The sequence below is a fragment of the Paenibacillus sp. H1-7 genome (genome assembly GCF_022354825.1).
In the GTDB taxonomy this organism is placed as follows: Bacteria; Bacillota; Bacilli; order Paenibacillales; family NBRC-103111; genus Paenibacillus_S.
Genome location: NZ_CP031168.1, coordinates 5359265 through 5820637 on the forward strand (window position 1 = coordinate 5359265; position 461373 = coordinate 5820637).

432 protein-coding genes, 7 tRNA genes, 2 rRNA genes, 1 riboswitch and 2 other annotated features (2 of these 444 only partly in view) are annotated in these 461373 nt (G+C 50.3%); of the genes, 65 read left to right on the forward strand and 376 right to left on the reverse strand.

The features are described from left to right. The 5 genes from DVH26_RS23470 to DVH26_RS23490 all read right to left on the reverse strand — a co-directional run. On the reverse strand, positions 1 to 558 hold the 5' portion of the coding sequence (locus DVH26_RS23470; protein ID WP_239626019.1) for a glycoside hydrolase family 88/105 protein. 1608 nt of this gene lie to the left of the window's left edge; the window shows 558 of its 2166 coding nt (coding positions 1-558); its start codon is at positions 556 to 558; the stop codon falls past the left edge of the window. 38 nt (positions 559 to 596) lie between these two features. Continuing rightward, positions 597 to 1895, reverse strand: a complete 1299-nt coding sequence (locus DVH26_RS23475) for a Gfo/Idh/MocA family protein (protein WP_239626021.1) — start codon at positions 1893 to 1895, stop codon at positions 597 to 599. Positions 1896 to 2000: 105 nt separating this feature from the next. After that, positions 2001 to 3539 (reverse strand): extracellular solute-binding protein, encoded by a 1539-nt coding sequence (locus tag DVH26_RS23480; protein ID WP_239626023.1) that lies wholly within the window; start codon positions 3537 to 3539, stop codon positions 2001 to 2003. A gap of 75 nt (positions 3540 to 3614) precedes the next feature. Further along, entirely contained in the window at positions 3615 to 4484 is an 870-nt protein-coding gene (locus tag DVH26_RS23485; RefSeq protein ID WP_239626025.1) for a carbohydrate ABC transporter permease, read from the reverse strand. After that, complete coding sequence (locus tag DVH26_RS23490; RefSeq protein ID WP_239635468.1) at positions 4484 to 5347, reverse strand: ABC transporter permease; 864 nt, start codon at positions 5345 to 5347, stop codon at positions 4484 to 4486. Before DVH26_RS23490 ends, DVH26_RS23485 begins: the two co-directional genes overlap by 1 nt. Before the next feature lie 567 nt (positions 5348 to 5914). Between DVH26_RS23490 and DVH26_RS23495 the strand changes: the two genes are divergently transcribed. Beyond that, positions 5915 to 6949 (forward strand): LacI family DNA-binding transcriptional regulator, encoded by a 1035-nt coding sequence (locus DVH26_RS23495; protein WP_239626027.1) that lies wholly within the window; start codon positions 5915 to 5917, stop codon positions 6947 to 6949. Positions 6950 to 7055: 106 nt separating this feature from the next. Here the strand turns inward: DVH26_RS23495 and DVH26_RS23500 are convergent, their stop codons facing one another. The 24 genes from DVH26_RS23500 to DVH26_RS23615 form a co-directional block, all read right to left on the reverse strand. Then, entirely contained in the window at positions 7056 to 9059 is a 2004-nt protein-coding gene (locus DVH26_RS23500; protein ID WP_239635469.1) for an alpha/beta hydrolase family protein, read from the reverse strand. A gap of 87 nt (positions 9060 to 9146) precedes the next feature. Further along, the gene (locus tag DVH26_RS23505; protein ID WP_239626029.1) at positions 9147 to 11309 is read right to left on the reverse strand and encodes an MGH1-like glycoside hydrolase domain-containing protein; all 2163 of its coding nucleotides are present in this window, start codon (positions 11307 to 11309) and stop codon (positions 9147 to 9149) included. Positions 11310 to 11427: 118 nt separating this feature from the next. Next, positions 11428 to 12405, reverse strand: a complete 978-nt coding sequence (locus DVH26_RS23510) for a sialidase family protein (RefSeq protein WP_239626031.1) — start codon at positions 12403 to 12405, stop codon at positions 11428 to 11430. 36 nt (positions 12406 to 12441) lie between these two features. Next, on the reverse strand, positions 12442 to 13524 hold the full coding sequence (locus DVH26_RS23515; protein ID WP_239626033.1) for a Gfo/Idh/MocA family protein: 1083 nt from the start codon (positions 13522 to 13524) through the stop codon (positions 12442 to 12444). Between the two features lie 87 nt (positions 13525 to 13611). After that, on the reverse strand, positions 13612 to 15084 hold the full coding sequence (locus DVH26_RS23520) for a DUF5605 domain-containing protein (protein WP_239626035.1): 1473 nt from the start codon (positions 15082 to 15084) through the stop codon (positions 13612 to 13614). Positions 15085 to 15108: 24 nt separating this feature from the next. Beyond that, positions 15109 to 16998, reverse strand: coding sequence for a hypothetical protein (locus DVH26_RS23525; RefSeq protein WP_239626038.1), 1890 nt, complete (start codon positions 16996 to 16998; stop codon positions 15109 to 15111). 4 nt (positions 16999 to 17002) lie between these two features. After that, the gene (locus DVH26_RS23530; protein ID WP_239626040.1) at positions 17003 to 18079 is read right to left on the reverse strand and encodes a sialidase family protein; all 1077 of its coding nucleotides are present in this window, start codon (positions 18077 to 18079) and stop codon (positions 17003 to 17005) included. Positions 18080 to 18197: 118 nt separating this feature from the next. After that, complete coding sequence (locus DVH26_RS23535) at positions 18198 to 18884, reverse strand: GntR family transcriptional regulator (protein ID WP_239626042.1); 687 nt, start codon at positions 18882 to 18884, stop codon at positions 18198 to 18200. Positions 18885 to 18938: 54 nt separating this feature from the next. Next, positions 18939 to 19847, reverse strand: coding sequence for a 4-hydroxy-tetrahydrodipicolinate synthase (gene dapA, locus DVH26_RS23540; protein ID WP_239626044.1), 909 nt, complete (start codon positions 19845 to 19847; stop codon positions 18939 to 18941). 118 nt (positions 19848 to 19965) lie between these two features. Then, positions 19966 to 20919: a D-2-hydroxyacid dehydrogenase gene (locus DVH26_RS23545; RefSeq protein WP_239626046.1), complete on the reverse strand. Its 954-nt coding sequence runs from the start codon at positions 20917 to 20919 to the stop codon at positions 19966 to 19968. Between the two features lie 104 nt (positions 20920 to 21023). Further along, the gene (locus DVH26_RS23550; protein ID WP_239626048.1) at positions 21024 to 22454 is read right to left on the reverse strand and encodes a four-carbon acid sugar kinase family protein; all 1431 of its coding nucleotides are present in this window, start codon (positions 22452 to 22454) and stop codon (positions 21024 to 21026) included. A gap of 6 nt (positions 22455 to 22460) precedes the next feature. Continuing rightward, positions 22461 to 23720, reverse strand: a complete 1260-nt coding sequence (locus DVH26_RS23555; protein WP_239626051.1) for a ribulose-bisphosphate carboxylase large subunit family protein — start codon at positions 23718 to 23720, stop codon at positions 22461 to 22463. After that, complete coding sequence (locus DVH26_RS23560; RefSeq protein WP_239626054.1) at positions 23717 to 24400, reverse strand: aspartate/glutamate racemase family protein; 684 nt, start codon at positions 24398 to 24400, stop codon at positions 23717 to 23719. The genes DVH26_RS23555 and DVH26_RS23560 overlap by 4 nt, the downstream gene beginning before the upstream one ends. 18 nt (positions 24401 to 24418) lie before the next feature. Further along, positions 24419 to 26143, reverse strand: a complete 1725-nt coding sequence (locus tag DVH26_RS23565) for a hypothetical protein (protein ID WP_239626057.1) — start codon at positions 26141 to 26143, stop codon at positions 24419 to 24421. Between the two features lie 66 nt (positions 26144 to 26209). Beyond that, on the reverse strand, positions 26210 to 28858 hold the full coding sequence (locus tag DVH26_RS23570) for a glycoside hydrolase family 78 protein (RefSeq protein WP_239626059.1): 2649 nt from the start codon (positions 28856 to 28858) through the stop codon (positions 26210 to 26212). Positions 28859 to 28877: 19 nt separating this feature from the next. Further along, positions 28878 to 30299: a DUF5060 domain-containing protein gene (locus DVH26_RS23575; RefSeq protein WP_239626061.1), complete on the reverse strand. Its 1422-nt coding sequence runs from the start codon at positions 30297 to 30299 to the stop codon at positions 28878 to 28880. Then, complete coding sequence (locus DVH26_RS23580; protein WP_239626063.1) at positions 30296 to 31780, reverse strand: DUF5605 domain-containing protein; 1485 nt, start codon at positions 31778 to 31780, stop codon at positions 30296 to 30298. Before DVH26_RS23580 ends, DVH26_RS23575 begins: the two co-directional genes overlap by 4 nt. 15 nt (positions 31781 to 31795) lie before the next feature. Then, complete coding sequence (locus DVH26_RS23585; protein WP_239626065.1) at positions 31796 to 32638, reverse strand: carbohydrate ABC transporter permease; 843 nt, start codon at positions 32636 to 32638, stop codon at positions 31796 to 31798. Beyond that, positions 32639 to 33586, reverse strand: a complete 948-nt coding sequence (locus DVH26_RS23590) for a carbohydrate ABC transporter permease (RefSeq protein WP_239626067.1) — start codon at positions 33584 to 33586, stop codon at positions 32639 to 32641. 21 nt (positions 33587 to 33607) lie between these two features. After that, on the reverse strand, positions 33608 to 34918 hold the full coding sequence (locus DVH26_RS23595; RefSeq protein ID WP_239626069.1) for an ABC transporter substrate-binding protein: 1311 nt from the start codon (positions 34916 to 34918) through the stop codon (positions 33608 to 33610). A 28-nt stretch (positions 34919 to 34946) separates the two neighbouring features. Further along, entirely contained in the window at positions 34947 to 36464 is a 1518-nt protein-coding gene (glpK, locus tag DVH26_RS23600; protein WP_239626071.1) for a glycerol kinase GlpK, read from the reverse strand. Between the two features lie 18 nt (positions 36465 to 36482). Beyond that, the gene (locus DVH26_RS23605) at positions 36483 to 37418 is read right to left on the reverse strand and encodes a transketolase family protein (RefSeq protein WP_239626072.1); all 936 of its coding nucleotides are present in this window, start codon (positions 37416 to 37418) and stop codon (positions 36483 to 36485) included. Next, a complete protein-coding gene (locus DVH26_RS23610; RefSeq protein ID WP_239626075.1) occupies positions 37419 to 38267 on the reverse strand; it encodes a transketolase in 849 nt (282 codons plus the stop codon). Positions 38268 to 38286: 19 nt separating this feature from the next. Next, the gene (locus DVH26_RS23615) at positions 38287 to 39720 is read right to left on the reverse strand and encodes an L-fucose/L-arabinose isomerase family protein (protein WP_239626076.1); all 1434 of its coding nucleotides are present in this window, start codon (positions 39718 to 39720) and stop codon (positions 38287 to 38289) included. Positions 39721 to 40044: 324 nt separating this feature from the next. Here DVH26_RS23615 and DVH26_RS23620 point away from each other — a divergent pair, with 324 nt between their 5' ends. Further along, positions 40045 to 41085, forward strand: a complete 1041-nt coding sequence (locus DVH26_RS23620; protein WP_239626079.1) for a LacI family DNA-binding transcriptional regulator — start codon at positions 40045 to 40047, stop codon at positions 41083 to 41085. Between the two features lie 95 nt (positions 41086 to 41180). Here the strand turns inward: DVH26_RS23620 and DVH26_RS23625 are convergent, their stop codons facing one another. The 14 genes from DVH26_RS23625 to DVH26_RS23690 form a co-directional block, all read right to left on the reverse strand. Then, positions 41181 to 42980: an exo-alpha-sialidase gene (locus tag DVH26_RS23625; protein WP_239626081.1), complete on the reverse strand. Its 1800-nt coding sequence runs from the start codon at positions 42978 to 42980 to the stop codon at positions 41181 to 41183. After that, positions 42977 to 43663: a GntR family transcriptional regulator gene (locus DVH26_RS23630; protein WP_239626083.1), complete on the reverse strand. Its 687-nt coding sequence runs from the start codon at positions 43661 to 43663 to the stop codon at positions 42977 to 42979. Before DVH26_RS23630 ends, DVH26_RS23625 begins: the two co-directional genes overlap by 4 nt. A 22-nt stretch (positions 43664 to 43685) precedes the next feature. After that, complete coding sequence (locus tag DVH26_RS23635; RefSeq protein WP_239626085.1) at positions 43686 to 44972, reverse strand: ABC transporter substrate-binding protein; 1287 nt, start codon at positions 44970 to 44972, stop codon at positions 43686 to 43688. 39 nt (positions 44973 to 45011) lie between these two features. Beyond that, positions 45012 to 46337, reverse strand: coding sequence for an ABC transporter substrate-binding protein (locus DVH26_RS23640; protein ID WP_239626088.1), 1326 nt, complete (start codon positions 46335 to 46337; stop codon positions 45012 to 45014). 240 nt (positions 46338 to 46577) lie between these two features. Beyond that, positions 46578 to 47468, reverse strand: a complete 891-nt coding sequence (locus DVH26_RS23645; RefSeq protein WP_239626090.1) for a YihY/virulence factor BrkB family protein — start codon at positions 47466 to 47468, stop codon at positions 46578 to 46580. A gap of 304 nt (positions 47469 to 47772) precedes the next feature. Then, positions 47773 to 48189: a VOC family protein gene (locus tag DVH26_RS23650; RefSeq protein WP_239626093.1), complete on the reverse strand. Its 417-nt coding sequence runs from the start codon at positions 48187 to 48189 to the stop codon at positions 47773 to 47775. 135 nt (positions 48190 to 48324) lie between these two features. Further along, the gene (locus tag DVH26_RS23655; RefSeq protein WP_239626096.1) at positions 48325 to 48693 is read right to left on the reverse strand and encodes a peptidase inhibitor family I36 protein; all 369 of its coding nucleotides are present in this window, start codon (positions 48691 to 48693) and stop codon (positions 48325 to 48327) included. Between the two features lie 137 nt (positions 48694 to 48830). Further along, entirely contained in the window at positions 48831 to 50309 is a 1479-nt protein-coding gene (locus DVH26_RS23660; RefSeq protein ID WP_239626099.1) for an Lsa family ABC-F type ribosomal protection protein, read from the reverse strand. Positions 50310 to 50633: 324 nt separating this feature from the next. After that, positions 50634 to 51746 (reverse strand): NADH:flavin oxidoreductase, encoded by a 1113-nt coding sequence (locus DVH26_RS23665; RefSeq protein ID WP_239626102.1) that lies wholly within the window; start codon positions 51744 to 51746, stop codon positions 50634 to 50636. Between the two features lie 25 nt (positions 51747 to 51771). Continuing rightward, entirely contained in the window at positions 51772 to 52827 is a 1056-nt protein-coding gene (locus tag DVH26_RS23670; protein ID WP_239626104.1) for a tartrate dehydrogenase, read from the reverse strand. 243 nt (positions 52828 to 53070) lie between these two features. Next, the gene (locus tag DVH26_RS23675) at positions 53071 to 53571 is read right to left on the reverse strand and encodes a hypothetical protein (RefSeq protein WP_239626107.1); all 501 of its coding nucleotides are present in this window, start codon (positions 53569 to 53571) and stop codon (positions 53071 to 53073) included. A 181-nt stretch (positions 53572 to 53752) separates the two neighbouring features. Then, positions 53753 to 54838 carry an aspartate-semialdehyde dehydrogenase gene (gene asd / locus DVH26_RS23680; protein ID WP_239626109.1) on the reverse strand — a complete coding sequence of 362 codons (1086 nt, stop codon included), beginning with the start codon at positions 54836 to 54838 and terminating at the stop codon, positions 53753 to 53755. 140 nt (positions 54839 to 54978) lie between these two features. Continuing rightward, positions 54979 to 55240, reverse strand: a binding site (T-box leader). 57 nt (positions 55241 to 55297) lie between these two features. Beyond that, positions 55298 to 56356 (reverse strand): EamA family transporter, encoded by a 1059-nt coding sequence (locus DVH26_RS23685; protein WP_239626112.1) that lies wholly within the window; start codon positions 56354 to 56356, stop codon positions 55298 to 55300. Next, positions 56316 to 57071, reverse strand: coding sequence for an MBL fold metallo-hydrolase (locus DVH26_RS23690; protein WP_239626114.1), 756 nt, complete (start codon positions 57069 to 57071; stop codon positions 56316 to 56318). Before DVH26_RS23690 ends, DVH26_RS23685 begins: the two co-directional genes overlap by 41 nt. A gap of 120 nt (positions 57072 to 57191) precedes the next feature. Between DVH26_RS23690 and DVH26_RS23695 the strand changes: the two genes are divergently transcribed. From DVH26_RS23695 to hcp, 3 genes are all read left to right on the forward strand, one after another. Further along, a complete protein-coding gene (locus DVH26_RS23695) occupies positions 57192 to 57605 on the forward strand; it encodes an Lrp/AsnC family transcriptional regulator (RefSeq protein WP_239626116.1) in 414 nt (137 codons plus the stop codon). A 20-nt stretch (positions 57606 to 57625) separates the two neighbouring features. Then, positions 57626 to 57976: an MmcQ/YjbR family DNA-binding protein gene (locus DVH26_RS23700; protein ID WP_239626119.1), complete on the forward strand. Its 351-nt coding sequence runs from the start codon at positions 57626 to 57628 to the stop codon at positions 57974 to 57976. 139 nt (positions 57977 to 58115) lie between these two features. Continuing rightward, the gene (gene hcp, locus DVH26_RS23705) at positions 58116 to 59408 is read left to right on the forward strand and encodes a hydroxylamine reductase (protein ID WP_239626122.1); all 1293 of its coding nucleotides are present in this window, start codon (positions 58116 to 58118) and stop codon (positions 59406 to 59408) included. Positions 59409 to 59493: 85 nt separating this feature from the next. On the opposite strand, the gene DVH26_RS23710 is transcribed toward hcp, so the two are convergent. From DVH26_RS23710 to DVH26_RS23745, 8 genes are all read right to left on the reverse strand, one after another. Next, positions 59494 to 61308 carry a right-handed parallel beta-helix repeat-containing protein gene (locus DVH26_RS23710; protein WP_239626125.1) on the reverse strand — a complete coding sequence of 605 codons (1815 nt, stop codon included), beginning with the start codon at positions 61306 to 61308 and terminating at the stop codon, positions 59494 to 59496. Positions 61309 to 61338: 30 nt separating this feature from the next. Beyond that, positions 61339 to 62673 (reverse strand): ABC transporter substrate-binding protein, encoded by a 1335-nt coding sequence (locus DVH26_RS23715; RefSeq protein WP_239626127.1) that lies wholly within the window; start codon positions 62671 to 62673, stop codon positions 61339 to 61341. Between the two features lie 62 nt (positions 62674 to 62735). Continuing rightward, a complete protein-coding gene (locus DVH26_RS23720; RefSeq protein ID WP_239626129.1) occupies positions 62736 to 63587 on the reverse strand; it encodes a glycerophosphodiester phosphodiesterase family protein in 852 nt (283 codons plus the stop codon). Between the two features lie 205 nt (positions 63588 to 63792). Beyond that, the gene (locus tag DVH26_RS23725) at positions 63793 to 64824 is read right to left on the reverse strand and encodes a LacI family DNA-binding transcriptional regulator (protein ID WP_239626131.1); all 1032 of its coding nucleotides are present in this window, start codon (positions 64822 to 64824) and stop codon (positions 63793 to 63795) included. Between the two features lie 95 nt (positions 64825 to 64919). Continuing rightward, positions 64920 to 66062 (reverse strand): Ger(x)C family spore germination protein, encoded by a 1143-nt coding sequence (locus tag DVH26_RS23730; protein ID WP_239626134.1) that lies wholly within the window; start codon positions 66060 to 66062, stop codon positions 64920 to 64922. After that, positions 66059 to 67144, reverse strand: coding sequence for a GerAB/ArcD/ProY family transporter (locus DVH26_RS23735; protein WP_239626137.1), 1086 nt, complete (start codon positions 67142 to 67144; stop codon positions 66059 to 66061). The genes DVH26_RS23730 and DVH26_RS23735 overlap by 4 nt, the downstream gene beginning before the upstream one ends. Further along, positions 67141 to 68643: a spore germination protein gene (locus DVH26_RS23740; RefSeq protein WP_239626140.1), complete on the reverse strand. Its 1503-nt coding sequence runs from the start codon at positions 68641 to 68643 to the stop codon at positions 67141 to 67143. The genes DVH26_RS23735 and DVH26_RS23740 overlap by 4 nt, the downstream gene beginning before the upstream one ends. Before the next feature lie 185 nt (positions 68644 to 68828). After that, positions 68829 to 70136, reverse strand: a complete 1308-nt coding sequence (locus DVH26_RS23745) for an ABC transporter substrate-binding protein (RefSeq protein WP_239626142.1) — start codon at positions 70134 to 70136, stop codon at positions 68829 to 68831. 206 nt (positions 70137 to 70342) lie between these two features. Between DVH26_RS23745 and DVH26_RS23750 the strand changes: the two genes are divergently transcribed. After that, positions 70343 to 71149, forward strand: a complete 807-nt coding sequence (locus DVH26_RS23750; protein WP_239626144.1) for an AraC family transcriptional regulator — start codon at positions 70343 to 70345, stop codon at positions 71147 to 71149. An 82-nt stretch (positions 71150 to 71231) separates the two neighbouring features. Here DVH26_RS23750 and DVH26_RS23755 read toward each other — a convergent pair whose 3' ends face one another. From DVH26_RS23755 to DVH26_RS23765, 3 genes are read right to left on the reverse strand one after another with little or no spacing between them, the layout of a single operon-like run. Beyond that, the gene (locus tag DVH26_RS23755; protein WP_239626147.1) at positions 71232 to 71825 is read right to left on the reverse strand and encodes a histidine phosphatase family protein; all 594 of its coding nucleotides are present in this window, start codon (positions 71823 to 71825) and stop codon (positions 71232 to 71234) included. Between the two features lie 37 nt (positions 71826 to 71862). Next, entirely contained in the window at positions 71863 to 73287 is a 1425-nt protein-coding gene (locus DVH26_RS23760; RefSeq protein ID WP_239626149.1) for an MBL fold metallo-hydrolase, read from the reverse strand. A gap of 56 nt (positions 73288 to 73343) precedes the next feature. After that, positions 73344 to 74747, reverse strand: a complete 1404-nt coding sequence (locus DVH26_RS23765; RefSeq protein ID WP_239626151.1) for an FAD-dependent oxidoreductase — start codon at positions 74745 to 74747, stop codon at positions 73344 to 73346. Between the two features lie 296 nt (positions 74748 to 75043). Here DVH26_RS23765 and DVH26_RS23770 point away from each other — a divergent pair, with 296 nt between their 5' ends. Further along, positions 75044 to 76549 carry a glycoside hydrolase family 26 protein gene (locus tag DVH26_RS23770; protein ID WP_239626154.1) on the forward strand — a complete coding sequence of 502 codons (1506 nt, stop codon included), beginning with the start codon at positions 75044 to 75046 and terminating at the stop codon, positions 76547 to 76549. A 50-nt stretch (positions 76550 to 76599) separates the two neighbouring features. On the opposite strand, the gene DVH26_RS23775 is transcribed toward DVH26_RS23770, so the two are convergent. The 4 genes from DVH26_RS23775 to zwf form a co-directional block, all read right to left on the reverse strand. Next, complete coding sequence (locus tag DVH26_RS23775) at positions 76600 to 77502, reverse strand: cation diffusion facilitator family transporter (RefSeq protein WP_239626156.1); 903 nt, start codon at positions 77500 to 77502, stop codon at positions 76600 to 76602. A 391-nt stretch (positions 77503 to 77893) separates the two neighbouring features. Further along, positions 77894 to 79231, reverse strand: a complete 1338-nt coding sequence (locus tag DVH26_RS23780) for a glucose-6-phosphate isomerase (protein WP_239626158.1) — start codon at positions 79229 to 79231, stop codon at positions 77894 to 77896. Positions 79232 to 79276: 45 nt separating this feature from the next. Beyond that, entirely contained in the window at positions 79277 to 79942 is a 666-nt protein-coding gene (gene fsa / locus DVH26_RS23785) for a fructose-6-phosphate aldolase (protein WP_239626160.1), read from the reverse strand. 88 nt (positions 79943 to 80030) lie between these two features. After that, positions 80031 to 81539, reverse strand: a complete 1509-nt coding sequence (zwf, locus tag DVH26_RS23790) for a glucose-6-phosphate dehydrogenase (RefSeq protein ID WP_239626162.1) — start codon at positions 81537 to 81539, stop codon at positions 80031 to 80033. Between the two features lie 190 nt (positions 81540 to 81729). On the opposite strand from zwf, the gene DVH26_RS23795 reads away from it, so the two are divergent. Then, a complete protein-coding gene (locus DVH26_RS23795; protein ID WP_239626164.1) occupies positions 81730 to 82608 on the forward strand; it encodes a LysR family transcriptional regulator in 879 nt (292 codons plus the stop codon). Positions 82609 to 82665: 57 nt separating this feature from the next. Here DVH26_RS23795 and DVH26_RS23800 read toward each other — a convergent pair whose 3' ends face one another. The 19 genes from DVH26_RS23800 to DVH26_RS23890 form a co-directional block, all read right to left on the reverse strand. Next, positions 82666 to 83553, reverse strand: coding sequence for an AraC family transcriptional regulator (locus DVH26_RS23800; RefSeq protein ID WP_239626166.1), 888 nt, complete (start codon positions 83551 to 83553; stop codon positions 82666 to 82668). Positions 83554 to 83711: 158 nt separating this feature from the next. Beyond that, entirely contained in the window at positions 83712 to 84029 is a 318-nt protein-coding gene (locus DVH26_RS23805; protein WP_239626169.1) for a thioredoxin family protein, read from the reverse strand. Continuing rightward, entirely contained in the window at positions 84026 to 84409 is a 384-nt protein-coding gene (locus DVH26_RS23810) for a MerR family transcriptional regulator (RefSeq protein WP_239626171.1), read from the reverse strand. The genes DVH26_RS23805 and DVH26_RS23810 overlap by 4 nt, the downstream gene beginning before the upstream one ends. 88 nt (positions 84410 to 84497) lie before the next feature. Beyond that, positions 84498 to 85055, reverse strand: a complete 558-nt coding sequence (locus DVH26_RS23815; RefSeq protein ID WP_239626173.1) for a GNAT family N-acetyltransferase — start codon at positions 85053 to 85055, stop codon at positions 84498 to 84500. Between the two features lie 156 nt (positions 85056 to 85211). Continuing rightward, entirely contained in the window at positions 85212 to 85769 is a 558-nt protein-coding gene (locus DVH26_RS23820; protein ID WP_239626176.1) for a CBO0543 family protein, read from the reverse strand. Positions 85770 to 85844: 75 nt separating this feature from the next. After that, the gene (locus DVH26_RS23825) at positions 85845 to 86303 is read right to left on the reverse strand and encodes a hypothetical protein (RefSeq protein ID WP_239626179.1); all 459 of its coding nucleotides are present in this window, start codon (positions 86301 to 86303) and stop codon (positions 85845 to 85847) included. Beyond that, positions 86303 to 87091 (reverse strand): hypothetical protein, encoded by a 789-nt coding sequence (locus DVH26_RS23830; RefSeq protein ID WP_239626181.1) that lies wholly within the window; start codon positions 87089 to 87091, stop codon positions 86303 to 86305. The genes DVH26_RS23825 and DVH26_RS23830 overlap by 1 nt, the downstream gene beginning before the upstream one ends. A gap of 173 nt (positions 87092 to 87264) precedes the next feature. Further along, positions 87265 to 87777: an NUDIX hydrolase gene (locus DVH26_RS23835; protein ID WP_239626183.1), complete on the reverse strand. Its 513-nt coding sequence runs from the start codon at positions 87775 to 87777 to the stop codon at positions 87265 to 87267. 60 nt (positions 87778 to 87837) lie between these two features. Then, positions 87838 to 89667 (reverse strand): ABC transporter ATP-binding protein, encoded by a 1830-nt coding sequence (locus tag DVH26_RS23840; RefSeq protein WP_239626185.1) that lies wholly within the window; start codon positions 89665 to 89667, stop codon positions 87838 to 87840. A gap of 31 nt (positions 89668 to 89698) precedes the next feature. Further along, positions 89699 to 91444: an ABC transporter ATP-binding protein gene (locus DVH26_RS23845; RefSeq protein WP_239626187.1), complete on the reverse strand. Its 1746-nt coding sequence runs from the start codon at positions 91442 to 91444 to the stop codon at positions 89699 to 89701. 367 nt (positions 91445 to 91811) lie between these two features. Next, a complete protein-coding gene (locus DVH26_RS23850) occupies positions 91812 to 92237 on the reverse strand; it encodes a YkvA family protein (protein WP_239626189.1) in 426 nt (141 codons plus the stop codon). Positions 92238 to 92284: 47 nt separating this feature from the next. Further along, positions 92285 to 93013 (reverse strand): hypothetical protein, encoded by a 729-nt coding sequence (locus DVH26_RS23855; RefSeq protein ID WP_239626191.1) that lies wholly within the window; start codon positions 93011 to 93013, stop codon positions 92285 to 92287. 388 nt (positions 93014 to 93401) lie between these two features. Further along, entirely contained in the window at positions 93402 to 94928 is a 1527-nt protein-coding gene (locus tag DVH26_RS23860) for a dockerin (protein ID WP_239626193.1), read from the reverse strand. A 540-nt stretch (positions 94929 to 95468) separates the two neighbouring features. Beyond that, the gene (locus DVH26_RS23865) at positions 95469 to 96734 is read right to left on the reverse strand and encodes a phytoene desaturase family protein (protein WP_239626195.1); all 1266 of its coding nucleotides are present in this window, start codon (positions 96732 to 96734) and stop codon (positions 95469 to 95471) included. A 75-nt stretch (positions 96735 to 96809) separates the two neighbouring features. Beyond that, complete coding sequence (locus DVH26_RS23870; protein ID WP_239626198.1) at positions 96810 to 97397, reverse strand: TetR/AcrR family transcriptional regulator; 588 nt, start codon at positions 97395 to 97397, stop codon at positions 96810 to 96812. A 190-nt stretch (positions 97398 to 97587) separates the two neighbouring features. Next, positions 97588 to 98496, reverse strand: a complete 909-nt coding sequence (gene rocF, locus DVH26_RS23875; protein ID WP_239626200.1) for an arginase — start codon at positions 98494 to 98496, stop codon at positions 97588 to 97590. 54 nt (positions 98497 to 98550) lie between these two features. Then, positions 98551 to 99480: a proline dehydrogenase family protein gene (locus tag DVH26_RS23880; RefSeq protein ID WP_239626203.1), complete on the reverse strand. Its 930-nt coding sequence runs from the start codon at positions 99478 to 99480 to the stop codon at positions 98551 to 98553. A gap of 25 nt (positions 99481 to 99505) precedes the next feature. Beyond that, positions 99506 to 101056, reverse strand: coding sequence for an L-glutamate gamma-semialdehyde dehydrogenase (pruA, locus tag DVH26_RS23885; protein ID WP_239626204.1), 1551 nt, complete (start codon positions 101054 to 101056; stop codon positions 99506 to 99508). Between the two features lie 23 nt (positions 101057 to 101079). Continuing rightward, complete coding sequence (locus DVH26_RS23890) at positions 101080 to 102273, reverse strand: ornithine--oxo-acid transaminase (protein WP_239626207.1); 1194 nt, start codon at positions 102271 to 102273, stop codon at positions 101080 to 101082. A gap of 357 nt (positions 102274 to 102630) precedes the next feature. On the opposite strand from DVH26_RS23890, the gene DVH26_RS23895 reads away from it, so the two are divergent. Then, the gene (locus DVH26_RS23895) at positions 102631 to 102888 is read left to right on the forward strand and encodes a YpbS family protein (protein WP_239626210.1); all 258 of its coding nucleotides are present in this window, start codon (positions 102631 to 102633) and stop codon (positions 102886 to 102888) included. A gap of 88 nt (positions 102889 to 102976) precedes the next feature. Here the strand turns inward: DVH26_RS23895 and DVH26_RS23900 are convergent, their stop codons facing one another. From DVH26_RS23900 to DVH26_RS23935, 8 genes are all read right to left on the reverse strand, one after another. Then, positions 102977 to 103609: an NUDIX hydrolase gene (locus DVH26_RS23900; RefSeq protein WP_239626212.1), complete on the reverse strand. Its 633-nt coding sequence runs from the start codon at positions 103607 to 103609 to the stop codon at positions 102977 to 102979. 71 nt (positions 103610 to 103680) lie between these two features. Then, positions 103681 to 104358 (reverse strand): rhamnogalacturonan acetylesterase, encoded by a 678-nt coding sequence (locus tag DVH26_RS23905; protein ID WP_239626213.1) that lies wholly within the window; start codon positions 104356 to 104358, stop codon positions 103681 to 103683. Between the two features lie 260 nt (positions 104359 to 104618). Further along, on the reverse strand, positions 104619 to 106007 hold the full coding sequence (fumC, locus tag DVH26_RS23910; RefSeq protein ID WP_239626215.1) for a class II fumarate hydratase: 1389 nt from the start codon (positions 106005 to 106007) through the stop codon (positions 104619 to 104621). Between the two features lie 55 nt (positions 106008 to 106062). After that, positions 106063 to 107526, reverse strand: a complete 1464-nt coding sequence (locus tag DVH26_RS23915; protein ID WP_239626217.1) for a PTS transporter subunit EIIC — start codon at positions 107524 to 107526, stop codon at positions 106063 to 106065. Positions 107527 to 107592: 66 nt separating this feature from the next. After that, the gene (locus DVH26_RS23920) at positions 107593 to 108087 is read right to left on the reverse strand and encodes a PTS sugar transporter subunit IIA (RefSeq protein ID WP_239626219.1); all 495 of its coding nucleotides are present in this window, start codon (positions 108085 to 108087) and stop codon (positions 107593 to 107595) included. 28 nt (positions 108088 to 108115) lie between these two features. Next, entirely contained in the window at positions 108116 to 108973 is an 858-nt protein-coding gene (locus tag DVH26_RS23925; protein ID WP_239626221.1) for a PRD domain-containing protein, read from the reverse strand. Positions 108974 to 109468: 495 nt separating this feature from the next. Next, on the reverse strand, positions 109469 to 110398 hold the full coding sequence (locus DVH26_RS23930) for an aldo/keto reductase (protein WP_239626222.1): 930 nt from the start codon (positions 110396 to 110398) through the stop codon (positions 109469 to 109471). Positions 110399 to 110491: 93 nt separating this feature from the next. Further along, complete coding sequence (locus DVH26_RS23935; RefSeq protein ID WP_239626224.1) at positions 110492 to 112720, reverse strand: PAS domain S-box protein; 2229 nt, start codon at positions 112718 to 112720, stop codon at positions 110492 to 110494. A gap of 163 nt (positions 112721 to 112883) precedes the next feature. Here DVH26_RS23935 and DVH26_RS23940 point away from each other — a divergent pair, with 163 nt between their 5' ends. The 3 genes from DVH26_RS23940 to DVH26_RS23950 all read left to right on the forward strand — a co-directional run bounded on the left by DVH26_RS23940 (position 112884) and on the right by DVH26_RS23950 (position 113880). Further along, the gene (locus tag DVH26_RS23940; protein WP_239626226.1) at positions 112884 to 113201 is read left to right on the forward strand and encodes a hypothetical protein; all 318 of its coding nucleotides are present in this window, start codon (positions 112884 to 112886) and stop codon (positions 113199 to 113201) included. A 223-nt stretch (positions 113202 to 113424) separates the two neighbouring features. Next, on the forward strand, positions 113425 to 113595 hold the full coding sequence (locus DVH26_RS23945) for a hypothetical protein (protein WP_239626228.1): 171 nt from the start codon (positions 113425 to 113427) through the stop codon (positions 113593 to 113595). A gap of 114 nt (positions 113596 to 113709) precedes the next feature. Then, positions 113710 to 113880 carry a hypothetical protein gene (locus DVH26_RS23950; RefSeq protein ID WP_239626232.1) on the forward strand — a complete coding sequence of 57 codons (171 nt, stop codon included), beginning with the start codon at positions 113710 to 113712 and terminating at the stop codon, positions 113878 to 113880. A gap of 124 nt (positions 113881 to 114004) precedes the next feature. Here the strand turns inward: DVH26_RS23950 and DVH26_RS23955 are convergent. From DVH26_RS23955 to DVH26_RS23975, 5 genes are all read right to left on the reverse strand, one after another. Continuing rightward, positions 114005 to 114078 (reverse strand) — tRNA-Arg (locus DVH26_RS23955). 6 nt (positions 114079 to 114084) lie between these two features. Then, positions 114085 to 114169, reverse strand: a tRNA-Leu gene (locus DVH26_RS23960). 10 nt (positions 114170 to 114179) lie between these two features. Then, a tRNA-Leu gene (locus DVH26_RS23965) sits at positions 114180 to 114265 on the reverse strand. 148 nt (positions 114266 to 114413) lie between these two features. Continuing rightward, a 23S ribosomal RNA gene (locus DVH26_RS23970) occupies positions 114414 to 117335 on the reverse strand. Positions 117336 to 117591: 256 nt separating this feature from the next. Next, positions 117592 to 119124: ribosomal RNA gene (locus DVH26_RS23975) — 16S ribosomal RNA — on the reverse strand. The 16S and 23S rRNA genes sit together here with 3 tRNA genes alongside, the layout of an rRNA operon. A gap of 486 nt (positions 119125 to 119610) precedes the next feature. Here DVH26_RS23975 and DVH26_RS23980 point away from each other — a divergent pair. Next, positions 119611 to 119763 (forward strand): hypothetical protein, encoded by a 153-nt coding sequence (locus DVH26_RS23980; protein ID WP_239626234.1) that lies wholly within the window; start codon positions 119611 to 119613, stop codon positions 119761 to 119763. 63 nt (positions 119764 to 119826) lie between these two features. Here DVH26_RS23980 and DVH26_RS23985 read toward each other — a convergent pair whose 3' ends face one another. The 5 genes from DVH26_RS23985 to DVH26_RS24005 all read right to left on the reverse strand — a co-directional run bounded on the left by DVH26_RS23985 (position 119827) and on the right by DVH26_RS24005 (position 121521). Next, positions 119827 to 120210 (reverse strand): spore germination protein GerPE, encoded by a 384-nt coding sequence (locus DVH26_RS23985; RefSeq protein WP_239626236.1) that lies wholly within the window; start codon positions 120208 to 120210, stop codon positions 119827 to 119829. A gap of 2 nt (positions 120211 to 120212) precedes the next feature. Then, positions 120213 to 120392 carry a spore gernimation protein GerPD gene (locus DVH26_RS23990; protein ID WP_239626238.1) on the reverse strand — a complete coding sequence of 60 codons (180 nt, stop codon included), beginning with the start codon at positions 120390 to 120392 and terminating at the stop codon, positions 120213 to 120215. Beyond that, positions 120373 to 121005: a spore germination protein GerPC gene (gene gerPC / locus DVH26_RS23995; protein WP_239626240.1), complete on the reverse strand. Its 633-nt coding sequence runs from the start codon at positions 121003 to 121005 to the stop codon at positions 120373 to 120375. Before gerPC ends, DVH26_RS23990 begins: the two co-directional genes overlap by 20 nt. Before the next feature lie 73 nt (positions 121006 to 121078). Next, entirely contained in the window at positions 121079 to 121285 is a 207-nt protein-coding gene (locus DVH26_RS24000; RefSeq protein WP_239626243.1) for a spore germination protein GerPB, read from the reverse strand. Continuing rightward, positions 121282 to 121521, reverse strand: coding sequence for a spore germination protein (locus tag DVH26_RS24005; RefSeq protein ID WP_239626245.1), 240 nt, complete (start codon positions 121519 to 121521; stop codon positions 121282 to 121284). The genes DVH26_RS24000 and DVH26_RS24005 overlap by 4 nt, the downstream gene beginning before the upstream one ends. Before the next feature lie 153 nt (positions 121522 to 121674). Between DVH26_RS24005 and DVH26_RS24010 the strand changes: the two genes are divergently transcribed. Both DVH26_RS24010 and DVH26_RS24015 read left to right on the forward strand, forming a co-directional pair. Further along, a complete protein-coding gene (locus tag DVH26_RS24010) occupies positions 121675 to 122139 on the forward strand; it encodes an Hsp20/alpha crystallin family protein (protein ID WP_239626248.1) in 465 nt (154 codons plus the stop codon). A 38-nt stretch (positions 122140 to 122177) separates the two neighbouring features. After that, a complete protein-coding gene (locus tag DVH26_RS24015) occupies positions 122178 to 122516 on the forward strand; it encodes a L,D-transpeptidase (RefSeq protein WP_239626250.1) in 339 nt (112 codons plus the stop codon). Between the two features lie 64 nt (positions 122517 to 122580). Here DVH26_RS24015 and DVH26_RS24020 read toward each other — a convergent pair whose 3' ends face one another. From DVH26_RS24020 to DVH26_RS24530, 103 genes are all read right to left on the reverse strand, one after another. Continuing rightward, positions 122581 to 123030, reverse strand: a complete 450-nt coding sequence (locus DVH26_RS24020) for a YlbF/YmcA family competence regulator (RefSeq protein ID WP_239626253.1) — start codon at positions 123028 to 123030, stop codon at positions 122581 to 122583. A gap of 39 nt (positions 123031 to 123069) precedes the next feature. Then, positions 123070 to 124545 (reverse strand): tRNA (N6-isopentenyl adenosine(37)-C2)-methylthiotransferase MiaB, encoded by a 1476-nt coding sequence (gene miaB, locus DVH26_RS24025; protein WP_239626256.1) that lies wholly within the window; start codon positions 124543 to 124545, stop codon positions 123070 to 123072. 112 nt (positions 124546 to 124657) lie between these two features. Continuing rightward, positions 124658 to 125227 carry a phosphate propanoyltransferase gene (pduL, locus tag DVH26_RS24030; protein ID WP_239626259.1) on the reverse strand — a complete coding sequence of 190 codons (570 nt, stop codon included), beginning with the start codon at positions 125225 to 125227 and terminating at the stop codon, positions 124658 to 124660. 131 nt (positions 125228 to 125358) lie between these two features. Continuing rightward, positions 125359 to 126225, reverse strand: coding sequence for a 2-oxoacid:ferredoxin oxidoreductase subunit beta (locus DVH26_RS24035; RefSeq protein ID WP_239626261.1), 867 nt, complete (start codon positions 126223 to 126225; stop codon positions 125359 to 125361). Further along, the gene (locus tag DVH26_RS24040; protein WP_239626263.1) at positions 126213 to 127964 is read right to left on the reverse strand and encodes a 2-oxoacid:acceptor oxidoreductase subunit alpha; all 1752 of its coding nucleotides are present in this window, start codon (positions 127962 to 127964) and stop codon (positions 126213 to 126215) included. The genes DVH26_RS24035 and DVH26_RS24040 overlap by 13 nt, the downstream gene beginning before the upstream one ends. Before the next feature lie 228 nt (positions 127965 to 128192). Further along, positions 128193 to 129137 carry a dipeptidase gene (locus DVH26_RS24045; protein ID WP_239626264.1) on the reverse strand — a complete coding sequence of 315 codons (945 nt, stop codon included), beginning with the start codon at positions 129135 to 129137 and terminating at the stop codon, positions 128193 to 128195. Between the two features lie 216 nt (positions 129138 to 129353). Further along, entirely contained in the window at positions 129354 to 129614 is a 261-nt protein-coding gene (locus DVH26_RS24050) for a stage V sporulation protein S (protein ID WP_006286829.1), read from the reverse strand. Between the two features lie 140 nt (positions 129615 to 129754). Continuing rightward, on the reverse strand, positions 129755 to 130549 hold the full coding sequence (locus DVH26_RS24055; protein ID WP_239626265.1) for a TIGR00282 family metallophosphoesterase: 795 nt from the start codon (positions 130547 to 130549) through the stop codon (positions 129755 to 129757). A 92-nt stretch (positions 130550 to 130641) separates the two neighbouring features. Beyond that, positions 130642 to 132186 (reverse strand): ribonuclease Y, encoded by a 1545-nt coding sequence (rny, locus tag DVH26_RS24060; RefSeq protein WP_239626266.1) that lies wholly within the window; start codon positions 132184 to 132186, stop codon positions 130642 to 130644. A gap of 297 nt (positions 132187 to 132483) precedes the next feature. Beyond that, complete coding sequence (locus tag DVH26_RS24065) at positions 132484 to 133197, reverse strand: RecX family transcriptional regulator (protein WP_239626267.1); 714 nt, start codon at positions 133195 to 133197, stop codon at positions 132484 to 132486. A gap of 68 nt (positions 133198 to 133265) precedes the next feature. Then, positions 133266 to 134315 (reverse strand): recombinase RecA, encoded by a 1050-nt coding sequence (recA, locus tag DVH26_RS24070; protein WP_275590420.1) that lies wholly within the window; start codon positions 134313 to 134315, stop codon positions 133266 to 133268. A gap of 234 nt (positions 134316 to 134549) precedes the next feature. Then, positions 134550 to 135791 carry a competence/damage-inducible protein A gene (locus DVH26_RS24075; RefSeq protein ID WP_239626269.1) on the reverse strand — a complete coding sequence of 414 codons (1242 nt, stop codon included), beginning with the start codon at positions 135789 to 135791 and terminating at the stop codon, positions 134550 to 134552. Positions 135792 to 135847: 56 nt separating this feature from the next. Further along, positions 135848 to 136426, reverse strand: coding sequence for a CDP-diacylglycerol--glycerol-3-phosphate 3-phosphatidyltransferase (gene pgsA, locus DVH26_RS24080; protein ID WP_239626270.1), 579 nt, complete (start codon positions 136424 to 136426; stop codon positions 135848 to 135850). Then, positions 136423 to 137751 carry a 30S ribosomal protein S12 methylthiotransferase RimO gene (gene rimO / locus DVH26_RS24085; RefSeq protein ID WP_239626272.1) on the reverse strand — a complete coding sequence of 443 codons (1329 nt, stop codon included), beginning with the start codon at positions 137749 to 137751 and terminating at the stop codon, positions 136423 to 136425. The genes pgsA and rimO overlap by 4 nt, the downstream gene beginning before the upstream one ends. A gap of 128 nt (positions 137752 to 137879) precedes the next feature. After that, on the reverse strand, positions 137880 to 138374 hold the full coding sequence (locus DVH26_RS24090; RefSeq protein ID WP_239626274.1) for a YajQ family cyclic di-GMP-binding protein: 495 nt from the start codon (positions 138372 to 138374) through the stop codon (positions 137880 to 137882). 112 nt (positions 138375 to 138486) lie between these two features. Continuing rightward, positions 138487 to 138648, reverse strand: coding sequence for a Sec-independent protein translocase family protein (locus DVH26_RS24095; protein WP_239626276.1), 162 nt, complete (start codon positions 138646 to 138648; stop codon positions 138487 to 138489). 76 nt (positions 138649 to 138724) lie between these two features. Next, entirely contained in the window at positions 138725 to 139585 is an 861-nt protein-coding gene (locus tag DVH26_RS24100) for a helix-turn-helix domain-containing protein (RefSeq protein ID WP_239626278.1), read from the reverse strand. 42 nt (positions 139586 to 139627) lie between these two features. Beyond that, positions 139628 to 140392 carry a DUF3388 domain-containing protein gene (locus DVH26_RS24105; RefSeq protein ID WP_239626281.1) on the reverse strand — a complete coding sequence of 255 codons (765 nt, stop codon included), beginning with the start codon at positions 140390 to 140392 and terminating at the stop codon, positions 139628 to 139630. A gap of 110 nt (positions 140393 to 140502) precedes the next feature. Further along, positions 140503 to 141348 (reverse strand): hypothetical protein, encoded by an 846-nt coding sequence (locus DVH26_RS24110; protein ID WP_239626283.1) that lies wholly within the window; start codon positions 141346 to 141348, stop codon positions 140503 to 140505. A gap of 95 nt (positions 141349 to 141443) precedes the next feature. Then, on the reverse strand, positions 141444 to 141692 hold the full coding sequence (locus DVH26_RS24115) for a DUF3243 domain-containing protein (protein ID WP_239626285.1): 249 nt from the start codon (positions 141690 to 141692) through the stop codon (positions 141444 to 141446). A gap of 75 nt (positions 141693 to 141767) precedes the next feature. After that, positions 141768 to 142526: an elongation factor P 5-aminopentanone reductase gene (gene ymfI / locus DVH26_RS24120; protein WP_239626287.1), complete on the reverse strand. Its 759-nt coding sequence runs from the start codon at positions 142524 to 142526 to the stop codon at positions 141768 to 141770. Next, complete coding sequence (yfmH, locus tag DVH26_RS24125) at positions 142523 to 143809, reverse strand: EF-P 5-aminopentanol modification-associated protein YfmH (protein ID WP_239626289.1); 1287 nt, start codon at positions 143807 to 143809, stop codon at positions 142523 to 142525. The genes ymfI and yfmH overlap by 4 nt, the downstream gene beginning before the upstream one ends. Before the next feature lie 3 nt (positions 143810 to 143812). Next, positions 143813 to 145096 (reverse strand): EF-P 5-aminopentanol modification-associated protein YfmF, encoded by a 1284-nt coding sequence (gene yfmF, locus DVH26_RS24130; RefSeq protein ID WP_239626291.1) that lies wholly within the window; start codon positions 145094 to 145096, stop codon positions 143813 to 143815. Between the two features lie 87 nt (positions 145097 to 145183). Next, a complete protein-coding gene (gene sleB, locus DVH26_RS24135) occupies positions 145184 to 145999 on the reverse strand; it encodes a spore cortex-lytic enzyme (RefSeq protein ID WP_239626294.1) in 816 nt (271 codons plus the stop codon). 176 nt (positions 146000 to 146175) lie between these two features. Then, on the reverse strand, positions 146176 to 148716 hold the full coding sequence (locus DVH26_RS24140) for an FtsK/SpoIIIE family DNA translocase (protein WP_239626296.1): 2541 nt from the start codon (positions 148714 to 148716) through the stop codon (positions 146176 to 146178). 78 nt (positions 148717 to 148794) lie between these two features. Continuing rightward, positions 148795 to 149019 carry a YlzJ-like family protein gene (locus DVH26_RS24145; RefSeq protein ID WP_239626298.1) on the reverse strand — a complete coding sequence of 75 codons (225 nt, stop codon included), beginning with the start codon at positions 149017 to 149019 and terminating at the stop codon, positions 148795 to 148797. Further along, positions 149016 to 149753, reverse strand: coding sequence for a ClpP family protease (locus tag DVH26_RS24150; protein ID WP_239626300.1), 738 nt, complete (start codon positions 149751 to 149753; stop codon positions 149016 to 149018). Before DVH26_RS24150 ends, DVH26_RS24145 begins: the two co-directional genes overlap by 4 nt. Positions 149754 to 149964: 211 nt before the next feature. Next, positions 149965 to 151641 (reverse strand): ribonuclease J, encoded by a 1677-nt coding sequence (locus DVH26_RS24155; protein WP_239626302.1) that lies wholly within the window; start codon positions 151639 to 151641, stop codon positions 149965 to 149967. Between the two features lie 186 nt (positions 151642 to 151827). Then, the gene (gene dapA, locus DVH26_RS24160) at positions 151828 to 152703 is read right to left on the reverse strand and encodes a 4-hydroxy-tetrahydrodipicolinate synthase (protein ID WP_239626304.1); all 876 of its coding nucleotides are present in this window, start codon (positions 152701 to 152703) and stop codon (positions 151828 to 151830) included. 21 nt (positions 152704 to 152724) lie between these two features. Beyond that, on the reverse strand, positions 152725 to 153942 hold the full coding sequence (dapG, locus tag DVH26_RS24165) for an aspartate kinase (RefSeq protein WP_239626306.1): 1218 nt from the start codon (positions 153940 to 153942) through the stop codon (positions 152725 to 152727). 205 nt (positions 153943 to 154147) lie between these two features. Beyond that, a complete protein-coding gene (locus DVH26_RS24170; protein ID WP_239626308.1) occupies positions 154148 to 155188 on the reverse strand; it encodes an aspartate-semialdehyde dehydrogenase in 1041 nt (346 codons plus the stop codon). A 31-nt stretch (positions 155189 to 155219) separates the two neighbouring features. Continuing rightward, positions 155220 to 155816 (reverse strand): dipicolinate synthase subunit B, encoded by a 597-nt coding sequence (locus DVH26_RS24175; RefSeq protein WP_239626311.1) that lies wholly within the window; start codon positions 155814 to 155816, stop codon positions 155220 to 155222. Then, entirely contained in the window at positions 155813 to 156712 is a 900-nt protein-coding gene (gene dpsA / locus DVH26_RS24180; protein WP_239626313.1) for a dipicolinate synthase subunit DpsA, read from the reverse strand. The genes DVH26_RS24175 and dpsA overlap by 4 nt, the downstream gene beginning before the upstream one ends. Before the next feature lie 181 nt (positions 156713 to 156893). Then, complete coding sequence (gene dut, locus DVH26_RS24185; RefSeq protein ID WP_239626314.1) at positions 156894 to 157340, reverse strand: dUTP diphosphatase; 447 nt, start codon at positions 157338 to 157340, stop codon at positions 156894 to 156896. Continuing rightward, positions 157333 to 158583, reverse strand: coding sequence for a M16 family metallopeptidase (locus DVH26_RS24190; protein WP_239626316.1), 1251 nt, complete (start codon positions 158581 to 158583; stop codon positions 157333 to 157335). Before DVH26_RS24190 ends, dut begins: the two co-directional genes overlap by 8 nt. A 51-nt stretch (positions 158584 to 158634) precedes the next feature. Beyond that, a complete protein-coding gene (locus DVH26_RS24195) occupies positions 158635 to 159684 on the reverse strand; it encodes a polysaccharide deacetylase family protein (RefSeq protein WP_239626318.1) in 1050 nt (349 codons plus the stop codon). A gap of 184 nt (positions 159685 to 159868) precedes the next feature. Next, entirely contained in the window at positions 159869 to 161971 is a 2103-nt protein-coding gene (gene pnp / locus DVH26_RS24200; RefSeq protein ID WP_239626321.1) for a polyribonucleotide nucleotidyltransferase, read from the reverse strand. 201 nt (positions 161972 to 162172) lie between these two features. Then, positions 162173 to 162442, reverse strand: a complete 270-nt coding sequence (rpsO, locus tag DVH26_RS24205; RefSeq protein WP_239626323.1) for a 30S ribosomal protein S15 — start codon at positions 162440 to 162442, stop codon at positions 162173 to 162175. Positions 162443 to 162596: 154 nt separating this feature from the next. After that, positions 162597 to 163544, reverse strand: coding sequence for a bifunctional riboflavin kinase/FAD synthetase (locus DVH26_RS24210; RefSeq protein ID WP_239626325.1), 948 nt, complete (start codon positions 163542 to 163544; stop codon positions 162597 to 162599). 38 nt (positions 163545 to 163582) lie between these two features. Beyond that, positions 163583 to 164500, reverse strand: a complete 918-nt coding sequence (gene truB, locus DVH26_RS24215) for a tRNA pseudouridine(55) synthase TruB (RefSeq protein ID WP_239635470.1) — start codon at positions 164498 to 164500, stop codon at positions 163583 to 163585. Between the two features lie 2 nt (positions 164501 to 164502). Continuing rightward, the gene (locus DVH26_RS24220) at positions 164503 to 165510 is read right to left on the reverse strand and encodes a DHH family phosphoesterase (protein WP_239626327.1); all 1008 of its coding nucleotides are present in this window, start codon (positions 165508 to 165510) and stop codon (positions 164503 to 164505) included. Then, complete coding sequence (gene rbfA / locus DVH26_RS24225) at positions 165507 to 165863, reverse strand: 30S ribosome-binding factor RbfA (protein WP_239626329.1); 357 nt, start codon at positions 165861 to 165863, stop codon at positions 165507 to 165509. Before rbfA ends, DVH26_RS24220 begins: the two co-directional genes overlap by 4 nt. A 5-nt stretch (positions 165864 to 165868) precedes the next feature. Then, positions 165869 to 168661 carry a translation initiation factor IF-2 gene (gene infB, locus DVH26_RS24230; protein ID WP_239626333.1) on the reverse strand — a complete coding sequence of 931 codons (2793 nt, stop codon included), beginning with the start codon at positions 168659 to 168661 and terminating at the stop codon, positions 165869 to 165871. Further along, positions 168654 to 168980, reverse strand: coding sequence for a YlxQ family RNA-binding protein (locus tag DVH26_RS24235; RefSeq protein WP_239626334.1), 327 nt, complete (start codon positions 168978 to 168980; stop codon positions 168654 to 168656). Before DVH26_RS24235 ends, infB begins: the two co-directional genes overlap by 8 nt. Beyond that, positions 168970 to 169284, reverse strand: coding sequence for an RNase P modulator RnpM (gene rnpM, locus DVH26_RS24240; protein WP_239626336.1), 315 nt, complete (start codon positions 169282 to 169284; stop codon positions 168970 to 168972). The genes DVH26_RS24235 and rnpM overlap by 11 nt, the downstream gene beginning before the upstream one ends. Before the next feature lie 47 nt (positions 169285 to 169331). After that, positions 169332 to 170429: a transcription termination factor NusA gene (gene nusA, locus DVH26_RS24245; protein ID WP_239626338.1), complete on the reverse strand. Its 1098-nt coding sequence runs from the start codon at positions 170427 to 170429 to the stop codon at positions 169332 to 169334. A 33-nt stretch (positions 170430 to 170462) separates the two neighbouring features. Next, on the reverse strand, positions 170463 to 170921 hold the full coding sequence (gene rimP, locus DVH26_RS24250) for a ribosome maturation factor RimP (RefSeq protein WP_239626340.1): 459 nt from the start codon (positions 170919 to 170921) through the stop codon (positions 170463 to 170465). Positions 170922 to 171116: 195 nt separating this feature from the next. Further along, the gene (locus DVH26_RS24255) at positions 171117 to 175433 is read right to left on the reverse strand and encodes a PolC-type DNA polymerase III (RefSeq protein WP_239626342.1); all 4317 of its coding nucleotides are present in this window, start codon (positions 175431 to 175433) and stop codon (positions 171117 to 171119) included. 125 nt (positions 175434 to 175558) lie between these two features. Beyond that, positions 175559 to 177007, reverse strand: coding sequence for a proline--tRNA ligase (gene proS, locus DVH26_RS24260; RefSeq protein WP_239626344.1), 1449 nt, complete (start codon positions 177005 to 177007; stop codon positions 175559 to 175561). 30 nt (positions 177008 to 177037) lie between these two features. Beyond that, positions 177038 to 178291, reverse strand: coding sequence for an RIP metalloprotease RseP (rseP, locus tag DVH26_RS24265; protein WP_239626346.1), 1254 nt, complete (start codon positions 178289 to 178291; stop codon positions 177038 to 177040). Positions 178292 to 178455: 164 nt separating this feature from the next. Further along, a complete protein-coding gene (locus DVH26_RS24270; protein ID WP_239626349.1) occupies positions 178456 to 179595 on the reverse strand; it encodes a 1-deoxy-D-xylulose-5-phosphate reductoisomerase in 1140 nt (379 codons plus the stop codon). A 20-nt stretch (positions 179596 to 179615) separates the two neighbouring features. Further along, a complete protein-coding gene (locus DVH26_RS24275) occupies positions 179616 to 180413 on the reverse strand; it encodes a phosphatidate cytidylyltransferase (RefSeq protein ID WP_239626351.1) in 798 nt (265 codons plus the stop codon). 20 nt (positions 180414 to 180433) lie between these two features. Beyond that, positions 180434 to 181201 (reverse strand): undecaprenyl pyrophosphate synthase, encoded by a 768-nt coding sequence (locus tag DVH26_RS24280; RefSeq protein ID WP_239626354.1) that lies wholly within the window; start codon positions 181199 to 181201, stop codon positions 180434 to 180436. 58 nt (positions 181202 to 181259) lie between these two features. Continuing rightward, a complete protein-coding gene (gene frr, locus DVH26_RS24285; RefSeq protein WP_239626356.1) occupies positions 181260 to 181814 on the reverse strand; it encodes a ribosome recycling factor in 555 nt (184 codons plus the stop codon). Positions 181815 to 181817: 3 nt separating this feature from the next. Beyond that, entirely contained in the window at positions 181818 to 182543 is a 726-nt protein-coding gene (gene pyrH / locus DVH26_RS24290) for a UMP kinase (RefSeq protein WP_239626359.1), read from the reverse strand. Positions 182544 to 182750: 207 nt separating this feature from the next. Further along, positions 182751 to 183401, reverse strand: a complete 651-nt coding sequence (gene tsf / locus DVH26_RS24295; RefSeq protein WP_239626361.1) for a translation elongation factor Ts — start codon at positions 183399 to 183401, stop codon at positions 182751 to 182753. Positions 183402 to 183493: 92 nt separating this feature from the next. Then, positions 183494 to 184192, reverse strand: coding sequence for a 30S ribosomal protein S2 (gene rpsB / locus DVH26_RS24300; protein WP_239626364.1), 699 nt, complete (start codon positions 184190 to 184192; stop codon positions 183494 to 183496). Between the two features lie 205 nt (positions 184193 to 184397). Then, complete coding sequence (locus DVH26_RS24305) at positions 184398 to 184892, reverse strand: MltG/YceG/YrrL family protein (RefSeq protein ID WP_239626366.1); 495 nt, start codon at positions 184890 to 184892, stop codon at positions 184398 to 184400. Further along, positions 184879 to 185490, reverse strand: a complete 612-nt coding sequence (locus DVH26_RS24310; RefSeq protein ID WP_239626368.1) for a DUF6115 domain-containing protein — start codon at positions 185488 to 185490, stop codon at positions 184879 to 184881. Before DVH26_RS24310 ends, DVH26_RS24305 begins: the two co-directional genes overlap by 14 nt. Positions 185491 to 185558: 68 nt before the next feature. Further along, the gene (locus DVH26_RS24315; protein ID WP_239626370.1) at positions 185559 to 185885 is read right to left on the reverse strand and encodes a hypothetical protein; all 327 of its coding nucleotides are present in this window, start codon (positions 185883 to 185885) and stop codon (positions 185559 to 185561) included. 27 nt (positions 185886 to 185912) lie between these two features. Beyond that, positions 185913 to 187322 carry a flagellar assembly protein A gene (locus DVH26_RS24320; protein ID WP_239626372.1) on the reverse strand — a complete coding sequence of 470 codons (1410 nt, stop codon included), beginning with the start codon at positions 187320 to 187322 and terminating at the stop codon, positions 185913 to 185915. A 22-nt stretch (positions 187323 to 187344) separates the two neighbouring features. Next, positions 187345 to 188127 carry a FliA/WhiG family RNA polymerase sigma factor gene (locus tag DVH26_RS24325; protein ID WP_239626374.1) on the reverse strand — a complete coding sequence of 261 codons (783 nt, stop codon included), beginning with the start codon at positions 188125 to 188127 and terminating at the stop codon, positions 187345 to 187347. Positions 188128 to 188145: 18 nt separating this feature from the next. Beyond that, positions 188146 to 188427, reverse strand: coding sequence for a hypothetical protein (locus DVH26_RS24330; protein ID WP_239626376.1), 282 nt, complete (start codon positions 188425 to 188427; stop codon positions 188146 to 188148). Between the two features lie 147 nt (positions 188428 to 188574). Beyond that, positions 188575 to 189069: a chemotaxis protein CheD gene (locus tag DVH26_RS24335; protein ID WP_239626378.1), complete on the reverse strand. Its 495-nt coding sequence runs from the start codon at positions 189067 to 189069 to the stop codon at positions 188575 to 188577. Then, entirely contained in the window at positions 189066 to 189653 is a 588-nt protein-coding gene (locus tag DVH26_RS24340; protein WP_379454897.1) for a chemotaxis protein CheC, read from the reverse strand. The genes DVH26_RS24335 and DVH26_RS24340 overlap by 4 nt, the downstream gene beginning before the upstream one ends. Positions 189654 to 189690: 37 nt before the next feature. Next, entirely contained in the window at positions 189691 to 190152 is a 462-nt protein-coding gene (locus tag DVH26_RS24345; RefSeq protein ID WP_239626382.1) for a chemotaxis protein CheW, read from the reverse strand. 51 nt (positions 190153 to 190203) lie between these two features. Next, positions 190204 to 192252 carry a chemotaxis protein CheA gene (locus DVH26_RS24350; RefSeq protein ID WP_239626384.1) on the reverse strand — a complete coding sequence of 683 codons (2049 nt, stop codon included), beginning with the start codon at positions 192250 to 192252 and terminating at the stop codon, positions 190204 to 190206. A 53-nt stretch (positions 192253 to 192305) separates the two neighbouring features. Further along, entirely contained in the window at positions 192306 to 193460 is a 1155-nt protein-coding gene (locus DVH26_RS24355; RefSeq protein WP_239626386.1) for a protein-glutamate methylesterase/protein-glutamine glutaminase, read from the reverse strand. A 54-nt stretch (positions 193461 to 193514) separates the two neighbouring features. Continuing rightward, a complete protein-coding gene (locus DVH26_RS24360) occupies positions 193515 to 194396 on the reverse strand; it encodes a MinD/ParA family protein (RefSeq protein ID WP_239626388.1) in 882 nt (293 codons plus the stop codon). Continuing rightward, a complete protein-coding gene (flhF, locus tag DVH26_RS24365) occupies positions 194389 to 195732 on the reverse strand; it encodes a flagellar biosynthesis GTPase FlhF (protein WP_239626391.1) in 1344 nt (447 codons plus the stop codon). Before flhF ends, DVH26_RS24360 begins: the two co-directional genes overlap by 8 nt. Further along, a complete protein-coding gene (flhA, locus tag DVH26_RS24370; protein ID WP_239626393.1) occupies positions 195729 to 197762 on the reverse strand; it encodes a flagellar biosynthesis protein FlhA in 2034 nt (677 codons plus the stop codon). The genes flhF and flhA overlap by 4 nt, the downstream gene beginning before the upstream one ends. Positions 197763 to 197787: 25 nt before the next feature. Beyond that, entirely contained in the window at positions 197788 to 198879 is a 1092-nt protein-coding gene (gene flhB / locus DVH26_RS24375) for a flagellar biosynthesis protein FlhB (protein WP_239626396.1), read from the reverse strand. Positions 198880 to 198897: 18 nt separating this feature from the next. Next, positions 198898 to 199677: a flagellar biosynthetic protein FliR gene (gene fliR / locus DVH26_RS24380; protein WP_239626398.1), complete on the reverse strand. Its 780-nt coding sequence runs from the start codon at positions 199675 to 199677 to the stop codon at positions 198898 to 198900. Between the two features lie 11 nt (positions 199678 to 199688). Further along, complete coding sequence (gene fliQ / locus DVH26_RS24385) at positions 199689 to 199958, reverse strand: flagellar biosynthesis protein FliQ (RefSeq protein ID WP_239626401.1); 270 nt, start codon at positions 199956 to 199958, stop codon at positions 199689 to 199691. Positions 199959 to 199992: 34 nt separating this feature from the next. Next, positions 199993 to 200727: a flagellar type III secretion system pore protein FliP gene (fliP, locus tag DVH26_RS24390; protein ID WP_239635471.1), complete on the reverse strand. Its 735-nt coding sequence runs from the start codon at positions 200725 to 200727 to the stop codon at positions 199993 to 199995. A gap of 23 nt (positions 200728 to 200750) precedes the next feature. Beyond that, entirely contained in the window at positions 200751 to 201398 is a 648-nt protein-coding gene (locus DVH26_RS24395) for a flagellar biosynthetic protein FliO (protein WP_239626403.1), read from the reverse strand. A gap of 47 nt (positions 201399 to 201445) precedes the next feature. Beyond that, the gene (locus DVH26_RS24400; protein ID WP_239626406.1) at positions 201446 to 201808 is read right to left on the reverse strand and encodes a response regulator; all 363 of its coding nucleotides are present in this window, start codon (positions 201806 to 201808) and stop codon (positions 201446 to 201448) included. A 26-nt stretch (positions 201809 to 201834) separates the two neighbouring features. Then, a complete protein-coding gene (fliY, locus tag DVH26_RS24405; protein ID WP_239626408.1) occupies positions 201835 to 203121 on the reverse strand; it encodes a flagellar motor switch phosphatase FliY in 1287 nt (428 codons plus the stop codon). Then, positions 203111 to 204109: a flagellar motor switch protein FliM gene (gene fliM / locus DVH26_RS24410; RefSeq protein ID WP_239626410.1), complete on the reverse strand. Its 999-nt coding sequence runs from the start codon at positions 204107 to 204109 to the stop codon at positions 203111 to 203113. The genes fliY and fliM overlap by 11 nt, the downstream gene beginning before the upstream one ends. Before the next feature lie 38 nt (positions 204110 to 204147). Next, positions 204148 to 204624, reverse strand: a complete 477-nt coding sequence (locus DVH26_RS24415) for a flagellar basal body-associated FliL family protein (RefSeq protein WP_239626413.1) — start codon at positions 204622 to 204624, stop codon at positions 204148 to 204150. Further along, complete coding sequence (locus tag DVH26_RS24420; protein WP_239626415.1) at positions 204625 to 204846, reverse strand: flagellar FlbD family protein; 222 nt, start codon at positions 204844 to 204846, stop codon at positions 204625 to 204627. A gap of 58 nt (positions 204847 to 204904) precedes the next feature. After that, positions 204905 to 205729, reverse strand: coding sequence for a flagellar basal body rod protein FlgG (gene flgG, locus DVH26_RS24425; protein WP_239626417.1), 825 nt, complete (start codon positions 205727 to 205729; stop codon positions 204905 to 204907). A 93-nt stretch (positions 205730 to 205822) separates the two neighbouring features. Further along, positions 205823 to 206200 carry a TIGR02530 family flagellar biosynthesis protein gene (locus DVH26_RS24430; RefSeq protein ID WP_239626419.1) on the reverse strand — a complete coding sequence of 126 codons (378 nt, stop codon included), beginning with the start codon at positions 206198 to 206200 and terminating at the stop codon, positions 205823 to 205825. Beyond that, positions 206197 to 206646 carry a flagellar hook capping FlgD N-terminal domain-containing protein gene (locus DVH26_RS24435; RefSeq protein ID WP_239626422.1) on the reverse strand — a complete coding sequence of 150 codons (450 nt, stop codon included), beginning with the start codon at positions 206644 to 206646 and terminating at the stop codon, positions 206197 to 206199. The genes DVH26_RS24430 and DVH26_RS24435 overlap by 4 nt, the downstream gene beginning before the upstream one ends. Before the next feature lie 35 nt (positions 206647 to 206681). Then, the gene (locus tag DVH26_RS24440) at positions 206682 to 208151 is read right to left on the reverse strand and encodes a flagellar hook-length control protein FliK (protein ID WP_239626424.1); all 1470 of its coding nucleotides are present in this window, start codon (positions 208149 to 208151) and stop codon (positions 206682 to 206684) included. Between the two features lie 26 nt (positions 208152 to 208177). Next, the gene (locus DVH26_RS24445) at positions 208178 to 209101 is read right to left on the reverse strand and encodes a MotE family protein (protein ID WP_239626426.1); all 924 of its coding nucleotides are present in this window, start codon (positions 209099 to 209101) and stop codon (positions 208178 to 208180) included. 26 nt (positions 209102 to 209127) lie between these two features. Then, entirely contained in the window at positions 209128 to 209568 is a 441-nt protein-coding gene (gene fliJ / locus DVH26_RS24450) for a flagellar export protein FliJ (RefSeq protein WP_239626429.1), read from the reverse strand. A 9-nt stretch (positions 209569 to 209577) separates the two neighbouring features. Continuing rightward, the gene (gene fliI, locus DVH26_RS24455; protein ID WP_239626432.1) at positions 209578 to 210900 is read right to left on the reverse strand and encodes a flagellar protein export ATPase FliI; all 1323 of its coding nucleotides are present in this window, start codon (positions 210898 to 210900) and stop codon (positions 209578 to 209580) included. Further along, positions 210901 to 211722: a FliH/SctL family protein gene (locus DVH26_RS24460; protein WP_239626435.1), complete on the reverse strand. Its 822-nt coding sequence runs from the start codon at positions 211720 to 211722 to the stop codon at positions 210901 to 210903. Next, complete coding sequence (fliG, locus tag DVH26_RS24465) at positions 211715 to 212731, reverse strand: flagellar motor switch protein FliG (RefSeq protein ID WP_239626437.1); 1017 nt, start codon at positions 212729 to 212731, stop codon at positions 211715 to 211717. Before fliG ends, DVH26_RS24460 begins: the two co-directional genes overlap by 8 nt. 11 nt (positions 212732 to 212742) lie before the next feature. Beyond that, positions 212743 to 214335, reverse strand: coding sequence for a flagellar basal-body MS-ring/collar protein FliF (gene fliF / locus DVH26_RS24470; protein ID WP_239626439.1), 1593 nt, complete (start codon positions 214333 to 214335; stop codon positions 212743 to 212745). 48 nt (positions 214336 to 214383) lie between these two features. Next, positions 214384 to 214683, reverse strand: coding sequence for a flagellar hook-basal body complex protein FliE (fliE, locus tag DVH26_RS24475; RefSeq protein WP_239626441.1), 300 nt, complete (start codon positions 214681 to 214683; stop codon positions 214384 to 214386). A 30-nt stretch (positions 214684 to 214713) separates the two neighbouring features. After that, positions 214714 to 215160, reverse strand: a complete 447-nt coding sequence (gene flgC / locus DVH26_RS24480; RefSeq protein ID WP_239626443.1) for a flagellar basal body rod protein FlgC — start codon at positions 215158 to 215160, stop codon at positions 214714 to 214716. A gap of 3 nt (positions 215161 to 215163) precedes the next feature. Then, complete coding sequence (gene flgB / locus DVH26_RS24485; RefSeq protein WP_239626445.1) at positions 215164 to 215565, reverse strand: flagellar basal body rod protein FlgB; 402 nt, start codon at positions 215563 to 215565, stop codon at positions 215164 to 215166. A gap of 216 nt (positions 215566 to 215781) precedes the next feature. Beyond that, the gene (gene codY, locus DVH26_RS24490; RefSeq protein WP_239626447.1) at positions 215782 to 216555 is read right to left on the reverse strand and encodes a GTP-sensing pleiotropic transcriptional regulator CodY; all 774 of its coding nucleotides are present in this window, start codon (positions 216553 to 216555) and stop codon (positions 215782 to 215784) included. Positions 216556 to 216612: 57 nt separating this feature from the next. After that, positions 216613 to 218007 (reverse strand): ATP-dependent protease ATPase subunit HslU, encoded by a 1395-nt coding sequence (gene hslU / locus DVH26_RS24495; protein WP_275590421.1) that lies wholly within the window; start codon positions 218005 to 218007, stop codon positions 216613 to 216615. 23 nt (positions 218008 to 218030) lie between these two features. After that, positions 218031 to 218576, reverse strand: a complete 546-nt coding sequence (hslV, locus tag DVH26_RS24500; RefSeq protein ID WP_239626449.1) for an ATP-dependent protease subunit HslV — start codon at positions 218574 to 218576, stop codon at positions 218031 to 218033. Positions 218577 to 218739: 163 nt separating this feature from the next. Beyond that, positions 218740 to 220068: an FADH(2)-oxidizing methylenetetrahydrofolate--tRNA-(uracil(54)-C(5))-methyltransferase TrmFO gene (gene trmFO / locus DVH26_RS24505; RefSeq protein WP_239626451.1), complete on the reverse strand. Its 1329-nt coding sequence runs from the start codon at positions 220066 to 220068 to the stop codon at positions 218740 to 218742. A gap of 30 nt (positions 220069 to 220098) precedes the next feature. Then, positions 220099 to 222183: a type I DNA topoisomerase gene (gene topA / locus DVH26_RS24510; protein ID WP_239626453.1), complete on the reverse strand. Its 2085-nt coding sequence runs from the start codon at positions 222181 to 222183 to the stop codon at positions 220099 to 220101. A 46-nt stretch (positions 222184 to 222229) separates the two neighbouring features. Beyond that, positions 222230 to 223333, reverse strand: coding sequence for a DNA-processing protein DprA (gene dprA, locus DVH26_RS24515; protein ID WP_239626455.1), 1104 nt, complete (start codon positions 223331 to 223333; stop codon positions 222230 to 222232). Between the two features lie 117 nt (positions 223334 to 223450). Then, positions 223451 to 224383 carry a succinate--CoA ligase subunit alpha gene (gene sucD, locus DVH26_RS24520; protein WP_239626457.1) on the reverse strand — a complete coding sequence of 311 codons (933 nt, stop codon included), beginning with the start codon at positions 224381 to 224383 and terminating at the stop codon, positions 223451 to 223453. A gap of 63 nt (positions 224384 to 224446) precedes the next feature. Beyond that, on the reverse strand, positions 224447 to 225607 hold the full coding sequence (gene sucC / locus DVH26_RS24525) for an ADP-forming succinate--CoA ligase subunit beta (RefSeq protein ID WP_239626459.1): 1161 nt from the start codon (positions 225605 to 225607) through the stop codon (positions 224447 to 224449). A 335-nt stretch (positions 225608 to 225942) separates the two neighbouring features. Continuing rightward, positions 225943 to 226203, reverse strand: a complete 261-nt coding sequence (locus tag DVH26_RS24530; protein ID WP_239626461.1) for a hypothetical protein — start codon at positions 226201 to 226203, stop codon at positions 225943 to 225945. Positions 226204 to 226378: 175 nt separating this feature from the next. Between DVH26_RS24530 and DVH26_RS24535 the strand changes: the two genes are divergently transcribed. Continuing rightward, positions 226379 to 227923 carry a YifB family Mg chelatase-like AAA ATPase gene (locus DVH26_RS24535; protein ID WP_239626463.1) on the forward strand — a complete coding sequence of 515 codons (1545 nt, stop codon included), beginning with the start codon at positions 226379 to 226381 and terminating at the stop codon, positions 227921 to 227923. Between the two features lie 34 nt (positions 227924 to 227957). Here the strand turns inward: DVH26_RS24535 and DVH26_RS24540 are convergent, their stop codons facing one another. The 25 genes from DVH26_RS24540 to DVH26_RS24660 all read right to left on the reverse strand — a co-directional run bounded on the left by DVH26_RS24540 (position 227958) and on the right by DVH26_RS24660 (position 250389). Next, positions 227958 to 228332 carry a YraN family protein gene (locus tag DVH26_RS24540; protein WP_239626465.1) on the reverse strand — a complete coding sequence of 125 codons (375 nt, stop codon included), beginning with the start codon at positions 228330 to 228332 and terminating at the stop codon, positions 227958 to 227960. Further along, entirely contained in the window at positions 228322 to 228660 is a 339-nt protein-coding gene (locus tag DVH26_RS24545) for an EscU/YscU/HrcU family type III secretion system export apparatus switch protein (protein ID WP_239626467.1), read from the reverse strand. Before DVH26_RS24545 ends, DVH26_RS24540 begins: the two co-directional genes overlap by 11 nt. Beyond that, a complete protein-coding gene (locus tag DVH26_RS24550; protein WP_239626469.1) occupies positions 228657 to 230777 on the reverse strand; it encodes a hypothetical protein in 2121 nt (706 codons plus the stop codon). Before DVH26_RS24550 ends, DVH26_RS24545 begins: the two co-directional genes overlap by 4 nt. A 100-nt stretch (positions 230778 to 230877) precedes the next feature. Then, entirely contained in the window at positions 230878 to 231495 is a 618-nt protein-coding gene (locus DVH26_RS24555) for a ribonuclease HII (RefSeq protein WP_239626472.1), read from the reverse strand. 156 nt (positions 231496 to 231651) lie between these two features. Then, complete coding sequence (gene ylqF / locus DVH26_RS24560) at positions 231652 to 232539, reverse strand: ribosome biogenesis GTPase YlqF (RefSeq protein WP_239626475.1); 888 nt, start codon at positions 232537 to 232539, stop codon at positions 231652 to 231654. A 36-nt stretch (positions 232540 to 232575) separates the two neighbouring features. Continuing rightward, complete coding sequence (gene lepB, locus DVH26_RS24565) at positions 232576 to 233151, reverse strand: signal peptidase I (RefSeq protein ID WP_239626477.1); 576 nt, start codon at positions 233149 to 233151, stop codon at positions 232576 to 232578. 98 nt (positions 233152 to 233249) lie between these two features. Next, on the reverse strand, positions 233250 to 233591 hold the full coding sequence (gene rplS, locus DVH26_RS24570; RefSeq protein WP_239626480.1) for a 50S ribosomal protein L19: 342 nt from the start codon (positions 233589 to 233591) through the stop codon (positions 233250 to 233252). A 183-nt stretch (positions 233592 to 233774) separates the two neighbouring features. Continuing rightward, on the reverse strand, positions 233775 to 234536 hold the full coding sequence (gene trmD / locus DVH26_RS24575; RefSeq protein WP_239626483.1) for a tRNA (guanosine(37)-N1)-methyltransferase TrmD: 762 nt from the start codon (positions 234534 to 234536) through the stop codon (positions 233775 to 233777). 1 nt (position 234537) lies between these two features. Further along, positions 234538 to 235059 (reverse strand): ribosome maturation factor RimM, encoded by a 522-nt coding sequence (gene rimM, locus DVH26_RS24580; protein ID WP_239626485.1) that lies wholly within the window; start codon positions 235057 to 235059, stop codon positions 234538 to 234540. Between the two features lie 72 nt (positions 235060 to 235131). Further along, positions 235132 to 235362 (reverse strand): KH domain-containing protein, encoded by a 231-nt coding sequence (locus DVH26_RS24585; RefSeq protein WP_239626488.1) that lies wholly within the window; start codon positions 235360 to 235362, stop codon positions 235132 to 235134. A 21-nt stretch (positions 235363 to 235383) separates the two neighbouring features. After that, a complete protein-coding gene (gene rpsP / locus DVH26_RS24590; protein WP_239626491.1) occupies positions 235384 to 235656 on the reverse strand; it encodes a 30S ribosomal protein S16 in 273 nt (90 codons plus the stop codon). Positions 235657 to 235709: 53 nt separating this feature from the next. Continuing rightward, positions 235710 to 237083, reverse strand: a complete 1374-nt coding sequence (ffh, locus tag DVH26_RS24595; RefSeq protein ID WP_239626493.1) for a signal recognition particle protein — start codon at positions 237081 to 237083, stop codon at positions 235710 to 235712. 85 nt (positions 237084 to 237168) lie between these two features. Continuing rightward, on the reverse strand, positions 237169 to 237519 hold the full coding sequence (locus tag DVH26_RS24600; RefSeq protein ID WP_239626496.1) for a putative DNA-binding protein: 351 nt from the start codon (positions 237517 to 237519) through the stop codon (positions 237169 to 237171). A gap of 116 nt (positions 237520 to 237635) precedes the next feature. Then, positions 237636 to 238646, reverse strand: coding sequence for a signal recognition particle-docking protein FtsY (gene ftsY, locus DVH26_RS24605; RefSeq protein ID WP_239626498.1), 1011 nt, complete (start codon positions 238644 to 238646; stop codon positions 237636 to 237638). Between the two features lie 65 nt (positions 238647 to 238711). Further along, positions 238712 to 242284: a chromosome segregation protein SMC gene (gene smc, locus DVH26_RS24610; RefSeq protein WP_239626501.1), complete on the reverse strand. Its 3573-nt coding sequence runs from the start codon at positions 242282 to 242284 to the stop codon at positions 238712 to 238714. Between the two features lie 168 nt (positions 242285 to 242452). Continuing rightward, a complete protein-coding gene (rnc, locus tag DVH26_RS24615; protein ID WP_239626503.1) occupies positions 242453 to 243151 on the reverse strand; it encodes a ribonuclease III in 699 nt (232 codons plus the stop codon). Between the two features lie 62 nt (positions 243152 to 243213). Then, positions 243214 to 244452, reverse strand: a complete 1239-nt coding sequence (gene fabF / locus DVH26_RS24620; protein ID WP_239626506.1) for a beta-ketoacyl-ACP synthase II — start codon at positions 244450 to 244452, stop codon at positions 243214 to 243216. A 127-nt stretch (positions 244453 to 244579) separates the two neighbouring features. After that, complete coding sequence (acpP, locus tag DVH26_RS24625; RefSeq protein ID WP_079910299.1) at positions 244580 to 244813, reverse strand: acyl carrier protein; 234 nt, start codon at positions 244811 to 244813, stop codon at positions 244580 to 244582. 124 nt (positions 244814 to 244937) lie between these two features. Further along, positions 244938 to 245678, reverse strand: a complete 741-nt coding sequence (gene fabG / locus DVH26_RS24630; RefSeq protein WP_239626509.1) for a 3-oxoacyl-[acyl-carrier-protein] reductase — start codon at positions 245676 to 245678, stop codon at positions 244938 to 244940. 72 nt (positions 245679 to 245750) lie between these two features. After that, positions 245751 to 246677 (reverse strand): ACP S-malonyltransferase, encoded by a 927-nt coding sequence (fabD, locus tag DVH26_RS24635; protein WP_239635473.1) that lies wholly within the window; start codon positions 246675 to 246677, stop codon positions 245751 to 245753. A 96-nt stretch (positions 246678 to 246773) separates the two neighbouring features. Continuing rightward, positions 246774 to 247760 (reverse strand): beta-ketoacyl-ACP synthase III, encoded by a 987-nt coding sequence (locus DVH26_RS24640; RefSeq protein ID WP_275590422.1) that lies wholly within the window; start codon positions 247758 to 247760, stop codon positions 246774 to 246776. A 3-nt stretch (positions 247761 to 247763) separates the two neighbouring features. Continuing rightward, the gene (gene plsX, locus DVH26_RS24645; protein ID WP_239626511.1) at positions 247764 to 248762 is read right to left on the reverse strand and encodes a phosphate acyltransferase PlsX; all 999 of its coding nucleotides are present in this window, start codon (positions 248760 to 248762) and stop codon (positions 247764 to 247766) included. After that, a complete protein-coding gene (gene fapR, locus DVH26_RS24650) occupies positions 248746 to 249354 on the reverse strand; it encodes a transcription factor FapR (RefSeq protein WP_239626513.1) in 609 nt (202 codons plus the stop codon). The genes plsX and fapR overlap by 17 nt, the downstream gene beginning before the upstream one ends. A gap of 311 nt (positions 249355 to 249665) precedes the next feature. Then, positions 249666 to 249839 (reverse strand): 50S ribosomal protein L32, encoded by a 174-nt coding sequence (gene rpmF, locus DVH26_RS24655; protein WP_028550384.1) that lies wholly within the window; start codon positions 249837 to 249839, stop codon positions 249666 to 249668. A gap of 40 nt (positions 249840 to 249879) precedes the next feature. After that, the gene (locus DVH26_RS24660; protein WP_239626515.1) at positions 249880 to 250389 is read right to left on the reverse strand and encodes a YceD family protein; all 510 of its coding nucleotides are present in this window, start codon (positions 250387 to 250389) and stop codon (positions 249880 to 249882) included. A 123-nt stretch (positions 250390 to 250512) separates the two neighbouring features. Here DVH26_RS24660 and DVH26_RS24665 point away from each other — a divergent pair, with 123 nt between their 5' ends. Continuing rightward, positions 250513 to 251748, forward strand: a complete 1236-nt coding sequence (locus DVH26_RS24665) for a nucleotidyltransferase (protein WP_239626517.1) — start codon at positions 250513 to 250515, stop codon at positions 251746 to 251748. On the opposite strand, the gene DVH26_RS24670 is transcribed toward DVH26_RS24665, so the two are convergent. Further along, positions 251745 to 252851, reverse strand: coding sequence for a SepM family pheromone-processing serine protease (locus tag DVH26_RS24670; RefSeq protein ID WP_239626519.1), 1107 nt, complete (start codon positions 252849 to 252851; stop codon positions 251745 to 251747). The genes DVH26_RS24665 and DVH26_RS24670 overlap by 4 nt on opposite strands. A 139-nt stretch (positions 252852 to 252990) precedes the next feature. Here DVH26_RS24670 and DVH26_RS24675 point away from each other — a divergent pair, with 139 nt between their 5' ends. Next, a complete protein-coding gene (locus tag DVH26_RS24675) occupies positions 252991 to 254292 on the forward strand; it encodes a nucleoside recognition domain-containing protein (RefSeq protein WP_239626521.1) in 1302 nt (433 codons plus the stop codon). On the opposite strand, the gene coaD is transcribed toward DVH26_RS24675, so the two are convergent. Next, a complete protein-coding gene (gene coaD / locus DVH26_RS24680; RefSeq protein WP_239626523.1) occupies positions 254282 to 254791 on the reverse strand; it encodes a pantetheine-phosphate adenylyltransferase in 510 nt (169 codons plus the stop codon). The two genes, DVH26_RS24675 and coaD, sit on opposite strands and share 11 nt — an antisense overlap. 29 nt (positions 254792 to 254820) lie before the next feature. Then, positions 254821 to 255384 (reverse strand): 16S rRNA (guanine(966)-N(2))-methyltransferase RsmD, encoded by a 564-nt coding sequence (rsmD, locus tag DVH26_RS24685; protein WP_239626526.1) that lies wholly within the window; start codon positions 255382 to 255384, stop codon positions 254821 to 254823. A gap of 459 nt (positions 255385 to 255843) precedes the next feature. Between rsmD and DVH26_RS24690 the strand changes: the two genes are divergently transcribed. Beyond that, positions 255844 to 256533 carry an SOS response-associated peptidase family protein gene (locus DVH26_RS24690; protein WP_239626529.1) on the forward strand — a complete coding sequence of 230 codons (690 nt, stop codon included), beginning with the start codon at positions 255844 to 255846 and terminating at the stop codon, positions 256531 to 256533. Positions 256534 to 256597: 64 nt separating this feature from the next. Here DVH26_RS24690 and DVH26_RS24695 read toward each other — a convergent pair whose 3' ends face one another. The 5 genes from DVH26_RS24695 to DVH26_RS24715 are packed head-to-tail and all read right to left on the reverse strand — an operon-like array spanning position 256598 to position 260025. Then, positions 256598 to 257476: an RNA polymerase sigma-70 factor gene (locus tag DVH26_RS24695; RefSeq protein WP_239626531.1), complete on the reverse strand. Its 879-nt coding sequence runs from the start codon at positions 257474 to 257476 to the stop codon at positions 256598 to 256600. Between the two features lie 39 nt (positions 257477 to 257515). Next, positions 257516 to 257950 carry a DUF350 domain-containing protein gene (locus DVH26_RS24700; protein ID WP_239626534.1) on the reverse strand — a complete coding sequence of 145 codons (435 nt, stop codon included), beginning with the start codon at positions 257948 to 257950 and terminating at the stop codon, positions 257516 to 257518. After that, positions 257937 to 259244, reverse strand: a complete 1308-nt coding sequence (locus DVH26_RS24705) for a glutathionylspermidine synthase family protein (RefSeq protein WP_239626537.1) — start codon at positions 259242 to 259244, stop codon at positions 257937 to 257939. Before DVH26_RS24705 ends, DVH26_RS24700 begins: the two co-directional genes overlap by 14 nt. A gap of 15 nt (positions 259245 to 259259) precedes the next feature. Next, positions 259260 to 259544, reverse strand: a complete 285-nt coding sequence (locus DVH26_RS24710) for a hypothetical protein (RefSeq protein ID WP_239626540.1) — start codon at positions 259542 to 259544, stop codon at positions 259260 to 259262. 22 nt (positions 259545 to 259566) lie between these two features. Next, the gene (locus tag DVH26_RS24715) at positions 259567 to 260025 is read right to left on the reverse strand and encodes a hypothetical protein (RefSeq protein WP_239626543.1); all 459 of its coding nucleotides are present in this window, start codon (positions 260023 to 260025) and stop codon (positions 259567 to 259569) included. A gap of 240 nt (positions 260026 to 260265) precedes the next feature. On the opposite strand from DVH26_RS24715, the gene DVH26_RS24720 reads away from it, so the two are divergent. After that, positions 260266 to 260775 (forward strand): Crp/Fnr family transcriptional regulator, encoded by a 510-nt coding sequence (locus DVH26_RS24720; RefSeq protein WP_239626546.1) that lies wholly within the window; start codon positions 260266 to 260268, stop codon positions 260773 to 260775. Positions 260776 to 260827: 52 nt separating this feature from the next. Here the strand turns inward: DVH26_RS24720 and hmpA are convergent, their stop codons facing one another. From hmpA to DVH26_RS24765, 9 genes are all read right to left on the reverse strand, one after another. Continuing rightward, complete coding sequence (hmpA, locus tag DVH26_RS24725; protein WP_239626548.1) at positions 260828 to 262081, reverse strand: NO-inducible flavohemoprotein; 1254 nt, start codon at positions 262079 to 262081, stop codon at positions 260828 to 260830. 123 nt (positions 262082 to 262204) lie between these two features. Next, a complete protein-coding gene (locus DVH26_RS24730; protein WP_239626551.1) occupies positions 262205 to 263080 on the reverse strand; it encodes a GNAT family N-acetyltransferase in 876 nt (291 codons plus the stop codon). A 96-nt stretch (positions 263081 to 263176) separates the two neighbouring features. Then, positions 263177 to 263422, reverse strand: a complete 246-nt coding sequence (locus tag DVH26_RS24735; RefSeq protein ID WP_239626554.1) for a DUF2164 domain-containing protein — start codon at positions 263420 to 263422, stop codon at positions 263177 to 263179. A gap of 105 nt (positions 263423 to 263527) precedes the next feature. After that, positions 263528 to 264847, reverse strand: coding sequence for a right-handed parallel beta-helix repeat-containing protein (locus DVH26_RS24740; RefSeq protein WP_239626556.1), 1320 nt, complete (start codon positions 264845 to 264847; stop codon positions 263528 to 263530). 358 nt (positions 264848 to 265205) lie between these two features. Next, entirely contained in the window at positions 265206 to 265493 is a 288-nt protein-coding gene (locus DVH26_RS24745; protein ID WP_239626558.1) for a stage VI sporulation protein F, read from the reverse strand. Between the two features lie 117 nt (positions 265494 to 265610). Further along, entirely contained in the window at positions 265611 to 267662 is a 2052-nt protein-coding gene (gene recG, locus DVH26_RS24750; RefSeq protein ID WP_239626560.1) for an ATP-dependent DNA helicase RecG, read from the reverse strand. A gap of 2 nt (positions 267663 to 267664) precedes the next feature. Next, positions 267665 to 268516 carry a DegV family protein gene (locus tag DVH26_RS24755; protein ID WP_239626562.1) on the reverse strand — a complete coding sequence of 284 codons (852 nt, stop codon included), beginning with the start codon at positions 268514 to 268516 and terminating at the stop codon, positions 267665 to 267667. Positions 268517 to 268552: 36 nt separating this feature from the next. Continuing rightward, complete coding sequence (locus DVH26_RS24760; protein ID WP_239626565.1) at positions 268553 to 270334, reverse strand: DAK2 domain-containing protein; 1782 nt, start codon at positions 270332 to 270334, stop codon at positions 268553 to 268555. 66 nt (positions 270335 to 270400) lie between these two features. Beyond that, positions 270401 to 270763, reverse strand: coding sequence for an Asp23/Gls24 family envelope stress response protein (locus tag DVH26_RS24765; protein WP_239626567.1), 363 nt, complete (start codon positions 270761 to 270763; stop codon positions 270401 to 270403). A 231-nt stretch (positions 270764 to 270994) separates the two neighbouring features. On the opposite strand from DVH26_RS24765, the gene rpmB reads away from it, so the two are divergent. Then, entirely contained in the window at positions 270995 to 271183 is a 189-nt protein-coding gene (rpmB, locus tag DVH26_RS24770; RefSeq protein WP_028550362.1) for a 50S ribosomal protein L28, read from the forward strand. Positions 271184 to 271299: 116 nt separating this feature from the next. Here the strand turns inward: rpmB and spoVM are convergent, their stop codons facing one another. The 18 genes from spoVM to DVH26_RS24860 all read right to left on the reverse strand — a co-directional run bounded on the left by spoVM (position 271300) and on the right by DVH26_RS24860 (position 292304). After that, complete coding sequence (gene spoVM, locus DVH26_RS24775; RefSeq protein WP_239635475.1) at positions 271300 to 271380, reverse strand: stage V sporulation protein SpoVM; 81 nt, start codon at positions 271378 to 271380, stop codon at positions 271300 to 271302. Between the two features lie 527 nt (positions 271381 to 271907). Next, positions 271908 to 272564 (reverse strand): ribulose-phosphate 3-epimerase, encoded by a 657-nt coding sequence (rpe, locus tag DVH26_RS24780; RefSeq protein WP_239626569.1) that lies wholly within the window; start codon positions 272562 to 272564, stop codon positions 271908 to 271910. A gap of 1 nt (position 272565) precedes the next feature. Next, complete coding sequence (gene rsgA / locus DVH26_RS24785) at positions 272566 to 273498, reverse strand: ribosome small subunit-dependent GTPase A (protein ID WP_239626571.1); 933 nt, start codon at positions 273496 to 273498, stop codon at positions 272566 to 272568. Continuing rightward, positions 273499 to 275709 (reverse strand): Stk1 family PASTA domain-containing Ser/Thr kinase, encoded by a 2211-nt coding sequence (gene pknB, locus DVH26_RS24790; RefSeq protein ID WP_239626574.1) that lies wholly within the window; start codon positions 275707 to 275709, stop codon positions 273499 to 273501. Positions 275710 to 275715: 6 nt separating this feature from the next. Further along, the gene (locus DVH26_RS24795; protein ID WP_239626576.1) at positions 275716 to 276498 is read right to left on the reverse strand and encodes a Stp1/IreP family PP2C-type Ser/Thr phosphatase; all 783 of its coding nucleotides are present in this window, start codon (positions 276496 to 276498) and stop codon (positions 275716 to 275718) included. Between the two features lie 8 nt (positions 276499 to 276506). Next, positions 276507 to 277589, reverse strand: coding sequence for a dual-specificity RNA methyltransferase RlmN (gene rlmN / locus DVH26_RS24800; RefSeq protein WP_239626577.1), 1083 nt, complete (start codon positions 277587 to 277589; stop codon positions 276507 to 276509). Positions 277590 to 277639: 50 nt separating this feature from the next. Next, positions 277640 to 279025, reverse strand: coding sequence for a 16S rRNA (cytosine(967)-C(5))-methyltransferase RsmB (gene rsmB / locus DVH26_RS24805; RefSeq protein ID WP_239626579.1), 1386 nt, complete (start codon positions 279023 to 279025; stop codon positions 277640 to 277642). A 36-nt stretch (positions 279026 to 279061) separates the two neighbouring features. Continuing rightward, positions 279062 to 279994, reverse strand: coding sequence for a methionyl-tRNA formyltransferase (fmt, locus tag DVH26_RS24810; protein WP_239626581.1), 933 nt, complete (start codon positions 279992 to 279994; stop codon positions 279062 to 279064). Then, positions 279991 to 280470, reverse strand: coding sequence for a peptide deformylase (def, locus tag DVH26_RS24815; RefSeq protein ID WP_239626583.1), 480 nt, complete (start codon positions 280468 to 280470; stop codon positions 279991 to 279993). The genes fmt and def overlap by 4 nt, the downstream gene beginning before the upstream one ends. 136 nt (positions 280471 to 280606) lie before the next feature. Beyond that, positions 280607 to 283159, reverse strand: coding sequence for a primosomal protein N' (gene priA / locus DVH26_RS24820; protein WP_239626585.1), 2553 nt, complete (start codon positions 283157 to 283159; stop codon positions 280607 to 280609). An 8-nt stretch (positions 283160 to 283167) separates the two neighbouring features. Then, positions 283168 to 284370 carry a bifunctional phosphopantothenoylcysteine decarboxylase/phosphopantothenate--cysteine ligase CoaBC gene (gene coaBC / locus DVH26_RS24825; protein ID WP_239626587.1) on the reverse strand — a complete coding sequence of 401 codons (1203 nt, stop codon included), beginning with the start codon at positions 284368 to 284370 and terminating at the stop codon, positions 283168 to 283170. 58 nt (positions 284371 to 284428) lie between these two features. Beyond that, positions 284429 to 284644 (reverse strand): DNA-directed RNA polymerase subunit omega, encoded by a 216-nt coding sequence (gene rpoZ / locus DVH26_RS24830; protein WP_239626589.1) that lies wholly within the window; start codon positions 284642 to 284644, stop codon positions 284429 to 284431. Further along, a complete protein-coding gene (gene gmk / locus DVH26_RS24835) occupies positions 284645 to 285271 on the reverse strand; it encodes a guanylate kinase (RefSeq protein WP_239626591.1) in 627 nt (208 codons plus the stop codon). Beyond that, positions 285255 to 285515 (reverse strand): extracellular matrix/biofilm regulator RemA, encoded by a 261-nt coding sequence (gene remA / locus DVH26_RS24840; RefSeq protein ID WP_009672664.1) that lies wholly within the window; start codon positions 285513 to 285515, stop codon positions 285255 to 285257. Before remA ends, gmk begins: the two co-directional genes overlap by 17 nt. 101 nt (positions 285516 to 285616) lie before the next feature. Further along, a complete protein-coding gene (locus DVH26_RS24845; RefSeq protein WP_239626593.1) occupies positions 285617 to 286498 on the reverse strand; it encodes a YicC/YloC family endoribonuclease in 882 nt (293 codons plus the stop codon). 37 nt (positions 286499 to 286535) lie between these two features. Then, positions 286536 to 288428: a bifunctional homocysteine S-methyltransferase/methylenetetrahydrofolate reductase gene (locus DVH26_RS24850; protein WP_239626595.1), complete on the reverse strand. Its 1893-nt coding sequence runs from the start codon at positions 288426 to 288428 to the stop codon at positions 286536 to 286538. Between the two features lie 69 nt (positions 288429 to 288497). Further along, complete coding sequence (gene dapF, locus DVH26_RS24855; protein ID WP_239626597.1) at positions 288498 to 289340, reverse strand: diaminopimelate epimerase; 843 nt, start codon at positions 289338 to 289340, stop codon at positions 288498 to 288500. Positions 289341 to 289514: 174 nt separating this feature from the next. Then, the gene (locus tag DVH26_RS24860; protein WP_239626599.1) at positions 289515 to 292304 is read right to left on the reverse strand and encodes a calcium-translocating P-type ATPase, SERCA-type; all 2790 of its coding nucleotides are present in this window, start codon (positions 292302 to 292304) and stop codon (positions 289515 to 289517) included. A gap of 408 nt (positions 292305 to 292712) precedes the next feature. Between DVH26_RS24860 and DVH26_RS24865 the strand changes: the two genes are divergently transcribed. Continuing rightward, positions 292713 to 294512: an Rqc2 family fibronectin-binding protein gene (locus tag DVH26_RS24865; protein ID WP_239626601.1), complete on the forward strand. Its 1800-nt coding sequence runs from the start codon at positions 292713 to 292715 to the stop codon at positions 294510 to 294512. A gap of 164 nt (positions 294513 to 294676) precedes the next feature. Here DVH26_RS24865 and DVH26_RS24870 read toward each other — a convergent pair whose 3' ends face one another. From DVH26_RS24870 to DVH26_RS24920, 11 genes are all read right to left on the reverse strand, one after another. Next, a complete protein-coding gene (locus DVH26_RS24870; RefSeq protein WP_239626603.1) occupies positions 294677 to 295975 on the reverse strand; it encodes a UDP-glucose dehydrogenase family protein in 1299 nt (432 codons plus the stop codon). 28 nt (positions 295976 to 296003) lie between these two features. Then, on the reverse strand, positions 296004 to 296891 hold the full coding sequence (galU, locus tag DVH26_RS24875) for a UTP--glucose-1-phosphate uridylyltransferase GalU (RefSeq protein WP_275590423.1): 888 nt from the start codon (positions 296889 to 296891) through the stop codon (positions 296004 to 296006). Beyond that, positions 296891 to 297736 (reverse strand): PHP domain-containing protein, encoded by an 846-nt coding sequence (locus tag DVH26_RS24880; protein ID WP_239626605.1) that lies wholly within the window; start codon positions 297734 to 297736, stop codon positions 296891 to 296893. Before DVH26_RS24880 ends, galU begins: the two co-directional genes overlap by 1 nt. A 77-nt stretch (positions 297737 to 297813) precedes the next feature. Beyond that, on the reverse strand, positions 297814 to 298725 hold the full coding sequence (locus tag DVH26_RS24885; protein ID WP_239626607.1) for a selenium metabolism-associated LysR family transcriptional regulator: 912 nt from the start codon (positions 298723 to 298725) through the stop codon (positions 297814 to 297816). A gap of 376 nt (positions 298726 to 299101) precedes the next feature. After that, a complete protein-coding gene (locus tag DVH26_RS24890; protein WP_239626609.1) occupies positions 299102 to 299539 on the reverse strand; it encodes a hypothetical protein in 438 nt (145 codons plus the stop codon). Between the two features lie 247 nt (positions 299540 to 299786). Continuing rightward, positions 299787 to 300053, reverse strand: coding sequence for a YlbG family protein (locus DVH26_RS24895; RefSeq protein WP_239626611.1), 267 nt, complete (start codon positions 300051 to 300053; stop codon positions 299787 to 299789). Between the two features lie 93 nt (positions 300054 to 300146). Beyond that, on the reverse strand, positions 300147 to 300608 hold the full coding sequence (locus DVH26_RS24900; RefSeq protein WP_239626614.1) for a YlbF/YmcA family competence regulator: 462 nt from the start codon (positions 300606 to 300608) through the stop codon (positions 300147 to 300149). 108 nt (positions 300609 to 300716) lie between these two features. Continuing rightward, complete coding sequence (locus DVH26_RS24905; RefSeq protein ID WP_239635477.1) at positions 300717 to 302774, reverse strand: ABC transporter ATP-binding protein; 2058 nt, start codon at positions 302772 to 302774, stop codon at positions 300717 to 300719. 29 nt (positions 302775 to 302803) lie between these two features. Continuing rightward, entirely contained in the window at positions 302804 to 304567 is a 1764-nt protein-coding gene (locus DVH26_RS24910) for an ABC transporter ATP-binding protein (protein ID WP_239626616.1), read from the reverse strand. 585 nt (positions 304568 to 305152) lie between these two features. Next, entirely contained in the window at positions 305153 to 307186 is a 2034-nt protein-coding gene (locus DVH26_RS24915; protein WP_239626618.1) for a helicase-associated domain-containing protein, read from the reverse strand. After that, entirely contained in the window at positions 307183 to 308901 is a 1719-nt protein-coding gene (locus tag DVH26_RS24920; RefSeq protein ID WP_239626620.1) for a DNA repair helicase XPB, read from the reverse strand. The genes DVH26_RS24915 and DVH26_RS24920 overlap by 4 nt, the downstream gene beginning before the upstream one ends. Positions 308902 to 309043: 142 nt before the next feature. Between DVH26_RS24920 and DVH26_RS24925 the strand changes: the two genes are divergently transcribed. Beyond that, positions 309044 to 309580, forward strand: a complete 537-nt coding sequence (locus DVH26_RS24925; protein WP_239626622.1) for a thermonuclease family protein — start codon at positions 309044 to 309046, stop codon at positions 309578 to 309580. 64 nt (positions 309581 to 309644) lie between these two features. Here the strand turns inward: DVH26_RS24925 and ileS are convergent, their stop codons facing one another. From ileS to DVH26_RS24945, 4 genes are all read right to left on the reverse strand, one after another. Further along, the gene (gene ileS, locus DVH26_RS24930) at positions 309645 to 312737 is read right to left on the reverse strand and encodes an isoleucine--tRNA ligase (RefSeq protein ID WP_239626625.1); all 3093 of its coding nucleotides are present in this window, start codon (positions 312735 to 312737) and stop codon (positions 309645 to 309647) included. A 54-nt stretch (positions 312738 to 312791) separates the two neighbouring features. Continuing rightward, positions 312792 to 313051, reverse strand: a binding site (T-box leader). A 144-nt stretch (positions 313052 to 313195) separates the two neighbouring features. Next, complete coding sequence (locus DVH26_RS24935; RefSeq protein WP_239626628.1) at positions 313196 to 314362, reverse strand: Gfo/Idh/MocA family protein; 1167 nt, start codon at positions 314360 to 314362, stop codon at positions 313196 to 313198. 152 nt (positions 314363 to 314514) lie between these two features. Beyond that, a complete protein-coding gene (locus DVH26_RS24940) occupies positions 314515 to 314928 on the reverse strand; it encodes a CBS domain-containing protein (protein ID WP_239635478.1) in 414 nt (137 codons plus the stop codon). A gap of 157 nt (positions 314929 to 315085) precedes the next feature. Then, positions 315086 to 316252, reverse strand: a complete 1167-nt coding sequence (locus tag DVH26_RS24945) for an amidohydrolase (protein ID WP_239626630.1) — start codon at positions 316250 to 316252, stop codon at positions 315086 to 315088. 214 nt (positions 316253 to 316466) lie between these two features. Here DVH26_RS24945 and DVH26_RS24950 point away from each other — a divergent pair, with 214 nt between their 5' ends. Together DVH26_RS24950 and ftsW are read left to right on the forward strand one after the other, a co-directional pair. Beyond that, positions 316467 to 316808 (forward strand): YugN family protein, encoded by a 342-nt coding sequence (locus DVH26_RS24950; RefSeq protein WP_239626632.1) that lies wholly within the window; start codon positions 316467 to 316469, stop codon positions 316806 to 316808. 12 nt (positions 316809 to 316820) lie between these two features. Further along, the gene (gene ftsW, locus DVH26_RS24955) at positions 316821 to 317990 is read left to right on the forward strand and encodes a putative lipid II flippase FtsW (RefSeq protein ID WP_239626634.1); all 1170 of its coding nucleotides are present in this window, start codon (positions 316821 to 316823) and stop codon (positions 317988 to 317990) included. Between the two features lie 56 nt (positions 317991 to 318046). Here the strand turns inward: ftsW and DVH26_RS24960 are convergent, their stop codons facing one another. Continuing rightward, positions 318047 to 318433, reverse strand: coding sequence for an Asp23/Gls24 family envelope stress response protein (locus DVH26_RS24960; RefSeq protein WP_239626636.1), 387 nt, complete (start codon positions 318431 to 318433; stop codon positions 318047 to 318049). 88 nt (positions 318434 to 318521) lie between these two features. Then, positions 318522 to 319307: an SDR family oxidoreductase gene (locus DVH26_RS24965; RefSeq protein WP_239626639.1), complete on the reverse strand. Its 786-nt coding sequence runs from the start codon at positions 319305 to 319307 to the stop codon at positions 318522 to 318524. A 118-nt stretch (positions 319308 to 319425) separates the two neighbouring features. On the opposite strand from DVH26_RS24965, the gene cax reads away from it, so the two are divergent. Next, complete coding sequence (cax, locus tag DVH26_RS24970) at positions 319426 to 320460, forward strand: calcium/proton exchanger (protein ID WP_239635479.1); 1035 nt, start codon at positions 319426 to 319428, stop codon at positions 320458 to 320460. A gap of 62 nt (positions 320461 to 320522) precedes the next feature. On the opposite strand, the gene DVH26_RS24975 is transcribed toward cax, so the two are convergent. The 4 genes from DVH26_RS24975 to DVH26_RS24990 form a co-directional block, all read right to left on the reverse strand. Next, positions 320523 to 320810, reverse strand: coding sequence for an Fpa/YlaN family protein (locus DVH26_RS24975; protein WP_239626641.1), 288 nt, complete (start codon positions 320808 to 320810; stop codon positions 320523 to 320525). Positions 320811 to 321042: 232 nt separating this feature from the next. Beyond that, complete coding sequence (locus DVH26_RS24980; RefSeq protein ID WP_094015036.1) at positions 321043 to 321291, reverse strand: HPr family phosphocarrier protein; 249 nt, start codon at positions 321289 to 321291, stop codon at positions 321043 to 321045. A gap of 94 nt (positions 321292 to 321385) precedes the next feature. Next, positions 321386 to 322501 carry an aminopeptidase gene (locus DVH26_RS24985; RefSeq protein ID WP_239626643.1) on the reverse strand — a complete coding sequence of 372 codons (1116 nt, stop codon included), beginning with the start codon at positions 322499 to 322501 and terminating at the stop codon, positions 321386 to 321388. A 20-nt stretch (positions 322502 to 322521) separates the two neighbouring features. Then, complete coding sequence (locus DVH26_RS24990) at positions 322522 to 323115, reverse strand: TVP38/TMEM64 family protein (protein ID WP_239626645.1); 594 nt, start codon at positions 323113 to 323115, stop codon at positions 322522 to 322524. 342 nt (positions 323116 to 323457) lie between these two features. Here DVH26_RS24990 and rpsD point away from each other — a divergent pair, with 342 nt between their 5' ends. Then, a complete protein-coding gene (rpsD, locus tag DVH26_RS24995) occupies positions 323458 to 324057 on the forward strand; it encodes a 30S ribosomal protein S4 (RefSeq protein ID WP_239626647.1) in 600 nt (199 codons plus the stop codon). Between the two features lie 174 nt (positions 324058 to 324231). Here the strand turns inward: rpsD and tyrS are convergent, their stop codons facing one another. Next, a complete protein-coding gene (tyrS, locus tag DVH26_RS25000; protein WP_239626649.1) occupies positions 324232 to 325485 on the reverse strand; it encodes a tyrosine--tRNA ligase in 1254 nt (417 codons plus the stop codon). A 568-nt stretch (positions 325486 to 326053) separates the two neighbouring features. Between tyrS and DVH26_RS25005 the strand changes: the two genes are divergently transcribed. After that, positions 326054 to 329179 carry a transglycosylase domain-containing protein gene (locus tag DVH26_RS25005; RefSeq protein ID WP_239626650.1) on the forward strand — a complete coding sequence of 1042 codons (3126 nt, stop codon included), beginning with the start codon at positions 326054 to 326056 and terminating at the stop codon, positions 329177 to 329179. A 201-nt stretch (positions 329180 to 329380) separates the two neighbouring features. Here the strand turns inward: DVH26_RS25005 and acsA are convergent, their stop codons facing one another. Further along, entirely contained in the window at positions 329381 to 331108 is a 1728-nt protein-coding gene (gene acsA, locus DVH26_RS25010; RefSeq protein WP_239626651.1) for an acetate--CoA ligase, read from the reverse strand. A gap of 234 nt (positions 331109 to 331342) precedes the next feature. Here acsA and DVH26_RS25015 point away from each other — a divergent pair, with 234 nt between their 5' ends. Continuing rightward, entirely contained in the window at positions 331343 to 331975 is a 633-nt protein-coding gene (locus tag DVH26_RS25015; protein ID WP_239626652.1) for a GNAT family N-acetyltransferase, read from the forward strand. A 74-nt stretch (positions 331976 to 332049) separates the two neighbouring features. After that, complete coding sequence (locus DVH26_RS25020; RefSeq protein WP_239626653.1) at positions 332050 to 333225, forward strand: acetoin utilization protein AcuC; 1176 nt, start codon at positions 332050 to 332052, stop codon at positions 333223 to 333225. Between the two features lie 418 nt (positions 333226 to 333643). Here DVH26_RS25020 and DVH26_RS25025 read toward each other — a convergent pair whose 3' ends face one another. From DVH26_RS25025 to aroA, 15 genes are all read right to left on the reverse strand, one after another. Beyond that, positions 333644 to 335026, reverse strand: coding sequence for a glycine--tRNA ligase (locus tag DVH26_RS25025; RefSeq protein WP_239626654.1), 1383 nt, complete (start codon positions 335024 to 335026; stop codon positions 333644 to 333646). 22 nt (positions 335027 to 335048) lie between these two features. Beyond that, the gene (locus tag DVH26_RS25030) at positions 335049 to 335750 is read right to left on the reverse strand and encodes a 5'-methylthioadenosine/adenosylhomocysteine nucleosidase (protein ID WP_239626655.1); all 702 of its coding nucleotides are present in this window, start codon (positions 335748 to 335750) and stop codon (positions 335049 to 335051) included. Positions 335751 to 335879: 129 nt separating this feature from the next. Continuing rightward, the gene (gene ccpA, locus DVH26_RS25035) at positions 335880 to 336893 is read right to left on the reverse strand and encodes a catabolite control protein A (protein ID WP_239626656.1); all 1014 of its coding nucleotides are present in this window, start codon (positions 336891 to 336893) and stop codon (positions 335880 to 335882) included. A gap of 234 nt (positions 336894 to 337127) precedes the next feature. Further along, on the reverse strand, positions 337128 to 337547 hold the full coding sequence (locus tag DVH26_RS25040) for a hypothetical protein (RefSeq protein WP_239626657.1): 420 nt from the start codon (positions 337545 to 337547) through the stop codon (positions 337128 to 337130). A 238-nt stretch (positions 337548 to 337785) separates the two neighbouring features. Further along, positions 337786 to 338190, reverse strand: a complete 405-nt coding sequence (locus DVH26_RS25045) for a VanZ family protein (RefSeq protein ID WP_239626658.1) — start codon at positions 338188 to 338190, stop codon at positions 337786 to 337788. Positions 338191 to 338223: 33 nt separating this feature from the next. Beyond that, positions 338224 to 338757 (reverse strand): type 1 glutamine amidotransferase domain-containing protein, encoded by a 534-nt coding sequence (locus DVH26_RS25050; RefSeq protein WP_239626659.1) that lies wholly within the window; start codon positions 338755 to 338757, stop codon positions 338224 to 338226. 36 nt (positions 338758 to 338793) lie between these two features. Then, the gene (gene ptsP / locus DVH26_RS25055) at positions 338794 to 340527 is read right to left on the reverse strand and encodes a phosphoenolpyruvate--protein phosphotransferase (RefSeq protein WP_239626660.1); all 1734 of its coding nucleotides are present in this window, start codon (positions 340525 to 340527) and stop codon (positions 338794 to 338796) included. After that, complete coding sequence (locus tag DVH26_RS25060) at positions 340520 to 342415, reverse strand: glucose PTS transporter subunit IIA (protein ID WP_239626661.1); 1896 nt, start codon at positions 342413 to 342415, stop codon at positions 340520 to 340522. Before DVH26_RS25060 ends, ptsP begins: the two co-directional genes overlap by 8 nt. A gap of 97 nt (positions 342416 to 342512) precedes the next feature. Next, complete coding sequence (locus DVH26_RS25065) at positions 342513 to 342845, reverse strand: spore coat protein (RefSeq protein WP_239626662.1); 333 nt, start codon at positions 342843 to 342845, stop codon at positions 342513 to 342515. Between the two features lie 28 nt (positions 342846 to 342873). Continuing rightward, the gene (locus DVH26_RS25070) at positions 342874 to 343089 is read right to left on the reverse strand and encodes a hypothetical protein (protein ID WP_239626663.1); all 216 of its coding nucleotides are present in this window, start codon (positions 343087 to 343089) and stop codon (positions 342874 to 342876) included. A 113-nt stretch (positions 343090 to 343202) separates the two neighbouring features. Then, entirely contained in the window at positions 343203 to 343874 is a 672-nt protein-coding gene (locus DVH26_RS25075; RefSeq protein WP_239626664.1) for a hypothetical protein, read from the reverse strand. 131 nt (positions 343875 to 344005) lie between these two features. Then, positions 344006 to 344605 (reverse strand): thiamine phosphate synthase, encoded by a 600-nt coding sequence (thiE, locus tag DVH26_RS25080; protein ID WP_239635480.1) that lies wholly within the window; start codon positions 344603 to 344605, stop codon positions 344006 to 344008. Between the two features lie 47 nt (positions 344606 to 344652). Beyond that, the gene (locus DVH26_RS25085; RefSeq protein ID WP_239626665.1) at positions 344653 to 345078 is read right to left on the reverse strand and encodes a CoA-binding protein; all 426 of its coding nucleotides are present in this window, start codon (positions 345076 to 345078) and stop codon (positions 344653 to 344655) included. 13 nt (positions 345079 to 345091) lie between these two features. Further along, positions 345092 to 345907: a C39 family peptidase gene (locus DVH26_RS25090; protein ID WP_239626666.1), complete on the reverse strand. Its 816-nt coding sequence runs from the start codon at positions 345905 to 345907 to the stop codon at positions 345092 to 345094. A 70-nt stretch (positions 345908 to 345977) separates the two neighbouring features. Continuing rightward, complete coding sequence (gene aroA / locus DVH26_RS25095; protein WP_239626668.1) at positions 345978 to 347273, reverse strand: 3-phosphoshikimate 1-carboxyvinyltransferase; 1296 nt, start codon at positions 347271 to 347273, stop codon at positions 345978 to 345980. A gap of 184 nt (positions 347274 to 347457) precedes the next feature. Between aroA and DVH26_RS25100 the strand changes: the two genes are divergently transcribed. Next, positions 347458 to 347751 carry a rhodanese-like domain-containing protein gene (locus tag DVH26_RS25100; protein WP_239626670.1) on the forward strand — a complete coding sequence of 98 codons (294 nt, stop codon included), beginning with the start codon at positions 347458 to 347460 and terminating at the stop codon, positions 347749 to 347751. 3 nt (positions 347752 to 347754) lie between these two features. Here the strand turns inward: DVH26_RS25100 and DVH26_RS25105 are convergent, their stop codons facing one another. Then, the gene (locus DVH26_RS25105; RefSeq protein WP_239626672.1) at positions 347755 to 348261 is read right to left on the reverse strand and encodes a shikimate kinase; all 507 of its coding nucleotides are present in this window, start codon (positions 348259 to 348261) and stop codon (positions 347755 to 347757) included. A 235-nt stretch (positions 348262 to 348496) separates the two neighbouring features. Here DVH26_RS25105 and DVH26_RS25110 point away from each other — a divergent pair, with 235 nt between their 5' ends. Then, positions 348497 to 348766, forward strand: a complete 270-nt coding sequence (locus DVH26_RS25110) for a hypothetical protein (RefSeq protein ID WP_239635481.1) — start codon at positions 348497 to 348499, stop codon at positions 348764 to 348766. Here DVH26_RS25110 and gndA read toward each other — a convergent pair. From gndA to DVH26_RS25145, 7 genes are all read right to left on the reverse strand, one after another. Continuing rightward, positions 348763 to 350175 (reverse strand): NADP-dependent phosphogluconate dehydrogenase, encoded by a 1413-nt coding sequence (gene gndA / locus DVH26_RS25115; RefSeq protein ID WP_239626674.1) that lies wholly within the window; start codon positions 350173 to 350175, stop codon positions 348763 to 348765. The genes DVH26_RS25110 and gndA overlap by 4 nt on opposite strands. A gap of 233 nt (positions 350176 to 350408) precedes the next feature. Further along, positions 350409 to 351176, reverse strand: a complete 768-nt coding sequence (locus DVH26_RS25120) for an SDR family oxidoreductase (RefSeq protein ID WP_239626677.1) — start codon at positions 351174 to 351176, stop codon at positions 350409 to 350411. A 53-nt stretch (positions 351177 to 351229) separates the two neighbouring features. Further along, positions 351230 to 352783: a gluconokinase gene (locus tag DVH26_RS25125; RefSeq protein ID WP_239626679.1), complete on the reverse strand. Its 1554-nt coding sequence runs from the start codon at positions 352781 to 352783 to the stop codon at positions 351230 to 351232. Then, positions 352780 to 354051: a nickel pincer cofactor-dependent isomerase, group 22 gene (locus DVH26_RS25130; protein ID WP_239626682.1), complete on the reverse strand. Its 1272-nt coding sequence runs from the start codon at positions 354049 to 354051 to the stop codon at positions 352780 to 352782. The genes DVH26_RS25125 and DVH26_RS25130 overlap by 4 nt, the downstream gene beginning before the upstream one ends. Before the next feature lies 1 nt (position 354052). Next, positions 354053 to 355063, reverse strand: a complete 1011-nt coding sequence (locus tag DVH26_RS25135; protein ID WP_239626684.1) for a LacI family DNA-binding transcriptional regulator — start codon at positions 355061 to 355063, stop codon at positions 354053 to 354055. Between the two features lie 143 nt (positions 355064 to 355206). After that, entirely contained in the window at positions 355207 to 355803 is a 597-nt protein-coding gene (locus tag DVH26_RS25140) for a hypothetical protein (RefSeq protein ID WP_239626686.1), read from the reverse strand. A gap of 411 nt (positions 355804 to 356214) precedes the next feature. Continuing rightward, positions 356215 to 357144 (reverse strand): stalk domain-containing protein, encoded by a 930-nt coding sequence (locus DVH26_RS25145; RefSeq protein WP_239626689.1) that lies wholly within the window; start codon positions 357142 to 357144, stop codon positions 356215 to 356217. 320 nt (positions 357145 to 357464) lie between these two features. Here DVH26_RS25145 and DVH26_RS25150 point away from each other — a divergent pair, with 320 nt between their 5' ends. Genes DVH26_RS25150 through DVH26_RS25160 form a run of 3 tightly spaced genes read left to right on the forward strand, consistent with a single transcriptional unit; the run spans position 357465 to position 360116 of the window. Next, complete coding sequence (locus DVH26_RS25150) at positions 357465 to 358304, forward strand: ABC transporter ATP-binding protein (protein ID WP_239626691.1); 840 nt, start codon at positions 357465 to 357467, stop codon at positions 358302 to 358304. Next, entirely contained in the window at positions 358237 to 359001 is a 765-nt protein-coding gene (locus tag DVH26_RS25155) for an ABC transporter permease (RefSeq protein WP_239626693.1), read from the forward strand. Before DVH26_RS25150 ends, DVH26_RS25155 begins: the two co-directional genes overlap by 68 nt. Positions 359002 to 359054: 53 nt before the next feature. After that, on the forward strand, positions 359055 to 360116 hold the full coding sequence (locus DVH26_RS25160) for an ABC transporter substrate-binding protein (RefSeq protein WP_239626695.1): 1062 nt from the start codon (positions 359055 to 359057) through the stop codon (positions 360114 to 360116). A gap of 210 nt (positions 360117 to 360326) precedes the next feature. On the opposite strand, the gene DVH26_RS25165 is transcribed toward DVH26_RS25160, so the two are convergent. From DVH26_RS25165 to DVH26_RS25195, 7 genes are all read right to left on the reverse strand, one after another. Continuing rightward, complete coding sequence (locus DVH26_RS25165; RefSeq protein WP_239626698.1) at positions 360327 to 362645, reverse strand: DUF4962 domain-containing protein; 2319 nt, start codon at positions 362643 to 362645, stop codon at positions 360327 to 360329. A gap of 76 nt (positions 362646 to 362721) precedes the next feature. Next, positions 362722 to 363489, reverse strand: coding sequence for an SDR family NAD(P)-dependent oxidoreductase (locus DVH26_RS25170; RefSeq protein WP_239626699.1), 768 nt, complete (start codon positions 363487 to 363489; stop codon positions 362722 to 362724). 15 nt (positions 363490 to 363504) lie between these two features. Continuing rightward, complete coding sequence (locus DVH26_RS25175; RefSeq protein ID WP_239626701.1) at positions 363505 to 365361, reverse strand: cache domain-containing sensor histidine kinase; 1857 nt, start codon at positions 365359 to 365361, stop codon at positions 363505 to 363507. Beyond that, on the reverse strand, positions 365362 to 366399 hold the full coding sequence (locus DVH26_RS25180) for a response regulator transcription factor (RefSeq protein ID WP_239626703.1): 1038 nt from the start codon (positions 366397 to 366399) through the stop codon (positions 365362 to 365364). It abuts the gene before it with no gap. 109 nt (positions 366400 to 366508) lie between these two features. After that, a complete protein-coding gene (locus DVH26_RS25185; RefSeq protein ID WP_239626704.1) occupies positions 366509 to 368071 on the reverse strand; it encodes an extracellular solute-binding protein in 1563 nt (520 codons plus the stop codon). Between the two features lie 168 nt (positions 368072 to 368239). Next, positions 368240 to 369118: a carbohydrate ABC transporter permease gene (locus tag DVH26_RS25190; protein ID WP_239626706.1), complete on the reverse strand. Its 879-nt coding sequence runs from the start codon at positions 369116 to 369118 to the stop codon at positions 368240 to 368242. A gap of 47 nt (positions 369119 to 369165) precedes the next feature. Next, entirely contained in the window at positions 369166 to 370122 is a 957-nt protein-coding gene (locus DVH26_RS25195) for an ABC transporter permease (protein WP_239626707.1), read from the reverse strand. Positions 370123 to 370337: 215 nt separating this feature from the next. Between DVH26_RS25195 and DVH26_RS25200 the strand changes: the two genes are divergently transcribed. From DVH26_RS25200 to DVH26_RS25210, 3 genes are all read left to right on the forward strand, one after another. After that, positions 370338 to 370976, forward strand: coding sequence for a DUF1054 domain-containing protein (locus DVH26_RS25200; protein ID WP_239626710.1), 639 nt, complete (start codon positions 370338 to 370340; stop codon positions 370974 to 370976). A gap of 197 nt (positions 370977 to 371173) precedes the next feature. Beyond that, entirely contained in the window at positions 371174 to 371893 is a 720-nt protein-coding gene (locus tag DVH26_RS25205) for a hypothetical protein (RefSeq protein ID WP_239626711.1), read from the forward strand. 157 nt (positions 371894 to 372050) lie between these two features. Next, entirely contained in the window at positions 372051 to 372974 is a 924-nt protein-coding gene (locus DVH26_RS25210; protein ID WP_239626712.1) for an S-layer homology domain-containing protein, read from the forward strand. A 122-nt stretch (positions 372975 to 373096) separates the two neighbouring features. Here the strand turns inward: DVH26_RS25210 and DVH26_RS25215 are convergent, their stop codons facing one another. Then, entirely contained in the window at positions 373097 to 374272 is a 1176-nt protein-coding gene (locus DVH26_RS25215) for an MFS transporter (protein WP_239626713.1), read from the reverse strand. 224 nt (positions 374273 to 374496) lie between these two features. Here DVH26_RS25215 and DVH26_RS25220 point away from each other — a divergent pair, with 224 nt between their 5' ends. Further along, positions 374497 to 375972 carry an aminotransferase class I/II-fold pyridoxal phosphate-dependent enzyme gene (locus tag DVH26_RS25220; protein ID WP_239626714.1) on the forward strand — a complete coding sequence of 492 codons (1476 nt, stop codon included), beginning with the start codon at positions 374497 to 374499 and terminating at the stop codon, positions 375970 to 375972. A 135-nt stretch (positions 375973 to 376107) separates the two neighbouring features. Here DVH26_RS25220 and DVH26_RS25225 read toward each other — a convergent pair whose 3' ends face one another. Next, positions 376108 to 376914 carry a Cof-type HAD-IIB family hydrolase gene (locus DVH26_RS25225; RefSeq protein ID WP_239626715.1) on the reverse strand — a complete coding sequence of 269 codons (807 nt, stop codon included), beginning with the start codon at positions 376912 to 376914 and terminating at the stop codon, positions 376108 to 376110. A gap of 153 nt (positions 376915 to 377067) precedes the next feature. Here DVH26_RS25225 and DVH26_RS25230 point away from each other — a divergent pair, with 153 nt between their 5' ends. Beyond that, positions 377068 to 377487, forward strand: a complete 420-nt coding sequence (locus tag DVH26_RS25230) for a DUF1885 family protein (RefSeq protein ID WP_239626716.1) — start codon at positions 377068 to 377070, stop codon at positions 377485 to 377487. Positions 377488 to 377577: 90 nt separating this feature from the next. Here DVH26_RS25230 and DVH26_RS25235 read toward each other — a convergent pair whose 3' ends face one another. Together DVH26_RS25235 and DVH26_RS25240 are read right to left on the reverse strand one after the other, a co-directional pair. After that, positions 377578 to 377877, reverse strand: coding sequence for a DUF1292 domain-containing protein (locus tag DVH26_RS25235; protein WP_239626717.1), 300 nt, complete (start codon positions 377875 to 377877; stop codon positions 377578 to 377580). A gap of 101 nt (positions 377878 to 377978) precedes the next feature. After that, positions 377979 to 378599 carry a stalk domain-containing protein gene (locus DVH26_RS25240; RefSeq protein WP_239626718.1) on the reverse strand — a complete coding sequence of 207 codons (621 nt, stop codon included), beginning with the start codon at positions 378597 to 378599 and terminating at the stop codon, positions 377979 to 377981. Positions 378600 to 378965: 366 nt separating this feature from the next. On the opposite strand from DVH26_RS25240, the gene DVH26_RS25245 reads away from it, so the two are divergent. Beyond that, positions 378966 to 379709, forward strand: a complete 744-nt coding sequence (locus tag DVH26_RS25245; RefSeq protein ID WP_239626722.1) for an MBL fold metallo-hydrolase — start codon at positions 378966 to 378968, stop codon at positions 379707 to 379709. Positions 379710 to 379751: 42 nt separating this feature from the next. On the opposite strand, the gene DVH26_RS25250 is transcribed toward DVH26_RS25245, so the two are convergent. After that, positions 379752 to 379979: a DUF3892 domain-containing protein gene (locus tag DVH26_RS25250; RefSeq protein ID WP_239626724.1), complete on the reverse strand. Its 228-nt coding sequence runs from the start codon at positions 379977 to 379979 to the stop codon at positions 379752 to 379754. Between the two features lie 193 nt (positions 379980 to 380172). Between DVH26_RS25250 and DVH26_RS25255 the strand changes: the two genes are divergently transcribed. From DVH26_RS25255 to DVH26_RS25265, 3 genes are all read left to right on the forward strand, one after another. Beyond that, positions 380173 to 381807 carry an ATP-binding protein gene (locus DVH26_RS25255; protein ID WP_239626726.1) on the forward strand — a complete coding sequence of 545 codons (1635 nt, stop codon included), beginning with the start codon at positions 380173 to 380175 and terminating at the stop codon, positions 381805 to 381807. 106 nt (positions 381808 to 381913) lie between these two features. Beyond that, on the forward strand, positions 381914 to 382210 hold the full coding sequence (locus DVH26_RS25260) for a helix-turn-helix domain-containing protein (protein ID WP_239624353.1): 297 nt from the start codon (positions 381914 to 381916) through the stop codon (positions 382208 to 382210). Between the two features lie 47 nt (positions 382211 to 382257). After that, positions 382258 to 383073, forward strand: a complete 816-nt coding sequence (locus DVH26_RS25265) for an IS3 family transposase (protein ID WP_239635354.1) — start codon at positions 382258 to 382260, stop codon at positions 383071 to 383073. Positions 383074 to 383134: 61 nt separating this feature from the next. On the opposite strand, the gene DVH26_RS25270 is transcribed toward DVH26_RS25265, so the two are convergent. Beyond that, positions 383135 to 383626 (reverse strand): divergent PAP2 family protein, encoded by a 492-nt coding sequence (locus tag DVH26_RS25270; RefSeq protein ID WP_239626728.1) that lies wholly within the window; start codon positions 383624 to 383626, stop codon positions 383135 to 383137. A gap of 56 nt (positions 383627 to 383682) precedes the next feature. Next, complete coding sequence (locus tag DVH26_RS25275; protein WP_239626730.1) at positions 383683 to 385149, reverse strand: stalk domain-containing protein; 1467 nt, start codon at positions 385147 to 385149, stop codon at positions 383683 to 383685. A 165-nt stretch (positions 385150 to 385314) separates the two neighbouring features. On the opposite strand from DVH26_RS25275, the gene DVH26_RS25280 reads away from it, so the two are divergent. Beyond that, entirely contained in the window at positions 385315 to 386022 is a 708-nt protein-coding gene (locus DVH26_RS25280) for a Crp/Fnr family transcriptional regulator (RefSeq protein ID WP_239626732.1), read from the forward strand. A gap of 30 nt (positions 386023 to 386052) precedes the next feature. On the opposite strand, the gene mobA is transcribed toward DVH26_RS25280, so the two are convergent. Beyond that, positions 386053 to 386631: a molybdenum cofactor guanylyltransferase gene (mobA, locus tag DVH26_RS25285; RefSeq protein ID WP_239626734.1), complete on the reverse strand. Its 579-nt coding sequence runs from the start codon at positions 386629 to 386631 to the stop codon at positions 386053 to 386055. 197 nt (positions 386632 to 386828) lie between these two features. On the opposite strand from mobA, the gene DVH26_RS25290 reads away from it, so the two are divergent. Beyond that, positions 386829 to 387545, forward strand: coding sequence for a Crp/Fnr family transcriptional regulator (locus tag DVH26_RS25290; RefSeq protein WP_239626736.1), 717 nt, complete (start codon positions 386829 to 386831; stop codon positions 387543 to 387545). Here the strand turns inward: DVH26_RS25290 and DVH26_RS25295 are convergent. Genes DVH26_RS25295 through DVH26_RS25305 form a run of 3 tightly spaced genes read right to left on the reverse strand, consistent with a single transcriptional unit; the run spans position 387542 to position 389834 of the window. Further along, positions 387542 to 387835 (reverse strand): DUF1811 family protein, encoded by a 294-nt coding sequence (locus tag DVH26_RS25295; RefSeq protein WP_239626738.1) that lies wholly within the window; start codon positions 387833 to 387835, stop codon positions 387542 to 387544. The two genes, DVH26_RS25290 and DVH26_RS25295, sit on opposite strands and share 4 nt — an antisense overlap. A 7-nt stretch (positions 387836 to 387842) precedes the next feature. Further along, entirely contained in the window at positions 387843 to 388850 is a 1008-nt protein-coding gene (locus DVH26_RS25300; RefSeq protein ID WP_239626740.1) for a phosphotransferase, read from the reverse strand. Between the two features lie 36 nt (positions 388851 to 388886). Beyond that, a complete protein-coding gene (locus tag DVH26_RS25305; RefSeq protein ID WP_239626742.1) occupies positions 388887 to 389834 on the reverse strand; it encodes a hypothetical protein in 948 nt (315 codons plus the stop codon). 194 nt (positions 389835 to 390028) lie between these two features. Between DVH26_RS25305 and DVH26_RS25310 the strand changes: the two genes are divergently transcribed. Continuing rightward, positions 390029 to 390100: transfer RNA gene (locus DVH26_RS25310), tRNA-Val, on the forward strand. A 261-nt stretch (positions 390101 to 390361) separates the two neighbouring features. Here DVH26_RS25310 and DVH26_RS25315 read toward each other — a convergent pair. From DVH26_RS25315 to DVH26_RS25330, 4 genes are read right to left on the reverse strand one after another with little or no spacing between them, the layout of a single operon-like run. Beyond that, on the reverse strand, positions 390362 to 391096 hold the full coding sequence (locus tag DVH26_RS25315; RefSeq protein WP_239626744.1) for a site-specific integrase: 735 nt from the start codon (positions 391094 to 391096) through the stop codon (positions 390362 to 390364). A 41-nt stretch (positions 391097 to 391137) separates the two neighbouring features. Beyond that, positions 391138 to 391293: an Arm DNA-binding domain-containing protein gene (locus DVH26_RS25320; protein ID WP_239626746.1), complete on the reverse strand. Its 156-nt coding sequence runs from the start codon at positions 391291 to 391293 to the stop codon at positions 391138 to 391140. Then, on the reverse strand, positions 391269 to 391463 hold the full coding sequence (locus tag DVH26_RS25325) for a DNA-binding protein (RefSeq protein ID WP_239626748.1): 195 nt from the start codon (positions 391461 to 391463) through the stop codon (positions 391269 to 391271). Before DVH26_RS25325 ends, DVH26_RS25320 begins: the two co-directional genes overlap by 25 nt. A 60-nt stretch (positions 391464 to 391523) precedes the next feature. Then, a complete protein-coding gene (locus DVH26_RS25330) occupies positions 391524 to 391754 on the reverse strand; it encodes a hypothetical protein (RefSeq protein ID WP_239626750.1) in 231 nt (76 codons plus the stop codon). Between the two features lie 350 nt (positions 391755 to 392104). Between DVH26_RS25330 and DVH26_RS25335 the strand changes: the two genes are divergently transcribed. Then, the gene (locus DVH26_RS25335; protein WP_239626752.1) at positions 392105 to 392584 is read left to right on the forward strand and encodes a CBO0543 family protein; all 480 of its coding nucleotides are present in this window, start codon (positions 392105 to 392107) and stop codon (positions 392582 to 392584) included. Positions 392585 to 394775: 2191 nt separating this feature from the next. Here DVH26_RS25335 and DVH26_RS25345 read toward each other — a convergent pair. Further along, positions 394776 to 395120, reverse strand: a complete 345-nt coding sequence (locus DVH26_RS25345) for a hypothetical protein (protein WP_239626754.1) — start codon at positions 395118 to 395120, stop codon at positions 394776 to 394778. A 1021-nt stretch (positions 395121 to 396141) separates the two neighbouring features. On the opposite strand from DVH26_RS25345, the gene DVH26_RS25350 reads away from it, so the two are divergent. Next, positions 396142 to 396867, forward strand: coding sequence for a DUF421 domain-containing protein (locus DVH26_RS25350; RefSeq protein ID WP_239626756.1), 726 nt, complete (start codon positions 396142 to 396144; stop codon positions 396865 to 396867). 258 nt (positions 396868 to 397125) lie between these two features. Here DVH26_RS25350 and DVH26_RS37390 read toward each other — a convergent pair whose 3' ends face one another. The 4 genes from DVH26_RS37390 to DVH26_RS25365 form a co-directional block, all read right to left on the reverse strand. Beyond that, complete coding sequence (locus DVH26_RS37390) at positions 397126 to 397191, reverse strand: putative holin-like toxin (RefSeq protein WP_481857618.1); 66 nt, start codon at positions 397189 to 397191, stop codon at positions 397126 to 397128. 165 nt (positions 397192 to 397356) lie between these two features. After that, positions 397357 to 397728, reverse strand: a complete 372-nt coding sequence (locus DVH26_RS25355; RefSeq protein WP_239635482.1) for a NucA/NucB deoxyribonuclease domain-containing protein — start codon at positions 397726 to 397728, stop codon at positions 397357 to 397359. A 168-nt stretch (positions 397729 to 397896) separates the two neighbouring features. Continuing rightward, positions 397897 to 398757, reverse strand: coding sequence for a class I SAM-dependent methyltransferase (locus DVH26_RS25360; RefSeq protein WP_239626758.1), 861 nt, complete (start codon positions 398755 to 398757; stop codon positions 397897 to 397899). Beyond that, a complete protein-coding gene (locus DVH26_RS25365; protein ID WP_239635483.1) occupies positions 398741 to 399577 on the reverse strand; it encodes an XrtA system polysaccharide deacetylase in 837 nt (278 codons plus the stop codon). The genes DVH26_RS25360 and DVH26_RS25365 overlap by 17 nt, the downstream gene beginning before the upstream one ends. Before the next feature lie 249 nt (positions 399578 to 399826). Further along, a riboswitch (cyclic di-GMP riboswitch) is annotated at positions 399827 to 399910 on the forward strand. A gap of 58 nt (positions 399911 to 399968) precedes the next feature. Here DVH26_RS25365 and DVH26_RS25370 point away from each other — a divergent pair. Continuing rightward, positions 399969 to 400115, forward strand: a complete 147-nt coding sequence (locus DVH26_RS25370) for a hypothetical protein (protein ID WP_239626761.1) — start codon at positions 399969 to 399971, stop codon at positions 400113 to 400115. A 127-nt stretch (positions 400116 to 400242) separates the two neighbouring features. Here DVH26_RS25370 and DVH26_RS25375 read toward each other — a convergent pair whose 3' ends face one another. The 10 genes from DVH26_RS25375 to DVH26_RS25420 form a co-directional block, all read right to left on the reverse strand. Beyond that, the gene (locus DVH26_RS25375) at positions 400243 to 400401 is read right to left on the reverse strand and encodes a hypothetical protein (protein WP_239626763.1); all 159 of its coding nucleotides are present in this window, start codon (positions 400399 to 400401) and stop codon (positions 400243 to 400245) included. 189 nt (positions 400402 to 400590) lie between these two features. Further along, entirely contained in the window at positions 400591 to 400815 is a 225-nt protein-coding gene (locus tag DVH26_RS25380) for a helix-turn-helix domain-containing protein (RefSeq protein ID WP_239626766.1), read from the reverse strand. 89 nt (positions 400816 to 400904) lie between these two features. Beyond that, positions 400905 to 401201: a hypothetical protein gene (locus DVH26_RS25385; protein ID WP_239626768.1), complete on the reverse strand. Its 297-nt coding sequence runs from the start codon at positions 401199 to 401201 to the stop codon at positions 400905 to 400907. 169 nt (positions 401202 to 401370) lie between these two features. After that, the gene (locus DVH26_RS25390) at positions 401371 to 402675 is read right to left on the reverse strand and encodes a 6-phospho-beta-glucosidase (protein WP_239626770.1); all 1305 of its coding nucleotides are present in this window, start codon (positions 402673 to 402675) and stop codon (positions 401371 to 401373) included. Further along, positions 402668 to 403654, reverse strand: coding sequence for an N-acetylglucosamine kinase (locus DVH26_RS25395; RefSeq protein ID WP_239626773.1), 987 nt, complete (start codon positions 403652 to 403654; stop codon positions 402668 to 402670). Before DVH26_RS25395 ends, DVH26_RS25390 begins: the two co-directional genes overlap by 8 nt. Positions 403655 to 403672: 18 nt before the next feature. Continuing rightward, a complete protein-coding gene (locus tag DVH26_RS25400) occupies positions 403673 to 404686 on the reverse strand; it encodes a LacI family DNA-binding transcriptional regulator (RefSeq protein WP_239626776.1) in 1014 nt (337 codons plus the stop codon). 301 nt (positions 404687 to 404987) lie between these two features. Beyond that, positions 404988 to 405191, reverse strand: a complete 204-nt coding sequence (locus DVH26_RS25405; RefSeq protein WP_239626778.1) for a hypothetical protein — start codon at positions 405189 to 405191, stop codon at positions 404988 to 404990. 100 nt (positions 405192 to 405291) lie between these two features. After that, entirely contained in the window at positions 405292 to 405504 is a 213-nt protein-coding gene (locus DVH26_RS25410) for a hypothetical protein (RefSeq protein ID WP_239626780.1), read from the reverse strand. Between the two features lie 149 nt (positions 405505 to 405653). After that, complete coding sequence (locus DVH26_RS25415) at positions 405654 to 406820, reverse strand: acyltransferase (RefSeq protein WP_239626783.1); 1167 nt, start codon at positions 406818 to 406820, stop codon at positions 405654 to 405656. Between the two features lie 80 nt (positions 406821 to 406900). Next, on the reverse strand, positions 406901 to 407293 hold the full coding sequence (locus DVH26_RS25420; protein ID WP_239626785.1) for a VOC family protein: 393 nt from the start codon (positions 407291 to 407293) through the stop codon (positions 406901 to 406903). Between the two features lie 169 nt (positions 407294 to 407462). Here DVH26_RS25420 and DVH26_RS25425 point away from each other — a divergent pair, with 169 nt between their 5' ends. Both DVH26_RS25425 and DVH26_RS25430 read left to right on the forward strand, forming a co-directional pair. Beyond that, positions 407463 to 408161: a pirin family protein gene (locus DVH26_RS25425; RefSeq protein ID WP_239626787.1), complete on the forward strand. Its 699-nt coding sequence runs from the start codon at positions 407463 to 407465 to the stop codon at positions 408159 to 408161. Between the two features lie 25 nt (positions 408162 to 408186). After that, entirely contained in the window at positions 408187 to 408522 is a 336-nt protein-coding gene (locus DVH26_RS25430; RefSeq protein ID WP_239626789.1) for a hypothetical protein, read from the forward strand. Positions 408523 to 408638: 116 nt separating this feature from the next. Here DVH26_RS25430 and DVH26_RS25435 read toward each other — a convergent pair whose 3' ends face one another. The 8 genes from DVH26_RS25435 to DVH26_RS25470 all read right to left on the reverse strand — a co-directional run bounded on the left by DVH26_RS25435 (position 408639) and on the right by DVH26_RS25470 (position 412936). Beyond that, on the reverse strand, positions 408639 to 409412 hold the full coding sequence (locus DVH26_RS25435) for an anti-sigma factor (protein ID WP_239626791.1): 774 nt from the start codon (positions 409410 to 409412) through the stop codon (positions 408639 to 408641). A 6-nt stretch (positions 409413 to 409418) separates the two neighbouring features. After that, positions 409419 to 409988: a sigma-70 family RNA polymerase sigma factor gene (locus tag DVH26_RS25440; RefSeq protein ID WP_239626794.1), complete on the reverse strand. Its 570-nt coding sequence runs from the start codon at positions 409986 to 409988 to the stop codon at positions 409419 to 409421. An 84-nt stretch (positions 409989 to 410072) separates the two neighbouring features. Further along, entirely contained in the window at positions 410073 to 411392 is a 1320-nt protein-coding gene (locus DVH26_RS25445; protein ID WP_239626796.1) for a hypothetical protein, read from the reverse strand. A 303-nt stretch (positions 411393 to 411695) separates the two neighbouring features. Beyond that, positions 411696 to 411781 (reverse strand) — tRNA-Leu (locus DVH26_RS25450). Positions 411782 to 411808: 27 nt separating this feature from the next. Further along, a tRNA-Ile gene (locus tag DVH26_RS25455) sits at positions 411809 to 411885 on the reverse strand. 11 nt (positions 411886 to 411896) lie between these two features. Then, a tRNA-Met gene (locus tag DVH26_RS25460) sits at positions 411897 to 411973 on the reverse strand. Between the two features lie 83 nt (positions 411974 to 412056). Next, positions 412057 to 412221, reverse strand: a complete 165-nt coding sequence (locus DVH26_RS25465; RefSeq protein ID WP_239626799.1) for a hypothetical protein — start codon at positions 412219 to 412221, stop codon at positions 412057 to 412059. Positions 412222 to 412384: 163 nt separating this feature from the next. Beyond that, positions 412385 to 412936 carry a phosphatidylglycerophosphatase A family protein gene (locus DVH26_RS25470; protein ID WP_239626802.1) on the reverse strand — a complete coding sequence of 184 codons (552 nt, stop codon included), beginning with the start codon at positions 412934 to 412936 and terminating at the stop codon, positions 412385 to 412387. A 150-nt stretch (positions 412937 to 413086) separates the two neighbouring features. Between DVH26_RS25470 and DVH26_RS25475 the strand changes: the two genes are divergently transcribed. After that, the gene (locus DVH26_RS25475; RefSeq protein WP_239626804.1) at positions 413087 to 413599 is read left to right on the forward strand and encodes a 2'-5' RNA ligase family protein; all 513 of its coding nucleotides are present in this window, start codon (positions 413087 to 413089) and stop codon (positions 413597 to 413599) included. A 78-nt stretch (positions 413600 to 413677) separates the two neighbouring features. Here DVH26_RS25475 and DVH26_RS25480 read toward each other — a convergent pair whose 3' ends face one another. The 10 genes from DVH26_RS25480 to DVH26_RS25525 form a co-directional block, all read right to left on the reverse strand. Beyond that, the gene (locus DVH26_RS25480) at positions 413678 to 415402 is read right to left on the reverse strand and encodes a hypothetical protein (protein ID WP_239626806.1); all 1725 of its coding nucleotides are present in this window, start codon (positions 415400 to 415402) and stop codon (positions 413678 to 413680) included. Positions 415403 to 415432: 30 nt separating this feature from the next. After that, positions 415433 to 416686, reverse strand: coding sequence for an efflux RND transporter periplasmic adaptor subunit (locus tag DVH26_RS25485; RefSeq protein WP_239626808.1), 1254 nt, complete (start codon positions 416684 to 416686; stop codon positions 415433 to 415435). Between the two features lie 33 nt (positions 416687 to 416719). Then, positions 416720 to 419824 (reverse strand): efflux RND transporter permease subunit, encoded by a 3105-nt coding sequence (locus DVH26_RS25490; protein WP_239626810.1) that lies wholly within the window; start codon positions 419822 to 419824, stop codon positions 416720 to 416722. A gap of 115 nt (positions 419825 to 419939) precedes the next feature. Continuing rightward, positions 419940 to 420464 carry a GbsR/MarR family transcriptional regulator gene (locus tag DVH26_RS25495; protein WP_239626813.1) on the reverse strand — a complete coding sequence of 175 codons (525 nt, stop codon included), beginning with the start codon at positions 420462 to 420464 and terminating at the stop codon, positions 419940 to 419942. 187 nt (positions 420465 to 420651) lie between these two features. Next, positions 420652 to 422805, reverse strand: a complete 2154-nt coding sequence (locus DVH26_RS25500; protein ID WP_239626815.1) for a hypothetical protein — start codon at positions 422803 to 422805, stop codon at positions 420652 to 420654. Between the two features lie 60 nt (positions 422806 to 422865). After that, positions 422866 to 424344, reverse strand: coding sequence for an ABC transporter substrate-binding protein (locus DVH26_RS25505; RefSeq protein ID WP_239626818.1), 1479 nt, complete (start codon positions 424342 to 424344; stop codon positions 422866 to 422868). Positions 424345 to 424430: 86 nt separating this feature from the next. Then, a complete protein-coding gene (locus DVH26_RS25510; protein WP_239626820.1) occupies positions 424431 to 425312 on the reverse strand; it encodes an ABC transporter ATP-binding protein in 882 nt (293 codons plus the stop codon). A 3-nt stretch (positions 425313 to 425315) separates the two neighbouring features. Then, positions 425316 to 428249, reverse strand: a complete 2934-nt coding sequence (locus tag DVH26_RS25515; RefSeq protein ID WP_239635484.1) for an ABC transporter permease — start codon at positions 428247 to 428249, stop codon at positions 425316 to 425318. A gap of 5 nt (positions 428250 to 428254) precedes the next feature. Next, entirely contained in the window at positions 428255 to 429358 is a 1104-nt protein-coding gene (locus tag DVH26_RS25520) for an efflux RND transporter periplasmic adaptor subunit (protein WP_239626822.1), read from the reverse strand. Beyond that, on the reverse strand, positions 429318 to 430181 hold the full coding sequence (locus tag DVH26_RS25525; protein WP_379454514.1) for an ABC transporter ATP-binding protein: 864 nt from the start codon (positions 430179 to 430181) through the stop codon (positions 429318 to 429320). The genes DVH26_RS25520 and DVH26_RS25525 overlap by 41 nt, the downstream gene beginning before the upstream one ends. 576 nt (positions 430182 to 430757) lie before the next feature. Between DVH26_RS25525 and DVH26_RS25530 the strand changes: the two genes are divergently transcribed. Both DVH26_RS25530 and DVH26_RS25535 read left to right on the forward strand, forming a co-directional pair. Beyond that, positions 430758 to 430982 carry a spore germination protein gene (locus DVH26_RS25530; protein ID WP_239626824.1) on the forward strand — a complete coding sequence of 75 codons (225 nt, stop codon included), beginning with the start codon at positions 430758 to 430760 and terminating at the stop codon, positions 430980 to 430982. Positions 430983 to 431132: 150 nt separating this feature from the next. Then, entirely contained in the window at positions 431133 to 432875 is a 1743-nt protein-coding gene (locus tag DVH26_RS25535; RefSeq protein WP_239626827.1) for a PdaC/SigV domain-containing protein, read from the forward strand. A gap of 123 nt (positions 432876 to 432998) precedes the next feature. On the opposite strand, the gene DVH26_RS25540 is transcribed toward DVH26_RS25535, so the two are convergent. The 6 genes from DVH26_RS25540 to DVH26_RS25565 form a co-directional block, all read right to left on the reverse strand. Beyond that, positions 432999 to 433658, reverse strand: coding sequence for a DnaD domain-containing protein (locus DVH26_RS25540; RefSeq protein WP_239626829.1), 660 nt, complete (start codon positions 433656 to 433658; stop codon positions 432999 to 433001). Positions 433659 to 433722: 64 nt separating this feature from the next. After that, positions 433723 to 435003 (reverse strand): asparagine--tRNA ligase, encoded by a 1281-nt coding sequence (gene asnS, locus DVH26_RS25545; protein ID WP_239635486.1) that lies wholly within the window; start codon positions 435001 to 435003, stop codon positions 433723 to 433725. A 60-nt stretch (positions 435004 to 435063) separates the two neighbouring features. Beyond that, positions 435064 to 436278, reverse strand: coding sequence for an acetate/propionate family kinase (locus DVH26_RS25550; RefSeq protein ID WP_239626832.1), 1215 nt, complete (start codon positions 436276 to 436278; stop codon positions 435064 to 435066). After that, positions 436275 to 437147 carry a 3-hydroxyacyl-CoA dehydrogenase family protein gene (locus tag DVH26_RS25555; protein WP_239626835.1) on the reverse strand — a complete coding sequence of 291 codons (873 nt, stop codon included), beginning with the start codon at positions 437145 to 437147 and terminating at the stop codon, positions 436275 to 436277. The genes DVH26_RS25550 and DVH26_RS25555 overlap by 4 nt, the downstream gene beginning before the upstream one ends. Positions 437148 to 437399: 252 nt before the next feature. After that, positions 437400 to 438419, reverse strand: coding sequence for a Gfo/Idh/MocA family protein (locus DVH26_RS25560; protein ID WP_239626838.1), 1020 nt, complete (start codon positions 438417 to 438419; stop codon positions 437400 to 437402). A 37-nt stretch (positions 438420 to 438456) separates the two neighbouring features. Then, positions 438457 to 439227 (reverse strand): sugar phosphate isomerase/epimerase family protein, encoded by a 771-nt coding sequence (locus DVH26_RS25565; protein ID WP_239626841.1) that lies wholly within the window; start codon positions 439225 to 439227, stop codon positions 438457 to 438459. 126 nt (positions 439228 to 439353) lie between these two features. Between DVH26_RS25565 and DVH26_RS25570 the strand changes: the two genes are divergently transcribed. Next, the gene (locus DVH26_RS25570) at positions 439354 to 440196 is read left to right on the forward strand and encodes a helix-turn-helix domain-containing protein (protein ID WP_239626844.1); all 843 of its coding nucleotides are present in this window, start codon (positions 439354 to 439356) and stop codon (positions 440194 to 440196) included. A 131-nt stretch (positions 440197 to 440327) separates the two neighbouring features. Beyond that, the gene (locus tag DVH26_RS37395; RefSeq protein WP_481857619.1) at positions 440328 to 440390 is read left to right on the forward strand and encodes a hypothetical protein; all 63 of its coding nucleotides are present in this window, start codon (positions 440328 to 440330) and stop codon (positions 440388 to 440390) included. A 51-nt stretch (positions 440391 to 440441) separates the two neighbouring features. On the opposite strand, the gene DVH26_RS25575 is transcribed toward DVH26_RS37395, so the two are convergent. The 3 genes from DVH26_RS25575 to leuC all read right to left on the reverse strand — a co-directional run bounded on the left by DVH26_RS25575 (position 440442) and on the right by leuC (position 444023). Beyond that, positions 440442 to 441815: a UDPGP type 1 family protein gene (locus DVH26_RS25575; protein WP_239626847.1), complete on the reverse strand. Its 1374-nt coding sequence runs from the start codon at positions 441813 to 441815 to the stop codon at positions 440442 to 440444. Between the two features lie 151 nt (positions 441816 to 441966). Further along, positions 441967 to 442572 (reverse strand): 3-isopropylmalate dehydratase small subunit, encoded by a 606-nt coding sequence (gene leuD, locus DVH26_RS25580; RefSeq protein WP_239626850.1) that lies wholly within the window; start codon positions 442570 to 442572, stop codon positions 441967 to 441969. Positions 442573 to 442604: 32 nt separating this feature from the next. Continuing rightward, on the reverse strand, positions 442605 to 444023 hold the full coding sequence (gene leuC, locus DVH26_RS25585) for a 3-isopropylmalate dehydratase large subunit (RefSeq protein WP_239626851.1): 1419 nt from the start codon (positions 444021 to 444023) through the stop codon (positions 442605 to 442607). Between the two features lie 202 nt (positions 444024 to 444225). On the opposite strand from leuC, the gene DVH26_RS25590 reads away from it, so the two are divergent. Further along, on the forward strand, positions 444226 to 445128 hold the full coding sequence (locus tag DVH26_RS25590; protein WP_239626853.1) for a LysR family transcriptional regulator: 903 nt from the start codon (positions 444226 to 444228) through the stop codon (positions 445126 to 445128). Between the two features lie 24 nt (positions 445129 to 445152). Here DVH26_RS25590 and DVH26_RS25595 read toward each other — a convergent pair whose 3' ends face one another. From DVH26_RS25595 to DVH26_RS25605, 3 genes are all read right to left on the reverse strand, one after another. After that, positions 445153 to 445677, reverse strand: coding sequence for a GrpB family protein (locus DVH26_RS25595; protein WP_239626855.1), 525 nt, complete (start codon positions 445675 to 445677; stop codon positions 445153 to 445155). A 16-nt stretch (positions 445678 to 445693) separates the two neighbouring features. Continuing rightward, positions 445694 to 446185: a GNAT family N-acetyltransferase gene (locus DVH26_RS25600; RefSeq protein WP_239626858.1), complete on the reverse strand. Its 492-nt coding sequence runs from the start codon at positions 446183 to 446185 to the stop codon at positions 445694 to 445696. A gap of 117 nt (positions 446186 to 446302) precedes the next feature. Next, positions 446303 to 447100: a carbon-nitrogen family hydrolase gene (locus DVH26_RS25605; protein WP_239626860.1), complete on the reverse strand. Its 798-nt coding sequence runs from the start codon at positions 447098 to 447100 to the stop codon at positions 446303 to 446305. 207 nt (positions 447101 to 447307) lie between these two features. Here DVH26_RS25605 and DVH26_RS25610 point away from each other — a divergent pair, with 207 nt between their 5' ends. The 7 genes from DVH26_RS25610 (at position 447308) to mtnB (ending at position 454838) form a co-directional block, all read left to right on the forward strand. Continuing rightward, positions 447308 to 448510 (forward strand): pyridoxal phosphate-dependent aminotransferase, encoded by a 1203-nt coding sequence (locus DVH26_RS25610; RefSeq protein ID WP_239626863.1) that lies wholly within the window; start codon positions 447308 to 447310, stop codon positions 448508 to 448510. Positions 448511 to 448903: 393 nt separating this feature from the next. Next, on the forward strand, positions 448904 to 450019 hold the full coding sequence (gene proB / locus DVH26_RS25615; protein WP_239626866.1) for a glutamate 5-kinase: 1116 nt from the start codon (positions 448904 to 448906) through the stop codon (positions 450017 to 450019). A gap of 35 nt (positions 450020 to 450054) precedes the next feature. Beyond that, on the forward strand, positions 450055 to 451326 hold the full coding sequence (locus tag DVH26_RS25620; protein WP_239626869.1) for a glutamate-5-semialdehyde dehydrogenase: 1272 nt from the start codon (positions 450055 to 450057) through the stop codon (positions 451324 to 451326). Between the two features lie 58 nt (positions 451327 to 451384). After that, complete coding sequence (proC, locus tag DVH26_RS25625) at positions 451385 to 452251, forward strand: pyrroline-5-carboxylate reductase (protein WP_239626872.1); 867 nt, start codon at positions 451385 to 451387, stop codon at positions 452249 to 452251. A 15-nt stretch (positions 452252 to 452266) separates the two neighbouring features. Further along, positions 452267 to 453541, forward strand: a complete 1275-nt coding sequence (locus tag DVH26_RS25630) for a 2,3-diketo-5-methylthiopentyl-1-phosphate enolase (protein WP_481857544.1) — start codon at positions 452267 to 452269, stop codon at positions 453539 to 453541. Next, entirely contained in the window at positions 453538 to 454200 is a 663-nt protein-coding gene (locus tag DVH26_RS25635; protein WP_239626877.1) for a 2-hydroxy-3-keto-5-methylthiopentenyl-1-phosphate phosphatase, read from the forward strand. Before DVH26_RS25630 ends, DVH26_RS25635 begins: the two co-directional genes overlap by 4 nt. Next, positions 454197 to 454838 carry a methylthioribulose 1-phosphate dehydratase gene (gene mtnB, locus DVH26_RS25640; protein ID WP_239626880.1) on the forward strand — a complete coding sequence of 214 codons (642 nt, stop codon included), beginning with the start codon at positions 454197 to 454199 and terminating at the stop codon, positions 454836 to 454838. The genes DVH26_RS25635 and mtnB overlap by 4 nt, the downstream gene beginning before the upstream one ends. 155 nt (positions 454839 to 454993) lie before the next feature. Here the strand turns inward: mtnB and pyrE are convergent, their stop codons facing one another. The 5 genes from pyrE to DVH26_RS25665 form a co-directional block, all read right to left on the reverse strand. Continuing rightward, complete coding sequence (pyrE, locus tag DVH26_RS25645; protein WP_239626883.1) at positions 454994 to 455656, reverse strand: orotate phosphoribosyltransferase; 663 nt, start codon at positions 455654 to 455656, stop codon at positions 454994 to 454996. 47 nt (positions 455657 to 455703) lie between these two features. Further along, entirely contained in the window at positions 455704 to 456438 is a 735-nt protein-coding gene (pyrF, locus tag DVH26_RS25650; RefSeq protein ID WP_275590424.1) for an orotidine-5'-phosphate decarboxylase, read from the reverse strand. Positions 456439 to 456577: 139 nt separating this feature from the next. Continuing rightward, positions 456578 to 459793: a carbamoyl-phosphate synthase large subunit gene (gene carB, locus DVH26_RS25655; RefSeq protein ID WP_239626885.1), complete on the reverse strand. Its 3216-nt coding sequence runs from the start codon at positions 459791 to 459793 to the stop codon at positions 456578 to 456580. After that, positions 459780 to 460958 (reverse strand): carbamoyl phosphate synthase small subunit, encoded by a 1179-nt coding sequence (locus tag DVH26_RS25660; RefSeq protein ID WP_239626888.1) that lies wholly within the window; start codon positions 460956 to 460958, stop codon positions 459780 to 459782. Before DVH26_RS25660 ends, carB begins: the two co-directional genes overlap by 14 nt. Positions 460959 to 461040: 82 nt before the next feature. Beyond that, positions 461041 to 461373: the final stretch of a dihydroorotase gene (locus DVH26_RS25665; RefSeq protein WP_239626891.1), read on the reverse strand. Its footprint extends 954 nt past the window's final position; 333 of the gene's 1287 nt are visible here — the last part of the coding sequence; its start codon lies off the right edge, out of view; it ends in the stop codon at positions 461041 to 461043.

Consider the following 461373-nt stretch of genomic DNA (forward strand, 5'->3'; position numbering starts at 1 on the left):
GGCCGAATCCACGGGAGCCGTATAAATCCAGCCTTCCTCCCCTTCGCGATCCGTTGAAGGAGCAAGGAAGTGATACGGCTTGTTTTTGCGATTGCCCGTACCGAACTCCGCGCCGCTGCCCCCGGCTGCATTTTTGCCCAGCTCCAGCACGAAGTGATTCCAGCCACGCAGCAGGGCAACCTTCAGCTTTATCAGCGCGGCTCCCTCCGACTCCTCTTCCGGAGCGGAACCGAAGCGCTTTTCGCCGTTGTGGTACAGCCGCACAGGACCGTAGCAGCGCACATGGAAAATAAAGTCCTGCGCCTGGTCCACCCAAAGCTTGGCCCAAGCGTATACGCGCTGGCCTTCCTTCAGCTCAGGGAACATGCTGCCTATAGGAAACTGATAAAGATGATGATCCTGCTTGAGAATCTCGCTGTCTCTGGTAACCCGATATACTGGTCCATGCGGCGGATTGTCGCCAACATATCGCTGAGCCATGACGGCCAGCACATGAGGGATATCCGTGCCGGATGTTTGTGAAGCAATGCTTTCTATTGGATTAAAATAAGGGCTCACTTCTTTGTATCCTCCTTCGTTGCCCTGGGCAGCTAATTCTACTTATGACTGCCTCCGAGCACTTCTTCGATCGTAACCGGACGATGCTCCTTAACCGAGCGCCATACGGCTTCGCCTGCAGCCACTGAATAAGCTCCATCTTCTGCGCCGGATAAAATGCGGTACGGGCGCGCAGGATCCTCGCCCATGAACAGGTCCTCCAGCAGCAGCGGATCGCCGCCGCCGTGTCCTCCTTCGCGGTGAACCACATGAAACGTTTCTTTGGAACCGAACAGCGGGAGATAATCGATCGTTTGCACCGGGGTCGGAAACGGAGTTCTGCCCGGCATATGGTATTCCATCGTTTCCAACCGGCCTTTCGTTCCGTTAATGGCCAGACGGTACCCTTCGTACGGCAAGGAGAAATTGACCGAATAGCTGAGCAAGGCGCCTTCGTTATACTTAATTGTTGCGGAGTACGTATCCTCGATATTGATTTGCGAATCGAAGATGCATTGATCCGGGCGATAGTCGGAATACGGGAACGACGATTTGCCCGCTTCCAGCGAACCCAAGTGGTCATCGGGAACACGAATGTTTTTGCTGCGGGCGTTCCATCGCGAGTAATAGGTACAATCCGCAGTGTACTCACAGGTGCTGCAGAACCTGCCGTCTTCCTTCTTCGGGTTCAGCTCTCCTTCGGCGCCGTAGTAGTTCAGCGCTCCGTAGGCGAATACCTCCACCGGCTTCTGCCCGATCCACCAGTTCACCAAATCGAAGTGATGGGTACATTTGTGGATGGACAATCCGCCGGACAGCTCGCGAACCCTATTCCAACGCTTGAAGTAGCTGGAGCCATGGTACGTATCCAAATACCAGTTCAGATCGATCGACGTAATCCGGCCCAGCTTCCCTTCCAGCACCAGCTCCTTGATTCTGGTATGGATCGGCGCGTACCGGTAATTGAACGTTACAGTGACGCTTCCTTTGCTTTCCTTCTCCGCCTCCATCACGCGCCGGCTATCTTCGCCTGTCGTGACCATAGGCTTCTCTGTAATAACATCCAGATCACGACGCAGCGCGGCTATCAAATATTGCGCGTGCGTGTCGTCGCGGCCCGCTACGATAATGACGTCCGGACGCGTTTCATCCACCATCCGGTCGAATTCGTGTTCATTATAAGTTTTCACATCCGCATTCTCGGGAAAACGAGTGCGATACAGCTCGAAGCGCATCGGATCCCGGTCCAGCAAGCCTACAAGCTCGCATGTGCCCGCGAATGTGGACAAGATCGGCTTGGCGAACATCCCGAGCGCTCTGCCGCTTACTCCACAGATTGCATATCTTTTCTTCTTCATCGTACCGTCCTTTCTTACGCTATCTTCTAGATGCGCACCGGAATGAGCAGCAGGCGCCATCGCCGGAGAAATATTCTCCGGCAGGTCACCTGCTAGCTTGTCCCGCTATTTTTTTACTTTGGCATACCAGTCCTGAACACGCTTGGTAACTGTTTCACCACCGGATTTGTTCCAACGGTCTACGAATTCGTCGAACTTCTCCAGCGGCCAGTCGCCGATAACGATTTTGGTTACGTATTCCTGGAAAAGCTTGTGCGATTGAATATCCGGGAAGCCTTCATATACGGTGTTCGGCAGGCCGTCTCCTGCGATACGGCGAGCATCCGCCGTGTTCACGACAAACATATCCGACACCATTTTTTGCATATTTTCAGGAACCGTTTCCTTAATACGGATGTCCATATCCTCTTTCGTCGTCAGATTGCGCATGCCGAGCGCAAGCGGACGGCTGTCCTCCGGCGGAAGGAGCACCTTCTTGCCGTTTTCCACCTTATGCTGCAAGCCTTCGATACCGAAGCGGACAAATTCGTCGTTATTTGTATCATAGAAAAAGTCCAAGAGCTTCAGGGACGCTTCCGCTTTGTCTTTGGCCGCCAGCGGGATAATCCATTCCGGCTCGCCCATGCTTTTCTGAGTAACGAAGCCTTGGAAGCCCTCGACCTTCGGCATCGGCATTCCCACGATATACGCATCCGGCGCACCCTTCAGCATCGCGTTATAACGGTCGCGCACGTTGGCAGGCAGATGATACCAGCTGCCGACCAGGTTGTTGTTGATTTTGGCCTGCCACACATCGCCCTTGTTCAAGAAGGTTTCGTTGTCCAGCAGCTTCTCTTTGTAAAGGTCGCGAATATAAGCAATGGCTGCCTTCATATTCTTGGTCACGCCGGCATATTGAATTTTGCCTTCATAGATGTCCCATTCAGGGCTTCCTTCCCACATCGCGACACCATACATGCCGAAGAGATGATCCATCCATTTGCCGAATTCCCGTCCCGAGGTCGGAAGCTCGTCCTTCTGCCCGTTGCCGTTCGGGTCCTTGTCGCGGAATGCCCGCAGAACCTCCTTGTACTCCTCCGCCGTCTTCGGCATTGGAAGTCCGACCTTGTCCAGCCAATCCTTGCGGATCATCGGTGCCCGTTCAGGAACTAGGAACACCTTCGGCACATAATAGATATGTCCGTCAGCCGAAGCCGAGCGCACAATGTCCCATGCTTCCTTAGGAATGTTCTTCCACACGTTCGGAGCGTATTTCGGTAGCAAATCATCCAGCGGCAGCGCTCCGCCTTGTTGAATCAGCGTTTGCTCGATGCCCCCGATCGGACGGAGTATATCCGGCATGTCGTCCGACGCGATCAGCAGATTGAGGTATTCCGTCGGTTCCGAGCCTGGAGGCGTTGTTATCAATTGATATTCCACACCTGTCTTCTCGGCGACATACTTCACGTGAGCGTTATTGCTGTCCGGAATGGATCCGACGCCCATATGGCTTTTGAACACTTTGACTTGAACGGATTTTCCGTCCTTACCGTTAGAACCGGATTTATTCTCCCCTGCGCTGGAGCATCCGCTGAGTGCGGCAGTTGCGGCAAGCGCGATTAATGCCGACCATGTCGTCGTTTTTCTAAGCATCTGTTTCGACATGCTGTTTGTTCCTCCCTTTTAATAAATGAAATGATCTCTATATCAAGCTGAACATGGAGCTTAATACCATAGGCGTTATTCTTTCAGCGAGCCTAGCATGGAGCCTTTTACGAAATACTTTTGCAAATAAGGATACACCAAAACGATAGGAATAGTTGCAAAAAGTATCGTTGCCGCCTTCAAAGTCGTCGTATTGAAATCGTAGTCGCCCAAGAACATGTTGACGGCTGCCAGCTCCTCCGGCGATTGCAAATAAGCTCGAAGCTTAACCTGAAGCGGCCATAAATCCGGATTGCGGATAAACAATACGGCGCGCTGGAATGAATTCCAGTACCCTACGGCATAGAACAAGCTGACCGTTGCCAGAACGGGCTTGGAGAGCGGCAGGAAGATGCGGAACAGCACACCCGCGTCGTTACATCCGTCGATTCGGGCCGAGTCGTACAGCTCCGCCGGCAGCCCCATAAAGAAGGTTCGGATGATAATCATATTGAAGGTCCCGATCAATCCGGGAAGAATCAAAGCCCAGAGCGAATTCATAAGCCCCATCTCCCGAACCGTCAAGAAGAACGGAATGAGCGGCGCATTGAAAATCATGGTGACGATAATCCCCAGCATAATCGGCTTGCGAACAAGAAATTCCTTATGGGCTAACGGATACGCCATAAGCACCGAGAACAGCATGCTGAGCAGCGTACCTAAGACCGTAATGTACACAGTGATGCCGAAGGAGCCCCACAGCCCTTTATTTTGCAAAATATGCGTCCACGATGCCGTCGTAAAGTCTACGGGAAGCAGAAACACCTCCTTGGAGTCTGCGGCAATGGGCGAGCTAAAGGATACGGCAAGCAGATGAACCAAGGGCAGCAGCATCGTAGCGGCAGCCGCCGCGAGAAGCAAGTAATTGATTACCTGGAATATTTTTTCCCCTAACGTTTGTTTCATTACCATAACCCCTGTTCTGTTTTTCGTGCCATCCGGTTAAAAATCCACAGCAGCGTAAAACCGATGACGGATTGGAATAATCCGATGGCCGTCGTCACACTGTATTGTCCCTGCAGAACCCCTGCACGGTAAACATACGTTTCAATAATGTCGCCGACGGAATAGGTCATTGGCGTTAACAGGTTATAAATCTGGTCGAAGCCGAGCTCCAGGAAGTTACCTATATTCAATAAGAACAGTACGAGAATCGTCGGGAACATAACCGGAAGCGTAATATGAATCGTCTGCTTCCACCGGTTGGCACCGTCCATAACCGCGGCTTCGTACAAATTCGGATTAATTCCCGCAATCGCCGCAAGATAAATGATCGTTCCCCAGCCGATTTCCTTCCAAATGCTGGATATGACGACAATGGTACGAAAATACGCTTGCTCCTGCATGAACAAAATCGGTTCGAGGCCGAACCAGCCGCGGACCATATTGGCCACGCCTTGGGTGGAGAGAAGCTCGAATACGATACCTCCGACGACTACCCAAGACAGAAAGTGCGGCAGGTAGAACAAGCTTTGAATGACCCGCTTGGCGAGCATAATTCTTAATTCATTTAATAGAAGAGCGAGAATGATCGGTGCCGGAAAACCGAATACCAGCTGATAGAGCGCGATCATCGCCGTGTTTCTCAACACGTGGTAGAAATCCTGATAAGTAAAAATAAACCTAAAATTGTCTAAACCGACCCAAGCGCTACCCGTAATTCCTTTAAATATTTGATAGTTTTGGAATGCGATTACGCTTCCGGCCAAAGGCACGTATTTAAACACTAGGTAGAACAGCACGCCGGGAAGAACCATCAAATATAGCATCCAATGTCTTTTCACATTCGTCAGGTATAGGTTCACATAGGAGTGTAATTTCCCTGCCGGCGCTTTGGTGGATTCTGTCATTTTTCGGTTGTATACTTCTGCCACCACCACAAACCTCCTTCGTTTTTCGTCTCGCTCATCATACCTGTTAAGGTTTAAGACGATCAATCGACCATTCCTCCATCGCATGTACAAATACGCTATTTCCACAATTCGAGCGTTATTACAAGGATTGATTGATGCAAAACCTGCCTTATTACTGCATTTTTCGAGTAAATATTGGATCGGTTTGGCCAACTGGTTGGTTGTTTGGCGGATTGGTTGATTGCTTTTTGTCCATGCTTATAGGGCTGCAGACTGTTCACTTTGCAAAATAAGACTAACTCGATCAATATTTTAGTAGTCCCTTAATACTGCTTTTGCTGCATACTAAACCGGGTTTAATACAACTAAACTTTTTTAGACACTTAGGATCGTTTCTTGTCTAGCAGATTCTCATTTAGTATAATGTTTAGTGAACTTATCCCGAACGAAAAAATCAGCTACAGCTCAAAGGAGTGCATCCTATTGAAAATAGAGGATATCGCCAAGCTGGCGAATGTATCCAAATCTGCGGTATCCCTGGCGCTCAACGGCAAACCGGGTATCAGTCCGGAAACCCGGCTCAAAATTATCAATATTGCCAAAGAAGGCGGCTATATTCCCCGTACCCAGTCCCGGCCCGAAAAAACGGGCGGAACCTCCCAAATTTTACGGTTTGTCGCCTGCACTAATTCCGGAATCGTATCGGAGCATTATGCGCAGCAGCCATTCTTCATGGAGTTGATTCGATGCTTTGAGGAGCAATGCCGGACGAACGGCTATTCCTTATTGTTTTCCTCCGTGCCTTCCGATCAGTTAGAGCAGCAGATTGATCAATTGGAGACGGAAAACGAGTCCAACGGCATTATCTTATTAGGTACGAATTTATCTCGAGAACAAATCCGCCTCATTACGAACATCCAGCCGAATCTGGTTGTACTCGACACCTGCTTCGAAACAGAGCAAACCAATTTCATCGTAATGAACAATCGAATGGGTGCTTATCAAGCGGCTCAGCATTTATTGGAGCTTGGACATCGGAGGATCGGATATGTACAATCCAGTTACCGGATGTACAATTTCGATAGAAGGAAGCAAGGGTTTCTCGCCTGCCTGGAGGAGAACGGAGAATCGCTGAAGGACTCCGACGTATTCGCGAGTCCCCCAACGGCCATTACGGCTCAGCCGAGCCTGGTTTCCCTATTCCTGGAACGCAAGGGCTCCATGCCGACAGCATTATTTTGCGAGTGCGATTATATTGCCATTAGTGTTATCAAATCGCTAGCAGAAGCCGGATTGCGCGTTCCGGACGACATATCCGTCGTCGGCTTTGACAACATCCATGAATCTGTAGTCATTACTCCGGAATTGACGACGATCCATGTGGAGAAAGAAACCATCGCCGAGATGGCCGTCAAGAAGCTGATGAGTATGATCGATAACGGAGATCGCGTAAACATTAAAGCTTTCGTAGATACGCGGCTTGTTGTGCGCAAATCTTCACGAGCTTTACAGGACTAATAAACACAAACAAGCTGACCTTTGCGATAGAGCAAAGTCAGCTTGTTTTGTTGTAGGGCATATACTTTATTCCATGGTCAGCCTACTTAGCATCTATCGTAAACGGTCAGCTCGCCGTATGACTCTTCAGCAGCGTGCTGGAATCAAACAACCGTCCTTCTTCTCTGAGCCAACGCTCCGCATCCGGAAGATCGAAATAACGCAGCATCCCAGGGAGAATGAAGCTGAGCGAGTCTGTTTCATCGTAAAACGGCTCCTTGATCCAGCCTGCAAGGCTGCCCATTGATTCGACCAATCGAACGCTCTGGACACGGGAATCCAGTAGAGCCGCGAGCTCCGCATAAATTGCGTAACGTCCGCTTCCGTAAAGCTGGATATCGCTGGAATCGACCGTCTTCAGCTCGGATGCCAGCTGAATCGCTCGCAGCACGTCGTAGGTTCTCACGGCAGCCATGCTGTCGCCAAGCCACATCAGCTCGTCGGTATGCCTATCCATCACGCCGAACCGTTTGAACGGTTTGTCCGTTGGGGAATTCAAGTGCGGCAGCAGCGGTCCGATCCCCGTCGGATTCAATACCATAACGATGCGGCCGGCAGCGCAGGTTTCTTCAATCCAGGAGCCGTGCGTTTCCAGCTGGCTCGTTCCTCCGTCCCACACGGCGATCGTTACTGGAACTCGTTGTCCGTGGAGCTGCGAATCGTAAAATTGCAGCGCATGATTCAACAATCCGGGCTGGCTCCACCATATCGTGCGAAGCACCCACATATTGTCCACTTCGCCTCCTCCCGAAGGCCGGGGGTTCAGGTCGCACTGAGTCCTGTTGTAAAATACGCTCTTTCTCAGCCACGCTAAAGCTCTGCTCTTTCGTTCCTCGCCGGACAACGCTTCTCTCGCCTTCTCGAAATGCGCAAGCCGTTCCACATTCTCATCAAATACGCTTCTGGCCTGCTCGATTTCCCCGATCACTTGCCCGCTGTGAGTGCACCACAGCTGCTCGTTCGGAATGAGCTGGATTTGATCGTCCGCTGAAACGTACTCTTTACCCAGCAAATGCTTGGAAAAAAAGGCCGCGGCAGTCCTGGCGAGCGGCAGCGTAAATTTGTGCACATTTTCATCCTCGAATAGGCGCAAGTCATCGCTTCGGCCATACATTTCCCAAAAGCTGCGGTTAACGGCCACCGTATGCCGGGGTCCTTCAATAGGAACGGAGTCGTACGTTGTAGCAAGAACGCATACCGGCCGCGGGGCCATCGCCAGGATGATGTCCTCATGATCGAAGCCATGGGCGGAGAATCCGGGCCATTTTTGCTCGGCATCCTGCGCTTTCCCTGTGAGCAAAAAGTACGGCCGGTTCATAATAAATCCGCCTGGCGCGGCTGCAGCAATCCTCTTGTCGTACATCATAACAAGAGAGGTTTGCGTGCCTCCACCGGAATGTCCGGTCACACCGATACGAGCCGGATCGACTTCAGGCCTTGTGCACAAATAATCGATAGCTCGTACGGCATCATGGAGCATATAGCGGGCAAGACTATCTCCGAGAGGCATGCACTGCCTGCCCACATTCTCGTGCTCGGTTACGCTGGTCATCGGAGCCTGCTTCGTCTCGGGATCGTAATAGCCGAACCGCTCTCCCTGGCCGACTGGATCGAGCGACATGACGACCAAACCGGCGTGAACCAAATAGTGGCACACGGTCTGGTATTCATCGCAATGCTTCGCCTGCTCGCGATGTCCGCACAGCAGCAGTACAGCGCCTCCCGGCGTAACGAGTGAATCGGGAATATAGACGTTGGCTGTCGCATAGACATGAGGTCTTGGCTCGAACAGGACCTTTTCTACCCGAAACCCGTTTCCCGCTACCGTTCCGGTAATCTTGGCGTTTAATGGAGTATCGGAGGAGGGCATTCCGCCGATACAACGCTCCAAGCCTTCGCGAATGGCTTGCTGCCGCTGTTCCAAAGTATGCTTATCCTTAATTGCAGCCCGTGCTTCTTCGCCCTTTCGTGCTGCCTGCATAGCCTGCTCATAGACCCATCTCGGCAGCTGACTCTTTACGTCGAAATGGGCGATGCCTACATTTTCCAAATTCTCGTACACGTCCGTCATCTCCCTCTTCATGCGGCAGATCGCGTCTTGAGCACTCTCTAGCTCCCATCTTGGATGCCTTCGCTCTCCCCCAATTTCCCGCTTCCTCTAATGGCTTAAGTCGCTCAATAGCAGTTCTGTCCGGCAAAGCGAGTCGCTGCTAAACTTCAATTCGCCGTTTACATACAGCCGGTAGCCCTCCTCGCCCATATTCGTATGCATGGACTGCGCACTTGTCCCCGGCTTCCGGTAAGTAAGGCGCAGGTTCAGTCCCGCTGCCTTAATTCGGTCCAGAGTAAAGTAATCCAGGCCGATATCGAGCGGATCAAGTAGGATCCGATCCGCTTCAACGGACAATCCCGCAATATGAGTAATTAACAGATCAATGTAGTAGGAATGGTTATATTCCTGTTCGTCGCTCAGCGGTTCCCCGGTTTCGCTGTTGTAATGCTCTACGAGACCCGGTTGGTTGAGGTCCCTCTGCATAAAATGAAGGAACGAGTATTCGCGGAAATAATGAGCGAATGCCTCATCGAATTCATGGTTTCTCCGCTTGCTTTCTTTGGCGAGAGCATCAAGTGCAATCGAATTCGTATAAGGCCATGTAGGACCGTCCCAGACGCAGCCGTTACGACCTTTGACGAAATGGCCCATCCATCCTCCGTCCTTTGAATACGCAGGACAATCGGCTGAAACCGACGGGAACGGGCAGTTCGTGTGAAACTCCTGATCGTTAAACAGATGCTCGATCATCCCGTTGAACCGCTCGTCGATCATTTCCGCCCAGCCCGGATAGATCCCGACAATATTTTTGACCAGCGCCTTCTCGTCGGTCTGATAATGCAGGTCGTAGAAATAAGCTGTTTCGTCATCCCACATTTTCGCAATAATATCCCGCTTGATCTCGTCAGCCAGCTTATAATAGCCTTCCGAATCCGTATCCCCGCACAGCTCGCACAGCTTGGCTACACCCAGAGCGTTCAAGTAATGGTATACGGCGCGGTCCACCCGTTTCAAATGAGTATAGGTCGACATATCCTTCGGATTTTTCGGATAGTTATGGAAGTACCAATAGCTTGGCTGATATTCCTTTCCGGTCCTTGTGTGCTTATGCTCAATCATCAATTGATCGTTCTCGTTACCATGAACGTGCTTCCACGACGAGATTTGCTGCTTCAACGCCGGCAGCAGCTCCGTGATTACATCCCGATTTTGATGCACTAAATACAGCTTATAGGCGGCCCAGCAGGAAAAGTTGGCGAAGGAGTGCATGACGGTGTCCACCGTCAAGCAGCAAAACATGCCGGTCTCATCGGCTCCTTGCTTCATATTCTGCAAAGCGCCTTCGCAATAAACCGGATCGTGATACCACCTGGCATCCATCAAATGCAGCGGCACGGACAGGTTGATCAGCTTGCTGAACTCCCAGCCTCCTTTGTCGAACGGCCTCTTGCTTTTCTTATGAGACCTTCCCTCGTAAAATAACGGATAAGTCAAATGCCCATACCGCGGATCGGCCAAATTGTGTCGCAGCAGAAACCAGCGGTACTTCCACGTTTTGTCCAACAACGCGTCGCTGCTCTCAAAGGTTGGCGCCTTGTCGAACCAGGCTTGATATTCACTTCTGTACGCTGCCACGATGTCATCGGCCGTCTTTGCCGACTTTGCGTACCCGGCGGCCCGTCGTTTCAACCTATCCGGATCGTCCTGTCCCTCTATGCCTAATGCAGCACAGATGACAAGCTCCTTCGACTCACCGGGCTTCAGCCGCAGCTCATCCAGTAACGCAGGATCGCTAACCGCGATGATACCTGTCAAATCGAAGCTGTAATGCTCAATAGGAAACCCGCCCTGCAGCAGCTCCCCGTCCCTTACCGTAAAGGAGCTGCCATATGTCTCCAGCTTCAAGACAAGGTCTTCTCCGCTTAAGTTCGTCCAAGTTTGACACGATACGGCACAGTCGTCCCATGTAATGAATTTCCTCTCGGTTAACGATAACCGGCTTCCAACATACTCCATCGCCAAATGGCTCGGAAACCATTCGGTTCGGCAAGGCTCGAAGCTTTTTACCCGATTCGTTACCACCGAATAGAGCAATGGAATATTGACCTTATGTATAAAGTCGAACCTGCCGGAAAATCCCGGCCTCGGCTCGACATAATCGGCCCACAGCCGCGCTCCGGTGGAACCAAGCAATAAGGCTCCCGGGAGCGTGCGAAGCGCTTTGTTACCCGCCCGTAAATCTTCGTCCCATAAGCTTTCCGTCGGCATGGAACCCCTCCTTGTGCTTCTGCCATTACCATGACTCAACTGCTGCTAAGTATTAATATAGTAGACTCCCGTGACAGGAGAGTGGTGTTTATGTGCTCAATGTATAGGGCAATCAGACTTATTCCGCAATGGTAATACGGCAAAAAGCGATACGTTCCCTCTTCCACGTATAAGTTATTAACAAATCATTCCCATTGGCTATAGCCGCGGGATAGGAATACTGCCCTTCGCCTTCATCGATTAGAAGCTCGTGCTCCCATGTTTGCCCGTTATCAACGGACAACCGGACGACAAGCGGTGTTCTCGGCCCTTTCGTCTTCCCCTCTTCCGGACGGACGGGATTATACACCAAAGCCAGCGTGCCAGTGTCCGTCTTCACCAGATCAATGCCGCTGTTATTGTTCGGCAACCCGGTTCGATAGGCCGCACACCACGTCTTGCCCCCATCCTCCGAATCGCTCCGGTAAATGGCCCCTTCCGTGCTGCGCATGAGCATGTGTACGTTTCCCGGCTCCGATTCCCATAGAGTCGGTTGAATGACGCCTTTGCCCAATAAGCCGCTGTGATCGAGTGGAACCGTTTCGCTTCGGACCCAGGTTTCTCCCCCGTCGGCGGAGAGATCGACGAAGCAATCCCATGCGGGCTCCAATGACGCAGGGGCCGCAAGAGTACCTTTTTGCAGCACAATCGGCTTGTTTTTGACCGGGCCTCTTCCCCCTACATCTCCCTCCACCAAGGGAACGGGATCACTCCAAGTCATGCCGTTGTCCGTTGAACGAATGACCATCGTCACCCATTCGGAGATGCTTGCGCCGACTTTATAATAGAGGAAGAGCACGCCGTCATCCCTGAGGAAAAGCACCGGGTTCCACAGCGGGATATCCTCCTCGTCGGCTGCTTTTACAGGATAAGTCCAGCTTCCGTTCCGTCTGTGAGATGTCCAAATAGCGACATCCCCTGCTTTCTCCCGGGTCCCTCCGAACCAGGCGGCAATAATATCACCGTTAGGCAGCAGCTCTAATGTTGAAGCATGGCAGCTTAAAAAAGGCCGGTCATCCTCGAAAATATATTCCTTTGTATGACTTACGTAGTTCAAAGCTGAGTCCCCCCTGTTTCGTCTCGATTTACATCCTTATACATGAATACTTCGCCGGTTCAGAACATCCGCTACTTTCACAACCTGACCCGTTCTCATAGATTGTTCCATTGCTTCCATTACTGCGAGTGTACGTATTCCTTCCTGTAAATCCGGCTTAGGAGTATGGCCGGCATTCAACCTATCGGCAAAATCCTCAATATAGTTCTGGTATTCACCGGCATGATGGCTTTCGCCCTCAAAGCGGAAATAATAGCCGTGCTTTTCCTCGTACGTATGCAGCTTGGCTGTCTTGGCGACGGGTTCGAAATTCGTGTAGTAGGTGAGCTTGGGATATCCGGCTCTGCTGATCCCCTTCGTTCCTGTCAAGGTGCAGCTGATTTGTTGTTGAACTGCCGTCCCCAAAGTAGGCGCTGCATAGACACCGCTAACGTTGACGCATTTGCCTTCCTTGCTTTTCAATATAAACTTCAACGTATCCGGAGCCGACAACCGGTACTCCTTCGTATTAGGGCTTACTACCCCTACACCGTACACTTCCTCGATATTGGGCATATACCATACCGCCAGATCGACCGCATGGATCATAAAATTGTACAGCCACGAGAACCCTTGCTGATGGCTCCAGCCTTTCTTGAGAAACCAACGGGAATCGCTGATATAGTGCGTATCTACCGTCAACAGCTCTCCGTGCAGCCCTTCGTCGAAATCCTTTCGCTGCATCATCAATGGCTCGAAGTAGCGTGAGCTCTGTCCCACGAACACGCTTTTTCCCGCTTTGCGTTGAGCTTCCAGCAGCTCGTTGGCCTGGTCAAGGGAAACCATCAGCGGTTTGGTGCAAATAACATGCTTGCCCGCTTCCAGCGCTTGTTTAATATGCTTGGCATGAAGCTGATCCGGTGTATAAATGCCTATGACATCTATGGAAGGATCCGTAAGCAGATCTTCAAATTTCAAGGTATACCGGTGAAAATCGAACTCGGTGCACCTTTGTTTGCACAGCTCTTCGTTCAGGTCGCAAATATTTCCCAAAACCCATTTCTCGCTCTGCAGGGCAGCCGAAATAATGCTTCGGCCTTCTCCCAGCCCCAACACACCCAGCGTCCAAACTTTGCTCATACGCTCAACCTCTTTTCCGCCATGATTTAATGAAAAGCAGACCGCCATTGGCGTCTGCTTGTGGTTGCGGCTTCTCACGCGAACTCGCTATAGAGCTCGTGCTCTGATTGCAATATACGGCTTTCCAGGCAAGTCGACGCGGACAGGACCGGAATGCTCGCCGTCCAGCGTATGAATTGTCATATTCCACGTATCGACGATATCGATTTGGAAACGGCGTTCTTCCGGAAGCGGCAGCTGCCGGTAGGCAGGTCGGTGGATACCGAAATATTGCAAATAATATTGTCCTTCCACCCCGATCGTCGGAGCATCTCGAAAGCTGTCCAGCGGTTCCGTGCTATCCGGAGCTTCATCCAGAATGTCGCGCAAAAATGCGATTCGTTCCGGGCTGTCGCCGTACAATCGGCCGCCCTTGGACCACCAGACGATGTCTTCCGGATGAACGAACGTCTCGCCGTGACCGACGTAGCCGCCCCGGGCAAAGCCATCCCAGAATCGGGCTGTCATTTCCTCGCCTGTAATATTACCCCATCTTTGCGGCAGATTGCCTTCATAGCAGCACTCGTCCACTACGACCGGCTTCCGGTAACGTTTACGCCAAGCGTTGGTTGGGGACAGCTCCCAATATTGCATACTGACATGCGTCACCCACGTCTTGGAATGATCGTACAGCACCAGAGTGTCCGGATCGTACATTTTGGTTCCGTTATGTATGGATCGCAGATGCTGGTAAGGATCGCTTTCCACTACGATGCGGAAGAAACGATCCCAATCGTCCATTGTTTTGGCAGCCATAAAATCAAACTCGTTGGCGAGCGACCACCAAACGTTCCGGTAGGCCGACAGCCTTGCAATGACATACCTCAAATAAAACTCGTCCGTCTCCGCATCCATCCGGTCGAAGCCCCAATGGCCTTTGTCGTACGGGTGGAACAAGATTAAATCCGCTTCTATGCCAAGCTGTTGAAGCTCCATGATTCTTCTTTCCAGTCTTGCGAAATAGTCCGGATTGAATCGGGTCCAATCAAAGCCCTCTTCTCTGGAGCCGGCAAAAGGAAAGCAATCCGGTTCGTTCATATTGAAGCTGTAGCGCTTGGGAAACACGCACATGCGAATCTTGTTGAACGGAGAGCTGCCGAGCGTTTGCAGCGTCTCTAGCTGCAAAGCCTCCTCCTGGTGAGTCCACGCATAACAAGTGGTACCGAACGGCCTGTACGCCTTGCCATCTTCGTATGCGAAGCGTACCGCATCCCGCACCCTTACCGGACCGTGGTTTCCTGCGGAAGGCGGAATGCACACGAAGCTCCCGGCTGACCCGTCAAGTCTTGCATCACGGCTGCTGATCGAATAGGACCATTCGCCCACCGAGTCCGGCATAAAACGAACCTTATACACACCGTTTCCGTCATAAAAGCCGTCGACCTTTATCGTACGGTGCTTATATTGAAATTGAGCCTCCAGCGAAATCTCCTTATACGGATTCCCTTCACTGCCGCCTTCCAATGTCAGCTCAAATACGCCCCAACGCTCGACTTCATTGCTGTGAATCACGTTGCTCATGCTTATCTCTCCTTTGGTATTAAATTACTTCCAGACCGACCAGTCCTGCATGTGACGCAGCGTCTCAAGCCGAAATGCCGTTGGCCAAGCGACAAGCCATTCCGACACATCATAAGGCACACCCCAGCGGGTATGGTAAAAGCCTTCATCCTGGCTGCCGGCCGGACGAAGCTTCCCTAATACTTCCAAAGTACCGTCGGAAACTCCGATGGTTCCATTCACCCAAGCCGCTTTCGCGCGTTCAGTCCAAGCGGAATTTCCGGTTATTTCCCCGAGCTTCAGCCATTCGAGAACATAGTCGAGTGCGTAAGGGTCCATATGGTGATGCTGCGTTGAAACCGATGTGCCGCCGAACGTATCGTAAGCAAGCGCGTGGAGCGCACTGCGTTCCGGATACTGCACGGTATGGTGCCACTGCCAAGTAGCCAAATACCATGAAGCATGCTCCGCCCACTGCAGGTATTGATCGTTGTGCGTTGTTTCGTATAATGCTAACCCGGCTTTCAGAAGAGGAATCGCCGACTCTTTGTCAATGCAGTAAGTATCTAAAGCGCCGGCTGTCGTAAACCCTTCGTTAAGCAAATCCTGGATGTAATATGTGTAGCCTTTCTCAGCCGCCTCCAAATACTTCTTGTCGCGCGTCCGCCGGTATGCCTCAATCAGCGGCGGGATCAGTGAGCTGCCGATCGTTCCTTCAGGATCTACCGAAGCTCCCTGGTTACTCCACGCTTTACCTATTCTTCCTTCCGAGGTCTGGCAGCTAACGGCAAAATTGCAAATGCCCAAGGCGATCTCTTGGTATTCCGGCCTTGTCAGTCCGCACCGCTCGGCCAATTCGCAGGCTTCGAAGAAATTCATCGCAGCAGCTCCCAAATGGCAGGCGTCCTGTATTTCCCGGGCATCGGGCGCGCAGCTCAGCAAATAATCGAAATGGCAGCGAATCAGCCCGTTATCCAGACGCGCATATCGTGCCCAAGTATCTAAGGCGGCGATCCCTTTATCTAGCGAGCTGCTGTTGTTGTTTAACAAATAGTCGTACAAGAGCGAATTGGCCAGGGAAATATTTTGGCCTGTCCAGCCGATTTTATATCTCGATGTTTTCCGCTGCGCCCACTTCTCTCCGTTCCATTTTAAGCCTATGGAAAAGCCCTTGAAGATTCCGTCCTCAGCCCATAAGCTTTCCTTCGCGTAACGGACACCGAGCCCCCAAATGGTTTCCGGCGTGTGCCAAGCCTTTTGATCATGGAAGTTCAGCTTCCATGCGGTCCCCAGCATTTTGCTCCAGGAAGGTTGGGATTGGGAGGTTTTGGGCACAATAACTAAATAAGCGGTGAGCAGGTACTCCTTTTCCGGTTCGGCGATCCATTGTTCTTCATAATCGTCACCATACTTATCGCGGCTTGCATAAGTTGCCGGCGTTTCCCGAAGCGGCCAGATCAGCTGATGGACGGCAGACGTCTCCTTAGGTACAAGAGAGCAGGAAAATCCGATTTCACTTTGCTGCCCGAACAGTGCCACCGTCCATTCGGTACCTTCCGAGTAGGTAGCCCCTGCAACGGCCGCCCGATGGGATGCGAAGGTCCACGCTTTGCCTTCCTTTTGAAACCCCTTCGGCTCCAGCCCCTTGCCCCATTCATTTCCGTTATAAGTGACTGCCGGAATCATGGCATAAGCAGTCGGATAAGAGGTCTGAAATCCCATCATCAGCTGTTCGATCCGGACCGGTTCCCCTTGCGGGATCTTAATATAGCGCTTCCATTCAAATATGCCTGATTCGAGCTCCGTTATTTCATCGGAATACGGAATTCCGGACGGAATCTCCGACAGGAGCGACCCGATAGTTTCATCGCCATAATGTAGAAAATGATCATTCCATCGATATTTCGAACCCGGTATCGTTCTGACTGTAGTCATGCTGCTATTCCCCGCGCCCATCTTGCTTCACCCACTCTTCGGTTAGACGAACATACTTGATGGCTTTGCGCAAATAGGAATAAGCGATATGGATAGACCCGTCGCGAGCAGCCATGATCGAAGGATAAGAATAGCCGATCGGATGTACCCGATGCTCCTCATCGGCCGTTTGCACGTTCTTGAAATACGGCCATGTATTCCCGCCATCCTCCGAAACCGCCACCGTTAGCGGCGTTCTAAGCGCTTTCTTGCGAAACTCCCCGTTTCTCTCGATCCATCGGAATTGATCTCGCTCCATTGTCGAATCGTTAAATACGAGCGCAAGATGACCGTTATTCAGCTTGCATAATTGAATGGAGGAATTGTTATTAGGCAGGACGGTCTTCTCCGGAGCCGACCAGCTCCTTCCATGATCCTCGGAAATGCTCGTATAAATGCGGTCCGCATGACGGCTTCGGAATACGGCGAAGAGGGAGCCGTCCTTCCGCTCGACCACACTCATCTGCACCCGGTGCAAACTTCCGCTTACTTCGAATTCCTGCCAGCTGCGGCCTTCATCGGATGAAATGAGGACGACGCTGTAGTGCCCGCCGGTTTTGCAATAATATGCCGGAAGCAGCCAATCGCCGTTGCTTAGTACCACAATCGGCTGTCTTAGGAAGAGGCCGGGACCGTCGAACAAAACGACCGGGTCGCTCCAAGTATGGCCGCGATCCTCCGACTGGCGCAAAATCACCTTGGCGCTTTTTTGATCGTGCGGCTCATTGGATGTATGCAGCAGCCATACCTTTTTATCCGGTGCTTGAAACAAAACCGGGTTTTGCTCCGAATGCTCGGAGTCGGCGGACAGATCTACCGGTGTGCTCCATTGCTTGCTCCCTTCCGGAAGTCGGGAGACGACGATGTTCGTGTCCGGATTCCCTTCCCCGCTGCCTGAGAACCAGACGCACAGCAAGTCGCCGTTGTCCAGCTCGAGCAGGTTGGCGCAATGGCTGTCCGGTTCGTATAGAATAGGCAGCAGCGCTTCCTCAAGCTGAGGGTCTTTTGCAGATACAGACAATAAACCGTTAAACCTTTCCATAGGTGTCACCTGTCCTTTACGAGTTTATAAATATGGGCGATCGTTCGTATTTATTTTGCAAAAATGCTCCTATGTACCGAGACCGTTAAATGTTGTATATATGGGGAGTGAAAAAAAGCTATATCGTCCCCCCATGATCATTAATCACCTTCAGCAGTCTATTTTGCGAGTCTTCCAAGTGCAAACGGATGACTTTGCGGATTTCTTCAATGGTTCCGTTCTTCATGGCATCGATGATTTCTTCATGCTGCGCCTGTGCCGCTCTCGCCATATCCGGGGTAACAATGGAAGATTTCATCGTAATGTAACGGTAGTCCATCAGCTTCAAGTAAATATCGATATTTTTTTGATTTTGGCCGATTTTCATAAATTCGATATGAAAGGCCATGTTGAAATCCGCCGATAAATAGTCACGGACTTGATCCGCATCGATCAATTGCGAGGAACGAAGCAGTATATTCTCCATATTCGCAATCGCAGTTTGCCTTACGCCAGGATCCACATTCGCCAGCTTCTCGATCACCCAAAATTCGAGCATGAGCCGTGTATCCATAATGTCCATAATGTCCTGCGGGTTAATCGCTACGACGAACGTACCCACTTTGGACACGGTTTTCACAAGACCTTCCATTTCCAGGCGATTCAGCGCGTCGCGCACCGGGGTACGGCTAACGCCAAGCTTATCAGCCAAATCCGGGATCGAGATTTTTTCATTCGGAGTGAACTGGCGGCGTATAATTTGATTTTTCAATATGCTGTACGTTTTGTCCCATAGGTTGGATGTATCGATTTTTGGCAATTCCATCGTAGTTCACACCTTCTGTTTTATTGCAATTGTAATTCATTATACCTTATTTTCTCAAGAGATGCTCTCCGCATGAAGAAGGCCATTGTTAATGTAATTGTCAATTATGCGAACCAGCTCCGCTCTTTCGGTCCCGGTAATCGGGCTGACCGGCGAACGGGGAGGTCCGGCAGGAAATCCGATCAAATTCATCGCTTCTTTGAGTACGGACGGCAGCGTACCCAGCTGGAATGCGTTACGCAAGTCTCGGAGCACCCTCTGGCTGTTTTCGGCCTGATCATAGTTCCCTTGTTTCCAATGCTCATAGATGGAGACGACAGCTTCGGGGAATACGTTGGCGGTAGCTGCAATAGCCCCTTTTCCGCCTGCCATCAGCGTGGGAAGTATGAGAGAATCCGTACCGGCAAGCACCGAGAACTCCGGCCCCGACTGCTCAATATATTGCAGGATCGTATCAAAACTGCCGCTGCTGTCTTTAATGCCGACAATGTTGTCAATGGCCGCTAATTCCGCAACGGTTGCAGGCTTCAAATGGTTGCCCGTACGAGCGGGGATATTGTACAGAACGATCGGCAAGGAAGTTGCTTCGGCGATACGCCGGTAATGCCCGGACAATTCCTTTTGGGTGAACGTTAAGAAAAACGGTGTAATCACCGACAACGCATCGGCTCCGATGTCTTCCATCTTTCGGGCTAGCCGCACGGTCTCATCGGTCGAAATCTGCCCCACGCCAACGTATACCGGAACGCGCCCCTTCACTTCGTCTACAATGATCTCGGCTACCCGTACTTTTTCCTCAAAGGTCAGCGAAAAAAATTCTCCGTTGGTCCCGAGGCAAAACAGCCCGTGAGCGCCTGCTGCAAGCAGCTTGGTTACCAGATGCCGCAGTGCGGATTCGTTCAAATCCTGGTTGCTGTAAAACGGAGTAATCATAGCTGGTATGATCCCATTAGGTTGGAACATTGAATTCCCCTTTCAGTTTCGAAAAATGTAGTCTTATCCCTATCATATCGTATAATTAACATGTTGTATACAACATGTTTGATAATTTATTGCTTTTTTACTTTAAACTATCTCATTTTTAATACTGCTTTTCCAAATCAACCAGGTTTGCAGACAGCTCGCGCTCCTCGATATAATTCTGAAGATTTCGTGCAAAAATCTCAAAAGCCCGTTCGTTGTACACCGTCGTCAATCCTGCGTTATGCGGGGTTATGATCACTTGCTCCAGCTCCCACAACGGGTGATCTGCAGGAAGCGGCTCCTGTTCGAACACGTCCAGACCGGCGCCGGCGATGCAGCCCGATTTCAAAGCATCCAGAAGCGCCTCTGTATCCGCCGTTCCCCCTCGTCCCATGTTGATAAAATAAGCCGAAGGCTTCATTGCCTCAAACTCGGCCTTGCGGAACAAATGCCTCGTTTCGGTGGTTAACGGCAGCGTTACGATAACATAATCGCTCTCCGCCAATACTTCATGCAGCCCCTGCAGGTCATACATCCGATCCACAAAAGGAGACGGCTCTCCCGAACGCCGAACGCCAAGCACACGCATATGGAATGCCTTGGCCAGTCTGGCGGTTTCTTCACCGATCGCTCCTACCCCAATGATCCCCATCGTTATCCCGTGGATTTCGCCCAGGGATCCAGGATTGCTCCACTGCTTATTTATTTGCTTACGGATGGATACATGGAGCTTCCGCGTCAAAGAAAGCATCATCGCAAAGATCGTTTCCGATATCGGGTACGCATGCACACCGCTCACGCTGGTTAACAGCACTCCTTTATCGGCAAAAGCTTGAAGAGGCAGCCAATCGACTCCGGCTCCCCAGCATTGCACCCACCGGAGCTTCGCTTCCGGCAGCAGACATTCCTGTGCCGCCGTATCGTTCCATCCGGCCACGATTTCGGCATCCCGCAGATGAGGCTGCCAAAGCTCTTTCTCTTTGCCCTGGATAATGCGCCATCCCGGGGCTAATGAATCGAGTCTCTCCCTTTGTTCGGACGATAAGCCGTGCATAATGATCATCGTTCGCATGTATGTATGGTCACTCCCTTTCATCGCATCCGCACAGAAAGGCGTATGTCAGACGACACCTTCTTCTATCGTCTGCATGCGCCCCTCCTTTAAAATTAAATGAACTATTCAGTTGAAAGTGTGCCTGCACGAACATGCTCGAAGAAATTCTCGCTGCCGACTTGGCCTCCCTTCAACACCAGCTCCAAACCGTCGAACAGCGGCTCGTTGGAGTAAGCCCGGCATAATGGGCCGCCGGGCTCTAATGCAGCCTTGCATTCCAATGCATAGATCCCGAGCTCCCGCGTGACATATCCGGACGTATCCCCGCCGGCTATGACGATGCGCGTCAGGCCGGCCTCCGCAACCAATGCTTTGGCCAGCGCGCCCAGCTCGGAGCCAAGCAGACGGCTGCTCTCCTCGGCCTGCAGCCCTTGCGCTGCAAGCAGCTCCCGCAGCGAACCGATGCTCGCGTCCTGCGGGCCGGCGGCCGAGTACAGGATCACGCTGCGGCCTGCTTGCAGCAGCTCCAGCGTATCCTGCCGCAGCTTGGCCCGTGCCTGCGCCGCCTGCTCCGGCTTGAGCAGCTCCTCCACCGGTACGCGAAGCCCCGCGAACCCGGCCTGCATCGCCCGCTCGATCTGCTTCTCGGTCACCGGCGAGCAGCTTCCCGAGACGACAAGCAGCTTGTCGGCAGCTTCCGCCTTTGCTGCTGCAGCTTGAGCGGCCGGCAGGAGACCCTCCTGCCGCCATACGGCGCTCAGCGCATACTCGACTCCCGAGGAGCCGATGACGAACAAGCCTTCACCCCCTGCTGCTTCCTCCCAAATGAGTCGTCCCGCAGCCTCCAGCCGCTTGTCGTCAAGCACGTCAAACAGGACGAGCTCCGGCTGTTCTTCCTTTACTATCGTGTCCAGCCGCTGCCTTAAGGCATCGGGCTGCCCGTCCAGAGCCACAATATCGAGAAGCGACATTCGCATGCTGGTCTGCTGCCGCAAATGCGCCCGGAGGTCCGATTCCGCCATCGGCGTCACCGGATGCCTTGACATCGTAGGGTGGCGGTCCAGCCGGTACACTTCGCTGCCTGCCCCGGCATAGTGATGTCCGAACACGGTATATCGCCGCAAATAAGGCACGCCGACCAGCATCGGAATGAAGCGGCCCTGATCCGGTCCGCTGAATACTTCACGGCCGATTTCGGCCGCTTTGCCGATACTGCCGAGCTTCGGCGAAGAATCGAAGGTCGAGCATATTTTATAATGCACGACTGCTGCTCCCGCCGACCGGAGCGTTTCCAGTATAGGGCGAAGCTCTCCCTCCATCGCTTCCGGCGATAGGGAACGGCCGACTCCCGCTACGCCGAAGCAGTCCGCGTCGCGAAACGCCCCGTTCAGCAGCCCGGGCTCAGGCGGCTCCAGAAACAGGATCGTACGCAGACCGGCACGGAACAATGCCTCAAGAACGTCCGTCGAGCCTGTGAAATCGTCTCCGTAATAACACAGCAGCCGTTTTGGCATTCGGGCATCACCGGCAACAGCAGATCGGTCATCCGGCATGCTTATTCAGCCCCTCCCGTATTTCTGCATCGCTCCGGCCAGCTCCGGGTGCCGCACAGCGTATTCATGCAATGGGATGCCCCGCACAGCTGCCTCCCAGCCCTGTTTCATGCTTGCAAAGCCTGCCGCCGGACCATCCGGATGCGCCAGCATGCCGCCGCCGGCCAAGTGCATGACATCGACGGTCTTCGTAGCTTCGTACGTCGCCGGCGCTGTACCCGCCCATTGGGCCGACGATACGACCGGCATTGTGCCGTACCCGCCGAAGAGCGGTGCCGTGCAAGCTTGAATCGAGCGGACGACGGATTCGTCGGTTTCATAAAACTTGCTGTTCAGCCCGTTGACATGCAGCTGATCTGCGCCCGCCAAACGGCACAGCTTCTGGTACGCTGTGAATTCGATGCCCAGCTGCGGGCAGCGGGTGAGCATCCCCCACTGGTTGCGGTGGCCGTGAATCGGCACCTCGCTGTACCGGTTCAAGGCGGCGAGTCCCGGCAGCCCGATGCTCAGGATGCTTACCATCACACAGGTGCCGCCCGCTTGCACGACCAGATCGTGATTGCGGCGCAGCTCATCATATTCTCCCGTGATATTGAAAGCGTACATCAGCTTGCGCCCGGTTGTCTCCGCAGCGCGATGCACCGCATCCATGACGGCCGCTACCTTTTGCTTGAGCGGCGCATAAGGCGGATTGGCGTTCAGCTCGTCGTCCTTGATGAAATCGAGGCCTGACAGTGCCAGCTTGTATACAAGGTCAGCCAGCTCATCCGTCGCCAGGCCGATACTCGGCTTCACGATCGTGCCCAAGATCGGCCGGTCATACACGTTCGTCAGCTTTCGCGTTCCCTCGATACCGAATTTCGGACCGGGATACTTGGCCGCGAATGCCTCCGGCAGCTCCAGATCCAGCAGACGGAGCCCGGACAGCTCTTGCAGCTCATATAAGTTTCCAGCTACGGCAGACAGAAGATTCGGTATGGAAGGACCGAAATTGTGCAGCGGAAACGATAGGGTGACACGGCCCCGGCGGTACTGTCCGTCGTGCCCTACAGGCGTTTTCGCGCCGGGCAATGAAGGACGATCCGTCTCGTCGAGGGGCTCGATACGTTCTACTCTGGCGCCATGCGCAGCCTTAAGCGCGTCGGTCTCCCCCGGAACGGCGGTAAAGGTGCCGGTTGACTGTTCCCCGGCAATCACAGCCGCCGCATGCTCCAGGGAATAGGCCGTTTCCACGTAATAGACGGCGGTGACTCGGTCCAGACTCATAGCTTAACTCCTCCGGCCGCGTCCAACTGCTCAAGCACCGCTTTCACTTGCTCTACTCCAAGCCGTGGAGAAGAGAGTACCGGCTTGCCCGTAGCGTCGGCCAGCGTCTTCTCCATCCGGGCCATCGAGCCTTGAGCCAATACGATGGCGTCGGCTTCGCCGGCTGTCCGTTTGGCCGTCTCCAGCAGGATCCGGTCATGCTCATCCGGCCGGCCGGACACCAGAGCGTCGAACGCTCCCTCGGCCAATCCGTTCACAAGCTGCACCTGCCGGCCGCACGCATCCGCATGCTTGCGGATCAGCCGCATAGTCGGCTCCAGAGTTGACGGAAGCGTTGCCAGCACGGCAATCCGCTCATACCGGTTTACCGCTTGCTCAGCCATCGCTTCGTCGATCTTCACAATCGGCACGCTGATGAGACTCCGCGCTGCATCCGCTACTTCTCCCACAGAGGAGCAAGTGTTCAAAATAACGTCCGCACCGATCTCCTCTCCATGATGATAATACTGCACCAGTCTGCGCGAGACGGCGGGAGGGACGTGCCCCGCCCGAACCACGTCACCGATCAAGCTATCATCGATGATATTCACCAGACGGCAGTCCGGCAGCAGCTCCTGGAACACCGCTTTCAACGGTTCGGACAAGCCCTGGCCGGTATATACGGCAACGACCGTTTTCATAAGCTCATTCTCCCTTCGTTACCACACGAACTCTTTGTCCAGCCTCCGGTAGCCGCCTTCGCGCATCGGAGCGGTATCGTATACCTTTCGTCCGCTGTATAGCGGCTTCTTCTTCCCCTGAGGCGTGATGCCGACCACATCGTCGCCACGCCATTCTGTCTCGAACGTCTGTCCTACGGCGTTCTCGATCGTCTTGCGGAAGCTGAGCGGGAATGTGACGGTAATTTTCTCACCGGCATAAGCCGCGCCAAGCAGCAGAAACTGCTTATTCACCCAGCGGCTCGACTCCCTTCCGCTGCCTTCTATCACTTCCTGGTTCCGTTCCCGGACGAATTTGATCTTCGTATACCCTGCCCACTCCGGAATCCGGATTTGCAGGCGCTGCACATCCGTATGTACATCAAGCACCACTTTGCCTTCATGCGGCAAATAGCTGCTGACGTCCAGCCATTTGGAGCCGCGATTGAGCAGGAAGTTCACGCTGACCGTGCCGTCTTTCTCCGTAATCGTGTTGCTCCAGCCCATGAACAGACCGCGGGTACCTGAACCGAGACAGCAAATCTGCAAATCGCTTGTATGGCCGCGCCCTTCGTTCACGTCACAGACGAAATCGTTCGGTGCCGAATATCCGGCGAAGGAGCCTCGTGTACGCTCGGCAACTTTGTAGAATGTCTTATGACACGGAGTATCGTTCGACTTATCGTCCGTCTGCTCCACCCAGCTCAGATCGAGCAGCTGGGATTCCGCCAGATGGTTGCGCAGGAACCGTTCAACGATCCCCCAATACTCGACGTAGCCGCTTTTTGCCAGTGTAATGCCGGTCGCGATCAGGTCAACCAGAGAGCACGTCTCATGCTCGTACGCCTGCTCGTGGAGGTCGCCGGGCGTCCAGCCGAACGCCGTACATTTAGTCAGCGCCCAATCGTAGCTTTTCTTGACCCAGGCAATCATCGCTGCGTTGCCCGTAAATACCCCGAAACGCGCGATCGCGTCGAGCGTTCCGATGCGGGTATGGAAATGGCCGCTCCGGTAAGCCAGCGAATCGTTAAAGCTGCCGTCCTTGTTAAATACGCCGCTGCGCTCCATGATGAGTGCGGTAAAAAACTCGCACAGCTCATATGCATCCTGGCTGCCGGTCAGCTCATGGTATTTCAGCAGCGGCATGACTAACCGCCCGCAGAATGCAGCCGGATCGGGAGCCAGCCTCAGCTGAATCCCGTTAGCCGAAGGCCATCCGGTCTCTTTGTATTCCGAAGCCGGGTAATACCAGACATCCCGCTCCTTCACCGCGATGCGCTTCAACGCAGCCACATGCCGATCCGCCGCCTCCTTCACCTTCACATCGCGAGTTTCCATGTACCAGGTCGTCAGCGATAAAATAACGGCCCGCTGGTCGATCAGATTCGCATTGGGCTCCCAATTTTGCGTCGGGTTGATTTGGCGGTAGCTCATTCCGTCTTCCTTGAAAAAGGAAAGCAGATTGGCGCGGTACCGTTCCTCCACATCCTCTCCGAACGTCTCTCCGGACATATGGCGGGCAAGAATCAGACCGTCGATCATCCGTCCGTGGGATGAGCCGTAATCCCAATCGCCATGCGTCATAAAAGCCGGCTTGTGCATCAGATCGGCGGCGAAGAATGGAATATATTGATGGTCGCGGTCTGCCATTCCTATCATCGCATTAATCGCATGTGCCGCCCGTTCTTCAAGCATCAGCGTATCGGGAATGAATCGTGTTGCCATTGGATCTCCTCCTATGAACCGGCGCTGACGATCTGGACAGATTCATGCCGATCGTCAGCACCCTTTTCATTTGTTTAATGAACTTACAAACTCATATTGTCCCGAGCCGACAACGTACCTGTGCTTGCCCTGCTCTTCGCCAAGCTTCTCCGCACCTTCCGGCACTTGAACGGGTTGACCCGGCAAATGTACGGCAGCCGTAGTATTAACCGGAACGGTGATGCTGAGGGCAAAGCGGCCGTTATCGACACGCCAAGACGAACCTATTGTGCCGTAGCTGCTTTCATATTGCGCTTTAACATACGTTAGCTTGCCTCCCGGACAAGGCTTGATAACCAAATGCTTAAAGCCCGGCTGCTCGGGATCGGCATCGATTCCCGCCATATACCGGTACATCCATTCGCCTACCGATCCGAGAGAATAATGGTTGAACGAGTTCATGCCGGGATTTTGGAAGCCCGAATGATCGGTCCATCCGTCCCAGCGTTCCCATATGGTAGTCGCTCCGTGCTTGACCGAATACAGCCAAGATGGAAACGTATCTTTATGAAGCAAGTCGTAGGCCAGCTCTTCCAAGCCGTTTTCCGTCAAGGCCGGAAGCAGGTAGCCTACGCCGAGAAAGCCTGTCGACAAATGACCTCCGTTGCTTTGGATCAGCTGCTCCAGCCTGCGAATCGCCGACGATTTTTGATCATCGGGCAGCAATCCGAAATAGAGAGCCAGCACATAGACCGTCTGGGTATCCCCTTTAATGATTCCGTTCTCGTCCATAAACTCGCGCACAAAAGCTTCGCGTATCCTTCCGTACTGCTCCGAATAGCTGCAGGCGTCTTCCTCGCGACCGAGCACACCGGCAATTCGGGAGAACAATAGCGTGCTGTAGGCAAAGTAAGCTGTCGCCAAAACATCGTTAGGCGTATCGGCATTAATCGATAGCCAGTCGCCGTAATTGGCGTAATCGGGTCTGACCAGTCGGCTGCTGTTGGCTTTCAAATAGTCGACCCAGCGCTTCATGGCATCGTAATTTTCTTCCAATATCGACCGGTCTTCATACATCAGATACAGCGTCCATGGAATAATTACGCCTGCATCCCCCCAGCCCGAGTTGTCGGGAGCAAACCATTGGACATGCTCCTGCTTCCACTCGAACCATCCGGCATCGGGAGCGACATCCGGGAAAGCGCCCGCTTCCGTCTGGGCATCCGTCATATCCGCCATAAACTTGGTAAAGAATCGGGACACATCCATATTATAGGAAGCCGTACGAATGAAAATTTGTGCGTCTCCGGTCCAGCCGAGCCGTTCATCCCTTTGGGGGCAATCGGTAGGCACGCTGAGATAATTTCCTCGCTGCCCCCATCGAATATTGCTGATCAATTGATTAATCATCGGATCCGACGTTTCGATCGAGCCGGAATGAGGGGTATCGGAATGAACAACCTGTCCGGTTACGCTTTCCAGGGTTGGCTCCTCAGTCAGCCCTTCAACCTCTACGTAACGGAAGCCGTGAAAAGTAAAATGAGGCTCCAGCGTTTCCAATCCGTTCCCTTTTAAAATGTACGTATCTTTTTGCTCGGCTTTACGCAAATTGACCGTATACAGGTTGTCGTCGTCCTCCAGCATTTCCGCATGGCGAACGGTAATACGGGTTCCGGCCGGACCGCTGGTCTGCAGCTTGACCCACCCCACCATATTTTGACCCAAATCGAAAAGATAGCTGCCGCGTTCGGAACGCCATACTTTCACCGGCTTGAGCGATTCGGTGATGCGGACGGGAGGATCGATCTGCGATACCAGCCTCCCGCCGTAACGCGGAAGCTGCTCTGCACGCTGCCAATGGGAAGCAGCTTCGTCAAAGCCCGGCTCGTTCCAGCCCGGCCACTCCAATCCAGCGTCGTACCATTCACCCATCAGCATGTCGGAATACTGGATGGGGCCGGAATTCATCGTCCAGCTCCGATCGGAGCTGATGAGATCTGTGGTCCCATCCTCGTATTCCAACTGCAGCTGCGATAACAATGCAGGACTAATTCCATATCGGTGTCTGCCCATCATGCCGACATGCCCGGAGTACCATCCCGTTCCCAGAACAGCCCCTAATGCGTTGCCCCCAGCTTGAACCAGCCCAGTCACATCATAGGTCTGGTATTGAGTCCGTACGGCATAATCCGTCCAGCCCGGAGCGAAATAGTGGTCGCCAACTCGAGACCCATTCAGATACATCTCGTAGACGCCAAGCGCGGTGCTATACAAGACCGCTCTCTTGATCGGACGATCAATCGCAAATTCCTTGCGCAGGTAGAGTCCCGGAGGAAGCTCGAGAGCCGGGTCCACGGTTTTGCCGATCCATTCTCCCTTCCACTCGTCTTGGCCCAGTAATCCCATCGAAAAGCTGGCGACAGGACTCCAATCGGAAGGAACACCGTTTCGGTCCCACACTTGTACTTTCCAGCAATACGCTGCGGCTGACTGCAAAGGAGCGCCGGCATAACGGATTTGCACCGAACGATCGGATGTTATTTTTCCGCTATCCCAAAGATCGCCTATGTCCTGCTGCAGCCCCTCTACTGCCGAAGCGACCATGATCCGATAGGCGGACTGCCGCTCGGAGCGCCGATTAGAATCCAATACCCAGCTGAAACGCGGCTGCCGCGTCTCCAAGCCTAAGGGCTGCTCCATTGAGTCAACCCGCAGGCGGCTAATTACGATACTCATGTTTCACCTTCCTTGTCTTCTATACGCGAGTTAACCGCAGGGCGGCATACGATTTGCCGGTCAACGGGATTTGGCATGGTCCGCTGTAGGTTCCCGGCAATCGCTCCCTATGCATTTCCCATGTGTCGATAAGCTCGGCATAATACTCTCTGTCTGCCGGCAGGTCCAGCTCCCAGTAAGCCGGACGGCTGATTCCGAAATATAGCCAATAGCAGTCTCTCGCAGACCCGGTGTTCCACAAATCAGCTTGATGTTCTTCCATTAATTCTCGCAGGAAGGCAATTCGCGACGGACTTTCCCCTGCAAGCTTGCCACCGCTCGATATCCACGAGCTGTCTCCGACAAACGCTTCGCCATGGGCGGCATAGCCGCCTCGAACCATGCATTCCCAGAAACGGCGAACGAGCTCCTCACCGGAAATATTTCCCCACCTTCTGGGCGCGTTGCCCTCATAGCAGCATTCATCTACAACGACAGGCTTGGGACACATCTCCAACCAGTTGGTTGTTAAGCTTGTTTCCCAATGCTGAATACTTTGGTGTGTCACCCAAGGCTTGGTGTAATCGTACATCGACGTTCTGCTGTAATCGTACATCTTGGTTCCGTTATGGATCGAACGTAAATGGCCGTACGGATCGTGACGCTGCACGAATTGAAGCAACCGGTCCCAATCCGCCGTAGTTTTGTGAACATTAAAATCAAATTCGTTGGCAAGCGACCACCATACATTTCGATACGACGCCAGCCGGGCAATCACATATCTCAAATACAACTCTTCTGTTTCCGGGTCCAGCTTTTGAAATCCCCACACGTTCTGATCATAAGGATGAAATAAAATTAGGTCCGCTTCGATTCCGAGTCTCTGCAAATCTTCAACCCGCCGCTCAAAATGGGCAAAAAAGTCCGGATTAAAGCGCTGTGTATCCACTCCGGACGACAAGTTCCCTGCAAAAGCAAGCGATGGAGGATCCATGGTTCCGGTAGGTAAAATAATCATTCGGACCTTATTGAAGGACGAATCGGACAGATCGGCTAATGTCGACTGCTCTCGTTCTTCGTTCCCATGGTGCACCCAATGATACAATGTGGTTCCAAAAGGTAAATATGGCGTGCCGTCCTCATAGACAAACCGGTATTTGTCTTTCACATGCACAGGACCATGGTTCCCGGCGGAAGGCGCCCTTACTTGAAGCTCTCCATGAATGCCGTCCAGCTCGGCATGATTGCTATATGTCGTATAGGACCACGTTCCTTCGGTATCAGGCATAAACCGCAGCTTATACGTAGTGCCGCCGTCATAGAAGCCGTCAACAGCGATGACCCGGTTGCGCAGCCTGAATTCCGCCCGCAACGAAACGTCCACGAATGGATTTTCCGTCTCGGGTCCTTGAAACACAGCTTCAAACCGGCCCCACCGTTCTACACTATCCATTGCGCTCATCGGACTGTCCCTCCCTTCCGGCTTTGCTGGTGTTCGATTTGTTGGATAAAGTTTTCGTCGGCTTCCGCATTTTGAATCAGCTGATCTATGTTTGGGTCCGGATTTGCAGCGATGGCTTCCATCCCGGCATCGGACATGTCCGTTCTGCGAATACGCAATGCGTGATACAAACGAGACGGCAGAGGTACGGCGAATTCTGCCCCGAAGGTTTCAGGCATGGGGGTTATAGTCATATTCCATACATCGATAACATCCGCCGTATAGGTGCCTTCCGGCAGACGAAACCGTTTGGACGGGAATCGGTGTATCCCGTAGTATTGAAGATAATACACGCCGTCGCGTCCTATCGCAGCCGCATCATACAATTCCGGCATCGTGCGCAGACCGGCTGGCGCCTCCTCCAAGATTTCCCGTAAAAAAGCGATTCGGGCCGCTGCCTCACCTGACAAAGCTCCTCCGTGAGTCAGCCAGGCCTCGCCCTCGCTTCCGCTGCGGATGTACATCTCGCCATGTCCGGCATAGCCCTTCCTGCATACGCTGGCCCAAATCCGGTTGACTAATTCTTCGGCGGGCAAGCTTCCTTCGAGACTCGGCCAATCCCCTTCACTTCCGCAATGATCGATAATGACAGGCTTCCGGTGCAGCGCACTTATCCGGGACAGCTGACTTGGGTCAAAGTACTGCAAGCTGACATGAGTGATAGAGCTGTCTCCGAAATCAGCAATCGGATTCGAGCTGCAGATAGTGGACAGATGGCCGTATGTGTCCAGTTCTCGAATGAACTTCAAGTATTGTTTGGCCGTCGATGAAATCTCAGCGTTTGGGCCGTCATCAGCCGTTGTCAATGACCACCACACATTGCGAAACGCGGAGAAACGAGAGATAGCTTGGTGCAGCAATGCCTGCGAGTCTCCCCCGCTGCCGCTGCAATCCAGCAAGATTTCGGCTTCAATTCCTCTCTGCAGCAGCTTCGCAATCATTTCCTCCAGCAATTCCAGCTCGTCGATTCCCGAGCCGGCGTCTATGCGGAAGCGCGCCTTATTGAATGGGGACTGAGCCAGCGTCTCCAATGTCTGATCGGCGTACTCCCGCCGATAACCGTACCAGCATGACGTTCCAAACGGATAAAAAGGAGTACCGTCAGCGTAGGCAAAATGTTCTTCGTCTGCAGCACGAACAGGCCCATGATTACCCGGTCCGGGCGCTGTGCAATACAGCCGTCCGCTGTAAACGTTTTCTTTCTCCTTGTTTAAGCGGCTTATTTGCAGCGAATAGCTCCATTCGCCTTCTTCGTCGGGCATGAATCGCACACGTGCTTTTCCGTCGTTGTCGTGGAAAGGAAATGCTTCTATAACCCGATTGCCCTTGCAGAATACGGCTTTTACTTGGTCCACCGGACTTGTTTCTGTTAAATCCCCCAATTCGTCTGGCAGGCTAAGCTCGAATCTATTCCAGCATTCGACCTGAATGAGCTCCTTCATTTCTATTCACCTTCTTTATCCTTTAATGCCCGAGGTTGAAATTCCCTCGACAAAATATTTTTGACAACTGAAGAAAATAATCAAGCTGGGAATAAGCGACAGCACGGACATTGCAAAGAGCACTCCCCAGGAGGAATCCCCTGACGAATCCATAAACAGCCTCAAGCCTAGCGGAATCGTATATAAGCTCGCCGTATTGATGTAAAGCAGCTGACTGAAGAAATCGTCCCATGTCCAAATAAAAGTAAATATCGCCGTTGTTATCAGGGCCGGCAGCGCCAGCGGCATCACGATTTTCCAATAAATTTGCGCTTTGCTGCAGCCGTCAATGGTCGCAGATTCGTCCAGCTCCTTGGGCAGCCCCCTAATAAATTGTACCATCAGGAAGATGAAAAAAGCATCGGTTGCGAGCCATTTGGGTACGGTTAACGGATAATACGTATCAATCCAGTTCAGCTGCTTGAACAAAATGTATTGAGGAATAATCGTCACATGATGCGGCAGCATGATTGTAACTAGCATAACAGCAAACCAAAGCTTCTTCCAGGAAAATTCCAGCCTGCCGAATGCATAGGCGGCCATCGAGCATGACAACAAGTTCCCGGCGACACATAATGCAGCTATGATAAAGGAATTGGTGAAAAAGGTAGAGAAGCTTACCCGGGCAATTCCCGCCCAGCCCTTAATATAATTGTCGAACGTCACTTCCTTGGGCCATAAGCTCAAATCGGTAAATATTAAATGGGCCGGCTTCATCGAGCTCGATAGGAGCCATAAGATCGGGTACAGCATGAATACTCCGAGGCCGAGGATCACTGCATGGATCAGCAGCTTGTTCATTTCACGATACTGAGCCATTTATTTCCCCCCGTCCCCATAATGCACCCAATACTTGGATGAAAAAAAGATGATTGCCGTAAATATACCGATAATCACGAGCAGTACCCACGCCATGGCAGAAGCATAGCCCATTTCATAGAAGCTGAACCCCTTCATATACAAGTACAAGGTGTAAAACAAGGTCGAATCCATCGGTCCGCCGGTGCCCCCACTGATGATAAAGGACTGTGTGAATGCCTGAAAGGCGCTGATGAGCTGAATGACCAGATTGAAGAAAATAACCGGTGTTAGCAGCGGAAGAGTAATATATACAAACTGCTTCCATTTGCTGGCTCCGTCTACCTGTGAAGCTTCGTAAAAGTCCTGCGGAATTTGCTTCAGTCCGGCCAGGAAAATGATCATCGAGGAACCGAACTGCCATACGGATAAGGCGACAATGGAATAGAGAGCATATTTCGGGTTCGCAATCCAATCCGGTGCTTCAATGCCGAAGCTGAGCAAAAATTGGTTGACCACCCCTGAGCCGCCGAAAATTTTGCGCCATAATACGGCAATCGCTACGCTGCCGCCAAGCAGCGTCGGAAGGTAATAGAGTGTCCGATAAAAACCAAGCCCCCGTAATCCCTTGTTCATTAAGGCTGCAACTAGTAAAGCGAACGCCAGCTTTAACGGAACGGATGCGAATACATAAATTACAGTAACCTTCAAGGAAGTATAGAATCTGGGATCCGCGGTAAACATCGTTCTGTAATTGTCAAAGCCGATAAATTCGGGTGGCGAGATGACATCAAATTTCGTTAACGAATAATAGAAGGAATTAATCATGGGTCCTACGGTTAAAGCAAACAAACCAATGAACCAGGGGAGTAAAAACAAGTAAGCGACAGCATTCTTCTTCCATAAGTTTACGAAATATTTGCCGACGGATTGTGATTTAAGGGGTTTCACGGCTGATACCTGGTTCATATTCCCACTCCTTAAGATGCCTTATTTATTAACGGCCCTTTCGGCTGCACCGAGAAGCTCTTGCGCTCCATCCGCAATATTTTGCTTACCAAAAGCTATCTTTTGGCTTATGTTCACTTGGGACGTATCGAATTCCTTGGCATTCGGCATTTCACGGTCGAGAACTCGGGAATTTTGGGCTGCAAGATCGATATAATCGTATACTTTTTTATCGATTGGGCTTGCTTTCGCTTTCAATGCTTCACGTACCTTGGAAGAACCCGGTACCCCGCGCTCGCTGCCAAGGATCATGGTAGCCTCCGGATCGTTAACCATGAAGCTGATGAACATAGCCGCTTCCTTAGGATTTTTGGTCGATGAGTTAACCGACAAAAACTGGCTCGGCTGCAGCCACAAGCCCTGTGCCGCTCCCTGCCCTCCAGTCGGCGGAAGCGTGATGCTGACTTCGTCCTTCATTGCTTTTTGGTAAGCGTTAAGCTGGTTCGACCAAATCAAGTGAAGCGCCGTTTTGCCTTCCACAAAGGAGGAATTATCCGGATTTTCCGTATAAGCCGTCGTCACTTCCGCAGGCGGAATACTTGCGGCTTTACGGTAGTTATCCCAGGTGGTGAACCACTTTACGATCTCCTCTTTGCCTAATCCTACTTTGCCGTCCGCATACAATGTCTTGTTGCTTTGACGCGCCATATAGTTCAAGAACAACATCTGTCTGGATTCGTCTACGGAGCCGTAGAATCCTTTACCCAGCGCTTTCGTCAAGTCCGCAGCGTACTTCCCGTACTCTTCCCAGGTCCACTTGCCTGTCGGGGGCTGAAGTCCGGCTTTCTTCACAAGCTCCGTATTATAAGCGATGCCAAAAGCGTTCGATCCAAGGCTAATTCCATACAGCTTGCCGTCCAGCATACCCGAATCTACGGTAGCCTGATCAAAGTCGGCAACATTAATTTCTTTGCCTAGATACGGTTTAAGATCCAGCAGCGTGTTGCGCTTTACATATTCGGGATAGTTATTGCCGAGCTGAATCAAATCCGGAGCATTGCCTCCGGCAATTTGTGTATTTAATTTGTCCCAATATCCGTCGCTGCCCAAATATTCACCGTTAATTTTAATATTCGGATGTTGTTTTTCGAACAGCTCGATAACCTTGAGGGTCGCATCATGACGAATCTGCGATCCCCACCAGGTCATCCGTAGCTCTACTTTTTTGTCGGAAGAAGATGTTGCAGTACCGCCGGCTTCGGGCGATGCCGATCGGCCTCCCGGCGTGCAGGAGGAAAGAAGCGATGCTATTGTGACGATCGAAACAAGCGCTGTCATTTTTCTCATCTTCATTTCGATAACCCCTCGTTCTGTTATTTTGTTATAGGTTATTCCATCTTTCCGCTGTCCCGCTGCTCAAGACCGATGCGACTGCACGCTTCCATCCGTTGTAGTTTCGTTCTCGCTCCGCTTCTTCCATATGCGGCTCATATCGGCGGTAAGCTTGCTGGCGGTTCGCGATATCATCTGTCGATGACCAGAAACCAATGCGGAGTCCTCCCATATAAACCGATCCGAGTGCGGACAGCTCGGCTACCTCCGATTTGACGACCTGGATATTGAGCATATCCGCCTGAAATTGCATCAAGGTCTCATTATCGGACGCGCCGCCGTCGGCCCGCAGCTCAGCTAGTGGCGTCCCTGTCACGGACTCCATCAGCCTCACTGCATCGCGCACTTGGTATACGATGGATTCCAAAGCCGCACGAATGATGTGGGCTTTGCCGCTCCCCCGGTTCATGCCCGTTATGGACGCTCTGGCATAGGGATCCCAATAGGGTGCTCCGAGGCCGACAAAGGCGGGAACCAAGTAAACGCCTCCATTGTCAGGCGCGTTAAGGAGCACACGTTCCATCTCCTCGAAGGTGGAGAATAATCCGAGCTGAGCGCGCACCCACTTGATGCTGTCGCCGGAAGTCCGGATGACCGCCTCGATCGCATAGGTCACTTGACCGCCCATTCCCCAGGCGATGGCTGCGACTAGCCCATTTTCGGCATCCGGCGCCTTCTCCCCTACGTTCATCAGTACGGAGGTTCCCGTGCCGTAGGTCGCTTTGGCCATTCCGGCCGTGAAGCAATGGTTGCCGAACATCGCTGCCTGGGAATCGCCGATGATGCCTGTAACCGGAATGCGTTGCCCGAACACGCCTGCTTCCTCTGTATATCCGAACACCTCGTCGGAGCCCTTCACTTCGGGCAGCAGCTCGAACGGTATGCCGAATAACGAGCACAGCTCTTCGTCCCACGCCAAGGTGTGAATGTTGAAGAGAGACGTTCGGCTTGCATTCGTGTAGTCGGTAGCGTGAACCTTGCCGCCCGTCAAATTCCAGAGCAGCCAGCTGTCGATCGTTCCGGCGAGCAGCTTGCCTTCCTCCAGCTTGGTCCGCGCCCCTTCCGCGTTATCCAGCATCCATTCCCATTTGGCGGCCGAGAAATAAGGATCGAGCAGCAGCCCGCTTTTGGCCCGTACCGTCTCTTCGTGTCCTTCAGCCTTCAGCGCTGCGCACCTGTCCGCCGTCCGCTGGCATTGCCACACGATCGCCGGATAAACCGGCAGACCTGTTGTCCGATCCCAGAGGACGGCCGTTTCCCGCTGGTTGGTGATCGTCAGGGCAGCGAGCTGCCCGGGCTCGATCCCGGCGGACTCCAGCACGCTTATCGCTGTCTCCTCAACATTGTAGTAAATTTCCAGCGGATCGTGCTCCACCCATCCATCGCGCGGATAGTACTGCTTATGCTCCAGCATGCTGCGGGCGACGACACTTCCGTTCCGATCGACAAGCAGCGCTTTCGTACCGGATGTGCTTTGATCGATGGCCAATATATAATCCTTCGTCATATGAGCAGCTCCTATCACCTATCGGCCAAGCATCTCAAGCGCTATGCGCTTGATGTTGTCCGCGCTGATCCCGTAGTGCTTGAACACTTCCGCGGTTTTGCCTGCGATCGCAGGCTCATCCGGAATTCCAAGAATCCGTATCGGCACCGGCTGGTGCTGGACTACCGTTTCTGCAACGGCGGAGCCGAGACCGCCATGGATGCTGTGCTCCTCCACTGTAATAATATGCCCGGTCTCCCGTGCCGCCCGGATAATCGCTTCTTCATCCAGCGGCTTGATGGTGTGCATATTGAGCACCCGGCATGATACACCGGCTTCCTTCAGTGCGGTGTGCGCGTCCAGCGCCACCCGCACCGTTTCTCCGGCGGCGATAATCGTCAGATCCGCTCCATCGCGCATCGTTACCGCTTTGCCGATGACGAATTCGTAGTCATCCGACTCATACACATCCTCCACCGGGTTGCGTCCGATGCGGACATAGACGCCACCCTCGTGTTGCACGAGCGCTTCGGTCATGCGCTTCGTCTCGTGCCGGTCTGCCGGAAGAATGACGGCAAGACCCGGAATCGCTCGGCATACCGCTACATCCTGCACGGAATGATGAGACATGCCGAGCGCTCCGTAGCTGACGCCGCCGCTAATGCCGACAAGCTTGACGTTCGTGCCGGAATAAGCGACGTCAACCTTGATTTGCTCGATACTGCGCATGCTCAGGAAGCAGGCAGGCGACGTGACGAACGGCTTTTTGCCGCTATGGGCGAGGCCGGCCGAAATGCCGACGATATTTTGCTCCGCGATGCCAACCTCCACGAATTGCTCGGGATACGCCTTGGCGAACGGCGCCATGGCAGCCGACCCCCGAGAATCGCTGGCGAGAACCATGATGTCGCGGTCCGTTTGAGCCAGCTCAAGCAGCGTCTCGCAAAGAGCTTGCCGGTTCGGTATGGTGTTCATCTACAATCGCACCTGCCCTTCCTGTTGGTAAGCTTCCAGCTGCGCCGACAGCTCGTCGAGCGCCCGTTCGAGTTCAGCGTCGTTCGGCACGTGATGGTGCCAATGCGGCACATTTTCCGCGAACGATACGCCTTTGCCTTTCACGGTGTTGGCTAATATCAAGGTAGGCTTCCCGGCATGCGTTGGAACCGCCTCCAAAGCCTCGACAAGCGAATCGACGCTATTGCCGTCCAGCGAAACCACATTCCAGCCGAAGGCCGACCACTTCTCATCAAGCGGATCGAGTCCCATTACTTCCTCGGTCGTCCCGCTGATCTGCAGCCGGTTCCGGTCGATCAGAGCGACCAAATTATCGAGCTTATAGTGAGCGCCGGCCATAGCCGCTTCCCAGACAGAACCTTCTGCCTGCTCCCCGTCCCCCATTAAGCAGAAGACGCGGTAGCCTTTGCCGTCGCGCTTAGCCGCAAGCGCCATCCCTACCGAGATAGCGAGTCCATGCCCCAGAGCGCCTGTGTTCATCTCGATGCCAGGCACTTTATTGTTCGGATGGCCGATCAGCCGCGTTCCGAATTGGCTGAACGTCTCCAGCTCTTCTTTGGGGAAGAAGCCGAGGTCGGCGAGAATGCACCAGAGCGACTCCACCGAGTGGCCCTTGCTGGCTATGAACCGGTCACGGTCCTCCCATTTCGGCCGGCTTGGATCGATATTCATGATTTTATAATACAAAACCGTCAAAATATCCGTATTGCTCAGCGAGCCGCCGGTGTGCCCCGTTTTGGCCCGGTGAATCATTTTCAGCAGATCCATGCGAATTTGGATGGCCTTCAGCTTCAAATCCTTATTTGTCATCTCGTTGGTCGTCCCTCCCCTACATGCTTGCGCCACGCAGCCAGGCTTGAATTTGCTGCTCGGTCGGATCGACAGGATCCGGCTTCAAGCCCGGTATGTATTGACAGGCTTCATATAGAGCCGGGATTGCATTGGCATGTATGCCGACGGAATGATGAACGTACGGGCCTTTTACGAGCTTCTCTTCCCACAAAGGCCAATCGTTCACTTCCACCCACACGTAGGAGCCCCGGGTGTATGGACCTTGTATGCCGCGAGCACGGCCCAGGAACAGCTGATATTCCCCGTGATCCCCGTCAAAACGGGCCAGCGTCATGTCCCCGCCGCGAATCTCGCCTTCGTGCGTACCCGGAGAATGATCGTCGAACAGAAAATGCTTGCGCAGCTTCGGCTTTTCTTCTACTGATAACGATAGCGGGAAATTGCCGCAGTGGAACAGCAGCTCGCCGTTCGGATTGTCAGGGTGACGCACGGTCAAATCTGCGAAAAACGTCGGCGCTTGATTCATCGTCGCTGCCTGCACCATAACCGAGGTAACCGCACCGTGAATATCGGTTTCACAGGTGACCGGAATTTGCTCATCGGTCAGTATCGCATTCGCCAGACAAGGCATAATGCCCATCGCATCCTGGAGGGAGGACCAGCATTGAATGGCAATGGCCGAGCTGCCGGTTTGCTGTGCATACCTGCGCATGGCTACCTTCAAGGCGGCGATTCGCTTCACGTCTCCTTCCGTAACCTCGGAGTAATCCAGCTTCGCCTTGATATAGTCGACGGCCTCGGCAAGCTCCGAGCCGTTCCCTTTCTCGATCTGCTGCGAAGCCCGCTGAATGTCGACCAGCGTAATCGGGTGAATCTCGATGCCGAACTGCTCCAGCAGCTCGCCTTCGTTACACATCATCGTCCAGAATGAAGACGGACGCGGTCCGATCTGCAGAATGCGCAGGCTGCGGAACTGCCGGACGACATTGGCTGCGGCAATGAAATTCGTGAAGCCGCGCTCGAACACCGGATCGTTCACCCTGCTGTTCGTCACGTAGGTGAACGGTACGTTAAAGCGGCGAAGCACCTTGCCGGTGGCGAACAAGCCGCATTGCGTATCCCGCAGCCGCATGCCGTCCTCCAGCGGAGCCTCGTCCCTTGGCCCCCAGAGCAGCACTGGCTTGCCGAGCGCCTTGCCGACCCGGGCAACGGTATCTTCTGTGCCGAAGTTACAATGCGGGAAAAATACGGCGTCCACTCTCTCCTGCCTGAACCGCTCGATAATCTCATCGGCATTGATGTGATCGTCGTACAGCAGCCCTTCGGAATTAAGACCTTCCAAGTCAACGATGTCGATATCCAATCCGATGCTCTCTATCTTCTCGCGTATCCATACTTTGTACTTAAATGCGTCTTCAGCGCTAAAAACAAACCGGCGCGTAGGCGCATAGCCCAGCTTTAATTTGTTCATCCAGCATTTCTCCTTCAAGGGTAGGAATAAGAAACAAGGAAACTAACTCTACTAAACAACTAAACTATTTTCCATAATATCAATAGAATACTACTCACAATAAAACTAAACTGTTTAGTATCATTAACCTTCACAAACTCATCGTATCATTCCAAAAAATAACTGTCAACGCTTTATTTATACAAATTACGCATCATTTCAACTAAATATAACTAAAATATTGGATTTAAACTTAATAATTCTAGATGGCTGTTGAGTTTTTTTACTAAAACATGTAAACTAAACTAATCTAAACGATATGTACTTGGAAACGGAGCAATCAAAATGAAAATGGAAGATATAGCCCAACTGGCCGGCGTGTCCAAATCAGCCGTCTCCCTCGCCTTCAGCGGAAAGCCGGGTATTGGTCCCGAAACCCGCGAACGGATTTTGCAAGTTGCCAGGGAAAACGGCTACCTTCCGAAAGCCAAAGTGTCCGCCTCAACAGAGCCGCAAACCAAATTGCTGACCTTTCTTGTCCTGGCCAATTCCGGCATCGTGTTGGAGCAGTATTATCAGCAGCCGTTCTTTCGCGAGCTCATACATTACATTGAAGAACGGTGCCGCACTAAAGGGTACTCGCTTATTTTCTCCTCCATCGACATGGAGTTTTTTGATCGCGAGCTTATGGCTCTTGCCCAGGAACGCCCCGGCGGTGGCGTCGTACTGCTAGGTACGAACCTGAACCGCGGGCAAATCACGGACATCGCCGGCATGCTGGGGCCGCATTTGGTAGTGCTAGACACTTGCTTCGATACGCTGCCTGTGCATTTTGTTGAAATCAACAACTACATGGGCGCTTACCAGGCCGGCGCTTACCTGTGCCGCAGCGGTCACCGGAATATCGGATACATCGCTTCGAATATACGTATCCATAACTTCGAAGAGCGTCAAAGCGGCTTTAAGGCCGCCTTGCGCGAGTACGAGCTGGAAATAATGCCGGCACAAGTGTTCTCCGCTGCGCCGACAATCCTCTCTTCCCAGAGGTCGTTGAAGGCGCAGCTGGAATCGTTCCTTCGCGCCGGACGCTCGCTTCCTACCGCTTTCTTCTGCGAGTGCGATTACATTGCCATCAGCGCCATGAAGACGCTGACCGAGCTGGGTTACCGTGTTCCGGAGGACGCCTCGGTCGTCGGCTTTGATAACATCTCCGAAGCGGTCATAGTACACCCTGAGCTGACGACCGTTCATGTAGAGAAGGCGAGGCTGGCTTATCACGCCGTCGATCTTGTGATCGACTCAATCGAATCGGTACAGCAGGTAAAAACGAAGATGAGTATCGACACCCGCTTGGTCGAACGCCACTCCTCCCGTCCAATAGCATAAAAATCGCATAAGTGTTGAACCGAAAGCCAAAGAAGCCCCTGGATTCACTTCCAGGGGCTTCAACTCATGTTATGCTTGCCGTAGCGCTCACCGCGCTACACATGCTCCGATGTCTCAACATACTGAATATAATAGACAGCCTTACGTACGGGATCGTCGGCTCCGGGCAAAGCGTCAAACTCTAAAGGCGAATCGAGATTCGGCTCTCTCCGGAAGGCACCCGTTCGAAACACAAGGCGTTCCACCGACAGAACCGGCGCGAAGAAGCTATAGGTTTTGCGAACATCGCCAATGATGATTTCGTACTTTTGCTTGGAAGCATCAATGTTCAGAACAACTTCATACCAAGTATCCGGCTCGTAGGCCACGACGTTATGGATGAATCCGTGCTGCACTTTGATCCATCCATCCTTGTCAACGATCAGACGAAGCGGAATCGTTCCCTTGTAGTCGCAAACTTCGATTTGCAGCGGCCCCGTATCGGATTGAGCGGCCAGCAGCTTCCACTGAATCCGTACTTTGCGGCTTTCAGGGAACACCCGGACCGCTTTACTGTAGTCATATGGATCCTTGTTATGCAGCCTTAAGCTCTTATTGCTTGGCGAAGGGAATGGCGCTACCGAAACCTGCGCCCATTGGCAGCTGTAAATGTTCCAGCCTTGGACGTGCCTCCCTACAGGCATATCGTCGAAGGTGTCCCGTACCGGCTTCTCCACACGCAGCTCCACAGGCACCGGTACGCGGCTTACCCATATATCTTCTTTATTCACACTGTAGGTTAGCCACATTTCATTCCCTGTCGGCGTATCGTTCCCCGCTTCGATCCCCCGGATGTACTGGGGACCGTAGTCCTTGTAGTGACCGGGGAAACGCATCGGAGAAACGTCCCCGTGAATGACCGCCATATGGTCGAATTCCAAACCGTCGTCGCTGGTGACAACGGCAAGCGGCCAACGGTATTTTCCTGTCGGCGTTGGGTTGTATACTAGCCCATACTTGCCGTCCGCCGTCTTCTGTCCCCATATTTTAGCTCCCGCCATGATGAACGACGGTACATCGCACAGCTCTGACCACGACATACCGTCATTTTCCGTCACGGCAGCCTTGGAGGACTTAAAGACGGCAATAACCCTGCCGTCCGGCAAACGGTACGTAGAGGCTGCTTTGCCTCCCGTTATGCTGTAGAACCCGTCCCGGCTCCGGTCCTCCTCCCACCACTGCATCGTTACCAGCTTATCGGACAGCAATGCCTCGCACGCTTCGATGAATTGGGGATCCTCGGAAGTCCGATACCAAGGAAACCCGGTGTTCGTCTCATTCCAACCCGCATGAAGGTTGTAACGCAAATAATAGATCGGTCCCCAGCTGCCATCGTTCTTGACTTCTCTAACTACACGGCCTATCCCGTTGCCATCGTTCGGATGCACCCGGTAGGCAGGACAAATCCCATAAAAACCAAGCACCAATAGTTTGCCGTTCGGCGCTTCATAAAACCCCATCCGTTGATGCATCACTGCGTAGCTGCCAGGGGGCAGCTCCGGAGCATCCGGGTTTTGGTATACGCCCTCAGGAATTTGAATGGCCGGAAATACTACCCTTGGTTTCTCCCAATGGACTCCATCCTTGGATGCGGTCAACAGCGTATGTCCAGGCGGAACGTGCTCCGACTCCGGATTGCTTAAATATTCCAAATAAAATGTACCGTTCCAATGAGCCAGCATCGGGGCATGATTGTACGTCCAGCCCAAATCGTCGGCAAGCTCCGGCCGGGAGCGATTGGCGCGCAGCACCTGATAATTATGCGTACCGACGACGGGTCTTAGCTGCCCGTCGTGATAATCGGTGTTGGCCGACTTCCCGCCGACATACCGGATCAGATCGCTTGCGTCGGTCATATTGTCCCTCCGTTCTCATGAATCGCCTTCAGCAATCGCCGCTCCGAATCGTCCAGATGCAATCGGATTACGCTGCGAATATCGTCCACATTACCGCTCTTCACCGCATCGACGATCGTTTGATGCTGCGCTTGCGCCACTTTGACCATTTCGGAGGAAACGATCGACGATTTCGTCATAATGAATCTGTAGTCCATGAGCTTCAAGTAAATATCGATGTTGTTCCGGTTTTGCCCGAGCTTCATGAACTCGATATGAAAGGCCAGATTATAATCGGCATGCAAATAATCGCGCAACGGCTCGGCGTCGATCTTTTGCAACGAAAGGTCAATGATGGTTTGCATCCTGCTCACACCTGCTTGCACTGCGTCCTTGCTCACCGAGGCAAGCTTGTCGATCACCCAAAATTCAAGCATGAGCCGTGTATCCATAATGTCCTTGATGTCTTCGCTGCTTATGGCCACGACAAATGTGCCTACCTTGGAGACGGTTTTGACAAGCCGCTCCATCTCGAGCCGGTTTAATGCGTCACGGACCGGTGTCCGGCTCACACCCAGCTGATCGGCCAGCTCGGGAATGGAAAGCTTCTCGTTCGGCGAGAATCGGCGCCGGATGATTTGATCCTTTAATATGGAGTATGTTTTGTCCCACAGGTTGGACGTATCGATTTTGGGTAGTTCCATCGTTCACACCTTCTATATCTGTCTAGTTTTTGTTTTTCTGGATGGATTGGTTGCCGAGCTCCTCCGCCTTGCGAATCATCGTGTTGAGATCCAGCTTTTGATTCACCAGCTCCCGCAGTGCCACGTTGTCGATTCCATCCTCTATTACATATTCGTCGTATTTGGTAGTCGGGCCTGAAGGGGCGAACGTATTATAATAGATGGCCTTCAAGTTTTTGTCCTTATCCGGCGTATCCTGGCCGATTGCTTTCAAAATTTCCTGATTGTTCAGCGAGGTCAGAAAGCCTTGCTTCGACAGCTGCATTTGGAATTCCTCCGACGTTAAATATTGAATAATCTTCATCGCCTCGTCTTGATGCTTGCTAAATGATGGGATTCCCAAATAAGTATACATAATCTGCGGACCGATTCCCGGCGCATCGCTGAAGCTTGGAAGGGAGACCATATCCCACTTCATGTCCCGCATTTCCTTAACGCCCTGATGCATATCGGAATCGGTTACATACATCGCGACATCCTTATTTTTATAAAAGACGTCCGAGCCCGGCCATTGCGTTCCGAACTTTCCTTCCATTCCTTCGATGGCGCTGAACTTTTGGAAGACGGTCTCGATCGTTCTTTTCCACTTCTCGTTATTGATCACTGCCGTTTCGGTCTTCATGTCGACAAAAGGAAGCGAGTATTGATTTTTGCGTAAATAGCTTTTCGTCTTAAGCCAATACCCGTAATACGGCTGGTTATCGACGCGCGTCAGCTTCTTGGCGAGCTCGTACGTCTCTTCCCAGGTCATGCCGTCCTTTGGATAAGGAACTCCGAAACGGTCGAATATTTCTTTATTATAATATAAGACCATGCCGCTTCCATAAATAGGGAGACCGTACAATCCTCCGGCGGACTTCATTTGCTCCAATCCGTTTTTGTCGAACCGGTTCAGATCGATTTGATGCTTCTTCGAAAGGTCGGTCAAATCCAACTCCAGCTTCGCTCCAAGCAAATCTCTGGCGTAGGTTCTGGCGCTCTCGACGTAAATATCGAAGGTTTGATTGCTCGCGATCATTTCCGGAAACGAGTATCCCGCCCCCTTCTGAATATATTTGATCGTATAGTCGGGAAATTTTTTTCTTACGGCTTCAACGAACAAAGGCTCCTTGCTCGAGCTGTAAAAAGCAATCTCCACCGGGGTCTTCGGTGTATCAGGAACATCTTTAAGAGAGGCCTCCTGCTCAGTCTTCTCCGGGCTTCCGGTACAAGCGGAGACAGTCAACAGGACAGCGATCAGCATTCCAGGCAATCCTCTTCTCAAGATCATGGATATTCCTCCGAATCATGAATTTATGGGCTTACATGCCTACTTTGAAGATTGAATTTTCTGGTTGGCGATTTCTTCCGCCATTCTCAATCCGGTATTGAGGTCGGTCAAGCCTTTCACCATGTCTCGTAGCTGGGTTTTCTCCAATCCGTCTTCCACCACGAACTCATCGTACGCAGTAATCGGCGCCGTCGGAGCGAACTTATTGTAAAATGCCGCATTCATATTCAGCTTCTTGTCTTTGTATGGCGTTTCAGCCGCATAGGCCTTCTGTACCGCCTGGCTCTTAAGCGAGGTCATGACGCCTAGCTTGGACATCTCCATCTGGTAATCTTCCGAAGTGAGCTGCCGGATTACTTCCATGGCCTGATCCTTTTTCTGGCTCATCGATGTAATGCCCATATAAGTATAAGATGCCTGTACGCCGACATTCGGCTTGTCTTTGAAGGTAGGCATGGCGACCATGTCAAAGTTCATTTTGCCAAGCGACTCTTGCGCCGCCATAAGCCAGCTGGACTGCATAACATACATAGCCAGCTCCTGGGTTACATTGAACGCGTCGTGGCTCGGCCATGCCGTAATCGCTCTTTCTCTGAAGGCGGTAATATCCGAGAACTTTTTGAATATCGTATCAAAAAGCCGGTTCCATTCGTCGCTCGTTACAGAAGCCTTCTCCGTCTTGGGATCTACCAAAGCCAGCGACATTTGATTCGTCCTTAAGTAATGCTTGGGAGAGATCCAGAATCCGAGGTACTGCTTCTCCCCCGTGTTCACAGTGAGCTTCTTGGCCAATTCGTACGTCTCTTCCCAGGTCATGCCATCCTTAGGATACGGCACTCCAACCTTATCGAAAATGTCTTTATTGTAGTACATTACCATCGTGTAGTTGGATAAAGGCAGTCCGTACAATCCTCCGGCTCCCTCCGCCGAAGTCATCTGATTAATCCCCTCAGGCTCAAAAACGTTTAAATCGATTCGGTGCGTCTTCACCAGCTCCGACATGTCAAACGCAGCCTTGCTGGGCAAGTATTGCTGACTGACGGAGCGAGCGTTGGCGATGTACAAATCAATGTTCGTGCCGGCGCTTAGCAAGTGCTCCAGCCTTGAGCTTTCCGTTTGCGAAATATGAGTGATCTTGTACTGGGGCAGCTTTTTCTTCAAATACTCGCCGTATTTCTGATTCCATCCATCGGGGCTTTCCAGCGAAAACACCGTCAGCTCTGTCGGTTCGTTGATCTTTGTACTTAGCTCCCCTTCGGACTTCGGTTCAACGACCGCGTTCTTGCTGTCTCCCGAACATGCTGTTGCCGAAACAAGAATCGTGGCTGCAGACAGCAGAATCGCGCTTTTTTTCAACAAAATCACTGTTGTGTCCACCTCTTTGTCATAAATTTAAAATGCCGGTGCTTGCAAATCGAATAGTGTAAGCGTATGCAAACTATGTATATTACATATTATATGTTGTATACATCATTCTGTAAATAACGTTTATTTTTTAATCAGCGTGGATTTACTGGCTCCCCATACCATACTTCGAAGCTAAAAAAGACCGGAATCAAGCCCTTTCTTGTTGAAATAAAGGGTTGTTCCAGTCTTCATGGCATATTAATCGCTGACCGTGTTCTTATTTTTTTTGAAAAAAGGCAGAGACAACCCGAACATTTTGCAAGGCGGCTTCACCTTGCCGCTTCTTATAAAATGCAGTGCTGCGTTCAGCTCTCCCCCAAGCAGAATGATCATGCTGGACAAATACAGCCAGATCAGAAGCACGATAATACCCCCGATGCTGCCGTACGTCTTCGTGTAGCTGTCGAAATGATTCACATAAAACGAAAACAGGAGGGATGCGGCAATCCAGCCGACCGTTGCAAAGACGGCTCCCGGTATCACCTCACGGAATCTCAGACGCACATTGGGCAGAAAGGAATAGATCAGACAAAACATCGTCCATATGACAGCCAGCGGAACCGTATACTGCGCCCAAGCCCAAATATTCGAGAAATCACCTGGCAATCTCGCGGTATGATACAGCCACTCCCCGATTTTTCGTCCGAACACCAGCATCACGAAGCTTAGCAAAATGGCGGCAGCAAGCACGATCGTCGTCCCTAAGGAGAAAAGGCGCACCTTCCAGAACGGACGGTCTTCTTCTTGATCGTAAGCTTTATTGATTCCTTTAATAACAGCGTTGATGCCATTGGAGGCCGACCATAGCGTTGCAATCAAGCCTATGGACACGAGCGAGCTGCTCCGCGTCTCTTCGATTTCGTGGAACACGTCGGATAAAGTCTTGTTTGACATGTCGGGCAATATCAAGCTTAGACGTTCCAGCGCCTCATCCGCGGAAAAATCGGTAAAGCTCAGCAGCGCCACCAAAAAGATCAGGAATGGAAAAAAGGATAGCACGAGATAATACGTCAGCTGGGCGGCCAACGCGGGTACATCGTCATCCTGAAAACGGCATGCAAGATTATGTATCAGAGTTGTCCATTTCAAGTTGAAGCCACCTCCCTACATCGGCATCGATCGGTATATTTCTTTTATACCCATTTCCCCTTCCTTTTCCACATGACCTGCAGAATCATTCCATTATATTACAAAATAACCGCCGCCAGCAAATTGGAGCGCCCCTCTTCGACGCTGCCGTCACTTCATCGATATAGCATGAGCCGTCTCCTGCCGCAAGCACAAAAAAGGCAGCCGTTCCTGCCGGCAGCCTCTCTATGTTGTAACAGTAACCCTCAGACCACGTTATACCTGGATCCGTAATGGATTGCAGCCGCGAGATTTTACCGGAACCTTATCCGGTCGTCGTATGGTTTTGCGCTTCCGTACTGATCTGCCATTTGATGCCGTATTTGTCCTCCAGCCTGCCGAATATGCTTCCCCAAAATTGCTTCTCCAGCGCCATAATGACCTTTCCGCCTTCCGACAGCTTGGAGAATGCCTGCCTAGCCTCCTCTTCTGACTGGAACTCCAGGCTAAGATCAAATCCGCTGCTTCGTCCCGGCGACTCGTGCATGGTGTCGGCAATGTAAAAGTCTACCCCCGCAGCTGTGAAGGCCATATGTATGATTTTGTCCTTTATCGCCTCATCCGTACCCGGGGCTTGTCCGTATGTCATCTGATTGCGGATCTCCCCACCTAAGGCTTCTACATAAAACCGGGCCTGCGCTCTTGCATCCTCCGAATAAAAATAAGGTGTCAGCTTTGCCATTTCCCCATCAACATCCCCTCTATTAATTACTAATGCCCCTACGACCAGGCAACAAAAAATAGTATTCAGGAATTTCGCGGTTTTATTCCTCTTCGTAATAGAAAAAGGACGCAATGTTCGCGCCCTTTTGTCCCATTACTGTTTGATCACGACAACGCCTCTAGGAGGCTTCCCGGTGCTTTGGATCAGACCGATCTCGAAAATGGAGAGATTCCTGCCGACCAGGATTAACGACGAGGTCAAGTTATCAAAGCTGCCTAGATTAGCAACGTTTTGGCTGCCTCTAAATACTCGGAACGTGCCTTGAAAGTTAATATCCCGGAACAATACTAGAGTAACTTGACTAGGGATGATAACGTTTCTGAGCTGAAAGCTCGAAAGCTGGTCGTTGAATTGGAATGCCCTGAAATCCTTAATGGCTACGCTACCGCGGTTGATCCGAATCCGTCTTCCCGTGAAATTTGTGCCTGAAAAAAGCGACAGCATAAGTCCCCTGTTTAACAAATATACCACCTTCCATTCTCTGAGATAGTATATTAGTATGAGGCGAATGATAGCTTCGCATGGGTTTATTACCTCGGACAAACGATGGTTTTTGAGAAAAAAAAAGCCCGCGATGCACGCGGACTTGGAAGGTATTGTTACAGTTCAACGATCTTCGTAGCAATATTCTCGCAAAATTCGCTGTCATGCTCGACAAAGAGAATGGTCGGCGAATATTCCAGCAGCAGCTCCTCAATTTGCATGCGGGATATCACGTCGATAAAATTAAGCGGTTCGTCCCAAATATGCAAATGAACCTTCTCGCACAAACTTTTGGCAATCAGCACCTTCTTCTTCTGGCCGCCGCTGTAAGCCGAAATATCCTTTTCAAACTGCAGTCTGGAAAAATCAAGCTTACGCAAAATCGCTTTAAATAAGCTTTCATCAATGCCGTTGTCTCTTGCATAGTCCGTTAAACTCCCCTGCAGGTGCGAGGTGTCCTGTGAGACGTATGATATTTTGAGCTGGCTCCCTTTTCGGAATGTGCCGGTATAGGTAAGGTCTTCACCGCAGATCAGCTTGATAATGCTTGATTTGCCGGAGCCGTTTTTACCGGAAAGCGCAATCCGCTCCCCTTGTTCAATCGTAAAACTGATGTCGGAGCAAGCCTGCTTATCACCGTAATAGACCGATACATGTTCCAGCTGGACTAGCTGGTTAGTATGATACGGAAGCTGTGAAATCTTCAAGCTCTCGGAGCTTTCGACATTTTTAAGCAGCATCGACTTTTCGTCTATAGCGGATTGCTGCCTTTGCTCCATCGATTTGGAGCGTTTCATCATTTTCGCGGCCTTGTGCCCGATATACCCTTTATCTACCTTGGAGCCGGAATTTCTGGTTCCGTTCTTCGTTTTCTCCACTTCGTCCGACCAATGGCTCGTTCGTTTAGCGGCTTCCGACAAGCGCTTGATGTCTTTTTTAAGCTTTTCGTTCTCTCCAAGCTCGTATTGATCCTGCCGCTGTTTATTCTCCCACCAATCGGAGAAATTCCCTTTTTGAATGTCTATATGGGTCTTATTGATCGACAGCATATGATCTACGCAGTTATCAAGAAAGGCCCTGTCGTGAGACACCAGAATAAACCCGCTCTTGGTTCGGAGATAGTCGCTGACAAGCTTCCTTGCTTCCATATCTAGATGGTTGGTCGGTTCGTCAATTAACAGAAACCGGTTTTCCATAAGGAATAGTGCGGCAAGCAGCACCTTCGTTTGCTCCCCGTTGGACAGCGTATCGAACGGCCGGTATAACACATCATCCGAAACCTTCAGCAGCGACAGCTCGCGCATGAATTCCCATTGGACCAAGTCCGGTACAATCTCGCTGATCACATCCATGGTAAGGTATTCCTTGTGCTCCACAGGGAAAGGGAAATATTCAAACTGAACTTGCGCCGAAATTTTACCGCTATATTCATACTTGCCGAGCAGCAGGTTGAGAAACGTCGTTTTCCCTCTGCCGTTTCTTCCCGTGAAGCCCAGCTTCCAATCGGTATCCAGCTGAAAGCTTACATTTTCAAAGATGTTATCGTAGCTGCCATCGTAGGCGAAGGTCAGGTTGGTTACATGAATTAATGACATGGCAATATCCTCCTGTACAAAAAAACTAAAAAGAGCTGCAAGAAAGTTACATTTCTCGCAGCTCAAATAAATATACAGCAAACCCAACCCGCTCCAGGGTTAGATGAGGATATCTTTTGAGTGAAAAGATATAGTAACTTTCTTGCAAATAAAAAATAAAACATGCGAAGCATATCGCTTATCCTGTTTTATTCCTTTACTTATTTGCAAGAAATCCTACATTATCTTTTCACTCCCATCGTCAATTTACAAGTATCTTACCATACCCTCTTCTTATTTTCAACCAAGTGCTGCCTATGCCACATGTACGAGCATGAAATGAAATCAGCTCAACGTGGAAAGAGCTTCTTGGGTGAACGGCTTCAGCTCCTCGATCCGTTCGTCGCGGATTTTCGCCGCCCAAGCCGGGTCGCTGAGCAGCGCGCGGCCGACGGCAACAAGATCGAACTCGTCCCGCTCCAGCCGCTCGACCAGATTGCCGATGCCGGCAGGCTCGCCGCCTTTGCCTTCCTCGAACAAGCTGGTGAACACGGAGTCGAGGCCGACCGAGCCGACGGTAATGGCCGGCTTGCCGGTCAGCTTGCGCGTCCAGCCCGCCAGGTTAAGGTCCGAGCCCTCGAACTCGGGCTCCCAGAAGCGGCGGGTGGAGGCGTGGAATATATCCACGCCTGCCGCGGACAGCGGTGCGAGGAAGCGGTCGAGCTCCTCCGGATTCACTGCCAGCTTGGCGCCGTAATTGACCGGCTTCCATTGGGAGAAGCGGAAAATAATCGGGAATTCGGGGCCGACCGCGGCACGGACCGCTTCAATGACCTCTACGGCGAAACTGGTGCGGTCTACCATGTCACCGCCATACTTGTCCGTACGTTTGTTGGTTACTTCCCAGAAAAACTGGTCGATAAGATAACCATGCGCCCCGTGAATTTCCACCGCGTCGAAGCCGAGTCGCTTCGCGTCGGCGGCAGCCTGGGCATACGCTTGCACTAGACCTGCGATCTCCTCGACTGTCAGCGGCGCCGAAACCGGTTCTCCGGTTAAGCTGAGACCCGACGGTCCAACGGGATCCACGTTCGAATCCGGAAACTTCTCCCGGCTTCGTGCGGTGCCGGTATGCCAAATTTGCGGAGCAATCTTCCCTCCCGCCTCATGCACTTCCCGGACAACGCGAGCCCATCCTTCCAGAGCTTCCTCGCCGTAAAAATGCGGCACGCCTTGATCAGCCTCCGCAGCCGGATGGTTGATGACGGTTCCTTCCGTAATGATGAGACCGACGCCGTTCTCCGCTCTGCGGCGGTAGTATCCGGCCACGTTAGGGCCCGGAACTCCTCCGGGCGAGAAGCAGCGTGTCATCGGAGCCATAACAATCCGATTGGCCAGCTTCAGTCGGCCGCCTTCAAATGGCTTGAACAGAGCAGCCGCGGTTTTGGATAAGGTCATTTTCATCCACTCCTTATATATCTCTTCATTTTTTCAGTCTGCGTATAATTTCTTCGGCTACTTGCTTCGTCGTTGCTGTACCGCCGATATCTTTGGTTTTCACTCCGTCTTGCGTTACATCCTCCACGACCTGCAAAAGATGTTGACCTATCTCCTGATGTCCCAGATGGTCCAGCATCATTTTGGCGGTCCAGATTTGTCCAATCGGGTTGGCTATGCCTTGCCCTGCGATATCAGGTGCCGACCCGTGAACCGGCTCGAACATGGACGGATATTTGCTGTTCAGATTGATGTTGGCGGCCGGTGCAATACCTATACTTCCCATAATGGCGGCACCGATATCCGTTAGTATATCTCCGAACAGGTTGCTCGCGACCACGACATCAAACACATGAGGCTTCGTGACAAAAAAGGCCGACAGCGCATCAATATGAATGGCTGCCGTCTTCACGTCCGGATACGACCCGCTTATCTCCTTAAACACTTCGTCCCAGAACGGCATGGAATACACAATCCCGTTGGACTTGGTAGCGCTGGTAACGTGACCTCTTCGTTTCTGTGCCAAATCAAACGCGTAACGGATCGCACGCTCCGTCCCTTTTCGCGTAAAGACCGCATTCTGAATTGCAATTTCGTCGTCCCCTTTATGGATGCGACCGCCAATTTCGCTGTACTCGCCCTCGCTATTCTCTCTCACCACCAGGAGGTCAAAATCATTCGGGTTAATGAGCGGAGACGCAAGACCGCGGAAATATTTCGCCGGACGAATATTGATGACTTGCTCGAACTCGCGCCGGATTTTGATCAACAGCCCCCACAGCGACACATGATCCGGAACCCGCAGCGGATCGCCGACGGCTCCAAGAAAGATCGCTTCATAATTTTTCAAGATGTCCATCCCGTCGTCCGGCATCATTTTGCCATGCTGCTCATAATAATCGCAGCTCCATGAAAAGCTGGAATACTTGAATGAAATACCACCGTGTACTTCTGCAACCGCGTCCAGCACGTCCGTTGCGGCCGGTACCACCTCTTTGCCGATACCATCCCCCGGAATCAGTGCGATTTCATAGCGCTTCATCCCATTCTTCACTCCTTAGTGAGTAGTGTTGATGCCATGACCGTGTTACAATCCAAGCCGACTAGTGATCTATCCCATCATTTAACCTATTCGCTGTCTGCCAAGGTTATCCTGCTCCATCCTATCAGCAGTTGCTGCTGCCGGCAGCTTGAAAGATGTTCATAGAACGAAAAAAAAGCCGCCTCTAAGGCAGCCCTTTCGCAAAGATTCTATGCTTCCAAAGCAACAAGAGTTGCGGCAGGTTCATGAAGTAAATCGGTCCACCTTGGATTTCATCGCGGCGATGATCGTCTTTTTATAGCGGATGGCCAGCAGAAGAACTTCATACTTCTGGCTCGCAGAAAGCTTCTTGAAGCGCGGCTCTTCCCTTAGAAAAGCGCTGGCGACCGCCCACGCGACCGGCGACAAGCGTCTGCGCTTCATCCCTGGAACCGAGATAGAGCGTTCACGTTTCCGCTCCCTCCATTCCTGCAACCGATGCAGCCAAGACCTTATTTCCGCCTCAGGCTTGCTCTCGTCAATAAGACAGGGAGCGGCACGCTTTTTGGTATGCTCACGAAGAAACTGGAAACGGTCATGACCGAGTACAATGGTGTAGGAGCCTTCTTTGCGGTTTTTGCGAACAACCAACAGGTGCATGCAGTCCCACACCAGCCCGCGAAGCTTACGGAGATGTGACGTCATCCGGGCGGTAACGTCCGGCTTAAGCTTGTCTAGAGGTATATACTGGACGGTAAATCGCATATACATCCTCCTCCTTGCAGGAAGTATATGCTCCTTCCGAATTGTCCTAGTCGCGGCATAGCGCAGGACTTTGTCGAAAAAGAAAAAGACCTGCTATTGAGGTCTTTTTCTATAAGCAAACAGCCCGGTAAAACGGAGGCTACCACAATGCTATTATAGTTGAAGCTGCAGTCCAACTTGCTTACTTGGCTTGGATATATCCTTCCGCTTTAAGCAGCTCAGCGATCAATACGGCTCCGCCGGCAGCTCCGCGCAAGGTGTTATGGGACAGTCCTACAAATTTAAAATCGTAAATGGAATCCTCGCGCAATCTGCCGACCGAAACTCCCATTCCGCGCTCAATATCGCGGTCCAATTTCGTCTGAGGTCTGTTTTCCTCTTCGAAGTATGTGATGAACTGCTTAGGCGCGCTTGGCAATCCAAGCTCCTGAGGACGCCCTTTAAATTGCTGCCAGCGGCTCAAAATTTCCTCTTTGGATGGTTTATTCTCGAACGATGCGAATACCGTTGCCAAATGTCCATCCGTTACCGGAACGCGGATACACTGCGTTGTAATTAATGGCGAAGCTGCTTTCACAATTTCATCGTTCACGATGCTGCCCCAGATGCGCAGCGGCTCCTGCTCGCTCTTTTCTTCCTCGCCGCCGATATAAGGAATCACGTTGTCCAGCATTTCCGGCCAATCGGTGAAGTTTTTGCCGGCTCCGGAAATCGCCTGATACGTCGATGCAACGACTTGGGTCGGTTTGAAATCCAGCAAGGCGTGAAGAGCAGGCACATAGCTTTGGATGGAGCAGTTCGGCTTCACGGCGATAAATCCGGTCGAGGTTCCGAGACGCTTTCTTTGTGCCGCGATCACTTCGATATGACCCGGGTTAATCTCCGGAATGACCATCGGGATGTCCGGCGTCCAGCGGTGAGCCGAGTTGTTTGAAATAACAGGCGTTCCCGTTTTGGCATAGGCTTCCTCTAACGCTTTAATTTCGTCCTTCTGCATATCGACTGCGCAGAAGATAAAGTCGACATTCGCTGCAACCTCTTCCACCTTCGAAGCATCCTGAACGACGATGTGCTTCACGTCTTCAGGAATCGGATCGGACAGCTTCCATCTGTTTTGTACGGACTCTTCATAAGTCTTGCCTGCCGAGCTGGCACTCGCTGCAATGGCTGTTACTTGAAACCATGGATGCTGCTCCAACAGCTGAACGAATCTTTGGCCGACCATACCGGTTCCGCCCACAATACCGACTTTCAATTTTTGCGACATACCTATTCATATCCTTTCATGATGACATTATGAGTGATCTTGCATAATAATTTTGTGATTTTGCCTACCCTATATTACATGTTGGATGTGCTTTGGTTTGTTATATGAAACTAAAAAAATCCCACCCCCAAGACCATAGTCTTGAGGACGAGATTTGTATGCTCGTGGTACCACCCCAGATTCGCAAATACGTCGCCGTATGTGCCTCTTCAAGTACGTCATCACATAGTCATGATTATACTCTAGCTCTGTAACAGGAGCTCCTGTCGCATCATCCCCCGTATAAGGTTCCGGTGCGCTGCTCAGAGTCTTTCTTCAATAAATAATCCTTTGCTCCTTTTCAGCTGCCGGAGCTCTCTGCGAAAGAATGTATTTATTTACTCGTCTCTTCATAGCATTTGCATGTGTTGCGATTATAATATCAGATAACGGCAGTTTGGTAAACTGTTTTTTTGAAAATTAGGCGCTGTTACTACATCCGCCAACCGGCGTACGGCCGCTCTTCTTTCCTGCTGAAAGTACAATGAAGAAGACGCCGGCCAAAATAATGACGATGGCGCCAGCCATCCGAAGTGTCAGCGGCTCATCAAGCACGGCCCAGCCAAGCACGACTGCGACGACCGGGCTGACGTAAGCGACGGTGTTCGGCAGCGAAGCCGCAGTACTCGCCCGCTGCAGCCATGAGTACAGAAGAAATCCGGTCATGGTCACGAAGAGAAGATAGATCATAGCAAGCAGCGTCGTTCCCGTTAACGAGGAGATGCGGAGCTGAGCCCATTCTCCTCTGGAGAGGCTTACCATCATAATGAGGATGCCGCCTATAAGCATTTGAATAGCGGTGCTGAACATCACTCCAGGCTGTGCGGTTCGACGCATGGCAATGGTGCCGCTCGCGTTCAGGAAGGAAGCGGCCAATATCGCTCCGACTCCAATAAGGCTCAACCCGTCTTGCCCGGTGGGAGCAATTAGAACAGCTAGGCCGACAAACCCCAGCATCAATCCAAGTGTGGCCCAAGCATTCGGACGGCTGCGGAAGATGGCCCAATCCAGCAGTGCCGCCCACAGCGGCATCGTCGATGCCAGCAAACCGGCCAACGCCGAGGATAAATATGGCTGAGCCGTGATAACCATGCCTTGACCGCCGGCGATAAGCAGCACTCCGACCAGAGACGCGTTCCCCCACTGCTTCCCCGTCGGACGAGACGCAGCGGGCATGCGCCACAAGCACCATAGCAGCAAGGCCGCTCCGCACAGAATAAAGCGAAAGCCGGTCAAATACGGCGGAATTTCCGTTATGATAACCTTCAGCGCGAGGAAGACCGAACCCCACAGCAGCCATAACGAGACGAGCGCTGCTGTAAAGTGCAGCCCGTTAGGGGAGCCGCCTTGCTCTGCAAGGGATTTGTTGGTCACGCGAGGTTCAGTCCTTTCCGCGGCAGCATCGATGCTGATGAAATACGCAAGGTCATTCGAGCTGTTATAAGACCATCGATTCGCCATCATCCGGTACTGTGACATGTCCCGTTAGGTCCTTCTCTTCAATAAAGCTCTTCAGCTCTTGTCTGGACAGGAAGCAATGATTGACGGACTCCATATGGGAGACGATGATTACCGACTGCGGAGCCGCCTCATGCGTCCGGTAAATGTCGTCCTTGCCCATCGTAATCGGGTCTCCATGCAGGAACTGTGCCGAGCCGCCATTGACGATAATGACATCAGGGCGATGAATTCGGATCGCGTCCTCCACCTCGCTGCACCATATCGTATCGCCGGCAATGTATAGCGTCTTCTCCTCCGGATGCTCAAAGACTACGCCGGAGACGTTCCCCATCAATTTGCCGATTTCGCCTGTTCCATGCTGCCCTCTCGTCCGGCTCAATCGGACTTCGCCTATATGGCCGATCCGTTCGATTGCTTGAACGCTATGAAATCCGTGCTTCCTTATGACTTCGGCATCTTCATCCGACTGTACGATCATGTTGGCGTCTTTCGGAATCGCACGGATCGCCTCCGCATCGAAATGATCAGGGTGCAGGTGCGTAACGATGACCGCATCCGCGGTAACTATGTCCTCCACAGCAACCGGAAGCTCGGCTGTCGGGTTATTGACAGGATTCGCCGTATTCACCACAGGCGGATAGGCTCCCTTCGGCGCCAAGTAAGGATCAATCAAAAATGTCTTACCTCCATACTCCAATACGATCGTTGCATTTCGGATTTGTGTAATTTTCATAGCCAAGCCCCTCCCTTTAATATTTCTCCCTTTTAGGTTAACATTGAGGTTGGAAACCATACATATTGTAAATCACGAATATGGCCGGAAATACTTGATTTTTGAAAGAGGTTGTTATACATGCTGGATTCTACGGACAAACGCATACTGGAAGAGCTGGCCAAGGATGGCAGGATTTCGATGAAGAAGCTGGGCGAGAAGGTACATCTGACCGGACAAGCAGCGGCGAACCGGGTATTGAGGCTAGAGGAAGAAGGCGTCATTGAAGGCTATACCGTTCGGTTAAATAACAGAAAGTCTGGTTACGCCGTTCAAGCGTTTATTACGGTGTTTACGAAGAGCTTCGATCATCAGCCGTTCCTGTCCTTTGTGGAAACGCAGCACTCTTATATCATCAATAATTATAAAATCAGCGGTGACGGCTGCTATCTCATGGAGTGCAAGTTCCCTTCCAACGAGGAGCTCGACAAATTTCTAAACGATTTAACACGCTACGTGAACTATAAAGTATCCATTGTCATTAATAAGGCCTAACGGGAGACGGAGGAATAAGAATGAGCATCGAATCGTTAACACGCTATTGTTTATCTAAAAAAGGAAGCAGCCAGGACTACCCATTCGGCGATGATGTGATGGTGATTCGGGTCGCCTCCAAAATCTTTGCTTTCCTATCCGAACGAAACCGGCAGCCGAACATCAGCTTGAAATGCGACCCGTTTATAGCGGAAAACTTAAGACAGCAGTACCCTGCCGTAACTCCCGGCTATCATTTGAATAAGAGCCACTGGAATACGGTTATCATTGACGGCTCCATTGAGGAACCGGAGCTATTCAGTATGATCGATCATTCGTACGAGCTCGTTTTTAAAGGCCTCAAAAAAGCGGAGAAAGAAGCCTTGCTTTAAGACGGTACGGAATAACGTTTATCACATTGTTCACCATTTCTCCAGAAACCTTGTGATTACTATCACATAAGACTCCTCCCGCCTCTGTTAAGCTATTGTTGCAAGCGAACATAGCTATTAATCGAACGGAGGATGCCACATGTTTTGTTACCAATGTGAACAAACGCCGAACGGCGGCTGTAAAGTCATCGGGGTATGCGGCAAGGATGAAACGATTGCAAGCCTGCAGGATACGATCATTTTTGCGCTCAAAGGAATTGCCGCTTATGCGACCCATGCGAGACAGCTTGGTTATACGGACCCGGAAGTCGATAAAATAACGCACGAAGCGCTTTATATGACCTTAACCAACTCCAACTTCAATCTCCAGGAGCATCTGGATATGGCTATGAAGGTAGGCAATGCCGCCGTGCGGATTATGGATGTTCTCGACCGTGCGCATACGACGCACTTCGGAATTCCTCAGCCGGTTACCGTGCCGCAGAATAAAATCGAGGGCAAATGCATCATTGTGACCGGACATAACCTGTATGCACTGGAAGAGCTGCTGAAGCAGACGGAAGGCAAAGGCATCCATATTTATACCCACTCCGAAATGCTCCCGGCTCACGGGTATCCTAAGCTAAAGCAATACAGCCACTTAAAAGGAAACATCGGAAAAGCCTGGTACGACCAGCGACGGTTATTCGAGCAGTTCCCGGGGGCGATTCTGGCGACGACGAACTGTGTTATGCCGATCAAGGGAACGTATGCGGACCGATTCTTCTCTTACGAGGTAGCGGGACTGGAGAATGTTACGAAAATCGTTGGCGAGGATTTCTCCCCACTGATTGAACGAGCGCTCGAGCTGCCGGAGGCGAATATCGACTCTGAGCAGGTTCTGACAACCGGTTATCACCACGAGACCGTCATTGGACTTGCGCCGGAAATCATTCAAGCGGTGAAAGCCGGACAAATCAAGCGTTTCTTCGTCATTGCTGGTTGTGATGCGCCGGGCAAAGGCGGCGACTACTACCGCGAGCTTGCGACTTCACTTCCGAACGATACCGTCATCCTGACCACCTCCTGCGGGAAATTCCGCTTTAACGATGTGGATTATGGCACCGTAGCAGGCACAGCTATTCCTAGATACATCGATTTGGGCAAATGCAACAACTCCGGCTCCACGGTCAAAATTGCTCTGGCGTTAGCCGAAGCCTTCGAATGCGATGTGAACGAGCTGCCTGTAAGTATCGTTTTATCGTGGTTCGAGCAAAAGGCTGTTGCCATCCTGCTTGGCTTGTTCAGTCTCGGAATCCGGGATATCCGTATCGGTCCGAAGCCGCCGGAGTTCGTTAGCGAAGGCGTCATGAACGTGCTGGTCGAGAAATTCGGCTTGAAGCTGATCGGCAATGTGCAAGAGGACATGGAGGCTATGCTTTCCCTACACTAAAATGTAGACGAAATCCCCCCGCTCCCGGCAAGGAACACCGGAACGGGGGGATTTCTTATCCGCCTTTCTCTTTGGATGATGGAGCCTATCCCTTGATACCTATAACGTACCTCACAGGATCGCTTGTGCTTATTAGCTGAAGCCTGGTCTCATTAACGATGGAGGCCACTAAGCTTCCATTGGCCGTAGCCACGTTAATAAAATCCGTACCCGGCCGAAAGCCGGACGTGGACCAGCCCCGCGCCGTTTCATGCCGTAAATTCCCCGTCGACACTGCGCCGGTAGCAATAATGACCGACTTAAAATTCCGTATGTCTTCGTTCAGATCAATCGTTCCGCTGCTCACATTTAATACCCCTGTCAGGAATTGCTCCGAAGGATTGGCAGACACCAACGTTCCGGCCCCATCATCCATAATGGAACCGCTCGATCCGGGTAAGCCGAAGTTACCGCTTATCACGGTTCCGCTGCTGCTGGGTTTGATCAGTACCAAATAGCTATAATTGCTGCTGAAGCCGCCATTGTTGACGATATTGGAACTAAGATTCGAATCGCTGCAGCCATCCAGATGAATGCCGCTGTAGAGACCGTTCCCCTGCTGAGAAACTCCCCGTAATATATTGTTTTTCGCGGTGAGACGCGTCACAGTACTTGAATAAATACCTTCCCTTTTTACATTGAACACCGTATTGTCCGCAAGAAAAATATCCTGCCCCTTGATGATACGCAGTGCTGTATTCGCGATATCCGTTATTACATTGTTCGAGACGGTAATGTTAGCGGGCGGGTCCGTAATATCGCTCGCCGTCGCAATAACGATTCCGTGGAATCCTGTCCCGCGCAGCACATTGTTGGATACGATCGTATTCTTGCACGAGTAGATCGGGATCCCGTGGCCTCCGACATTCGATATCGTATTGCCCGATATGACGGAATTATAAAAGCTCTCCGGTCTAATAGCGACATCCGCGAGGTCGGCAAAGTGATTATTGACGATGCGGATGTTTTCATGAAACACTTGCTTTCCCTCGCTGTTGTATTTAGAGCCGTGCGCGCCAACGCCGCGGTGTCCGTTCGCAAAGGTGCAGCCTTCTATTAATACGTTCTGGCATGGTGTGTCGTCATAAGCCCCGAAGCTCGGGAATGATTCCTTGGATGCGAAATCGATCTGGACCATTTCAAACATTCCGGATGTTGTAATGATTTGATTTTCGAACCTGCAATGGAGCAATGTTACATTTTTACTGGAGTTAAACTCTATGATATGACCGTTATGCCCGTTAACAAATCGGACCCGTTCGATGTGAATGCCGTCAGCGTGGCCGATGGCAAACGCCATGAATCCTCTGCTTGGATCGGAAGGCAAATTCACATCTGCACACAAATCGATAGTTCCTCCGATGACGGTAATATTGCCTTCTCCGCCGTAGCCTGATGCATAATTGGCATTGCCCAGTTGTCCGTTGACGAACAGCTTCAGGTTGCTGTTCGGAATGCCCATTTTTTTAAGTATAGCGTGATCGTCCATCAGGATGGTCGTATTTTTATATAGCTGCAAAGGACGCGTAATAATATAGGAGCCTGCCGGGATATAACAAGTGCCGAAGCCATTAACCTTAATTTCCTGCAGCACGGTCTCAAATGCCTTCGTATCATCCTGGACACCGTCTCCTGCCGCACCATAATGAGTCACGTCATAATAATGACCCGTGCCCGGATCGCTGTCTTTGCCGCCTCCATACACGGATTTAGTAACGGACGCGGACACGATGCCAGGTGTGCTTGAATAAATAGCGTTACCTCCCATGGTCATAGCGACCCCGACCGCTCCGATCTTTCCTATGGAGGAGAGCAGCTTTCTCCGGCTGATTCGAGTAGATTCTTGTTCTTTATCCAGCATGAGGATTACCTCCATTGTTCCAGAGTTCTATTACTTTTTGGTTAGCTCGGATATTTTCTGGTTGAGTTCTTCTTCGGCTTCCCTAAGCGCTGTGTTCATGTCCTTCTTGCCGAGTACGAAGTCGTCGTAATATTTGTTCAGAATATCTCTTGCCGTAGTGTAATAATCGCTGAAACGAGGTGCTGGAGCAGGCGTGCTTTTGAAAAACGCCGGGATATTTTTCCCTTGGGCATACGGAATATCTGCAGCGAACTGCTTCTGCATCTCCGGATTTATGAGCGGACTGGGGACGGGTCTTTGCCGGGAAGCAAGCAATTGGACTTCATCGGAGGTAAACACCTCGATAACTTTCATTGCCGCGTCTTTATGCTTGCTTGTTTTGGTCGCTCCGATCACTGCGAAGTCAACCATACCGTATACATTCGGCATTCCGCTGTAGCTAGGATACTGCACCATGTCCCAGTTGAGTCCTTCATTCGTTGCATCCTTCAACCGGTCGATAATGTTGATCGTGGCCAGCATGGCGATATTCCGCTCCTTCATGAACCGGACGATCCCTCCGCCATTCAGATCCGTTGTTTTCTTGGGAATGTTCCCCGGTATCGAATACATGCCTTGCGCGACTTGAAATACTCTGCGCCACTGGTCGTTATTGACTTCCGCTTTATTCGTCCTACCGTTCAAAATAACAAGGGATAACGGGAATGCCAATCGAGTCGCATGCTCCGGATCCAGGCCGTAATATTGAATGCCACCGTCCTGTCTGGTTACTTTCTTTGCCAATTCAATCGTCTCTTCCCAGGTCATTCCGTCTTTAGGGTAGGGAACGCCGAACTTATCGAAAATATCCTTGTTGTAATACAGCGCGTTGGCTTGCCTGTAATATGGCAGCCCATATACTTCTCCCTTCTCGGAATATTCTTTAAGAGCATTGATGTAGAGCGGGTCGAACCGGTTCAGATCGATATTATTTGCCTTCGCATACGGTGTAATGTCTTCGACTAAACCGACTTGCATCAGGTTGCCCAAGTAGCCTTGTAACTCGGTGTAGAGGTCAAAGCTGGCTCCGCCGGCCACCAAATCTTGAATCCCTTTGCCTTTTTTGACAATGTTGACCGTAATGTAAGGGTACTTTTTCTTCAGCGGCTCATGCAGCAGCAAGTTCCACAGCTCGTCGGAAAGATCCTGGCCTGCAAACAGATTTAAGGTCACCGGTTCTTCCTTCCCCTTGGCGGCTTCCTTTGCCCCTGCCTCCGACTTGCCGGAATCCGTATGGTTCTCGGCAGCCTGCTGCCCCTGATTACAACCGGCAATCATAGATAAGGTTAATATGCTGGAAAGCAGAATAATTCCAAATTTGCGCATATCCGATTCTCCTTCTCCATACAAACTTTACTAAATATCCGAATGATATGTACCCATTATTATTATGAAGTAGTCCGCAATCTTCTCTTTTGCAAATAATTTGCCAAGTGCAATGGCCAGTCCGTCTGAATAATGTCTGCGCCCATATCCAGAATCCTGCCCCATCCTTCATCTTCGTTGACCAATAAAGCGGTGTCGTCGTCACTTCCCAATGTTAGAACCGTCGAATCGTTCAAACGGATGGCGTTCAGCCAGACGAGCAAGCTTCTCTTCTTTAAGTCCTTGATGATTTCCAGGTTATAGAAATCGCTTTGTTCCGAGCTTATGATAACTTCTACCCCTACCGTGTTAATGTTTCTTGCAAGCACTTGGTTCAATTCCCGTGCGTTTTTTACTATCGGAATATACATCACCGGCACATCGTATTGCTCGAGCACATCCAAATACGTTTCCTTTACAGGACTCTTCACTATGATTTGATCGAACATCGAGCGTTGTCTAACGAGCTCAAATACGTCATCCCAGAAATCCCACGCTCGATCCAGGTTGATCAAGGTATCCCCTTGAAAGTGCTGCAGAACAGCTTCCAGCTCTTCCACCTTTTGCTTGACTTTAAATGAGTTGCCGTTACGATAGCTCAAGCTCTCGATTTCTCGAGAAGACAGTGTTTGAACATTATCTTTACTAAAAAAGAGCCGTTCTTCTTGCCCTTCATGAATGGTGTACAGCTTGCCGTCCGTCGATTTTGCAACGTCCACCTCGATAATATCTCCACCATATTTCAAGGCGATTTCGAAGGCGGAAATCGTATTCTCGATAATGTTTCCCCCGCCACAGCCGCGGTGGACGGCGATTAGTACATCCTTGGCCCGTTTTCTTTCGATTAACTTTTTAGTAATATCCGATTTATTCATCGATCAGCCTCCTAAGCATTAGTTTCATTGCTCACCGTAATTTAACTACAATTTAGTAAATAATTCAAGTAAAATTGTGATAAAAATATATTAATTTTCGGTAAATTTACCGGTAAACAAAACGAAAAGACCCGCAAGGTCCGCTTTCTTCTAACGGCAGCCTCACGAGTCTCTCAGTTCCCAGCGTTTCTGAATGCATGATTGATCAGTGTGATTCCTTGTTCGTTCCACAGCTGTTTCTGATGGTCAATTCGGTAGGAATCATGATTTTATAAGGGATTTCTCTGCCTTTCATTCTGCTCATTAGCAGTTGTACCCCTGCCCGTCCCATTTCCTCCGAATAGATCTTGACCGAGCTCAACGGACAGCTTGCAAATTGGGCCATTTCCGTATCGTCAAACGATACTAGGGCAACCTGATTCGGGACGCTAATACCTTCATCCTGAAGTGCTTTGAGCGCTCCTACCGCCATCGGGTCACACGCTACTACAAAGGCTTCCGGCAAATGTCCCGATGCAATGGCGCTTTTCATCAATCGATATCCTTCCGACATCGTATATTCGCCAAAATATACATCCGATTCGCGGAACCGTCCCAAATCTTGCATTCTCCGTTTATACGAAATATACCTTTTATCATCCGTTTCGATCGTATCGTTCCCGTTCAAATACTCTTTCGAATATCCGCCGATGAAGCCGATGTTCTCATACTTATGGGTTAGCAAGTGCTCCAGCACGGACTCCATCGCTTTCTCCAAATCTACTATAACGGAGTCGTAAGCCTGCTCGTCTGGAGAATATCCGACATAGACAATATGATCGGGGCCTTTATTGACATTCTCCACTATGCTTGGGTGGACTTTCCCTACAACCACGATCCCTAGAAATTGCTCGTCAATTTCTTGCTGAGACAGCGTGTTAATGCTATAAATGACAGGGACTAGTCCTAGTTCCTTGCATTCCTTCTCAATTCCGTGCCTGATCGAGATAAAGAATAGATTATTCCCCTCATCTTCAATATGGCATATAAGTACGGCGACCTTATCTGGAGCCGTTTTCTTCTTGTTTTGTTTCGAGCTTTTTCTTTCTTTCTTCACATAATGATGCTCCCGGGCGATAGCTATAATATTTCTTCTCGTTTCTTCCGTCACGATCAATGTCCGGTCATCGTTCAATACTCTGGAAACCGTAGCTTGAGAAACGTTGGCAAGCTCGGATATTTGTTTTAGCGTTATCACAGTTACTCCTTATACACCTCTATATTTAGTAAACTTATTATATCAAGCCCAAAAAAGCCTTTCAACATTATTACGAAAGTTTACTAATGTTCGAGTCATTTCAATATCCCCGTACTTTGGATATGGACATTCACTTCCGGATTCATAACGACTTCCTTAAACTTTTCGTTCCAATCCAGCCTTTTCCACATTTCATTATGGTGGGCTCTCAGCCTTCTGCCGATTCCCAAGACATCGCTATTGGCCTGCTTTAATTTACCTGCAACGTCTTTTGCCCGCTGACCCAGGCTTGCATTCAATTCTTCTTCCAAAGCCTTGCGATCGATCTCTCGGCCTATGCTGGTTGGGGAGCTCCTGACTTCCCCATAGAGATCTAGCTTAAGAATGCATTGGATCGCTTCCGTGTTAGGCTTTACGGAGACATCGAACGCCCTCTTCATAGCCCGTACTTCGAACGAGATGATATTGCTCATTGTGTCTTTTCGTTGGCCGGCTTCGTCACTCTTAACGGGAATGCTTAAATAAGCCAATTTGGACAGCTTATCCATCATCAGCATCAGCATACAGCTTTCTTCACGAGCCAGCGTCACTCCCGTAAATTTATCGCCATGAAACAATCCGGTAGTGTCGATAATCAGATGGTTTTTCTCTATCTTTCGAATGACAGGCATTACGGCATCCGCCGCTTCGTCAGGAAGTGTGTTCATCCATAACGTATATAGAGTCTGCTTGGGGACGATGGATTTGTAGGTTGCACCAAGGATCATTTGCTTGATATCAAACGAAACGGGGTTGCTTTCCGTTAATTCAGCAGAGATGACTTCTGAAGCCAAGCCTTTGCTTATGATAATATTTCCGTTCAAATAGGCTTTCCTGCTGCGGTAAAAAGATTCTAACGGTGCAAAGATCCCCCGCTTCGCAAGCTCTTCTCCGATGATAATGACATGCGTTTTACTTACATCGATGGTACCTGGCAGCATACCGTCGATTCGGTCGCCTACCCGATTCACGGAATCGCCCGTTGCTTGAATCATTTCATCCTTTATGTCGAACTGACCTGCCCCCCTGCTTTTTAACACGGCGGCTCTGACCGTCCCGGTTATTTGTCCGTTCGGAGCGGCATCCATCCCTATCCCGGTAACCATCTTTTTGTTAGTTAAATAGGATACATCCCAACAACCCGACAAGGTCATGATAGAAAACACCAGACCTATGAACAATGACCGTTTCGTTCTCATGCCGCCCCCCGGTTCCCGCTATTTTTGATCACAAAGGACATCAACCACATGAGCAGCGGAATCACAGCAATCATCAACAGGTACCCGCTTTCCAGCCATGTGCTGAATGGATCCAAATTTTCTACAGTCGTTAAATACAATCCAATTATATAGACCAATATACCGCTTATCCGAACGATGACCCGATAAGTGCTCTGGCTGGCGGCCAGACTGTAACCTGCCATACTCAAGTACGATATGATCGTAGCCGTCATCGGAATAATCCAGATCGTCAAGAAGATGAGATCCAAACCGTCAAATAGCTGATTCGTAAACCCTTTAAACAAAAACAATACGGGCTCATTCACCTGCTCTAAAGCTTTGGAATTAAAATTGATCAAGCAGATAAAGACGAAATACGCATAAAACAGCGTTACCATGATATTAGAAAAGGAGCTTATTCTCAGTAACCCTCTAGGTCTTCCATCTACTTGGGAAAAGAAGACCAGGATTACTTCGAAACCGAGCATGGAAAAAAACGTTTGTCTGACGCCATGCAAAATTTGCCCTGCACCGGAATGGCCTACTGGCATAATATTGGAAATGTGAATTTCATTCGAGAACGTTAACAGGCTGAGTAAGAGCAAAATAATGAACATCACTGAGGATAATACAAAAAATCTAGCGATAACGCGCAAATTTTCAACAGCCAGATACATGCCGGTAGCTATAATAAACAGAAGCAGCACCCAAGTCGGGGTCAATGGCAGCATCCAATCTTGAATTAATCGAACATAGAGTGTACAAGCATAACCTGCAATCATAATAAAAAAAGCATAGTATATCAGGTTCAAACCTTTACCCAGATAGCTCCCGAACATACGCATTATCATCTGGCGCAAGGTGTCATTGGGAAACCGTCTAAACAGCGCCCAGTATATCAGCAGCAGAAGCTGTATGAGGCACCCGGCCACGAGCACGGAAATCCATGCATCTCCTTTGGCCGAGCTCTGAGTCTCCGAAGGTAAGGATAAGAGACCGATTCCAATTTGTGTTTTGATAATAGTAAAAAACAACTGGGATCTGGTTATGGAAATATTCACGTTCGTTTCCACCTTTTGAAGAACGATGCTTGCTTTTGCACTTGTCCATTCGAATGTGTCCAAATGGGAAGGCGGAGCAGTAAATCTTTCCCCTTATTTTTGTCGCGGAAAGGACCGAAAGGTGCGAAAAAAGGCACGCCCAAGGTTTCGATCTTGCACAGGTGAATAAAGATCACCATCATCATCATGGCAATCCCGAAAAAGCCGAATAACGCAGCTGCAAGCATCGTTGGAAATCCCAAGATTCTTAAGCTGGTCCCGAACTCGCTGAGCGGTGTTGCGAATGAGGCGATAGCGGTCAAGGCGATGACGACGATCATGGTGTTGGAAACCAAATTCGCCTCAACTACCGCGGTGCCGATTACCAGCCCCCCAACGATCCCGATCGTCTGAGATATAGGCGAAGGAAGCCGGATTGCAGCCTCTTTCAGGAGCTCGAGTATGAACTGCATCGTAATGGCTTCCATAAGCGGCGGAAACGGAACATAGGTTAACGAAACCTTTATCGAATATAGAATGCCAAAGGGAAGAACATCGGAATGGTAGGTCACTACGGCAATATAGAACGCCGGCAGGCTGATCGCCAGAATAAAGCTGATCAATCTAATGAGCCTGAAAAAAGAGCCGGCGATCCATCGATGGTAATAATCATCGGCGGATTGATAAAATGAAAAAAAAGTAATTGGCAATATGAGAACTACCGGGCTGCCGTCGACGATAAGATTGATTTTGCCTTCCATTAAGTAAGAGACGGTCCGATCCGGTCTTCCGCTCTGCAAGGTCTGCGGGAATGGAGAAAGCGGGTGCTCCTCGATCATCTCATCGAGGTTGGCCGCCGAATACAAATAGTCCAGCTCGATGGAGGAAATTCTTTTCTCACACTCTGCGATGATATTCGGCTCGGCTATACCCTCCATATACACCATGGCAATTCGGGTATTTGTGATCCGGCCAAGGGTGTAAAATTTCACTTTTAACCTGGGACTCTTGATCCTTCTCCGAATCAAATAGAGGTTCGTGTTCAAGCTTTCAATAAAACCGTCATGAGACCCTTTCAAAATTTGTTCATTTTTCGGTTCTTCTATGGAGCGCCCCTGCCATTGTCCTGCCGAAATGAGATATGCTTCGTCATGATGCTCCCGAATAACGATACAGAAGCCTTCAAGCAAGGACTTTATGATGTGAGAAAGGCTGGAAGAATGTTTGACCTCGGTGGACGCCGATATTTGATCCATATTTAAGGAGTCTGTATCCAATAGAGGCTTAACCATATTGGATTGAATCATTTCTTGATTTACAAGCGGTTCCAAATACATGAACACACAGCTCTGGCCGCCGCGGTTGAAATATTGAAGCTTCATATCCTCTGTATGCGATACGGCTTTCTGAATTTGCGCGATTTTTTGTTCGATACTACCGGAGATGATCTCTTGCGCTTCCACTGCAGAGGTTTCGGGCTGACAATTGTTTGCTCTTTTGGGCAATCTCCAAAACTTCATCTCTGCACCCCCGTAGTCCAATAATTACCCTTATTATGCGCACTTTACCAAATTATATTTTCCTGAGGAAAAATTCGGGTGACTTGGCAGTCCGTACCCAACGTATCCGTGCCGCATGGCATAAGAAATCGGATCAAGGATGCACCGTAATTCAACGGCACAAGCTTAATCCGATTTTTTCTCCTTTATTTCTTTTCTATTTGCACCGCTTTTTCAATTTCCTCGTCCAGCTCTCGCAACGCAGTGTTCACATCTCCCGAATCCTTCAGGAGAGCGTCAAACTTTTTCGTAGTTAGTGGCTCGGCAATTTCTCTGTACAAGTAGATCGGGTATTTAACCGGTTTGCTTTTGACAATCCCTGCCACATTTTTGTTCTTCAAGGTAGGATCGTTCTGCCCGAACGCTTTTTGTACAGCCTCGCTCTTTAGAGGAGATACGCTGCCTGCTTTGGAAACATTCATTTGCACTTCATCGGAGGTTAACACCTCGATCACCTGAAGCACTTGATCCATATGCTTCGTCGTCGGGACCGCTCCAACCATATAAACTGTTGAGTTTCCATAAGTGTTCGGCCGATCCTTATAAAACGGATGCTGCACGACATCCCAATTCAGCCCCTCTTGCTCCGCCTCTTTAAGCCTGGAGAACAAGTTCGTTTCATTCAGCATCGCTATCGTACGGTCCTTGATGAATCCGTTCACTCTATTCTTATTAGCATCCTTCGACGGTTCATTGCCTGGGATAGAGTAAATTTGTTTTCCGAGCTCGAACACCCGCTTCCAGCCATCAGTCGACATGATCGGCTTCTCCGTCTTATGGTCCAAATATTCCAGACCAAGCGGTTGAGCCATTCTTACGATGCTCCCCAAATCCCATCCGCGATACTGAACGCCGTTATCGACACGCGTCAGCTTTTTCGCCAATTCCAGGGCGTCCTCCATGGTCATCCCGTCCTGCGGATAAGGGACACCGAATTTATCGAATATTTCCTTGTTGTAATACAGAGCGTGAAACCCTGCTTCAATCGGCAAGCCGTACAATTCCCCTTTTTCCGTTGCAGCATATTGAATGTCGTCAAGGTAATTTTGGCCGAAACGGTTCAAATCTACGTGATTTTGCTGAAAAAGAGGTTTCATATCCATGTTGATTCCGCGTTCCTTCAACCCCGGCATGTTCCCGTTAAAAGAAATATAAAGGTCCGGGAGCTCGCCTGCCGCAATAAGCTGGTCATATACTTTAAAGGAGTTGGCACTGATAAGCTCCAACGTAATATGCGGATACTTCTTGGCAACCGGCTCGATATAAAGCCTCTTAAACTCTTCGGTAATGGGCAGATGAACGGCAAACTTCAGCGTAACGGGCGTCGTATCCGCAACCTTCGCCGGAGTTGCTGGCGAATCCCCCTTTTGACTCATCTGCCCAACTTCTTCCCCTCCACATCCTGCTGCAGTAATCATCAAGGATAATGCAAGTAACGCTTTCCAAATGTTCAACGCGAATCATCCTTCCTGCTCTTTAAATGTAACCGCTTACCAAACGTTCCATTACTTTCATCCTAGCTCTCACTTTTAATGAAAATCATCGCCATCCTTTTTCTATTTCGTATTCTATTTCATCATACACAGTAATTAATATCTTGAACATACAAGATTAGATCATGTACAATATACTTTATTTCATAAAAGGAGCGGATGCACGCATGGATGCGCCAGCCTTGTGGGATCAGTCGCTCATCATGATTTCTCATGCCTACTTCGAACGCAAGGAGAAGTTTGAAATGAACTCGGACTCCTATCCCATCTGGATGCTGTTTGCGGTTGAATCAGGCAGGTTCAGGTTTCGGATCGGCGCGGAAAGCGGGGAGATTGGAGCCGGCGAGCTGATCTACTGCCCTCCTGGTTGCATGTTCCATCGCGAAATGGTATCGCCCTTGGAGCTCCACCTTATCGGCTTCGAGTTTGCAAGCCGCCAACTGCCAGCCCACGTACCGCAAGTACCGTCGGTCAAATCCCATCCAGCGGACGGCAAACGGCTCGCTTCGAACTTCGAGTGCTTACGCAAGCTGCATCTAGCGGTTGATCCGCGCAGCGCCTTGCGCAAACAAATGATTCTTAATGATATTTGGCAGCTCACATGCGAGGTTTGGGAAGAAGAGCACCAGCAGGATGAGCTTGTACATTCGGATGACGCATTAATGAACCGGGCAGCGGAATGGCTATCCCGTCACGCTCATACTCCCTTCGGCATGATCGAGCTGTCCAGCTTGCTTGAGCTTAGCCCTGTCCAGTTTACGCGCCGATTCCGCAAATCGTTCCGCATGACCCCTTCGGATTTCGTCAGATCGCTCCGAATCCGCAAAGCGGCCGGTCTGCTGCTCGATACCGATTTGACGCTGAATCAAATCGCCACTCATTGCGGCTATGAGAACGGCTTCTATTTAAGCCGTGTGTTCGCTCAAACGATGGGCATGAGCCCCTCGAAATACCGCGAGCTGAACCGGGTATAAAGCAGTTTCCCTTCCGGGATGCTTGAAGCAGCAAACAAAGAGCCGATCACCATGGCAGCATGATGACCGGCTCCTATACCAATTACTTCGGCAGTATGTTTTCTTCCAAATGCTTGACGCAATCGTAAAGCACATACTCCCACTTATCCCCGTTTTGCAGGACCGTGGTAACGGAAGTGTTGCTCAGCTCGTTACCGGTAGACTCATCCTGCATGAGCTCCTTTAACGTTTGACCCAGAAAGTAGCCATGCGTTACGACAAGTACCTTTTTGCCTGCAAACATGGAAGCGGTATCCTTGATAAAGCGCATTCCGCGCTCCCGCATCGACTCATGCGTTTCCTGGCCCATATCAAGCAATCGCCAATCCTTCCCCCACCGTTCGATGCGCTCCGATTCAATGGTATCGGCGATTTTCCCTCTATCCATTTCTCTTAACCGTTCATCGAAGAAATCGATAGGTTTGCCTATTGCGGCGGAAATAATCTCGGCCGTTTCCTGCGCCCGCTTTAAATCGCTGGAAATAAACACATCCCATGGCTCTTCGGAAAGACGCTTCGCCACTAATGCCGCTTGCGCTCTCCCCGTTTCATTTAGAGGGTTTTGCGTATGTCCCTGTGCTCTCTTCTCGATATTGTGATCGGTAATGCCATGTCTGACGAAAGTAATCGTAGTCATCGGATTCTTCTCCCCTTGCTATCTTAAGGCTGCAATCTCATTCATTTCCAACACTTACAGGAATCTCGGCGGCTGCAAGGATGGAAGACACTGAGCATACTTCTCCTTTTTTCGGAAAATAGGCTTTCACGCCTCTCGTGTTCTGCGATTCCGGGAATTTGCTGTGCAGCGTAATGACCGCTTTGGGAGCAATCCGTTCGATCATATCGGATAACGCCTCCGGATGGGCATGTCCTCCGTTGGACAAGGCATGACCGGTAATGCCGAACGTCTTCAAATATTTGGCCACATCGGCATGCTCGATCTTGACGCTGTAATCCGATTGAATGAAATGAGACGGGGCATCAGCATCGCCAAGTGTTTCCAACTCGATCATATGGGCAAGGTCGGGAAATTTAAAGAAGTACAAGAACTCACTCTTACGTTCAGCCATTTCTTCGAGAGAGACGGTCTCATAGGGAACCGTCATACCTTCCGTCACTGTTGCGTCGACGATTCGGATCTCCACGTCATGGGCGGGATGGCCTTCTAGAATCCGCAGGCCTTCACGGTTCGCCGTGTGCCAGATAACGGCGTGAGTTGCCTCCATAACGACCTTGCGGCCATGCTCTGCAGCGATGGCTATCATATTGGCCATCCGCTCCAAATCCCGCGGCGACATCTGCAAATAGACGAGACCCTCCGCATCGCCTACGATTTGCGAGTACCGGGATAGCAGCTCATCCTCCGTCATCTGGTAGGACAACACGGCGGACGGGTCGGAGGTAAGACGGGTTCCTTCGGTTATCAGCAAGTCGATCTGTTTATTGCGGCATAGTTCGATGAACCGGTCAATCTGTTCCGGATGCTTGCCTTGACGGCGCCAATCCCCGGTATAGGCGATTTTGTAGGTTCCATCATCGATAATAATCCCTGCCGCGCCGGTGGCATTATGATCCATCTCGATGATCTGCATCGTAAATTCCCCAAAATCGATGATGCTCAAGTCGTCGCAGGCTTGAATCCGAGCTTTGGTATCCGCGCTGTGCCCCCCCGCTACCATGCCGCGGAACAAGGAGTGGGCGTCGTAGTTCATGTATACGGGAAGATCCGGGTGAACATAAGGCAGTACCGCCATATGATCCGTATGCATATGCCCGATAAACAGAGAGATGCTCTCATAATGAGGATATTCACGTTCACCCCATGCACGCCTTACCCTGGACGCATCCAATCCTTTTAGATGCTCGGGATCGTACAGCTCAAGCAGCGGCGCGGTCATCCCGCCGAGCAAATATTGGCGGAGCTCGCGTCCCGGAGTCGCGGCTACCGGTTCATACAGCGTCAGCTGTTTCGGGAAGAGAAGACTGCTGTGCTCGACGCCAAAATCGAACAGCACGGCCTGCTTCCCTTTACCGTAAAGAATCTGTACACCGCCGGACTTGGCTACGCCGCCCCAAAATATCAATTGCCCTTCCTGCAAAACAATCGCCTCCCATGAGATAGTTTGCAAATAAGCGTCTATTCCATTTCATCCATTTATCCTAAAGCAGCATGTACATCCTCTAAGGAAAGAATAGCTCCATGCTGACGTAATTTACGCCTTATTATTTGAACGTCGACTTCCTCCGGAGCTATGTTCTGCAGTGCGGCTAAAGCTGCCCCAATTCCGACGCCCTCACCAACAGCCATACAAGTTGGCATAACTCTTGAAGAACCGAACACAACCGGATCCACACTGATGCAGCGCCCGCTTAACATAAGCCGTTTCACATCTTTAGATACGGTTGCTCCATACGTGATGCCGTAAGGTCCGGCAAGGGATCGGATTACCGTCGAATCCCCCGAGCCGCTATGAATATCTATGATATACGAGCCCAGAGCGATCGTGTCATCTGGAATAACTCCATTCACAGCCGCTTCCTCACGCACCATTTGCTTGCCCATAATTCGCCGTGTTTCACGAATGCCCAAGAATGGAGCAATGGAGGATAAATAAGTGTGCTCAAAGCCCGGGACGTGCTCTTTCAGCATTTCGATCAACGGTAAAATCTGTAAGTAAGACTCGATCTCGCCCCTGCTTAGCTCTTCTAGCCTTGTACCGTCAAAGTTCAATATGCGAATGCAATTCAGAGCAATATACCCTTCTCGCGGCAGGTTGATATAAATAATTGTATCACGATCTATAGGGCATTTGCCTTCTTTTCTGAGCTTCGAGACCATATTTTTCAATCCGACGAATACATGATTCTCGCTTGCCCGCAAAAATTCGGCAGTATAGCCGGGACGGATTTTCATAGACGATCCATGCTTCAGCTCTTCCGGGTGCTCTTGCAGGAAATCCATGAATCGCTCTAGTTCAAAGCCTCCGAGCGTAAACATTAACGTAGGCGGCTGAGTTTCTCCATTGGCATACTGTCCCTTTTCAAATTCAGCTCCCGCCATAAACGCAACGTCGCCATCGCCTGTGGCGTCAACAAATACATCGGCGAAAATTTCTATTTCCTTCCCTTTTCCCTTCACAATAACGGACTTGAGTTCGCCGTTCTCCACGGTAGTACCAATAATTTCACAATGCAATAAAGGACGAACGCCGTATTGCTTCATTTTTTCAAAGATGACGATTTTCATTAAGTTGGGGTCAATGACCGTAGTTGAATTATGCAACGGGCATTCTCGGTGACCGAATGAACCGCCCAGCTCGATCAATCGATTCACGATCTCTTGCGGAAGACCTCGTGTTACTTGACGACCTTGGGCATCCAAAAAAGCCAGCAACGGCAAACCGATGGTCATATTCCCGCCTAAAAAGCCTTGACGATCGACGATCATCGTCTCCGCTCCTTCGCGTGCTGCAGCAATGGCCGCCCCTACTCCCCCGGCCCCGCCGCCAAGAACAAGAACTTGCGTTTTGATAGCTTGTCGTTCCGAATGGATTTCCATATTTGACCTTCTTCCTTAGTATCATTGTTCTGAAATGCCATTCATACATTGATTTCACATCTCTATTTCATTATAAAAAGGAGAGAGAGGCCTGAACATACAGTATTCTTTCATGCAGGATGTATTTTATTTCATCATTTTCGCTTGTCATTCCGATTATTTTGCAAAAAAACGCACTAACTCAAATACAGTTGTTGCTTCGTTTCGCCGCTCCCCTTATGATTAAGGTATCGATGACGATGTAAGCGATACCTTAACTCCCACTCTGCCTCTCCGGAAAGGAGCCCTTCCCTTCGATGAACTGGAAATTCCCGTTATTCCGCGCCGGACTGGTTGCGGTTTGTTCTATGCTGTTGATTGTGCTTATCCCATCCCCGTATTCCTCCAAGGAAGAAGAGCCGCCGGAAAGCCCGGAGCTCGTTGAATGGTGGAAAGAGCAAGCCGACGCGGCCGAGCGCTCGAATCAGCCCGATATAGCAGCTATCTATAAATCAAGGCTTGACGGCTATGCAGCAAGCCTGAAGCAGCCTCCATCATTAAGCGTTAACAGCGGGTCCCTTCAGCCCGCAGCCGATTCATTCGAAACCGCTCGATGGTTCAAGCGATCGGAGCTTCCTTCCACAGCCAAGACCGAACCGCTTGCCAAATTCGAGCCCGTCTCCGGTACCTACTTGGGGATGCTTGGAGCGGACCGCCGTGTCTCCTACGATGTGACCAAAGTCGATGATGTTTACGGACGGACTCACGCAATGTATCTGGCTTATGTCGGTTGGCGCAAATTTCAAACCGATACGAACTCTTACTTTCCCATCAGACAAGCGGAACGGGTCAAACAGATCGGTGGAGCGCTGCAGATCGGCTGGGAGCCGCGTTTTGGCCTCGAGGACGTCCAAGACGACGAATATGTGCGAACCTTCGCCCGAGAAGCCAAAGCCTCCGGCATTCCGGTCTTCCTCCGGTACGCCTCGGAAATGAACGGCGCCTGGGTGCCATGGCACGGAAATCCGGAGCTTTATATTGAGAAATTCCGCCTCATTCATAAGATTATGAAAGAAGAAGCGCCGAACGTCGTGATGGTCTGGTCCCCTAACTTCGCTCCCGCCAATAATATCGAGGAATATTACCCTGGCGATGACTATGTGGATTGGGTCGGCTTTTCTCTCTATGCCACCCCGCTCTCAAACGGGAAAGAGCAGCTGAAGGGCAGCCTTATCGACACGTTCGCTCCTTTATATGCCAAATACAGCCACAAACCGATTATGATCTCGGAAGGGGCTGTAGCTCATACGGTTTTGACGACGGAGACCGCCTACTTGCCTTGGGCCGAAGGGCAATTGTCGTATATGTATGCGGTTCTGCCCCGAATTTACCCGAAGGTCAAGGCCATCACCTACTTTAATTTCAGCCGCGCGCAAGCGGTACGAAACAAGATGGAATATGTATATGATTTGGGTGAAAATCCATTAACCGACGCATTGTACAAACGGCTTATTCGCTCGGATTGGTATCTGGATTCGGTGGCAGAGGCGAAGACCCCGCCTGACTATACTTACCTCCCTGTTCAGCCGGAAACGGTTGGTGCGGGCTCACATCGGCTATTGTTCCACGGCGAACTGGCGAGCGGGAATGTTCCTTTTGCGGTAGAGCTTTCCCGGGGAGATCGGAGACTGGATATAAGCTACCAGATGCCGTGGGAAATGACTTTGGATGCGGCCGAAGGATCGACTGCGAAAGAGCCGCTTAAGATCACCGCGTACAACGAGAAAATGGAGCCAGTGGCCGTTCATACATGGGCGAAATAACGCAAAGGGGCTGCCGGTAATCAGATACCGGCAGCCCCTTTGCACCTCAATTAATTGTCTTCACCGTCATACCACGGGTTTAAATGAATCAATACTTCCTCCACGTCACGATGCTGCTCCATGATCGTCTTCTTAATTTTTCGCGAAACATCATGCCCTTCCTGAACGCTTAGGTGCGCAGGAACTCCCACGCGAACATCAATCAAGACGTATTGGCCGAAGGCTCTTGCCCGAATCCGGTCTATCCGTTTTACTTCGTGGATAGAAACAACAAGCCTCTCATACTCCTGTATGGTCTCCGGAGATACCGTTTTTTCCATCAAAACGTCCACAGCTTCTTTTCCCATGTGATAAGTGAGCTTTAAAACAAAGAACGCTACAACCAGCCCCGCCGCTGCGTCTCCGTAGCTCAAGAAAACAATACCGAACTTGTCGCCTATGAGCGCTCCGCCAATCCCGATTACCGCTGCAATGGAAGCATACACGTCAGCCAGATGGTCCAACGCAGTTGCCTCCAAGCTTTTACTGCTCGTCTCTTTGCCAAGCCTCATGCAGTACACATACAGCCACTGCTTCCATACCAATGAGATTAAAGCCGCTATCAATGCTATCCAGCTGGCTTCCGCCGCCGGATGAAAAAATGACTCCACCGAGTGATACGCGATGAAAATGGCGGCAAGAGCCATAATAATGGCTACCATAGCGGAGCCTATCAGCTCGCTTTTGCCATGTCCGTAAGGGTGATCGTCATCGGCCGGCTTCTGCGCAACCTTGGCCGAGCCTAACGCTGCCATTGTGGCGATAACATCCCCAGCGTTATGGACGCCGTCTGCTATTAATACCTGGCTATTGAATAAAAAACCTACAATAAGCTTGATCCCGGTCAAAAGTAAATTGCTTATTAAACTTATCCATATTGCAATTACATTCGCCGCTGCCTTCCCACTGCTCACACACCTTGACCCCCAATATCCGATTCGCTGCAATGTTAAAGAATGTTGTCCATGTTAAATCATATGTAACACAATCTAAAAACGACAACGATAGTTATCATAATAGATGGAGTGCGTGTGGGTCTAGAGAAACAGTTTTGTGACCGTGCTTAAATCTGAGCATTAGTAAACAATGTTGTGTCAGCCCAAAATAAATGGCCGAATGCACAGCGGGAAAATCTACAGCTTCGGATAGCTTTGGATAGCTTTGGACATAATTCAAGAATCGTTTGGCCGCCGGTGATACTTGCTTCAACGAAAGTCCGCTTCTTCCTACCAAAGCTGAACAAATGAATGTATGAAAACAAAAAAAACTCCTTCATCAAAAGGAGTTTTTTTGTTTTCATTCATATTATCGATTCAAGCGCTTCAAGAGCTCGGCTTTCTGCTCTTCAAATCCAGGCTTACCGAGCAGCGCGAACATATTGCTCTTGTACGCTTCTACGCCCGGCTGATCGAACGGATTCACTCCGAGGAGCAGTCCGCTGATTCCGCACGCCTTTTCAAAGAAGTACACCATTTCACCGTACGAATATTCGTTCAGCTCGTCCAGTTCAACGATCAGATTCGGCACGCCTCCGTCTACGTGGGCAAGTCGCGTGCCTTCAGCCGCTTTGTGGTTCACTTCATCCATGGTCAAGCCGGCCAAGAAGTTCAATCCGTCCAGATTGTCCTTGTCCTCTTGAATCGTCCATTCTACGCGAGGCTTCTTCACGGAGAGCACCGTCTCAATGAGATCGCGCCGCCCTTCCTGAACATACTGCCCCATGGAATGCAGATCCGTCGTAAAATCGACCGAGGCAGGATACAGACCCTTCTGATCTTTCCCCTCGCTCTCGCCGAACAATTGCTTCCACCATTCGGAAACATAGTGCAGCGAAGGCTCAAAATTAGCCAGCAGCTCAATCGTCTTCCCTTTGCGGTACAAAGCGTTACGAACGGCCGCATACTGGTAGCTCTCGTTGGATGCCAGATCAGCGTTGTTATATTTTTGCGCAGCCGCGGCGGCGCCGGCCATCATCTGATCGATGTCGAGCCCTGCAGCAGCAATCGGCAGCAGTCCTACGGCTGTCAGCACGGAATAGCGCCCGCCTACGTCATCGGGAATCACGAAGGTTTCGTAGCCTTCTTCATCGGCCAGCTTTTTCAATGCACCCTTTGCCCGGTCGGTCGTTGCAAAGATCCGCTCTCTCGCGCCGCTTTTCCCGTATTTCTTCTCCATGTAATCCCGCAAGATACGGAAGGCAATAGCCGGCTCCGTCGTCGTTCCGGATTTCGAAATGACATTCAAGGAAATATCCTTGCCCTCCAGCAGCTCCAATAAATGAGCGATGTATGTAGAGCTGATATTTTGCCCGGCGAAATATACTTGGGTTGTCCCACTCATCTGGTTATGAAACGTATGGGACAGCGCTTCGATTGCAGATCTCGCTCCCAAATAGGAGCCGCCGATTCCGATGACAATCAAGGCTTCGGAATGACTGCGGATGCGCTCAGCCGCTTGCTTGATTCTCGCGAACTCTTCGCGGTCATAATGCAGCGGGAGATCCACCCACCCGAGGTAATCGGACCCGGGACCTTTTTTCTCATGAAGCATAGTATGAGCCGTCTTGACAAACTCCGCGAAATAATCCACTTCATGCTGCTGCACGAAGGATAGTGCGTTGGAATAATCGAATGAAATCGCCACTCGTTACGCCTCCTTTGACCTGGATTTTTTTACTGTGGTACCGATTTATTGCACTGCCTTTTTCCAGTCGGCAGCGAATTTCTCCATACCTTGATCCGTCAAAGGATGCTTCGCCAATTGCTCGATAACTTGGAAAGGAACGGTCGCAATATGAGCGCCAGCCATAGCTACGCGAGTTACATGGTCCGGATGGCGAACCGATGCAGCGATAATTTGCGATTGCAGATTGTGAACGCGGAACAGCTCGGCGATTTTGCTTACAAGAAGCACTCCATCTTCCGAAATATCATCCAAACGGCCCAAGAACGGAGATACATAAGTCGCGCCTGCACGTGCCGCCAGCAAAGCTTGGTTCACTGTGAAGATCAAAGTAACGTTGGTTTTTACGCCTTTTTTAGTCAAGTAACGGCAAGCTTCAAGACCGGCCAATGTCATCGGGAGCTTGATCGTAATATTTTTGTCTCCGCCGTTGATTTTGATCAATTCTTCGGCTTGTGCGATCATGTCTTCCGCAGTCAGAGCATCTGGAGTTACCTCGGCGGATACGGATTCGACTTCCGGAACAGCCTGCAAAATTTCGGCAATGCGGTCTTCGAACTTGACGCCTTCTTTGGCTACAAGGGATGGGTTAGTCGTTACACCGGAAAGAACGCCTACTTTATAAGCCTTCTTAATATCCGCTAGATTGGCAGTGTCGATAAAAAATTTCATGGTTTCATTCCTCCGTTTTTTTATTTAATAGTTAGTCCAAGGGTTGGGTGTGGCTACAAATCTATTCAAATATCAGTGGACCGGCTGATTATTTGTTCACGTGAAGTGCAAATTCTTTCTCTTCAGCAGCTTGCTCAGGCTTGGAATCGAACCACCAATGAAAGCCGTCCCTCGCCAATAGCTCGTCGGATTCGGCAGGTCCGTAGGAGCCCGCCGGATAGTAATGAAGCGGAGCCAGATTCTCTTCGAATGCTTTCAGGATGGGGTCGACCCATTTCCATGATAACTCAACTTCATCCCAATGTGCAAAGTACGTTGCGTCACCGTATAACGCGGAATGAATCAAGCTCTCGTAAGCTTCGGGCATCTCGCTGCCGTTCATATGAAATGCAAGGTGAATCGGCTCGACATCCCCGCTCTGCCCAGGCTCGTTAGAGTTAAGCTGCAGAGTAATGCCTTCATTCGGGCTTATTTCAAACACCAGCAGATTCGGTGTCTTGGTTTCATTATTGCGCTGCTGTACCGGCTCTTTGAACTCGATCACGATCCGTGTCGATTTCTCCTTCATCCGTTTGCCTGTCCGGATATAGAATGGGACATCGCGCCAAAAAGCGCCGTCGATCTGCAGCTTAGCTGCGATAAAGGTATCGTTCATCGAATCTGGAGCAATATTCGGTTCGGAAGTGTATCCGATGACAGGCTCACCATTGATTTGTCCGGCTTGGTACTGCCCGCGGATCACGCTGGCTGCTACCTCGTATGGTTGTAACGGCACAAGAGACTCCATCACCTGCTTCTTCCTGGAGCGCACTTCCTCGGAGCTGCTGTTCTTCGGAAGGTGAGTCGCCAGCATCATAAGCAGCTGCAGCATATGGTTTTGAAACATGTCCCTAACGGCGCCCGAATGGTCGTAATAGGCTGCTCTTTCTTCCACGCCGACCGTTTCGCTTGCCGTAATCTGCACGTTAGCGATGTAGCGGCTTGTCCATAATGCATTTAGCACCGGATTGTTTTGCTGAAGGATACCCAGCTTCTGCACCATAGGCTTGCCGAGATAATGGTCGATCCGGAAAATTTCATGCTCGGCGAAGGCTTGGCTTAGCTGCTGATTCAACCATCGTGCAGATTGCAAATCGCGGCCGAAGGGCTTCTCGATTATAAGACGCTTCCAGCCCGCTGCAGAGCCAAGCCCGCTTTCCTTAATGTTGGACGCGATAGTTTCGAAAAATTCGGGTCCGACCGATAAATAAAATAACCGGTTCGGGGTTACGGCAAGCTCTTGCTCCCGCTGCTCAATCCTGTTCAGAAGCTTCTGATAATCTTCTTTGCGGCCGATATCCAGAACGTTATAACGGAATGCGTTTATAAATTGCTTCAATTGTACCGGATCATTCGCTTTGCGCCGGCTGAACGTAAGAATCGACTTCTCGACATTAGCCTGGAACGTTTCATCCGTCAGCTCTCTTCTTCCAAGTCCGAATACCGTGAACGATGACGGCAGCTTCTTGTCGACAAACAAATTATATAAGGCAGGGTAAATTTTCCTTTTGGCTAAATCCCCTGTCGCTCCGAATAAGACAAATGTAGTAGGCTCCATGGTTTTCTCCCCTTCCAGCACCGGCTTCCCATCTGCATCCCATCAACTATCGCTGCCGGCAGTAACCTTTCGCGATTCCTTCTGTGTCCTCGATCAGTAAGCTCTGGTTTCTTTTGCTTGGTTCCACTATAATACAAATATATGCCATACAAGTAATTAATATATTTCACAGGAGCTATAGACCGCGTCTATGAACAACAATTACGAGCTGTATAAAGTGTTTTATTGGGCTGCAAAAACGGGCAGCTTGACTCAGGCAGCCAAGGCTCTCTATTTGACCCAACCGAGCGTCAGCCACGCCATCAAGCAGCTGGAGGACAATTTCGGCATCACCTTGTTCTATCGGACCTCCAAAGGGGTTGATTTGACGCACGAGGGAGCCATGCTGTATTCCTACATTGAGCAGTCTCATATTCTCATCTCGCTTGCCGAGAAGAAAATGGCGGAATTGAAAAATCTTGAAAGCGGCGAGCTGAAGATCGGCGGAAGCGATTCGCTGTTCAAGCATTATTTGCTGCCCTTCCTGGAGGAGTTTCATAAGCAGTACCCAGGCATCGGGCTCTCTCTCATTCACGGTACTACGCCGGAGGTTATTACCTTCTTGAAGGAAGGAAGAATTGATCTCGGTGTCGTTCGTTTGCCCATTGTAGATCCCCAGCTTGAAGTCCGGGAAGGCATCCAGCTGCAGGATTGCTTTGTCGCAGGCTCCCATTATGCCAATCTCAAAGATACGGTGCTGTCATTAGACATGCTGCTCGAATATCCTATTATTCTGTTCTCCCGGAACAGCCGGGCTCGAATGGCCGTTACCGAGCTGTTCCATGATTATGGCTATGAGCTGAAGCCGGAGATCGAGGTCGGGAGCGTGGATCTTCTGATCGAGTTTGCGCGAAAAGGGCTTGGTATATCCTACGTCACGAGAGAATTTGTCTCCAAGGAGCTGGAGGAAGGCTCCCTCTTCGAAATCCGGCTGGACGTACAGCTGCCGCCTTCCAAGGTAGGCTTAATGATTATGCGGAACATGCCGCTTTCCAGTGCGGCAAACAAATTTATGGAGCATATGATATAGCGGAGACAATGCAAAAAACCGCGCAGCTGTAAGGCTCGCGGTTTTCGGTTTGCTTAATTAAAGCTCTGATTTGGGTCTTAAAGCGACCGGGATCCAAATTTCGCTCCGGAAGGTCGGAGAAGAGGTATCCTTGTGCTCGTTCCACAATATTTCCGGGCCTTCCGCTATTTGATATTCCGACGACGGGAACCATTCGGAATAGATACGGCCCCATACATTTTGCAAGGTTGCCGGGAAAGGGCCAACCGCTTCAAATACAGCCCAAGTTGATGCTGCCACTTCAAGCTGTGCCAGATGAGCTGGACTTTCCTTGGTCGTCGCAGCACCAATATAGTGATCGAACTCCCCCTGCTCCTCCATTCTGCCTTCAGAGAAATTAACGGATGCGCTAATCAATCCCGATGGCTGTACATTGGACAGCTTCTTTAGAGTATCGATCGTCTCGCCATCCAAGCTTTTCCACATGGCCGCAATCTCCTGATTGACCCCATTGAATTGGATCGGCACCCTTTTCTTAATTCCTGCGATATGAAACGCTTCTTTTTCTTCAATACGATAATTCATTTCGTCTCCTCCTTTAACGGATAATTGAAAAGTCATGCGCGGATACGACTTCAGCAATCGGCCCTTTTGTCTTGCTTCGGACGGCGTTATGCCATGCAAGCTATGAAAGGCTCTCGTAAATGCGTCCGGAGAGCTGTACCCGTATTTGACGGCTACATCGATGATCTTCGTATCCCCATTCATCAGCTCGAATGCAGACAGCGTAAGGCGTCTTCGGCGAATGTACTCGGCCAAAGTAACACCTGCCAGAAAAGAAAACATTCGTTTAAAATGATATTCCGAGCAATATGCTATCCTTGCCACTTCCTTAAAGTCGATCTCGTTCGTAAGGTTGTCTTCGATATAGCTTAAAGCACTATTCAACCTTTGCAGCAAATCCATTGGATCCCTCCTTCGATATTTAGAATAACAGGTAATGAATAGCCTAATCCGACTTTCCGTGCACCGTTTTGGAGGGTACCGGACAGCACTGGGATTCGATCTGCCCCTTTTAACGTAAAAAAAGCGAAACCCGCCAGGATTCCGCTTTTTCTATGCCGTCATTGATATCTAGCCAGCACGTTCTCATACGCGCTTTTGGGACGCAAACCGACCAGCTTCTCAACGGGCTCTCCGTTGTGAAATACGATCACCGTCGGCATTGACATGACACCGAATTGACCGGCCGTAACAGGCGATTCGTCGCAATCCACTTTGAGAACGCGAACTTTATCCCCCTGCTGCTCGGACAACTCGTTCAAAACAGGCAGCAGCACTCTGCAGGGCGGGCACCATACCGCCCCGAATTCCACCAGCGTGGCGCCTTCCTTTCGGATCTGTGACGCAAAAGTCTCATCATTAACCGCTTGTATGCTCATTTCGCTTCCTCCTGACACTGACACGTTTGGGATCTTTCGAGCAGGATGGAGTCGATGCGGTCGATCAAGTTTTGACGGATCCCGTTAAGCAACTGGATTTGTTCGTCGATCTGTTTCAGCTTGTGACGGTAAATGGGCAGCACTTCCTCGCAGAAGGCTTCTTTATTCTTGAGAACACAATGCAGGATTCCTGCAATTTCTTCCGTCGACAGCCCGAGATTCAAATACAGACGGATCGTACGGACATGTTCCTCCGCAAACGGCGAGTATTCCCGGTACCCGTTCTCTTGCCGCACCGGTGTAAGCAGCCCCTGCTGTTCATAGTAACGAATCGATCGGATGCTAACCCCCGTCCGTTCCGCCAATTCCCCGATTTTCAACCGGCCTCTCCTCCTTCTTCCTCGAGATAATTCCATTCTAAACCCTGACATTAATGTGAGAGTCAAGCGAAAAATTCGTATTAGGAGGTTATCTGCGACGGTACGCTTTTTCATGAAACCGGGTAATGCTGCGAAACAGTGTCCTACCATCCGCAGGCAGCGGATATAACTCATCGAAGTTGAAGTACATCGCCTGATACGGCTCGGGTACCCAGATGTACTGATGCACGTAGTCCGTGAGGATAAAGCCGTTGTTCTCCCAAAAATGCTTCCTTTTGCGGTTTTCCTCGTTAGGGTCGGATTCGACTTCGACGATAATCCCTTTACAGCCCTGAACCGTACGTGACCACTGCTTGATCCGGTCCAGCAGCAGCCCGCCATAGCCTCTGCCGCGAGCTTCCCCGCTAACCGCTATATAATCGATTAGCACGGCGCCGGCCTTCTCATCGATACCGGTAAGGGCCATCCCTAGCGTTAACGAGTCTTGAGCGATCGTATGCAGCTGACACATCTTGATCTCAAACATATGGCGAATAATGCCGCGGCTTTTGGCGCCGGAGGGAAAGGCTTGCTCATAAATGGGCTCCGCCTCATTCCAGAGCGCTTCGTCCCATTCGTCAGTGATGCGGTATTCCAATGCTTCCAATGCGATTCACCACTTTCGAAGCCGATACTCTGTTGTACTTATCATTCTAGCTCATCCGCTATTATTACGGCAACGTTATTAAGGATCAAGGTGTGATGACCTCCAGTTGCCGCTCGCTGCGTAATTTACGGCACGTGGACTCAAGCATGCGTTTTTTCAACGCTGCCCCTTTGCTTTTTTCAGTATAAATTCAATCAGCCACCTTACGACTAAGGCTTTTGCTATGTAAATCGGGAAAGAATAAATATATTTCCAATTGTCCAGTTCATAAATTCGAAGCCAGACAAATATCGGTTCGAAAATAAATGAAAACAGGAAAGCCATTACAATGTTGGCGATTACAAATGATTTCCAGGTTCGAAAATATTGATAGACCAGCATATGAAACACCGGCAGGACCGAATAATCGACTGGATTTATCTGCGGGATAAGATGTATGAGATGATAAGGATATGACCATAATTGTAATTCACTTCCAATATTATCTAACACGATGATAACGAATATCAATACAAAGCCATATAACAAAATATCCTTAATCCTCGATTTATCTACAAGCTTCCACCATATTACCCATGGAATAATAACCGTGAATAAAAGAAACCACCATTGAAATGAGAACAAATCATGGTTTTGGTAATACTGATGTCTCATTTCAGTTAGCTTACGGTCTACTTCCTTGATCTCCTCGAACGATGGGATTTGATTTGGCATAGTAAAGTACCCTTTGCTTTAGTTATTTAGGCATCTCAAATCTGCAAGCTTTTTCCTTTTCCATAGAACACCATTTCACTTGGTAATAGCCAGTCCTAGCGCTTTATGATCCCATAAAATATCTTCGACAACAGACACTTTGCTGTCCTCGCATTGCACGATCAGGATAACCTCTCCTCTGTTCCCTTTCCGGATCTGGGCTTGATTTTTTTCACGTTTGATTAAATAGATGATCCAGCTAAGAATAACACCGATGACAAAACCGAAAGCTCCTCCGATAAGCCCCCAAATTACAGGTCCCCATTCCCATACAAATCCTTTGCTGGCCCCAATCGTAGAGAATACAAAAGCCAGGATCATTCCTTTATCCATAAAGGACAAACCGTCGGCGCGGTGAATGCTGTCCATCAGCCTAGGTTCTTTTTTGCGTAAGTCCAGAGGTACGGCATAGATTTCGGTTATCCCCTTCTGCTCAAGCTCCGTAATAGCTATTTCTAGAAAAGTTGTGTATTCGAATGTAGCCAGGATCTGCACTATTTCACCTTGCTTTCCAATCTAATGATTTTGCCGGGCTTCTGGAATTTCTGTAACAGAAAGTTTTTCAGATTATCGTTAAATAATTTATTGTTCTCCACTGTACTCGTGTAGGCTTCATAGATGGCAAATAAATAAAAAGACGGAAAATACAATAGCCACTGAATGTTCAAGACCTTCGTAGACTTCTCAATTTGCCCTAATATGAGGTAATGGATGGCAAGAATCAAATTGGAATAAGAAACGATGACTATCGTGCTCACCAGCATGAAGCTTGCTAAAATGATTCGATGAAGATACAATTGCCCCATGCTTGGGACAGCCATAGACCATACCATAGCAACCCACGGTTTACGTTTATCGAGATAATTGATCTCTAGAGCACCGACACTGAATTGATTTATCGGACCATTCTCCCTATCGGCCAATAGATATACTTTATTCATGTCCACTGCCGTTCGGTAGCTGTCCCATATCGCAAAACAATAAACAGGTATATATAAAGAGACATATTTAGGATCCAGCACATCTATTGCCGCTTGAATACGACCGTTAAAGGAATACACCATGGCTAGATTCAAATGGATCTTCTGGTTAATGAACACTTCCCATAAAACTAACGCATAGCCTCGGAGATACTTATTCAGAAGCAAATGCCCGAATCCAGGAAATGCTAAAGACCATGCAGCTATGGTAAACGGATTTCTTTTATGAAGCTGTGTTGTCCCTAAAATGCTAACATGTGCTTTGTAGCGCCTATTGCGAAACGGATTGCGAAAATTGTTCATCGATGTTCCCCTCCAGTTCGCGCCAATAATAACTATGTTCTCCATTTGATCAAATAATATTTAACAAGCACGTTCCGAACAAAAAGAAAAAGCCGCGCTGCAGCGCGACTCCTGAATCCTCTGACCGAAATTAGCTCCGGCAATGGCGGCCACGATCCAATTTATATACAGGGTCAAGATCTGCCGTCAGCAGGTTTCTCTTGCTCGAGCCATTTCAAATAATACAAGATGCCGGCCCGGTCCACACCTGAAAATTGCAGCGGATCCTCTTGGAACATGGATTGCAGCTCCGAGGTCCCGATCCACCGAGCGTTGGCCGCCCCGTCTCCATGCTCCACCAGTTCCCCCTCCGCTTCGCAGCGGAAATAATATCCGACCGAATCAATCGATCCATGAATGGTTTGATAAGCGGCAAAGGGCCGAATACATTCCACTTCGAACTCTGGATTTATCCCGACGGTATCAACGCGAGTCTCCTCCCCTTCAATAGTAACGACCGTCAGGCCGGTTTCTTCCATAACTTCCCGGCGTAATGCGGCCGTCAGCGATTCGAACGGCTCAATCCGGCCGCCCGGAAGCTCCCAGCGTACCGGCTCCCCCGGTTTAACTCGCTTTTGGATGACGATTTCCGTGCCTCCCCCTTTCCCATCTCTTTCGATAAAAGCCCTCGCATTGACAAAAAACATACGAATCCGCCTCCTAATGGATTGAATACAATTCTGACGCTCGTCATGAAGCGATTGTTCCTATATACTGCGGCTCTCTTGATACCACTGGGCTTGATCATGAAACAATGACGCATATTTGCCTCCCTTGGCAAGCAATTGCTTGTGATTGCCGTCCTCGATTAACCGTCCCTGATCAAGCACCAGAATCCGGTCGGCAAATCGCGCCCAACCCAGTCGATGCGATACGAATATCGCCGTTTTGCCTTGACGCAGCCGGTGGAACTGCTCAAAGATCTCGATCTCGCTGGCCGGGTCAATCGCCGCCGTCGGCTCGTCGAGCACAACCAGCTCGCTCTGTCTATACATCGCTCGTGCGATGGCGAGACGCTGCCACTGACCGCCGGAGAGCTCCCGCCCGCCTTCCACAACCTGCCCGAGCGGGGTGTCCAGCCCGCGGTCCGACTTATGGATCAGATCCTCCAAACCGCAAGCCTTAAGCAGCCGCAGGATTTCCTCGTCATCGAGCCTTCGAGTAAGATCACCCAGCGCTACATTGTCGCGCAAGGTGAACGGGTATCGCTCATGATCCTGAAACACGCTGCTCGTCCGCTGCCATATTTCACCGAGCTGTCCGTCCATTGAGGACAGATGGACACCGTTCCAGCTGACGCTTCCATGACTAGGCTCGTAAAATCCGAGCAAAAGCTTGAGGAACGTCGTTTTGCCGGAACCATTATCGCCGACGAGTGCGATAGCTTCACCAGCACGTATAGAAACCGTCACCTCGTCTAGTACGACATGTTCACGATTCGGATAGCCGAAAGTAACGTTATCGAACCTAATCTCCTTGAGATCACCTGGTATAGCTTCATAGTTCGCAGAGCGCTCCGGTCTCATTATCGGCGCTTGATCGTTCAGAAATTCAACCAGATCCTTCGCCTTCCCGCTCTGCATAATTAGCTTGCTTACGGGCCAAGACAAGCTAAGCATGACCCCCTGGGACTGGAATACCGCCTGAAACACAATGACGATGAGCCCCGCCGTCATCTGTCCTTGCTGCATAAACTGCATCATAGCAGCAAGACAGCCGAAAGCTCCGGCGATATGCAGAAGTGTGATCCATGTCCCCAGCTTGTTTTCTTCACGTCTCATGGCAAACCTTCGACGCCTCTGCTCCAGCGTTCTGCGGCTCCACTGCTCTATCAAGTAAGGTGCCGATCCGAACAGCTTCAACTCCTTCGATGTTCCTGCATCGGTAAGCTGTTGGAACCAATAATCCGATCTCCGGCCGTCCGTCGTCAGCTGCTTATCCTGTCGCCTTACGGCCAGCTCAATTTTCATCCGGTAATAAAATGCCGTGCCGTTGATCGCAAACAGGATTACGGATAGGATCCAGTGCGCTTGAGCTACCAGAATGACCATACCGGCGAACGAAGACAGCCGCTGTATGGCATCGACCCCGTTGCGGAGCATTCCGATCAGATCCTGCCCGGCAGCCGATTGTGCCCGGTGAAGACGATCATGGAATGCGGCTTGTTCGAAATTTGCTAGTGAAACGGAGGCTGCTGCCATATGAATTTCATGTTGAATTAAGCCTGCAGCCCGATGCTGGAGCACCTCGTCGGTCACCTTCCGCAGAGAGGCTGCTGCTGCCTGAAGCAGCATCGTTCCGAGGAACAACGATAGAGGCAGCCAAAGCGATCTTATATCCGGCAGGCCATTTCCGCCGGTTACTTTAACCACAACGGAGTCAATCATATGCTTCTGGGATGTCAGAAGCGGAAGCACTAGCAGGCCAGAGCATATCGGGATGGCAAGCCATAGAAGCGTGATGACCGGCATCTGTCTACCAATCCGGTACAATAATGCAATTATTCCATGCAATGCATGTTCGGGCTTGGACCCCACAAATGATGCCTCCCTTTCTTCCTCGTTGAGCTTATACATACCACGATGCTTGCATCCGGTACAATCGTTCGTATTCACCGCATTTTGCCATCAATTGATCGTGTGTTCCTTGCTCGATAAGCTCCCCTTGCCGCAATACGAGGATACGATCAGCCAACCAGGCTGCGCCCAATCGATGAGTGACAAGAAACGCCGTCCGCTCACCCGCAATGCGGAAGAAATCTTCCATCGCCGCTCTCTCGGCTTGAGGATCCAAGGCGGAGGTCGGCTCATCGAAGAACAGAACGCTGCCTTCCCTGATGTAAGCTCTCGCAGCAGCCAACCGCTGCCATTGCCCTCCAGACAGTTCTATGCCTCCGAACTCCGGTCCTATGTTCTCGTCCAGCTCCCACTGGGAGGCGTTTGCCTGCGCCAGTGCCCCTAATAGCTTCTCGTCGTCATTAAGCCGCCGGATGCTTCCTAGAGCCACCTGCTCCCTTACCGTCAAGCTCATTTTCGTGAAATCCTGCATCACCGCAGTGAAACGTTCGGCAGCCTCCGCTGCGGACAGCTTCGTTCCCGCTCTCGAATACCAGTCCACCGTTCCTGAATCAGGTGTGTACAACCCTGTCAGCAGCTTGACCAAGGTCGATTTGCCTGCGCCATTCTCACCTACGATGGCAACTTTTTCTCCCGCTTCAATATGAAAATGAACGTTATGAATGCTCTTCTGCCGGCTGCCTTCATAGGTGAACGATAACTGTCTGACAAGCACTGATTTCGGCAGCTTATCCATATGTAACGTTGAGCCTTCCTTAGAAAGAGGGACTCGCTCCCAAGCATGCTTTCCGGTATAAACAGGATCTTCGTCCAGCTGGACAAATTGCCGCAGCTCTCCCCAGCGTATCGTCTGCTGCTTAAACACCGCATATTGGTCCAATAGGCCCGGCCACATGCCTCCCAGCATGATTGCAATTTGCAGCAAAACAGCAATCTCACCGGCGGACTGTCCTTTTGCCGCAGATATGACGAGAACGATTGCCGCCAGCAAGCCGCTCACGAGGCTGACCACAAGCTCGGAAGGCGCCAGCATCAGCTGTTCCTTCTTCTTATGTGCAATCCATTGCAAGCCCGTTGCTTGATGCAAGCGCATCCATCTGGATTGCAGCTCCTCCGCCAGACCGAACAGCCGGATTTCTTTGGCAGACCGTCGCGAGGTCAAAATTCGGGATATATACTCTGCTGCAGTCCTTTGGGGAGTTTGCTGCCGATTCAGTTTTTCAACCGCTTGTGAAGTGTTATTCCGTAGAATGAATTGAATAGGAAGAAGGATGATGAACATCATGACAACCAGCCATTGTCCATACCAGCAAAGAATAGTAAGCAGGAGGATCATTTGAGGAGCTTGTAGCAGAAAGCCGATTCCGTTTAAAAAAAGCTGATCGGGAGCCACGTTCAAAGCGCGGGTACGAAGCTCTTTCAGCGACGGAGATTCCAGCCTCGCTAAGCTTAATTTTGAGCTTTTGACTAGAATGGCGTGCTCCACCTCGTATGCTCCGATTTCCATCAACCGGTTATACGATAACAGAGACGCGCGGCCAATTACCGCTTGCACTATCATGACGGCTGCCAGGAAGCAGGCGGTCATCACCAAGTCTTGGACTACAGCCCCTCCGCTCCACAGCTGAATCCGGTCAATGAGGCCTTTCATCAAAATCAATTGAGCAGGCATTAACAGCAGATTAACTACGTCGGCTATGGGCTTGACTTTGACCGGCTTCGGATCGGCTGCCGCCAAGAAGGAGGCCGTCTCTTTGAGATTTTGCAGGAGGCTATTAATATTCGCTTCACCTCTTCCCAGGGTTATTTTTCCAGAGAATATTTATAATATCATGAAAATGGAAAAGTTCAATCTTTTTTTAATGCCAATTGAACACGAAATTTCCCCCGGGTGTCCCCTTCCGTCATTGAACTCCTAAAATAAAAAAAACACCGCGTAAGTAAGCGGCGTTCCAAACCATAAATGGTCAGAGGTCTTTTAATGTTAGAAGCATCTTTTTAGCTGTCCCTCTTTATTTTTTCGCAGATTCTCTTCAGTCATGGATAATGAGAATGAGGGAGGCCATAGTTCTTAAGCACATCCCTCATCAATAGCGATATATATTCTACTCTTTACTTGCCGCTGCTTCGTTAATACCTTTTTTCACTTCAAGTACCTCATTCTCAACATCTGCAATATCATTATCATCGGCGCTAATTGTACCGAACCAGTCCTCCATTTTTTTCAGAGCCTTTGCACGTACATCCTTGTTAATGTAAGAGGCGACTTGTCCGATTGCAAGCAACAATGCCGCTAAATCATCACCAAATCCGGCAACAGGAATAAAATCAGGAACCAAATCAACCGGTAAAATGAGATAACCTAGTGCAGAGTAAATGGTAATCTTCGCTTTAAGTGGTGTTGCTGGATTTTCTAGTGCATAGTAGGCTAATAAAGCGGTATAGACAACCTTTTTCCCTGCTTTTGCTGCATGTTTCTTTAACTTCTCCCAAAATGATTCCTCAGAAAAATGCTGATCGTACTTTTCCATGACCTACCCCCTAGCAAGAATGATGGGTCTGTATGTTGTTACATCCCTCACAGTTTCGGCAGTTTACTGTTGCTCCTATAGCCTGCCTTATGTGCCTGATTAATAGCATCAATAAGCCCGCTTGTATACGTATCAACGTTTATTTTCCCATTCAACAATGCTGTTTTTTTATAGTTCTCCGAGAAATACAAAGTATCATCTTGCTCATTGGCTAGATAATATTGTCGTTCAGAATCAACTGTACGGCTTCTTACTTTTGTGTTCAGAATTCGTTTTGATCTTCCTAGCCTTGCACCTTCATGAATGCCGATTCCCCAAACTTCCTGACTGGTATTATCCAGGACCTCATACCCTACAACGACTTCAGCGTCCCTACTGTCTGTTAAAATCAATGTTTTGAGAAAAGAGCAATCCGACTGCGGTTTGTATTCTCTTTTATCGGAGATGGCGGAGTGGTTTTTTTTACCAGCAGGCTCCTTCTTAATTCCCTTGCCGACATTATCAGCAGCACGATTTTCTTTTATGTTCTGTTGCGAGAGTTTTTCCAGCAGCTCTTCTTGCATTTGTTGCTTCATTCTTTGTAGTTCATCAGACATTTTTTTAGTTAGCTTCTGTTCTAAGTTCTCTTGGGGATCCTGTGTACTTCCAGTAACCTGTTTTATTGTAGGAGCTTTTCTCCGTTTTACCTTTTTCCTAGTACGTTTGGGTTTCGTTAAAGAATGAATAGTCTCTCGTATCCCCTGCAAGATCGATTTCTTTTTTCGCTTCCTTGGCAATATCCTCCCTCCTTACAACATGATAACGCAAATTACTCGTTTAAAGGAACCACTGCGAGATAAAGGTGATGAAATCAGCCAGCTTAAAGAGCAATTCCAGCTAACATCGAGTACTCCAACAGAAAATACAGTCAATGAGGATTATAAAACTCTTTTGCAAATCCTTCAACGAGCAAGACAAATTGGCAATTCCTCATTTATTTATTTGGTTAAAGAGCGTTTGAGTCCAAATTCGTTCCATTAAACTGCGATGCCGCGGCTTGACATGAAGACTCTGCGGGCATGATTGTCGGCGATGCGGCATCAACATCCCATTGTCAACTTTTCTCTATAAATAAAAAGGCGTAATCTCAGCTTTTTCGCCAAGATTGCGCCTTTATCCTGCTTGTTACTTTCCTTTTTTGGGAGAAAGCTTCACGGTGTTGGATGGGAATGCATGAACGGTTAGATCATTGATATAATATTCTATATTTGTATAGCCCTCACCCAAGTAATCTCCCCTTGATTCCAGGGTACCGTCGGATGCATAGGCACTGTTTGGATTAAGCCCTCTAGCCCTCTCCCAATCATCAGGCATACCGTCTCCATCCGTATCCGTTGGTGCGCCGGTCAACACGGCTTCAGGATACTTATACTGAACGCCAGTCTCAATACTATATTTATCAAGTTCTGCTTTTTGTTCATCCGAAGCATCCGAATAAGGTCTTGCACCTGTAAGCGAACCTTGTCCCGTCCTCGTTTCATGAACTACCTGCTTGTCAATATCCGTCCTTTGGTTCGCACTAACCGCTGCACCAGCATAATGCAGCACATGGTTGTAGGAACCCTCCGAGCTCTCCGCATAGACAGCTGTAGAAACATTGACACCGTTTACAGTCATTTCAAATGGCACATCAGAACGGGTATTTTCTTCCGTCTTTCCGGAGCCGTATTTCATCCCTGTCCAGTTATCGGAGGTAAACGTGCTGTAATCGGTATTGTCCCTATTAAGAAAACGATTTCCCTTTAGATAAATAGAATAGTTTTCAGGACTTGTTCCGCTATCGCCAACACTTAAATAATTAAAGCCGCCTTTGGTTGAAGCCCCCATTTTTAACGTATTATTTACGTAGTTTACATGTCCAAGAGTACCATATGCCGTTTGATATCCCCAATTGTAGATAACGTTATTGGTAAAATCGATCGGATTGGTTCCTACCACTTTTCCTCTAAAGTTTCGGGATACATTGTGAACGATTAGATTATGATGCCACGAAGCATTAGCCCGGCCTAGCATAACCCCAAACCCGTGAATCCCTTTAGAATGGTATGAAAATGAATTGGATGGACCGATGATGGAATACTGTACCGTGTAGTTATCATTTTTGGAATAAAGACCCCATTGTTCGTCGTTTGCCCAACCAATTGAAACATGGTCTACAATAGAGTTACTACCGTTTGAACCTCCAAATGCATCATAATCGCTCGCAACTCCTCTTTCACCAGGCCTTGAGCTGATAAAGCGAAGAATAATATTATCACCGCCAAGACCGATTTTATAGTTTTTCAAAGTGATTCCTGCTCCGCCGGGTGCTGTCTGTCCTGCTACCGTCACGTTTGATTTGACTACTACATCGCTTTTTAATTCAATGGTTCCTCCTACCTTAAAAACAACGATTCTATTAGATGTGCCAACTGCATCTCTAAATGAGCCTGGACCGCTATCGTTAAGGTTAGTAACGTAAACTACATCGCCCCCGCGTCCGCCTGTTGCGAATTTACCCCCACCTTCTGCACCAGGAAAGGCAACCATATTGCTTGCAGCTGCCTCAGCATGGACATTGCCGCCACTCGACCAGAACAACGATAATGAAGCCGTTAAGAGAACGGACATTGCGCATACCTTTTTCATTCGTGCCTTGTTTCGTTTAATCATTACTACATCCTCCTTTACATTCATAAAGTTTTTTGCAAGAATCCCATGATGAACGAAGCCGGCAGTATTGTGCTCGAACACAATGCTTCCGGTTGGCTGACTTTCCTCCACTTTTGTGTAGTAACCGCTTACACGACTTTAATTATACCAATATGTTCAAATGAATTATGGGGGACGTACCTCTTTGTTATAGGGGTGTTACTTTATTTTTCATTAACGCCGAACCAAAAAGATGTTACCAGAGAACCCCTGCGCATGCAGCAATCGAGGCAACGATCAACAAATTGATAAACATGCTCATTTTCGATGCTTCAATTCTGCGTCCCGTTCGACGTGCGGATGTAGAGTGATCCTACCATATTAGCGGCTAACCCGATCCCATTCATGAAATAACTGATTTCCGCTGGGCTAAAATGTTTTGAGACGGAACGGGTGAGCACACTGTATCCAGCAAATATGACACATGCCAAAAGTAACAAGAGAATGCCGGTTATTTTGGAAGATACCGTTGCTGCTCCCTCTCATACGGCCTGAGCTGATTTAAGCATGGCGCAGAACTTCCTCTGCAGCCAACTTGCTGCTTGCCATCGCCGCATCAGCAAGCCGTCCTTCCGATCCGACCCAGTCACCGGCGACAAACAAACCTGGAACCTCCAGAACTGCAGGGTTGGGTGCCGGACCCGCTCCATGATGGTGTATCGTACGTGAATCGTGAGCGACGAGGACATTAGGGGAGAAGCGTATGGAAACCACTTCCTTATCCCAGCCTGGCTCCAGAAGCTCCAGGAAATCAATCAGCTCCTTCTCGTCTGATTTCGGATTACTTGCATATTCATTATCGTTGTACTTCATCACATGCAGCACGTGAGCACCGTTGTCGCTCAGTTTAACGGCACCTGAATGCTTGGAGTAATAGAGAGGCTTATCTAGCCCGAGTGCGAACACTCGCTCAGGATACGGCATATTCCTCAACGCTACGTCCAAGCATGCAGCATATAATGGACGTGATTCTGCTCGCCATCTGCTTATCGACATTGCTTCCGCATCTGGAACCAGACGATATACTTCGTGCGGTCCTACTGCTGCGATAATGGAGGATACCTTGATTACTGTCCCATCCGATAGTTTCAGGGCATTTACGCTACCGTTCTTTAGCATTATTTGCTCGGCCATATAGCCGGTAACTATAGTCGCGCCGGCTTTCTTAGCAGCATCGCGCAGATCATTGATAACGATCTGCCAGCCCCCCTCCACATAGTGAACACCGCGACCGGCAAGCTGGCCTTGCTTGATTGCAAAGCCTGCACTTAATACGCTCATGTCATCGCAATAGGACCATTGCCGGCACATTACGTGAAAGAGCAGTCGTACCCGCTCGTGACGAATATGGTTTACAGCCCAATCCTGAAGGCTGATCGATTGTACGGACTCTGTATCGATTTGGCCTAATCCGCTCATTAGGCTGCTCCATTCCGCATTTTCCTCAAGGGATAAACCGGCGGGAACTTCCAATACGCTTCCGTTTATAATCCCGCTCATACCGCTCTTAGATGCGTATCCACCCTTCGGAAGACAGCCGAGCTCGCTCAAAATACGCAGCGCCGCTCCCCCCTCATACATAGCATGAGGACCTAGGTTGAATAGCGCACCGTTCATTTTCGTCGTTTGGGCGAGTCCGCCGAGCTGGTTTTCTTTCTCCAAGACGACAACGGATTTTCCAGCCCTCGCCAAAATAACAGCTGCCGTCAGCCCTGCAAGACCACCGCCGATCACTGCAGCTTCATACCTATTTTTTTCAATTGTCATATCTAGCATCCTCCTTAAATTTTGCTCAAACCCACCGACTGTCAGTACTTACTGTCATTATGAGTTTAAAAATAGCTAGGGGGTTAAAGCCCTAGCGAAGATCTTGACACTCTCTTGCATGAACGGTTCCAGCGTGATACCCGGATAGTTCTTACCTGCGTTTAAATCGTTGATGAACGCTCCGAATTGCGACATCATGAAAGTATATGCCTGCAGCCTCGGATTTGTACGAATGATCTTCCCCTTCTCACCCATGGCAATGAAGTAATCGGTCAGAAACTCCAGTAGCTGCAGCGGGTGTTGTTGAGTCCGTTCCTTGAATCCGGGCAAGTGGGACTCATCCTTATCGCCGATCTGAATCAGCTTCCGGTTTCGGTTCATGATCTCGTGATATGTCCTGCATACAGTCAGCAGATCCTCCTCAAGCTCCCACACGATCTTTTCCTCGAAAAGCTTCTTCATTTCTGCAGCATAGTGAAATCTGTCCAATGCGGCTTCCAAAAGCTTTTGCTTGCTGCCGAAGTGGCGGAACAACGTCTTTTCACTTAATCCCGCTTCTGCGGCAATCTCCTGTGTGGTGACGCCATTGTATCCATGCTCCGAGATCAGATTGATCGCAGCTATTAACAGCCTGTCACTACTCCCCAACTTGCTGATGTCCATTTACAATTACCTCTCTTGCAGCAAATGTTGAAGCAAATGTCTGTCAGTGGTTACTGACATTAATATATGCCAATATGATCCGTTTGTCAAGCAGAAGAATAGCTTGACTCCATAAAAAAGCCGCGATTTACGTCGCGGTTTGGAATGATATCAATTTCTTGTAACTCATCTTCCTCTACGGCTTAAGCCCTTACTTCTGTCCGAACAAAGCGCAAATCAGCTCGACAGCGGCTGTCGCCGTTCGGCTGCGAAGATCCAGCGCCGGATTTACTTCTACGATATCCGCGCTGACAACCGTCCCCGATTCACCCAGCACCGCCATCGCTTGCTTGGCGTCCTGAAGCCGGATACCGCCCGACACCGGCGTTCCCACGCCCGGAGCATCGGAAGGGTCCAGACCGTCCATATCCAGACTGAGATGGACGCCTTCCGTTCCATTGGAAGCAAGCTCCAATGCACACCGAACGACTTCTTCAATGCCGAGCCGATTCACGTCTCGGGAGGAAAAGTACCGGATGCCCAACCGCCGGATCAAATCCTCTTCTCCAGCATCCAACGATCGGGTCCCGATGAGTGCGACATGCTCCGGACGTATTTTGGGCTGGCGGCCTCCCAGGCGCGTAAGGGAAGGATGCCCGTACCCGAGTGCTGCTGCAAGCGACATTCCGTGGACATTGCCCGAGGGAGTCGTTTGAATAGTATTCAAATCCCCGTGGGCATCGAACCAAATGACTCCGATGCGCCGATGCCGCGCGGACCCGGCGATCGTTCCCACAGCCAAGCTGTGGTCTCCCCCAATCGCAAGCGGAAAGCGTCCGTTGGCTGCGGAAGCAGCAACCATCCGGTTTAAGCGCCGATTGATTCGGACGATATCGAGCAGATGCTTTGCTTTCTCGCTGTCTATGGCGCTCGTATCCATATCGACTCCGTCCGCCGGCGCATTTCCCAGATCTTTGACTTCATACCCTGCCTGCCGTAATCGGGCTGTCAGCTCAGCGCAGCGGACGGCATCCGGCCCCATCCGGCATCCTTTGCAGCCTGCCCCAAGATCCAACGGAACGCCAATCACGTCGATTGGCCTATGGATTGATTTTATCACAGTATCCACTCTCCTTTGCTTTTGCCGGTCTAGATGAGGAGGATCCGTGATCAATCACCTGCGCAGCATGCCTTTTAATACGAATAGTAAATTGGCCGGTCTTTCCGCTATGCGTCTAGTAAAGTACGGGTACCACTGGCGGCCGAAAGGGGTGTACACACGGACGCGATAGCCTTGCTTGACCAGTTCCAGCTGCAGCTTGGAAGAAATGCCGTACAGCATCTGAAACTCGAAGCTGTCCTTGGAGAAGCTCCGTCTGTCGGCAAAAGCCTTCAGCTCTTCAATTATCCGCGGATCATGCGTAGCGATAGCCGTATAATGGCCGTCGGTCATGTGGCTTTTCACAAGGGCGACATATTGGCGGTCCACCTCTTTTTTATGAGGATAGGCGATAGTGGCCCCCTCCTTGTAGGCTCCTTTCACGATCCTTACATTGGCGTCAAGCTTCCCCATATCGGCCAGATCAGAAGGAGACCTATACAAATAAGCCTGGATCACCGTACCGACGTGCTGCTTCCCAAACCGGCTTACCAGTGCATGAGTCATCCGCAGCGTTTCATCGGTTAACGTGGAATCCTCCATATCGATACGGACGAAATTCCGGTAATACTTAGCTGCTCCAACAATACGCTCCATATGCTTCATACTTACGGCAGGATCGATCCGGCATCCCAATTGGGTAAGCTTGACGGAGACATTCGCTTGCAGCCCGTTGTCATGTATCGTGCGAAGCATGGCGATAATTTGTAAGGCGGCTTCCTCGGCCAAAGCCGGATCCAGCACGCTTTCTCCGAGATAATCTAAAGTGACGGCCAGTCCTTGGCCGTTCATCTCCTTGATTTTTCCCAGCACATCCACCAATGTTTCCGCAGCAACGAATCGGCTTACCCCTATTCGCATTCCATGCTTCCGAAATAAAGATTCGATCAGCTTCCGCTCCGACAAACGGAGCACGGCACGCCGAAACAGCGCGTTCATCCTCATGATACCGGCCTCCTTAGACAACGTATCAGAGAAGCTCCGAAATCAGCTTGGGTTGCGTAAATAAGAATAAATAATCCGGCCCCCCCGCCTTGGAGTCGGTACCCGACATGTTGAAGCCTCCGAACGGATGCACCCCGACGATCGCCCCGGTACATTTGCGGTTAATGTACAAATTGCCAGCATGAAATTCAGACTTAACCCTGGCTATATGCTCTCTATTATTCGAATAAAACGAGCCGGTCAAGCCGTAATCCGTCATATTGGCGATGGCAAGCCCTTGTTCGAGATCGGAGCAAGCGGTAAAGGCCACGACAGGCCCGAATATTTCCTCCTGCATGATCCGTGAATCCGGAGCGGCGTCCGCTATAATCGTCGGCTCAATAAAATAGCCCGGCAAGGTCAGAGCGCGGCCCCCAGCGACAATACGACCTTCCTGGCGGCCGATCTCGATGTATTCCATGATTTTATCAAACGATGCTTGATCGATGACCGGACCGGTATAGCAGCTCGCATCCCGGACGTCCCCCACCTTCAGCTCGTTAGTAAGCTCTACGCACCGGCTCAGGACTTGATCATACACATCCTGATGGATGATGGCTCTTGAGCAGGCGGAGCATTTTTGCCCCGAATAGCCGAAGGCGGATGCAACGATTCCTCTCGCCGCCTCCTCCAGATCCGCATCCTGATCGACCAGGATACAGTCCTTGCCGCCCATTTCACCGACGAATCGCTTCAGCCATATTTGCCCGGGCGCTACTTTGGCGGAACGCTCGTAGATACGAATTCCTACCTCACGGGAGCCGGTGAACGAAACGAATCTCGTCTGTGGATGATCGACCAAATAGTCCCCGATTTCGCTCCCGCTCCCCGGAACAAGATTGATTACCCCGGGCGGCAAGCCGCTATCGGCTGCAAGCTCAACAAATTTGGCTGCAATCACCGGCGTTTGGCTGGACGGCTTCAGCACGACCGTATTGCCGGCGACGACTGCAGCCATAGTCATTCCTGCCATGATCGCAAGCGGGAAATTCCATGGCGGGATAATAACTCCTACCCCCAACGGGATATAATGCAGCTCATTGTGCTCCTGCGGAATGGATACAAGCTCCTTGCGTCCTCTTCCCGCAAGCTCTATCATTTGGCGAGCATAATATTCCAGAAAATCGATGGCTTCCGCCGTGTCCGCATCCGCCTCCACCCGGCTTTTGCCGGCTTCGAGCATTAACCACGCATTGAATTCGTGCTTGCGCTTTCTCAGCGATGCAGCGGCCTTGAGCAAATACTCCGAACGCTGTTCCGCCGGCACCCGAGACCAAGTCTTATAGGCTCCGGCAGCGCTGCGGATCGCCTTGTCAGCCAAGCTGCGGTCGGCTTTGGACACTTTGCCGATGATCTCCTCTTTATTCGACGGATTATATGAAGTAATCGTTGCTTCCCTATGCAATATGGCGGAGCCGATTCGAAGCGGATAATGACGGCCAAGCTGCGCCTCGACGCTTCGCAGCGCTTCATCCAGCCTTGCGGCCTCCACAGGGTTGGAAAAATCCGTTAACGGTTCAGGAGAGTAAGGTTTCATACGGCTCACTCCTTTTCATTTGCTTACTGCAGAACTGCCTTGATTTTACCTATCGCCCAATCCGCTTGGTCTTGGGTGAGAATAAGCGGAGGCGCCAGCCGTAGGGTGGTCGAGTGTGTCTCTTTCGTAAGCAAGCCGAGATTCATCAACCGCTCGCAATACGGTCTGGCGTCCTCCGCAAGCTCGATGCCGATGAAGAGCCCTTTGCCTCGTATGTCCACTACCAGTGGACTCTGCAGCTCGGCTTGCAGCTTATTCAGAACGTAAGCCCCCATCTCGCGCGAACGTTCGATCATCTTTTCCTCCTCGAGCACCTTAAGCGACGCAATGGCCACGGCACAGGCAAGAGGGTTGCCGCCAAACGTGGAGCCGTGGGAACCGGGATCGAACAGCTGCATCAGCTCCTTATTGGCCGCGATGCCGGATACGGGGAGTATACCTCCGCCCAATGCTTTGCCTAGAATATACACATCGGGGACAACGGACTCCCAATCGCAGGCAAACCATTGACCGGTACGGCCGAGCCCGGTTTGGATTTCATCGGCGACAAGGAGCACCTGATGCTGCCTGCACAGGTCCGACGCCTCCTTCAAATACCCGTCATGCGGGATTCGGATTCCCGCTTCCCCTTGAATCGGTTCGAGCAGGAAAGCCGCCGTATTCGGTTGGATCGCCCGCTTCAACGCCTCGATATCGCCGAATGGGATTACCGTGAACCCGGGAGTAAACGGACCGAAATGATGACGATACTCCGACGAGCTGGACATAGACGTAGCCGTTACGGTTCTCCCGTGAAAGTTTCCCTCGCATACGATAATCTCTGCCTGATGGTCCGGAATCCCCTTCACCTCATACGCCCACCGTCGTGCGAGCTTGATAGAAGTTTCCACCGCTTCCGCACCGGTGTTCATAGGCAGAAAGCAATCTTTTCCGGTCAAGCACGATAGAAGCTCCAGCAAATCCCCCATTCGATCGTTATAAAAGGCCCGGGACGTTAAAGTCACCTTATCGGCTTGTTGTTTTAAAGCGCGCACGATTTTGGGATGGCGGTGTCCTTGATTCAAGGCGGAATAGCCGCTAAGCATATCCATATACCGTTTGCCCGACACATCCCAAACCCAAACTCCTTCCGCCTGCGAGATTACTATCGGCAGAGGATGATAGTTGTGCGCTCCATATTTGTCTGTCTTGCGAATAATTTCTTGACTTCTTCTCATGGACAAGGCTGCACCTCGCTTCCGGATTGCCGGAGCCGGACTCCGGTAACCGTATTTCAGGAACACTTGGCTTTTGAGATCGATAAATAAATTGAATTTTCAGATAAATAGAAAGACAGTGTGCTTATACCTATCCTATGTTTAGCCTATGCAGATGGGTTGGGCTCAAGCCCGGTTTTCTATAAATCCGCGGACTCCGTTGCTTATCGCCTGTCCCCGGTCCGGAAGCATGACTTCGTCTGAACACGCTAGCAGAGGCTTGAACTCGTAACTCTTGCTTGACCGCACTATACGTAGTATGATATCTACCATCGACTATAGTCTGAACGAATGAACGAGGATAAAGGAGCCCGACCCATGAGCGTACATGAAGCCATAACCGCACATACCCGTAAAATGCATTCTCATCTGGAGCAATTCCAGCTGCTGGACGAACAACGTGAAGCAGCCATAGATCAAGCGATTGCCCAATGCAAATCCGGACAGCCCTTCACCGTTGAGGTGATCAACCGGATTACCGCCAGCATCAACGAGCATGCCAAGCACGGCATTTCTCCGACAAGACCTTACGTCACCGAGGACATGGTCCGTGATCATGTCAACCGTACAGTTTAAGCCGATCCATGCGGCTGACAGCCAAAAAAAAGCTTCGAACGAAAGACACTGTCTTCTTTCGCTCAAAGCTTTTTCTTTTTTATTTCCATTAGCCTTCCAGCTTCTCAACGCCTCGCAGCACGAGCTCATAATATGCTGCCCCATGTGGAACGAAATCGGAATATGTGAACGTTCGCTCTACAGGCTGTAATACCCCATTCTTATCCGGTTCTACGCCAGCCGCTTGAATGACGAGCTGCCCTTCTCCCCGTGCGAGCCGATTGACATCGTTCAATGCAATACGGTACAAGCCGGTAACTTCGTCTTCCTGAAGTCGGTATTCGTGAAGCGGCTTATCCTCCCGAAGGACGAATACATGGCACAGCTCTCTGTCCGTTTTATCCGCGGCTATAAACTGCTCTTCGCGATACAGACCGCATGGAATGAGACTGTCGAAGGTAACCGCCAGACCAAGCTCCTCCTCGAGCTCCCTGACGCCGTCCTCCACCTTCTCGCCTGCGAGCAAATGGCCTGCGCATGAAATATCCAGTAGGCTTGGGAACGTATCCTTGTCCGGATGCCGCATCTGAAACAGCAGCCACTTATCGCCAAACAACTCGCTTACTATCCAGCACTGGAAGGTTTGATGCCATAATCCATGGGCATGTACTTCCCGTCGGGCTGCGGTCCCGATTTTGTTCATTTGGTCGTCGAAAATATCAAATTGCTCTTCCTGATTCATCCTGTGCAGCCCCTTACGCTTCGTATGTACTACTATCATTGTATCAGAAAAGCTGGGGCGCAGCTTCCACTTTATTTCAACAAGCAGCGGGACAAATCGATGTTCAGATCACAGATTCCTTCCGCAACCAGCAGAGCGACTTCTTGAGCCCCTTTATCGGTAAAATGCGTGCAGTCCGTTCCATTATGCGAAATCATGAACAGCTCCTTCGTCTTATCGTAGCCAAGCTCGTCCCATCTCTGCAAGCTTCTGGACATCAAATCCAGCAATAAGACCCGCTCTTCCTCCGCCACCTGCTTCATCGCATCGCAATAATCGGGAAAATCGTTCAAGAAACGGCCGTCTTCGTAATGCAGGCGTGCTACGGGCGTGATAAGCAAGGGCGTTGCTTTCCGCTCTCGCGCCCCATCGATATACAGTTTCAAATAATGCTTGTATTCCGTAAAAGGCTCCGTGTTCCGCTCCGGCTTGCTAACGGTCGAATCGTTATGGCCCATCTGGATCCATAAATAATCATTCTCCCGGATGTCTTCCAAAATGACGGCCAATCGCCCTTCGGCAACGAACGATTTGGAGCTTCTGCCTCCTATCGCCTTGTTGATAAAGCTGACTTGCTCGTTAAAGGAACGGGCGATATATTGTCCCCAGCCTGCCATCGGCGCGGATTCCTGTTGATATGTCTGAACGGTGGAGTCTCCCGCCAAATAGATATTCCATCTTCCTGCTTCGATTTTGCGCATCGTGTTCATCCCCCATGAATTGCCTTCCCTATCCATCCGGCATCTATTATTATACACTACTAGAATAACGGTTCGGTCCTTTTGGGACAATGGTGTTATTTGAATCCATATGAATATTTGAAACTCAGACCGTGAATCTTGGCGAGATTCTCTGAATGGCATGAGAATCCATGTTCTAACTGTGACCCACGCGGAGCGGTCCGAATAGCACAAAAAAGGCTCTGCCGTCGATATCCATCGGACGACACAGCCTTTATCTCCTGCTCTGATTACTCTTGCGGGCTTACCATATGCTCCGGACGGACGAATTGGTCGAACTGCTCCGCAGACAAAAATCCGCTTTGAATCGCCGCTTCCTTCAAGGTAAGATGCTCTTTGTGAGCCAGCTTGGCGATGATAGCCGCCTTCTCATACCCGATGTGCGGATTTAACGCGGTGACCAGCATTAACGACTCTTGCAGGTACCGGTTAATCACTTCCCGGTTCGGCTCAATTCCTACGGCGCAATGATCGTTGAACGACACCATAACGTCAGCAAGCAGCCGTGATGACTGCAGGAAGTTATGGATCAGCACCGGCTTGAATACGTTCAGCTCGAAATTGCCCTGGCTTGCCGCGAAGCCTATCACCGCATCGTTGCCCATGACCTGGCAGGCAACCATCGTCATAGCCTCGCTCTGCGTCGGATTCACTTTGCCCGGCATAATGGAGCTGCCAGGCTCATTCTCAGGGATCACCAGCTCCCCGATGCCGCACCGCGGCCCGCTCGCGAGCCATCGAACGTCATTGGCGATTTTCATCAAATCGGCCGCCAATGCTTTCAACGCCCCATGTACGAACACAACCTGGTCATGGCTTGTCAATGCATGGAACTTGTTCGCTGCAGAGACGAACGTTATGCCGGTCTCCTTACTGATCTCCTCGGCCACCTTATCGCCGAATTGCGGGTGGGCGTTCAAGCCCGTACCAACCGCCGTGCCGCCGATCGCCAGCTCCTTCATCGTATCTACACTGCCTGTGATCATTTGCTCCGTCTTTTCCAGCATAGCCCACCAGCCGCTGATTTCCTGCCCCAATGTCAACGGAGTCGCATCCTGCAGGTGGGTGCGGCCGATTTTGATGATGTCGGCGAACTGCTCCATTTTGGAGCGCATAGTTCCTTTCAGCTTGGCAAGCGCCGGCAGCAAATGATTTTCGACAGCGAGAACGCCTGCGATATGAAGCGCCGTAGGAAACGTGTCGTTAGAGCTTTGCGAACGGTTGACGTCGTCGTTCGGATGCACTTTTTTCTCGATCCCTTTGCCTTCCAGAAGCTGATTGGCGCGGTGCGCAATCACTTCATTTACATTCATATTAGACTGCGTGCCGCTTCCGGTCTGCCATACGACCAATGGAAATTCATCGTCCCATTGGCCCGTCAAAATTTCATCGGCCGCCGCCTGGATAGCCGCTGCTTTATCCGGATCCAGCTTGCCCAGATCCTTATTGGCTTGGGCTGCTGATTTCTTTAATATGGCAAAGGCTCTGATGACCTCCATCGGCATCCGTTCCGAGCCGATTCTGAAGTTTTCGCTGCTGCGCTGGGTTTGCGCTCCCCACAGCCTATCGGCCGGAACTTGAATTTCCCCCATCGTATCCCGCTCTACTCTGTATTTCATAAGTACGGCACCTCCTTTTTCTACCTTTGGTATTTTACCCAATTTTAGGGATAATTTAATCACTTGCATGCATTAGCTTTTTGATTTCATCCTTTAACTGATCCGACTGTGTTCCAAAAATCACTTGAACCGCGCCGTGCCCGAGCCTCATAATCCCCGATGCCCCCAGCTCCTTCAGCTCCTTGTCATCCACCAGCTTATCGTCTTTGACAACAAGCCTGAGTCTGGTGATGCAAGCATCCACGCCACCTACATTATCGGCGCCTCCGATCGCCGCCAGCACCTGCTCGGCTTTGTTGCGCATTCTCTGAATAGGCGAGATATAAGCAGCGGCTGCCGATTGGGGCTCGTCTTCTCTTCCCGGCGTTTTCAATTGGAGTTTACTGATTAAGACGCGGAACAGCACATAATAAATAATACTAAAGCCCAAGCCTACAGGAATCAAGAGCAGCGGGCGTGTCGCCAGTGGATAATTGAGCAAATAGTCAATGAGTCCTGCAGAAAATCCGAAGCCGAGCTTGATGCCCATATAAGCCGTTACAGCGCCGGATAGCCCGGTCAGGATGGCATGAATAGCATACAGCGCCGGAGCTGCGAACATGAAAGCGAATTCAAGAGGCTCGGTAATGCCGGTCAAAAATGAAGTTAACGCCGTTCCTACGAAAACAGACGTAATCATCTTTCGCTTTTCCGGCTTGGCCGAATGAATGATCGCTAGCGCCCCTGCAGGCAGGGCAAACATCATAATAGGAAAAAATCCGGTCATAAATTGGCCAGCCGTTTTATCTCCGCTAAAAAACCGGTACAAATCTCCGTGTACAATCTGGCCCGACGCATTAGTATAATCGCCGATTTGAAACCAGGCTATCGAGTTGATAACATGGTGCAGCCCGAATGGAACGAGCAGCCGGTTCGCCGTACCGAAGATGAAAGCCCCGACGGCCCCTAATTCCGTAGACCATCTCCCGAACGTATTCAGTCCATGCTGTACGGTGCCCCATATTAAGCCTAGAGCGATAGCGACAACGACCATGGCGAATGAAGTAATGATCGGAACGAACCGTTTACCTCCGAAAAATCCGAGCCACTCCGGCAGCTTCATCGTATGGTATTTTTTGTACAAATACGAGGCAAGTAAGCCCGCAATAATTCCGCCTATAACCCCTGTGTCCAGCTTCTCGTCGGAACCGATAAATTCCGGAAATGCAACCGGCATCTTCGACAGCACGGTTATTAACACTTGATAGGCAATTACAGCCGAGAGCGATGCCGTCGCCTCCCCGATCAATCCGATCGTAATGCCAACCGCGAACAATAATGGGAGGTAGTCTAGGATAGCCGAACCTCCTGCCAGCAGGAAAGGAGCGACATATTGGTTGAGAAATCCCCCGACATGGTCACCCAAATGAAAGTCGTTCACATAGTCTATAGCACCGAATCGGCGCAGCAAAGCCGCCGCAGGCAAAGTCGCCACCGGCAGCATCAGCGCCTTCCCTATTTTTTGTAACGAAGCGAGCAATGGCGCCAACTCCTTCTTCAATGGAATACCCGTTTCATACCTTCAGTATGGCTGGTACCCGATCTTTTATAAGGCTATCGTCATCAATTGGGATTCTCCTGCCTTAACCTCTCTGTAGGAACCGTCCACCCGCCCGCCGAAATCATCATTGACAACGACAACGGGCGTCACGGCCGAGTAACCGGAATCCCGGATATGAGCAATATCGAAGGTAATCAGTGTTTGGCCTAGCCTCACCTTGTCCCCTGCGCCAATATGAGCGGCGAAGCCTTCTCCTTTTAACGCTACCGTATTGATACCGACATGAATTAACAGCTGCAGCCCTGTCTCATGCTGGATAATCAGGGCATGCTTGGATCCAATCAAGTATACCACTACCCCGTCAAAAGGCGCTACCAGCTTGCCTTCACTAGGTTCTATCGCCATACCCTCTCCCATATGCTTTCTGGCAAAAGCTTTGTCCGGAACTTCCTCGAGAGGCAGCGAGCGTCCCGATAGCGGAGATTGAACGGACAACAGCTGCCGGTTCGATGTGTTGGAACGGTCATGTCGTGAATGCATAGGGATCCTCCTTGCTGACTTCAGCGCGTCATGATGAATAAACCTGAAACAACCGGTATAAGTGCATAACCAGAAAGCCCGTCTCGTCGTCCGGAATATCCGTCTGCAAATGATGCTTCATAATTTCGGTCAATTGAAGAGCCAACTGGTACTCTTCCTTGTGCTTTTTCTTCATTTCTTTTACATAAGGATTTTTTACGAGCTTCTTCTGCATGATGCGCTCCAAGGAAAATCTCAGGTGCGTGACGAGTCTCACATAGTCCATACTCTCTTTCGGAATATGAATCGATCGGACAGCCTCTATCATCTCGACCATTTCGTTAATGACGTTGGAAAACTTGACCAATTGTCCTACCGGAACGTTCGTTACAGCAGAATGGACATGATACGTCAAAAATCCGACTTCATCCTCCGGAACGTCGATTTGAAATTTGGCGCGGATCAGCTCCGCCGCTATTTTGGCAATTTCATATTCCTTGGGGAAAAATACTTTCGTCTCATATAGAAACGGATTGACGATATCCATCCCGTTCTTTAACCGGTGGATTGCAAACTGGATATGGCTTGGCAGCGCGAAGTACACTTTATTGTTAACAGGCGTCGTAAAATGCTTCTGAATATTATCAATTATTTGTTCGGATATTTGGATTACCTCTGGGTCAATCTCCTCCAGAAGCGATTGGTATTGACTCAGCTGGTCACGGTCATCCAACCGAAACCGCTTTTCGATACGAGGGTCTTTGGCATCGATGAACCCGGACGTTTTGCAGCCGAATCCGATCCCTTTCCCTAGCAAAACATACTCCCTCTCGGTCCCCATCTCCTTGACCAGAATCACATTGTTCCCGATCACTCTTTCAATGCGATGGTTATTCTCTGATTTCACCGATGAATCACCGCCTAACTTTGTCCATATGGATACTATACTCAAAAAATAACAAAAAAAGCCAAGAAAAGATTTCTAAACAAACAGAAATCTTCTCCCGGCTCATGCCCGCATCATCGGTAACACGCCAAGTGATTCACTACAAGTATCTTATCGGAAGAAACCGCTTTCGTCAATAATGCAGTGTTAAAAAAAAGATTTTCTTGCATTATCTTGATGGAGATGTTATGATGTAAAGAATGTATCATTCCGAAGCAACCTCGAAACGTAATTCCCCATCCGTTTTTCGTTGTTTTTCCGCCTATAAAAACTTTCAAATTCCCAATAACCCTAATGAATTTGTTGTAGGTTTACTGATTCACACTGGCGCGGTCATCGGAGCCGCAAGGACAAGAGAGAGGTAGGGCTTTTGTTGTTTTAGGATACCACAGTTTTTTTGCTAGTAAAACAGAGTGGTTGCAAGTTGAAGGATACATGATAGAAAGAGCTCATCCCTTATGCGTCGATACTGGCGATAACTTTACGGCTCACAGCATTCAGAGCGTCCAGCTCATCCTGGCTCAAGACGATATCGGCAGCTTCGATGTTTTCCTGCATATGCTTAATGCTCTGGGAACCGACAATGGCCGTGGTCAAAGCTTCCTGATGCAGCAGCCAGCTGATGGCGATTTGCGATATCGCTTTTCCATGCTGATCGGCGATTTGCTTCAACAACATGATGAGCTCTTTTTCTTTTTCTAGATGGTCGGGCAGAAACAGTCTGCGCGTGCTTCTGAAATCGTTTTCATCCAGCTTTTTTCCGCCCAAATGGAAGGCACCGGTTAATATTCCTTTGGCAATCGAGCTGTAGCTCATGATCGAAATCTGATGTTCCAGACAAAATGGAACGATTTCCGCTTCAATCCCGCGGTGCAGCAAGCTGTACTCCGGCTGAATGACATCGATTTGTGCGAAACTCAACGCTTCTTTGAGCTGCTCCAGCGAGAAATTCGATACGCCGATCGATCGGATCAGCCCTTCTTCTTTCAGCTTATTGAATTCTGCTAACGTCTCTCCCACAGGGATTTCAAACGAAGGCCAATGAATATAATAAATATCGATATAATCGGTTTTCAATCTACGCAAGCTGTTCTCAGCGGAAGTTCTCACATCTTTTGCAGCGAGATTAGCCCTGCTGACTTTGGTCGAAATGATGCATTGATTCCGTTTTCCTTCCAGAGCAGCGCCAACGATTTCTTCGGAATGGCCGTTGCCATAGCCTTCAGCCGTATCGAACGTCGTAATCCCCATATCGAAGGCCGCCTGAATGGTCTTGATATTGTTATCGTCGCTTGTAAACTCCCACGGACCGCCGCCTAGCTCCCAACAGCCGAAAGTAATGGGAGTCACTTTTAGATCGCTTTTACCTAATGTAATCTGTTTCATAGGGCACACTCCTATCTCCATTGTTTGTTTATGCAGAGCACCTTGTATAGCTTACCATGAATATCCTATTAGTTAAAGCGAGTGGGCAGAAGGTTAGGACGTTTCCTGACCGAAATCACTGCCGGAATGAAGAGGAAGCGTAATATCGACCGTGGTCCCTTCATCGATTTGACTTTGAATGTCGATCGTTCCTTGGTGCGCCTCAATAATTTTGAAACACATCATCAGGCCTAAGCCTGTTCCCTTCTCCTTCGTCGTATAAAAGGGTTCGCCCAGAAAAGCAAGCCGGTCCTGCGGAATTCCTGAACCATTATCGTTAATACGGACTTTGATTTTATCCATTTGAAGATAAACGGCTACTTCCACCTGGCCGCCATTAGGCATGGCCTCGATGCAATTTTTCAACAAATTAATAAACAACTGCTTCATTTGCACTTCAGAGCAGTAAAGCATGATCGGATCATCCGACAAGCTGACCATAATTTGCACATTATTCATTGTTGCTTCCGGTTCGATTAATTGAATGACCGTATGAACAATTTGATTCAAGGAATACATATCGTAATGAACCGCTTGCGGCTTGGCTATAATAAGAAATTCACTAACAATAAAATTTATCCTGTTCAGCTCGGAGCACATAATATCATAGTAATGCTGATAGTTCGGGCCCTTCTCGTGCATCAGCTGCAAAAATCCTTTTAAAGAAGTCAGCGGATTCCGAATCTCATGCGCCAATCCCGCGGCCAGCTGCCCGACAACCGAAAGCCGGTCCGATTTGCGCAGCAGCTCCTCCGTTTTCTTGCGCTCGGTAATATCCCTGGAAATCCCCGCCAAAGCAATCGTTTCCCCGGCCGCATTTTTGATCGGAGAAATCGTTAGGCTCACAAAGAGCTGACTTCCGTCCTTATGCATTCGAACAGTCTCATAGTCGGTTATTTCCTTGCCTTCCAGCACCTGATCGGATAGCTGCTGCATTTCGGCATCATAGTCGTCCGGAATAATAGGCAGCCGCTTTCCCTCCACCTCATCTTGTTTCCATCCGTAGATTTTCTCAAATGCATCGTTCACCTGAAGCACGTTCGAGTCTAGGTCGATGACTTCAATCGCATCCGACGTGTTGGAAATAAACGATTCCAGCATCTCCTTCGTCGCTCGCAAATCTTCCTCGGTCTGCTTGCGCTCTGTAATATCGATACAGGAGGCTATGACCTCGACAACCTGGTCGCCGCGCTTAATAGGTCTCAAGGAAGCGATATATGTGATTCCGTTCATTTGGCCTTCGTACAGGACATGCTCCTCACCGCTCCAAGCCCTTTCATAATACAACTCCTTGTCTAAGGCTATTGACAGCGGCATAAATTGTTTTAATTCCCTCCCCACAATTTGCTCCGGACTAAGTCCCAAGCGATATACCAGCTCCCCATCGCATAACGTATGTATATACCGGCCGTTCATTTTTCTGAATTTGAAGGTCATCCCCTGCTGCTTCTTCACGACATCCTGCAAGTCCTGCTGGAGTCTCAGGAGCGATTCCTTTGTTTTCTTATGCTCGGTAATGTCACGTGCGATGATATAGAAGCCGACAATTCTGCCGTCCACAATGATCGGCACATCTTTGGCGCCAAGATGTACTTGGTTTCCCATCCGGTGGATTAACGTTATTTCGTGGTTGTACTGGTCGTTCTCCATCCCGTTCTGATTAATCAACAGATGATCTTTATCTCCTGCAATTAACGATTTGAAGGAGGTGTGGAGCAGCTCGCCGGAATCGTATCCGATGATTTTTTCCATGGAGGGATTAATACTGTCGATTTTCCCTTCGAGATCCAACGAACAAATGCCTGCAGGATTGTACTCGATCAAAGAAAGGTATTTTTGTTCTAATTGCTTGCGCAGGCTAATATCCTGAATTTGTGCTATCGTATACATCGGATTCCCGTTTGGGCACCGTACAAGGGACACATGAAGCAAAATCCATATCACATTGCCTGCTTTATGGTAAAAGCGCTTCTCCATTTGATAGCTGTCCCATTCACCGAGCAGCAGCCGATTGGTGTTTTGCAGATTCATGTCGAGATCATCCGGATGAGTCAAGCTTTGATAATCGGTTGAGAGCAGCTCTTCCTCCGAGTACCCGATAATGCCGCAGAGGGCCCGGTTGACTTTTAGCCATCTTCCGTTCAGATCAATCAATGCCATTCCGATAGCGGCATAATCAAAAGCATTGCGGAATAACGTGTCATTTACAACCAGGGACGCTTCCAATGATGAGTTATGTCGATCCCCGGTATAACCCCCACGTTCGTGTTGCGGTTCATTCATGGCAACGTACCTCATTATCCGATTATTTTTCAAGAATACTACATACATGTTCTTCAAAAAAAGATCTTTTCCTTCTTCTTCTGTAACTTTTTACTAGAGAATGAAGGCAGCGGCGTCCAAGTTTTTTTCTTTATGATTTGATTTCTAAGGAGGGACAGTAAGTATGGATACGCCAACCAACAACACGTATCAACCCCCGCTAGGACAACATGCGGCTGCGACTTTATCGCAAGCCCCTGTCGTCAGTGTAAAGCATTGGATGCTAACGTTTATCCTTTGCGCCATTCCGATAGTCAATATTGTGATGCTTTTCGTATGGGCTTTCGGTGACGGAACAAATCCCAATAAAAGAAACTATGCAAGAGCCTCATTACTGCTCGCGTTGATTTTTATTGTTCTTTATGTCGTATTCCTTGTATTATTTGTTGCCATTTTTGGCAGTATGGCCTTCTGGCCGGAGTTATCCGGTGCTAATATGTAATTAGGTTAAAACATGACCGGTCGAACCTTTGCCCTCAGTAAATTACCGTCTATATGCGCTAAATGAAATAATTCCACTAAATAACAGCGGCTGCAAGGAGCACTCCGGCGGATGCCCCCTGCAGCTTTTTTTTCTGTTCTATGGGTCGCGTATAACGCTGCGATGAATTAGAAATAGTAAACGGACAAGCCAACCGATTCAGGAAAAGAAAGGAGAATTCCCGATGGCAATCGAATCTTCTTCCCGCCAGTCCTCTTTATCCTCAACGAGCGGACAAGATGTGACCAAGGAGCAGCTGCAGGATGTGTATGCGGCCGGAACGAGCGACGGAAAGGTGATGCTGGACAACGAGGTCGTTACGATCCCCAATGAAGGCTATGAGGACAACGACTAGTCCGTTCACAATAATTTCCAGTAAGAGGGACTTTGGTTTCGGAAAAAAATAGGAATGTTCTTAAAGACAAAGAGGAATACTGTTATTTAGAGTAACCAACAGGAGGTGATCCGGATGGCAGAGAATCAAAATAACGCGGTACAGCATGGTCTGAATGCAGCGCGCTCCAATGCTGACAATTCTGAGCAGCAGGAGCAAGTGGAGCAATTGTCCTCTTTGCTGCAAAGCAATGCAGGTGATGCTGCAGCGACCTCTTCTGCGTTGAATGACGAGGAGTCTGAATAAGTTCATTCGTTCTGGGCAGCAGTGTGGCGGACAGAAAAACATTTCTTTCCGCTGCTGCGGCCAAGCTGATACATGAAAGAAAAAACCTACAATCCAGGGATTGTAGGTTTTTTCTTGAAAGGTACGTGCCCTGAGAGATTCGAACTCCCGACCTTTTGATTCGTAGTCAAACGCTCTATCCGGCTGAGCTAAGGGCACAAGGTATGCAGTCGAGAGGACTCGAACCTCCACGGGGGGTTAGCCCACACGGACCTGAACCGTGCGCGTCTGCCAATTCCGCCACGACTGCATGAATGATATGGTGCGGTTGAGAGGACTCGAACCTCCACGAGCGTACGCCCACTACCCCCTCAAGATAGCGTGTCTGCCATTCCACCACAACCGCACAATGATACTCAAGGTAACTTGCACCCTGAAAACTAGATACGAAACGATGCGTATTGCGAACAATTATTTGTTTAACCGGTTTGTTTCCGGGCCCCGAGAAAGGTTTCGGATTACGCTACAGCGCTTCACGTCACTTTCTTGGGATTTAGGTTAAGCCCTCGACCGATTAGTATTCGTCAGCTCCACACGTTGCCGTGCTTCCACCCCGAACCTATCTACCTCGTCGTCTTCAAGGGGTCTTACATACTGGGAAATCTCATCTTGAGGGGGGCTTCACGCTTAGATGCTTTCAGCGCTTATCCCGTCCGTACGTAGCTATCCAGCCGTGCTCCTGGCGGAACAACTGGTACACCAGCGGTACGTCCATCCCGGTCCTCTCGTACTAAGGACAGCTCCTCTCAAATTTCCTACGCCCACGACAGATAGGGACCGAACTGTCTCACGACGTTCTGAACCCAGCTCGCGTACCGCTTTAATGGGCGAACAGCCCAACCCTTGGGACCTACTTCAGCCCCAGGATGCGATGAGCCGACATCGAGGTGCCAAACCTCCCCGTCGATGTGGACTCTTGGGGGAGATAAGCCTGTTATCCCCAGGGTAGCTTTTATCCGTTGAGCGATGGCCCTTCCATTCGGTACCACCGGATCACTAAGCCCGACTTTCGTCCCTGCTCGACCTGTTTGTCTCGCAGTCAAGCTCCCTTATGCCTTTGCACTCTTCGAATGATTTCCAACCATTCTGAGGGAACCTTGGGGCGCCTCCGTTACTTTTTAGGAGGCGACCGCCCCAGTCAAACTGCCCACCTGACACTGTTCCCCGACCGGATCACGGCCGCGGGTTAGAACTCCGATACGATCAGGGTGGTATCCCAACGTCGCCTCCACACAAGCTGGCGCTCATGCTTCTTAGGCTCCCACCTATCCTGTACAGATCGTACCAAAGTCCAATATCAAGCTGCAGTAAAGCTCCATGGGGTCTTTCCGTCTTGTCGCGGGTAACCTGCATCTTCACAGGTATTAAAATTTCACCGGATCTCTCGTTGAGACAGCGCCCAAGTCGTTACGCCATTCGTGCGGGTCAGAATTTACCTGACAAGGAATTTCGCTACCTTAGGACCGTTATAGTTACGGCCGCCGTTTACTGGGGCTTCGGTTCATAGCTTCGGGTTGCCCCTAACCACTCCCCTTAACCTTCCAGCACCGGGCAGGCGTCAGCCCGTATACTTCGCCTTGCGGCTTCGCACAGACCTGTGTTTTTGCTAAACAGTCGCTTGGGCCTTTTCACTGCGGCCCCCTCGGGCTATTCACCCTACCGAGGCACCCCTTCTCCCGAAGTTACGGGGTCATTTTGCCGAGTTCCTTAACGAGAGTTCTTCCGCGCGCCTTAGCATGCTCTGCTCGCCTACCTGTGTCGGTTTGCGGTACGGGCACCTTCTCCCTGGCTAGAGGCTTTTCTTGGCAGCCTGAACTCATGACCTTCGCTACTGTAATTTTCACTCCCCATCACAGACCAGCCTTACGATGTGCGGATTTGCCTACACATCAGCCTCTCTGCTTGGACGGGCATCCATCAGCCCGCGTCACTATCCTTCTGCGTCACCCCATTGCTCATAACGGTTCACGGTGGTACAGGAATATCAACCTGTTGTCCTTCGACTACGCCTTTCGGCCTCGCCTTAGGTCCCGACTTACCCTGAGCGGACGAGCCTTCCTCAGGAACCCTTAGGCTTTCGGCGGACAAGATTCTCACTTGTCTTTTCGTTACTCATACCGGCATTCTCACTTGTATGCTGTCCAGCGCTCCTTACGGTACACCTTCAACCTACATACAACGCTCCCCTACCAGAACAGATTTATCATCTGCAATCCATAGCTTCGGTGGCGTGTTTAGCCCCGTTACATTTTCGGCGCAGAGTCACTCGACCAGTGAGCTATTACGCACTCTTTCAATGGTGGCTGCTTCTAAGCCAACATCCTGGTTGTCTGCGCAACTCCACATCCTTTCCCACTTAACACACACTTGGGGACCTTAGCTGATGGTCTGGGCTGTTTCCCTCTTGACAATGGATCTTAGCACTCACTGTCTGACTCCCGGGATAAAGTATGTGGCATTCAGAGTTTGACTGGACTTGGTAACCCTTGGCGGGCCCCGCACCCAATCAGTGCTTTACCTCCACTACTCATCTCCCGAGGCTAGCCCTAAAGCTATTTCGGGGAGAACCAGCTATCTCCGAGTTCGATTGGAATTTCTCCGCTACCCCCACCTCATCCCCGAATTTTTCAACATTCGTGGGTTCGGGCCTCCAGTGCGTGTTACCGCACCTTCACCCTGGACAGGGGTAGATCACACGGTTTCGGGTCTACGCCCACGTACTTCGTCGCCCTATTCAGACTCGCTTTCGCTGCGGCTTCGGCTTCTCACCTTAACCTTGCACGGGAACGTAACTCGCCGGTTCATTCTACAAAAGGCACGCCATCACCCATGAACGGGCTCTGACTTCTTGTAAGCACACGGTTTCAGGTTCTATTTCACTCCGCTCCCGCGGTTCTTTTCACCTTTCCCTCACGGTACTGCTTCACTATCGGTCACTAGGGAGTATTTAGCCTTGGCAGATGGTCCTGCCTGCTTCCCACGAGGTTTCACGTGTCTCGCGGTACTCGGGATCCGTCTAGCGATACGTTGGTTTTTAGCTACAGGACTGTTACCCCCTATGGTGAGCCTTTCCAGACTGCTTCGCCTAACCAACTTTTCGCACATTGACGTCCCACAACCCCAGAGGGCAAGCCCTCTGGTTTGGGCTGTTCCGCTTTCGCTCGCCGCTACTGACGGAATCACTTTTGTTTTCTTCTCCTGAGGGTACTTAGATGTTTCAGTTCCCCTCGTATGCCTCTACACACCCTATGTATTCAGATGTGAGTAACTGAGAATTACCTCAGCTGGGTTCCCCCATTCGGACATCCCCGGATCAATGCCTGCTTACGGCTCCCCGAGGCGATATCGTCGTTCGCCACGTCCTTCTTCGGCTCCTAGTGCCTAGGCATCCTCCGTGTGCTCTTATTAGCTTAACCTTGCTAATACACTTTGTTTGCTCTACGCAATTCATTTCGTTATCTAGTTTTCAAGGAACAAGCTTGGTTCATTCAACCTGTCTCAATGACAGGAAGAATATCTTATCATGCGGTTAACCTCGATGCAAGCATCAAAATCTTCCAACATGGTTTGAGAGTTTGTTGTCCTCTCAAAACTGAACAACGAAGTGAGTGTTAGTTTGTGCAACCGAAGTTGCTTATGTCCGATGACCTACAGTCATCATGGACTCCATAGAAAGGAGGTGATCCAGCCGCACCTTCCGATACGGCTACCTTGTTACGACTTCACCCCAATCATCTACCCCACCTTCGGCGGCTGGCCCCTTGCGGTTACCCCACCGACTTCGGGTGTTGTAAACTCTCGTGGTGTGACGGGCGGTGTGTACAAGACCCGGGAACGTATTCACCGCGGCATGCTGATCCGCGATTACTAGCAATTCCGACTTCATGCAGGCGAGTTGCAGCCTGCAATCCGAACTGAGACCGGCTTCTAAAGATTGGCTCCACCTCGCGGCTTCGCTTCCCGTTGTACCGGCCATTGTAGTACGTGTGTAGCCCAGGTCATAAGGGGCATGATGATTTGACGTCATCCCCGCCTTCCTCCGGTTTGTCACCGGCAGTTACTCTAGAGTGCCCAACTGAATGCTGGCAACTAAAGTCAAGGGTTGCGCTCGTTGCGGGACTTAACCCAACATCTCACGACACGAGCTGACGACAACCATGCACCACCTGTCTTGGGTGCTCCGAAGAGGGCGTCTATCTCTAGACGTTTCACCCAGATGTCAAGACCTGGTAAGGTTCTTCGCGTTGCTTCGAATTAAACCACATACTCCACTGCTTGTGCGGGTCCCCGTCAATTCCTTTGAGTTTCACTCTTGCGAGCGTACTCCCCAGGCGGAGTGCTTACTGTGTTTACTTCGGCACCAAGGGTATCGAAACCCCTAACACCTAGCACTCATCGTTTACGGCGTGGACTACCAGGGTATCTAATCCTGTTTGCTCCCCACGCTTTCGCGCCTCAGCGTCAGTTACGGTCCAGAAAGTCGCCTTCGCCACTGGTGTTCCTCCACATCTCTACGCATTTCACCGCTACACGTGGAATTCCACTTTCCTCTCCCGCACTCAAGTCATCCAGTTTTCAGTGCGATCCGGGGTTGAGCCCCGGGCTTAAACACCAAACTTAAATGACCGCCTGCGCGCGCTTTACGCCCAATAATTCCGGACAACGCTTGCCCCCTACGTATTACCGCGGCTGCTGGCACGTAGTTAGCCGGGGCTTTCTTCTCAGGTACCGTCACCCACAGGGCAGTTACTCCCCATGGCGTTCTTCCCTGGCAACAGAGCTTTACGATCCGAAAACCTTCATCACTCACGCGGCGTTGCTCCGTCAGACTTGCGTCCATTGCGGAAGATTCCCTACTGCTGCCTCCCGTAGGAGTCTGGGCCGTGTCTCAGTCCCAGTGTGGCCGATCACCCTCTCAGGTCGGCTACGCATCGTCGCCTTGGTAGGCCGTTACCCTACCAACTAGCTAATGCGCCGCAGGCCCATCTGCAAGCCACAGGTTGCCCCGTGTTTCATGATTCCCTCATGCGAGGAAACCAGCTATCCGGTCTTAGCTATCGTTTCCGATAGTTATCCCGGTCTTGCAGCCAGGTTGCCTACGTGTTACTCACCCGTCCGCCGCTATCCCCGAAGGGACCGCTCGACTTGCATGTATTAGGCACGCCGCCAGCGTTCGTCCTGAGCCAGGATCAAACTCTCCAATAAATTCCCCCAAAAAGTGAAGTGAACCTGCCGAAGCAAATTCCTATTACTTTTCGGGGACCCCACGAAACCATGAGGTTATTACCAGAGCTTGTCTTAAGCTCAAAATTCAATGCTAGCGAGAATTTGCATTCTCTATTTAACACTCACTCGTTGTTCAGTTTTCAAAGGACAATCGTTTCTTTTTTCGATCGTTTTTGAATTCTCATTAACGACCGGAATTTCAATATATCACATTTCACTATCACATTGCAAGCTTTTTTTGTGGAATATTTCATAGGCTTTACAATTTATTAATTTTTGAAAAGTGACAGACTCATAATATATCACGTTACTGCTATAATTGCAACTTTTTATCTAGACTTTTTTCTATCAGGTATCATTAGATGACCGTTCATGAATAAATATAGAAAATGGCTTCTTCTTCCTTATATAAAGGATTTTTCTTATGGACACAATAAAGGTATATCGATATTGGAGGTAGTTACAGTGAACCAGCATTTTACTTTAGCCCATTTGGATCCCGATGTATTAACCGAAATTCAGAAGCTTGAACAAAAACTCCGCACCGTTGCTAATGAAAACATCGTTCTGATCGCCTATTCGGAGCAGAAGTCCATTGGCGATAAACAGCAGGCTTAAGTGAAATAGCCGAGGCTTCCTGCCGCTAACAATAATTAACGCTCAGGAAGCCCCTATCGATGTTCAGTCCTGCTTTTTATCCACAGCAGTATTCATTTGACGAATACGCTTCACTCTTGACACCGCTTCGATCCTCTCATTTTGCCCTATCTGTACAACTCCTGAAGTAGATACGCTAAGTATCCTTACTATCCCGACTTGAATGTAGTCACATTCATTATGAACGCTCATCGTAACGGGCTCATGTATAGTTACTTCCGGAATTTCACGAGAGTACGAAGCGTATGCGTCCATATCGACTTCATTTCCGTTATCATGCGCCACCTCGCGCTGAACATTCAGTACTTTAGCTTCCGGCTGCACGGTCTGGTTATCGCCGATTTGCAATATAGAGCCTTGAGAAACACTGTTGACTTTTAAGAAACGAACTAATGACCAGCGTACCATTATTATTTCGCCGGTGACACAGGAGCCGACGCACCGACAATCAATGACTCAGGCGGCGTATCGTACAATGAGGATAATACGATTTGCTCAGTATCCCCTATCAGAACGACCGATGAAATCGACACTCCGGCAATCTTAATCTCTCCTACGCATAGCTCTTTATTATTTACTTGAAAGTTCATCTTTCTCCCCATCCTCTTTCGGCATTTTGCTGAAGTAGCTTTCGATAGCTGCAATCAAATCGTGTTTCGTCCGGAACAGCACGGAATCTTTTATAGAACTAAGCTGATCTACGGTCGCCCCTTGCTCCAATTGCTTCAAATAATGCATCATTCTTTGCCCCATCTGCTTTCCGAGATCATTCTGTATCATTTTCCGGTGCCATGGATCCAATTGAACTCCGGTCCGCTCCTCGAGATCTTCTATCTTCTTAGGTACGTCCTTCTGAAGGTACGCTTGAAGCTCGCTATTAATCTTCTCCTGTAGCTCTGAAGTAGGCTGAGCAGGCTTATCTCCTGAATCCGTACCCGACTTCTGCTCTACCTCTACCGCCATATCTTCGACCGTCTGAGGAGTGAGTCCTATATTCAGTGTGCCGTCGAGCTTTTCGACCTTTAATTGATCAAATTTATATTCAATTTTGTCAATATGAATTCGTTTTTGATCTTTCCATGAGTTTAATTCCGTTTTGACGGAATCGAGCTCTTTTTCCATTGTGTCAATCTTTCTGGACTGGGCTTGGATAAATCGATGCAAGTCTTGGCAGTACTGCACCCATTCGTGCCACGTTGACATAGCCTCACCACCCTTCCGTAACAGGTTATGCAGCTTGGTATGTCTGGGTGTATGCCCATACTGCAATTTTCCTTCAACTAGGATTTGGGAGCGGAACTAGTGCTGCAGTTTCTTCCGAAGATCCGGACTCCGGGGCTGGCCCTGTGAAACCTCCCGAATTATATAAATTGGAAAGCGGCTTAATCATCCCTGCACTGCCGATTTGCAGAACCGATGAGTTGGATACGCTGTCGACCCGCAGCTGATGGATTACAATATGCTGATTGACAATCAGATTCATCCAGCTACCCCCTGATTTCCGACATTCTTTTGAATAGAATCAAATAAATCCGGATCGTTGGTATTCGTATTGCTGATCGCGTTATTGGTAGTCGGAAGATCCCCAATATTGAATGAGCCTGCCCCTGCATAGGTTTTGGAAGTGCTTTGAGGAGACAGTTGCACGGCATCGCCTATCTGCACGATAGAGCTGGGCCCGACGCTTAGAATTTTGATATTACCGACAATCGATGGCATAAGCGATCTCCTTTGTTCTTCTTACTGTCATTGTATGTAGTTATGAGCCTATTGCTACTTTCTGCTCCGGTGCATTTCATGAGGTGTGTCACCCGAATCGCTCTTTACATATACTGAGTTGAACTTCAAGTAGGCAAATGGAGGTGGAAGACGATGAGCCGCGACGATAGCTTGAACCAAGCCCGGTGGGAAGCACTTGAATCGATACTTGGATCCAAACTCCCCGCTCTGCCTTCCAAGCAACAGATGGAGATGTGGAAAGATACTTCATGGGTCGGAGATTATGTGGAGAAAGTGCTGGAGAAAAGCATTCCCAAAAAGTGGGGGGGTCATGAGCCGAATCCTTCTTCGAAGCATACGGCTGAGGTATTCGAGACGCATAATTACGTCATTGTGAAGCTGAAAATGAACGACCAAGCGAATCCGAACGTTAAGATAAGGACAGATCAAATCAAAATCGAAGGCTTAGTGAAAAATAAAGCGCAGATTATCAAGCTCCCTTGTCATGTTATTCCTAGTGGAAGCAGAGCTTCCTATAAAGACGGAATCCTACAAATAAAAATGAAAAAGAAAAAAATCAACAAATCGTATCATGAAGTTAACGTACGCTACTTATAAGCCATTGCACAATCCATAAGAGTCAAGGTAATGAGGTGGTGCCGATGTATCGAATTATCGTTGATTTGTCTGACCGGATGCTCTATTTGCTGAACGATGACGTAGTCGTACGAGGGTTCCCTGTCGGGATCGGGAAGATATTGACCCAAACTCCGATAGGCGAATATACCATTGTTAATAAAGCCCCCAATCCCGGAGGACCTTTCGGCGTCTACTGGATGGGGCTGTCTCGCCCTCACTATGGAATCCATGGAACCAATGATCCTTCCTCTATCGGACATCTCGTTTCGCATGGATGTATCCGGATGTATAACGAGGATGTGTTAGCTTTGGCTTCACTTGTTCCTATCGGTACCCGGGTAACGATTCGAGAGTAGAGCTGCGGCGCAGCAAAAAACCACTTTGCTATTTATAATAACAAAGTGGCTCAGTGGCTATTGCTTATTTGCTTGATTCTACCGTGATTTTCTCGGAAATGCTGTCCCGAATAACGGACATTACCAGCTGAAGCAAGTAATTGATATCCTCTTGAGATTGTCTGAACTCATTGACAATAGGAATGTTGTCCAGCTGATCCTGCAGATCTTCAATTTCCTTTTCGATCTTATCGACCATTTTTTTGTTCTCAAACGATTCGAAAGCAACGATTTCCTTTTGCTTTTTCTTGATGGCGCTAATAAGCGTTTGAATTTGATCGTTCGATGAAATTTGAGATTCCGCTTTTTGGAAAAATTGAACTTCATTCGACGTCGAAAGCAGCTCCGCCAGCTCTTTGGCCTTATCTATAATATCCTCACGGACGATCATCTCCGTATTGGTGTAAGTCTCCATCCCGCTGCACTGCATTTCATTATGATCATGGTTATGATCGTGGTGATGTTGTCCCGACATGGCCGGTCACGCCCCTCAACATGTAAATTTTTCACGCATTTATTGTGCGATCGTCTCCGGTACCCATTCTCCTTTAATATACCAGGTTTGGGCATCTGTTATTTTTACCGGAACGATCTTGCCGATTAAATCTTTAGGTCCGGCCAAGTGTACAAGCTTATTCGTACGAGTACGTCCTGCCAATACGTCGGAGTTGTTCTTGCTCTCTCCCTCGATAAGAACGTCCAACACCTGGTCCTTCATGCTTTCGTTGCTTTCCTTGCTGAATTCCGCCAAAACGGCGTTCAAACGGTACAGCCGCTCCTTCTTGACCTGCATCGGCACATCGTCTTCCATGCCTGCAGCCGGAGTCCCTTCCCGCGGCGAATAAATGAACGTGTATGCACTGTCGTACTTCACTTCTTTCACGAGAGACAGCGTATCCTCGAACTGCTCATCCGTCTCCCCTGGGAACCCGACGATAATATCGGTCGTAAGCCCGACATCCGGAATCGCCCGTTTGATCTTGGCCACCAGCTCCAAGTAATGCTCACGTGTATATTTACGGCTCATCCGCTTCAAAATCTCATTACTTCCCGATTGGACCGGGAGATGGATTTGCTCTACCAGATTGCCTTTTTGAGCAAGAACTTCGATCAGATGATCGTCAAAGTCGCGCGGATGAGAAGTTGTGAAACGGACTCGCGGAATATCGATTTTGGAAATATCGTTCATCAAATCGCCGAACCGGTATTCGATATCTTCGAAGTCTTTGCCGTAAGCATTGACGTTTTGACCGAGAAGCATTATTTCCTGGAAGCCTTGTCGGGCCAAATCCCGGACTTCCGCCAATACATCCTCCGGTCTGCGGCTCCGCTCTTTTCCGCGGGTATAGGGAACGATACAGTACGTACAGAATTTATCGCAGCCATACATAATGTTCACCCAGGCTTTGATGCCTTCCCGCTTCTTGGGAAGATTCTCGACGATATCTCCTTCTTTGGACCATACCTCGATGACGATTTCTTTACTGAAAAAAGCTTCCTTCAGCAAAAACGGAAGTCGATGAATATTGTGCGTTCCGAAGATCAGATCGACGAAGGCGTGCTTTTGCATAATCCGGTTGACGACGGCTTCTTCCTGCGACATACAGCCGCATACGCCAAGCACAAGCGATGGCTTCTCCGCCTTCAAATGCTTCAGATGTCCGAGCTCGCCAAACACTTTATCCTCGGCGTTCTCACGGATCGCACAGGTGTTGAGCAGGATCACATCCGCCTGTGTGCGGTCATCGGTAGCTTTATAGCCCATTTGCTCCAGCAAGCCCATGATCGTTTCCGTATCATGCTCGTTCATTTGGCAGCCGTACGTTTGGATCAAATAGTATTTGTCCTTGCCGAATTGCTGCATATCTTCCGGAATTTCAAAGTTATAATGAACCTTGATATCTTCCTTCCCTCTCTTTTTGGCATCGGTCAGAGAAGGAGGCTGAAAATATATAGAAAAATCCTTTTCAGATCGATTCTTTGTTGTCATAAGACGTTCCTCCTGAAATAAGCTGCAAAGATCATACCTTTGATTATATCATTATTACAGCAATAATTTCAAAGAAAATCACAGCTCAGAAGGAACGAATAAACTGCTCAGCTTATGATAAAATTACCGCGACATCGCCGGTTTTCACTCCAGCCGCGTTCGCTTCATCCGTATCGATGTGCATGTCCAGAGCATATTGGTCCGATACACGGGCAATAACCTTTTCAAAAATAAGCGGCCGTTCGCCTTCCACTCGCACGGTTAGCTGCTGCTTGTCCGCAATCCCGAAGCGTGCCGCATCCTCCGTATGAAAATGAATATGGCGCGCCGCCACGATAACGCCTTCCGGTATATCTACTTGTCCGGCAGGCCCAATAACCGTAATGCCCGGCGTACCGGCAATGTTACCCGACTCGCGCACAGGCGGATTCAAGCCGAGAGTAAACGCATCGGTCCGGGATACTTCCAGCTGGGTTTTGCCTCTTGCCGGTCCCAGTATTCTTACTTTATCGAATCGGCCCTTCGGTCCGACAACGGCCACAGTCTCCTGTGCTGCATATTGTCCAGGCTGAGATAAATCCTTAAGAACGCTTAGTTGATACCCTTTGCCGAACAATTGTTCGATGTGCTCTGCCGACAAATGTATATGTCTGGCCGAAACGCCTACAGGTACTTGCTTCATCTCTTAACACCCCGCATTTTGTCATTGTTTCTATGTACCATTTCCATTATGCCAAATCTCCTCTTGATTATAACGTAAGGCAATGAAAAAAGCATACGGCAGCGCCGCATGCTTTCGTAAAGTTCATAAAATTATTTAAATTCTGCCATCAATTTCTCGAATTCTTGCTCCGTGATTTTGATGTTTTGTTTCGCCAAGGCTTCTTCTTTGAAACCAGTAACGAGGTTTTCATAGCTGGTTTTGCTTGTATCTTGATAGATCAAGCCTGTCAGCAAACCGTTAGTTTCCATGATTTTGGTCATAGCCATTACACGGTTGCTAGGATCGTAGTCCGGAGTTTCTTCCAGATCAACGATGTTCTCTTTAAACCAGTCGTATGTGTTCACTTTGTTAAACGTAACACATGGGCTGAATACGTTGATGAAGGAGAAGCCTTTGTGCTTCATACCCGCTTCGATCAAAGAAGTCAGCTGCTTCAGATTGCTGGAGAACGATTGGGCTACGAAGGTAGCACCTGCCGCCAAAGCAACTTCAAGCGGAGACAATGCGGATTCGATAGAGCCTGACGGCGTACTTTTCGTCTTGAAGCCTTCAGCGCTTCGCGGCGAAGTTTGACCTTTCGTCAAGCCGTAAATTTGGTTATCCATAACGATGTAAGTAATGTCGATGTTACGGCGGATAGCATGAACCGTGTGGCCCATACCGATCGCGAAGCCGTCGCCGTCGCCGCCAGCAGCAAGAACCGTCAATTCGCGGTTAGCCATTTTCAAGCCTTGTGCGATTGGCAAGGAACGGCCGTGTACACCGTGGAAGCCATATGCATTGATATAACCGGAGATACGCCCGGAACAGCCGATACCGGATACAACGCCCAGCTGCTCCGGCTCCAATCCTACATTGGCAGCAGCTCTTTGGATTGCGGCCTGGATGGAGAAGTCACCGCACCCTGGACACCAGTTAGGTTTAATATTATTGCGAAAATCTTTTAACGTTGCCATACTGGACTCAACTCCTGACAAAATGTAGTGATTTCTGCCGGCAAGAACGGGTTACCGTTGTATTTCAGCAAGCTTTTGATTTTATCTGCATAACCAACGTTCAATTTGATCAAGGAAGCCAATTGAGCCGTTGCGTTGTTTTCGATTACTACGACAGTTTTTGCTTTTTCCAAATGCGGCTTCAATTCCTCAACCGGGAACGGATGCAGCAAACGAACCGTTACGTGATTTGTTTTGATGCCTTGTTTCTCCAGACGTGCACGTGCTTCGTCGATCGTACCGCCTGTAGAGCCCATACCGATAAGAAGCAAGTCCGCTTCAGCATGAGGAGCGTCAACCAGAATCGGATTCGCAACTTTGATGTGCTTCATTTTATCCATACGTTTATCCATCATTTTCTTACGGTTTTCCGTACTTTCCGATGGACGGCCTTCTTGGTCATGCTCTACGCCGGTAACATGGTGGAGACCATATTTTTGACCAGGAATCGAACGCGGAGATACGCCGTCTTGAGCGAACTCGTAACGTTTGAACAATTTGTTCTCTTCCGTAGGAGGCAATTCACCTTGAACCAACCGTCCGCGGTCGATAATGATTTTATTGTAATCCAGCATCTCACTGGACTGCTTACCGAGGGACAACTGCAGGTCGGTCAGCAAAATAACCGGAACTTGGTACTTCTCAGCAATGTTGAACGCTTCGATCGTGTCGTAGAAGCACTCTTCGATAGTGGACGGGGAAAGAACCACTTTCGGAATTTCACCGTGCGTACCGTAGATCATGGCATTCACGTCGGATTGCTCTTGCTTGGTAGGAAGACCTGTACTTGGACCGCCGCGTTGCGTATCCACGATAACAACCGGAGTTTCCGTCATACCGGCAAGACCGATTGCTTCCATCATCAAGGACAAACCAGGGCCTGCAGATGCAGTCATCGTACGAACGCCGCCATAGTTAGCGCCGATAGCCATGGTTACAGCAGCAATTTCGTCTTCCGTTTGGATAACGGTACCGCCAAACTTAGGCAATGTTTTGATCAAATATTCCATGATCTCGGAAGCAGGTGTGATCGGGTATGCAGGCATAAAACGGCATCCTGCGGCAACCGCACCCAAACCGATAGCATCGTTACCGATGATGAACAGCTTTTGCTTACCGTCAGCAGGCTCCAACTGGAACTCTGGCAATGGACCGCCGTTCATTTCCAGAATGAATTCAGCTGCTTTGCGAACCGCTTCAATGTTTTTCTCAACGACAGCCGGACCTTTACGTCCGAACTCTTCTTCAACCGCTTTATTAAAAACTTCCAAAGGCAAACCGAGCAATGCCCAAGATGCGCCGGAAGCAGCCATGTTCTTAAATAGGGATGTTCCGAGCTCTTCAGCGATCGCCGTAATTGGCACTGGGAACATACGAGCTTTGATACCTTCAGGTACAACAGGATTAAATTTGGCGTCTGCTACAATTACGCCGTTCTCACGAAGCTCATGCGCGTTCAAATCGATTGTTTCTTGGTCAAATGCAACAAGGATGTCCAAGTCATCGGAAATTGCACGAATTGGTTTCGTACTAATTCTGATTTTGTTGTTGGTGTGTCCCCCCTTAATACGAGAGGAGAAATGACGGTATCCGTACAAGTAATATCCAAGACGGTTTAACGCCGTCGAGAAGATTTTGTCGGTACTCTCAACACCTTCCCCTTGTTGTCCTCCGATCTTCCAAGATAATTGGCTAATCACCGTTGTCCACTCCTTTTAATTGTCACTGACATTGCAACAGATCAACTTATGGTTCAAAGAAATTTTACAAATGGATAAAAAATTTCTTTCAGTTGTCAACCAAATTTTATGACTTTACATGGTAAAAAGCAAGTGGTTTCATCTATTTTTAAAGATAGTATTTTTAGATGATATCCATATCACAATTAGATCAATAAAACCTTCATATATATCCAATCCAGATAAAAGTCAGATTGCCGGCAAATTGGTTTGCAAAAACCGCAGCCAGTTGCGATAAAAGAAGTCTTCGATCCATTGATCTTTGTAATACTTGCTTAAGCATTGCGCCAAGTAATCAAACTTCCCGGCGTTCTCCAGATGCGGAATCCACTGATCAATCCCGTCGAAATCGGAGCCGATGACCAGATTCCCTCCTCCTCCGAGCGCGCCGATATGCTCAATATGCCGGACCAAATCCTCCACCGCGGCAGCTCCGTTATTGTTTACAAACCAGGGGACGAATGTAATGCCGATCGCTCCCTTTTTTTGAATCAACGTCTTGATTTGCTCGTCGTCCAAATTGCGCGGATGAGGGCAAACCGCCTTAGCGTTGGAATGCGTGGCTACAAAAGGCTTCTGAGATAAGTCGGCCACATCCCAGAATGATTGTTCCGACAAATGAGACACATCTAGTATTATACCCAAATCATTGCATTCTTTAATAAATCTTTTCCCTTTTTTTGAAAAACCTCCTTGACGAGGCTCCAGTACGCCGTCAGCCGCCCAGTTCGCATAATTCCACGTTATCCCAATTAAGCGCACTCCGAGATGGAACAAGGTTTGCGTATAGAGAGGATTATCCCGGATCGCATCCGCTCCTTCCAGCGTAAGGACTGCGCCTCTCATACTCCCGGCCATGACCTTCTGCAAATCGGCCTGGCTCCTGATAGGCATGAGCCGGTCGCTGCTCACGACGTTCTGATAAAAAATATTTATGTACTCCAAATAATGATCGAATTGCGGCTGCCTAATTTTCTCCGACAAGTAAATGGCGAAAAACTGAATCTTCACATCGGACTTCACCAGCTTGGAAAAGCTTACATCAAGCTCTGTGTTTAGCGGGTCGTAAAAATCAATAGCCGGTTTTTCATACATTTTGTAGAGCACATCGCAATGACCATCGATAATTGTCATACTCTATCACCCTTTTCGGCATATTTGATAACACGAACTCAGCACTTCACAACAGGACAAGCGGCAATTCAACACGTTAATGGATAAAAGAAAAAAACCTCTATCGAGGTTATGTCCTAAAGCAGATAAGCGAATATAATCTCTCTGTAAGGTAAAAAAACCTGTCTACTAAGTAAACAGGTGGTTAAGCAAGCTTGAATATGGAGTTTTGGACGATTATCTCGGCTCCACTATCAGTTTGATAGCTGTACGGTCTTCTCCGTCGATGACTATATCGGTGAAGGCTGGTATGCAAATCAAATCAACCCCGCTGGGAGCAACAAATCCTCGTGCGATAGCTACAGCTTTAATAGCTTGGTTGAGAGCCCCGGCCCCGATTGCCTGCAGCTCAGCTGCTCCGCGTTCACGCAATACCCCCGCCAACGCGCCGGCTACGGAGTTAGGATTGGACTTTGCTGAAACTTTTAATACTTCCATGAAAAGTACCTCCTCGGGAATGATGGATTGCTTCCAGTACTAATCATATTCTAGGAAATAGCCGTTAATTCCTTCTTCCCGAAGATCGTACTAACTAATAATTTCGAATTATTTGTCAATTCAGTGCTGAAGGCCCTGGATTATTCAAATAATATGGAATCTTCATCCATCCGGATGAGCTGGACTTTCTTACCTAGCCCCGTAGCAGGATCCAAATCGATGCATACTGCATGAAAATGCCATTTTCCTTCATCCACAACGAAACGGACCGGAAGCTGCGTTTTGAACTTTTGCAGCACAGCCCCTCTTTCCATGCCTAATATACCATCCCGCGGGCCAACCATCCCTACGTCCGTTACATATGCCGTTCCTTGCGGCAAAATACGCTCGTCATTCGTCTGAACATGCGTATGAGTACCTACCACGGCAGATACCTTTCCGTCCAAATGCCAGCCCATAGCGAGCTTCTCCGAAGTCGCTTCAGCATGGAAGTCGACGAAAATATATTTATTGCGCTTTTTGACCGTCTCCAGGATCGAATCCACTTTTTCAAACGGGCAATCCAGCGGTGGCAAAAAGGTCCGTCCTTGCATATTGATAATGACAAGCTCCTGATCTTTGGATTTAATGGTCGTAAATCCTCTGCCCGGAGTGCCTTTAGGGAAATTCGCCGGTCTTACCATTCTCTCCTCATCGTCGATGAAGTCGAATATGTCCTTTTGATCCCATGTATGATTGCCCATAGTGATCCCTTGAATGCCGAGCTCGAACAGCTCCTTTGCAATCGCTGCTGTAATACCCCGTCCTGCGGCGGCATTCTCGCCGTTGGCTATAATAAAGGTCGGATTATATTTCGCTTTCAAGCCTGGAAGACACGCTTTAACCGCCTTTCGTCCTACTGAGCCTACGATGTCTCCGATAAACAATATTCTCATAACCTGACTCCCTTCACTGCTGTCGACAACCTTTTTTAAGGAAAAGAAAAGTGGCTTATTCAGCCACTTTTCAACATAGTGTATGCAGTTGCTTATTTTGCATATTCAACCGCTCGCGTTTCGCGAATAACGGTTACTTTGATGTGACCTGGATAATCCAGTTCGCCTTCGATTTTTTTAGTTATATCGCGGGCAAGACGGAATGCTTCCGTATCGTCCACTTTCTCCGGCTGTACCATTACGCGCACTTCGCGTCCCGCTTGAATCGCATACGATTTCTCGACGCCTTCGAACGATTCGGAAATCTCCTCCAGCTTCTCAAGACGCTTAATGTACGTTTCCAGTGTCTCGCGGCGTGCACCCGGACGAGCAGCGGACAATGCGTCAGCCGCACCGACGAGCATCGCAATAACCGATGTTGCTTCGCAATCGCCATGGTGTGAAGCGATACTGTTGATAACAACAGGATGCTCTTTATATTTCTTGGCAATCTCTACGCCAATTTCAACGTGCGAACCTTCTACTTCATGATCCAATGCTTTACCGATGTCATGCAGGAGACCGGCACGTTTCGCCAATGTCACGTCTTCCCCGAGCTCTCCAGCCATCAATCCGCTTAAGTAGGCCACTTCCATAGAATGCTTCAACACATTTTGACCATAGCTTGTTCTGAACTTCAAACGTCCCAGAATTTTGATCAGATCCGGATGCAATCCGTGAACTCCGGTTTCAAATGTAGCTTGCTCTCCGTACTCACGAATCCGCTCATCCACTTCTTTACGGGACTTCTCCACCATTTCCTCAATTCGGGCAGGATGGATCCGGCCGTCAGCGACCAATTTCTCTAGGGATGTTCGGGCGATCTCACGACGAATTGGATCAAATCCGGATAGGATTACTGCTTCCGGTGTATCGTCAATGATAAGATCAATACCCGTCAAAGTTTCCAGCGCCCGGATATTTCTGCCTTCGCGTCCGATAATGCGACCCTTCATCTCTTCATTCGGTAAAGAAACCACCGATACGGTTGTTTCCGCCACATGATCAGCGGCACATCTCTGGATAGCCAAGGTAATGATTTCGCGGGCTTTCTTGTCGCCTTCTTCTTTCGCCTGCTGTTCAATTTCTTTGATCAGTTGAGCTGTCTCATGACGAACTTCCTGCTCCACATTCGTGAGGATAATGTTCTTCGCTTCCTCCATAGTGAGGGCGGAAATCCGCTCCAGCTCTGCAACTTGATTTTTGTAAATATTATCAATTTGCGACTGGGTTTCTTCGATTCTTTTCTCTTTGTTGGCGACCTGCTCTTCTTTTTTCTCCAGAGATTCTAATTTTTTATCCAGCGATTCCTCTTTTTGCAACAGTCGTCTCTCTAGTCGTTGTGTTTCATTTCGACGATCACGAATGTCTTTTTCAGCTTCGGTTCTGAGCTTGTGAATCTCATCCTTCGCTTCCAGAACCGCTTCTTTCTTCAGTGCCTCCGCTTCTTTCTTGGCATTATCCTTAATCAATTCAGCGGCTTGTTCAGCACTAGAAATCTTCGCTTCTGCAATGGACTTGCGGATAAAATAACCAATCCCTAAGCAAATTACACCAACTAAGAGGATGATTATGATCCAGATAGCCGGACTTGGCATCCAGTTCACCTCCTCGTCATTTCTCCAAGGGGTAAGCTTGGGACAGTATGGTTTTTAATCCGTTTAACAAGCTTTAAAATAAAGTAAAAATTGGCGATTTTACTTTTACGAAACTTCCTGTTCAGGCTTGGCAGGAAGAATCTGTGTATAAAAATATACATGATTATTTTATCTTTTGTCGAAGAAGCTTGTCAAGGTGTCCCCTGCAGAAATGATTCCCTACGGCTAGTCACGCTGCTGCAATAGGAGGTAATATCCGAATGCTTATAAATAATTCGCCCCGCTAGATGCATTACATTACTCCAAATCGTATGTATCCGTATAGTGCTCCTCCCAATCAGTTTGTCCGGATGCTTGAACCAAATCCCTCAGGACGCGCGATACGATACCGGATGAATAGCCTCTGCGTAGCAGAAAGCCCATCGCCTTATTCCGCGCCTTCTGCCTGTCGGCCGTGAACTCCGCCCGGTATCTCTTGAATGCAAGGTCGAAAGCGATCTTATACTCCAACTCTTCGTCGACTTGACTCAATGCGCTGGTTATATGTTCAGGCGGCAGCCCTTTATGCTGAAGCTCCTGCCGTACCCAGTTGCGGCCTTTCTTCTGCGACCGGATCCGCTGCTTCGTTAACTGCTCTGCAAAAAGCTCGTCATTTACGTACTGCTCTCTCCGTAAACGATCGACGGTCAGCTCGATCAGCTTCGCTTCATAGCCTTTCTGTTTCAGCCTGACTTTCATTTCGTGCTCAGAGCGCAGACGTGACGATAGGAGCTTGATAGAGTACAAATAAGCCTGCTGCTTCTCCTCGGCAAAAATAATCTCTCTAAAGTCCTCTACGCGTATCTCAGAACCTTTAACAAGCCTATACTTGATCAAAGTATCCTCGTGAACGGAAAAGGCATACTGGTCATCCATGAACAAGTTATATCTATTCTTGAATCTCTTCTGCCTTTCTATCTTCGATATCGTCCCTGTATGTACGACCTCTTCCTTCGTTTCATCTTCACTCACCAGATTGTCACCCCATATGAACGAACAGGCACCCTATACCATAGGTAAAGGTGCCTGCCATTACGGTTTTATTCAAATGCCAGCAAATCTTCCTCATCCTCATCCGTGTCGGTAAGATCGCTGCCGTTGGCAACAATCAAGTTACTGTTCTCGCGGATCTTCTTCTCGATCACGTCGGCGATCTGAGGATTCTCTTTCAGAAATTGCTTCGCATTCTCGCGTCCTTGACCCAGACGGTCATTGTTGAAGGAGTACCATGCGCCGCTCTTTTGGATAATATCCATTTCACTTCCGATGTCAATAATGCTGCCTTCCTTCGATATGCCTTCACCGTACATAATGTCGATATCGGCCTGCTTGAACGGAGGCGCAACCTTGTTCTTAACGACTTTGATCCGTGTACGGTTACCTACCATATCGTTTCCTTGCTTGATCGTCTCTACACGGCGAACATCCAAGCGTACGGTCGAGTAGAACTTCAATGCTCTACCGCCCGGCGTTGTCTCCGGATTACCGAACATTACGCCGACCTTCTCGCGAAGCTGGTTAATGAAGATCGCGATAACTTTCGACTTGTTAATCGCACCGGACAGTTTGCGCAATGCCTGCGACATTAGGCGCGCTTGCAGACCAACGTGGGAATCGCCCATCTCGCCTTCGATCTCCGCTTTAGGCACCAGTGCCGCTACCGAGTCAATGACGATGATATCGACAGCACCGCTGCGCACAAGTGCTTCAGCGATCTCCAGCGCCTGCTCTCCCGTATCCGGCTGGGACAACAGCAGATCATCAATATTGATGCCCAGCTTGCTGGCATACAATGGATCCAATGCGTGCTCCGCATCGATAAAAGCGGCTTGTCCGCCAGCTTTCTGTACTTCTGCGATCGCATGAAGAGCGACCGTCGTTTTACCGGAAGATTCCGGACCGTACACTTCTATAATTCTACCGCGCGGGAACCCTCCGATACCAAGTGCTATATCCAGGGCCAAGGAACCGCTAGGAATCGTTTCTACTTGCATGTGAGTGGACTCACCGAGTTTCATAATGGAGCCTTTGCCAAACTGCTTCTCAATTTGACGAAGTGCATTTTCTAAAGCTGCGCGCCGATCGGACACAACGGTCACTTCCTTTTCTCTTATTGGTTACTTCCATGATAACTTGTTTTGGTTGTATTGCCAAGCATTTTTTGCGAACATACATTCGATTGCTGGTCAAAATAAAAACCGCAACAAGAGATATTCATTGTTACGGTTCTTCCGTTAAACCTATTATATTACATTTCGCGAAACTATTTCAAGCACTATTTTTCCGAGTCCCATACGAGAAATGATAGAGAGTTCCGAACCCTCCTAAAGCAGCTTCCATAGCTGATACAGCGCGCTTCTGGCCGCTCTCAGCTTGATCATCTCACGGCTGCCGGACAGCTGCAGCTGCTGCACTACCGTCTCGTGATCTCGCTTCGCAACCGCTACATAGACGAGCCCGACCGGCTTCCCTTCGGACTCATCCGGGCCGGCGACTCCCGTAATCGCAATCGAGTAGTCGGTGCCCGACTGCTTAAGCAGATTGTCTGCCAGCAGGCGAGCGGTGACATCGCTGACGGCGCCAGGCGCACCTGCGCCCTCCAGGACGGCCTGAGGCACGCCCAGGAGTCTGTGCTTCCATTCGTTCGTATAGCATACGATACCGCCTTGAAACACCGCCGAGCTGCCTGGTACAGCCGTCAGCATATCGCTCAGGAGCCCTCCCGTGCAGCTCTCGGCGACAGCAAGCTTCAACGACCTTTCGCGCATGATGCCAACCATCTGCTGCTCGATACTAACGTCTTCGTTCGCATAAATATACAGTCCCAGCCTTTTGCGGATTTCACTCTCCACTGGATCCAGCTTGGCGTCCGCCTCTGCCTTGGATGCGGATCGGGTTGTGAGCCTGATCGCCACTTCGCCTTCTTTGGCATAAGGAGCGATCGTAGGGTCTGTTTGGTCCTTAATAAGATCAAGCAGCTCATGCTCCAGGAGAGATTCTCCTATCCCTGCAAATTTCAGCATACGGGAGTACAGCGGATAAACGCCTTCCATCTTCGATGCGATCCACGGAGCCGCGTAGCGCTCGAACATCGGCTTCATTTCCTTGGGAGGCCCCGGCAGCAGAACGTAGTGAGTTTGATCCTGGGTCAGCGCTACGCCAACCGCCATTCCCGTATCATTAGCTAACGGATCGCTGACTTCGAGCATATAAGCCTGTCTCTTATTGCTTTCCACCATATGTATACCGCGCTTGCTGAAAAAGTCCGTTATTTTATCCATCGAAGGCTGGTGGAGCACAATCTTGCGGCCAAGATATGCGGCCAATGCATCCTTGGTCAAATCGTCCTGCGTAGGTCCGAGCCCCCCGGTGCAAATGACCAGATCGGCGCGGCTGGATGCCAGTCTAAGCGCCTCTGTCAGACGGGCCTCATTGTCTCCCACAACCGTTTGGAAGTACACGCTAACACCTAAGTCCGCACAAGCGCGCGATAGAAATTGCGCGTTCGTGTTAACGATTTGTCCAAGCAATAGCTCGGTGCCGACTGCAATGATTTCCGCTTTCATATCCTTTTTCTCCTCCCAAGAAATCAACAAAAAAACAATAGGAAAACCCTACTGTTTTATTCGCTGAAATTCAACACATGTTTATTTTTAATAAAATAATCGAAACCGGAATACAAAGTGATGATGGCAGCCACCCAGCTCGCGAAAATATCGAAACGGAAGTTAATGAAGGCGAACGGGAAATTATTGATCAACAAGGCGATAATGGCCGTAATTTGCGTCGCCGTCTTCCATTTCCCCCACTTGCTTGCAGCTATAACAACCCCTTCGACAAGAGCGATCTGCCGCAGCCCTGTCACCGCAAATTCGCGGCTAATAATGACAATGGCTATCCAAGCCCCAATTTTGTCCATCTCTACAAGGGAAATGAGCACAGCGGACACGAGGAGCTTATCTGCAAGCGGATCGAGCAGCTTACCGAGATTCGTCACCAATTTTCTTTTGCGCGCAATATAACCGTCCAGACTATCCGTACTGGCAGCTATGATAAAGATGAGCGCAGCTATAATCTGGTTATAGGTGATGACGAACTGTTCTATTTTGATATGAGGAAATTTCACATTCACTAGCAAAAAGAACATGATGATAGGGACGAGAAAAATCCTCGCCAATGTAATCCGGTTGGCCAGATTCATGCCACGACCTCCCCGGACAAATCGAACTCGAACGAGTGGGTAATGCGCACTTTGGCTACTTCACCGATTTGCAGCTGCGTACCTTTGACGAATACTTCACCGTCAATTTCCGGCGCATCATATTGCGAACGGCCTACGTATACGTCGCTTCTACCGTCATACTTTTCAATAAGCACATCGATAACTTGGCCTACGCGGCTGCCATTGCGGATGTTGGAAATTTCGCGTTGGATTTCCATCAGCGTATTGGCGCGGAATTCCTTGACGTCCTCCTCCACTTGCTCTGGAAGGCGCGCCGCCGGAGTATCCTCTTCCTTAGAATAGGAAAATACGCCAAGACGATCGAACTCAACGTCGCGGATAAACTGCTTCAAGTTTTCGAAATCCGACTCGGTTTCTCCAGGGAAGCCTACGATCAGCGACGTTCTCAAGGAAACGTTCGGAATGCGAGTGCGAATTTTTTGAATGAGAGCTCTTGCATCCTGCTGTCTGCCGGGTCTTCTCATTCTTTTCAATATGCGGTCTTCGCTGTGCTGCAGCGGCATATCCACATATTTGCATACCTTCGGATTGTTCGCGATTGTTTCGATTAGCTCATCCGTGAAGAAGCCCGGGTAAGCATAATGAAGCCGTACCCACGCGATTCCCGGCACTTCGCTTACTTTATTCAACAATTCTGGCAGCATGAACTTCTCGTACAAGTCCGTACCGTAGTTCGTGGAATCCTGTGCGATCAGGCTGATTTCCTTCACGCCTTGGGAAGCCAGCTGCTCTACTTCGGTAATAATAGATTCAATGCTCCGGCTGCGGAATTTCCCCCGCATAATAGGGATACTGCAGAACGTACAGGCATTGTCGCAGCCTTCGGCAATTTTGACATAAGCGGTATAACGCGGTGTAGTCACACGGCGAGGCAGCGAGGCTTCATAATTAAATACCGGATTTCCGACCATAACCGGTTTCTTTCCGGCCAGCGCTTCATCCACAATATCATTGATTTTATGGAAATCACCCGTTCCGACAATCCCGTCGATTTCCGGCATTTCCTTGAGCAGCTCATCCTTATACCTTTGGGTGAGACAGCCCGAAACGATGAGAGCTTTCAAATTCGCCGTCTGCTTCAGCTCGGCCATATCCAAAATCGTATTTACCGATTCTTCCTTCGCCGCATCGATAAATCCGCATGTATTGACAATAATCACCGTTGCTTCTTCTTTATCATTAACGAGCTCATAGCCACGGCCGTGAATTAATCCCGACATAATCTCGGAATCGACGAGGTTCTTCTCGCATCCCAGCGTAACTACTTTCACTTTCTCTGTCATTTCATATCCTCCAATGTTCAAGCCTTACTATATTAGTATCAAGTATAATACATGGGTAACAAAAGTGTCAAAGAAGCCCCATGCGTATCCACGCTGCTGAAATAGGCAAAAATGGCTTGTTCATCGGACTAGCGGAAATTTAAAAATTGCAGCTCCAGCGGCAAATCCGCCTTGCGAAGCAGCTGGATTACCTCCTGCAAATCGTCCTTGCTTTTTCCAGTTACGCGAATTTGATCTCCTTGAATTTGACTCTTCACTTTTAATTTGGAGTCGCGGATCAGGATATTAATTTTTTTCGCATGGTCTTGATCGATGCCCTGCTTCAGCTTGATCTTCTGGCGAACGGTAGCCGATGAAGCCCCTTCCACCTTGCCGTACTCCAGGTTTTTCAACGAAATGCCGCGCTTGGCCATCTTCGAATGTAAAATGTCCAATACGTTTTGCAGCTTGAATTCATCGTCCGAGACGACGACGAGCTCTTCTTTTTCCAGCTTGATGGAGCTTTTGCTGTTTTTGAAATCGAATCGGGTACTGATTTCTTTCTCCGCCTGGTTGATCGCATTATTTAATTCCTGCATATCCATCTTGGAAACGATATCGAATGAACTTTCTGAACTACTCATGATCCCACAGCCCCTTAATTTTCCTAAATTTTTCTCCATCCATGAGGATAACACAAAAAGACACCTGCAGCCAATTCATTGCTCTCCGGTGTCTTTACGATGATTAACTCAATTACCGATGATTCGGCGAGAACCGGAACATATCTATAATCCCAAGCACGATATGCGCCATCCCGAACCCAAACAGACCGTAACCCCATGCGCCGGGAGTTATATACCAGCCAAAAGAGCTTACGATAATCCCCAATACGACGACGATCCAACTGGCGGTCATATCCTGCAACCCTTTCCTTAAGCAAAAAACTGTACTGAAATGGTAACAGGATGTCCCAAAAAGCCGCTTATTAAACCTACGCTTTTTGAAGATCGAATTGAATCCGCTTCGCGTTAGGAGTGTCTCCTACCGACACTACCGTTCCGTTCACGGTAAGCTCCACCGCATTCGAACGTCCGAAAATCATGAAGGCCGAGTTCGGCATCTCCCACGTTTGCGTTTTACCGTTCGTGTAAGTGCCCGATTCCAGCGTTTCCCGCTTCTGTCCCAAGGAATCGACCTGCACCCAGCAAGCGTCGCCCGTCACTTTCATTTCAATATTCAGCTTATCGACATTGGAAACGGAATAATAATCGGTTCCGCCCTGGCTTCTCACCAGCTTCACTTCCGCTTTTGGAGCAGGCGGAGGTGTCGGTGTTGGAGTAGGTGTTGCTTCCGCTTTTTTCTCATTCAGTGACACACCGTACACATCTCCGGTAACGGTTGGAGCAGGCTCCGCCTTGTCCGTAACGCGTTTAGGCTCATTGTTCGAATTCGCGTCATTGGCTTTGCCGGTATAATTCATATTCAAGTAGTAATAGATGATCCCCAAGATGAGAACTACAAAAGAGATCATCATGATCGTAGATGCATATTTGCCTATTTTCTCGGTGTTCCGATTCGTTCTCTTGGAACGGATAGGCTCTATGTGTTCCGGCTCCGGGGTCGGGATCACATTCTGGTACATGCGAAGCACTTCGTTAGGGTCCATCCCTACCGCCTCGGCATAGCTCTTAATGAAAGCCCGTACATAAAAATTACCCGGAAGTACCTTATAGTTTCCTTCTTCAATTGCTTCCAAATAGCGCTTGCGGATTTTAGTCGTTTCTTCCAATTGCTCCAGCGAAATTTTCTTTTCCGTTCTCGCCTTTCGCAGCAGTTGACCAAGATCAGTCATGTTCTCACCCCTTTCGGTTTTGAAATGATATTACTCCGTCCATTAATACTCGTCGAAGCCGTTAATAAAGCTTTCGTACGATATTTCCTCATCCGGGGTATTGCGGAGCTCGATAATATAATTGAAATCATCGTAAGTATATTGGGACTCGCGAATAAATATATCCGGATGTTCGATCACTTTGGTGGAAGGCATAGCCATAATTTCCTGCATCAGCATATGATGCTTTTCATTGGAACGGATAGTCGAGACAATCCCGTCAATAATAAATACATTATTAGGATTCATCTCGTCTTCCGACAGCTGGCTGCGAACCGTTTGGCGAAGCAAGGTGGACGAAACGAACGTCCAGCGCTTATTGGAGCATACACTGCCGGCAATAATGGACTCCGTTTTGCCGACACGCGGCATCCCTCTTAATCCGACAACCTGATTTCCCTCTTGTTTAAAAATCTCTCCAAGAAAATCAACAAGTAAACCTAACTCGTCCCGAGTAAAACGAAAAGTTTTGCGGTCATCCGAATCCCGCTCGATATATCGGCCGTGACGGACGGCGAGAATATCGACCAGTTTAGGTTCCCTTAAAGCGGTTATAGTTATATTATCCACTTTTCTCAACATTTTACCCATTAAATCTACTTTTTCATCATCATTGGTTTGTAGCAGCATGCCGCGTGTGCGGTCCTCAACCCCGTTAATGGTTACAATATTTATATCAAGCATCCCCATCAAGGATGCAACGTCCCCTAGCAAGCCCGGGCGGTTTTTATGAATTTTATATTCCATGTACCATTGTTTCGTTTCCAATTATCCACACCTCATATTCGATGTCAATCGACCATCTATTCATATTTTGTAACATCTTACGAAAATATTCTACAATTTTCGCTAAATTCCTGCTCTCTCATGTAAAAAGTTTATTGAGGCTTGTTCACTTGGAATTCTTGCGGGTCATAGCCGTTCAAGCCGGCATTCCATTGTTTATTTTGCATTTGATTTAATAAACCGGCAAAGACGGCATCCCACTTTAATTCTGTAGTCGTGGAGGCCATGTTCATAATAGGCACCTGCAAGTTTTTCATCCGCTGCAGCGTGCTGTTCTCCAGAGGGGAGTATACGACGATCCAGCTCGGTCCATGCTGCTTCACCTGATTCTGAAATTGCGAATACCATCCTTCCGCATCCGATAGGGATATTCGCTCCGCCTCTTCGGACGGGGCCCATAACGAGGGAATTGGATTCGTGGAAACGGTCACCCATTCGATGGTTTTTCCGATCACCTGCTGCTGTTTTACCCATTCAGCCCACTGGTTCTCCATCAAAGCCGGCCCCGATTGCCTCCAGCTGATATTCGGAGCGGAAACTGCCGGTGTATCATACGATATGGCATCGTCCAGCAAAAACCATTTCTTGTCTGCTGTCGCGCTTGCGACTGGCAGGACTTGCCTGTTCAATTCGTTCCCGACAACGATTATGTAATCATAAGTCACCGATTTTAATTTGTTCGTCTGATCTTCTGAAATCGAAGCGACGTCCGGCATCCATTCGAATGCTATATGTTGAGTATTCCTCCATGCTAACAATGTTTTCTGAATTGCAGATTTTGTCGTTTCCTGTAGATTCGGTTTTGTCATGACAAGCACCGAAAGCTTGCTTTGCGCAAGTGCCGGATCGATCTCAGGAATGTTCTTGCCGCACCCGCTTACTACAAGCAGCATGCTAATAATAACGGTTATCCAACTTGCCCATCTCCATGTACTCAAACTGCTTCTTGCCGCCTTTCTTGAAATACTTTACCTAAGTATATCATGAAAAGCAAGGAAAAGCCTCCTATGCAAGGAGGCCTCAAATGAATCCATTATTTGCTTACAAGCTTAACCATCAATTTCGCCATCGTTTTGCGTTCCTGCTCGTCGGCTACATCCCATAGATCCTTCAATACCCGTTCTTCATTGTTCTCGGGATCGACCTTATCGGACAAAAATTCACCGATTTGGAATGCCAGCTTACTGATGGTTTCTTCGCTCATCCCGGATTTTTCAGCTTGGTTTACACGCTCGCCCAAAAATTCCTTCCAACGATCGAACACTTTCAACGCAGTAGCCATAATGTCAGCCTCCCTTAGATAAAGTAGCATTACACATACTAAGGTTCGCAAAATGGAGGCGAATTATGCAGTACGTCAAGTGAGCCAGCCGCCGTTCGGACTTATGATTTGTCCGGTAATGTAGCCGGATTCTGGCAGGGCAAGGAAATACACCAACGATGCAATCTCGTCAGGCTGGGCAAACCGTCCGACCGGAATTTCGCTCTCGAGAGCCGCTTTCTCCTCCGAATCAAAATTTGCCATCATCAATGTGTCCACAGCGCCTGGGGCTACCGCATTGACGGTAACGCCCGAAGGAGCCAGCTCTTTGGCCAGCGCCTTCGTAAATGCGTTCATACCGCCCTTTGCCGTGGAATAAACGACCTCGCAGGACGCGCCCGATATTCCCCAAATCGAGGAGACATTGATGATTCTGCCATACTTCTGGCTTATCATCGGTTTCATGAACTGCTGTGTGGTTAGAAAGGTGCCTTTCAGGTTAATTCCCATAATTTCATCCCACTGCTCTTCTGTAACGTCGGACAAAACCCCGTAATGCGCGATGCCGGCATTATTAACTAAGATGTCCGGCATCATGTTATGGTGATCCAGCTTTTCCTGGAGTCTCATGATTTGTTCTCTGTTTCGCAAATCGGCCGTAGCTGTCAGCACCTTGGCGCCGTGCTTCATGCAGCTGCGAGCCGTTTCATTGGCAGCCTCGTGGGATTGCAAATAATGAATCACTACATTCATCCCAACTGAGGCAAATCTCTTGGCAATAGAAGCCCCAATCCCTCTGCTGGCGCCGGTAATCAGCACCGTTTGCTCCGTAAAGGGGCGGCTGGCTTGATTCAAGGCTGCTCGCTTCTTACGATGGAAACCGCCAATTGATTCCAGTCAAAGTGCTCGCGAAGCCGCTCATTAACGTCTTCCAGCTTCATTTCTTCATACACCGGCAAAATGTCGAACAGCTCGATTCCTTTGAACCGGTATTTCGTGAACTCATTGGCAATGGCTTCAGGAGAGTTAAGCTGTCTCATGAAGCCGCCGATCTTCTTCTTCCGGCTTCTCTCGAAGTCCGACGCCTGAATGCCTTGCTCCTTCACTTTATCGATTTCGTCCTTGATTCTGGAAATCATCAGGTTAGGATTCTTCGTATCTCCACCGACGACGGAGAAAGCATAGTTCTCCCCGATATTATATTCGGTTCCGAAATTGTCCGAAATGAGCTGCTCGTCATACAGCTTCTGATAGATCGCGGAGCTTGGGCTGAGCAATATATCCAGCAGTACCTTCATAGTCAGCTCCCGCTTCAATAGTTCTTTTCCTTGTGCGGTCTGATTCGGCTCTTTGCAGCCGAACAAGCATTTGGGAAGCGACACAGGAAGCACTGTCACTTTCTCTTTTTGCTTAACGGAGGCAGGCTCCTGCTGAAAGTACCTTTCGATATTTCCTTGCGGCTTATAGTCCTTCGCCGCTTGATTTTGACGAACCAGCTCAATGATCTCCTCCGGCTTCACGCCGCCGACCACGAATAAGCTCATATTGCTCGGGTGATAGAACGTATGGTAGCAATCGTACAGCAGCTCTTTCGTAATGTGGGAAATCGATTCGACGGTTCCGGCAATATCGATATGCACCGGATGGTTATGATACATCGTCTCGATAAGCCCGAAATAGGATCTCCAGTCGGCATTATCCTGATACATTTTGATTTCCTGACCGATGATCCCTTTTTCCTTTTCCACGTTCTCATTCGTAAAATAAGGATTTTGCACAAAATTCAGCAGCGTGGTCAAATTCTCGTGAATATGCTCCGTCGCCGAGAACAAATACGTTGTACGGTCAAAGCTCGTGAAAGCATTGGCGGACGCGCCTTGGGAGGCGAAAACGGCAAAAATATCGCCCGTTGGCTCCTCGAACATTTTGTGCTCCAAAAAGTGCGCTATACCGTCGGGAACCTGCTTCTTCTCGCCGCCCTGCACTTGAAAATGGTTATCGATCGAGCCATATTTGGTTGAGAAGGTCGCATACGTCTTCTGAAAACCTTCTTTCGGCAAAATGAACACGGACAAGCCGTTAGGAAGCTGCTCTACATACAGCGTTTCTTTGACATGAGGATATGGTATCGCCTGCATCGCTTATTCTCCTCCCTTCCGGTCTCGCAAAAAGTAGATCGTATCGAGCTTCACCTGGTTGGCTACCTCTTGAATATGCCCTTTGTCCACAGCCAGCACATCGCTAATTAATGAAGGGACGGTACGCTCCACACCGGACAAAATATTGTTGAAATCGAAAGAAATCAGCTCGAATGCGGAATCCTGCAGCTCGCGCAGATGTCCGGTAATCATCGCTTTCGTCTGCTGCAGCTCGATATCGCTGATATCTCCCTTCGCCATCGCTTCTAGCTGTTCTTTGATAATGGTGACCGCTTTGCTGTAATTATCTATTTCAATCCCGGATTGAATGGTTAATATCCCTTTGTGCCCATCCAGTCGCGAGGATGCGTAATAAGCCAGGCTCGCTTTTTCCCGTACATTGGTAAACAGCTTGGAATGCGGGTAACCGCCTAAAATTCCGTTATACATCAGCATCGTTGGATATGTAGAATCCGCATATGTCGTATAAGCTCGCAGCCCCATATTCAGCTTGCCTTGATTGACGTCCAGACGCTCGATGACTTCCTTCACTTGCTCTACGTTCCGATGCTCCGGCTTTCTTGCGTAACGACCTGCCGATGCTTTGGTAATACCGAAACTCTTCTCGATTAACGGCAGCACTTCCTGCAGATTCGTCTGCCCCACGACATAAATGTCGATAACAGCCGTCTCCAGCCATTGCTGATAGTACGTGTACAGCCCCTCGGGCGTTATTTGCTCGATCTGGTCCAGCTTCCCGAGCGGATGTAGACGGTATGGCTCCTGGCTGCACATTTCCTCGATACAACGCTCCGCGGCATATCTGATTTTATCGTTAATAATCGCTTGAATTCGTTTTTGCAGCGTGATTTTCTCGGAATCGACGTATTTGCTTACAAAACGGCCGTTCTCCAGCGCAGGCTTCGTAATCGTTTCTCCGACAAATTCGATGCCCTTCTGAAGCAGGGACTCCGGGCTGTTCACAAATTGATCCTGGATAAGATCCATACGGAACTGCACCATCTGATAATCGCCGCGCTTATAAATGTCGAAGCCGAAGCCGGCTCCGTACAAATCATCCAGCCGTTCGCGGAACTGCTTCGTTTCCGGGAACGATTGCGTGCCGCGGCGAAGCACGAAAGGGGTGAAAGCCGTAGGCGTAACCTTTTCCTCTTCCAAAGGTGTGCCGATGTAGACGGATATGGCGTACGTCTTGAATTGCTCCGTAGGCAGCACATGCACACGGATATTGCGTACGGTGCCTCGCTCAAATTGGATGTTTTTCAACGGACAAAACTCCTTTCGTATCCTTTATTCCATTATATTCCTTCAGAAACAGAAGAAGCAACCACAAAGGGTTACTTCTTCACGGCGTTACTTGCAAAATATATGCTTACCGATTTGTTTAACTTGCGGGCGGGTCCAGATCCACTTCGAAGTTGCGGTCACCGGATTAAAGTAATATAAGCATCCGCCGCTCGGATCTTGACCGTTGATTGCGTCTCTAACGGCTCGTTTGGCTGTTTCATTGGGAGTCAGCCATATTTGACCGTCGGCTACGGCTGTGAAGGCACCCGGCTGGAATATAACGCCCGTAGCCGTATTCGGGAAGCTTGGCGATTTGACGCGGTTCAAAATTACGGCGGCTACGGCGACTTGCCCGATGTAAGGCTCACCTCTGGATTCGCCATATACGGCGTTAGCCATAATATTGATGTCCTCTTCCGACAGTCCGAGGTGATTGGAAGGCGACAAGTTGTTCGCCGGAGGCTGCTCGGCTTGTCCACCGCCTCCTGCTGCAGCTCCTCCACCTGCACCTGCACCTGCACCTGCACCTGCACCTGTCGAAGGTGGAAGCTCATCCGCCGTCGGTTTATAATGCTTGGTTGCTTCCCACAGCTTCAGCTTCGATTTATCACCTGCAATGCCGTCGACCTTCAAGCCGAATTCGGACTGAAACCATTTGAGAGAACGAAGTGTATTGTAACCAAAGTCTCCGTCTACATCTCCGTAATAGAAGCCCAGCAGCTTCAGCCGGCCTTGCAGCTCGTATACGTCTTTACCGCTAGCGCCGTATTTAATATCATTTTTGCTGAAGGTTTGCGTCACCTCGAAGCGGTGCTTGAGCTGATACCCTGCGAATAAGACAAAAATCAAGCAGAACGTTATAACCACCAGACGTTTGTTCATCGATTTGTACTCACCTTTCCCACATTCATATTGGCAACCTTTTTAAAGTTATTATGAGAAAGGAAGAATGCTTCTATTCAGTCAAAAAAGGAAAGTAATGGGCGGACTCTTTTGTGTTCCGGCCAAGCTTGGAATACATAAAAAAGCACGTCGTCCACTCAAGGACGACGCGCTTATTATGATGATAATCTCGCTTGATACTGTTCTAACGAAACCAGGACCTCACGCGGCTTGCTTCCCTCGTAAGGGCCTACAATGCCCTTCGCTTCCATCGTGTCGATCAAGCGGGCTGCCCGGGTGTAACCGACCCGCATCCTTCTTTGCAGAAGGGATACGGAAGCCTGCTTAGCCTCCAAAATGATCTGGACCGCTTGATCGTACAGCTCGTCTTCGACCTGATCCTGCGCTTCGCTCTGCTCCTCGATCTGCGGCACCATATCCTCCACATAATTCGCTTGCCCTTGAGTTCTGACGAAGTTGACTACAGACTCGACTTCGCTGTCGGACAAGAACGCCCCTTGGACGCGAACCGGCTTGGACGCACCCATCGGCAAATAGAGCATGTCCCCGCGGCCCAGCAGCTTTTCGGCCCCGGCCATATCCAGAATCGTCCGCGAATCGACTTGGGAGGATACGCCGAAAGCGATACGCGAAGGAATGTTCGCCTTAATTACACCGGTAATGACGTCGACAGAAGGACGCTGCGTCGCAATAATCAAGTGAATGCCGGCTGCACGGGCCATCTGTGCCAAACGGCAGATCGCATCCTCCACATCATTGGCCGCGACCATCATCAAGTCCGCAAGCTCATCCACAATGACTACGATATACGGAAGCGGTGCGCCCGATTGAGTCTCCAGCAGCATGTTATTGTAGCCTTCCATGTTGCGGGTGCCGCTCTTGGAAAACAGCTCGTACCGTTTTTCCATTTCGAGTACGACTTTTTTCAGCGCTAACGATGCGCGGCGAGGGTCAGTAACGACAGGAGCCAACAAATGCGGAATCCCGTTATACACGTTCAATTCGACCATCTTCGGGTCAATCATGAGAAACTTCACTTCGTCCGGCTTCGCTTTGTACAGAATGCTCGTGATGATCCCGTTGATACAAACCGACTTACCCGAGCCGGTGGCTCCTGCAACGAGCATATGCGGCATGCGTGCCAGGTTGCCAACAATCGGCTGACCCGATATATCGCGGCCGAGCGTGATGGAAAGCTTGGAGCTCGACTCATGGAAAGCGTTGCTCTCCATCACTTCCCGCATCGTAACGATGGAAACCTCAGTATTCGGTACCTCGATGCCGATAGCGGATTTGCCCGGGATCGGCGCCTCCATCCGAATATCCTTGGCAGCGAGAGCCAGAGCGATATCGTCGGTCAAGCCTACGATCCGGCTGACCTTTACGCCGACGTCCGGCTGTATTTCATAGCGGGTTACCGATGGTCCCCGCACTACTTCCAGCACTTTTGCACGTACGCCAAAGCTCTCTAGTGTCGCTTCCAGCTTGCGGGCCACCGCCTTATAGTCCATCGACTCCCCGCCTTTGCCTACATTCGGCTTGGCCAACAATTGAAATGACGGCAGCTCATACGGAACCGCAAGCGGCTTGTTGTTGATATTGAAATCCTCCGGCGGCGCTTGCTCGTCGTCATCGGCTGGTGATACTTTCGCAGCCGCTGCGTTCGCGGCAGCCTTGTTCTGCTCAGGCTGCGGAGGCTGTACAGAAGTGGACTCTTGCTGAACATGCTCTTGGAAGTCACGGATAACCGGAATCAACGGATCCACATATTCTTCGTCATCGTCATATTCCGGAGGCACGTGCTTATGGACAACGACTTCCTCATTGGAATCCGAAGCATCGGAGAAAGCCTCTTCCTTTACATTTGTCGATGCAGACGGCGATTCCGTCGTCTTCGATTTCGGCTGAATCAGATCAAAGAACAAAGAAGAACGTTTCTTCGCCGGCTTCTTTTCCTTACGTTCCGGCTTAAGCGTCTCCTCGTCAAATTCGTTGTCATCGGGAATGTAAGGGACCGTAGCCGGCTTCTTCTTGACGGTAACCGCCGAAGCCTTGGCCTTGCGTTCCATCAGCTTGCGTTTGATATACTGCCCGAGCAGCGTATCGGCAAACGTACGGCGCCCTCTCAGCTTCATGATAATATCGCCGATCGACAAACGGGTAATCAAGATCGCCCCGATGACGATCATCGTATACTGGATCAGCTTCGCTCCGAGATTGGCGAACAGAAAATACAGCAAGCTGTACAAGGCAGCACCGATCATCCCTCCGCCGACCTCAATCTTCAGGATGACTCTACCTTTATCCGTAGCCGAGAGTCCATCCATCATGGTGCTCCAGGTTTGGGTCAAAATCATGCCGGATGTAAACTTTCCGCCGGGATACAATTTGTCGAACAGCGAAATGTGATTCATTAATATCACAGCCAGTATGATCAGCAGTACCCCTGCCTTGCGCGTTGTTCTCCAAACGGGCCATTCCCTTTTTACCATAACGTATAAACCTATGTAGATAAATACGAGCGGAATGACAAAATCCCATGACCCGATGAAAAACCGGAACAAATACGTTAATGCACGCGATACCGGACCTTCCTGGGTAAGGGCGATAATGGATAAAGTCAGGATGACTATCCCATAGAGCTCGTATTTCAAATTCGTTTTAATCGCTTTGCCTCTCTTCTTTGGCCTTGCCAAATCGGCTCACCCCCAAGTACAAATTATACCATACTTTGGGTGGAACCATAACAAGAAGGCAAAAATCAGACCATAGAACTATTTGATCGTCGGTTGAAACTCGATGACTCTACCCGGACTGTATTGCGGATTCATGAAGTCCTGCGGATTACAGCTGATGATACGAACAATGGATGCTTGATTCGCATTCAAGGGCTGTACCTGCATGGAAATACCGTTGACCACGATTTCCATTTGATTCGACTCCATGTTCTCGATGCCCTCCATTACGACTTCCAGCGGCATGACCGTATATTGAATCACTGTACGATCCCTCCTTGCATTTGGCGTTTCTCATCAATTCTCCGATTCAGCTCACGGATCGCGTCTCCCAATCCGCCGATGGCATTAATCAAGCCGTATTTGACCGCATCCGCGCCGATTACCGTCGTTCCGATATCTCGCGTCAGCTCTCCTGTTTTGAACATCAATTCTTTGATCTTCTCTTCCGTTACTCGGGAATGGCCGGTAATAAAGCGGATGACGCGTTCTTGCATTTTATCCAAATATTCAAAGGTTTGCGGAACGCCGATGACAAGTCCGTTCAAACGGATCGGGTGAATCGTCATGGTAGCTGTCTCCGCAATAATCGAATAGTTCGCCGAGACGGCAATCGGCACGCCGATCGAATGTCCCCCGCCCAACACTAACGTCACTGTCGGCTTGGATAAGGTAGCGATCATTTCTGCAATGGCGAGTCCGGCTTCCACATCCCCGCCTACCGTGTTTAAAATGATCAATACGCCTTCAATTTTCGGATTTTGTTCCGCTGCTACCAATTGTGGAATCAAATGCTCATACTTCGTCGTTTTGTTTTGCGGCGGGAGCACGAGATGCCCTTCCACTTGCCCGATTATCGTCATGCAAAAAATATTCGATTCTCCGGCCGGCGTGCCGGTCTGACCTAATTGCTGAATCGTGTCTACAACCGGATTCTTCTTCGCCTCATCCGTTACGGGTTGTGCAGGCGGCGCTTCTTGTTTAAAGGAATCGTTCATTAGGAAATCCCCCTATCGTTTCATCATCCCCCATAGTATGGTTAGCGCAACCGTCCCTTATCCATTAAACAGAGTCAATTATCCGGACTGACTTCTGTCTGCAAAAAAAAAGAGACCTCATGAGGACTCGCCTCATAGGATCTCTTTTTTGTGACGTGATTGCAACACCTGTATGATGAACGGTTTCAAGCGGTTGACTGGTGGTTTTTGATCATACTTCCATAATAATTGGAAGGATCATAGGTCTTCTTCTGGTTTGTTCATATAAAAATCGTCCAAGTGCATCTTTAACATGAGTTTTTAACGATGCCCATTCGTTAACATTTTCGCTCATCAAACGGTTCAGCGTACTGGTTACGATCCGGTTTGCTTCATCCAGCAAGCCTTCCGATTCTCTAACGTACACGAAACCTCTGGATATAATATCAGGCCCGGATAAAATCGCACCATCTTGTTTGCTAAGAGTAACGACGACGACCAGGATCCCATCCTGCGAAAGCAGCTTGCGATCGCGAAGTACGATGTTCCCGACGTCTCCTACTCCAAGACCGTCGATCAAAATATTACCGGCCGGAACTTTCGACCCTTTACGTGCGACACCGTCTTGAACTTCTACGGTCTCCCCGTTATCAACGATGAAAATGTCTTCTTTCGGGATGCCGACTGATTCCGCGAGTAATCCATGCTGACGAAGCATGCGATACTCACCGTGAATCGGAATAAAATATTTCGGCTTCATAATATTAAGCATCAGCTTCAGTTCTTCCTGGCTTCCGTGTCCCGATACGTGAACGCCTGTAATCGAACCTGGTCCATAAATAACATGGGCCCCAATTCTCATCAGCTCATCTACGGTTCTTCCTACATAACGCTCATTGCCCGGAATCGGCGTTGCAGCGATAATGACCGTGTCCCCAGGTAAAATATCCACCTTGCGATGTGTGGATCTTGCCATTCGAGTCAGCGCCGACATAGGCTCTCCCTGACTTCCCGTCGAGAGGATGGCAACGCGGTCCGCCGCCAGCTTATTCACTTCCTCCGGCTCGATCAGCATTCCATCCGGAATACGCAAATAGCCTAGCTCGCTTGCAATGCTGACAACGTTTACCATACTGCGCCCGATTACCGTCAGCTTTCTCCGGGTAGCTTCCGCCGCATCCACCACTTGCTGAATACGGTGAATGTTAGAAGCGAAAGTCGCTATAATAACCCGCTGCTTCGCTTTGCGGAACACTTCTTCGATCTGAACTCCAACGCTTTTCTCTGAACCCGTATATCCCGGACGTTCTGCATTCGTACTGTCGGACAGCAGCGCCAGAACTCCTTTTGCACCGATGGCAGCCATGCTGTGAAGATCTGCATACTGTTCGTTAACAGGTGTCTGATCGAACTTGAAGTCTCCGGTATGAACCACATTGCCCTCCGGTGTCTCCAGACATACCCCTACGGAGTCGGGAATACTGTGGTTCGTTTTGAAAAACGTAGCCGTTATCGTACCGAGCTTCAATTCGCTGTCAGAGTTGATCATTATCCGCTTCGTTTCACCGAGCAAATTCGCTTCCTTCAGCTTGGTTTCAATAAGCCCCAGAGTCAGCTTGGTACCGTATACAGGAACATTCAGATGCTTCAGCACATAAGGTAAACCACCGATGTGATCCTCATGTCCGTGAGTTATAATGATCCCTCTGACTTTATCCCGGTTCTCCGTCAAATAGCTGATATCCGGAATAACAATGTCGATACCCAGCATGTCCTCTTCAGGGAATTTCAACCCGCAATCCACCACTACGATATCATTGGCATATTGAATGACGTACATATTTTTCCCGATTTCGCCCACGCCGCCCAGAGCGAAAATCAAGAGTTTATCTATATTTTTCTTAGACAAAGAAATACCTCCTAATTCAAATTGACGACGAATTTTTGTATGAACGAAAAACCAAAAACCGCACCAGTCACTTGCCACCATTATACATTAAGCAAAACTGCAATTACAAGTTGGCTCTTTTACAACCTATTGTCCCCTAAAAAAATAAAACCGATGCTAAAAAACGCACCGATTTTCCAAGACTTCTCATTCAAACAAGGAAGCAATGAATCGTCCTTCTTCTTCGGTTACATTTATTAACGGTAAACGAACTCCCCCCACTTCAATGCCCTTATGGTTCAATGCGAATTTAACAGGAGCAGGGCTTGGTACACGATGCGGGCATTCAAACAATCCTTTGAATACGGGGTGAAGCTTGGCATGGAGCTGAGTTGCCTCTCGGATGTCTCCCTGCAAATAACAGTTTATCATATTCTTCATATCTTTTCCAATCACATGGCTCGCTACGCTGATAATCCCGTAGGCTCCAATGGACAAGGCAGGTAAAGTCATGCTGTCTTCGCCGCTGTATACGATAAAGCCCGGAGCCGCGTTGGCTGCAATTTGCGTAAGCTGGTCCAGGTCGGCGCAGTCTTTCGTCGCAATGATATTAGGAATATGAGACAGGCGGATAGTCGTATCCACGTTAATATTTACACCGGTTCGTCCAGGCACGTTATAAATGATGCAAGGTACGGAAACCGCTTCGGCAACCGCTTTGAAATGCTGATACAGCCCTTCTTGGGATGGACGGTTATAATATGGCGCTACAAGCAGCAGCGCGTCTACGCCAAGCTTCTCGGCTTCTTTGGACAAATGAATGGTGTGCTCGGTATCATTGCTGCCCGTACCGGCAATAATTTTGCAGCGCCCGTTGGCATGCTTCACTGCAAACTCGAACAGCTTCAGCTTTTCCTCTTCCTTAAGCGTAGGGGATTCCCCGGTCGTTCCGCAAATGACTAAGCTGTCGCTTGCTTGTTCGTCAATCAAGTAGTCCATTAATTTAGCAACCTGATCCCAATCAATTTGCAAGTTGGCGTCAAATGGGGTGACCATTGCTGTAATAAGTCTTCCGAAATCCACGAATAATTCCTCCTACATTGTTTATCTGTGTAACTCAAACTTCCTGTGCAGGGCACGGACCGCTTTGGCCATATCCATCCCTTGGACAAGCACCCAGATGGTTGTGTTCGAATCCGCCGACTGCAAAATGCTTATATCTTCTTCCGTCAATGCCTCGACAATATGCGCCATAATCCCCGGTACGCCATTCATTCCGCCGCCGATGATCGATACTTTGGCACAATTCGAGGTATGTTGCGGTTTATATCCTAATTCGGTTAATATCCTTACGGCTCTGTCCGCTTCGTGATCGAATACGGTGTAAACTACGCCTGATGGATTCACGTTGATGAAATCTACGCTGATATGGTGCTGAGCCATTGCTTTGAACACTCTGAGCTGCAGATCGTAGACCCCTTCGCCCGCGGCGACCTGGATTTGAGTGATGCTTGAGAAATTCGCTATGCCCGTAACGAACCGGTCCTGAATCCAATCCTTATCATGCGGTATAGCATCCGGATGGGTTACCAGCGTTCCCGGATCTTTGCTGAATGTAGAACGGACGCGAATCGGTATGTTCGCATTCATCGCCACTTCAACGGCACGGGGATGAATCACCTTGGCACCATGGTGAGCCATGTTGCATATTTCGGAATACGATACGATAGGCAATCGTCTTGCGTCCTCGACAATTCGAGGATCGGCCGTCAGGATGCCGTCTACATCGGTAAAAATATCGACAATTTCCGCTTTCAGCGCAGCTCCGAGAGCTGTCGCTGTCGTATCGCTGCCGCCCCGGCCTAATGTTGTAAAATCATAATTCTTCGTCTGGCCCTGGAAGCCGGCGACGATAACTACCTGCTCTTGTTCCAGCAGGTCCAGGATCCGTTGAGGCTGAATGGAAACGATTTGAGCGTTGCCGTATTCATCGTTAGTAACGATTCCGGCTTGCGCTCCCGTAAGTGCGCGGGACGAAATCCCTTTTGCGTGGAGAAGGCTGCACAAGGTGGCAGCGGAAATAAGCTCTCCACAACATAATAACATATCTCGTTCTCTTGGCGGCAAGTGATTGCCGTTATTCGCTATGAAATCCAGTAGCGTGTCTGTTGCGTAGGGCTCGCCTTTTCTTCCCATGGCCGATACGACGACAACTAGCTTGTAATTTTGCTTCAAAGCGTCTTCGATGTGTTCTAGGACGAGTGCTCTTGCTTCGACGTTGGAAAGGGACGTGCCTCCGAATTTCTGTACCAGAATTTTCATGAGAGGTCCCTCCTAAGAGTTTTTGCGTTAGCAAAAACTGCTTCGTAAGCGTATTCTGGGCTTTCATAAGAAAGCCTGTTTCGTAAGCTTTTCCCTATATGCAAACAAAAGCTAGGCTTCCTGATGGAAGCCCGCTTTTTCACCAATAGGATCGCTTGCCGAATAAGCGCAACGAGAATTATTCCTATTGGCGGTGGCTTGCACCTTACTCTTGCTCAATAGCAATATATTCTGCAATTTGCACGGCATTCCAAGCTGCGCCTTTTAAAAGATTGTCAGACACAATCCACATATTAAGACCTCGCGGGTTACTCAGATCGCGGCGAACGCGGCCTACGAACGTTTCAAGCTTGCCTGCGGCGTCCGTTGCGAGCGGGTATTGCTGCTCGGCAGGATTATCCTGCAGCACGATGCCCGGCGCGTCAGCGATCAATTGTTTGACTTCTTCGATGTCAAAATCCTGTTTCAATTCGACATAAACCGACTCGGAGTGGCCGTAAACAACCGGAATGCGTACACAAGTCGCGGTTACTTCCAGTGAGTCGTCACCCAAGATCTTTTTGGTCTCGTTGATCATTTTCATTTCTTCGTAAGTAAAACCGTTTTCCGTAAATTTGTCAATTTGTGGAATAGCGTTAAAAGCGATTTGATGTTTCACCGGCAATGAGCCGACAGGCAAAATTTGCGGTTCCATATCTTTGCCTGCCAAAATCTCCTTGGATTGGCGCAGCATCTCATCAATGGCCCGGGCGCCTGCGCCGGATACCGCTTGATAAGTAGATACGATAATACGGGAAATCCCGTACCGGTCGTACAACGGTTTTAACGCAGCAACCATTTGGATTGTGGAGCAGTTCGGGTTGGCAATAATCCCTTTATGCTCATTGATTCTATCGATATTCACTTCGGGAACAACAAGCGGAGTATCCGGATCCATCCGGAAGGCGCTCGTATTATCGATACAAACGGTTCCATGCTCGATTGCTTGGGGAATCAACTCCTGGCTGATGCTTCCGCCTGCGCTGAACAACGCGATATCAACGCCTCTGAAGCTGTCTGCCGTTGCTTCCTCCACTGTTATCTCCTGCCCTTTGAACTGCAGCTTGGTGCCAGCAGAACGAGCGGAGGACAAAAGCTTCAATTGTTGAATGGGGAAGTTGCGCTCATCCAGCAAACGGATGATCTGCTCACCTACGGCTCCTGTTGCACCGACTACGGCAACGTTGAATAGCTTCTGATTCGACATTTTATTTGTCTCTCCCCTGGGCTAGTAATCATTATTGATAATTGAACCGTTCGATAATCATCGGCTGCAGCTGTTTCCCTTCAAGGGCCGCCTCGCAGGCTTCCATAATCAGATCCATGCGCGCGACGAGAGAATTCGGCTTGGCCGTTGGCGCGTCTTGACCGAACGGAACAAAGTATATGTTCTTGGTGATTAACAGCTTGCTGATATTCATAGCATTCAATCCAAGACCGTCATTGGTGGAAATCGCCAATACAAGAGGCTTCTGGTTGCGCATTTGCGCTTTGGCCGCCATCAACACCGGACTTTCCGTCATGGCATTCGCCAGCTTGCTTGTCGTATTCCCTGTGCACGGCGCAATAACCAGCACATCCAGCAGTTTGGACGGACCTAACGGCTCCGCATCTACAATTGAAGCAATAATATCATTTCCAGTAATCTCTTTCAACTGTTTCTGCCAATTTTCAGAGGTACCGAAACGAGTATCCGTAGTAAGTATCGTATAAGAAACGATAGGAACCACCCGGGCTCCGGCATCTACAAAACGCTGAATTTGAGGCATTACCTCAGCAAATGTACAATGCGATCCCGTTAACGCAAAGCCTACGGTCTTTCCTTGCCAATTCATTCCTTATTCCTCCTCTGTCCTGCATCCTCAAGAATGATCCGGCTCAAGGTGTCGGCAATAATGCGACCGGCTGTCTTAGGTGCGACAATGCCAGGGAGTCCCGGAGCAAGCAATGCCTTGACCCCCCGCTTCTCCGCGAAACGAAAATCCGTCCCGCCGGGCTTCGAGGCCAAGTCAATGATTACTGCGCGATGTGGAATATTGGCAATAATTTGTGCTGTGACTATCATAGATGGAATTGTATTAAAAAGCAAGTCAATATTCGCCACCTGAGCATATAGATCCTGCGTATAGAAAGGGGTGAAGCCCATCTCCCAAGCTCTTGCAAAATACTCCGGTTTATTGACGCCGACTTTGACTTTCGCCCCGAGCCCCTGTAATGTTCTCGCCACCGTAATCCCTGTTCTGCCGAATCCAAGCACCATGCTGTTAGAGCCGTGAATCGTAAAATCCGTGTTTTGAATCGCCATCATAATGGCACCTTCAGCGGTCGGAATGGAGTTGTAAATAGCGACGTCATCCCGATCGAACAACTCTACAAGCTGTATGGAAAATTGAGCGCACAGCTTGCGTAAATACGGCTTCGCCATACCTGTAAACACCTTTGCATGCTTGGGCAAAGCCTTGAAATGATCCTCCGTTAACCGCAGCTCCGACGTAGAGAAAATGCTTTCCACAATGCCGTGATCGTCTGTGCCGACCGCCGGCAAAATGATGGCATCCAATGCCTCAAGGGCATCAGGTGTCAATTCGGCTTTGGTGATCCCGCTAAATTGATTTTGCAGATTGTCAAATCCGATCAAAACTATCGAAGCATCAAGCTCAGAGCATTTATTGATAACTTCAAGCTGGCGTGCATCACCACCGATGAGAGCCACTTGAATACCTGTAAGCATTCATTTCTCACCTCTTTCTAAGTCGCTTTCGATAACTCATCTTATGCGGCCGCCCATTAATGGGTTACTGCCCCCGAGTCTACGCAGGCAATAAATAATACTTAGGTTTTCCGAGTGAAATAGTCGTCTATAAAGCAGGCACAAAAAAAACACCTCCCTGGTTTCAGGAAGGTGCCGCTTCTTACTTCGTTCCGGTATGGCCGAAGCCTCCGGCGCCTCGATCGGTATCCGTCAATTCGTCGACTTCCTGCAGCTCAACGACAGGAACGATTTGGAACACCATTTGGGCAATTCTTTCATTTCGTTCTATGGTAAACGGTACGGAACCATGATTGATTAAAAGCACTTTGACTTCGCCACGGTAATCCGCATCGATCGTGCCCGGAGAGTTCAGGCAACTGATGCCGTGTTTCAAAGCCAAACCGCTGCGGGGGCGAATTTGCGCCTCCAGCTCCGCCGGCATGGACAGTGCAAAACCGGTTGGGATCAGAGTACGATCCCCTGGCTGTAAGGTAACCGGCTCGGTTACGGCTGCATATAGGTCGAAGCCGCTCGCAAGCGAGGACATTTTTTGCGGTAACGGGATGCCTTCGCTACCCGGAAGTCGTTTGATTTGTACGTTAAACAAGCTGATCCCTCCTGAAGCCTTCGAGAACGTCATCCTTTTGGCCGACCATTGCAAGTGCGAACGGAACGGACATCATGTGCTGCACCATTTCTTGGATATGCTCCAGCTCTACACTCTCGATCTTCTCAATAATTTCATCCATGCTGTAATGCTTGCCTAGCATCAGCTCGTTTTTGCCGAGACGGTTCATGCGGCTGCTTGTGCTTTCCAGACTGAGGATCAAGCTGCCTTTCATCTGCTCCTTGCCCTTCTTCAGCTCCGCTGCCGTCAAGCCTTTGTCCTTAATCTCATGCAGCAGCTCCATGGTAACGTTCAACACATCCGCGGTTTGCTTAGGAGCCGTGCCGGTATACACCGTAAACATTCCTCCGTCCTGATAAGACGTATGGTAGGAATACACGGAATACGCCATCCCGCGCTTCTCGCGGATTTCCTGGAACAACCGGGAGCTCATTCCGCCTCCGATAGCGTTGTTGAGCAGAACCATCGCGTACAAGCGATCATCCTTCGCAGACAATCCCGGGAAAGAAAGACAAATATGGTTTTGCTCCGACTTCTTCTCATGAAACATCAGTTGCCCGGCAAAGCCCGGGGCCGTCAGCGACTGCTCTATCCCGTCGTTTTGGTATTGGCCGAAATGCTTCTCGATCAGCGGCATCAAGCTGTCGTCTACGTTGCCCGCGATGGCGATAACCGTCCTGTCAACCGAATACTGCTCTTTCATATATTGACGAAGCGTATCGGAATTCATTGCGGTTAAATTCTCTTCGGTTCCGATGATGGTGTAGCCTAAGGAATGTTCCTCAAATGTCGCCTTAGCGATTAAATCATGTACCATATCGTCCGGAGTATCTTCATACATCGAAATTTCTTCGAATATGACGTTCTTCTCTTTCTCGAGCTCCGTTGGGTCAAATGCAGAGCGGAAGAACATATCGGCAAGCACTTCGACCGCTATCGGCAAATGCTCGTCAAGTACCTTGGCGTAATAACACGTATATTCCTTGGAAGTAAACGCGTTGACATTTCCTCCGATACCGTCGAATATTTCAGCAATATCCTTGGCCGAATATTTATCGGTCCCCTTGAACAGCATGTGTTCAATAAAATGGGAGATCCCGTTGTTTATTTTCGTTTCGTTACGCGATCCGGTCTTGACCCAGATCCCGAAGGATACGGAGCGGCATGTAGGGATGGGCTCCACAATGACGCGCAAGCCGTTATTTAATGTGTATTTATTCAATGAAAGGTGCCTCCTTGGAATATCTCTCTATATACCTTTATGATATTACCATTATTGCTTTGTAGACTCAACTTCCGGAACACGATTTGGCGAGATAACCTCGCTTACCGTTCCCAGATGGAGGCCCTTGCTTTTAATAACCTGAATCATCTGCTGGAGTGCTTCGCTTGAAGAAGAAGTCGGGTGCATCAGAATTAATGACCCCGGCTCCACCTTGGTTTGCACTTTACGAACGATCGTCTGCGGAGCCGGTCGTCTCCAATCCACCGTATCGAGCGTCCATAGTATCGTCTTCAGCTTCAAATCATGCGCTACTTCCACCGTCTGTTGATTAAAATCGCCCGATGGCGGAGCAAACAGTTTATTTTGAACGCCGAGCTCTTTTTGGAGAAGCTGCTCCGTTTTCGTTATTTCCAACGCAGCTTGTGAGCGGCCCAGCGTGCTCATATCTTTATGAGAGTAGGCGTGATTGGAGAGCTCGTGTCCCTTTTCTTTAATTTTCTTAGCGACGGGGATATTGTCCTTTAACCAGCTGCCGTCAAAAAAGAAGGTGGCATGTACTTTTTCTTTCTCCATTACGTCCAGCATTTTATCCAAATACTCGTTGCCCCATGCTACATTAATCATAAAAGCGACCATAGGCTTGTTCGGATTGCCCTTATAAATCGGCTGTGCGCCAAGCTGCTCCAGACCAATGGCAGGTGCCACTTCCTTCATGACGATCTTGGGCTTGCCGTTATCCTGCTGGTGCTCGGACAAAAAAAGCGACTGCTCCACATCCACTTCCAATCCGTTGTAGCCGGGAATCGCCTTCCATACACGATCGATTGTGGCATTGATGGGAGCGACGTTTCGTTTTGCCGCCTCCTGCCTTATTTGCTCCAGCAGCACCTCACGGCGATCCAGCTGAAGCTTCTTGGCTCCTTCCCATACCGCCATTGCAGCTGAAGAAATATCTGGCAGATAAGGTGTGGATGCGGCGGCTTGGACATTATGGATTTGCGCGTACTCGACAAAGGTATTTATGCTATCCGATTGCTTTAAACCAATGAACACGGTGACAAAGAGCCCCGACAACACTAACACCCGAACACGTTTCATACCCCTGCTCCTGTCGTTAGTTAGAATCGTTTGTCCCATTCATATGCGCGATCGGACAAGATTATGTCTTCCTCTCCTTATGATAAAAAACTCCAATCGAAGTTCTTCGAAGATGAGGTGGTAAAAAAACAAAAAGAGACAGACGGTCTCTGGCTCTTTGTCGTTCATGCTATTGAAATCGGTATTACGATTGTGCCGGTACTTGCGCTTGCAATACTGCTTTGCGGGACAAATTGACGCGGCCCTGCTGATCGATCTCCGTCACTTTGACCGTAATGGTATCGCCAACTGCTACCACATCCTCCACTTTTGCCACACGCTCTGTAGACAGCTGGGAAATGTGGACCAAGCCTTCCTTGCCTGGCAAAATTTCAACGAATGCACCGAACTTCTCCACTCGTTTTACTGTACCAAGGTACGTTTCGCCGACTATCACTTCTCTCACGATACCTTCAATGATAGAACGGGCTTTTTCGTTCATTTGCTCATTGGAGGAAGCAATGAATACGCGGCCATCCTGTTCGATATCGATTTTTACGCCGGTTTCTTCAATAATTTTATTGATGATCTTACCGCCTGCACCGATAACATCGCGGATTTTGTCCGGATTGATTTGCATGGTAAGGATCTTAGGCGCATAAGGGGACAATTGAGGCTTAGGCTGTTGAATACGCTCGAGCATTTTGCCCAAAATGTGCATTCTGCCTTTCTTCGCTTGCTCCAATGCTTGTGTCAAAATGGCGCGGTCGATGCCGTCAATTTTAATATCCATTTGCAGTGCTGTAACACCTGTCGCCGTACCTGCCACTTTAAAGTCCATATCGCCGAGATGATCTTCCATACCCTGGATATCAGTCAAAATGGAGAAATGCTCTCCGTCTTTGATCAGACCCATTGCTACCCCTGCAACCGGAGCTTTGATCGGTACGCCTGCATCCATCATTGCCAGCGTGCTTGCGCAAATACTTGCCTGCGAAGTAGAACCGTTGGACTCCAATACTTCGGATACAAGACGAATGGTGTAAGGGAAATCTGTTTCCGATGGAATCACCGGCTCCAATGCACGCTCACCAAGTGCGCCATGACCGATTTCACGGCGGCCCGGAGGACGAAGCGGTCTTGCTTCCCCAACGCTAAACGGCGGGAAGTTGTAATGGTGCATGAACCGTTTGGTTTCTTCCAGATCCAATCCGTCGAGAATTTGTACGTCGCCTAGTGCGCCCAAAGTACATATGCTCAACGCCTGTGTCTGACCACGAGTAAACAATCCGGAGCCGTGAGTTCTAGGCAGCAGGTTGATATCGCACTCGATCGGGCGGATTTCATCCAAGCCGCGGCCGTCCGGTCTCACTTTATCATGAGTGATCAGGCGGCGAACCTCTTCCTTCACGATGTCATACAACGTTTCCTTCACATCGCCCAGCTTCTCCGGCGCTTCCTCATATTGAACCTCGAAGTGCGCAACGGTTTCTGCGTTGATCGCATCGATCGCATCTTGTCTTGCATGCTTCTCGGCGATTTTAACAGCTTCAACCAATCTCTCTTGAGCATATGCGCGAACTTCGCTGTTGACTTCTGCATCAACACTATGTAGTTTCACGTCCATTTTCGGCTTGCCCGCTGCTTTAACCAGCTCTTCTTGAGTGGCGACAATTTTGCGGATCTCATCATGGCCGAACATGATCGCTTCGAGCATAACTTCCTCAGGCACTTCATCCGCGCCCGCTTCAACCATCATGATGGCATCCTTAGTTCCTGCCACCACCAGGTGAATATCGCTCTTCTCCGCCTGCTCTAGGGTAGGGTTAATGACGAATTGTCCGTCTACGCGGCCAACAATAACTCCGCCAACCGGCCCGTTAAATGGAACGTCGGAGATGCTAAGTGCAGCCGAAACCCCGATCATCGCAGCAATTTCCGGCGAGCATTCTTGATCCACACTCATAACAATCGCTACAACCTGTACATCGTTGCGGAAACCTTCCGGAAATAGCGGACGAATCGGACGGTCGGTCAACCGGCTTGCCAAAATCGCCTTCTCACTTGGACGGCCTTCTCTTTTAATGAATCCCCCGGGAATTTTCCCTACGGAATACAACCGTTCTTCATAATTCACGGTCAAAGGAAAGAAGTCCAGATCCTTAGGCTCAGCAGAAGCGGTCACTGTGCAAAGCACGACGGTATCCCCATAGCGTGCTGTTACAGCGGCATTAGCCTGCTTAGCCAAACGCCCGGTCTCCAGAATTAACGGACGGCCGCCTAAATCCATTTGTACTTTATTTTCCATAAAATCCTCCTAAGAAAAATTACACGCTGCTAAAATGAACTACTATCACTTCTGCATAATGCCTAGTATTTCCTTCTTTTTCGAAATAAATCTCTCATCGAATAAAGAAACATACGAAAAAGCAACCGCTTTGTCCGCTGCTCCAGCCCGAAACGGACTCGAACAGCAGACAACCGAGGTTGCTCTTTGATGTCAATCCTATTATCGACGAAGACCAAGCTTCTCGATCAGGGCGCTGTAACGGCTAACGTCTTTGTTTTTCAAATAAGCTAACAGTTTACGGCGTTGACCTACCATTTTCAACAAACCGCGACGAGAATGGTGATCCTTCTTGTGCGTTTTCAAGTGGCTAGTCAAGTTAACAATGTTCTCAGTAAGAATTGCGATTTGCACTTCAGGAGATCCTGTATCGGATTCATGAGTTTTGTGCGTTTGGATCAATTCTTGCTTACGCTCTTGTGTCAATGCCATCGTTCGTTCACCTCCGTATGTGTATATCCCCATTGGCCCAGAGAACGTCGGAGTCCTCGAATCTCCATGCCAAGGTTCCTTGCCGGGTCTTATGACCGACAACGAATATCAGTATAGCACACAAGTGCTATAAAAGTAAAATAGAGAACCGTGATTATTTTTTCGCAGCCAAAATAGATCGGGCCCGATCCGCATCCGAGCGGATTTGCGCAACCAGCTCATCCACCGAACCGAACTTGCGTTCCGGGCGGAGAAAGGAAATAAATTGCACCGATACCGCCTTGCCGTAGATTTGCTGCGAAAAGTCGAACAAATGCGCCTCCAGAGTAGGCCGCTCCAAATTGTCGACAAAAGTAGGCTTCTTACCGACGTTCATCACCGCATCATGGACTTCGCCGTCTATGGTTACTCTCACGGCGTAAACGCCTAGGACGGGAATAACGAAAGATTCAGAGAGCTCGATATTTGCGGTAGGAAAGCCGATCTTGCTGCCGCGGCCGTCTCCGGTCACGACCGTACCGGTAACGGAATAAGGGCGGTCCAGCAGCGCGGATACCTTTTCGATATGACCGTCGTTCAGATGCTCTCTCACTTGCGTGCTGCTTACTTTGATTCCGTCCTGATGGTAAGGGCGAATAATTTCAACGGTGAATCTACCCTTGGCTAGCTCGCATAGCGTATCAGGCGTCCCGGCTCCACGATATCCGAAGGTGAAATCAAATCCAACTATGACCGTGTTCACTTTCATCGGAACCAGCATTTGCTCTACGAATTCCTCAGGAGTTACTTTCATAAGATCGGAATTGAAAGCTACCAGATACATTGTGTCGACGCCCAATTGCGAGAGAACGCTCTGCTTATACTGAATCGGAGTAAGAAGCTCAGCGTACTTCTCCTGCCCCAGCACCTCTTTGGGATGAGGGTGGAAGGTCATGATCGAAGCCGGAATCCTCAGTTTCTCCGCCGTAGTAACCGCACGTTTGATGACTTCCTGATGGCCGAGATGTATACCGTCGAATTCTCCGATGGCCAGCACCTGCGGCCTCATGGCTTCGGAATGATTGCTTTCGTTGATGGGGTATGATAATTGTATCGTTTGCATCCTATACATCACCTACATTCTCTTCAGACGAAGCTGGCTTACGAAAAAACTTTTACCGGCCGCAGCTCCGATTGGGCGATGTCCCATTGAAATATGCCGATAAACCGGGAATCCGGACTATACGCAGCGTAATTGCCGTCCATGGACGCAGTTAACGGCGCCATCTCCGCGGGAGTTATATGAAGCTTCTGTCCGAGCAGCGCCTTGCGTGCCTGACTGTCGTTCAAATGCACCGCCGGCATATGAGCCATAGCCTGTTCAGCCGGAATCAGCTTCCCTGACAGAAGTCCTTCCTGCTGCAGCTGTTCGACCTGCTCCAGTGTCAGACATTGCTCCGGTCCTATGTTGCCTGTGGACGTACGAACCAGATGAGACATAACCGCAGGGTACCCGAGCGCTTTGCCGATATCGACGCAAAGAGTACGAATGTACGTCCCTTTGGAGCATTTTACCCGGAAACGGATTTCCGGATGGTCAAGCGTCAGGTTCATCTCAATAATATCGATATGATATATGGTGACCGTACGCGATTTGCGTTCGACCTCCACTCCTTGACGGGCAAGCTCGTACAGCCGTTTCCCATCCACCTTGACCGCGGAATACATGGGAGGCACCTGAAGAATATCGCCGACGAACGATTGGATTGTATCGATAACCTGCTTTTCGGTCAATCGCACGTCATCTACCTGCGCGGTTATTTGACCGCCGGCATCCTCCGTATCCGTAGCAATACCGATCTTCAGCGTAGCTTCATACTCCTTCGGAAGCTCCTGAATATATTCCACGAGCCGGGTGGCCCGTCCTATGCATAAGGGCAAAACGCCGGTAACCTGCGGATCCAGGGTACCCGTGTGGCCAATCCGTTTTATTCTCAATATGCGCCGCGCTTTGGCAACGACATCATGCGAAGTAAAGCCGGCAGGCTTCCAGATAGGTAAAATGCCTTCCAATTCCATTGTCATTCCAATGCCAGACCTACTTCCTTCACGACCCGTTCAATCGCTTCCTCCAGTGTGCCTTGGACGGCACAGCCTGCAGCACGTACATGACCGCCTCCGCCAAACGATTTGGCGACCTTGGCCACATCCGCTCTTCCGTTTGAACGAAGGCTAACTTTCACGATTCCTTCGCCTCGTTCTTTGAACAAGAGACCCACTTCAACCCCTTCAATATTTCTAGGGTAGTTGACGAGGCCGTCAAGATCTTCATTGCTTGCTCCGCTTGCTTTTACGTCATTCAAAGTCACGGAAAGCCATGCCACCCGATTCGAGTGAGCGAACGACAGAGTGGACAGGCTGGTCTTAATCAGCGAAATTTGCGGGTACGACAGCTTTTCGAGCAGCCGTTCCGCAAGCTCATGGCCCTTGACCCCTCGACTCAGCATGTCGGCAGCAATCTGCATGACCTTGGGAGTCGTATTGGCGTAACGAAACCCGCCCGTGTCGGTTAACAAGCCGGAATAAATGCATACGTTCAGCTCATGCGTAAATGGAATCTCCATATGAACACACAAGTCGTACAGCACCTCGACTGTAGCAGCGGCTTGTTCAAGCACAAGGTTACTGCTTCCGAAACGGTCATTCGTTGCATGATGGTCGATATTCAATAGTTGAACACCTTCGGCAAACAGCTTATGGACGGACCCGATACGCGAATAATCGGCGCAATCCACGCTGATTACACGAGTATACCGCTGTGTAACGGATCCGGGATCTGCTTCATAATGAACGACGGAATGCCGATCAGCCGCCATATAGATGAACTTATCGGGTATAGGCCCTTCGTTGATTAATGTGAATGTTTTGCCTAACGATTGTAGCATCCAGGCTACGGCATAAGTGGACCCGGCGGCATCCCCGTCCGGCTGAACATGGGATACCACCAGGAAATGATCGTTGGATCGTATAAATTGTGCCGCCTGCTCCAGCATCGCGGTATAGTCGTCCGATTGAACGATTACCGTCATGATGGGGCATTCTCCCCGTTAATTTGGTTCAACAGCTTCTCGATATGGCTTCCATAATCAATGGAAGCGTCGAACCTGAAGATCAGGTCGGGAATTTTACGGAGACGGATTCGTTTGCCGAGCTCCGACCGGATAAAGCCGCTGCCTCTTCCAAGCGCCTTTAACGTTTCTTCCTTTTGTTCGTCGGTACCTAGAACGCTAAGAAAAATTTTGGCCTGTGACAAATCGTTCGTCACTTCTACTCCGGTTACCGTAATAAAACCGATGCGCGGATCCTTCAGCTCGGACTGAATGATCTGGCTTAATTCCTTCTTAATTTGTTCTCCGACTCTTCCTACGCGAATACGCGCCATTCAGATCACCTCTCAACAGTTTCCATCACAAACGCTTCGATAATATCTCCTTCTTTAATATCGTTGAATTTATCCAGAGATATACCGCACTCGTAACCTTGGGCTACTTCCTTCGCGTCGTCCTTGAAACGTTTGAGGGAATCGATGTTGCCTTCGAACACTACGATGCCGCTGCGGATCAAGCGCATTTGTGCATTACGGGCAATTTTACCGGAAATAACCATACAACCGGCAATAACCCCGATTTTGGAAACCTTGAAAATATTACGGACTTCGGCTTGCCCGATGACGTTCTCCTTGTATACCGGATCCAGCATCCCTTTCATCGCTTGTTCGATCTCTTCGATGACTTTGTAAATGATGCTGTGCAGACGAATGTCGACCTTTTCCTGATCTGCCGTATTTTTGGCTTGAGGCTCTGGACGAACGTTAAAGCCGATGACGATCGCATTCGATGCAGATGCAAGAATTACGTCGGATTCGGTAATCGCGCCTACGCCGTTGTGCAAAATTTTGACGCGCACGCCTTCAATGTCGATTTTCTCAAGAGAGCCGCGCAGCGCTTCAACGGAGCCTTGTACGTCCCCTTTAATAATAACGTTAAGATCCTTGATCTCGCCGTCCTTGATGTGTTTGTACAGATCGTCCAGAGTGACGCGAACGTTAGCGCCCATTTCGGACTGTCTCAATGTTACAGCACGCTTCTCTGCGATCGTTCTGGCTTTACGCTCATCCTCGAAGCAGATGAACGGATCTCCCGCCTGCGGAACCTCCGTCAAACCGGTAATCTCGACCGGAGTAGACGGGCCTGCTTCCTTCAGGCGCTTGCCTTTGTCGTTAACCATTGCGCGAACGCGGCCGAAGCATACGCCGGCTACGAAGCTGTCGCCGACTTTGAGCGTACCGTGTTGAATGAGCACACGAGCAACCGGGCCTTTTCCTTTGTCGAGCTCGGCTTCAATAACCGTACCTCTCGCACGTTTGTCCGGGTTAGCTTTAAGCTCCTGCACCTCGGCTACGAGAAGAATCATATCAAGCAAGTTCTCGAGTCCGATGCGCTGTTTCGCAGAAATGTTGCAGAAGATAGTATCTCCGCCCCACTCCTCAGGCACCAGCTCATATTCGGTAAGCTCTTGTTTAATTTTATCCGGGTTGGAATCCGGCTTATCCACTTTGTTCACAGCTACGATAATAGGTACCTTGGCTGCTTTGGCATGGTTGATGGCTTCAACCGTCTGAGGCATAACACCGTCGTCGGCTGCTACTACAATGATCGTAATGTCGGTAACTTGCGCACCGCGGGCACGCATCGAAGTAAACGCTTCGTGGCCCGGAGTATCGAGGAACGTAATTTTCTTGTTATGAATTTCGACCTGATACGCACCGATATGCTGGGTAATGCCCCCTGCTTCGCCTTCGGTTACGCTCGTTTTGCGGATTGCATCGAGCAATGTCGTTTTACCGTGGTCAACGTGACCCATGATCGTAACAACCGGTGGACGCTCCTGCAAATCCGCCTCGTCGTCCTTCTCTTCAAAATTCTCGAATTTATCTTCCTCGACAGGAATCTTCAGCTCGACTTCAACATTGTAGTCACCGGCCAGCAGTTGAATCGCATCCAGATCCAGCTCTTGGTTGATTGTGGCCATAATACCCAGGAACAGCAATTTCTTGATGACTTCCGAAGCGTCCTTGTGAAGCGCTTTGGCCAACTCACCAACGGTCATCGTGCCGCGGACAATAATCTTCTTAGGTGTGTTATCGATTTTTTCCTTTTTAACAGGTTCCTGCTGATATCTGCCCTTTTGATTCCGGTTGTTGCCTCTATTGTTCTGAGGCCCTCTGGACGAGCTGACTTTGTTATCATCAAAACGCTTCTGATTCGGCTTCGTCTTCTTGGTCGTCTTGCCTTTGTTTCCTGAAGCATCGTCCTGATCCACATCTACGTTAGGCGCCGGTCTGGACGCATTGACAGCAATCGATTTGTTAAACCCGTTCGAGCCGCCTTGACCTGCTCCGCGTTGTTCAAAAGGCTTCCGTTGATCGGAGCCTTGAGGACGGCTCGGGCGCTGATCCCCGGAACGGTTGGCGTTGTTATAGCCGCCAGATGCGCCGCCTCGGTTGCCTTGCTGACCTTGGCCGTAGCCTCCCCCGCCTTGACGGTTCTGGCCGCCTTGATTCCCCTGGCCGCCTGATTGTCCGCCGCGGTTCTGATTGTAGCCGCCTTGCTGGCCGCTGCCCGATCGCTGCTGATAACTGCCGCCCTGCTGGCCGTTGCCCGACCGCTGCTGGTTATACCCGCCTTGGGAGCCTTGACCTTGCGGTCTGCGATCTCCCTGCTGGCCGCCGCGATTACCGCCTTGTCCTTGCTGATCCGGACGACGATCGTTGCCGGAACGCTGCTGGTAGCCGCCGTTTGGTCTGTTGTTATTTCCGGATTGTCCCTGACCTTGGCTTTGGCCTTGGCCTTGCGAAGATTGCGGTCTTGATTCCGCCTTCACATGCTGTCCTTGTCCCTGTCCTTGAGTTGCCGACTGTTGGCCGGAGTCTTTAGCTGCCGTGCTCGTCGTGCTGACGGAAGCTTCATTTCCTCCCCTTTTGGCCGCTGCATTTGCTTTAACGTCTTTAAAAAATTTTTCCACACTCTCCACGGTATCGTTCTCCATTACGCTCATATGATTGTTTACTGGTATGCCTAATCTTTTAAGGATCGTAATAATCTCTTTACTGCTCATATTTAAAGACTTGGCGTACTCGTATACTCTAAGTTTATCCTTATTGTTATCTTGTTTACTCAATACTGTCCACCTCCGTACGATTTTCCAGACTCTTCTTCAGCATTTTCGCAAATCCTGCATCGGTTACGGCGATGACAACCCGCGTTTCCTTGCCGATACTTGCTCCTAACTGCTCACGGCTGCCGTACTGTTGTAGGGGAACCCGATACGTAATGCACTTATCGTTTACTTTCTTCAAAGTATTGACTGAGGCGTCCTCCGCCACGATAACAAGCTTGGCCTCGCCTTTTCTGACCGAATCGACGACGGCGTCCTCGCCGGTGACGACCTTGCCTGCCCTCATGGCCAAACCTAGATTGTTAAAAAATTTATGATTCATCGTCCACCGCCGCTTCTTTGCCGGCAATGAATTCATCTTCCACCTTGATGAAATCCTGCTCCAACGCGTCATAGATTTCCGGGCTAACCGCATGCTTCAATGCACGATCCAGTGCTTTGCTTTTTTTCGCCAGCTTGAAGCACGACAGTTTGCCGCACAGATAGGCTCCGCGACCTGCTTTTTTACCCGTCAAATCAATGATGATTTCGTCATTAGGTGTTTTCACGACGCGGATCAGCTCTTTTTTGGGCATCATTTGCTGGCATGCGACGCATTTGCGAAGTGGGGTTTTTCTTTGCTTCATCCGTGTTCACCTTCTATCTGTCCGGCTTCTCTCCGTTATGATATCGATCAATCGATGCTGACCGAATCCTGATGCATTTCTTCTGTATATGTTTTTGGTCGCCCGTATTCCTGCTCCGCTTGCGTCTCGCTCTTGATGTCGATCTTCCATCCTGTCAGCTTGGCTGCTAGACGAGCATTTTGCCCTTTAATCCCGATGGCCAGAGACAATTGATAGTCAGGAACGATAACGCGCGCCATTTTCTCGCTCTCGAATACGTTCACTTCCAGTACTTTGGACGGGCTGAGTGCATTGGCCACATACTCGTCGACATTTTCAATCCAACGGACGATATCGATCTTCTCGCCCTTCAGCTCATTGACGATCGTCTGCACGCGCATTCCTTTAGGACCGACACAGGAGCCTACAGGATCGACTTCAGCGTTACGGGAATACACTGCAATCTTGGAACGGAAGCCGGCTTCGCGGGCTACGGAACGAATTTCCACTACACCGTCGAAAATTTCCGGTACTTCCAGCTCGAACAAGCGCTTCAGCAAGCCCGGGTGTGTACGCGACAAAATGATTTGCGGTCCTTTAGTCGTATTTTCCACCTTCGTAATATAAGCCTTGACACGGTCGCCTTGCTTGAATTTGTCGGTAGGCATAAGCTCGGTTAACGGCAGAGCCGCTTCGATCTTGCCCAAATCTACATATAGGTTACGCAGATCCTGCCGCTGTACGATGCCGGTTACGATATCTTCCTCTTTGTCTACGAAAGCATTATAGATCAAGCCGCGCTCCGCTTCGCGAATACGCTGGGTAACGACCTGCTTGGCGGTTTGCGCTGCAATGCGTCCGAAATCACGAGGTGTAACCTCTATCTCAACGATATCATTCAACTGATAGTTTTGATTCATTTCACGCGCTGCATAAAGCGAAATTTCCAAACGGGGATCGAGCACATCCTCTACTACCGTTTTGCGCGCGTATACTTTAATTAATCCGGTGTGACGGTTAATGTCAACACGAACATTTTGCGCCGTATTAAAATTGCGCTTATAACTCGAAATCAGTGCAGCCTCGATAGCGTCGATCAGCACTTCCTTCGCAATTCCTTTTTCCCTTTCTATTTCCGACAATGCTTCAATAAAATCCATGTTCATTTGAACGGAGCTCCCCCTCTCATAAAATCGACGCTAGAACACAATCGCCAATCTGGCGCTTGCCACTTTGTTGTAAGGAATTTCGTGTGTCTTCTTTCCGACTTCAACCGCTACCGTCTGCTCGTCGAACGACACCAGCTTCCCTTCGAACTCTTTCAATCCGTTGATCGGCTCATAGGTAGTAACAAACACATGCTGACCCACAGCTTTATAATAGTCCTGCACTTTTTTCAACGGACGTTCCGCCCCGGGGGACGATACCTCCAAGAAATAGGCGGTAGGAATCGGGTCTTTCTCATCCAATTTCTCGCTCAAAAACTCACTGATACGGCCGCAATCATCGATATCAATGCCGCCTTCTTTGTCCACATAAACACGCAAAAACCAGTTGCTGCCTTCTTTCACATACTCAACATCAACCAGTTCAAAATGATTTTCGTCCAAAAAAGGCTGAAGAAGTGATTCAACTACGGGTTTAATTTGCGAAATCAACCTGCAACCCCCTATCATCAAATGGAAAGCCTAATGCTTTCATCTCTGTAACAAAATGTAAAGAGTGGGTTTCCCCACTCTCTAAGATCGGAACTTATAACGTTTGTTACCAAAGAAGATTATACCATAAGCCTTATGTGTATGCAATATGATGAGTGCGCGCCTTCCTTTGTTTTCCTGCGTCGGACCGCTATCCTAGAATAGAGACAATTGATTCGACTCCGGAAGTCCCCGGAAGCAGCCCATCGACCCAAGCAGCTCGACAATCGTCTTGGACGCCTTGCTTCTCGTCTGGAAGTCCTCTATGGACAAGTACGGACCACCTTCTCTGGAAGCGGCGATATTCTTGGCCGCATTCTCCCCGATCCCGGCAATAGCGGAAAACGGAGGAATAAGTGAGTCGCCGTCGATCAAAAATTTCGTGGCATCGGATTTGTATAAATCGATCCCTTTGAACGAGAAGCCTCTCGCCGTCATTTCCAGACTCATCTCGAGAATGGAGATCATCGCCTTCTCCTTCGGAGTGGCTTGGAACCCTTTCTCCTCGATCTCTATCAATCTGCGCAAAATGGCGTCATACCCTTGACACAGCATCTCGAGCTCGAAATCTTCAGCGCGAACCGTGAAATATGTGGCGTAGTAGGCAATCGGATGATAAAGCTTGAAGAAGGCTGTCCGTACTGCGGAAATAACATAAGCGGCTGCGTGAGCTTTCGGGAACATGTACTCTATGCGTTCGCATGACTCAATGTACCACGCCGGAACTTTATGCTTCTTCATATCCTCTTTCCATTCGGGCGTGAGCCCCTTCCCTTTACGGACGCTTTCCGTAATTTTAAACGCCAGACCCGCATCCATACCGGCCTTATAGATCAAGTAAAGCATGATCTCGTCACGACAGCCGATAACGGTTTTGATCGTGCAGGTGCCTTTCTTGATCAGCTCCTGCGCATTACCGAGCCAAACGCCGGTTCCGTGAGACAGTCCCGATATTTGCAGCAAGTCGGCAAAGGAGGAAGGCTGCGTTTCCTCGAGCATTTGACGAACGAACTTCGTCCCCATTTCCGGTACACCGTAAGTTGCCACGGTAGAACGTATTTGCTGCGGCGTTACTCCAAGCGCCTTGGTGCTATTGAACATACTCATAACCTTCGGATCGTTCATTGGAATCGTCGTCGGGTCGACACCGGTCAAATCCTGCAGCATCCGCATCATCGTCGGATCATCGTGCCCCAGAATATCGAGCTTCAGCAAGTTCGCGTCGAAGGCGTGATAATCGAAGTGCGTCGTCTGCCATTCCGCTCCCGTATCGTCCGCAGGGTATTGGACCGGCGTGATGTCGTTGACATCAATGTAGTCCGGCACAACGACGATACCGCCCGGATGCTGGCCGGTGCTTCTTTTGACCCCGGTGCAGCCGGAGGCCAGCCTGTTAATCTCGGCACCGCGCCACTTCTTCCCTTGCTCCTCCTCGAACTTCTTCACATAACCGAACGCCGTTTTTTCGGCGATAGTACCGATGGTGCCGGCGCGGAATACGTTCTTCGGACCGAACAGCACCTTCGTATAGTTATGGGCAACCGGCTGATATTCACCGGAGAAGTTCAAGTCGATATCGGGAACCTTATCTCCCTTAAAGCCCAGGAACGTTTCGAACGGAATATCCTGGCCTTCTCCCTTCATCTTCGTTCCGCAATTCGGGCAATTTTTATCAGGCAAATCGAAGCCGGACGGAACGCTTCCGTCAAGGATCCATTCACTGTGCTGGCACGACGGGCAGACATAGTGTGGAGGCAGCGGATTAACCTCCGATATGCCTAAGAACGTTGCAACGACGGAAGATCCGACGGATCCCCGCGAGCCGACCAGGTAGCCGTCCGAGTTCGATTTTTTCACAAGACGCTCGGATACAAGATAGTTCGCCGAGAACTCGTATTTAATGATCGGCACGAGCTCTTTTTCCAGCCGCGCGGTAACGACCTCAGGAATAGGCTCCCCATAAATGCGTTTGGCCGTATCGTAACACTTCGTCCGAATTTCCTCGTCGGCGCCTTCGATAATCGGAGCGAACAGCTTATCCGGGAACAGCTCCAGCTCCTCGAACCGATCGGCCAGATCGTTGGTATTTTTCACGACGACATCATATGCCGTCTCTTCGCCGAGAAATTGAAACTCCGCAAGCATTTCTTTGGTTGTCCGGAAATGGACGTCCGGCTTGCGCATATCCTTCAATGGACTGAAGCCCGTTATCCCGTTGATCGTAATGTCACGGCATATCTTATCGCGGGGGTGCAAATAGTGCACGTTGCCCGTGGCAATCACCGGCTTGTTCAGCTTTCTGCCGATATCGATAATTCTTCGTGTTGCATCCTCAAGCTGATCTTTGCTTCCTACCAAACCCTTTTCAACCAAATGCATGTTGATGGAGGGGGGTTGGATTTCCAGTATGTCGTAGAATTGAGCCACCTCTTCGGCTTCTTCCAACGTCTTGTTAAGGACGGTTTCGAAAAATTCGCCCTTCTCGCAGCCCGATGCAATAATGAGACCTTCTCGCATCGATTGCAGCAAACTTTTGGGGATGCATGCCACTCTATGAAAATATTCCGTATGAGATAATGAGACCAAGGTGTACAGATTCTTTTTGCCGACCATGTCCTTGGCATAGATGCAGCAATGAAACGGTCTTGCAGTTTTCAAGTTTTTCCCGACGTTATCGTTCAAGCGCTCCAGATCGGTAATGCCGCGCTCATTCGCTTCTTTTATCAAATGAAACAAAATATATCCCAATGCAATGGAGTCGTCGATGGCACGGTGATGGTTATCCAGGCCGACCTTGAATTTATCGGCCAGCGTATTCAAACGGTGATTTTTCATCGTAGGGAACAGCAGTCTTGCCATCTCCAGCGTGTCCAATGCCGGGTTCTTCACTTCCGGAAGCCCTAACGACTTGCAGTTTGCCTGAATGAAGCCCATATCGAATCTCGCATTATGCGCAACCAATACGCAATCGCCGACGAACTCTATGAATTTCGGCAGCATATCCTTCAATTCCGGCGCATCTTGAACCATATCATCCGTAATATTGGTCAATTGCTGGATATTGTATGGAATTTTCTCGTGCGGATTGATGAAGGTGGCGAACCGGTCGATCTCTTTGCCATCTCTCATCTTAACGCCGGCGATCTCTATGATCTTGTTATGAACGATGGACAACCCCGTCGTCTCAATATCGAAGATAACGTACTCGGCGTCCTTCAGTTCCATTGATCTCGGATTGACAACTACCGGAACCCCGTCATCCACAATATTGGCCTCAACCCCGTAGATCATCTTAATGCCGTTCTTCTTGGCCGCCTTGTTAGCTTCCGGGAAGCACTGCACGCCGCTGTGATCCGTTACGGCAATCGCTTTATGTCCCCATTTGGCCGCCATCTTGATATACTGGTCGATCGGCGTAATCCCGTCCATCGTACTCATGGTACTATGTAGATGGAACTCTACCCGTTTTTCCGTGGCATCGTCCTTCCGATCCGGCGGAGGCATCACTTCGTTGACATCATTAGGGATAAGTACAAGCTCAGGGATTTGCATGAACCGGTCATATTCCACTTTCCCCCGCACTTTTACCCAGGTACCGTTTTGGATTAATCCAAAAATTTTGACGTCTTCCTTCGTCTTGGCGAAAGCCTTGATCATCATGGAATCCGTAAAATCCGTTATATTGAACGTAAACAGAGTGCTGCCGTTTTTCAGCTCTTTCGATTCCAGACCGAACACGGCACCCTGCAGTGTAACTTTCTTCTCTTCGTCCTGCACCATTTGAATCGGCACCGGCGGATCCTTGATCTCGTAGCCGACCATCAGCTTCAGCTCGGCATCCGACACCAGCTCGGATTCCTGCTCCGCTTCGATGGAGGTCATGATTTCTTGCGTGACCACTTTCTCTTCTTCTTCAATCTTCTTGGCGAACTTCTCGAATTCCGCCTCGCGGTTCTCATTCATTGCATAGCGGACTTGAAACTCGACACCGAAAAAATCGGTAAAATACGACTGCACCCATTGTGCAATATTTTTCTTCTTTGCCAGCTCCAAGCCTATGGAATCCAGCAAAATCAGAGTCAGCTGGTTGCCCTGAACCTCGATTTTGGCTCTGCTCATCCAGCCGTTGACCGACGTCGCTTCCCGCTGCACCCATTCGATGAACATGCTCCAATATTCATGCGCCACATCTGAAGGCGAAACGTCATCCGTATACCTCAGCATGAAACGGATCGCAGCAATATGCGCAAATTTGTCGCGAATCATCTTGCAAAACGAACGATATACGTCATTCGGAACGAGGCTGCTTTTGATGATAAAGAAGGTCCATTCCCTATTTTTCCGTGTTGTTTCTACTCTATCAATATATCCGTCTTGAAAAAAAGAGTTCACTACCTCAGCCGGCACATGCGCCTGCTGCATCAGCATCTCGAAACGTTCTCTTTTCACCGCTGTACTGCTCGTACTGCTCATGAACATCCTCCCCCACAAAAACATACAAAGGGCAAACAGGAGATGTAGCTTCCGATTTGCCCTTATAGAGGTTGTATACATACCCGCAATGTAAGCCAGGCATCTCTAGCACTCCACGATAACGATTAATAGGCTCTGCCAAAAACAACAGTATGCTTCGCAGCTTCACCGCAAGCAATGCACGTCGACTTATGCTCCGCCGGTTCAAACGGAATGTTACGGCTCGTTGCCCCCGTTTCTTCCTTCACCTGCGCCTCGCATGCATCGGAACCGCACCAGCCCGCCAGCGCAAAGCCGCGCTTCTCTTCCAGGAACGATTTGAACTCGTCCAAGCTATCAACGGACGTAAAACTCTCATCGCGGAACTGCTTAGCTCTATCATACATTTGTTGATGGATTTCCGCCAGCATATTTTGCACTTCTTCGACAAAATGATCCTGTTGGACGACACGTTTTTCTCCAGAAATCCGGGAAACCAGAACGACTTGACCATTCTCCATATCGCGTGGTCCCAGTTCGACACGAATCGGTACGCCGCGCATTTCGTACTCGTTAAATTTCCAGCCCGGACTTTGATCCGGACGGTCATCCACCTTCACGCGGACTCCAGCCTGCTTCAACTCGGCGAACAATTCGTTCACGCGGCCAACAACCTGATCCCGTGTCTTCGGAGGTCCGATCGGAATCATAATAACTTGCGTTGGAGCAACTTTAGGCGGCAGCGCCAGTCCGCGGTCGTCTCCGTGCACCATGATCAAAGCCCCGATCAACCTGGTGCTTACGCCCCATGAAGTCGTGTGGCAGAACGTGTGCTGATTTTCACGATCCAAATATTTGATGTCGAACGCAACGGCGAAGTTCGTGCCCAAATAGTGGGACGTACCGGCTTGTACCGCCTTGCCGTCCTTCATCATCGCTTCGATTGAGTACGTATCCACCGCACCGGCGAACTTCTCAGATGGTGTCTTCTGCCCTACGATAACCGGTATAGCCAGGAAGTTTTCGGCGAAATCCCGGTAAATTTCAAGCATTTGCATCGTTTCTTTCCGTGCATCCGCCTCATCTTCATGAGCCGTATGACCTTCCTGCCATAAGAACTCGCTTGTCCGCAAAAACGGCTGCGTTCTCTTCTCCCAGCGCACGACGTTGGCCCACTGGTTGATTAGAAGCGGCAAATCGCGGTAGGAGTTGATCCATTCCGAGTACATATGGCCGATCATCGTTTCCGATGTAGGACGAATCGCAAGACGCTCCTCGAGCTTCTCGCCGCCAGCTTCGGTCACCCATGGCAGCTCAGGGTTAAAGCCCTCGACATGCTCCTTCTCTTTCTGGAAGAAGCTCTCAGGAATAAAGATCGGAAAATAGGCATTGCGGTGTCCCGTCGCTTTGAAGCGGGCATCCAGCTCGCGTTGAATGTTTTCCCAAATCTCGTAGCTGTCCGGTTTAAACACGATACAACCGCGCACGGGAGAGTAGCTCATTAAATCCGCTTTTTTAATGACATCGATGTACCATCTGGAGAAATCCTCGCTTTGCGGCGTGATCTCCTTAACGAACTGTTTTTCTTTGGACATGGTGGTGTGGCTCCTTCTACAACAATTAACTTAACCCTTTATCAAACGTAAAATATCATTATAAGTTACAGCGATCATGAGAAGCATCAGCATAGCAAAGCCGACGAAATGAACGATGCTTTCCCTGCCCGGATCTACCGGCTTGCCGCGCAGCGCCTCAAAACCGAGGAACACGAGACGGCTTCCATCCAGCGCCGGGAACGGCAGCAAATTGAACAATCCCAAATATAGACTCATCAGCGCCGCCCAGAATGTGTATTGCGCCCATCCTGCGCTTGCTTGTTCGCTTGTAAATTCAACGATTCGGACCGGACCGCCCAGATCGTCCATCTTGAACTGCAGCGTAGCCAGTTTGCCGAAGCTGTCCAGTATGGATACTGTTGCAGAGGTCATGCTGCTCCAGCCGTTGGATATCGCCTCGCCGAAGCTCGCTTTGCGCGTTTCGGCCATTAACGTGACGCCTACCTGCCCCCCGTTAATATCTGCCGGGGTGACTTCCTTGCGGATCTGCTCCTTGTTCCGTTCAATAATCCAGACCATCGGCTTATTCACCGACTGCTTGATCAAAGAAGTCAGCTTGTTGCGGTCAGCGCCGATCGTTACGTCGTTTACCTGAACGATGATATCATTAGCCATGAGTCCCGCTTTTTCCGCTGCGGAACCGGCCGTAGTTCCTTGAATTTTCACCTTGTCGGGTACGCCGGCCATGAACACCACAGTGACGAACAAGATGAAAGCGAGAAAAAAGTTCATCATAGGTCCGGCAAAAATGGACATAGCCCGCTGGCCGACCGTTTTGCTGCCGAATTGGCGGTCCCATGGCGCAATCTGGGTCTCCTTATCTTTGCTGACCATCAGTGCTTGCGGATGCACCGGGAATTGCTTGATTTCCCCGTCCATATCCAGCTTGACGAACAGGCGACGCTCCAGATCAATATCTTCTACAACGCCGACAATAGAGTCGGAACGGTTGTCAAAGTCATTAATATAAATATGGGTTACTTCGTTTCCTTTTAATGCCAACGCAATACGCTGTCCCGGATTGATTTGGACGATCTCCGGGTCTTCTCCGGCCATTCGGACAAATCCGCCGATGGGAAGCAGCCGCAATGTATAGCGAGTCTCTCCCTTCTTAAAGGAAAGAAGCTTGGGACCGAAGCCGATGGCAAATTCCCTCACAAGAATTCCCGCCCGTTTGGCAAAATAGAAGTGTCCCCACTCATGTATAGTCACAAGGACAAAAAATAACAGTACGATTTGAAATGCATTCTGCAGTGTCGCCAAATCTAACGTCCTCCCTTAAGCATCGCGAATAGTCATGACCTGTTCTTTGGTTCGGGCTCATACTTTCATTAAGATTAACATTATTTACGATATGAATACAAGCCGAGCCATGTTATGAACATATTATCCTGTCAGTGAAATGATGCCAAGGGAATTCATGCTAATCAAATATTCCGAGCTGTTTGTCGAGCCCACGCATCCGCGGCTGTAATCTGCTCCAAATCCGGATCAGCAGCCGTTTCATGCTTATCCAATGTTCGTGCGATGATGTCTTCAATCTGAAGAAAGGCAATCTCGCCTTTCAGGAACCGGTCAACAGCCACTTCGTTGGCTGCATTGAATACGGTCGTCGCCGTACCACCGGCCTTCCCGCTGTCATAAGCCATTCTCAGGCAAGGAAACCGGTCAAAATCCATTTCGCGAAAATGCAGCTTGCCGATCTCAGCCAAGTTCAACGGCCGGGATGGATTGCTCAAACGATGCGGATACGTAAGCGCATACTGAATGGGAACCCGCATATCCGGATTGCCCAGCTGCGCGATGATACTGTGATCGTTAAATTCTACGAAGGAATGGATGATGCTTTCCGGATGAATTATGACTTCGATCCTCGAGTAATCCAATCCGAAGAGCCAATGCGCTTCGATGACTTCCAGCCCTTTGTTTACCATCGTCGCCGAATCGATCGTTATTTTGGCGCCCATGGACCAATTCGGATGCTGAAGCGCCTGTTCGACAGTGACGCCATGCAGCTGCTCCCGCGTCCGGTCTCGGAACGAGCCGCCCGAAGCCGTCAGCGTTATTTTACGGACATCGCCGGTTCCTTCCCCGTTCAAGCACTGGAATATAGCGGAATGCTCGCTGTCGACCGGCAGCAGCATCACGTTGCGCCGTTTGGCCGCCGCCGTAACCAAATGACCTGCGCTCACCAGCGTCTCTTTATTGGCCAACGCGATATGCTTACCTGCCTCGATGGCAGCAAGCGTCGAATGGAGTCCCTGACTTCCCACCAGCGCCGTGACGATATAGTCCGCGTCCGTTCCTGCAGCAATTTCTACTAGCCCTTCGTCTCCATAGTACACTTTGGTTCCTTCAGGAACATAAGGAGCCAGCTGCTCTGCCAACGATTGGGTCGAAATGGAAACCTTCCTCGGCTTGAACTTTTGGACTTGTTCGATCAGCAGCTGCAGGTTCGAGCCTCCGGCAAGACCTTCGACGATAAACTGCTCCGGATGATGTTCTACGACATCCAATGTTTGCGTACCGATCGACCCGGTCGATCCAAGAATGGAAATGCGTTTCATGCTTCACTTCTCCCCTTGTTTTATGCGCCTGGAATCAATGACAGCAAATGTACCATAGGAAATACAATGATCCAGCTGTCGACCCGGTCCAATACTCCGCCGTGCCCCGGCAAGATAGCGCCGGTATCCTTGATCCCTTTGACCCTTTTGTACGCGGATTGCACCAAATCGCCCATTTGGCCCACAATCGCAATCATAAGGCCCAGCCATATAGCCTGCTGCCAGGACAATCGATCCGGGTAAGCAAGTGAGAAGCAGACGGCAATAATAATGGAAATGACCGTTCCTCCAACCGCCCCTTCAATCGACTTCTTGGGACTTATCGTTGGCCAGAGCGGGTGTTTGCCGATAGCGGATCCGGTGAAATAGGCGCCTGAATCCGTCGCCCATATGCAAATGAAAATAAGCAAAGTCCAGAACAATCCGTTGTCCATCATCCGGGTCTCGATCATATAGTGAAACCCGAAACCAATATAGACCATTCCGATAAACATCATCGCAATATGATCTATCGTCACTTTATTTTTGGATACGACAGTTGCGCACAACAACAAGAACAAAAACAGCCAGATCAGCCGTTCCATTGACCCTGCCAATTGCAAACCGCCGAAATTCCAGGGGATCGTCAGCATAGTCGTACCTATGTATCCGAAGAGGGCTGTGAGCTTATAGCTCTTCAACCCGTTCATCCGTAAAAATTCATCGAATCCGATCAAAGACAGCACGACGATTAGACCGGTAAACCAATATGTGCCCAAGTACAGTAAAATCATAAACGCTATGCCGGCAATGACTCCTGTTGTAATACGCTGTTTCAATTCAATTCCTCCAATAGCTGCTACAATCCGCCATATCTACGGGCACGACGCTGGTATTCCTGAATCGCCTCATAAAAATGCCGCTCCGTGAATTCGGGCCAGCATAATTCCGTAAACCACAGCTCCGAGTAAGCTAATTGCCACAGCATGAAATTACTTATACGGAGTTCGCCGCTAGTACGAATCAAAAGATCGGGATCCGGCAGAGGATGTGTAAGCAGATAGCTGGAAAACACCGAATCGTCAATCGCTTCCAAAGGCAAGCTTCCTGCCGCTACATCCTCTGCCAATCGCTTGACCCCCGATAACATCTCTTTCCTGCTGCCATAGTTGAGCGCAAAATTTAATATGAGGCCGGTATTGGTCTTCGTTTGTTCAATAGCATCCTGAATAGCCTTGAGCGTATAGTCAGGTAGTCCGTCCTGCCATCCCGTCATCCGGATCTGCACATTATTGGCGATCAGCTCATCAATTTCTTTCGGAAAAAATTCCATCGGAAGCTTCATCAAATAATCGACTTCTTCCTTGGGGCGCTTCCAGTTTTCCGTAGAAAAAGCATACATCGTAAGAACTTTTACGCCAATGGCGTTGGCTGCCATCGTTATTTTCTTGACGTTCTTCATTCCCGAATGGTGGCCCGCTATGCGCGGCAAGCCCCGCTTCTGAGCCCATCGGCCGTTGCCATCCATGATTACCGCAACATGGTTCGGAATATTGTCGGCGTCAATACGTTCTATTAGTTCGTCGTGTTCAGCCTTGCTTCCAAACCACTTTTTGAAAGGCATCATTTCAATTTCCTCCAGTAAGGAAAGACTAAAAGCCCCCTCGAAAGGGGGTCTTCTATCATTACACTTCCATAATTTCCTTTTCTTTTGCCGCTAAAACCTTCTCAACCTCAGCGATGTACTTATCCGTAAACTTTTGAATGTCCTCTTGATGCTTACGGGACTCGTCCTCGGAGATGCCTGCTTTTTCAAGCTTCTTGATATCATCGTTGGCATCGCGGCGGATGTTGCGGATTGCAACCTTGGATTCCTCGCCGTACTTCTTCGTCATCTTAACGAGCTCGGCGCGACGCTCCTCCGTCAAAGCAGGGATTACGATGCGGATGACGCTTCCGTCGTTCGACGGTGTCAAACCGAGATCCGATTTCATGATCGCCTTCTCAATGGCGCTCATCGAGCTTTTGTCCCAAGGCTGAATCATCAGCGTGCGGGAATCCGGAGTATTGATGTTGGCCAATTGATTGACCGGGGTCAAAGCTCCGTAATATTCAACTTGTACGCGGTCGAGAAGAGATGGAGTTGCTCTGCCTGCACGCAGGCTGGCCAATTCTTTTTTCAAAGAGCTGATCGCTTTCTCCATGCGGTCTTCCGCATTTTTCTTAATGGATTGTGGCATATGTTAAACACTCCCTTTTACAATCGTACCTATTTTCTCTCCGAGCACCACTCTTTTAATATTGCCGCTCTCGGTAATGGAAAAGACGATCAATGGAATATTGTTGTCCATGCAAAGCGAGGAAGCGGTGGAGTCCATAACGCCCAGATTGTTGCTCAACACTTCCATATAAGTCAGCGACTCGAACTTCTGTGCAGACGCATCTTTGAACGGATCCGCCGAGTACACTCCGTCTACTTTGTTTTTGGCCATCAGGATTACCTCGGCCTCAATTTCCGCCGCTCTAAGAGCTGCGGTCGTATCTGTGGAGAAATACGGATTGCCTGTGCCTGCGGCAAAAATAACGACGCGGCCCTTTTCCAGGTGACGAATCGCTCTGCGGCGAATGTACGGCTCGGCAACTTGCTGCATCGTAATCGATGTTTGTACCCGTGTCGGTACGTCGATCGTTTCCAACGCATCCTGGAGTGCCAAAGAGTTCATAACGGTAGCCAGCATCCCCATGTAATCCGCAGTCGCCCGGTCGATTCCTTTTGCACTGCCGGCAATGCCTCTCCAGATGTTGCCTCCGCCCACTACGATAGCCACTTCTACATTGAGGTCCACGACCTCTTTGACTTGCTGAGCAATCGATGTAATCATTTCTGAATCGATGCCGTATCCTTGCTGGCCTGCCAACGCTTCTCCGCTCAGTTTCAAGATAACTCTTTTAAAGATAGGTTGTTCCAAGCTCAAGTACCCCCGTTCGTAAAGCAGCTATGATGGTTTATGTTTAAAAAAGAAGGAACACTAAGTGTCCCTACGTTTTACTTTTCCGTATTTATGCAAGGCAAGCGATAAACATTTTCCTAAGAAGGACCATTTATCGCTCACCCGGCGTTTCCTAAAGCGTATATGATTCAATGGACAGCCGTACGAAGCGTACGGAACATCCCATTATTTCTTAACTTGAGCCATAACTTCTTCAGCAAAGTTCTCTTGCTTCTTCTCCAAGCCTTCGCCCAATTCAAAGCGAGCGAAGCGGCGGATCGTGATGTTCTCACCGATTGTTGCTACTTTCTCGTTAACCAATTGTCCGATCGTTTTGTCCGGATCTTTAACAAACGGCTGCTCCATCAAGCAATACTCTTCATAGTATTTGCCAAGACGGCCTTCTACCATTTTTTGAACGATGTTAGCCGGTTTGCCTTCATTCAAAGCTTGTGCAGTCAAAATTTCGCGTTCTTTATCAAGAGCTTCTTGTGGAACCTCTTCGCGACGAACATACAACGGGCTTGCTGCCGCGATTTGCATAGCAACGTCTTTTACAAAATCACGGAACTGATCGGTTTTACCAACGAAGTCCGTTTCGCAGTTTACTTCAACCAGAACGCCGATACGGCCTCCAGCGTGGATGTAGGACTCAACAACGCCTTCCGTAGCAATACGTCCTGCTTTGTTAGCCGCTGCCGACAAGCCTTTCTCGCGAAGAATTTCAGCTGCTTTGGTCAAATCGCCGTTAGCTTCTTCCAACGCTTTTTTACAATCGAGCATACCCGCTCCAGTTCTTTCACGCAATTCTTTTACCGATGCTGCATTAACCGCCATGATTTGGCCTCCTTATATTTTAGACTATGTACCCTAAAAAAAGGGCGGTGAAAGGATTTTGCACCTTTGAACCACCCTTTCCTATTCAGCACTTAAGCTGTTGTTTGTTCACCTTGGTGTGCTTCGATAACTGCGTCAGCAATTTTAGCTGTCAACAATTTAACGGCACGGATTGCATCGTCGTTACCAGGGATTACATAATCGATTTCATCCGGATCGCAGTTCGTATCAACGATACCAACGATTGGGATACCCAGTTTGCGAGCTTCTGCAACAGCAATACGCTCTTTACGAGGGTCGATAACGAACAAAGCGCTAGGAAGACCCTTCATATTTTTAATTCCGCCAAGGAATTTCTCAAGACGATCTTTTTCCTTGCGAAGGATGATAACTTCTTTCTTAGGAAGAACTTCGAACGTGCCGTCCTCTTCCCACTTCTCCAACTGCTTCAAACGATCGATACGCTTTTGAATCGTTTGGAAGTTAGTCAATGTACCACCCAACCAACGTTGGTTGATGAAGTACATGCCGCAACGCTCAGCTTCTTCCGCAACGGAATCTTGAGCTTGCTTCTTAGTGCCCACGAACAAAATCGTGCCATTGTCTTCAGCAATGGACTTAACGAAGTTGTAAGCTTCTTCTACTTTCTTGACCGTTTTTTGCAGGTCGATAATGTAAATACCGTTTCTTTCAGTGAAGATGTAACGATCCATTTTCGGATTCCAACGACGGGTTTGGTGACCGAAGTGTACCCCAGCTTCCAAAAGCTGTTTCATGGAGATTACTGCCATCTTCACACACCTCCTCTAAAATGGTTTTTTGTGTCTCCTCCGCCGAGTCGCATCTTCGACATAAAACTCCGAATTTCGAAGCACCATTATGCGAATTGACCAGCGTGCGTTTTAACACCGTCAATAAATATACCACAACTGAAAATCGTATGCAACAACTTCTCATTTTAGAACAAAAGCCCGTCCCTGAGCAATCGGACCGGGCTTATTTCGAAGTAATATTGGCTAATACTTGAGGAAGATCTTGAGGGCCTTTGAACGCATGGACGCCGGCAACAATCTTATCGTTAAGCTGCTGCTTCAGCATCGCGTCTTCAAATGCTTTCCGATCGGAAATAACCCCGCTTTGAACAAGCAAGTCGGCGACATTACCCGCGGTCATTCCCTTCGATATATAAATGTACGTTGCCTCCTGAACCGTTTCTTTCACAGGCTGAGCCGCTTGGCTCGCCGCTTCCTTCAGCTTCTGCTGAACGAGGGCATCCGCCTGCGCCTGATTGTACAGCTTTTGATCCTTCTCAAACACTTGAAAATAGCCCGCTGCCGCTTCCTTCAACTGCTGCGGATTCATAGCCTGGGGATCCGCTCCTGCGCTGGCCCGGCTTACTGGAGGGACAGTCACACTCATCAATTGCAGCAGCAAGGCACCGGCAATAAGACCTCCGCCCGTACCGATGAGAAACGCTTTATTTTTGAGCATTCAGCTGTTCCTCCTGCTTGGCCAATTGAATGATCAGGTTGATTTCCCCTTTGTTCATATTCAATTTTTTGGCGATAACATCGGTCGATTTGCCCTGATCGTACAGAGCAAACAAGTCTGCATAACGCTGCTTCATATTCATAGGAGCATTAGACAGCCCTTCCTCATCCTGTTCCTGCAGATGGGACTCCTCCGATGCCGTAGTCTCCTCTTGCGTGTTCCTAATTTGAGATGGCGACTCGGCAGTCTTTTTCTCATGCCCGCCCATTGACTGTACGCTTGCCTGCAGCAGCTGCTCGTACGCCATGCCGAGCTTGGCCAGCTCCTGGCTGGTGCCGGCGGCCTGCTTCTCCAGCATCTCCACACGAGAGCTTAATTTAGCCGTTTGGACGTCATAATCCCGCTTCGTTTCGGCCAATTGACGGATCAAGGCCTCGTTCTGCTCTTCCAGCTCTGCGGCGAAATGCTCCATCGTTTCTTCGATCTCTTGAATGGTCGGTCCTTGAGCACCTTTGGATGAGCGTGTTCTAGGCAAAAGCGTGGCATAAACTATGACTAATAAACCGATTAAAACTATATATACCCAGGGCTGGTTCAAATCCGTTCACCTTATTTCTGTAATGTTCATAAGCCAAGAGGTCACATAAGCGCATGTCCAACCGCCTCTCAAAGAGTCAAGTCGATATGCTTTCCTTTAAAAGGGTGCTCGATTCGTTCCATTTCCGATCGGGTCTTTGCCTGCTCTTGTTCGCGTTTGTTGGAAGATTGCTCTCGCTTATGGCCCGGCTGTTCCTTATCTTCATTCAGGATTGAGGAATGATGCGGCTTCTCGCTTTTACTAACGCTTTGCCGCTCCTTCTCCGTATGTTTGGCCGCAGCATCCGCAAGAGCCGCCTGATCCTGCCCCGGCTTATGATTCAATTGATTTTGCACGGTCCCGGCTTCGTCGTTCTTGTGCAAAACGAACTGCAATTCCACTGGCCTTAAGCTCATCTCCATCCCTCCTCAAGCTGTTAAAGCTTATCGTACGACGGGAAACATGGCAACATCGCCATTGGCTAGCTGAAATTTCACATGGGATACCGGATCTTTAATAAACTTCGTGTAACGGCCGAGAACAATCTTGGTCCCGCTGTATACCGTCGAAACGACTTCCACTTTGGCTTTGTCGGAATCCTCAAGCGACTTCTCGATCTCCAGAATCCGTTCTTTCATCGAGGATTGCTCCTCTACGGTTTGCTTCTTCGTATGATTTAGCTTGATCCTCATCGCCATTTTATCCGGACCCAACTGTCCGGTCGCCGCTAATTGATCCAGCAAGTTTAACGCTTTCTCAGTTTTATCGAGATTGTCATTGACGGAGCGCAGCTGAATGCGCAGCTGTCCAATTTCATTACGAAGCTCCGGCAGGACTCCTACCTCGATAACGGTCGCTGTGGACATGGAGTTACCTATCGTCCGTGCCGTAACGCTCTCGCCGGCCTGAATCGTTCCGCCTACAATAAGACCTTTCGTCCCCAGACAAACGGCGCTTCTCGCCGCTCTCACACTCGAGTGCATAATACTTTGCGTTACCAATACTTCATCGGCGGAAACGGTTGCATCTTGGATAAAGGAGCTCTTGAATCGGCTTCCGGCCCGGATCATCGCTTTGTTATGTCCCAAAATACCGGCACTAATTTCAATAGAGCCACCCGCTTCCAGGTCGGCCCCCTCCACACTGCCTGTAATACGAATATCGCCCGAAGCTTTGATCTTGAAGCCGCTGAGCACATTGCCCCGGATTACGACGGAGCCGACAAAATCGATATTGCCAACGTTGTAATCGACATCCCCGTTAACCTCAAAAATCGGGAACACATTGATCTTGTCCCGATCCGTTTTACATATCATGCCGTCAATCGCTGAGTAGATCGCCTTTTGCTCCGGATCTGCAACGACATTTTTACCTACTTTCAGACGCGCTTCCTTCCCGTCTTTGGCTGCCAATTCTTCCCCCGTTACCGCCCTGCCCGGAGTTCCCTTCGTCGCGAATATTCTCTGGGCCAATAGCTGGCCCTTGCGAACATTATTGATCGTAGTCACTTCCCGAAAATCGACCTTGCCATCCTCCAGCTCCATCGGCTTCCTGGAATCGTCGGATATGTCGTGCAGCAGCTTGACGTAGCCGTCTTGACCGGGAACCGGAGGAGTTCCATACGCTATCACCGTTTTGCTTAGAAAATAGGCTTTAGGTTCCCGGGCAATGGCCTGAAGGACGTCTCTATCCATTCCATGAGAAATATGATAGGATGCAACAACCTCCTCGAGCTGTGCCGCGGAGAACGAAAGGTTATCCTCGCTGTTTTTAAATTGAAGATAGGCTTGCAGTTTATCGTCGGACAGAGAAATTTCTACATAGTAACTGAGCGGCATCGCAGGTTCACTCATTATTGCCCCCACTTTCTCCAAGTTAAGTTTCTTGAAACAGCTGCGTTTTAAACCGGCTTAACGAGCCTCGGAGGCGAAGAATCGCTTTGGAATGAAGCTGAGAGATTCGTGATGGAGATAAGCACATGACTTCCGCAATTTCACTCAATGACAATTCTTCGAAATAAAATAAGGAAACAACCGTTCTTTCCTTCTCCGTAAGCCGCTCTATTGCTTTGGCTAACGTCTCTTTCAAGAAAAACTCATTCACTTTATATTCAGGATTTTTGGCCTTCTCATCAATCAGCAAGGAAAGCCGCGTCTCGGAATCTTCTTCACGGATAGGGTCGTCGATCGAGCATACGGTCGTAACGGCTATTTCTTGTACCATTTGCTGAAATTCCGTTTCACTAACCTGAAGGTAGGCGCTGATTTCCGCATCCGTTACCGACCGCAAATATTGCTGCTCCAGCTTCTGGTACGCCTCTTCGATTTTCTTGGATTTCTCGCGTACCGAGCGGGGCACCCAGTCTCCTTGACGCAATCCGTCGATGATTGCGCCGCGGATACGCCAGGAAGCATAAGTCTCGAACTGCAGCCCTCGCTCATAGTCGAATTTTTCTATAGCGTCGATGAGGCCCATGATGCCATAGCTGGCCAAATCGTCTTTGGATACATTTTTCGGCAAGCCAATGGAAAGCCGGTTGGATACATAATCTACTAAAGGCAAATAGCTTTCAATTAAAGACTGCTTCGCCTCAACCAATCCGGATTCCTTCCATTGCTTCCACAAATCGATATTCGGTAAATGCGATTTTTGAATCATGACCGGTTGTCACCACCCTTATTCTTCCGTCATTCGACGTACCGCTTGCGCCATCTCTCCTGGTTCCATGTTGTTCGTTTTGCTGGACAGCTTCGGTGGATTCAGCGGAGCGAATCCGGAATCCACCGCGGGTGCATTAGGATCAAGCGAATCTTTTAACATTCGGTGCAATGAGGCTTCATCGTCCGGAGTCGTTATGTCTAGCGAGACTCCTTTATCGGCTTCGTCCGACTCTTGCGGAATCCCGGCTTCACCCAGCCGATTTAAACCGGCTAATGTGCCGAGTACCCATCGAAACAAAAAGATGAGCACGAATACTATAGCAAAGCTGTATATACTTCGAAGTAAGCTTGTGAGCCAAATATTACTTATAATAGAAGAAACAAAAGTAATAACGAAAGTTACGAGTCCAACTATGAAATTCCAACGAATCGATCCTATCATAATCTAGAGTTCTTTCACTCCTTGCTGAACGCTTCTAATAAGCAGGCTACCGGTAACGCAATCGAACTCAATCGTTCTTCCATAATTACCGCCTGTATCTTCAGCCTTCAAAGGGATGGAATACCGCTTCAGCATTTCCTTGCACGACTCTACGTTCCTCGGTCCGATTCTCATCGTATCCGAGCTGCCGCCGAATGCGAACATTTGTGCTCCACCTGCCATTTTGGCTTCCATTCGGGCGACCGAGGCTCCAAGCGCCTCCATCTTTTGAATCATCTCGGGAATTGCCGTATCCGCATATTTAGCAATATTCAGCTTGCCTTCCCTGGCAATGTCGGAGGTCGGGAGCATAACGTGAGCCATTCCCGCGACCTTCGCCTTGCCGTCGTAAAGAGTGATTCCTACGCAAGATCCTAATCCTGTTGTCTTAAGCACTCCGGTCAAGTGAGTAACATTAAGGTCAGCCATTCCTACCTTGATGAAGTTATCTTGGATCATGGAGTGTCGACTCCCAGAGCTTTGAAGATTTTATCAAACGACTCCGGATCCGGAATGAGAAAGAAGTGGCCCTTCACCTCTTCATTGCCATCCAAAAACTTCGTATCAATCAGCAGCGCATGATCTCCCATTTGACCGAACTGGAAAAGACCAAAGCTGAGAATCGCGCCCGCCATATCTATAGCCAACGACGGTACGGTCGGGGACATGGAAAGCTGGGTAAAATCCGCCAAGGAAGACAAATACGAGCCTGCCAGTATATTGCCGATTTCGTTTAACGCAGAAAGTTCCATATCCGTATAATTGTCGTCATGGGTAACCGTGATCCCTACGAGACTTCGCAGCAGCTTTTTAGCGGATTCCAAGGTCATGATGAAAAATAAATTCCCGGGAGTCTCCCCTTCGACACGGAGGAAGATGGCGATAACGACTTGCTCCGCCCCTCCTACACTATCGGCAATTTCTTCAAAAGCTACGATGCGTACTTTCGGAACGAGCATATCGACCGGCTTATCCAGCAGCTTGGACAATGCCGTCGCCGCATGACCTGCGCCAATGTTCCCCACTTCCTTAAGCACATCCATTTGAAAATCGGCTAACCGGTTGAATAATTCCACGCGACTACTCCTCTAGGTTTTCTAATTGGACAATTTCGCTTTTATTCAAAACTTCCGCCAAGTTGAGGAGAATCAAGAGACGAGTGTCGCTTACCTTGGCAATGCCGCGCAAATATTTGGCTTTAATGCCCCCTACGATTTCAGGCGGGTCTTCAATGCTGTCGCTGTCCACGTCGATTACATCATTCGCGGAATCAACGATCAAGCCGACCTCAATATCATTCACAGCAACAATAATGATGCGTGTGCTATCCGTAAATTCGCATTCCTCGAAGCCGAACCGTCCCCGCAAATCGATAACCGGGGTAACGACGCCGCGCAGGTTGATTACGCCTCTTACAAATTCCGGTGTTTTCGGCACTCGGGTCATCGGCTGCATACGCTCAATCGTTCTAACCTTTTCAACCTCAACGCCGTATTCCTCATGTGCCAAAGCAAAAACGATGACTTTGATTTCCTCTCCCATGTTTCATGCCTCCCTAAGTTTGGTTAACTATGTAATCTGCGTTGGCTACGGTTACTTGATTAAAGCGTTCGTGTCTATGATCAATGCAACTTGTCCGTCACCCAGGATGGTTGCGCCGGATACGGCAAACAAGTTCGTTAAATATTTGCCGAGCGATTTCAGAACGATCTCCTGCTGTCCGATGAACTCTTCAACAACAAGAGCGGCCAGGCGCTCGCCTTTGCGGATGACGACGATTTGAGTGTCACCGGTTATCGATACCGCCAAGCCGGGCACATCGAACAAATTGCCAAGCGGTACTAACGGAATGACGCTGTTCCGGTAATCAATCATCCGGTTGCCGTGTACCATACGGATCTGCTCCCGCTTGATCGCCGCCGTTTCGACAATGGACGAAAGAGGGATAGCATACTTCTCCTCGCCCAGACGAATGAGCATCGCTGAGATGATCGATAAGGTAAGCGGAAGCTGGACGGAAAACTTGGAGCCTCTTCCCCATTTGGATTCCACTTGAACGGTACCGCCAAGGCTTTCAATCTTCGTCTTAACAACGTCCAGACCGACGCCGCGACCGGAAATGTCGGAAATTTTATCAGCAGTACTGAACCCTGAAGCGAACAAGAGCATGTACACTTCTTCGTCCGTCATTTTTGCAGCTTGGTCTTGCTGAATGACGCCGTTTTTGACGGCGATGCTCAGTACCTTCTCGCGGTTAATTCCGCGACCGTCATCTTCAATCTCAATAAATACATGATTTCCGCTATGATATGCGCGCAGATGAATCGTACCTGTTTCCGACTTACCCGCGTTAATCCGGTCACTGACAGGCTCAACCCCGTGGTCCACCGAGTTTCGAAGCAAGTGAACCAGCGGATCCCCGATCTCATCAATTACCGTTCGATCGAGCTCGGTGTCGGCTCCCGTAATGACCAGATCGACTTTTTTGTCCAGTGTCTTCGCAACGTCCCTGATCATCCGCGGGAACCGGTTAAACACCGTATCGATTGGAACCATCCGCAGCTTCAACACGATATTTTGCAAATCGCTGCTCACACGAGTCATATGCTCGACCGTTTCGGTAAGGTCGCTGCGCTTGATCTCGCTCGCCAGCTGTTCGAGCCGCACGCGGTCGATCAGCAGCTCGCTGAACAGGTTCATCAGCGTATCCAACCGCTCGATATCGACGCGGATCGTCCGGTTCGCTACAGGAGCATTACCAGCCGGCTTCTTGGATTCGGCAGCCGGTGAGGTAGGTGCCGCCGAAGCGCGTGGCGCTTCCGCAACCGCTGCCGCTACTTCCGCTTGTGCCGACGATGCCGGAGGGCTCATCAGCTCGTCCAGCTTAGCTTGGGTCAACAGCGTAACCGTCGCCTTTTCGATTTCGGACACGCTGCCGACCTGCTTCTCCAGACTGTCTTTATCCGTAGAGGAGATGAAGAACACGGAAAAGCTGTTATCGAAACGCTCCTGCTCGATATCCTCAACCGATGGCGTCGATTTGATTACTTCGCCGTTTTGCTCGAGCACATTGAAGACCATATAAGCTCTAGCCGCTTTAAGGACGCAATCCTCGCGAACCGTTACATCGATTAAGCAAACGGCCAGTCCGGCTTCAATCGATTGTTGGATGATCGAAAGCTGAAATTCATCCAGCATAGGCTCTTGTGCACTGTCCTGCTTCTTGACGGCTGCAGAGGATGCCGAACCGCCCTTCAAATAGTCTCCGCTGACAATGGATTTAAGCGCAGCTACGATTTCACTGACATCCAGCTTACCGGTGCCGCCCTGGATGATATCTTCTACCATGGCCTCCAAAGCATCCAGACTTTTGAAAATCCAGTCGAAAATAAACGAGTCCATCTTCAGCTTCGAATTCCGGACCAAATCCAGCACGTTTTCCATCTCGTGGGTCAACGAGGCCAAATCCTCAAAACCCATTGTTGCGGACATGCCCTTCAACGTATGCGCCGAGCGGAAAATGTTATGTACGATGCTTACATCCTCGGGGCTGCTTTCCAGGCTTAGCAAATTGTCGTTCATCGCCTGAAGATGTTCTTTCGATTCATCAATAAACATCGATAAATATTGATTTAATTCCATAACCACACCTCCGTCAATGTCATGCAACCTATATGTACACCCGAGCTCCCCGGCTATGTCATCACAGCTTTGGAAAGCATATGGGCAATTTCCTGTTGAGGCAGAATATGTGATACGCACTGCAGTTCTACGGCCGCTCTCGGCATACCGTATACGATGCAGGTTTCCTCCGATTCGGCTATCGTGGTCACGGCGCCGGCCTGCTTCAAAGCGAGCATTCCTTTGGCTCCGTCCGAACCCATTCCCGTCATCACCACGATGTGCCGACGCAGCTCCTTTAACGGCAATAACGACTCAAACAGCACGTCTACCGAAGGGCGGTGCCCATTCCTCGGATCTTCCTTGCACAGATGAATCTTGTACATTCCGGGGCCATTGCGCGCAACCATCATGTGAAACCCGCCCGGAGCCACATACGCGGTTCCGTTATGAAGGATCATGCCATCCTCCGCTTCGACAACCGTCAGCTCGGATACGGAGTCCAGCCGCTGCGCCAACGACTTTGTAAAATTAGGCGGCATATGCTGGACTATGACAACAGGCGCCGCGAAGTCGCCGGGTATGTTGGAAATCACTTGATGAAGCGCCCGAGGCCCCCCGGTTGAAGTACCGATAGCAACCAGCTGCTGTACTTGGGAAGCAGGGGGATTCATCAGCTTGCCGGAAGAATGGTTCCCTTCCTGCTTGTAGGGCTTTGGTGCAGGCTGAGCAACCGGAGCAGACGGAATGCTCGCCTTGGGTTCCCCCGCCGGTTTGTTGAATCGAAGCGGGTTCGGCGGTGCCAGCTTGGCATTGAACTTGTTAACATTCGTTTTTACCGCAATATGAAGCTTCTCGATCAAGGCGGTTTTTACTTTATGCAAATCCAAAGAAATGGAGCCTGACGGTTTGCCAACGAAATCGACGGCGCCCCTCTCCAGGGCGATAATGGTCTCCCTGGCCCCTTCCTGAGTCAGGCTGCTCAGCATAATGATCGGCGTCGGATGCTCCGACATGATCGTTTTCAACGCATCCAATCCGTTCATTTCCGGCATTTCAATATCCATCGTAACGGCATTCGGCTTCAGCTTTTTTATCAGCTCTACAGCCTCTTTACCGTTCTTGGCTGTCGCTACGACTCGAAATTGAGGGTCCTCCGATATGAGATCGGAAATGATTTTTCTCATAAAAATCGAATCGTCAACAACCAAAATGTCATAGATTCGCATATTGTTATTCCCCCCAGGTTGTCTGTTTTGTTGGCCGCTGGCAAGAGGATTGTGCTACTGTCGAAGATACTTCATCATTCGGTTCATAAAGCCTTTCACAGCACTACCCTGCATATCCGCCGGCGGCTGCTCGGCAATGAAATCATTCGTCAGCCTGGACAGAGACTGGGAAGCGGGGCTCGACGGGTACTCCACGGTGAACGGCACTTGCTTCTTAACCGCTTTAGAGACGTTTTTGTCATCATACACAAAGCCTAGAGTCGGTATATCCAATTGAAGGAATTGCTTGGCGACCAAATTGATTTTATCGGCTGTCTGCTTCCCTTCCTTCCAGTCCGCTACGCGGTTAACAACCAATTTGAATCGAACCGGCTCGTTCATCGCATGAACCATTTTGATGATAGCATAAGCATCTGTTATAGAAGTGGGCTCCGGGGTGGTCACGACGATCGTTTCTTCTGCAGCCAGAATAAATTTCAACGTCTCCTTGGACAAGCCTGCCCCTGTATCGAATATGATGTAATCGACAGTCCCGTTCAGCTGCTGTACCTGCTCTGCAAAATAATCCAGCTGCTCCTCGGTCAACCGGATCAGATCGTGAAAGCCCGACCCTCCCGCAATAAATTGCAGATTGTTCGGCCCTTTCTGGATAATATCCCAAATCGTCTTTTCTTTCTTGAGCAAATGATACAAATTGTATTTGGCTGTGACTCCCATTAATACATCGATGTTAGCCAGCCCGATATCTGCGTCAAAGACGAGGACATTGAAACCTTTTTTCTGCAGGGTTAAAGCAAAATTCAAGGTGAAATTCGATTTTCCGACCCCGCCTTTGCCGCTCGTTACCGTAAGAATGCGCGTTGCTTTGGCTTCGTGCTGCCGTTGATGATTTCGGTTCCATATCAGATCACGCAGCCCTTGTGCCTGGTCATTCATGGGATTGAACCCCCAATATCAGATCAACGATCTGCTGTGCCTTTAACTCGGTAATATCGTCAGGAACGCTTTGACCATTCGTGATATAGGAAAGCGACAGTTGAAAATCGTGGACTAGATTGATCACTGCGCCATAAGAATCGGTTTCATCCATTTTGGTAAAAAGCACTTTATCCAGCTTGAACTTGGAAAAGTTCTCGGCTATCGCCTTCATATCCTTGTATTTCGTAGTCAGGCTCATGACCAAATACGTTTCGCTCTTGCCGCCCGATTGAAGCAGGGCATTGAGCTCGGACACATACATCTCGTTGCGGAAGTTTCTTCCCGCCGTATCCATGAAAATAATATCCCGATCCTTCAGCGACTCGAATGCCTTGGGCAGATCCTGCGGCGAAAACACGACTTCCAACGGTACGTTCAAAATGGTGGCGTAGGTTTTCAGCTGTTCTACCGCTGCAATCCGGTACGTATCGGATGTGATAAAGCCGACTTTCCGCTGATATTTCAGCACCTGCTCGGCAGCCAGCTTGGCTATCGTCGTCGTCTTGCCGACGCCGGTCGGGCCTACGAAATGAGCAATTTTCGTATCCCCCTCCAACGCATTCCCGCTAAGTACAGGGAACAGCTCCAAGAGCTGACGTTTCAAAGATTGGCGGGCGTCTTTCTCACGGACAGGCTCTCCGTCCGCCTGCAATTCCTCCACTGCCCGTTCAATCAGGCGGCTTACAAGCTCGGGATCGATCTCATGCTCCAGCAATCGCTGCTGCAATTGCTCCAGCACCGGGTCCACAGGAGCTTGGCCAACCACTTGGACAGACAGCTTATGCATGTATTCTTTCATTTGCTTCATTTCGTTAAGAAGCAAGTCGTCCTTTGCTGCTTCCGTTCTTGCTGCAGCTTGCTGTGATGCCGCTGCCTTCACTTGCTTGTCGGCGTAAGCCGCAGAATCCGCCTGCCTCGGCGAGTCCGGTACCAATACGTCGGGCACGACAGGAAAAGCAAGCGGCTCCGCCGGCTGGACCGGCGCCTTGTTCGGCGACGGTACTGGCACGGGCCTGGTGTAGGTACCAGCGGCTTCCGATAGATTCGAGGTCACAGCCGGTTTAACCGCTACGGTCGCTCTCATATCTGCGACACCGGCTTTGCCGCCAGCACCTGCCGTTTCAGCCGCATCGGTAGCAGCGATGACTTCAATCTTTTTTTTGGAAAACATGCCGAGAAATCCGCCCGAGCGAATTTCTTTCGTGTTCAAGATAACGGCATCCTTTCCGAGATCCGTACGTATTTTTTGCAGAGCATCGGGCATGGAATCAACTACGTAGCGCTTTACCCTCATATGTTAACGACCCCCATGCTTTGAATTTCTACATTCGGCTCAAGCTCGCTGTACGACAGGACCGGAATATCCTGCATCGTCCTCTCCAGCAGCTGCCGCAAGTACATGCGAATAGTCGGTGAAGTTAGCACGATAGGCTGTTGACCGGATTGAATCAGCTTCGTGACTTGATCGGAAATACGCTGATAGATCACCTGGGTCGAACCCGGGTCCAGCGCCAGATAGCTTCCTTGATCGGATTGCTGAACCGATTCCGCAATTTTCTTCTCCAGGGAAGGCCCCACCGTAATGACCTTCAAGGAATCGCTGCCCGTTGAGAATTGCTGCGTAATTTGCCGCGACAACGATTGTCTCACATATTCCGTCAATATTTCCGGATCCTTGGTGTAAGTTCCGTAATCGGCTAACGTTTCCATTATCGTTACCAGATCGCGAATCGATATTTTCTCTCTAAGCAGCTTGACAAGCACCTTCTGAACATCGCCTGTGGACAGCACGTTCGGAATCAGATCGTCCACGAGAGCCGGGTAGCTCTCCCGTACATTCTCGATGAGCGACTTCGTTTCCTGACGACCCAGCAGCTCGTGTGCGTGCTTCTTGATAATTTCCGTCAAGTGAGTCGCTACTACGGACGGCGGATCGACAACGGTGTAGCCTGACAATTCCGCACGTTCCTTCATCGCCTCGTCGATCCAAAGCGCCGGAAGTCCAAAGGCAGGCTCTACGGTGTCGATACCCGAAATCGAATCGTCATCGATGCCCGGGCTCATCGCCAAGTAATGATTCAGCAGAAGCTCGCCGCGTGCTACCGTATTGCCTTTGATTTTCACGACATACTCATTAGGCTTCAATTGAATGTTGTCGCGGATCCGAATGACCGGTACAACCAGACCCAATTCCAAGGCGCATTGTCTGCGGATGAGAATGATCCGGTCCAGCAAGTCCCCGCCCTGCTGCGTATCAGCTAGAGGAATCAAGCCGTAGCCGAATTCGAATTCAATCGGATCCACCTGCAGCAAGCTGATTACGCTCTCCGGACTGCGAACCTCCTCAATTTGCTGTTCTTCCTCCAGCTGGTCCTCCTGAGCTTGTTTGCGAACCATATTTTGCTGCATCTTCATCGCTGCGAAGGCGAGGAGAGCTGCGATAGGTAAAGTAGTAATCAAGTGAATCGGAGTAAAAATACCGAGCAGCGTAATCGTTCCCGCTACGATATACAACAGTTTAGGATATGACAAGATTTGCGAGGTTAAATCGTGAGCCAGGTTGCCGTCGGAAGAAGCTCTCGTGACAATCAAACCGGCTGCCGTGGATATCAACAGCGCTGGAATTTGGCTGACCAGTCCGTCGCCGATCGTCATGATCGAATACTTCTCTGCGGCTTCGCCGATATCCATCCCTTTCATCGATACGCCGATGATCAAGCCGCCCAAAATATTGATGATCAGGATGATAATCCCTGCGATCGCGTCACCTTTAACGAATTTGCTGGCACCATCCATCGCCCCGTAAAAATCGGCTTCGCGGGATATTTTCTCCCTGCGTTCCTTCGCTTGCTGCTCATTGATTAATCCTGCGTTCAAATCGGCGTCGATACTCATTTGCTTGCCGGGCATCGCATCGAGAGTAAACCGTGCGGCAACCTCGGCCACGCGCTCGGAGCCTTTCGTAATAACGATGAATTGAACGAGCACTAGGATGATAAACACGACAAATCCAACGACGATATTGCCTTGGGCAACGAAAGAACCGAACGTGCTTACTACGTTCCCTGCATCAGCGTGCGCGAGAATGTTACGGGTGGTCGATACGTTTAACGCCAGCCGGAACAGCGTCGTGATCAACAGCAATGACGGGAAAATCGAAAACTGCAGCGCATCCTGCGTATTCATTCCTACTAATATAATCATCAGAGCAATGGAGATGTTGATGATCAACAGGACATCCAACAGCCATATCGGCACAGGTACGACCATCATCAGGATGATACCTATAATCCCGATCAGTACGACCAGATCTTTCGCTTTCATTTCAGATGTCCTCCTTCCTCATACTCTAGTTGGCTTTTCCTTTAACCTTGTACACATATGCTAATACTTCGGCCACGGCCTGGAACATATCCGCCGGTATGGCTTCACCAATTTCCACTTGGGCATACAGGGCTCGGGCCAAAGGCTTATTTTCCATCGTTATAATCCGGTGTTCCTTTGCAACTTGTTTAATTTTCAAAGCAATGTAATCCGTTCCTTTGGCGATAACCGTAGGAGCCTGCATTTTCTTCGCGTCATAGCGAAGAGCTACCGCAAAGTGCGTCGGGTTCGTGATGATGACGTCCGCTTTAGGGACATCCTGCATCATGCGCTGCAGAGCCATTCTTCGCTGCTTCTCACGGATTTTTCCTTTGATCTGAGGGTCACCCTCCGTCTTTTTATACTCATCCTTGATGTCCTGCTTCGACATGCGGATGCTTTTTTCAAACTCATACTTCTGATACAGAAAGTCGAGCAATGCAAGTACGATTAACACGAGACCGATTTTGAGGCCTAACTTGACCGTTAGCGACGATGCGAACATCAGTACGTTCTCGACAGGCAGCCGGGCCAAATCCATCAGGTTGCCTTTTTCACCCCACAAGGTGGAGTAGACGACATAGCCGATGATGGTCATTTTGAGAACCGATTTCAAGAAGTCGACCAGCGAACGCAGGCCGAATATTTTTTTGGCGCCTTCGATCGGGTTCAGCTTGCTGAATTTCATCATGAGCGGATCCCCGGTCAACAAGAAGCCGAATTGCAAATAATTGCTGAAAATCGCGATGACCACCGTCACCAGCAAAAGCGGTGCGATGATAAGCAAGCTCTGAACCATCAGCTGCTCGAACAAAACGATAATATTGTCGATCGTAATATCCCATAATAAGTAGTCGTAAAAAATCGACCGGAATACATGCATCGTCTGATCTTTCATATAACCGCCGAACAGGCTGAAAGCCAAGAACGAAAAAAACAAGATAAATGCAGCAGGCACTTCCATGCTTTTGGCGACTTGCCCCTTTTGCCTGGATTCCTGCCGCTTCTTGGGCGTGGCGGGCTCCGTCTTTTCCCCGGAAAACAATTGCAAATCGAGCTTTAACCGAAAACTTGCCAAGTCCGTCCAGTCCTCCCCTTAACCCGTGAACAAGCCGATAAACTTTTGTAGAGAGTCCAGCATTGCCGTGAATAAATCGTTATAAACAAATTGATAGCCGGGAAACAGCAAGATGAGCAATAAGAGTCCGACAATGATCTTCAGCGGAATACCCACTACGAAAATATTGAACTGAGGCGCTACCCTTGCCAGCAAGCCAAGCCCGACATCCGTCAGGAAGAATGCGGCAATTAACGGAGCGGCCATCTGAAAGCTTAAACTAAATACGCTGGAGAACGTGTGGACAAGAAATTCTCCTATTTGCCCGGAGTACATCCTGGCGAACATATCGTTGTCGGCCGGAATCCATTCGTAGCTCTCCATGATGGCTTTAAGCAGCAAATGATGGCCGTTTAACGTTATGAACAGCAGCGTTGCGATTGTATACTTCAAATTACCTACAATCGGGCTCTGAGCCCCGGTCATTGGATCGATGACATTAGCAATCCCTAATCCCATCTGTATATCGATAAACGATCCGGCAATTTGGAATACCGTAAAGAACATATAAGCGATGAAGCCGAGCAGTACACCGACCAATATTTCCCTGAAAATGGATAGCAGGTACAAAGAATCAAATGTCAACGGTTTAGACATTCCGAATAGCGGATAAGCCATGAAAGTAACGAAAAAAGCTAGCCCGATCTTAACATGATGCGGAACGTTTCGGGCTGAAAACACAGGCGCCACGACAAAAAACGAGGCAATGCGACAAAAAAAGAGCATAAAACCAGGAAAATATTGCGTTACCCATTCCATTTACTCACAGCCTAGCCGATAAATTTATATAAGTTATTGAACAGGTTATATGTATAATCCACCAGTGTCGTCAGGATCCACGGCCCAAAGATGAGGATGGATAGCAGCACGGCAACGATTTTAGGTACAAAAGCAAGCGTCTGCTCCTGGATCTGAGTCGTTGCTTGAAAGATACTGATGACCAGACCGATAACAAGAGCAATCACCATCATCGGCGCGCTGGCTTTCAAGGTTGTATAGACAGCCTCGCTGGCTAAACGAATGACAAACTCGGAACTCACGATAGTTCTCCTCCTGCTTATCCTATAGTTGGAATCATGTATTGTAGCTTAGCAGCAGGGACCTCACGACCAGATACCACCCATCCACCAATATAAACAGGAGGATTTTGAACGGCAGTGAAATCATGACGGGAGGCAGCATCATCATCCCCATCGCCATCAGCGTACTTGAGATGACCATGTCTATAACCAAGAACGGTATGAATATCATAAATCCCATTTGAAAAGCCGTCTTTAATTCGCTGATTGCGTAAGCGGGAACCAGTGCTGTCAACGGTGTATCCTCCACACCGCTTGGCGGCGGCGCTTTGGTGTAATCCAGAAACAGCTTCAAATCCTTTTGCCTCGTATACTGGAACATGAATTTCTTCATCGTAACGGTTGCTTTATCCAGTGCGGCAGTCTGCGTCAATTCACCTCTCATATAGGGCTGCAATGCGTTTTGGTTCAAATCTCCCAATGTCGGTGCCATTATGAAGAACGTGAGAAACAGGGCTAATCCGATAAGCACTTGGTTCGGCGGCATCTGCTGTGTGCCGAGAGATGTCCGGACAAAGCCGAGTACGATGATGATTCTAGTAAAGCAGGTCATCATCACCAGTATGGCCGGAGCAATACTCAAAATCGTCAGCAGCAGAATAATGTTGATCGTATTGGAAGCTCCTGTTGCACTGTTGGAGCTGCCAATATCGATATTGATTCCCGGAATCGGGTCCGCCGCATAAACGTTTGAAGTCCATGCAGCGGTCATAGCGAGCAAAGCCATCATGGTAAATGCGAGAGTCTTTAATTTCATGGTTTATCATTCAACCGATCTTTGTTATTCTCGTCCGTCCAAACCTCATCCACGATCTTCTTCCGATCGGACAGATGCTGCATCTTCTTATGAAACACTTGTTGGAACGAAGCCGTAATGTCCGCTTCTTCATTTTCATTACGGTCTTCCTTCTTGAGCAATCTGCTCCACCATCCGCTCAGCGTTTCCAGATTCGGTCCGCTTAAGGTGCTGGTTGTCAACATGTCGGTCAAATAGGCGACCTCTTCTTCGTCTTCAATTTTCTCGAGAAGCTGAACATTGTCGCCTACACCTACAATGTATAACGAACGGCCGATTTCAACGACTTGAATCGATTTGTTCTGACCGAGAGGCACTCCGCCGAGGGAGCGCAAGGAGCGGCCGAACAATAATTTATTTTTTTGCGAAAGAAACTTAATAATTACAAAAAAGATTCCGATAATAACAATGAGGAAGAAAATAACTTTGGTAACCATCCAGAACGTACTCGCCGTATCCAGACCGGGATAAGTAAGATCAGGTGACTCATTCATCGGTCGCTCAGATGGAGCGCCGGATTCCCCGTAACAAACCATAGAGAAACCGGCAAGTTGAATCATCCCCACAAAGATGAAAGAAGCTAATCTGGCTGCGAGTCTGTTCAAGATTCACATTCCTTTCGGCTTATGTAAAACTCTCCCCTGAACACCAATTATCCTAAAGTCTTCTTAATCGCTTCGATTACGCGGTCCGCTTGGAACGGCTTCACGATGAAGTCTTTGGCACCGGCTTGAATAGCATCGATAACCATCGCCTGTTGTCCCATAGCGGAGCACATAATCACTTTTGCGTTAGGGTCGATTTGTTTAATTTCCTTCAATGCGGCAATACCGTCCATCTCCGGCATCGTAATATCCATCGTGATCAGATCCGGACGCAATTCTTTAAATTTTTCGATGGCTTGCGCCCCGTCGTTTGCTTCCCCTACTACTTCGTAACCGTTTTTGGACAAAATATCGCGGATCATCATTCTCATAAATGCTGCGTCGTCTACAATCAAAATTCGGTTTGCCATGGTTGAACAGTCCTCCTAGAGTATGTTTAGTATTGTAATTTTTGAATGCGATCCCATTGATTCACAATGTCTGTAACACGAACCCCAAAGTTTTCGTCAATGACGACAACTTCGCCCTTGGCGATAAGCTTGTTGTTGACAAGAATATCGACCGGCTCGCCGGCAAGCTTGTCCAATTCAATGATCGACCCTTGCGACAGCTCCAGAATATCCTTGATTACCTTGTGAGTCCGGCCCAACTCCACCGTCACTTTCAAAGGAATATCGAGCAGCAAATTCAGGTTGGTATCTTCGGTAGGCGTCAAGCTCGTAGGCGAGAAGCTGGAAAACTGCGCTGGCTGCACATTGACATTGCGTGCCGGGCTTGTACCGTAAGCAGCAGGCTGCGGAGGGTACATCGGTTGCTGAGGCGGAGCCATCGGTTGTTGATACATCGGCTGCGGTGGCTGCTGGTACATCGGTTGAGCGTACGGATCCTGTACCGGCGCTGTAGGAATGTGCTGCTGCGGTGCCGGTGGCGGCATATGGGACACAGGAGCCGGAGCCGGTGCAGGTTCTGGTGCAGGTACGGATACCGGAGCTGCCGCTGCCGCAGATTCTTCTAAGCTGTCTCCACCTCCCATTAAAGTAGATACCATATCCCTCGCAAAATTGACAGGAAGCAACTGCATAATCGTTGAATCGATCAAATCTCCTATCGTTAGACGGAAGGATATTTTTATAAATACATCTTCGGGGGGAAGTGTCGAAGTTCCTCCTGCTTCTGCTAAATTTAATATGTCGATTCCTGGCGGAGAGATATTGACAAACCGGTTAAAGATGGTAGACATCGATGTAGCAGACGACCCCATCATTTGGTTCATCGCTTCCTGAACGGCGCTAATATGAATCTCGGTCAGCTCACCGTTTTGTGCGGTGCCGTCACCGCCCATCATCAAGTCTGCTATGACTTGTGCGTCGCGGGTTTTAATAACCAGCAGGTTGATTCCATGGAATCCGTCTACATAGTTAACATGCACGGCGACATGAGGCTTCGGAAATTCTTCAATCAAATCTTCCTTTGCGATGATCGAAACCTTAGGCGTCGTAATATCCACTTTTTTGCCGAGTAATGTCGACAAAGCCGTGGCCGCACTTCCAAACGTAATGTTGCCGATTTCCCCCAGTGCATCCTGCTCCAAAGACGATAAATAATCTTCAACTTGGACAGGCCCGCTGAATCCGCTCGAGCTGTTGTCGGAGCTGTCGCCGGATGTCTGTCTCAGCAATGCGTCAATCTCTTCTTGAGACAAATAATCTTTGCTATTCGTCATTCTCTTCCGCTCCTTCTTGGACTATATCGGTTATTTGCACTGCCATCTTGCCTCTTGTGGTACCGGGAGTGCCGTGAAACTTCAGCTTTTCGCCAATCCGGATATTCAGAAGCTGCTCGACCGGCTTATTTAAGGAGATCACATCGCCTGAGCTTAAATTTAAAAATTCGCGAATGGAGATGGTCGATTCGCCTAATTCCGCTATAATCGGAAGCTTGGCCTTATGAAGCCTGGACTGCAAAGCCATCGCTTCTTCCGGCGCACTCGTCTTCTTCTGGGATACGAACCAGTGATGCACGGAAAGCCTAGGCATAATAGGCTCGATAACGACATGAGGGATACATAGATTGATCATCCCGGTCGTGTCACCGATTTTGGTGCTGAGCGAGATTAGCGCAATCGTCTCGTTAGGCGAAACAATTTGCATAAATTGCGGATTGGTTTCCAACGCTTCCATTCGCGGTGACAGATCGACTACCGTCTTCCATGCCTCCTGCAAGCTTTCGAACGCCCGGCTGAAAATGCGCTCCATGACGATCGTCTCGATCTCGGTCAGTGCGCTGATTTTCGAAGGGGTTGTCCCGCTTCCGCCTAAAAGACGGTCCAGCATGGCGAACGCAACGTTCGGGTGCACTTCCAGCACCATTCTTCCTTCCAAAGGCTCAGCTTCGAAAATATTGAGAATCGTCATCTTCGGAATGGAGCGAATAAACTCGTCGTATGGCAATTGCTCGACCTGTACCACGTTGATCTGCACGAAAGTTCTTAATTGTGCGGAGAAGTACGTCGTCAAAAACCGGGCAAAGTTCTCGTGGATTCTCGTCAAGCTGCGGATATGGTCCTTGGAGAATCGTACGGCTCTTTTAAAGTCGTAGGCACGAACCTTCTTCTGCGTTTCTTCCTTTTTCAGTTCTTCCGCATCCATCTCGCCGGAGGATAACGCAGCCAATAACGCGTCAATCTCATTTTGTGAAAGTACATCAACCATAAAGCGTCACCTCCCTTTCGCAAGTCTTATGTATGCCTCTATTGAAGAACGTTATCCGTGATCCAAATTTGCTTGATCTTACCGGTAGAAAGCAGCGGGTTCATTTTATTCATAAGGACCGAAGTCAGATTATCGAAGCCTTTGCTGCCTTGCACTTGTTCAGGTGTCATGTCGGACAGCGTTTGCACGATAATAGCTTTCATTTTAAAATCCAGCTTTTCAAACTCTTCCTTCGCCTTCTTATTTTCCATCTCAACGGCAAAGCTTGCTTTAATAAAACGGTTGTTGGCAGCAAGATTTGTCAAAACATCTTTAATGATCACAGTGTTTTCTTTCTGCTGATCCGGTGTCGCCGGCTTGCCCGGCTTCACTTGGCTTGCGGAGCTTAACGCCTGCTCCTGCGGGTTTTGATTCGCCTTGTCCATGTAGTTCCATAATACGAAAGCTGCTGTCAATATTAAGGTTATAGCTATAAGGATCGCAACGACGAGCAGGAAAATTCTACTTTTTAACAACTACAACCCCTCCGAATCCAAACTCTTGATGGTTCCGACGACGGATCCTATGGTTTGCATATACTGTGTTACAAACTGGACCACATCGGCAGCTGGCTCCAATACGGTAATCTTTTTGCCGGTAATGAGCGTGATCATCGTGTCCGGCGTGCTTTCGATGCTTTCGATCAATAAGGCATTAACGGTAATGTGCTTACCATTGAGTCGGGTAAGTCGAATCATGAATAGCCTCCGATACTAAAAAGATAGGGGGAGAACGAGGCTCCCCCGTTCATTTGAATTAGCGTTTCAGATTGACGACTTCTTGCAAAATTTCATCGGATGTAGTAATGATTCTCGAGTTCGATTGGAACCCGCGCTGAGCAACGATCATTTCAGTAAACTCGGAAGTCAGGTCTACGTTGGACATCTCCAGCTGACCGGCAATGATTGCGCCCGTACCTGTAGTAGGATCGTTAGGAATCGCAGCTCCCAGATCAATTTCCGGATCGATGTTGGAGTTCGCCGTACTGCGGTACAAGTTGCCTCCGACCTTCTCCAGACCTGCAGGGTTCGTTACTTTCGCCACAGCGATCACTGCTGCTACATTGGTCGTGCCGTCAGACTTCGTTGTAATAACCTCGCCGTTCTGAGAAATGGAGAACGCCGTGTCGTCTTCCTCCAGCGTAATAGGTCCGCCTTCGGTGCTTAGAACGAACATGCCGTCTGCATTAACCAGCTGGCGAGAAGCATCGATGGTAAAGTTCCCTGCGCGTGTCAGGAACATGGAGTCGGTTGTTCCATCCGTTGAAACCGCGAAAAATCCGTCACCGTCGATACGCAGATCGGTCGGCACGTTGGTCGTCATCGCGCTCCCTGGCGTGTGTACCGTGTCGATGGCGCTGATGGAAACGCCCAAGCCGATTTGCTTGGCATTGACGCCGCCTTTGGCTCCTTCTTCCGGAGCGGTTACACCGGAAACCGTCTGGCTCAGAATGTCCTTAAACATAACCCGTCCTGCTTTAAAGCCGGTGGTATTGACATTCGCAATGTTGTTGCCGATGACATCAAGCTTCGTTTGGAATCCTCTCATACCGGATACACCGGAGTACAGAGATCTTAACATGCGCCATTGCCTCCCAAAAATGTGGATAGTTGATAGTAGGCTGCTTCGGTCGATCCGCAACCAGGGGCCTCCTTATCGGTCCAGCCCTGTAAATCAAGAAATAATAACTGCACTATCGATCTGTGTGAACATATTGTCTTTCATCGAGGCTCCGTCTACAGCGGTAACCACCGTTCTGTTCTTAATATTGACAATGAGAGCCGTATCATTAATCACCATTAATGAATCTTTCGCCCCTTTGGAAGCGGCCTTATCAATTGCCGATTGAATTTTCAACAGCTGCTCCGGCTTAAACTCAATGCCTCGCTGGCGCAGCCTCTCTTCCGCATGGTGGCTGAAACGGACTATCTGTTGATTCAATACACTTTGAAACGCCGAATCCTTCTTTGGGATTTGGGCTTCGCTTCTCTGGAGAGGAGCAGGCCTTAGGCTGCCGGGGAATAACTGTCCGACTTGGATGCGATCGGTCATTTCTTCTCCTCCGCGTTGGCAATTTGCGTAATTTGATCCAGAGCGATCTTCTCGCTGCCTACCACAGCAAATTGGGCGCCGTCTTTTACGGTTATGGAATCGACTACACCAGACTTCGGCGTATTCTCGCCTTTATCGTTCGTCGTGTTCCAAGTAATCGACTTGCCGATCAAGCCTGAAGCAAATCCTAGCGATTGGCGCAGCAGCTTCATTTCGTTGCTCATGTTCGACAGCTGCTCTACGGAAGTAAATTGCGCCATCTGTGCGATGAATTCTTTGTCCTGAAGCGGCTGGGAAGGATCCTGGTTTCTCAGCTGGGCAATCAAAATTTTCAAAAATTGATCTTTCCCCAGGTCGTTGGTCTTTTTCTCCTTCTCCACGTTGCTGATGTTCGTTTTGGCATAATAGGGCCATACGTTCTTGGTGCTTACGGGTGAATCCGACACGGTCTCACCTCCCGGTCCTTGTTAAGGTATTTCGTTTAAGCCGTGACGTCAATCGATGTGGATGATAATCCGGAAGGCAGCTTCACTTCTTTGGCTGCAGTTACAAGCTCATCTTCCATCGAAATCGAATTATCTCCGTTCGTGCCTTTCGACTGCTTGCCGGATTGCTGGAACTGCTGCTGTCTTTGCTCCTGGAACAAACCGGATTGGAACGCCTGGTTTTGCGAAACTTCAAGCTTATCCACTTGAATGCCCTGATTTTGCAGCGTTGTTCTTAGCTGGGACAGCTGGCTTTCCAGCATTTCTTTCCCCGACACGCTGTCAGCCATAAACTGAGCGATCAGTTGGCCGTTGTGCATCGTCAATTTGATTTCGACGTGTCCAAGGTGCTGCGGATACAAGGATAGCTTTGCTTCCGTTATGCCATCCGCAAAGGAGTTAATGCTGAATGATTTCATCACCAGCTGGGTCATATCCTCAACGAAAGTCGGTGCATGCATTACGATCGGTGTCTTCGTCGAATGCGTTCCGTTAGAGACTTGCTTCAAATACTCGCTCATCGGAACTGGCTGCATATCGTCGTTATTGCTTATCATGTCCGTTAACGGTTCGAATAGCGGGCTGTCATGGCTATCGGTTTGTGCTTCGAAACGGAACGAACCCGATTTGGCAGCCAAATACTCTAGGTTTGAATTCACCGCAGGCGCCGCCACTGTTAATGGACTGGACACTGCAGTTGTTTCATTCGTGTGACGGACGGTAATCTGCTGAGCGAGAATGGTCCTCAGTTCCGCTGCAACACTTTGCAGAGTCAATGGTTTGCCATTCACAGTAACAAGTGTTTCTGCTTCGCCATTTTGCAGCAGCTGCTGCAGCTGCTTTAGAATCTCCTGCGCCTCTTGACGGGATACGGGCTTGAATAAAGGCGCCGCATCAGCATCCACAGCCTGGTCCGCAGTCTGCTCGCTGTCTGCCGGTACGAATAATGCAGGATTCAGCTCGACTGCTCCACCATCCGTTTCAAAATCACTAGCTGCGTCCGTATGTATAGGCTGCGCCGATATCGCCGAAGCATCCGAAGTTTCCACTGCCGTCTCATCGTTGATCGATTGAGCAGTCGGCTGAACGAGCAGAGCAGCTTGAAGCTGCGCAAGCAGCGCTTGAAGCTCCGGATTCGCCAGCAGTGCCGCCGTATCCTCCGAGTTCTGATTCAGCAAGTCGATTAAAGCATCAAGCTGCTTAAGCACGGTTTCATCGGCTGCGCCCTGGGTTGGAACGGCTGCATTGTCGCTTGTGCCGAGCAGTTGGATCAAAGCGCTTAATCCGGGAGTTACCGCAGCTTGCTGAGCTGCTGCTTCATTTGTTTGCCCATTGCCGAGAATTCCTACCAAAGTGGATAAGAAACCTCCCGCTCCTTGCCCTGACGCCGAATTGGCATTTCCTGCCGCAGCTCCTGCCGAAGCCGCTGCTGCACTATTCATAGGCATTTGTGTTTGAATTTCCATATTTTGTCACCTCCTTTCCAAATCGGTTATTGTACCAGTCTCGCCGAGATAAGGGCAGCGGTTTCCTTAGATAGCTCCGATAAAGCAGTCAATACTCTGGAACGGCCTGCGCTATCCATAGAGCTTAATATGGAAATGACCTTCTCCGGATTCGCATTTTGCATCTCCAGCAATACGGTAGCTGCGCTTTTCGGCGTCATACTCGAGAACGTGGCTCCCAAATCGTCCTTGCTTATTTTTTGCGTACTTGCAGCGCTCGGCTTGGATAATTCTTTGACCCGATCCTGTAAAGCTGCAATTTCACGGTCCTTGGTCGAGGTTTGGTCCTTTAACAAGATCGTGGCGTCCGCCGCTTTCTTGGCATCCATTTTCTCCAAAATTTTAACCCGCTCATCCGTCTTCATCATGCTTAGCACCAGCACGAGCTCGGATGTCGTCAAATTTTCCATAATAGGGGCCGCCTTTGAAGGCGTCATCTTGGCGTACATCGATGCCAATTGTTGAATTTGATTCGTATAGTCCTCATCCGATTGCGTCTTGCTCTTCATTTGCTCTTCTAGCGAGCTGTTTTTCAGCTGGAGCTCCTTGATCAGTTGATCGCGCTGCTGAATCAGGTTGTTCGATTGGGTAAGCTCCTGCTCCTTTGTGCTTAATTTAGCGTTCAACGACTGCACTATTTCTTCTTGCGTTTGACTCGCTGCCGAATTTTGCTGCGTTGTTCCAGAAGTCGTTGTCGAGTCGGATGCCGACGGCTTGGGATCCGGCACAATACTTTTCACGATAGGCACTCTATTTGCTGCGCGAAGCACATTATTCATAACGTCATAATCGAATATGGTAAGCAGCACCCCAAGCAGCACGGCCGTAAACACAAACGGGATCAAAAACCAGATCAGAAACCGTTCCATAGCTCCAGACGAAGAGGTATTCTCCAAATCCATGTCTGACATTATCCTCACCCCCTGTTTCTTTGGTTCTATGACAATCTCCGGTATCGGTTCGTCGCCATTTCATCCAACTGATCCTGCTCGGTTTTGAGCATATTCGCTTTAAACCGGAGCTGCGCTTTTTCCTTCGCTTTGGTCCATACTTTCTCTTCCATCATTCTCCCCGCCAGATTGTCCTGCTTAACCAGAACAACCTGCTGCGCTTTTTCCAGATCCTTGTTCTTCAGTGTGATCCGATTGTCGATGTGATCCGCATACTGCTGATACATCATCATTTGCGAAATTGTTGCCTTATTCGCAGACGCCCGGTGCAGCTGCTCCTGGATCCCGTTTTTTTCGGCGTGCAGCTCGGACAAGCTCGACTCCTCCTCGCGCACTTTCCCGATAGCTTCGGATAACAACCATTCCGCTTGCGTTTTTTCGTTGATTTTCAAGTCGACGATTTTTTGAAAGGCATAACGGAAACGCATAGATTAAGCTCACCCTTTGTAAAATTCTCGAATTAACCGTTCTTGTGCATCCATAACCGTCATCTTCTCATTGACTCTTTGCTTGGTGTAATCCCAGATCGATTGAATATGTTCCAAAGAATTATCAATTTCCGGATTCGATCCTCTTTGGTACGCCCCTATATTGATAAGGTCCTCCGAATCTTTATAAACAGATAAGAGACGCTTCAAATTTTCGGCAGCCAGCTGATGCTCCTGAGGAACGATTTCTTTCATGACACGGCTGATGCTGGATAGCACGTCAATGGCCGGATAATGCCCGCGATTCGCTATATTGCGGTCCAATACGATGTGTCCGTCGAGGATACCTCGGACGGCATCGGCGATAGGCTCATTCATATCGTCCCCGTCGACGAGCACCGTATAGAATGCGGTTATGGATCCTTTAGGCCCCGTACCCGAACGCTCCAGCAGCTTCGGCAATGTGGCAAATACCGAAGGGGTATATCCGCGAGTCGCCGGCGGTTCGCCGACAGCCAGCCCTACTTCACGCTGAGCCATCGCGAAACGGGTTACCGAGTCCATCATAAGCATGACATTCAATCCGCGGTCGCGAAAATATTCTGCGATGCTTGTAGCGATCAAAGCGCCTTTAATCCGGATTAATGCCGGTTGATCGGATGTGGCCACTACGACGACCGATCGCGCCAATCCTTCGGGACCGAGGTCGCGTTCGATGAAATCGAGTACCTCCCGGCCGCGTTCTCCAATTAAAGCAATAACGTTGACGTCGGCAGAAGTATTTCGGGCTATCATGCCCATCAATGTACTTTTACCTACGCCGGATCCGGCGAATATCCCGACGCGCTGTCCTTTTCCGATGGTCAGCAGACCGTCGATGCAACGGACGCCGACACTGATCGGCTCGAGCACCCGTGGTCTTTTTAACGGATTGCTGGGTGCGTTATGGGTAGAATACTGGGTCATTCGCGATGACAGGAACGTGCCATCCAAAGGCTGGCCGAGCCCGTCCAGTACTTTGCCGAGAAGCTCGTGCCCTACTTGCACCGTCAGTGGTTTACCTGTACCGACGACATCGCAGCCGGGTCCTATCGAATGGAGCTCTCCGAGCGGCATCAGCAGCACCTTATTGTTCTTGAAGCCTACGACTTCGGCTTTCAATGGCTGATTGGACTTCAGCGGGTAGATGTAACAGACATCCCCGATGCTTGCGTCCGGGCCTTCCGATTCAACGGTCAGGCCGATGACTTGCGTTACTTTGCCGTTGACGCGAATCGGGTCGATTTGCTTCAGCTGCTCCAAATATTTGGATGCGTCCAGCGCCGGATTCATCTACGATCCCTCATTTCTGACAGCGAGATGCTGAAGCGCGGTTTTGATTTCCTTTAACTGCGTATCGATTCTTGCATCGATACTTCCGAATGATGAACGGACTACGCAGCCATGGTCATGCACCGACGGATCCGGTATGATCTGCAATTCTGCCTGGGAATCGATATGGAGAAGCAATTCCTCCCTGGCGTCCTGAATGTAAGAAAAGTGTGCCGGTGCTACGCAAAGCGTAATGATCCCTTTTTCCCTGCGTCTTGCCAGTACCGTCTCGATTAAATCGATGATCCATTCCGGCTCTACCGTCAATTGGCGGGAAACAATCTTTTCGGCAATGGCGCAGCTCATTTGAATGAGAAAAGGCTCCGCCTCTTGAATGATCTGCTGTTTCAATACATAAGCCTGGTTCAATATTTGCGATGCTTCCTGGAGCATGTCGTTATACTGGCGGCGAAGCTGTTCTTCCGCTTCCTGTATCCCTTGCTCGTAGCCCTGCTTATAGCCTTCTTCTCTAAGATCGGCTTGCAGCTCTGCATCGTGCTGGCGCTGCTCCGTCCACCATTGATCAATATCGGTCTGGGCTTGCTCGCGGATGGCGGATACTTCATCCATGGCCACTCTGAGCTGCTCTTCGGCGAACGTTTGGGCATCCTGCAATATTTGCATCTTCAATTCGTTAACTTCATTAATTTCTTGTTGAGCTTCCTCCGAATATCCCGATGAGGATTCGGAACCATTTTCATCCAATACATATTTCGATGCAACCTCTACGACTTTCTTATCGTCTAAAGATACATATTGCGTAAACTTGATGACATTAGACAATAATATCATCTCCTCCACCACGGGCAATGATGATTTCGCCTGCTTCTTCTAGGCGACGGATGGTAGCGACAATACGGGTCTGTGCTTCTTCCACATCACGCAAACGAACGGGACCCATGAATTCCATTTCTTCTTTGAACGTTTCCGCCATTCGCTTGGACATATTTTTGAATATGGCATCGCGTACTTCTTCACTGGCCACTTTAAGCGCCAACTGCAAATCGGCGTTCTCGATATCCCGGATAATCCGTTGGATAGACCGGTTGTCGATGTTGACGATGTCTTCGAACACGAACATTCTTTTCTTGATTTCTTCTGCCAGCTCAGGATCCTGAATTTCCAGCGAATCGAGAATCGTACGCTCGGTACCGCGATCGACGCCGTTCAAGATTTGTACGATAGCCGCAATACCGCCGGCATTGGTGTAATCCTGCGTTACGGTAGCCGACAGCTTTTGTTCCAACACCCGTTCAACCTGGCTGATAACCTCCGGAGACGTGCTGTCCATCAATGCAATCCGTTTGGCGACGTCCGCCTGCTTGTCCTGAGGGAGCGACGATAAAATGATGGAGGATTGCTCCGGCTGTAAATAAGCAAGCACCAGTGCAATAGTTTGCGAATTTTCGTTCTGAATAAAGTTCAATATTTGTGCAGGGTCCGCTTTTCTGGCGAAATCGAACGGACGGACTTGCAACGTTGCCGTCAATCGGTTAATGATGTCGAGCGCTTTTTGAGAGCCGAGAGCTTTTTCCAAAATATCTTTCGCATAAGCAATACCGCCTTGGGAGATAAACTCCTGTGCCAGGCATATTTGGTGAAACTCGGCTAAAATGGCTTCCTTCTCTACGCTGTCGACTTTTCTAACGTTTGCAATTTCCAATGTTAACTGCTCTATTTCCTCATCGCGCAAATGTTTGAATATTTGTGCCGAAACTTCAGGACCCAGACTGATTAACAAAATGGCAGCTTTTTGACGGCCTGATAATACTTGCTGCTGCACTTTAGCCAACAACTACACCTCTATTCATCTACTAACCAGGTACGAAGCAGATTGACGAATTCCTCCGGTTTTCTTTTCGCCAAGGTTTCCAGCTGCTTGCGAACTTGATTATCGTTAGTCACATTATCAATATCGATTGTTGGAAATTCGAGTTTGGCCGGTTGTTCATCCAGCTCTTCCTCTGCTTGCTCCCGTGCCTTGCGTCGTCTCATCCACAAATATCCGCCGCCGGCCAGAAGTGCGAGAGCTACGCCGCCTAATGCTCCGTACAACAGCATCGAATTGGCATTAGCCGTAGTGTCGGCATTCGGTCTTGCAAACTGATGAGCAAATACGGTTACTTTCTTATTCAAATCTTCATCCGTCAACGTTTGCTTATTGTCCGCAAGGGCCGCTCTGACGACATTGACAAGAATTCGCTGTACGGCGTCTTTCGTTTCTTGCGTCAATGAGTTCGGATCATTGGGAGTCGGTGGTTCAATTCCCACGTTAATGGTTAAATCTTTTACAACGTAAGGTGTGGCGATAATATCGTTCGTAATCCGGTTTACTTCGGAATTGACGGTTCTTTGAAGCTCCTCGGATTGGGACTTGCCGTTGGTGTTGCTGCCCGGATACCCCGGAATATCCGTCTGGCCTGTGCCAGGTACGCCGCCAGTGCCTGCCGAGCTGTCGCTGGTATAATTTTTCTGAATTTCCTGAACGGAAATTTCCAAGCCTTTTTGGTCGACGGCGTTAGGTGCGGTTACAAGCTGTTGCTTGGTATTCATTTGATCGAAGTTCATCGTAGAAACTACCTGTACGATGACTTTGTCTCTGCCAAGAATCGCTCCGAGCATCTGCTGCACGTTTTTCTGGATGTCGTTTCGGAACTGATTGTTGATTTCAAAGTTTTGCAGCGCTACATTCGCGTTGTTTATTTTGTTATTGCCTTTGGAATACTCAAGCGGTTCCCCGTTTTGATCGGAAATTGTAATGTTCTCCACCGGCAAGCCCTTGACGCTGTGAGATACAAGGTTATACATCGTGTCTACCTTTGCCTGATCGAGAGAATAACCCGGCTTTACATTGACGACTACGGAAGCCGAAGCTTTTTCTTTCTCCGCTCCCTTCGGAAGAAACACGCTTTCCTCAGGCATGTTGATCAACACCTTGGAGCTGCTTACCGCGTTGTTCGAGTTGATCAGCTGCTGCAGTTCCCCTTGAACCGCATTTATGTATTTGACGTTAAACTCTTTGTCCGTTGTCCCGAACGTGCTTGATTTGGCGAATTCTCCATACCCGATGTTGCCCGTTTTATTCAAGCCCTGAGATTCTACCGCCAGCTTGACGCTAGCAACATCGCTTCGCGGAACGCCGATGCTCTTGCCGTCCTCGCTTAGCTGATACGGAATTTTCGCTCCGTCCAAGTATCCTTTAATCGCCGCCGCATCGCTCGGTTGAAGGTTCGTATAAGCAAGTGCGTATTCCGTCTTCGAAAAATTATAGCTAATGATCCCGATCGTAAGTATGACAAGAATCACGGTCGCTGCGAAAGTCATCTTCTGTGCTTTGCTGAATTGATTCCAGTACTGGGTAATTCGGCTCCAATACCGGGAAATATTCTCGTTCACTATTTCACCCCATCTAATAAGCCGTCGCTAGTCATTCGTTAAACCCCGTTATACCTGCATTCTCATAATTTCCTGGTAGGCTTCGACGACTTTATTGCGAACCTGCACGGTAAGCTGCAGACCCAGGGAAGCTTTTTCGGAAGCGATCGTCAGCTGATGCACATCCACATTCTCTCCTCTAGCGAACTGATCGTTAAACTTATCCACCTCTGCTTGCTGATTGTTGAGCTTAACCATCGCATCATTCAGGAACTGTCCGAATTGCTCCGAAACTTCAGAAGCGCTCATGCTCTTCGATGGCTGTTGAGCAATGGATTGCATTGGCAGTAAGCCCACTTTATCGATCATGATGAATTCTCCTTTATCGTAAGGTTGTTATTATCTTCCGATTTCCAAAGCTTTGGTGATCATTGATTTGGATGCATTTAATGCAGTCACATTTGCTTCATAGGAACGAGTAGCGGAAATCATATCAACCATTTCCTTAAGCACGTCAACATTCGGCATCATGACAAATCCGTTCTCATCGGCATCGGGATGTGTTGGATTGTAAACCTGCTTAAAGGGAGAAGTATCTTCGATAATTTTCGTTACCTTGACTCCTTCTCCGCTCGCACCGGACTGCGCATTTTCAAGCGCTTGTTGGAATGTGGGGGTTTTCGGTTCGATCGTTACCAGCTTGCGTTGATACGGCACCCATTTACCGTTGACCATCCTTGCTCTTGTCGAGTCTGCATTGGCAATGTTGGAGGATATGACATCCATCCGAAACCGTTGTGCGGTTAAGGCGGATGAGCTAATATCAAAGCCATTGGTCAGTTTCATTCATTAAGCTCTCCCTTCAATGGCAATTCTGGATTTTTTAATCTCGCTGCTTACCTGCTGGGCCATCACGTTATACCGCAATTGGTTTTTGGCCAACAATGACATTTCGTAATCCATATCCACATTGTTCAAGTTGTTGTTAATGGCCGAAGAATTATCTCTTACAATTTGCGGCTCCGGTCTCGGAGGGCGTCCGATATAAAAATGTCTCGGATCCGTGCGGTAGCCCTGCAGTGAGGATCCATTCAGCTCACTTTGAAGCAGCTCTTCAAACTTGACATCCGAACGCTTAAAGTAAGGCGTGTCGACGTTGGCTACGTTATCCGCAATGACTCGCTGTCTCATGGTCGCCGCATCCAAGGTGCGTTCCATCTGATTAAAAACGGGCTTATTGAGAATATTCATCCGCTATCCTACCTTCAAGATGATGTTAGGTTTACCTATTCAACAGGTTCGCTTCATTATCCTCCTTTGTTCGACATAATAATCTAAAAATTATATGACCATTTGGAAGAAAATGTAGTCACCCAGAACTATTTCTATATTGAAGAAATATGCAATTTATTACAATATGAAAAAAGCCCTATATTTGGAATATAGGGCTTAAAACCTGTGGTTTTACTATATTTTCACACTTTGAATGCCACTTATCAACTGGTCATTTAGAACCCGGATATAAGTCCCTTTCATACCAAGTGACCGTGTTTCTATGACCCCTGCACTTTCCAGTTTTCTGAGTGCATTGACGATAACCGATCGAGTAATTCCGACACGATCCGCTATTTTGCTTGCAACGAGCAGCCCTTCCGAGCCTTCCAATTGTTCGAAAATATGCTCAACCGCCTCTAACTCACTGAAGGACAGCGAGCCCACAGCCACCTGCACGACAGCCTTGCTTCTCGCCTCAATCTCGATTTGCTCCGCCTTCTCCCGAAGGATCTCCATCGCTACGACCGTCGATCCGTATTCAGCTACAATGAGGTCGTCATCGATGAAGCCGGCCTCACGACGGGTCAATATAAGCGTACCCAGCCGGTCGCCGCCTCCGATTACAGGAACGATGGTAATGGAGATGCCGTCATCGGCAATTCCCTCCGCGAATACATTGTAATCGCTGAGGGCGCTGAGATTGGAAGAGGTTTCCTCTACCTTCAATAGCAGCTGATTGTACTCAGCCGGGAAGCGGTTCTCGGTCAAAACCGATTCGCCCAAATGCTCCCCAAGGCCTGAAGGGGACCAAGCTTTGCCCAACACTTTGCCCTTCCTGCTGACTACGAATATATCCGCCTGCAGGATGTCGCTCAGCACTTCGGCCATATTCATGAAGCTGACCGGATTGCCGGCTTCCTTCTGCAACAATTTATTTAACCTTCTTGTCTTTGTCAACAATGTCATGATACTGCCTCCTAGAGCGACTTAACGGTTAGAATAGTGCCATACCTGCTGCACCGATTACAGTATATACTGGCTTAAGTCGCGGTTCTGGACTATGTCGGAAAGCTTCTCACGCACGTATTCGGGCGTAATGACAATCTGCTCCAGCGTGATTTCGGGAGCCTCGAACGATAAATCCTCCAGAAGCTTTTCCAATATGGTATGCAGCCTTCTTGCACCGATATTATCGGTATTCTGGTTTACTTCCGCGGCTATTTTGGCAATCTCATCTATCGCCGAATCGGAAAATTGCACCTGGATTCCTTCCGTTTCCAAAAGTGCCGTATACTGTTTGGTCAAAGCATGCTTAGGCTCCTTTAAAATGAGTACAAAGTCCTGTTGCGTTAAGCTGCTTAGTTCTACCCGAATAGGAAATCTGCCTTGAAGCTCCGGAATTAGGTCTGAAGGCTTAGCTATATGGAACGCCCCTGCCGCAATGAATAAAATATAATCGGTCTGCACCGGACCATACTTAGTCATTACCGTTGAGCCTTCAACGATCGGCAAAATATCGCGCTGCACGCCTTCCCTAGAAACATCGGGTCCGCCGCCGCGGCCGGAACTAGCGATTTTATCAATCTCATCGATAAAAATAATGCCGAGCTGCTCCGCTCTTGACACGGCGTCCTGGATAACCTCATCCATATCGAGCAGCTTTTGCGCTTCCTCCTGGATGAGAACCTTCCGCGCTTCTTTGATCGGCAGCTTCCGTTTCTTCGTTTTCTTCGGCATCAGCGATCCGAACAGCTCCTGCATATTCATGCCGGCCTGTTCGTTTCCTTGCCCGGACAACATATCGAGCATGGAAGGGGAAGCGTCTTCGACTTCAATCTCGATGACTGTTTGCTCCAGCTCGCCTTTGGCCAGCTGCGCTTTCACTTCCTGTCTGCGCGTGTAAATGCTTTGATCCGGCTCCGTTTCCTGTGTTTCCGCCTGTCCGTGATTGCCGAACAGCATTTCCAGCGGATTGCGCTGCGACTTTTGCTTCGCAGGATTAGGCACGAGAATCGATACGATGCGTTCATTGGCCATTTGCTCCGCTCTATCCTTCAGCTTCTCGGTCTTTTCCGCCTTTACCATACGGATCGATGTCTCCACCAAATCGCGGACCATGGCTTCCACATCCCGGCCGACATAGCCGACCTCGGTGAACTTGGTAGCCTCCACCTTGACGAAAGGCGCGTTAACCAATTTCGCCAATCTTCTGGCAATTTCCGTTTTACCTACTCCAGTAGGACCGATCATCAATATATTTTTCGGGACAATTTCATCGCGAAGCGACTCATCCAGCAGGCTTCTGCGATATCGGTTGCGGAGCGCGACGGCTACGGACTTTTTAGCCTTCTTTTGCCCGACGATATATTTGTCCAGCTGATTCACAATCTCTTTCGGTGTCATGGCAGTATGCTTCACGATAGAGCCTCCTTCTTTGTCGTCTACTCGATTTCTTCCACGATAATATTGTGGTTGGTGAATACACAAATATCTGCAGCCATCGTAAGCGATGCATGAGCGATCTCTTTGGCGCTCATCTGCGGCGCATAGCGGTGAAGCGCCCGGCCCGCAGCCAATGCGAAGCTTCCTCCGGAGCCGATCGCGAGAATACCGTCATCCGGCTCGATGATCTCGCCGTTACCCGAGATGAGCAGCACGTTGCTCGAATCCATTACGATCATCATCGCTTCCAAGCGACGCAGCACGCGATCGGAGCGCCAATCTTTGGCCAGCTCGACGGCGGACCGCTGCAGGTTGCCGTGGTGCTCCTCAAGCTTAGCTTCAAACTTTTCAAATAAAGTAATGGCATCGGCTACCGAGCCCGCAAAACCCGCAATCACCTTGCCGCGGTATAATCTGCGCACTTTTTTCGCGGTATGCTTCATCACCATGCTGTTGCCGAACGTGACTTGGCCGTCACCGGCAATAGCCCCTTTGCCTTGGTGACGAATGGCAAAGATCGTCGTGGCATGAAAGGTTTGTTCCATTATGCGATACCTCCATGAGATAACCTCTATCGGATCATAATCGAAATTCAGGTATTCAATAGAAAAACCTCGTTCGAGGACGCGCTTACCAAGCAGCCACGATGCAGAGGTTCCATAAATCAGCAAATTTCAAAAACAAGTTTATAGTATCATACTGGAGCTTTTACTTACAAGTGGAATTGTATTCGTTTTGTGAAAAATTCTGAATTTTCTCAATTGCACGTAAAGCGATTTTTTCATAACGGATTTTCTTCACCTTGATCTTCTCGTCCAGAGGAGGAAGAAGCCCGAAGTTGGCATTCATCGGCTGGAAATGCTTGAAGTCCGCCGTCGTAATATAATGGGCCATACTTCCGAGCGTCGTATCCTGCGGAAGCACGAGGCAGTCCAAGCCTTTGGCGAAGCGCGCCGCATTCATGCCGGCAATAAGACCGGAGGCTGCGGATTCCACATAACCCTCCACACCCGTCATTTGTCCGGCGAAAAACAAGTTGTCCCGCTTCATAAATTGGTATGTCGGTTTCAATAGCTTAGGCGAATTGATAAAGGTGTTGCGGTGCATAACGCCGTAACGTACAAACTCCGCATTTTCCAGTCCCGGGATCAAGGAAAACACCCGCTTTTGCTCTCCCCACTTCAGGTGCGTCTGGAAGCCTACCAAATTGTAGAGCGTCCCTGCCGCATTGTCCTGACGCAGCTGAACTACGGCATAAGGCAGCTGATTCGTATGCGGATTGATCAAGCCCACCGGCTTCATCGGTCCGTACAATGCGGTTTGCTTGCCCCGCTTCGCCATAACCTCGATCGGCATGCAGCCTTCAAAGTAAATCTCTTTCTCGAACTCTTTGATCGGAGCAACCTCAGCGGAAATGAGAGCATCATAGAACACGTTAAACTCTTCTTCCGTCATCGGACAGTTCAAGTAAGCGGCTTCTCCCTTGTCATAACGGGAAGCCAAATATACTTTGCTCATATCTATCGAATCTTTCTCGACGATCGGTGCTGCTGCATCGTAAAAATACAAGTACTCTTCTCCCATCAGCGATTGCAAATGGGAGGAAAGTGCCGGCGACGTGAGCGGTCCCGTTGCGACGACGGTAATTCCGTCGGGAAGCTCCAGAAGCTCCTCGTTTCGAACCTCGATAAGCGGATGGCTGCGCAGCATCGTCGTTACTTCGGCGGAGAAGCCATCGCGGTCAACGGCCAAAGCGCCGCCGGCCGGAACCGCATGCTTGTCCGCACAGCGCATAATGAGTGAATTCAGTATGCGCATTTCTTCTTTCAATACGCCGACGGCGTTAGTCAAGCCGTTGGCGCGCAGCGAGTTGCTGCACACCAATTCGGCAAATTGATCGGATATATGGGCCGGCGTCTTTTTCACCGGCCGCATTTCATATAATACAACGGATACGCCTTGGCTTGCGATTTGCCATGCGGCTTCGCTTCCGGCCAAACCGGCACCGATAACGGTTACTTTGGGTGTATCTGACAAGATGTTAACCTCCTGAAACGTAAACTTAACCTATTCTTTCTCTTGGACTTCGTCCTTGAAATCGCACTGCGTGCACTGGTGGAACAGACCGTTCTTGTTCCGCTTCTCGATCAGCATCGCTCCGCATTTCGGGCAAGGATGGTCCACCGGCTTATCCCAAGATACGAATTCGCATTCCGGGTAGCGGTCGCAGCCGTAAAACACACGCCCTTTCTTGCTTCGGCGCTCGATGATCTTCCCTTCCTTACAGCTCGGACAGGTCACCCCGATATCCTTGACGATCGGCTTCGTATTGCGGCAATCCGGGAAGCCCGAGCAAGCAAGGAACTTGCCGAACCGGCCCATTTTATATACAAGATGGCGTCCGCATTTTTCACAGATTTCATCGGACACTTCATCCTGAATTTCGATCTTCTCCATCTCTTCCTCGGCTACTTCGAGACGCTTCTCCAGCGATTCATAGAAAGAGCTCAGCACTTTCACCCAATCTTCTTTGCCTTCCTCCACATGGTCGAGCTCTTCTTCCATATGAGCGGTAAACTCTACATCCAGAATCTCGGGGAAAAATTCTATCATCTGCTGGATTACCAGCTCGCCTAGCTCGGTAGGGACGAATTTCTTTTCCTCGATGGCGACGTAACCGCGGCGTTGAATCGTTTCAAGCGTCGGCGCATACGTACTTGGACGGCCGATGCCCATTTCCTCCAAAGCCCGGACGAGTCTTGCTTCCGTATAGCGCGGAGGCGGCTGCGTGAAATGCTGCTTCGGATCGATCTGTTTCTTCTTGACTTTATCACCTTGTTTAAGCGGCGGGAGCAGCTTATCTTCTTCGGTGGTACCGTCGTCGTTGCCTTCGACGTAAACCTTCATAAAGCCCGGGAATTTCATCTTCGAGCCGACGGCACGAAATACGGTATCGCCCGCGGCAAGATCTACGGTCATCGTATCGAGCACAGCGGATGCCATCTGGCTTGAAACGAACCGCTCCCAAATGAGCTTATACAGTCTCAGCTGATCGCGGCTCAAATATTCCTTCAGTTGATCCGGCTCGCGCAGAACCGAGCTCGGCCGAATCGCTTCATGCGCATCTTGGGCGTTTGCCGCTTTTTTCACGTAAACCCGCGGCGTTTCCGGATAAAAATCCGGGCCGTATTTTTGCACGATGTACTCGCGAGCTTCCTCTTGAGCAACCGGGGAGATCCTCGTGGAGTCGGTACGCATATATGTGATTAAGCCTACCGTTCCTTCGCTCCCCAAGTCAATGCCCTCATATAGCTGCTGTGCGACGGACATGGTTTTGGAAGCGCGGAAGTTCAGCTTCCTCGCCGCCTCCTGCTGCAAAGAGCTTGTAATGAAAGGCGGGGACGGATTGCGCTGCCGCTCCTTCTCTTTCACTTCGGAAACAACGAAATCGGCTTTCTCGATGCCTGCCAGGATTTCGTTGACTTCCTGCTCATTCTTCAGTTCTTTCTTGTCCCCGTTCAAGCTGTGAAATTTGGCTTCGAACTCGGACGAACCCGCTAACAGCTTCGCTGTAACGGACCAGTACTCCTCGGGAACGAACATTTTGATTTCGTTCTCCCGGTCATAGATCAACTTGACGGCTACTGATTGCACCCGTCCTGCGGACAAGCCCTTCTTCACCTTTTTCCACAGCAGCGGACTGATCTTATATCCGACAAGCCGGTCCAAAATTCGGCGGGCCTGCTGCGCATTGACCAAATCGATATTGATTTTGCGCGGTGTTTTAAAAGCGTCCTTAACCGCTTGCTTCGTAATCTCGTTAAAGACGACACGGCAAGCTTCCGTCTCGTTAAGCTCGAGATAATGAGCCAGATGCCAGGCAATCGCTTCCCCTTCGCGATCCGGGTCAGCCGCCAGATAAACTTTTTTTACTTTCTTGCGCGCATCCTTCAGCTCTTTAAGCACGGAGCCTTTTCCGCGGATCGTAATATATTTCGGCTCAAAATTTTTCTTTATCTCCACGCCGATTTGGCTTTTCGGAAGATCACGGATATGACCCATGGATGCCTTGACAATAAATTTGCTGCCTAAATATTTACCGATGGTTTTTGCTTTTGCGGGTGACTCCACAATGACTAGCGAATCTGCCATAGGCGTCCTTCCCCCTTCATTTAAAAAGTATTTATATTTGTACGGGTTAACTTAATGTGTATACAGAACCTGGCAATTGTACCACTCGTTTAGTCATTAGTAAATTTAACAGAACTGAATGCAAATGTCCAAAGGTAAATTGACTTTTGGCCATCAGCTCATCGACGGTATGCGGCTGATCGCCGAGCAGGTCTACGATCATTTGTTCGTCCGGTGACAGCGGTGGCAGCTTCACCGTCTCTGTCTTAATGTGTGTCAAACGGTCCAATGATATCCAATGAGGGTACTCTTCTAGTATGTCTTCCGCACACGTGACCAGCTTGGCGCCCTGCTTGATCAATGACAACGCTCCTTGGCTTTTGATCGAATGGATGGGGCCCGGAACGGCATATACATCCCGCGATTCCTCCAGAGCCTGATCCGCCGTAATAAGGGATCCGCTTTTTAAAGCGGCTTCAATGACAACGATTCCTGCACTGAGTCCTGCGATTATGCGATTTCTTTGAGGAAATAAGCCGGGATGGGATTTCGTATGCAGAGGATATTCGCTCAAGATCAGCCCTTGGCTGGAAATTTGCTGGTACAGTGATTTATTTTCCGGCGGGTATACTTGATCGATGCTGCAGCCTAACACGGCTATCGTGCTCCCAGCCCCGCACAAGGCTCCTATATGGGCAGCGCTGTCAATTCCCCTCGCCAAACCGCTGACGATGCAAGCATGAGCCGCTGAAAGCGACTTCGACAGCTGTTCGGCGACATTACGTCCATAAGCCGTTGGTGTTCGCGTTCCGACAACCCCAATGCAAAGCCGGCTCATGAGCTCCGGCCGTCCCCGATAGTACATGACCCATGGAGGCTCGGCGGTTTGCTTCAATAAAGAAGGGTATCGTTCGTCGAAGACGGTGACGATGCCGATTTCTTTATCTCGGTACGTTTCCAGCAGCTTGCCGGTTCCGTCGGAGCTCATTTTCTTCACGGCTGCATGAAGCAGTTCGGCTCGGGATAACGGCAGCCCCACATTCAGCCAATCCTGCAGTTGGAATGAGGCGATATCCGCCAGCGTTCGTACCCGGTCCATGATCCTGCGAATCGTCTTCCAACCGATTCCTTCTATATGATGTAACGCGATTAAAATGGTTCTATCGTCCATATAGTATATATCACTCCTTCATTGAGAACAACTTTTGCTCATTTGACCTCTGAAAAAAAGAAAAGCCTTCCACTCCCGAACGGGAATAGAAGGCTGCTTGCCTGTAGGAACTTATTATTATTTTTTAGTGATGCACTTTTCCAAAAGTCCTTTTTCTTCCAAAACGCTAACGAGCGTGGAGCCCATTTCGGAAGGTGTTGGAGCTACTTTAATACCGCAGCGTTCCATAGTAGCCACTTTCTCTGCTGCAGTACCTTTGCCGCCGGAAATAATAGCGCCTGCGTGGCCCATACGTTTTCCTGGAGGCGCCGTTTGGCCGCCGATAAAGCCTACAACCGGCTTCTTCATGTTGGCTGCGATCCATTCAGCTGCTTCTTCTTCCGCTGTTCCGCCGATTTCACCGATCATGATAACTGCGTAAGTATCCGGATCATCATTGAACAATTTGAGGATATCGATGAACTCGGAGCCTTTAACAGGGTCGCCGCCGATACCTACTGCGGACGATTGTCCGATGTTGCGGGTAGTCAGCTGGTGAACCGCTTCGTAAGTCAATGTTCCGCTTCGGGAAACAACGCCTACATGGCCTGGAGTATGAATGTAGCCCGGCATGATGCCGATTTTGCACTCGCCTGGAGTAATAACGCCAGGGCAGTTAGGTCCGATCAAGCGGGTTTTCTTGCCTTCCATGTAACGGGCAACATTAACCATGTCCAATACAGGAATACCTTCAGTGATACAAATAGCAAGCTCCATCTCAGCGTCTACCGCTTCCATGATCGCATCGGCTGCGAATGCAGGCGGAACGTAGATTACGGATACTGTTGCTCCGGTAGCCGCTTTGGCTTCAACAACGGTGTTGAATACCGGAAGAGATACGGTTTCGCCGTTTTCCAAAGTGATATCGACGTTAGTGCCGCCTTTACCTGGAGTTACGCCGCCAACCATTTGCGTACCGTAGTCAAGACCGCCTTTCGTGTGGAACATACCTACGGAACCTGTAATACCTTGTGTGATAACCTTTGTATTTTTATTAACCAAAATACTCATTTGTATAGTTCACATCCCTTGAATTATTTGAAGAAGATGATACGTTACTAGAAAGCGCGCAGCTTACTTAACAAGAGCAACGATTTTTTGCGCGCCGTCAGCCATGGAATCCGCAGCTACGATGTTCAAGCCGGACTCGTTCAACATTTTCTTGCCGAGCTCAACGTTCGTGCCTTCAAGACGAACAACCAACGGACGAGTCAAGCCGAGTTCTTTTGCCGCAGCAATGACACCTTCAGCAATAACGTCGCACTTCATGATGCCGCCGAAAATGTTAACGAAAATACCTTTAACCGCATCATCGGAAAGGATGATTTTGAAAGCTTCGGTAACTTTCTCTTTTGTAGCGCCGCCCCCTACATCAAGGAAGTTGGCAGGGTCGCCGCCGTAATATTTGATAATATCCATAGTGGCCATAGCAAGGCCTGCGCCGTTAACCATGCAACCGATGTTGCCGTCAAGCGCTATGTAGCTCAGGTCGAATTTGGACGCTTGGATTTCCTTCTCGTCTTCTTCATCAAGGTCGCGAAGCGCTTGGATGTCTTTGTGACGGTACAATGCGTTGGAGTCGAAGTTCAATTTCGCATCCAAAGCCATAACGTCGCCGCCGCCTGTTACAACCAACGGGTTGATTTCGGCAATCGAGCAATCTTTGTCAACGAATGCAGTATAGAGAGCCATCATGAATTTAACGGCTTTGTTTACCAATTCAGTCGGGATGTTGATAGCGTAAGCCAGTTTGCGAGCTTGGAATGCTTGCAGGCCTACAGCAGGGTCTACCACTTCTTTGAAAATTTTCTCTGGCGTATGAGCTGCAACTTCCTCGATTTCCGTACCGCCTTCTTCGGAAGCCATCATAACGACACGGCCGGTTGCGCGGTCAACGACTACGCCGACATAGTATTCTTTCTTAATATCGCAGCCTTGCTCGATAAGCAGGCGCTTTACTTCTTTACCTTCAGGACCCGTTTGATGAGTAACAAGAACTTTGCCCAAAATTTGCTCGGCATAAGTGCGGACTTCGTCCAGGTTTTTAGCTACTTTAACGCCGCCTGCTTTACCGCGTCCGCCTGCATGGATTTGCGCCTTAACAACAACTACGGAAGTTCCGAGCTGTTTTGCAGCTTCTACCGCTTCATCCACCGTAAAAGCTACTTTTCCTTCAGGAACGGCAACACCATACTGTTTCAGCACTTCTTTGCCTTGGTACTCATGAATATTCATTTAGCAAAATCCTCCTATCAGTGATAGCTTTCTATATGGACCAGAGCTAAACAGCGGACTGAACCGCTGAGCCCCGCATCAAACGAAGAAAAGTTCGATATGATGCATTGTAATTCCTGCTTGGCTTTGCAAAACTCAACAAAACCTTCATTATTGTACCACTTTTTTTCGACAGTTTCCTTAGTTTTTACGTCAAACCTTACATTTTTCAATCAAACTTTTTTATGCCTCTGAAAAATTTCCCGTATTATATCATTCCCAAGGAAATAGAAAGCAAACAAAAAACGCACCTTTTCCTCTCAGAAAAAATGCGTTCAGGTTAAAGCATTCATGCACTACATATAGGTTGGATTCGTTGGCGTCATCGAGCGAGGCTCCCGTTCGGCCTGCTTGACAAACCGCATTTCATTTCCCGTAAAGTTGCAAACGAGACATTGAATCATCGGCTCCGAGTCTTGAATTTGCTGCGCATCGTTTACCTCCGTAATAGAGCCGGAAATGGCATCCTTCAGAAAGCGCTGCGAATAGCTCGAGATGATACTGAACTTGATTCGATTGGAGCGGCAATTGGGACAGAAGTAAGGTTTTTCCTGCATCGTTTTCACCCCCTTACTTTTATAACCATTTCTTGAATGGTTTATCCGCTTTGGCAATGGAACCATTGCGAAATTTTGCCGCAGGCTGTACAATATCCCTAACAAAAAGTCGGACAATAAGGAAGCACCTTTTGCCGAAGGACGAATGATCCTGAGGGGAAGGTGTATTTTTGTTATGTACGGAAAAGTTATGAGCGCTTGCTTGCATGGAGTAGATGGGAAGCTCGTCGAAGTAGAGGTGGATCTGAGCAACGGCTTGCCTCACATGAGCATTGTCGGATTGCCCGACAGCGCGATTAAAGAATCGATGGAACGGGTGCGCGCTGCGATTAAAAACTGCGGCTTCCAATTTCCGCTGCAGCGCATAACGGTGAACTTGGCTCCCGCCGATATTCGTAAAGAGGGCGCTGCGTTTGACTTGGCAATTGCAGCAGGAATCCTGCAAACGAGCGGGCAGCTGCAGCTCGAACGGTCCGAAGGGACGATTATCCTAGGAGAACTGGCTCTGGACGGGTCCGTTCGTCCGGTTCCCGGGGTGCTCTCCATGCTGGCAACCGCCAGGGAGAACGGCATCCTCCGTGCGATCGTGCCCAGTCCTAACGCACGGGAAGCTTCGCTTGTAACGGGAATGGAGCTTGGTTCAATCGACCATATAGCCGACTTGAAGGCAGGGACCGATTCGCTGTTTAGGTGCAGCAGGTCGTTGTCGTCTTCGCCGGCTGGCTCCGATACCATGTACGCCCCAAGGCAAGGCGATAATTTCAGCGATGTGTACGGGCAGCTGCACGCCAAGCGGGCTTTAATGATCTGTGCCGCAGGGATGCACAATATCCTGCTGCTCGGCCCGCCGGGAACCGGCAAGACGATGCTCGCCAAGCGGCTTCCGTCCATACTTCCGGATATGTCGGAACAGGAAGCACTTGATGTCACCAAAATTTACAGTGCTTCCGGTAAATTTGCCGACCGCAGCAGCCTCATCCAGGAACGGCCGTTTCGCATGCCGCACCATACGATCTCGGCCGCTGGCTTGGTCGGCGGCGGTACGATCCCGAAGCCGGGAGAAATCAGCCTCGCCCATCGGGGCGTGCTGTTTCTCGACGAGCTGCCCGAGTTTTCCCGCGCTGTGCTGGAGGTGCTGCGCCAGCCGCTGGAGGATCGCCATGTCACGATAGGCCGGGCTAGAGCCGTATACCGTTTTCCAGCCCATTTCATCCTCGCTTCGTCGATGAACCCTTGTCCTTGCGGATATTATGGCTCGGAGTCGGCATCACATCCTTGCACCTGCAGCCCGCTCAAAATCGAGCACTACCGCGCTAAAATATCGGGACCGCTGCTGGACCGGATCGATCTGCAGATAGAAGTGCCCCGAATTGACTACGGGCAGATCATTGAATCGCTGCCCCAGCTTTCTTCCGAAGCCATGAAGGAGCAGGTTGATAAAGCCCGGCAGATTCAGCTTAACCGGTACCGCGATACCGGCATCATGTTCAATGGCGAGCTGTACGGCAAGCTGCTAAGAACGCATTGCAACCTTATGCCGGAAGCGGAAGCCATGCTCAGAAAATCGTTTGAAGTACTCGGATTAAGCGTCCGCGCCTACGACCGGATATTGAAAATTGCGCGCACAATCGCCGATTTGGAGGGCTCGCAGCAGCTGAATGCCTCCCATCTAGCGGAGGCGCTGCAATATCGCTGTCTGGACAAGAAGACGCCTGTCTAAAGCAAAAAACGCACCTGAGGAAGCTGTTCTTCCTTCAGAATGCGTTCATAATATGATCCAACGACTGTTGGTTTCCTTCTTTATCGGTAATTACCGATACGACGTCGAAGCGCATTTGATGCTGCAGCTGGTGGGTATGGGCGTAGACTTGCGCGGTCTCCATCACCTGCAGCTGCTTTCTGTAATCTACGGACTCCTGAGGAGAGCCGAATTGGCCGCTTCCGCCGGTTCTCGTCCTTACTTCGACAAACACCAGCAGCGGTCCATCCCACGCAATTAAATCGATTTCGCCCGTACGGCAGCGCCAATTTCTTTGGATCACCCTATACCCCTGCTGCCGCAAATACTCGAAGGCATATTGCTCCCCTAGCGCCCCGAGCTGCTTGCGGCTTATCCCTTTAACGGTCATGTAGGCCCCTCCCGAATTCCTTTGCCCGTTGATCCGATCGGTAAATAAAGCTTAATATTTCGGCAACAAGCTGGTACAGCTCCTGAGGAATTTCCTGATCGAGGTCCAGCTTGGACAGCACCTCAACCAAAGAAGAATCCTCCTGAACCGGAACGCCGTTTTCCTTTGCCTTTTTCAAAATTTCTTCTGCAATATGCCCTTTGCCTTTCGCTACGAGTACAGGTGCCTTGGCCTCATCCGGCAAATACTTAAGGGCAACCGCCTTTTTGATGGGATTCGGAACCGGTTCGCTTCCTTTGTCCGCTTGCTTGAAGTACTCATTGCTCATACGCGAACATCCATTCCCTTATATGGTTTATTTCCATAAATTGCTTGCAATGCCCCCGGTATTCCCGTGTCCTGTGCACTCACCGCTTCTGTGGCTCCCTGCAATTTTTCCGGATAAGGGCTGTACTTTAAGGAAATAAACTGGTAGCCGATACCGGCTATGCCTTGGGCGATTTCATCGCGGTACGATTCCAGCAGCTCCTGCAGAAACGGCTGATCGTTGTGCACATGCAGGCTTACGATACGATCCACGACCTTAACATCGACCATGGTATCCCCCAACGCTGACATCCGCAAATCAAAGACGAGCCTGCAATTGCGGGCATCGATCTCTCCGCGCTTTCCTTTGCGGGATTGGATGTGGATGGCGGCGGTCTGCTCCCCGTTGCCGTTCAGCAAAGGCACAAACATCGTAATGTGCGAAAACATGGACGTTTTATCCGAATTCAGCATAAGCTGCTGACCGGTAATTTGCTGGATGGCCTGTTGGACCGACTCCTTCATCGCTGGAGGAATGTCATTTGCTTGAGCGAGCTGCATGAGCACGCTTTTCAACGAGTCGGCCGGCTTCAGCTGCTCGTTGGATGATGCTTGCAGCAGCAATGCATCTTTGGACATTCCGTCTAGACGGATCGGGCCGTCAGAAGTATCCAGATCAGGCAATTTGAAAAGCTGATGCTCATGCTCCACCCCGATAGCTTTCATGAGCTTCGGAATCCAATGCTCGGCGGTACCGGCACCGCGCTGGGCGGAGCTCTCCGCACCGCTGCGTGCCGGAGCTCCTGAACGGCCTGCCGCTTCGTCCTGGCTGACGGCGGTTTCGGCTGCCGCCGGACGAACGCCAGCGGCAGTCTCGGCAGCCTTTTCTTTGGCGGCTGCGCCGGAAATAGCCGGGGCTGCTTGAGCTTCACCCAGAAGCTGCTCACCCGCCGTCGCTGCAGCTGCCGCTGCTTGTCCGGCCATCCCTGCGGACGATGCTGCAGGCACCGGAGCAGCTGAAGCCGCAGCCGGTGCCGGTGCGGAAGGCGCCGACGCAGCCGAAGCGTGCTGAGGCGCTTCCTGCCCGGCAGCAGGCTTGGCCGACGCAGAGGCCGGCCGTTCCTGTCCCGGCACATCGCCGTCCTGGACAGCTGCACCGCCTTGAAGCTGCGCCGCCCGAGGATGCCCGGCTGCGCTGGCTTGATCGTCAGCTCCGTTAAGCGCCTCCCCTACAGCAGTTCCTGCGCCACTCTGCACGCCTGAAGCAGCCGCCGCTATCCTTCCGGCAAACGCCGTTTCAGGCGCTGCACCGTTTCCATTGGACGATACGGCGGTTCCGTCCGCTACCAGAGGCGCTGTAACGCTTCCTGAGGGCGCTAACAATGCGGATGCAGGGCGGCCTGCACCTTGCGCCGTTCCGCCTGTCATTTCGCCTTCAGCGGGCCCAGAGAGAGGTGCTGCGATCGGAGCGGAAGCTTCTTTCAGCGATGCGACGACTTGCTTCAACGTATCGATCATCGAACGTGTAGATGACGATAGAGCAGGCTCCTGATCCGCCAGCTTGGTTAATTGGGCCTCAAGCTGCTGCAGCGTCTCATGAAATGCCGGACCGGATACGGCCATTCTTACGGCATTTACCGTTTCCGGCGTAAGGGGAATTCCTTTCTGGAAAGCCAGGACCGCCGATGGCATCCACTGCTCCTGCGCCGTCCCTGGAGGCATTTGTGCCATTAGCTTCACGAAGGCTTGGACATTCTCTTTGGACAGCGGGATGCCCGCCTGATGCATCGCCTGAATCAGCTGCCGATTGGATGTCGTGTCCGGCAAGCCTAAGTTTTTCATTAAATCCGTCAAAGAGCCGTCGGCAATTTTGACGCCCGACGCGTCCAGCGGCTTTAGCACGATTTGCCCTGAAGCCGTCTCCGGCTGCACCTGCAGCATCGTGACTTCACCTTGCTTAAGCGGCGTTTCGAGCTTCGCCCGGACCTGCACGCCGCCGATATTGAGGATTGCTTCCTGCTCGGACAGCTGCTGCACGACCATGCCTTTGACGACTTCGCCGGTCTTCAGCTCCAGCGTCTTCGGTTCGGACGGCTTGGCGTCGCCGAGGAAGCCTTTGATAATTCCACTTATATTCACGGGCCGCCCCCTCCAATCGCTATCAATCAATATGTAAACTTACCTTATATATCGGTAAAAAGGGATGATAATTTCATATGGAAACGAAACGAATAGGCCTTTAGAACAGCTCCAGCTGCTCCTGCTGCACCAAAATATTTTTCAGAAACGATTGTCTGTGCATCGGGGTAGCTCCGTATTCGAGGATCATCTCGCGGTGCTGCTTGGTTGCGTAGCCTTTATGCGCGGCGATGCCGTATTCGGGAAACTCCACATCCCAATGCAGACACATTCGGTCTCGGGTTACTTTGGCAATGATCGAGGCGGCGGCGATCGACTGGCTCAACGCATCTCCATGGATGAGCGCCATTTGCGGAAGCTCCACGTCCACTTTCTCCGCGTCCACCAGCAAATAATCCGCCTGAGGCTTCAGCTGCTGCACCGCCTGCTTCATCGCAAGCCGCGCCGCCTGTTTAATATTGATCGTATCGATCGTTTTCACATCGACGATGCCGACGCCAATTGCTATTGCTTCCTTATGTATAAGCTCATACAATTCTTCTCTTTTTTTGTGGCTCAGCTTTTTGGAGTCGTTCACTTCTTCCAATACAAGCCCTCGGGGCAAAATAACGGCGGCTGCGACGACATCGCCGAACAAGCAGCCTCTCCCCACTTCATCGACCCCGGCAATAAACTCGACTCCTTGATCCCAGAGGGATTGCTCATGATCCAATAGCATGATGACGTATTCCCTTCTCTCATGTAATTCATAAAGTTCATTATACTAGAAAGCCCGCTAGCCGGATACTGCCGGGCTCTCAATCGCTTTGCCGGGCTTACACTATCCTATATGGTAAAAAAAAAGAAAAAGCCACCCTAATCGAGTGACTTCAACTTATAACGGATCTTGCGGGATATCCTCCGGCGTTTCCAGGCTGACTCTCCCCATTTTCCCCGCTCTCAGCTCGCGCAAAATCGTCAGGGACGTTTTCTCGAGATCTACCCGTCCACCACTCATCAGAGCGCCTCTTTTACGCCCTACCGCCTCCATGACTTCAATAACGGCATCGTTATTGTCCGGGTCGTCCGGCAGCTTCTCAATACCGAATCGCTCCTGCAATGATGCCCCGTAATGGGCGATCATGTAGCGCATCGTGTGGAACGCAATATCCTCGGGATATAAAATTTCCTCTTTGATGGCGCCTGTTGCGGCAAGCCGCATTCCGACCTGCTGATCTTCGAATTTCGGCCACAATATCCCGGGAGTATCGAGCAGCTCCATCTCGGTTCCCACTTTAATCCACTGCTGGCCTTTGGTTACGCCGGGCTTGTCTCCGGTTGCCGCGATTTTGCGTCCGGCCAAACGGTTGATCAAAGTCGATTTGCCGACGTTGGGAATGCCGACGATCAGCGCCCGGATGGCTCTAGGATTCTTAATGCCCTTGCGCTGCTGTGCTTCGAACTTGGCAGCCATCAGCTGCTTGCACCGCGCCATAATTTCCTTCATTTGATTCCCGTTCGCTGCGTCAACCGGCAGTGCATCCAGCCCATGATCCGCAAAATAAGCGACCCACTTAGCCGTTACGGCAGGATCCGCCAAATCGTTTTTGTTCAGCAGTACAAGGCGAGGCTTGTTTTGCAATATTTCATCAATCATCGGATTTCTGCTGGATAGCGGAATGCGAGCATCCAGCAGCTCGATTACGACATCAATCAGCTTCAGCTTATCCTCGATTTGACGGCGCGCTCGCGTCATGTGACCTGGAAACCATTGAATCGTCATACGGTCACCTCAACTTCTTTTCAACAACGTAATTTACTAGAAATGAACCAGGCTGATCTTATCGAACGGCCAAAAAATCAAATCGGCGCGGCCGACGATCTGCTCGTACTTGACAGGACCGATATCCCTGCTATCCTGGCTGTTGGAACGATTGTCACCCATAACAAACACCATTCCATCCGGAACCGTTTGCTCGTTATTCATGTTTCTCGAATTATAAGGTATCCCGTTTTTGGCCGCCTCATCCAGAGCTTCCTTCAAATACGGCTCGTCCAGCACCTTATTGTTTACGTACACTTTATCGCCTTCCACTCTAATCTTCTCACCGGGAAGCGCGATAACCCGTTTTATGTAATCTTTGTCTTTCGTGGCGTGAAATACGACGACCTCACCCCGTTCAGGCTTTCGGAACGAGTAGATGATCTTGTTGACGATCAACCGCTCCTTGGTATAGAAATTTGGCTCCATGGACGGTCCGTCGACAATAAACGGAGCAAAAATCAACCAGCGTATAAAAAAGACGAGTATCGCGGCGATGAGCAGCGCTTTTACCCATTCCCATGCTTCGTTTTTGAGCGCATTCGGTTTGTCAGCGGTATGTTCCTGCTCCATAAAGACCTGCCCTTTCCATTACGAAATTTCGGATTCGAGAAACCTTTGCAAAAAAAACGAAAAGGAGCTTGCTAAACAAGCCCCCGTTTGTTTTCGTCTTAACGAATTTCTTGAATTCTTGCCGCTTTACCGCGAAGACCACGCAAGTAGTATAGCTTCGCGCGACGAACTTTACCACGGCGAGCCACCTCAAGCTTGTCAATCTTCGGCGAATGTACTGGGAACGTTCTTTCAACGCCAACACCGTAAGAAATTTTTCTTACTGTGAAAGTTTCGCTGATTCCGCCGCCGCGGCGTTTGATTACAACACCCTCGAACAGCTGGATACGCTCACGGGAACCCTCGATAACTTTTACGTGAACTTTCACCGTATCACCCGGACGAAAGCTTGGCAAATCAGAACGAAGTTGTTCCTTAGTAATTTCCTGAATTAAACTCATGTATGACTCCCTCCTTCCACACAGGTGTTCATTCCGCCTCCGAAGTCGAATCTCATGTTGTATGCGTAGAGGACCACCGTAATCGGGCAAAATGCCACAACGTTGTATATAATACCATAACCGCTAGACAAACACAAATGGTTTTTCAACCTATTCTTATTATTTTCATAAGAAGCCGTCTCTTCAATCCTTGGCTGCCGAATCAGTGCCCTCCCGGGCATCCTGCAGCTCCTTCAACCACTTCTGCTCTTCTTTGCTTAAAGGGTAAGTTTCCAGCAAATCGGGACGTTTGCGCCAAGTCCGCTCAATCGCCATGCGTTTACGCCATTTCTCAATGTTCGCATGATGCCCCGACAGCAAAATGTCAGGCACTTCCCAACCGCGGAACTGCACGGGTCGCGTATAGTGCGGATACTCCAGCAAGCCCGTGCTGAAGGAGTCCGTCACGGCAGAGGATTCGTTGCCCAATACGCCGGGCAAAAGTCTCGCTACGCTGTCGATGATCACCATGGCAGGCAGCTCACCGCCTGTCAGAACGTAATCTCCTATTGAAAGCTCGTCCGTGATCAGATGCTCGCGTATCCGCTCGTCGTAGCCCTCATAATGGCCGCAAATGAAGATCAGATGCTCTTCCTGCGCCAGCTCCTCAGCCTTCCTCTGTGTGAACGATTCACCTTGCGGGCACATCAGTATTACGCGAGGCTTAATGGATAGCGGCTCCGTCAACGATTCCACTGCTGCAAAAATCGGCTCGGGCTTCAACACCATGCCTCCGCCTCCGCCATAGGGATAGTCATCCACCGTGTTGTGCTTGTTATTGGAAAAATCGCGAAAGTTCACGGTATTGAGCTCCACGAGCCCCTTTTCTCGCGCCTTACCTAAAATGCTGGAGTTGAATACCCCGTCGAACATAGCCGGAAACAACGTTAGTACGTCGATCTTCATACTAGTCCAGCAAGCCTTCCATTAAACTGACTTTCACCCGTTTTTCCTCTACGTCGACTTCGAGCACTACATCGTCTATGTATGGAATCAGCACCGGCTTGCCGGACTCCCGCTCTACGACCCATACGTCATTGGCTCCCGGAGACAAAATCTCGCTGATCGTCCCGAGTTCCTCGCCTTCGTCCGTAATGACTTTACAGCCGATAATTTCATGGTAATAAAACTCGTCGTCCTCAAGATCGCCCAAATACTGCTCTTCGACCTTCAACAGCCAGCCTTTGTACTTTTCCACATCGTTAATGTGATCGAAGTTTTGAAATTTCACGATGAACATTTTTTTATGCTCGCGTGCTGACTGCACCGTTACAGCTAATCTCGTTTCTTTTTGCGGATCAAAAAAAACAAGCTTACTGCCTTTGGCGAATCGTTCATCGGCAAAATCCGTATGCGGCACGATTTTCAATTCTCCGCGGATTCCATGTGTATTCACAATTTTACCAACGGTAAACAATTTTTCGCTCATTCTGCCCCTCCGGCAAAAGATAAGTAGATAAAGAGAAAGAGTTAGGATCTCTCCTAACTCTCATAGTGTCCACTAAGACACAATTTCAACCGAAACACGCTTGCTTTCTTTTACTGCAGCCGAAGTGACTACGGTACGGAGTGCTTTCGCAATGCGTCCTTGCTTGCCGATAACCTTCCCGACATCGTCAGGATGGACCGACAGCTCGAACGTAATACTGCGATCGTCTTCCACCGCATTCACTTTTACTTCATCGGGATGATCAACCAACGCCTTGGCGATAACGGTTATTAGATCCTTCATAGAACCCTCCGAAACGGCAAATTACTTTTGAAGTTTGGACTCATGAAACTTCGTCAAGATGCCGGCTTGGCTGAACAGACTGCGAACTGTATCGGAAGCTTGAGCACCGGTTTGAAGCCATTTCAGTGCTTTTTCCTCGTCGATGTTTACAATAGCCGGTTTTGCAACCGGGTTGTAAGTACCAATCTCTTCGATGAAACGACCGTCACGCGGGGAACGGGAATCCGATACTACCACGCGGTAAAAAGGAGCTTTGTGAGCACCCATACGTTTAAGACGAATACGTGTTGCCATTTTAATCATTCACCTCCTGCATAGAATTAATGCTATAGTTAGGTTCCGGCCGGTCACCCGAACGGGAACTTCATTCCTTTACCCATCTTGCCTTTCAAGCCCTTGAGCGCTTTGGGCCCTTTCGGTCCCATCATGCTCGAAAATTGCTTCATCATTTTACGCATGTCTTCAAACTGCTTGATAAACCGGTTCACGTCCTGAACCGAGTTGCCGCTGCCGGCTGCAAGCCGTTTGCGTCGGCTCGGACTAAGCAGATCGGGATTTTGCCGTTCTTCCTTCGTCATCGATTTGACAATGGCTGCGATACGGCCCATTTGCTTGTCGTCGACCTTCAGATCCTTCATGCCCTTCATCTTGTTCGCTCCGGGCAGCATATCGAGAATCTGATCCAGAGGACCCAGCTTCTTTACCTGCTCCATCTGATCGAGGAAATCGTCGAATGTGAATTCTGCGGTGCGCATCTTGCGCTCCATTTCCTTCGCTTTATCCGCATCGATACCGGCCTGCGCCTTCTCGATGAGCGTAAGCATGTCCCCCATGCCCAAAATCCGCGAAGCCATCCGGTCCGGGTGGAACGGCTCGAGCGCGTCCAGCTTCTCTCCGATACCCGCGAACTTGATCGGGCAGCCGGTGACCGCTTTTACCGATATCGCAGCACCGCCGCGAGTATCGCCGTCCAGCTTGGTCAACACGACGCCGGTCAGCTCAAGCTGCTTGTGGAAGCTTTCCGCCACATTCACTGCATCCTGCCCCGTCATCGCATCGACGACGAGCAAGGTTTCGTCCGGCTTGATCGCTTCGACAATTTGCTTCAACTCGTCCATCAGCGTTTCGTCCACGTGCAAGCGTCCGGCCGTATCGACAATCAAATAGTCGTTATTGTTATCCTTGGCATGCTGCAGCGCCTGCTTCGCGATCTCGACCGGGCTTACCTTGTCGCCCATCGTGAACACGGGCACCTTCAGCTGCTCGCCCAATACCTGCAGCTGCTTGATCGCAGCCGGTCGGTAAATGTCTCCTGCCGCAAGCAGCGGGCGATGGTTTTGCTGTTGCAGCATCCTGGCGAGCTTGCCTGTTGCGGTCGTCTTACCCGCACCTTGCAAACCGACCATCAAAATGACCGTCGGCGGACGATTCGATCTTGCAAGCTTGCTTTGCGAACCGCCCATGAGCTCCGTCAGCTCTTTATTAACGATGTCGACAACGACCATCGCCGGCGTAAAGCTCTGGAGCACCTCTTGTCCAATCGCGCGCTCCTTCACCTTAGCGATGAATTCCTTCACGACTTTAAAGTTGACATCCGCCTCAAGAAGCGCGAGACGAACTTCACGCAGCGCCTCGTTAACATCGTCTTCCGTTAGCTTACCTTTTCCCCTCAGCTTGCTGAACACATTTTGCAGTCGGGTCGCTAATCCTTCGAATGCCATCGTACTTCACCTCTTGAGCGTTACTATAATCTTCCTGGTCAAATGTTGCGCATACAACGGCGGATGTCCTTCGTCAGCCGAACTTCTAATCCAGCTGACCCAAGCTGTCCACAAGCTGCTTAGCCTGCATCCGTTGGTTGTCGGCCAGTCCGTCCAGCAAAGGCTCGAGCTGTTGAATCAGCTGCTGCCGTTCTTCGTGCTTGGTTAGCAGCTGCAGCTTCGTCTCATACTCTTCGAGAACGGCTTCCGCTCTTTTTATATGTTCGTAAACGGCTTGGCGGCTGATTTGAAATTCCGCAGCGATTTCGCCAAGCGAATAATCATCGTGAAAATAATGCTTGCAAAAGGTTTGCTGTTTCTCGGTCAAAAGCTTCTCGTAAAAATCAAACAGCAGGTTGATGCGATTCGTCTTCGTAAGAACATTCTCTTCCATCACAGTGCCCCGCCTCCGTTAAGGTAAAACACTTTACAGGAACAACAGAACCTATCATACCCAAAACGGAGAATGATGTCAAGCATATTTCCTTGTCACCCCGAAAAAAGCTGCAAAAGCTAGGATTTAAGCGGCTCCTTGTCCTCGTCTTGTTCCCCTTCGGGAATCCATTTACTGAACAGCGCATGCACGAATTGATCCGAATCGAACGGCTGGAGATCGTCCATCTTCTCGCCGAGACCGACGAATTTCACCGGCAGCTTCAGCTCCTGGCGAATCGCTACGACAATGCCGCCTTTGGCGGTTCCATCGAGCTTGGTCAGCACGAGGCCGGTCAGTCCCGATTTCTCGTCAAACAGCTTGGCCTGACTTAGCGCATTCTGACCGGTCGTCGCATCCAGCACCAGCAATACTTCATGTGGAGCATCCGGCACCTCGCGTCGGATAACGCGATAAATTTTGTTCAATTCCTCCATCAGATTGACTTTGTTCTGCAATCTTCCGGCCGTATCGCATAACAGGACGTCCACGCCACGGCTTTTCGCCGCATGAAGCGCGTCGTACATAACCGCTGCAGGATCGGAGCCTGCCTGCTGCTTGATTACGTCTACGCCTACCCGCTCGCCCCATACCTCGAGCTGCTCGATAGCTCCCGCACGGAACGTGTCCCCTGCCGCAAGCAGCACCTTTTTCCCTTGCGATTTCAAATGGTGAGCCAGCTTGCCGATCGTCGTTGTCTTGCCGACGCCGTTAACGCCGACGAACAATAGGACGGTCAGACCGGTATCGGCCATTTTGAGAGAAGCATCCTCTTCGCCCTTCAACAGCTTGATCAGCATTTCCGATAATATCGGTTGCAGCTCGCTCGGATCCTCAATTTTGCGATTGCGGACTTCCTTACGCAGATCCTCGACAAGCTTCATCACCGTATTGACGCCCACATCGGCGCCAATTAGAATTTCTTCCAGCTCTTCGTAAAAGTCCTCGTCGATTTTTTTGCGGCGGGTGAACAAATCCTCTACTCGCTCGACAAATACATCGCGTGTTTTCGTCAAGCCTTCCTTAAACTTATTCGTTACCGCCTCGGCCTTGGAGGAAATGCTTTCTTTCAATCGTTTAAAAAAACTCATCGGGTGCCTGGCCCCTTTCTCTATACTTTAATGATCCCTATCCACACAATGTATCGAAAAACGGGTCAGCTCGCGATAATCGCTTCGTCCTCTTCCAGCTTGACGGACACCAGCTTGGACACGCCGCCCTCTTCCATCGTTACGCCGTACAGCACGTCGGCCTCTTCCATTGTCCCTTTGCGGTGCGTGACCACGATAAACTGCGTTTGCGTCGAAAACTCGCGCAAATATTCGGCAAAACGGGCTACGTTGGCCTCATCCAGCGCCGCTTCGACTTCGTCCAGGACGCAGAACGGCACCGGCTTCACGCGGATGATGGAGAACAGCAGCGCGATCGCCGTCAGCGCCCGCTCCCCGCCGGAGAGTAGCTGCAGATTTTGCAGCTTCTTGCCTGGCGGCTGCGCCACGATCTCAATGCCTGTGTCGAGCAGGTTGTCCGGCTCTGACAAAATCAGATCGGCGCGTCCGCCGCCGAACAGCTTGGCGAAGACGACGACGAAGTGCGAGCGTATCGCATCGAAGGTGGTGCGGAAGCGTTTAGCCATCTCCTCGTCCATCTCGCGAATAACCTGATACAGCGTCGTCTTTGCTTCCACGAGATCATTCTTCTGCTCGCTCAGGAACTGGTACCGTTCGTTGACGCGAGTGAACTCGTCGATGGCGCCAAGGTTCACCTCGCCAAGCAAAGCAATCTCGCGCTTCAGCTCGCGGACGAGATTTTGCGTGCCGAGCACGTCTTCCGGAACGGGGTACCGTTCCTTAGCCAATTCAAAGCTGAGCTCATAATCGTCAGCCAGCTTTTTCAAAATATTCTCAAGCTCAACGTCGAGACGATTGACCCGGACTTCGGTCTGATGAAGATGCTCCTCGACTTGTCGCAGCTGATTGCGCTCTTCTCTCGTCTTGTTCTCCTCATGCTCTAGCTTCGCCTGCCATTGGGCGCGTTCGGCGCGCTTCAGATCCAGCTGCTCGGTACACTGCTGCTTCTTCAGCTTCAAGGTGTTCAGCAGCTCGATCTGCATCACCGATTCGCGCTCGTGGTTCGACATATCCAGCTCCAGCTGCTCCACGAGGCTCCGGTTCAAATCCAGCTCCTTATGTAAGGAGGATAGCTCCGTCTGCACGCGCCGCTCCTGATCCAGCAGCGACTGCTTTTCTTGTGACTGGGAAGCGACCTTGATCTTCAGATCGGTCAGCTGAGTCTGCAGCTCCTCCTTAGCCAGCTCGCCGGCTTTGCGCGCGAGCTCCGCCTCACGAATCGCCTGCTGCACGATTCGTTCTTCTTCCTGAAGGCGCTCCACCGACTGCAGCGCCGTCTCCCTGCGCTTCTCCAAGTCGCGCCGCTCGGCATCGAGCGCGTCTCCGTCCTCGCTGTACAGAGCTAGCTGCTCGGCGACCTGCTTCGCCTCATGCTCCAGCGGCTGCAAGCCGGCGCGAATTTGCTGCTCCTCGATTCTCAAGCCCTCGCCGGACTGGCGCAGCTCTTCCAATGCAAGAGTCTCGGCGGCAATCTCCTTGCGCATCTGCTCTGCCTTGTTCCGAAGCTGCTTCAATTGCCCTTCGGATACGGCGATTTCCTTATCCATCTCCTCGATCTGTCTTTGCCGGCTTAGCAGACTCGTCGACTTCTTCTGCTGGCTTCCGCCCGTCATCGAACCTCCCGGATTCACGACGTCGCCTTCCAGCGTTACGACCCGGTAACGGTATTGCACACGTGCAGCTATACGGTTCGCAATTTCCAGCTGGCTCGCAATAATGACGTTGCCGAGAAGGCTGCCGACGATTTGACGATACGTCTCGTCGAATTGAACCAGATCGGCACCAATGCCGATAAAGCCTTCCATGCCCTCGATAGCGCGCTTTTCCGACTCCGGAATCGAGCGGCCGCGAATAACGTCAAGCGGCAGGAAGGTAGCGCGCCCCAGCTGACGGCGTTTCAGGAAGGCAATCGCCTCGCGGCCATTCCCCTCGCTGTCGACGACAACGTGCTGCAGTGCGCCGCCCAGTGCCGTCTCCATGGCAACCTCAACGTTAGCCGGCACCTTCACAATCTCAGCTACCGCTCCGCGGATTCCCCGTAATTCGCTCCGGTCCTTTGCTTTCAGCACTTCCTTGACACCGTGCATAAAGCCGTCATAATCGTTCGCCATCTCCCGCATCGTATCACGGCGGGAAATAAGCGAATCGAGCTTTTGCTCCCACTTGCGCACAGTCGATTGCGACTCCTCAGACAGCAGCTGCTTCGATTTCAAGCCCTGGCTGAGCTCCAGATAGCGGTTGCGCTCCTCGGTAATTTTACCGATGACTCCGGTAAGACGCTCCTCCAGAACGCGCTTGCGCTCCGTCAAGCCCTCCTGCTGCTCCTTCCACTTGCGGTGCTCATCGCCGAGACGCTCCAATCGCTTGGACAGTCCTTCCAGCTGCTGCTCGGTATAGCGCACTTCATTCCGTGCGTTGGCCATTTGATTCAGCGTCTCCAACAGCTCGCCTTTCAAGCGGTCCTCTTCCCCGCTGCTAATCCCGCCAGCTACGCCGAGCAGACGGTCCTCCTCCGCTTTCAGCTTCGCTTGAAACTGAATCAGCTCCGTTGAAATCGCGGCAAGCTTGTCCTTGAACACCGCGAGCTCCGCTTCCTTCTCCGTAACGCGCTGCTCCTGCACAACGACAGCTTGCTTCAACTGCGCCTGGTTGGAGGCGTAATTTTTTTTACGCTCCTTCAGAACCTCGCCTTGCCCTTCGCATTTCTCGAAGTCTTCGCTTAGCTGCAGCAGCTGCTGCTGCTGCGTCTCGATTTCCTCTTCCAGGCGCCGGGTCTCCCAGCGGTGACGCTCAAGATGAGCGTCATGCTGCCCCACGACTGCCTGCAATGCCAGCTGATCCTTCCGCAGCTTTTCCAGCTTGGCGTTTGTTTCCGTCCAAGAACCGTAAATTTGCTCTATTTGATACACATACATCGCGATTTCGCTGCTCTTCAGCTGCTCGCGCAGCTCTTTATAACGGATCGCCTTTTCCGACTGCTGGCGCAGCGGTTCGATTTGATCCTCCAGCTCTACAACCAGATCGTGAATCCGCAGCAAATTTTGCTCGGTTTCCTGCAGTTTTTTCTCGGTTTCCCGTTTACGCGATTTATATTTGACAATCCCCGAGGCTTCTTCAAAGATGCCCCGGCGGTCCTCTGACTTCGTACTTAATATTTCCTCGATCCGTCCTTGTCCGATAATCGAGTACGCTTCTTTACCGATTCCGGTATCCATGAACAGCTCTGTAATATCTTTCAGCCGGCAAGGCTGCTTGTTGATCAAATATTCGCTGTCCCCGCTGCGGTGAACGCGCCGGGTGACCGTCACTTCGTTGTAATCAAGCGAAAGCGACTGAGACGTATTATCCAGAGTGAGCGATACTTCGCCATAATTGACCGCTTTGCGCGCGTCACTGCCGGCGAAAATGATGTCTTCCATCTTGCCGCCGCGAAGGCTGCGAGCGCTCTGCTCCCCTAACACCCAACGAATGCCGTCGGAAATGTTGCTTTTGCCGCTTCCGTTCGGGCCTACCACCGCTGTTATTCCTTGGACGAATTCCAGCTCCGTCCGATCGGCAAACGATTTGAAACCGGACAGCTCAATACGCTTTAAAAACATCGTCTCACCTCAACGCTATTGTACCACACATTCCCTTTTCATAGAATAAATCCCGTCAGGGAGAGGGTTTCTTAAATATTGGTTATCCGAACAACAGCGTGACAAAAGAAAAAGCAACGGCGACAACCCGTAAGCTGCCCCGCTGCATCTCTTCTTGCTAATATAGCATTATTGAATATGCACTTTCAACGCTTCCAGCGCTTGCGCCGCCGCATGCTGCTCCGCTTCCTTCTTGGAGCGGCCGGAGCCTTGTCCGAGAAGTGTCTCGTTGACATGGACCTGAGCTACGAATTCCCGCTCATGCGCAGGACCCCGCTCATCCACGATCCGGTACTCCAGCATGCCCATGTTGTGCTGCTGCGTATATTCCTGCAGATGCGTTTTGAAGTCGACGGTCAACAACTTGCCTTGATGCGGCAAATTCGGAAACACATGCTTTCGCAAAAATGTTTTGACTACGTCCAGGCCTTGATCCAGATACAATGCTCCGATAAAAGACTCGAACACATCGGCAAGCAGCGCCGGTCTGGTTCTTCCGCCGGTCAGCTCTTCCCCTTTACCCAGCAGAACGTAGAAACCGAACTCCAAATCTTCGGCAAAGCCGACGAGCGATGGCTCGCAAACAATGGAAGCCCTCAGCTTGGTCAGCTCGCCTTCCGATCGCTCGGGATATGTGTCGAACAAATATTCGGATACTGTCAGCTCAAGCACCGCATCCCCCAGAAACTCCAGACGTTCATTATCCTTGTAGTTGCCGACACGATGCTCGTTGACATAGGAAGAATGGGTGAACGCCTGCCTTAAAAGCTCGGGTTTGCGAAAAGTTATATTCAACGCCGCCTGCAGTTGCTTCAGGTTTCGATGCATGCCTTCACCACCTACTCGGACATCCGGTTCATTAGTTTCGTCACGCGTCGCGCGTCATTAGGTTATTGCTCGTATTTTTTCAAAATAATCGTTGCATTATGTCCGCCGAAGCCGAACGAATTCGACATGGCTATCTTTACGTCCGCTTGGCGAGGCTTATTCGGAACATAATCCAGATCGCACTCCGGATCCTGATTGTCCAAGTTGATTGTAGGAGCAATCATGCCGTTCTTCAAGGTCAAGCCGCAGATGAGAGCTTCCACTCCGCCTGCCGCTCCCAGTAAATGGCCGGTCATCGACTTCGTCGAGCTGACCGCTACTTTGTAAGCGTGATCTCCCAGCGCTTTCTTAATGGCCGTCGTTTCGGAACGATCGCCTACCGGTGTTGACGTACCGTGTGCATTAATATAATCAATCTCGGAAGGCTCGATCCCCGCATCCTTGATCGCTTTGCTCATACAGCGCGCTGCTCCGTCCGGATCGGGATCCGTCATATGATAAGCGTCGCCGCTCATTCCGTAGCCGATTACTTCGCCGTAAATGCGTGCACCGCGCTTCTGTGCATGCTCCAGGGACTCGAGAATCAAAATGCCCGAGCCTTCGCCCATAACGAATCCGTCTCTGTCCGTATCGAACGGACGGCTTGCTTTCTCAGGCTCCTCATTGCGTGTAGACATAGCGCGCAGAGCGCAAAATCCCGCTACGCCGGTCGGACTGATCGTTGCTTCCGCGCCGCCGCAGATCATGACGTCGGCATCGCCGCGCTGAATCATTTTATATGAATCACCGATGGAGTGGGTTCCCGTTGCGCAAGCGGTTACCGCTGTGCTGTTGGGACCTTTTGCTCCAGTCAGCATCGAGATTTGTCCCGACGCCATGTTCGCGATCATCATCGGAATAAAGAACGGGCTGACGCGCTTCGGTCCTTTTTCCAGCAATATTTTGTGCTGCTCTTCCCATGTAGACAAGCCCCCGATACCGGAGCCGACATAAACACCCACACGCTCGGGATCCGTATCTTCTTTAACATTAAGTCCTGCATCCTTTAGTGCGGACAGGCTGGCCGCGACGGCAAACTGCACGAAGCGGTCCATCCGTCGTGCTTCCTTTTTATCGAAATACTGCTCAGGATTAAAGTCTTTGATCTCAGCAGCAATGCGCGTTGGATATTCGCTCACATCGAACAGTTCAATCATGCCTACTCCGGATTTCCCTGCCATCAGGTTTCCCCAGAAAGTTTCCAGATCATGTCCCAAGGAGGTCATGACGCCCATACCTGTTATGACAACTCTTTGCTTCACTTTAATCCACCTCTATCTAAAATAACAATGTTATGTATATATTCGTCATTTTTTATGAATTTGTCAACGTTCGGTCAGGATGAATGGAGATAAGTCCCGTCTAAGGAAATAACGGGACTTATACTAATTAAGTATGAGATTTTATGTACTCAACTACTTGACCTACCGTAGTTATTTTCTCTGCGTCTTCATCAGAGATTTCCATATCAAACTCATCTTCCAATTCCATTACTAATTCTACTACATCTAGAGAATCAGCGCCTAAATCATCCTTAAAAGATGCTTCGAGGGACACTTCTGCCTCATCAACACCAAGACGATCGATGACGATTCGTTTCACGCGATCTAAAACATCGGACATCCGGTTCACCTCCTCCATGGTATTATACTTAACTTATGGACAAATTGCCAGAGCAAGCGCAGAGACCGCAGAAAAAAACAATTTTTGCGAATTTTTGCACAATTGCCTGAAAACAATGTTACCCTTACATGTACATACCGCCGTCTACATGAATCGTTTGACCCGTCATGTAGGCCGCATCCTCGGATGCGAGGAAACGGACTGCTTTGGCGATATCTTCAGGCTGGCCAAGTCTTGCCAAAGGAATCTGCTGCAATAGCTGCGAGCGTGTATCCTCCGACAGCTTGTCGGTCATATCGGTTTCGATGAAGCCCGGGGCTACCGCATTGACGGTAATACCGCGGGAAGCAAGCTCCTTGGCGGTCGCTTTGGTCATCCCGATGACTCCGGCTTTGGCAGCCACGTAGTTGGCTTGTCCCGGATTCCCGAGCGCCCCTACTACGGAGGAGATATTGATGATACGACCGTAACGCTGCTTCATCATCGGACGTGTAGCCGCTTTGACGCAGTTGAACACGCCCTTCAAATTCGTGGCGATGACTTGGTCGAATTCCTCTTCCTTCATCCTCATTATCAAATTATCTCTCGTGATGCCTGCATTATTCACAAGAATGTCTACTTTGCCGAATGTTTCCAGAACGATCTTGAACATATCGTCCACTTCCTGCGACGAGCTGACATCCGCCTTGATTTTGACGGCTTTGCGCCCCATCGCTTCAATCAGGCTGACCACCTCGGCTGCCGCGGCCTCGCTGCCTGCATAATTCACGGCAACGTCCGCTCCCGCTTCGGCCAGCGTCAGAGCAATCGCTCTTCCGATGCCGCGGGAAGCTCCTGTTACGAGCGCTGTTTTCCCTGTCAACATGAGGTACCCTCCCTTACAATAGCCATAATAAGTAATGAATAAACCTATTGGAATCCGAAATCGGCCATTGGCCTAGAGCTGGAACTGGTCAATCGCTTCCTTGCTGTTGATGGAAACGACTTTGACAGAGCGGTCAATCTTCTTGATCAGTCCGGCCAGAACGGATCCCGAACCGATTTCCACGAAGGTGTCGACCCCTTGCTCGATCAACCAGGCTACGCTATCTTCCCACAGCACCGAGGAATGAACCTGATCCACCAGGAGTTGACGGATCTCGGCAGGCTCCTGCACAGGTCGGGCAGTCACGTTGGCAACGACAGGGACAGCCGCAGATTGCATGTCGATCTCAGCCAACACTCCGGCCAGACGCTCGGAGGCGGGCTTCATCAGAGAGGAATGGAACGGTCCGCTCACTTCCAGCGGAATGACGCGCTTGGCGCCGATTTCTTTGCCCTGCTCCGCGATAGCTTGTACGCCTTCCTTGCTGCCTGAGATGACAATCTGTCCCGGGCAGTTCAAGTTAGCGAGCTCCACTGCGCCAACCTCTTGAGATACCGACGCACAAAGCTTCTGAAGCGCCTCTCTTTCCGCGCCGAGAACCGCAGCCATTGCGCCTTGTCCGCTAGGTACGGCTTGCTCCATGAACTCCCCGCGGGCACGGACGGTCCGAACCGCATCCTCGAAGCTGAGAACGCCTGCCGCAACCAGAGCGCTGTACTCACCCAAGCTGTGCCCTGCCACATAATCGGGCGCAAGCCCTTTCGCTTTGAAAGCTTCTAAATAAGCAATGCTTGTTGTCAGCAACGCCGGCTGCGTATGATATGTAATTTTTAATTCCGTATCGGGCCCTTCGAAAATAATAGACGACAAAGAATAGCCCAGCGCTTCATCCGCACGTTGAAACAGCTGCTTTGCTGCGGATTCGCTCTCATAAATATCTTTTCCCATGCCTACGGCTTGTGCGCCTTGGCCCGGAAATACGAATGCTATTTTTCCCATCATCTGAGCTCCTTCCTGCCTTATTTTTCCGGCCGATTTACATTTGATGACGATCACCGGCCGGCAAGAAAGCCTGCATTTTATAAATAAGGATGATTACCAAACAATAACCGATGCGCCCCATGTCAGGCCGCCGCCAAAGCCGACCAGCACGATGCAGTCGCCTTCGTTCACTCTTCCTAGCTCCACAGCTTCCGCCAGCGCGATTGGGATCGACGCTGCCGATACGTTGCCGTACTTATCAAGGTTGATCATGCATTTGTCTTCGCTAAGCTCAAGACGGTTCAACGCGGATTGAATAATCCGGATGTTAGCTTGGTGCGGCACGAGCAGGTCGATATCTTGCTTCTCCATCCCCGCTTTGCGCAATGCTTCCTCCGCAGCGCTTCCCATAATCCGTACCGCGAATTTGAACACTTCGCTGCCGGCCATGTAGATGAAATGCTGCTTATTCTCCAAGCTTTGCGGAGATGCAGGACAGCGTGAGCCTCCGCCAGAAATGCGCAGCAGCTCTCCACCGGATCCGTCTGCTCCAAGCTCGAACGATTTGAAGCCGCGGCCTTCCGGCACGGCTCCCAGAACGACGGCACCCGCTCCGTCACCGAACAAAATGCAGGTGTTGCGATCCGTGTAATCGGTAATTTTAGACAAGCATTCCGCGCCGATAACTAACGCATATTTATAAACTCCGGTGGCGATGAAATTGGAGGCATTGGCCAAGCCGTAGATGAAACCGGAGCAAGCTGCCGATAAATCGAATGCAGCCGCTTTTTTCGCACCCAGCTTGTCCTGCAATATGCAGGCGGTCGACGGGAACGCCATGTCCGGCGTAATGGTCGCAACAACGATCAGGTCCAGCTGCTCCGCCGTAATCCCCGCCATCTTCAGCGCTTTAAGCGAAGCTTCATAAGCCAGATCGGACGATGCCTGTTCTTCGCTCACGAGCCTGCGTTCGCGGATCCCGGTTCTTGTGACGATCCACTCGTCATTCGTCTCCACCATCTGTTCCAGATCCTGATTGGTCAACACCCGCTCAGGCACATATTTCCCTGTACCGATAATGCCCACCGGCAATAAGCTCATATGTCACATCTCGCTTCCATTACTAATTTCCTTTGATATGCTTGGAACCAAATCATTCCGGATTGCTGCGCGCGCTTGACGAACGGCGTTCTTAATCGCCATTGCATTCGAGGATCCGTGGCTTTTCAGCATTAGTCCGTCGATACCCAACAGCGGCGCGGCGCCGTGCTCGGCATAATCAAACGACTGGCGAAATTTCATCAAGCCGGGTTTGAGAACAACGGCGGCCAGCTTCGTCATGAAACTCTTGGTGAATTCCGTCTTTAGGGCGGAAAAAATAGTCGATGCCGCACCTTCCAGCGATTTCAGCATGATGTTGCCCGCAAACCCGTCACAAACCAGAACATCGCAAGGTCCGTTAAGCACATCCCGTGATTCGATATTGCCGACAAAATGAACCGGTGCCTTCTCAAGCAGTGCATATGCCGCTTTGGTCAACTCATTGCCTTTCATCGCTTCCGTCCCGACGTTCAGCAGTCCGACTTTCGGCTGAGCTATACCATCGACCTTCTTACGATATATGCTGCCCATAATTGCGTATTGATTCAATTCCTCCGGACTGGAATCCATATTTGCCCCAAGATCCAACGCCAGCATGCCTACGCCATCGATCGTAGGAATCATCGGCGCAAGCGCGGGACGGCTAATCCCTTTCATCCGTCCGACAACCAGAATTCCCATTGTCATTAAGGCTCCGGTGTTGCCTGCGGAGATCATCCCGTCGGCTTCCTTCTCCTTAACCATCCGGCCAGCGACGACCATGGAGGAATCTTTTTTTCTTCTTACCGCCTTAACCGGCTCATCGTCTGCCTCGATGACTTCACCGGCATGACGCACTTCGATATTCGCCGGCTTGTTCCCTGCGAGCAAAGCTTCAATTCGAGCCGAATCCCCCACTAAAATAATGGTCGTATCGTTCCATTCACGAGCCGCTTCCACGGCTCCGGCCACCACGACATCGGGGGCATGGTCTCCGCCCATTGCATCAATCGCTATCCGCATCAGGCTCTCCTCCCTCCGATCGATCTCTTGTTGAATGATAAATAATGAAATTACCTTGAAATACCATTTCTTCTCCAATATAGGTGAACACTTCGACCTTGGCTTTCCCTTTGGAAATAGAGCGGACGTAGGCTTTGGCCACGCATTTCTCCCCGAGCTTGACCGGACGCACGAACCGGATGTCGGCTGCGGCCGTTAACGCGATCTGATCGTTAATCAACGCTACCGCCAAGGAATTCGCCTGAGAAAAAATATGATGCCCGCGAGCAATTTTCGTTCGTGAGAACACATGCTCCTCGCGGATTTCGAACATGGAAATACCGCTCTTGTCCAGCTGCAGATCAATGACATCACCAATAACTTCATGCAGCGGCAAAGAACGCACTTGATCGTACGATTGCTCCGCCATCAGTTTCATCCGTTCACGCAGCTCCGGAATTCCGAGCTCCAACCGGTCCAGTCTGATGGTCTGAATACTGACCTGAAACAAACGCATTAAATCTTCATCCGTTATAAATGGGTTTTGCTCAATGGCTCCGGCCAGCTGCTGCTGGCGCTGTCGTTTAGGAAGGCGCTCGATGTCGGACACCACCTTTACCGTAATTAGTATTTATCCAGCGATCCGTATTTGATCGGTACTATTTATAATTCTCGGTCTGCAAGCGCAAGGACGACACTCCATCTATATCGATGAGTCTCGAAGACTCGATATCACTTTATCTTATGACCAAGTAATATGAGATAGTATAATGGATTACAACTGAAAAGGAAAGCAGAAATTGGCTTACTAGCTGCTTTTGACGCATGGTTCCAAGCGACAGGATGCGTACAAACTGCGCTGCCTTGCCGAAAAAAATAGCACTTCACCGTCAGATGAAGTGCTACCGCCTAGTTTACAATAAACTATTGCTTGATGATCTCTCTTTTTTTGTAAGATCCACACACTTTGCAAACGCGGTGAGCCAATTTCAATTCACCACAGTTGTCACACTTTACCATGCCTGGAACTACTAATTTAAAGTGAGTACGGCGCTTGTCGCGACGTGTCTTGGATGTTCTCCTTTGAGGTACTGCCATATTCCCACCTCCTTCAACGAATTCAACCTGTCCAACGTACTTATTGCTTAAAGAAATCCGCCAGCCCGGCAAGTCTAGGATCGGTTGAATCCTGCTTGCAGCCGCAAGCATGCTCGTTGCGGTTGGTTCCGCATACGGGACATAGCCCTTGGCATTCTTCCTGGCACAGCGGTACGTACGGTAATGCCACCAGTACATTCTCAATCAAGTAGGGCATCAACTCTATCTTCTCATCCGTTACGAAATGAATATCTTCATCCTCGTCATCCGGTTCCGATTCATCTGCAGCTAACGCAAACGTTTCATGAAAAGGAATTTCCAGCCTTTGCTTCACCGGCTCCAAGCAGCGGGAACATGGTTGCTCTACATCAATACTCAGTACTCCGGTCACCTCAGCCGCTCCGTCATCATGACGGGCCTGCAGTTGAACCTGCAGCGGGCCGAAGCTGAGCAGATCGGTACGGTTCTTCAAAACATCGGTCAAATCGACGGTTTCATCGAAATGAACCGTGTCCGCTTTGTTCGCCAATTCTTTTAGTCGAATGAACACGTGTATCACCCCAAACAAACAAAGATTATTATATCTATAGTTCTTCTATTTTGTCAACATTTTCAGTTCATGCTATAGTGAAAATAGATGAAATCATTGCCAAATTGTGTACAAGGAGACCCTATGAAAACCGTCGGGCTGATCGTCGAATACAATCCACTGCATAACGGACATTATTATCATTTCCAACAATCGAAAAAGGTATCGGGCGCCGACGCCGCCGTAGCCGTCATGAGCGGCCATTTCCTGCAGCGTGGCGAGCCGGCCATGGTCAACAAGTGGGCAAGGGCTGAAATGGCCCTGCGAATGGGCGTCGACCTCGTTCTTGAGCTCCCGGTAGCCTACTCGGCTCAGCCGGCGGAATGGTTTGCCTACGGTGCGGTCTCCGCCCTGGATGCTGCAGGCGTTGTGGATACGCTGTGCTTCGGCAGCGAGAGCGGCGACATCTCCTGGCTGCATCGGGTTGCCGACGCCGCAGCGGAGGAATCGGCGGGCTTTCAAAGCCTGCTGCAGCAAGAGCTCAAAGCGGGGCTCCCCTATCCGACAGCGTACAGCAGAGCTGTGGCGCAGTATGTTCCGGGGACCGCGGAGTCCGAGCTGGCCCAGCCTAACAATACGTTAGGCCTTCATTATCTCATTGCTTTGAAGCGGCTGCAAAGCCGGATTGAGCCGCTGACGATTACGCGGCAGAAAGCCGGATACAACCAGTCGGACATTACGGACAGCCAAATTGCCAGCGCCACGGCGTTGAGGCATATGCTGTTTGAGCGGATGACGCTGGAGGAAATAGCTCCCTACGTTCCTGTCGGCACTCTCGACGTGCTGCGAAGAGAATGGGCCGCAGGCAAGGCTCCTGTCCGGTGGGAGCATTTTGCCAAACCGCTGCTGGTTCAGCTGCTGAATCATTCGGCGGAGCAGCTCGCAGAATTTCACGAGGTAGGCGAAGGACTGGAGCACCGTATCAAGCAGGCGCTGCCGTCCCTTTCAATCGATTCAACCAACGTTGTAGAAAGCCTGGTCGGCCTGCTGAAAACCAAGAGATATACCCGGACAAAGCTGCAAAGAACGCTGCTCCGCATCCTCTTGAATCATAAGAAGCCGCAGCTCGCTCCCGCGGTTCTGGCGCAAGGAGCCCCTTACTTACGCGTTCTCGGGTTTACAAGCACAGGACAGGAGCTGCTGCGGAGGATGAAAAAAACGGCCAAGGTTCCGGTCGTCACCAAGGTAACGTCATTATCCGAGCCTTCGCCGCTGTTGCAGCTCGATATTCAAGCCACTTCCGTTTACGCCCTCGGCTGCCGGACGGCGTCGGAGCGCGATTTGTTCCGCGACTATTACGAGCCGCCTGTCAGGGGTTAGCTAGCCTTGTCTTCCTTGGGAGACAATGTATTCAAATAGTTCAATGCATCATCCACGGTTCCTACAGGGACGATTTTCATTGCCGTATGAATTTCCTCCGCCCGCTTCACTGCATCGGTATAATTTTTAATAGTTTGCCCATCCGGGGACACATAATCTTTCGGCGCAAAAAAGATTTCCGCACCCGCTTTATCCGCTGCGATGATTTTATGCTGAATGCCGCCGATGACACCTACCGTGCCTTTCTCGTCAATGGTCCCCGTGCCGGCTATTTTGTGGCCCTTCGTTATATCCTCGGGCAACAGCTTGTTAATGATCTCCAGCGTGAACATCAAGCCGGCAGACGGTCCTCCGATATCGCCGGCCTTGATTTTGACCTGCCTGGTCTCATCCTCCGCCTTCACGCTCTGCACATTGGCCGGCACGATGCCGAGGCCGGCTCGGCGCGCTTGCGGCTTATCCGCCGCCGTTCCCTCGTCAGCGGGAAGAGCAGCCAGAGCGATGGAATCGGTCTTGGTTGCTTTTTTCCGTTTATAAGTAACCGCGACGGTGTCTCCCGCCTGCTTGTTCTTGAGCAGCGCCTGCAGCTCTTCCTTGGTTTGAACCGCCGTATCGTCGATCTTAACGATATAATCGCCCGGCTTCAATATTTGTGACGCAGGATAATCCTTGAATACCTGGACGATGAGAATGCCGTCTGTAGTAATTTTATAAGGAATCGACAACTTATGGTAGGCCGCCTGGATCGCGCTCGACTGGGAGGTTAGCATATTGACCTCCTGTCTTTGCGAATATTCCTGCTCCGTCTCGTCCTTTTGAAGCAGCTCGCTTTTTAGGTGAAGCTCCTCAAACGGGCGGACGAAGGACAACAGGTAGCTGAATACCGTCGCATCGCTGACACGAACCGTAGTCAGCATAAACACGCCGTGATCCTGCGAATCATTTTGTTTCACTTGAACCATAGGTTGAATGTCTTCAGCGGTTCCTGCCGAAAAAATAAAAAGCGGCAGCGGCAAAAAATAGATGCCGTAAACCAGTGCAATAGCAATGAACACCGAGACGACAATTCTCGATGCCCGCTTCATATGCCTCGTGTCTTCCATGCTTCTCCCCCCTTTAAGCCCCCTTAAGCCCTGCCTCGATGCGGGCACTGCCTTATCTATAGGTTGACCTGCTTGGTCTAAACCATTCGGACAAAGCGTAAACATGTACCATTCACCCTCGAATCGGAGTTGGTACCTTATGGCTGGTGTAAAACCGTTATCCCCACAGCGCCTTACAACTTTATTATTCGGTTGTCTGGCTCTGCTGCTTGTAGTATGTATTATTTTGTTCCCTGATCAGGCGTTCAAGTCATCGCTTCAGGGATTGACGGTTTGGTGGAAACTTGTGTTTCCCGCCCTGCTCCCTTTTTTCATCGTAACTGAAATCATGAGGGGCTTAGGCGTTCTGCATGCGCTCGGAGCCTTACTGGATCCGTTGCTGCGGCTGCTGTTCAAGCTGCCGGGTATTGGAGGATGGGCCATTGCCGTCGGCTTCACGGCAGGAGCGCCCTCCGGAGCCGCCGCAGTGGGAGCCATGCGCAAAGATAATCTCCTTAGCCGCGACGAAGCCGAGAGATTGCTTACGCTCAGCCACGTGCTTAGTCCCGTATTCCTCATCACCGTTGTCGGCGTAGGCTTCCTGCAAGATGCACAAAGCGGGCTTATGCTCGGCATACTCCATTACGGTTCGGCCATTCTTGTCGCGCTTTGGCAGCAATTCCGCGGCTCAAGGCAGCCCTTGCAGCCGGACATTGTCTCCAGCAGGGCGGTTCACGATGTAATGTATGCCAACTACGGTCTGCTGAACCGCAGCATCATCGCTTGGCGGAACGCCCAGGCCAAAGACGGCCGAACCTTCGGCAAGCTGCTCGGCGATTCCGTCAGTAATGCGGTTCAACAGCTTATGGCCATCGGCGGTCTTATGATGATGTTCTCGGTTATCGTTAACGCCGTTTCTTTAAGCCAGCTGCTATCTGTGTTCAGCCTTGCCTTATCGGCATCCGGGATCGTCTCCTCCCAAGAGAGCGAGGCCTTCTTGTCCGCTCTGCTGCCGGGACTGTTTGAAGCTCATATCGGAGCTTACTCGATGACTCAAAGTCCGGCTTTCACCGATACATGGCAGTACGCCATTCTCAGCGCCTTGTTCGCCTGGGGCGGACTGTCCACCCATGCACAGGTCAAAAGCTTCACATTAGGCACGGATATCCGCTATACTTCATTTTTAAAAGCGCGGGTTCTTCATGCCGTTACAGCATTTGTATGTACAGGCATTCTATGGAAGCCGCTTAACGGAGCGCTCAACCTGACGTTGCCCGTCTGGATGCCGAATCCCACGGCAGGAATGCCGGCCCATTCGCAATGGAGTCTTCACGATGTAAACCTATGGCCGCTCCTTAGTCCCACTATGCTCTGGTTTAGCGGAATCCTGCTGTTAATGCTGCTATTGTCCGTGTTTATCGCCTTTGCGTTCCGGAACCATCACCGGAGCACTAGAGAATAACGTCCGCATATTTGACCAGCAGCGCCTTCTCCACCACTTCAGGCACCAGATCGTTAACGGGGCCGTGAAAACGGGCTATCTCCTTGACGATGCTGGAGCTTAAATAAGAATATTGCGGCGTCGACGTCATGAAAAACGTTTCAAAATTTTCGTCCAGCTTCCGGTTGGTCGATGCCATTTGCAGCTCGTACTCGAAATCGGATACCGCCCGCAAGCCGCGGACAATCAGATGAGCATCCTTTTGTTTCATATAGTTAATAAGCAGATCCCGAAAGCTGTCGATTTCGACATTCGGCAGATCGCTTGTCACTTTACGCAGTAGATCGGTCCGTTCTTCCACTGTGAAGAGCGGGTTTTTGCTTGTATTGTTCAATACGGCGACGATCAGTTTATCGAATACTTTGGCCGAACGGTGTATGATGTCCAGATGCCCGTTGGTCACCGGGTCAAACGTACCTGGATAGACGGCAATTTTCATTCCGAAATGTTCTTTAATCATTGTGTCAACTCCTCCGACTAGTGCGGTAACTATTGCTCTTGCGAACTATTTTTGTAAATCGTAACCGCCGTATCGCCATATTCGGCTCTACGCGCCCATTGCAAACGGCCGATCGGACCGTCGTAAGCATCCTCGGCATCGTGTTCCACCACAATCGTGGCATGGGGGTTCAGCATATTCCCTTGATCAAGCTGTTCCATCAGCTCGCGGATGACCTTCAGCCGGTAGGGCGGATCCAAGAAAACGAGGTCGAATTTGGCCTCCCTTTTCATTAACGCCTTCAGTGCCCGCGCGGCATCGTTACGGTACAGCTCCGCTTGCTCCGTAAATCCGGCAGCCTGCAAATTGTGCCGAATGGTGTCGATGCTCTTCTTGTCCACATCGGTTAAAACCGCCCGCTCCATCCCTCTGCTGAGCGCTTCGATGCTTAGTCCTCCGGTTCCTGCAAATAGATCCAGCACTTGCCCGCCGTCAAAATACGGCCCGATCATGCTGAAAATAGCCTCCTTCACCTTATCGGTAGTAGGCCGCGTTCCCATGCCCGGAACGGCCTTAAGCGGCCTTCCTTTGGCACTCCCTGATATGACTCTCATTTATGCCCACCTTCTACTGGATAGTACTGCTATCGTACCACAAACGGAAAGTTTTGCACAAAATTTTCTGACAAGCACGTATAGATTCCTCGAAATGTGTCCATCCTTATATCATCGACATCCGAAAATGTCGTAGACAACCGCGGAGAAGACTTACGTTCCCCATAAGCTCTTCGTCCGGTTTCTCCTCTCCCATGAATGGGCCTCGTCGCGAGACGGGGCCCGATTTATTTTGTCCTCATATTAAAAAATCCCTGCTTCGTCGATGGCAGCCGACAGCAGGGATAAACGTGATATATGTTGAATGTGGGATCAACGTAGTTTAGTGTAATAAACTTAGATTAAAAGCAAATGAATGAAACCTTAAAATAAGCTGAAAGCCGCATGGTAACTTTTTCCGGCGCATGAAGTTGGCATAAAATACAAATACTGCTCAAAACAGCAGAGGAGCTTACGAACATGTGCGACCGATTTATACTTCATGCCGACCTGGATGAGTTAAACGAGCGTTACGGCATTACCCGTGCGCTTTCCTATTATTCCCATCAAAACAACCGGATGCCGAATGAGTCCATAGCAGCGATTACGCAAAAAGACAACGTGCGCACGCTCGATGAGTACCGCTGGGGGCTGATGCCTTTCTGGGCGCGCGATTCGGTTTTGGCGGACAATCTCAATGTATTCCGAAACCGCGCGTTCGATTACCTCGTCAAAAGACAGCGCTGCGTTATTCCCGGCAGCAGCTTCGACCGCGTCACTTGGCTGAATCCGAAAAAGGAAGCCGTCGATCGCTATATCGCTCAGGATGGACGGACTTTCGCCATGGCCGGCGTTTATGATGTATGGAAAGGTTCGCTTGGCGAGGAGCTGAGGACTTGCACCATCGTTACCAGGAAACGGACGGATGACGACACAGGCAGCGAAGTGCGTGTGCCGATTCTTTTTGATGAAGAGCAAGTAGAGGCATGGCTTGATCCGAAAAGGTTCGATAAGACAGCTCTGATGCATTGGCTTGAATCCATTCAATCACCCCAATTTCAGAAGCTCCCTGTCTCTTTGTGGGACCGTGCGGACGGCCTGGAGGGCCTAGACGGAGAAGCCCTAGGTACCGGCACTATTTCTGCGCAGCCCCGGATCGCGAAGCCGTAAAGAGAGATACCTCAATGCTACTCTTACACTACAAGCACAAAGACCCGCTCCTGGCGGGTCTTTGTCATGCATTGAGAGCATCGGCAATAGCTTCGAGCTTATCCGGGTTGCTGATGAAATAAATCGACTGAATGGTTCCGGCTTCATCTGCGGCTCCGAAGCAAATGACAGATTTGGCTTCACCGTTCCGAATCAGCAGCAGCCCTGGCTCGCCGTTTACGTGAGCTTGCCGGAGATCGCCGGCGAATGCGCCTTTGCCGTATATTCCTTCCAAGAAGGCTTGAATGCGTGCTTTACCCGCAATCGGATGTATGGCGGAACGGACTTTCCCTCCGCCGTCGCTGACCAATGTCGCCTGCTCCACAAGCATCCGGACGAAAGGATCGAAATCGCCGGTATGGACGGCCCGGAGAAAAGCATTGACGAATGGTGCGGTTCCTTGACCGTCCCAGATAGCTTTGCTTAGGTCCGGTTTCATTTTTTGCTTGAGGCGGCTCATCATTTTTCGGCAGCTCACCTCGGACTTCTCGAGAATATCGGCAATCTGCGCGTAATCGTAATCCAGTACCTCCCTCAGCAGGAATACCGCCCTCTCCACGGGAGATAATTGCTGAAGCATGACCAGAAGGGCGTAAGACAGCGTTTCATCCCGGACTACCTTTTCCTCGGGAGTTTGCATCACTTCAATATCCGGTTCGGGAAGCCATGGACCTGTATATACTTCCCGCTGATGGCGATGAGACTTCAAATAATTCAGGCAGCGGTTCGTTACCCCTTTGACCAAGTAAGCCTTCATATTCAGTATCTCATCCACCTTCGCGCTTTGAAGAGCTACGAACGTATCCTGCATCATATCCTCGGCATCGCTTTTGGTCCCGAGCATCCGATAGGCGATGGAGAACAGCAGCCGTTTATATTCCAGATAGATCACATCTATCTCCATAGATCGTCCACTTCCTGCTTCCCGGCTTCACGGGAATGATTAATAGCTGATTAGCGATGCCAGCAATAGACCGGTGGCGATGCTTAAGCAGAAGGAAAACAGTCCGACCGAAACGTTCCCTTTCGGAATTTCCTTCAATACTCGGAAAGGCGTCAGCAGCTCAAACAGATAAAATACAATCACTTGAAACGCAATGCCGACCAATCCCCAAATTACCAAATCAATCAAACCGAGAGAATGGTAAACAGCCGAAGCGAGCACTATCGTTTGCCCCAATATTTTACCGCCCAAATCGTACGCCGCCGCACGGGCAGCATTCGCTTTTACCGGGTCACTCAAATCCCCGCCGTCACGAATCAGCTTAAACTCGCTGTAGGGTGTTGTAAAAATGAAGAACAGCAATCCCAAGCCAAGCAGCGGTACGGTAACGCATAAATAAATGAGAAAATTAACAATCGAATCAAACTGTGCCATTGGTTAACCCCTTTCCTTCTTCCCAAAAGCCTGACGGCAAATAATAAGAGATATTGTTCGTGATGTGTCCACCCACTCTGGAGATTACAGCTGAAGGCCGGCCTCCAATTAAAAAGCAGCCCCAAAGCTGACGTCCGCTGGTCCACCCTTTCAATGTTTCAATCTCGATGGAAGGCAGTTCTATGTACTGTTGATATACCATTGGCTGCTCCATGTACTCCTGTTCGCCGCTGTGGTCGATCGTATGACCATCCCCATCAATGATGGAGACCCCGCTGCCTTCCCGCCCGTAAATCGGCTTCACAACATAAGGGATGTTTCTGTCTGCAAACCGGTTCTCGAGGTAGGTAGGGAGCATGTATGCCTCGATCCATTCGTGCTCCTCATCCGTATAAAATTGCCCCGCTTCGTGCAAATTCCAGATTAACGCCTGGAGCGCTTTCGTCTGAGCGGTAAAGCCGGAAGGAGGATTGATCACAGCCAGCTTTCGTTCGGCAATGAGCCTCAGCACATGCTCTCCCGTCGGATAACCGTCTTCATCCCGGTCTTCCGCCAATTTTTCCAGAGCGTGCAGCCGATACCAAATATCAACCGGCTTCAACGGCCCGTCAGCTTGCTGAACCCACAGCCGGTCGTCCATAACCCTGAGATCGGACAACGCAGCAAATTCGGAAGCGAGACCGGACTGGCGGAGCAAATATCGGGTCGTGCCGGCATCCTCTTCATGCCAATCCAAAGCGCTGAAGATAATATGCCGGGTACTGTAACCGGACGCCCGATAAGCTTCAACCGCTTGCCCGAAAGCTTGCTTAATGGCGGACCAGCAATCTGCGTTAGGATCCTCCGCTCCATAAGCGCGGCACACTTCCCCGTTGACGTAAAACGCTTCGACGATACCTGTAGGGGTATCGCTGTTAAACTCAAGCATTTTGATCTTCTGCCCGTTCACGGCAAAATCAAACCGCCCCACCACAGTCGGTGCAGGCATAGACGGATCCAGGCTAACGCGAATCGCATCGAACGCTGACCGTGGAAGTCCGAGCTCCTCCAGCAGGGAATCGTCGGAAAGCTGAACGATCTGCACCGTTTTGGCAAAAAGCTGACCGAGCCTATCCGCAGCCTGATGCATACGCTGATGGAGCGTTCGGTCCAACCGGTAAAGACCCGCTAACGCATATTCCTCTCCGTACATGGAGTCCCATGTAAACGTGCCTTCGGCACGAAGCGTGCCGTAAATGGCCTCCCGCCGCTCAGCGTAGGAACGGTCATGCTCGTTGCTGTCCAAGTAAACCATAAATGTCCTCCCGCCTCATCCCGAACTGGAGCCGCTGCTGCTCCCGATTCCGCCATGGGAGGAGGAGCCTTGCGATATCCCCGATGAGCCGCTCACTGTTCCTGATTTGCCGGAGGAGGATCCACCCCGGTAATAACCGCTGGATGAAGTGCTTCCGCTGCCGTTATCGCAGTAGCCGTCGTTATTTTGATCGACGCAGTTCGAATTGGCCGCCGAGTTGGAGCACCCTGTCGCTGCTACAAGGGCTGTAGCCACGAATAAAGTGACCAGTTTATGCGTCTTCCCTTGTTTTTTTTCCAAGTTGGCTTTCCTCTTTTCTAAGTTATTGATATGGATCCGATTCTACCGCATAGTAGACGAACGTTTCCCGGTCCTCGTCAATCTCGACCGACGTTTTGTACCATTCCTTGCCTTCCGCATACAAATAGTTCGCCTGCAAATACAGCATAGCTTCAAGGCTGTCAGGCAGCACAAACGTGTGAACCAGACGGTAATCGGCCCCGAATTTCTTGTATTCGCGAAGCTCCAGAGTCAGACCATGCAGCCCGTTGGTTCGCGGACTACCCCACGGCATCGTTCTCTCGTCATTGGCCTGCTTTACATAAATAACATAGCATGAATCCTCGACTGCGCATGACGTTTTCTCATAAACAACGCCTTCCTTGACGAAATAATCGCATGCGAACCGCAGGGCCGACTCTTCCCTTCCCATACGGTCGTAGTAGTACAGCAGAGGGAATTCCCCGCCCTCCTGGTACAATCGGTATTCCAATCGCGCCACAATGCAACGCTCCCTTCCCGGTGCTTTATCGTTTTATGAAAAGACTGTTAAGTAATACGCGGCAATTTCGGAAAAGGTGCGTAGTCCATTGCTCCCAATTTTATGGTAACGCAGACGTCCCAGATGTCAATACAATTATTACTTACATTGCTGCCAAAGGGTTGTGAAAGGAAACACCTGCCATGTGAGCCGATGGACGAAGCTCGTAGTAGCATGCTATGATACCTCAGAGGTGAGCTCATGATCGTACATAAAGGCGAAGTGCTGTTCCGCCAAGGGGAGACCGGTCCGCTCTTCCATATAAAAAGCGGCTTGTTCAAAATTATGAGGGTGCATGAGGACGGAAGCCCGTTTCTGGTCAATATTGTAGTGCCGGGAGAAACCATCCCCCACCATTCGTTAATCAGTCCGAAGGATTACCATGGAACGGCCATTGCGCTCGTGCAGAGTGAAGTGGAGGTGATTTCCCCCAGGGAGTGGTATGAAAGCCTCGAGCAGGATCCGGTCAAATGCCGTGACATTGCGCTGCTGCTTCAAGGAAAGCTGAGGATGATGCAGCAAAGAATCGATCAATTAACCGTGGTCACTCCTGCCGAAAAGCTGGAGAAGCTTGAAGTCTGGTTTGCCGATTACATCACGGACATGGCTTTAACCGATATCCTGACGCAAGAGGAAATCGGGCAGCTGATCGGAATGAGGCGCGAGACCGTAAACCGGCTGTTACGAAATAAAACAAAGTCCCCCCGTTGATTAACATAGGCTGGCTTTCGCCATACGTAATCGGTGGAGAGACTTTGATTTTTTATGCTTGCAGCACTGGATCCGTACCTTCTACCGCTTCTTCCAGGCTGCCGGAAGGTCCGAAAAATTCGTAATGGATATGGTCAGCAGGGACGCCCCATTGTTTCAATGCACGGTTCATTGCTTTCATGAACGGAACGGGACCGCAGAAATAGAAGACGGCATCCGGACCCGGAGCAACCGATTGCAGCCAGTCCAAATCAATATAGCCTTCCTTATCATAGCCGCCTTCCATCCGGTCCGCCGCCGTAGGCGTCTGGTAGCATACATAAGCTTGAACCTGTTCATTACGTTCAGCCAAATCGGCTACATGCCTTTTCATTGCATGAGTCGAACCGTTCTGAGCCGCATGGATAAAAGTAACCGGCTGTTGAGGCTTCGTCTCAACCAGTGTATTAAGCATACTGACCATAGGCGTCAACCCGACCCCGCCGCTGATCAGGACTATCGGTAGAGAGCCTGCGTCTTTCAACGTGAAGCTTCCTGCCGGAGCAGTAAGCTCCAGAACATCTCCAGCAGAGATGCGGTCATGCAAGTAGGTCGACACGATCCCTTCCGGCTTCTGTGCGTCGGCAGCCTCGCGTTTCACGGTAATCCGGTAATACGGTCTTCCCGGGGCATCCGATAAGCTGTACTGGCGAATATGAACGTTGGCTTGCCCTGGAATCGATAGCCGAACACTCACATATTGTCCAGGTTCGAAACGAGCCAACGCTCCTTGGTCTTCAGGGACAAGATAAAAAGAAGTAATAACGTCGCTCTCTTCTTCCTTGCGCTCTACGACGAATCGTCGGAAGCCTTCCCAGCCCCCCGGCTGTTTCTCCGCCTGCTCATACATCTCCGCTTCCACTTGAATAAAGGCACCTGCAATAACGCCATACGCTTCTCCCCAAGCGTTCAGAATCTCATCTGTAGCCGCATCTCCCAGAACTTCTTTAATCGCTTCCAGCAAAGTTTGCCCTACGATAGGATAGTGCTCCGGTTTAACGCCGAGGCTCCGGTGTTTTTGGCCGATTTGTTTAACTACGGGCAGGATGGCGGCCAAATTATCGATATGAAGCGCCGCTGCATATACCGCGTTGGCCAATGCCGTCTGCTGGCGTCCCTGCTTCTGATTGGCATGGTTAAACAGGTTCAGCAGCTCCGGATACCTTGTAAACAGCAGCTCATAAAACCGTTTCGTTATTGCAGTTCCGTGAACCTCCAAAACGGGTACCGTCGATTTAATGATTTGTATCGTTTGCTCCTTCAGCATAAGATCGCCCTCTTCTTTCTAGTTTCGTTTGCTCACAACTACAGTGTAAACAAGAGGGCTAATGGAGCTTGTGATTCTCGTCACATCGAATGAGACGGTTTTGTGACACGGTGCAGGGCGAGTTCAGCTTGTGCAGCCTGCCTCTCGCTCAATCACATAATGTATCGATTCGCCATCCCGCTGCAAGCTTGTTATCCTATAGCCTGCATTTAACAGCGGAACTAGTGCTTCACGCAAGGCGAACCGCCATTCCTTCGCCAATTCTGGGTTTTCACGCAGCAGCAGCTGAATGGACGGAGGCACCGCAACACGATATCCCTGCTGTCCGGCTTCAAAAGAATGCTTCTCCGGAGCCCCTTGCGCCGTAATGCTTACTAACTTGGACAAGCCCTCAGCATCAGGTACAGCCGGTTTCCTGCCATCCAACGCGCCGATAACCCGTGACGATTGCAAATCCCATTCAAGCACGAGCCGGTCCATCGGGATGCCGCGTCTGCTTTCACCATAGTAGGACTCTACATAGCTTGCGGCGGTGCCGCCCAGCTTGCACACATTCAAATAAGCGTTGCGAGATTCCAATGGATCGTAAGTCCACACGATTTTTTCATATCCGTTCCTAATCGCCCATTGTCGCTGCTCCAGCTTCAGCCGCATACCGATCCCTCGATCGCGGTATTCCGGGAGAATGCCGAGCATATGGGAGCACAAATAAGCTTTTCCCGCTGCCGCTGAATAGTCAGGAAAGCTATAGCTGAAGCCGACCGCCTGCTCCCGATGATACGCAACAAGCAAACATCCGCCGTTGCGGATAATCGCCATCATTTCGGGGAAAGCGGTAACGGCCTCATTTCCCCAGATCGTTTGCTGCAGCTGTCCCGCCTGCTTTATCATGGGCACGTCTATCGGCTCCGCTGTTTTGTATTCTATATCTGCCAGTAGCTTCGACATCATAATCTCCCCGCTCTCCGCTGATTTTTCCAGCTGCTGCGTACCGTGCATTGCCTTGCCCTGCCTTGTCGGATTATTAAACTATCCTCTATTTCCTATTCAGTTCAGCGGGCTGTATGCATCTGAAAGCATCTGAAACGGCTTATTTTAGCGAATGGGCTTCTCCAATGTATATAAATCGTCTTCCATTGCGGCAAAGCGCTCGGTAACCAGCTGCCGGCTGTCGGCCACAGCTTGATTGTATATGAACGGTCCCGCCTGACTTATGAAAAAATCAAGCATCTGCTCCGCTGCCAACCGCCCAAGCTCTTCCGACCTTTCCTCGTAAAAATATTGCTGCACTCGCTCAATCAATTGCTCTTTATGCTCCTTCGGGAGTCTGATATTCATCATTTGCTCATCATCCTTTTATGGAAATCGTTTTATCCTATCCTCTTTTACTATAGCCTTCCCGGGAGAAAAATACGTTCCCTGCATACGCAGAGAACGTAATGATGGTTAAAATCCGTTTGTGATAGTGCCCGTCCCGCTATCCTTGACATTTTCCGCGTTGTCAAACCCGGTATTGCCGAAAACGCTGTTCGATTCACAGCGTGCCGAGCCGATGTTGATAGCCGCGCCGGTACATTGATACAAGCTATTGTTAGTAACCGCATTACGCTTGGTTGCGCCCTCGCCTACCGTATTCAGCAGGACGCCCGTTTGCGCGCGCCGGACTTCATTGCTTTTTACCGAATTCGCATCTCCATTAATGACTGTAATTCCGCTAGGGGAGGAGACAACGGTATTGCCGGTCAGCGTATTGCCGTAAGGTCGGTCATCGCCGGCATTGTCACCCGCCTCCAGCTGGATGCCAGCCGATGAGGGACGGTTGATGACATTATTAACAATTGTATTATAGCTGCAGGAGTCTTTGAGCCGAATGCCGATGGTGCAGCTCGATTGCTGATCCAATAAACCGTTAGCCGTTACCATGTTGCCTTCTATCAAATGATAGGAGCAGCTGTTCAGATTGGAGGACAGCAGGATCGCCGTGTCCAGACATTGCTCCATGACATTCCCGCTTACCGTGCAATAGGTTGCGCCTGCCGTTAGATGAATACAGCTCTTAGGGATTGTTTTAAAATGATTTCCTTGAATCGTATGGTTCGATCCGCCTTCTACGACGATGCCGTAGCCCTCACTCGGTGTTTCCGATCCGAGCAGCTGGGTGAAGGTACAATCCAGCAAGGATACGTGCCTGGATCTTACAACCCGAACCCCGTTGGTAATGTCATGAAACCTGCAACCGCGAATGGTCACATGAGTCGCTTCAACAATATGAATGCCCCGCTCAGCCACCTCTCCAGCTGCACCGCTAGGGCCGTACCCTTCGAAGGAAAGATTCTCAATCGAGAACGAACCTGCGCCAGCCCCTCCGTATATCATCAGCAAATTAGGCTCCCCGGCCCGAAGAACCGTCACACCGGCTCCGGCGCCAAGTATGCTGACTTTGGATCGAAGGTTTAACCAACGGTCAATCTTGTATCTTCCCGCGGGAAGAAACACGGTTCCCCCTTTATCTCCTGCTGCATCGATTGCAGCCTGGATGTAAGGCGAGTCATCATCGTTCGAACCGGTTCCCGTTGCACCGAAATCCTTCACGTTAAACCAGGGCTTATTGTCGGTAACAGGAATAGTCGTCTTGGCCGCTTCTGCCTGCTTCGGCAGTCCGGCACCCATCGCAAGCAAGGCGCCCGCCGCTCCTACGGATGCAATAAGCTGTCTGCGAGTCATCGGCTTGCCGGATTCCGTCTCTTTATTATCCTGAATCGTCACTTGAAGCTCCTCCCCCTATGTAAGTATTCTATGAAAATTATAGCTTTCATAGATTGCGCTGGCAACCTCTGCCTGTGCTGTCATCGCCAAACAGCATGTTCACCAATTGGAAATATCCTCGATACGCTCCGAACTTAAACTTTCCATAGAGATGAGAAAACCGTCTATCGACGTCCTTCACAGAGGAGCGACCTTAAAGCTTTGCTTTAGCAAAACTCGCTACGTAAGCAAGGTTGTTTTTATCGCCAAATAGAATTTTTACATCCGATGACCTCGGAATCTTATAAATTCTATTGTGGTAAAAAAAAACAGACCCGAAGGTCTGCCGTGGTTTACATCGTTAGTTCCCGTCCAATTGTCAGCGGAACATGCCCCAAAGCTTGATGAGATGGAACGTGTTGTTCGGATCGATTTTTTGTGCGATGACAAAATTGACCATGTGCTCCGTCTGCATGTCCGTCAACCGTTCTCCCAGCACCTTACCCAACATGCCGACAAAACGTCTGACCTTCATCCTATCCTGCAAATCCGTCTTCGTCACACCGTGCAAAATCATTTTGATCCGCTCTTTTGTGTCCGGATTCTTCATCTTCAGCTTAACGCGTTCCACAAAGACAGGATCAAATCCATACTTTTGATAGCTCATGTCACGAACACCTCCGATCAAGGAAATGGTAGTCTAATGTGCCAACCTCCTTGTAAGTCTATGTCGGAGAGCTCGGACATGTGCCTTATATTCTATGCGATTGCACAATAATGGGTATCAATCCAGCATATCGTTGTCAAAAATGTTCTCGCGGCGCAAAAATTCATGAAGCGAGCCGTATTCGACCGCGGTCCAAAAGTCGGGGCGCCGTACGAGCGCCGCCGCATCGTCGCGTGCCTGCTCCATGACTTCAAAATCGGTAACCATATCCGCCAGCCGGAAATCGGGCAAGCCGCTCTGCTTCGTGCCGAAAAAGTCGCCTGGTCCTCGAAGCTCGAGGTCTCGTCTTGCTATTTCGAAACCGTCATTCGTGTCGGTCATCGCCTTCATCCTTTGCTTCCCGACCTCATTCTTCGGATCGGCGATCAGCACGCAGTACGACTGATGCTCGCCGCGTCCTACACGTCCGCGCAGCTGATGCAGCTGCGACAGACCGAATCGGTGCGCGTCATAGACCACCATCAGCGTCGAATTCGGTACATCCACTCCAACCTCGATAACCGTGGTCGATACAAGCACCTGGACGCGATTCTCGCTGAATTCGCGCATAATCTCATCCTTCTCTGCTGCAGGCATCCGTCCGTGCAACAGGCCGACGCGGAGCTCAGGGAACGCGAACTGGATCTGCGCGTGAACGTCAATTGCATTTTGCACGTCGAGCTTCTCCGACTCCTCGATCAGCGGGCATATGACATACGCTTGCCTGCCCGCTTCGACTTCCCGCCGGATAAACCCTAGCACACGATCCAGCATATCGTGCGTAACCGAATAGGTCTTGATCGGCTTCCGTCCCTTGGGCAGCTCGCGCAGCGTCGATACATCCATATCTCCGAAGGCGGTGATAGCAAGCGTCCTTGGAATCGGCGTTGCCGTCATCGTCAATACATCGGGATTCATTCCTTTGCGGCGTAAAACGCTTCTCTGGTTCACCCCGAACCGGTGCTGCTCGTCCGTCACCACAAGCCCTAGATTGCGGAAGAAGACGTCTTCCTGAATCAGCGCATGAGTCCCGACGACAACGTCGACCATGCCCATTTGCAGCGAAGCAAGAACGTCTCTGCGCTGGCGGGCGGTCGAGCTTCCGGTCAAGAGCGCAACAGTGATGCCGTAAGGCTCGAACAGCTTGTCCAAGGAACGTTTATGCTGCTCCGCAAGTATCTCCGTGGGGACCATCAGTGCCCCTTGGTAGCCCGCCTTCACTACGGCGAACAACGCGGCCGCGGCTACGACTGTTTTACCGGCGCCAACATCTCCCTGGAGCAAGCGGTTCATGCAATAAGGCTGCTGCAAATCGTGCAAAATTTCGGCCAGCACCGTTTTCTGCGATTCGGTCAATGTAAAAGGCAGGGCGCGGACAAAGGCGCGCACTTCGGGCAGAGGAACCGGATGTGCCACACCGTCGGTCCGGTCGTGATTCAACGCTTTGTAGGCTTGCATTTTCAGCTGAAACAAGAACAGCTCCTCATACACCATGCGTTTGCGGGCCCGCAAGCCTTCCTCCATCGATCCCGGAAGGTGCAGCAGAGCCACCGCTTGCTTCCGCGCCATCAGATCATATTTGTCCAGCAGCTCCGGCGGCAGCACTTCAGGTATCATGCCTCCGTACTGCGTGATCGCCTGCTTCAACGTCTGACGCATCCACTTTTGCGTAATTGATCCCGTTATCGAGTAAACAGGCTGCAGTGTGCCGATCTGTGACGTCCCTTTCCCCGGAAATTCGGACTCCGATACGGTCAAGTGCAGCCTTTTTTGATCCCATTTCCCAGTTAAGACGATGTCGGATCCGGTTACCAATTGATCCTTCAAGAAATGCCGGTTGAACCAGACCGCGGTAATCATCAGCCTGTCCACCATGATTTTGCAAGTAAGCCGCGACTTCGTGCGGCCGTACATTTGCAGCTGAGGGACTCCGATAATGGAGCCCTGAACGGTTATTTTGTCCCCGTCCTTGACCTCGGTTAAATCCCTCAGCGTGTAATCCTCGTAGCGGAAAGGATAATAGTCCAGCAATTCTCCCGCTGTGGCAACACCAAGGACAGCCAGCTCCTCGAGCTTCTTGCCCTTGACTCCGTACACTTCTTTAACTGGAACGCGGTATAAATCGATCATGGCTATGCCGGTCTAACAAACGCAGCTACGGCTCCGGGACCGGAGTGCGTCCCGATAACAGGACCAATGCTTGCATAACCGATGCTTGCAACATTAAAGCTTTGGAGAATCAGCGAGCTCAACTCCTCCGCATTAGCCATGTGATTCGCATGAGCAACCGTCACATGGATCGGCTTATCGCCGAAATCCGCTTTGAGCAGTTCTATAATGCGGGCCATCGCTTTTTTATGGCCTCTTACTTTGTCTATGGAGTACACTTCGCCCTCCTCGCTGATCGACAAAATAGGCTTAATGTTCAGTAAGGAACCGAGAAGAGCCGCCGCTCTGCCGATTCTGCCGCCTTTTTGTAAATATTCGAGCGTATCCACAAGAAAATACATTTTTTCATCCCGGCGGATCGCTTCGATCATCTCGAGGATTTCTTCCTTGCTCTTTCCTTGCTGCGCAGCTTCTGCAGCTGCAACCGCCATCATGCCGATGCCGTAAGAGGCTGTCTTCGAATCGATAACATGCAGATCGGCTTCGCCTTCTAGCATCGACTGAGCCAGCAGCGCCGATTGGTATGTGCCGCTCATTCTTGATGACAAATGAATCGAGATGATTGGGCCTCCGTACTCGTCTGCCAGACGCTTATACGTTTCCGTAAACTCCACCGGAGACGGCTGCGAGGTCGTCGGCAGCGAAGAAAACGATACTAGTTTTTCAAAAAATTGTTCCGGTCCCATATCGACCGAATCTTTAAAGGTTTCCGTTCCGAAATGAACCTTCAAAGGGACAAGCTCTATATTTAACGCTTCACGCAATGCTGCCGGAATATCGGCCGTGCTGTCCGTGACAACTCGAACCTGACTCAATCGCTACACCTCCGTAAATGGTACCTCTGCCACCGTCTATTCCGCAGAAATAATGTAATAATATAGCGGCTGACCGCCCTCATGCACTTCCACTTCCACATCTGTGTAAGACGTCTCCAAGTATTGGACGAGCTCGCCGGTTCTCGCTTCGTCTGCTTCTTCCCCAGTGTACAGTGTCACAATCTCAGCACCTTCAGAGAGCAGGCTGTCAACAAGCTTCTTGCAGGAGGCAAGCAAGTCGGAATCCGAAGTCACAATTTTATTGTTGTGGATGCCGATATAATCCCCCTGCTTGATATCGACCTCATCGATCTGCGTGTCGCGGACCGCATACGTTACCAGTCCCGACTGTACCTGCTGTATCGCCTGCTGCATCAGGTCCGCATTCTCGTCGGAGGCTGCATTCTCCCGGAAGGCAAGCACGGCAGCAATGCCTTGGGGAATCGTCTTCGTCGGAATGACAACGACCTGCTTCTCTTCTACAAGCTCCACCGCCTGCTGCGCGGCCAAAATAATATTGGAATTGTTCGGAAGCACGAACACCGTCTGGGCATCCACTTCATGAATGGCTTTGACGATATCCTCGGTGCTTGGATTCATCGTCTGTCCGCCCTGGAGCACCCGGTTCACACCCAAGCTCGACATAATATTCGAAATGCCTTGGCCTGCCGAAACAGACACAAAGCCGTACCGTTTCCAATGGCTTTGAGCGTCTGCGCTTCCTGCATTCGCCTCGGGCTTGCCTACGGCATCCGCTGGGGAAGGATGATCATCGCCGTGGAGTATATGCGTATGCTGATCCCGCATATTTTCGATCTTGATCCGGCTCAGATCGCCGTATTTCATGGCCAAATTCATTACGCTGCCGGGATATTCGGCATGGATATGCACTTTGACAAGGTCATCATCCGCCACTACAAGCAGAGAATCGCCGAAGTCGGACAGCTGACGGCGGAATACATTCTCGTCAAAAGCGGCACCTGCCAGCTTTTGCTCATTAAGTCTCACCATGAACTCCGTGCAATAGCCGAACTCGATATCCTCCGTCGCAAGATGCGCCTGCGGCTTCATCGAAGCCTCATGTACGGCATGTTTGAAGGCATCGGACGTTACGGGGTGTATCGAATCATCAGCGACACGAGCCCGCTCAGCGGCATCCGAGTCATTAATCGGAGTACCGGAGGATAGCTGCTGCAATGCCTGTACAAAACCTTCGTATATATACATCAAGCCCTGCCCGCCCGCATCGACTACGCCGACCTGCTTAAGCACCGGCAGCATATCCGGCGTGCGGGAAAGCGCCTCATTTCCCTTTTTCCATACGTCTTTCATTAATTCGGTCAAGTCTGCAGTCCGTTTTGCTTGCTGAACTGCATGTTTGGCCGCTTCACGGGACACGGTCAGAATCGTTCCCTCTACCGGCTTGACCACCGCTTTGTAAGCCATGTCTACGCCGTTCTGCAGTGCCGCGGCAAACCCTTCCGCATCAATCGTCTCCGATTCGGAAACCGATTTCGAAAATCCGCGGAACAATTGCGACAAAATGACGCCCGAATTGCCTCGAGCTCCCATCAGCAAGCCTTTGGCCAACGCATCTGCCGCCTTGCCGATATGTCCAGAAGGACGCCGGCGAAGCTCTTCTACACCGGAAGTCAAAGTCAGGTTCATATTGGTCCCCGTATCCCCGTCGGGAACAGGAAACACGTTGAGCGCATTGACTTTGTCCACATTATCTCTTAGCTGCTGCGCTCCCTTTTCCACCATGCGGATAAAGTCATTACCGTTAATTACGTTTAAGCGCTTACTCAAAAAAACCATTCCCCTTCCTGCCAAGGAGAAGACACGGCATTATTTATAGATGCTATGCCGCGTCTCATCTTAGCGTTACTGAGCTACTCGCACGCCCTGAACATAAATGTTCACCGACTCGATTTGCAGCCCCACAACTTCATTTAGCACGTATTTCACCTTCGTTTGCACATTGTGGGCTACAACGGATATTTTGGTACCATAGCTGACAATGATATACAAATCGATTGAAAGCGCTCCTTGTGTATCCCTGCGTACTTCAACACCACGGCTTAAGTTGTCGCGGCGAAGCAGCTCTGCAATGCCATCCTTCAGCTGATTACGAGATGCCATTCCTACAAGTCCATAACAATCCAAAGCAGCTGATCCCGCCAACACCGATATGACTTCATCGGTTATATAAACTTTGCCATATTCCGTAGCCAATTCGATAGCCATAATCACAGCTCCCTTGATATAGATTAAAATGGACTATAAATCATTTTACTATATCAAGCAAAAGAAATAAATAAAATTTGGTGAAAACTGCATAAAAACCTCTTTGTAACATTGACGTCTTTTGATGCCGTATGATATGATATTTGAGTGTGTTTTCTGATAGGCTTTACTATTCGGAGATATCGTAAGGAAGACAAGTAGTCATCGAGGCTGTTAAGGAGGTGTAGTACAATGTCCCGCAAATGTTTCATTACTGGCAAAGGACCAGGCACAGGCAATCACGTGTCCCACGCCAACAACAAATCGAAACGCACTTGGGGTGTCAACGTTCAGAAAGTTCGCATTCTGGTGGACGGTAAGCCAAAACGCGTTTATGTAAGCACGAAAGCTTTGAAATCCGGAAAAGTTACTCGTGTCTAATCCGCAACAACAGATAGACAAAAAGCACCTGGCCGCAGGTGCTTTTTTTAGTGTGTCAACAGCGCTTAAGCTGTAGCTTCTTCTCGGCCGTACTAAGTATTAATTTTTGGATACGATCAGTTTTTACTGAATGTATTAAGTACGGCCTTAACGAATCCGCCTATGAATTTAGGTAACTTGATTGTATAAAACTTCATTTCTACCCCTCCTCCAGTTTTCACGTCAGCCCTGTCCGAAGCCCACCCGACGGCTCTTCCGTCTCCCTCGCTCCGCGGAACAACCAAGTCAAAACCATGATACTCCAGTATATTCGGCTACCTTCCAAAACGTGCCTATCCATTGCATCCGTGCCCAAAAAACAAAAACATGGCTACAAAAGCCCTAAACTTTTGTAACCATGTTATGCGGATATGAAACGGAATATGACTCGAAGGCGAGCCTTCATCTGAAGAAGCTATTAAGCGGCAGCTGGAGTAAGCTGGCCTGTCTTGATCGCTACGTACAACGCGTAAATAACGGAAAAGATAAAGTACAGAACAATCGTTGAAACGACAAACCAGATTCTCATCCCGCGGCCTTCATGCCTTTTGAAAAATTGAATACCGGTAAATAAAGCCCCAAGCGAAAAAATATATTTCAGCAAGTCGTTAATGTGTGAAAACAACGTCAGCAATAGTGCACACAATATGCTGTAACCTAAAATAATGAAAAATCTCACCCGTTGCTACACCCCGTTTCGAATATGCCTTATCGCTTCCGCACGGTCGCTGCGGTTGAATACCGCACTGCCGGCAACGAGCACATTGGCTCCGGCGGATATAACCTGCCGAGCCGTCTCGGCGTTAATGCCTCCGTCCACTTCGATATCGACCTTCGTCAATCCCCGCTCATCGAGCATTTGACGAAGCTTGGCAATTTTGGGCAGCATGGCGGGAATAAATTGCTGGCCGCCAAAGCCCGGGTTAACCGTCATGATAAGCACAAGATCTAGAGATTCGTCCAGCACGTGCTCAATGGAGGATAGCGGAGTCGCCGGATTCAGCACAACTCCCGCCTTCACCTTCTGTTCCTTAATGAAATGGAGCGTTCTATGTAAATGAAGGCAAGCTTCGACGTGGACGGAGATCAAATCCGCCCCCGCCTTCGCAAAAGCCGGAATATACGTATCCGGGTTTTCTATCATTAAATGGACATCCAGCGGCAGCGCCGTGTGAGGACGGATCGCTTCGACTACCAATGGTCCGATCGTGATGTTGGGTACGAAATGCCCATCCATCACATCCACATGAATCCAGTCGGCTCCGCCCCGCTCCACATCGGCAATTTCTGCCCCTAGCTTGGAAAAGTCGGCGGACAGTATGGACGGTGCAATGTTCAGCATCTCAGTATCTCCTTTTTCTCTCTTTGATTTCACCCAGAAACTGCAAGTAGTTGTCATAGCGGGACGCCGCAATAGCTCCTTGCTCCTTCGCTTCGATCACTTTGCAGTCCGGCTCGTGCTGGTGCAGGCAGCCTCTGAACTTGCAATCGGCCGCGTACGGCTGAAACTCCTTGAAGCAGGAGCTGAGCTCCTCCGCAGCTTCAATTTGCAGAAAATCCAATTGGCTGAAGCCCGGTGTGTCAGCGACGAGTCCGCCGTTGGTTAGCCTGATCAGCTCCACATGGCGTGTCGTATGCTTACCGCGCCCCAGCTTCATGCTGATCTGATTCGTCTCCAGCTGAAGCCCCGGAACCATCGCGTTCAATAGCGAGGACTTGCCTACGCCGGATTGGCCCGCAAACACGCTGATGCGTCCGGCCAACTGCTCCAGAACGGCATCAACCCCGATTCCGCACTTGGCGCTGGTTGCGATAACCTGATATCCGATCGACTCGTAAAGCTGCATGATATGTTCCATGCCGGCAGGCAGCATCTCCCCTTTGGACTTAGGCGCTTCCCCGTCTTCTTCGGATATCAAATCCTGCTTCGTCAGACAGATGATCGTATTCAGCCCAGCGCTCTCCGTGTGCACCAGAAACTTGTCCAGCAGCTGCAGATTGAGCGCAGGCTCCTGCACGGCAAATACGAGCACAACCAGCTCTACATTGGCTACCGGCGGACGGACAAGCTCCGACGTACGCGGCATAATCTCGTCCACCGTTCCTTCTCCATTCTCCGTCAGCTCATACAGCACTCTGTCGCCGACCAATGGGGAGACGCCGCGTTTTTTAAATATCCCGCGGGCTCTGCATTGAATGGAGGACATAACCTCATTGTCATCCGACAGCACGTAATAATATCCGCTTAAAGCCTTAACGATTAAACCGGCTGGCATTTACCCTCTGCCTCCTGTGTTGGTTGAATTACTTGCAGGGTTGTTGGCCGGAGTCACCGACCCCGGATTCCCGTTGCCGCCCGGTGTGCTTCCGCCTGATCCGCCTGTAGTTTTACCGGGCTGGTTCGTCCCTGAACCCGGCGTTGGAGTCGGTGTAGGCGTTGGCGTTGGGGTCGTACTGCCCGGTATCGCCGCGCCTCCCTGGCTCTGCGGAACGGGATTGAACGGTTTGCCGTTCTTTTGCGCCAGGAAATCCTGGTACGTCACCGTAATCATATCGGACACCACATTGTCCTGCATGACCCGGATAACGGCGTTTTTATCCGGCGCAACGACCAGCTTCACATCGGCCGTAGTCGCTTTGGTAATGTTGGTAAGCGTCTTGTACTCGAAATTATCGTAAGTAGCGTCACTCAGTATAATTTTAATCGTTGTCGCTTTGCCCTCGCTCACAGGCTTGACCGGAACCGACACCGTCATAGGACCGGCTTCCTCAGGATATCCGGAGCTGATGATCAGTTTGATCTCCGAGCCGGTCGGCACTTCTTCCTTGAACTTGTACGGAAACTGTGTGATGACCTTGCCCTTCGGCTGCTTATAGCTGGTTTCATAGCTGATGCCGTCTTGCGCCAGCTTCAAATTGCTTACGGTAATGCGGGATTTGGCCTCCGCTTCGGTCAAGCCGACCAGATCCGGCATATTGATCGTTTCCCTGCCCTTGCTGACCGTCAACAGCACGGTCGTATTGGCCGGATCCACCTCTTCATTCATCGGCGGCGTTTGCTGAATAACCGTTCCCGGTTCGGCATCCACGAACTTTTGCTCCGTATTTATTTTATCTTCCTTGATCCCGAGATTGATCAAAGTGGTTTTTGCATCGGCAAGCTTGCCCCCTACGACATTAGGCATTTTTGGTTTGTCAATGCCTTTGCTTACATACAGGGTTACCTTGTTATTGATCTTCAGCTTTTGCTTGGAAGGGTTTTGCCGGATGACGACATCCTTCGGAACTTCCTTCGAGGTTTCCATAATAATTTCAGCACCCAGCTGAACTTCCGCCAGCTTCGCTTGCGCTTCAGCCACCGGAAGGTTAACGACGGTAGGAACCTCCACCTCTTGAATGGCGAACATCTTCTTCACTTCGCCGACCGCATACCACATGGCTCCAAGCAATAGCAGCAGCACTACGATCCAGATCACGGGCTTGACCCACCGATTTTTCTTTTTTACGGCGGCAGCTTCTGCCTCCCCCAGTTTCGGCTTAGGACTATCTTCTTCCTCATCGTCGTCGTTAGCCAAGTACTGGTTCGGACGAATAGCCGGAATGATCCGCGTTTTCTCCTCGTCAAGCTCGTCCTCATCCAAAAAGTTCACCTTGGCTTCGTTACGCCTATGAGGCAGCAGGCAGCTGTCCAGATCCTCCAGCATTTGCTTCGCCGATTTGTATCGTTCCGACGGATTTTTACGCATGGCCTTCAGAATGATATTTTCCACGCTTTGCGGAATGAGAGGATTCACCTTGCGCGGGTCCTCGACTTCTTCCTGCAAATGCTTCAGCGCCACGCTGATCGGACTTTCCCCAAGAAACGGAAGCCGTCCCGTAAGCATCTGATACATGACAATTCCGAGCGAATATAGGTCGGACTGCTCCCCAGTAAACGTACCTTTCGCATGCTCAGGAGAAAAATAATGAACAGATCCGACGACAGAACCGGTTTGTGTAATAGTGGATGAGGTAACGGCGCGCGCAATACCGAAGTCGGTCACTTTCACTCTGCCGTTTTTGCCGATCAAAATGTTATGAGGCTTAATATCGCGGTGAATGATTTGATTATGGTGCGCATGATCAAGCGCGTCGCAGATTTGACTGGCGATATGAACCGCTTCCTCCACCTGCAGCGGCGCTTTTTCCTTGATCAGCTCGTTCAACGTCGTGCCTTCAATGTATTCCATTACGATGTAATGAATGTCTTCCTCTTGGCCTACATCGTAAATACTGACTACATTGGAGTGGGATAATGATGCCGCCGCCTGCGCTTCTCTGCGAAAGCGTTGAATGAACTCCTCGTCATGCACGTACTGCTGCCGCAGCACTTTTACGGCGACGTTTCGATTTAATAAAATATCAAGTCCTTTATATACAATGGCCATACCGCCGCCGCCGACACGCTCGAGAATTTCATAACGGCTTCCCAGCTGCTTACCTATCATTGATCATCACCCCGTCTCACCGTCAAAATGAACTGCTTCCCCAGCCTCAGGATCGGCAGCGTTGCTGACCAACACTACGGTAATGTTGTCGTCTCCACCCGCTTCCAACGCTTCGTTAACCAGCTGCTTGGCTTTGTCGTCCAACGCCTCGGCACCGTTCACAAGCGTCAGCAGCTGCTCTGTACTGACCAAGGAGCTGAGCCCGTCGCTGCATATCAACAGCAGCTCCCCATTGGTCCATGGCAAGTCCTGAATATCGACTTCAATCGTCGGCTCCGTTCCTAGTGCCCGCGTCAGCACGTTGCGCCGCGGATGATGGGTCGCTTCTTCCTTTGTAATTTGACCATTCTTGACCAATTCATTGACCAGCGAGTGATCTTCCGTGAGCTGCTCTATCTGGCCGTTCTTGAATTTATACGCGCGGCTGTCGCCGATGTGGCCGATGACCACGGTATGCTCGTCAGCAAGTACCGTAACCACCGTTGTGCCCATGCCATAATAATTTTCGCGCTGGGATGCGAAATTGAATATGTTTTCGTTAGCCAGCTCGATAGCTTCCTTCACCCGTTTTTTGCGTTCTTCGACGCTCGCTCCGGGCGGCATGTTCTGCAGCTTGTTCTGAATCAAATCGACAGCCATTTGGCTTGCGACGTCACCTGCTTGATGACCACCCATTCCATCCGCTACGATAGCCAGAACAAAGCCGTTTAAGTTCTCTTGAACAACCGACCTGTCTTCATTGACCATACGGACGCGTCCGACATCCGTTTGATTGGCCGTTTTCACCATGATTCTCCTCACCTCGCACTCGACTCCATATGCTTAGCACGCAGCTGTCCGCAGGCGGCTGCTATATCGCTGCCCTGCTCTCTGCGTATTGTGGCGTTAATTTTGTTGCGTTCCAGGATGCGCTGAAACGTAAAAATATCGTCCCGAGGCGTACGTACATAATCGCGCTCCGATACAAAATTAACGGGAATCAAGTTGACATGCGCCATCGGAAAGGTTTTCAACACTTCGGCAAGCTCCTCCGCATGCTCCGGCTGGTCGTTCACGCCGCCCATCAGCGCATACTCGAACGTGATGCGGCGTCCCGTTTTGGCAACGTAATATTTACATGCCTCAATAAGATCCGCAAACGGGAATCTGCGATTGACCGGCATCAGCTTCGAACGCAGCTTGTCGTTCGGAGCATGGATCGAGATGGCCAGATTGATCTGCGTATTTTCATCGGCAAACTTGTAAATATTCGGCACAATGCCGCTTGTAGACACGGTTATGTGACGCTGTCCGATATTCAAGCCTTTCGGGTGAATCATGACGTTCAAAAATTTCATCATGGCGTCGTAGTTTTCGAACGGCTCCCCGATCCCCATGATGACGATACTGCTGACACGCTCACCTGTCGCATCGAGCAGCTGCTGGGATTTTACGATCTGGGCGATAATTTCCCCCGCAGAGAGATTTCGCTTCAAGCCAGTCAAGGTAGAAGCACAGAACGTACAGCCGATCCGGCAGCCGACCTGCGTAGTAACGCATACGCTGTTGCCATAGCTGTGCTTCATGATGACCGTCTCGATAGCGTTTTTATCCGACAGCTCGAACAGAAACTTGACCGTTCCGTCCTTCGATTCATACTTGGCCACCTCCGTCAAAGTGACAAAATCGAACTGGGCGCTCAGCTTCTCACGAAGCGTTTTGGACAAATTCGTCATCTCTTCGAAGCTTGAAACTCTTTTCACATAGAGCCAATCAAAAATTTGCCCGGCGCGAAATGCGGACTCCCCGTTAGACTTGACCCATTCCTGCCACTCTTCAAGCGACAAGTCGTAAACATAAGGTTTTTTATTTATCGGTTCTTTGGTATTCACTGTTTCCATTGTTTATCACAACCTGTTTGTCTATTAATCAAAGCATACGTTACATTTTATCATAGTTCCCCTGAGAACGCTCGCTTTCTCAGCTTGGCGATGAAAAAACCGTCCGACTGATGCTCGTACGGATAAATTTGAATCGGTTCCTGTTCATCCGCCCACTCGAATTCGGGATGATCGCGTAGAAACGCCTGCACCATACCCTCATTTTCATTATGCTCAATCGTACAGGTGCTGTAAACCAGAATCCCGCCGGGACGAAGCAATTTATGTACCTCGTTCAGCAGCTCGCGCTGAATGACGCAAATGTCGTCAAGCTCCTGCTCCAGCTTGCTCCATTTCATATCCGGCTTTCTCCGGATGACTCCAAGTCCAGAGCAAGGGGCATCGAGAAGGATGCGGTCGAAGCTTTCTTCCTCAAAGCGCTCGGTCAATGTGCGAGCATCAGCCGTCAATGTCTTGACGGACTTCAACCCCAACCGGTTCGCCTGCTCCTGAATCAGCTTCGCTTTATGTTCATGAACGTCGCACGCCCACACTTGGCCGTTGTCCTCCATCTTCTCCGCCATATGCATCGTCTTGCCTCCGGGAGCGGCGCAGCAATCGAGCACCTTCTCGCCAGGCCGAGGGTCAACGGCTTCCGCCACAAGCATTGAGCTTTCGTCCTGGATGGAGAACAGCCCTTCCGCAAACCAGGGCGTCAGCGCCATGTTGCCGGCCCCTTTAACGATAACCCCTGCCGGGGCAAGGTCGGAAGGCTCCGCCTGAAGGTCCGCTTGCTGAAGCAGCTCAACCAGCTCATTGCGGCCGAGCTTCATCGTGTTCGCACGGATGCTGACCCGCGGAGGCATGTTGTTGGCTTCGCATATTTGCTCGGTCATGGCTTCTCCCAGTTGGCGCAGCCAACGGCTCACGAGCCATTTCGGATGCGAGTGAACGAGAGATATGCGCTCCGCAGCCGGCAGATTGTCCGGAATCTGCAAGGTATCCTTCTGGCGGATCACGTTGCGCAGCACTCCGTTCACCATGCCGGAAATGCCTTGATGACCTTTCTTTTTGGCAAGGTTGACGGCCTCGTTCACGATGGCGTGATCAGGGATGCGATCCAAATAGTACATTTGATAGAAGCTGAGCCGCAGCAGACTGTGGACCCACGGCTGAAGCTTCGCCATCCCTTTGGCGACGAATTTCTCCAGGAAATAGTCGATCGTATTCAGTCTCTGGATCGTCCCGTACACAATCTCCGTCGCCAAGGCGGCATCCGACTTATCCAGCCGGTATTTTTGAATCGTCTGATGGAGCAGCAGGTTGCTATAAGAGCGGTCCTGTTCCGTACGGACCAGCACATCCAGCGCAGCTTCCCTCGCCGTTCCCGGGCGGTCGGCACGGCTGCCGTTGGACGGACCTGTCCCATTGCCCCGTTTCTTGTTACTGTTATTCACTTATGTAAGCCTCCTGTGATATAGGCACAGCGCCGATTACCCCAATACGGTACCGGCTGCGATCTGTCCGCCCCGAATGAATTGTGCGGCGTCCATCGCCTTTTTCCCTGCGGGCTGAAGTTCAATAATTGTCAGCGTGCCGCTTCCTGTAGCTACTTCCACTCCCGCTTCACTTAGCCCGACAACCGTGCCTGGAACGCCTGCTTCGCCCGTCGTTTCCGGTTTGCGGCAGCCCCAAATTTTCAAAACGTCACCGTTCCACAACGTATAAGCTCCGGGACGCGGATTCAAGCCTCTTACCTGATTCCATATCGTCAGCGCAGGCTTCGTCCAGTCAATCAGCTCCTGCTCCCGCGAAATGTTAGGCGAATAGACTGCCTCGTCATCGTTCTGAGGTACCGCCTGAATGCGGCCCGCAATCAAGTCCGGCAGCGTCTCGGTCAGCAGGCGGGCGCCGGCAATGCTCAGCTTGTCGAACAGCGTACCGGTCGTATCGGTATCTTCAATCGGAAGCTCCACACGGCTGATCATATCGCCGGTATCCAGACCTTCCGCCATATACATGATCGTCACACCCGTGACGGCATCCCCATTCATCACAGCATGATGAATCGGCGCGCCTCCGCGGTATTTAGGCAGCAAGGATGCATGAATATTGATGCAGCCGTGCTTCGGCAGCTCCAGCACCGATTTCGGCAAAATTTGGCCGTAGGCTGCCGTAACAATCAGATCCGGCTGCAGCTCCTTGAGCTCCTCCACTGATTCCGGGCGGCGCAGACGTTCCGGCTGCAGCACCGGGATCCCATGCTTTTCGGCCTCGATCTTAACAGGTGTAGGCGTCAGTATACGTTTACGCCCAACCGGACGATCCGGTTGGGTTACGACGCCTACTACCTGCATTCCGTTTTCGATCAATGCTTGCAAAGAAGGCACGGCGAAATCCGGCGTGCCCATAAATACTATCCTCATGCTTCGCCACCATGCGGTTCGCTGCGGTACATCGTTTCCGCCAGATCCGTATACAAGACGCCGTTCAAATGATCGACTTCATGCAGAATGCAGCGGGCCAGCAACTCCGTTCCTTCTATGACGATTTCGTTTCCTTCGCGATTAAGGCCTTTTACTTTCACGCGTTGGGCCCGGCGTACATCTCCGGTCTTGCCCGGAATGCTAAGGCACCCTTCGGGTCCGAATTGCTCGCCTTCCATTTCGATCACTTCGGGATTAATCAACTCGATAAGGCCGTGATCGTCTCCTACGTCCATTACAATGACACGCTTTAAAATTCCGATTTGCGGAGCGGCCAGCCCTACGCCCTCCGCATCATACATCGTATCCGCCATGTCATTCAGCAGCTTATGGATGTTGGGAGTAATCTTCGTAACCGGCTTGCTTACCTCGCGAAGTACAGGATCCGGATCTTTTACAATCATTTTAATAGCCATTCTAGACACACCTTTCTTTGCTGTAAGCCATTCAACTTGGAACACACAGGTGCTGGCCCCTATATATATGCCGCCATTCTATGTGACCCCTAAGTGCCTTCCGGCTTATGGATATATAGATAATCATTAGGACGAATTACATGAGAACTTGCGGATCCACATCTACGCTGATCGTTAGCTTGTGCTGTCTCTCCAGCTCCTCGAACGAGGCTACGGCGCGTTGAACCAAGCCGGATATGCTGGCTTCTCCCCGATATTTTATCATGCATTGAAACCGATATCTATCCTTGATTCGGGCGATTGGAGAGGCGACCGGGCCCAAAATTTCAATCGGCAGAGGCGACAGCTCCTGGGCAAGCTCCTTCAATCGCTGTGCTAACGATTCCGCCGTTCTCATCAGCAGCGGAACCTGTTCATGACTAAGCGTGATCAGGATCAGCCTATGAAACGGAGGGTACTCGTGGAGCTTGCGCAGCGTCATTTCTCTTTCCATGAAGCTGGAATAGTCGTGCCGGCTTGCGCTGATGATGCTGTAATGCTCAGGCGCATAGGTTTGAACGAAAACCTCACCGGGGAGCTCGTGTCTTCCCGCACGGCCCGCAACCTGTGTCAGCAGCTGGAACGTCCGTTCCGCCGCCCGGAAGTCGGGCAAATTAAGCACCGTATCGGCTGCCAGTGCCCCTACCAGGGTAACATGGGGGAAGTCGAGTCCCTTGGCAACCATTTGTGTTCCGAGAAGCACATCCGCCTGCCGGTTGCGGAACATCGTCAGCCATTTCTCATGAGAGCCTTTCTCGGTGGTAGTATCGACGTCCATACGTATGACGCGGATGCCGGGAAACAGCTTCCCGAGCTCCTCTTCGACACGCTGGGTCCCCGTCCCGAAATGGCGGATATGCTCGCTGCTGCAGCTCGGACATTCCGTTAGCTCGCGCTCGGCGTAGCCGCAATAATGACATCGGATGGCCCGAGAGCTTTGGTGGAACGTCAGCGAAATGTCGCAGTGGGGACATTGAGCTACGTATCCGCAAGAACGGCACATTACGAAAGTCGAGTAGCCTCGCCGGTTCAACAGCAGAACCGTCTGTTCTTTCTTGTTTAACCGTTCTTCTATCGCTTTATACAGAGCGCGGCTAAACATAGACCGGTTCCCAAGCCGAAGCTCCTCCCTCATATCTACTATATGAACTTTCGGGAGAGGGCGTCCCTCCACCCGCTTGTGCATCGTCAGCAATTCGAATCGCACTCTTTTATGAAGTGCTTGATCCGCAGCCGCTTCGGGCCCAGCGTTCCTTAGGGATGGTACTTCATATGATTGTGAGCCTTGATCTTTTAACGTTCCGTGGATGCTTTCGAGAGAAGGCGTAGCCGAACCCAGCACAACTACGGCATCGTGCATCGATGCACGGGCTACCGCCACATCGCGGGCATGATATTTGGGGCTCTCTTCCTGCTTGTAGGACGATTCGTGCTCCTCATCTATAATAATCAGGCCGATTTGTGTAAAAGGGGCAAAAATCGCCGACCGAGCACCAATGACGACCTTCACTTGCTTTAACATAATTTTGCGCCATTCATCATACCGTTCTCCATTGGACAACCGGCTGTGCATGACGGCAACCTGGTCGCCGAACCGCCCTTTGAACCGTTCTACCATTTGTGGAGTCAAAGAAATTTCCGGTACCAGAACGATAGCCTCTCTGCCTTGATTCAAGCAGGTTTGGATCGATTGCAAATACACTTCGGTCTTGCCGCTTCCGGTCACCCCATGAAGCAAAAACACTCTGTGCTCGCGACGGTCTACAGCTTGCGCTATACGTCCGAACACCTCCTGCTGTTCGGGCATCAATGGCAGCGGCTTCGTCTTGTTGAACGAGTTGTTCGCATATGGATCGCGGAACACCTCGACTTCCCGCAATGCCAGCCATCCCTTGTCCACCAGGCTCTTCACCGTTCCTGCGCTGATTCCGAGATCATTCAGCAGCTCGGTCAGCTTCACTGGAACCGGACGCTCGGCTAGGTATAGGAGCACTTCCTTTTGCTTGGCGGCTCTTGCCGGCAGCTGCTCCTCCCACTCCCGGAGCAGGCTTGGATCGTCGGGAGGAAATACGGTCAGCACCTTTTTCGCAGCCATCCGGTCTTTGATCATTTGAAATTCCATCAGCTGCCCTTCGGCAATCAGTTGTTTGATCAGCGCTCCGTCCGAGCTGAACTTGTTCAACAAAGCTTCGAGCTCGACCGAGCCCTTGTCGCGGACATAGTTGACGATATCCTGCTGTCTCGGGAACAAAATGACGGATTGCCCTTCCGAGCGCCCGGCATCAGCAGTCGGTTCTGCCGCACGCACATGTCTTTCGTACTTTGCTTTTAACGCTCCCGGTATCATCGCTTGCAGCGCCGTGATTTCGTGGCACAAATAGGTCCGGCTAATCCAGCGGCCCAGCTGCACCAGATCCGGCGTCAGCGGGGGATACAGATCCATCACTTCGGAGATGGGCTTGATTTTACCTGGATCCATATCCGGGCTCTGTTGCAGATCGACTACGAACCCTTGCAGCTTGCGGGGGCCAAAGGGGACGCCAACGCGGCTTCCTACCGAGACCCACTCGCGCATGGATTCCGGGATCCGATAATCAAAGGCGCGGTTCGTCTGCTTCGCAGGCACATCCACAATGACTTTTGCGTACATCAGTTCGGTCAGTCTCCCTTCTTTATCCGTTCGGCAACCTGAAGGAGCAAGCGGCGCGCCACTTCTTGCTTGGTCATGATGGGCAGTGCTTCGACCAATCCGTTCCCGTCGTAAATACGGACGATGTTCGTATCGTATCCGAATCCTGCTCCCTCCTGGGAGACATCATTGGCAACAAGCAGGTCGCAATTTTTTCTCTGCAGCTTGTCTAACGCATGCTCGTCGATGTTTTCCGTTTCCGCCGCAAAACCAACGATGAACTGGGTTGTTTTGTGCTGCCCCAGCGTTTGCAATATATCTTTATTTTTAACGAGCTGAATCGTCATAGCCTCGTCTTTTTTCTTGATTTTCTGCGTAGCGGTCTCCGCTGGACGGTAATCAGCCACCGCCGCCGCCTTGATCACGATATCGGTATCTCCGAACCGCTCCATCACCGCGTCCAGCATATCCTCTGCCGATTGAACGCGCACCGTACGGATACCGGGCGGAATATACGCGGAAGCTTTCCCTACGACGAGCGTGACGTCCGCCCCCATGATTCGCGCCGCTTCAGCAATAGCAAACCCCATCTTGCCGGACGAATCGTTAGTTAGATAACGGACCGGATCAATCCGCTCCACCGTGCCTCCTGCCGTCACCAGCACCTTCTTCCCATGCAGCAGCTGTTTCTCTGCGAAATACCGTTCGATCGCCTCGACGATCCTCTCCGGCTCCTCCAGCCTGCCCTTGCCGACATAGCCGCAAGCCAATTGGCCCGTTCCCGGCTCGACGAACAGCACGCCCCGGTCACCCAGCAGCTTCATATTGGCAATAACCGCAGGGTGCTCATACATATGAACATTCATGGCCGGAGCAACAAGAACCGGTGCCGTAGTTGCGAGCAGCGTCGTGCTGAGCATATCGTCGGCAAGCCCGTGGGCCATCTTGGCGATGATGTTGGCTGTCGCCGGTGCCACCACGAACAAATCGGCACGGTCCGCTAGATCGATGTGCGAAACGACCGAAGCATCCTTCTCGTCAAAGGTGTCGACAATAACATCATGACGCGATAACGTCTGAAACGTCAGCGGCGCAATGAATTTCGTAGCCGATTCCGTCATAATTACATACACTTCGGCTCCGGACTGCTTCAATTTACTGCATATTGCCGCCGCTTTATAGGCAGCGATGCCTCCACTGACACCAAGAACTATCGTTTTCCCTTTCAACATCCCGATCCACCCCCGTTATTCGAGAAAAAAATAACAACCGCAAGGGTTGTTGTGAAGGTTACTTGACCAATTCTTTAGTTGGCAGTTTTTCGTAGGAAATGTGTTCCTCGTAAATCTCTTCCAGTGCAAGACCAACGAATTTATGCGATCGTTTGTTGCGCACCTCGGATTTGGAACCGTCACGCAGCATTCTGGCCCGTTTGGCTGCCGCCACGACCAACGAATATTTGCTGTCCACTTTATCAAGCAGTTTATCGATAGAAGGATATAACATTTACTTCACCTCGGCCATCCATTGTTTGATTTTGTTAACCACTTTCTCTTTACGGCAATGCTCCGCCACGACAATTGCTTGTATCTTCGAACAGGCGTTCTCTACGCGGTCGTTAACGATAGCATAATCATAATGCTCCATGAGCTTGATTTCATCCATAGCGACGGACATCCGGTTGCGGATCGATTCTTCCGACTCGGTTCCACGTCCTACGATCCGGCTCTCCAGCTCATCCATGGATGGAGGGAGCAGGAATATAAATACGCCTTCAGGGAATTTTTGCTTCACCTTCAATGCGCCCTGTACTTCAATCTCCAATATGATATCTTTACCGGAGTTGATGGTCTCCTCGACGAATTTCCTCGGAGTTCCGTAGAAATTACCTACATATTCGGCCCATTCCAGCATTTGATCTTCCTCGATTAGCTGCTGGAATTGTTCCCTTGTCTTGAAAAAATAATTCACACCGTCTACTTCGCCCTGTCTCGCTTCGCGAGTCGTTGCAGATACCGAGTAGACCAGATCGGGAGTACACTGCCTGAGCGCTTTGCAAACAGTACCTTTGCCTACGCCGGATGGCCCCGATAGTACGATTAAAATCCCCTTTTCCTTACTCGTCATGATCATCGTCCTTATTAGAAAGTCGATGGGCCACCGTCTCAGGCTGAACCGCAGACAAGATGACATGATCGCTGTCCGTAATAATCACAGCACGTGTACGACGGCCATAGGTTGCGTCGATCAGCATGTGACGGTCGCGCGCTTCCTGGATAATTCTTTTGATCGGCGCCGACTCCGGACTCACGATGGAGATGATTCGGTTAGCGGATACAATGTTACCGAATCCGATATTGATTAGTTTGATTGCCATCTTGTTTCCTCCCAAAAGCTTTGCTTAGGCAAAGCTACTTCGTAAGCATTTGCTGAGCTTTCCCGCAGGGAAAGCTTACATCGTAAGCATTACTTAAGCTTCTACTCGATATTTTGAATCTGCTCTCTCATTTTCTCCAGCTCCGCCTTCATCTCGACAACCAGTGCGGTAAGTCCGGCATGGTTAGCCTTGGAGCCGATCGTGTTCACTTCCCTGTTCATCTCCTGTACAAGGAAATCGAATTTTCTTCCTATCGGTTCCGCAGATTGGAGCAGCTGCCTGCATTGCTGAAAATGACTTTGCAGCCTTGTTAATTCTTCATCCACATTGGCACGGTCCGCAAAAATCGCCACTTCCGTAGCCAGCCTCACTTCATCGATCACCGGCTGCTGGATCAGCTCTTGAATCCGAGAACGCAGCTTAAGCGCGTATTCCTGAACGCTTTGCGGACATAATATCCGAGCCTGCTCGAGCAAAGAGGCCATCGTCTCCACGCGTTGAGTTGTATCGGCAGCCAAATGACCGCCTTCCGACTCTCTCATCCGGATCAGCTGCTTCAGCGCATCGTTGATGCATGCCTTCCACACTTGCTCCGCTTCTTCATCCGGAATTGCCGCGGTTTCCTGCATTGTAATCAGCTCCGGAATCCGCAGAAAATCCTGAACGGTTAACGACCCCTCCAAACCGAATCGCACCTTCAATTGCTCGGCGGCCTGCCGATAGGCATCGGCCAAAGGCCAGTCGATTTCCATGGAACCTGCAGCATCCGTTTGTTTCTCGACCGTTACGAAAACGTCGATTCGGCCTCTCTTGATCTCCTGCTGTACCGCTCGCTTGAGAAGGTCTTCATACTTCAACCACTCTCGCGGCATCCGCACCTGAACTTCGCAATAACGATGATTCACGGATTTCACATCTATTTGAACGGTATACCCGGCAATCGATCGGCTTGCTTGTCCGAATCCGGTCATACTGCGAACCATGGCATTCACATCCATTATTCTATATTAATTCATTTTGTCAATGGGTACAAGTGGTAATAGCTTTACCCGATTTCTCCCATACGTAATTCGTCAATTGGACGGTCATTTCGTAGGAAAGGAACGGCGTCATCAAGTATATGCCGTTAAAATAGCTCATAGCCGTATCAAGCAATTCCTTCGCGATCTGCACGCCCATCGCGCGGCCTTCCTCACCCTTGAGATCGCCCATCCGCCGGCGCACTTCATCCGACAGCTGAATGCCCGGAACCTCGTTATGCAGGTACGTCGCATTGCCTCCGCTGGCTAACGGCATGATGCCGATGAAAATCGGAACGCTCAAATGCTTCGTAGCTTCATAGATTTTTTCTATCAATTCAGCATTATATACCGGCTGCGTCATAATGTAATCCGCTCCGGCTTCGATTTTGCGCTCCAACCGCTGCACGGCCTTCTCCAAGTACTTGACGTTAGGGTTAAATGCTGCGCCTACGATAAAGTTCGCTTTCTTCTTCAACGGTTTGCCGGAGAAAGCAACGCCTTCATTCAACTGCTTGATCATACGGATGATTTCAAACGAAGTCAAGTCATAAACCGAGCTGGAGCCCGGCAAATCGCCGAATTTAGCAGGATCGCCAGTAACGGCCAGCACATGATCGATATCCAAAGCGTGCAGGCCCATCATATGAGACTGCGTCCCTATCATATTGCGGTCGCGGCAAGCGATATGAATGAGAGGCCGGATTCCTGTCTGCTCCTTAACAAGATAACCTAGCGCGAGGTTGCTCATACGTGTAACCGCAAGAGAATTATCGGCCATGGTAATCGCATCGACTCTCGCCTCTTTGAGCGCATGAGCCCCTTCCATAAATTTGGCAATATCCAAATCGCGGGGAGGATCCAGCTCAACGATGACGGTATGACGCTGCTTCACCAGCTCGACGATACTTGGCTCCTTCGGCGGCGCAGCAGGCGGGGACACCGATGGCTCACGCTCCAATACCGCTTGAAGCCCTTTCGCCTCGGCCGCCAACTGAAGCTGTCCGACACGAGTCGCATCCGGCGTGTAGTCCGTCAACGCTTGAGCCATCGCAGCCACATGCTCCGGCGTCGTTCCGCAGCAGCCGCCGATGATCCGCGCACCCAAATCGGCAAACTTCAATGCCGTCTCGGCAAAATATTGAGGAGTAGCCGCATAAGTGAACCGGCCATCCACATAATCGGGAATGCCCGCATTCGGGAATACGGAGAAAGGCACCGGATCGTTCATCCCTGCCGCTTTCTCCAAAGAGCGAAGCAGGCCGTTCGGACCGCTGCGGCAGTTGAAGCCGACGACGTCCGCACCGTTTTGCTTCAGCTTCGTGAAGGCTTCGGCAAGCGAGACCCCGTCATGCGTAGAACCTGTTCCCTCCGTCGCAAATTGGCAAATTACCGGGAGCGTGCTCAGCTTGCGGACCGTTTTCAGCGCGATCAGCATTTCCTCCAAATCATAAAACGATTCCAGAAGCAATCCGTCGATCGGCGTATCGAGCAAAATCTCGATCTGCTGCCGCAGGTCTTCCTTCACCTTGGTCGTACGCACATTTTTCCTTCTGCCGGCACGGATGGAACCGACGGCGCCGACCACATAAGCATCGTTTCCGACCGCTTTGCGTGCAAGCTCCACACCTGCCCGGTTAATGGCTTCGACATCTTGCTCCAGACCGTATTTGGACAGCTTCTCCCGATTGGCAGAAAACGTATTCGTCTCTATAATCCGCGCACCCGCTTCATAATACCGGCGGTGTACGTCCATAATAACATCCGGCTTCAGCAAATTTAATTCCTCGTAGGAGATGCCGACTGGAAAACCCAGTTGATACAAGTAAGTCCCCATCGCTCCATCGCCGACCAATATATGCTGACGGAGCGCTTCCCTCAATTCTAGCTTCATGATCTATCCGTCTCTCCTTCCCCATGAAAATCACATGTATTCATATATGCATCCTTTTATCAATATGAACTAAACGGATACAATACCTTCGAACACCAGCTCTGCCGGCCCTGTCATGTATACATGATTGTCCTTCTCATCCCATTCGATGAACAAGTCGCCGCCCTTCAGCGACACCGTCGCAGAGCGGTTCGATTTCCCGTTCAGCACCGATGCTACCAGTGTGGCGCACGCGCCTGTACCGCAAGCCAGCGTAGGTCCGGCTCCGCGCTCCCATACTCGCATGTCCATGAAGTCGGAAGATTTGACCGTCACGAATTCGACGTTGGTCCGACGCGGAAAAAGCGGGTGCACTTCCAGTTTAGGTCCCCAAGCAGCAAGATCAAACGACGCAGCGTCGTCGACATAAATAACGCAATGCGGATTCCCCATCGATACCGCAGTGAATAAAAATTGCCGCCCGTCGACTTCAACCGGATGGTTCAATACCGGCTCCTGATCGACCGTCGTCGGCACCTCGATTCCTCTAAGGATCGGCTCGCCCATATCTACGCGGACCGCGATTACCCGCCCATTGTCCACCGTCAGCTGAACCTTCTGAGCCCCTGCTCCTATCGTTTCCACGGTCATTTCTTTGCGGGAAGCATCCACAAGCCCGTGCTCGTAAATGTATTTTGCTACGCAGCGGATGGCATTGCCGCACTGCTCGGACTCGGAGCCGTCGGAGTTGATAATGCGCATCCAGTAGTCCGCTTTATCGGAAGGAAGAATATATACAAGACCGTCCGCCCCGATGCCGAAAAACCGGCTGCACAAACGGACGGCAAGCTCGCTTGCATCCGCCGGAAGCTCGTTTTCCCCCGAAACGACGATAAAATCGTTGCCCAAACCATGCATTTTCGTAAATTTCATCGTAGTTCTCCTCTGCTTTCGATCATACTCCCGTATTCTCTCGGTTTAGCCAATATCATAACTTAAAAATGAGGGAATGCATAGTTTTTCCGCAAAATTTTACCCTATTTCGGCCGTAAAAGCAAAAAAACGGCTTATGGGCATGTTTCCCATAAACCGTTGTCTTAATGGCCCTTATCGGGCTACCGGTTTGGCGCTGCCGTACCTCATTTGCTTGCGCTTGGAGGGCTTGCTCATGACGCTGCCGATTCCCATCAGGAACGTAGGGATGCCGGCGAAGACGAGCACAATGATCCAATCCATCCAATTAAGCGGAACCGTCTTGAAAATCGGCTGCAGCTGCTCGACATACAGCACAGCCAGCATCAGCACAAGCGAGGAAATGACGGCCAGCACCAAATATTTGTTTTGAAGCGGGTTGCGGTGGAAGATCGAACGGGAGCTGCGGCAGTCGAAGACATGAATGAGCTGCGCCATAACCAACGTAGCGAACGCCACCGTCTGTGCTTTAACCAAAGAAGAGCCTTCCACAGATCCTCCCTGCTGAAGCATGATGATAAATGCGGCGAGTGTGCATATGCCGATGAGAATGCCGCGGCTGATGATTTTCCAGCCAAGCCGGCGGGCAAAAATGTTCTCGCGCGCTGGACGCGGCTTTTGCTGCATCAAATCCTTCTCCGCCTGATCCACCCCTAGCGCCATCGCAGGCAGCCCGTCCGTGACCAGGTTGACCCACAGGATTTGGATCGGCACTAACGGCAGTGGAAGCCCGGCCATCATCGCCAGGAACATCGTCATGATTTCGCCGACGTTCGAGGCGAGCAGGTAACGGATAAATTTGCGGATATTCTCGTAGATTCCGCGTCCTTCTTCAATCGCCGCAACGATAGTAGCGAAGTTGTCGTCGCTCAGTACAAGCGATGAAGCTTCCTTCGACACATCCGTTCCGCTGATTCCCATAGCGATGCCGATATCGGCCGCTTTAATCGCCGGGGCGTCGTTTACGCCATCGCCTGTCATGGCGACTACATGTCCTTTTCTTTGCAGCGATTTGACGATCCGCAGCTTATGCTCCGGCGATACGCGCGCATAGACGAATGCATCGTCCACGGATTTGTCCAGTTCGTCGTCGGACATTTGGCTCAACTGCTGCCCGTTCAATGCAATGCCGCTGTTCGGAGGCAAGATACCGAGCTGTCTGGCGATAGCTTCCGCTGTCGATTGATGATCGCCGGTAATCATGACAGTCTTAATTCCCGCTTTACGGCATTTGGAAATGGCGTCGCGTACCTCTTTACGAGGGGGGTCGATCATGCCGGTCAAGCCTACGAAGATGAGGCTGTGCTCTACATCCTCCTCGGCGTCGAAGCGCTCCGTCGGCTTAACATCGCGGTAAGCCACTCCGAGAACGCGCAGCGCGTTTTTGGCCATGCCTTCGTTAGCGGCCAGCACTTTTTGCTTAAGCGTCGGCGTGAAAGGGATGACTCTATCGTCCCACAGCACATAGGAGCACTGCTGCAGCAGCACGTCGGGAGCTCCTTTGGTGCAAACCATGCGTCCCCCTTGGTGCTCCACCAAGACCGACATCCGCTTCCTCTCGGAATCAAACGGATATTCGCTGATTCGCGTATACAGCCCGCCGATCGATTCATGGGTCATGCCGGCTTTGGCGCCAAGCACCACCAGCGCACCCTCGGTCGGGTCCCCTTTAATGTTCCACATCGTTTCCCGCTCTTCGCTTGCTTGCTTCTTGCGTTTCGTTTCTGCTGCTTTATCCTCAACCAGCACTGCATTGTTACATAGAACGGATACTTGAAGCAGCCTGCGAAGCATTTGATTTTTGCGCAGATCGACATGATGTCCTTGCTGTAAAATGTCGCCGTGCGGGTCGTAGCCGTCGCCCGTTACTTCCAATATATTGCCGCCGAGCCACAAATGAGTGACCGTCATTTTGTTTTGCGTCAGTGTTCCCGTTTTGTCCGAGCAAATAACGGAGGCGCAGCCCAGTGTCTCTACAGAAGGAAGCTTGCGCACGATCGCCTTGCGCTGAATCATCCGCTGCACACCTAACGCCAAGGCGATAGTAACGATAGCCGGAAGCCCTTCGGGAATGGCGGCTACTGCGAGGCTGACCCCGGCGAGGAACATTCCGTACGGTTCTTGTCCATGAACGATACCGGCAATGACAACAACAACGGTCAACGCTAACGCCACGATGATCAAAATTTTGCCGAGCTGCTCCAAGCGATGCTGCAGCGGCGTTTCCATGGATTCGGTGCTTTGGATGAGATCGGCGATTTTGCCCATCTCGGTATTCATGCCGGTACGAACAACAACGCCGCGGGCTGTTCCGCGCGTAATCATCGTCCCCATAAAACCAAGGTTGCGCTGGTCACCGAGCGGCACTTCATCCCCGCTCAGCGCATCCGTATGCTTGCTTACCGGAACCGACTCTCCAGTCAGCGCCGACTCCTCTGCGTACAAGCCGTTCGCTTCCAGGAAGCGGATATCTGCCGGAACACGGTCGCCGCTCTCCAAAACGATTAGGTCGCCGGGAACAAGCTCTCGTGCCGGTACCTGCTCCACGATGCCGCCGCGCAGCACCTTGGCGTGGGGGGCCGACAGCTCCTTCAAAGCCCGCAGCGAACGCTCCGCCCGGAACTCCTGCACGAAGCCCAGGATTCCGTTCATGATAATAATGGCCACAATCGTGATGGCATCCAGGTATTCGCCAAGAAGTCCGGAAATTAACGTCGCCCCCATCAGCACAAGCACCATGAAGTCTTTAAACTGGTTAAGGAAAAGGGAGACCGGCGATATCTTTTTCCCTTCGGATAATTCATTCCGTCCGTGCTCCGTCAAACGTCTCTCCGCCTCTTCTAAAGAGAGTCCTTTTGACGGTTCGATCTGCTGCGTTTGCAAAATGTCCTCTGCCGTCATTTGATACCACTGCTTGTGACCCATCTGCTCATTCCCTCCCAAAAGGTTGTGCCCAAGGCTGTTCTCATGTCCTCTGACACAGGACAACAGGACATCCTCATTAAAAATGTGTTTAAAAAGTTCGTCTTCAGAACCGAGAAGGTTGGACGAAAATCGAGGAAGGAGGAACGGAGCGTAGGGAAACCTACGTGAGTACCGGACTTCCCGATTTCGTTCAAGATTCGATGCCGAATTTCTTCACGATTCACTTCATTATCAAGGCGGACTTTTTAAACATCCTCTTTTAGTAAATGTATTCAGACAAGCTGCAAAATAGCACAAAGGAAAACAGACTTAAGTTTTTGCCGAAAATATGGCATGATAGAGAGTGTCGAATTTTTGCAAGCCCGTTTCTATTATCCTTTGATTTGACTGAATGGAGTTGTCATTGAAATGTCTTTAGACGGACTGGTCGTCCACAGCCTGGTTAACGAGCTGCAAAGCTGTGTGGGCGGCAGAATCAATAAAGTGCACATGCCATCGGAGCACGACATCGTGCTGCAGCTGCGCGCGCAAGGCAGCAACCTGAAGCTGCTTTTGTCGGCGAATCCGACGTATCCGCGGGTTCATTTCACCGAGCAAAGCTTCCTTAATCCTATGGAAGCGCCGATGTTTTGCATGCTGCTCCGCAAGCATTGCGAAAGCGGGATAATCGAGAGCGTCACGCAGCCCGGTTTGGAGCGGGTGATCCATATCCAGGTCAGACAGCGGGATGAGCTTGGCGATGTCAGCAGCAAGACGATCGTCATCGAAATTATGGGACGCCACAGCAACATTATTTTATTGGATCCGGCAACCGGATCTATTGTGGACGGTATCCACCACGTCACCCCTGCGATCAGCAGCTACCGGATTGTCATGCCGGGCAGCAAATATGTCTCACCTCCCGAGCAGCATAAGGAACTGCCGCTCGATCTCGACAGAGAACGTTTCGTGTCGCTTATGACAAGCCCGCTTCCTGCTCAGGAAGACGCGGAAGATACAGGAAAGCCTGCCGCCCGTTCGGATGAAACTTGGGAGCAGCGGATCGTGAACCGTCTCAGCGGCTTCAGCCCGCTGGTTGCCAAAGAGCTTGTCTTTCGCTGTCAGCCGCCGCTTACGGAAGCCAACACTCCGGAGGCTAACGCAGCCTTGCTGTGGGAGCCGTTTCATTCTTTAATGGAGCAGCTCCGTCAGGGAGGAACGACGCCGAACATTACGGAGCGTGAGTCTACAGGCAAGTCTTCCTTCTCCATTACCGAGCTGACGCACATTGGAGGAGTTGTTCGAAGGTTCGCATCCGTTAGCGAATGCCTTGAAGCGTTCTATGGAGACAAAGCGGAGCGGGATACCGTCAAGCAGCGTGTATCCGACCTGCTTCGTTTTCTTCAGAATGAGCGGAGCAAAAACATCAAGAAGCTGGAGAAGCTGCAAGAAACGATGGAGGACGCCAAGGATGCAGACAAATTCCGGATTCTTGGCGAGCTTCTTACGGCTTCCATGCATCAGATTCAGAAAGGCGATACGTCGGTCGAGGTCGTCAACTATTATGATGAAGAGCAGCGTCCGATCCGCATCGAGCTAGACCCTCTTATGACCGCTTCGGAAAATGCTCAGCGCTATTTCAAGAAATACACGAAGGCTAAGAACAGCCTGATTGCCGTTCATGAGCAAATGGAGCAGACGGAAAGTGAAATCGTCTATTTGGATAATCTGCTTCAGCAGCTTGGCTCTGCATCGCTGGGAGATATCGAGGAAATTCGCGAGGAATTGATTGAGCAGGGCTATATTCGCGACCGCAGCAAAAAAACGCGCAAAAAGAAGCCTAACCAGAAGCCGGCCTTGTCCTGCTTTACTTCAAGCGAAGGAATTCCTATCTATGTAGGAAAGAACAATACGCAAAACGAATATTTGACCAACCGGCTTGCTCAATCGGCGGATACTTGGCTGCATACGAAGGACATTCCGGGCTCCCATGTGGTCATCCGAAGTCAGCAATTCGGGGAACCGACACTGCATGAGGCCGCACAGCTCGCCGCTTTCTTCAGTCAAGCCAAGGAATCGAGCCAGGTTCCGGTCGACTTTACACTGATCAGACACGTCCGCAAGCCTAGCGGCGCCAAGCCGGGCTTCGTCATTTACGATCATCAAAAAACGTTGTTTGTCACTCCGGATACAGACGCCATCAAACGGATGCCTGTAACAGTAAAATGAGAAAAACCTCTATCGGGGTCCTTCACAGAGGAGCGACCGCGTTTAGAGGTGGTTTTTATCGCCAAATAGAATTTTGCATCCAATGATCTCGGGATCTTGTAAATTCTATTGTGGTAAAAGAACCTCCCTTCCGCCAATGAAGCGGTTTGGAGGTTCTTTACTCTTTATGGCCTGCCTACCGAGACATAATGGAAGCCTAAGCACCTTATGGTATCGGCTTGCAAGCAATTTCTCCCGTCTATGATAACCGGCGAGCGAAGCAGCTGATGAACTTCAGCATAATCCAACGATTTCACGGTATCCCATTCCGTCGTAATTACCATGGCATCCGCATCTTGCAGAGCCTCATACGGATCCGTGCAGCAGACTGCACGGGGGATGAGAGGCGCCGCCGCTTGCGCAGCGACTGGATCGTAGGCGCGGATCTGCGCCCCTTTGGCCAACAGCAGCTCGATAATATCGAGGGCGGGTGCGTCCCGCAAATCGTCCGTATCCGGTTTGAACGTAAGCCCCATCACGGCCAGCTTCAAGCCGTTAACATCCCCGCCAAGCGCTTGTTCGACCTTATCGGCAAACCGTTCCCGTTGAAGCCGGTTCACTTCGATGACGGCGCGCATGATTTTGAAATCGTAGTCCGCGTGCTCGGCAATCTTAAGCTGCGCTTTCGTATCTTTAGGAAAGCAGGAGCCTCCGTAGCCGATGCCCGGCCGCAAGAAATGCGTCCCGATGCGTTTATCCATCCCCATGCCTGCAGCCACAAGCTCTACGTTGGCACCGACCTTTTCACACAGATTGGCCATCTCGTTAATGAAAGAAATCTTCGTAGCCAGGAAGGCATTGGATGCATATTTAATCAGCTCGGCGCTTTCCCGGTCCGTGAACAGTACAGGCGCGCCATACGGTTCGTGCAGACGGGCAATTCGATCTGCCGCCTCCTGTTCCGTCGCCCCGATGACGATGCGGTCCATATGGAACGTATCCCGTACGGCGGAACCTTCGCGAAGAAATTCAGGGTTCGAGACGACGGAAAATAATGCTTCCGGATTATACTCCCGGATGAGGTTTTCTACCCTGCGGGCCGTACCGACCGGAACCGTGCTCTTCAGCACAACGATGGTATAGCCTTCCATCGCCATTGCAATCTGTATCGCCGCGCTGGTAACTTGACTTACATCTACTTGCCCGTCTTCCATCGAAGGAGTACCGACGGCAAGAAATACTATATCGGACCCGGATACTGCCAGGGCCGTATCGGAAGTAAAGGAAAGACGTCCCCGCTGCAGATTAGTTTGCACCAGCTGCTGCAGATCAGGCTCGTATATCGGCAGTTCCGCTCGGGACAAGCTTTGGATTTTATCGGCATCCTTATCGACGCAAACAACATGATGACCTATCTCCGAAAAGCACGTTCCAGACACTAATCCCACATACCCGGTTCCAATGACAGCGATCCTCTCTCCCATGCGTCCCCTCCGTGTGCGCCGGTTTAGATTACCAGTTGTTTCTCCAAGGGTCGGTCAGCTGCCGCAAGTACGCTTTGAGCGCTCCTTGAAGATCAGCTCTTTGCAGCGCAAATTCGATCGTCGCCTCGATATAACCAAGCTTGTCACCTACGTCATACCGCTTGCCCTGCAGCGGATATACAACCATTTGCCGCTCTTGATTCAGAATGCGAAGGGCATCCGTCAGCTGAATTTCTCCGCCTCTGCCCGGCTCGCATTTTTCTAGAATGCCGAATATTTCAGGAGTAATAATATACCTTCCGATCACGGCCAAATTTGAAGGCGCTTGATCTCGATCCGGCTTTTCCATCAAATCTTCGATATATTGAAATTCCCCGGTTCCCGTATTCCGGGAAGGAGATACAATCCCGTATTTATCTACTTCTTCCCAAGGTACCTCCTGAGCTGCAATAACCGTTGTCTCTGTCTGCTCGAACAAATCGATCATTTGCTTCAGACAGGGCGGCTCGGACTGGATAATATCGTCTCCCAGCAGGACGGCGAACGGCTCATTCCCAATAAACTTGCGAGCGCACAAAACGGCATGCCCCAGGCCGAGCGGCTGCTTTTGGCGAATGTAGTGAACGTCGGCAAGATTGGAAACTTCGCGAACGATTTTCAAGAGCTCCTGGTTTCCCTTCTCCTCGAGCATCATCTCAAGCTCTATCGACTTGTCAAAATGATCCTCGATTGCTCGCTTGTTCCGGCCGGTGACAATCATAATATCTTCGATTCCCGACGCAATCGCTTCCTCTACGATATACTGGATCGCGGGCTTATCTACGATCGGGAGCATTTCCTTAGGCTGAGCCTTGGATGCCGGCAAAAAACGGGTGCCGAGTCCCGCGGCTGGAATAATGGCTTTTCGCACTTTCATTATGACTTCCTCCTAGCGTGCTGAAGTTGCTCGATTACGGCAATGCCAATTCTCCTTGCTCCGATTGGAGCATGGAATACGACACCGCCCCGTTCGCCATGGAAGTCCGATCCGGCTGTAACAATCAGATTGTATTGTTCAGCAAGCCGTTGATAACCTTCCTCCTGCTCCGGGGTATGATCGGAGTGATATACCTCCAGACCGGCAAGGCCTTGATCCGCAAGCTCTCCAATAAGCTCATCCATACCGTACAGGCCGGGATGAGCGAGTACCGGCGCGCCTCCTGCTTCTATAATCCACTGAACGGCGGTTGCCGGCTCGATCCGAGGCGGATTGATATACGCCGCACCGTCCTTGCCCAAATACCGGTCGAAGGCTTCCGCCATGTCGGCCACGTATCCTTTGCGGACCAAAGCGTCGGCTATATGCGGTCTGCCGATGGTTTCATCATTCTTCTTGGCCGCCTTCAACGATTCCAGTACATCGTCCATCGAAATTTCGATCCCCAGCTTGTTTAATTGCTCCAATATCATATCGTTGCGACGGTCGCGCACCTGGCGCAGCTCCGCCAACCGGTTCAATAAGGTTTCATCTGTATGATCTATGTAATATCCGAGGACGTGGACGTCCATTCCTTTAACGACCGTGCTGATTTCTACTCCCGGAACTACCGTAATTCCATACTGCAGTCCGGCTTCGAGAGCCTCCCGAATTCCCGCCACGGTATCGTGATCGGTGATGGCTATCGCCCCGAGACCCACTGCAGCCGCCAGTCTGACGTTATCGGTCGGTGGCTGGGTTCCGTCGGAAGCCAATGTGTGAGAATGCAAATCTGCATACAGCATATACGACTTTCTCTCCTTTACCATATCGAACAATGATTAACGCAGTATGAAGCGAATGTGTAGACTAAGTAAACATTTTACAGCCATTGGCTTAAATCCCGTTCACGAAGAAACGAGACGAAGGTGACGGCCGAAATCGGCAAGATCGTCGAGTTCAAGTAAATAGCGTAGAAGCTCCGCGAAAAACGGATCCCTTCCATACTTTTCACCTTGAGTACGCCAAGCGCCGCTTCGTGCTTTACGGACGATTGGGACAAGATGGACAGACCGAGCCCCGCCTCGACAGCCGATTTGACGGCCCCGGTGCTTCCGAGCTCCATAACGACATTCATGTCGGCCGGATTGTATCCGGCTCTCTCCAGCTCCTCTTCCATGACCCTTCGCGTTCCCGAGCCTTGCTCCCGCAGCACGAAAGGATATTTCAGCACATCGTCCATCCGTACCGATTCCTGCTCCGCCAATGGGTGATCCGGCGGTATGATCAGCATCAATTCATCGTTCATTACCGCTTCCGTATGCACATCCGGATGCTTGATTTCCGCCTCGACCAGACCGAAATTCAATTGGTGGTTCAATACCTCATCCAATATTTGTTTCGTGTTGATAACCTTCATGCTGATCGAAATATTCGGATACTCCTTGCCGAAAGGACCGAGCAATCGCGGTAAAATATACTCGCCTACCGTCATGCTGGCACCCAGATATAACCGGTCCTCCAGCATATGAGTAAACTTGGACATGCTGATTTCTGTCTCCTTCATAAGCTCGATGCTGCGCTTGGCATAAGGAAGCAGCGTTTTTCCCGCTTCCGACAGCTCTATTTTTTTCGTCGAGCGGATGAACAGCTTCGTCCCGAAATATTCCTCCAGCGATTGAACCTGCATCGTTACGGCCGGCTGCGTCATATGAAGCGCCTGCGCCGCATGAGAAAAGCTACCTTTCTCGGCAACTGTATAAAAGATGTGAAGCTGATGAAAGTTAAGAGCCATTGCCTACCTCCGGTTGCTTGGTAGCCCTATTATAACAAAGAACCGCCCCCCTCAAAAGCGCAAGTCGGAAGCGAATACATTACCCGGTCCACATTCAATGGTAATAAAACCTCTACCGAGGCTTTCCATAGAGCAACCTTAAGCTTTTACTTAAACAAAACTCGCTTCGTAAGCATACAAGCATGTTTTATCACCGAATAGAATTAATTTGGATTTTTTTCCAGCATGGTATGAAAGTCGCAGCAACAATTGAGACCGAACATCCCTGTGTACGAAGGCATGCGGATAGTCCCATTCGTATAACAGCCGTTAATGAAAAAAGAGCGTTCCGCGGGCAAGCGGAGCGCTCCTGAAAGGACCGAATCGTTCGGGTCATTTATCTGCGTTTACGGCTATTTTTGATTAATGTCATTCTGCGGGAATGGCGAAGCCACGAGTAGTACGACTTCAAATCCCTCAGCTCAATCGTCTCGGACATTCGGCCTAAGAAGGTTACGACGACCATCCGATGAAGTAAAGGGCGGCCGAGAGGAACATCCAGATCGTAGGGGGAGAATTCCGCTACCATCACGAGATCGTCCTCGATCAAATATACATCCTCGCCATTTTTATAATAAGACTTGATTTGTCCTTCTCTAAGCCTGTTCCATAAAAAAGCGCAAATATCGTCAAACCCGGTTTTACGGGATTCCACCCGGTCCGCCCAGCGCTGCCTGGCATGATTGGTAATAACGATATCCGTAATGTTCTTCTCGCCTAATGCAATGTAATAGGGCTCGTGGTTGCTTGAACGGTGTGCTATTTTATCTCTCATAAATCACAACCCCTCACCTAGCAAAATAGTTCTTTACGCCTATGTACAAAATGAATGCATTTTCATTTTACTTGATTTAAAATAGGTTGCCAAATAAAAAAATCTTTAGAATTCATTCGCAGGAAGGAATTTAGCACTATGTATCAGGTTCATGGAGTGTATTATGGTGAAAAAAATCCCCACAGAGCCTGAAACATTCAGATTCCGTGAGGACTGTTGGACTATTTTATAGTTCTATGTAACCCGATTACATCGTGTAAAATCTCGTTTTGTCCGGCATGTTGCTGGTATATTCCGTCTTGATTTCGTTGCGGTAAGACCGCTCCACCTTTTTGACGAAAGGCAGCTTCTGAAGCTGCTTCATCGTTTCATCCAGCTTGCTGGAATGAACATACATCGCCGCGTAGTGCATTTTCTTCGATATAAAGTGAACGCTTCCATAGCGCTCCAGCTGTTTGCCCGCTGCTTTTAAATCGCTGAACCATACAATTAACCCGCTTCGATCCGTAAACATGTGCCAACCCTTCTTTCATTAGAGAGAATGGGAGGATAAGCCTAAGTGCGTAATGACCGCCGGGCCATCCTCCCGAGTATAGATATTATTAGTTTAACCGCAGCTGCCGGAGCAGCCGCCTCCCGTGGAACAGCTGCCTGATGCACAGCCGCCCCCTGAATCGCGGAGATCGTTGCTTGGGACTTTAATCGTCTCGGAGACGCTGCGTGCTATCGTTTCGGATACCGTGTACAGCAGATCATCCAGACGCTGCTCAGCCTCCTTGAACCGTCTTACGGCTTCCAGGCTGTCCAGCTGCTCCTGAATGGATTTCGCTTGCTCCAGGGCATGATGATAGTCCGGATGGAAATGTCCGAACCGTTCACATTCCTCGAACAGCTCCTTTTTCTTCTGAAACTGTCTCATCAGCTGCATAACCTGCGGGTCTTCGTCTTTCTTTTGCTTCCAATATAAGTAATCCGCCGTCTCCGCGGAGCTCTTGATCATATCCCCCAAGTCGTATGCCTGCATCAAAATGGCAGACATATCCAACGTTTGGGCTTCCATTACTGCCATAATCGCACCTGCCTTATCATTTAAGTTTCATCTTGATCAGACAAGTCTATCATAACACACATTGTGCCCATTTGTTGCATCAATATTTCATCCTGAATTTGGGGAGTGCTATCCATGGCTCGCAACTGGCTCTCCTTGCTGGATACGATACATTTGCCGGTATTTTCCCTCAAGCTCCATCAATTCGTCGTGGTTGCCGCGCTCTACAATTTCACCTCGATCTAGCACGAGAATCAGGTCGGCATTTCGAATGGTCGACAGGCGATGAGCGATAACAAACGTCGTCCGGCCTTTCTTCACGACGTCGAGCGCTTGTTGTATGACCGCTTCCGTTTCCGTGTCGATGTTCGACGTGGCTTCGTCCAAGATCAGAATCGCCGGATCAAAGGCAAGCGCCCGGGCAAAAGAAATCAACTGCCGCTGTCCCGCCGACAGCGTGCTTCCTTTCTCGATAACCGGCTCATCGATGCCAAGCGGCAAATGACGAAGCAGCGGCGCGGCGCCAACGTCAGCCAACGCTTTTTCAATGGTCTCCCGCGTTATGGATGCGTCGCCCAATGAAACATTGGATGCAATCGTACCGGTGAAAAGAAACGGGTCCTGCAGCACAATCCCCATATGCTGGCGAAGCGTTTGCCGCGGCAGCTCCATTGTATCCTTTCCGTCGATGGTAATACGACCTTCCTCCGGATCATAGAAGCGGAACAACAAATTCAGTATCGAGCTCTTCCCCGAACCCGTATGTCCTACCAGCGCCACGGTTTGGCCCGGCTTCGCTTCAAAGGATATCCCTTTCAGCACAGGCTCATTCTCCTTGTATGAGAACTTCACATTGTCGAATACAACATGACCCTTGTAACGTTCAATACGGTGGTCCGATACGTCCTCGCCCGCCTGATCCGTTAGCGCGAATACCCTTTCCGCAGAGACGAGCGCTCTTTCCATATTAGGGAGCTGGTTGACGATATTCACCATCGGCTGGAACAGCCGGTTCAAATAGTCGACGAACGCATAGAGTACCCCGAGCGAGACCAGTCCCGCTCCACTGTTCAGTGACGCTCCCCCGAAATACCATATTAACGCAACCAGTGCCGTATTCCGGATCACGCCGACCAAATTATGTCCGGTCCAGGAATTCAAGCTGAGCAGCTTGTTTTGATATTGAAACAGCTTCGTATTATACTGCTCGAATTCCTCTTCCGTCCTCCGTTCTTTTCGGAACGCCTTTATAATGGTCATTCCTTGAATCGACTCGTTAATCATGCCGTTAATATCGCTCACCGTCACACGGATGATGCGGTTGAATTTTTTGGCCGTCCGGCCGTACACATAGATCCAGCCGGCCAATGCCGGAATAATGAACAGACAGATCGCCGCGAGCCTCGCGTCAAGAATGAAGAGCGCGATAAAGATCCCCGCCATATGGATCGTACCGGTGAAAAAGTTGGACAGGACGTTGACGTACAGGTCACGAATCGATTCGGTGTCGTTCGTTATTCTTGATACGACCTTCCCTGCCGGGAGGTTGTCGAAATAACGGATCGGCAGCCGGTTCAGCTGCGCGAATACGTCGTTGCGCATCTGCCGAATGATGCGGTTAGCCGAGCTTTGCAAGAAGTAATGCTGCCCGTAGGCAAACAGCGCGGATATAGCAAGCAAGCCCATGTAAAGCCAGCATAAGCGAAGCAAGCCGGCCAATTCGGGGCGATAAAAGCTGTACAGCTCATCGCGTGTGAGCATGGAAGCGGGATAGGTGTTCTTCTCGCCGCCCCTGGCTATCTCCACTTTCCCGTCACCCGCGACAGATCTTTCGCCGTCCCCTGCAATGGACTGAGGGATAAAGTAATAATTGCGTTCAATTTGCAAAATACGTACTTCCGCTCCGCGCGATTCGCCTTCAGTGAACCGGTCCTCTCTCTTATACAGCTTCGTGCCGTAAGCAACCGTGCTGCCGCCTGCAGCGGCTGTCTCGTACCAAGGCTTCTCAATCCCGGATATGTGCACGTCAATGATCCGCTTGGCAATCAGAGGTCCTGCCAGATCGGTTGTCACGGCGATAGCCAGCATGACCAGTGCTATAAGCAGCTGCTTCTTGAATTGAACCGCATAAGATAACAGACGTCTTACCGTTCTTTTCTTGGTTCCGCTACCCAGCTCCTGCTCCATCTCGTAATCCAGGCTTTCGGTGTAATCGCTCATGTCGTATCCTCTCCTCTCTCCTCTTGCCGGGCTTCTGCCTGCTGGCGATCGAACTGCTCCCTATACCATCCGCCCAGCTGAAGCAGCTCCTCATGGGTGCCCCTTTCCACCACGCGCCCTCCGTCGAGAACAAGGATTTGATCCGCATGGTGTACAGCGGATAAACGATGGGTGGCGATGATTGTTGTTTTCCCTGCCCTCGCCTCGCGCAGGTTGTGTATGATTTCCGCTTCCGTCCTGGCATCAACCGCGGACATCGAATCGTCGAGCATCAATATCGACGGGTCGGCGACTAGAGCCCGCACGAGCGAAACCCGCTGCTTTTGCCCGCCGGATAAAGCGACTCCTTTTTCCCCTACTATGGTTTCAAGCCCTTCCGGCAAAAACGCCAAATCCTTCGCGAATGCGGATGCCTTAACCGCAGCCGTGAGCTCCTCCTCCGAAGCCTGCTCGTTGCCAAACAGCATATTGCGCCGAATCGTTCTCGAGAACAGAAACGGCTCCTGCGGCACATACCCGAGCCACGACTTCAGCCGGTTCATCGATATCGTTTCGATCGGAACGTCCGATAAACGCACGGAGCCTTCACCCGGAGGATACTCGCGAAGAAGCTGCTTGATCAACGTCGTTTTGCCGCTTCCCGTCCGCCCGACGATCCCCAGGGTTTGGCCCGGTTCGAGCACGAACGACACGTCGCTCAAGTTATCGACGGCCGAGGACGGATAGCGGAACGTTACATTCTGAAACTCCATGCGCCCGGGTTGACTCGGCTCTGCCGCGGCGGCAGGCTCAGGGACATCCGGGTTGTAGGTGAGCACCTCATTGACGCGGTCCAACGATGCGTTGCCCCGCTGCATAATATTGATCAATTCGCCTATTGCGAACATCGGCCAAATAAGCATCCCGAGATAAACGTTGAAGGAGACTAGCGCCCCGATAGTCAGCTCGTTATGGAATACCAGATAGGCTCCATAGCCTAGACCGATCATATAGCTTACACCAACCAATATCTTAATCGTCGGCTCGAACAAGGAATCGATGCGGACTACGGCAATATTTTTTTCCAGCACATCCTGCGTGACGTCTGCAAACTGCTTCTCCGCCGAACGTTCCTGCGTATAGGCACGGATGACCCGAATGCCCGATACAGTCTCAAGCACGCCCTCGTTCATATCGCCGAAAGCGTCCTGCGCAGCCATATATCTTTTATGAATCCAGCCTCCATAATAGCTGACGAGAATAGCCATAATCGGCAGAGGCAAAATCGCGGCTAATGTCAGCTTCCACGATACGAATATCGTCATCGTAACCAGAAGCGTCGCCATCCACAGCGTGGAGTCCAGCAGCGTCAAAATACCGAATCCGGCCGTTTGCGCCAATGCCTGCAAATCGTTGGTCGCACGAGCCATCAAATCTCCGGTCCGGTTTTTCTCATAAAACGTCGGCGTCATTTTCAGAAAATGACCCATCAATCGTCCGCGCATTAACCGTTCAACGACAAAAGCGCCGCCGAACAGCCCATACCCCCATATGTATGAGATAATATAAACGGAGACCGTAATGATAACAAGCGTCGATATCGTTCGGACAATATATCCCCAGGTCATATGGCCAAGCGCTATTTCATCGATGGCGCGGCCCACCAGCATAGGCGGAAAAATCTCCAAAATGCCGGCTATTACCAACAGCACTACAGCTATGGTATACCGTTTCCATTCCTCCCGAAAAAACCAGCCCAGCTTACGCATTACAGATAACATCGGTTGTTTTCTCTCCTCTCTCTAGAGCAATCCGCATCACGGCAAAAAAAGCACACGGCCTTGGGAGACCATGTGCTTATCGTGTAAAGCTATAAGCGCACGCCGCCACAAGGAGAAGTGACCTGCGTCGCGGATAAACGGTTATGCTCAACCGGCTTGCCGCACAAGCCTCCGTCTTCCGGAATGGAGAAAGGTCACATGATACTCGCAGTTATCTTGGATATCGTTAAATGTATGATGCAGTAGAAGTTCAAAAGATATCAATAACATGCGACATTCCCCTTTCCATTTTCAGGATTTTCGGTTACACAAGAACGTTATCACGGCTGCACAATCCATGTCAATGCCGGATAAAACGATAAAACGATTATAATCGATTTTTATCCGACCTAGCCTTGTCTCTTTTCAGCATCTGGGGCTAGCCGTACAACAGCCGCAGCTTGTCTTCGGACATGCCCTGATCATTATCAACTGTTAGGTGGCCGCGACGTTCGTAATGCTAGATTCCTTCAGTTTGCCTGTAACTGTAATCTTTCTTATTATAAAATGAAAAAACCGGCCATGTTCGGCCGGTAAAGAAACTTTTCAGCTATTCGAATCGTTAATGCCGGGGACGATGATTTTCATCTCCTGCCATTCGTCGGCAAGCAGGCATACCTCCTGCAGCTCCGATGGCTCCAGTCCGACCATGCTCCAGGTTCCTCTCGTTTCCTGCAGCTTTCTAGGCGCGACCAGACGGTCCCGGCCGTCAAGACGCACCTGCAGAACCCCTTTCCATTCCATCGCCTTCTCCACCATTTCTCTGCGAGTAGACGTGTGGTAGGTTCTGTAGTCCTTCATCCAAGCTGCGGGAATCCCGTTCAAATCCGGGTACAGCTCAGCGATATTGGGCAGCCGCTGCTCCATTTCGAAATAAGAGATTGCATGGCGGGAATAAATAAACCCCTTATCCGCGCTTCTCAGCTCTTCTTGCACTTCGTCGCGGATCAAGTGCAGCTTGCTGTCCTTGTCAATCAGCTTAAGGCTCTTCCCGACACCGGTTTGACCCTCCTTGTCTGCATCCGCAGCTTGAGCCGTTCCGTCGAGCAGCAGCAGCTTGCCTGCCATCCAGCCGCTTTTATCGAGCAGCGTACTCAGCGCCTTCAGCTTCTCAGACTTCACAATCCAGGCTTTATCGCCAAGCGGCTCGTCGAGACACTCGGCGGCACCGGCCATTTTTCTTATCGCTTCAGCAACCTCGGGCGATTCGCATCGCAGCAGAATCACCTGCTGAAGACTCAGCTTTCCGAATGGCTTCGCCCATTGTTCCAGCGTCAGCTTCACGTTGTCCGGCAGCTCGTACATGGCATATCCCGCAAGGAAACCGACTATTTCCTCCAGCGTCCTTCCGCTCTCCAACCCTCTTTGCAAGCTCTCTTTGGATAAGGAGTAGACGGACAGCGCATCCGTTTTGTGCTGATCGGCGAACGAGGCAAGCTCCCAGCGCGCAGCGAAGGAGACGTCCGGCGGCACGAGGATTTCGAAATCCGGCTGTACGTAAAATCGTGCTTCCTCCTCGTCTTGAGGAATCGGTTTTAGCGGATGGATCCGCCATCGGTACCACACCGCTCCTGTTCCGCCGGCGCCTTTTTCCATCCATCCGAATGCAAGAAGCGGGCGAATCCACTGCTCCTCCAGCATCGCTGCACAGCGATCCAAATCCTCATCCGTCGAAATAAGCTTGTGCTTTTTCAGCCAATGGATCAGATGCTCAGCGCTATTCCAAACGTCCGGCGCCCAGTCTTCCATCCTTAGCGCTGCATGCTGCATCCATACCGCTCCCGGGAACACTACCGGCTTCCAAATCCGGTATAATGCGCCGGTTTGCTCGGCTTCATTCAGTGTAAGCCACTGCCTGGCACTTGAACCGTTGAGCTTTACCACGTCTCCTTGCTGCTCTAGCAGCTGAAGGCGTGTCAACAATTCCATTAAAACAGCGATTGAATAAGGGTACACGTCTGCATAGGCATACTTGATGCCGGTATGCTCGAACCATGCATCGCGCAACGACACGGTTTCGCTCAGCTTTTGCAGGTGGCGCTTGTGCAGCGTTCCCGATTTGGTCAGCTTGATATCGTGCTGGCTCCAGTAGACGAGCGACTGAAACAGATCATGCGCCAACCCGGCGCCAATCGGCTCTGTCGGTTCAATCTTCTCCATCTCCGCCGGGTGGCTGCTTCCTTCATCCTCCACAAACAAAATTTGCTGCCAAATAGCCAGCATGTCCGGTGACATCACATAAATATGCTCGCCCCACGACTTGCGAAAAATAAAGCAAATGCCCTTTCTTTGCAGCTGCAGGAAGCCGACCTTCGCGTCCGCCCCGGACATAACGGAGGATGCGAGCTTATCCAGCCTGACGGCATCGAACGGCTCACAGCCGATTCGCGTGACAATAAGCTGAAGCACTTGCCGCTCCCTGGCCGTCATCCGATTGTACACCGTCTCCATGACGACCGGGTTGACGAACAGCTGCTCCAACGTCTCTCCTTGCTTCAGCCACGAGGAGTAAACAGGCACCGCTTCAATTTGCTTGCGCAGCGTTTGCGGCATTCGCGCCAAGTAATCTGCATGATTCATGAGAACGCCGCCTCCTGCTTGTTGATTCGGTTCGTTCCAGCAGGAGCCGTACGGTCTTCAATCCGGTAACGATACCCCTGCTCGATGAGAAACAATTGCCGGTTCAAGGCAAAATCCTGCTCTTTCGTGTCGGAGGTAACTACCGAGTAAAAGCAGGCTTCGTTATTGCCGGATTTCGGCCGCAATATTCGCCCCAGCCGCTGCGCTTCCTCCTGCCTTGAGCCGAAGCTCCCGGAGATCTGAATCGCGACGGACGCATCCGGCAAATCGACGGCGAAATTGGCTACCTTCGATACTACGATCGTCTTGAGCTCCCCGGAACGAAACTGACCGTATAACCGCTCGCGTTCCTCATGCGGCATCTGGCCGTAGATCAACGGAGCGCCAATCGCTTCTGCCGTAAGCTTCAGCTGGTCCAGGTATTGGCCAATGACGATAACTTGATCGTCGGCATGCTTCTCAAGCAGCTCCTGGACGACGGCCAGCTTGGCGGAATTTTCGCTCGCTATTCTCATTTGCTGTCTTGGCTCCGATGCCAAATACAGCTCCTTCTCTTCATCCGGCAAGGGAATCTGGATTTCCGTACAAGTGACCGAAGCGATCCACCCTTTGGATTCCAGCTCTTTCCACGGCATATCATAGCGTTTGGGCCCTACTAGCGAGAAGACGTCCTCTTCTCTCCCGTCCTCGCGGATCAGAGTTGCCGTTAACCCGAGGCGGCGCGTAGCCTGAATATCGGCGGTAACCCGAAACACCGGAGCGGGAAGCAAATGAACCTCATCATAGACAATGAGCCCCCAATCCCGCTTGTTGAATAAATCCATATGGACGAATGGATCGTCCTTCGATTTGCGGTACGTCAATATTTGATAGGTGGCGATCGTGATCGGTCGCACATCCTTCATCGATCCGGTATACTCCCCGACCATGTCCTCGGTCACGTCCGTCTTCTCCAGAATTTCACGCTTCCACTGACGGACAGAGGTGCTGTTGGTGGTCAAGATCAGTGTGGCGCAATTCAATTTGCCCATCGCCGCAATACCGATGATCGTTTTGCCCGCACCGCATGGCAGCACAAGCACTCCGCTGCCTCCATGCATGCCGCCCTCCCGGTAAAAGGAATCTACAGCCGATCGCTGATAGTCGCGCAGCTCGAACGTTTTTCCTTCCTCGCTCTCAGGCTTCAGCCGAATCGGCAGCTCCTCGCCGCGGGAGTAGCCGGCCAAATCCTCGACAGGATATCCAAGCTTGATCAGCTCCTGCTTCAAGATGCCGCGAAACGCCGACGAGAAGCGCAATGTCTTGGCATCGAGCTGACATAATCCGTAAGAGCGGAGCGATTTGAACGAAACCATCTCCTTAATCGCTTCCACATCCTCGGAAATCAGAAGCAGGTCCTCTCCCAGACTTTCCATGCGGATCAATCCGTACCGCTCTACGAATCGGTGAATGTCCTGCTTGATGTTGTGCGGCAGTCCGAATTTGGCGTTGCTCTCCAGAAAGACCGTGATTTCCTCCGTAGTCATGCCTGCCGCTGCGGCATTCCACAAGGACAAGGCCGTCATCCGGTATGTGTGGATATGCTCCGGAGTTTTGACCAAATCCGCAAAACGGGCCAGCCCCATTCTTACCGTTTCAAACTGGGGGTGGCGAACTTCCAGTAAAATGGTAAAATCACTCTGTACGATGAGCGGCCGTTTCGTATCCATTGCCATTCCGTTCCCTCCCGAATGATGTCGTTTATGGTCGAAGGTTCCTTTTTCATTTAGTATGAGGGGAAACAGGAAGATTTAAACATTGTTCTCTTTACAACGGACACGCTCTGCTTCTACAATAAGGCTAGAACGGAGTGACGAAATGAGAAAAATGTGGGCAACGGCAGCCATCATCCCGGTACTAATAATCGCCATATTTGTGACCGGATGCGGCAATAAACCGACATCAAGCAAGCAAGGCAAGGAGCCGGTAACTATTGAAAGAGTCGTCGACGGAGATACGGTCGAAATTACGATGGCAGGCAAAAAAGAAAAAATCCGGCTCATAGGCATCGACACGCCGGAAACGAAGAAGCCGAACAAGCCCGTCATGTTCTACGGCAACGAGGCGTACGAGTATACGAAGAAGCGGCTGGAGAAGAAGGCTGTAGAGCTTGAATGGGACGTTGAGCAGCGGGATCAGTATGGCCGCCTGCTTGCCTACGTATGGGTAGGCAAAGAGCTGTTCAATCGGACCCTTGTGCAGGAAGGCTATGCAAGGATCTATACGTTTCCGCCCAACGTCAAGTATGTGAGCGAATTCAAGAAGGATCAGGAAGCCGCCCGCAAAAAAGGCATCGGGCTCTGGAAGGACTACGATTCCGCGTTCGAAAAAAGAAAAGGAAAAGAAGAAGACTGAGGCCGCATCCTGCGGCATCAGTCTTCTTTGTTATCGTCCTAACCCGAGGCATGGACGCTAATTGCTATTCGATATGCAGACGCAAAGTCCGGTCCCCGAGAGACACCGTCTCCATCGTCTCCAGCTCTTCGTAGCGGATGCTGTTTAGCAGCACGTTGTCCAGCAGCACTTGCTCGAACGCATGCAATGCCGCATGGACCGTTTCATCCGCATCCAGCACCAGATTCACCCTCTTGTCAATAGGCAAAAACAGTTTTTTCCGGTAGTCCTGCACGGCGCGGACCACTTCACGGACGAGACCTTCCTGCTCCAGCTCTTGTGTAAGCTCCGTATTGAGCGCTACCGTCATGCGGTAACCGGACGCGGAGGCGTAACCCGGCTTGGCGGTCTGCTCCACCAGCAAATCCTCCAGCGCTACCTCCACGGTTCCTCCGTCGGCCAAAGGATGGCGGTAGACGCCGGCTTTTACGATAGCAGCTGCTTCAGCAGCGGATTTGGAGCGCAGAGCCTGTTGAAGCTCCCCTACGGATTTTCCGAACTTCGGCCCCGCCACCTTTAAATTCAGCTTCAGCGAAACGTCGACGAAGCCGTTCTCGCTCGTTTCCAGCCGGACCGTTTTTACGTTGATCTCCTCTTCTACAATAGAACCGTACACCGCCAAATCCAATGGCAGCTCCGTGGACACAATCAGCTCGGATAGCGGCTGCCGCGTCTTGATTCCCGTTTCGTTACGTACGCTGCGGGCAAGCTCCACCAAATTCCGCACCGTCTCCATGTGCTGCTCCAGCTGCGGATCGATTAAGGCTGCGTCAGACTCGGGATAATCATCCAGATGAACGCTCTGCTTGCTTCCGCCCAGATTCCGGTATAGATCATCCGATAAGAACGGCGTGTATGGCGCCATCAGCTTCGCTAACGTCAAGAGCACGGTTCTAAGCGTCTGGTAGGCGGCAATCTTGTCGTCGGACAATCCGCTCCCCCAGAAGCGATCTCTAGAGCGGCGGATATACCAGTTGCTCATCTCGTCGACGAACGATTCGACCGCCTTAGCCGGATTCAGGAAATCGTATTCCTGCAGCCCCTTTGATACGGCAGCCAGCAAGCTGTTTAATCGCGACAGAATCCACCGGTCCAATATGCTGCTGCTTGCTCCAGTCACATGCTCTTCCGGCTTGTAGCCGTCGATCGAAGCATACAGGGTATAGAACGCATGCGTGTTGACAATCGTGTCGATAACTTTCGATTTGGCTTCGGCGACGATTTGTCTGGAAAATCTCTTGCTGTTCCATGGCGCGCTGTCGGCGAGCAATGCCCAGCGGAAAGCGTCGGTGCCGAAATCGCCGATAATCTCCCAAGGGTCGATAACGTTGCCCTTGCTCTTGGACATTTTTTGTCCATTCTCATCCAATATATGACCCGTGGAAAGAACCGCCTTGTACGGCGCCTTGCCGTTAAATAACGTGGACACCGCCAGCAAGCTGAAAAACCAGCCGCGCGTCTGATCGATTCCCTCGCATATCATATCCGCCGGGTATTGCCGTTCAAACTGCTCCCGGTTCTCGAACGGAGTATGGTACTGGGCGAAAGGCATCGAACCGCTGTCGAACCAGACGTCTATCACTTCCGGTGTCCGCTCCATCACCCCGTTCCCGCAATGGCCGCAGCGTACCTTGACTTCGTCTACGAACGGTTTATGAAGCTCCAGATTCGCATCGACCGGAGTTACGGCATGGGCTCTCAGCTGTTCGATACTGCCCGGAACGAATTCGCCCTGACATGACGGGCATACCCATACATTAAGCGGAGTTCCCCAGTACCGGTTCCGGCTTATGTTCCAATCGACCAGCTCCTCGAGAAACTTGCCGAACCGGCCTTCGCGAATATGGTCCGGGTACCAGTCCAGCTGCCGGTTGTTTGAGATCAATTGCTCTTTGACCGCCGTCGTCTTGATGAACCAGCTCTCCATCGCATAGTACAGCAGAGGCGATTTGCAGCGCCAGCAGAACGGATAGCTGTGCTCATACTTCTCCTTCGAATAGAGCAGCCCTTTCTCCGCCAGCAGCTTCACGATATCGACATCGCAATCCTTCACGAACCGGCCGGCGAAATCCGTCACTTCATCGACGTAGCGTCCTGAAGCGTTGACCACGTTCAGCATGCTGATGCCGAATTTCATTGCTACCTTGTAGTCGTCTTCCCCGTGAGCGGGTGCTATGTGAACGACCCCAGTACCGCTCGTGTCGGTAACGAAATCGCCTTCGATCACAACATGAGCGTTCGGTACCTCCACATACCGGAACGGAGGAGTATACTTCAAACCGACCAGCTCGGCGCCGTTCACCTTCCCGACGATTTCATAGTCGCCCTTCAAGACGTCTTCCGCCCGATGTTCGGCGACAATCACTGTCTCGTCACCTTGCTTCGCCCTGACGTACGTCAGCTCCCGATTTACGGCAAGCGCGACGTTCGCAGGCAGCGTCCATGGCGTCGTCGTCCAGGCGAGAATGGATTCGCTGCGGTCCTGCAGCTTGAATTTCACCGTTGCGGACAAATCCTTCACGTCCTCATAGCCTTGAGCGACCTCGTGCGAGCTGAGCGTGGTTTGACAGCAGGGACAATACGGACTTACGCGGTGCCCTTTGTACAGCAATCCTTTCTTGTGAATTTCCGCGAGCAAATGCCACACACTTTCGATATACTCGTTTTTCAACGTGATATAAGGATCGTTCATATCCGTCCAGTAGCCTATCGCCTCGGTCAGCTCGCGCCATTGCCTTTCATACTCGAACACGCTGTCCTTGCACTTTTGGACGAATTCTGCAATCCCGTATTGCTCAATCTCCTGCTTGCCGGAGATACCCAGCTGTTTCTCAACGCCGAGCTCTACAGGGAGCCCGTGAGTATCCCATCCTGCTTTACGAACAACCTGATGGCCTGTCATCGTCTTGTAGCGGCATATAAAATCTTTGATAACCCTGCCTAACACATGACCGATGTGCGGCGCCCCATTCGCTGTTGGGGGACCTTCATAGAATACGAAGTTTGGTTGTCCCTCCCTCTGCTCGATTGAATGCTTGAATGTATGCTCCTTATTCCACTGTTCCAGCACCCGAAGCTCCCGCTGCCGGGCTTTTTCTTTCGGATCCACTTGCCTCATTGTCCAATCACCTCAAAAAAAAGTATTGTTGAAAAACAAAAAAGACCCGTCCCCATAAGGGACGAGTCGTCGCTCGCGTTACCACCCTTGTTCCGTATCCGCCCTGAATCTCAGGACTGATAACGGCACTCCTCTACGTACTAACATACGCGTTCCTTGTAACGGCGGACCCCCGGTTAAGCTTACTCGTACGAAACTTTCGGCTTCACTTCTCCGAGATGATTTTCGACTACGACTTGAACACCGGCTTTCAGCAATCACCGGCTCTCTGGGGAACAACATCATAGCGTACTCTTTCTCGTCATCGAATTTAGTTAGGTTTGCTTTTTATTGTTATAATCCAATTGCTAGCATTTGTCAAGAGGCATGCCGCAATTTGTGCGAGGAGCCTGTTCTTTTATTTTGAGAAAAGAAAAAGGAACCGGCAGGAATAACCCGCCGACTCCTTAATGAATTGATTAATGAGTACCTCTTACGTCCATTTCCACTTGCTTCGTTTCTTTTTGGTACGTAGAGTTGTTAATGCGCTCTTGCAGCTTCTCGTAGTACAAGTCCTCATTGATAGGCAAGTCTACCCAGTTGTCGGTCCAGGAAGACAAATGCATCGCGTTCGACAGCGTCAAGCCTTTGATGCCTTCCTCGCCTGGCGCCAGCAGCTTCTCGCCTTTCAAGATGTGGTTGACGAAGTTTTGGGTAATGCCTTTGTGTCCAGGGCCTGGAGCGCCTTTAATCGGAATCTCGCATTTCCATACTTCTGGAGAACCGAAGCCGCCTTTGAACTCACGGTTGAACTCAGGCTCAGGAGTACGCAAACGCCAGAACGTCAGCTTCTCATCCTCGATTACGATTTTGCCGCGGTCGCCTGTGACTTCGAAACGGTTCGTTCCCGGAGCTTCGCCAGTCGTAGTTACGAACAAGCCGGTTGCCCCGTTCTCGTATTCTACATAAGCCGTTACGTCGTCTTCCACTTCGATGTTACGGTATTTACCGAAACCGCAAAATGCTCTGACGCGTTTTGGCATCATGTCGATCGTCCACTGCCACAAGTCCAGCTGATGCGGGTCTTGGTTAATCAGAACGCCGCCGCCTTCGCCGGCCCATGTAGCGCGCCAGCCGCCGGAATCATAGTAGCTTTGCGAGCGGTACCAGTTCGTAATGATCCAGTTCGTGCGGCGGACTTCGCCCAATTCACCGGAGCTGATAAGATCTCTCAGCTTTTGGTACAGAGGGTTTGTCCGTTGATTATACATAATTCCGAAGGCTTTGCCGGATTTCGCAGCAGCTTCGTTCATTTCCCGTACTTGCTTCGTATACACGCCGGCCGGCTTCTCAACCAGCACGTGGTACCCGTGTTGGAACGCCTGAATAGCCGATACCGGATGATCATAGTGAGGCGTTGCTACGATAACAGCGTCGAAGGCTCTGGAAGCGAAGAAAGCTTCGAGATTGTCGAACAGCTGAATGTTCTTGTTTCCATGATTTGCTCTAACCCAGTCCAGTCGGGATGCATCTGTATCCACAATGGCGGTCAGCTCTGCGCCTTTGACAGCGTTGTCTACCAAATAACCCGTATGGCCTTTACCCATGTTGCCCACACCGATCAATCCGATGCGCACTTTGTCCATTCGTGTCCCCTGCCTCTCGATTCATATTCGATACTATGTAAGCGCATTTTCGCTTGCCTCTTCATTATATATTGCACACGTGAACATTACAATATAAAAAAAGAGAAAATCGCACCTCTTTTCGCAAGGCCGACCTTCTCTGCGGCAAATGGTTATCGCACCGTCGCTTTATCTTTTTCGGAAATTTGACTCAGCGCTTCTCCCGCTTCGTCTTCGAATTTATCGCGTACCGCCAGGTCGCCGATCGAAACGATTCCGACCAGCTCACCGTTCTCGCATACAGGCAAACGGCGGATTTGCTGGCTGGCCATCAGCTTCACCGCTTCATCCACCGTCGTTTCCGGCGTAGCAGTCGTAATTTGGTTGCTGCTCATGACTTCCTTCACCGCAGTGGAACCTTCCTTCTTATCGGCAAAGCCGCGAATGACAAGGTCGCGGTCGGTGATTACGCCGATCAGCTTCTTGCCTTCAACGACAGGAATAAAGCCGGTATCCTCCTGCTTCATCTTAACAGCAACCTCATATACGTTATCCAGCAAGGTGACGGTAGCGCAATCCTTCGTCATAATTTCCTTCAAGGTTCTAGAATTCAAGAATAATCCCTCCCGAAAAAGTTAGTCTCGGACAGACGCACACGGATGGTGCCGCTGCTCTTGCACCGCAGACATAGATTCTCCTTAAACCCTGCTCGCCATGCGCCTTGAAGGCTGTCACATATCGGCATTACATCCTTTTTTGACAGTCGGACACCATGCTGATGAACAGCTTGGCCGCCACGGCCATCGACGCCTCATCGATATCGAATTTCGGGTGATGATGCGGATGAACGATTCCCTGCTCCACGTTTCCCGCGCCTACGAACATGAAGCAGCCCTTTTTATGATGCAAATAATAAGCGAAATCCTCTCCCGCCATAATTAGCGGCGAAGGCTTTACATCTGCCGCATGCGCGCCTGCGCGGAAGAATCGCTCCGCTTCCCCTTCATCATTAATAACCGGCGGATAGCCTAGCTTATAATCAATCGCGAAGTCCGCCCCATGCATTCGGCATGTTTGCTCAACCATTGTTTCGAGCCGCGCCTTGACTTCCATTCTAAGCTCGGGATCGAACGTCCGTACGGTTCCGTTCAGCATCGCTCTTTCTGCGATGACATTGAAGCTCGATCCGCTGTGAAACGATCCTACCGACACAACACAGGGCTGGGTTGGATCGACGGTACGGCTTACGATAGTCTGCAGATTGACCACAAGATGGGACGCAATTGCAATGCTATCCACCGTCTCGTGCGGAAGCCCTCCGTGGCCGCCTTTTCCTTTGACCACGATCTCGAATTCGTCCGCCGCGGCCATAATCGGCCCCGCCTTGCAATAAGCCGTTCCCACAGGAAATGGCGTCCACAGGTGGATGCCGTATACGTAATCGACATCATCCAGCGCTCCATCCTGAATCATGCTGTTCGCACCGCCCGGAGACAGCTCCTCCGCGTGCTGGAACAAAAACACCACATCTCCGTTCAGCTTGTCGCGATGCTCGGCCATAATTTTGGCGACGCCGAGCAGTGTCGCCGTATGCGCATCATGCCCGCATGCATGCATAACGCCGGATACCTTCGAAGAAAACTCGCATTGCTTCTCGTCTTGAATCGGCAAAGCATCCATATCGGCACGCAAGGCGACCGTTGGCCCGTCTCCATTACCATGCAGCCGTCCGACAACCCCGTTGCCGCCGACTCCGGTACGGACCTCGATCCCCCATTCCTGCAAATGCTTGGCTACATACGCGGCTGTCTCCTTCTCGTGATAGGACAGCTCCGGATGCTGGTGCAAATATCTGCGCCAGCCCACCATTTCCGGATATAACAGATCCACCTTCTCCAATAAGGTTTCCATACGCTATTACCTCCGGTTTTTTCTTTCTTTTTCAGCTTATTTTTCATTTTACCAAATGCCCGGCTTTGTTTCATCCATGTGTCACAAGAATTTCAAATTTTTGTTGCGAGTTCACTTGGACATTTTGCATTAGGCTTGCACAACTCTGGGAAACATACTATCATGAATAAAGAATTAGAATTGATGTACTTGACTTTCTAGGAGGGCTTTACTAGTGATTATTGAAAACAGCGGATTAAAAGGGCTTAAAAGCGATCTTGCCCATTTAGATGAAGCAACGGCAAAGCTTGGTTTTGTTCGTTGGCAGTGGGAATACTATCGTGCCACTTACGACCTGAAAATTGAAGGCAACGGTAAGGAATATTTCTTGCGCATGAACACCCGCGTAGAATCCGGCAAGCTGGAATCGCCTTACGCTATTCTTTACATAGAAGACCTTTACATCGGGGTTGCGACATTCCCTCACGGTCTGGACTATCAGTCTTCGATTCCAGATTCCATTATGAAAATCGCGCAGCAAAAGCTTGCCCAGCTGAAAACCGAATTGTCCGAATAAGCGGAGGTCATCATGACTCCCCCGCGCAGAGGAACGCCGGATTTTTTGCTGCTTTTTTTAACGTTTTCGCTAGTATGTTTCGGATTGGCTATGGTATTCAGCGCGAGTATGGGATATGTACGCATTGACCCGAAGACGAAGATTGCGTTCAACGATCCATCGTATTTGGTTATTCGTCAGGCTATATCCATTGCATTGGGTACTATAGCCATGTTTTTTTGTATGAACATTGATTTCCGCAAGCTGAAAAACTGGGTTCGGCCTATGTTTGTCGTTGTGGTCATCATGCTCCTGCTCGTTCCCATTATAGGCAATGAAGTAAACGGTGCCAAAAGCTGGTTTATTATCGCCGGGTTCGGTATACAGCCCGCCGAGTTTGCCAAGCTTTCGGTTATTTTGTATCTTGCCTCGCTTATATCCAAGAAAGACGAACGGATCGAGGATTTTAAGAAAGGGCTTCTCCCAGCCTTGCTTATCGTCGGCTTCATATGCGCGCTCATTATGCTGCAGCCCGATCTCGGTTCGACCATGATATTGCTGCTATGCTCTGCTACTATTATTGTTGTCAGCGGCGCGAGACTAAAGCATATTTTTAATCTTACGCTAGCAGCGGCCGGTATGCTTTCCGTCATTATTACAGTTTATGTGATCAGTAAGGGCGGAGAAAGCTACCGAATCGACCGGTTCAAGTCGTTCATGAACCCGTGGGCGGATCCGGAAGGTACCGGGTATCATCTGATCCAATCGCTGTACGCGTTCGGACACGGAGGATTTTCCGGCGCCGGCTTCGGACAAGGCATCCAAAAGCTGCATTATTTGCCCGAGGCTCATAATGACTTCATCTTCGCCATTATTGGCGAGGAGCTCGGATTTGTCGGGGCTTCCCTGTTTATCATCATCTACCTGGCCTTCTTATGGCGAGGATTGACGGTTGCCGTACGATGCGACGACCGCTTCGGAACGCTTGCCGGCGTAGGCATCATCGGAATGATCAGTATTCAGGCCTTAATCAATCTCGGCGGCGTAACCGGCAGCATCCCGCTCACCGGCGTAACACTTCCGCTGATCAGCTACGGAGGATCCTCCATGCTAGTTACGTTGATCAGCATCGGAATTTTACTCAGCTTATCGCGAGAACATAATAAGCCGGATAAAGAAACGTCAACGAAAAAGAGAGCCTGAACCGGCTCTCTTTATTTTTGTTTGCGTATGTAGTAAGGCTAGTTCGACATTCTCGTCTATTTTACGCGCTGCGGATCTTCCGCTACGACAGCCTCTTCCTCGCGGAATGCGACGCCTTCCACTTTGACATTGACTTCGACTACGGAGAGACCGGTCATATTCTCAACCGCATCGCGAACGTTGAGCTGCAAATCGCGGCAAACTTCCTGAATTTTGCTTCCGTAGTGGACAATGACCCGCAAATCAATAGCTGCTTCCACCTGACCTACTTCGACAGAAACACCTTTTTGTACGTTTTTGCCGCTAAGCCGTTTGGCCAAACCTTCGGAAATGCCTCCCGACATCGCGGCGATCCCAGGAGTCTCCAACGCAGCTAATCCTGCGATTGTCGAAACGACATCATCTGAAATGCGAATAAGACCTGATTGAATTTCTTCGGACATACGGATCACTCCTTATGGGTTATAGTTCCATTGTAATGACTTCCCAAGTGGAAAGCAACTTGTCCGAAAACGGACTTACCTTTCACGTCTACAGCGATTTTACGGCACCGCCGTCCACATGGAATACCGACCCGGTCATGTAGCTGTTCAGCGGCGACAGCAAATAGGCGGCAATGGTTGCCAGCTCGCTCGGCTGCCCGTACCGTCCGAGCGGGATGTCCTTGCGGAGCGCCTGCTGCACTTCTTCTATTGTAGTATTCTCCCGTTCCGCTCTTAGCGAATCAAGCTCGACAAGCCGATCCGTCATAATCCGACCCGGACATACCGTATTCAGCAAAATGCCGTCTTGCGCAAATTCCATCGACAACGTCTTCATTAAACCGACAACGCCCGTACGGAACGTATTCGACAGAACGAGTCCGGGGATCGGCGTCTTGACGGAGGTGGACGCAATCGTGACGATTCTGCCGCCTTGGGCCGCCAAATGCGGATGGAACCCGCGAATGAGCCTGACTACGCTCATCATATTGCCGAAGAACGCCTTCTCCCACGCTGCATCGTCGAATGATAAAAAGCTCCCGCTTGGCGGGCCTCCCGCATTACACACGAGCGCATCTACACGATCAAACCGCTCGGTAGCGAATTGAATCAGCTTCGCAATATCGTCCGCATTGCTCACATCCACCGCCATCGATTCAACCTTGACGCCGTATTGCGCGCGAATCGTTTCGGCCGCTTCCGCAATTGCCCGCTCGCTTCGGCTGCAAAGCAGCAAATTCGCTCCTTCCGCCGCCAATTGCTCGGCTATAGCCCGTCCCAAGCCTTTGCTGGACGCGGTAACTACCGCGGTTTTTCCTTTGAGCATCAAATCCATAATACAGTCAGCCTCCTTAAAAGGAATAAGTTTACATCATCCTAAAAAATGGGTATAGTAGAATAGGTTTTGTTCATTTAGGTATACTCTACCATAAGAGGTGATCGTTTTGAAAAGCATGTTTTCCATCGGGTTGGTCGTGAGCTTCGTTCTAAGCGCTATCGCTCACTATTCCGGCCTGGTATCCTCCACCGTGCAGTTCATCATATCCTGTATAGCCATTTTGTTTGTCGCAGGCTTTCTCGGAAAAGCTACGGAAAGCGTCGCCCATTATGCGGGTGAACGGCTGGGCGGATTTTTGAATGCGACGTTCGGTAATGCGGCGGAGCTGATCATTGCGATCTTCCTGGTCAAAGACGGCATGTTCGACGTAGTGAAGGCAAGTATCACCGGTTCGATCATCGGCAACTTGCTGCTTGTCCTTGGACTCAGCTTGTTCATCGGAGGATTGAAATATAAGGAGCAAACCTTTAACATCAAGCTTGCCGGACATAACGGGTCCTTGATGCTGCTGGCTGTGATAGCTTTGTTCATTCCTGCAGCCTTCGCTCAAAGCTTGACGACCTCGGAAACGGCAAACCTGAGCATCCTAGTCGCCATCATTCTGATTGTGGCCTACTTGCTGTGGCTGCTATTCTCTATGGTTACCCATAAAAACGAGCTTGCCGACGAAGTAGTCGAGCACGGGGAGCCGGCTTGGTCCAAAGGAACTTCGATTCTGTTCCTGATTATCGCTACGGTCATGGTAGCGTTCGAGAGCGAGTGGCTGGTCGGCACATTGGAGAGCATCACCCACAAATTCGGCCTATCGGAGCTGTTCGTCGGGGCCTTTCTGATCGCCATCATCGGCAATGCGGCTGAACATAGCGCAGCGGTTATGCTTGCCAGAAAAAACCGGATCGGCGCAGCCGTAGAAATCGCTGTCGGAAGCAGCTTGCAGATTGCCCTGTTCGTAGGACCGGTGCTTGTCCTTGTATCTCTTCTCTTCGGTCAGACGATGAACATCGTATTCACCACCTTCGAGCTTGTAGCCATAGGCGTTGCCGCCATCATTGCGAAGTCGATCTCTCAAGACGGCACGACCAATTGGTTCGAAGGGGTTCTGCTGCTGGTTGTATACTGTATTCTCGGCATCGCCTTTTTCCTCGTTTAGCACCCGGTCGCCTTATATACATACATTTAGCTGCAAGAAAAAAGTAGCCTCCAAATGGAAGGCTACTTTTTCATGTTCAATGCTTCATATAGCTCAGCCAAATTGCGTTCGAGCTTAACCAGAATCTGCTTGCCTACCTGATCTGATATCAGCTCAGCTCTAATGGCAAAATCGATCTCTCTGGATAACCCATACATCTGTGTATCTAATACCTCTTCATACAGAGGACATTTACGGGTAGTTAAGTTCTCCATCTGTACTTCGATGAGCTTTTCAATTTTATCTGCATCTTCCTGAAGAAGATGAAGTGCTTTCTGAGACAGGCTAAGTAACAAATCGGATGATGACATCAAGCTTTTCCCCCCCTGTACGTACGAGTTCATAGCTTAATATTAGTCGATATTGCCTCAAGAAACAAGAGAGCGGGTAGCTGTTGTCCATATTTCCTTTAATCCCCAAGGGAATGATCGTTTCTGTCGACAGACGGCCGATATTTTGATACGGAATTCCATTACATCTTCCTATGTGGTAACAAAAAAACGGCATTTTCGCCAAGGACGAAAATACCGTTATGTCTCGCTTTTAGTCTTGGATACTGTTGATTTGCAGATTGTGCTTGGCGAACACTTCCGCCATAGCTTTCTTGGCTTCCTCAGCGTCAGGACCATGAACGTGCAGATCGTAGTTGCTGCTAGTCAGCAAGGTAGTGAACAAGCCAAGGATGCTCTTCACATCGATATACTTGTTATCATACTGCAATACAATGGACGATCTGAATTTGTTCGCTGTTTGTGAAATCTCTACAATTGCGGCGTTGTTGGCACTTGACATATTTAATCCCTCCATGCGATCAATAACATAACATTGAAAAAAGATAAATCGCTTTCTTTTTCATGATACATTGGAAAGGAATAACACGCAACTACTATTTCAAATGTTCCGGGTTCAGCCCTTCCAGCTCCGGTATCACAAATCGTCCATCCTTACGGATCAATACGTCGTCGAAATAAATTTCGCCCCCGCCGTACTCCGGACGCTGAATGAGCACCAAATCCCAATGCACGGAAGAACGGTTGCCGTTGTCCGCCTGCTCATAGGCTTGGCCCGGTGTAAAGTGCAGGCTGCCGTCGATCTTCTCGTCAAACAGCGTATCTTTCATCGGAGTGGAAATATGCGGATTGAAGCCCAGGCTGAACTCGCCGATATAGCGCGCCCCTTCATCCGAATCCAGAATTTTATTCAAACGCTCCGTATTGTTGGAGGTCGCTTCGACAATTTTGCCGTTCTCAAACCGGAACGTAATGTTCTCGAACGTAATGCCCGACTTCACGGAAGGCGTGTTGTAGCTGATGACCCCGTTGACGGAATCGCGGACCGGCGCAGTGTACACTTCCCCGTCGGGAATGTTGCGTCTGCCGCAGCATTTGACGGAGCCGATTCCTTTAATGGAAAACTGGATATCGGTTCCAGGCGAGACGATTCTCACACGATCGGTACGATTCATAAGGTCCTGCAGCGGTGTCATGGCGTCAGCCATTTTAGCATAATCGAGATTGCATACGTCAAAGTAAAAATCCTCGAACTTGGCCGTGCTCATATTGGCCAGCTGAGCCATCGACGGACTCGGGTAGCGCAGCACAACCCAGCGGGTTCTTTTTACACGCTGCTCCAGATGAACCGGTTTGCTGTAATAGGTTTCGTACAGCTTCATTTGGGCTTCCGGGACATCGGACATCTCGCTTACGTTGGAGCCGCCGCGGATCGCTACATAGCAGTTCATATCCTGCATCCGCTTCAGGTCCATTGCAGCCCAATGCTCCATCTGCTCTTTCGTAGCCTGCTGGAGCAATGCGCTTCGAACGGACGGCTCCACAAGCTCGACAAAAGGCTGTCCGCCGCGGGCGTACACTTCCTCCACAAGGCATTTGGCAATCTCCCACTCGGAGCCGATAATTTCAATCAGCACCTTTTCTCCGGCTTGAACATCCAATGAATAGCCTACAATATTTTTGGCTAGCTGCTGCAAACGTGGATCGCGCATAATCTCTTCTCCTTTGTCGTTTAGGATACCTTATTGTTTCCGTTGTCGAACCATTTCTTCTTATAAATATTACCGATGATTAGCAGAATGACGAAAATGAGCACCAACAGCAGCAGTCTGCGCTTGTACTGATGAAAATACAGCAGATCGTGTCCGAGCATCGATTCCAAGAGGATCATCGGAAGCTTGCCCACCACAGTGCCGAGCACAAAATCTCGGGTTCTCACTTTCATAACCGCCGCTGCCAAACTAATCCCGAAGGAGGGCAGTACGGGAATCACCCTCGAGATCGCTATGTAAAGAAATCCGTTTTGTTCAAGCTTGGAATTGAATTTCTTAATGTAAGCGTATTGTTCCAGCTTTTTCTCTACCCACCCCCCCGCATAATGACGGGCAACCCAAAACAAACATATGGAGCCCAGAACGGCCATCGCATAATTGACGACGAACCCGGCCCATAAACCGAATATGAGTACATTGGCGCCTGCAATGACGACAAAGGGGACAATCGGAAAGACCGTCTGCAAAAAAGCCAGCAGCCCTCCCGCCAGATGCCCCCATATTCCCCATGATTGCAGGAGCTCGGACAAATGACGGACATTCCATTCGGCCAAAGAGCATTCCTCCTTCTACATTCATTTATTGTACCACTTTTCAGGTGCTTTTCCACAATGCATATGAGGTTGTTGCATAATCGATAAAAACCGTTGAGCCACTTGACATTGGTAGGTAATTTCCTTTAGAATAAGAAGTCGAGATAAGCGTGTTCCCGATATAGGATTCGCGTTTATGGTGGAAGCATGTGTCACCCTCACTGATTTTGTTGCTGACAAGACAGCGGCTGAGATTCTTGTCAGGTGCCGTGGCCGAACGCTTCAGGCTTTAAACAAAATCGAGCATATGTTTCACCCGAGGAAACCACCCACCATTCTATTTAACAAAGGAGCTCATTATACATGTCACGCTACACAGGTCCTAAATTTAAACTTAGCCGTCGTTTGGGTATTTCCCTTAGCGGCACAGGAAAAGAATTGAAGCGCCCATTCCCTCCAGGACAACACGGTCCGGGACAACGCAAAAAAATGAGCGGTTACGGCATTCAATTGCAAGAGAAACAAAAGCTTCGCCATATGTATGGAGTGAACGAAAAACAATTCCGCAACCTGTTTGACAAAGCTACCAAACAACAAGGTATCGCGGGTGAAAACTTCATGATCTTGCTGGAAAGCCGTTTGGACAACCTGGTTTACCGTCTTGGCTTTGCTAACTCCCGTGCAGGCGCTCGTCAATTGGTATCCCATGGTCACGTTACTGTTAACGGTAAAAAAGTGGACATCGCTTCTTACCTCGTGAGCACTAGCGACGTAATCGGTCTTCGTGAAAGAAGCCGCGGCTTGTCTTCCGTTAAAGAAGCTTTGGCAAACCGCAACTACTTGCCAGCTTACCTGGAGTACAATGACGCTGCTGTAGAAGGTAAATACACTCGTCTTCCTGAGCGTTCCGAATTGCCTCAAGAAATCGACGAGAAGCAAATCGTCGAGTTCTACAGCCGTTAATTTTTGAATTTGGTTACTCAAAACTGTCCTTCACTTATGTGGAGGGCAGTTTTTTATTATACTTAATATTTGCCCTCATCCCCCTTGGAACAGCAGGTCCCCTTCGATTTGCAAAAAGAAGAGCTTGTTCCCGTTCCGTGTCGAGCGGCGAATAAGCTCTTCTCTTTTGAAACCTTATACGAATTTGGCCAGGAAGTAATTGCGCTTGCCGCGGCGAATAACGATGTACTTGCCTTCCAATCCGTCCTCAGGACGAATCACCTTGTCCAGCTCCGTCACTTTGCTGCCGTTAAGCGATACGGCGCCGCTCTCGATATCCTGCTTGGCTTGACGCTTCGACGGTACCGCCTTCACGGCAACCAGCAAATCGATCAGCGTAGTTTCGGCTGTAATTTCCGTAGAAGGAACGTCCTGGAATGCATCCTCGATCTCGCGGCCCGTCAGTATGTCCACATTGCCGCTGAACAGCACTTCCGATATTTTGATCGCGCTCAGAGTCGCTTCCTTGCCGTGTACAAGCTCCGTCACTTCACGTGCGAGAACACGCTGCGCTTCGCGTTTTTCCGGACTCGCCTGAACCTGCTCCTCCAGCTTGCCGATCTCTTCCGGCGTTAGGAATGTAAAGTATTTCAGGAATTTCACCACGTCATTGTCGTGCGTATTGATCCAGAACTGGTAGAACTGGTACGGAGACGTTTTGTCCGCATCGAGCCATACTGCGCCACCGGCCGTTTTACCGAATTTCGAGCCGTCGCTCTTGGTCACAAGAGGCATCGTTAAGCCGAACGCCTTGTTTCCTGTCGTTTTGCCGATCAAATCGAGACCTGCCGTAATATTCCCCCACTGGTCGCTACCTCCGACTTGCAGAGAGCAATTAATATCGCTGTTCATTCTAAAGAAGTCGTATGCTTGTAAGATCATGTAAGTGAACTCGGTAAACGAGATTCCATTCGCCAGACGGGAATCTACGCTGTCTTTGGCCAGCATGTAGTTAACGGAGAAATATTTGCCGACATCCCGCAGGAACGAGATAATGTTCAGCTCGCTCAGCCAGTTGTAATTGTTCGCCATCCGGGCCGGATTCTCGCTATGATCGAAATCGAGAAAACGCGACAGCTGATTCTTCAGCTTCTCGGTCCATAGCTCCACCACGTCTTGAGTGTTCAAGGAGCGTTCCGTCGAACGGCCGCTTGGGTCCCCGATCATCCCGGTTCCTCCGCCTACGAGAGCGATCGGCAGGTGTCCCGCCATCTGGAACCGCTTCAAGCACAGGATCGGCAGCAAATGGCCGATATGAAGACTGTCAGCCGTCGGATCGAAGCCGGCATACAAGACGACCCTATCCTCTTCGAGCTTCTTGGCCAATCCTTCTTCATCCGTCAATTGATGAATTAATCCTCTGTACTGCAATTCTTGTAAAATGTTCATGTTCGAGCCGACTCCCTTCTTCAATTGGAAAAATAAAAAAAGCCCTCTCATCCACAAAGGGACGAGAAGGCTGTTGCTCGCGGTACCACCCTAATTAAAGCTGCCAAAACGAAATCTGTAGTCTGGAATATTGCAAGCTTAGACTGTGATTGCGCGGCAAGACTTTCACTTTGATAACGATAACGGGTCAGACCCGGCAGGAAGCTACTTGTGCGAGACTATTGCGGGCGACTACTGTACCTAGGTACTTAGCTCCAGCATTTTGCACGTTCCCCTCCCCTGCTCCGGACGGTAATTCGAATGAAGGTCAACTGCCGATTCGCACCACCATCGGCTCTCTGGGAGCTTGATACCTTATTCTACTGCAGCAGTGTCAAGGGTTCCACCCATCGACCGCCAAATCCATCATAGCATTTGCAATATTCGGTTAAACCATGTTATATCACAAGCGATTGCGGTTGTCAAACGTTATGTCACTTATTCTTCTTTTCGTTTGTGTTCACGGTTTCCGCCTTTATGCTATAATGAACTACGTATGTTTTCCAAAATCGGGAGGATTTTTATCGGTATGGAGATGGAGAAAAATAGCAATAAGGTCAAAAAAGTATTATGGAACATAGGTAAATATACGCTCATTACTTTGAAATGGACATTCATCGTTTGCGTTATCGCCGGGTTTCTTGGCGGGGGAGCCGCATTCGGCTATGTTTCTGCACTTGTAAAGGAGGACCCTGTACGGAGCAAGGAATCGATGGTTACCCAAGTACAGGAGAATGCGATTACCGGCTTCGTCTACTTCAATGACGATAGCGTCATTGGGCAGCTTCGATCGGAGGAAGACCGCCGGATGGCCGAGCTGAGCGAAATTCCGCAGCAGCTCCTGGATGCCGTATTTGCCATCGAGGATAATAACTTTTACGAGCATCACGGGATCGACTTCAAAGGCTTGGCACGCGCCGTCGTCCAAAAGCTGTTGAGAGAAGACATTCAAACCGGAGGCAGCACGATTACCCAGCAGCTGGCTCGCCGTGTGTTCTTATCTCTGGACAAAGAGGACAGCAGGAAAGCCAAAGAAATCTTCCTCGCCATGAGGATGGAACGGCTAATGTCTAAAGATGAGATCCTTCTCGCCTACTTGAACAAGATCCCTTACGGAAACGGCTCGTCCGGCTACAACCTGTACGGAATCAAAGCTGCGGCAAAAGGCATTTTTAACATTAGCGATCTGAAAGAGCTGAACATTGCACAAGCCGCGTACTTGGCAGGATTGCCGCAGCAGCCGAGCAACTACTCGACCTTCACGAGCAAAGGGCAATTCGACGGAGCGGCTTTCAAACGAGCCGTAAACCGGCAGCAGCTAGTGTTACGGCGCATGCTGGAGGAAGGTCGCATTAATCAGGAGCAGTACAATGAGGCCATGAACTTTGACTTGCGAGCTTCTTTGGCGGAGCCTGCGAAGAAGGCTTACTCCACCTACCCTTATCTGATGCTGGAGGTTGAGAAGGAAGCCGCCAAGACGCTGCTGAAGGTGCAAGACCCTAAAACGGCTGAACAGCCAAATACGGATGCATACAACGAAGCTTTGAAAAACGTGCAGGCGCAAATGAACCGCGGCGGTTATCATATTTATACGACCATCGACAAGGACATTTACGATTCGATGCATGAGATTGCGGAGAATCCTAAGAACTTCACTCCCGATGACCCGACCAAAGGGATCGAGCAAGTCGGCGCCGTTATGATGGAGAGTAAAACCGGAGCCATTCTCGGGATGATCGAAGGGCGGGACTTCTTCAAGGAGCAGCTCAACCATGCGACGCAGGCATACCGCCAGCCGGGCTCTACGATGAAGCCTATAGCGGCTTACGTACCGGCTATCGAGAAAGGCGCCATCCAGCCGGCATCGATTATCGACGACGTCCCGGTCATTTTGAAGGACGGCACGAAGGTAGGCTACCATATCCCGGAAAACTGGGATGATCAATACCACGGCCTGGTTACGGCCCGCAGAGCATTGAACCAGTCCTATAACATTCCGGCGATCAAGCTGTTCCTGGACGTAGTCGGAATTAAGGAAGCTTGGGACTTCGCCAAGAAGCTGGGCATCACGACCATTACCAAAGAGGATTATGTTGCGCAGACCGGAGTTATCGGCGGCTTGCGGTACGGGGTTTCCGTCAAGGAATTGACCAGCGCGTATTCGGCCATCGGGAACAAAGGGATACATAACGACGCTTATCTGATTCGTAAAATTACGGATTCCAACGGCAAAACGGTCTACGAGCATGAACTCAAGCCGGAGACGCTGTTCTCCGAGCAAACCGCCTACCTGATGTCGGATATGATGCGTACCGTTATTACTGCGGGGACGGCTACAGACCTGATGAGCAAGTTCAAGCATTATGGCAAAATGCCTATCGTAGGGAAAACCGGCTCCACTCAGGACGATGCGGACGCCTGGTTTATGGGGTATACACCGGACGTTACGTTAGGTGTCTGGATCGGTTACGATTCGCCTGTTCACAAGCTGAGCAAGAAGACGGGCGGTACGAACCGGGCCAAAGATATTTGGGCTCTGTCCATGGATGCGGCGATTAATAAAAAGCCGGACTATTTCCCGACCAAAGAATTTAAGCGTCCGGAGAATATCGTGGAGATGACCGTATCCAGTCTGTCTGGCAAGCTGCCAAGCGAAGCTACAACCAAAGCCGGCAAGCTGGTTACCGATTTGTTCAACAAAAAAGCGATTCCGACTGAGGAAGACAATGTGATGGTTAAGCTCCCTATCGTGTCGTACAACGGAATCAATTACATTGCCCAATCCACAACACCGGCAGACTTCGTTCAGGAGAAAACCGTAATCAAGCGCGAGAAATCGCTGACAAGCATTATGAAGGAGCTTCAGGGCATCATTTCGAAAATTCCTGAGGACCGCCGTCAGCCGCTGGCAAAATACCGGCCAACGGATTATGACGAAGACGCGCCTTCCGAGACGGATCCAAGAACGGATGACGGCAATCCGCCTGCGGCACCTACAACGGTTGTAGCCACCCACTCGGAAGGCAACAGCGTTATTACGTTCCAGGCCAGCGGAAGTGCCGATGTCGTCGGTTACAGGCTTTACCGCTCCGTTAATAACGGCGGATTCCAGCGTGTGAACGGCAAGGTTATCCTGGCTGGGCAGGAAACGAAATTTACGGACTCGACGACGGCCACTAGTCCCGTTGGCTATTATGTTACTGCTGTCGACGTGGCGGGCAAAGAATCCGCTCCAAGCAAAGGGGCTTATACGGACGGCACCAGCATGGATCTCCTGGCCTTGGCGGATGGCAATAACACGGGCAGTCAAGGCAATTCCAAGGACAAGAACGATAATAACGAAACGAAACCAGGAGGCTCGACGCCTTCCGGACCGGCCAAGGAGGTACCTGCCGCACCTTCAGGGCTTACGATTAAAGCTAACGGAAACAGCCTTATGATGCAGTGGAAGGCGAATCCGGATAAGGATAAAGTAAAGCAATACAGCATCTATTACAGCGATAAGGAAAACGGAAACTACAAAAAGCTGGGCAACGTGCTTAATGGCACGGAATTCCGTTATTTTGCCGCCGAATACGACGGCTACTACAAGATATCGGCAGTGAACGAGCTGGGCGAATCCAAATTGTCCGCACCGGTTCACTACAAAAAGTAAGAAAAACCTCTAACGAGGTCCTTCCACGGAGGAGCGACCTCGTTAGAGGTAGTTTTATCGCCAAATAGAAATTTCACATCCGATGACTTCGGAAAGTTAAAAATTCTGAATATGATAACAAAAAAACACCCTGCAAGGAAGGCCTGAGAGCCGATTCCTTGCAGGGTGTCTTGTTTCTATAAGCTATACAACAAATGCTGATTAGTCCTCAATGGTGGAAAGGTCACCTGTTGGCAGGTTCAATTCCCAAGCCTTCAATACGCGGCGCATAATTTTACCGCTGCGGGTCTTAGGAAGCTTATCCTTGAATTCAATTTCTCTTGGCGCTGCATGCGCCGATAAGCCGATTTTTACGAATTTGGCAATGTCCGCTTTCAGCTCCTCGGACGGCTCAAAGCCTTCACGCAAAGCGATAAACGCTTTAATAATTTCGCCGCGCATAGGATCCGGCTTCCCGATTACGCCTGCTTCGGCAACGGCCGGATGCTCTACAAGCTTGCTCTCGACTTCAAACGGACCTACCCGCTCGCCGGCCGTATTGATGACGTCATCGATCCGTCCTTGGAACCAGAAGTAGCCGTCTTCGTCAGCATAAGCGGAGTCGCCGGAGATATACCAGCCTTGAATACGGAAGTACTCCTCGTACTTCGCCGGGTTGTTCCAAATCTTGCGCATCATGGACGGCCAAGGCGTCTTGATCGCCAGGTTGCCCATACGGTACGGCGGCAAAATGTTGCCTGCATCGTCGACGATAGCCGCTTCTACACCAGGGATCGGCTTGCCCATGGAACCAGGACGAATTGCCATAGCAGGATAGTTACAGATTAACTGTCCGCCGGTTTCCGTCATCCACCATGTATCGTGGATCCGCTGATTATATACCTTCAATCCCCAACGTACGACTTCAGGGTTAAGAGGCTCACCTACGCTAAGCACATGACGAAGTGAGGACAGATTGAACTGCTTCGACACATCGTCTCCTGCACCCATGAGCATGCGGAACGCCGTTGGAGCGCTGTACCAGACGGATACGCCGTACTTCTCCAGCGTCCGATACCAATCCTGAGGGCTGAATCTTCCGCCTCGGATGACATTCGTTGCACCGTTCAGCCAAGGTGCAAAAATACCGTAAGAAGTACCGGTTACCCAACCCGGGTCCGCTGTACACCAGTAAACATCGTTGTCCTGCAAATCCAGCACGATGCGTCCTGTATAATAATGCTGCAGCATCGCGTTATGGACATGGAATACGCCCTTCGGCTTACCTGTCGAACCGGATGTATAATGAATCAGCATCCCGTCTTCGCGGTCCACCCATTCGATGTCGAGTTGATCGGAGGCTTGAGCCATTTCCTGATGGAAGTCGATCTGTCCTTCGGATAACTGAATATCCTCGCCGACAAGAATCACATGCTTCAATTCGGGCAGCTCCGCAACCGGAACACGGGATACCTGCGAGGGCGTCGTAATGATGGCTACCGCTCCGCTATCCTGTAGACGGTCCTTAACGGCGGTCTCCATGAATGCCTCGAAGAGAGGACCAACCACTGCGCCCACCTTGAGGGAACCGATTAAAGAAAAGTACAGCTCCGGAGTTCTTGGCATGAAGATAAACACGCGATCTCCCTTGCCGATGCCCAGCTTGCGGAGGACATTACCGAAGCGGTTGGATTGAAGCTTCATTTGCTCATATGTGTAGCTCTCGTCCCGCTTGTCATCACTGTAGTATAATGCAATTTTATCGCGTCTCTCGGCGGATTCCGCATGGCGGTCGATCGCTTCGTAAGCCATGTTCACTTTTCCGGTAGAAGACCAGGAGAATTGCTTCTCGATAGCTTCCCAGCTGAAATGGGCGCGCTCTTCCTCGTAATTTTTCATATTCGCTGTTGTAGATACGGCTTCAATAATTTCTTTATTTGCGTGATCCATTCTGCTACCTCCTAAAATGAACATTTTTCCATTTTCATTGAAACGCTTTCATTCATAAGTAAGATCGATGGTTTTGCTTCATCAGGTATTATACCACAGTCTCAATTTTTCGACTATTTCTTTTATTGATCTCTTATTTTTGATATAGTAACTACAAGCATGGGTGCGCAAAACCAACCTGTCGTTAAACCGGACTCACTCCGCTTGATCCGCAAGAAGGGAGACAACTTGCAAATGGAGCATTACAAAATTTATCATTCCCGTCGCGTACCCTATCGCGATTCGCAGATTACAGTGGAAGGCCCTGTGCCTCCTGAACAATTGAAATCGTACCGGATGCATCCCGATCTGGATGCGTTTCGCCGTCCCAAGGAGCAATTCGAAGCTCTGATTGAAATAGCAGAGCTCCCGGAAGGCCGGATCATTATCTCCCGGCTGGATGATCAGATCGTCGGCTATGTCACCTTCCATTACCCTGATGAAATGGAACGGTGGTCGGAAGGCAACATGGAGGATTTGATCGAGCTGGGAGCTATCGAGGTCGCTGACGATTACCGGGGCTGCAGTCTCGGAAAGCATATGATCCAGCTTGCGTTCGAACAAGATCAATTGGAGAATGCAATTGTTTTCGCTACAGAATATTATTGGCATTGGGATCTGGAAAAAAGCGGGCTTAACGTATGGGATTACCGTAAGCTGATGGAGAAGCTGATGAAGAGCGTCGATATGGTCTGGTTCGCTACGGACGATCCCGAAATTTGCTCTCATCCTGCCAATTGCCTTATGGTTCGAATCGGCAAGCAAGTGCCGTTATCTTCGGTTGAGCAGTTCGACCGCGTTCGTTTTCGGCAGCGGTTCATGTATTAAACGACGTTGCAAATTCATTAACCTCTATCACGGTACATAGGACAGTAGAGGAACGAGCCATGGGGGCGGAACATATGACTACATCATCTTTATTCATATATGATGAACGAGAAACCGGCTACCGTTTTCAGGCCGATCATCCTTTTAACCAGGAGCGGCTGCGCTTGACGGTCGACCTGCTGCGCAAGCTGGGGGCACTGCCGGAATCGGCGGTCCGTGCTCCTCAGCATGCAACCGATGAACAGCTTCTAGCCGTTCACAGTGCTGATTATATCGAAGCGGTGAAAGCGCTTAGTCAAGACCAGCCTGATGAAGAGTGGCTTAGCCGCGTTGAGAAATATGGCTTCGATTCCGAGGATACGCCTTACTTTCCGCGTATGCACGAGATTACCTCGCTGCTCGTAGGAGGCTCGGTCAAAGCCGTCGACGAAGTCATGAGCGGACAAACCGAGCATGCCCTCCATCTCGGCGGCGGGCTTCATCATGCATTGCGCAACAAGGCCGCGGGCTTTTGCATCTACAACGACGCCTCCGTGGCGATCCAGCATGCGAGACACCGTTACGGCGCCCGCGTTCTGTATATCGATACGGACGTGCACCACGGGGACGGTGTCCAATGGAGCTTCTACAGCGAACCCGACGTATGCACGCTGTCGATCCATGAGACCGGGAAATATTTGTTTCCCGGTACCGGTGCGGTGAACGAGCGCGGCGAAGGCACCGCGTTCGGCACCTGTATTAACATTCCAGTCGAGCCGTATACGGAAGACGACTCCTGGCTGGAATGTCTCGAGGAAGTGCTGGACCGGGTCGCGGCGCATTTTCAGCCGGACCTTATCGTATCGCAGCATGGATGCGACGCCCATGCTTACGATCCATTGTCCCATGTCCATTGCTCCATGGACATTTACAAGGCGATGCCGCGCCTGATCCACCGCCTGGCCCACCAATACAGCGGTGGGCGCTGGGTGGCGCTTGGCGGCGGCGGGTACGACTTCTGGCGCGTTGTACCGCGCGCCTGGAGCCTGCTCTGGCTCGAGATGAGCGACCACCCTATGGTCGCCCAGCTCGAGCGCGAGCAGGACATGGAGCTGCCTCTCGCGTGGCTGTCGCAGTGGCAGCTCCACAGCCCGGTCGAGCTGCCGACCACGTGGCTCGACGGCAAAGACTGGGCGCCGATGCCGCGGCGCCAGGAGGTCACTGCCAAGAATCGCCAGACGAAGGAGCTGGCGATGCTGTACTTGCCTTAAAACAACCGCGAACGGCCCTGCTAAAGGGCCGTTCGCTTTTTCATCCTAATCCCATCAGCCTCACAATGCTTCATCTCCCCTTCCTTCCTCCTCTACAAGTTCCATCTTTCATCCTCCCATGCCCTGCCCGCATCTTCTAGCATCCATCTCGACACCATAGTTACACGAGCATTCAACCGTAGTCTGGGGGAAAATTCAGTTTATCCAAATTTCACCAAATAGTGCGGGAAGGCCGGGTTCTCCTCTAGGATCTCATCCGCCTCCTATGCTTTTGTGAAAATCCCAATAGAAAGCTATAACTAAATGTGTCCCCGAAAACAAATGCGGCCGGAGGGGCTGACCACCGGGAACCCTGAACTCGCCAACAAAGCTTAACAAAAAAAAGCCCGCACCCTGTGAGTGCGGACTTTAATTTTACTTAAAATTGAATGTTTTGTTCAATGAATGCTTTCAGCTCGCTGATCGGCATCCGGGTTTGCTCCATCGTGTCGCGGTGACGTACCGTAACTTGACCGTCCTGCTCGGATTCGAAGTCGTACGTGATGCAGAAAGGAGTACCGATTTCATCGTGACGGCGGTATCTTTTACCGATCGAGCCTGCATCGTCATAATCGACCATGAAGTCCTTCGACAAGTCTTCGAAGATTTTTTGCGCGCCTTCAGCCAGCTTTTTGGAAAGCGGGAAGATGGCTGCCTTGATCGGTGCAAGCGCCGGATGGAAACGCAGCACAGTACGGCTGTCGTCGCCTTCAAGCTGTTGCTCCTCATACGCATCGATCAGGAACGCCAGCGTTACGCGGTCCGCTCCAAGAGACGGCTCGATGCAGTAAGGAATGTAGCGCTCGTTCGATTCCTGGTCGATATAATTGAAATCTTCGCCGGAATGCTCCATATGCTGCTTCAAATCGTAATCCGTACGGTCTGCGATGCCCCATAGCTCGCCCCAGCCGAATGGGAATTTGAATTCAATATCTGTCGTTGCGTTGCTGTAGTGGGACAGCTCATCATCGGAATGGTCGCGAAGTCGGATACTAGCTTCTTTCAAGCCGAGACTCATCAGCCATTGGAAGCAAAAATTTCTCCAGTATTCGAACCATTGCAGGTCCTCGCCCGGTTTGCAGAAAAATTCCAGCTCCATTTGCTCGAACTCGCGGGTACGGAACGTAAAGTTACCAGGTGTAATCTCGTTACGGAAGCTTTTGCCGATTTGGCCGATACCGAACGGCAGCTTCTTTCTCATGGTCCGCTGCACGTTCTTGAAGTTGACGAAAATCCCTTGAGCCGTCTCCGGACGCATATACACTACGTTCGCGCTCGATTCCGTTACACCCTGGAACGTCTTGAACATCAGGTTGAACTGGCGGATGTCGGTGTAATCGAAAGCGCCGCAATCCGGACATACGATGTTATGCTCCTTGATCAAATCCATCATCTGATCGAAGGTCATGCCGTCCACTACGATCTCGATGCCCTTTTCGTTCAACGCATTCTCGATGATTTTGTCCGCACGGTGACGGGATTTACATTTCTTACAGTCGATCATAGGATCGTTGAAGTTGCCGACGTGGCCGGAAGCAACCCAAGCTTGCGGATTCATCAAAATCGCGGCATCCAAACCTACGTTGTATGGCGATTGCTGGATGAATTTTTTCCACCATGCGCGTTTGATATTGTTTTTGAGCTCTACACCCAAAGGACCGTAATCCCATGTATTGGCCAAGCCTCCGTAAATTTCGGAACCCGGGAAAATAAAGCCTCTATGCTTCGCTAGCGCAACTACTTGATCCATTGTTACTGTCATGATTGTTCTCTCCTTCTAAATTCTACAGATGCTTCAACATATGCTCGACGATCCGATAAGAATTCTCGGATGCTTGCACAGTAAATTCGGCAAAATTGACATGCGCGGACCCATCCGCTTTATCAGACATGGAACGAATAATTACATGCGGGATACTGTTCATGGCGCATACTTGTGCAACGGCCGCTCCCTCCATCTCCGTGCACGCCCCCTGCAGCTCGCTAAAGAGCCTGGAGACAGTCTCGCGGCTTGCGATAAACTGGTCGCCGGACAATACTCTGCCGACCTTCACGCGGCCGTCAAACAGCTCTGCGCTCGCATTAACGGCCAATTGCCGCAGAGACTCGTCGGAAGCAAACAAGGATGTCTCCTCGTACGGAATCGTACCGAGCGGAAATCCAAGAGCAGTCACATCCATATCATGCTGCATGGACTCCGACGACACGACAATATCCCCTACGTTAAGCTCCGGATCTACAGCTCCGGCTACTCCCGTAAAGATGATCGCATCGACTCCGAACGTGTCGATCAGAACCTGGGTGGTCACCGCCGCATTCACTTTCCCTACACCGGATTTACATAGTACGATCGATTTGCCGTGAAACAGGCCCTCCCTGAACTGCACTTTGGCCTTTTCCGTTAGCTGCACCTGCTCCATGTGCTGCAAAAATTGTTCAATTTCTTCTTTCATCGCGCCAATCACGCCGATTTTTTTGTAAGACAAATTCGTTCCTCCTATGAAAAAGGCATCGGATTAAATAACCAATCGAATCGACCCTTACCGGATCGCCGTATATGTACAGCTTCCTGCCATAGAAGCCTCTCTTTGGCCCTCACAAAAGAAAGTGGCTCATTAACGATGAGCCACCGAGTTTCTATGAATGACCTCATGCGGTAAAACAACCTGCATTTGCTCCGATGCATCTTTGGTTTCTTTGTTCATCAGCTTCGTCAAGAGGCGCATCGATACCGCTCCGATATCGTACATCGGCATAGCCACTGTAGTAAGCTGAGGCCGTACCATCGACGCCATCCGGATGTTGTCGACGCTGATTACCGACATGTCGTCAGGAACCTTCAGCCCGTTATCCTGCAGCGTGTGAATGGCACCGATAGCCATTTCGTCGGTTGCCGCGAAAATAGCGGTAGGGCGATCGCTCAGCTCGAGGAAATGCTTGGTCACTTCGAGGCCGGATTCGTACCGGTAGTTACCAATGCGGACATATTCTTCACGGACCGGAATGCCAGCCGCTTCGAGCGCCTTCTTGTATCCTTGGTAACGGGAAAATCCGTTGGCAGGATCCTGCAGCGTCCCCGAAATCATCGCGATGTTGCGGTGTCCCTGCTCGATCAGCACGTTTACCGCGTCGAATGCCGCCTTCTCATGGTCGATGTCAACGGATGCGATCGTATTCTTCTCATCGGTTGTCGCGCACAGAACGATAGGTACAGCCGACGTTTTGAATGCTTGAATATGCTCGTCCGTTACAACGCCGCCCATAAACAGCAAACCATCCACTTGCTTCTCCAGCAAGGTGTTGATGACGCGAATTTCCTTCTCTTTCTTCTTATCCGCGTTACTCAAGATAATATTGTAATGGTACATATTGGCAATATCTTCGATTCCTCTGGCAACTTCAGAGAAAATGGAATTCGAAATGTCGGGAATGACAACTCCGACCGTAGTGGTCTTCTTGCTCGCCAAGCCTCTGGCAACGGCATTAGGACGGTATCCGAGGCGTTCGATCGCTTCGAAAACCTTTTTTCGCGTCTGCGGCTTCACATTGGGATTGTTATTGACAACCCGTGAAACGGTTGCCATGGAAACGCCTGCTTCTCTGGCTACATCATAAATGGTTACAGTCACGGTCATTCTCTCCAATATATTAAAATGTATAATGCTTCGATCATCTGCTATTAAGCCCTATCATACGACAAAATACGGTTAAACGCAACGAATACGCCACGTTCCTACATTTATAGTATCAAAAAATGCAAAAAAAGCCAACTGCAGCGCAGTTAGCTTGTCAAAACGAGCCTATAATGTGTGTATAAGACCTGTTTGAGTTACATCTACTCTTCTCATTTTCTTTGTCGTACGTTACGCCAAATCATTGACGGACAGCGAATGCTTCGCAATTTGGCCCAGCCTTTTTTGAATGTCGGCCTGCCATGTCTCGTCATGTAACGATTGTGCGAGCAGCAAAAGATCGAGAAGCTCGTTAATCCGATCCTCCACGATTTTTTCCACGGGATCTGCAGCATACTGCTTCTCCGTCACCTTTTTCATCAGGTGGGCTATTTCGCTGATCTCGTGAAAAGATAATTGCTGCTTCTCAGGTAAGCTTCCCAGCTTTCCGATAATGCCGGTAAGCTCAGGCTTCACTTCTGCGAATACTTCGCTGCGCTGGCACGATTCGCAGGAAAAGACCGGCACATTTTCAATTTCCACTTTGTTCTGATAGATGACCGTTCGCAGCTTAATGTTCATAGCGCTGCCACACTTGCACTGCTTCTGCAACCATTACCACTCCTTCATCCCACCGACAACACCTTCGCGAGTACTTGTTACCGCAATGCCTCTGAACAGAGTAAAAAGACACTCTTTGGAAAGAGGCCCCGACTGGTTGTCTTTCGAATCCCACGATGTTTGAAACCGTCTCGCGATCCCACTAGGACCGGATCCGAGCGTTTCGTTTCCTGTGTATCAAATATTCTACTTTGGAGAGCAAACTCCTGCTCTTCTCAAGATAGCAATATTAACCACCGGTCCACTGCCGGAACGTTTTATTGACGATAGGAATGGTCAGAAACAGCATGGCCAGCGCGGCGCCGATTCCGTCATTGCGCAGGTCCAGCGGATCGGGCGATCGTCCGGGAACGAACGATTGATGATATTCGTCCGTCACCCCGTAGAGCAGACATAGCAGCACGACCAAAGCTTTCATGCCCCAGGTCAGCTTTCGGCCCGTGATCCCCCAAGCGAACGTAAGCGCCAGTACAAAATAAGCGGCAAAATGGCCCCAATCAAAGCCTTGCATAAAAGGCAAAAAACGTTGTATTTCACTAAGCCACCCGTTCATATCGTCCCCTGTGTTGCTGGATAAGTAAAAAATAGCGGTCATACAGAGGATGGAGGGAAGCCACCGCACGGCATATCTCATTTCTATAGCTCCCAGCCTTCGCGCAAGCGACGATTATTTTGTCGTATATTCGGCCAGCACGCGGACGAATTGCTTAGTAAAAGCAGGCAAATCCGGCGGTCTGCGCCCGGACACGATATTCCGGTCGACGACAACCTCTTCATCGACCCAGATCGCTCCCGCATTTTCCAGATCATCCTTGATTCCCGGCGTAGATGTCATCGTGTAGCCTGCGCATATTTTCGCGGAAGCGAGCACCCAGCCTGCATGGCATATATGAGCAATAGGCTTCTCAGCCTCATGAAATTCTCTAGTCAGACGAAGCACGTCGGCATATCGGCGCAGCTTATCGGGCGCCCAGCCTCCTGGTACATACAATCCTATATAGTCCGATGATTTCACATCTTCCAGCGCATATTCCGTTGTCAGCGGTACGCCGTATTTTCCATGATAAACCGTGTTCGCTTTCGGCCCTGCCAAATGAACCTCCGCTCCCGCTTCGCGCAGCCGGAGTACCGGATACCACATTTCCAAATCCTCGAATTCTTCATCGACAAACGCGAGTACTTTGTATCCTTTCAGTTCCATTCGTTGCTCCACCCTTCCTCATGCTCTTTTTCTTATTTATTTGGCTACTACATCCTGCCTCAAATTGGAGTTCAATACATCCAGCACCGATTTGCTGTCCGTACATTTCAGCAGCTCGTCCCAAACCGCCGCTCCTTCCTGGAAATGGCTTTGCAGCAAGCTGTTCTTGACCCGCAAAATCGACTGCAGCGACATGCTGAGCTCCGTTAGGCCTAAGCCTAGCCAGATCGGCAGCGCTCTGATGTCTCCCGCCATTTCGCCGCACACGCTGACATGGATCTTGGCCGCTTTGGCCGCTTCTACGGTCGTTTTCAGCATACGAAGCACGGCAGGATGGAACGGATCGTATAAGTGGGCCACCTGCTCGTTCATCCGGTCGACGGCCAATATGTATTGGACCAGGTCGTTCGTGCCGATACTGAAGAAATCCACCTTGGCCGCCAGCAGGTCGGAGATAATGACCGCGGCCGGCACCTCGATCATGATACCGACTTCAATATGAGGCTGGAACGGAAAGCCTTCCTCCGTCAGCTCTTTTTTGGCGGCATCCAGCACCTCGTTGGCTTTGCGCAGCTCTTCGAGAGATGATATCATCGGATACAAAATTTTAATATTGCCGTAATGGCTCGCCCGCAAAATAGCCCGAAGCTGCGTTTTGAACAAATCCGTACGATCCAGCGAAATCCGGATAGCTCTATACCCTAGAGACGGATTGTCTTCCTCCGGCAGCTCGATATAATCGAGGCTCTTGTCCCCGCCGATGTCGAGCGTGCGAATGACCACGCGCCTGCCCTGCAGCTTCTCGGCCACCTCACGGTACACCTCGAACTGCTCCTCCTCGAGCGGCAGGCTGTCGCGGTCCATATACAGAAACTCGGTCCGGAACAATCCGACACCGGAGGCGCCGTTCTTGATGACCTGATCGAGCTCCTTGACGGAGCTGATATTGGCGGCCAGCTGAAACGCTATTCCATCCGCGGTTTGAGCCGGGACATGAGCCAGCGCCTGCAGCCGCTCCTTCATCTTTTGCAATATCGCTTTGCGCGTTGTATATTCCTCGATCAGCTCATCGGAAGGGTTGATATAGACGCGGCCCTCATCCCCGTCGATAATGAGATAATCGCCGTTTTGGATCGCCGTGCTAAGGTTTCCGTCCAGCCCCAATACGTAAGGAGTACCCATGGCGCGCGCCATAATGGCTACATGAGACGTTTTCCCGCCGAGCATCGTGACGAGACCGAGTGCCAACTCCGTGTCGAGATGAACCATCTGCGACGGAGACAGCTCCTTGGCTACCACAATGTACGGCTGATCCTTCGGCGGCAGCGTCTCCTCCAGTGCTCCGAGCAAATGCTTGAGAAGCCGGTTGCCGACATCCTTTATATCAAGCGCTCGTTCCTTCATGTATTGATCGTCCAGCAGATCGAACATATTCACGAACTTCTCGATGGCTTCCTTTACCGCCACCTCCGCCGCTTTGTATTGGCGCTGCATAATTCCCTGCACTTCGTTCATGAATATCGGATCTTCCAATATCGCCAAGTGCGCGTCAAAGATCGACGTTTGCTCCTCGCCCAATACGGAAACGAATTCCTGCTTTATCGTTTCAATCTCGTTTCTGGAAGAACGGATCCCGTCGTATAACCGCTCGAATTCGTACGCCAAATCCGTTACATCAATCAGTTTCTCCGGAAAATCCCACTCCCAGGTCGGGATGACAAAAGCTCTTCCCATTGCTATTCCTGACGAAGCTCCGATCCCCTCAGCCAAATGCGCTCCCTCCCCCTGTACCTGTAGCGTCCTTCAGGACAACGGACATCACGGATGCCTGCCCTTTTTTCACCGCTTTGTACGATGCAAAGCTCCATGATTTCACTTTGTCTACATTCGTTATAATCATTGGCGTTGCAAGCGATTTGCTGTTCTGCTTCACCTTTTGCAGATTAAAGCTGATGAGCAGCTGTCCTGCATCGACATAATCGCCTTCCTTGATATGCGCGGTAAACCATTTGCCTTGCAGCTGCGACGTATCGATCCCGATGTGCAGCAGCACCTCGAGCCCTTCCTCCGTCTGGATTCCCACGGCATGAAGTGTCGGATACAGGATCATGATTTTCCCCGCAACCGGCGCAACCAGTTCTCCCTTCTCCGGTACAAAGGCTACCCCGTTGCCGACGAGCTTCCCTGCAAAAATTTGATCGGGTACGTCTTCGAGCGGTATCATCCGCCCTTGCATCGGCGCGCTGAACATAACCTGCTGGATATCTTTCATCAGCACCTTCTTGATTTCCTCGCGAATAATTTCGGAGTAGGTACCGAATACAACTTGAACGTTGCCCCCGCCAAGGCGGATGACACCGGCTGCCCCCAAATTTTTCAATGCGGCGATGTCGAGGAGCTTGTCATTATCCAACGTCAGTCTCAGACGGGTTATACAAGCTTCAATGTTCTTGATGTTGTTCTTGCCGCCCAATGCCTGCAAAATTAATGGGGAGCGGTAAGGAATATCGCCCGCCCATTCTTCCAGCTGTGAGCCTTCCTCACGACCCGCCGTAGGAAGCTGAAATCTCCGGATGGCCCAGCGGAACAGGTAATAGTAGACGAAGAAATAGCCTATTCCGATCGGTATCAGCAGCCACCCGTTATGCGCAAGGTGCAGGTTGATCAAAAAGTCGATCGCCCCAGCGGAATAAGAGAATCCATGATGAATATCAAAATAATAGGCAATCGACATGGACAGCCCCGACAAAATGGCGTGAACGATGAATAAATAAGGAGCCACAAACAGAAAAGCGAACTCAATCGGTTCGGTTACTCCCGTCAAGAACGACGCTAAAGCCGCAGTCAAGAACGTCGCGCGAATTTTCGGCTTTAAGTCTTCCCTTGCTTCCTGAATGATGGCAAGCGCTATAGCAGGCAGCGCAAACATCATGATCGGGTACAGCCCCGCCATGTAAATCCCTGCCGTCGGGTCTCCCGCAAAGAACCGGGGCAAGTCTCCGAATACCATCTCACCGCTAGGTTTCTCGTAAGCGCCAAGCTGGAACCAGAAAAAGTTGTTGAATACGTGATGCAGTCCGGAAGGGACCAGCAACCGGTGGATAACTCCATATACGAACGCCCCGAAGCCCCCTAAACCGAGGATGGCGGTAGAGAGCGTTTGCATAAAATATTCCAAATAAGGCCCGATCTGAATCGTAATGAAACTGAGCACCAGGATGGACAGCCCCATTAACAGCGGAACCATTCGCGGACCGCCAAAAAACTGAATATATTCCGGCAGCTGAATATTTTTTACCCGATGATACAGGACAGCCGCAATAAGCCCGATCAGGATTCCCCCGGGAATGCCGAGATGGAACTCATCTCCTAGATAATGCTTCGTCGCCTGATTGAACATCAGCTGTCCAATCAGCGCGGACATCCCTGCGATGCCGGCGCCCTCCGTCAAGCCCAAAGCTACGCCAACGGCGAAAATCATAGGCAAATACGTAAAGATCGTATTGCCGAAAAATATCATGATTTCCCCTAAACGGGCCATATGTAAATCTTGCCAAGGCAGCGTTCCGAGCCGCAGCAATATCGCCGCAACGGGTATTGTAATGGTCGGAAGCATCAATGACCGACCTAACTGCTGCAAATTACCCATCCAGTTCAATCCAACCGCTCCCTCCTTTCTCTATCGATGGTAAGGCCATTGTCCCATTTTGTCAAACAACCCCAAACGCTTTGTTCGGGGCTGTGCAGTCTTTATATTATGAAAAGCTCGGGAATTGTGTGGAATAGCCGCTAAACTGCTGCTGGGCTTGTGAAATCTCCTGTTTATCGGCAGCTTTCATCTTGTACCAGCCCTTCTCAAACATCAGATTGAACAGCTGCCACTGCGCTTCATGCTGGGCTTGAAGAATGGATGCTACCGTCTTGCGAAGCTCCGGGTTTTGCACCTCGTTGATCCCGGTATTAAATCCGCTGGATAAATACTTTTGCATCGATAAAATGTCATTGATCCGGTCTCTGTCGTTCATTTGCGGACCTTTGACCTGAGGCAGCTCTCCGGATTGAGGCTTGGCAATTTCCATAGTTGGCATTAGCGTGTTCTCCCTTCCGTTACATGTATTATTGCAAATGCTTCAATAGACTGTTGTAATGATCCAGGTGCTGTTGACCGGTTTGCTCCAGTAATTGCTTGATTTGAGGATCCTGGCATTGTTCGGCGCTATCTTTGCATTTCTTCATGGCTAGCAGCTCCCACGATAAAAAATCCTTGATGTAGCTGAACTCTTTCTCCGAGAGCAAATTGCGGTCAGCGGTCATATTTTGCTGATTGTTCATTTGTTCCACCTCTTTGCCTTAGTGAATTCATGAATTTATTACAGTGATAAAACCTTTATCGAGGCTTAAAAGTAAAGCGGGCCTTATCGGCCCGCTAAATCAGTGGATACCTCTTAATACTGGTATCGGTTGAAATTCATGCTTGCAGCACCGAAGCTGCTTTGCGACGGTTGAGTGGAATCGGCTCTCAAGTACGCGTCATGACCAGCTTGGTTCCCGCGGTAGTTCGCAGTATGGTACGATTGCGGGGACTGGGATTGAAATTGGCTGTAAGGCTGGGAAGAAGCGAACTGGCTGCTGATACCGGTATTGAAGGAGTTGAAGCTGGAAGCGCCCATCCCGAACTGGCTTTGAGCTGGCTGAGAGGAATCGGATCTCAAGTAAGCGTCATGGCCCTGTTGGTCTCCACGATAGTTTGCCGTGTGAAAGGATTGAGCGCTTGGTTGTGCGTAAGATTGCTGCGAAAAGTTATTGATGCTGCTGAAGGATGGAGCTTGGCTGGAGAAGCTGCTTACATATTGGCTTTGAGCCGGTTGGGAGGAATCCGATCTCAAATAGGCATCGTGTCCTTGCTGATTGCCGCGATAGTTCGAAGTATGATAAGACTGAGCGCCTTGGAAGCCGGAGCTTTGGAATTGGTTGTTCATACCAGAGTTATTGGATTGGTTATACTGGGATTGGACATAGCCGATCGGTTGGTACTTTGTTTCCAATCCGCGGTATTGGGACATCGTATTCCCGGAACCGTATTGTTGGAAATTGCTTTGTTGGTAGTTTTGGTACATAAGAAAAATCCTCCTTAGGAAGTTTGGAAGTCTTCCGGGTCCGGTCAATTAACATAAACCGCGCTCTTCCAGAAGCCTTTCTTATTGTCTCTAAGGAGGATTTATTTTATTTATGGAAGCTGTTGGAGGTTCTAATGATTCCGGCTTACTTTTTTTGCAAATTCGAGCGCCGCTTCTCGCGGATTGGTTGCACGGGTAATGGCGGAAACAACGGCGACTCCGTCTGCTCCGGCCTGAATGACTTGAACAGCGTTATCGTGCTGAATGCCTCCTATGCCTACCATCGGAATAGACCAGCGTTCGGAAATTTGGCGAATTAAGCCGGTACCGATCGCTTCTCCCGCATCCTTTTTCGTCGAAGTAGCATATACGGCACCTACACCCAAGTAGTCCGCGCCTTGAGACACGGCCCACTCGGCTTCTTCCATCGTTCCTGCCGAGATACCGACGATTTTGTCCTCTCCGAGCAGCTTTCTCGCTTCCAGTCCGGGAATGTCGTCCTGGCCAACGTGGACGCCGTCTGCCTCAAGAAGTATAGCTACGTCTACTCTGTCATTCACCACGAAAGGTACCTTGTACGATCGGCACAAATCCCGCAGCAGCTTCCCCTGCCTGAGCACTTCTCTCAATGTCGCTTCCTTCTCGCGAAGCTGCAGCAGCGTCACTCCGCCTTCCAGAGCTTCCTTGGCGATTTCGAGTGCCGTGCGGCTCCCGTAGCCTTCCAACCCCATTACCAGATATACCGGCAAATGAAGCTTGATCTGATTGCGGAACAACGTTATTTCCCCCTTGGTTGAAGGATGGCGTCCTCGACCTTGATGCAGCGGTCCATAATGACTTCAAGGCCGCCCTCTTTGGCGATGCGGCCGGCTTCTTCATTAATGATATCCTGCTGCAGCCAGAACACCTTGGCTTTAATCTTTACCGCTTCTTCAGCCACAGGCACTACGGTTTCACTGCGGCGGAAGACATTGACGATATTTACCGGCTCCGGAATATCCGATAGCGAAGGATAGGAAGTCTCGCCGAGAATTTCCGTTGCATTCGGATTGACCGGAATAATCCGGTACCCTCTCTTCTGCAACGCTTCCGCGATCATGTATGAGACCCGGTCCGGCTTATCCGACAATCCTACGATGGCGATATTGCCTGCACCCGCCAAAATCTCTTTAATCCGTTCACGAGGTGGATTTTCAAATGCCATATTCCCAGCTCCTTTATGGTTTGGTATAGGACAAAGCTTGACGTCCCATTGCTTCCCACGTTTCAATAAACTGCGCTTTGTCCACTTTTATCTTACTCTTCGCTTGGAGCGGATCGTTGATATAAACGTTGTGCTCGTCGAAGCCGACCAGCAGAACGGCATGCTCCATAAACGTCGTTTGAATCGGTCCGATTGGCGTATCCCATACGACCCATTTGTCCGGAACGTTATAGTTGATCGTCGTCCAGACCACGGACGGGATTCCTTCGCGCAGCTGCTGCTCCAGCTTTTCGAACGGCTCGCGCGTGAAGTCTTCGGCCGTTGGAACGTATTGCTGCATCAGCTCGAACAAGGCCGAGTGGTAAATACCGAAGCCTTTGCCGGCAGCGGTAACCTCGCCTACAAAGCCCGTATTCGGATTGCCCCAATAAGCAATCGACCCGTTGGAATTCAGCTTGAGAGGAGTCGTATCGCGCTTCATTTCCGCAGCCAGCTCCAGCTTGGTTTTGTTGATCCCCAAGTATTGAAACAACATCGTCAAGCTGGTCACTTCGCACCCGCGGGGTAGCTCCGGATACTGCCTGATGACTGGAGCATCCAGCATGGCGGAGCTTGCAGACGGAGGAGCCTCTACCGGCGGCGGTACGGCTTGAACGGTCTGCTGCTGGACTGCCGTTTCGGCATAAGCAATTGCCGCCTCATCCGCAAACCAGTCCCGTCCCGTTATTTTGGCATATAACAATACGCCGAATACTCCGCTGGCAAAAATAAGTCCTCCAATCAGAAAAAAACCGATGGTGACCTGGATTCCTTTCCATAACACCTTCATAAGACTCAACCCGCTTGTTCATGATAAGTACCCGGATGTACTGAGCGATCTTCTGTAAGCCAAGGGGATGCTACTCTTTGACAAGCTCAATCTGCGCTCCCAAGGATAACAGATGATCGAAATAATTCGGATACGATTTGGCGACATGGTGCGCGTCATTGATCACGAGGCCTTGCTCGGAGCGCAAGCCCACGACGGTTAGCGCCATGATGACGCGATGATCAAAATGCGCGTTGATTTCTACGCCGCCCGGTACGCCTTGCGGACGGCCGTGGATAATGATCTCGCTTTGCCGTTCTTCCACATCGGCACCGGCTTTGCGGAGCTCGTTAACATAATCGGTAATCCGGTCGCACTCTTTGTAACGCAAGTTTTCTACATTGTAAAAACGGGATGTGCCTTCGGCAAATACGGCTGCGGCTACCATCGCCAGCACGGCATCGGTAAAATGATCGCCGTCGAATTCACCCGCTGTGAGCCGCTGATTCCCCAATACATGAACAACGCCGTTCTCATGAGTCAGGTTCACGCCCATAGCCCGAAGCACATCGACGACAGCCTTTTCCCCTTGTCTGCTCTTCTCTTCAAGCCGGAGCACTTTGACATCGGAATTCGTTACGGCCGCTGCGGCCAATATGGCTGCGGAGCCGGGATAGTCGCCTTGTACGACGTATTTTTGCGGCAAATACTTTTGACGGCCCGGAATTTTGTAATGCATCAGATCGTCCGTTGCTTCGATCTTGACTCCCGCTTGAGCGATAACCTCCAGCGTTTGTCCTACGATGACTTTGGATTTGAGATCGTGCAGAACTTCAATCTCGCTGTCTTCATCCAGCAGCGGTGTCATAAACAGCAGGGAGCTAAGGAACTGGGAGCTCACGTTGCCCGATACCTTGATCTTGCCGCCGCGAGGCTTGCCGCCGCGAATCGTAATCGGCAGTTTTCCTTCGCGATGCTCGATTTCGATCCCCATCTGCTGGAGCGCATCGATCAAATCGTCGTGAGGACGTTTCCCGAGGGAATCCGGATACTTGTTGATGAACGTCAACTCAGGGCAAAATGCCGCGATCGACATCAAAAAACGGAGCACCGCGCCTGCATTGCCTACGTTCAGTTCCGACACATGCTTCGGATTGCGGCCGAAGCCTTGAATCGTCATCTTCTCTTCGTCTTCCTCGACGACGGCTCCCAAGTCACGAATACAGCGGCGCATTGCATCACTGTCTTCACTGTGGGCAGGATAATAGATGGTGCTTGTCCCTTCCGCCAGTGCAGCGATCAGCATGTATCTGGTCGTATAGTTTTTGGAGGATAACGCGTTGATAGTTCCCTCTAGTTTATTTGTCGGTTTTACAATAGCTTTCATGAATATGTATCTCTCCTGTTCTGCGAAAAAATTGTGAATGATTTTCCTATGCAGATTACAGCCAGTTTACCATACGCCCTATGGGATGGAAACCGCCAGTTTGACACCAGATCTATTTTCTCTATATCATAGAAATGCAAAAGCTGCATCACCTATTCGACACCCTATTGGAGGTTTCATTAAAATGCAAACGATTACCCCTCAACAGCTAAAACAGCGCCTCGCACAAGGCGAAAAGCTCGATATTATCGATGTTCGGGAAGCCGAGGAGGTTGCTCTGGGAATGATCCCAGGCGCCGTTCACATTCCATTGATGGAAATCCCGGACAGACTGTCGGAAATTCCTAATGACCGTGAAACCATTCTTGTATGCAGAAGCGGCAACCGCAGCGGGAGAGCGTATGACTTCTTGACCGCCCAAGGCTTCACGAAGCTGAAGAATATGAGCGGCGGCATGCTCGAATGGGAGCAGCTCTAATGGCTAGTTGTTCCAATTAGCGATAATCTTGTCCGCGATTTCCTCCAGCGTCAAAGCGCTGGTATCGATCTTTAAATCCGCGAAGTCGTAAGCATGCTTGCGGACTTCCAGCAGCGTATGTACTCTTTCTTCCACATTGCCTTGTACGAGAGGACGGTTCTGATCCTGGCTCACGCGATCAATAATCGTCTTAGCGTCCGCCGTCAACGCGACGACGTAACCCTTCTCCTGCATCACCCTGCGGTTTTGTTCCGACAAAACCGCACCGCCTCCGGTGGCCACAATCTGATTCGTCCTCTCCAGCGAAGCGCGTATCACTTCACTCTCCACTTGCCTGAACCCCGCTTCTCCGATCGTTGCGAACATTTCGCTGATCGTAACCCCTTGCCTAGCTTCAATCTCATCGTCCGTATTGGCAAAGTGCCAGCCCAATCGTTCCGACAGCACCTTCCCTACCGACGTCTTACCTGTTCCCATAAAGCCTATAAGCACAATATTGGACTTTTCCAATGTTTCACACCTCTTGACAACTTCTTTCTAACCTTACAATCATACCATACGTACAGGATGATGAATAGAAACCGTACAAAAATCATAGGATGGAGTGTGAATAAACTCCAGTCATTCTTGCTAAGATGTTACTATGAAACTCATAACAAGGAGAGATGAATCGTTGACGCGTTCAGCCTTGTCGCCTTCTTCAGGCATTGTTCCCAATGCCGTCCAGCATAAGCTGGAGCAAATTATGGACCCCGCTCATTCGTTGTGCAGAGAGGACGTCGTATGGATCCTGGAATATATTAAAAAAAAGGTGGCTGAAGAAGATCCTCATTTGATGGACCTTTCCCAACCACGCTTATTACAAAACTTTCGTTATTTTGCGGAAATATCGTTAATGCTCATTCAGCGCCGCAACGGCTTCGACCAGGAAGCCGACCGACTGCAAACCTGGATTGCCGAGGCTTCCTTCGGCCTGCATCCGGCTAAACCGCCCAGCGACAGAAAGAGATCTTAATTTTCCATCCAGTTGAAGTGGAAAGAGCCTTCTTTGTCCAAACGCTTGAACGTATGCGCTCCGAAATAGTCGCGCTGAGCTTGCAGCAGGTTAGCAGGCAAGCGCTCCGTACGGTAGCTGTCGTAGTAAGCCAATGCCGATGCGAAGGCAGGTACAGGAATACCGCGGGTTACCGCTGCGGAAACTACCGTTCTCCATGCATCCTGGTAGTTGGTAACTACGCCTTGGAAGTACTCGTCAAGCAGCAGGTTTTTCAATTCAGGGTTGCGATCGTATGCATCCTTGATGTTTTGCAGGAAACGGGCACGGATGATGCAGCCGCCGCGGAAGATCATCGCGATGTTGCCGTACTCGAGTCCCCAGTTATATTCTTCGGATGCCGCTCTCATTTGAGCGAAGCCTTGAGCGTAAGAGCAAATTTTGCTCGCGTACAATGCTTTGCGAACCGCTTCGATGAATTCTTTGCGATCGCCTTCGAACGCAGGTGCTGTAGGACCGTTCAACACTTTGCTTGCGGCAATACGCTCTTCTTTCATTGCGGAAAGGAAACGCGAGAATACCGATTCCGTGATGATGGACAATGGAACGCCCAAATCAAGGGAGCTTTGGCTAGTCCATTTGCCGGTACCTTTTTGACCTGCGGAGTCCAGGATCACGTCAACCATAGGCTTGCCTGTTTCAGGATCCTTCTTCGTAAAGATATCCGTCGTAATTTCGATCAGGTAGCTGTCCAGCTCCCCTTTGTTCCAGTCGGCGAAAATCTCATGAAGCTCTTCGGTGCTGACGTTCAGTACGTCCTTCAACAGCTGGTACGCTTCACAAATCAGCTGCATGTCGCCGTACTCGATACCGTTATGCACCATTTTTACGTAATGGCCGGCACCGTCCGGTCCGATGTATGTGCAGCAAGGATCACCGTTTACTTTAGCGGAGATAGCTGTCAAAATCGGCTCAACCAGCTCATAAGCGTCTCTTTGTCCGCCCGGCATGATGGAAGGACCTTTCAGCGCGCCTTCTTCACCGCCGGATACGCCTGTGCCGATGAAGCGCAAACCGTGCGCGGACAACTCTTTGTTTCTGCGCTGCGTATCAGGGAAATAGGCGTTACCTCCGTCGATGATGATGTCGCCCTCTTCGAGATGCGGGATCAAGGATTCGATCGTAGCGTCGGTGCCCGCACCGGCTTGTACCATGATCAATACTTTGCGAGGCTTCTCCAGAGAAGCTACGAACTCCTCGATGCTGTATGTACCTACCAGGTTTTTCCCTTTCGCTTCTTCGATCAAAGCGTCCGTTTTCTCACGGGAACGGTTATAAACCGAAACGGTGAAGCCTCTGCTTTCGATGTTCAATGCCAGGTTTTTACCCATTACCGCCAATCCGATGACGCCAACTTGTTGTTTTGACATATGGTTTCTCATCCTTCCTTATTTGTAGTTATGAACGATTGGAAATGCATGTTTCCCACTTCGATCTTTGCCGCCTGCTGCTTGACAGTACAATCGGCCGCTTGCCCGTGAAGGAAACCGGGTTGACTAACAGTAAACTTCTTTAGTGCAGCCCGGTTACTGCATCACAGCAAGAAAGCCGGCCGGCTCTGATGCCGCACTTCCGCACTTATCGATAGCAGATCGACAGCGTTTTAGATCGTCATGGCTCCGTAACCGCCGTCGACGCGAAGAAGCGAGCCGGTAACAAAGCTGGACGCTTTGTCCGATGCAAGATATACCGCTGCACCTTGCAGCTCTTCCGCTTCACCGAAACGGTTCATCGGAGTATGGCGCAGAATGGATTCCGTGCGCTCCGGAGAAAGAATCTTGCGGTTTTGCTCAGCCGGGAAAAAGCCCGGAATGATAGCATTGACGCGTACGCGCGCAGGCGCAAACTCACGGGCCAAGAACTTGGTCACGTTGTTAACCGCCGCTTTGGAAGCGGAGTAAGTGAATACTCTCGACAACGGAGGCTCGGAGGATACGGACGAGATGTTGATGATGCTGCCGCCTTCTCCTTTATCCACCATATGTTTCCCAAACACTTGGCAAGCTAACACAACGCTTTTCAGGTTCACGTCCATAATAGCGTCCCATTCTTCCATTTTCAACTCAAAAAATGGAGTTGCGCTGTTCATTCCCGGACAGTTCATCAAAACATCGACGCGGCCTGTCCAAGCCAATACATCCTCAAGCACCTTTTTCAAATCTTCCACGCTCGTTGCATCGGCGGAGAAGGCTTTGGCTTTGCCGCCGACTTCCTCGATCTTTTTCACAACGGCTTCGGATTTCTCCTGATTCCGGCCGACTACGGCCACATTGGCTCCATGGCCTCCCAGCGCAACTGCCATTGCGCCGCCCAGCGTACTGTTACCCCCGATAATAACTGCTGTTTTCCCAGACAAATCAAATAAGTTCATGGAATATCCTCCTCAAAGTTGGTAAGGCTTATGTACCTCTCGTTGGAGTAAGATTACTTCGTATGCTCCTTCTGATAAGCAGCTATCGCATCGAATTCATCCTTCAACTGATGGTACACACGTTGATAAATATTTGTCAACTGTTGGTACAGCTGGTGGTTCTCCGAGTTAGGCAAATGGCTGTGCTGAATCTGCATCCAATTATGCACCGAAGAGAAATCTTGAATTTCGCCCATGGCCAGCATGCCGAGCTGAGCGGCACCCAAGCCGGAGCTTTCGATAGAGTTCGGTACGGCAACGGAGCTTCCTGTGACATCGGCCATACATTGCAGCCAAAACTTCGAACGGGCGAACCCGCCGGAGGCGCGAATTTCTTTGGTCGGTCCGGACAGCTCTTCCAAAGCGCCAAGAACGGAGTTGATCCGGTATACGACGCCTTCCAATACGGCGCGAATCATATGCTTCTTCTGATGGTACAGCGACAAGCCGAAGAACACGCCGCGAGCGTTGGCATTCCAATAAGGAGCGCGTTCGCCGGTGAGAAGCGGCAGGAAGATCAGTCCATCGGAACCGGCTGCAACCTCTTCAGCGAGCGAAGTCAAGTAATCGTAAGGGTCGAGCCCTCTGCGTCTTCCTTCCTCCGCTTCCGCCGTCGCCAGCTGGTCGCGCACCCAGCGGAACATAATGCCGCCGTTGTTGATAGCCCCGCCGACTACCCAGAAATCTTCCTTCAGGGCATAGCAGAACAATCTTCCCTTCGGATCGGTTACAGGCTCCCGCACGACGCCGCGCACGGCTCCGCTCGTCCCGATCGTAACGGCGTATACGCCTTCCTCGAAGGCTCCTACGCCGAGATTGGCAAGCACGCCGTCCGACGCGCCGACAACAAACGGAACATCGGTTGGAAGTCCCATAGCCTGGGCGTATTGTTCCTTCAATCCGGTAAGATAATGCACGGTGGAAACCGGCTCCGACAGCTGCTCTTCACGAACGCCGCAAGCCTTCAAGGCCAGCTCGTCCCACTTTAAATTGCGCAGGTTGAACAAGCCCGTAGCGCTTGCCAGCGAGTAGTCGATAACGAATTTACCGAACAGCTTGGCGAATACATATTCCTTGATACCGATAAATTTATAGGCCTTCTCGAAAATATCCGGCTGGTTGTCACGGAACCACATCAGCTTGAGCAGCGGCGACATCGGGTGCAAAGGCGTCCCGGTGTTCATATAAATTTGATGGCCGTCCAGTTCTTCCTTCAGCTTCTTGACATAGCCTACGCTCCGGTTGTCGGCGAACGTTATGGATTGCGTCAGCAAATTCAGATCGCGGTCAACGGCAATCAAGCTGTGCATAGCGGAGCTGAACGAGACGCACAGCACCTGGCTCGGCAGGATGCGCGCTTTGGCAATGACCGCTTGAATGCCTTGAACCACCGCTTGAAAAATTTCATCCGGATTTTGTTCCGCCATGTCCGGTCTAGGCGTATAAAGCGGATACTCGATCGAGTTCGATGCGAGTACGCGGCCTTCCTTGTCGATAACCAGCGTCTTGGCGCTGGTCGTCCCGAGGTCGGCCGCAATAATATACGGCTTCTGTGAAGTCAAGCTCATTTCTGCAAATTCCCTTCACTGTCAAATTGCAAATCATACGGTTCCGTCAAAATTTCGATATCCGGATGATTCTTCGCTTCCTCAAGCAGGTTGACCGAAATTTCGATTTCACCCAAATGAAGTGTATCCTGGATACGGACAAGCTTACATTTCGTGTAATCTAAAATATTGCACGTTTTCACGCCCGCTTTAATAGCGTAGTAGTCGTTATCCAGCGTCGTGGAAATTTTGGTCGGCGCGCACACGGTGGAGGTCAATCCGTTGACGAACGTTGCCGCACGGTCCATTTGATCCACCAGCCGCTGCGTCGTGAAATCCGCCGTACCTACGCCGTTCGCATTGCCTTTCGTTTCCGGAGTCAAATCCAGCACGATCATCTTCGATACATCCGGTCCGCCATGTGCGTACGGAGTCGGATAACGTCCGGTGACGTTAGGATCCATGCCATCGCCGCTGATGTTCTTACCGATGTAGTCAATAACAAGCACATCGATTTGATCGAACAAAATTTTCGGCAAACGGGCTTTCGCCTCTTCCAGCAGCTCCATTTCACGAGCTTCGATCTGGTCGGCAGGAAGCACCTCGATGCGGCAGGTTTGGTCGTATGCATTCTCTACCAGCGCTACGCCGAATAGAATCGGAAGCTTCTTCAGCATAATATTGGCCATCGCAGGCACGTTCTCGGCCATATATTTGAAGCCGAGCTGATGGCAGGCTTCCGCACCCTTTTGCTTGCCGAGACCGATGGAGATCATCTTCATGATTCCGCTCTCGATGCGTCCGCGGAAGGCGGTGTGCGGCTTCACGCGGTTAATGACCACGATGGCGTCCGCCGTCGAAGCGATTTTATCTACATAGACCGGAAGACCGTTCGGAAGCTCGTCGAGCTTGACGACTTCCATGGAAGAACGGATAGGCGCGCCCATGGCTTCTTCGGTAACGCCAAGATGATGCAGCACTTCTTTTTGACCTTCGGCTGTCGCTCCGCCATGGCTTCCCATGCAAGGGACGATGAACGGATGGCCACCGGCTTGCTTGATCGCATCGATCGTTACCTTCGTGAACAGAGCGATATTGGCTACACCACGGCTTCCAACCGCTACGGCTACCTGCTGGCCCGGCTTAATGCGGTCAACGGTACCCGGCTTTTTCAGCTCCTGCTCCAGCACTTCGGACAAATTCTCGATCTTGGTGCCGTCAAACTTTTGACGGATTTTGACCATTTGCGGAATCGGAATATCTTCAAGTACCTGTCTTAAAATACTCATCTCAAGCGCCTCCTGCAATCGTTTTGACGGAATCCCGGATCACGAGCTCCGTATGGATGAAGATCGTTTCTTTTTTCACTTGTTTATTTTCAATAAGAGACAGCAGCTTGACCGCACCTTCCCGGCTGATTTCCTCAATGGGTCTTCGAACCGTCGTCAGTGCTGGCGATACGAAGCCGGAAAACAACTGATCGTCGAAGCCGACAACCGATATATCTCCCGGAACGGACAGCTGCTTCTCGTGAATCGCTTTGATTGCTCCAAGCGCCATTTCGTCGTTACAGCAAAAAACAGCCGTAGGCGCAGGCTCCAGCTTTAACAGTCGGGCCATGGCGGAATAGCCGCTCTCGACGTCGTAATTCCCGTGTTCCTTGTACTGATCTCTTACGGTTACCCTGTACCGGTGCATTGCTTCCAAATAACCGTCGCGCCGCGCCTGGGTCGATTTGAAATCTTCTTTCCCCTCAATGATGGCGATATTACGGTGCCCTTGGGTAATCAAATACTCGACGATACGGTATGCTCCCCGCTGGTCGTCCGGAATCAGGTTCATGACCGGCATGCTGTCGATCTGACGGTTCAGTACGACAAGCGGAATTTCCCTCTCGGCCACATATTCGATGAACGGCTGGTCTATGGAGCTCTGGCTCATGACGATGATCCCGTCGTAGCTTTTGCGGTTGATTTTCTGGAAATTCTTGTAATCATCGATCCCGCGGACAATCAAATTGTACTGATCTTTTATGACGTCGTTTACACCTTTGACCGCCTCGTACAAGAAGCCCGCCGAGGTACCGGTATGGAGTGTTGAAAAAAACAGACCCAAGTTGTATGATCGATCAAGGACCAGACTTTTGGCACTGTAATTCGGGGTGTAATTCAAGCTTGCCGCCAGCTGCTGGATCCGCTCTTTCGTCTCCTGATTGATGAGCGGGCTGTCATTTAACGCTCTGGAGACCGTCGTATGCGAGACGTTGGCCAGCTTGGCGATGTCTTTGATCGTAACGCTCAATCCTACCACCTCTAAAGTTTATCATATCACACAGCTGCACACGTTAACAACGGACAATTTTTGCGATGGATTGATCTGTTTTGCGATTTTGCGACATGAAAAATGGCCTGTGCCGTCAACACAGACCATGTCAGCCGTCGTTATTACATTTCCAGTTGAAGCATTTCATGCCTTAGTTCCAGCAACCTTTCCTTCGATGTCTTAATTTGTGCGGAATCTCCCGCTTTTATCGCATCAGACAAAGTCGACAATTCATAATCCAGCTCCAGTCGAAGTACGGGAATCCGATCGTCGGGCCGCTTCGACCGAAACGCCTGCATCATTTCCTCCACGGTAACCACCGGCTCCTTCTGAAACAGTACTTTGTGCTCCACGCCCGAAATTTCCACCATTCGGATAATTTCTCCGAACATAATGTTTTCAATTAATATTTGCCGATCCTTAAACCGTTTGACAACCGCGTGGCCGCGCGTATCGCCGATCATTTTCTCCATCAGCTCCGCCAGCTTCTCATCCTTGAAGGAATAGTTGCCGACAATCTTATACCGTTCGCCGATCCGCTGAAACTTCAGCTTCACGAGCTTTCTTCCGGTTCGGATCGATACAATGAACTGCTGTTCGCTCTCGTTCCAATATAACGAGTAGCCTTCCTGAATCAATGCCTTAATGAAGTTACGGATTAGCCGACGGTCAAATCGTAACTCAAGGTTGCAATATTCCACTTCATGACTTTTACTCACGGCAATCCCCTCCCAAATGGTACGTAACCCCGCCATAGCCATCCATTTTCTTTATGCTTTTTTGCCATTCATCGGACAGCCCATCTTTTGATAGAATTTTCAGACAATTCAGTTACTTAATTCTATCTTATTATGAATCATATGATTTAGCAACTTGGATTATTGACTTTTTTTCGCTTAAATTAATCCATTTTTTTCTGCCGGAGCAAGTACCTACAAGCAGGCTGCGTCTCAAATGCTCGTTCCTCCGCATGGAACCAATGCTTGACCGGCGCTTCGCAATACAAAAAAGATCGCCCCTAAGGACGACCTTTGCAACAAAGCAACAGCTGCTGTACAGAAGGAGTGCGCGGCTGGCAGCTGCCGGATAGCAACGTAGCTTTTTACCGCCCTGCACAATACGTCTCCGGCCTATTGCTCCGCTTTCTCTTCCGCTTTTTTGTTTTCTTTCTTCTCCAGCTCTTCGTTCAGGTCGACCCGCTCGATCACGTTCACGGTATAAGTAATGCTGTCGCCGAACCCTGTCCTCTCCAAGCGGATCGTCCCCATGAAATAATGGCTTTGGGTGATGCTGCCCCCGTTGCCTCTTCCGTATAACGATTGGTAAAACAAGTAGCTGTAACGGTCTTCGCCTTCCATTCCCGGTATTTTCTCGATCATGATCGGCTTTGTATTATAGTTGAAATCCTTAATCTTATAGCTTGCCGTACGTTTGACATAATCCTTGAGCTGTTCGATCTTATCGGAATTGGGTTCATCGGCGATGACATAGCCGTCGCGGTTCGTGCGGCTTGGCGCAGGTGCCTTCGTCCACCGCTTCTTAGCCTCAGAATCGCTGACATAAAGCACACCGGTCAGCTTCTCCCTCGACTTTTTCAACCCTTCGGTATCCACTCCCATTCGGCGAAGATCGGATAAGCGGTAAAATACGCCGCTCGTGCCTCCTTCCGCATACACCGTCAGCAGAGGGTATTCCACACCTAAATAAGTGACCATTTGCGACTGGGGAGAACGAAGCGTAAATTCTTCATATATTGCTTCTTTATCCTCAGCAGGCTGCTCGGGATTGATTCTGCTGTTGATGTAAATGGTCTTGTTGTCGCCCTTCCAAATAATATTCGCGCCCAGCATATTCGCCAGCTCCTTGAGCGGCAAATAGCTTTTATCGTTATATATCAGCGGCGGATTCTCCAATGCGACGGGCTTGCCGTCAAGAACAATATTGAAATCAGGACGCAAATAAGCTTCCACCTTCTGCAAAATGTCTTCGGCGAATACGCCCGCGGTAAAAGTTCCGCCCATCAAGGCTCCTAGGATCAGCACTCGTTTCCAACGCTTCATTGCAACTCTCAAACCTTTCTGTTCTTATAATCGATAAACGGCAAAAGCTTGCCGGTAAGCAGCCTTCCTTTATCCCTATTTGACATTGTTCCGTCGGCCGAAACTTTATATTGACAAACATTTTAATTCCGATAAAATAGGTTGGTATAAAGAAAAACCTTGTTTTGCCAGCGGGTTAATCCCTCATTTTGAACATGACCCTATAGTGTATATCGGCCAATGTGCCTTCAAATGTTATAGGATTTGGGAATTGCCTTGCACGCAATGGCTATTTGATCTTACATGAAGAAAAATAGACACACTCGGGGGAGTGAGCATCATTGATCGAGATTAAAGAAGTGAGCAAGACGTTTCATCAGCGTACCGGCGGTTCTTTTACCGCCATCGACAATGTTTCGCTGACCATTCAGAAGGGCGAGTTCGTCTCCCTGTTAGGTCCATCCGGATGCGGAAAATCTACGCTGCTGAACCTCGTAGCCGGACTGGAGCAGGCGGAGCAAGGCGTTATCGCCGTCAACGGGAAGCCTACCAGCACGCCGGGACCCGACCGGGTCGTCGTGTTCCAGGAGCATGCATTATTTCCATGGCTGACCGTACTCGACAACGTGGCGTTCGGCTTGAAGCAAAAGGGAATCGGCAAGAAAGAACGGGAAGCGATGGCGATGGAGCAGATCAAATCCGTTCATCTAAGCAAGTTTGCCGACCGCTACCCGCATGAATTATCCGGGGGGATGAAGCAGAGAGCGGCGATTGCCCGGGCGCTCGCGATGGATCCGGAAATTTTGCTGATGGATGAGCCTTTCGCCGCACTGGACGAACAAACTCGTCTCATTCTCCACAAGGAGCTTGAGGAAATATGGATGCGGACGCGGAAAACGATTCTATTCATCACGCACAACATACGCGAAGCCGTCATTTTGTCGGACCGGGTACTGGTCATGTCCACCCGCCCGGGAACGATCAAGAAGGAATTCGCCGTTCGTGCGGCGAGGCCCCGCGATTTGGCGGACCCCGTTCTCCACCACGTAGAGAGCAGCATTATGGATGCGCTGGCCGATGAGCTGGAAAAAGTGGTAAAGGAGGAAATGGGCGATGAGTACAGCATTAAGAAGAACCATCTTTCTGGTTCTGCTGCTGATAGCATGGGAAGCGGGATTTAGAATTTTCGACTGGGGCTGGAAATTCCCTTCCGTTACTCAGACGTTCCAGGCGTTCTACGACGGATTCGTCCACGGGCAGCTGCTGGGGGCTACGCTGGAAAGTATCCGCAGGCTCCTGACCGCCTTCATTCTTTCTATTCTTATCGGTACGACGCTCGGCTTCCTGTTCGCCAGATACCGCTTCCTGGATGACACGCTCGGTTTTCTGGTCGTCGCTTTGCAGACCGTGCCAAGTATTGCTTGGCTGCCGTTCGCCATCATCTGGTTCGGCATGAACGACTTCTCCGTAATCTTCATTACGACGCTGGGCGCAACATGGACCATGGCGATGTCCAGCAGGACGGGAATCATGAACATCCCTCCCATTTACCTTAAGGCAGCTCAAACGATGGGCACGGGCAACGGGTTCAAGATGTTTTATCAGATTATGGTTCCTGCGGCATTCCCGCATATGATTACCGGCGTTCGGGTTGCATGGGCTTTTGCATGGCGCGCGCTCGTAGCCGGAGAATTGATCGCCAAGGGCATCGGTCTTGGACAGCTGCTGCAGGATGGACGGAATTTGGCGGATACCGCACTTATGCTTTGTATCGTCATTATTATCGCTGTGTTAGGCACACTTTCCGACCATTTCTGCTTCAAGCGGCTGGAGGATAAAATTTTGCTTCGTTATGGATTGGCCGGCAAACAGAAATAACGGCATTCAACTATGAGTGAGTGTTCAAAAAGACTAAAAAGGGGAGTATTTCGATGAGAAAACATGTATCTGTTCTAATCGCCATTTTGATGGTTACCGTACTGGTGCTCTCGGCTTGCGGCAAGAAAGAAGAAGCGCCCAAAGAAGGAGCTGCGGCTGAAGGAGGCAAGTCTGCTGCCGCATCGACAGTTAAGCTGGGGATTTTTAAAAACGTAACGCATGCCCCAGGCTACATCGCATTGGAAAAAGGCTTGTTCCAAAAATATTGGGGCGAGAACGTAAAAATCGACGTCGTAGCGTTCGACAACGGCTCCGACTTCTCCACTGCGCTGGCTACGGGTGAGATCGATCTCGGCTTCGTCGGACCGGGTCCTTCCACCAATCAATACATCAAAAGTAAAAACTTCAAAGTGATCTCCGGTTCCAACAACGGCGGTGCCGTATTGGTAGCCGGCAAAGATTCGGGAATTACAAGCGTCAAGGATTTGCAAGGCAAAGCGGTAGCGATTCCTACCAAAGGCAGCACGAATGAAATTTCGCTGCGCCTGCTGCTGAAAGAGAACAATCTAAACGTAACGACGGACAAATCCGGCGTCAATATTATTGCCCGCGCTCCGGCCGACACGCTGATCGCTATGCGTCAAAAAGAAATCGACGCTACATTGATCCCGGAACCATGGGGCACGCAAATGGAGCAAGAAGGCATCGGCAAAATCATCGTGGACTGGAACAAAATTCCGCCAAATAACGGAAACTATCCGTTGACCATCCTTGTTGCGAGCGACAAATTCCTTACAGAGCATCGCGATATGGCTAAGCAAGCGATCAAAGCCAATGCGGAAGCGATCGATTTCATCAAGAAAAACCCGGATCAATCTTACGAGCTGATCAACAACCGCCTGAAAGCGTTGAGCGGCAAAGGGATGGATCTGGCGCTGATTAAAGCCGCGCTGTCCCGTTTGAACCTGACGACTGACGTAAGCAAGGAAGCAATTGAAGAAATGGCGAAGGTTTCGATTGACGCCGGCTACATTAAAGAGGTTAAAAAAGAGCAGCTCGACCTTAGCAAATTCGTCGACCTTAGCTTGCTGGAAGAAGTCAAAGCGGGTAAGTAAGCTTATCCCGGCCAATATGAATAAGCAACCCCCTATTTCCTCAGAACTTGAAGAGATAGGGGGTTTTCTTACCACAATAGAATTTATAAGATTCCGAGGTCATCGGATGTAAAAATTCTATTTGGCGATAAAAACAACCTCTTAACGCGGTCGCTCCTCTGTGAAAGGACGTCGATAGACGTTTTTCTTATTCTGCCTAAACGGATCGCATTAAAATGCTTTCGCCACCTCAACCATGGTCGTCTTGCCGTCCTCGGTAAAATATAGGTGGACGCCATTTTGCCCTTGATCATCCATGAAGTACGAAACGTACTTCGGCTGCCCTTTGCGCAGCGGCACAAGCAAGGTAGCAATGCGATGGCTGCGGGCCGCCGGCGTCTTCGCCGTCAAATGCCACTGGTGATCCAATCCTTCCATTTCCGCAGGATCGACATCCGCGAATTCATCTGTCTGCGACAGCTGCATATCTCCAGATGAGCAGTAAACGAACCGTCCGTCCATATCCGCTTTGCGGCCTTGGACTTGGAACGACTGATTTCCGAGCTTCATCTCGTTCATCGTATGGAACAGCCAGTCAATGCTCGCCGGCTGAGTAAGATCCACATGGTCGACTACTACGACATAGGATTCATTAATGAAATACAGCTCTCTAACATAGCGCTCCAGATACGGCACATTTTCCTTGTAAGCCGCCGTAGCATTGCATCGGGAATAGGTATAACCCTGGTGCCGCTCGACCGCTTCCACGGCTCCTGAAGCCGCCATATTGAGCACCTTGTTCGTCCCCGCATATTGTCCCAGACCGTCGATCAGGATCGTGTTGGTGGATCGGGTCTGCCTTCTCCAGTTCATATGCATCGTGCTGCCGAAGGCGATGTAATACCCGCTTTCAATCGCAAGCGGCTCGCCGTATGCGTGCAGCAGGAACCCGTTCTGATCGCCGTGGCTGTGACTGATCGAACCATAACGGCTGCTCTTGGTCAGCAGCATAATATGATCGTCCGGCTGATCCATCCTCGCGTGAAACGCCACCCATCCGATATCGCGGAACCATTTGACCGGTTCGATATCTACAGGGGCTTGCGCCGTCACATTCGGATAATCGTGACGGTACATCATCTCGTCGAAGCGGAAGTCCCACCAGCCGTAATTGTAGAATTTCATTTCGGAATCCGTATCGATAATGCGGGTCTGTTCATAATACCACTGGTAATGTCCGTTCCCCGTAATACCTGCGAATTGCCTAATATTGAAGCCGGTCTTGAGGCTGACGGGATCGCCTAACGTAGACTGGTCGCCGAAGCTTGCGCGAAGCGTGTCCGGACTAAAGCAGTAAAGCGGATAGTCGCCCGTGCGCTGGAAGAACGGCCTGCGGTAGAAATCGATGGCCGTAAATTTCTTCAGCAGATTCATCGCTTCGGTCACGAACGCCATGCCCGTCGTCCAATACATCGGTCCTTCCGCCCAGCCTCCGTCGATGCCGCCCCACGGGGAGTACAAGCAGGCATAGTACTCCAGCGTGTAATCCAGCCATTCGCGCGCCTTCTCCTCTTCGCCGAGCATCACAATACCGCACGGCACAAGAACAGACGATAAGGAACGAACGGCATGACTGTCGAACGGAACCTGATGAATCTTGGAGCGCTCTATGACATGAAAAGCAACCTGGCCCGTACGCTGCAGCAGCTTGCTGCGAACGTCCTCCCGCTCCGCTTGGGACAAACGGTCATACAGCCAATCATATCCCCAAGCAAGCGCGCCGGCGACGCGGAAAGCCGCTTCATCGTTATAATCGCGGCTCGTCGGTCCTTGAGGATCCCATGCGGCTACATGCAGAAGCCATTGCTTCGCCCGATTAATCAGCTTTTCGTCCTCCAGCACAACTCCGGCTACGCTTAGATGACGAATGGCATACAGCGCTTCCTGACAGTCCATATACATTTGCCGCCATAGCTTGGCGACTCTCTTATTGCCCGGATACGGCTGCGGTTCGGCGATAAGCTCCTTCTCGCTCCAAGGCTTGACCGACCGTTCGAAGAAGATGTCCCAGCCGCAGTACGATGCATCCTCTCGAATCCGGGAACGAAATTCGGGCAGCTCGTCCGCCTGGAGCCATAAGCGAGGGTGGCTCGCCTTGGTTTGTTCAAACCGGCTGCCTCTTCCCTCAAGCGGCGTTTCCGGCAGCCCTGCAGGTACCGTGAAGCGCCGAACGGTGCTCCACTCCGTTTGCGTGTCCTCGCTGCTGCCGTTCGTCTCGCCGTTCAGTAGCAAGGCGTAACGCCAATAGTAATCGCCCGGCTCAAACGCGTGATCAGGCGTGTATAAATTGTAAGGTATAGGCTGTACGGTAACGGTCGTCTCGCCATCGAATTCCTGCGACCGGGAATATTGCAAAATGTACGTATCCTTCTCCAGCTGAGCAGGAATCCATGTAAACCGAGGCGGATTCTCGATTAATTGCGTCTGCTCGCTAGGCTCATATTGAACGGTCAAAACGCCGCTTTGCGGTTCATATAATGGCTGACTCAAGTTGTTTTCCCTCCATCATCTGTGTGCATTGATTACTATCTGTTCTGTAATTGGTGTACCATAACATTCATTAAATCTATCTCATCAGCATGCCGCCGTTGATTTCGATCGTCTCTCCGGTCAAGTACGATGCCAGATCCGATACAAGATACAATACGGCACCGGCAACATCCTCCGGAGTGCCTTCCCGCTTCAACGGAATCCCGCTCACGGTAGCCTTTCTGGCTTCATCCGACGTGAACGTATCATGAAAAGCCGTCTGGCCGATAAAGCCGGGAGCTACGACATTGACGGTAATTCCGTCGCCTGCCACTTCCTTCGCCAATCCTTTGGAATAGCTGCCGACAGCGGCTTTACTCGCGGCATAAATGCTCGAGCCCGGTCCTCCGCCGTGATGAGCGGCTACCGAAGACATGTTCACGATGCGGCCGGCTCCTGTGGCCTTCATGCCTGGAAGCACCCGTTTGCACATGAACACGGTGCTTTTCAGGTTGACATTCATTACTTTGTCGTACAATTCTTCGGTCATTTCGCTGATCGGGCAGCGTTGAACCAGATGGCCCGCATTGTTCACCAGTATATCGACCGTGCTGCCGAACGCTTCTTCCACACCGCTGACCAGCTTATCGATTTGCTCCAAATCCGTTACGTCCGCTTGGAACAGAACAGCTTGACCTCCCGCCTGCCGGATGATCTCTACCGTCTCTTCCCCTTGCGCCTTACCGTTCAGGTAGGTTACACCGACTTTCGCGCCGTTGGCAGCCAAAAGAACAGCGATGGCCCGTCCGATTCCCGTATTGGATCCAGTTACCAGTGCGATTTTCCCATGTAATTGCGTATTCATGCTTTATAACCTCCGTTATAAATGAATTTTATGAGGCAATTCGGGCATCGAAAGAATGATGCGGCATCCGTGCCCGTATTCGCTTTCCAGCTGCAAGCCGAACTGTTCGCCGAATACCATCTGAATGCGCCGGTGCACATTCAGCAAGCCTATCCCGCCATGACGACGTTTCCCTGCAGCGGCAGGCGGTTCGTCGGCCAGCCGGTTCTCCTTAAGCCTGCTCTGCAGCTCACGAAGCCTTTCCGGCGGAATGCCGACGCCATTATCTTCGACGATAATTCGAAAGAAATCGTTTTCTTTTTTTGCGTCGATACGGATGAAATGATGCGGCTCGATTCCATTGACGAACGCATGCTGGAAGCAATTTTCCACTACCGGCTGTAATGTCAGGCGCACCATCTTCTCCAGCAACAGCGACGGCGAAATCGCCACGTCAATCTCGAATTCCCGGGCAATCCGATGCCGCAGAATGATCATATAATTACGAACATGATTCAGCTCGTTGGCAACCGTAATTTCCTCCAAATTCGTCTGGATCGAATACCGCAGCATGAAAGCCATTGCCTCCACCATTTCGGTAATCTCATGCGAGTCTTGTACGATGGCGTAACAATTGATCGTCTCCAGCGTGTTGTACAGAAAGTGCGGATTAATCTGCAGCTGCAGCGCCTGAAATTCAACGCGGTGCCGTTCCAGCTCCGCTTCCTGGATTTGTAAGGCGTCCTTTTGCTGCTGCAGCTCGGCGGCATACACCTTATCGATCATTTCGGACAATCGCGTCACCATCAGATTGTAGCTGTGAATCAAGCCGCCGATTTCGTCCGAACGGTTAATTTCCGCAATATGGCGCCAGTTGCCTTTTTCCGTCTCGCGCATGCTGTCCTTCAATTGCCGGATGGGGGCGAGAATCGATTGCCCGAACCGGAAGGCAAGAAACAGAGCGATGAGAAGCGTGATCAGCCCGACGGCCATCGTTGTCGTCCGAATCGTCGAAATCGGCTTGCGAAGCTCATGGACCGGCATCGACACGACGAGGGTCCAGTTCGAATAGTCGGATTTCCGGGCGACGAACATGCGATTTTGACCATTGTATTGCGCGCTGAACACCTTATTCCCGCTATCCTCGATACGCCGGGATATCTTATCCAGCATCTGTGCATCGGGTTCAACCCTCGGCGAATGATAAATCGGAGTCCCTTTTTCATCAATAATGAAGAAATAGCCGTCCTTGCCGATATTGACCCTGTCCCAGATTTTCGCCAGCTCCTGCAGCTTGAACTCTATCGCCACGATGCCTTTAAATTCCGGACCGTAAGCGGCCCCCCTGACTTTCCGGGCCAATGTAATTACAGTGCCCTGATCCTCCGGGCGAATGCTCATGTTCAGGAGCGTGATTTTGCCGTCATTTGGAATCGAATCGATCAGCGTTCGATACGTCGCGCTGCTCAAGCCGGTCTCCTGGATCAAAAAATTTTGGTTGTCATAAATAACGGTTCTCCCTTGCAGACCGACGACATAGATGGAATTCAGCTGCTTGTATAACGTCACGATCGATTGAACCGAGCTCGAAGCGAACTTTTTGATCCGGTCCGAGTAATAGTAATATTCGTAAGAGTCATTGCTGCCGATTTCGAAGAATGCCCTTACATCCGAGTTGGAGGAAAATGCATTATTAAGCAGCTCATAGGTTTGCAGATAAATATCGGTCTGATAAGACGCGCTCTCGATCATTTGCTCCATATACTGCTCTACCTGACGGTCCAGCGCACGGGATGACTGCAAGTACGAGACGATGCCGAGCGTTGCCAGAGACATAATAATGATGATGGAGAAATACCCGTACATTTGACCGGAAAGCGTTCGTTTGTTCATTTATTCGATCCCCAGCTTGCTCCGGTATTCGGAAGGCAGAACACCTATATACTTCTTGAACGTCTTCGTAAAATGGGGATGATCGGCATAACCGACCTCACCGGATATGTCCGTGATTCGATATTGGGGCTGGGCAAGCAGCTTCTTCGCTTTTTCCATGCGGCGCCGGGTACGGTACTGCACGAACGTTTCCTGCGTCGACTGCTTGAACAACTGGCTGAAATACGAAGGATTCAAGCCGATGCGATCCGCCACCTCCTCAAGCGACACTTCTTCGTTCAAATGATTCTCGATATAAAGCTTGGCTTCCTCCACCGGATCCTTCAGCTTCCCTTTGCGCTTGGCTTTCAAATCCAGCAGCAATTGTACAAGACTTGCCTGAAAGCGGATCCATGCTTCATCATCCGCAGCAACGTCGCGAAGATCCAGCGTATCGCTGAATGCAAACACGTCTCTCACATTGAGCCTTTTAATAAGCAGCGATGAAAATTCCGCCATCACATCCAACACCTGATATAATTTCAACCGGGAGGCATACAGTTCCTGCCTGACCTTATGGATAATTTCCAATAAATCGGATTGCTGAAGCGTCCAAACCGCTTCCTCGGCTTCTCCGATCCATTTCTCCAGCTTGTAGATGGAGACAAACGCCTTATATTTTTGCCTTGTCTGCAATTGCACCAGCTTGTTGAGAGCGGCATCGACGCTTTTCTTGCTGATCGGCTTGAGCAAATATTCCTTCACGCCGTAGGATACGCATTTTTGTGCATATTCGAAGTCATTGTAACCGGATACAATTACAATCTGAATGTCGGAGTCCATCTCGGACACCTGCCTGCATAGCTCCAGCCCGTCGAGCTTGGGCATCCGGATATCGGTGAACAGGAAATCGGGACGCTCCTCGCCGATCAGACGCAGCGCATCCAAGCCGTTCTCGGCAAGCCTGATACCCGCCAGCGGCTGACCGGATTGCTCTATCAGCTTTTGCAGTCCCTTACGGATCATCGGTTCATCGTCCGCTATCAGTACTTTGTACATGAGGCCACCCCCTTAACGAGAAAAGGATACTCCCCACGCCGGTTAGCGTGAGGAGCCTTATGTGCGGTGAGACAGGAATCGCGCCCGGACCGCCTAACTGCCTATTTATCTATCGGCGCGGCATGCTGATCGTTACGCTCGGATCCTTCTTATTGAATTTGTCGGTTGCTTCCTTAATCACGTCATTGCCGCCTTTGGCTTTCCACTCTTCAATCACTTTCGGCCAATCCGAAATCGGTTCCTTGCCGTAAACCATCTTGACCATATGCTGAAGCACGACGGGAGCCGCAAAATCGGATTCCGGCGAAATGTCCGGATTGGCGACGTAGGCATCGAGGCGGGGCTCGAATTGAATGCCGTCGCGGCCTTCCTTGGATAACATTGTATCATAAATGTTCATCAATTTTTTACCGTCTTCGGTCAAACTTAGAGTTCCTTTATTATAGGTAGTATCCTGCACCATCCACAAGAAGGCTTGACGATACCGTTCTTCATCGACCGCTTGCGGATCCGTCGGCATTTTATAGTTGATCTTGCCGCTCTCCATCGTGTAATTCTCGCCCTCGACGCCGAAGGTGAAAAATTGCTCGGCTTCATCCGACAGCATCCAGTCGAAGAACTTGATTATGCCTTCCGCATTTTTCGCATTTTTATTGATGAACCACGCTCGCGTTACGGAGTTGTATAAATAGTAGCCGCCTTTGCCGTCCGGTCCGACCGGAGACGGGATCAGCTCGATTTTGGCCGTCGGCACGTTCGCCTTCAACTGCTGCTCCCATTGCAGCACCTCGTTCGCATTCATCGTCCAGATGCCCGATTTGCCCGCCAAAATGGAGTTTTTATACGTGGTTGGGTTAATCGTAGCGAACTCCTTGTGGATCAGCCCTTCATCGTACATCGTTTTGTACGTTTGCAGCGCCTTCGTCATGTTCTCGGTGTTGAAAAACTTCGGCACGATCTGGTTGCCCTTCTGTTCCATCATCGATAAGTAAGGATAAGCATCGAACGGACCGAAGAACGTATCCGCATATTTGAAGTTTTCCCGGCCCTGATACGGATTCTCCACTCCCATTTCCTTGAACTTCCTCAAGACGTTCAAATAGTCGTCCACCGTCTTCGGAATCGGCAAGCCGGCTTTATCGAGCAGGTCTTTGCGAATCGCCGTCGCCCTCCGGGAAGGATTGGACAAAAACTCAGGAATGGCATAAATTTTGCCCTGGTACGTTTCCTTCTGCCATGCTTCCTTCGGAATTTTCTTCAGCAGGTTAGGGCCGTGCTTTTTCAACAGATCGTCGAGCGGCATGAACACTCCGGCCTGAACGGAGCCGGCCATTTCCTTGCCCGATACGCCCCCGCTCCCTTGGACTACGTCGGGAATATCGTTGGTCGCGAACATTTGCGCCATTTTTTGCTCGAATTCCTTGTGCGGCACCAAGACGATATTCAGGTCCGTATTCGTCTTCTCCTCCAGCCTTTTCACCCATTTGTCTTCATTAATATTCGGTGATTTCTCGACGTGATTGAAAGCCAGCGTACGCATGGATATCGAAAATTTCGTCTTTTCTCCGGATTGGCTTCCTTGCGCTTGAGGCGCTGCGTCAGGCTTGGAGCACCCGGCCAGCGCACTTGTGGCAAGTACCGATACCATCCCGATCTTCATCCACTTTTTCATTGTTCTACCCCTTTTCTCCAGTAAGATGCCTATTGCTTTCGGTCCTGAATAAGCGCTTTCAAATTAGCTTCATTGTAGAAGGTGTGCCGCTATGGAACAATGGAATGATTTTGGCTTCTATTGTCATTTTTTTAGAACATGCGGCAATGAACCTAAAGTTTCCCCTATTTACGACTTGACCGAACCGATCATCATTCCTTTGACAAAATGCTTTTGCAAGAACGGATATATCAGCACGATCGGCAGCGTAGCGATAATAATCGTCGCCATCTTGATCCCTTCCGGATTCGAATGCGCCAGCGAGCTGAACTGGGAAACGGACGGATCGATATTGATATCGTCGGCTTCGATCAGCTGGCGAAGCTTCACCTGCAGCGGCCACAAGGACGGCTTGTTGACATAGTATAACGCAGCCATGTAGGTGTTCCAATGATTGACTGCATAGAAAATACCTAGCGAAGCCATGACCGGCTTGGACAACGGCAAGACGATGCTCCAGATCATCCCTAGCTCCGAGCAGCCGTCCATACGGCCCGAATCGATGATTTCCCCCGGAATTTGCATGAAAAAGGCTCGCATCACGAAAAAGTTAAACGCGCTGATCGCTCCCGGCAATAGCAAGGCCCACAATGAGTTGGTAAGACTCAAAGCTTTCATCAATATAAAGTTGGGAATGAGCGGAGCCGTAAAAACCATCGTAATGAGCACGAATAGCACGAGATATTTGCGCCCGACATACTCCTGCCTGGACAACGGGTATGCGAGGGAAGCGGTAGCAATAAGGTTGATCAGCGTCCCTGCGACGGTAATATATACCGTAATACCGAACGATCTCCAGATGGAAGCATCGCTGAACACGTACTGATAGTTAATCCACGTAAACTCGACCGGCATAAAGACGACCTTGCCGCTAACAATCGCCTCCGAGCTGCTGAACGATTGAGCCAGTACATTAAGAAAAGGCAGAAACATCATCAGTGCCAATACCGTCAAAAACAGCAGGTTCGCCCCGCTGAACAGCCGGTAGCCGATACCGTATTTTTTCATATGTGTCATCTCCTTCATTCCGTAAGCTAATCCATGTAGGGAGCCATTTAATACAGACTCTCCCCTGTCGTCTTCTTGCTGATCACGTTCCCTATTACGATGAGCACGAGCCCGACCACCGACTTGAACAAGCCTATAGCCGTCGTATAGCTGTATTGCTGGCTTTGCAGCCCCTGCTTGTAAATGTACGTGTCCAATATTTCGCCGTTGTTAATATTCAGCGGATTCAGAAAGACGTAGACCCGCTCGAAGCCGAAATCCAGAAATTTGCCGATATGCAACAGGAACAAAATCATGATGGTAGGCATCAACGACGGCAGTGTAATCGACCAGGTCTGCCTCCAGCGGTTCGCTCCGTCCACTTCCGCCGCTTCGTACAAATCCGGATTAATTCCCGCCAGCGCCGCCAAATAAATTATTGTCCCGTAGCCCGTGTCCCGCCAAATGCCCGAGCCTACGAGAACGGAGCGGATATACGATTCTTCCCCGAGAAAATAAATCGGCTCCATTCCGAGCCAGGATATGAATTGATTGACGATGCCGGTCGAAGGTGACAGAACTCCTATCGCGATTCCACTGACGATGACCCAGGACAAAAAATGCGGCATATACACCACGGTTTGCAAAATGCGTTTATACATGACCAGCCTGAGCTCATTGAGCAGCAAGGCGAGAACGATCGGCGCGGGAAACGCCAGGACCAGGTCGTAAATGCCGATCAACAGCGTATTCTTGAGAATGTTAAGGAAGTCGTAATGCTCGAACATTCGCTTGAAATGAGCCAGCCCGACCCACTTGCTTCCGGCAATGCCCTGAAAAATATTATAGTTCTGAAATGCGATTACAGACCCGAACAAAGGAATGTACTTGAAAATAATAAAGTAGGCGATAGCCGGCAGCGTAATGAAATAAAGCGCTTTATATTTCCACATATAGCCGATCAAGCTCTTGTTCGTCATTGCGCGATAGCCGATTTCGTCCGCCGCTTGTAGTTTGCTTGCCATAATGGCCCCCCTTAAGGTCGTCGTTGTATCCGTGATGCAAGTTCGGACAGTTACATCCTACCCGGATGAGGCGGCTGCAACAAGGGAATCCCTTTGATCGGGATTGTGTTTTTTTTAGGTGCGATCGACACGGTTCGCTCTCGTTCGCCTCGATCCCCGACGTGTGATATAGTAAGCATATACATAGGTGTTAATAGGTTTAGGAGGCTAGCTTCATGACATTCCAAGGCTTTACCCAAGCAGATTTTGACGTATTCCACATTCCGGGACTCGAGGGCCGCATGGAAGGCATTCAAGGACGTATTCAGCCGAAGTTCAAAGAGCTCGGCGATGCATTAGTCGAAGATACGGCTGTGCTTGCCGGGGACGAAATGTTCCTGCATATTGCGAAGCACGCCCGGCGGACTGTCAATGCTCCTGTTGATACGTGGATGGCGATTTGCCATAACAAACGCGGCTATAAGCAGTATCCGCACTTTCAAGTCGGTCTGTTCGACGACCGTCTCTTCATCTGGCTGGCGCTAATATACGAGCTGCCGCATAAGCAAGCCATAGCGGAGTCGTTCCTGAAGCAGGTCGATCAGGTGCGCAGCCTGATTCCCGACGATTATGTCGTTTCCTTCGACCATATGAAAAAAGACGCGGCAGCCGTTGCCGACCTGGGAGATAAAGAATGGAAGGCAGCTCTGCAGCGCTTCCGTGATGTGAAAAAGGTGGAGCTGCTAATCGGGCAAAACCTGCCCTCGTCGTCTCCCGTACTGCAGAACGGTCCGCAATTCATTGAGCTTGTCCGCAGTACGATCCAAACGCTGATGCCGCTTTATTTGTTGGCACGCAGCGCTTCCGCCGCTTGACAGCCGGAGGGCTATGCTAACGTATTCAAACGGGCTTCCGCTCTGTTTCGGGCAAAGTTAGAAAATTTTATGTAATTCTAAGGTTTCTTTAAACTAAACTTAAGCAATTTGGCTCATGCTATCATTGGTTACTTGTACCATTCCCTGGATCAACCAGGTACAACAGGCCTATCCTTTGACGGAAAGGAGGAGATTTCATGCGAAGCTCTAGAACCAATAAGGTCATCGTTACCGGACTTGCTTTGGCCATGCTTCTGAGCGGCTCGGCTCTCTATACGGCGAACAACAATGTCTTTGCCGATAATTCAGATCAAGCGGCCAAACAGCAGCAAGCCCCTCGCGAAGCAAAGCAGGACCGTTCCGAGAAAGGGAAAGATTTCAAGCATTCCGATCAGCATCGCATGCCGATTCTGGAGGAGGCCGCCGCCATCCTCGGGATGGACAAAGCCGCTTTAACCGAGGCATGGAAGCAGAAAACACTCGTCGAGATCGCCAAAGAAAAAGGCGTCAGCGAAGCCGATTTGATCGCGAAGCTGAAGGCCGAGCGCATCAAAAAAATCGACGCAGCTGTAAAAGACGGCAAGCTGCCGGCGGAAAAAGCCGATAAGATCAAGGCCGGCATGGAAAAGCATCTCGCCTTTATGGTTAACCATAAGGGAGGCTTCGACGGGCATCACAAGATGAAGCATCGGATGCTGCCTGCTCCGGACAAACTGGCTTCCATTCTCGGCATTTCGGAAGACCAGCTGAAGGCACAGCTCAAGGAAGGCAAGTCGCTGGCCGACATCGCCGCGGCGCAAGGAATGAGCAAGGATCAGCTCGTCGGCAAAATCAAGGAAGAGCTGACACCATGGATTGAGAAGATGGTCGAGCATAAGCGGGATCCGTCTTCAGCCAAACATAAGGAAGCGAAGTAGCTGTTAGCTCGGATACTTAAAAGCCGTCCCCCCACTTCGTTGGCTGGGGACGGCTTTTCTTCTACAAGGCTCGACGGAAAATATGAATTTTTTCACACTTCCGTCATATTTATCGGTTATAATGAATGAAACGAATTCAGTCAGGGGTGACTGTCCGATGCGATATTCTTCCAGGTTCCCATATACTACTGTACTTCTGCTCGGTACCGCTCTCATAGCAGGCATCGTATTATATACGGGCTCTGCATCGACCTCGTATTCTGCCGAAGCCGCCCCTTCAGCGGCTATTCCTGCCGATCAGGCGGAAGGAGAAGCGATATACCGGCAGCACTGCCTCTCATGCCACGCAGCCGACGGAATGGGCTCCGGCAATTATCCGGCCGTTGCCAGCGATCATGTGAAGAAGAAGCTCGGTACCTACGACAAGGCCTATGAGTTTATAAGCCGCAATATGCCGGACAATGCTCCCGGTACATTAACCGACGAAGAATATAAAGCCGTAACCCGATACATTTTGTCCTTAAATGGGGTTCCAACCGGCTTTAACGATATCGAGAAGCACTGGGCGCAGAAAGAAATAGCGGCGTTATTCGATAAGCAATACATTGACGGTTACGTGAATAAAGAGACGGGCACGATGCAGTTCAAGCCCGATCAGTTTATTACCCGAGCGGAATTCGTCCGCTACCTGGTCAAGGCGAAGGAGCTGTTCCTCTCCAACAATACCGAATCCGAATTTACGGATATCGGGAAGAACAAGGAGGAACGGATCTATATTATTACGGCCGTCGAGTACGGGCTTGTTAACGGGTATCCCGATCAAACATTCCGGCCCAACAACACGATCACCCGCGCGGAAATTGCCGCAATTCTGTCGAGAAGCGAGATGCTGAAGGCTTCGGCCCAACCAACGTTCCACGATATTGCGTCCGACTATTGGGCGGGTGATGCGATCCGCGCTGTACAGGAAGCCGGCCTGTTCAACGGATATGAGGACGGCACGTTCCGACCTGATCAAAGGATGACGAGGGCGGAAGCCATCAGCGTCATTTACCGGCTCGTCAGCCAGCCTCAGGCGTAGAGGTTCATCTGTCCGACACTCGTATACTCGTATCGGATACAGATGCCAAAAAGCCGCAAAGCTCTTCTGCAGAGCTTTGCGGCTTTTTCATGCAACAGCATGCTGTCCCGGCTGCGGGATGCCTAAACCCGTTGCGCCAAATTGGCGCTCTCACGGTCGGCAATCATATATTTGTACAGCAGATACAGCGCGGCCAGCGACAAGATCGCTCCCGTATAGAAAGGAAGCTGCATACTGTATTGATAGATTCCCGCTCCCAGCAGCGGGCCTGTAATCCTCCCCAGACTGTCCATCGAGGAGCTCAGTCCGGAGGCAACGCCTTGTCCCACCTTCGTTTTCTGCGAGATCAGCGAGGTGACGCATGGACGGATCAGCGCATTGCCCGCCCCGAACACGGACAAATAAATGGAAGCCGTCAACAGGCTCGTGGAGAACAGGATGAGGACGAATCCAAGCGCCGACAGGACCAGTCCGATACCGATCACGCGGGATTCATCGCCGCGCTTGATAAATCTGCGGACAACGCCGCCTTGAATTAATGCTCCGACTACACCGCTTACAGCGAACATAATGCCGAGATCCAACGAGCTTGCGCCGATCTTGTCTTTCTCGAACAGCAGCAGTGTGGCTTCCAGGCCAGCCAGTGTGAACGAGACGAAGAACGATAGCACGTACAAGTACTTTAAGGAACCGACGAAAGCCGTCCAACGCGATTGTTTCTCCGCCTGCGGCTTGCGGCGCTTCTCCTCAGAGAGCGATTCCGGCAGCATGAACATGGCGAAGAAGAACGTAGCCAATGCTAGAATAGACGATGCGAAGAACGGAATTTGATAGCCCCACTGGCTCAATATTCCACCGACCGCCGGTCCGAAGATGAATCCTAGACCAATAGACATGCCGACTAGCCCCATTCCTTTCGTGCGGTTCTCTTCCGTCGTTATGTCAGCCACGTAAGCTACAGCGCATGCGGTAGCCGCTCCCGAGAACAAGCCGCCCAAAATCCGCGATGCGTACATCAGCAGCAGATTATCGCCGGCGATGCCGAACAGGAAGAAGCTCGCGCTGAAGCCAAGCGCTCCGATCATGATCAGCGGTCTGCGTCCGATCCGGTCCGATATGCTTCCCCAAACGGGCGACATCAGAAACGAAGCCAAGGAATAAATGGACAGCAGCATTCCCAAGTGAAAGCTGCTAGCGCCGGAGCCTGAAATCGCGTCGGGAAGCACTGGAATGATGATGCCGAAGCCGATAAATATCGTCATCAGCAGTACCATAATAACGGCCAGCTGTTTTTTCATAGTGAATCCAAAGCCTCCCAATGTAATGTATATTGCTTATCGTATCATATCTTTTTTCCACAAGGAAATAAATCACATGAAGATTAACAAAATGGACAAAACCGCACAATTCGTTAACAGAAAAAAAATCAGCTTGCATCCTGATTCCATTATGGTTAATATAACGTAGATTGGGGTCTCTTGGAGACTGCCAATCCCTTTAATTTTACTTAGGAAAGGTAGGCATGACAGTGGATCATCAACGCACTCCTCTTTTCTCTGCATTGAAGCAGCACGCAGAGCGCAACCCCGTTCAATTCCATATTCCAGGCCATAAAAAAGGAGTCGGGATGGACCCGGAGTTCCGGCATTTCATCGGAGACAACGCCCTGTCCATCGACCTTATCAATATAGCACCGCTCGATGACCTCCATCAGCCGACGGGAGTCATTGAGGAAGCGCAGCAGCTTGCGGCGGACGCCTTCGGAGCGGATCATACGTTCTTCTCCGTGCAAGGAACGAGCGGCGCGATCATGACGATGATTTTGACCGTATGCTCCCAGGGCGATAAAATCATCGTTCCTCGCAACGTGCACAAGTCCATTATGGCCGCGATTATTTTCGCAGGCGCGAAGCCGGTGTTCATCTCTCCGGTCCGCGACGAAAATCTCGGGATCGATCACGGCATTACGACTCGCTCCGTGAAGCGCGCGCTGGAACGCCATCCCGACGCCAAGGCGGTACTGGTCATTAACCCGACCTACTACGGCGTCTGCGCGAACCTTAAAGAAATCGTCGATATTGTGCATAGCTACAATATCCCGGTTCTAGTCGACGAGGCTCACGGCGTGCTCATTCATTTCAGCGATAAGCTGCCGATATCCGCGATGGAAGCGGGTGCCGATATGGCGGCAACCAGCGTTCACAAGCTTGGCGGCTCGATGACTCAAAGCTCCGTGCTGAACGTAAGAGAGGGCCGCATCAATGCCAGCCGCGTCAAAACGATCATCAGTATGCTTACAACGACGTCCACTTCTTATATTTTGCTGGCGTCTTTGGATACAGCGAGACGTAATTTGGCTATCAACGGAGCGCAAATGGCGGAGCACGCCATCGAGCTCGCGGAATATGCCCGCAGAGAGATCAATGAGATTCCGGGCTTGAGCTGCTTCGGCAAAGATATTTTGGGCACGGAAGCAACCTACGATTACGATCCGACCAAAGTGAACATTCACGTTCGCCATTTGGGCCTGACCGGCTATGATGTGGAGAACTGGCTTCGCGACCATTACAATATCGAGGTCGAGCTCAGCGATCTGTATAACATTTTATGCCTTGTAACTCCGGGCGACACGAAGGAAAATATCGATATTTTGCTCAAAGCGATGCGCGAGCTGGCCAGCGAAAACTACAATGTACGCGAAGTCAACGAGCTGGTCATTAAAATACCGAAAATTCCGCAGCTCACTCTCACGCCGCGCGATGCCTTCTACGGGGATACGGAAATTATTCCATTCAAGGAATCCGCTGATAGAATTATTGCCGAATTTATTTACGTGTATCCTCCGGGAATCCCGATTTTGCTGCCGGGAGAAGTCATTTCGCAGGATTTGATCGACTACATTACCGAGCATGTGGAAGTCGGCCTCCCTGTGAAGGGACCGGAAGATCGCAGTATCGAGAATGTCAAGGTGATCGTAGAAACGCCGGCTATATTTTAACGCAAAAAAAGGAGCCTTGCCGCACGAACAACGCGCGGTCAAAGCTCCTTTTTACTATATACAATTGTCCACATCGGTGTGTCGCCCCGAATTCTGATTCTCCTCAATCCTAATGTTCCGCTTTGCAAGAATTCCTTATACTTCCTTCTCCAGCCATTCGATGACATCGGCTACCGCATGCTCATTATGATGCTTGCACGTGCGATTGCATACGTCCATCAACGAAGCGTGCGCATTGGCTACCGCAACGCCGACTCCCGCTCTGCGGAGCATCTCCAGATCGTTGAGATGATCTCCCATAGCGATGCACCGCGATACGTCTATCCCCGTCATCCGCATTAGCTCCTCCAGAGCATGACCTTTCGTCGTATGCTCGGCCAATATTTCCAAGTATTTATCGTCGGAACGAACCCAGGTGAGCGGTTCCTTGAACTGCGTAACGAAGGCTTCCACTTCATTCATCCGTTCCGGCTCCCAGGCAAGCAGTACTTTGATCCAGGGATCGGTTAATTGCGACCAATCCTCGGTTCGCGGACGGTTGAAATGCTCCAGGCTGCGATGTTTTTCCGTTATCCGGTTTTCCTGAATGAAGTACGGCTCTTCTCCGCAATAGATTTCGACCCCAAGCTCCGGGAACTTGTCCATGACCTGCCGCAATACCGGCTGCACTGCGTCATGAAGCGTTCTCTGCCATACGACACGCCCCTCGGCAAAATCGTAGATCATCGCCCCGTTATATAAAATCGCCGGCGCCCCAAGCGGAAGCGTATCCGCAAACCTCTGCACCGAGCTGGCAATTCTCCCTGTCGCTAATGTAAAAATACCGCCTTCATCCACGAACCGCTGGATTGCTTCCCTATTTTCGCGGCTGATCGTCTTGCCGCTGTCGAGTAAAGTACCGTCCATATCCGTAACGAGCATGTAGCCTGCAAATCTTTTCACTTGGATACCCCTCTCCACTTCCATTATGATGAAGCTCCGCTCAACCTAATGATACAGCGGTTCCTTGTATTGTCAATCCATCCCCGAAGTGCTATGATGTTCTTGTTGTATATGAAAACCTTTCCAGTCCAAATACAGGCAGGTGTATCGGTTATGGCTCAAAGCGCATATATCAAGTTTGTAGAAGGCTCCGCCCTCTCGTCCTTATCTCTCGATGAATTGAAAGAGCAGCTGCTTCATTACAAGGAGCAATTACAGCTTACAGGCAAGCAGCTGGGCTGGGATTATGACGACGCCGGCTTCCCTTACACAATCGAAACGAAACCTGAAGCCGAAGGCAAATGGTTTTATCTCAAAGGCAAAAACTCGCTGTACAAATATATTGTCATGGGTCCAGGCAAGGATCAAAACGGCGAAACCGAGCAGCATTATGTGCAGGTCGTGCTTCCTGACGACAGTACGCATGGCGACAAGGCCAAGGGCAACGAATTTTGCAAGTATTTGGCCAAGCTGTGGAAAGCGGAGCTTCATCTTTTCAACGGCCGCACTATGTATTTCAACCCTCGCAAATAAATCATTTTCCAGCCGCCAAGTGGAGCTATGGCATCGAGCTCGACAGTAAAAAACCCTTTCTGCCAAGGCAGAAAGGGTTTTTTAGTATCATTAGTCTTGCTCTTGTTCTTCTACGATTTGGTTGTAGATTTGAACGACGCGGTCCCATTCTTCCTCGTCTTCGATGCTCGCGAGGAAAGCTTCTTCGCCCTCTTCCTCGATACGGAAGATCACGCCGTCCGCTTCAGGATCGTTACGATCGAGCAATACCGCATAAGGCTGCTCGCCTGCTTCAAATGTATACACCATAACCATTTCGTGCTCAACGCCGTCTTTATCTGTTACGATAAAAATATCGTCTTCGTGGTCGTGATCATGATTGCAATTCTCATCGTGGATGTGATCGCTCATGGGAAAACCTCATTTCATATAAAGTAGTCATCCCTCGTATCGTATCACGTTTCATGCATACAGGTCAATGTAAACAGGCATTCCTCTTGTCCGCGTCAGCCTTATTCGGAGACGATTACTTTCTCGGATACGGTCGTATAATCTCCGCCCTCATCCAGCTTAATCGAGAACTTGATAACGTAATCTCCCGCTTCACTGAACGAAACGCTGAACGGCCAAGGATACCAGAAGTTTTCTTTTTGCCCGTTCACGATTTTCTCATGAGGCTCTACGGCTTGTTTGCCGCTTGGCGTTTCAATAGAAATTTTGAAAGAATAGAACGGCGTCTTCAGGCTGTCCACCTGTGCGAAAACCGCAAAATCGATCTTCTTGCCCTTTGGCACTCTTCCGAAAGGCGATTTGACGGAATAATCGTCATTAACCTTCTCCGCAACAAACATATGCACGTTAGGCTTGTAAACCGATACCGTCTTGTTTGCGTTGTCCCAGCGGACAAGCGATTGAAGCGATTCGGATAACGCTCGAACAGGGAATACGGCATTCCCCTTTACTAAAAATGCAGGCGCTTCACTTTCCGTGAATTGCTTCTCTACATCGTTGATCGTCATTTTAATCTTACTGAAGCCTTCGTACTCTCCCCATAATGAGTTAGCCATTGCGCCCGTAGCTCCAAATAGCGAAAGAGAGAGTACCAGCGTTAGCATCCGCGGCACTTTAAACATCACTGCAACCTCCATCGTTGTCTTGTACTTTGTTCTATATGCTTATACTCCCGACATTGGAAAGAGTTGCGCACGTTTCTTAAATAATCCTAAATTTTTTTGTCTATCTGTCTATATCTAGTAAAAGAATCTCTAATTTGTGTAATATACATACAAAATACAGACTTGTCTCCAGTATTATCGCGTATTATGACGGTTTGTGACGCATGTTGCGCTTGCCCGGGAAATGACCGTAAGCCCTCTTCGCTGGAAGTCAACACTGCAAAAGTGTGTGAAATTTATCCTTGTGCACCGGTTCCGCCGCATGATAGATTTATTTTATATAAAGTGATCCGAGTATTACAGACAACGAGTGGAGGACCATGAGTGAGCCTGCAAATCCAGATGATCGGCACGGGAAGTGCTTTTTCCAAAAAATATTTCAATAATAACGCCTTGGTATTCTGCAACGGCTGCACGCTGCTGATCGATTGCGGAGCGACAGCTCCACGCGCCCTGTATTCCCTGGACTTTCCGTTGGATCAGATTGACGGTATTGTTATCAGCCATATCCATGCGGATCATGTCGGTGGCCTGGAGGAATTCGCCTTTCGCTTAAAATATGCTTATAACAAAAAAATCAAGCTGTTTGTGCCCTCGGCCATTGAATATGATCTTTGGCACCATTCGCTGCGCGGCGGTCTTGAGAATGCGGCTGAAGGCATTACAAGCCTAAGCGATTATTTTGATGTCGTTGTGCTTGAGGAAGCCTCTCCAACGGAGCTCTTCCCCGGCTTGACGCTCGAGCTGATACGGACGCGGCATATCCCCGACAAACCGAGCTTCTCGATTTTATTAAATGAATATCTGTTTTACAGTGCAGATGCTACCTTCGATTACTCCCTGCTCATCGATTTGCATCAGAACAGGAACTGCAGGTACATCCTGCATGATTGCCAGCTGAAGCCGCCCGGCATCGTCCATACCTGTCTGGATGAGCTGCTGACGCTCCCGGAATCGGTGCAAAAATCCGTCTATCTGATGCATTATGAAGATACGATGGAGCAATATATCGGAAAGAGCGGCTTGATGACTTTTATGGAGCAGCATAAACGGTATGATTTTATATAGAAACAACAAAAAACCTGACCATTAAGGTCAGGTTTCATCATGTCAGAACGAAGGCAGCTGATCCAAATTGTTGCTTGGATCGCCATCGGCATCTCCGCGAATGTACAAATCCCCGTCTCTTCCTTTGAATGCATTGACTCCTTGAATATTTCCGCCCTGTACCTCCTGAAGAGCCTGCTCATACTGCAGGACGCGGCCACTTGACGTCTTGAAGGCTGTAATGTCGCCGTCCCCGTTTTTTTGCACAGCTACAAAGCTCTTACGCTGCATGGACAATTCCCTCCCGGATGTTTAATTGCAGCCCCCCGATTCGGGTAAAGGCTTACGAACCTATTTTGAGTTAATAAAAAAGATTTTATGCAAGATCTCCACTTTTCCATCTATTGCAGAAGGAATTGTTAGGTTAATATAGAATTCCATTAATAACCTTTCATTCCCACATTGTGATAAGGAGTATGAAAGCATGAGCTATAATTGGATCTTGTCCGTCTATGTAATTATTATCAGCCTATCTTCCCTTTTCTTCGAGGTAACTTCCAGTCCATTACTGCTCATCATATTGGGGTTAGCTTACATCAGTACCTACCTTATCGAAAAAAAGAAAATGAACGGAGTACCGCTGCTTCAATTTTGTTTGCTTGTTGCTTTTCATTTGGCCAGCCAATCGGATCTTTGCCTGCCATTGTATTTAGCCCAAATGTGCAAGCCGCTTTACAAAATTCAAAAGCCTCAAACCGCATTGGTCATCAGCACTTCGTATACCATCGCCTTTGTTTTTGTAACATTTACATATATCGTGTTTACCCCGTACTCCGTCTTTACGCTGATCTTCAGCTCTCTTAGCTGCCTGACGCTGGCTATGCTGTTCAATCGCTACATCCACGCTATGGAGCATCAGAATCAGCAGCTTGATAATGAAAAGAAGCATCTGAGCACTCACGACTCCTTGACGGGTCTGTACAATTACGAGGAATGCCACCGTCAGCTGGAACAGCTCGTACAATCCGGCCAATCGATAGTTCTTGTGCTGATCGACTGCAAAGATTTGAAATCGTTGAACACGATCAACGGCTTTCACGGGGTTAACCGGATCCTGAAGCAGGCGGCGCAGCTGCTGCGCATTATGTTTCCCGAAGCTTTAATCATTTGCCGCTACGGAGGCGATGAGTTTGCAATCGTACTGGAGAACACCGACTCCCAGCATGCAATGAATACGATATCCCAGCTTCTGGCGTCGGAGTTCCCCAAGCTTACAGGCATTGAGATTAACTACGGAATGGCTTTTTACCCGAACGACGGATTGTCCAAGGACGATTTGTTTTTCATCGCCGAGCGCAATCTGTACACGATGAAACGGGAATCTTGGCTTAAGCGGGAGGAGCATATGCTCCGATCGGAGAAGCTTCGCGTCGTCGGCGAGCTCGCCTCCGGCATGGCTCACGAAATCAGGAATCCGCTGACTACGATTAAGGGCTTTCTGCAAATTTCCAAAGCCGACAACTATAATATCCGTCCTTGGTATGATCTAATCATGGATGAAATTACAAGGATGAGCATGCTGACCGCGGAGTTTCTGCAATTTTCCAAGCCGCATGCTACCCAATTCCGGATTCAGTCCATCAAAGACTGCATCCACAGGGTCATCTCGCTGCTCGATTCCGAAGCTCAGCGGTTGGGACATACCATTGTATTTGACGAGGCGGCAGAACCCATCCACATGCTGATGGATCAGGATAAAATGCTCCAGCTTCTGCTGAATCTAATCAAGAACGCATTCGAAGCAATGACAGAGCAGGGAACCGTACATATTCGTCTTTACCTGAACGAGGATCAAGCGGTCATTGAAATCTCGGACACGGGCAAGGGCATTCCGGAAGCCGAGCTGGACAAGATCTTCTTGCCATTCTACACAACGAAAGATTCAGGAACCGGCTTAGGCTTGTCTATCTGCCATAAAATTGTTCAGGATCACGAGGGAACGATGGAGGTGGAGAGCGAAATGGGGATCGGCACCAAATTCACGATAACCGTACCTGCCGCACAAGTGGAAGGCGCTTCTTCACAAATGGTTGCTGAACGCAAACGAATGTCAATCTAACTCATGTAAAAATAAACAACCCTGTGCGGCTTAAAGTGCACCCCTTAGAATAGACATTGGAAAAACCCCTAGGTTAATCCGATGAATTCTAGGGGGTGTATTTTTTATGGCAGTAAGAGGTCAGAAGTTTAAAACGTATTCAGAGGAATTGAAGAAAGAAGCTATTCGCCTTCATATGGAGGAGAAGTGGTCGTATCGGCAGATTACGGAGCATTTAGAGATTCATGACAAAGATCGGGTCAAGAAGTGGATGCGGAGGTATAAGCAATTAGGTGAGTTTGGACTCCTGGATCAACGAGGACGTCGTGAGGAGTACTTAGATCAAGATCGGTATGTAGCGAAGCTCAAACGGGAGAATGACGTTCTAAAAAAGTGTTTGCAAATTTGGAAACAGGGGGTGTGAACGGAAAGTATAGAATCATTGAAGCTACCGCTGGGCATTATCCAGTCGTGGAGCTGTGCAGCATGCTTAATGTCGCTAGGAGCAGCTACTACGCCTACTTGAAACGCAAATACGCAGCTCCTGACGCTGATTTAAAGGAGAAGATTCTTGCTATTTATGATCAACGTAAGAAGACGGTTGGATATCGGCGGATACAGGACGAATTGTACCGACAGTACAGCCTGTGTGTGAACCATAAGAAGGTACTACGGCTTATGCGAGATTTAGAGATTCAGGCAATCATTCGTCGCAAATATGTTCATCGTTCGACGCGTGAAGCAGCTAAATCTGATGGAAGGATCGCGGAGAATCTACTGCAGAGAGATTTTAATGCGACAGAACCGAATCAAAAATGGGTAACGGATGTGACGCAATATCGAGTATTTGATGATCGCATTTACTTATCCGCAATCAAGGACCTTTGGAATGGGGAAATTGTAGCCTACCATATGAGCAACCGTAATGACAATCCTCTTGTATTAGAGACGTTTACGAAGGCATTTGAAACGCATAAAGACGTGACTGGACTGATCGTTCACAGCGATCAGGGAAGCCAGTACACGTCTCATGCATACCACGACATGCTGCCAAAGGTTGGCGCCCAAATCAGCATGTCCAGGCGAGGCAATTGTTATGATAATGCCTCAATGGAGAGCTTCTTTTCACATTTGAAAGTGGAAGCCCTCTATCCTTATGATATCCGAAACATCGAGGAAGCACAAAGGCGAATAGAAGAATTCATTCATTTTTATAACGAAGAAAGAGCGCAAAGAAAGCTAAACAAGCTGACGCCGATAGAGTACCGACGTCAGCATGCAGCCTAGGGCTTTTTTCAATGTCCGCTATTTGGGGTCTTGACCAGCTGCCTGCACAGGGTTGTTGGCATTAACGAAACCATGATAAAAGTCCGCGGCCCGGTGTTGGCTTCTCCAATGCATAGCTAAAGGCTCCGGCAAAGATGCCGAGCAGGGCGCCGCCCAAAACCTCTTCCGGCAGATGACCGAGTCGTTCCTCCAGCTCCTTCTCCCGCTTCTCATGGACAATCGGAGGATGGCTCTCCGCGAGCTTCGCCACCGTTTCGTCCAAATCGTTCACTTCCGTAGCAATAATTCCCGCTTGTCTGCGAATGCCCATAGCGTCGAACATGACGATCAGACTTAGCATGCTCGCTGTCGCAAAATGCAAGGACGTGATCCCCCGCTTAAGCCCCACATAAGTAGCGAGCGATGTAACCCCTGCAGAGTGGGAGCTCGGCATGCCGCCGGTTCTGATCACGTTCGACCAATCCCAACGCCCGGTCTGTTGCCAGGCAAGAGGCACTTTGGCCAATTGCGCTATGCCAATGGTTGTAACCGCAGTAAGAAAAGCACGGTTCATTCGTATCACCTCACCTCAACGTATAGCATCCTTACTATGCCGGCATTCTATACATGTCAAGGCGCTCCTGTATTGACGAACATTCCTCCTCCCTCTTCATCGAGCTGAACGGCGGCTCCAAGAAGCGTAGGCAGCTCACTGACCGGCACAACCGGCTCCTTGCCGATCTTTTTGATCGCGTGTCTCAGCCTCACGCTTTGACCGTCTACAAATGCCTGCTCTTGATTGAGCTGAACCTGAACCAGATGGTTGGAAAACTGAAATCGGACCAAATTCGCATCGTCCATAGTTTCGCTGCCTGGCGTACCTTCCGTGAACAGCCGGAGCGGTACGTATACCGTACCGTTGTCATCATACTTACGCACCGCGGTAACCGGCATCCCGTTCATAAACATAACAACGATGGGCCACCGATCCATTCCTTCATGCTTCAGCTTGCGCGGAACTCCCTGCTTTTCTAAAGGCAGCGGGATCGGTTTTAGTGCATCGGTATCGGCATCGTAGGAGAACCAGTTCATATAATACGGCGTGTAGGTTAATTGTTTGCTTTCCTGGTCCAATGCCCAAATTTGAATCTGAGCATAGAACGAATTCAGCTCTCTCTGTATGGAACGAATATCCAGGCTCGCTTCAATCTCCTCTTGCCCCACCGCTGTCATTCCTGTTGTCGAGGTTGTTGGCAAGCCTCCTTGATCACTGAACCCGATAATACGAATCCCATATTGTATCGATTGATTACTGTCCGTTGCTGACGAAGTGAACGATAAATGCAGCGCATCTGCGGATTCTTTGTCACCATCGACAGACCACTGACGAATAACCGGCTGCCGAAGAGGCTGCTTCGGTGTCAAGCCCGCGGCTTTCTCCCAATATCTTCGTATCTCGGGAAGCGTTTGTACTGCAGGGATGTAATCATTCTCGTGCCTCAGGAAATATACCGTCTGCTGCGGCTCTTCCGGCATGGGGCGAGAGCCTACACCGAACAGGAGAACATAATCCTCCGCCATAATTTCTCCTGGATCCCATTTATGGATAAAAGGGAGCGGACTCCCCGCCCATCGGACCGGGAACCCGTCCAGCTGCCTTAGCTCGGCCCAGGCTGAAGCCGGTTTAATGTCATCCGGGTAAATGCCTTCCGTTCGATGCAGCCAGTAATATGTAAAATGATGTCCATACTCATGAATAAACGTACGCTCAACCGGTGTCGCGTCCACTTCATACAGACGAATGGTCGCAGTTTCCGCATCGTAGTGACCGACGCGAAAGCCGCTTTTGCCAATGCTCCTCTCCGGATACAGCAGCACCTGCTTCAGCTTATTCAACTCTTCGCCATGCTCGCAGCTCGTCAACAGATTATAAAGCCTGCTCAGCCTGTCTTCCTTCCATTCCGTGCTGTAGCTGACAAATCGTATTCCTTCCGGGCTTACATAGACGGACGGTTCCCTATCGACTGCCTTACTTAGACTGGACCAAAGAAGCCCTGCTCCGATCACCATGACCATAATCGCTCCCCATTTTCCCATCGCAGCACCTGCCTCTGTTCATTCATTTATGACAACGCTTTCAATAGTTCTTATGGACTATCATAGCATAAAAAGGTACGATTGGAGTATGAAGTTTTTATATGATATTTCCAGAATTATCGATTACAATGAAAGTATCACTTCGATTAGAAGGGCGGGATCCCCATGACCAAGGAGCCTTCACAAGGCACTCAGCTTGCATCCTATTTGTCTGCAGATAATTTTGCATTGATGCGGCAGCAAATGGCCTTTGAAGCCAAAGCGGCAGGCTCTCATTTGTTTTGGGAGTCGGAACCGGCCCATACGTGTTTTTTTATCGAGCAAGGTCTTGTCAAGATTTATAGAATAACCGAGGACGGTCAGGAGTTGATCCTGCATTTGCTGCAGCCCGGTGATTTTTATGCGGAGCTGGGGAGTGGAGATACCCCATTCAGCTGCAGTGCGGAAATGATGAAGGACAGCGTAATTGGAATGTTCTCCACCGCTGCACTAGAGCAACTGATTGCAAGCCGCGGCGATTTTGCCATCGAGTTTATGAAATGGATGGGGCTGCTCCACCGGACAACGCAATCCAAATTTCGTGATTTGATGATGTTCGGCAAGAACGGTGCCATCGCTTCGACTTTGATTCGGATGAGCAATACGTACGGCAAACCATCCGGGAATGGTATTCTTATCGATATAAAGCTGACCAAAACCGAGCTGGCTCACTTGAGCGGCACTACACGGGAGGGAGTCAGCAGAATGCTGAGCGCTTACCAAGCAAACGGCGCCATCACCTACGAGAATGGTTACCTGGTTATCACCGATCTGGATTACCTGCGATCGATTGTACAGTGCCCGAACTGCCCTCCGGATATTTGCCGAATGTAGTGCCGCTAATGCCGCTTGCTTGAATGAATTTTAGAATGCCTGGTTATGCTGCCATAATGGAATCGGTGAGGAGGCCGGCAGCCGGAGTTCGTCTGCAATCGCTTCACCGTCCACCCCTTCCCATGCTATTCGAGAGAGAAGCTCGGTGATTCGGCTGTCCCCCTCTTCTATTAAATCGGTTATGACCTTCAGACAGGCTCGACTATACACCCCGAATAGCGGGATCGGCGCGCTGTCCCTTTTTAATATGACGGCCTCTTTGAGGCTTGTGAGCTTGATCTCATACAGCTTCCATGCCAGCCTCGCGATGGATACTGCCGGAGGGACTCCTGAGCTTGAGTGAACCCATAAATGGTTGTATCTGCTCAAAGTAAATGCTGCATGCAATCCGCTTATTACGCCGTATCCCGGTAAATAATCGGTCAATATTCGAGTCGAACGAGGAACAACCGGCAGCAAAGCTCTAGGCTCATTAGTTACAACTATAATCTCATGGCACACCGTCTGCATTTCACGAATTCGGCTCTCGATCAGGGTTTCACTTCCAATGCGCTGCAAGGAATCGGTAATTCCGCGCTCTCCTCCTGCCAATATAACTCCGCTCAGCATGTGCCGCTCACATCCTTTCCATCCAATCTACCCTTGAATAACTTAACTATACTGGTTTGTTGTCCGGATTCATGTTAGAAATGTCACAGAATCGGGCTTATTTTACTGGAAAGCGTGATTTTTATCACATCGGACCTTTTACAGATCCAGTATCGTATTAGTTAGAAACAACGGGCAAGAATTAAGGAGGAATAACTATGCTGCACTGCGGACAAAACGTGGAAGGTGTTCATAATACAGATTGCTTCTCGGAAGAGAATTTATTGAAGCTAAAGGAAATTATGTACGATCATAAGGTTACGGCGGGATCTTATTTGTTCTGGGAAGGCGACGCTGCGGATAAGCTGTACTTTATAAAGCAAGGAAGAGTCAAAATAACGAAATCGAGTGATGAAGGAAAAAGCTTCATTCTTTACATCTACGGAGAAGGCGATTTATTCGGTCAGCTGGACCCGTTCCACAATTCCCTTCACAATTTTAACGCGGAAGTCATCGAGGATAGCGTAATCGGGGTCATTCAGCAAAAAGATCTCGAAACCGTTCTATGGCAGCACGGGGATCTGGCTATTGAGTTCATGAAGTGGATGGGAATGATGCATCGGATGACGCAAACGAAGTTTCGCGATTTGATGATGTTCGGTAAACCGGGTGCGCTGTGCTCTACCCTGATCCGTCTAAGCAACTCCTACGGGGCTCAAGAGGGTAACCGGATCCACATTACAAAAAAGCTGACAAACAGCGAGCTGGCCGACATGATCGGCGCAACCCGCGAAAGTGTCAACCGGATGCTAAGCGAATTTAAAAAGCTGAATGTTATATCCATGGATAATAACAATCTCGTCATCGAAAATATCGATTATTTGAAAAACATTTGCCAATGTGAGAACTGCCCCAAAGATATGTGTCGGATTTAGACCCTGGTCAGCATCGAAAGCGGAAAGCTGGCCTCCGGGTCTTTTCCCATTATTCCCCATCCCATGATCCCATTGATGTACTTCATTTCGAAAGGCTCGTCGAAGCCCTCAACTTTGTAGGTTCCAATAGGAAAATCAGCCGCATCCAAAGTATATGCTTTGGCCGTATACAGCTTGCGCTGAAGCAGCTCCATTTGACTCGGGAACTCAACTTGTTTCATTGCCGCTTCAATCTCAGCCATCTCTGTCTCCAGTTCTTCTGCCGACATTTGGCTGTATAGCTTCTTCATTTGGTATTCACCTCCACTGACCAAGCCATGCCGCCACCAGTTGTTCTTCGTGACTCTCCAGCCAGTTGTGAACTTCAGCATAGCTTTTCAAATAAGGATCTATCGTATGATCACGGTCAACGCCATCCCACTGCCGTCCCAGAAAATGAATACACAGCACTAGGCTGCGTAACAAAATCAGTTTGGGCAAAGCGGCAATTTCATCCTCTTGCAAGCGAGTCGTCCGGCTGTATCCCTCGGTAAAAGCTTCGACAAGGCTCCAGCAGCTCTCGGGCTCATGGCGAATAAGCTCACACAAAAATACAGCCGCATCCATAGCACGCAGATCCGGAGTCACAAACTCGAAATCCAGGATTCCGGACACTTCATCCCCTGACACAAGCACGTTGCCGGCTACGATGTCGGAATGGGTAAGCTGCATAGGGAGCCTGCACAAGGAAGGGATATCGTTCAATAAAACGTCTATAGCGTCCCGGACGAGACGTATTTCCTTATACATCGGCCCTTCTGCCTGCTCCAGAAGCCATGAATCCAGCTTCTCTCTCGTCACCTTCGGGTGTACCTCGTACAGTTCGTAGTACGGCTCGTAGGCCGAGTCTACATCCGTTTGTACTTCGGCCAGCGCTTCGGTAAGCTCACCCATCGCCTTCCCGATAGCTTTCACCTGCTCCACATTCGCAAGATCGGCTCGCTCGCCATCAATATACTCAAACATAACTGCAATTTTACCTGTAGAAGACTCCACATAAGGCACGCCTTTAAGCGTAGCAACCGGCTTCGGAATCTGAAAAGATAATTTCACCAGCTGCAGCTGTTGGAGGACGGCAACTTCGTAAATAATTTTGCTCATATCCCTGTGGTTGTCATAGAGCCGCAGCACATAAGTACCGGTTGGATGGTACACAAACCTTGTTGTGTTATTGACCCCGCTCTCTTGGGCTTCTATGCGCCATTCGTCATCGTCGAAGTAATTCCCTGCAATTTCTTGAATAAGCAAATCCAGTCCTGCTGTCATTGAAAACGTCTCCTTAGTTCATCTGGGAGCAAGTCGTTAGCCCCGCAGCCTGCCGGAAAAACCGGCGGATATATACTCTTTCTCCTGCCCTGCTATCCCTACCCAGCTTTTGAACAAACAATCCTCAGGACTAAGCTGGTCGTGCAGCTCCTTAAGCCCTGCTACCGCTGCCTCCATACCATGCTCACCGAACGCACGAAACAAGAATCGAACCCGCTCCTCTTCGGTTTGCAGCTGATACAGCTTCTCAACCAGATGCCGATTTTGCTCCTGGACTTGAATCATCTCGGTCCACATGACGATACGGCCTCCAGGCTTCAATAGGGAGGAAAGCATTCTATTATAATCTCCAATGAGACTGTTGCGAAGCGTGCGTAAAGCATCGATAATTTGCGGAATCTCTTGTTCATTATATTGTGAAGCGTAGCCCGCAAATTGCGATAAGGCATGAACATAGAACAATTGCGTATGTACAGAAGACGATACAACCAGGGAGCACTGATGCTGCCACTGTGGAAGTGCGGAACGCCGCTTCACTTGGAACGAGCAGTCTTTAATATAAGATGCGACTTCCGCCGCCGGTGCTTGATTCAACAGCATTTCTTCCCATGTTTCGTAAAATTGGATCTGATTAAGGCAAGTATAATCGATATTGGTTAAGGAACGAATTTTCCCTGCAGCCATGCCTCCGCCTGCACTTAGCACTTCCTCTATGACATTGTCTTCGGAATCAACGACAGTTACCTCAACAAAGCGATTCGCCATGGCTGGCAAATCTACATCGCCATGATTGCCTGCACCCAAGATGATGGCTTTATCTTTCACAGAAAGCCTTTCGATAGAGTGTTCGAGCAGCTGGCGGATATGGTAGCGGGGCGTCGCCCATTCTGAAGAGCCCCAATCGATCGCATCCTCCTCGACATAAGGCTCTTGCTGTAATTGCATTTGAATAGGTTGAAATGGTCGTTGAAACTCCCTCATCATGGACCCTCTTTCAATCGTGGTATGCTTGTATTATAGCATACGGCCGTACGATACGTGCTGTAAACTTTGCTATGCATGTTAGTTAACGACTAGCTGCGCAGCCCGTGTAAATTATTTTTGAAGATATTGTTGACATCTGTCCCAAACCTTGATATATTATTACTTGTCGCTAGCGACGGAACAATAATTAATATGACTTGTTAGCTCAGCGGGAGAGCACTATCTTGACAGGGTAGGGGTCGCTGGTTCGAACCCAGCACAGGTCATACATGAAGAAGTCCTTGATGAATCAAGGGCTTTTTTCTTTGTTTTCGGAGTTTAGATTTGGTAGTTTCCCCTCGTCAGACAGGATTTGGTGCCCATTTGGTGCCCGATGATTTTAGTAGATTAGTTTGCGCTACGAGTTGGTGCCTTCCTAACTGGTTCAGCTTCAAAAAAGGCTCTTCCGAATTGATCCGTGGCATCACGCTGCATATCCGGTAATAAATGCGAATATCTTTCAAGCGTGATTCTCATGTCCGCATGGCCTAGACGCTTAGAAACAATCTTCTGATGAATGTTCTCATTAGGTTTCGCGGGATTACCGGCGTTCCAAGAGACGTTGAAACGACAAGATCGTCATTGTTCCCAGACCGTCCCAAGATCAAAAATTCTCCACGCTGCCGGGACTTGTGCTTTTTTAGTGCGGTCGCCACTTCCCCAGGAATTGCAACTTTCCTTCCAGCATTTCTTGTTTTAAGCTCCGTAGTCAGTTCTTTTCCTTCATGACTCAAGGCCTGTACAATATGCAGGGTCTTATTCCCAAGGTCAACATCTGCCCAGCGTAAACCCAATATTTCTGATTGGCGCATGCCCGTTGTTAAGGCTAGAAGAAAATCGATGTACAAACGATCTTCACGTGCTGCCCATAAAAAAGTTTGGCTTTGCTCTTTATCCCATACTTGTATTTGATTTTTAGTCATTCGTGGTCTGTCTACCAGAGCAGCAACATTTTTATTGACCAGTTGCCAACGCTCAGCACGTTTAAGTGAATCATTAATCAACGTATGGATTTTTTGAACATTCTCGGACGCAAGCTTATTCTGCTCGATCAGACCGTTGTAGAACTTTTGAATGTGTGCCGGCGAAAGCTTCCCAATCTCATGATCACCCAATAAGGGAATGATATGATATTCGATAAGCCAAGCATATGTCTTAAGTGTTGAACTCTTCACTGTTGTCTTTTTGGTTTCCAAATATTGTTTTAGATATTCACGATACAATAACTTCGAAGGCTTGAGCAGATCTCCTTTTGCTTGTGCATTTATCGCTTCCGCATAGCTGCTTTAGCTTCTTTTTGTGTGCGAAATCCACGTTTTTTTATCCTCGAACGTTTGCCATTCTCTCTTACCTCGATTACATAGTACCGGGGATTCGTTTTGGGAAAAAGAGGGGCTATGAAACTGCCCCATTTAACCAATTTACAAACCCTTCCTTTGGAATCTTAATCCTCCGCGGACCTACCCTAACAACGTGAAACTTACCGAAATTGACTAGTTCGTATGCCTGATTTATCCCGATGTTCATTACATCTTTAATGTCCTTGACATCCAGTATTTCCGGCAGCTCATCAATTTTTTTCTGATTCATACATATCATCCTCCAGGTTCATTAATACTGATGACTCCCCCAAACCTCTTTATAACAGCGTTAGTCCAACCGGATAGCATAATCGAATTTTTGATCATCTCTCCAAGGACGAATGCCCCTGTACAAGCAACCATGAACTTGTTCATACACCTTTTCAGCTGGTTTCGCTCTCTCAGCTGCATCCGGTCCGTTAAAATGAGCCCAAGGCTTCGAGCTAATTCGTACCACCTGACCTCCTGCCTTCTTCACAGCCTCCGCTATCAAAGGATGTGCATTTACCCATGTCGGCATGACTTGCCCTCCCATATATTTGATTATTCACGGTGTTCATGACTATTCTGTTTTGGTCTTAAACCCAGAACAGTTTCGCTGCGTACTCTATAGGGCAACCCATACACATCTCCTCTGGCTCCCCCTCCCATAGTGGGGGTATTTTTTAAAAGAGTTCTATATGAGTACTTTGCCTAACACAGATCAAATAACTTCCCATATATTACTGTACGGACGTTTCATCGCTTACTCTCCTTTACTAAACTGTAAGGGAGAGCTTTTTTTTAAAACAATTATTATCTCAAGATTAAAGCACAGTTCTTCTGACAATAATTCAAGTATTAAAATATTAATATGTGGGGCGGACAATTATGGAAAAAGTCATTCTTTATGCAGTTTGGTTCATTACTGCTATTCTTCTCGTAATATTCGTTAATCGGAAGACCTTGATTAAAGCACAAGTTAGTTTTTTATTCATGCAAGTCCCTTCTTGGTTGTTTGGTGCCTTAGTCGTTCAAGGTAGACTTATCGAATACCCTGTAGGGTTTCTTAGTATTGCTTACAAAGCAAGCTTTACTTTTGAGTTTTTCGTCTTTCCTTCTGTAAGTGCGATTTTTAATGTTCATTTCCCTAAAGAGAAACCATGGTTTATTAAAACCATATACATCTTTAGTTTTCCAATGATAATCACAATAATTGAATTCTATCTGGAGAAGTACACAGAGTTGATTAAGTACTTAAATTGGACATGGTATTGGAGTTTCATCACTATAACAATCACTCTATTAATTTCGTATTGGTACTATTTGTGGTTTTTTAAAAAAATTAAGAAAGTGTACGCTCCTCATTAACTCTACATTGCCAATTGATGCTCATCCTGATACGCAAGTCTACACACAACCAAGTTCCTCCATATTCATTTTGTATCCTGAGCAGTTTGGTTTTTAAAGATGATGGTTACAATGGTCGAGGAGGAGGAGGATATCCACCAAAGGAAGAGAGAACGTGTATGATTCTTTTTACTAATTTAGCCTTCTTAGGTGCGGCGATATTTACAGCTGGCTCTTTCACAGTTGGGAGCAGATACCCCGGCAGTTGGGGGAGATCATTAAAGCTGCAGGGCCTCACTACTTCCTATATGGCAGTAGCAAGGCGACCTATCGGCAACTCCAAGAAGAAATATCTCCTTTCACCGTGGAGGATGGCATTTCAACAAAACGTTATCATGCAATATGTGCACTGCGGGCTGGAGGAGACCGAGTAACCCCGTTTATTGCCCGGATGAACAAGCCTTGAGTAAACAAAAACCTCATCCCTAAATAAATGGATGAGGTTTTAAATGGTTATTGTGATAACTATCTTGCAACGTATACGATCAACCAGCAAGTGAATGTAGCCTGTCAAGCGGTTAACAGCTTGTCCGGACTGGCAAGCTCGACTTGTGTTCCAGTTGTGGCTCAGCCTATCAGCTTGGCCGTCAGAATGTTCTGGTTAGCTTTTTTGTATAGTAACCCCCCCAGTTCGACTGGGCGTTTCTACAATAAGGCACCTCAAGCTCTGAAGAGCTCAAGGTGCCAATAACAACTGGTTCTATTAGGTTGACGGAGACGGGAAACGTGCCCCTTCAAAATGGGTGTTCGAACTACCTGAGAAGATTGATCCGCCATTTAAAATAAAAATTGTAACAGTTACATCATCTGCAGGAGTCAATTGTACGACTGTACTAAGCGCTATAGAAAATAGACCGTTTGCTGGAATCAGTTCGGACTTGGTCGAAGTCTGAATTGCAGAGCTGCTGACTACTATAGTTAGGTTAACATTGTCCCCCGCGGTTCCCGTTCCAGCTACAGTAGTAGAGATATTGTATACACCATTAACATTAGGGCTAAAAGTAGATGTTACATTATCATATTCTCCCGGGGTCGCTAAATCGAATATTTCCGAAGTAAAATTTACTGTAACAGTAGCGCCTACACCAACAGTTTGACCACTGCCACTGAATGCCCTGAACCCAGACTCCGGTTCAGCTGGCCCTTGAGGCCCTGGGGCACCTGTCAGTCCTGTCAGTCCTGTGAGTCCAGTTGGTCCAGTCGGTCCAGTCGGTCCCGTAGCACCAGTAGCGCCGGTCAACCCCGTAGCTCCAGTAAGCCCCGTAGCTCCAGTAAGTCCCGTAGCTCCAGTAAGTCCCGTAGCTCCAGTAAGTCCCGTAGCTCCAGTAAGTCCCGTAGCGCCAGTAAGCCCCGTAGCGCCAGGCGGTCCAGGGGGTCCGGTTGGCCCCGGAGGTCCAGGAGGCCCTATCATATCTGCCAATTAAATCACCCCTTTATATTAACTAATTTAAGATATGTTCAAGAATTCTTATTGTCGCGGTACTTGTCTAATTAGTAGCACATTGTTTGAAACCATCGATTTGTCGTATTAATAAAGACGAACACACGAAATGCTGAATGCGTTAAACCTCCTTAAGATCAATTAAAGAGAGGGATTTTGCGGCGAAAGATGGGAATGTTGTGGTTCTATAAAAATTTCTTTTCCAAAAAGCGTTAAGCTGCGAGAGTCCGATCCCCCATTCATTCGGGAGGGCAAGACGACAGAGGGTGTTTTTTATGCTTTATCCGTCTTCGTACCTTCAAGTTCAGTGCTATTCAAGCAATCTAGTAAGACAAGTACCGTGACCCTTTGAATCCTTGGACATATTCTAAACTAGTTCATATAAGGGGTGATGACTTTGGTTGATATGATAGGACCTCCTGGACCTCCTGGCGTTACTGGACTCACTGGAGCTACCGGTCTAACAGGAGCAACTGGGCTGACTGGAGCTACCGGCGCTACCGGGTTAACAGGAGCCACTGGACTGACCGGTGCTACCGGACCGACCGGACCTGCTAGATCATTGATGTTCTCAGGTGTGAGATAAGACCGTATGATGCACGATCTTTCCCGGTGCTGGACATCGCTCACAGAGTCCATGCTTCATCACAAAATAAGCGTCACGGCATTGCTGCCACGCCTTCGAGTTATAGAATCGCCTTGCCCACACTTTCATGACTCGATCTCCTCGGTGCTCTTGTCTTCCGTCTCATCCTGCAGCTCCCGGTATTTCTGCTTCACCCAATCCGGAATGTGCTTGTCGATCTGTTCCTGAAACAGCAGGTACAAGCTCAGCGGCAGATAACGGTCACTAAAGAAATATAGCGGATTCATGTAATACTGGATCGTCTCGCTATTCTCGATCTGGATACGGACCTTAGCAATCAGCCCGAGCTTAAGCATCCGGTTCAACCAGGTCTTTGCTCGTTTGTCACAGAGTCCGAGAATCTCGCTCATCTGCTCAATGTTCATCGGCTTAACGGATTTGTTGCTTCGTTGCCCCGGCAGGTTGGTCATGCACTAGGCTACATTTAGGGAGAAGCGGAGTAAACGAATATATGACAAAGACACCCTCGTTATGAGAGTGTCTTTTTACGCTGCAGGAGGGGCGAATACCGTCGCACGCGGCCAATTTAGAAAATAAAAGAAGCCTCTTCTTTTAAGAGTGCTTCTTGAGAGTATGGCATATTATTGGCTCGCATTTCCTTCGCTATACACGCTGCATCTAAATAATCGTCATAACGACCAATCGTAGTCCGATTCATACTTACTCGCCAATTGTTATTCCGCTTATCCCACCCTACACCAATAACGTTGCTGTATATATTGTCACTCCTACATCTTACCACGGCTGCTGGGGAATGTGGGGCGAAACAATTCTCGTTTTGGGTTATGTTTGGGTCGAAATGGGATAGTATTGGGGTTTACTTTTTAAAGGTCGTTATATTGCAGCTCTCATATATATGGAAATCCTTATCGTCAGAAAACTTCAGATTCGGCGCTTGTTTTCATTCTTAAACAATCTTGATTTTGGTGCCCGTGTTGGTGCCCAAATTAAAAAGAAAGGCGAATTTTAGAAGGTAAATGGAGTGAAAGCTAGTATATAGAGTTCCAGTAAATAAGCGGCTTTAAGTGACTTGTGGTTAATGTTAGTGATACGGTCCTGAATCTTGACAGGTAGGGGTCGCTGGTTCGAACCCAGCACAGGTCATACATGAAGAAGTCCTTGATGAATCAAGGGCTTTTTTCTTGTTTTCGGAGTTTAGATTTGGTAGTTTCCCCTCGTCACAATGATTTGGTGCCCGATGGTATGCGCGATTATTTCGCTCTTCGAGTCAGTGCCTTTCCTGGTTCTGCCTCAAAAAATGCTCTTCTTCCGAATTGATCTGTTTTTCCCCCAAATCGCTCAGTAGAGTCTCTTCATAGATCCTAGATGCAGCACATTGCCTATTTCCAGAATATTTCCAATACTATTTATCTCGAAACCCTTCCTTCCGTTTCCCTTACATTAATAAAAAAAATATTCTGGTGGCATAATATGACACAAAATGGAGGTGACGCCATGACGTGTCTTGAAATTATACTTCGCGCGGTTATATCCTTTATTGGATTATTAATCTGGGCGCGGATCCTAGGGAAGAAGCTAATTTCTCATATGACCTTTTTTGATTTTGTTGCCGGCGTGACTTATGGATCCATTGGCGGCAATCTCATTTTCAATAAAAGCATTTCTCTGCTCGTCGGAGCAGTAGGTTTAACGATATTTTCTGTGCTGGTGCTTCTTTCCGATTACATTTCTCTCAAGAGCTTTCTGGGAAGAAAAATATTAGACAGTGAACCGCAGCTTATTATTGCCAGCGGCCAGATTTTATTAGATAACATGAAAAAAGCGCGTTTAACCATCAATGATCTTCAGATGCTTTTAAGGAAAAAGGATGTTTTTTATATTGATGAAATAGAGTTCGCATTTCTGGAAACGGATGGAAGCTTATCTGTCTTGAAAAAGACTAAATACAGATCTGTCCTACGTGAAGATGTCAACATCCAAAGCATGTCTCGCGGCATTCCTCATGCTTGTATTATCGACAGCAATATCATCGAGGAAAATTTGAATAAAATCCGCAAGAACCGGCAATGGCTCGAAAATCTATTGAAACAAAAAAACATACAACTAGAGAACGTTTTATTAGCCCAAATCGATCAACGGGATCATGTGTCTTTTTTATTCAAGAAAGAGCACAAAGCAGCACCATCTCATAAATAATTACCCTGGTAATGAAGTTGAATAATTTAAGGGGCTCTATGAAACTGGTTTTCATCATAGATTCCTATATTGTCAATACGTAATACCTCATGTATCATTAAGAGAAAGGTATCAACATCTTTTCACATGCGTATAATGAAAAAAAAGAACGCCGATGCTGGTAACATCTGCGTTCTTATCACAGCAGCCGCTTATGCGGCGGTTGGCTCCAAGAATAGGTTAGAGACCGGAAATAGACCGTAGCCTGCCCAGGGCGGTCTATTTCTTTTTATGGAAAGAAAGTATTAACACAATCAAAGTCGCGAATGAAATCATTAGCGTCATTGCCTGAAATACTTCCAACGGATCCTCACCTCCCTTCCGAGAGGTCAGCCTGCCGTCCGTAAAGCCACATACTGTGATTGGATTATTATACCATAGAGAAGTTGCCGGTTGAATAACTCGCTACCCTAATTAGCCAATTATTTGACATAAATCGTCCTCCGGTTCTTACTTAACGACAATTTTCACCTTGGTCCCATTCGGATACTTCTCCAGCTGGTTGCTTATCCACGAGCCGGCGCCACGGTTATCGGAAGGAGATATGTAGGCAATATCCGCCCCGGCTCCGCCTTCAGCACACATCGCCATCGGAAACTCGTCACGATCCAGATTCGGCTTCGACGGCGTCCCTTTCAGCGACTCCTTCCGGTTGTCTTCGGCGCCTTTGCGGTCTATGGTACAAATCGCAGATTTCCCTCGCTGCAGCGCATTCCGGATATGCTGTGCCGTTTCCGGATAACGATCGGTTGGAAACGTCAACGTGACTGCAGCCGCTGAATCTTCATCTGGGGGTAATAGCCCATCCTGGTTCAAATACATCGTTACAGATAAAATGATAAAAATAACAATCGATAACAAGCTGGAAATCTTTTTCATTATGTAGGTGTACTCCTGATGAATAGTAATTTCAAATTAATAAGTATAGTAAAACATGATACGCTATTTTCAAGCCGGTTACTAGACTCCGAAGCCCTAGTCAAATGCAGCCTAGCCTTCTCCCCGTTCGGCTATAGCGGCATAATATACAGGCAGTATCCCTAATCTCATCCACTTGCCGCTAGTCACCATTCTAATATTGCGAAAGCCGGACGTCACTAGTGCACGCCTCAAAAAGCGCTGCGTAATAAAATGTGCTCCGAAACGCTGTCCCCTACGTTGCTCTTGATTATAGCGAGCGCTATGCACAACCATGGATTTCCATAAGCTGCCGGAGAGTAAGCCTCTTCGAGAAATGACGTAATCATACAAATAACCTGAACCGTGGACTAAGAGAAATACAGCGCCATTCGGACGAAGCACGCGAGCGGCCTCCTTCAACGCTCTCTTTTCGTTCAAATAATGCAATGAGACTCTGCACACGACCAAGTCTACACTAGCGTCCTCCAGACCGGTTTGATGCGCATCCGCAATCTCGGTTACCACTCGGGTACCTCTGTAATCATCTATCTCAGCGATAAGAGATCTCAGAAGATGAATTTGGTCAGCATTGTAGTCAAATCCGTAGATGATTTGTGGCTGAAGCGGCAGCAGCGCATGAATCGTTGCGCCAGCTCCGCAGCATAGATCAAGTATCACTCGACGGTTGCGGGCAGCTTGCAGCAGCAGCTGGTCGAATTCATTTGGAGTGCAAAGCTGCCTATAATATTCATAGCAGGTATAACCGAACGGACGATCGAGCAGCTTCAAGCTTGCTGTAATAATGCCGTGCGAAATCAGCAGCTTCTTAACCTCCGGCTCCATTTCCAGCATGGATGCAAGTCCGCCGTCAATCCCGTTCTCCCTCATAAAAATACCGGCAACGGCTTGCAGCAGCCGCGGAGTCCGAACGATCCTAATTTTGAAATCCACGTTGAGAATTCCCTTCAAACAAGTGGGAGTAATTGTGCTGAATCGATGTGCATGAAAAATCAGCAAGCAATCGGTCGAGATTATCGGCTGATTGCTTTAATCCGTAATATTTGCGGAACCTGCTCGGCAATGTGGCACTATACATTTGCGGCTGATCTTCGTCCAAGTCATAGGGATGGATATAGAATACAAAGGAATCTCGTTGTTCTAGTATTTTCTGGACGCCCCATTGATAGACAGGATATGGATAAATGCGAAAATAACCGCCTCCGCCCCACGGGATATTCAACCGGCCTACCCGATATACAGGCAGCGGTATTTCCCATAAGCCGTCTGCTATTGTAAAAGGGGAATGAACCGAAGGGGATAAATTAAATCGGGAATATACCGTATGTAACGTGTTAGGAACCATGCTCGAATCATAGATGAAGCCTTCCTCGGCCAATATATCGAACGCCCAGCTTGTAATTGAGAAGCAAGGTGCCCTATAGCCGTAAACTTGCGAGCCTTTCAGCTGCTCCAGCATCGCTTTCGATTTCCTGACGTCTTCGCGGAACTGCTTCGCGGTTTGGCGGTACACGAGACGGTGCGAGTATCCGTGAGAAGCTATCTCGTGGCCTCTGCGATGAATTTCCTTAACCAAATCGGGTCTTTTCTCAGCGATCCAGCCCAGAATAAAAAACGTGCCGTACGAGTCATGCTCGCTAAGCAAATCAAGAATTCGATGAATCGGCTCCTCGATTCTTATCGGGTACCCTTCCCACTCGGAGAGAGGTACATCCGGACTGCAGAACCAATCCTCGACATCAACCGTAAACATCACCTTCAACGCTCAGCACCCCCTAAGGTATGTACCCAAGAACAAAGGATGTCATAAAACGTTCTCAATTCTTATTTGTCAAGGCCGAAGTCCACCCTTACACAGCACATTAACATATAACAATTATACCATAAAATAACATTTATCGACATAAAAAAATCTTATCCATCCAGTGGTTGCCCTATTGGAAAGAAGAATTTCTCATTATGTGTGATACGAAACAGAAATCGATAACAGTATTTGTTATTATTGGTACTGGTAAGCAATGAGATCGAATCTGTATGTGGGCACTTGGATTCGATGGAGCTAGTAGTGCAACCGGACCACTTTCCATATCGGGAGGTGGTTTTTATTTTTTATAGCTAATCCAACTATTTCAGGAGGTACACAAATGAAGCGGACGGTACAATGCGAGCAAATTATTCTTCAGTTGAGTATCGCACCAGAACTATTTGAGCTTTGGAAGCGCAACAACCTCTCCATGCAGCCATCTGCGGACAAGAAACCCATCGATCAGCCTTCACCAAAGAAAGGTTAGTCATAAATAGGCATAACAAAACAAGGACTGCCGATGGTATCCACCCAACTTCCGCATTGAATAAATATGGCTTAAACCACGCCCTTCATCGAAGCCAACAAGCCATGATAATATAAAAGCCAAGCCGTTACCACCCCTGCGGCTTGGTCTTAGGCTTCTTACGGTTCAGCAAGAGCCGTTTCATTACATTCTGTTCCCGTTTCTTGGTCATAATCGATTTAATTTCTTCCATGAGCCGTTGCGATCTGACGGATAGTTTATCTTCTGACTTCATCATCTTGTGCATATATATGTTCTCCCCAGTTAATCCGCCTTTTGAAGAAGTGTTTTAACGGAAAGATACAGGATTGTACATAACAGTATAAGACCAATACCATTCCAAATAATCATCATAAAAACACTCCTCCTTTATCTATAATTCCATTATATCAGATTTTGGAATTTTTTGTCGAATTTTATAGTATTTTAAGACTATTTACTTTTCGGATGTATAGCCTGCAAGCACTAGAAGTTCGTTAATATCGTCATAACGCAAGGCGTTCGCAATAGAAACGATAGTGTCTTTGGATGGCTGAAACCGGCCGTTCTCAATAGAATTGATGATGGAATAGCTCACTCCCGCCTTCTCTCCAAGCTTACGCAAAGACAGATCCTTCTCCTGCCGCAATTGTTTCAGTTTTACGCTAAACGGATTGTTCATTGGCATACTTCTCCCTATGAGTTTGATCCATTTACTATAGCGTATTCCGGCCCTAAAATAAATCCCGGAGCAAAGGCGCAGCTCCCGTTCTATGCCGTCTGAAGCGTCTTAGCTTCCAATGAGGAACGAATCATTCTTATTCTTTGTTTCACATAAAAATCGTAAGCAGCTCCCTTCAAGTCGCTGAGAGGGACGTGCAGCTCCGTATAATTGTCGATAATCAGCAACGATCCGTTGTCGAAAAATTTAAAGGTTAAATCCGCCCAATAAGTATCGGCCGTGTCTAATATTTTCTCGATTTGACTCTCCGATAGATGGTCGCTGTTGTTCACCATCATCGCCCGGAAGTAGTCACGTTCAATAAATCTGACTTTTGTCGAATTCATATAGCATACACCCCTCTCCATTAATAGGAACACTTGTTCTATTTCTATTATACCAAACATTTGTTCGTAGTCAATATTTAACAGTCTATTAATCTCCGAAACTTTGTAATGTGGAGAAAAAAAGACCATCCCCTTATTCCAAGGGAACGGCCTACATGTAAGTATGAGTTCAAGATTCAAAAAAACGGGGAACGAACGCCTTGTTTTTCTCCAGCATTTCATCCAGCATTGGAGCCGCTACATTGACGGAGGGAACAAGCGGATGATGCGCCAGCGCCTGCAGAGCCAGTCCCCGGTCGCCTGTAACCGCTGCGTCGATAGCCAGCCGTTCGTACGACTTCACAGCATGTATCATGCCTTTGACAGCCTCAGGTATGACGGAAACCGGCAGTGGAATCGGTCCCTGCTTCGTTACAACGCAATTAACTTCAATGCAAGCGTCGGCAGGCAGGAAATCAAGAATACCCTGGTTGCGGACATTAACTGTCTGGATGTCCCTTGTATCGTTGTACAGCGATTTCATCAGCCGGACCGCGGCCTCGGAGTAGTATGCGCCCCCGCGCTTTTCAAGCTGTGAAGGCTTAGCGGATAGCTCGGGATCTTTATACAATTCGAACAACTCGTCCTCCAGCCGCTTGACCACCTCTGCTCTTGTTCCTTCCTGAGCAGAGGCGGACTGCTGGTTATTCAGCATTTCCTTTTGAAGATAAAAATATTTCAAGTAATAGGACGGAATCGCTCCGAGCGAACGAATAAACCCGGGATGCCATTCTAGCTGCGGCACATTGCTTGCCGTGTACGCTTCCCCGCTTCCCAGCAGCTCCTCCAATCTGGATTGGCCGTCAACGATAATACGAGTGACCCAATGAAGATGGTTAAGGCCAACGAATTCCGCATACATTTTCTCAACCGGCACATCATACAGCTTCTGCAGCCATTTGTAGACGGAAATCGGGGAGTTGCACAGGCCGATCGTCTTAATGTTCGTATATTTAAGAATCGCCTCCGTGACCATCCCTGCAGGATTGGTGAAATTGAGCATCCATGCATCGGGACACAGCTCTTCCATATCCTTACATATATCCAGCAAGGCCGGGATCGTGCGGAGTGCCTTCATCATGCCGCCGGGGCCTGTCGTCTCCTGACCGATGACCCCGTATTGGAGCGGAATCGTTTCGTCCCAGATCCGGGCTTGCAGCAAGCCGACACGGATTTGCGTCGTTACGAAGTCCGCCCCGGCAAGCGCCTCGCGCCTGTCGGTCGTCAAATGGACAGCCATCGGCAGCTTCGCCTTTTCAACCATTCTTCTAGCCAACTGGCCGACAATAGTGAGCTTCTCCTCACCCGCGGGAATATCGACCAGCCACAACTCCGTGACAGGGAATTCATTGTAGTTCATAATAAGACCTTCAATTAACTCCGGCGTGTAAGAAGACCCTCCGCCAATAACGACAACCTTCAGATGTTCACTCATCTGCAGCAACCCCTTCCAGGCTGGATAATTCGGCTAATTTCGTGCTCATTTGCTCCGTTACCTGTAATCCGTCCTTCTCCATCGCCAGCAGCACAGCGCCTACGACAGGCTCTACCGTTAGCACTGCCAAGGAACAATGTGGAGCCGCTTTTCTAGCTTCCTCCAAAATGTACGGATGCACATAACGCCCGTCTCCCCGAGTCAGCACGCTCCCCGCCAAAACAAGATCGAACGCGGTGTCTTGAAGGCCAAGCCTGTTCACCACCGCACGTGCGGCCATTCCAAGCTCGGCACCTTGCCGGCGCAGCAGCTCCAAGGATACAAGATCGCCTTGTGAAGCCATTTCGAATAAAGTCTTCACCACATCGAGCGGTGGCCGTTGATCGGAATCCAAATAAGAATGGAACATATGTTCGATCGAATGGTAATCGAGTGCCCCAGGAACCGCTTCCGTCAATAATGTCGGTTCCCCCCGGCCTTCCCAGCCGCGCACGGCTGCACGAAATGCCTCGAGCGCCAGCCAGCTGCCTCCGCCGTAATCGCCGTAATGATAGCCGAAGCCGCCGCACTGCCACATGTCGCCGTCAGGACTGATTCCCGCACAGTTGGTCCCTGTCCCGCAAATACTGACAACGCCGTACGGCTTATTCGTGCCCGCCCGCAGAGCGATAATCGTATCGCATACGATTTCTGTTCTAGGGAAGCCGAGCTGCGCAATCATCGGTCTCAAAACAAGGAAGTCGGCTTCCCGATCCGCGCCAGCCATCCCGAACCAGGCAAAAGCAATATCCTCCCGCTTCAAGCCGGCCTTTCGCAGCGCTTGCATCACGGCATGCTCGATATTTCGCTGAGCAGCGGACGCATCGATTTGATGGTTGCCGTTACCGCCTTTGCCCGCTGCTATCAATCTCCCGGTTTCATCCGTTATAACGGCGTACGTCTTGCTCCCTCCGGCGTCTACGCCCAAATAATATGCCATCCTATCAGCCTCACTTTATTATCGTTTGTTATAAGATGACGTGGACTCCCTCACAATCAATTCAGGCTTCAGCATGACGGAAGACTGCCGTTTGGCGGTACCTTGGATCATCTGCAGCAGCAATCGAACCGCATGCTCGCCAATCTGCTCCATCGGCTGCCGGATTGTAGTAAGCCGCGGGTGGATATACTGCGAGAAGGTTTGATCGTCAAATCCGACGATAGACACTTCATCAGGAACACGATAGCCTTCATCCTGAAACGCCTGCGTTACCCCAAGCGCCAGGCCGTCTTCCCCCGCGAAAACCGCAGTAGGCACCTTATCCGAACGGATCCATGCTTTGGCCGCATCAAAACCGCTGCGGATATTGAACTCCGTGTTGGTTACGGCAACCGGAGTCAACCCGGCATCCCTCATCGCACTCTCGAACCCTCTTCTACGCTCCCTGGCGCTGAGATACCGCTCCGAGCCGCCGACGTACGATATTCGGGTATGACCGAGATCAAGCAGATGCTTGGTCGCTTCATATCCTCCGGCATAATTGTCTACATTGACCGTCAAAGCGTTTAATGGATCGACCTGATTGTCCACGACGACATAAGGAATTCGTTTTCTTTTCAGCTCCAGCAAATACGGGTTTTCGTCCAACGGCGATATGACAATCACTCCATCCACCCGATCCTCCTGGAATAAAAAGCTGCTGTTCGCATCAGACTCAGCGGCCTGAACTTGAGAAAAAACGGACAAGGCAAGAACATAGCCGTTCTCCTCCAGATGGCGATTGACGGATTGTACGATATTGTCATAGAACGTATCGTTTAATCCCGGCAGCGTCAATCCAATCAAGCGTGTCGCTCCGCGGGCAAGGCTGCGAGCAGCGGGATTCGGCCGGTAATCCAGCTCCTTTATCGCTTGCAGCACCTTTTGGCGGTTGCTCTCCCGAACCGTTGGAGAATTGTTCAATACCTTGGAAACCGTAGCTAACGATAAACCGGATTTGGCTACGACGTCGAGAATACTAATTTTTTTCATCTGCAGGCACTCCCTGATTTCAAATCATTGTATTCGTAGTATACCATGTAACACCTGCAGATGAACCCGGGAAGGGATTAGCCGCATAAACGTTCTAATAAATAAAACGTTTATACTTTTCATAATAACTAACTATCGATAATAATCTTTTAATTTACAATATTAATGCCAAATCAACTATAATTCGAAATTATAAACGTTTATAATTTATAACTGTATTGTATCCAGCCGTCCGGAAAGTGTCAATAGCAGGAATAGAAAAAAGGCCCGAAGCTGCCCGCGGACCTTTTTACCCCAGTGTTTACACGTAAGCTTTGCCTTTAGTCAGGATGCACGGCACTCCTTTGCCTACGGCACCCGGCTGGGACATCTTTTCCAAGTAGCGCAAACCTCGTTCGCATTTTCGGCATCGAGCGCACACATCGGATGTAACCATCTTCATATTGTACCGGTTTTTATCCACGTTGGACGGCTGCGTTTTTTTCTTGACCTTTTTGCCACTCATAGTGCTCACCTCAACTCCTAGGTTGCTGTATACTATGTTGACAGAGGCCTGATTGTAACCGAATCAGGGGTGCCCAGTCCCCTCTTTCGAATGAATATTTTTATGCTTGGACTGTGGACAGATGGACAGGAAAAACAGCCAGCACCCGGCTCACATCAAAAACTCTAGGCGCAAGTCGTTCATAGCAGTATGCGCTCAGCTTTGGCCCGTCTACCGAGCGGATACGAATCCGGCGTTTGGTGATCCGGTGGTTCCGGTCCATATACATCAAATAAACTTCACGACCTACATAGCGAAGCAGCTCTTTCTGCATGACTATCACCTCGAAGTTATCCGTTGTCTCAAATTCATTATACACCGAACACACGTTCTTTATTCAAGTGGAAATGTTTGAGAACTAGCCTTGATTGGAGTACAAAAAAAGCCGCACCCCGAAGGAATGCGACTTCTTATACGAATGTATTACATAGCTTTGCTTGGCTGCAATGCCGGCTTGCGCTGTTTTGCGGTACCCACGAGGAATCGGCCGATGCTCCATTTATCCAGCAGCCACGCTGTCGCCACGGAAAAAGCGGAACAAAGCACGAACGCGACCACCGTTTTGACCGTCACGTTCCAGCCCGGGAGCAGCATGTCTGTGATCCATGTCCCGAAGGTAAGCATCAGCGCATGGGCCAAATACGCTCCATAGGAATGCTTGCCCAGGAAGCTGAACAGCCTCTGTGACTTTAAGCTCTCCTTCTCGCCAAGAGCAATTGCGGCAATACTCATGGCCAGCACAGACAGCATCAAAAAGACCGCCATGAATGGCTGCACCAGCAGCGTGTCGTTGTATTGAATGACCAGCTGTCCTTTCTGCTGAAAGCTCCCCAATATGTTGTACAGCAAAATGCCGGAGAACACGAGATACAAGCTGATCCAGAGCCATTTGGTCTTCAATACCTTCTGCTTCCAGGCCTGCAGATTCATTCCCGCCGCTGCGCCCATAAGGAAATAAATAAAGAAATAAAGTGCGTTCCGGTCTGCATACTCTGTAAATAACGGCGTAAGCACCGGGATATATATTTTCTCAAACAAACTGCCTATCGTTCCTACTTCTCTGGTAAGAAGAAGGTAACCGGTGCATAATAAGAGAAAAGCGCACCGGAGAGCCCACGGCTTCCACCGCTGCCATAGTTGCTGCAATCCCCCTTGGATGAGCGGGAACAACAAATAGAGCTGAATGCTCATAACGACATACCACAAATGATAAGAGGCTTTGCCCGTAAACAAATCCATCACGACTTGCTTGGACTCGATCCAGAAGCCCGAGCTCAAATCTCCGAAAACAAGTGCATAGATGACGGACCAAATAGCATATGGCAGAATGATATCTTTGCATCGTTTAAGCAAGAAGGAGCCGCACGATACTTTGCTTGTGTAATTGTAGAACAAGACGAGTCCCGTAATGAAAATAAACATCGGAACTGCAAACTTCGCCGCGATCAAGAGAATAGCAAGCAAGGCCCCGTCCTCCATCCGGGCTTCCGGTAAGTACGCGTAGTGACCGATAGCATGCTGAAGGACGACCGCCAAAAAAGCGAAGCCTCGCAAATATTGGATTTCTTCGATTCTTGCTTGTTTAGCCAAGGTCTTTCACTCCTCGTCAGTTGCTAGCGCGGTTTGTGAAAAACCAGCTTTCCTAGTATAACATTGTATCGCTGCACGGACTACCCTCGGGTCGACTGGAAAAATTCGATCCATTCCCCATCCGGGCCATGGAAGAAGAAGTAACGGGAACCGTTGGGCAGCTTGACGATCTCCTGATCGATCAGCTTCACTTCCAGCGTTTGGATTCTCGCAAACTCATCTTCGACATCGTCTACGGTAAAAGCGACATGATGCACCTTGCCTTCCAGAGGAAGACTGTCATTGTACCCTTCAATCAGCTCCAGCTCCGTTTCGCCCGTCTGGTCGAACCCCATAAAGGCCAGACGGATAACGCCGTTAGTGTGTGTCAGAGTGCCCTTTAAGCTTAACCCTACCACATCACGGTAAAACGCGATGGAACGCTCCATATCGGCCACCATGATCCCGACGTGCTCGATTTTTCTCCTTGCCATATCATTGATCCTCCCTTAGTCCCGGCATTGAAAGAAAAATGCCAATTGCTATGTATAATCTGCTTCATAGTAACGGAAAATGGGTTGGAATTCAACGATTGAACTTCCGTACCAACTTGTTTATACTAAAGTAGTAAGCAACTATATTTTATTAAGGAGAGTGTCTGCAATGATCCGAGTTTATCCCGCCGAATCCCGCTTCTCCTCCGACCATGGCTGGCTGCAGAGCAATTTCAGCTTTTCCTTTGGCGATTATTACGATCCGGACAACACGGAATTCGGCCCGCTGTGCGTATTTAACGACGATACGGTCGCCGGCCATCGCGGCTTCGGTGCCCATCCTCACCGGGAGATGGAGATCGTGTCCATCGTATTGAGAGGTCAGCTCCAGCATGAGGACAGCACCGGACATAAAGCCGTAACCGGCTATGGAGCCGTACAGCGTATGTCCGCAGGCACGGGAATTATCCATTCGGAGGTCAATCCTGCAGACGAGGAAGTGGAGCTGCTGCAAATTTGGATCAAGCCGGAGGAGCGGCAACTAGCCCCATCCTACGAAACGAGCGAGTATAACCCGACCGATATGTTAAACAAGCTGCTGCCAGTCGTATCCCATCAATCAGGACCCGGCATCGCTCATATTCACCAGCAGACGACGCTGTACTTATCCGAGCTCGAATCCGGCCATACGATAAAGTTTCAACAAGAGCACGGTCGGAGAATCTATGTATTCGTCATCGAGGGAATCCTAACCTTGAACGGTTCAACCGTTCTCAACCGCCGGGACGCGGCGAGAATAACGGATTTGCACGAGCTGGAGCTGCATACGGAGCATGGCTCGAAACTGCTGCTCATTGATTTGCCTTAAAGTAATTGAGGAGAGTGACCGACTCATGACAGCCGATAAAAAGATCCATTTTTATATTAAACATGCTATAGGAAGCCGAATGCTGTTCGACGTATCGGGAAGCCGGAAGCCTTTCGTACTGGAGACTGTTCCAGGCGGGTGGAGATTTGTCGTCGAGGATGTGGAGCCGGAGATTGCAACGCTGCTTGAACCATCGAACCGGGATCTGAATCTGTTTTACTTCGTAGAGCAGACCGGCCAGCCCACCCAAAAGTACTGGTTCTACGACAAGGACATTCCGACGGTTCAATATGATGCCGAGAGCAAACGCTGGTCCATTCAAGTCGATTCCAGAATGGAATACAATAACGAGAAAGTGTAGTCACCTAAATGAAACAGAAGATCCGCCGGCCCTCTAATTAAATCGAGCCTGATCTGTTTAGAGGACCTGCGGCCCCTTTCATGTATTAGAGATGGACAGTCCGGTGAGTACGATGATCATGTACCCAATACTTTCTTACCTCTAGGCTGCATCCCCTTCCCATCCGGCTCCAATGTAATCCCTATCGCTTCAAAAGTCCCTTGAGTCACATTCAAGTCGTATATCATCACACTGCTGCCTTTCTCATCAACTCGGAACGTTCCGCCGTTGAACCGGTTGCCATCTTTTATTACCCATAGCTGGTACGCCTGATCCCCCGAACTCGCCTGAAGTCCGTTGACCTCCAGCACCAGCTGTCTGGATTGCCCCTGCTGTCTGACCCAGCCCTTCCCGCTTGCTCCTGTCATCGTCGAATCGAATGCTTTAAGTACATACTGCTCAACGACAAAAGAAGGCTCTTCCGAAGTTGCGTCTTTATGCCAAGACGATGGGATACCGCCGGAATTCAAGCCCCAGCCTGCGGCCGCTCCAATAGCTATACACAATACCGCGGCTGCCGCTGGAAAAACCCATTTCTTCCGCGCAGTCAAAGCAGCTCCGGCTGATTTCCCGTTTTCCTTCCGCCGTGCTTTCTCCAGCTCGCCTGAGACGGGAGCCTCCTCGATTTGTGCGGCAATCCGCTGCCACATTTGCTCTCTGTCCGCCTCCGGAACATCTATCATTTCCATCTCGCCAGGGAGTGATTGCCAAGCCTGAAGCATAGCTTGCAGCTCCGAATGACAGGCAGGACACGACGATACATGGTCGGTGAAAGCTTGCGTATCCTCGATCGAAAGCTCCTTCAAAAAATAAGGCACCAATTGGGCGCAGCGTTTATTCGTTTCGGTCATAACGGTTCACTCCTCCCCGTAAGATTTCAGATGCTGACGTAACGTCTTGAGCGTTTGATGCAGCCGGTTTTTGACCGTCCCCAGCGGCTCTCCCTTGCTTTCCGCAATTTCACTTAACGTATAGCCCTCCCAGTAAAAGAGACGGAGAAGCTGAATTTGCTTTTCGGATAAATATCTGTAGGCACTCTTAATTTCATCTTTCAGCATCCGCATCGATACCGTATCTTGAAGACAATTCTCCGGACGGCCCGCACCAAGCTCCGAATCTGTAATGACCTCATAGGAGACGAACCGTTGCTGGTTTCTTTGTTTGCGCAAATGATCTATCGTCATATTTCTTGTGATGGTCAAAAGCCAGTTGACAAACTGCCCCTTTCCCGAGTCGTATCCCTTCTCCGTCACCCAAATTCTTGTAAATACCTGCTGGACGATGTCATGGGCGAGCTGCGCGTCGACTCCCGATTTTACGGCAAAAGAATATACAAGGCGCACATACCGGTCGTACAGCATGCGCAGCGCAAAACTATGCTTTTCTCTAATCAGTTGCATCAACTGCTCATCCGTATAGGTTTGCACGTGTAAGCGCTCCTCAAACCAGTTTCATTTGGCAAAAAGAGCCCTCCGGCTCGGACAGTCAAGCCTTCGGGCAGTCAAGCTTAATTATTTTGCTGACGGATCGACGATGAACCAGACGTTATTCAAGCCTTGCCCCAGCATATCGCCGGCCTTTTCATCCTTGAAGAAATAATAAAGCGGCTGACCTCGGAATGTCGTTTGTTTGGTCCCGTCCTCACGCGATATCGTTCCAAAATCGTCTGCAGCAAACCCGCCGGATAGTGGAGCATGACTGGAGTAAAATATCGGCCAATTGGCTTCACATGCGCCATAGCATGCGCTCTTCTCCAAGCTGTCTTTGGTGAACGTGTACAACGTCCTCCCTTTAGAATCCGTCAGCATGGTTCCGCCCTTATCATGGTTAGTAACTTGAACAGCCGAATAGCCGGCTGCCTTCCATAAATTATTGACCCCGTGACCCTTCACGTCCCCCGGTTTTTCATCGTTTATGTAATAATATAACGGCTGACCTCTGTATGTTAGCTGTTGTTTTCCGTCTTCCCGGATTATCGTTTGGAAATCTGACGCATGCAGCTCTGAAGGAACCCATAGGTTGTTCTCATAATATACGGGCCAGTTGACCGCACATTGATCTTTGCATGCGCTTACGTTTTGGGTGTCCTTTGCAAACACATACAAGGTTCTTCCACTCTGATCCGTCAAGTAAGATCCTAACGACTTATCGTCAGCCACACGAAGAGATACTCTCTTGGCCGACTCCGCTTTAGCCGGATCGATCACCTTCTGCTCGGACAGCAAATCCGCAAGCGTTTTCCCGCTTCCTTTCACCTTAAGGGCTAGCGCTTCTACCGTCGCTGTAGCGATATGGTCGTTACGAAGGGAGCCAGCATCTGCTATCCGGGATAGACCGACTTGTTTCGCATAATCCAGCACATCCTCGTACCGGAAGTCGGAATCCTGCTTATATCCCAACGTTTCCAGAAGGACCTTGTAGTACTGGGACGAAGTGATAAGTGCAGACGGCTCGAACGCACCGTTGCCCGTTCCGGTCCAGCCGAGCTGCGGATTCGCTTTTAAATATGCTAGGATTGATTTGTTGGCGTCATTCACTTGATTGGCATCTGAAAAATTATCTGCACTGCGAAACTCCATGGCAGCATGCTCAAGACCTTTCAGACGCAAGAAAAGAATTGCCGACTGCAGCCTGGTCGTCGTCTTGGATAAATAGGCGTCGGACACTCCGTTACCATCTCCTTGCAGAAGGCCAAGCTCTTCCGCAACCTGCGCCGCTGTCTTCACATTGGCAGAGGCTGCGTTATCCGCCGCCCATGCCGGTATCTGGAATGCGGATCCCCACAATAAAGCTCCTGCAATTCCTATTGCCGCCAAGCCGTGTCGCTTCATATTCAATCTACCTCCCAAGATGTGTAGTATTGCAAACCTTCATCTTAGGAAACGGCTCCGAGCCTCATTCGGTTTGATCGGATTTGAATTTTTTTTTGAGACTTCATAGTAATGAGAAACCCCCTACCGAGGCCTTTCAAAGATGAGCGACCGCGTAAAGAGGTAAGTTTTATCGCCAAATAGAATTTGCATCCGATTACCTCGGAAACTTATAAATTCTATTATTGTCAAAAAAACCTTGCGCCTCCGTCATGCAAAAAGCATGAAAGCTGCACAAGGTTCGTTATGTACGCTAATGAAATATGGTGCCGAAGACCGGACTCGAACCGGTACGGGGTCGCCCCCGCAGGATTTTAAGTCCTGTGCGTCTGCCATTCCGCCACTCCGGCAAAATCACAAACAAAGTTCATGATTGTTGGTGGGCCCTGAGGGACTCGAACCCCCGACCAATCGGTTATGAGCCGACCGCTCTAACCAACTGAGCTAAGGGCCCACAAAAAAAATTGGTTGCGGGGGCAGGATTTGAACCTGCGGCCTTCGGGTTATGAGCCCGACGAGCTACCGGGCTGCTCCACCCCGCGTTAGTTAGCTAGTCTTTCTTAGCGACGAAACCAATCATACAATAATCTGCGAATAAATGTCAAGAAAAAATTTCATATTTTTTTTAGACGATATACCGTACGCCAAAACGCCCTTTTTTGGACCGGAACACCTCTACCTCCTGGGGACATTCATAGCCGTAAATCCACCAGTCTTCTTCCATTCTTTTGGCTAGACAACCTGCCTGGAATTTCGTTTCGTACAGCTTCCCCCAATAGATCCAATTCATGTGCGTGTCACTCCGTTTATCTGATTTTGCCTATTCATGATCGATTGATTAATCATTAGTAGCATAACCAAAAAGAAACATCCTTATTTGGCATAAATAAACCTTTGCCGCTATATTCCACCAGACGTCAATGAAGTAGAAACTTCCCCTGCTTGGGCAAGACTTATAAGCCTTGGATTCCTTGAGCCGGTGGAAGGTCCGTTCCGGTTCGCTTTTCTATATGATCTCTTTGATGATGAGCGAGACGGCTTGAAGCGGAAGCCGCAACGCTGGCGACCAGGTCGTCCAAAAACGTATGAACCTTGACTCCCGCTTTGGTGTCCAGCTCCTTGATAATGCCGATCTTCTGTTTATCGAGGTGACCGAACGTAGTGACCCCGATGCTTCCATACGTCAGCACGGCTCCCAAGGCCAAAGTCTCATCGCAGCCGAACAACCCCTCGTCCGATTCGATAATCGATTGAAGAGGTTCAGAAAGCATTCCTTTTTCTGCCATCAAATCCAGCTCTATCCCTACCAGAATGGCATGCTGAAGCTCTCTTTTTTGCAGAACCGCATGAATGGATTCTACACAATCCTCAAGCCTTAGAGAGGGATTATAGGGGCTTTGCATCTGGTGCACGATAAACGCAATATCTTCTATCTTCACTCCGCGTTCGTCCAGTTTTTGGTACACGGCGGCTCTGACTTCCTGGCTGTGAACTTGACGCTTCATAATTCATACGCCCCTCGCACGAAGATAATAGTGTTTATCCTATTGTATGAACATGCTGTTAAAAATGTTTTCCACTTGGATGCGTAAGGGAACAGAGGTATAATATGAATACATGTAGGGAAACGAAATATATTCTTGGGAGGGATTCTGATGTATGGCATATCCGTCTTTCCATCCAAAGAAATTGAACAATTCGCGAACCACTACCGCCGCAGATACGACCCTCACTATCCGAATATTCGGCCGCATTTGAGCCTGATCCGCAAGGAAGCATGGAGCGAGGAGCAGCTGCAGTCCATTATCGGACGCATAACCGGCGCCTTGGCCGGGATGAAACGGTCCGAGCTGCATTTTAACCGGTTTTCCACCTTTTATCCCGTTCAAAATGTCATCTTCATGGCTCTTTCGGATCCGTATCCGATACAAAGGCTGTACGATACGATCCAAGGCGTTCTTTTGCCAGGAGAACACACGAACAAACCTGCAGCCTTCACCCCTCACCTTACCGTTGCGCAAGGATTGGGCAATGACGAGCTGCACGACGTACTCTCCAGCCTGCGGAATACCCGCCTTGATCTTCGCTGCGTCGTCGACAGCGTATCCGTTCTGCAGCAAAATAAGGACGGATTATGGAACGAGCTGCAAACCATTGCATTGAAGTAACCTTATCCGCTCTCATAAAATAAACAAAGCCGATCCCAATGGATCGGCTTTTGTTGTGAATCTTAAGCTATAGGACGGTCACTGCTTAAATACGCCCAGCAGCCGCTTGGAGTCTCCGGACTGCGTCGTAAATACTTCATAAGCTTTGATCATCAGCGGACGCTCCAGCTGCTCGGACGTCGACTCGAAGTTCAAATTATTCTCGCCTGTTACCAAACGTCCGGTACCGATGAATTTGCCTGTCGTCGTTCCTATCAAGCGTCCGACCGAATCATAGAGCTCCAGCTGCAGCCTGGAATAGCTTTGGTCGACCTGTACTTGCTCGTCGCGGCTGATCTGCAAATCGAATCTTGCTTTATATGAATAAGATAAATTGCCTGTACGATTGAACATTGGCGTAATCGTCCAGTACGTTACCTTCGCATTGAACGGATACATCGTAAGCTGGTCCGCAGCATCCGGCGCTTGCAGGACGACCCGGTAAGCTGCTATAGCGGTTTTGTACGGAGCCGCTTTCTGCGTGTCTAATATTTTCAAAGCGAGCCCTTCGCCCTTCTCCGACACAGGCAGCGTGTAGGAGTAGTTCACGACCAGACTTGAGCTCGGAAGAATGTTCTTCGTCGCTATGATCTGGCGGCTGCCGCTGTAAGTAAAGCCGTCGGCGCTTACCAGCTCGGTCTGGAATGCAGGTACGGCTATCGGCATATCGCTCTTGTTCGTCAGCTTGAATTTGGCCGTTACGTTCTTGGAGCCCTCTTCCTCGTTGTCGTCCATATGGAATTCCACCATGGATACTTGCAAATTCGGATGGATCAAATCGCTTAAATCGTCGAATTTCATAAGTTGATTCAGCTCGTAGAATGGATAAGTCCCTGTATTCGCTGCGGCAGCCAGTAAGATGTTCAGTCTTCCTACATTATAATTGACCAGCGAAGGCTGGGCTCCGGCGCCTGCCTGGGCGAATTTCTCCGGAGTCAGCAGATTCAGGCTGCTTAGCACTGTATCGTTCTCCGTAGGGATAGCAAAATGAATATACTTTTGCTCCTTCGCCTCGAGAACGATTTCTCCCTGCTCCACCTTATTACCTGAGAAAATCTGGGTTTCCGATTTGCCGTCCAGCGTAAAATCAGGCAGCGTCTCTCTCTTCTCAGACGGATTTTGAACCACCAGCTGGACAATTTGTACGGTGCCTTTGTCCGTCACTTCCTTCTCAATGCTTACCGGCGTATACTCCAGCGGAGAGATCAACGATGCGATCTTGAACGTCTCTCCCCACTTTTTCACTGCCGTAGGATCTTGAATTACCGTATCGCTGCCGCTCCAGGCTTGCGTGCTGATCGGAGCTGTAACAACCAGCGTTTCCTTCTTCGGATACACATAATAGTCGACATCCGTCCAATTCACTTCAGACAGAGCAACGGAGTCCGAACGGTCAATGACCGCCATATAGCTCAATTCCGTATTGGCCATCGGTTGAATCGCTTTAGGGTTGGAGGCGCTCGGCTGAAGCGCATATTCTACCCCGTCGCTTGTTTTGACACGCAGCTCATATTCCGGTACGCGGGTAATGGAGCCGCCGGTATTTTTCATCCGGACAACTATACCGATTCTTGTGCCTTCCAGAATATGCTCATTCAATACGCTTTTAATTTCAAATTGAAGCGAATCGTTTAATGTATACGATAATGCGGCTTCGGTCGCCTGAATAGGCGCTTCCGAAGGCTCCGCAGCGATTGCGGCATAGCTAGAAGTCATAAGTGCGGATGTTATGACGACGGATGTGACGGTCTTTTTCCAGTTCATTTTCACTTGTTTCTCCTCCAGTGGGTAAGTTTATTTCGCCAGCTGTACTTTTTCTTTGTCTTTTAATTGATTTTGACCGGAAATGACGAGCTGTTCTCCTTCTTTCACTCCCGAGAGCACTTCCTGATCCGTTTCGTTCAACCGACCCAGCTGCACCTTGCGCTTCTCAACCGTCTCACCCGACAGCACGAATACAAAGGTGTCTCCGCCTTCCCGGACAACGCTCAGCGTAGGGACGGTTATGACCACTTGATCGTTTTCTTCCGTCAGCAATATTTGCGCCTTCATGCCCGGCTTCAGCTTGCGGTCCGCATTCGGTACTTCCAGCTCCAGCGCGTAGGATTTGGATTGAGCGCTCATCACATCCGCCAAGTAGCTGACTTTAGCTTTTTGCTTATCGACGGAGCCGGGGACGTAGAATGACAGCTCCTGCTTGCCGCGGATCAGCTTGGCTGCATCCTCGGTCAGCTCGGCTTTAATTTTAATCGGATCGAGCTGCTGCAGCTGTGCGGCCCGGAAGCCGCCTTGAAGCGTCATCCCCACCTCGATCGGCAGATCGGTCAATACACCGCTGACGGGAGCCTTCACTTCCATATTAGCCAGCGTACGGTCCGCTTCGCGGATTGACAAATCGGAGGATTGCAGCACTTGCTCAACCTGCGATAAGGAGTTGGTGCTGTCCAATGTTTTCAGCTTGGCTTTTGCACTGTCCAGCTCGAGACGCAAGTTTTTCAGCTGATCTTCCATTTGCTCAACCTGATTTTTGGTAACTAACCCCAAATCGTAATCATTGCGCATTTTATTATAGTTTTTCTCGGTATCTTTAATCGATGTTTCAAGCTTAGCAATCCCGTTCTGCATATCTTGTCTCGAATTGACCAAATCCTGTTTGGATTTGGCCAGCTGCTCTCTGCTGCCGGTTAGCGATACTTGCGCCTTTTCCTTTTGCAGCAGCACATCGGTAGGATCGATTCGGAAAATGACTTCTCCTTTTTCCACCATATCGCCGCGTTTCTTCAATATTTCTTGAACATCCCCGCCGACTTTATTGATGACATCCAATGTAATCGACGACGATACGTCAGCCACTTGCTCCAGCGGCTCGCCGATTTTCTTTTTCTCTATTTTGGCAACCTTGATCGTTTTGATTTGCGTCTCTGCGGCATTCGTTTGTGGCTGGGCTGCCGGCTGTGAGGTACACCCTGCGAGCAGCGCGGAGCTGATAATGACGGCCCCTACCACTTTGGTGCTATGCTTCATCGTTTTTGCGACTGTCGGATTCATTGGCTCATTTCTCCTTTTTCTTACCCGTTATATTTATTTCACAGGGGAAGCCGTATTGGCTTCAACCAGCGTATGATTTTTTTTGAATAGGCGGCCGAACCGTTTTTTCATATTATCAATCATAATGTAGACTACAGGAACCACCAGCAGCGTCAGCAAAGTCGATGTAGTCAAACCGCCGATAACTACGACGGCCAAGCCTTTGGAAATCAAGGTGCCTTTAGACAGCCCGAGGCCAAGCGGCAGCAAAGCGATAATGGTTGCGCCTGCCGTCATGATGATCGGACGAAGTCTTGTCATCCCCGCTTCGACCAATGCTTCCTTCACTTCGTGGCCGGCCTCGCGCAGCTGCTGTACGCGGTCGATAAGCACGATGGCGTTCGTCACGACGACCCCGATCAACATCAGGAATCCTATCAATGACGTAATGTTGACCGACTCTTTGGTAATGAGGAGACCAAGCAGCCCCCCGATAGCCGCAAGCGGCAAGGAGAACAGGATGGCAAATGGCGCACTGCCGTTGCCGAACGCAAGAACCATGACCAGATACACGATGAAAATGGACGCTCCCATTGCGACGAACATTTGCGAGAAGCTTTCTTGGATGTCGTCGGTAACCCCTTTGACCTCGGTTCTGACACCCGACGGCAGCTCTACGGATTTCAGCGCTTCGGAAACCTGCTGGCTTATCCCCGCTTTATCCGGGCTGTCGATTTTGGCGGTCACTTTGACGTACTGCTCTTGCATTTCTCTCGTAATAGCAACCGGCGCGTCGATTTGATTCACTTTGGCTACTTCGTTCAAGTTGAGTGTAACCCCGGTAGGCGTTTTGATTTGAAAACGGCCGATTTTATCCACCGAGTTTTTGAAATTTTCGTCCAGCATGACTTTCGTTTCAAAGGTCGTATTGTCGAATTTCAGATCGCCGATTTTTTCTTCCGCCAGCCAGCTGCGAACCGACTCGTTAATTTGAGCCGACGATAAGCCATACATACGGGCTTTATTCTGGTCAACGCTGATTTCCACTTCCGTCTTGGATTCGCTAAGCGAATCTTTAATATCGATCAGAGCGGGGAATTCCTTCAATTTCTCTTTTACCCGCTGCGCTCCCTCGGAGAGCAGGGTCAGATCTTCACCCTTCAGCATGTAGGAGAAATCGTCTCCGCCTGAAGGCGGACCTCCCGAAATGAGCTGTACTTCCACTTCGGAGCCTTTAGGCAGCATATACAAAATGTCCTGCTTCAAATCCTTCACAAGCTGCTTGGCATCGGTAGCCGCCGACGCTTCTGCGAACATCGATGTGCGGTAGGCGATGCGATCCTCACTCTGGTTATATCCGATCAGCGAGTCGTAATAGACAAAGGTCGGCTGGCCCGCCGGGTCTTTGGATTCCTTCATCATCGCTTCGATTTCCTTGACTTTGGCATCCATGCTCTCAATCGTTGTCTCACGCGGCATTTTAATAGAAACGTTCATCAATTTGTCTGTAGCGCTCTCCGGCATGAACGACACGGCCAGAAACGGTACGGTCCCGATAACGGTCACGACAAGCAGCAAAATAGCCAGTAGAACGGTTTTCTTACGATGCACGAGAGACCACAGCAGCGTTTTCTTATAGATGATGGAAAATTGACCCAGATGCTCTTCGCTGTGTTCTTTGAATTTTTTGCTGCGCAATACTAGAAGCTTTGCCAACATAGGAATTACTGTAAGCGCAACGAGCAAGGAAGACATCAGCGCGACGACGAGCGTAATGGCAAACGGACGGAACACCTCGCCCAGAACCCCGCTTACGAATGCAATCGGCCCGAATACCCCAACGGTTGTAATGGTGGAGGAAGTAATCGCCGACGCCACCTGAGCGGTCGCCAGCTTGATGACGGATTCGTTGCGTTCTTGCGCTTTTTGCAGCTCGCTGTAAATATTCTCGATAACAACGATACTATCGTCCACGACCCGGCCAACGGCAATAGCCATACCGCCCAGGGTCATAATGTTTAGCGATATATCTAGCGGTGCCATAATCAGCAATGTAACCAAGATGGATAATGGTATGGAGACCAAAACAATGACGGTCATACGAACATTTCTAAGAAACAGCAAAATCATGATGGAAGCCAGGATCGCCCCGAGACCGCCCTCATTCACCATACCGTGAACGGACTGCTTGATATCGGTCGCGCTGTTGTAAATGGTGTGGAACGTAATGTTCGGGAATTGCTGCTTCCAGCCCGCCATCAGCTTATCTGCACTGTCGGCGAATTCAACCGCGTTCGCGTTTTTCGTCTTGTACAGGTTAATGCCTATAGCCGGCATGCCGTTCAAACGGGAAAGGAATGTCGATTCCCGGATCGCTTCTATTTTGGCGATTTGCTTCAAGAGCAGCGTATCGCCGTTCGGTGTCGTAATCTTCATGTTTTCCAGGTTGTACAATGAGTTCAAATCGCTTTTGACACGAACCATCTGGGTATTGCCGTTAAAATCGACGGAACCGGCCGGACTCGTATTGAGCGCCGCCTTAATGCTGGAGGATACGCCTGATGGGGTCAGTCCATAGTTGTTGATGGCATTGATGTCCATCTTCATCGTCAGTACAGCTTCCTGATTACCGATGGAGTCAACATGGTCGATCCCTTTGAGCGAATTGAATCCGGGGAGGATAACATCCTTGTAGATTTTATCGAGCTCTTCCTGGCCCATCCCGTTCGTTGCGTAAGCCGACAAGTAGTATACAGGCTCGGAAGCAAATCCGAACGTTTGAACCTTCGGCTTCTCGGACCCTTGCGGAAGAATGACGTTGCTGATAAGACTTTCAACATCCTTCTTCACATCGTCGGGCTTTTTATCCTGTTCGAGCTCGATGACAATGGAGGAAAAGTTATCGCTGGACGTGGAGGTCAAGTTTTTCATACCTTCCAATCCTACTATGGCTTTTTCCAGCGGCTTGGTTACGTCCTCGAGCACATCTTTTGGAGGAGCTGTATACTGGGTATTCACGAGGACAACCGGGAACGAAATATCCGGCATACTCTCAACCTTCAATGTTGTCGCTGCATACACGCCGGCGCCGAAAAGCAACAAGATGATAATGATGACGGCCGTGATGTTTTTCATGGAAAATTGGGTAAGCTTATTCATCTTTCTACTCCTCCATTATTTTACTGACCTGTTAGACGAGGCATTTTGAGGTACCCCTTCATTTTTTTTCATTTTCCGAAAATCAATTTGGCAAATTTTGATTCACCAGCGAAAGCTATTCCGACTGAGGGAATATTTGCGCTCTCTTTTGAATCCACTCCTCCTCCAGCCCTTCTAGACGATTCAGGAAGATTTCGTACATCGCCTGCATCTCGATAAATCTCCGTTTGCATGCATCATGGGAATCCTGCTCCTGCTCTCCGACTTGCTCCAAATGGTCAAAAATATGTAAAGTATGTTCCACCTGCTGCTGAATTCGTTTCATCTTCTGGATACTCGACTGCATAGACGTCATACTGATGTCGTCCGATATGTAGTAGTAATCTCTGCGGTCATTGCTGATAGGGATCTTCTGGCACATCATATGCTTCTCCAGTGTTCTCACCTGCACGCTGATCGCCGCTTTAGTCACACCGAGCTCATCGGCCATTTCCTGCAAGCTGACGGGTCTTGGAGCAAACAGCAAATAAGCGAATATTTTACCGACAAGCGGACTAAATCCCTCCGATTCGAAGGATAAGGACATGTGGTTGCTAATATTCTGTTTAAGAGCAGCAAATGTCGATTGCGGTGATTTCATAACGTTCTCCTCTACCTCATGTTATCGTCGTTAAGAATGTTGTTAACGATAATAACATAAGTCCTTTTGAAAAATGTGTCAATAGTTCCAAAACATTTTTAACCATTTTTACATAATTAGGACAAGAAAAAACCGCCCAGCCAGGTTGTCAGTCCTTTGCAAAGGCGGTTCAGCGATATAGATGAAATTAGTCCGTGGTAGAGAACCAGTCGATGGTTTTCGTGGCGAGCAGCTTCTTCTGCCCTTGGAATGAATCATAGATGCTTAGCTTGTAGGTCTTCAACGTTTCGAGATGGAAGATGAGATCCTGATCCCTTTCCTCGATAACGAAGCCGTCACGCTTGCCTAACCGGATCTTCGTATCCTTCGAAACGTCCGTATCCGTAGTAACGTCAATCTGATCGAAGTCTTTGAAATCAAACTCCCTCATAAACGATTTGTTACCGTTCTCGTCTTCCAGACCGATGACCAGCTTGCGTCCTTCGGTATTGAAGCTCATCAACAAATTCTTGGTCAGCTCGTAATTGAATGTCAGCTTTAATTTCTCCCTGTCCAGCCATGTGTTGATCTTGTTGACCGAGAAGGTATATGGGAACAGGTCCACATTCAGCAGATCATCCTGCGCTACAAAGCTTTCATTCGGCAGCCAGAAGCCGACCGCATTCACATAGGCATCCGCGGTATCCTTCTCCGTAGAGAATTTGTTATCCGTAATGGCTTCCCCGATCATCACATTCATATTGGATGTCGGGAATCCTTTCGGCAGCGTGCTCGATAGTACAAGCATCGCTTTGCCTCCCGGCGTAATTTTATTCTTAATCTCCGATACCGTAGCGGGATAAATCGATCCGTCCCCGGTCTTGAACTGGGCCACCAGCTTGGATACGTCGTTATAGCGCTTCTCCAAATTGGTCGTCTCCAGCTGTACGGTGAAAATATCGGCCGTATCGCCGGAATACGTTTTGACACTGCGAACCTGATAGCTCGCGTTTCTGCCGACATCCGTATTTTTATATACTTCCCCGACATTGAAATACGGCATATTCAACAGCTCGGAACGATGCGCAAACTCCAGAAGATCCTCCGTTTCCTTCTCTCCCGTCTTCTCCTGCAGTACAAGCTTCACATTGGAAAATTGGTACGTATACGGCATTTTGCCGATAAACTGAAAGCTTGCGGAGCTGCCGGACGGCAGGCCGATCACTTTGTCGGTCTGGATCAGCTTGGCTTCCACCTTCACCTTATCATCCAATAGAAAATGGCCCGTTAGCTCCGGCAATGGGAGCGAGTCGGTCCCCTTGTTCAACAGCGTAAGATTCGCCGATAAAATGTCCTGATCCTCCATAGGCAGCCGCTGGAAGGAATTCAGCTTCGTCGTATAGGTTCCTTCTTTGTTCGTGAAGTTGTACTCCTTATTCGAATCTACCGTATCCGGCTCCGACACAAGAGGCAGCTCGAAATATGCAATCGGCAGGTTCAGCTTGATGTCCGCCGCATTCTGGGTAACGACGAGCTGCCAGCCTTCCGTGCTGACCGATACGGGAACGGAGCCCGTCAGCTCCACTTCCTTGTTCACCTGCGGATTGATTGCCAAATCCTTCAGATTCTTGGCGTCCAGCGGATACATATATCCTTCGCTCGTACGAATCAGAAATTGATACGCAGGAACGGCTGCCGTACGGCTCCCTACGTTTTCCATATTGAGAATAACGGTAGGTGTAAAGTTCTTCTCATTTTTGGTCATCAGCATCTTCTTGATCGATGTCTTGACCTCGGTTCCGCCCATGTTAATCAGATGCGCATCATTCGCCGCCGTTACGATGGAGTAATTGTCCGGCACGGCAACTTCACCGATCGTTCTCTCGAAGTTAGGCTGGCTGAAATCCCATTTGATGAACTGGAAGATCAGGTCGGTCAGCTCCGTCGTTTCATTCACGGTCGCATAGAAGCTGATATCCTGCACCGACTTCGGAGTGATCTTGTTCTTGTCTTTGTCCTGAGGCAAAATGCGCACAGAAATTTGGTTGCCGGATTTCGTCTTCACTCTTGGCCAGTAATCGATAAACAGCAGATCGGTCGTTCCTTCATTATGTACACTGACGGTGAAGGTTACCGTCTTGCTGCCTTTCTCCGGCAGGATCGTCACGTTCTTCAGCTCAAAGAAGCTGCTGCCGTTGACCGTCACTTGGCCGAGCGCCGGTGCCGATCCGGTGGATAACACAGTAGAAGAGCTTGACGGAGGCGTCGTGCCTCCGTCATCGGCGAAAGCCGGGGCGACAGTACTCAAGGTTAGGGCTGCGCTCAAAAGCAGGATCTGGGTCGTTTTTTTGCTTACATTCATGGTGACTATTAACCTCCCTGAAATAATGATGTAGTGTAGGAGTGCTTTTGTGATTGTTCTTTAACCTGCAGGTACAGCGATGGCTCCGCCACGGTTGATCGGGCCGTTAGGATTGTCTTTGATTTGCTGCAGCATGACGTCGCCCTCGGTCTGCCATTTCTTCAACGCTTCTCTTACCTGCAGCTTGTTTTGCGTCACATCATTAAAATATCTACGGCCGATATCCTGGACCTGGTACAGGTTTTGCTTCTCACGGTACACTTTGCTGTCAGGCTGCGGTGCAGGTGTCAAAGTGGTGAAGGCTTCGACATGGAATTGTACGCCGTCTTTCGGCTTAATGTACTTCTTGCGCGTCACGATATTGTAGGAGCTGCTTGATTTCAACCTTGCCCAATCTTCCCCGTTCACGAACTTGATGAATTTCCAGGCGTCCTCCAGATTTTGCGCCTTGGCGTTGATGCCCATAATGCCGTTCATTCCCATGTACCCGCCTACATCCGGCGCTTCCGGGTGAACGGGCAGCGTCACGACATCCCAATCGATCGGAGTGAACCCTTGAATATTTTGCGAGTTCTTATTCGCATTCGTTATTTGACTGATCTGGCCGTAGTTAATTATGGACATTGCGACTCTGCCGGACAGAAAATCATCGTACTGGAACGGATTGAAGGTTTCCGAGCCGTTCATCATGCGGGTCTTCATCTGCATCGGATCCTGCTGCTCCGGCATCACTTTGTCCTGCTTCAGCTGAAGCATCGTTTTCCATACCTTCTCCCATCGATCCGAATCTACGGTCATCTTCTCGGCCTTTTCATCGAACATAGTCAATTGAAGCGGGGCGGAATACATTTGGATCGAGTAAAAGAGATCGCCCATCGATTGCGTGCTGAAGGAAAATCCGTATTTGCGGTTTTCCCCTTCGCCCTTGCTAAGCCGTCTGCCAAGATCGAACGCTTCATCCCAAGTCATTTTGTCCTTCGGATAGGGAACGCCGGCTTCATCGAACATTTTTTTGTTATAAATGAGCGCGGAGGAATTGAAAGTAGGCGCTAGTGCATACAGCTTGCCGTCGCCAACCTTTTTCAGCCCTTCGATAACCGCAGGCACCATATCGGACGTATCGAACTTGTCTTTCGTAATCATCGGGTCGAGCTGGGTCAGCATATTGTTCGAAATCAGTTCAGGCAGCTGCTCGTATCCGACCATCACGACATCGGGCGGGTTATCCCCCTGCATGACTTCCTTCAGCTTCTCCATCGGATCGACCGGCTTCTGGTTCGGATTCATTGCTCCGTAGCGGTAGCTGTCATCCATTGTCGGAATAATCTCGATCTTGATGTTCGGATTCGCAAACTCGAAAATCTCGGTAAACTGTTGACGGAAATATTCATCGTCTCCGTATCCGAAGCTTGTTGCGACACGAAGCACTTTCTCCGTTTTCGCGTCTGTGCCCGGGGTTTTCGTACATCCTGCAAGGATCGGAACGGTAAGGCCGACGCTCATTGAAAGAAGCATTGTGTTCTTTACCCATGGTTTCATTGTGGCATTCCTCCAGCCGAAATAGTTTTTATACTGAATTGAAACAAATTTTTATGTAAGAACGATTTTGAAGGTGCAGGATTGAGCTATTCAATGGATTTGGGAGGACGAATAATTATTTTCTCCCCGTCAAACTCCATGGACGCCTTCGAATCGATATTCAGAGCCTGGAGATAGGCTTTCGGAATTTGCAGACGGCCGGCTTTATCCAGAACTACGTACTCTTCATGGACGTCCTTCATCGTCTGAAACCCTGCAGCTGATTCCAATTCTTCTTGATCGAGATTCGGGTTCCGCTTGATGAACTCGGTACTCGTCATGCCGTCACGGATGGCTACGACCCGGTCCACCTTTGTCGCCAAAGCCATATCGTGGGTAACGATAACGATCGTAACTCCAAGCTCCCGGTTCAGCTTGCGGAATATATCCATGATCATATCGGACGTCTTGGTATCGACCGAACCGGTCGGTTCGTCAGCCAGCAGGAGAGACGGCCGGTTGGCCAAAGAGATGGCTATGGCTACTCTCTGCTGCTCACCGCCCGATAACTGCTGAAGCTTGTTGCCCATACGGTCTTTGAGCCCTACCCATTCCAGCAGCTGCTTCGCATAAGCGCGGTCATACTGGCCGCTCAGCATCATTGGCATTTCCACGTTTTCGAGCGCCGTCAAATACGGAACGAGATTTCGGGCGTTATTTTGCCATATGAACCCGACGGTTTTGCGCTTATACTGCACCAGCTCTTCATCGGTAATTTTAAGCAAATTCCATTCTCCTACCTGAACCTGCCCTGCTGAAGGGCGGTCAAGGCCGCCCAGGATGTTCAGAAACGTCGATTTCCCGCTACCGCTGTTGCCGATAATGGCCATCATTTCTCCTGCAGCTACGGAAATATTGAGCCCTTTCAAAGCGACGACTTCGATGTCGTCGGTCTTGTAAATTTTGACTAGCTCCTCGCACGAAATCATCGCCTACTTCTCCTCTCCGAGCTTGACGGCCTGATGGACCCTCAGCCTGCGAATATGCATAAACAGCAATGCGGCTCCGGTCAGCATCATGAATGCTACGACGATGTACAGCTGATCCGTATCTCTCGCATTAAAGACGACACGGAACGGCGGAACCTGAGTCTTCACATTTTCTGCGGTTTGCAGAAACGGCAGAAACACGTAGCTCGTCAGCTTACCGATACCGATGCCGAGAGCGATGGACAAACCGGCGGTGAAGCCTTGCTCCAGAAGCAGCATCCCTGTCAGCTGTCTGCGTGACAAGCCCATGGCCCGAAGGACGCCGAATTGCACAACACGGCTCGACAAGTTGAAGAACCAATATAAAATGTAGCCGATCAGCGACACGAATACCGAGACAAGGAAGCCCAAGCTTAAGATTCCGAACACCCCGCCGCGAGCCGGATGCTTCTTCTGAACAATCAGCTCGTTGCGCACGTCCTTCACGCTGGCGATTTGAATCTGCTTCTGATTCAGCTGCTCCAGCAGCGGTGCGACCTTGGCCCCCTCCTTCATCTTTAACCATACTTCATACGGAACCATCGGCGCCTGATCGTAAATGTATTCCAAATTCGCGATGAAAAACGGCATCTGCTCCGGATATTGGCTAGGCCAATAAGGCACTGTCGCAACCACCACGAATTCCACCGGCTGCTGCGAGATCGTAATGCTGAGAATATCCCCTTCTTTGATATGATGCTTCTCGGCGAAAGAAGTGGGAATAATAACCGACTGCTCATAGGTGCCCATCAGGTTCAAGTATAAGTTCGGATGCACCTTGAACAAATCGTTCCGGTACCAGGACACTTGGGAAAAGTCCGTGTTGTCGATACCCATCAGCATGCCTTGGCCCAGCGTTTTGCCGGACATGACGACATTCGCCTTGGTTTTCAAAACACGTGCAGCATGCTCTACGCCCTCCAGCTGCTGAAATACGACAAATGGCGGTTCGATATACCTCAGCTTCGTAGGCACTTCTTCCATGCCGCCGCCCGGTGGCCCGCCATTGCCGCCTCCTTGCTGGCCGCCGCCGGAGCCGTTCCCCCCTTGATTTCCACCTCCGCTGCCTCCACTGCCTCCATTCCCACCGTTGCCGCCTCCCTGCTGGCCGCCTGACTGGTCTTGGGGCATGTCGTCGGAGACGCCCTCCCAGCTTGCCTGCATCACGACGTCCGTACCGTAGGAGTAGAGGATACGGTCCGTCGAATTCAAGTCGATCGTTCGGGCCGCAGAGGAGTTATATACCCCGAGACCCAGCGTCAGAATAAGGAGCAGCATCAACGGATAATACGACTGCGCCGACCGGGACAGCTGGGTAAGCGTCAAGTAGACGGGAACCGGCAAAAATCGCTTGCCGATCCAATTCCACAGCCGAAGCAGCCACGGAAAGATGCGCAGAAAGAACAAACCGAGCGCAATAATGGACAGCGCAGGCACGAAAAAGAGCAGCGGATGCACCTGCAGCTGATCCGTAGTCAATCCTGTTTGGACCGACAGCACCTGGCGCTGGTCGAATAAATAATAGCCGTAGGCGACAACGCCGATCAGCAGCACGTCGAGAAACCACTTCTGCCAAAACGGCGCACGGTCGGAACGGGCGAGCTTTTGCTTATAGCTCACGATGGACGACCTGGCGTACACGATAGCCGGAATCACGCTCGCAAGCAGAGCGATCAGCACGGCAGCACCGCCGTACAGCAGCGCCTCGGTGGATACCCCGACCGGTACCGACTTGCGGTCCACGAACGTAAGAAATCCGCTGGAGGAGCCTATGCTCTTGGCCATAAACCAGCCAAGCATCGGACCGATAATCATCGCTATTGAGCCGAGAAGCAGGCCTTCGAGCACATAAATGCCGATGATTTGCCTGGTGCTGCCTCCCCTGCTTCGCAGCACGGCGATGACGCTGCGCTGCCTCTCCAGCGACTGGCGCGCATTCATGACGATGTAGTAGAACACCATCGCTATCATGGGAGCAGCCAATGTGAACAGCAATATTTGCAGCTGCAAGCTTTGCGTTTTAAACTCCTGCAGCGTTTGAATGAACGATACGTCAACGCGCGTATTTTTCAGCTTCTGGAACAAGATGATGTCCAGCCGCTCCAGCTTCGATTCCAGAGGCGACAGCTGACTGGTCTGAATGTCCTTCAAATCGAAGGCATAGTACCAGTTCCCTAGATTTAGCGGAATATTTTTTTGCTTCAAAATATAGTCATTAAACCCGGTCTCGCTCATGAAAAAGGAATTGATAATGCCTTCCATCCCCTGAAACCAGTACGGGTCCTCCGCATCCTTCGGGACAACGGTGCCGACGACCTTAACTCTCAACGGAGCTATGCCTAGCCCCCCGCTGATCGGGTAGCTGTAGATGTCTCCGATATGAATATCGTTGCGGTACATCGCTTCTTCCAGGATGACGGTCTCTACGACGCCGTTTTGCACTTGATCCTTGAACCACTCGCCCTGCTTAAGCTCGACGCGGTCCTTCAAAGCGTTTTGCGACAGCAAGGTCATTTGCCGCTTTTTACTTGGATCCACCTTGGTCGAATCTTCCGGAATCAATTGGGCGGAGCGGATAGAGTAGCTTCTTACGAACGCCTGATACGGAAACGCAATGTCCTTGGGCATTTCATTCGTTATGTATTGGTCTGCATCCTGCAGTGAATCCAAGGGCGCCCGGTCGGAGCCCGTTGCCTGATAGCGTATTAATACGGAGCCGGCCGGCAGTCCGCCATTCTTCTCTTCCAACGACTTGCTGACCACCCGCTTTAATGACCCGTCGGAGTACATCGGGATGCTGGTAGTAAAGGCTACGGCCATGATGAGCCCCACCAGCGTGCTTAAGGTCAGCCAGCGCGTATTCCACATTTTACGAAATAAAAACCGCAGCATCGGCATCGACATCAACGACCCACTACTTTCTGCCCCGGCGCTAGCCCCTTCACGATCTCGACATCCGTAGCGGTTTGCTGGCCGATTTCCACGTCCACTTCCTTCTTATTACCTTGTTCGTCTACGACTTGAACATAGTTGCGTCCCGAATAAGTCCTGAGCGTAGACAACGGAATCATGACCGCATTCTCCTTGCGCTGAATAATTACAGAGACGCTGAGCTGAGTACCGCGATTCACCCCTTGCGGGAACGGATCCAGCTGAACGACCAAATAATTGTCGATGGAATCGGGCTGTTTCTGGTTCCCGTTTTGCCCGCCGAGACCTCCGTTGCCGTTGTTGTCATCAGGCTTCGGATTCGGCAGCTGCAGCACCTTTCCTTTATGCTGGCCGGCAGTATTGATATCGACGACGACATCCATACCAACCGCCACCTTTTTCAAATCCTCCTGATTCAAGCTTGCGACAACGGCCAATTGAGTCAGGTCCGCAATCGTCGCCACGGCATCGTAAGCTTTGGCCGTATCGCCTTTTTTCAAATATACGGATACGATCGTTCCCGAGTACGGCGCCGTCAGCTTCGCTTTGGCGATGGTTTCTTCCAGCTTCTGCAGTTCCTCCCGCTTCAGCTCGAAATCGATCTTCGCCTTCTCCAAATCCTCTGCACTCATTTCATCGGCTTTGCGCAGTGTCTCGATCATCGTCAGCTCATCCCTGCGCGTTTGAAGCCGCTTCTGCTTCAGCTGACTTTCCTGCTCGCTCACGTCCAGCTCGGCGATTACTTGGCCTTGCTCGACCTTGTCTCCGGTTTTCACCAAAATATTTTTGATTCTGCGGTTATTATCGTCTGTAAAATATAAGTCCTCTTCCTTCGTCCCCATCAGTCTGCCGGAGCCCCGAACCTTCGTTTCCAGCGTGTCGGTCTTAACAACGTACTCCGGCTTCTTCGACAGCTTAGGCGGATTGACCACAGGCAGCGTCTCTTCCTCCGCCTCCTTCGGCAGCAGCGAGCAGCCTGAACTGAGCGCGAGAACGACAGCCATACATGCAATCAGAAGAGGCTTGGCGTTTCGCTTATGAATTAATGAATTTCCCATCCACCATTTCGAAGACATGGTCGGCAACCTCCATAATTGTCGGATCGTGTGTAGTCATGCAAATGGTAACCTTCTCGGTTAAAATAATGTCCCGAAACACGGCCATCACCTGTGCGCCCATTTGCGAATCGAGCTCTGCGGTCGGTTCGTCCGCCAACAGCAGACTCGGCTTGTGCGCGATCGCTTTGGCAATGGCGACACGCTGCTGCTCTCCTCCGGACAGCTCGAACGGACGATGGTGCATGCGTCTGCTCAAGCCGACAAGCTCCAAGCAATGGGCGGCCCGCTGCTTCCATTGGGAGCGAGGAACATCCGCCATCCGCAGCGCGAGCTCAACATTTTCCCAAGCCGACAAGAGCGGCATCAAGGCAAACGATTGAAATATAAAGCCGATTTCCTTGCGGCGAATTTGCGTTCGTCGATCGTCGCTGCTTGTATGAAACGGATAATCCTTGAACAAGATCTCTCCTTTATTCGGCTGATCGAGTCCTCCGATCAAGTTCAACAGCGTCGTCTTGCCGGAACCGGACCGCCCCTTCAGCATGACCAGCTGCCTGGGATACAGCGCCATATCGATCCCCTTAAGCACATGAAGCTGCTGGCCTCCTACCGGAAACGATCGTTCTACCCCTCTCACCGTAAGAAGCGGTACAGATAGATCGACCGGCTCTTCGATGGCTGCAGCAGCCTCGTTCCGTTGCTCCGGCATCGCGGGCATTACGCCGGAGACCGATGCTTCACCTGCTGCGGCAGGCGACTCGCTGCCTTGAATGAGCGCGTCCATTTCCCTGTCAGCTTCGAACGATTGCGGTTTGTTTTTTTGGCGAAGCCAACCAAGCATTTCGACCCTCCTACCTTTTGTACAAAATGACTATATATCTAGCAGAACCAGTACTTCCAAATTATAGACGAACGATCCGCTGAAAATGTTACAAAACCGTAGCAAAAAACTTCTTGCATGCTTCTATACAATGAATCGAATATTGATTTCAAGCCGGATGTAAAAAGCGGAATACGGAAATACAAGACACCGTGCTTAAAAAAAGTACAGCTGCTTCAACCATACCTTCAATCGTACAAGCACGACAACGGTCGATACGACCTTCTTTACCGCAGACTCCAAATATTCTCACAGGAAAGCTGTCCTTCTGATCAAGTGCAATTGGGAAGCTAATACAATAACGGAAATCTATCTATCAAATGAGGCTTCTATCTTGTGAAAGTAGTCACATATAAGAATAGGAAGATTATACCTTGCCTCTGAAACATTAACAACCAATTTTTACCTGATAAATCACTTACTGTAATAATCAGCCTGCTTCTCCGTCGATAAGAGCGGGGAACATTTGGGCAAACAACTACATACATTGGGAGTAACTGCAGAACTTATTTCCGGTTGAGAGGAGTTGAGTCGACCGTGCCTTCCATTGTCGGTAATGTCAAAATCAATAACGTTAGCCAAAGCTCCAATGTTCAAATTGGTGACGCCGCTGTTATTGCGCTGTCGAGCACTTCGAAAAACTACGGGGGTGCAGCCGCTTTTTCACCTGGTGACGCCTTCGGCTCTGTGTCGAACAACCAGAATAGCAGTACGAACACCAATGATCCCGACCTGAATGACAATAACACCACGATTATATAGCAGTGGCGGACGGTCTCATGAAGTACGGTTTGTCGCTCTCTGCCCGAAGCTTCCGGAATTGTAACTTCTCCGTAACCAAATGTTGGTCGTCATTAGCTATAATGAATATAGTCACCAACACCACTACAATCACCCGGGAGGTACATAACGATGAAAACCCCGTTTAAACTCATGAAGCTCAGCGTAGCCGGATGCTGCCTGATCGCCGCGTATACCCCAAGTGCATTCGCCGCCGATGTACAGGCCGTTCCCATATCCGCCGCCGGCATAAACGCAGTACCAATCTCTGCACCAGTAAACCCGTCATCTGTCGTCATTACCGCCAAGACGGTGAAGGAACAGTCCGAGGCACTGAACGTCGAGCTCAGCATTCCCGTTGTTCAAGGCTTGAAGGATAAGCAGTATGAAGCGGAACTGAACGATATGATTTACCAGAATGCTACGAAAGGCTTGGAACTGGCCAAAAAGCAGGCTCAGGAGGATGCGGACTACGCTAAGCAAGCGGGATACGTATTTAGGCCCCATGAGCTGATGTCGAAGTATGAGATGAAAACAAACGGCACTCAGATCCTATCGCTGAAGCTGCTCACATATGCTTACACGGGCGGAGCGCACGGCATGACGGTAATTGAAACTTATAACGTATCCGACCGGGATCAAGCGGCGCGTATCGAGTTAAAGGATTTGTTCGGAGATCAGTACAAGGACATCATCAATAAACAGATTCAGGATGAAATTGCGAAAAAGCCGGAAAATTATTTTGCCGACGGATTCAAAGGTATTTCCGACACGCAAGCCTTTTATATCGAGAACGGCCAAGCAGTGATCGTGTTTAGCGAGTACGAGATTGCCCCTTATGCTGCGGGGTCGCCTGAGTTCCGGATTCCGATTCCTGCAACGTCCGGACAAGCTGAACAAGCTCTCCAAATCAGCTCCAAGCCGATTAAGGAGCAAACGGACGAGCTGACCGTCAATATCAGCATTCCGGTCGTTCAAGGCATGAAGGATACGAAATATCAAGCGGAACTGAACGATAGCATCTATCAGCAAGCGAGGAAAGATTTGGATGCTATGAAGCTGCAAGCGAAGCAAGGCGCAGAAGCAGCGAAGCAAAGCGGCTATGAATTTCGCCCTTATGATTTGACAGTAGCTTACGAGGTCAAAGCGGACGGAGGCACCGACGACAAGGACCATCTGTCGATCAAAACGGCCACATACACCTACACGGGCGGAGCGCACGGCATGACGCGGATTGACACTTATAACGTATCCGACCAAGCTCAAGCGGCGCGTATCGAGTTAAAGGATATGTTCGGAAGCCAATATAAGGACATCATAAATAAATTTATTAAAGAAGAAATCGCGAAAAAGCCGGAAAATTATTTTGCCGACGGATTTAAAGGTATTTCCGACACCCAAACCTTTTATATCGAAAAAGGCAATGCCGTGATCGTATTCGGTCAATACGAGATCGCCCCTTACTCGTCCGGCACACCGGAATTCCGTATTCCGATTCCGCAGCAGCCTGACTCCGGCAACTCCGGTTCCGCACCGGTCAAGCTGGTTGTTGGCGGCAAAGAGCTGTCTCTGGTCACGAATAGCAGCGGAATGGCATTTGCTCCGTTAAGAGCAGCTGCCGAAAGTCTGGGCTATGAGATCAAATGGAATGCAGACAAGAAGCAGGCAGAGGTTATCAAAGGCGCGCAATGGACCGCGGTAACGGTCGGTCAAGACAGCTACGCGTACAACAAGATGGCTCCGATCCAGCTAGGCGCCGCCCCATATATTAATGAAGAAGGAAGCCTGTTCGTTCCTGTGGACTTTTTCGCCAAAATCCTGAAGAGCGATGTCATATCCGAGTCCGGTATGATCGTTATAAACAACAAGTCCTAAACTGCAAAAAAAAGAACCTTTACGGAAATCATTTCCGTAAAGGTTCTTTCTCGTTCGTATCGTACCAAGCACGAAGTGTCGCCCCAGTCTGTCTGTACCGAGCTTCCTTCCGACGAGGAGCCCTCATCGGATAGATCGAAACTTCTGCGAATGCTCCTTCGCCTGCTCCACGGTCGTAATCCGGTTGCGGCTCCATTCAAGCAAGATCCGGTCAATGTAGCGAAAATGCACCTTCCCTGCGAATACCGCTTCCTTCAGTCCGGCCAAAATCAATTCCTCCGGGTAGCTGTCTTTATCCAGCCATCCCGTTATCGATTCCAGCTCCATCGGAGTCAGCGGCCGTCCGAATTCCTTCTCGAATATGGAAAAAATATCCTTCCTTACTGGTTCAGGCTGTTTCTTGCGCTGCTTTGCTTCCTCAAGCCAGCAGGCTGCCAGACGCTCGTACAAAGGGTTCAAATTGTACTTCTCATATTGAATGCCGCTGTGCGGATCAATGCTGTCATCGATGGATAGCAGCCCTTCCTTCAGCAGCTTTTGCAATGCGGCTATCACTTTTTCCGCCGGAACGCTCATTCTTTCCTGGAGCTCCTCCAGCGTCGGAAAATCAATTCGTTCCTTCTCCATAAAGGCCATGACGTGAATCATCAGCATGACCTCGACTTCCGTCAGCTTCCACTGATGGTAATGCTTAAGCAGCAAGTAAGGCACCGAAATGCTTCCTTCTCTCCAGCCGGCAGTAAACGCCGCCATCAGCTCCGCCTCGTGATTGCTAACCTTCATCCGATCACCTCTCCATGCATAGCCCAATAACCGTTGGATGTACGATCATGCTGCGTTTTCTAATTTACGGGTATAAGCGGTACAACAGTCTTGGAAAAGGTATCGTCTCCCTGACGTGATCCAGCCCGCAAATCCAAGCGACCGTACGCTCCAATCCCAAGCCGAACCCGGAATGCGGCACGCTTCCGTATTTGCGTAAATCGAGATACCATTGGTACGCTTCCTTGGACAGCTCATGCTCCGTGAAGCGCTGCTCCATCAGCTCGGGATCGTCGATACGCTGGCTCCCCCCGATGATTTCCCCGTACCCTTCCGGCGCGATCATGTCGGCGCACAGGACGACTTCAGGCCGGCTCGGATCCGGCTTCATATAGAAAGCCTTAATTTCCGTCGGGTAGTGTGTAATGAACACCGGCGTCTCGTATTTCTCGGCAATAGCCGTTTCGTGCGGCGCTCCGAAGTCCTCGCCCCAGTCGAATTCATGCCCGTTGGCCTTCAGGAACGCGACCGCTTCGTCGTATGTAATCCGCGGGAACGGCGCCCGGATCTTCTCGAGCTTGGACGTATCCCGCTCCAGCACCTCAAGCTCATTACTGCAGTGCTGCAGCACCGACTGCACGATATGAGACACGAACTGCTCCTGAATTTTCAGGTTCTCCTCGTGGGTGACGAACGCCATTTCCGGCTCGATCATCCAAAATTCGATCAAGTGACGGCGCGTCTTCGACTTCTCCGCGCGGAAGGTAGGTCCGAACGAGTAAACCCGGCCGAGCGCCATCGCTGCCGCTTCCATATATAGTTGACCGCTTTGCGTCAAAAAGGCGTCTTCATCGAAATACTTCGTATGAAACAAGTTCGTCGTCCCTTCACAAGAGGACGGCGTCAATATCGGCGGATCGACGAGATGAAAGCCTCTCTCATCAAAAAACTGCTGAATAGCGCGGATAATTTGCGCACGCACGACAAGAATGGCGCGCTGGCGGGGCGAACGGATCCACAGATGACGGTGATCCATCAAATAGTCGACCCCGTGCTCCTTCGGAGTAATCGGATAATCCGAAGATACTTGAATGATCTCAATGCCGGTAACGGTCAGCTCGTATCCGCTCTTACTGCGGGTATCCTCCCGGACTGTGCCCGTCACATACAGCGAGCTCTCCTGCGTCAGCTTGCCAGCCGCTTCCCATACGTCCTCCGGCACCTCGCTTTTGACAACGACCGCTTGTATAAAACCGGAGCCGTCGCGCAGCTGCAAAAATTGAATTTTACCGCTCGATCTTTTGTTATGCAGCCAGCAGCCAATCGTAACCGTATTGTCTTTGTACTGACTGACATCGCGGATCATGGATAAGTTTCGGCTCAAACAGACCATCCTTCCTGCTATTGGGATCTCTTTATCTCTATATTATACTACATTTAATCGATTCAATATCAATTGATGCGTATCTCTCGCAATAACCAGCTCTTCGTTCGTCGGTATGACCAGCACCTGCACCCGGGACCGTTCAGTCGAGATACGGCGATCTTCCGGGCTTCTTGCTGCATTGGCCTGCTCATCGAGCTCAACGCCTAGGAAGGTCAAATTCGTGCATACCGCCTTACGAAGCGCCGGAGAATTTTCCCCGACCCCAGCTGTAAACACGATAGCATCGAGTCCGTTCATGGCAGCTGCATAGGCGCCGATATATTTGCGCAGCCGGTATTCGTACATTTCGAAGGCTAATGCGGCGTTTTTATCCCCGGCTTCCATCGATTCGAGAATTTCCCGCATGTCGCTGCTGATGCCCGAAATCGCCATCAATCCGCTATGCTTATTGAGCATCGAGTTAACCTCGCCGAGCGTCAAATCCTCTTTGCCCATCGCATAAGGCACGATAGCCGGATCGATATCGCCGCTGCGTGTTCCCATCATCAGCCCTTCCAAAGGCGTCATTCCCATGCTCGTATCGTACGATTTGCCGTTCATAACCGCCGTGCAGCTTGCCCCGTTGCCAATATGGCACGAAATCAGCTTGAGTTCCTGTAAAGGTCTCTGCAGCAGCATAGCGGCTCTCTCGCTCACGTAAGCGTGAGAAGTGCCGTGGAACCCGTACCGGCGTATTTTATGCTTCTTGTACAGAACCATAGGTATCGGATACAAATACGATTGCGGCGGCATCGTCTGATGGAAAGCCGTATCGAACACGACAACCTGCGGAACCTCCGGCATGTTGGCTTCGACCGCATGAATCCCAAGCATGTGCGCCGGATTGTGAAGCGGTGCCAGATCGAACAACCGTTTAATCTCGCGTTTCACGTCTTCATCGACCAGGACGGAGCCGGAGAACGACTCGCCGCCATGGACAACCCGATGCCCGACAGCATCAATATCCTGAATCGATCCGAGCACACCGTATTGCTTGTGAACCAGCATATCCAGCACCTTCCGAATGGCGGACGTATGCTCCAATATTTCCGACACCTCGCGGATCTCCGGCTTTCCATCAGGCTCGAAGCTCGCAATGGCGGAATCCATGCCGATTCGCTCTACTTTTCCCTTGGCAAGCACCGCTTCGTTCTCCATCGAATACAGCTGGAACTTCAATGAAGAGCTTCCCGCATTAATGACTAAAATTTTCATAACCGGTCACCGTCCTTGTCATAACGAAAGAAGCCTTGTCCCGTTTTCGTGCCAAGCTGGCCTGCGCGTACCATTTGCTTCAGCAGCACCGCCGGACGGTATTTGACATCGCCGAATTCCCGGAACATTCTCTCCATGGCGGCGAGCACCGAATCGAGCCCGAACCGGTCGCACATCTCCAGCGGACCATAATGGAAATCGTACCCGATCCGCATTGCCGTATCGATGTCTTCCGCACTCGCCACCCTTTCTGACAGCGTATGCAAAGCTTCGTTAATTAGCACACAAATTAACCGTGTCGTAACATAACCAGGCGATTCATATACTTGAATGCCCCGTTTCTGGATCGTTTCCTCCACAAACTGCTTGGTGAATGCAAACGTTTCTTCAGAAGTTTTCAACCCTCTAATAATTTCCACCAAATGGATTTTTGATACGGGATATATGAAATGAATGCCGATAGTGCGCTCCGGCTTCTCCGTTACCGCGGCAATTTCCGTCAAGCTTAACGTCGACGTATTGCTTGCCAGTATAGTCGTAGGCGGGCAGATCGAATCCAGCTGCCGGAACAGCTTCATCTTCTGCTTCAGGTCCTCGGTGATCGACTCGATGACCAGCTGGCACTCCGCGCAGCGCTGTAAAGCGGTTTCTTTATGTATCTTCGATAAAATGAGCTTTTTCTCAGCGGCCGTAATCGCCCACTTCTCCATCTGCTTGTCCAGGCTCATCTCGATTTGTTCCCAAGCTCGCTCCACCTGCTCCTTCGAACGATCGATCAGTATGACGTCGAGCCCTTGAGCCGCTAGCATTTCCGCAATTCCTTGACCCATAGTTCCTGCACCGATGACTCCGACTTTGCTGCACTGCATGCCGTCTCCCCCTTAACCGCTTCCTGCTGCAAATTATCTAATTATTAACCAACGGTAAAAACGCTTGCAAACAACCGTTTAGTTTCATTATACATCAAGCCGAAGCGGAAATCCTATGACATTGTTGTGAACCCATTAACATCCATGATCGCCGGTTATGGAGTACACGAATCCTCATTGTTCCGGCAAAAAAAACGAGTCCTGCAGCCGCAATTGCAGCTGAAGACCCGCCTTTGTACAACTATGACTATATTAAAGAGAAATGACCTTTTTCGTATCTTGCGATTCGAAGGCAGCAAGAATGACTTTCAACGACTTCAAGCCTTCCTCACCGGAAATGCTAGGCGGCGTATTGGTAACGAGGCAGTTGACGAATTCGTCGATGACGCCGCTTGTCGTTTGCTTCTCGTTGGTCGCCATAGCTCCCACCTTGTATTTCTCTACCGAACCGTTGCGCAGCTCCACAATGACTTGATCGTCCGGGTGCGTGCCGATTTTCATTACGCCGTTCTCGCACCAAAGCACTGTGCTGTTGTCTCCGCCTTTGTAGTACGTCCAGCTTGCTACGAGCGTTCCGATCACGCCGCTTTGCATGCGCACTACGCAAGTCGCGTTGTCGTCAACATCGGTGCCTTCCTTATGTATCGTTCCGACGAATGCTGCAATGTCCACCACTTCGTCATCGAGCAACCAACGGATAAGGTCGGACTTGTGAACTCCAAGGTCGCCCATTGCGCCCATGATCGCTTCTTCCTTACGGAAAAACCAGCTGTCTCTTCCGTCTACGCTCCAGCCTTCCGGTCCGGGATGTCCGAACGAAGTGCGGAACGTAATCACCTTGCCGAGTCGGCCCGTTTGCAAAATTTCTTTTGCTTTCGCATGAGGCGGCATCAAACGTTGATTGTGACCTACCATCAAGTAGACATTGTTATTGCGTGCCGCTTCGATCATAGCCAAACCTTCGGCTTCCGAAGTAGCCATAGGCTTTTCAACCAGGACGTGCGCGCCTGCATTGGCTGCCGCGATCGAAACCGTGGCATGTAAAGCGTTCGGAGTACATACGCTCACGGCATCCGGCTTTTCCGCTTTCAGCATTTCATTGTAATCGGTGTAGGCTTTGGCGCCATATTGGGATGCGTAATGCTCCGCGCGGTCTTTTATAATATCGACGAATGCAACCAGCTCTACGTTAGGATTTGCTGCATATTCAGGAATATGTCTGTGCTTGGAAATGGCTCCGCAGCCAATGACGGCGACTCTAATTTTGCTCATTATCGTTTCGGCTCCTTTGTAGTTAGGTTAAGTGCTATTAAAATTTGGACAGATAGTTGTCCTGAAGCCATTTCAGGCTTGTGGCAACGCTTTCCAGAGGAGGATTTTGACAGCGGTCCTGCTCCACGATCAGCCATTCTACGTCAGCATCGGATGCTGCCTGAATAACGACCGGCAAATCGATCTCGCCTTGTCCCAGCTCGACCGTATTGATCTGATTGTTGATCATGCCTTTGAAATCCTTAAGATGAAGCAACGGCAGACGGCCTGCATAATCAGCAATATATTTTAGCGTATCGAGGCCTGCATATTGGACCCAGCCTGCGTCCATTTCCACCAAAATATGCTCCGGTGCGGATGCGTACAGCGCGTCGAAAACATATTGGTCGCCAATCTTCGTCTCAAACTCGAAAGCATGGTTATGATAAGCGAATTTCAAGCCTTTTTCATTGGCTCTGCGTGCCGCTTCCCCTAAGAATCCGAACAAGCTTTTCCAAGCCTCCGCATCATGACGGTCTTCCGCCGCTACATAAGGGCAGATCAGGTATTTGGCACCAATCGCTAGCAAATAGTCGATCTCTTTGTCCAAATCGTTACGCATATTTTGCAAGCTCACATGAGCTCCGATCGGCTTCAGGTTCAGCTCGTCCAGCAGCTGCTTCAGCTCGTCGGCAGGCAGGCCACCGTAACCGGCAAATTCAACGCCCTCATAGCCAAGCTCGGCCACACGGCGCAGCGTACCGCGGAAATCTTTCGCCAAGTCGTCACGAACCGTATAAAGCTGCACACCAATGCCCATTCTTCTCAACCTGTTCACTCTCCCAATAAAGTAATCTATTTGATACCATTTTAATCGCAAATCCCCTATAATGACTATGAACGATGTGGTTACAACATGAACTATTTTGCTAATAATCGATAAGGAGTTACGTGGATGCTCTCTCAAATTCTATCATGCGGCTATTCCTATCATTCGCAGCGTTTCCAGACCGGGCACAACGATGTCATGCGCGCCTACCTGTTCCGTCTGCAGACGGAAGGCTATTGTCAGGCTATGGTGAACGGAGCGATGACACGGATCGAAACCGGAGATTTGCTGTTGTATCAGCCGGGAGACATCTACGACCTGCGGGTCGACGAGCATACGAACAAGCTTAGGCAGACGCTTATTTCCAGCGGGGACTATTACATCATTTGCAAGGGCGAGTGGCTCGAAGCGTGGTGGAGAAAAAGCAAAAAGCCGCAAAAGGTCCGCATCGCCGCCTATGAAAAGCTTCTCATCTTATGGAGGCAAATCATTCTGGAGAAGCGGCGCATCGAAGACGAAAACAAGGAGCTGTCGGATTACTTGCTGCGTGCCCTATGCCTTCATATTGATAGGGCCGTTACGGAGACACGAACGCTCCATGGGAGCTCTTTTCTCGCCTCCCGGATGAAGAGCTTCATAGAAGAGCACGCCATCCTTCCCTTCAAGATCGACGATGTTGCCGCCCATGTCGGCTTAAGCGTATCGAGGGCGGTCCATTTATTCAAGGAATGCTTCGGCAAAACGATGATTCAATATGCGCTCGAAATTCGTTTGTCCACCTCTATCGAACGAATGAATTACAGCAGCATGACGCTCGAGCAGATCGCCGAAACGTCCGGCTTCGGCAGTTATACGTATTTTCACCGCGTGTTCCGCGAAAAGTACGGGATCTCCCCGAAGGAATTCCGGCTGCAGCAGGCAAGAGGCGTTGGCGGCACAGATGCAGATCGAAGCGGACACAACGAGTAAACAACAATTTGCCGCAGCAGCCTGTCTGTTGCGCCAGAAGCCTGCCCCCTCGGGATGTCCGTCACTCTGTATTTTAGTATGAGCATCGTAAAATGAAACGCAAAAGCGAATCGAAGCGGCAAAAGGAAGCAATGAAAGAACGAAAATTTGCTTTAATGGTGCAAAAAGCGAAATATAAGCATCGCGGCCAATGACGCGCTTCAGGATTCTGGAGCTGTCCCATTATGGAAATGGGACAGCTCTTTTTACTGCTGCAGCAGCTTCCGGACAACGTCATCCGTCAAGCCCTCGCCGGAATAAGAATCCAGCGGGGATATTTCGATGGGACGGTCCCCGATCAGCTCGGCAGGTACACCTGCAGCTAGCAGCCATTTCCTGTGCAAGTCAAATACGAGCCTGCGCGCGGTTTCAGGGCTGTCCTCTCCTTCTTTGTTTTTGACGGGCGCAAACTCCTCCTCCCGCTTCACTTTCAATACGGTAATGTTGTCGGCCAATGAGAAGAAATCGAATATAAACCGTTCGAATTTGAATGCATTCGGCTGCTCCGGGATCACGAGACGGCCGGTCGGATCAATGAAGCTGATCCTTTTATGTGCCATTGCATAAGGCAGCTCCGCCTCCGCAAACTTTTCAATAAAGTCAAGCCGGAACGCTTGCATCGACAGGTTGCCCAAGCCGTAAAGGAGTTTGCCTTGCCGGTCCGTTGCATGCTTCATGGTTTCCGGTATGACGGTATATTCAACGACCGCCGGACGTCCAGACTTCATGCACAGCACGCCCACCTGCTCCTCGGGACCGGATTTCTCCGCCGCTTTGGCAGCTGCAGGATGAGAATGGGATGCCGCCATTCCGAGGAACAACGGATCGGCTACCTTCACCAACGCATTATCGACATTGTAATAATAGAGCCATGTCAATCCGCGCCGCTTCATATCGACCAAGGCGCCCGAACGCCTTAAAGCTGCAAAGCAGTCTCCATTGCCGCTAGGCACCAAGCTGATCTGATCCTTTGCAGCCAGCAAGATCTTCCCCTCAGCATCCAGAGCAGGCATAACGCCCTGCGTGAAAAAAAAGCAATCGGCCGAACGCAGCCCGAAATAATTTGCTTGCTCGAAAAAACGCACCGTCTCGTCATGATTGGCGGGACTGGTCATAATGTACCACGGGATAGCCTGTCCTGCCCGCTCCGTAAGGTTAATCAGCCGCTCCGCCTGCAGCTGGAAGAACGATTTGCATGAAGGCAAACCGATGTCATACGTCCCCTTCGGCCCATCGTAGCCTAACCGGCTGCCTTGTCCCCCGGCTACTACTATGGCTCCTGCTTTGCCCTCCCGCAGCAAGCGCCACCCGGCCTCCGTATAGCGCTGCTTCTCCCGATCGCTGAGCTCGTCCCATGCGTAAGCCGGGATCGGAGATATGCCCGCCGCTGCAAAAGCATCCTCTTCCTTTTTAACGGAAGCTTGCTCCCAAATCGAGCGGATCCGCTCCAAATCCAGCTGCAGCACCTGATCCAGCAGCTGTCGTCGCGAATCGCCGGATAGCTCATCGTAAAAGCGCAGCAGATGCTCCTGACCGTATGCGGCCACCCTTGCTTCCGCTTCCTCGCGTCTTTGTTCCAACCTGTTCTCCCCCTCGATCGGATCTTCCAGCTTTTGGGTTCATTGTATCATATTTCTTCGCGCTTACGTTACCTTGCTGCGCATGAACCCCACTTAAACAAAAAAAGACCGCCCGGGTCGGATAACCCGGAACAGTCTCTTAATAAACAGCTTATTTATATGCAAGACGAGCTTTGTGTGCTTCTTCGTAAGCAGCGATTTTATCTGCGTGCTGAAGCGTCAAGCCGATATCGTCCAAGCCTTGCAGCAGGAATTGACGGCGGTGCTCATCCAGATCGAAGTCGATGCTCAAGCCTTGATCGTCAGTGATCTTTTTGTTCTCAAGATCAACCGTCAATTGGTAGCCTTCCGTCTTAGCCGTACGCTGGAACAGCTCTTCCACTTGCTCTTCGCTCAATTTGATAGGCAAAATGCCGTTTTTGAAGCAGTTGTTGTAGAAAATGTCCGCATAAGACGGAGCGATAACGACTTTGAAGCCGTAATCCTGAATAGCCCAAGGCGCGTGCTCACGGGAAGATCCGCAGCCGAAGTTCGCACGGGAGATCAGAACGGACGAACCTTGGTAGCGAGGCTGATTCAAGGAAAACTCCTTGATCACTTCGCCGGACTTGTCAAAGCGCCATTCGAAGAACAAAAATTGGCCGAAGCCGGAGCGCTCGATCCGTTTCAAAAATTGTTTAGGGATGATGGCATCTGTATCTACGTTAACGCGGTCGACCGGGCCTACAAGACCGGTATGCTTAGTAAAAGCTTCCATGTAGTCATTCTCCTCACTTAAGGTTTATTGAATTAAGCTTCTTGCTTCACTTTGAAGTTCCAATCGCGAACATCGTAGAAATGTCCTTTGATCGCTGCTGCCGCTGCCATTGCAGGAGACACCAGATGCGTACGTCCGTCACGTCCTTGACGTCCTTCAAAGTTACGGTTGGAGGTCGATGCACAGCGTTGACCCGGTTTCAATACGTCCGGATTCATCGCCAAGCACATGCTGCAGCCCGCATCGCGCCATTCGAAGCCCGCTTCAGTGAAGATTTTATCCAGGCCTTCTTTTTCCGCCTGAATTTTTACACGGCCGGAGCCAGGTACGACAATCGCAGTCACGTTCGAAGATACTTTGTGTCCTTGCGCTACTTTGGCAGCTGCGCGAAGGTCTTCGATACGTCCGTTCGTACAGGAACCGATAAATACATAGTCAACGGCAAGATCGGTCATCGGAGTGCCCGGAGTAATGCCCATATACTCGATCGCTTTTTCAGCGGCTTTACGCTCGTTCTCGGTAGCAAAGCTTTTTGGATCCGGTACAAGAGCCGTGATGTCCGTACCCATACCAGGGCTTGTTCCCCAGGTTACTTGCGGGATCAGGCTGTCGGCGTCGAATTCTACAACCGCATCGTATTGTGCGCCTGCGTCCGTAGTAAGCAGCTTCCATTGCTCTACCGCTTGGTCGAATGCAGCGCCTTGAGGCACATATTCACGTCCGCGCAAATAGTTGAATGTCGTTTCGTCCGGAGCGATCAGACCTGCTCTTGCGCCCGCTTCGATGGACATGTTACATACCGTCATACGCTCTTCCATCGACAGGTTGCGGATAGATTCACCGGTATATTCCAATACGTAGCCGGTAGCAAAGTCCGTGCCGTATTTAGCGATAACGCCCAAGATCAAGTCCTTCGCCGTAACGCCAGGGTTCAGCTTGCCGTTAATGCGCACTTCCATTGTTTTTGGCTTCGCTTGCTGCAAGCATTGAGTCGCCAACACGTGCTCAACCTCACTCGTACCGATACCGAAAGCAAGAGCTCCGAATGCACCGTGAGTGGAAGTGTGGCTGTCGCCGCAAACGATTGTTTTACCTGGGTGCGTCAAGCCGAGCTCAGGGCCCATAACGTGCACGACGCCTTGGTCGATGCTGTCCAGGTCGAACAAAGTAACGCCGAAATCCTTACAGTTTTGCGACAAGGTGTCGATTTGCTGCTTGGAGATAGGGTCTGTAATGTTGAAACGGTCTTTAGTAGGAACGTTATGATCCATAGTTGCATAAGTCAGATCCGGGCGGCGCACTTTGCGGCCGGACAGCCGAAGTCCTTCGAACGCTTGCGGAGACGTTACCTCGTGAACCAGCTGCAGGTCGATATAAATGATGCTAGGTTTGCCTGCTTCCTGATGAATAACGTGATTGTCCCAAATTTTCTCAAACATAGTTTTTGCCATCAGTTTCACCTCATTGTCATGAATGCGAATCAATTCATCTCATGCTACATAGTCTAGCATTTCTTTATTCATTGATCCAAGATATAATATCTATAAGCTTGATAGGAAATCATTATAATGAAACGTTTGCTTCATAAATGCGGATAGAACAGTTACAAATGAAGCATACCACGACATCGCTAATAAAAGGAGCCTCAAAAAAATGGAACTGAGACAGCTGCAATACGCGCTGCAGATCGCCATAGACAAAAATTTTTCCCGCGCCGCGGAGAAGCTTCACATCGCTCAGCCGTCGCTCAGCCAGCAGCTGTCCAAGCTGGAAAAAGAAATCGGCCTGCTGCTGTTTCAGCGGACGACGAACTCGGTAGAGGTTACGTATGCCGGATCCCTGTTCGTCGAGAAAGCCCAGGCCATTCTGGACATGGTCGAGCAGCTGAAGCGCGAAATGGAAGATATATCGCAAATGCGCAAGGGCAAGCTCGTCGTCGGCAGCCTGCCGATAACAGGAGCCCACGTGCTGCCTCTGGTGCTGCCGGTATTTCAAGAGCGATACCCGGAGATCGAAATTATGCTCATGGAGGAGACCACCGCCAATCTGGAGCATCTTACCGCCAGCGGCCAAATCGACATCAGCCTGCTGTCGCTTCCGCTTATGGACGACTCGCTCACTTATGAGCCGCTGATCGAGGAAGAGATCGTCCTCGCGCTGCCGCCTCAGCATCGTCTTGCCAAAACAGCGGAAGCAGAGAAGCGTCCGATCCGGATCGAGGAGCTTCGCGAAGAGCCTTTCATCGCCTTGAAAAAGGGTCAGGGCTTTCGTCAAATTACGCTGCAGCTGTGCGAGCATGCCGGCTTTTCGCCCCGCATCGTATTTGAGAGCAGCAATATCGAAACCGTACAATCCCTGGTCGCGGCGGGAATGGGCATCGCTTTCGTGCCGCACATGATTTCCCGGGGTGCTTGGAGCCAACATGCCCCGGCCTATCTATCCCTCGCTGATCGCCCGACTCGCATGCTGGTCATTGCTTACCGGAAGGGACGCTACATGTCCAAGGCGGTTGAAGCTTTCATATCGACTTTCAAGGAAGTCGTCGAGCAGCAGTAAACGTCATCGTACCGTTAAGGTGCGTCAACGGTCACTTCGAGCCGCCCATTCGGCGGCTTTTTGCGCCAATTGTTGGACAAAGAACTGTTTGCCTTCCTGATAACGATGTACATGATCGGGATACTGCTCCGCTAGCCTCAGCTTCAACTCGCCGTAACGGCGTGCCTCATCGGGATGCGCGGTCAAGTAAGCTTTGAAATCCAAATGCGCGAGGATGTTAACGTCGCCAGCTTCAAATATATGGATATGATGCGTTCGCCGTTCGCCGCCTTTGGTGAAATACCTTCTGCCGGCTATGCCATTCTCCCCTCTTGGTTGAAAGCCTGCCTCTATCATGCGTTCATTGAAAGCATCTACGGCTTGAATGCTCCGGACGGCAACGACGATATCAATTATCGGCTTGGCATACCCGATAGCGGGGACGGATGTGCTGCCGATATGGTGGATTTCAATGCAATCTTTCCCCAGAAGCTGCTTTAATTCCTCTTGCGCGGCCGCATACAAACTACCCCATTCCGGTGTCCACGCCGCAATTTCTGCCCTTCTCATCCCGCGTCCCCTCCCGCTATGTTTGAAACTCAAAGCACTTCATATCAAGATATGTCGTATTCCTCACTTCACCGATTGCGCTTTCTTGTATCACACGGGTCCAGAACGTTCTTGCAATCGTGTTTTTCTCCAAGTAACAGACGCTCCATTGCCCGGGAAATTGTGAGAACACCTGCTTCGCCGTTTTCCGGCCAATGCCGGACTTTCGGTAATGCCTTAAGATGAAGAATTCAGCGATGGATCTGCATATTGTGCCGTCGGCCAGCTGTGGCAGCTCACGCAGCAGCACAAATCCGGCCAGCCTGCCGTCGACTTTTACAAAATAAGCGTGCCTCCCTTCCTCCGTCCAATAATGATCGATATACCGATAGCCGAATAAACCGTAATCGTTAAGCTCAAATTCATCTTCATATTCGCTCATATCGTATTGATAGAGCTCCATTAGATTTTGTAAAATCGACTTATTTTCATAGGTGACTGTTTCCAGCGTCATATCCCTATTTGCCATTTTGTTTCCTCCTCAAACTCGTGCATCCATTTAACTGTAAACGATTCAAACGCACCTCGGTCGGGAAACTTTCTATATAAAAGAAAAAAGCAGCCGTTAAGCTGCCCCTCTACATTATTAATATAAAGCCGGTCTCCGGTCCTCGAATACCGGAATTTTGCTGCGAACCTGCCCGACAAGCTCCAGGTCGATCTCCGCACGCAGGATGGCTTCGGACTCGTCGCCCTCCACCAAGATTTCGCCCCAAGGGTCGATCACCATCGAGTGGCCGAAAAATTCCGTCGTCCCGCTCACGCCCATCCGGTTGCAGGAAACGACGAACATCTGATTTTCTATCGCTCTCGCAGTTAACAGCGTACGCCAATGGTGAAGTCTAGGATTCGGCCATTCTGCTGGAACGAACATAATCTGTGCTCCGCCAAGAGCCAGCTTGCGGCTCAGCTCAGGGAACCGGATGTCGTAGCAAATCATCATGCCGGCAGGAACGCCGTCCAGCTCCAGCTGACCGATATGGCCGCCTTCCTTCAAATATTTCTCTTCATCCATAAGGCGGAACAGATGGATTTTGGAATAATCCGCTACCTGCTTTCCTTCGCGGTCGAACGCATAGATCGTATTGTAGATGTCATCGCCTTTTTTCTCAGCGATTGAACCTCCAATAATATTTACACCGTGTGTCCGGCTGAATGCGGATAGCAAAGCCTTCGTCCGTTCCCCGTTCACGTCGGCAAGCTCATGAATCCGATCCAACGCGTAGCCGGTATTCCACATTTCGGGAAATACGATAACGTCCGGCTTCGGACCGCCTTCGACCGCTTCTTGCAGCATAGCCTCCAGCTTGGAGAAATTCCGTTCCGGCTCGCCGATGGCGATATCCATTTGCAGCAGCGCTATATTCCAACGTTTTTGCGTCATGTGTATAATCACCTTTCATCTCTACATTATCTCCCTAATCATAGTCGATGCCGTCACGAAGTTCAATGACTGTCGAATTTATATTATTCCAATGCGCTAAGTGGGATAAATGACTTCGAGTTCTATACAGTCGCATCGATTCATGATACATTATTGCTAGCCCGTTAGAACGGCAAGCTTATACAAATCAATGGAGAGTGACCATAAATGAGTACTGCTTCAACCCGCATTTCCGCATTCCCTATTCAACCCGCCGAACGTATGCAGGAGCTGCCTACGCAATTTTTTGCGAAGCTGGTCGGCAAAGCCAATGCGCAAATCGCCGCGGGACATGACGTCATTAATTTGGGACAAGGAAATCCCGATCAACCGACGCCTGCCCATATAGTTAAGAAGCTTCAGGAAGCTGCGGAAAACCCGCTGTATCACCGTTATCCGCCATTCAACGGATTTTTGTTTCTGAAGCAGGCTGTTGCCGCTCGCTATAAGGAAGATTACGGTGTCGAGCTGGACCCCGAGACGGAGGTCGCGATCCTGTTCGGAGGCAAAACCGGACTGGTCGAAATCAGCCAATGCTTGCTGAATCCCGGTGACGTATGCCTCGTCCCTGACCCTGGTTATCCCGACTATTGGTCCGGAGTCGCTTTGGCAGGTGCCCGCATGTCATTTATGCCGCTCCGGGAATCGAATGCCTTCCTGCCGGATTACAGCGCGATTCCGGAAGCGGATCTGAACCAGGCGAAGCTCATGTTCATCAATTACCCGAACAATCCTACGGGTGCAGCTGCTCCCGCTTCCTTTTATGAAGAGACGATCCGTTTCGCAGCGAAGCACGGCATTGTCGTTGCCAGTGATTTCGCCTACGGCGCTCTCGGCTTCGACGGTCAGAAGCCGATCAGCTTCCTCCAGCTTCCCGGTGCCAAAGAAGTCGGCGTCGAGTTTTATACGCTGTCCAAAACGTATAACATGGCCGGCTGGCGAGTCGGCTTTGCTCTGGGCAACAAAGAGATCGTGCGCATGATCAACCTGATTCAGGATCATTACTACTGCAGTCTGTTCGGCGGCATCCAAGAAGCCGCTGCAGCGGCGCTGACAGGCCCGCAGGATTGCGTCCGCGACCTGCTCGCGATGTATCAAGGCCGCAGAGACGCCCTTTATGCTTCACTCGATCGCATCGGCTGGAAAGCGAACCGCTCGCAAGGCTCCTTCTTCACCTGGCTGCCGGTTCCAAAAGGCCACACTTCGGCGTCGCTTGCCGACTTGCTGCTGGAAGAAGCTAAGATCGTCGTTGCCCCTGGCATCGGCTTCGGCGAAAACGGCGAAGGCTATGTTAGGCTCGGCCTGCTGACGCCGGAAGCCCGCTTGCAGGAAGCCGTGGAGCGGGTAGCCAAGCTGAACCTATTCGTGTAATGCCGATTAGGCCAAGCTACCTTTACAAAACCGCCGGATGCGTGCTATGCTTATAAGAAATCGAAACGTGATGATGGGAACAGTAGGAAGTCCATGCACGCCCAGAGAGTAAATTCCACCGGCTGAAAGAATTTACCGTGAACACTGTCCGAACCCGCCCCGGAACGGCCAACGATGAGTTGGACGGTTGCTGCCCTTGCCGTTAATAAGGCTATCAAGTTGGATGTTTTATCATCAATTAAGGTGGTACCGCGGAAGATATCAGCTTCCGTCCTTAGTGGACGGGAGCTTTTTGTGTTTTCATCAGGCTCTATCACCGTTATCTTACAGTCTCCAACCTAAATGCGATTTGTTTTCCATTTTATTTATATGGCAGAAAGAAGTGATCCCTCCATGCAGCAAACCATTGTCATCAAAATCGGCAGCAGCTCTCTTACCTCCGATGAAGGCGGACTGAACCGCAGCAAAATCGTGTTCTTCGCCTCCGAGCTTTCACAGCTGCACAAGCAAGGCTATCAAGTGCTGCTGGTAACGTCCGGTGCCGTAGCGGCAGGCTTTCGCGAAATGGGATACATAACCCGCCCCAAGCTTTTGCATGAAAAGCAGGCTTCGGCCTCGGTCGGCCAGGCGCTCCTGATGCAGGCTTATCACGAAGCGTTCGCGGCCCACGGCATAGGCGTTGCGCAAATTTTGCTGACGCGCTCCGACTTCTCGAACCGCAAGCGAATCCACAATGCTTCCATGACGATCGAAGAGCTGCTGCGCCACGGGATGATCCCTATCATTAACGAGAACGACACGGTAGTCGTCGACGAATTGAAGTTCGGGGACAACGATACGTTGTCCGCCTTGGTGGCGAATCTCGTCAGAGCCAAACAGCTCGTCATTTTAACCGATATCGACGGCCTGTACACGGAAGATCCGCGGCATAACCCTAATGCGCAGCGATTGAATCTCGTAACCCAAATCAGCGAGGATCTGTTCCGCATCGCCGGCGGTTCCGGCTCCTCCGTAGGTACAGGGGGCATGCGCTCCAAGATTGAAGCGGCCCGTATCGCTATGAGAGGCGGCGTCCCTCTCTTCATTGGCCGGGTTATGGAGGATGGAGATTTGTCGCTCGCCATCGAAGGCAAAGGCAAAGGCACCTATTTCGAAACGAATGAGCACAATTTGCCGGTCAAAAAGCAGTGGCTCGGCTTCCACTCTTCCCCGCAAGGCCGCATTACGGTGGACGCAGGTGCCGAGCACGCTCTAATCGTCGGAGGCAAAAGCCTCCTGCCGGCAGGAGTAACCGAAATCACCGGCGATTTTCATCCCGGTGATGTGGTCGAGGTTGTAAATCTCGATCAGCAAACGATCGGCCGCGGCGTCGTCAACTACACCAAATGGCAGCTTCAGGCCGTTGCCGGTCTTAGCACCGAGGAAGTGCAGAAGCGTATTGAGGTCAACCGGATTGAAGTGATCCACCGTGACGAATGGATTACGCTATCCGTTCACAAGCAGGTATAGCCTCTATATTTACTAATTAAAAGGAGGAATTAACAATGACAGCACAACAAACTCAAACGGCAAGCGAAGTTGTCCAAAAAGCGACTTTAGCCAAAAAAGCAGCTCCACGCTTGGCCAATTTGTCAACCGAGCAAAAGAACAACGCCCTGCTTCTCATCGCCGATGCTCTCGTCGCGGAGTCGGCATCCATCATAGAAGCCAACAAGCTGGATCTTGCCGAGGGCAAGAAAAATGGAACCAGTGATTCGCTTCTGGATCGCATCAAGCTTGACGAGAAGCGTGTCGAAGCTATTGCCCAAGGGCTCAGAGAGGTTGTCGACCTGGCCGATCCGGTCGGCGACGTGCTTGAGGAATTCGATCGTCCTAACGGCTTGCATATCCGCAAAATCCGCGTGCCTATCGGGGTCATTGGCATGATCTATGAAGCACGCCCTAACGTTACCGTCGATGCCGCCGGACTGTGCCTCAAAACCGGCAACGCCGTTGTGCTTCGCGGGGGCTCGGCAGCGCTGCAATCCAACAAACGAATCGTGGAAGTCATGCATGAAACCCTCTCCCGTACCGATGTACCGGCTGATGCCATTCAGCTTGTTCTCGATCCTAACCGTTCCTCCGTCGATGAGATGCTGAAGCTGAACGGTCTGCTGGACGTCCTGATCCCTCGCGGAGGGCATTCCTTGATTCAAAATGTCGTGCAAAATGCAACCGTGCCTGTCATTGAAACGGGAGCCGGCATTTGTCATACTTATATTGACGATACCGCACAATATGAAATGGCTTTGAATATCGCATTGAACGCCAAAGTCCAACGCCCTTCCGTATGCAATTCCATGGAGACGCTGCTCGTCCATCGGAGCTTCGCGCAAGACCGTCTCGCTTCTTTGGCACAAACCTTTTCGGAGAACAAGGTAGAGCTTCGCGGGGACGCAATGGCACGCGAGCTGGTTCCTTCCATCAACGCCGCATCCGACCAGGATTGGGATACGGAGTACAACGACTATATACTCAACATCCGCGTCGTCGATGGGCTGGACGAAGCTATGGAACATATCCGCCGGCATGGAACAATGCATTCGGAATGCATCGTCACGGAAACGGCTGAGCATGCCGCCCGCTTCCTGCAGGAAGTCGACGCAGCAGCCGTGTATCATAACGCATCCACACGGTTTACCGACGGCTTCGAATTCGGGTTCGGTGCGGAAATCGGCATCAGCACCCAGAAGCTCCATGCCCGCGGACCTATGGGGCTGCCTGAGATGACCTCTACCAAATATTGCATCAGCGGCAGCGGACAAATTCGCGGCTAAGTCATTTTGTATAAAATCGTTACTCAACATTACCTGCTAGCAAAGGAGACGACAAGCTATGTCTTTATCCACCGCCAACATCACATTCATAGGCGCAGGCTCAATGGCTGAAGCCATCGTTCGGGGGCTGACGTCGGGTAAGAACGATAATCCTGCCCGAATTACCATGATTAACAGACAGGATACGGACCGTCTGAAGTCTCTTCATGACCGTTATGGGGTCAGCTATGCTGCGAATGAAGTCGACAAGCTCCGCGCCGTTACGGAAGCGGATGTCGTCGTCGTGGCATTCAAGCCGAAAGACGCCATCGAAGGGCTGACTTCGCTCAGCTCCCAACTGAAGCCTTCCGCGCTGCTTGTATCCGTGATCGCCGGAATGTCCATCGCCACGATTGAAGCTGTGCTCGGCACCAGCGGACAGCCCATCGTCCGCACAATGCCTAATACGTCGAGCTCCATCGGACTTGGAGCAACCGGCATCAGCTTCTCCTCCGGCACCAGCGCCGAGCAGCAGAAGCTGGCCATTGACATGTTCGCCTCTACCGGCATCGTATCGGTCGTGGAGGAGTCGAAGCTCGACATCGTGACCGGCGTTTCCGGCAGCGGACCGGCATATATTTACTACATGATGGAGGCTATGATCGAAGGCGGCATCCGCGGCGGTCTTACCCCTGAGGCTGCAAAGCAACTAACGGTGCAAACCGTACTCGGAGCAGCCAAAATGGTTGAACTGACAGGCGAGGATCCTGCGGATTTGCGTCGTAAGGTTACTTCACCTAACGGAACAACCCAGGCTGCGCTGGAAACGTTGGAACGTCACGATTTCTCCGTCGGTGTGACTAAAGCGGTTCTGCGCTCGGCAGAACGGGCAGGCGAGCTGGGAGAAGCGATTTCATCCCAGGCTGCTGCCGTTCAATCTAAATAAAAGTAGGTGTACGTGTTGTTAAATTCATATTGTGTTGCCACCTATCGCTGCCATGATGAGAAAGCGGATTTTGCCAAAAAAGCACAAGGTATCGCCGTCGGGCTGACGGTGGGCAGCTGGACCGATCTGCCGGAAGCCAAGAAAGCCGAAATGGAGCGCCATCTCGGCAAAGTGGTCGATATTAAGGTGCATGAGCCCGCTCCCGGCGCACCTGCATCGGAGCGTTACGCGGACATTTCCATCGCCTATCCGGATGCCAATTTCAGCCGGGATATCCCTGCTTTGCTTGTTACGGTATTCGGTAAGCTCTCCATGGACGGCCGGGTCAAGCTGATCGATCTTCAGTTCTCCAGCGAGTTCCTGTCTGCTTTCCCAGGACCTAAATTCGGCATGCAGGGCGTAAGGGATCTTCTTGGAGTCCATGACCGCCCGCTGTTGATGAGTATTTTCAAATCCGTAATCGGACACGACCTGTCTACGCTTCGCGAGCAGTTTTACTTGCAGGCGGCAGGCGGCGTCGATCTGATCAAGGATGACGAGATTTTATTTGAGAATCCGCTGACGCCGATTGAACGGCGTGTGGAAGCTTGCCTGCAGGCAGCCGCACAAGCGGAACAGGTTACGGGTCAAAAGCTGCTGTACGCAACTAATTTGACCGGTCCTACCTTCAGCCTGCTGGATCAAGCCCGCAAGGCAATCGATGCCGGAGCTAACGCTTTATTGTTTAACGTTCTTGCCTATGGATTTGACACACTCGCAGAGCTAAGCCGTCATCCGGACATCAGCGTGCCGATCATGGCCCATCCGGCGATGGCCGGCGCCTTCTATCCATCGCCGCATTACGGAATTGCCGCCAATGTGCTGCTGGGCAAGCTGATGCGTCTGGCCGGTGCCGATCTGGTCCTGTTTCCGTCGCCATACGGATCCGTCGTCATGCCGCGTGAGGAGAACATGGCGATCAAGGAAGTGCTGTTAACCGGACAGACTTCGGATTACGTATACAGTGCCAACGGAGAAACGGCCGCTTCCCTGCCGCTGAAAACTAGCTTCCCGGTTCCGTCCGCAGGCATTCACCCTGGTCTTGTGCCGCTCATCCTGAAGGATTTCGGCGAGCAGGTCGTCGTCAATGCGGGCGGAGGTATCCATGGCCATCCTATGGGCACTATCGCAGGCGGACAAGCATTCCGTCAAGCCATTGCCGCATGCCAAGCCGGTGTATCGCTGAAGGATTATGCAGAGCAGCATCCGGAGCTGAGAGCAGCAATCGAAGCTTGGGGGATTAGAGAATGAGCAGGAAACGGATCATCTTTTGCGATTTTGACGGCACCATCACCGTTAACGACAATATCGTCGCCATCATGAAGCATTTTCAGCCGCCAGGTTGGGATCGGCTGGTTGAGCAGGTTCTCGCCAAATCGATCTCGATTCGCGAAGGTGTAGGCCGCATGTTTGCCTTGCTGCCAACTTCCCGCAAGCAGGAAGTCGTCGATTATGCGATCAATAACGTAGTCATACGCCCCGGCTTCAAGGAGCTGCTTGCCTATTGCAAGGATAACGAAATCGAATTTTACGTCACGAGCGGCGGGATCGACTTTTTCGTCTATCCTGTGCTGTCGGAGTTCGATATTCCGAAAGATCACATTTACTGCAACGGCAGCGACTTCAGCGGAAGCCATATCGAAATCCTATGGCCGCATTCCTGCGACGAGCACTGTCACAATGATTGCGGAATGTGCAAAACGGCTATTATCCGCGGCTACTCGCCGGAAGCTTACGAGCGGATTCTGATCGGTGACAGTGTAACGGATTTTGAAGGAGCGAAGCTGGTGGAAACCGTATTTGCCCGCTCCATTCTGGTCGACCTGTGCAAGGATTTAGGATTGAACTATTATGCCTTTGAGGATTTTCATGACATTATCAAGCAATTAGAGGAGTTGAAAGTCAAGTGAGCAGCACGCTTCGATTGGAAGAGAAGCAGCAGGCGTTCGCCGAGCTTCGGGAAGTAAAGACCATTTTAGCGGCAAAGGGCTGGTTTCCTGCCACCAGCGGCAACCTGTCCATCCGTGTAGGCGATTTCGCCCCGGAGCAATTTACTTTCGCCATTACCGCCAGCGGTAAAGACAAATCGGTGAACACACCTTCCGATTTTCTTCTGGTGGATGATAAGGGACAGCCTACGGAAACGACAGGACTTAAGCCGTCGGCGGAAACATTAATCCATTGTGAAATTTATAAAGCAACGGGCTGCGGGGCGATTTTCCATGTCCATACCGTATTCAACAATCTCGTCTCGGAGCTGTTCTGGGAGCGCAAATCGATCCCTGTCGAAGGTGTCGAGCTGATCAAAGCATTCAACATTTGGGACGAAGAGGCGCAGATCGAAGTGCCTATCCTGCCTAACTATGCGGACATTCCAAGGATTGCCGAGCTGGTACAAGACGCCATCGTTCCACGCGTCCCTGGCATCATGCTGCGCAAGCACGGCATTTACGCTTGGGGCGCCAATGCTTTCGAAGCCAAGCGCAATCTGGAAGCATTTGAATATTTGTTCGAATATGTGTACCGTCTGGAATTGCTCAAAAAATGACCTCGGAATGTTATAAAATTCTATTATGGTAACAAAATCGCGGACACCCTCACCAGGAAGGGAGGCTCCGCGATTTTTTTGTTCAATAAGCGGCAAAAAAGCCCCACACCGGCTTTCTTTGCAGAAAGACGAGTATGGGGCATGTCCATAATAGGTTATTTACCGTATTCGCTCGGATTTACGCGCCAAGACTTCAGCACTTCCACATCCGACTCTTGAATGCTGCCTTGTTTCAAGGCTACATCCAATAGCGTCGTGTAATTGGACAGCGTTTCGAACGGAATTCCTGCGCCGGCGAACGCTTCCGTTGCTTTGTCGAACTGGTAGGAGAAAATCCCGAGCACGCCCAGAGCATTAGCGCCTGCATCATTAACTGCCAAAGCAACCTTCAACGAGCTGCCGCCTGTGGAAATCAAGTCTTCGATAACGACGGTTTTTTGTCCCGGGCGAATCGTTCCTTCGATCAGGTTCTCCTTGCCGTGGCCTTTCGCTTTGTCGCGAACGTACACCATAGGCAGGTTCAGCTTTTGAGCAACCCACGCTGCATGCGGGATGCCGCCAGTCGCAGCTCCGGCGATTACTTCGACGTCCGGGAAGTTGTCGCGGATCAAGGATACGAAGCCGTCTGCAATCAGCTCGCGGATTTCCGGGTAGGAAATCGTCAGCCGGTTATCGCAATAAATCGGCGATTTGAGTCCGGACGTCCATGTAAAGGGCTGACTAGGGTCAGGGCGAAGAGCTACCGCTTCAATTTGCAAAAGGGCCGCTGCAATACGTTCTGCCAGCTGGGGGTTCGTAGAAATCGTTTTTGTGCTCATCAGACAAAACTCCTTTTATCTATAGTTTGAGATCGGCGAGTGGCTACTTACTCTACCGATTGAATAATAGCTTCCAGTGCGCCTCTAGGGTCCTCTGCCGCTGTAATCGGACGCCCGATGACGACATAGTCCGTTCCTTGTGCAAAAGCTTCTGCAGGCGTCATAACGCGCGACTGATCGCCTATGGCTGCGCCTGCCGGACGAATGCCCGGTGTAACGGTCACGAATCCCGAACCGCACACGGCTTTGATTCGTGTCACTTCCAAAGGAGAAGCGACAACGCCTTGCAATCCTGCAGATTGCGCAAGCTGTGCATAACGCTGTACGGCGTCCTCCACCGTTCCCGGCAGGCCGATCTCTTCATTCATCACGGCTTGGCTTGTACTGGTCAGCTGAGTCACGGCGATGACGATCGGTCGATTTGCTTCAGCTGCACCTCCGCCCGCCAAAGCCTTATCGACTCCTTCGAGAGCAGCCTCCATCATTTGCTTGCCGCCAGCCGCGTGCACATTGAACATGTCCACGCCAAGACGGGTCACACTTTCCGATCCGCCTTTCACCGTGTTCGGAATATCGTGCATTTTCACATCGAGGAACACCTTGTAGCCCTGCTCCTTCAGACTGCTTACGAATTGAGGTCCGGCACTGTAAAACAACTGCATGCCGACCTTCATATAGCAAGGAATGCCTCTCAATGATTCAAGCAGCTTCTGAGCCGCTGCGGCGTCGGGATAATCCAGAGCCACCATAATTCGTTCCGCGATATTCGTTTGCACTGACATGCTGTCTCGCCTCCCCATTGTATTGTGTATTTTCATCAGGCTTCATCAAACATTCAAGCGGTGGAGCCGCCTAATCAAGGGATTAGCACAGCTTCCCTTGGTCATCCCGGGTTACTGTGCTAATCTTCAATTCACTCTATTATGCGTGGTGAGCAGGCATAGCCGTCGATTGGAAGTTGATCGCTTCAAGCATGTGCCACAGCGCTCTAACCGTATCGAGGGAGGTCATGCAGACCACACCGTTCTCAACCGCTTCGCGGCGAATACGGAAACCGTCACGTTCAGGCGTTTTGCCTTTCGTCAGCGTATTGACGACGAAGTGAGCTTCTCCATTGCGGATCAGGTCAAGAATGTTCGGCGAGCCTTCGCTCAGCTTGTTGACGCGGGTTACATGCAGTCCTGCTTCTTCCAGTGCTTTGGCGGTTCCGCCGGTTGCTACGATTTTGTAGCCAAGCTTGTAGAAGCCAGTCAAAATTTCGATCGCCTCAGCTTTATCTTTATCCGCTACTGTAGCAATAATCGCACCGGTTGGCGGAATTTTCATCCCGGAACCGATCAAGCCTTTGTACAGAGCTTTTGCGAAGTTGAGGTCGCGTCCCATAACCTCGCCGGTCGATTTCATTTCCGGTCCAAGTGTCGTGTCTACGCGGCGCAATTTGGCGAAGGAGAATACAGGTACTTTTACGGATACGTATTCGTCTTCCGGCCACAAGCCTGTTTGATAACCCATGTCGGCCAGCTTCTCGCCCATAATGAGGCGGGTAGCTACGTTAGCCATAGGAATTTTCGTTACTTTGCTCAAGAACGGCACCGTTCTGGAGGAACGAGGGTTTACCTCGATCACATAAGCTTGGTCTTGATAAATGACGAACTGGATGTTCACCAAGCCTACCACTTGCAGCCCTCTGGCGATTTTCGTAGTAATATCGATAATTTGCTGTTTAATCTCTTCCGAGATGGTTTGCGGCGGATACACGGCGATCGAGTCACCGGAGTGTACGCCCGCTCTCTCGACGTGCTCCATGATACCTGGGATCAGGACCGTTTCTTTATCGCAAATCGCGTCAACCTCTACTTCTTTACCAAGCATATAACGGTCGATCAATACCGGATGCTCTGGGTTGATTTTGACTGCATACTCCATGTAGCTCAGCAGCTCTTCATCGGAATAAACGATTTCCATCGCGCGTCCGCCCAATACATAGGAAGGACGAACGAGTACCGGATAGCCGAACTTGGAAGCCATGCCTACCGCTTGATCGACGGAAGTCACTGTTCCGCCCGGCGGTTGAGCGATGTTCAGCTCGCGCAGCAGCGCTTCGAACTTTTTGCGGTCTTCCGCTGCATCGATATTTTCAAGGTCGGTACCGAGAATGCGTACGCCTGCTTTAGCGAGCGGTGCAGCCAGGTTGATAGCTGTTTGTCCGCCGAACTGAACGATAACGCCGATCGGCTTCTCATGCTCGATGACGTTCATTACGTCCTCGAAGAACAGCGGTTCAAAGTACAGACGGTCGGATGTGTTGAAGTCCGTAGAAACCGTCTCCGGGTTATTGTTAATGATAACCGCTTCATAGCCTGCGGCTTGGATCGCCCATACGGCATGTACCGTAGAGTAGTCGAACTCGATGCCTTGTCCGATACGGATAGGTCCGGAGCCTAGTACGACGACCTTTTGCTTCGTCGTCTCCTTCACTTCGTCTTCCGTCTCGTAAGTCGAGTAGTAGTAAGGAGTCGTCGCTTCGAACTCTGCCGCGCAAGTGTCTACCATTTTGTAGACCGGCTTCAGGTTCAAGCTCAGACGGTAAGCGCGGATATCCGCTTCTTGCGTGAAGTTCAAGCCTTTATCCGCATTGCGGCGAATTTCGGCAATCGCACGATCCGTGAAGCCTTTGCGCTTCGCTTCATACAACAGCTCTTCGGTCAGCTCAGGCTGAAGCAGCTGCTCTTCGAACTGGATCAGCCCTTCCAGCTTGCTCAGGAACCACCAGTCGATCTTGGTCAAGTCTTGAATTTGCTGCAATGTATAGCCGCGGCGGAACGCTTCTGCGATCAGGAACATCCGCTCGTCGTCCGGCTTGATCAGACGCGCTTCCAGCGTTTCTTTGTCCAAAAGGTCTGTTTCTTTCAAGTATAAGCGGTGCACGCCGATCTCAAGGGAACGAATCGCTTTATGAATCGATTCCTCGAATGTACGGCCGATAGCCATAACCTCGCCGGTTGCTTTCATTTGCGTACCGAGCTTACGGTTAGCCGCTGTAAATTTATCGAACGGCCAGCGCGGAATTTTGGATACGATATAGTCCAGCGTCGGCTCGAAGCAAGCGTAAGTTTGTCCTGTTACCGGGTTGACGATCTCGTCCAGAGTGTAGCCGATCGCAATTTTTGCAGCCATCTTGGCGATCGGGTAGCCCGTCGCTTTGGAAGCCAGCGCCGAGGAACGGCTCACGCGAGGATTTACCTCGATAACATAGTATTGGTAGCTGAACGGATCCAGCGCGAATTGTACGTTACATCCGCCTTCGATGTTTAAGGCGCGGATAATTTTGAGCGATGCCGAACGGAGCATTTGGTACTCGCGGTCGGACAGCGTTTGGCTAGGCGCCACAACGATACTGTCGCCTGTATGAACGCCAACCGGGTCGAAGTTCTCCATGTTACATACGACGATACAGTTGTCGTTCGCATCGCGCATAACTTCGTATTCGACTTCTTTCATGCCGGCGATGCTCTTCTCGATCAAGCATTGGCCGATAGGGCTGTAGCGGATACCGGATGCAACAGTCTCCAGCAGCTCTTCTTCGTTGGCGCAAATACCGCCGCCTGTACCGCCCAATGTGTAGGCAGGGCGAACGATGATCGGATAGCCGATTTCGTTAGCGAAATCAACCGCTTCTTTCACCGTCGTTACGATCGTGCTGTCAGGTACCGGCTGCTCCAGCTCTCTCATCAAGTCGCGGAACAAATCGCGGTCTTCCGCTTTTTCGATCGCTGTCAGCTGAGTACCGAGCAGCTTGACGTTTTCGCGCTCCAGCACGCCCGCTCTTGCCAGTTCAACCGCCATGTTCAAGCCGGTTTGACCGCCGAGTGTCGGGAGCAATCCGTCGGGACGCTCCTGGCGGATGATTTGCGTTACAAACTCCAGCGTAATAGGTTCGATGTAAACCTTGTCCGCCATATTCGTGTCCGTCATGATCGTAGCAGGGTTGCTGTTGATCAGGACAACTTCCATTCCTTCTTCTTTCAATGCTTGGCAAGCCTGAGTACCGGCGTAGTCGAACTCAGCCGCCTGTCCGATGACGATCGGACCGGAACCGATAACGAGTATTTTTTTCAAGCTATTATTTTTTGGCATAGTGGAGTTCTCCTTTCGATGCAGATCCGGCAGGCTGTACGCCCAGCTTGGAAGCCGCGGAAATTTGCGCCTGTCTTGGCAGCTGTGGATTCGCCTGTTTGAAATCGCGGATCATTTGGATGAAGTCATCGAACAAGTAGCTGGAGTCGAATGGACCCGGTGCCGCTTCCGGATGGTACTGTACCGAGAACGCCGCATGCTTCTTATGCTTCAAGCCTTCAATGGTTCCGTCGTTGTTGTTGATATGAGTTACTTCCAGCTCCGTATTGGCGATGGAATCGTCTTTTACGGTATAGCCGTGGTTTTGCGAAGTGATGTAGCAGCGGTTGCTTTGCAAATCTTTAACCGGATGGTTGCCCCCGCGATGTCCGAATTTCAGCTTCTCGGTATCGGCGCCGCAAGCGAGCGCGAACAGCTGATGACCCAAGCAGATGCCGAAGATCGGGAACTCGCCGAGCAGCTCGGAAATCATAGTTACGGCATGAGGAACGTCCTTAGGATCCCCAGGGCCGTTCGAGAGCAGAATGCCGTCCGGAGCCAACCGGCGGATTTGATCCGCTGTTGCATCCTGAGGAACGACTACTACGTCGCAGCCGCGCTTGGTCAAGTCACGAACGATGCCGCTTTTTGCACCGAAGTCTACGAGTACGACCCGCTCCTTCGTTCCTGGGCAGCTGAATACGGATTTCGTGGAAACCCGGGATACTTGATCCGTCATCAGCGTAGTTGCTTTCAGCTGCTCCAGCAGCTCGGCAACCGGTTTGTTGGTCGTTGTCAGCAGCCCTTTCATTACGCCATGGTGGCGGATACGGCGGGTCAGCATCCGTGTGTCAACGCCGCTGATGCCGATAATGCCATATTCCTTCAACAGGCTGTCGAGGGAATATTCCGCTCTCCAGTTACTTGGAACCGTCTCATGCTCGCGGACTACAAACCCGTGAATGAACGGGCGAATCGATTCGAAATCGTCCCGCGTAATCCCGTAGTTTCCGATCAGCGGATACGTCATCGTTACGATCTGTCCGCAGTAGGAAGGATCGGAGAGAACTTCCTGATAACCTGTAATCCCTGTATTAAATACGACTTCACCCGTCGACTCGCCTTCACTGCCAAACGCCTTGCCGGTAAATAACGTGCCGTCTTCCAACAACAACCTTGCCTGCATCGTTTTCAACTCCTTATCATGTTAAAGAAACATCCCTGTATGCTAATCAATCGTTATATCCAATTAGAGGTCTGAACGTGGTTTAGGCTTCCGACCAAACGACCTTGCCGCCTGCCATCGTCCATGTTGGCCAGCCTTTAAGCTTCCAGCCGGTAAACGGCGTGTTGCGTCCTTTGGAAGCGAATTCCGCAGGATTTACTTCTTTTTCCGTTTCCAGGTCGATCATCGTCAGATCCGCTTCTTTACCGACTTCCAGCGTGCCCCAAGGCAATCCGAACACTTGCGCCGGAAGGGAAGTCATTTTATCTATAAGGAACTGCAGCGTCCATTCGCCGGTAGCTACGAATTTTGTATACAAGAGCGGAAACGCCGTTTCGAAGCCAACAATTCCGAAAGGAGCCAGGTCGACGCCGCG

Coding starts and splice junctions, on each gene's coding strand:
- DVH26_RS23475 (WP_239626021.1), bottom strand. CDS start 1,895: ATGAAGAAGAAAAGATATGCAATCTGTGGAGTAAGCGGCAGAGCGCTC.
- DVH26_RS23480 (WP_239626023.1), bottom strand. CDS start 3,539: ATGTCGAAACAGATGCTTAGAAAAACGACGACATGGTCGGCATTAATC.
- DVH26_RS23485 (WP_239626025.1), bottom strand. CDS start 4,484: ATGAAACAAACGTTAGGGGAAAAAATATTCCAGGTAATCAATTACTTG.
- DVH26_RS23490 (WP_239635468.1), bottom strand. CDS start 5,347: ATGCTATATTTGATGGTTCTTCCCGGCGTGCTGTTCTACCTAGTGTTT.
- DVH26_RS23500 (WP_239635469.1), bottom strand. CDS start 9,059: ATGACGGACGTGTACGAGAATTTGGAAAATGTAGGCATCGCCCATTTC.
- DVH26_RS23505 (WP_239626029.1), bottom strand. CDS start 11,309: ATGCCGACGGAAAGCTTATGGGACGAAGATTTACGGGCGGGTAACAAA.
- DVH26_RS23515 (WP_239626033.1), bottom strand. CDS start 13,524: ATGAGCAAAGTTTGGACGCTGGGTGTGTTGGGGCTGGGAGAAGGCCGA.
- DVH26_RS23520 (WP_239626035.1), bottom strand. CDS start 15,084: ATGAGCAACGTGATTCACAGCAATGAAGTCGAGCGTTGGGGCGTATTT.
- DVH26_RS23525 (WP_239626038.1), bottom strand. CDS start 16,998: ATGACTACAGTCAGAACGATACCGGGTTCGAAATATCGATGGAATGAT.
- DVH26_RS23530 (WP_239626040.1), bottom strand. CDS start 18,079: ATGGAAAGGTTTAACGGTTTATTGTCTGTATCTGCAAAAGACCCTCAG.
- DVH26_RS23535 (WP_239626042.1), bottom strand. CDS start 18,884: ATGGAATTGCCAAAAATCGATACATCCAACCTATGGGACAAAACGTAC.
- dapA (WP_239626044.1), bottom strand. CDS start 19,847: ATGTTCCAACCTAATGGGATCATACCAGCTATGATTACTCCGTTTTAC.
- DVH26_RS23545 (WP_239626046.1), bottom strand. CDS start 20,919: ATGCGAACGATGATCATTATGCACGGCTTATCGTCCGAACAAAGGGAG.
- DVH26_RS23550 (WP_239626048.1), bottom strand. CDS start 22,454: ATGCCGGATGACCGATCTGCTGTTGCCGGTGATGCCCGAATGCCAAAA.
- DVH26_RS23555 (WP_239626051.1), bottom strand. CDS start 23,720: ATGAGTCTGGACCGAGTCACCGCCGTCTATTACGTGGAAACGGCCTAT.
- DVH26_RS23560 (WP_239626054.1), bottom strand. CDS start 24,400: ATGAAAACGGTCGTTGCCGTATATACCGGCCAGGGCTTGTCCGAACCG.
- DVH26_RS23565 (WP_239626057.1), bottom strand. CDS start 26,143: ATGGCAACACGATTCATTCCCGATACGCTGATGCTTGAAGAACGGGCG.
- DVH26_RS23570 (WP_239626059.1), bottom strand. CDS start 28,858: ATGAGTATCGTAATTAGCCGCCTGCGGGTTGACTCAATGGAGCAGCCC.
- DVH26_RS23575 (WP_239626061.1), bottom strand. CDS start 30,299: ATGAGCGCAATGGATAGTGTAGAACGGTGGGGCCGGTTTGAAGCTGTG.
- DVH26_RS23580 (WP_239626063.1), bottom strand. CDS start 31,780: ATGAAGGAGCTCATTCAGGTCGAATGCTGGAATAGATTCGAGCTTAGC.
- DVH26_RS23585 (WP_239626065.1), bottom strand. CDS start 32,638: ATGGCTCAGTATCGTGAAATGAACAAGCTGCTGATCCATGCAGTGATC.
- DVH26_RS23590 (WP_239626067.1), bottom strand. CDS start 33,586: ATGAACCAGGTATCAGCCGTGAAACCCCTTAAATCACAATCCGTCGGC.
- DVH26_RS23595 (WP_239626069.1), bottom strand. CDS start 34,918: ATGAAGATGAGAAAAATGACAGCGCTTGTTTCGATCGTCACAATAGCA.
- glpK (WP_239626071.1), bottom strand. CDS start 36,464: ATGACGAAGGATTATATATTGGCCATCGATCAAAGCACATCCGGTACG.
- DVH26_RS23605 (WP_239626072.1), bottom strand. CDS start 37,418: ATGAACACCATACCGAACCGGCAAGCTCTTTGCGAGACGCTGCTTGAG.
- DVH26_RS23610 (WP_239626075.1), bottom strand. CDS start 38,267: ATGACAAATAAGGATTTGAAGCTGAAGGCCATCCAAATTCGCATGGAT.
- DVH26_RS23615 (WP_239626076.1), bottom strand. CDS start 39,720: ATGAACAAATTAAAGCTGGGCTATGCGCCTACGCGCCGGTTTGTTTTT.
- DVH26_RS23620 (WP_239626079.1), top strand. CDS start 40,045: ATGAAAATGGAAGATATAGCCCAACTGGCCGGCGTGTCCAAATCAGCC.
- DVH26_RS23625 (WP_239626081.1), bottom strand. CDS start 42,980: ATGACCGACGCAAGCGATCTGATCCGGTATGTCGGCGGGAAGTCGGCC.
- DVH26_RS23630 (WP_239626083.1), bottom strand. CDS start 43,663: ATGGAACTACCCAAAATCGATACGTCCAACCTGTGGGACAAAACATAC.
- DVH26_RS23635 (WP_239626085.1), bottom strand. CDS start 44,972: ATGATCTTGAGAAGAGGATTGCCTGGAATGCTGATCGCTGTCCTGTTG.
- DVH26_RS23650 (WP_239626093.1), bottom strand. CDS start 48,189: ATGGCAAAGCTGACACCTTATTTTTATTCGGAGGATGCAAGAGCGCAG.
- DVH26_RS23660 (WP_239626099.1), bottom strand. CDS start 50,309: ATGTCATTAATTCATGTAACCAACCTGACCTTCGCCTACGATGGCAGC.
- DVH26_RS23665 (WP_239626102.1), bottom strand. CDS start 51,746: ATGACCTTATCCAAAACCGCGGCTGCTCTGTTCAAGCCATTTGAAGGC.
- DVH26_RS23670 (WP_239626104.1), bottom strand. CDS start 52,827: ATGAAGCGCTATGAAATCGCACTGATTCCGGGGGATGGTATCGGCAAA.
- DVH26_RS23675 (WP_239626107.1), bottom strand. CDS start 53,571: ATGCGATTTACCGTCCAGTATATACCTCTAGACAAGCTTAAGCCGGAC.
- asd (WP_239626109.1), bottom strand. CDS start 54,838: ATGTCGCAAAAATTGAAAGTCGGTATTGTGGGCGGAACCGGTATGGTC.
- DVH26_RS23685 (WP_239626112.1), bottom strand. CDS start 56,356: ATGTCACAGTACCGGATGATGGCGAATCGATGGTCTTATAACAGCTCG.
- DVH26_RS23690 (WP_239626114.1), bottom strand. CDS start 57,071: ATGAAAATTACACAAATCCGAAATGCAACGATCGTATTGGAGTATGGA.
- DVH26_RS23695 (WP_239626116.1), top strand. CDS start 57,192: ATGCTGGATTCTACGGACAAACGCATACTGGAAGAGCTGGCCAAGGAT.
- DVH26_RS23700 (WP_239626119.1), top strand. CDS start 57,626: ATGAGCATCGAATCGTTAACACGCTATTGTTTATCTAAAAAAGGAAGC.
- hcp (WP_239626122.1), top strand. CDS start 58,116: ATGTTTTGTTACCAATGTGAACAAACGCCGAACGGCGGCTGTAAAGTC.
- DVH26_RS23710 (WP_239626125.1), bottom strand. CDS start 61,308: ATGCTGGATAAAGAACAAGAATCTACTCGAATCAGCCGGAGAAAGCTG.
- DVH26_RS23715 (WP_239626127.1), bottom strand. CDS start 62,673: ATGCGCAAATTTGGAATTATTCTGCTTTCCAGCATATTAACCTTATCT.
- DVH26_RS23720 (WP_239626129.1), bottom strand. CDS start 63,587: ATGAATAAATCGGATATTACTAAAAAGTTAATCGAAAGAAAACGGGCC.
- DVH26_RS23730 (WP_239626134.1), bottom strand. CDS start 66,062: ATGAGAACGAAACGGTCATTGTTCATAGGTCTGGTGTTTTCTATCATG.
- DVH26_RS23740 (WP_239626140.1), bottom strand. CDS start 68,643: ATGAAGTTTTGGAGATTGCCCAAAAGAGCAAACAATTGTCAGCCCGAA.
- DVH26_RS23750 (WP_239626144.1), top strand. CDS start 70,343: ATGGATGCGCCAGCCTTGTGGGATCAGTCGCTCATCATGATTTCTCAT.
- DVH26_RS23755 (WP_239626147.1), bottom strand. CDS start 71,825: ATGACTACGATTACTTTCGTCAGACATGGCATTACCGATCACAATATC.
- DVH26_RS23765 (WP_239626151.1), bottom strand. CDS start 74,747: ATGGAAATCCATTCGGAACGACAAGCTATCAAAACGCAAGTTCTTGTT.
- DVH26_RS23770 (WP_239626154.1), top strand. CDS start 75,044: ATGAACTGGAAATTCCCGTTATTCCGCGCCGGACTGGTTGCGGTTTGT.
- fsa (WP_239626160.1), bottom strand. CDS start 79,942: ATGAAATTTTTTATCGACACTGCCAATCTAGCGGATATTAAGAAGGCT.
- zwf (WP_239626162.1), bottom strand. CDS start 81,539: ATGGAGCCTACTACATTTGTCTTATTCGGAGCGACAGGGGATTTAGCC.
- DVH26_RS23795 (WP_239626164.1), top strand. CDS start 81,730: ATGAACAACAATTACGAGCTGTATAAAGTGTTTTATTGGGCTGCAAAA.
- DVH26_RS23800 (WP_239626166.1), bottom strand. CDS start 83,553: ATGGATTTGCTGCAAAGGTTGAATAGTGCTTTAAGCTATATCGAAGAC.
- DVH26_RS23805 (WP_239626169.1), bottom strand. CDS start 84,029: ATGAGCATACAAGCGGTTAATGATGAGACTTTTGCGTCACAGATCCGA.
- DVH26_RS23820 (WP_239626176.1), bottom strand. CDS start 85,769: ATGCCAAATCAAATCCCATCGTTCGAGGAGATCAAGGAAGTAGACCGT.
- DVH26_RS23830 (WP_239626181.1), bottom strand. CDS start 87,091: ATGAACAATTTTCGCAATCCGTTTCGCAATAGGCGCTACAAAGCACAT.
- DVH26_RS23835 (WP_239626183.1), bottom strand. CDS start 87,777: ATGTTTTTTGTCAATGCGAGGGCTTTTATCGAAAGAGATGGGAAAGGG.
- DVH26_RS23850 (WP_239626189.1), bottom strand. CDS start 92,237: ATGGAAAAGTACGATCAGCATTTTTCTGAGGAATCATTTTGGGAGAAG.
- DVH26_RS23860 (WP_239626193.1), bottom strand. CDS start 94,928: ATGATTAAACGAAACAAGGCACGAATGAAAAAGGTATGCGCAATGTCC.
- DVH26_RS23865 (WP_239626195.1), bottom strand. CDS start 96,734: ATGACAATTGAAAAAAATAGGTATGAAGCTGCAGTGATCGGCGGTGGT.
- DVH26_RS23870 (WP_239626198.1), bottom strand. CDS start 97,397: ATGGACATCAGCAAGTTGGGGAGTAGTGACAGGCTGTTAATAGCTGCG.
- DVH26_RS23880 (WP_239626203.1), bottom strand. CDS start 99,480: ATGAGGATGAACGCGCTGTTTCGGCGTGCCGTGCTCCGTTTGTCGGAG.
- pruA (WP_239626204.1), bottom strand. CDS start 101,056: ATGAAACCTTACTCTCCTGAACCGTTAACGGATTTTTCCAACCCTGTG.
- DVH26_RS23890 (WP_239626207.1), bottom strand. CDS start 102,273: ATGAGAAGAAGTCAAGAAATTATTCGCAAGACAGACAAATATGGAGCG.
- DVH26_RS23895 (WP_239626210.1), top strand. CDS start 102,631: ATGAGCGTACATGAAGCCATAACCGCACATACCCGTAAAATGCATTCT.
- DVH26_RS23900 (WP_239626212.1), bottom strand. CDS start 103,609: ATGAATCAGGAAGAGCAATTTGATATTTTCGACGACCAAATGAACAAA.
- DVH26_RS23905 (WP_239626213.1), bottom strand. CDS start 104,358: ATGAACACGATGCGCAAAATCGAAGCAGGAAGATGGAATATCTATTTG.
- fumC (WP_239626215.1), bottom strand. CDS start 106,007: ATGAAATACAGAGTAGAGCGGGATACGATGGGGGAAATTCAAGTTCCG.
- DVH26_RS23920 (WP_239626219.1), bottom strand. CDS start 108,087: ATGCATTCACGACATGACCGTTCCAACACATCGAACCGGCAGCTGTTG.
- DVH26_RS23930 (WP_239626222.1), bottom strand. CDS start 110,398: ATGAAACAGATTACATTAGGTAAAAGCGATCTAAAAGTGACTCCCATT.
- DVH26_RS23935 (WP_239626224.1), bottom strand. CDS start 112,720: ATGAATGAACCGCAACACGAACGTGGGGGTTATACCGGGGATCGACAT.
- DVH26_RS23940 (WP_239626226.1), top strand. CDS start 112,884: ATGGATACGCCAACCAACAACACGTATCAACCCCCGCTAGGACAACAT.
- DVH26_RS23945 (WP_239626228.1), top strand. CDS start 113,425: ATGGCAATCGAATCTTCTTCCCGCCAGTCCTCTTTATCCTCAACGAGC.
- DVH26_RS23950 (WP_239626232.1), top strand. CDS start 113,710: ATGGCAGAGAATCAAAATAACGCGGTACAGCATGGTCTGAATGCAGCG.
- DVH26_RS23985 (WP_239626236.1), bottom strand. CDS start 120,210: ATGGTACGCTGGTCATTAGTTCGTTTCTTAAAAGTCAACAGTGTTTCT.
- DVH26_RS23990 (WP_239626238.1), bottom strand. CDS start 120,392: ATGAACTTTCAAGTAAATAATAAAGAGCTATGCGTAGGAGAGATTAAG.
- gerPC (WP_239626240.1), bottom strand. CDS start 121,005: ATGTCAACGTGGCACGAATGGGTGCAGTACTGCCAAGACTTGCATCGA.
- DVH26_RS24000 (WP_239626243.1), bottom strand. CDS start 121,285: ATGAATCTGATTGTCAATCAGCATATTGTAATCCATCAGCTGCGGGTC.
- DVH26_RS24005 (WP_239626245.1), bottom strand. CDS start 121,521: ATGCCATCGATTGTCGGTAATATCAAAATTCTAAGCGTCGGGCCCAGC.
- DVH26_RS24010 (WP_239626248.1), top strand. CDS start 121,675: ATGAGCCGCGACGATAGCTTGAACCAAGCCCGGTGGGAAGCACTTGAA.
- DVH26_RS24020 (WP_239626253.1), bottom strand. CDS start 123,030: ATGTCGGGACAACATCACCACGATCATAACCATGATCATAATGAAATG.
- miaB (WP_239626256.1), bottom strand. CDS start 124,545: ATGACAACAAAGAATCGATCTGAAAAGGATTTTTCTATATATTTTCAG.
- pduL (WP_239626259.1), bottom strand. CDS start 125,227: ATGAAGCAAGTACCTGTAGGCGTTTCGGCCAGACATATACATTTGTCG.
- DVH26_RS24035 (WP_239626261.1), bottom strand. CDS start 126,225: ATGGCAACGTTAAAAGATTTTCGCAATAATATTAAACCTAACTGGTGT.
- DVH26_RS24045 (WP_239626264.1), bottom strand. CDS start 129,137: ATGACAATTATCGATGGTCATTGCGATGTGCTCTACAAAATGTATGAA.
- DVH26_RS24050 (WP_006286829.1), bottom strand. CDS start 129,614: ATGGAAGTATTAAAAGTTTCAGCAAAGTCCAATCCTAACTCCGTAGCC.
- DVH26_RS24055 (WP_239626265.1), bottom strand. CDS start 130,549: ATGAGAATATTGTTTATCGGAGACATCGTAGGCTCAGTAGGACGAAAG.
- rny (WP_239626266.1), bottom strand. CDS start 132,186: ATGCCAAGTCCGGCTATCTGGATCATAATCATCCTCTTAGTTGGTGTA.
- DVH26_RS24075 (WP_239626269.1), bottom strand. CDS start 135,791: ATGAAAGCGGAAATCATTGCAGTCGGCACCGAGCTATTGCTTGGACAA.
- pgsA (WP_239626270.1), bottom strand. CDS start 136,426: ATGAATCTGGCCAACCGGATTACATTGGCGAGGATTTTTCTCGTCCCT.
- rimO (WP_239626272.1), bottom strand. CDS start 137,751: ATGACAGAGAAAGTGAAAGTAGTTACGCTGGGATGCGAGAAGAACCTC.
- DVH26_RS24090 (WP_239626274.1), bottom strand. CDS start 138,374: ATGAGTAGTTCAGAAAGTTCATTCGATATCGTTTCCAAGATGGATATG.
- DVH26_RS24095 (WP_239626276.1), bottom strand. CDS start 138,648: ATGACCGCCAGTTGGATCGTCGTCGTATTGGGGATTATCGTAAGCTCT.
- DVH26_RS24100 (WP_239626278.1), bottom strand. CDS start 139,585: ATGACTGATCTTGGTCAACTGCTGCGAAAGGCGAGAACGGAAAAGAAA.
- DVH26_RS24115 (WP_239626285.1), bottom strand. CDS start 141,692: ATGGCTACTGCGTTGAAAGTGTTCGATCGTTGGAAGGAATTTTTGGGC.
- yfmH (WP_239626289.1), bottom strand. CDS start 143,809: ATGCAGGCGATACCATATCCTCATGTCAAAGAAACGCTGTATGTAGAG.
- sleB (WP_239626294.1), bottom strand. CDS start 145,999: ATGAACAAACGTCTGGTGGTTATAACGTTCTGCTTGATTTTTGTCTTA.
- DVH26_RS24150 (WP_239626300.1), bottom strand. CDS start 149,753: ATGAACGATTCCTTTAAACAAGAAGCGCCGCCTGCACAACCCGTAACG.
- dapG (WP_239626306.1), bottom strand. CDS start 153,942: ATGAAAATTCTGGTACAGAAATTCGGAGGCACGTCCCTTTCCAACGTC.
- DVH26_RS24170 (WP_239626308.1), bottom strand. CDS start 155,188: ATGTCGAATCAGAAGCTATTCAACGTTGCCGTAGTCGGTGCAACAGGA.
- DVH26_RS24175 (WP_239626311.1), bottom strand. CDS start 155,816: ATGAATTGGCAAGGAAAGACCGTAGGCTTTGCGTTAACGGGATCGCAT.
- dpsA (WP_239626313.1), bottom strand. CDS start 156,712: ATGCTTACAGGTATTCAAGTGGCTCTCATCGGTGGTGATGCACGCCAG.
- DVH26_RS24195 (WP_239626318.1), bottom strand. CDS start 159,684: ATGAAACGTGTTCGGGTGTTAGTGTTGTCGGGGCTCTTTGTCACCGTG.
- pnp (WP_239626321.1), bottom strand. CDS start 161,971: ATGGAAAATAAAGTACAAATGGATTTAGGCGGCCGTCCGTTAATTCTG.
- rpsO (WP_239626323.1), bottom strand. CDS start 162,442: ATGGCATTGACACAAGAGCGTAAGCAAGAATTGATCCAAACGCACAAA.
- DVH26_RS24210 (WP_239626325.1), bottom strand. CDS start 163,544: ATGCAAACGATACAATTATCATACCCCATCAACGAAAGCAATCATTCC.
- truB (WP_239635470.1), bottom strand. CDS start 164,500: ATGGAATTGGAAGGCATTTTACCTATCTGGAAGCCTGCCGGCTTTACT.
- DVH26_RS24220 (WP_239626327.1), bottom strand. CDS start 165,510: ATGACGGTAATCGTTCAATCGGACGACTATACCGCGATGCTGGAGCAG.
- rbfA (WP_239626329.1), bottom strand. CDS start 165,863: ATGGCGCGTATTCGCGTAGGAAGAGTCGGAGAACAAATTAAGAAGGAA.
- DVH26_RS24235 (WP_239626334.1), bottom strand. CDS start 168,980: ATGAATCATAAATTTTTTAACAATCTAGGTTTGGCCATGAGGGCAGGC.
- rnpM (WP_239626336.1), bottom strand. CDS start 169,284: ATGAAGCAAAGAAAAACCCCACTTCGCAAATGCGTCGCATGCCAGCAA.
- nusA (WP_239626338.1), bottom strand. CDS start 170,429: ATGAACATGGATTTTATTGAAGCATTGTCGGAAATAGAAAGGGAAAAA.
- DVH26_RS24255 (WP_239626342.1), bottom strand. CDS start 175,433: ATGAGCAGTACGAGCAGTACAGCGGTGAAAAGAGAACGTTTCGAGATG.
- proS (WP_239626344.1), bottom strand. CDS start 177,007: ATGTCCAAAGAAAAACAGTTCGTTAAGGAGATCACGCCGCAAAGCGAG.
- DVH26_RS24270 (WP_239626349.1), bottom strand. CDS start 179,595: ATGAAACGCATTTCCATTCTTGGATCGACCGGGTCGATCGGTACGCAA.
- DVH26_RS24280 (WP_239626354.1), bottom strand. CDS start 181,201: ATGATGCCTTTCAAAAAGTGGTTTGGAAGCAAGGCTGAACACGACGAA.
- frr (WP_239626356.1), bottom strand. CDS start 181,814: ATGCCACAATCCATTAAGAAAAATGCGGAAGACCGCATGGAGAAAGCG.
- tsf (WP_239626361.1), bottom strand. CDS start 183,401: ATGGCGGTTAATGCAGCATCGGTAAAAGAATTGCGTGAAAGAACTGGA.
- rpsB (WP_239626364.1), bottom strand. CDS start 184,192: ATGGCAGTAATCTCCATGAAACAGCTTTTGGAAGCTGGGGTACACTTC.
- DVH26_RS24305 (WP_239626366.1), bottom strand. CDS start 184,892: ATGCTCAAAAATAAAGCGTTTCTCATCGGTACGGGCGGAGGTCTTATT.
- DVH26_RS24315 (WP_239626370.1), bottom strand. CDS start 185,885: ATGAGCTTAAGGCCAGTGGAATTGCAGTTCGTTTTGCACAAGAACGAC.
- DVH26_RS24320 (WP_239626372.1), bottom strand. CDS start 187,322: ATGAGTGAACCTGCGATGCCGCTCAGTTACTATGTAGAAATTTCTCTG.
- DVH26_RS24325 (WP_239626374.1), bottom strand. CDS start 188,127: ATGATTCAAAAATCGCATTTACCGAATATCGATTTGTGGAAGCAATGG.
- DVH26_RS24335 (WP_239626378.1), bottom strand. CDS start 189,069: ATGATCCAAGATAACTTCATCAAGGTAGGAATGGCTGACCTTAATGTT.
- DVH26_RS24340 (WP_379454897.1), bottom strand. CDS start 189,653: ATGGATGTGCTTAAGGAAGTGGGGAACATTGGCGCAGGTCATGCGGCG.
- DVH26_RS24345 (WP_239626382.1), bottom strand. CDS start 190,152: ATGGGAGAGGAAATCAAAGTCATCGTTTTTGCTTTGGCACATGAGGAA.
- DVH26_RS24350 (WP_239626384.1), bottom strand. CDS start 192,252: ATGGAATTAAATCAATATTTATCGATGTTTATTGATGAATCGAAAGAA.
- DVH26_RS24355 (WP_239626386.1), bottom strand. CDS start 193,460: ATGCGAATCTATGACATTTTGGTTGTTGACGATTCGATTTTTATGAGA.
- DVH26_RS24360 (WP_239626388.1), bottom strand. CDS start 194,396: ATGAATGACCAGGCACAAGGGCTGCGTGATCTGATATGGAACCGAAAT.
- flhF (WP_239626391.1), bottom strand. CDS start 195,732: ATGAGGGTAAAGCGCTACGTAGTTGATTCCATGCCCGATGCTCTGCAA.
- flhA (WP_239626393.1), bottom strand. CDS start 197,762: ATGAAAGCGAAAGATCTGGTCGTACTGATCGGGATTATAGGTATCATC.
- fliR (WP_239626398.1), bottom strand. CDS start 199,677: ATGGAATGGGTAACGCAATATTTTCCTGGTTTTATGCTCTTTTTTTGT.
- fliP (WP_239635471.1), bottom strand. CDS start 200,727: ATGATGGCTTTGCTCGCTATGACCGCTGCATGGACTTCAAACGTTTAT.
- DVH26_RS24400 (WP_239626406.1), bottom strand. CDS start 201,808: ATGGCAAACCGAATTTTGATTGTAGACGACGCAGCATTTATGAGAATG.
- fliY (WP_239626408.1), bottom strand. CDS start 203,121: ATGACGAATAGCAAAGATTATTTGTCTCAAGAAGAGATTGACGCATTG.
- fliM (WP_239626410.1), bottom strand. CDS start 204,109: ATGGTTGATGTACTTTCACAAAATGAGATTGACGCGTTATTGGCTGCG.
- DVH26_RS24420 (WP_239626415.1), bottom strand. CDS start 204,846: ATGATTCGACTTACCCGACTCAATGGTAAGCACATTACCGTTAATGCC.
- flgG (WP_239626417.1), bottom strand. CDS start 205,729: ATGTTAAGATCTCTGTACTCCGGTGTATCCGGTATGAGAGGATTCCAA.
- DVH26_RS24430 (WP_239626419.1), bottom strand. CDS start 206,200: ATGACCGATCGCATCCAAGTCGGACAGTTATTCCCCGGCAGCCTAAGG.
- DVH26_RS24440 (WP_239626424.1), bottom strand. CDS start 208,151: ATGGAAATTCAAACACAAATGCCTATGAATAGTGCAGCAGCGGCTTCG.
- DVH26_RS24445 (WP_239626426.1), bottom strand. CDS start 209,101: ATGTCAGACATGGATTTGGAGAATACCTCTTCGTCTGGAGCTATGGAA.
- fliJ (WP_239626429.1), bottom strand. CDS start 209,568: ATGCGTTTCCGTTATGCCTTTCAAAAAATCGTCGACTTGAAAATCAAC.
- fliI (WP_239626432.1), bottom strand. CDS start 210,900: ATGAATCCGGCGCTGGACGCATCCAAATATTTGGAGCAGCTGAAGCAA.
- fliE (WP_239626441.1), bottom strand. CDS start 214,683: ATGATCGATAAAGTGGGCTTACTGCCAATGCAATCCATTGCTCAACAG.
- flgC (WP_239626443.1), bottom strand. CDS start 215,160: ATGAAACTGACCAATGGCTTTGATATTAGCTCATCCGCCTTAACCGCA.
- flgB (WP_239626445.1), bottom strand. CDS start 215,565: ATGAATATTCTCAATAAGCCCGTTTTTAATCAGATGGAACGCACCTTG.
- codY (WP_239626447.1), bottom strand. CDS start 216,555: ATGACATTGTTGACAAAGACAAGAAGGTTAAATAAATTGTTGCAGAAG.
- hslV (WP_239626449.1), bottom strand. CDS start 218,576: ATGGAACAAACCTTTCATGCCACGACGATCTTTGCCATTCGTCACCAA.
- topA (WP_239626453.1), bottom strand. CDS start 222,183: ATGGCAGATTCGCTAGTCATTGTGGAGTCACCCGCAAAAGCAAAAACC.
- dprA (WP_239626455.1), bottom strand. CDS start 223,333: ATGGACGATAGAACCATTTTAATCGCGTTACATCATATAGAAGGAATC.
- sucD (WP_239626457.1), bottom strand. CDS start 224,383: ATGAGTATTTTGGTTAATAAAAATACAAAGGTTATCACACAAGGTATT.
- sucC (WP_239626459.1), bottom strand. CDS start 225,607: ATGAATATTCATGAGTACCAAGGCAAAGAAGTGCTGAAACAGTATGGT.
- DVH26_RS24530 (WP_239626461.1), bottom strand. CDS start 226,203: ATGCAGGAAAAACCTTACTTCTGTCCCAATTGCCGCTCCAATCGAATC.
- DVH26_RS24535 (WP_239626463.1), top strand. CDS start 226,379: ATGTACGGAAAAGTTATGAGCGCTTGCTTGCATGGAGTAGATGGGAAG.
- DVH26_RS24540 (WP_239626465.1), bottom strand. CDS start 228,332: ATGACCGTTAAAGGGATAAGCCGCAAGCAGCTCGGGGCGCTAGGGGAG.
- DVH26_RS24545 (WP_239626467.1), bottom strand. CDS start 228,660: ATGAGCAATGAGTACTTCAAGCAAGCGGACAAAGGAAGCGAACCGGTT.
- DVH26_RS24555 (WP_239626472.1), bottom strand. CDS start 231,495: ATGCTATTGGATCATGAGCAATCCCTCTGGGATCAAGGAGTCGAGTTT.
- ylqF (WP_239626475.1), bottom strand. CDS start 232,539: ATGACGATTCAATGGTTTCCAGGTCACATGACGCGAGCGCGCCGTCAA.
- lepB (WP_239626477.1), bottom strand. CDS start 233,151: ATGGAGCAGGAACATACCGCTGACAAACCGAATGCGCTCAAAAACGAA.
- rplS (WP_239626480.1), bottom strand. CDS start 233,591: ATGAGTTTAATTCAGGAAATTACTAAGGAACAACTTCGTTCTGATTTG.
- trmD (WP_239626483.1), bottom strand. CDS start 234,536: ATGAAGATCGACGTACTAACGTTGTTTCCGGCTATGTTCGACGGGGTA.
- rimM (WP_239626485.1), bottom strand. CDS start 235,059: ATGAGCGAAAAATTGTTTACCGTTGGTAAAATTGTGAATACACATGGA.
- DVH26_RS24585 (WP_239626488.1), bottom strand. CDS start 235,362: ATGAAGGATCTAATAACCGTTATCGCCAAGGCGTTGGTTGATCATCCC.
- rpsP (WP_239626491.1), bottom strand. CDS start 235,656: ATGGCAACACGTATTCGTCTTAAACGTATGGGTGCTCACAAAGCTCCT.
- ffh (WP_239626493.1), bottom strand. CDS start 237,083: ATGGCATTCGAAGGATTAGCGACCCGACTGCAAAATGTGTTCAGCAAG.
- ftsY (WP_239626498.1), bottom strand. CDS start 238,646: ATGAGTTTTTTTAAACGATTGAAAGAAAGCATTTCCTCCAAGGCCGAG.
- smc (WP_239626501.1), bottom strand. CDS start 242,284: ATGTTTTTAAAGCGTATTGAGCTGTCCGGTTTCAAATCGTTTGCCGAT.
- rnc (WP_239626503.1), bottom strand. CDS start 243,151: ATGCATCGAAACCTGAAGCAACTGCAGGCGGCGTTGAATATAACTTTT.
- acpP (WP_079910299.1), bottom strand. CDS start 244,813: ATGTCCGATGTTTTAGATCGCGTGAAACGAATCGTCATCGATCGTCTT.
- fabG (WP_239626509.1), bottom strand. CDS start 245,678: ATGTTGACAGGGAAAACAGCGCTCGTAACAGGAGCTTCCCGCGGCATC.
- fabD (WP_239635473.1), bottom strand. CDS start 246,677: ATGGGAAAAATAGCATTCGTATTTCCGGGCCAAGGCGCACAAGCCGTA.
- DVH26_RS24640 (WP_275590422.1), bottom strand. CDS start 247,760: ATGAGCTTATTGCCGGTGGGCATTATCGGTACAGGGAAATATGTGCCT.
- plsX (WP_239626511.1), bottom strand. CDS start 248,762: ATGCGGATAGCGATTGATGCAATGGGCGGAGACCATGCCCCCGATGTC.
- rpmF (WP_028550384.1), bottom strand. CDS start 249,839: ATGGCAGTACCTCAAAGGAGAACATCCAAGACACGTCGCGACAAGCGC.
- DVH26_RS24665 (WP_239626517.1), top strand. CDS start 250,513: ATGAAAACCGTCGGGCTGATCGTCGAATACAATCCACTGCATAACGGA.
- DVH26_RS24670 (WP_239626519.1), bottom strand. CDS start 252,851: ATGGAAGACACGAGGCATATGAAGCGGGCATCGAGAATTGTCGTCTCG.
- DVH26_RS24675 (WP_239626521.1), top strand. CDS start 252,991: ATGGCTGGTGTAAAACCGTTATCCCCACAGCGCCTTACAACTTTATTA.
- coaD (WP_239626523.1), bottom strand. CDS start 254,791: ATGATTAAAGAACATTTCGGAATGAAAATTGCCGTCTATCCAGGTACG.
- rsmD (WP_239626526.1), bottom strand. CDS start 255,384: ATGAGAGTCATATCAGGGAGTGCCAAAGGAAGGCCGCTTAAGGCCGTT.
- DVH26_RS24690 (WP_239626529.1), top strand. CDS start 255,844: ATGTGCGACCGATTTATACTTCATGCCGACCTGGATGAGTTAAACGAG.
- DVH26_RS24695 (WP_239626531.1), bottom strand. CDS start 257,476: ATGGAGATAGATGTGATCTATCTGGAATATAAACGGCTGCTGTTCTCC.
- DVH26_RS24700 (WP_239626534.1), bottom strand. CDS start 257,950: ATGGCACAGTTTGATTCGATTGTTAATTTTCTCATTTATTTATGCGTT.
- DVH26_RS24705 (WP_239626537.1), bottom strand. CDS start 259,244: ATGGTTTACTTGGACAGCAACGAGCATGACCGTTCCTACGCTGAGCGG.
- DVH26_RS24720 (WP_239626546.1), top strand. CDS start 260,266: ATGATCGTACATAAAGGCGAAGTGCTGTTCCGCCAAGGGGAGACCGGT.
- hmpA (WP_239626548.1), bottom strand. CDS start 262,081: ATGCTGAAGGAGCAAACGATACAAATCATTAAATCGACGGTACCCGTT.
- DVH26_RS24730 (WP_239626551.1), bottom strand. CDS start 263,080: ATGCACGGTACGCAGCAGCTGGAAAAATCAGCGGAGAGCGGGGAGATT.
- DVH26_RS24735 (WP_239626554.1), bottom strand. CDS start 263,422: ATGATGAATATCAGACTCCCGAAGGAGCATAAAGAGCAATTGATTGAG.
- DVH26_RS24745 (WP_239626558.1), bottom strand. CDS start 265,493: ATGAGCTATCAAAAGTATGGATTTGATCCTGTCTTTGTGGAACGCGTT.
- recG (WP_239626560.1), bottom strand. CDS start 267,662: ATGATCGATTTATACCGCGTTCCAGTTAAAGAAGTGTACGGAGTCAAG.
- DVH26_RS24760 (WP_239626565.1), bottom strand. CDS start 270,334: ATGGTTTTTTTGAGTAAGCGCTTAAACGTAATTAACGGTAATGACTTT.
- DVH26_RS24765 (WP_239626567.1), bottom strand. CDS start 270,763: ATGGCTATCGAATTGGCTACGGAATATGGCAAAGTTTATATAACCGAT.
- rpmB (WP_028550362.1), top strand. CDS start 270,995: ATGTCCCGCAAATGTTTCATTACTGGCAAAGGACCAGGCACAGGCAAT.
- spoVM (WP_239635475.1), bottom strand. CDS start 271,380: ATGAAGTTTTATACAATCAAGTTACCTAAATTCATAGGCGGATTCGTT.
- rpe (WP_239626569.1), bottom strand. CDS start 272,564: ATGCTGAACATTGCACCGTCCATACTGTCCGCCGACTTTTCCAAGCTA.
- rsgA (WP_239626571.1), bottom strand. CDS start 273,498: ATGCCAGCCGGTTTAATCGTTAAGGCTTTAAGCGGATATTATTACGTG.
- pknB (WP_239626574.1), bottom strand. CDS start 275,709: ATGATAGGTAAGCAGCTGGGAAGCCGTTATGAAATTCTCGAGCGTGTC.
- DVH26_RS24795 (WP_239626576.1), bottom strand. CDS start 276,498: ATGGTGAAAACGGCCAATCAAACGGATGTCGGACGCGTCCGTATGGTC.
- rlmN (WP_239626577.1), bottom strand. CDS start 277,589: ATGGAAACAGTGAATACCAAAGAACCGATAAATAAAAAACCTTATGTT.
- fmt (WP_239626581.1), bottom strand. CDS start 279,994: ATGAGGATAGTATTTATGGGCACGCCGGATTTCGCCGTGCCTTCTTTG.
- def (WP_239626583.1), bottom strand. CDS start 280,470: ATGGCTATTAAAATGATTGTAAAAGATCCGGATCCTGTACTTCGCGAG.
- priA (WP_239626585.1), bottom strand. CDS start 283,159: ATGTACGCAAAAGTCATTGTGGATGTGCCTGCGAAGCAGACGAACCGC.
- coaBC (WP_239626587.1), bottom strand. CDS start 284,370: ATGTTGAAAGGGAAAACGATAGTTCTTGGTGTCAGTGGAGGCATCGCT.
- rpoZ (WP_239626589.1), bottom strand. CDS start 284,644: ATGTTATATCCTTCTATCGATAAACTGCTTGATAAAGTGGACAGCAAA.
- gmk (WP_239626591.1), bottom strand. CDS start 285,271: ATGATCATGACGAGTAAGGAAAAGGGGATTTTAATCGTACTATCGGGG.
- remA (WP_009672664.1), bottom strand. CDS start 285,515: ATGGCAATCAAACTAATCAATATCGGATTCGGTAACATTGTATCCGCT.
- DVH26_RS24845 (WP_239626593.1), bottom strand. CDS start 286,498: ATGGTTCGCAGTATGACCGGATTCGGACAAGCAAGCCGATCGATTGCC.
- DVH26_RS24850 (WP_239626595.1), bottom strand. CDS start 288,428: ATGAAGCTAGAATTGAGGGAAGCGCTCCGTCAGCATATATTGGTCGGC.
- dapF (WP_239626597.1), bottom strand. CDS start 289,340: ATGAAATTTACGAAAATGCATGGTTTGGGCAACGATTTTATCGTCGTT.
- DVH26_RS24860 (WP_239626599.1), bottom strand. CDS start 292,304: ATGGGTCACAAGCAGTGGTATCAAATGACGGCAGAGGACATTTTGCAA.
- DVH26_RS24865 (WP_239626601.1), top strand. CDS start 292,713: ATGTCTTTAGACGGACTGGTCGTCCACAGCCTGGTTAACGAGCTGCAA.
- DVH26_RS24870 (WP_239626603.1), bottom strand. CDS start 295,975: ATGGGAGAGAGGATCGCTGTCATTGGAACCGGGTATGTGGGATTAGTG.
- galU (WP_275590423.1), bottom strand. CDS start 296,891: ATGAAAGTGCGAAAAGCCATTATTCCAGCCGCGGGACTCGGCACCCGT.
- DVH26_RS24880 (WP_239626605.1), bottom strand. CDS start 297,736: ATGCTGTATGCAGATTTGCATTCTCACACATTGGCTTCCGACGGAACC.
- DVH26_RS24885 (WP_239626607.1), bottom strand. CDS start 298,725: ATGGCTCTTAACTTTCATCAGCTTCACATCTTTTATACAGTTGCCGAG.
- DVH26_RS24890 (WP_239626609.1), bottom strand. CDS start 299,539: ATGAGAGATAAAATAGCACACCGTTCAAGCAACCACGAGCCCTATTAC.
- DVH26_RS24895 (WP_239626611.1), bottom strand. CDS start 300,053: ATGTTTACGGATCGAAGCGGGTTAATTGTATGGTTCAGCGATTTAAAA.
- DVH26_RS24900 (WP_239626614.1), bottom strand. CDS start 300,608: ATGGCAGTAATGGAAGCCCAAACGTTGGATATGTCTGCCATTTTGATG.
- DVH26_RS24905 (WP_239635477.1), bottom strand. CDS start 302,774: ATGGAGCAGGAGCTGGGTAGCGGAACCAAGAAAAGAACGGTAAGACGT.
- DVH26_RS24910 (WP_239626616.1), bottom strand. CDS start 304,567: ATGTTATCTGTAATGCGTAAGCTGGGCTGGTTTTTTCGGGAGGAATGG.
- DVH26_RS24915 (WP_239626618.1), bottom strand. CDS start 307,186: ATGAATCATGCAGATTACTTGGCGCGAATGCCGCAAACGCTGCGCAAG.
- DVH26_RS24920 (WP_239626620.1), bottom strand. CDS start 308,901: ATGGCAATGGATACGAAACGGCCGCTCATCGTACAGAGTGATTTTACC.
- DVH26_RS24925 (WP_239626622.1), top strand. CDS start 309,044: ATGAGAAAAATGTGGGCAACGGCAGCCATCATCCCGGTACTAATAATC.
- ileS (WP_239626625.1), bottom strand. CDS start 312,737: ATGAGGCAAGTGGATCCGAAAGAAAAAGCCCGGCAGCGGGAGCTTCGG.
- DVH26_RS24935 (WP_239626628.1), bottom strand. CDS start 314,362: ATGGACAAAGTGCGCATCGGATTGATCGGTGTGGGCAACATGGGTAAA.
- DVH26_RS24940 (WP_239635478.1), bottom strand. CDS start 314,928: ATGACGAAGGATTGCGCTACCGTCACCTTGCTGGATAACGTATATGAG.
- DVH26_RS24945 (WP_239626630.1), bottom strand. CDS start 316,252: ATGGAAACCTTATTGGAGAAGGTGGATCTGTTATATCCGGAAATGGTG.
- ftsW (WP_239626634.1), top strand. CDS start 316,821: ATGACTCCCCCGCGCAGAGGAACGCCGGATTTTTTGCTGCTTTTTTTA.
- DVH26_RS24960 (WP_239626636.1), bottom strand. CDS start 318,433: ATGTCCGAAGAAATTCAATCAGGTCTTATTCGCATTTCAGATGATGTC.
- DVH26_RS24965 (WP_239626639.1), bottom strand. CDS start 319,307: ATGGATTTGATGCTCAAAGGAAAAACCGCGGTAGTTACCGCGTCCAGC.
- cax (WP_239635479.1), top strand. CDS start 319,426: ATGTTTTCCATCGGGTTGGTCGTGAGCTTCGTTCTAAGCGCTATCGCT.
- DVH26_RS24975 (WP_239626641.1), bottom strand. CDS start 320,810: ATGTCATCATCCGATTTGTTACTTAGCCTGTCTCAGAAAGCACTTCAT.
- DVH26_RS24980 (WP_094015036.1), bottom strand. CDS start 321,291: ATGTCAAGTGCCAACAACGCCGCAATTGTAGAGATTTCACAAACAGCG.
- DVH26_RS24985 (WP_239626643.1), bottom strand. CDS start 322,501: ATGCGCGATCCACGTTTGCAGCAGCTAGCCAAAAATATTGTAGGCTAT.
- rpsD (WP_239626647.1), top strand. CDS start 323,458: ATGTCACGCTACACAGGTCCTAAATTTAAACTTAGCCGTCGTTTGGGT.
- tyrS (WP_239626649.1), bottom strand. CDS start 325,485: ATGAACATTTTACAAGAATTGCAGTACAGAGGATTAATTCATCAATTG.
- DVH26_RS25005 (WP_239626650.1), top strand. CDS start 326,054: ATGGAGATGGAGAAAAATAGCAATAAGGTCAAAAAAGTATTATGGAAC.
- acsA (WP_239626651.1), bottom strand. CDS start 331,108: ATGGATCACGCAAATAAAGAAATTATTGAAGCCGTATCTACAACAGCG.
- DVH26_RS25015 (WP_239626652.1), top strand. CDS start 331,343: ATGGAGCATTACAAAATTTATCATTCCCGTCGCGTACCCTATCGCGAT.
- DVH26_RS25020 (WP_239626653.1), top strand. CDS start 332,050: ATGACTACATCATCTTTATTCATATATGATGAACGAGAAACCGGCTAC.
- DVH26_RS25025 (WP_239626654.1), bottom strand. CDS start 335,026: ATGACAGTAACAATGGATCAAGTAGTTGCGCTAGCGAAGCATAGAGGC.
- DVH26_RS25045 (WP_239626658.1), bottom strand. CDS start 338,190: ATGAGATATGCCGTGCGGTGGCTTCCCTCCATCCTCTGTATGACCGCT.
- DVH26_RS25050 (WP_239626659.1), bottom strand. CDS start 338,757: ATGGAACTGAAAGGATACAAAGTACTCGCGTTTGTCGATGAAGAATTC.
- DVH26_RS25065 (WP_239626662.1), bottom strand. CDS start 342,845: ATGCCAACTATGGAAATTGCCAAGCCTCAATCCGGAGAGCTGCCTCAG.
- DVH26_RS25070 (WP_239626663.1), bottom strand. CDS start 343,089: ATGAACAATCAGCAAAATATGACCGCTGACCGCAATTTGCTCTCGGAG.
- DVH26_RS25075 (WP_239626664.1), bottom strand. CDS start 343,874: ATGTACCAAAACTACCAACAAAGCAATTTCCAACAATACGGTTCCGGG.
- thiE (WP_239635480.1), bottom strand. CDS start 344,605: ATGGGGTTGGAAGGCTACGGGAGCCGCACGGCACTCGAAATCGCCAAG.
- DVH26_RS25085 (WP_239626665.1), bottom strand. CDS start 345,078: ATGGCATTTGAAAATCCACCTCGTGAACGGATTAAAGAGATTTTGGCG.
- DVH26_RS25090 (WP_239626666.1), bottom strand. CDS start 345,907: ATGAAGGTGTTATGGAAAGGAATCCAGGTCACCATCGGTTTTTTTCTG.
- aroA (WP_239626668.1), bottom strand. CDS start 347,273: ATGAAAGCTATTGTAAAACCGACAAATAAACTAGAGGGAACTATCAAC.
- DVH26_RS25100 (WP_239626670.1), top strand. CDS start 347,458: ATGCAAACGATTACCCCTCAACAGCTAAAACAGCGCCTCGCACAAGGC.
- DVH26_RS25110 (WP_239635481.1), top strand. CDS start 348,497: ATGGACCCCGCTCATTCGTTGTGCAGAGAGGACGTCGTATGGATCCTG.
- gndA (WP_239626674.1), bottom strand. CDS start 350,175: ATGTCAAAACAACAAGTTGGCGTCATCGGATTGGCGGTAATGGGTAAA.
- DVH26_RS25120 (WP_239626677.1), bottom strand. CDS start 351,176: ATGAACTTATTTGATTTGTCTGGGAAAACAGCAGTTATTATCGGGGGT.
- DVH26_RS25125 (WP_239626679.1), bottom strand. CDS start 352,783: ATGAGCTTGACTTCACAGAAGCCGTATATTATTGCGGCCGACCTCGGG.
- DVH26_RS25130 (WP_239626682.1), bottom strand. CDS start 354,051: ATGAGTATTTTAAGACAGGTACTTGAAGATATTCCGATTCCGCAAATG.
- DVH26_RS25145 (WP_239626689.1), bottom strand. CDS start 357,144: ATGAAGCGTTGGAAACGAGTGCTGATCCTAGGAGCCTTGATGGGCGGA.
- DVH26_RS25155 (WP_239626693.1), top strand. CDS start 358,237: ATGAGTACAGCATTAAGAAGAACCATCTTTCTGGTTCTGCTGCTGATA.
- DVH26_RS25160 (WP_239626695.1), top strand. CDS start 359,055: ATGAGAAAACATGTATCTGTTCTAATCGCCATTTTGATGGTTACCGTA.
- DVH26_RS25170 (WP_239626699.1), bottom strand. CDS start 363,489: ATGAATACGCAATTACATGGGAAAATCGCACTGGTAACTGGATCCAAT.
- DVH26_RS25175 (WP_239626701.1), bottom strand. CDS start 365,361: ATGAACAAACGAACGCTTTCCGGTCAAATGTACGGGTATTTCTCCATC.
- DVH26_RS25180 (WP_239626703.1), bottom strand. CDS start 366,399: ATGTACAAAGTACTGATAGCGGACGATGAACCGATGATCCGTAAGGGA.
- DVH26_RS25185 (WP_239626704.1), bottom strand. CDS start 368,071: ATGAAAAAGTGGATGAAGATCGGGATGGTATCGGTACTTGCCACAAGT.
- DVH26_RS25190 (WP_239626706.1), bottom strand. CDS start 369,118: ATGAAAAAATACGGTATCGGCTACCGGCTGTTCAGCGGGGCGAACCTG.
- DVH26_RS25195 (WP_239626707.1), bottom strand. CDS start 370,122: ATGGCAAGCAAACTACAAGCGGCGGACGAAATCGGCTATCGCGCAATG.
- DVH26_RS25200 (WP_239626710.1), top strand. CDS start 370,338: ATGACATTCCAAGGCTTTACCCAAGCAGATTTTGACGTATTCCACATT.
- DVH26_RS25205 (WP_239626711.1), top strand. CDS start 371,174: ATGCGAAGCTCTAGAACCAATAAGGTCATCGTTACCGGACTTGCTTTG.
- DVH26_RS25210 (WP_239626712.1), top strand. CDS start 372,051: ATGCGATATTCTTCCAGGTTCCCATATACTACTGTACTTCTGCTCGGT.
- DVH26_RS25215 (WP_239626713.1), bottom strand. CDS start 374,272: ATGAAAAAACAGCTGGCCGTTATTATGGTACTGCTGATGACGATATTT.
- DVH26_RS25220 (WP_239626714.1), top strand. CDS start 374,497: ATGACAGTGGATCATCAACGCACTCCTCTTTTCTCTGCATTGAAGCAG.
- DVH26_RS25230 (WP_239626716.1), top strand. CDS start 377,068: ATGGCTCAAAGCGCATATATCAAGTTTGTAGAAGGCTCCGCCCTCTCG.
- DVH26_RS25235 (WP_239626717.1), bottom strand. CDS start 377,877: ATGAGCGATCACATCCACGATGAGAATTGCAATCATGATCACGACCAC.
- DVH26_RS25240 (WP_239626718.1), bottom strand. CDS start 378,599: ATGTTTAAAGTGCCGCGGATGCTAACGCTGGTACTCTCTCTTTCGCTA.
- DVH26_RS25250 (WP_239626724.1), bottom strand. CDS start 379,979: ATGCAGCGTAAGAGCTTTGTAGCTGTGCAAAAAAACGGGGACGGCGAC.
- DVH26_RS25255 (WP_239626726.1), top strand. CDS start 380,173: ATGAGCTATAATTGGATCTTGTCCGTCTATGTAATTATTATCAGCCTA.
- DVH26_RS25260 (WP_239624353.1), top strand. CDS start 381,914: ATGGCAGTAAGAGGTCAGAAGTTTAAAACGTATTCAGAGGAATTGAAG.
- DVH26_RS25270 (WP_239626728.1), bottom strand. CDS start 383,626: ATGAACCGTGCTTTTCTTACTGCGGTTACAACCATTGGCATAGCGCAA.
- DVH26_RS25275 (WP_239626730.1), bottom strand. CDS start 385,149: ATGGGAAAATGGGGAGCGATTATGGTCATGGTGATCGGAGCAGGGCTT.
- DVH26_RS25280 (WP_239626732.1), top strand. CDS start 385,315: ATGACCAAGGAGCCTTCACAAGGCACTCAGCTTGCATCCTATTTGTCT.
- mobA (WP_239626734.1), bottom strand. CDS start 386,631: ATGCTGAGCGGAGTTATATTGGCAGGAGGAGAGCGCGGAATTACCGAT.
- DVH26_RS25290 (WP_239626736.1), top strand. CDS start 386,829: ATGCTGCACTGCGGACAAAACGTGGAAGGTGTTCATAATACAGATTGC.
- DVH26_RS25295 (WP_239626738.1), bottom strand. CDS start 387,835: ATGAAGAAGCTATACAGCCAAATGTCGGCAGAAGAACTGGAGACAGAG.
- DVH26_RS25300 (WP_239626740.1), bottom strand. CDS start 388,850: ATGACAGCAGGACTGGATTTGCTTATTCAAGAAATTGCAGGGAATTAC.
- DVH26_RS25305 (WP_239626742.1), bottom strand. CDS start 389,834: ATGATGAGGGAGTTTCAACGACCATTTCAACCTATTCAAATGCAATTA.
- DVH26_RS25325 (WP_239626748.1), bottom strand. CDS start 391,463: ATGAATCAGAAAAAAATTGATGAGCTGCCGGAAATACTGGATGTCAAG.
- DVH26_RS25330 (WP_239626750.1), bottom strand. CDS start 391,754: ATGCCGACATGGGTAAATGCACATCCTTTGATAGCGGAGGCTGTGAAG.
- DVH26_RS25335 (WP_239626752.1), top strand. CDS start 392,105: ATGGAAAAAGTCATTCTTTATGCAGTTTGGTTCATTACTGCTATTCTT.
- DVH26_RS25345 (WP_239626754.1), bottom strand. CDS start 395,120: ATGACCAACCTGCCGGGGCAACGAAGCAACAAATCCGTTAAGCCGATG.
- DVH26_RS25350 (WP_239626756.1), top strand. CDS start 396,142: ATGACACAAAATGGAGGTGACGCCATGACGTGTCTTGAAATTATACTT.
- DVH26_RS25355 (WP_239635482.1), bottom strand. CDS start 397,728: ATGTATTTGAACCAGGATGGGCTATTACCCCCAGATGAAGATTCAGCG.
- DVH26_RS25365 (WP_239635483.1), bottom strand. CDS start 399,577: ATGTTTACGGTTGATGTCGAGGATTGGTTCTGCAGTCCGGATGTACCT.
- DVH26_RS25370 (WP_239626761.1), top strand. CDS start 399,969: ATGAAGCGGACGGTACAATGCGAGCAAATTATTCTTCAGTTGAGTATC.
- DVH26_RS25375 (WP_239626763.1), bottom strand. CDS start 400,401: ATGCACAAGATGATGAAGTCAGAAGATAAACTATCCGTCAGATCGCAA.
- DVH26_RS25380 (WP_239626766.1), bottom strand. CDS start 400,815: ATGAACAATCCGTTTAGCGTAAAACTGAAACAATTGCGGCAGGAGAAG.
- DVH26_RS25385 (WP_239626768.1), bottom strand. CDS start 401,201: ATGAATTCGACAAAAGTCAGATTTATTGAACGTGACTACTTCCGGGCG.
- DVH26_RS25390 (WP_239626770.1), bottom strand. CDS start 402,675: ATGAGTGAACATCTGAAGGTTGTCGTTATTGGCGGAGGGTCTTCTTAC.
- DVH26_RS25395 (WP_239626773.1), bottom strand. CDS start 403,654: ATGGCATATTATTTGGGCGTAGACGCCGGAGGGAGCAAGACGTACGCC.
- DVH26_RS25400 (WP_239626776.1), bottom strand. CDS start 404,686: ATGAAAAAAATTAGTATTCTCGACGTCGTAGCCAAATCCGGTTTATCG.
- DVH26_RS25405 (WP_239626778.1), bottom strand. CDS start 405,191: ATGAGTGGCAAAAAGGTCAAGAAAAAAACGCAGCCGTCCAACGTGGAT.
- DVH26_RS25410 (WP_239626780.1), bottom strand. CDS start 405,504: ATGCAGAAAGAGCTGCTTCGCTATGTAGGTCGTGAAGTTTATTTGATG.
- DVH26_RS25420 (WP_239626785.1), bottom strand. CDS start 407,293: ATGGCAAGGAGAAAAATCGAGCACGTCGGGATCATGGTGGCCGATATG.
- DVH26_RS25425 (WP_239626787.1), top strand. CDS start 407,463: ATGATCCGAGTTTATCCCGCCGAATCCCGCTTCTCCTCCGACCATGGC.
- DVH26_RS25430 (WP_239626789.1), top strand. CDS start 408,187: ATGACAGCCGATAAAAAGATCCATTTTTATATTAAACATGCTATAGGA.
- DVH26_RS25435 (WP_239626791.1), bottom strand. CDS start 409,412: ATGACCGAAACGAATAAACGCTGCGCCCAATTGGTGCCTTATTTTTTG.
- DVH26_RS25445 (WP_239626796.1), bottom strand. CDS start 411,392: ATGAAGCGACACGGCTTGGCGGCAATAGGAATTGCAGGAGCTTTATTG.
- DVH26_RS25465 (WP_239626799.1), bottom strand. CDS start 412,221: ATGAATTGGATCTATTGGGGGAAGCTGTACGAAACGAAATTCCAGGCA.
- DVH26_RS25470 (WP_239626802.1), bottom strand. CDS start 412,936: ATGAAGCGTCAAGTTCACAGCCAGGAAGTCAGAGCCGCCGTGTACCAA.
- DVH26_RS25475 (WP_239626804.1), top strand. CDS start 413,087: ATGTATGGCATATCCGTCTTTCCATCCAAAGAAATTGAACAATTCGCG.
- DVH26_RS25480 (WP_239626806.1), bottom strand. CDS start 415,402: ATGAACTGGAAAAAGACCGTCACATCCGTCGTCATAACATCCGCACTT.
- DVH26_RS25485 (WP_239626808.1), bottom strand. CDS start 416,686: ATGAATCCGACAGTCGCAAAAACGATGAAGCATAGCACCAAAGTGGTA.
- DVH26_RS25490 (WP_239626810.1), bottom strand. CDS start 419,824: ATGAATAAGCTTACCCAATTTTCCATGAAAAACATCACGGCCGTCATC.
- DVH26_RS25495 (WP_239626813.1), bottom strand. CDS start 420,464: ATGAAATCACCGCAATCGACATTTGCTGCTCTTAAACAGAATATTAGC.
- DVH26_RS25500 (WP_239626815.1), bottom strand. CDS start 422,805: ATGAATGTAAGCAAAAAAACGACCCAGATCCTGCTTTTGAGCGCAGCC.
- DVH26_RS25505 (WP_239626818.1), bottom strand. CDS start 424,344: ATGAAACCATGGGTAAAGAACACAATGCTTCTTTCAATGAGCGTCGGC.
- DVH26_RS25510 (WP_239626820.1), bottom strand. CDS start 425,312: ATGATTTCGTGCGAGGAGCTAGTCAAAATTTACAAGACCGACGACATC.
- DVH26_RS25515 (WP_239635484.1), bottom strand. CDS start 428,249: ATGCCGATGCTGCGGTTTTTATTTCGTAAAATGTGGAATACGCGCTGG.
- DVH26_RS25520 (WP_239626822.1), bottom strand. CDS start 429,358: ATGTCTTCGAAATGGTGGATGGGAAATTCATTAATTCATAAGCGAAAC.
- DVH26_RS25525 (WP_379454514.1), bottom strand. CDS start 430,181: ATGCTTGGTTGGCTTCGCCAAAAAAACAAACCGCAATCGTTCGAAGCT.
- DVH26_RS25535 (WP_239626827.1), top strand. CDS start 431,133: ATGAAAACCCCGTTTAAACTCATGAAGCTCAGCGTAGCCGGATGCTGC.
- DVH26_RS25540 (WP_239626829.1), bottom strand. CDS start 433,658: ATGAAGGTTAGCAATCACGAGGCGGAGCTGATGGCGGCGTTTACTGCC.
- asnS (WP_239635486.1), bottom strand. CDS start 435,003: ATGATCCGCGATGTCAGTCAGTACAAAGACAATACGGTTACGATTGGC.
- DVH26_RS25550 (WP_239626832.1), bottom strand. CDS start 436,278: ATGAAAATTTTAGTCATTAATGCGGGAAGCTCTTCATTGAAGTTCCAG.
- DVH26_RS25555 (WP_239626835.1), bottom strand. CDS start 437,147: ATGCAGTGCAGCAAAGTCGGAGTCATCGGTGCAGGAACTATGGGTCAA.
- DVH26_RS25560 (WP_239626838.1), bottom strand. CDS start 438,419: ATGAGCAAAATTAGAGTCGCCGTCATTGGCTGCGGAGCCATTTCCAAG.
- DVH26_RS25570 (WP_239626844.1), top strand. CDS start 439,354: ATGCTCTCTCAAATTCTATCATGCGGCTATTCCTATCATTCGCAGCGT.
- leuD (WP_239626850.1), bottom strand. CDS start 442,572: ATGGAAGCTTTTACTAAGCATACCGGTCTTGTAGGCCCGGTCGACCGC.
- leuC (WP_239626851.1), bottom strand. CDS start 444,023: ATGGCAAAAACTATGTTTGAGAAAATTTGGGACAATCACGTTATTCAT.
- DVH26_RS25590 (WP_239626853.1), top strand. CDS start 444,226: ATGGAACTGAGACAGCTGCAATACGCGCTGCAGATCGCCATAGACAAA.
- DVH26_RS25595 (WP_239626855.1), bottom strand. CDS start 445,677: ATGAGAAGGGCAGAAATTGCGGCGTGGACACCGGAATGGGGTAGTTTG.
- DVH26_RS25600 (WP_239626858.1), bottom strand. CDS start 446,185: ATGGCAAATAGGGATATGACGCTGGAAACAGTCACCTATGAAAATAAG.
- DVH26_RS25605 (WP_239626860.1), bottom strand. CDS start 447,100: ATGACGCAAAAACGTTGGAATATAGCGCTGCTGCAAATGGATATCGCC.
- DVH26_RS25610 (WP_239626863.1), top strand. CDS start 447,308: ATGAGTACTGCTTCAACCCGCATTTCCGCATTCCCTATTCAACCCGCC.
- proB (WP_239626866.1), top strand. CDS start 448,904: ATGCAGCAAACCATTGTCATCAAAATCGGCAGCAGCTCTCTTACCTCC.
- DVH26_RS25620 (WP_239626869.1), top strand. CDS start 450,055: ATGACAGCACAACAAACTCAAACGGCAAGCGAAGTTGTCCAAAAAGCG.
- proC (WP_239626872.1), top strand. CDS start 451,385: ATGTCTTTATCCACCGCCAACATCACATTCATAGGCGCAGGCTCAATG.
- DVH26_RS25635 (WP_239626877.1), top strand. CDS start 453,538: ATGAGCAGGAAACGGATCATCTTTTGCGATTTTGACGGCACCATCACC.
- pyrE (WP_239626883.1), bottom strand. CDS start 455,656: ATGAGCACAAAAACGATTTCTACGAACCCCCAGCTGGCAGAACGTATT.
- pyrF (WP_275590424.1), bottom strand. CDS start 456,438: ATGTCAGTGCAAACGAATATCGCGGAACGAATTATGGTGGCTCTGGAT.
- carB (WP_239626885.1), bottom strand. CDS start 459,793: ATGCCAAAAAATAATAGCTTGAAAAAAATACTCGTTATCGGTTCCGGT.
- DVH26_RS25660 (WP_239626888.1), bottom strand. CDS start 460,958: ATGCAGGCAAGGTTGTTGTTGGAAGACGGCACGTTATTTACCGGCAAG.